This is a genomic window from Solimonas variicoloris DSM 15731, from assembly GCF_000382285.1.
GTDB lineage: Bacteria > Pseudomonadota > Gammaproteobacteria > Nevskiales > Nevskiaceae > Solimonas > Solimonas variicoloris.
The window spans coordinates 1-449,214 of sequence record NZ_KB907925.1; the positions used below are offsets into that span (position 1 = coordinate 1).

At 70.3% G+C, this 449,214-nt stretch carries 426 protein-coding genes, 3 pseudogenes and 2 riboswitches (1 of these 431 only partly in view); of the genes and pseudogenes, 218 read left to right on the plus strand and 211 right to left on the minus strand.

The features are described from left to right. A partial coding sequence (locus H149_RS0100005) for a transposase (protein ID WP_020647661.1) occupies positions 1–220 on the minus strand: 220 nt, incomplete at its 3' end. 82 nt (positions 221–302) lie between these two features. Between H149_RS0100005 and H149_RS22985 the strand changes: the two genes are divergently transcribed. From H149_RS22985 to H149_RS0100030, 5 genes are all read left to right on the plus strand, one after another. Continuing rightward, positions 303–659 carry a hypothetical protein gene (locus H149_RS22985; protein ID WP_154654570.1) on the plus strand — a complete coding sequence of 119 codons (357 nt, stop codon included), beginning with the start codon at positions 303–305 and terminating at the stop codon, positions 657–659. Between the two features lie 16 nt (positions 660–675). Beyond that, on the plus strand, positions 676–1,038 hold the full coding sequence (locus H149_RS0100010) for a hypothetical protein (RefSeq protein WP_020647662.1): 363 nt from the start codon (positions 676–678) through the stop codon (positions 1,036–1,038). 98 nt (positions 1,039–1,136) lie between these two features. Beyond that, positions 1,137–1,382, plus strand: a complete 246-nt coding sequence (locus tag H149_RS0100015) for a DUF2964 family protein (RefSeq protein WP_020647663.1) — start codon at positions 1,137–1,139, stop codon at positions 1,380–1,382. A 301-nt stretch (positions 1,383–1,683) separates the two neighbouring features. Further along, positions 1,684–2,385 carry a DUF4386 domain-containing protein gene (locus H149_RS0100025; protein WP_020647665.1) on the plus strand — a complete coding sequence of 234 codons (702 nt, stop codon included), beginning with the start codon at positions 1,684–1,686 and terminating at the stop codon, positions 2,383–2,385. A gap of 71 nt (positions 2,386–2,456) precedes the next feature. After that, complete coding sequence (locus H149_RS0100030) at positions 2,457–3,200, plus strand: DUF2238 domain-containing protein (RefSeq protein WP_020647666.1); 744 nt, start codon at positions 2,457–2,459, stop codon at positions 3,198–3,200. Positions 3,201–3,254: 54 nt separating this feature from the next. Here H149_RS0100030 and H149_RS0100035 read toward each other — a convergent pair whose 3' ends face one another. The 10 genes from H149_RS0100035 to H149_RS0100080 form a co-directional block, all read right to left on the minus strand. Continuing rightward, the gene (locus tag H149_RS0100035) at positions 3,255–3,662 is read right to left on the minus strand and encodes a hypothetical protein (RefSeq protein WP_020647667.1); all 408 of its coding nucleotides are present in this window, start codon (positions 3,660–3,662) and stop codon (positions 3,255–3,257) included. A 63-nt stretch (positions 3,663–3,725) separates the two neighbouring features. Next, positions 3,726–4,145 (minus strand): roadblock/LC7 domain-containing protein, encoded by a 420-nt coding sequence (locus tag H149_RS0100040; RefSeq protein ID WP_020647668.1) that lies wholly within the window; start codon positions 4,143–4,145, stop codon positions 3,726–3,728. Then, a complete protein-coding gene (locus H149_RS0100045) occupies positions 4,142–4,675 on the minus strand; it encodes a GTP-binding protein (protein ID WP_039747579.1) in 534 nt (177 codons plus the stop codon). Before H149_RS0100045 ends, H149_RS0100040 begins: the two co-directional genes overlap by 4 nt. Before the next feature lie 2 nt (positions 4,676–4,677). Further along, on the minus strand, positions 4,678–5,571 hold the full coding sequence (locus H149_RS0100050; RefSeq protein WP_020647670.1) for a hypothetical protein: 894 nt from the start codon (positions 5,569–5,571) through the stop codon (positions 4,678–4,680). Positions 5,572–5,582: 11 nt separating this feature from the next. Beyond that, positions 5,583–7,106, minus strand: a complete 1,524-nt coding sequence (locus H149_RS0100055; protein ID WP_020647671.1) for a metallophosphoesterase family protein — start codon at positions 7,104–7,106, stop codon at positions 5,583–5,585. Positions 7,107–7,250: 144 nt separating this feature from the next. Beyond that, complete coding sequence (locus tag H149_RS0100060) at positions 7,251–7,670, minus strand: PaaI family thioesterase (protein WP_020647672.1); 420 nt, start codon at positions 7,668–7,670, stop codon at positions 7,251–7,253. After that, positions 7,661–8,398 (minus strand): sulfite exporter TauE/SafE family protein, encoded by a 738-nt coding sequence (locus tag H149_RS0100065; protein WP_020647673.1) that lies wholly within the window; start codon positions 8,396–8,398, stop codon positions 7,661–7,663. Before H149_RS0100065 ends, H149_RS0100060 begins: the two co-directional genes overlap by 10 nt. Positions 8,399–8,411: 13 nt before the next feature. Further along, positions 8,412–8,717, minus strand: a complete 306-nt coding sequence (locus H149_RS0100070) for an EF-hand domain-containing protein (protein ID WP_020647674.1) — start codon at positions 8,715–8,717, stop codon at positions 8,412–8,414. 96 nt (positions 8,718–8,813) lie between these two features. Beyond that, complete coding sequence (locus H149_RS0100075; RefSeq protein WP_020647675.1) at positions 8,814–12,836, minus strand: M36 family metallopeptidase; 4,023 nt, start codon at positions 12,834–12,836, stop codon at positions 8,814–8,816. Between the two features lie 163 nt (positions 12,837–12,999). Beyond that, entirely contained in the window at positions 13,000–14,172 is a 1,173-nt protein-coding gene (locus H149_RS0100080) for a magnesium transporter (protein WP_020647676.1), read from the minus strand. Between the two features lie 125 nt (positions 14,173–14,297). On the opposite strand from H149_RS0100080, the gene H149_RS0100085 reads away from it, so the two are divergent. Beyond that, positions 14,298–14,906 carry a glutathione S-transferase family protein gene (locus tag H149_RS0100085; RefSeq protein WP_020647677.1) on the plus strand — a complete coding sequence of 203 codons (609 nt, stop codon included), beginning with the start codon at positions 14,298–14,300 and terminating at the stop codon, positions 14,904–14,906. Beyond that, positions 14,903–15,373 carry a hypothetical protein gene (locus H149_RS0100090; RefSeq protein ID WP_020647678.1) on the plus strand — a complete coding sequence of 157 codons (471 nt, stop codon included), beginning with the start codon at positions 14,903–14,905 and terminating at the stop codon, positions 15,371–15,373. The genes H149_RS0100085 and H149_RS0100090 overlap by 4 nt, the downstream gene beginning before the upstream one ends. Positions 15,374–15,386: 13 nt before the next feature. Here H149_RS0100090 and H149_RS0100095 read toward each other — a convergent pair whose 3' ends face one another. Further along, positions 15,387–16,325 carry a LysR family transcriptional regulator gene (locus H149_RS0100095; RefSeq protein WP_020647679.1) on the minus strand — a complete coding sequence of 313 codons (939 nt, stop codon included), beginning with the start codon at positions 16,323–16,325 and terminating at the stop codon, positions 15,387–15,389. Positions 16,326–16,451: 126 nt separating this feature from the next. Between H149_RS0100095 and H149_RS0100100 the strand changes: the two genes are divergently transcribed. Further along, positions 16,452–17,150 (plus strand): pirin family protein, encoded by a 699-nt coding sequence (locus H149_RS0100100; protein WP_020647680.1) that lies wholly within the window; start codon positions 16,452–16,454, stop codon positions 17,148–17,150. 98 nt (positions 17,151–17,248) lie between these two features. Here the strand turns inward: H149_RS0100100 and H149_RS21825 are convergent, their stop codons facing one another. Continuing rightward, complete coding sequence (locus H149_RS21825; RefSeq protein ID WP_020647681.1) at positions 17,249–18,214, minus strand: DUF3187 family protein; 966 nt, start codon at positions 18,212–18,214, stop codon at positions 17,249–17,251. Positions 18,215–18,340: 126 nt separating this feature from the next. Here H149_RS21825 and H149_RS0100110 point away from each other — a divergent pair, with 126 nt between their 5' ends. Next, positions 18,341–19,408 (plus strand): 3-deoxy-7-phosphoheptulonate synthase, encoded by a 1,068-nt coding sequence (locus tag H149_RS0100110; protein WP_020647682.1) that lies wholly within the window; start codon positions 18,341–18,343, stop codon positions 19,406–19,408. Between the two features lie 69 nt (positions 19,409–19,477). Here the strand turns inward: H149_RS0100110 and H149_RS0100115 are convergent, their stop codons facing one another. From H149_RS0100115 to H149_RS0100130, 3 genes are all read right to left on the minus strand, one after another. Next, positions 19,478–19,936 (minus strand): DUF3617 domain-containing protein, encoded by a 459-nt coding sequence (locus H149_RS0100115; protein ID WP_169518295.1) that lies wholly within the window; start codon positions 19,934–19,936, stop codon positions 19,478–19,480. Positions 19,937–20,088: 152 nt separating this feature from the next. Then, positions 20,089–22,032 carry a CocE/NonD family hydrolase gene (locus H149_RS0100120; RefSeq protein ID WP_154654571.1) on the minus strand — a complete coding sequence of 648 codons (1,944 nt, stop codon included), beginning with the start codon at positions 22,030–22,032 and terminating at the stop codon, positions 20,089–20,091. A gap of 201 nt (positions 22,033–22,233) precedes the next feature. Beyond that, entirely contained in the window at positions 22,234–24,231 is a 1,998-nt protein-coding gene (locus H149_RS0100130; protein ID WP_020647686.1) for an SDR family oxidoreductase, read from the minus strand. Between the two features lie 402 nt (positions 24,232–24,633). On the opposite strand from H149_RS0100130, the gene H149_RS0100135 reads away from it, so the two are divergent. Further along, the gene (locus H149_RS0100135; protein WP_020647687.1) at positions 24,634–26,013 is read left to right on the plus strand and encodes an OmpP1/FadL family transporter; all 1,380 of its coding nucleotides are present in this window, start codon (positions 24,634–24,636) and stop codon (positions 26,011–26,013) included. A 90-nt stretch (positions 26,014–26,103) separates the two neighbouring features. On the opposite strand, the gene H149_RS0100140 is transcribed toward H149_RS0100135, so the two are convergent. From H149_RS0100140 to H149_RS0100150, 3 genes are all read right to left on the minus strand, one after another. Further along, complete coding sequence (locus H149_RS0100140; protein ID WP_020647688.1) at positions 26,104–26,466, minus strand: hypothetical protein; 363 nt, start codon at positions 26,464–26,466, stop codon at positions 26,104–26,106. 164 nt (positions 26,467–26,630) lie between these two features. Beyond that, complete coding sequence (locus H149_RS0100145; RefSeq protein WP_020647689.1) at positions 26,631–27,455, minus strand: SDR family NAD(P)-dependent oxidoreductase; 825 nt, start codon at positions 27,453–27,455, stop codon at positions 26,631–26,633. Positions 27,456–27,519: 64 nt separating this feature from the next. Beyond that, positions 27,520–27,960 (minus strand): HIT domain-containing protein, encoded by a 441-nt coding sequence (locus H149_RS0100150; protein ID WP_020647690.1) that lies wholly within the window; start codon positions 27,958–27,960, stop codon positions 27,520–27,522. A gap of 127 nt (positions 27,961–28,087) precedes the next feature. On the opposite strand from H149_RS0100150, the gene H149_RS0100155 reads away from it, so the two are divergent. After that, on the plus strand, positions 28,088–28,750 hold the full coding sequence (locus H149_RS0100155; RefSeq protein ID WP_020647691.1) for an NAD(P)H-binding protein: 663 nt from the start codon (positions 28,088–28,090) through the stop codon (positions 28,748–28,750). A gap of 77 nt (positions 28,751–28,827) precedes the next feature. Further along, a complete protein-coding gene (locus H149_RS0100160) occupies positions 28,828–30,021 on the plus strand; it encodes a cation:proton antiporter (RefSeq protein ID WP_020647692.1) in 1,194 nt (397 codons plus the stop codon). A gap of 16 nt (positions 30,022–30,037) precedes the next feature. Here H149_RS0100160 and H149_RS0100165 read toward each other — a convergent pair whose 3' ends face one another. From H149_RS0100165 to H149_RS0100185, 5 genes are all read right to left on the minus strand, one after another. Beyond that, positions 30,038–30,919: a PPK2 family polyphosphate kinase gene (locus tag H149_RS0100165; RefSeq protein ID WP_020647693.1), complete on the minus strand. Its 882-nt coding sequence runs from the start codon at positions 30,917–30,919 to the stop codon at positions 30,038–30,040. A gap of 4 nt (positions 30,920–30,923) precedes the next feature. Beyond that, positions 30,924–31,652: a PAQR family membrane homeostasis protein TrhA gene (gene trhA, locus H149_RS0100170; protein ID WP_020647694.1), complete on the minus strand. Its 729-nt coding sequence runs from the start codon at positions 31,650–31,652 to the stop codon at positions 30,924–30,926. A gap of 85 nt (positions 31,653–31,737) precedes the next feature. Beyond that, positions 31,738–32,178, minus strand: coding sequence for an NfeD family protein (locus tag H149_RS0100175; protein ID WP_020647695.1), 441 nt, complete (start codon positions 32,176–32,178; stop codon positions 31,738–31,740). Between the two features lie 9 nt (positions 32,179–32,187). Further along, positions 32,188–33,129: an SPFH domain-containing protein gene (locus H149_RS0100180; protein ID WP_020647696.1), complete on the minus strand. Its 942-nt coding sequence runs from the start codon at positions 33,127–33,129 to the stop codon at positions 32,188–32,190. A gap of 118 nt (positions 33,130–33,247) precedes the next feature. Continuing rightward, positions 33,248–33,661, minus strand: a complete 414-nt coding sequence (locus tag H149_RS0100185) for a SufE family protein (protein WP_020647697.1) — start codon at positions 33,659–33,661, stop codon at positions 33,248–33,250. 119 nt (positions 33,662–33,780) lie between these two features. On the opposite strand from H149_RS0100185, the gene msrP reads away from it, so the two are divergent. The 12 genes and pseudogenes from msrP (at position 33,781) to H149_RS0100240 (ending at position 42,859) form a co-directional block, all read left to right on the plus strand. Further along, positions 33,781–34,722 (plus strand): protein-methionine-sulfoxide reductase catalytic subunit MsrP, encoded by a 942-nt coding sequence (gene msrP, locus H149_RS0100190; RefSeq protein ID WP_436278839.1) that lies wholly within the window; start codon positions 33,781–33,783, stop codon positions 34,720–34,722. Then, entirely contained in the window at positions 34,722–35,348 is a 627-nt protein-coding gene (msrQ, locus tag H149_RS0100195) for a protein-methionine-sulfoxide reductase heme-binding subunit MsrQ (protein ID WP_020647699.1), read from the plus strand. The genes msrP and msrQ overlap by 1 nt, the downstream gene beginning before the upstream one ends. Before the next feature lie 8 nt (positions 35,349–35,356). Beyond that, a complete protein-coding gene (rph, locus tag H149_RS0100200; RefSeq protein WP_039747653.1) occupies positions 35,357–36,070 on the plus strand; it encodes a ribonuclease PH in 714 nt (237 codons plus the stop codon). Between the two features lie 4 nt (positions 36,071–36,074). Next, positions 36,075–36,428 (plus strand): annotated as a pseudogene (locus H149_RS24280) (GNAT family acetyltransferase); the annotation flags it as partial. 138 nt (positions 36,429–36,566) lie between these two features. Beyond that, on the plus strand, positions 36,567–37,121 hold the full coding sequence (locus tag H149_RS24285; RefSeq protein WP_051101767.1) for a non-canonical purine NTP pyrophosphatase: 555 nt from the start codon (positions 36,567–36,569) through the stop codon (positions 37,119–37,121). A 163-nt stretch (positions 37,122–37,284) separates the two neighbouring features. Beyond that, positions 37,285–38,523: a radical SAM family heme chaperone HemW gene (gene hemW / locus H149_RS0100210; protein WP_154654598.1), complete on the plus strand. Its 1,239-nt coding sequence runs from the start codon at positions 37,285–37,287 to the stop codon at positions 38,521–38,523. An 85-nt stretch (positions 38,524–38,608) separates the two neighbouring features. Further along, the gene (locus tag H149_RS0100215) at positions 38,609–38,800 is read left to right on the plus strand and encodes a CPXCG motif-containing cysteine-rich protein (RefSeq protein WP_020647703.1); all 192 of its coding nucleotides are present in this window, start codon (positions 38,609–38,611) and stop codon (positions 38,798–38,800) included. 15 nt (positions 38,801–38,815) lie between these two features. Then, positions 38,816–39,280, plus strand: coding sequence for an RDD family protein (locus tag H149_RS0100220; protein WP_020647704.1), 465 nt, complete (start codon positions 38,816–38,818; stop codon positions 39,278–39,280). A 74-nt stretch (positions 39,281–39,354) separates the two neighbouring features. Further along, positions 39,355–39,597: a type B 50S ribosomal protein L31 gene (locus tag H149_RS0100225; protein ID WP_026352712.1), complete on the plus strand. Its 243-nt coding sequence runs from the start codon at positions 39,355–39,357 to the stop codon at positions 39,595–39,597. A gap of 187 nt (positions 39,598–39,784) precedes the next feature. Next, on the plus strand, positions 39,785–41,053 hold the full coding sequence (locus H149_RS0100230) for a malic enzyme-like NAD(P)-binding protein (protein WP_020647706.1): 1,269 nt from the start codon (positions 39,785–39,787) through the stop codon (positions 41,051–41,053). 27 nt (positions 41,054–41,080) lie between these two features. Then, positions 41,081–42,373 (plus strand): citrate synthase, encoded by a 1,293-nt coding sequence (locus tag H149_RS0100235; RefSeq protein ID WP_020647707.1) that lies wholly within the window; start codon positions 41,081–41,083, stop codon positions 42,371–42,373. Positions 42,374–42,496: 123 nt separating this feature from the next. Next, positions 42,497–42,859 carry a YidH family protein gene (locus tag H149_RS0100240; RefSeq protein WP_020647708.1) on the plus strand — a complete coding sequence of 121 codons (363 nt, stop codon included), beginning with the start codon at positions 42,497–42,499 and terminating at the stop codon, positions 42,857–42,859. A 4-nt stretch (positions 42,860–42,863) separates the two neighbouring features. On the opposite strand, the gene H149_RS0100245 is transcribed toward H149_RS0100240, so the two are convergent. The 5 genes from H149_RS0100245 to H149_RS0100265 all read right to left on the minus strand — a co-directional run bounded on the left by H149_RS0100245 (position 42,864) and on the right by H149_RS0100265 (position 48,924). Beyond that, entirely contained in the window at positions 42,864–43,376 is a 513-nt protein-coding gene (locus H149_RS0100245; protein WP_020647709.1) for a hypothetical protein, read from the minus strand. 85 nt (positions 43,377–43,461) lie between these two features. After that, complete coding sequence (locus tag H149_RS0100250; protein ID WP_020647710.1) at positions 43,462–44,424, minus strand: magnesium transporter CorA family protein; 963 nt, start codon at positions 44,422–44,424, stop codon at positions 43,462–43,464. A gap of 211 nt (positions 44,425–44,635) precedes the next feature. Further along, positions 44,636–45,613 (minus strand): malate dehydrogenase, encoded by a 978-nt coding sequence (locus tag H149_RS0100255; protein ID WP_020647711.1) that lies wholly within the window; start codon positions 45,611–45,613, stop codon positions 44,636–44,638. A 138-nt stretch (positions 45,614–45,751) separates the two neighbouring features. Next, positions 45,752–48,253 carry an ABC transporter permease gene (locus H149_RS0100260; RefSeq protein ID WP_020647712.1) on the minus strand — a complete coding sequence of 834 codons (2,502 nt, stop codon included), beginning with the start codon at positions 48,251–48,253 and terminating at the stop codon, positions 45,752–45,754. Further along, positions 48,250–48,924 carry an ABC transporter ATP-binding protein gene (locus H149_RS0100265; RefSeq protein ID WP_026352714.1) on the minus strand — a complete coding sequence of 225 codons (675 nt, stop codon included), beginning with the start codon at positions 48,922–48,924 and terminating at the stop codon, positions 48,250–48,252. The genes H149_RS0100260 and H149_RS0100265 overlap by 4 nt, the downstream gene beginning before the upstream one ends. Between H149_RS0100265 and H149_RS0100270 the strand changes: the two genes are divergently transcribed. The 6 genes from H149_RS0100270 (at position 48,923) to H149_RS0100295 (ending at position 54,079) form a co-directional block, all read left to right on the plus strand. Next, the gene (locus tag H149_RS0100270) at positions 48,923–49,576 is read left to right on the plus strand and encodes an arylesterase (protein ID WP_051101768.1); all 654 of its coding nucleotides are present in this window, start codon (positions 48,923–48,925) and stop codon (positions 49,574–49,576) included. The two genes, H149_RS0100265 and H149_RS0100270, sit on opposite strands and share 2 nt — an antisense overlap. Before the next feature lie 239 nt (positions 49,577–49,815). Then, positions 49,816–51,090, plus strand: coding sequence for an NAD(P)/FAD-dependent oxidoreductase (locus H149_RS0100275; protein WP_020647715.1), 1,275 nt, complete (start codon positions 49,816–49,818; stop codon positions 51,088–51,090). Beyond that, positions 51,075–51,848: a DUF1365 domain-containing protein gene (locus H149_RS0100280; RefSeq protein WP_020647716.1), complete on the plus strand. Its 774-nt coding sequence runs from the start codon at positions 51,075–51,077 to the stop codon at positions 51,846–51,848. The genes H149_RS0100275 and H149_RS0100280 overlap by 16 nt, the downstream gene beginning before the upstream one ends. 49 nt (positions 51,849–51,897) lie before the next feature. Further along, positions 51,898–53,211, plus strand: a complete 1,314-nt coding sequence (locus tag H149_RS0100285; RefSeq protein ID WP_020647717.1) for an SAM-dependent methyltransferase — start codon at positions 51,898–51,900, stop codon at positions 53,209–53,211. Positions 53,212–53,258: 47 nt separating this feature from the next. Continuing rightward, on the plus strand, positions 53,259–53,594 hold the full coding sequence (locus H149_RS0100290; protein WP_020647718.1) for a DUF1475 family protein: 336 nt from the start codon (positions 53,259–53,261) through the stop codon (positions 53,592–53,594). Then, entirely contained in the window at positions 53,591–54,079 is a 489-nt protein-coding gene (locus H149_RS0100295) for a DUF2062 domain-containing protein (protein ID WP_020647719.1), read from the plus strand. The genes H149_RS0100290 and H149_RS0100295 overlap by 4 nt, the downstream gene beginning before the upstream one ends. Before the next feature lie 14 nt (positions 54,080–54,093). Here H149_RS0100295 and H149_RS19180 read toward each other — a convergent pair whose 3' ends face one another. From H149_RS19180 to H149_RS21830, 3 genes are all read right to left on the minus strand, one after another. Continuing rightward, positions 54,094–54,684 carry an RBBP9/YdeN family alpha/beta hydrolase gene (locus tag H149_RS19180; RefSeq protein WP_020647720.1) on the minus strand — a complete coding sequence of 197 codons (591 nt, stop codon included), beginning with the start codon at positions 54,682–54,684 and terminating at the stop codon, positions 54,094–54,096. Positions 54,685–54,825: 141 nt separating this feature from the next. Then, positions 54,826–55,176: an arsenate reductase (glutaredoxin) gene (arsC, locus tag H149_RS0100305; protein WP_020647721.1), complete on the minus strand. Its 351-nt coding sequence runs from the start codon at positions 55,174–55,176 to the stop codon at positions 54,826–54,828. Between the two features lie 55 nt (positions 55,177–55,231). After that, complete coding sequence (locus H149_RS21830) at positions 55,232–56,536, minus strand: hypothetical protein (RefSeq protein ID WP_020647722.1); 1,305 nt, start codon at positions 56,534–56,536, stop codon at positions 55,232–55,234. Positions 56,537–56,670: 134 nt separating this feature from the next. Between H149_RS21830 and H149_RS0100315 the strand changes: the two genes are divergently transcribed. From H149_RS0100315 to H149_RS0100335, 5 genes are all read left to right on the plus strand, one after another. Beyond that, entirely contained in the window at positions 56,671–57,549 is an 879-nt protein-coding gene (locus H149_RS0100315) for a DMT family transporter (protein ID WP_020647723.1), read from the plus strand. A 121-nt stretch (positions 57,550–57,670) separates the two neighbouring features. Then, entirely contained in the window at positions 57,671–58,366 is a 696-nt protein-coding gene (locus H149_RS0100320) for a hypothetical protein (protein ID WP_020647724.1), read from the plus strand. 82 nt (positions 58,367–58,448) lie between these two features. Next, positions 58,449–61,121, plus strand: coding sequence for a hypothetical protein (locus H149_RS19190; protein WP_020647725.1), 2,673 nt, complete (start codon positions 58,449–58,451; stop codon positions 61,119–61,121). A gap of 399 nt (positions 61,122–61,520) precedes the next feature. Next, entirely contained in the window at positions 61,521–62,057 is a 537-nt protein-coding gene (locus tag H149_RS21835) for a tetratricopeptide repeat protein (RefSeq protein ID WP_051101759.1), read from the plus strand. Positions 62,058–62,296: 239 nt separating this feature from the next. Next, positions 62,297–62,737, plus strand: coding sequence for a YciI family protein (locus tag H149_RS0100335; RefSeq protein WP_020647726.1), 441 nt, complete (start codon positions 62,297–62,299; stop codon positions 62,735–62,737). 62 nt (positions 62,738–62,799) lie between these two features. On the opposite strand, the gene ku is transcribed toward H149_RS0100335, so the two are convergent. Together ku and ligD are read right to left on the minus strand one after the other, a co-directional pair. Beyond that, complete coding sequence (gene ku / locus H149_RS0100340; protein WP_020647727.1) at positions 62,800–63,720, minus strand: non-homologous end joining protein Ku; 921 nt, start codon at positions 63,718–63,720, stop codon at positions 62,800–62,802. A 17-nt stretch (positions 63,721–63,737) separates the two neighbouring features. After that, positions 63,738–66,383 (minus strand): DNA ligase D, encoded by a 2,646-nt coding sequence (gene ligD / locus H149_RS0100345; protein WP_026352717.1) that lies wholly within the window; start codon positions 66,381–66,383, stop codon positions 63,738–63,740. Between the two features lie 265 nt (positions 66,384–66,648). On the opposite strand from ligD, the gene H149_RS0100350 reads away from it, so the two are divergent. After that, positions 66,649–67,140 (plus strand): nuclear transport factor 2 family protein, encoded by a 492-nt coding sequence (locus H149_RS0100350; RefSeq protein WP_020647729.1) that lies wholly within the window; start codon positions 66,649–66,651, stop codon positions 67,138–67,140. A gap of 21 nt (positions 67,141–67,161) precedes the next feature. Here H149_RS0100350 and H149_RS0100355 read toward each other — a convergent pair whose 3' ends face one another. After that, positions 67,162–67,653 (minus strand): DUF4442 domain-containing protein, encoded by a 492-nt coding sequence (locus H149_RS0100355; protein ID WP_020647730.1) that lies wholly within the window; start codon positions 67,651–67,653, stop codon positions 67,162–67,164. Positions 67,654–67,847: 194 nt separating this feature from the next. Here H149_RS0100355 and H149_RS0100360 point away from each other — a divergent pair, with 194 nt between their 5' ends. From H149_RS0100360 to H149_RS0100370, 3 genes are all read left to right on the plus strand, one after another. Next, on the plus strand, positions 67,848–69,026 hold the full coding sequence (locus tag H149_RS0100360) for an FAD-dependent oxidoreductase (protein WP_020647731.1): 1,179 nt from the start codon (positions 67,848–67,850) through the stop codon (positions 69,024–69,026). Positions 69,027–69,056: 30 nt separating this feature from the next. Continuing rightward, positions 69,057–69,305: a DUF1272 domain-containing protein gene (locus H149_RS0100365; RefSeq protein ID WP_020647732.1), complete on the plus strand. Its 249-nt coding sequence runs from the start codon at positions 69,057–69,059 to the stop codon at positions 69,303–69,305. Positions 69,306–69,405: 100 nt separating this feature from the next. Then, positions 69,406–69,855 carry a DUF2834 domain-containing protein gene (locus H149_RS0100370; protein ID WP_020647733.1) on the plus strand — a complete coding sequence of 150 codons (450 nt, stop codon included), beginning with the start codon at positions 69,406–69,408 and terminating at the stop codon, positions 69,853–69,855. Between the two features lie 13 nt (positions 69,856–69,868). Here H149_RS0100370 and H149_RS0100375 read toward each other — a convergent pair whose 3' ends face one another. From H149_RS0100375 to H149_RS0100420, 10 genes are all read right to left on the minus strand, one after another. Next, the gene (locus H149_RS0100375) at positions 69,869–70,720 is read right to left on the minus strand and encodes a DUF1444 family protein (protein ID WP_154654573.1); all 852 of its coding nucleotides are present in this window, start codon (positions 70,718–70,720) and stop codon (positions 69,869–69,871) included. A 77-nt stretch (positions 70,721–70,797) separates the two neighbouring features. Then, on the minus strand, positions 70,798–71,241 hold the full coding sequence (locus H149_RS0100380; protein WP_020647735.1) for a hotdog family protein: 444 nt from the start codon (positions 71,239–71,241) through the stop codon (positions 70,798–70,800). 13 nt (positions 71,242–71,254) lie between these two features. Further along, positions 71,255–72,034 carry a beta-ketoacyl synthase chain length factor gene (locus H149_RS0100385; RefSeq protein ID WP_020647736.1) on the minus strand — a complete coding sequence of 260 codons (780 nt, stop codon included), beginning with the start codon at positions 72,032–72,034 and terminating at the stop codon, positions 71,255–71,257. Further along, the gene (locus H149_RS0100390) at positions 72,034–73,218 is read right to left on the minus strand and encodes a beta-ketoacyl-[acyl-carrier-protein] synthase family protein (RefSeq protein WP_026352720.1); all 1,185 of its coding nucleotides are present in this window, start codon (positions 73,216–73,218) and stop codon (positions 72,034–72,036) included. The genes H149_RS0100385 and H149_RS0100390 overlap by 1 nt, the downstream gene beginning before the upstream one ends. Further along, complete coding sequence (locus tag H149_RS0100395) at positions 73,215–74,117, minus strand: lysophospholipid acyltransferase family protein (protein WP_020647738.1); 903 nt, start codon at positions 74,115–74,117, stop codon at positions 73,215–73,217. Before H149_RS0100395 ends, H149_RS0100390 begins: the two co-directional genes overlap by 4 nt. Then, positions 74,117–75,334 carry an NAD(P)/FAD-dependent oxidoreductase gene (locus H149_RS0100400; RefSeq protein ID WP_020647739.1) on the minus strand — a complete coding sequence of 406 codons (1,218 nt, stop codon included), beginning with the start codon at positions 75,332–75,334 and terminating at the stop codon, positions 74,117–74,119. Before H149_RS0100400 ends, H149_RS0100395 begins: the two co-directional genes overlap by 1 nt. Before the next feature lie 6 nt (positions 75,335–75,340). Continuing rightward, on the minus strand, positions 75,341–75,667 hold the full coding sequence (locus tag H149_RS23535; protein WP_020647740.1) for an ApeI family dehydratase: 327 nt from the start codon (positions 75,665–75,667) through the stop codon (positions 75,341–75,343). Beyond that, positions 75,664–76,962, minus strand: a complete 1,299-nt coding sequence (locus tag H149_RS0100410) for an AMP-binding protein (protein WP_020647741.1) — start codon at positions 76,960–76,962, stop codon at positions 75,664–75,666. Before H149_RS0100410 ends, H149_RS23535 begins: the two co-directional genes overlap by 4 nt. Continuing rightward, a complete protein-coding gene (locus H149_RS21845; protein WP_020647742.1) occupies positions 76,959–77,549 on the minus strand; it encodes a COG4648 family protein in 591 nt (196 codons plus the stop codon). The genes H149_RS0100410 and H149_RS21845 overlap by 4 nt, the downstream gene beginning before the upstream one ends. Positions 77,550–77,595: 46 nt before the next feature. Next, positions 77,596–77,874 carry a phosphopantetheine-binding protein gene (locus tag H149_RS0100420; RefSeq protein WP_020647743.1) on the minus strand — a complete coding sequence of 93 codons (279 nt, stop codon included), beginning with the start codon at positions 77,872–77,874 and terminating at the stop codon, positions 77,596–77,598. A gap of 173 nt (positions 77,875–78,047) precedes the next feature. Between H149_RS0100420 and H149_RS23540 the strand changes: the two genes are divergently transcribed. The 13 genes from H149_RS23540 to H149_RS0100485 all read left to right on the plus strand — a co-directional run bounded on the left by H149_RS23540 (position 78,048) and on the right by H149_RS0100485 (position 88,835). Next, complete coding sequence (locus tag H149_RS23540) at positions 78,048–79,064, plus strand: chorismate transformation FkbO/Hyg5 family protein (protein WP_020647744.1); 1,017 nt, start codon at positions 78,048–78,050, stop codon at positions 79,062–79,064. A gap of 73 nt (positions 79,065–79,137) precedes the next feature. After that, complete coding sequence (locus H149_RS19215) at positions 79,138–79,977, plus strand: lysophospholipid acyltransferase family protein (protein WP_020647745.1); 840 nt, start codon at positions 79,138–79,140, stop codon at positions 79,975–79,977. A gap of 144 nt (positions 79,978–80,121) precedes the next feature. Continuing rightward, positions 80,122–80,391: an acyl carrier protein gene (locus H149_RS0100435; RefSeq protein ID WP_051101769.1), complete on the plus strand. Its 270-nt coding sequence runs from the start codon at positions 80,122–80,124 to the stop codon at positions 80,389–80,391. A 7-nt stretch (positions 80,392–80,398) separates the two neighbouring features. Continuing rightward, a complete protein-coding gene (locus tag H149_RS22490; RefSeq protein ID WP_020647747.1) occupies positions 80,399–80,749 on the plus strand; it encodes an ApeI family dehydratase in 351 nt (116 codons plus the stop codon). Continuing rightward, positions 80,746–81,507 carry a glycosyltransferase family 2 protein gene (locus tag H149_RS0100445; RefSeq protein ID WP_020647748.1) on the plus strand — a complete coding sequence of 254 codons (762 nt, stop codon included), beginning with the start codon at positions 80,746–80,748 and terminating at the stop codon, positions 81,505–81,507. Before H149_RS22490 ends, H149_RS0100445 begins: the two co-directional genes overlap by 4 nt. Positions 81,508–81,602: 95 nt before the next feature. Then, a complete protein-coding gene (locus H149_RS0100450) occupies positions 81,603–82,022 on the plus strand; it encodes an acyl-CoA thioesterase (protein ID WP_020647749.1) in 420 nt (139 codons plus the stop codon). Then, complete coding sequence (locus H149_RS0100455) at positions 82,019–82,681, plus strand: outer membrane lipoprotein carrier protein LolA (protein ID WP_020647750.1); 663 nt, start codon at positions 82,019–82,021, stop codon at positions 82,679–82,681. The genes H149_RS0100450 and H149_RS0100455 overlap by 4 nt, the downstream gene beginning before the upstream one ends. 8 nt (positions 82,682–82,689) lie before the next feature. Next, positions 82,690–85,098, plus strand: a complete 2,409-nt coding sequence (locus H149_RS0100460; protein WP_020647751.1) for an MMPL family transporter — start codon at positions 82,690–82,692, stop codon at positions 85,096–85,098. Next, positions 85,095–85,784 carry a DUF3261 domain-containing protein gene (locus H149_RS21850; RefSeq protein ID WP_083930714.1) on the plus strand — a complete coding sequence of 230 codons (690 nt, stop codon included), beginning with the start codon at positions 85,095–85,097 and terminating at the stop codon, positions 85,782–85,784. Before H149_RS0100460 ends, H149_RS21850 begins: the two co-directional genes overlap by 4 nt. Further along, complete coding sequence (locus H149_RS0100470; RefSeq protein ID WP_020647753.1) at positions 85,781–86,266, plus strand: hotdog family protein; 486 nt, start codon at positions 85,781–85,783, stop codon at positions 86,264–86,266. The genes H149_RS21850 and H149_RS0100470 overlap by 4 nt, the downstream gene beginning before the upstream one ends. 37 nt (positions 86,267–86,303) lie before the next feature. Next, on the plus strand, positions 86,304–87,023 hold the full coding sequence (locus H149_RS0100475) for a 3-ketoacyl-ACP reductase FabG2 (protein WP_020647754.1): 720 nt from the start codon (positions 86,304–86,306) through the stop codon (positions 87,021–87,023). Between the two features lie 75 nt (positions 87,024–87,098). Continuing rightward, a complete protein-coding gene (locus H149_RS0100480; protein ID WP_020647755.1) occupies positions 87,099–88,328 on the plus strand; it encodes a beta-ketoacyl-ACP synthase in 1,230 nt (409 codons plus the stop codon). 105 nt (positions 88,329–88,433) lie between these two features. After that, a complete protein-coding gene (locus H149_RS0100485) occupies positions 88,434–88,835 on the plus strand; it encodes a hypothetical protein (RefSeq protein ID WP_020647756.1) in 402 nt (133 codons plus the stop codon). Positions 88,836–89,014: 179 nt separating this feature from the next. Here H149_RS0100485 and H149_RS0100490 read toward each other — a convergent pair whose 3' ends face one another. Continuing rightward, the gene (locus H149_RS0100490) at positions 89,015–90,250 is read right to left on the minus strand and encodes an MFS transporter (RefSeq protein WP_020647757.1); all 1,236 of its coding nucleotides are present in this window, start codon (positions 90,248–90,250) and stop codon (positions 89,015–89,017) included. Positions 90,251–90,381: 131 nt separating this feature from the next. On the opposite strand from H149_RS0100490, the gene H149_RS0100495 reads away from it, so the two are divergent. Together H149_RS0100495 and H149_RS0100500 are read left to right on the plus strand one after the other, a co-directional pair. Further along, a complete protein-coding gene (locus H149_RS0100495; protein WP_020647758.1) occupies positions 90,382–90,732 on the plus strand; it encodes a GFA family protein in 351 nt (116 codons plus the stop codon). Positions 90,733–90,906: 174 nt separating this feature from the next. Next, positions 90,907–91,566 (plus strand): hypothetical protein, encoded by a 660-nt coding sequence (locus H149_RS0100500; protein WP_154654574.1) that lies wholly within the window; start codon positions 90,907–90,909, stop codon positions 91,564–91,566. A 28-nt stretch (positions 91,567–91,594) separates the two neighbouring features. On the opposite strand, the gene glpK is transcribed toward H149_RS0100500, so the two are convergent. Continuing rightward, positions 91,595–93,097, minus strand: coding sequence for a glycerol kinase GlpK (glpK, locus tag H149_RS0100505; RefSeq protein ID WP_020647760.1), 1,503 nt, complete (start codon positions 93,095–93,097; stop codon positions 91,595–91,597). 73 nt (positions 93,098–93,170) lie between these two features. Between glpK and H149_RS0100510 the strand changes: the two genes are divergently transcribed. Further along, positions 93,171–94,622: an MDR family MFS transporter gene (locus H149_RS0100510; protein ID WP_020647761.1), complete on the plus strand. Its 1,452-nt coding sequence runs from the start codon at positions 93,171–93,173 to the stop codon at positions 94,620–94,622. A gap of 27 nt (positions 94,623–94,649) precedes the next feature. On the opposite strand, the gene H149_RS0100515 is transcribed toward H149_RS0100510, so the two are convergent. The 3 genes from H149_RS0100515 to H149_RS0100525 all read right to left on the minus strand — a co-directional run bounded on the left by H149_RS0100515 (position 94,650) and on the right by H149_RS0100525 (position 97,928). After that, the gene (locus H149_RS0100515; RefSeq protein ID WP_020647762.1) at positions 94,650–95,408 is read right to left on the minus strand and encodes an anti-sigma factor; all 759 of its coding nucleotides are present in this window, start codon (positions 95,406–95,408) and stop codon (positions 94,650–94,652) included. Further along, positions 95,405–95,962, minus strand: a complete 558-nt coding sequence (locus H149_RS0100520; RefSeq protein WP_020647763.1) for a sigma-70 family RNA polymerase sigma factor — start codon at positions 95,960–95,962, stop codon at positions 95,405–95,407. Before H149_RS0100520 ends, H149_RS0100515 begins: the two co-directional genes overlap by 4 nt. Before the next feature lie 70 nt (positions 95,963–96,032). Further along, positions 96,033–97,928: a glycosyl hydrolase family 18 protein gene (locus tag H149_RS0100525; protein ID WP_154654575.1), complete on the minus strand. Its 1,896-nt coding sequence runs from the start codon at positions 97,926–97,928 to the stop codon at positions 96,033–96,035. 198 nt (positions 97,929–98,126) lie between these two features. Here H149_RS0100525 and hemB point away from each other — a divergent pair, with 198 nt between their 5' ends. From hemB to H149_RS0100545, 4 genes are read left to right on the plus strand one after another with little or no spacing between them, the layout of a single operon-like run. Next, positions 98,127–99,122 carry a porphobilinogen synthase gene (hemB, locus tag H149_RS0100530; RefSeq protein WP_020647765.1) on the plus strand — a complete coding sequence of 332 codons (996 nt, stop codon included), beginning with the start codon at positions 98,127–98,129 and terminating at the stop codon, positions 99,120–99,122. Between the two features lie 34 nt (positions 99,123–99,156). Next, positions 99,157–99,864 carry a glutathione S-transferase family protein gene (locus tag H149_RS0100535; protein WP_020647766.1) on the plus strand — a complete coding sequence of 236 codons (708 nt, stop codon included), beginning with the start codon at positions 99,157–99,159 and terminating at the stop codon, positions 99,862–99,864. A 22-nt stretch (positions 99,865–99,886) separates the two neighbouring features. Continuing rightward, a complete protein-coding gene (aroE, locus tag H149_RS0100540) occupies positions 99,887–100,699 on the plus strand; it encodes a shikimate dehydrogenase (RefSeq protein WP_020647767.1) in 813 nt (270 codons plus the stop codon). 2 nt (positions 100,700–100,701) lie between these two features. Next, the gene (locus H149_RS0100545) at positions 100,702–101,217 is read left to right on the plus strand and encodes a L,D-transpeptidase family protein (protein ID WP_020647768.1); all 516 of its coding nucleotides are present in this window, start codon (positions 100,702–100,704) and stop codon (positions 101,215–101,217) included. Positions 101,218–101,236: 19 nt separating this feature from the next. Here H149_RS0100545 and H149_RS0100550 read toward each other — a convergent pair whose 3' ends face one another. The 10 genes from H149_RS0100550 to hisB all read right to left on the minus strand — a co-directional run bounded on the left by H149_RS0100550 (position 101,237) and on the right by hisB (position 108,087). After that, positions 101,237–102,469 carry a sensor histidine kinase gene (locus tag H149_RS0100550; protein WP_020647769.1) on the minus strand — a complete coding sequence of 411 codons (1,233 nt, stop codon included), beginning with the start codon at positions 102,467–102,469 and terminating at the stop codon, positions 101,237–101,239. After that, entirely contained in the window at positions 102,462–103,160 is a 699-nt protein-coding gene (locus tag H149_RS0100555) for a response regulator transcription factor (protein ID WP_020647770.1), read from the minus strand. Before H149_RS0100555 ends, H149_RS0100550 begins: the two co-directional genes overlap by 8 nt. A gap of 15 nt (positions 103,161–103,175) precedes the next feature. Beyond that, positions 103,176–103,946: a twin-arginine translocase subunit TatC gene (gene tatC / locus H149_RS0100560; protein ID WP_020647771.1), complete on the minus strand. Its 771-nt coding sequence runs from the start codon at positions 103,944–103,946 to the stop codon at positions 103,176–103,178. Continuing rightward, complete coding sequence (gene tatB / locus H149_RS21855) at positions 103,943–104,290, minus strand: Sec-independent protein translocase protein TatB (protein ID WP_020647772.1); 348 nt, start codon at positions 104,288–104,290, stop codon at positions 103,943–103,945. The genes tatC and tatB overlap by 4 nt, the downstream gene beginning before the upstream one ends. 21 nt (positions 104,291–104,311) lie before the next feature. After that, on the minus strand, positions 104,312–104,539 hold the full coding sequence (gene tatA, locus H149_RS0100570; RefSeq protein WP_020647773.1) for a Sec-independent protein translocase subunit TatA: 228 nt from the start codon (positions 104,537–104,539) through the stop codon (positions 104,312–104,314). 18 nt (positions 104,540–104,557) lie between these two features. Next, positions 104,558–104,887 carry a phosphoribosyl-ATP diphosphatase gene (locus H149_RS0100575; RefSeq protein ID WP_020647774.1) on the minus strand — a complete coding sequence of 110 codons (330 nt, stop codon included), beginning with the start codon at positions 104,885–104,887 and terminating at the stop codon, positions 104,558–104,560. Between the two features lie 54 nt (positions 104,888–104,941). After that, positions 104,942–105,712, minus strand: coding sequence for an imidazole glycerol phosphate synthase subunit HisF (hisF, locus tag H149_RS0100580; protein ID WP_020647775.1), 771 nt, complete (start codon positions 105,710–105,712; stop codon positions 104,942–104,944). 123 nt (positions 105,713–105,835) lie between these two features. Next, the gene (gene hisA, locus H149_RS0100585; protein ID WP_020647776.1) at positions 105,836–106,561 is read right to left on the minus strand and encodes a 1-(5-phosphoribosyl)-5-[(5-phosphoribosylamino)methylideneamino]imidazole-4-carboxamide isomerase; all 726 of its coding nucleotides are present in this window, start codon (positions 106,559–106,561) and stop codon (positions 105,836–105,838) included. Between the two features lie 221 nt (positions 106,562–106,782). After that, positions 106,783–107,424, minus strand: coding sequence for an imidazole glycerol phosphate synthase subunit HisH (gene hisH / locus H149_RS0100590; RefSeq protein WP_020647777.1), 642 nt, complete (start codon positions 107,422–107,424; stop codon positions 106,783–106,785). A 69-nt stretch (positions 107,425–107,493) separates the two neighbouring features. After that, entirely contained in the window at positions 107,494–108,087 is a 594-nt protein-coding gene (gene hisB, locus H149_RS0100595) for an imidazoleglycerol-phosphate dehydratase HisB (RefSeq protein WP_020647778.1), read from the minus strand. Between the two features lie 236 nt (positions 108,088–108,323). Between hisB and H149_RS0100600 the strand changes: the two genes are divergently transcribed. Next, entirely contained in the window at positions 108,324–109,310 is a 987-nt protein-coding gene (locus H149_RS0100600; protein ID WP_039747668.1) for an LLM class flavin-dependent oxidoreductase, read from the plus strand. Between the two features lie 388 nt (positions 109,311–109,698). Further along, positions 109,699–111,003 (plus strand): NADH:flavin oxidoreductase/NADH oxidase family protein, encoded by a 1,305-nt coding sequence (locus tag H149_RS0100605; protein ID WP_020647780.1) that lies wholly within the window; start codon positions 109,699–109,701, stop codon positions 111,001–111,003. An 81-nt stretch (positions 111,004–111,084) separates the two neighbouring features. Here the strand turns inward: H149_RS0100605 and apaG are convergent, their stop codons facing one another. Then, on the minus strand, positions 111,085–111,471 hold the full coding sequence (apaG, locus tag H149_RS0100610) for a Co2+/Mg2+ efflux facilitator ApaG/CorD (protein ID WP_020647781.1): 387 nt from the start codon (positions 111,469–111,471) through the stop codon (positions 111,085–111,087). Between the two features lie 19 nt (positions 111,472–111,490). After that, positions 111,491–112,039: a putative Fe-S cluster assembly protein SufT gene (sufT, locus tag H149_RS0100615; RefSeq protein ID WP_020647782.1), complete on the minus strand. Its 549-nt coding sequence runs from the start codon at positions 112,037–112,039 to the stop codon at positions 111,491–111,493. Between the two features lie 158 nt (positions 112,040–112,197). Between sufT and H149_RS0100620 the strand changes: the two genes are divergently transcribed. The 3 genes from H149_RS0100620 to H149_RS0100630 all read left to right on the plus strand — a co-directional run bounded on the left by H149_RS0100620 (position 112,198) and on the right by H149_RS0100630 (position 114,742). Then, on the plus strand, positions 112,198–112,926 hold the full coding sequence (locus tag H149_RS0100620) for an SIMPL domain-containing protein (RefSeq protein WP_020647783.1): 729 nt from the start codon (positions 112,198–112,200) through the stop codon (positions 112,924–112,926). A gap of 245 nt (positions 112,927–113,171) precedes the next feature. Next, complete coding sequence (purE, locus tag H149_RS0100625; RefSeq protein ID WP_051101772.1) at positions 113,172–113,642, plus strand: 5-(carboxyamino)imidazole ribonucleotide mutase; 471 nt, start codon at positions 113,172–113,174, stop codon at positions 113,640–113,642. Further along, a complete protein-coding gene (locus H149_RS0100630) occupies positions 113,639–114,742 on the plus strand; it encodes a 5-(carboxyamino)imidazole ribonucleotide synthase (protein WP_026352725.1) in 1,104 nt (367 codons plus the stop codon). Before purE ends, H149_RS0100630 begins: the two co-directional genes overlap by 4 nt. A gap of 18 nt (positions 114,743–114,760) precedes the next feature. Here H149_RS0100630 and H149_RS0100635 read toward each other — a convergent pair whose 3' ends face one another. The 6 genes from H149_RS0100635 to hrpA form a co-directional block, all read right to left on the minus strand. Continuing rightward, a complete protein-coding gene (locus H149_RS0100635) occupies positions 114,761–115,699 on the minus strand; it encodes a DegV family protein (protein WP_020647786.1) in 939 nt (312 codons plus the stop codon). 123 nt (positions 115,700–115,822) lie between these two features. Continuing rightward, entirely contained in the window at positions 115,823–116,755 is a 933-nt protein-coding gene (gene yihG / locus H149_RS0100640; protein WP_154654577.1) for a 1-acylglycerol-3-phosphate O-acyltransferase, YihG family, read from the minus strand. A 54-nt stretch (positions 116,756–116,809) separates the two neighbouring features. After that, positions 116,810–117,880: a uroporphyrinogen decarboxylase gene (gene hemE / locus H149_RS0100645; protein WP_020647788.1), complete on the minus strand. Its 1,071-nt coding sequence runs from the start codon at positions 117,878–117,880 to the stop codon at positions 116,810–116,812. Then, positions 117,877–118,593 carry an orotidine-5'-phosphate decarboxylase gene (pyrF, locus tag H149_RS0100650; RefSeq protein WP_020647789.1) on the minus strand — a complete coding sequence of 239 codons (717 nt, stop codon included), beginning with the start codon at positions 118,591–118,593 and terminating at the stop codon, positions 117,877–117,879. The genes hemE and pyrF overlap by 4 nt, the downstream gene beginning before the upstream one ends. Positions 118,594–118,672: 79 nt before the next feature. After that, positions 118,673–119,206 (minus strand): NADPH-dependent FMN reductase, encoded by a 534-nt coding sequence (locus H149_RS0100655; protein WP_020647790.1) that lies wholly within the window; start codon positions 119,204–119,206, stop codon positions 118,673–118,675. Continuing rightward, a complete protein-coding gene (hrpA, locus tag H149_RS0100660; protein ID WP_020647791.1) occupies positions 119,203–123,042 on the minus strand; it encodes an ATP-dependent RNA helicase HrpA in 3,840 nt (1,279 codons plus the stop codon). Before hrpA ends, H149_RS0100655 begins: the two co-directional genes overlap by 4 nt. Before the next feature lie 115 nt (positions 123,043–123,157). Between hrpA and H149_RS0100665 the strand changes: the two genes are divergently transcribed. Further along, positions 123,158–124,411 (plus strand): DUF445 domain-containing protein, encoded by a 1,254-nt coding sequence (locus H149_RS0100665; protein ID WP_020647792.1) that lies wholly within the window; start codon positions 123,158–123,160, stop codon positions 124,409–124,411. Between the two features lie 133 nt (positions 124,412–124,544). Here H149_RS0100665 and H149_RS0100670 read toward each other — a convergent pair whose 3' ends face one another. From H149_RS0100670 to H149_RS0100690, 6 genes are all read right to left on the minus strand, one after another. After that, complete coding sequence (locus H149_RS0100670; protein WP_020647793.1) at positions 124,545–124,841, minus strand: type II toxin-antitoxin system RelE/ParE family toxin; 297 nt, start codon at positions 124,839–124,841, stop codon at positions 124,545–124,547. Continuing rightward, complete coding sequence (locus tag H149_RS0100675) at positions 124,829–125,113, minus strand: hypothetical protein (RefSeq protein ID WP_020647794.1); 285 nt, start codon at positions 125,111–125,113, stop codon at positions 124,829–124,831. The genes H149_RS0100670 and H149_RS0100675 overlap by 13 nt, the downstream gene beginning before the upstream one ends. A gap of 372 nt (positions 125,114–125,485) precedes the next feature. Then, positions 125,486–125,887 carry a hypothetical protein gene (locus H149_RS22995; protein ID WP_154654578.1) on the minus strand — a complete coding sequence of 134 codons (402 nt, stop codon included), beginning with the start codon at positions 125,885–125,887 and terminating at the stop codon, positions 125,486–125,488. 55 nt (positions 125,888–125,942) lie between these two features. Continuing rightward, the gene (locus H149_RS0100680) at positions 125,943–126,350 is read right to left on the minus strand and encodes a hypothetical protein (protein WP_154654579.1); all 408 of its coding nucleotides are present in this window, start codon (positions 126,348–126,350) and stop codon (positions 125,943–125,945) included. Between the two features lie 89 nt (positions 126,351–126,439). Continuing rightward, the gene (locus tag H149_RS0100685; RefSeq protein WP_020647796.1) at positions 126,440–126,991 is read right to left on the minus strand and encodes a DUF4256 domain-containing protein; all 552 of its coding nucleotides are present in this window, start codon (positions 126,989–126,991) and stop codon (positions 126,440–126,442) included. 714 nt (positions 126,992–127,705) lie between these two features. Then, on the minus strand, positions 127,706–128,614 hold the full coding sequence (locus tag H149_RS0100690) for a LysR family transcriptional regulator (RefSeq protein ID WP_020647797.1): 909 nt from the start codon (positions 128,612–128,614) through the stop codon (positions 127,706–127,708). 116 nt (positions 128,615–128,730) lie between these two features. On the opposite strand from H149_RS0100690, the gene H149_RS0100695 reads away from it, so the two are divergent. Further along, positions 128,731–129,918 (plus strand): MFS transporter, encoded by a 1,188-nt coding sequence (locus H149_RS0100695; protein WP_020647798.1) that lies wholly within the window; start codon positions 128,731–128,733, stop codon positions 129,916–129,918. 7 nt (positions 129,919–129,925) lie between these two features. On the opposite strand, the gene H149_RS0100700 is transcribed toward H149_RS0100695, so the two are convergent. After that, positions 129,926–130,939 carry an AraC family transcriptional regulator gene (locus H149_RS0100700; protein ID WP_020647799.1) on the minus strand — a complete coding sequence of 338 codons (1,014 nt, stop codon included), beginning with the start codon at positions 130,937–130,939 and terminating at the stop codon, positions 129,926–129,928. A gap of 178 nt (positions 130,940–131,117) precedes the next feature. Here H149_RS0100700 and H149_RS0100705 point away from each other — a divergent pair, with 178 nt between their 5' ends. After that, complete coding sequence (locus H149_RS0100705; protein WP_020647800.1) at positions 131,118–132,539, plus strand: fatty acid desaturase; 1,422 nt, start codon at positions 131,118–131,120, stop codon at positions 132,537–132,539. Positions 132,540–132,663: 124 nt separating this feature from the next. Here H149_RS0100705 and H149_RS0100710 read toward each other — a convergent pair whose 3' ends face one another. The 4 genes from H149_RS0100710 to H149_RS0100725 all read right to left on the minus strand — a co-directional run bounded on the left by H149_RS0100710 (position 132,664) and on the right by H149_RS0100725 (position 135,655). Next, entirely contained in the window at positions 132,664–133,044 is a 381-nt protein-coding gene (locus H149_RS0100710) for a YciI family protein (protein ID WP_020647801.1), read from the minus strand. Between the two features lie 12 nt (positions 133,045–133,056). Next, on the minus strand, positions 133,057–133,455 hold the full coding sequence (locus tag H149_RS0100715; RefSeq protein ID WP_020647802.1) for a GFA family protein: 399 nt from the start codon (positions 133,453–133,455) through the stop codon (positions 133,057–133,059). Next, positions 133,452–133,805 carry a hypothetical protein gene (locus H149_RS0100720; protein WP_020647803.1) on the minus strand — a complete coding sequence of 118 codons (354 nt, stop codon included), beginning with the start codon at positions 133,803–133,805 and terminating at the stop codon, positions 133,452–133,454. Before H149_RS0100720 ends, H149_RS0100715 begins: the two co-directional genes overlap by 4 nt. A 107-nt stretch (positions 133,806–133,912) precedes the next feature. After that, positions 133,913–135,655: a phosphoethanolamine transferase gene (locus H149_RS0100725; RefSeq protein ID WP_020647804.1), complete on the minus strand. Its 1,743-nt coding sequence runs from the start codon at positions 135,653–135,655 to the stop codon at positions 133,913–133,915. Between the two features lie 340 nt (positions 135,656–135,995). Between H149_RS0100725 and H149_RS0100730 the strand changes: the two genes are divergently transcribed. Both H149_RS0100730 and H149_RS0100735 read left to right on the plus strand, forming a co-directional pair. Continuing rightward, positions 135,996–137,000: a permease gene (locus H149_RS0100730; protein ID WP_026352729.1), complete on the plus strand. Its 1,005-nt coding sequence runs from the start codon at positions 135,996–135,998 to the stop codon at positions 136,998–137,000. A gap of 29 nt (positions 137,001–137,029) precedes the next feature. Further along, a complete protein-coding gene (locus H149_RS0100735; RefSeq protein WP_020647806.1) occupies positions 137,030–137,263 on the plus strand; it encodes a thioredoxin family protein in 234 nt (77 codons plus the stop codon). A gap of 36 nt (positions 137,264–137,299) precedes the next feature. Here H149_RS0100735 and H149_RS0100740 read toward each other — a convergent pair whose 3' ends face one another. The 9 genes from H149_RS0100740 to H149_RS0100780 all read right to left on the minus strand — a co-directional run bounded on the left by H149_RS0100740 (position 137,300) and on the right by H149_RS0100780 (position 148,142). Next, positions 137,300–137,767 carry an OsmC family protein gene (locus tag H149_RS0100740; protein ID WP_020647807.1) on the minus strand — a complete coding sequence of 156 codons (468 nt, stop codon included), beginning with the start codon at positions 137,765–137,767 and terminating at the stop codon, positions 137,300–137,302. Between the two features lie 22 nt (positions 137,768–137,789). Then, positions 137,790–140,693, minus strand: coding sequence for a DUF748 domain-containing protein (locus H149_RS0100745; RefSeq protein ID WP_020647808.1), 2,904 nt, complete (start codon positions 140,691–140,693; stop codon positions 137,790–137,792). Positions 140,694–140,974: 281 nt separating this feature from the next. Next, the gene (gene qhpR, locus H149_RS0100750) at positions 140,975–142,015 is read right to left on the minus strand and encodes an AraC-like transcriptional regulator QhpR (RefSeq protein ID WP_051101761.1); all 1,041 of its coding nucleotides are present in this window, start codon (positions 142,013–142,015) and stop codon (positions 140,975–140,977) included. A 153-nt stretch (positions 142,016–142,168) separates the two neighbouring features. After that, positions 142,169–143,569, minus strand: coding sequence for an ethanolamine permease (gene eat / locus H149_RS0100755; RefSeq protein ID WP_020647810.1), 1,401 nt, complete (start codon positions 143,567–143,569; stop codon positions 142,169–142,171). Beyond that, positions 143,562–144,395, minus strand: coding sequence for an ethanolamine ammonia-lyase subunit EutC (gene eutC / locus H149_RS0100760; protein WP_020647811.1), 834 nt, complete (start codon positions 144,393–144,395; stop codon positions 143,562–143,564). The genes eat and eutC overlap by 8 nt, the downstream gene beginning before the upstream one ends. Before the next feature lie 8 nt (positions 144,396–144,403). Beyond that, positions 144,404–145,795 (minus strand): ethanolamine ammonia-lyase subunit EutB, encoded by a 1,392-nt coding sequence (locus tag H149_RS0100765; protein ID WP_020647812.1) that lies wholly within the window; start codon positions 145,793–145,795, stop codon positions 144,404–144,406. A gap of 110 nt (positions 145,796–145,905) precedes the next feature. Beyond that, the gene (locus H149_RS0100770; RefSeq protein ID WP_020647813.1) at positions 145,906–146,565 is read right to left on the minus strand and encodes a YceH family protein; all 660 of its coding nucleotides are present in this window, start codon (positions 146,563–146,565) and stop codon (positions 145,906–145,908) included. Positions 146,566–146,661: 96 nt separating this feature from the next. Further along, positions 146,662–147,198 (minus strand): carboxymuconolactone decarboxylase family protein, encoded by a 537-nt coding sequence (locus H149_RS0100775; protein WP_020647814.1) that lies wholly within the window; start codon positions 147,196–147,198, stop codon positions 146,662–146,664. A 47-nt stretch (positions 147,199–147,245) separates the two neighbouring features. After that, a complete protein-coding gene (locus H149_RS0100780) occupies positions 147,246–148,142 on the minus strand; it encodes an alpha/beta fold hydrolase (RefSeq protein WP_020647815.1) in 897 nt (298 codons plus the stop codon). A gap of 123 nt (positions 148,143–148,265) precedes the next feature. Between H149_RS0100780 and H149_RS0100785 the strand changes: the two genes are divergently transcribed. After that, complete coding sequence (locus H149_RS0100785) at positions 148,266–148,865, plus strand: CGNR zinc finger domain-containing protein (protein WP_020647816.1); 600 nt, start codon at positions 148,266–148,268, stop codon at positions 148,863–148,865. A gap of 15 nt (positions 148,866–148,880) precedes the next feature. Next, positions 148,881–149,969: an NAD(P)H-dependent flavin oxidoreductase gene (locus H149_RS0100790; protein ID WP_020647817.1), complete on the plus strand. Its 1,089-nt coding sequence runs from the start codon at positions 148,881–148,883 to the stop codon at positions 149,967–149,969. A 21-nt stretch (positions 149,970–149,990) separates the two neighbouring features. On the opposite strand, the gene H149_RS0100795 is transcribed toward H149_RS0100790, so the two are convergent. Both H149_RS0100795 and H149_RS0100800 read right to left on the minus strand, forming a co-directional pair. After that, positions 149,991–150,629 carry a response regulator gene (locus H149_RS0100795; protein WP_020647818.1) on the minus strand — a complete coding sequence of 213 codons (639 nt, stop codon included), beginning with the start codon at positions 150,627–150,629 and terminating at the stop codon, positions 149,991–149,993. Next, a complete protein-coding gene (locus H149_RS0100800) occupies positions 150,626–151,789 on the minus strand; it encodes a sensor histidine kinase (protein ID WP_020647819.1) in 1,164 nt (387 codons plus the stop codon). Before H149_RS0100800 ends, H149_RS0100795 begins: the two co-directional genes overlap by 4 nt. A 130-nt stretch (positions 151,790–151,919) precedes the next feature. Here H149_RS0100800 and H149_RS0100805 point away from each other — a divergent pair, with 130 nt between their 5' ends. Further along, positions 151,920–152,585 carry a hypothetical protein gene (locus tag H149_RS0100805; RefSeq protein WP_020647820.1) on the plus strand — a complete coding sequence of 222 codons (666 nt, stop codon included), beginning with the start codon at positions 151,920–151,922 and terminating at the stop codon, positions 152,583–152,585. A gap of 69 nt (positions 152,586–152,654) precedes the next feature. After that, positions 152,655–153,248 (plus strand): phosphatase PAP2 family protein, encoded by a 594-nt coding sequence (locus H149_RS19230; protein WP_020647821.1) that lies wholly within the window; start codon positions 152,655–152,657, stop codon positions 153,246–153,248. Between the two features lie 213 nt (positions 153,249–153,461). On the opposite strand, the gene H149_RS0100815 is transcribed toward H149_RS19230, so the two are convergent. Both H149_RS0100815 and gltB read right to left on the minus strand, forming a co-directional pair. Next, on the minus strand, positions 153,462–154,910 hold the full coding sequence (locus H149_RS0100815; protein ID WP_020647822.1) for an FAD-dependent oxidoreductase: 1,449 nt from the start codon (positions 154,908–154,910) through the stop codon (positions 153,462–153,464). A gap of 31 nt (positions 154,911–154,941) precedes the next feature. After that, the gene (gltB, locus tag H149_RS0100820; protein ID WP_020647823.1) at positions 154,942–159,411 is read right to left on the minus strand and encodes a glutamate synthase large subunit; all 4,470 of its coding nucleotides are present in this window, start codon (positions 159,409–159,411) and stop codon (positions 154,942–154,944) included. A 214-nt stretch (positions 159,412–159,625) separates the two neighbouring features. Here gltB and H149_RS19235 point away from each other — a divergent pair, with 214 nt between their 5' ends. From H149_RS19235 to H149_RS0100840, 4 genes are all read left to right on the plus strand, one after another. Continuing rightward, entirely contained in the window at positions 159,626–159,886 is a 261-nt protein-coding gene (locus H149_RS19235; protein WP_020647824.1) for a type II toxin-antitoxin system Phd/YefM family antitoxin, read from the plus strand. Between the two features lie 10 nt (positions 159,887–159,896). Beyond that, complete coding sequence (locus tag H149_RS0100830; RefSeq protein WP_020647825.1) at positions 159,897–160,316, plus strand: PIN domain-containing protein; 420 nt, start codon at positions 159,897–159,899, stop codon at positions 160,314–160,316. A 121-nt stretch (positions 160,317–160,437) separates the two neighbouring features. Then, positions 160,438–161,433, plus strand: a complete 996-nt coding sequence (locus H149_RS21860; protein WP_083930715.1) for a YXWGXW repeat-containing protein — start codon at positions 160,438–160,440, stop codon at positions 161,431–161,433. Between the two features lie 112 nt (positions 161,434–161,545). Further along, entirely contained in the window at positions 161,546–163,648 is a 2,103-nt protein-coding gene (locus H149_RS0100840; RefSeq protein ID WP_020647826.1) for a S8 family serine peptidase, read from the plus strand. Between the two features lie 49 nt (positions 163,649–163,697). Here H149_RS0100840 and H149_RS0100845 read toward each other — a convergent pair whose 3' ends face one another. The 8 genes from H149_RS0100845 to H149_RS0100880 all read right to left on the minus strand — a co-directional run bounded on the left by H149_RS0100845 (position 163,698) and on the right by H149_RS0100880 (position 171,580). Then, positions 163,698–164,852, minus strand: coding sequence for a deoxyguanosinetriphosphate triphosphohydrolase (locus H149_RS0100845; protein WP_020647827.1), 1,155 nt, complete (start codon positions 164,850–164,852; stop codon positions 163,698–163,700). Positions 164,853–164,856: 4 nt separating this feature from the next. Beyond that, entirely contained in the window at positions 164,857–165,948 is a 1,092-nt protein-coding gene (gene aroB / locus H149_RS0100850) for a 3-dehydroquinate synthase (protein ID WP_020647828.1), read from the minus strand. A gap of 32 nt (positions 165,949–165,980) precedes the next feature. Continuing rightward, on the minus strand, positions 165,981–166,520 hold the full coding sequence (gene aroK, locus H149_RS0100855) for a shikimate kinase AroK (RefSeq protein WP_020647829.1): 540 nt from the start codon (positions 166,518–166,520) through the stop codon (positions 165,981–165,983). Positions 166,521–166,644: 124 nt separating this feature from the next. After that, positions 166,645–168,726 (minus strand): type IV pilus secretin PilQ, encoded by a 2,082-nt coding sequence (locus H149_RS0100860; protein WP_020647830.1) that lies wholly within the window; start codon positions 168,724–168,726, stop codon positions 166,645–166,647. 19 nt (positions 168,727–168,745) lie between these two features. Further along, on the minus strand, positions 168,746–169,258 hold the full coding sequence (locus H149_RS0100865; RefSeq protein ID WP_020647831.1) for a pilus assembly protein PilP: 513 nt from the start codon (positions 169,256–169,258) through the stop codon (positions 168,746–168,748). Continuing rightward, positions 169,255–169,911, minus strand: coding sequence for a type IV pilus inner membrane component PilO (locus tag H149_RS0100870; protein ID WP_020647832.1), 657 nt, complete (start codon positions 169,909–169,911; stop codon positions 169,255–169,257). The genes H149_RS0100865 and H149_RS0100870 overlap by 4 nt, the downstream gene beginning before the upstream one ends. Further along, positions 169,908–170,495, minus strand: coding sequence for a PilN domain-containing protein (locus H149_RS0100875; RefSeq protein ID WP_020647833.1), 588 nt, complete (start codon positions 170,493–170,495; stop codon positions 169,908–169,910). Before H149_RS0100875 ends, H149_RS0100870 begins: the two co-directional genes overlap by 4 nt. Then, complete coding sequence (locus tag H149_RS0100880; protein ID WP_020647834.1) at positions 170,492–171,580, minus strand: pilus assembly protein PilM; 1,089 nt, start codon at positions 171,578–171,580, stop codon at positions 170,492–170,494. The genes H149_RS0100875 and H149_RS0100880 overlap by 4 nt, the downstream gene beginning before the upstream one ends. Before the next feature lie 187 nt (positions 171,581–171,767). Here H149_RS0100880 and H149_RS0100885 point away from each other — a divergent pair, with 187 nt between their 5' ends. Both H149_RS0100885 and H149_RS0100890 read left to right on the plus strand, forming a co-directional pair. Beyond that, positions 171,768–174,143, plus strand: a complete 2,376-nt coding sequence (locus H149_RS0100885) for a penicillin-binding protein 1A (RefSeq protein ID WP_020647835.1) — start codon at positions 171,768–171,770, stop codon at positions 174,141–174,143. 139 nt (positions 174,144–174,282) lie between these two features. After that, the gene (locus H149_RS0100890; RefSeq protein WP_245540445.1) at positions 174,283–174,750 is read left to right on the plus strand and encodes a hypothetical protein; all 468 of its coding nucleotides are present in this window, start codon (positions 174,283–174,285) and stop codon (positions 174,748–174,750) included. 22 nt (positions 174,751–174,772) lie between these two features. Here the strand turns inward: H149_RS0100890 and gyrB are convergent, their stop codons facing one another. From gyrB to dnaA, 4 genes are all read right to left on the minus strand, one after another. After that, on the minus strand, positions 174,773–177,259 hold the full coding sequence (gene gyrB, locus H149_RS0100895) for a DNA topoisomerase (ATP-hydrolyzing) subunit B (protein WP_020647837.1): 2,487 nt from the start codon (positions 177,257–177,259) through the stop codon (positions 174,773–174,775). 92 nt (positions 177,260–177,351) lie between these two features. Further along, on the minus strand, positions 177,352–178,416 hold the full coding sequence (gene recF / locus H149_RS19245) for a DNA replication/repair protein RecF (RefSeq protein WP_020647838.1): 1,065 nt from the start codon (positions 178,414–178,416) through the stop codon (positions 177,352–177,354). A gap of 30 nt (positions 178,417–178,446) precedes the next feature. Then, positions 178,447–179,547 carry a DNA polymerase III subunit beta gene (dnaN, locus tag H149_RS0100905; protein ID WP_026352733.1) on the minus strand — a complete coding sequence of 367 codons (1,101 nt, stop codon included), beginning with the start codon at positions 179,545–179,547 and terminating at the stop codon, positions 178,447–178,449. A 240-nt stretch (positions 179,548–179,787) separates the two neighbouring features. Then, positions 179,788–181,128 carry a chromosomal replication initiator protein DnaA gene (gene dnaA, locus H149_RS0100910; RefSeq protein ID WP_020647840.1) on the minus strand — a complete coding sequence of 447 codons (1,341 nt, stop codon included), beginning with the start codon at positions 181,126–181,128 and terminating at the stop codon, positions 179,788–179,790. A gap of 194 nt (positions 181,129–181,322) precedes the next feature. Here dnaA and rpmH point away from each other — a divergent pair, with 194 nt between their 5' ends. The 5 genes from rpmH (at position 181,323) to mnmE (ending at position 185,173) form a co-directional block, all read left to right on the plus strand. Further along, positions 181,323–181,460, plus strand: coding sequence for a 50S ribosomal protein L34 (rpmH, locus tag H149_RS0100915; RefSeq protein WP_020647841.1), 138 nt, complete (start codon positions 181,323–181,325; stop codon positions 181,458–181,460). A 17-nt stretch (positions 181,461–181,477) separates the two neighbouring features. Beyond that, the gene (gene rnpA, locus H149_RS22495; protein ID WP_083930717.1) at positions 181,478–181,852 is read left to right on the plus strand and encodes a ribonuclease P protein component; all 375 of its coding nucleotides are present in this window, start codon (positions 181,478–181,480) and stop codon (positions 181,850–181,852) included. Then, positions 181,795–182,091, plus strand: coding sequence for a membrane protein insertion efficiency factor YidD (gene yidD, locus H149_RS0100920; protein WP_020647842.1), 297 nt, complete (start codon positions 181,795–181,797; stop codon positions 182,089–182,091). Before rnpA ends, yidD begins: the two co-directional genes overlap by 58 nt. A gap of 4 nt (positions 182,092–182,095) precedes the next feature. After that, positions 182,096–183,751: a membrane protein insertase YidC gene (gene yidC, locus H149_RS0100925; RefSeq protein WP_020647843.1), complete on the plus strand. Its 1,656-nt coding sequence runs from the start codon at positions 182,096–182,098 to the stop codon at positions 183,749–183,751. A gap of 75 nt (positions 183,752–183,826) precedes the next feature. Next, positions 183,827–185,173 (plus strand): tRNA uridine-5-carboxymethylaminomethyl(34) synthesis GTPase MnmE, encoded by a 1,347-nt coding sequence (gene mnmE, locus H149_RS0100930; protein WP_020647844.1) that lies wholly within the window; start codon positions 183,827–183,829, stop codon positions 185,171–185,173. A 128-nt stretch (positions 185,174–185,301) separates the two neighbouring features. On the opposite strand, the gene H149_RS0100935 is transcribed toward mnmE, so the two are convergent. Beyond that, positions 185,302–186,519 (minus strand): MFS transporter, encoded by a 1,218-nt coding sequence (locus H149_RS0100935; protein WP_039747602.1) that lies wholly within the window; start codon positions 186,517–186,519, stop codon positions 185,302–185,304. Between the two features lie 96 nt (positions 186,520–186,615). Between H149_RS0100935 and H149_RS0100940 the strand changes: the two genes are divergently transcribed. Both H149_RS0100940 and H149_RS0100950 read left to right on the plus strand, forming a co-directional pair. Next, on the plus strand, positions 186,616–187,548 hold the full coding sequence (locus H149_RS0100940) for a LysR family transcriptional regulator (protein ID WP_020647846.1): 933 nt from the start codon (positions 186,616–186,618) through the stop codon (positions 187,546–187,548). Between the two features lie 381 nt (positions 187,549–187,929). Then, positions 187,930–188,637 carry a TorF family putative porin gene (locus H149_RS0100950; protein ID WP_020647848.1) on the plus strand — a complete coding sequence of 236 codons (708 nt, stop codon included), beginning with the start codon at positions 187,930–187,932 and terminating at the stop codon, positions 188,635–188,637. 67 nt (positions 188,638–188,704) lie between these two features. On the opposite strand, the gene H149_RS0100955 is transcribed toward H149_RS0100950, so the two are convergent. Then, positions 188,705–189,199, minus strand: a complete 495-nt coding sequence (locus H149_RS0100955) for a GNAT family N-acetyltransferase (RefSeq protein ID WP_020647849.1) — start codon at positions 189,197–189,199, stop codon at positions 188,705–188,707. Positions 189,200–189,533: 334 nt separating this feature from the next. Here H149_RS0100955 and kdpF point away from each other — a divergent pair, with 334 nt between their 5' ends. The 9 genes from kdpF (at position 189,534) to H149_RS0101005 (ending at position 199,038) form a co-directional block, all read left to right on the plus strand. After that, entirely contained in the window at positions 189,534–189,620 is an 87-nt protein-coding gene (gene kdpF / locus H149_RS24290) for a K(+)-transporting ATPase subunit F (protein WP_154654604.1), read from the plus strand. A 21-nt stretch (positions 189,621–189,641) separates the two neighbouring features. Next, positions 189,642–191,351, plus strand: coding sequence for a potassium-transporting ATPase subunit KdpA (gene kdpA, locus H149_RS0100970; RefSeq protein WP_020647850.1), 1,710 nt, complete (start codon positions 189,642–189,644; stop codon positions 191,349–191,351). Positions 191,352–191,383: 32 nt separating this feature from the next. Beyond that, positions 191,384–193,429 (plus strand): potassium-transporting ATPase subunit KdpB, encoded by a 2,046-nt coding sequence (kdpB, locus tag H149_RS0100975; protein ID WP_026352736.1) that lies wholly within the window; start codon positions 191,384–191,386, stop codon positions 193,427–193,429. A gap of 12 nt (positions 193,430–193,441) precedes the next feature. Then, positions 193,442–194,026, plus strand: coding sequence for a potassium-transporting ATPase subunit KdpC (gene kdpC, locus H149_RS0100980; protein ID WP_020647852.1), 585 nt, complete (start codon positions 193,442–193,444; stop codon positions 194,024–194,026). 119 nt (positions 194,027–194,145) lie between these two features. Then, positions 194,146–196,860 (plus strand): ATP-binding protein, encoded by a 2,715-nt coding sequence (locus H149_RS0100985; protein ID WP_020647853.1) that lies wholly within the window; start codon positions 194,146–194,148, stop codon positions 196,858–196,860. Then, positions 196,857–197,567, plus strand: coding sequence for a response regulator transcription factor (locus H149_RS0100990; protein WP_020647854.1), 711 nt, complete (start codon positions 196,857–196,859; stop codon positions 197,565–197,567). The genes H149_RS0100985 and H149_RS0100990 overlap by 4 nt, the downstream gene beginning before the upstream one ends. A 2-nt stretch (positions 197,568–197,569) precedes the next feature. Continuing rightward, the gene (locus H149_RS0100995; protein WP_020647855.1) at positions 197,570–198,028 is read left to right on the plus strand and encodes a YiiD C-terminal domain-containing protein; all 459 of its coding nucleotides are present in this window, start codon (positions 197,570–197,572) and stop codon (positions 198,026–198,028) included. After that, on the plus strand, positions 198,025–198,561 hold the full coding sequence (locus H149_RS0101000) for an NUDIX domain-containing protein (protein ID WP_020647856.1): 537 nt from the start codon (positions 198,025–198,027) through the stop codon (positions 198,559–198,561). The genes H149_RS0100995 and H149_RS0101000 overlap by 4 nt, the downstream gene beginning before the upstream one ends. 84 nt (positions 198,562–198,645) lie before the next feature. Further along, a complete protein-coding gene (locus H149_RS0101005; RefSeq protein ID WP_020647857.1) occupies positions 198,646–199,038 on the plus strand; it encodes a YkvA family protein in 393 nt (130 codons plus the stop codon). 37 nt (positions 199,039–199,075) lie between these two features. On the opposite strand, the gene H149_RS0101010 is transcribed toward H149_RS0101005, so the two are convergent. Beyond that, positions 199,076–201,226, minus strand: a complete 2,151-nt coding sequence (locus H149_RS0101010) for an acetyl-CoA hydrolase/transferase C-terminal domain-containing protein (RefSeq protein ID WP_245540446.1) — start codon at positions 201,224–201,226, stop codon at positions 199,076–199,078. Between the two features lie 44 nt (positions 201,227–201,270). Further along, a complete protein-coding gene (locus tag H149_RS0101015; protein ID WP_020647859.1) occupies positions 201,271–202,191 on the minus strand; it encodes a LysR family transcriptional regulator in 921 nt (306 codons plus the stop codon). Positions 202,192–202,301: 110 nt separating this feature from the next. On the opposite strand from H149_RS0101015, the gene aceE reads away from it, so the two are divergent. The 5 genes from aceE (at position 202,302) to H149_RS0101040 (ending at position 208,996) form a co-directional block, all read left to right on the plus strand. After that, positions 202,302–204,971 (plus strand): pyruvate dehydrogenase (acetyl-transferring), homodimeric type, encoded by a 2,670-nt coding sequence (aceE, locus tag H149_RS0101020; protein ID WP_020647860.1) that lies wholly within the window; start codon positions 202,302–202,304, stop codon positions 204,969–204,971. Between the two features lie 13 nt (positions 204,972–204,984). Further along, entirely contained in the window at positions 204,985–206,658 is a 1,674-nt protein-coding gene (gene aceF, locus H149_RS0101025) for a dihydrolipoyllysine-residue acetyltransferase (protein WP_020647861.1), read from the plus strand. A gap of 131 nt (positions 206,659–206,789) precedes the next feature. Further along, positions 206,790–207,233: an acyl-CoA thioesterase gene (locus tag H149_RS19250; protein ID WP_020647862.1), complete on the plus strand. Its 444-nt coding sequence runs from the start codon at positions 206,790–206,792 to the stop codon at positions 207,231–207,233. A gap of 95 nt (positions 207,234–207,328) precedes the next feature. Next, entirely contained in the window at positions 207,329–207,925 is a 597-nt protein-coding gene (locus tag H149_RS0101035; RefSeq protein ID WP_020647863.1) for a TIGR04211 family SH3 domain-containing protein, read from the plus strand. A gap of 186 nt (positions 207,926–208,111) precedes the next feature. Then, a complete protein-coding gene (locus H149_RS0101040) occupies positions 208,112–208,996 on the plus strand; it encodes a DMT family transporter (RefSeq protein ID WP_020647864.1) in 885 nt (294 codons plus the stop codon). A gap of 171 nt (positions 208,997–209,167) precedes the next feature. Here the strand turns inward: H149_RS0101040 and H149_RS0101045 are convergent, their stop codons facing one another. Further along, on the minus strand, positions 209,168–211,042 hold the full coding sequence (locus tag H149_RS0101045; protein ID WP_020647865.1) for a M1 family metallopeptidase: 1,875 nt from the start codon (positions 211,040–211,042) through the stop codon (positions 209,168–209,170). A gap of 124 nt (positions 211,043–211,166) precedes the next feature. On the opposite strand from H149_RS0101045, the gene H149_RS0101050 reads away from it, so the two are divergent. Next, a complete protein-coding gene (locus H149_RS0101050; RefSeq protein ID WP_020647866.1) occupies positions 211,167–211,457 on the plus strand; it encodes a hypothetical protein in 291 nt (96 codons plus the stop codon). 65 nt (positions 211,458–211,522) lie between these two features. On the opposite strand, the gene H149_RS0101055 is transcribed toward H149_RS0101050, so the two are convergent. The 3 genes from H149_RS0101055 to H149_RS0101065 are packed head-to-tail and all read right to left on the minus strand — an operon-like array spanning position 211,523 to position 213,271. After that, positions 211,523–212,086 (minus strand): YceI family protein, encoded by a 564-nt coding sequence (locus H149_RS0101055; protein WP_020647867.1) that lies wholly within the window; start codon positions 212,084–212,086, stop codon positions 211,523–211,525. Between the two features lie 41 nt (positions 212,087–212,127). Continuing rightward, on the minus strand, positions 212,128–212,697 hold the full coding sequence (locus H149_RS19255) for a YceI family protein (protein ID WP_020647868.1): 570 nt from the start codon (positions 212,695–212,697) through the stop codon (positions 212,128–212,130). 19 nt (positions 212,698–212,716) lie between these two features. Next, a complete protein-coding gene (locus tag H149_RS0101065) occupies positions 212,717–213,271 on the minus strand; it encodes a cytochrome b (RefSeq protein WP_020647869.1) in 555 nt (184 codons plus the stop codon). Between the two features lie 137 nt (positions 213,272–213,408). On the opposite strand from H149_RS0101065, the gene H149_RS0101070 reads away from it, so the two are divergent. The 4 genes from H149_RS0101070 (at position 213,409) to H149_RS22505 (ending at position 215,890) form a co-directional block, all read left to right on the plus strand. Then, positions 213,409–213,936 (plus strand): DNA-deoxyinosine glycosylase, encoded by a 528-nt coding sequence (locus H149_RS0101070; protein ID WP_020647870.1) that lies wholly within the window; start codon positions 213,409–213,411, stop codon positions 213,934–213,936. Positions 213,937–213,976: 40 nt separating this feature from the next. Continuing rightward, positions 213,977–214,870, plus strand: a complete 894-nt coding sequence (locus H149_RS0101075) for a PhzF family phenazine biosynthesis protein (protein WP_020647871.1) — start codon at positions 213,977–213,979, stop codon at positions 214,868–214,870. Positions 214,871–214,983: 113 nt separating this feature from the next. Further along, positions 214,984–215,346 (plus strand): hypothetical protein, encoded by a 363-nt coding sequence (locus H149_RS19260; protein ID WP_020647872.1) that lies wholly within the window; start codon positions 214,984–214,986, stop codon positions 215,344–215,346. Between the two features lie 112 nt (positions 215,347–215,458). Beyond that, complete coding sequence (locus H149_RS22505; RefSeq protein ID WP_020647873.1) at positions 215,459–215,890, plus strand: MGMT family protein; 432 nt, start codon at positions 215,459–215,461, stop codon at positions 215,888–215,890. Between the two features lie 94 nt (positions 215,891–215,984). Here H149_RS22505 and H149_RS19265 read toward each other — a convergent pair whose 3' ends face one another. The 4 genes from H149_RS19265 to H149_RS19270 form a co-directional block, all read right to left on the minus strand. After that, complete coding sequence (locus H149_RS19265; RefSeq protein WP_020647874.1) at positions 215,985–216,254, minus strand: hypothetical protein; 270 nt, start codon at positions 216,252–216,254, stop codon at positions 215,985–215,987. A 113-nt stretch (positions 216,255–216,367) separates the two neighbouring features. After that, positions 216,368–217,693 carry a hemolysin family protein gene (locus H149_RS0101095; protein WP_020647875.1) on the minus strand — a complete coding sequence of 442 codons (1,326 nt, stop codon included), beginning with the start codon at positions 217,691–217,693 and terminating at the stop codon, positions 216,368–216,370. A 152-nt stretch (positions 217,694–217,845) separates the two neighbouring features. After that, complete coding sequence (locus H149_RS0101100; RefSeq protein WP_020647876.1) at positions 217,846–219,912, minus strand: M13 family metallopeptidase; 2,067 nt, start codon at positions 219,910–219,912, stop codon at positions 217,846–217,848. A gap of 115 nt (positions 219,913–220,027) precedes the next feature. Beyond that, a complete protein-coding gene (locus tag H149_RS19270; protein ID WP_020647877.1) occupies positions 220,028–220,669 on the minus strand; it encodes a lysoplasmalogenase in 642 nt (213 codons plus the stop codon). 202 nt (positions 220,670–220,871) lie between these two features. Between H149_RS19270 and msrB the strand changes: the two genes are divergently transcribed. Together msrB and H149_RS0101115 are read left to right on the plus strand one after the other, a co-directional pair. Then, positions 220,872–221,267 carry a peptide-methionine (R)-S-oxide reductase MsrB gene (gene msrB / locus H149_RS0101110; RefSeq protein ID WP_020647878.1) on the plus strand — a complete coding sequence of 132 codons (396 nt, stop codon included), beginning with the start codon at positions 220,872–220,874 and terminating at the stop codon, positions 221,265–221,267. Next, positions 221,264–221,962 (plus strand): type 1 glutamine amidotransferase, encoded by a 699-nt coding sequence (locus H149_RS0101115; protein ID WP_020647879.1) that lies wholly within the window; start codon positions 221,264–221,266, stop codon positions 221,960–221,962. The genes msrB and H149_RS0101115 overlap by 4 nt, the downstream gene beginning before the upstream one ends. Before the next feature lie 16 nt (positions 221,963–221,978). Here the strand turns inward: H149_RS0101115 and H149_RS0101120 are convergent, their stop codons facing one another. Next, complete coding sequence (locus H149_RS0101120; RefSeq protein ID WP_020647880.1) at positions 221,979–223,112, minus strand: glycosyltransferase family protein; 1,134 nt, start codon at positions 223,110–223,112, stop codon at positions 221,979–221,981. 192 nt (positions 223,113–223,304) lie between these two features. Here H149_RS0101120 and H149_RS0101125 point away from each other — a divergent pair, with 192 nt between their 5' ends. Together H149_RS0101125 and H149_RS0101130 are read left to right on the plus strand one after the other, a co-directional pair. Beyond that, the gene (locus H149_RS0101125) at positions 223,305–224,054 is read left to right on the plus strand and encodes a Bax inhibitor-1/YccA family protein (protein ID WP_020647881.1); all 750 of its coding nucleotides are present in this window, start codon (positions 223,305–223,307) and stop codon (positions 224,052–224,054) included. Positions 224,055–224,157: 103 nt separating this feature from the next. After that, on the plus strand, positions 224,158–224,880 hold the full coding sequence (locus H149_RS0101130) for a TerC family protein (protein ID WP_020647882.1): 723 nt from the start codon (positions 224,158–224,160) through the stop codon (positions 224,878–224,880). Positions 224,881–225,076: 196 nt separating this feature from the next. Here H149_RS0101130 and gcvA read toward each other — a convergent pair whose 3' ends face one another. Continuing rightward, complete coding sequence (gene gcvA / locus H149_RS0101135; RefSeq protein ID WP_020647883.1) at positions 225,077–226,006, minus strand: transcriptional regulator GcvA; 930 nt, start codon at positions 226,004–226,006, stop codon at positions 225,077–225,079. Positions 226,007–226,120: 114 nt separating this feature from the next. Here gcvA and H149_RS0101140 point away from each other — a divergent pair, with 114 nt between their 5' ends. The 3 genes from H149_RS0101140 to H149_RS23010 are packed head-to-tail and all read left to right on the plus strand — an operon-like array spanning position 226,121 to position 228,893. After that, positions 226,121–226,336, plus strand: a complete 216-nt coding sequence (locus H149_RS0101140; protein ID WP_020647884.1) for a hypothetical protein — start codon at positions 226,121–226,123, stop codon at positions 226,334–226,336. A 52-nt stretch (positions 226,337–226,388) separates the two neighbouring features. Beyond that, complete coding sequence (gene uvrD, locus H149_RS0101145) at positions 226,389–228,716, plus strand: DNA helicase II (protein WP_020647885.1); 2,328 nt, start codon at positions 226,389–226,391, stop codon at positions 228,714–228,716. A 3-nt stretch (positions 228,717–228,719) separates the two neighbouring features. Then, a complete protein-coding gene (locus tag H149_RS23010) occupies positions 228,720–228,893 on the plus strand; it encodes a hypothetical protein (protein ID WP_020647886.1) in 174 nt (57 codons plus the stop codon). A gap of 10 nt (positions 228,894–228,903) precedes the next feature. On the opposite strand, the gene H149_RS0101155 is transcribed toward H149_RS23010, so the two are convergent. From H149_RS0101155 to H149_RS21870, 5 genes are read right to left on the minus strand one after another with little or no spacing between them, the layout of a single operon-like run. Continuing rightward, on the minus strand, positions 228,904–230,208 hold the full coding sequence (locus H149_RS0101155; protein ID WP_020647887.1) for a spinster family MFS transporter: 1,305 nt from the start codon (positions 230,206–230,208) through the stop codon (positions 228,904–228,906). Next, positions 230,205–231,434 (minus strand): CaiB/BaiF CoA transferase family protein, encoded by a 1,230-nt coding sequence (locus H149_RS0101160; RefSeq protein ID WP_020647888.1) that lies wholly within the window; start codon positions 231,432–231,434, stop codon positions 230,205–230,207. Before H149_RS0101160 ends, H149_RS0101155 begins: the two co-directional genes overlap by 4 nt. Further along, positions 231,431–232,990 (minus strand): acyl-CoA carboxylase subunit beta, encoded by a 1,560-nt coding sequence (locus H149_RS0101165; protein ID WP_020647889.1) that lies wholly within the window; start codon positions 232,988–232,990, stop codon positions 231,431–231,433. The genes H149_RS0101160 and H149_RS0101165 overlap by 4 nt, the downstream gene beginning before the upstream one ends. A gap of 33 nt (positions 232,991–233,023) precedes the next feature. Beyond that, positions 233,024–233,242 carry an acyl-CoA carboxylase biotin carboxyl carrier protein subunit gene (locus tag H149_RS0101170; RefSeq protein ID WP_020647890.1) on the minus strand — a complete coding sequence of 73 codons (219 nt, stop codon included), beginning with the start codon at positions 233,240–233,242 and terminating at the stop codon, positions 233,024–233,026. Continuing rightward, positions 233,239–233,958, minus strand: coding sequence for a GntR family transcriptional regulator (locus tag H149_RS21870; RefSeq protein WP_083930725.1), 720 nt, complete (start codon positions 233,956–233,958; stop codon positions 233,239–233,241). Before H149_RS21870 ends, H149_RS0101170 begins: the two co-directional genes overlap by 4 nt. 403 nt (positions 233,959–234,361) lie before the next feature. On the opposite strand from H149_RS21870, the gene H149_RS0101180 reads away from it, so the two are divergent. The 4 genes from H149_RS0101180 to H149_RS0101195 all read left to right on the plus strand — a co-directional run bounded on the left by H149_RS0101180 (position 234,362) and on the right by H149_RS0101195 (position 239,375). Next, a complete protein-coding gene (locus H149_RS0101180) occupies positions 234,362–236,605 on the plus strand; it encodes a TonB-dependent receptor (RefSeq protein ID WP_169518296.1) in 2,244 nt (747 codons plus the stop codon). A gap of 81 nt (positions 236,606–236,686) precedes the next feature. Further along, positions 236,687–238,204 carry a carboxylesterase/lipase family protein gene (locus H149_RS19280; protein WP_020647893.1) on the plus strand — a complete coding sequence of 506 codons (1,518 nt, stop codon included), beginning with the start codon at positions 236,687–236,689 and terminating at the stop codon, positions 238,202–238,204. A 60-nt stretch (positions 238,205–238,264) separates the two neighbouring features. Continuing rightward, a complete protein-coding gene (locus H149_RS0101190) occupies positions 238,265–239,068 on the plus strand; it encodes a M90 family metallopeptidase (RefSeq protein WP_020647894.1) in 804 nt (267 codons plus the stop codon). A gap of 85 nt (positions 239,069–239,153) precedes the next feature. Continuing rightward, on the plus strand, positions 239,154–239,375 hold the full coding sequence (locus tag H149_RS0101195) for a hypothetical protein (protein WP_020647895.1): 222 nt from the start codon (positions 239,154–239,156) through the stop codon (positions 239,373–239,375). Between the two features lie 70 nt (positions 239,376–239,445). Here H149_RS0101195 and H149_RS0101200 read toward each other — a convergent pair whose 3' ends face one another. Both H149_RS0101200 and argS read right to left on the minus strand, forming a co-directional pair. Continuing rightward, positions 239,446–240,135, minus strand: coding sequence for an SPOR domain-containing protein (locus H149_RS0101200; protein ID WP_020647896.1), 690 nt, complete (start codon positions 240,133–240,135; stop codon positions 239,446–239,448). A gap of 88 nt (positions 240,136–240,223) precedes the next feature. After that, positions 240,224–241,999 (minus strand): arginine--tRNA ligase, encoded by a 1,776-nt coding sequence (gene argS / locus H149_RS0101205; protein ID WP_020647897.1) that lies wholly within the window; start codon positions 241,997–241,999, stop codon positions 240,224–240,226. Positions 242,000–242,093: 94 nt separating this feature from the next. After that, a riboswitch (yybP-ykoY riboswitch) is annotated at positions 242,094–242,213 on the plus strand. Positions 242,214–242,307: 94 nt separating this feature from the next. On the opposite strand from argS, the gene H149_RS0101210 reads away from it, so the two are divergent. Continuing rightward, positions 242,308–242,883 carry a TMEM165/GDT1 family protein gene (locus H149_RS0101210; protein ID WP_020647898.1) on the plus strand — a complete coding sequence of 192 codons (576 nt, stop codon included), beginning with the start codon at positions 242,308–242,310 and terminating at the stop codon, positions 242,881–242,883. Positions 242,884–242,935: 52 nt separating this feature from the next. Here the strand turns inward: H149_RS0101210 and H149_RS21875 are convergent, their stop codons facing one another. Further along, the gene (locus H149_RS21875; RefSeq protein WP_020647899.1) at positions 242,936–244,753 is read right to left on the minus strand and encodes a bifunctional helix-turn-helix transcriptional regulator/alpha/beta hydrolase; all 1,818 of its coding nucleotides are present in this window, start codon (positions 244,751–244,753) and stop codon (positions 242,936–242,938) included. A gap of 213 nt (positions 244,754–244,966) precedes the next feature. On the opposite strand from H149_RS21875, the gene H149_RS21880 reads away from it, so the two are divergent. Next, positions 244,967–247,192, plus strand: a complete 2,226-nt coding sequence (locus tag H149_RS21880; protein WP_020647900.1) for an Ig-like domain-containing protein — start codon at positions 244,967–244,969, stop codon at positions 247,190–247,192. 121 nt (positions 247,193–247,313) lie between these two features. Here the strand turns inward: H149_RS21880 and H149_RS0101235 are convergent, their stop codons facing one another. Further along, positions 247,314–249,485 (minus strand): primosomal protein N', encoded by a 2,172-nt coding sequence (locus H149_RS0101235; RefSeq protein ID WP_020647902.1) that lies wholly within the window; start codon positions 249,483–249,485, stop codon positions 247,314–247,316. Positions 249,486–249,853: 368 nt separating this feature from the next. Here H149_RS0101235 and H149_RS0101240 point away from each other — a divergent pair, with 368 nt between their 5' ends. Next, on the plus strand, positions 249,854–251,086 hold the full coding sequence (locus H149_RS0101240) for an MFS transporter (protein ID WP_020647903.1): 1,233 nt from the start codon (positions 249,854–249,856) through the stop codon (positions 251,084–251,086). A gap of 13 nt (positions 251,087–251,099) precedes the next feature. Here the strand turns inward: H149_RS0101240 and H149_RS0101245 are convergent, their stop codons facing one another. From H149_RS0101245 to H149_RS0101255, 3 genes are all read right to left on the minus strand, one after another. Beyond that, positions 251,100–251,285 carry a hypothetical protein gene (locus tag H149_RS0101245; protein WP_020647904.1) on the minus strand — a complete coding sequence of 62 codons (186 nt, stop codon included), beginning with the start codon at positions 251,283–251,285 and terminating at the stop codon, positions 251,100–251,102. Next, a complete protein-coding gene (locus tag H149_RS0101250; RefSeq protein WP_020647905.1) occupies positions 251,282–252,034 on the minus strand; it encodes a queuosine precursor transporter in 753 nt (250 codons plus the stop codon). The genes H149_RS0101245 and H149_RS0101250 overlap by 4 nt, the downstream gene beginning before the upstream one ends. Before the next feature lie 80 nt (positions 252,035–252,114). Next, on the minus strand, positions 252,115–252,570 hold the full coding sequence (locus tag H149_RS0101255) for a GFA family protein (protein ID WP_020647906.1): 456 nt from the start codon (positions 252,568–252,570) through the stop codon (positions 252,115–252,117). A gap of 119 nt (positions 252,571–252,689) precedes the next feature. On the opposite strand from H149_RS0101255, the gene H149_RS0101260 reads away from it, so the two are divergent. After that, complete coding sequence (locus H149_RS0101260) at positions 252,690–253,490, plus strand: hypothetical protein (protein WP_020647907.1); 801 nt, start codon at positions 252,690–252,692, stop codon at positions 253,488–253,490. 70 nt (positions 253,491–253,560) lie between these two features. Here the strand turns inward: H149_RS0101260 and H149_RS0101265 are convergent, their stop codons facing one another. From H149_RS0101265 to H149_RS0101280, 4 genes are all read right to left on the minus strand, one after another. Then, a complete protein-coding gene (locus tag H149_RS0101265) occupies positions 253,561–254,979 on the minus strand; it encodes an NAD(P)(+) transhydrogenase (Re/Si-specific) subunit beta (protein WP_020647908.1) in 1,419 nt (472 codons plus the stop codon). A 10-nt stretch (positions 254,980–254,989) separates the two neighbouring features. Next, the gene (locus tag H149_RS0101270; RefSeq protein ID WP_020647909.1) at positions 254,990–255,301 is read right to left on the minus strand and encodes an NAD(P) transhydrogenase subunit alpha part 2; all 312 of its coding nucleotides are present in this window, start codon (positions 255,299–255,301) and stop codon (positions 254,990–254,992) included. 14 nt (positions 255,302–255,315) lie between these two features. Beyond that, on the minus strand, positions 255,316–256,443 hold the full coding sequence (locus H149_RS0101275; RefSeq protein ID WP_020647910.1) for an NAD(P) transhydrogenase subunit alpha: 1,128 nt from the start codon (positions 256,441–256,443) through the stop codon (positions 255,316–255,318). A 198-nt stretch (positions 256,444–256,641) separates the two neighbouring features. Beyond that, positions 256,642–257,511 (minus strand): DUF6279 family lipoprotein, encoded by an 870-nt coding sequence (locus H149_RS0101280; RefSeq protein ID WP_020647911.1) that lies wholly within the window; start codon positions 257,509–257,511, stop codon positions 256,642–256,644. Between the two features lie 116 nt (positions 257,512–257,627). Here H149_RS0101280 and H149_RS0101285 point away from each other — a divergent pair, with 116 nt between their 5' ends. From H149_RS0101285 to H149_RS24160, 3 genes are all read left to right on the plus strand, one after another. Beyond that, positions 257,628–259,703 (plus strand): adenosylcobalamin-dependent ribonucleoside-diphosphate reductase, encoded by a 2,076-nt coding sequence (locus H149_RS0101285; RefSeq protein WP_020647912.1) that lies wholly within the window; start codon positions 257,628–257,630, stop codon positions 259,701–259,703. Between the two features lies 1 nt (position 259,704). Then, a complete protein-coding gene (locus H149_RS0101290; protein WP_020647913.1) occupies positions 259,705–260,451 on the plus strand; it encodes a hypothetical protein in 747 nt (248 codons plus the stop codon). Positions 260,452–260,825: 374 nt separating this feature from the next. Next, positions 260,826–261,620, plus strand: coding sequence for a CatB-related O-acetyltransferase (locus H149_RS24160; RefSeq protein WP_154654584.1), 795 nt, complete (start codon positions 260,826–260,828; stop codon positions 261,618–261,620). Between the two features lie 28 nt (positions 261,621–261,648). Here the strand turns inward: H149_RS24160 and H149_RS22510 are convergent, their stop codons facing one another. Next, positions 261,649–261,825: a DUF3606 domain-containing protein gene (locus H149_RS22510; protein WP_020647915.1), complete on the minus strand. Its 177-nt coding sequence runs from the start codon at positions 261,823–261,825 to the stop codon at positions 261,649–261,651. Between the two features lie 173 nt (positions 261,826–261,998). Here H149_RS22510 and H149_RS0101305 point away from each other — a divergent pair, with 173 nt between their 5' ends. After that, positions 261,999–263,783 carry a DUF885 domain-containing protein gene (locus H149_RS0101305; RefSeq protein WP_020647916.1) on the plus strand — a complete coding sequence of 595 codons (1,785 nt, stop codon included), beginning with the start codon at positions 261,999–262,001 and terminating at the stop codon, positions 263,781–263,783. 173 nt (positions 263,784–263,956) lie between these two features. Here H149_RS0101305 and H149_RS0101310 read toward each other — a convergent pair whose 3' ends face one another. From H149_RS0101310 to H149_RS0101340, 7 genes are all read right to left on the minus strand, one after another. Next, positions 263,957–264,712, minus strand: a complete 756-nt coding sequence (locus H149_RS0101310; protein ID WP_020647917.1) for an SDR family oxidoreductase — start codon at positions 264,710–264,712, stop codon at positions 263,957–263,959. Between the two features lie 58 nt (positions 264,713–264,770). Beyond that, on the minus strand, positions 264,771–265,028 hold the full coding sequence (locus H149_RS0101315) for a hypothetical protein (protein WP_020647918.1): 258 nt from the start codon (positions 265,026–265,028) through the stop codon (positions 264,771–264,773). 80 nt (positions 265,029–265,108) lie between these two features. Further along, positions 265,109–265,423, minus strand: coding sequence for a pyrimidine/purine nucleoside phosphorylase (ppnP, locus tag H149_RS0101320; protein WP_020647919.1), 315 nt, complete (start codon positions 265,421–265,423; stop codon positions 265,109–265,111). After that, positions 265,423–265,596 (minus strand): rubredoxin, encoded by a 174-nt coding sequence (locus H149_RS0101325; RefSeq protein WP_020647920.1) that lies wholly within the window; start codon positions 265,594–265,596, stop codon positions 265,423–265,425. Before H149_RS0101325 ends, ppnP begins: the two co-directional genes overlap by 1 nt. 119 nt (positions 265,597–265,715) lie before the next feature. Then, positions 265,716–266,882, minus strand: coding sequence for an alkane 1-monooxygenase (locus H149_RS0101330; protein ID WP_020647921.1), 1,167 nt, complete (start codon positions 266,880–266,882; stop codon positions 265,716–265,718). Between the two features lie 304 nt (positions 266,883–267,186). Beyond that, complete coding sequence (locus H149_RS0101335; protein WP_020647922.1) at positions 267,187–267,363, minus strand: rubredoxin; 177 nt, start codon at positions 267,361–267,363, stop codon at positions 267,187–267,189. Between the two features lie 19 nt (positions 267,364–267,382). Beyond that, positions 267,383–268,531 (minus strand): alkane 1-monooxygenase, encoded by a 1,149-nt coding sequence (locus H149_RS0101340; RefSeq protein WP_020647923.1) that lies wholly within the window; start codon positions 268,529–268,531, stop codon positions 267,383–267,385. Between the two features lie 281 nt (positions 268,532–268,812). On the opposite strand from H149_RS0101340, the gene metH reads away from it, so the two are divergent. Beyond that, a complete protein-coding gene (gene metH / locus H149_RS0101345) occupies positions 268,813–272,613 on the plus strand; it encodes a methionine synthase (protein WP_020647924.1) in 3,801 nt (1,266 codons plus the stop codon). A gap of 138 nt (positions 272,614–272,751) precedes the next feature. Beyond that, positions 272,752–273,507 carry a hypothetical protein gene (locus H149_RS0101350; protein WP_020647925.1) on the plus strand — a complete coding sequence of 252 codons (756 nt, stop codon included), beginning with the start codon at positions 272,752–272,754 and terminating at the stop codon, positions 273,505–273,507. 84 nt (positions 273,508–273,591) lie between these two features. On the opposite strand, the gene H149_RS0101355 is transcribed toward H149_RS0101350, so the two are convergent. After that, entirely contained in the window at positions 273,592–274,074 is a 483-nt protein-coding gene (locus H149_RS0101355) for an FKBP-type peptidyl-prolyl cis-trans isomerase (RefSeq protein WP_020647926.1), read from the minus strand. Positions 274,075–274,433: 359 nt separating this feature from the next. Between H149_RS0101355 and H149_RS0101360 the strand changes: the two genes are divergently transcribed. The 22 genes and pseudogenes from H149_RS0101360 to H149_RS0101465 all read left to right on the plus strand — a co-directional run bounded on the left by H149_RS0101360 (position 274,434) and on the right by H149_RS0101465 (position 293,928). Further along, positions 274,434–274,709: a hypothetical protein gene (locus tag H149_RS0101360; protein WP_211213512.1), complete on the plus strand. Its 276-nt coding sequence runs from the start codon at positions 274,434–274,436 to the stop codon at positions 274,707–274,709. Between the two features lie 301 nt (positions 274,710–275,010). Beyond that, positions 275,011–276,093 carry a hydrogenase small subunit gene (locus H149_RS0101365; RefSeq protein ID WP_020647928.1) on the plus strand — a complete coding sequence of 361 codons (1,083 nt, stop codon included), beginning with the start codon at positions 275,011–275,013 and terminating at the stop codon, positions 276,091–276,093. Positions 276,094–276,142: 49 nt separating this feature from the next. Then, positions 276,143–277,996: a nickel-dependent hydrogenase large subunit gene (locus H149_RS0101370; protein ID WP_020647929.1), complete on the plus strand. Its 1,854-nt coding sequence runs from the start codon at positions 276,143–276,145 to the stop codon at positions 277,994–277,996. A 23-nt stretch (positions 277,997–278,019) separates the two neighbouring features. After that, a complete protein-coding gene (locus H149_RS0101375; protein ID WP_020647930.1) occupies positions 278,020–278,601 on the plus strand; it encodes a HupE/UreJ family protein in 582 nt (193 codons plus the stop codon). Between the two features lie 29 nt (positions 278,602–278,630). Then, complete coding sequence (cybH, locus tag H149_RS0101380) at positions 278,631–279,359, plus strand: Ni/Fe-hydrogenase, b-type cytochrome subunit (RefSeq protein ID WP_020647931.1); 729 nt, start codon at positions 278,631–278,633, stop codon at positions 279,357–279,359. 8 nt (positions 279,360–279,367) lie between these two features. Next, positions 279,368–279,703, plus strand: coding sequence for a HigA family addiction module antitoxin (locus H149_RS19290; protein WP_020647932.1), 336 nt, complete (start codon positions 279,368–279,370; stop codon positions 279,701–279,703). Between the two features lie 20 nt (positions 279,704–279,723). Beyond that, positions 279,724–280,377 carry a HyaD/HybD family hydrogenase maturation endopeptidase gene (locus tag H149_RS0101390; RefSeq protein ID WP_020647933.1) on the plus strand — a complete coding sequence of 218 codons (654 nt, stop codon included), beginning with the start codon at positions 279,724–279,726 and terminating at the stop codon, positions 280,375–280,377. Continuing rightward, entirely contained in the window at positions 280,377–280,703 is a 327-nt protein-coding gene (locus H149_RS0101395; RefSeq protein WP_020647934.1) for a HypC/HybG/HupF family hydrogenase formation chaperone, read from the plus strand. Before H149_RS0101390 ends, H149_RS0101395 begins: the two co-directional genes overlap by 1 nt. Further along, positions 280,700–281,176, plus strand: coding sequence for a thioredoxin domain-containing protein (locus H149_RS0101400; RefSeq protein ID WP_020647935.1), 477 nt, complete (start codon positions 280,700–280,702; stop codon positions 281,174–281,176). Before H149_RS0101395 ends, H149_RS0101400 begins: the two co-directional genes overlap by 4 nt. Positions 281,177–281,199: 23 nt before the next feature. Beyond that, positions 281,200–282,078, plus strand: coding sequence for a hydrogenase expression/formation protein (locus H149_RS0101405; protein ID WP_020647936.1), 879 nt, complete (start codon positions 281,200–281,202; stop codon positions 282,076–282,078). Further along, on the plus strand, positions 282,075–282,308 hold the full coding sequence (locus tag H149_RS0101410; protein WP_020647937.1) for a rubredoxin: 234 nt from the start codon (positions 282,075–282,077) through the stop codon (positions 282,306–282,308). The genes H149_RS0101405 and H149_RS0101410 overlap by 4 nt, the downstream gene beginning before the upstream one ends. Next, positions 282,295–282,789: a [NiFe]-hydrogenase assembly chaperone HybE gene (gene hybE, locus H149_RS0101415; RefSeq protein ID WP_020647938.1), complete on the plus strand. Its 495-nt coding sequence runs from the start codon at positions 282,295–282,297 to the stop codon at positions 282,787–282,789. Before H149_RS0101410 ends, hybE begins: the two co-directional genes overlap by 14 nt. After that, on the plus strand, positions 282,786–283,835 hold the full coding sequence (locus tag H149_RS0101420) for a hypothetical protein (protein ID WP_020647939.1): 1,050 nt from the start codon (positions 282,786–282,788) through the stop codon (positions 283,833–283,835). The genes hybE and H149_RS0101420 overlap by 4 nt, the downstream gene beginning before the upstream one ends. After that, positions 283,828–284,169, plus strand: a pseudogene (locus H149_RS0101425) (hydrogenase maturation nickel metallochaperone HypA/HybF); the annotation flags it as partial. The gene H149_RS0101420 and the pseudogene H149_RS0101425, both read left to right, overlap by 8 nt. 44 nt (positions 284,170–284,213) lie before the next feature. Next, positions 284,214–285,062 (plus strand): hydrogenase nickel incorporation protein HypB, encoded by an 849-nt coding sequence (hypB, locus tag H149_RS0101430; protein WP_083930729.1) that lies wholly within the window; start codon positions 284,214–284,216, stop codon positions 285,060–285,062. 7 nt (positions 285,063–285,069) lie between these two features. Further along, entirely contained in the window at positions 285,070–287,457 is a 2,388-nt protein-coding gene (gene hypF / locus H149_RS0101435; protein ID WP_020647942.1) for a carbamoyltransferase HypF, read from the plus strand. A gap of 2 nt (positions 287,458–287,459) precedes the next feature. Beyond that, on the plus strand, positions 287,460–287,693 hold the full coding sequence (locus H149_RS0101440) for a HypC/HybG/HupF family hydrogenase formation chaperone (protein WP_020647943.1): 234 nt from the start codon (positions 287,460–287,462) through the stop codon (positions 287,691–287,693). Continuing rightward, positions 287,690–288,829: a hydrogenase formation protein HypD gene (gene hypD, locus H149_RS0101445; RefSeq protein WP_020647944.1), complete on the plus strand. Its 1,140-nt coding sequence runs from the start codon at positions 287,690–287,692 to the stop codon at positions 288,827–288,829. The genes H149_RS0101440 and hypD overlap by 4 nt, the downstream gene beginning before the upstream one ends. A gap of 34 nt (positions 288,830–288,863) precedes the next feature. Next, the gene (gene hypE, locus H149_RS0101450) at positions 288,864–289,913 is read left to right on the plus strand and encodes a hydrogenase expression/formation protein HypE (RefSeq protein WP_020647945.1); all 1,050 of its coding nucleotides are present in this window, start codon (positions 288,864–288,866) and stop codon (positions 289,911–289,913) included. A gap of 78 nt (positions 289,914–289,991) precedes the next feature. Beyond that, a complete protein-coding gene (locus tag H149_RS0101455) occupies positions 289,992–291,461 on the plus strand; it encodes a sigma-54-dependent transcriptional regulator (protein ID WP_020647946.1) in 1,470 nt (489 codons plus the stop codon). Continuing rightward, positions 291,458–292,465, plus strand: coding sequence for an NADH-quinone oxidoreductase subunit B family protein (locus tag H149_RS0101460; protein ID WP_020647947.1), 1,008 nt, complete (start codon positions 291,458–291,460; stop codon positions 292,463–292,465). Before H149_RS0101455 ends, H149_RS0101460 begins: the two co-directional genes overlap by 4 nt. Further along, complete coding sequence (locus H149_RS0101465; RefSeq protein ID WP_020647948.1) at positions 292,462–293,928, plus strand: nickel-dependent hydrogenase large subunit; 1,467 nt, start codon at positions 292,462–292,464, stop codon at positions 293,926–293,928. Before H149_RS0101460 ends, H149_RS0101465 begins: the two co-directional genes overlap by 4 nt. A gap of 133 nt (positions 293,929–294,061) precedes the next feature. Here the strand turns inward: H149_RS0101465 and H149_RS0101470 are convergent, their stop codons facing one another. After that, positions 294,062–295,432, minus strand: a complete 1,371-nt coding sequence (locus tag H149_RS0101470; protein WP_020647949.1) for a sensor histidine kinase — start codon at positions 295,430–295,432, stop codon at positions 294,062–294,064. 107 nt (positions 295,433–295,539) lie between these two features. On the opposite strand from H149_RS0101470, the gene H149_RS0101475 reads away from it, so the two are divergent. Both H149_RS0101475 and H149_RS0101480 read left to right on the plus strand, forming a co-directional pair. Continuing rightward, entirely contained in the window at positions 295,540–297,009 is a 1,470-nt protein-coding gene (locus H149_RS0101475) for a M20 family peptidase (protein WP_020647950.1), read from the plus strand. Continuing rightward, on the plus strand, positions 297,009–297,278 hold the full coding sequence (locus tag H149_RS0101480) for a DUF167 domain-containing protein (RefSeq protein WP_020647951.1): 270 nt from the start codon (positions 297,009–297,011) through the stop codon (positions 297,276–297,278). The genes H149_RS0101475 and H149_RS0101480 overlap by 1 nt, the downstream gene beginning before the upstream one ends. 7 nt (positions 297,279–297,285) lie before the next feature. Here H149_RS0101480 and H149_RS21885 read toward each other — a convergent pair whose 3' ends face one another. Together H149_RS21885 and H149_RS23015 are read right to left on the minus strand one after the other, a co-directional pair. After that, on the minus strand, positions 297,286–298,611 hold the full coding sequence (locus H149_RS21885; protein ID WP_020647952.1) for an aminotransferase class V-fold PLP-dependent enzyme: 1,326 nt from the start codon (positions 298,609–298,611) through the stop codon (positions 297,286–297,288). Beyond that, on the minus strand, positions 298,611–298,979 hold the full coding sequence (locus tag H149_RS23015) for a hypothetical protein (RefSeq protein ID WP_020647953.1): 369 nt from the start codon (positions 298,977–298,979) through the stop codon (positions 298,611–298,613). The genes H149_RS21885 and H149_RS23015 overlap by 1 nt, the downstream gene beginning before the upstream one ends. Before the next feature lie 143 nt (positions 298,980–299,122). On the opposite strand from H149_RS23015, the gene H149_RS0101495 reads away from it, so the two are divergent. Beyond that, positions 299,123–300,682 (plus strand): amidase, encoded by a 1,560-nt coding sequence (locus H149_RS0101495; protein ID WP_020647954.1) that lies wholly within the window; start codon positions 299,123–299,125, stop codon positions 300,680–300,682. Between the two features lie 79 nt (positions 300,683–300,761). Then, entirely contained in the window at positions 300,762–301,295 is a 534-nt protein-coding gene (locus tag H149_RS0101500) for a hypothetical protein (RefSeq protein WP_020647955.1), read from the plus strand. Here the strand turns inward: H149_RS0101500 and H149_RS0101505 are convergent. Beyond that, positions 301,286–302,911 carry an OpgD/OpgG family glucan biosynthesis protein gene (locus H149_RS0101505; RefSeq protein ID WP_020647956.1) on the minus strand — a complete coding sequence of 542 codons (1,626 nt, stop codon included), beginning with the start codon at positions 302,909–302,911 and terminating at the stop codon, positions 301,286–301,288. The genes H149_RS0101500 and H149_RS0101505 overlap by 10 nt on opposite strands. A gap of 161 nt (positions 302,912–303,072) precedes the next feature. On the opposite strand from H149_RS0101505, the gene ttcA reads away from it, so the two are divergent. Then, a complete protein-coding gene (gene ttcA / locus H149_RS0101510; RefSeq protein WP_020647957.1) occupies positions 303,073–303,945 on the plus strand; it encodes a tRNA 2-thiocytidine(32) synthetase TtcA in 873 nt (290 codons plus the stop codon). Further along, positions 303,942–304,994: a TraB/GumN family protein gene (locus tag H149_RS0101515; RefSeq protein WP_020647958.1), complete on the plus strand. Its 1,053-nt coding sequence runs from the start codon at positions 303,942–303,944 to the stop codon at positions 304,992–304,994. Before ttcA ends, H149_RS0101515 begins: the two co-directional genes overlap by 4 nt. A 16-nt stretch (positions 304,995–305,010) precedes the next feature. Here H149_RS0101515 and H149_RS0101520 read toward each other — a convergent pair whose 3' ends face one another. The 3 genes from H149_RS0101520 to H149_RS19300 all read right to left on the minus strand — a co-directional run bounded on the left by H149_RS0101520 (position 305,011) and on the right by H149_RS19300 (position 307,720). Further along, a complete protein-coding gene (locus H149_RS0101520; protein WP_020647959.1) occupies positions 305,011–305,985 on the minus strand; it encodes a DMT family transporter in 975 nt (324 codons plus the stop codon). A 62-nt stretch (positions 305,986–306,047) separates the two neighbouring features. Continuing rightward, positions 306,048–306,896 (minus strand): AraC family transcriptional regulator, encoded by an 849-nt coding sequence (locus H149_RS0101525; protein ID WP_020647960.1) that lies wholly within the window; start codon positions 306,894–306,896, stop codon positions 306,048–306,050. Positions 306,897–306,904: 8 nt separating this feature from the next. Continuing rightward, the gene (locus tag H149_RS19300; protein WP_020647961.1) at positions 306,905–307,720 is read right to left on the minus strand and encodes a glutathione S-transferase family protein; all 816 of its coding nucleotides are present in this window, start codon (positions 307,718–307,720) and stop codon (positions 306,905–306,907) included. 127 nt (positions 307,721–307,847) lie between these two features. On the opposite strand from H149_RS19300, the gene H149_RS0101535 reads away from it, so the two are divergent. Together H149_RS0101535 and H149_RS0101540 are read left to right on the plus strand one after the other, a co-directional pair. After that, on the plus strand, positions 307,848–309,584 hold the full coding sequence (locus H149_RS0101535; protein WP_154654585.1) for an autotransporter assembly complex protein TamA: 1,737 nt from the start codon (positions 307,848–307,850) through the stop codon (positions 309,582–309,584). Beyond that, a complete protein-coding gene (locus H149_RS0101540) occupies positions 309,581–312,970 on the plus strand; it encodes a translocation/assembly module TamB domain-containing protein (RefSeq protein ID WP_020647963.1) in 3,390 nt (1,129 codons plus the stop codon). The genes H149_RS0101535 and H149_RS0101540 overlap by 4 nt, the downstream gene beginning before the upstream one ends. Positions 312,971–312,982: 12 nt before the next feature. Here the strand turns inward: H149_RS0101540 and H149_RS23020 are convergent, their stop codons facing one another. Then, entirely contained in the window at positions 312,983–313,153 is a 171-nt protein-coding gene (locus H149_RS23020) for a hypothetical protein (RefSeq protein ID WP_020647964.1), read from the minus strand. A gap of 148 nt (positions 313,154–313,301) precedes the next feature. On the opposite strand from H149_RS23020, the gene H149_RS0101550 reads away from it, so the two are divergent. Next, entirely contained in the window at positions 313,302–314,762 is a 1,461-nt protein-coding gene (locus H149_RS0101550) for an aminotransferase-like domain-containing protein (RefSeq protein WP_020647965.1), read from the plus strand. 14 nt (positions 314,763–314,776) lie between these two features. Here H149_RS0101550 and H149_RS0101555 read toward each other — a convergent pair whose 3' ends face one another. Continuing rightward, positions 314,777–315,451 (minus strand): alpha/beta hydrolase, encoded by a 675-nt coding sequence (locus H149_RS0101555; RefSeq protein ID WP_020647966.1) that lies wholly within the window; start codon positions 315,449–315,451, stop codon positions 314,777–314,779. An 88-nt stretch (positions 315,452–315,539) separates the two neighbouring features. On the opposite strand from H149_RS0101555, the gene lptM reads away from it, so the two are divergent. The 3 genes from lptM to polA are packed head-to-tail and all read left to right on the plus strand — an operon-like array spanning position 315,540 to position 319,924. Then, positions 315,540–315,806 carry an LPS translocon maturation chaperone LptM gene (gene lptM / locus H149_RS24295; RefSeq protein ID WP_020647967.1) on the plus strand — a complete coding sequence of 89 codons (267 nt, stop codon included), beginning with the start codon at positions 315,540–315,542 and terminating at the stop codon, positions 315,804–315,806. Positions 315,807–315,866: 60 nt separating this feature from the next. Then, on the plus strand, positions 315,867–317,114 hold the full coding sequence (gene lysA, locus H149_RS0101565) for a diaminopimelate decarboxylase (protein ID WP_020647968.1): 1,248 nt from the start codon (positions 315,867–315,869) through the stop codon (positions 317,112–317,114). Further along, a complete protein-coding gene (polA, locus tag H149_RS0101570) occupies positions 317,111–319,924 on the plus strand; it encodes a DNA polymerase I (protein WP_020647969.1) in 2,814 nt (937 codons plus the stop codon). The genes lysA and polA overlap by 4 nt, the downstream gene beginning before the upstream one ends. Before the next feature lie 538 nt (positions 319,925–320,462). Here polA and H149_RS0101575 read toward each other — a convergent pair. The 4 genes from H149_RS0101575 to yihA form a co-directional block, all read right to left on the minus strand. After that, positions 320,463–323,573: an efflux RND transporter permease subunit gene (locus H149_RS0101575; RefSeq protein WP_020647970.1), complete on the minus strand. Its 3,111-nt coding sequence runs from the start codon at positions 323,571–323,573 to the stop codon at positions 320,463–320,465. Beyond that, entirely contained in the window at positions 323,570–324,679 is a 1,110-nt protein-coding gene (locus H149_RS19305; protein WP_020647971.1) for an efflux RND transporter periplasmic adaptor subunit, read from the minus strand. The genes H149_RS0101575 and H149_RS19305 overlap by 4 nt, the downstream gene beginning before the upstream one ends. Then, complete coding sequence (locus tag H149_RS19310) at positions 324,676–326,190, minus strand: efflux transporter outer membrane subunit (RefSeq protein WP_020647972.1); 1,515 nt, start codon at positions 326,188–326,190, stop codon at positions 324,676–324,678. The genes H149_RS19305 and H149_RS19310 overlap by 4 nt, the downstream gene beginning before the upstream one ends. Before the next feature lie 320 nt (positions 326,191–326,510). Further along, entirely contained in the window at positions 326,511–327,164 is a 654-nt protein-coding gene (gene yihA / locus H149_RS0101590) for a ribosome biogenesis GTP-binding protein YihA/YsxC (RefSeq protein ID WP_020647973.1), read from the minus strand. 180 nt (positions 327,165–327,344) lie between these two features. On the opposite strand from yihA, the gene H149_RS0101595 reads away from it, so the two are divergent. Genes H149_RS0101595 through H149_RS0101605 form a run of 3 tightly spaced genes read left to right on the plus strand, consistent with a single transcriptional unit; the run spans position 327,345 to position 329,560 of the window. Further along, a complete protein-coding gene (locus H149_RS0101595) occupies positions 327,345–327,980 on the plus strand; it encodes a c-type cytochrome (protein ID WP_020647974.1) in 636 nt (211 codons plus the stop codon). Between the two features lie 19 nt (positions 327,981–327,999). Further along, complete coding sequence (locus tag H149_RS0101600; protein WP_026352748.1) at positions 328,000–328,656, plus strand: thiol:disulfide interchange protein DsbA/DsbL; 657 nt, start codon at positions 328,000–328,002, stop codon at positions 328,654–328,656. A gap of 16 nt (positions 328,657–328,672) precedes the next feature. Then, complete coding sequence (locus H149_RS0101605; protein ID WP_020647976.1) at positions 328,673–329,560, plus strand: M14 family murein peptide amidase A; 888 nt, start codon at positions 328,673–328,675, stop codon at positions 329,558–329,560. Positions 329,561–329,581: 21 nt separating this feature from the next. Here H149_RS0101605 and H149_RS0101610 read toward each other — a convergent pair whose 3' ends face one another. The 3 genes from H149_RS0101610 to lpxL all read right to left on the minus strand — a co-directional run bounded on the left by H149_RS0101610 (position 329,582) and on the right by lpxL (position 332,765). Further along, positions 329,582–330,736, minus strand: coding sequence for a L,D-transpeptidase family protein (locus H149_RS0101610; protein WP_154654586.1), 1,155 nt, complete (start codon positions 330,734–330,736; stop codon positions 329,582–329,584). Positions 330,737–330,776: 40 nt separating this feature from the next. After that, positions 330,777–331,769 (minus strand): L,D-transpeptidase Cds6 family protein, encoded by a 993-nt coding sequence (locus tag H149_RS0101615; RefSeq protein ID WP_020647978.1) that lies wholly within the window; start codon positions 331,767–331,769, stop codon positions 330,777–330,779. Between the two features lie 72 nt (positions 331,770–331,841). Next, positions 331,842–332,765, minus strand: coding sequence for an LpxL/LpxP family Kdo(2)-lipid IV(A) lauroyl/palmitoleoyl acyltransferase (gene lpxL, locus H149_RS0101620; RefSeq protein WP_020647979.1), 924 nt, complete (start codon positions 332,763–332,765; stop codon positions 331,842–331,844). 64 nt (positions 332,766–332,829) lie between these two features. On the opposite strand from lpxL, the gene waaA reads away from it, so the two are divergent. Further along, the gene (waaA, locus tag H149_RS0101625) at positions 332,830–334,110 is read left to right on the plus strand and encodes a lipid IV(A) 3-deoxy-D-manno-octulosonic acid transferase (protein ID WP_020647980.1); all 1,281 of its coding nucleotides are present in this window, start codon (positions 332,830–332,832) and stop codon (positions 334,108–334,110) included. A gap of 130 nt (positions 334,111–334,240) precedes the next feature. Then, positions 334,241–335,224 carry a ligase-associated DNA damage response exonuclease gene (locus H149_RS0101630; RefSeq protein ID WP_020647981.1) on the plus strand — a complete coding sequence of 328 codons (984 nt, stop codon included), beginning with the start codon at positions 334,241–334,243 and terminating at the stop codon, positions 335,222–335,224. A 79-nt stretch (positions 335,225–335,303) separates the two neighbouring features. Here the strand turns inward: H149_RS0101630 and H149_RS0101635 are convergent, their stop codons facing one another. Together H149_RS0101635 and H149_RS0101640 are read right to left on the minus strand one after the other, a co-directional pair. Further along, positions 335,304–335,918: an ATP-dependent Clp protease proteolytic subunit gene (locus H149_RS0101635; protein WP_020647982.1), complete on the minus strand. Its 615-nt coding sequence runs from the start codon at positions 335,916–335,918 to the stop codon at positions 335,304–335,306. A 201-nt stretch (positions 335,919–336,119) separates the two neighbouring features. Then, positions 336,120–336,599, minus strand: coding sequence for a DUF2147 domain-containing protein (locus H149_RS0101640; RefSeq protein ID WP_020647983.1), 480 nt, complete (start codon positions 336,597–336,599; stop codon positions 336,120–336,122). Positions 336,600–336,773: 174 nt separating this feature from the next. Between H149_RS0101640 and H149_RS0101645 the strand changes: the two genes are divergently transcribed. After that, positions 336,774–337,781 (plus strand): sensor domain-containing diguanylate cyclase, encoded by a 1,008-nt coding sequence (locus H149_RS0101645; protein WP_020647984.1) that lies wholly within the window; start codon positions 336,774–336,776, stop codon positions 337,779–337,781. Positions 337,782–338,018: 237 nt separating this feature from the next. On the opposite strand, the gene H149_RS0101650 is transcribed toward H149_RS0101645, so the two are convergent. The 8 genes from H149_RS0101650 to H149_RS0101685 all read right to left on the minus strand — a co-directional run bounded on the left by H149_RS0101650 (position 338,019) and on the right by H149_RS0101685 (position 346,860). Beyond that, on the minus strand, positions 338,019–338,900 hold the full coding sequence (locus H149_RS0101650) for an SDR family NAD(P)-dependent oxidoreductase (protein ID WP_020647985.1): 882 nt from the start codon (positions 338,898–338,900) through the stop codon (positions 338,019–338,021). A gap of 10 nt (positions 338,901–338,910) precedes the next feature. After that, the gene (locus tag H149_RS0101655; protein WP_020647986.1) at positions 338,911–340,122 is read right to left on the minus strand and encodes an acyl-CoA dehydrogenase family protein; all 1,212 of its coding nucleotides are present in this window, start codon (positions 340,120–340,122) and stop codon (positions 338,911–338,913) included. 99 nt (positions 340,123–340,221) lie between these two features. Beyond that, entirely contained in the window at positions 340,222–342,318 is a 2,097-nt protein-coding gene (locus tag H149_RS0101660) for a pilus assembly protein TadG-related protein (RefSeq protein WP_083930737.1), read from the minus strand. Between the two features lie 163 nt (positions 342,319–342,481). Next, positions 342,482–343,063, minus strand: a complete 582-nt coding sequence (locus H149_RS19315) for an ACP phosphodiesterase (protein WP_020647988.1) — start codon at positions 343,061–343,063, stop codon at positions 342,482–342,484. Positions 343,064–343,111: 48 nt separating this feature from the next. Next, a complete protein-coding gene (locus H149_RS0101670; protein WP_169518298.1) occupies positions 343,112–344,251 on the minus strand; it encodes a GGDEF domain-containing protein in 1,140 nt (379 codons plus the stop codon). Between the two features lie 88 nt (positions 344,252–344,339). Then, positions 344,340–345,332, minus strand: coding sequence for an enoyl-CoA hydratase/isomerase family protein (locus H149_RS0101675; RefSeq protein WP_020647990.1), 993 nt, complete (start codon positions 345,330–345,332; stop codon positions 344,340–344,342). 46 nt (positions 345,333–345,378) lie between these two features. Further along, a complete protein-coding gene (locus H149_RS0101680) occupies positions 345,379–345,924 on the minus strand; it encodes a nuclear transport factor 2 family protein (protein WP_020647991.1) in 546 nt (181 codons plus the stop codon). 81 nt (positions 345,925–346,005) lie between these two features. Beyond that, entirely contained in the window at positions 346,006–346,860 is an 855-nt protein-coding gene (locus H149_RS0101685; protein WP_020647992.1) for an alpha/beta hydrolase, read from the minus strand. Between the two features lie 40 nt (positions 346,861–346,900). Here H149_RS0101685 and H149_RS0101690 point away from each other — a divergent pair, with 40 nt between their 5' ends. Further along, entirely contained in the window at positions 346,901–347,509 is a 609-nt protein-coding gene (locus H149_RS0101690; protein WP_020647993.1) for a TetR/AcrR family transcriptional regulator, read from the plus strand. Between the two features lie 29 nt (positions 347,510–347,538). Here the strand turns inward: H149_RS0101690 and icmF are convergent, their stop codons facing one another. After that, on the minus strand, positions 347,539–350,805 hold the full coding sequence (gene icmF, locus H149_RS0101695; RefSeq protein ID WP_020647994.1) for a fused isobutyryl-CoA mutase/GTPase IcmF: 3,267 nt from the start codon (positions 350,803–350,805) through the stop codon (positions 347,539–347,541). Positions 350,806–350,962: 157 nt separating this feature from the next. On the opposite strand from icmF, the gene H149_RS0101700 reads away from it, so the two are divergent. Both H149_RS0101700 and H149_RS0101705 read left to right on the plus strand, forming a co-directional pair. Then, a complete protein-coding gene (locus H149_RS0101700; RefSeq protein ID WP_020647995.1) occupies positions 350,963–351,991 on the plus strand; it encodes an AraC family transcriptional regulator in 1,029 nt (342 codons plus the stop codon). A gap of 157 nt (positions 351,992–352,148) precedes the next feature. Then, a complete protein-coding gene (locus H149_RS0101705; RefSeq protein WP_020647996.1) occupies positions 352,149–353,570 on the plus strand; it encodes an alkaline phosphatase PhoX in 1,422 nt (473 codons plus the stop codon). 7 nt (positions 353,571–353,577) lie between these two features. On the opposite strand, the gene H149_RS21895 is transcribed toward H149_RS0101705, so the two are convergent. Next, on the minus strand, positions 353,578–354,519 hold the full coding sequence (locus H149_RS21895; RefSeq protein ID WP_020647997.1) for a hypothetical protein: 942 nt from the start codon (positions 354,517–354,519) through the stop codon (positions 353,578–353,580). Between the two features lie 393 nt (positions 354,520–354,912). Here H149_RS21895 and H149_RS0101715 point away from each other — a divergent pair, with 393 nt between their 5' ends. After that, positions 354,913–355,806, plus strand: coding sequence for a carboxypeptidase-like regulatory domain-containing protein (locus tag H149_RS0101715; RefSeq protein WP_020647998.1), 894 nt, complete (start codon positions 354,913–354,915; stop codon positions 355,804–355,806). Positions 355,807–355,911: 105 nt separating this feature from the next. Here H149_RS0101715 and H149_RS0101720 read toward each other — a convergent pair whose 3' ends face one another. Then, entirely contained in the window at positions 355,912–356,832 is a 921-nt protein-coding gene (locus H149_RS0101720; protein WP_020647999.1) for a LysR family transcriptional regulator, read from the minus strand. Positions 356,833–356,955: 123 nt separating this feature from the next. On the opposite strand from H149_RS0101720, the gene H149_RS0101725 reads away from it, so the two are divergent. Beyond that, the gene (locus H149_RS0101725) at positions 356,956–357,714 is read left to right on the plus strand and encodes an SDR family oxidoreductase (RefSeq protein ID WP_020648000.1); all 759 of its coding nucleotides are present in this window, start codon (positions 356,956–356,958) and stop codon (positions 357,712–357,714) included. Between the two features lie 31 nt (positions 357,715–357,745). Here H149_RS0101725 and H149_RS0101730 read toward each other — a convergent pair whose 3' ends face one another. After that, positions 357,746–358,102, minus strand: coding sequence for a Spx/MgsR family RNA polymerase-binding regulatory protein (locus tag H149_RS0101730; protein WP_020648001.1), 357 nt, complete (start codon positions 358,100–358,102; stop codon positions 357,746–357,748). An 85-nt stretch (positions 358,103–358,187) separates the two neighbouring features. Further along, positions 358,188–358,408: riboswitch (cobalamin riboswitch) on the plus strand. 125 nt (positions 358,409–358,533) lie between these two features. Between H149_RS0101730 and H149_RS0101735 the strand changes: the two genes are divergently transcribed. The 13 genes from H149_RS0101735 (at position 358,534) to H149_RS0101795 (ending at position 372,066) form a co-directional block, all read left to right on the plus strand. Beyond that, the gene (locus tag H149_RS0101735) at positions 358,534–360,420 is read left to right on the plus strand and encodes a TonB-dependent receptor domain-containing protein (RefSeq protein WP_020648002.1); all 1,887 of its coding nucleotides are present in this window, start codon (positions 358,534–358,536) and stop codon (positions 360,418–360,420) included. A 58-nt stretch (positions 360,421–360,478) separates the two neighbouring features. Next, the gene (locus H149_RS19325; protein ID WP_020648003.1) at positions 360,479–361,075 is read left to right on the plus strand and encodes a hypothetical protein; all 597 of its coding nucleotides are present in this window, start codon (positions 360,479–360,481) and stop codon (positions 361,073–361,075) included. 13 nt (positions 361,076–361,088) lie between these two features. Next, positions 361,089–361,697 carry a cob(I)yrinic acid a,c-diamide adenosyltransferase gene (gene cobO / locus H149_RS0101745; protein ID WP_020648004.1) on the plus strand — a complete coding sequence of 203 codons (609 nt, stop codon included), beginning with the start codon at positions 361,089–361,091 and terminating at the stop codon, positions 361,695–361,697. Beyond that, positions 361,694–362,989, plus strand: a complete 1,296-nt coding sequence (locus tag H149_RS0101750) for a cobyrinic acid a,c-diamide synthase CobB (protein WP_020648005.1) — start codon at positions 361,694–361,696, stop codon at positions 362,987–362,989. The genes cobO and H149_RS0101750 overlap by 4 nt, the downstream gene beginning before the upstream one ends. After that, on the plus strand, positions 362,986–363,939 hold the full coding sequence (gene cbiB, locus H149_RS0101755; protein WP_020648006.1) for an adenosylcobinamide-phosphate synthase CbiB: 954 nt from the start codon (positions 362,986–362,988) through the stop codon (positions 363,937–363,939). The genes H149_RS0101750 and cbiB overlap by 4 nt, the downstream gene beginning before the upstream one ends. Further along, a complete protein-coding gene (gene cobD / locus H149_RS0101760; protein WP_039747728.1) occupies positions 363,932–364,951 on the plus strand; it encodes a threonine-phosphate decarboxylase CobD in 1,020 nt (339 codons plus the stop codon). The genes cbiB and cobD overlap by 8 nt, the downstream gene beginning before the upstream one ends. Next, positions 364,948–366,411 carry a cobyric acid synthase gene (locus tag H149_RS0101765; RefSeq protein WP_020648008.1) on the plus strand — a complete coding sequence of 488 codons (1,464 nt, stop codon included), beginning with the start codon at positions 364,948–364,950 and terminating at the stop codon, positions 366,409–366,411. Before cobD ends, H149_RS0101765 begins: the two co-directional genes overlap by 4 nt. After that, the gene (gene cobU / locus H149_RS0101770) at positions 366,408–366,929 is read left to right on the plus strand and encodes a bifunctional adenosylcobinamide kinase/adenosylcobinamide-phosphate guanylyltransferase (protein ID WP_020648009.1); all 522 of its coding nucleotides are present in this window, start codon (positions 366,408–366,410) and stop codon (positions 366,927–366,929) included. The genes H149_RS0101765 and cobU overlap by 4 nt, the downstream gene beginning before the upstream one ends. Continuing rightward, positions 366,929–367,990 carry a nicotinate-nucleotide--dimethylbenzimidazole phosphoribosyltransferase gene (cobT, locus tag H149_RS0101775; protein WP_020648010.1) on the plus strand — a complete coding sequence of 354 codons (1,062 nt, stop codon included), beginning with the start codon at positions 366,929–366,931 and terminating at the stop codon, positions 367,988–367,990. Before cobU ends, cobT begins: the two co-directional genes overlap by 1 nt. After that, positions 367,987–368,562: a histidine phosphatase family protein gene (locus tag H149_RS0101780; RefSeq protein ID WP_020648011.1), complete on the plus strand. Its 576-nt coding sequence runs from the start codon at positions 367,987–367,989 to the stop codon at positions 368,560–368,562. Before cobT ends, H149_RS0101780 begins: the two co-directional genes overlap by 4 nt. After that, entirely contained in the window at positions 368,559–369,290 is a 732-nt protein-coding gene (locus H149_RS0101785; protein ID WP_020648012.1) for an adenosylcobinamide-GDP ribazoletransferase, read from the plus strand. The genes H149_RS0101780 and H149_RS0101785 overlap by 4 nt, the downstream gene beginning before the upstream one ends. Before the next feature lie 88 nt (positions 369,291–369,378). Beyond that, positions 369,379–371,082 carry a PQQ-dependent sugar dehydrogenase gene (locus H149_RS0101790; RefSeq protein WP_020648013.1) on the plus strand — a complete coding sequence of 568 codons (1,704 nt, stop codon included), beginning with the start codon at positions 369,379–369,381 and terminating at the stop codon, positions 371,080–371,082. Between the two features lie 63 nt (positions 371,083–371,145). Beyond that, complete coding sequence (locus tag H149_RS0101795; RefSeq protein WP_020648014.1) at positions 371,146–372,066, plus strand: Gfo/Idh/MocA family protein; 921 nt, start codon at positions 371,146–371,148, stop codon at positions 372,064–372,066. A 17-nt stretch (positions 372,067–372,083) separates the two neighbouring features. Here the strand turns inward: H149_RS0101795 and H149_RS0101800 are convergent, their stop codons facing one another. Then, positions 372,084–372,488: a group I truncated hemoglobin gene (locus H149_RS0101800; protein ID WP_020648015.1), complete on the minus strand. Its 405-nt coding sequence runs from the start codon at positions 372,486–372,488 to the stop codon at positions 372,084–372,086. Between the two features lie 145 nt (positions 372,489–372,633). Here H149_RS0101800 and H149_RS19330 point away from each other — a divergent pair, with 145 nt between their 5' ends. The 10 genes from H149_RS19330 to H149_RS0101855 all read left to right on the plus strand — a co-directional run bounded on the left by H149_RS19330 (position 372,634) and on the right by H149_RS0101855 (position 383,417). After that, on the plus strand, positions 372,634–373,653 hold the full coding sequence (locus tag H149_RS19330; protein WP_020648016.1) for a DedA family protein/thiosulfate sulfurtransferase GlpE: 1,020 nt from the start codon (positions 372,634–372,636) through the stop codon (positions 373,651–373,653). 108 nt (positions 373,654–373,761) lie between these two features. Continuing rightward, the gene (locus H149_RS23025) at positions 373,762–373,968 is read left to right on the plus strand and encodes a hypothetical protein (protein WP_154654587.1); all 207 of its coding nucleotides are present in this window, start codon (positions 373,762–373,764) and stop codon (positions 373,966–373,968) included. A gap of 14 nt (positions 373,969–373,982) precedes the next feature. Continuing rightward, complete coding sequence (locus H149_RS0101815) at positions 373,983–375,302, plus strand: Ig-like domain-containing domain (RefSeq protein ID WP_020648018.1); 1,320 nt, start codon at positions 373,983–373,985, stop codon at positions 375,300–375,302. A 355-nt stretch (positions 375,303–375,657) separates the two neighbouring features. Further along, on the plus strand, positions 375,658–376,449 hold the full coding sequence (locus H149_RS0101820) for an enoyl-CoA hydratase-related protein (RefSeq protein WP_020648019.1): 792 nt from the start codon (positions 375,658–375,660) through the stop codon (positions 376,447–376,449). Between the two features lie 127 nt (positions 376,450–376,576). Beyond that, positions 376,577–378,364 carry an acyclic terpene utilization AtuA family protein gene (locus H149_RS0101830; RefSeq protein WP_020648021.1) on the plus strand — a complete coding sequence of 596 codons (1,788 nt, stop codon included), beginning with the start codon at positions 376,577–376,579 and terminating at the stop codon, positions 378,362–378,364. Then, positions 378,361–379,119 carry a TetR/AcrR family transcriptional regulator gene (locus tag H149_RS19335; protein WP_020648022.1) on the plus strand — a complete coding sequence of 253 codons (759 nt, stop codon included), beginning with the start codon at positions 378,361–378,363 and terminating at the stop codon, positions 379,117–379,119. Before H149_RS0101830 ends, H149_RS19335 begins: the two co-directional genes overlap by 4 nt. Next, positions 379,116–380,651: an acetyl-CoA carboxylase biotin carboxylase subunit gene (locus H149_RS0101840; RefSeq protein WP_051101764.1), complete on the plus strand. Its 1,536-nt coding sequence runs from the start codon at positions 379,116–379,118 to the stop codon at positions 380,649–380,651. Before H149_RS19335 ends, H149_RS0101840 begins: the two co-directional genes overlap by 4 nt. Next, complete coding sequence (locus H149_RS24450; RefSeq protein ID WP_083930743.1) at positions 380,651–381,232, plus strand: endonuclease domain-containing protein; 582 nt, start codon at positions 380,651–380,653, stop codon at positions 381,230–381,232. The genes H149_RS0101840 and H149_RS24450 overlap by 1 nt, the downstream gene beginning before the upstream one ends. A 3-nt stretch (positions 381,233–381,235) precedes the next feature. Then, positions 381,236–381,733 (plus strand): acyl-CoA carboxylase biotin carboxyl carrier protein subunit, encoded by a 498-nt coding sequence (locus tag H149_RS0101850; protein WP_020648025.1) that lies wholly within the window; start codon positions 381,236–381,238, stop codon positions 381,731–381,733. A gap of 76 nt (positions 381,734–381,809) precedes the next feature. Further along, positions 381,810–383,417: an acyl-CoA carboxylase subunit beta gene (locus H149_RS0101855; protein WP_020648026.1), complete on the plus strand. Its 1,608-nt coding sequence runs from the start codon at positions 381,810–381,812 to the stop codon at positions 383,415–383,417. A 71-nt stretch (positions 383,418–383,488) separates the two neighbouring features. On the opposite strand, the gene H149_RS0101860 is transcribed toward H149_RS0101855, so the two are convergent. Beyond that, the gene (locus H149_RS0101860; protein ID WP_020648027.1) at positions 383,489–384,697 is read right to left on the minus strand and encodes a DUF4382 domain-containing protein; all 1,209 of its coding nucleotides are present in this window, start codon (positions 384,695–384,697) and stop codon (positions 383,489–383,491) included. 326 nt (positions 384,698–385,023) lie between these two features. Continuing rightward, positions 385,024–386,043, minus strand: a complete 1,020-nt coding sequence (locus tag H149_RS0101865; protein WP_020648028.1) for a potassium channel family protein — start codon at positions 386,041–386,043, stop codon at positions 385,024–385,026. Positions 386,044–386,285: 242 nt separating this feature from the next. Between H149_RS0101865 and H149_RS0101870 the strand changes: the two genes are divergently transcribed. The 4 genes from H149_RS0101870 (at position 386,286) to H149_RS0101885 (ending at position 391,694) form a co-directional block, all read left to right on the plus strand. Continuing rightward, complete coding sequence (locus H149_RS0101870; RefSeq protein ID WP_020648029.1) at positions 386,286–388,625, plus strand: serine/threonine-protein kinase; 2,340 nt, start codon at positions 386,286–386,288, stop codon at positions 388,623–388,625. Continuing rightward, positions 388,622–389,320: a sensor histidine kinase gene (locus H149_RS0101875; protein ID WP_020648030.1), complete on the plus strand. Its 699-nt coding sequence runs from the start codon at positions 388,622–388,624 to the stop codon at positions 389,318–389,320. The genes H149_RS0101870 and H149_RS0101875 overlap by 4 nt, the downstream gene beginning before the upstream one ends. A gap of 113 nt (positions 389,321–389,433) precedes the next feature. Further along, complete coding sequence (locus H149_RS0101880) at positions 389,434–391,077, plus strand: DUF1566 domain-containing protein (RefSeq protein WP_020648031.1); 1,644 nt, start codon at positions 389,434–389,436, stop codon at positions 391,075–391,077. Positions 391,078–391,151: 74 nt separating this feature from the next. Then, on the plus strand, positions 391,152–391,694 hold the full coding sequence (locus H149_RS0101885; protein ID WP_020648032.1) for an Lcl C-terminal domain-containing protein: 543 nt from the start codon (positions 391,152–391,154) through the stop codon (positions 391,692–391,694). Positions 391,695–391,697: 3 nt separating this feature from the next. Here H149_RS0101885 and H149_RS0101890 read toward each other — a convergent pair whose 3' ends face one another. Further along, entirely contained in the window at positions 391,698–392,339 is a 642-nt protein-coding gene (locus H149_RS0101890) for a response regulator (RefSeq protein WP_020648033.1), read from the minus strand. Positions 392,340–392,567: 228 nt separating this feature from the next. On the opposite strand from H149_RS0101890, the gene H149_RS19345 reads away from it, so the two are divergent. From H149_RS19345 to H149_RS19365, 11 genes and pseudogenes are all read left to right on the plus strand, one after another. Continuing rightward, the gene (locus tag H149_RS19345; protein ID WP_020648034.1) at positions 392,568–392,999 is read left to right on the plus strand and encodes an antitoxin Xre-like helix-turn-helix domain-containing protein; all 432 of its coding nucleotides are present in this window, start codon (positions 392,568–392,570) and stop codon (positions 392,997–392,999) included. Between the two features lie 6 nt (positions 393,000–393,005). Continuing rightward, on the plus strand, positions 393,006–393,698 hold the full coding sequence (locus H149_RS0101900) for an RES family NAD+ phosphorylase (RefSeq protein WP_020648035.1): 693 nt from the start codon (positions 393,006–393,008) through the stop codon (positions 393,696–393,698). Between the two features lie 126 nt (positions 393,699–393,824). Further along, positions 393,825–394,283, plus strand: coding sequence for a DUF2834 domain-containing protein (locus tag H149_RS0101905; RefSeq protein WP_020648036.1), 459 nt, complete (start codon positions 393,825–393,827; stop codon positions 394,281–394,283). Between the two features lie 89 nt (positions 394,284–394,372). Next, positions 394,373–395,335: an alpha/beta hydrolase gene (locus tag H149_RS19350; protein ID WP_020648037.1), complete on the plus strand. Its 963-nt coding sequence runs from the start codon at positions 394,373–394,375 to the stop codon at positions 395,333–395,335. A gap of 145 nt (positions 395,336–395,480) precedes the next feature. Then, positions 395,481–397,383, plus strand: a pseudogene (locus H149_RS24305) (propionyl-CoA synthetase). Between the two features lie 13 nt (positions 397,384–397,396). Then, positions 397,397–397,852, plus strand: a complete 456-nt coding sequence (locus H149_RS0101920; RefSeq protein ID WP_020648040.1) for a MaoC/PaaZ C-terminal domain-containing protein — start codon at positions 397,397–397,399, stop codon at positions 397,850–397,852. A 255-nt stretch (positions 397,853–398,107) separates the two neighbouring features. After that, positions 398,108–398,812, plus strand: coding sequence for an SDR family NAD(P)-dependent oxidoreductase (locus H149_RS19360; RefSeq protein ID WP_039747625.1), 705 nt, complete (start codon positions 398,108–398,110; stop codon positions 398,810–398,812). After that, on the plus strand, positions 398,802–399,227 hold the full coding sequence (locus H149_RS0101930; protein WP_020648042.1) for a 6-carboxytetrahydropterin synthase: 426 nt from the start codon (positions 398,802–398,804) through the stop codon (positions 399,225–399,227). The genes H149_RS19360 and H149_RS0101930 overlap by 11 nt, the downstream gene beginning before the upstream one ends. Before the next feature lie 110 nt (positions 399,228–399,337). Then, positions 399,338–400,567 (plus strand): NAD(P)/FAD-dependent oxidoreductase, encoded by a 1,230-nt coding sequence (locus H149_RS0101935; protein ID WP_020648043.1) that lies wholly within the window; start codon positions 399,338–399,340, stop codon positions 400,565–400,567. Between the two features lie 13 nt (positions 400,568–400,580). Next, complete coding sequence (locus tag H149_RS0101940; RefSeq protein WP_020648044.1) at positions 400,581–400,898, plus strand: 2Fe-2S iron-sulfur cluster-binding protein; 318 nt, start codon at positions 400,581–400,583, stop codon at positions 400,896–400,898. Positions 400,899–400,922: 24 nt separating this feature from the next. Next, complete coding sequence (locus H149_RS19365; RefSeq protein ID WP_154654591.1) at positions 400,923–402,239, plus strand: serine hydrolase domain-containing protein; 1,317 nt, start codon at positions 400,923–400,925, stop codon at positions 402,237–402,239. A gap of 18 nt (positions 402,240–402,257) precedes the next feature. Here the strand turns inward: H149_RS19365 and ygiD are convergent, their stop codons facing one another. The 7 genes from ygiD to H149_RS0101980 all read right to left on the minus strand — a co-directional run bounded on the left by ygiD (position 402,258) and on the right by H149_RS0101980 (position 407,178). Then, positions 402,258–403,040, minus strand: coding sequence for a 4,5-DOPA-extradiol-dioxygenase (gene ygiD, locus H149_RS0101950; RefSeq protein ID WP_020648046.1), 783 nt, complete (start codon positions 403,038–403,040; stop codon positions 402,258–402,260). Positions 403,041–403,210: 170 nt separating this feature from the next. After that, positions 403,211–403,624 carry a hypothetical protein gene (locus H149_RS0101955; RefSeq protein WP_020648047.1) on the minus strand — a complete coding sequence of 138 codons (414 nt, stop codon included), beginning with the start codon at positions 403,622–403,624 and terminating at the stop codon, positions 403,211–403,213. Positions 403,625–403,709: 85 nt separating this feature from the next. After that, the gene (locus tag H149_RS0101960) at positions 403,710–404,129 is read right to left on the minus strand and encodes a GFA family protein (RefSeq protein WP_020648048.1); all 420 of its coding nucleotides are present in this window, start codon (positions 404,127–404,129) and stop codon (positions 403,710–403,712) included. Positions 404,130–404,170: 41 nt separating this feature from the next. Beyond that, entirely contained in the window at positions 404,171–404,563 is a 393-nt protein-coding gene (locus H149_RS0101965; RefSeq protein ID WP_020648049.1) for a nuclear transport factor 2 family protein, read from the minus strand. Between the two features lie 70 nt (positions 404,564–404,633). Further along, positions 404,634–405,185 carry a dihydrofolate reductase family protein gene (locus tag H149_RS0101970; RefSeq protein ID WP_026352760.1) on the minus strand — a complete coding sequence of 184 codons (552 nt, stop codon included), beginning with the start codon at positions 405,183–405,185 and terminating at the stop codon, positions 404,634–404,636. A gap of 47 nt (positions 405,186–405,232) precedes the next feature. Continuing rightward, positions 405,233–405,637 (minus strand): DMP19 family protein, encoded by a 405-nt coding sequence (locus H149_RS19370; RefSeq protein ID WP_020648051.1) that lies wholly within the window; start codon positions 405,635–405,637, stop codon positions 405,233–405,235. 101 nt (positions 405,638–405,738) lie between these two features. After that, entirely contained in the window at positions 405,739–407,178 is a 1,440-nt protein-coding gene (locus H149_RS0101980; RefSeq protein ID WP_026352761.1) for a WS/DGAT/MGAT family O-acyltransferase, read from the minus strand. 177 nt (positions 407,179–407,355) lie between these two features. Here H149_RS0101980 and H149_RS21900 point away from each other — a divergent pair, with 177 nt between their 5' ends. Continuing rightward, on the plus strand, positions 407,356–409,284 hold the full coding sequence (locus H149_RS21900) for a DUF1302 domain-containing protein (RefSeq protein WP_020648053.1): 1,929 nt from the start codon (positions 407,356–407,358) through the stop codon (positions 409,282–409,284). 87 nt (positions 409,285–409,371) lie between these two features. Next, positions 409,372–410,364, plus strand: coding sequence for a flavin reductase (locus H149_RS0101990; protein WP_020648054.1), 993 nt, complete (start codon positions 409,372–409,374; stop codon positions 410,362–410,364). Between the two features lie 25 nt (positions 410,365–410,389). Here the strand turns inward: H149_RS0101990 and H149_RS0101995 are convergent, their stop codons facing one another. The 12 genes from H149_RS0101995 to H149_RS0102050 all read right to left on the minus strand — a co-directional run bounded on the left by H149_RS0101995 (position 410,390) and on the right by H149_RS0102050 (position 421,666). Continuing rightward, positions 410,390–411,094: an EthD domain-containing protein gene (locus H149_RS0101995; protein ID WP_020648055.1), complete on the minus strand. Its 705-nt coding sequence runs from the start codon at positions 411,092–411,094 to the stop codon at positions 410,390–410,392. 40 nt (positions 411,095–411,134) lie between these two features. Beyond that, positions 411,135–411,920, minus strand: a complete 786-nt coding sequence (locus H149_RS0102000; RefSeq protein ID WP_020648056.1) for an SDR family oxidoreductase — start codon at positions 411,918–411,920, stop codon at positions 411,135–411,137. Positions 411,921–412,135: 215 nt separating this feature from the next. Next, positions 412,136–413,314: a sulfotransferase family protein gene (locus H149_RS0102005; RefSeq protein ID WP_020648057.1), complete on the minus strand. Its 1,179-nt coding sequence runs from the start codon at positions 413,312–413,314 to the stop codon at positions 412,136–412,138. Continuing rightward, positions 413,311–414,447, minus strand: coding sequence for a DUF1214 domain-containing protein (locus H149_RS0102010; RefSeq protein ID WP_020648058.1), 1,137 nt, complete (start codon positions 414,445–414,447; stop codon positions 413,311–413,313). Before H149_RS0102010 ends, H149_RS0102005 begins: the two co-directional genes overlap by 4 nt. Positions 414,448–414,573: 126 nt before the next feature. Further along, positions 414,574–415,017, minus strand: a complete 444-nt coding sequence (locus tag H149_RS0102015; protein WP_020648059.1) for a hypothetical protein — start codon at positions 415,015–415,017, stop codon at positions 414,574–414,576. Between the two features lie 4 nt (positions 415,018–415,021). Then, complete coding sequence (locus H149_RS0102020) at positions 415,022–415,639, minus strand: LysE family translocator (RefSeq protein WP_020648060.1); 618 nt, start codon at positions 415,637–415,639, stop codon at positions 415,022–415,024. Positions 415,640–415,662: 23 nt separating this feature from the next. Next, positions 415,663–416,481 carry a bifunctional DNA-formamidopyrimidine glycosylase/DNA-(apurinic or apyrimidinic site) lyase gene (mutM, locus tag H149_RS0102025; RefSeq protein WP_020648061.1) on the minus strand — a complete coding sequence of 273 codons (819 nt, stop codon included), beginning with the start codon at positions 416,479–416,481 and terminating at the stop codon, positions 415,663–415,665. Positions 416,482–416,566: 85 nt separating this feature from the next. Further along, entirely contained in the window at positions 416,567–417,463 is an 897-nt protein-coding gene (locus H149_RS0102030; RefSeq protein WP_020648062.1) for a DUF4340 domain-containing protein, read from the minus strand. 14 nt (positions 417,464–417,477) lie between these two features. Then, positions 417,478–418,866, minus strand: a complete 1,389-nt coding sequence (locus tag H149_RS0102035) for a GldG family protein (RefSeq protein ID WP_020648063.1) — start codon at positions 418,864–418,866, stop codon at positions 417,478–417,480. Between the two features lie 38 nt (positions 418,867–418,904). Then, on the minus strand, positions 418,905–419,648 hold the full coding sequence (locus tag H149_RS0102040; protein ID WP_020648064.1) for an ABC transporter permease: 744 nt from the start codon (positions 419,646–419,648) through the stop codon (positions 418,905–418,907). Positions 419,649–419,715: 67 nt separating this feature from the next. After that, positions 419,716–420,657, minus strand: a complete 942-nt coding sequence (locus H149_RS0102045; protein WP_020648065.1) for an ABC transporter ATP-binding protein — start codon at positions 420,655–420,657, stop codon at positions 419,716–419,718. 118 nt (positions 420,658–420,775) lie between these two features. Next, complete coding sequence (locus H149_RS0102050; protein ID WP_020648066.1) at positions 420,776–421,666, minus strand: lysophospholipid acyltransferase family protein; 891 nt, start codon at positions 421,664–421,666, stop codon at positions 420,776–420,778. Between the two features lie 223 nt (positions 421,667–421,889). On the opposite strand from H149_RS0102050, the gene dtd reads away from it, so the two are divergent. From dtd to H149_RS0102070, 3 genes are all read left to right on the plus strand, one after another. Beyond that, positions 421,890–422,330, plus strand: coding sequence for a D-aminoacyl-tRNA deacylase (gene dtd / locus H149_RS0102055; RefSeq protein ID WP_020648067.1), 441 nt, complete (start codon positions 421,890–421,892; stop codon positions 422,328–422,330). 88 nt (positions 422,331–422,418) lie between these two features. Further along, positions 422,419–422,892 (plus strand): c-type cytochrome, encoded by a 474-nt coding sequence (locus H149_RS19380; RefSeq protein ID WP_020648068.1) that lies wholly within the window; start codon positions 422,419–422,421, stop codon positions 422,890–422,892. 6 nt (positions 422,893–422,898) lie between these two features. Then, the gene (locus tag H149_RS0102070) at positions 422,899–423,573 is read left to right on the plus strand and encodes a cytochrome b/b6 domain-containing protein (protein WP_020648069.1); all 675 of its coding nucleotides are present in this window, start codon (positions 422,899–422,901) and stop codon (positions 423,571–423,573) included. Positions 423,574–423,580: 7 nt separating this feature from the next. Here H149_RS0102070 and H149_RS0102075 read toward each other — a convergent pair whose 3' ends face one another. The 5 genes from H149_RS0102075 to H149_RS0102095 form a co-directional block, all read right to left on the minus strand. After that, complete coding sequence (locus H149_RS0102075; protein ID WP_020648070.1) at positions 423,581–425,272, minus strand: AMP-binding protein; 1,692 nt, start codon at positions 425,270–425,272, stop codon at positions 423,581–423,583. A gap of 70 nt (positions 425,273–425,342) precedes the next feature. Beyond that, positions 425,343–427,067: an AMP-binding protein gene (locus H149_RS0102080; protein WP_020648071.1), complete on the minus strand. Its 1,725-nt coding sequence runs from the start codon at positions 427,065–427,067 to the stop codon at positions 425,343–425,345. Beyond that, the gene (locus H149_RS0102085; protein ID WP_020648072.1) at positions 427,064–428,578 is read right to left on the minus strand and encodes an aldehyde dehydrogenase family protein; all 1,515 of its coding nucleotides are present in this window, start codon (positions 428,576–428,578) and stop codon (positions 427,064–427,066) included. The genes H149_RS0102080 and H149_RS0102085 overlap by 4 nt, the downstream gene beginning before the upstream one ends. Positions 428,579–428,704: 126 nt before the next feature. After that, complete coding sequence (locus H149_RS0102090) at positions 428,705–430,816, minus strand: PQQ-dependent dehydrogenase, methanol/ethanol family (RefSeq protein ID WP_020648073.1); 2,112 nt, start codon at positions 430,814–430,816, stop codon at positions 428,705–428,707. A gap of 59 nt (positions 430,817–430,875) precedes the next feature. After that, on the minus strand, positions 430,876–431,781 hold the full coding sequence (locus H149_RS0102095) for a transporter (protein WP_020648074.1): 906 nt from the start codon (positions 431,779–431,781) through the stop codon (positions 430,876–430,878). 278 nt (positions 431,782–432,059) lie between these two features. On the opposite strand from H149_RS0102095, the gene H149_RS0102100 reads away from it, so the two are divergent. After that, the gene (locus H149_RS0102100; protein WP_020648075.1) at positions 432,060–433,940 is read left to right on the plus strand and encodes a sigma-54-dependent Fis family transcriptional regulator; all 1,881 of its coding nucleotides are present in this window, start codon (positions 432,060–432,062) and stop codon (positions 433,938–433,940) included. A gap of 16 nt (positions 433,941–433,956) precedes the next feature. Here H149_RS0102100 and H149_RS19385 read toward each other — a convergent pair whose 3' ends face one another. Both H149_RS19385 and H149_RS21905 read right to left on the minus strand, forming a co-directional pair. Then, positions 433,957–434,895, minus strand: coding sequence for a response regulator (locus H149_RS19385; protein ID WP_020648076.1), 939 nt, complete (start codon positions 434,893–434,895; stop codon positions 433,957–433,959). Between the two features lie 86 nt (positions 434,896–434,981). Continuing rightward, positions 434,982–436,817 (minus strand): DAHL domain-containing sensor histidine kinase, encoded by a 1,836-nt coding sequence (locus tag H149_RS21905; protein WP_020648077.1) that lies wholly within the window; start codon positions 436,815–436,817, stop codon positions 434,982–434,984. Between the two features lie 219 nt (positions 436,818–437,036). Here H149_RS21905 and H149_RS0102115 point away from each other — a divergent pair, with 219 nt between their 5' ends. Then, a complete protein-coding gene (locus H149_RS0102115) occupies positions 437,037–437,618 on the plus strand; it encodes a TIGR00645 family protein (protein WP_026352763.1) in 582 nt (193 codons plus the stop codon). 181 nt (positions 437,619–437,799) lie between these two features. On the opposite strand, the gene H149_RS0102120 is transcribed toward H149_RS0102115, so the two are convergent. The 4 genes from H149_RS0102120 to H149_RS0102135 form a co-directional block, all read right to left on the minus strand. After that, the gene (locus tag H149_RS0102120; RefSeq protein ID WP_020648079.1) at positions 437,800–439,038 is read right to left on the minus strand and encodes an NADH:flavin oxidoreductase; all 1,239 of its coding nucleotides are present in this window, start codon (positions 439,036–439,038) and stop codon (positions 437,800–437,802) included. 82 nt (positions 439,039–439,120) lie between these two features. Continuing rightward, positions 439,121–439,852, minus strand: a complete 732-nt coding sequence (locus H149_RS0102125) for a 2OG-Fe dioxygenase family protein (protein WP_020648080.1) — start codon at positions 439,850–439,852, stop codon at positions 439,121–439,123. A gap of 88 nt (positions 439,853–439,940) precedes the next feature. Beyond that, positions 439,941–440,264, minus strand: a complete 324-nt coding sequence (locus H149_RS0102130; protein WP_020648081.1) for a 2Fe-2S iron-sulfur cluster-binding protein — start codon at positions 440,262–440,264, stop codon at positions 439,941–439,943. 66 nt (positions 440,265–440,330) lie between these two features. Next, positions 440,331–441,350: a Rieske 2Fe-2S domain-containing protein gene (locus tag H149_RS0102135; protein WP_020648082.1), complete on the minus strand. Its 1,020-nt coding sequence runs from the start codon at positions 441,348–441,350 to the stop codon at positions 440,331–440,333. Positions 441,351–441,623: 273 nt separating this feature from the next. Between H149_RS0102135 and H149_RS0102140 the strand changes: the two genes are divergently transcribed. Beyond that, positions 441,624–444,620 carry a parallel beta-helix domain-containing protein gene (locus tag H149_RS0102140; protein ID WP_020648083.1) on the plus strand — a complete coding sequence of 999 codons (2,997 nt, stop codon included), beginning with the start codon at positions 441,624–441,626 and terminating at the stop codon, positions 444,618–444,620. 198 nt (positions 444,621–444,818) lie between these two features. Here the strand turns inward: H149_RS0102140 and H149_RS0102145 are convergent, their stop codons facing one another. The 3 genes from H149_RS0102145 to H149_RS0102155 all read right to left on the minus strand — a co-directional run bounded on the left by H149_RS0102145 (position 444,819) and on the right by H149_RS0102155 (position 446,944). Beyond that, a complete protein-coding gene (locus H149_RS0102145; RefSeq protein WP_020648084.1) occupies positions 444,819–445,727 on the minus strand; it encodes a pseudouridine synthase in 909 nt (302 codons plus the stop codon). 99 nt (positions 445,728–445,826) lie between these two features. Continuing rightward, the gene (locus H149_RS23030) at positions 445,827–446,234 is read right to left on the minus strand and encodes a hypothetical protein (RefSeq protein ID WP_154654593.1); all 408 of its coding nucleotides are present in this window, start codon (positions 446,232–446,234) and stop codon (positions 445,827–445,829) included. 263 nt (positions 446,235–446,497) lie between these two features. Continuing rightward, positions 446,498–446,944, minus strand: a complete 447-nt coding sequence (locus H149_RS0102155) for a DUF2846 domain-containing protein (RefSeq protein WP_020648085.1) — start codon at positions 446,942–446,944, stop codon at positions 446,498–446,500. A 273-nt stretch (positions 446,945–447,217) separates the two neighbouring features. On the opposite strand from H149_RS0102155, the gene H149_RS0102160 reads away from it, so the two are divergent. Further along, positions 447,218–448,249, plus strand: coding sequence for an aldo/keto reductase (locus H149_RS0102160; protein ID WP_020648086.1), 1,032 nt, complete (start codon positions 447,218–447,220; stop codon positions 448,247–448,249). An 81-nt stretch (positions 448,250–448,330) separates the two neighbouring features. Here the strand turns inward: H149_RS0102160 and H149_RS0102165 are convergent, their stop codons facing one another. Next, positions 448,331–449,214, minus strand: the 3' portion of a protein-coding gene (locus tag H149_RS0102165) for a serine hydrolase domain-containing protein (RefSeq protein ID WP_020648087.1). Its footprint extends 181 nt past the window's final position; the window shows 884 of its 1,065 coding nt (coding positions 182–1,065); the start codon falls outside the window, past its right edge; the stop codon is at positions 448,331–448,333.

Genomic DNA, 449,214 nt, shown 5'->3' on the forward strand with positions numbered 1-449,214 from the left:
CCAGGTCGGCGTACATCCGCTTGAGCTGCGACAGCTCGGCTTCCAGCTCCTTGGTCCGCTTCAGATCGGAGGCTTCCATGCCGCCGTATTTCGACTTCCAGCTGTAGTACGTCGGCTCGCTGATTCCGGCTTTGCGGCAGATATCCTTCACCAGCATGCCGGCGTCAGCCTGCTTCAAGATCGCGATGATCTGCGTCTCGGTAAAACGCGACTTCTTCATGATGCCTCCTGGCAGTTACGATGCCAGAAAGCTCTGGTTATGAGTTGTTGCTCAGGCAGGGAAGCTTACGATTCGTCTTCCCTTGAATACCGCAGCCGACGTGAGGAAGCCGATCTCTTCGACCCTCACGCTGAGAGTGTTTGGAGCGCCGGACGATTTCGAAGTCGAAGTGACATCCATAAAGAAACCATCCGGCTGTCCTAACAATCTCATCTGGGAGACTGCGCACGGGCCCGATCGACATGACGTCATGCCCTGGCATATTGTTCGAGGCTTCTATCCAAATAGCCGCTGCATTGAGGTGTGCGGATATCCGGTTGAGGTGCGCATCGACATCCTGTCGCCCGAGATAGCTGGAGCAGCGGAAGATGAACACTTCACGGGCGGTGAGCTAAGAGTTACCGTCTTCGCAAGGCAAAAATCCCGTGTGACAAGATGATCGCTTCATTGGCGTCATGAAGAACGACTCTCTCGAGCAATTTGCGCGCAGCGTCATAGATGAGGCCGTTCCGTCAGCAGCGTTTGAACAGCTCTGCGTTCTTCGTTCCGCTGGCACACTGGAGATCCTTGACCAGATAGCCAACCACATCGCTTACGGCTACAGCAGGGGCAACTGGTCCTTCGAAGATGCGGACGCCGCAATCAATCATCTCTGGGCATTTCTCTGCTCGCAGAAGGACTTCGAGATTCCGCCCTACTTCTACAGCGTCTATGAGGCGTTTGATGCTGGTGAGTACTACCACGCTGGCGACAGGAGAGACATTTCTCCAGAGGATCGCTATACAAAGCCACTCATTGAGAAGATATTGGGTAGCTAATGACGGTACCGCCCAACCAAGCACTCCATCCGCCGTCCTTGCCGCCGCTTCGCCTCGTCAAGGCCGCGGCTGATTTTTGGCGTTATGCATAGCGGGCTATGGAAACTCTCGTTCAATACGGCGGTTTCTTTCTTGCGCTGGCGTTCGTCGTGGTTGGCCTATTTGCTGCGGTCCGCGGGGTTTTGGTCAAGAGGCGAAAAGCGGTCCTTGTGGGTTTGATTTGTCTGCTTTTGGGCATCGCTTGGTTCGCGTTCGAAAGTCATGCAGAGTTCTGGGCGGTGGACGGCTGCTTGGACTCCGGCGGTCGGTACAACCATGAGGCGCAGCGGTGTGAGCGCGAGTGAGTGCATGACCGGCAGTTCAACCCGACGGTCACGCTTTCGGCGCGCCCGCTGTTAATCACGCACTCAAAATGGAAGTGACGGGTCCGCCAGGCTTTGGACATGACCATGCGCTCTACGGCGAAGACGCGCGCGATCGAGATTGCGCTCACCCTGCTCGTGGTCGGGTATGCGTGGCGTTGGCCGCGCACGCCGGAGCCATCGGCCTGATGCGCTGCTGCAAGCGGCCGTCGCCGAACGCGAATCGTCGACTCCAGCAAAATCCATTTCCTCGCCTGCATTTCATCAACACGGACGCGATCGCATGATGACCCAGCGCAAAATCAGCCGATTGGCCGGCCTTCTGTACCTCGTCGTGGTCGTCACGGGCATGTTCAGCCTGGCTTATGTCCCTTCGCAGATCAATGTCGCGGACGATTTCCAGGCAACGGCGCGCAACATCGTTTCTTCCGAACCGCTGTTCCGTTACGGCATTGCCAGCTTCATGGTCATGCAGGTCGCCTTTCTGCTGTTGCCGCTGGCGCTGTTCCAGCTCTTTCGCGATGTCGATCGCTGCGCGGCGGCGCTCATGGTGGCCTTCGCGGTCGTCAGCGTGCCGATCGGTCTGGCCAGTCTGGCGAACCGGCTCGATGCGCTGTCGCTGCTGACCGATCCTTATTTCGGCCGCGCCCTTGCACCCGAACCCTTGCAGGCCGCCGCGAAGGCGGCGCTCGGCGCGTACGGCACGGGCCTGCTCATCACCAAGCTGTTCTGGGGTCTGTGGCTGCTGCCGTTCGGCTACCTGGTCGTGAAGTCTGGCTTCCTGCCGAAACTCCTCGGCCTCTTCCTGATGCTGGGTTGTCTCGGCTACATGATCAACGTGTTCGGCGAGCTTCTCGTTCCGAACTACGCCCTGACGCCGGTTGCGAACTATGCGGGCTTGCCGGCCGCCATAGGCGAGATCGGCACCTGTCTGTGGCTTCTGCTGGTGGGTGCCCGCGAGCCGAAGGCCGGCGTGGCCGGATAGCGGCGCATCGAGCGCGCCGACGCGCACCCCGCTAGGCTTGGCCGGTCCGCCTGAAACGAAACGCCTCGACGATGCCGCTGCATATCCCCGGTTACCGCCGCTACGTCACCCTCCTGGTTGCCGTCTACGCGGCGCTATGGCTGGCGCTGGCGATCACGCCGTTCGACCGTCACGACTGGATGCTGGAGAACGCGCTGGTCGTCGCCTTCGGCCTCGGTCTGTGGGCCTCGCACAAGCATTTCATCTTCTCGCGTGTCTCGTACACGCTGATCTTCATCTATCTGTGCCTGCACGCGGTCGGTGCGCATTACACCTACGCCGAGGTTCCGTACGAAGCCTGGTGGCAGAGCCTGACCGGGCAGAGCTTCAACGCGATGCTGGGCTGGGAGCGCAACAACTTCGATCGCGTCGTGCACTTCTCCTACGGCCTGCTGCTGGCCTACCCGCTGCGCGAGATCTTCCTGCGCGTCGCCGATGCGCGCGGCTTCTGGGGCTACTTCCTGCCGCTGGATTTCACGCTGTCGACCTCGGCGCTGTACGAGCTGGTCGAATGGGGCGCGGCGGAGTTCTTCGGCGGCGACCTGGGCGTCGCCTATCTCGGCACGCAGGGCGACATCTGGGACGCGCAGAAGGACATGGCCTGCGCGGGGCTCGGCGCGCTGCTGGCGATGCTGATCACCGCGGCCTTGAACGCCTGGCTGCAGCACGACTTCGCGCGCGACTGGAGCGAGAGCCTGAAGATCAAGGACGCCCGCCCCTACGGCGAGAACGAGATCGCGCGCATGCTCAACGAGCCGCGCGGTCCGCAGCGCTGAGGGCAAAAAAATGCCCGGACGAGCCGGGCATTCGCGCCTGACGCAGTCAGTCCCTTACGGGCAGTAGGCCTTCATCTGCGGCAGCGCCGCACGCAGGGCCGCCCAGCCCATGCCGAGGTTGGCGCGCTTGGTGGTGATCAGCACGGCGAGCGCGTTCGGCTTGTCCGGCACCACCGACATGAAGTGGAAGGTGGCCTCGGTGGTCATCTGCACTTCCTTGATGGAGTTGGTGATCTCGCGGCCGCGCTGCGCGGACAGCAGCTTCTCGACAGTGCCCACGGTCTTGCCGCGGAACATGTCGACAGCGGCGGCGGCGACGGCGTCGAGGTAGCTCTGCGTGAAGTACGGCACGTTGTGGGCGACCGACAGCAGCAGGCCGGAGCTGAGGTCGACAACGGCGATGGCGAGCGATTCGTTGACGTCGCGCAGCACCGTGTTGCAGATCTCGTTGAGGTTCTTCATGACTTCTCCTTGGTGAAACCTGGGATGGGGAAACAGGGACGGCTTGAACGAATTTCAGGCAACTCAGGCAGCGCGCGCGTACTGGCCGAGCTCCTCGCCGATGGCGACGCAGCACTTCCGGCACTGCAGCAGCAGGTGGCCGAACGCGCTTTGCGCGTCGACCAGCACCAGCAGCACGAGGTGGTGCACGCCGCCATCGGGGATCGACATCACGACGACCTTGCCGCTGTCGCCGTCGACGATGATGTCGCGGCAGCCGTCGAGCCCGGCCTCGCGGGCGGTCGCGGCGCAGAGGCCGTACATGGCGCCGGCCATCGCCGCGAGCTTGGCGGTCGGCGCCGTGTCGTCGATCGCGGCGGCGAGCGCGAAGCCGTCGTCGCTGGCGAGCACGGCGCCGCGCAGGCCGGGCACGTCGTTGCGCATCTGGCTGAGGTGCGGCAGCGCGTGGCGCAATGCCCACTGGCGCAGGGATTCGGCGTTCATGTGCAGGCCTCCAGCTGGCTGAGCAGGACGTGGACCATCATCAGCACGTCGTCGCGGCGGCGGACGTCTACCGACAGCACCGGCAGCAGCAGCGCCTCGCCGGCGAGCAGATCGGCGTAGGCGTCGACCGTCGGTTGCGGGTGCGACTCGGTGCGGCCGACGCCGATCACCAGGCGCGCGCCTTCGGCGAAGTCGCGGAAATGGCGCAGGTACTCGCGCACATCGTCGAGCGGCGCCGGCCGCGAGTTGTCGACCAGCAGGATCACGCCGAGCGCGCCGTTGGCGAGCACGCGCCACATGAAGTCGAAGCGCAGCTGGCCGGGCGTGCCGATCAGCTGGATGCGGCTGCCGTCGTCGAGCGTGAACTCGCCGTAGTCGAGCGCGACCGTGGTGGTGTCCTTGTCGAACAGCGCGCGGTCGTGATTGACGGCCTCGGTCGTCACCGGCGGAATCTCACTGAGCGCGGCGATCGACGTGGTCTTGCCGGCGCCCATCGAGCCGGCGAAGACGATCTTGCGGGCGGTCGTCATCGTCACAGTCCGAGCCGGCGGCGGATGCGGCCGAGCAGGCCGCGCACGCCGTCGTCGAGCGTGGCCGCCGGCCGCGGCAGCGGCGCGGCGAGCGCACCCTCGCTGCCCGCATAGCCGGCCATCAGGCAGCCGCCGAGAAAAGCCTCGACCTCCGGCACCGGCACCGCGGCGGCGGCGGCGGCGGCGCCCGGCGACGTCGCCTGGCGCGCGAACAGCGCGGCGAGCCGCACGAACTCCGGCCGGTGCGGCAGCGCGCCGAAGTCGGGCCAGCGACGCAGGCGGTAGACGCCGGGCTGCACGCGCGCCTCGCCGACGCCGGCCATCCACATCAGCCAGGTCAGCGCGCCTTCGACGGCGGTAACGGGTGCCGGCGCGTCGTCGCGGTGCCAGTCGGCGGCGGTCGCGTGCTGCGCGAGCAGCGGCGCGCTGCTGCGGTAGCGGCCGGCGACGAAGTCGGCCTCGACCCGCACGCGGCCATCGCTGAGCCGCAGCACGGTCTCGTCGTCGCGACGCGAGCGCAGGCATTCGGCGAGCGTGCCGCGGCCGTCGCCGCGCGTCGCCGGAGCAGCCGGCGCGGCGACACTCGCAGCGGCGGTCGCGGCAGCCGGCGCCGCGGCGGACTTCGCCGCGCCCAGGCACGCCGAAGCCTGATCGAGCACGGCGATCACCGCCGCCACGCGCAGCGGCGCATTGAGACGCAGCTCGCCGTCGCCGCCGTAGCGGATCGTCAGCGCCTTGCCGGCGTCGAGCCCGGGCACGGCGATGCAGGCGTCGACCGGCCCGCTGTCGCGGAACGCCCACGGCTCGCGCGTCTTGCCGGACAGCAGGCTGAGGTAGGACTTGATCAGCAGGGTTTCCTTGTCGCCGAGCCCGGCGGTGGTGAGCGTGCGTTGCATGGGATCGTCCTTCAGGTACCGGTGCGCAGCCGGTCCATCAGCGCGCCGGGAAAGTCCTGCGCCGCCATGTCGCGCAGCGTCAGCTCGACGTCGTACGGCGCTCGGAAAAAATGGATCTGCGTGGTCGCCGGATTGAACACCGCCCACTGCGCGTCGAGGCTGCCGCCGCGCGGCTGGCCGACCGAGCCGGGGCAGATCAGCGCTTCGCGATAATCGAGCAGCGACTGCTCGGCCTCGTCGCTGAAGCCGCTGCGCTGCGGCGTCGCGTAGAAGATGCCGGCGATGTGGCTGTGCCCGTGAAAGGCCCAGCGCAGGCCGTGCTCGGCGAGATAGCGCAGGTTGTCCTCGTAGGTCATGCGGTAGACGTAGGCGCGGAAGAACGCCGGGTCCATCGGCGCGCCGTGCTGCGCTACCCAGCCCTCGCGCTCGAGCCGCGTCGGCAGCTGTCCCAGCCAGCCGCGCGCCTCATCGCCGAGCCGCTGCCGCGTCCACTCGACGACGCGCGCCGCGGTCGCGGTGAACCCTTCGGCCGTGCTGGTGCCGGCGACGGCGTCGTCGTGATTGCCGCGCACCACCTCGAAACCGCTGTCGCGCACGAGCTCGATGCACTCGGCCGGATGCGGGCCGTAGCCGACGATGTCGCCGAGCACGATGCCGCGATCGACGCCGAGCCGGCGCAGTCCGGCGAGCGCCGTTTCCAGCGCCGGACGGTTGGCGTGAATGTCGGCGAGCAGCGCGAACGGCCGCTGCTCGTGGAGCGTCGCGCGCGTGCGCGAATGCGGCTGCGCGCCGAGCAGCCCTTCAATGAAACCGTCGAGACGGCGCGACTGGTCGTCGCCGTTGTAGTAGAGGCCGCGGATGCCGTCGGCGACACGCCGGCATGCGCCGGCGTCGCCGAACTCGCCGACGATCGCCTGACGCACGGTCTGACCGAGCATCTGCGCGAACTTCGGCGTCAGCGTGCGCAGCTTGCGGATCAGCACGCCGACCGACTGGCTGAAGTGCGCGAAGTCGTCCCAGGGATAGACGTCGTCGTCGAGGTAATGCAGCTGGCCGGCGTCGTCGACCGCGAAGTTGGACAGGCCCTCGTCGAGCCGCACGCGAAAGCGCGCGGCGATGCGCAGGTACATCTGCAGCATGGCGCGCACGTGGCGGAAGAACACCATCGCGTCTTCCTCGGCCTGCGGCAGATGCAGCGCGCGCAGCCGCGGCGTGACGTTGCCGAGCCAGACGCCAGCCTGCGGACCTTGATCCTCGGTCACGATCAGCCAGGTGCGCGCCGGGTGATAGACGCCGTACAGGCGCTCGCGCAGCAGGGTTTCCTCGGTCTGTTCGCGCAGGCCCTGCGCGGGTCCGGCCAGACGCAGCTTGAGCACGTGCTGCGGCGAGGCCTGGATGCGCGTCAGCGGCCGGCCGGTGAACTCGCCGTCGTGGCCGAGCGCCTGCGCCGGCAAGGCGAAGAGTTCGAGCGCGAGATCGGGCGAACACGCCAGCGCGGGGTCGATGGCCCCGATGATGTCGATGCGTGTCGCCAAAAAATCGTCCCCCCGAAACCCGCGTCGTTAAAGTCGTTGCGCGAATTCTTGACGCTGCGGGAGGTGCGCGGGCTCGTCGAACGCCGAGCGGTAGCCTCAGGCTGATAAGGCGTACGGGAAACCCCGACGGGGATAGCCCGGCATTCAGGCCGGCAGCGCGTAGGTGCCGCTGGCGTGCGCGACGGTCACGCCGGGCGCGGCGGCCGTCGACAGGCGTACTTCCATCGCCGCGAGGCGACGGCCGAGCTTGAGGAAGCTGGCCTCGCCGATCACGTCGCCAGGCCGGGCCTTGGCGAGGAAGCGGATGTTGATGTCGCTGGTCACCGCCATCAGCTGCGCGCCGACGTGGCCGAGCACCAGCGCGTACATCGCGCTGTCGGCGGCGGTGAACAGCGTCGGACCCGAAATCACTTCGCCGGGCCGCAGCATCGCCGCATCGAACGGCAGACGCACGCGCGCATAACCGGAACGCAGTTCGTCGACGCACAGGCCGCCGCGCCCGGCGGCGACCAGGCCCTCGCGAATCAGCGCCTCGACCGCGGCGGCATCGAGCTTCAGATCCATCCGTATCCTCTCAGAGCATCCCAGATCAGTTTGAGCGACAGCGTCACCAGGATGGCGCGGAACAGGCGCGCGAAGCCGCGCTCGCTGATGCGGCCATTGAGGCGCTTGCCGACGATCGTGCCGAGGATGACGGCAAGGCACAGCGGCACCAGACGCTGCGGCGCGGCCAGCGCCGAGAACCCGACCAGCCCGTAGGCGAGCACACGCAGGCCGTGGCCCAGCATCTGCGTCATCGCCAGCGTGCCGATCACCGTTTCCTTGCGCCACTCCGGCCGGAAGAACAGGCGGCCCACGAACAGGCCGGTGGCGCCGACGAACAGGCCGATGCTGCCGTTGAGAAAGCCGGCGATCAGGAAGGCCGGCCGCGCCGGCAGCGGCTGCGTGCGCGCCTGCGGCGCCAGCGAGGCGAGGATCAGTCCGGCGAGCACCAGCTTGACGATGTTGCCGTCGACGCCGGCGACGAAGGGCGCGACCAGCAGCGTCGCCGGGATGCCGGCGAGCAGGAACCAGCCAGCCGCCGACCACTCGACGTCGCGCACGTAGGCGACGGTGCGCGAACTGTTGGCGACGAACTGCACGGCGGCGAACAGCGGCACGGCCTCGGCCGGCGGCATGCCGAGCGCATAGAAGACGCCGATCAGGATCGTGCCGCCGCCGAGTCCGGCTGCGCCGGACAGCGTCGCGGTCAGGAAGCCGACGACCACGATCGCCAGATCGAGGGCCGTCATCGCCGTGCGCGCCTCAGAGCGGGCGCGGCGCCGGACCCGGCGCCGGCAGGCGGTTGCCGTCGGCCTGCACGCGCCGCCAGACCAGGTAGCTGCGCAGCTCGGCGTAGGTGATGCGGCCGTTGCCGTCGGTGTCGACGTCCTCGAACTTCACGCCGCTCAGCGGCAGGCGCGTGAACTCCTCGGGCGTCAGCTGCTCGTCGCCGTCAAGGTCGGCGGCCTTGAAGGCATCGAGGATCTGCTGGCGAGGCGTCGGGCTGGCCGCGCATGCCGACAGCAGGATCGCCGCGGCGGACAGCAGGAAAATCGGAAGGTCGCGCATGTGCCGGCATTGTGCCGCATCCATGCCGGGTGCGCCCCGCGACGCGGCGACGGGTGCGCCCGTGGGCGGCGACCGCAGCCGCCGCCCACGACACGCTCAGCGCCGCGCGCGACGACGGCCGAGCGCCGCGGCCAGCAGGCCGAGCAGCACCGACAGCGGCATCGCACCGCCGTTGTTGCCGTCGCTCGTGCCGCCGGTCGAGTCACCGCCGGTGGTGCCACCGGTGGTGGTGCCGGTGCCGCCGGTGGTAGCGCCCGTCGTGGCGCCCGTCGTCGTACCGCCGGTCGTCGCGCCACCGGTCGTGGTACCGCCGGTGGTGGTGCCGCCCGTCGTATCCCCGGTCGTGCTACCGCCGGTCGTACCGCCGGTCGTGGTCCCACCCGTGGTGCTGCCACCTGTGGTCGTACCGCCGGTCGTATCACCGGTCGTGCTGCCGCCCGTGGTCGTACCGCCGGTGGTGCCGCCGGGCGGCGTGACCGTGCACTGCGCGTCGTCGGCGCTGACGGCATTGAACACGGCGCCGCTGTTGCCGGTGAGAACGAGATTGTCGATCGCCCAGCCGTAGCCGCCGTTGAGCGCATCGCTGGCGACATGGAAGCGCAGCCGCGCGGTCTTGCCGGCGAGCCGTTCGGCGAAGTCGAGCACCGAGGTCTGCAGGCCACGGTTGCGGTTGACGAAGCCGCGGTGGCCGGTGACCTGCGCCCGGCCGCTGTAGCCGTTCTTCGTGAAGCGTGCGCCGAAGTCGGTGACGTCGGTCCAGGTCGCGCCGTCGTCGACGCTGACCTCGACGAAGCCGCCGTCGTAGCCGAGGCCGAGCACCGGCAGCGGCAGCAGCGACTCGAAGTCGTAATGGTGATCGAAGCTCACCGAGAAACTGCCGCCGGCCGGCACCGAGAACGCCGGCGTGACGAGATACAGGTCGGTCGCCGTTTCCGGGTCCGGCGCGTACCAGACGTGGCCGCTGCCGAGCTCGTCGTTGTCGTCGACGATCTCCCACTGCACGGTCGTGCCCCGCGAGACGCGCGTCCAGCCGGATGCCGCGAGCGCCGGATACTCGAAGTCGTCGCGGTTGGCGGTCCTGGCGATGTCGTAGTTGGCGAGCAGTTCGAGGCTCGTCGCCGGCGGATACTCGACCGCCGGGTCGGCCGAAGCCGGCGCGTCGAGCGCCAGCGTCAGCGCGATCTTCAGCGGCGAGGCCACACCCTGCGCGAGCGCGACGTCGAGCGTCGCGTACGCGCTCTGGCCGATCGCCGGCGCGACGAAGCTGAGCTGGCCGGCGCCGGGCGACAGGCCGGCGGCGTCGCTGCCGAGCGTCGCGGTGACGGTCTCGCCCGGCGTGTACGCGCCGTTGTTGAACAGCGCGAAGCGCAGGCGCGCCGACTCGCCGGCATCGAGGATGCCGTCGCCGTCGCAGCCGTCGAAGCCGTCGGCGGTGGCGCCGATGCCGGCGACCAGCGTCGGCGCCGGCGCGGCGAAGGCCACGTCGCTCTCGACGACGCCGGCGTTGTCGGTACTGCTGCGCGACGGCGCGACCGCATGCAGGCCGAGGCCGCGCTTGGCGAACGCGCGCGCCGCCAGCGCGTAGTCGGCCGGATCGGTCGCCAGCGCCGCGGCGAGCACGCCGTCGCGCGCTTCGGTGAAGGTCGGCGACGACGGCGTCATCTTCAGGCCGGCGATCACGTAGTCCTTCATCCGCGCCTGCGCGGTCGCGAAATCGTGATGGTTGAGCAGCGCCGCGTAGACCTCCCACAGCATGTTGGCCCAGACCTCGCCGACGTTGTGGACCTCGGCGTTGTCGGCGCCGTCGGCGCCGAACGCGACCGGCGCACCCTCGATCGCCACGCCGGTTTCGATGTGCTTGAAGCGCAGCGGATTGACCGTCATCTGCGTCGAGTACGGCGCGCGACGGATGCCGAAGTAGTAGCTCGGGATCACGTAGAAGCCGGTCGGGTACGCGCCCTGATAGCGCTCGTTGCCGGCCACTTCGCGGTCCTCCGGCCGCACCGCGAGCAGCAGCGAGGCGATGTCGCTCCAGCCCTCGCCCATGCCGCCGCCCTGCGTGTTCGACAGGCCGGAGCCGTCGCTGACGAGGCGGTTGCTGACGTGGTGGAAGAACTCGTGCGCGATCACCAGCTCGTCGAGCGTGCCGTCGTAGTCGATCGAGGCTTCGCGCCGCAGATGCATGCTGACGGTCTGGCCGGCGGCGAGCCGGTCCTTGATCGTCTGGCCGTCGTCCTTGCGGATCATCACCGCCGGCAGCAGGTAGAGCGCGTCGGTGGACAGGCCGATCGGGATCGGCAGATCGGCGTTGCCCATCGCGATCGGATCGCCGTCGCCGTTGTTGACGACGATCATCGCCTTGGCGCCGGACAGCGTCGCGAACTGCTCCTTGGTCGTGAACGAGCAGTTGCCGCGATCGATCAGTGCGATCTTGCCGAGCAGCGAGAGCTGCGGCGGCGCCGGCAGCGTGGTGCCGGTGATCGGCAGGCTCAGCGTGCCGGCGCAGCCGTCGGTCGGATCGCCGACGATATCGGCGGCGAGCACGACGTCGCCGCTCAGGTCGAAGGTGTTGGGACCGAAGCTCGCGCCGGTGAACTTCAGCGGCGCCGACGGCTCGGGCGCGGTGATCGCGACCTCGCCGCGCAGCGGACCGTCGAACAGGTACATCTGCATCGTCGGCGAACTGCCGTCGGCCGGCGTCGCCATGTTGGCGTTGTTGCGCCCCGACGAGTCCTGGCCCTGCGCCGAGATCGCGTCGCCGTCGACGCCGCCGCGGCCGTAGTTGTCGTTCTGCGCGTTGCCGGACGCCTCGTCGAAGCCGTGGTCGTACCACCAGTCGTGCAGCCAGTTGTTCATGTAGAACAGGTTGACGATGGCGGCGTTCCTGGCGTCCGCGGTCGACGGATCGTCGTCGGCGTGGATCGGATAGTCGAAGCTGCGCTCGCCGCTCAGCGCCACGCGCAGATCGCCCGAACCCGGGATGTAACCGTCGCCGGTGATGGTGCCGATCGGGTCCGGCAGGTTCAGCGGCAGGCCCAGCTGCGGACCGGTATCGAGGAAGGCGTCGGCGTTGTTGCCGGTGGTGGTCGTGGCGTCGTTGGCGAGCCACGGATCGCCGGTCGAGATCGGGCCGCTGACCAGGGTCACGGCGTTGGCCGTCGCGCTGACACGCGGCAGGACCTCGTCGATGGCATGGCCCGGGAACGGCAGATAGCCATTGCCGAGCGGCGCGTCGTACGGCTGATGGATGCCGGCGGCGTCGGCGAACACGCGATAGGTGAACGGCTGGGCCGCCTCGTAGGCGACCAGATCCTTGGCGAACAGCGTGCTGCCGTCCTCGCCGAACACGAAGGACCAGGCGACCGTGCCGGGCGCACCGGCGCGGCGGCCGAAGACCTCGACGTAGTACGCCGGCACGAGGCGGTCGGCGAGCGCGTAGTAGACCGCCTTGCTGCGCGGCGCACGGCTCAGCGCGAAACCGTCCGGCACCACGTCGAGTGCGTAGGACTGATAGCCGCCGCGCGCCTGCGTCGCGCGCACGGCATTGCCGGCGACGCTGACGCCGAGCCGGCGCAGCGCGGCGCTGACCGCCGGCGCGCCGCCGCTGCCGGCGAAGGCGCCGGCCTGCTTCACGGCAGCGCTGGCGGCGAAGTAGCCGGACGCGGCGACCGGCCGGCCGCTGGCATCGAGCATGACGCTGACGCGGCGGTTGAAGACCTCGATGCCGCCGACGCGCTGCGCGAAGCGCGCGACCACCGGGCCGTGGCCGCGGTCCTGCAGATCGAGCAGCGTCGCGCTCTCGACGCTCGACGCCGGCAGCGCCAGGCGGCCGGCGGCCTTGCGCAGATACTGGCGGGCAAAGGTTTCGAGCTGCGCCTTGCGCGCGGCCTTGCCGATCTTGCCGACCACCGGCGCGCGCGCATCGCTCGCGGCCCAGACGAAGCTCGCGCCGCCGAGCGCGGACGCGTCGGCCGGCACCGCACCGCGCGGCAGCGCGCCGGCGATCGCCGTCTTCTGCTGCTGCGCCCAGAAGGCATCGTAGTTGGCCGGCTGGCCGCCGGACGCACCCGCCGCCGCGGCCGCGCCGAGCAGCGCGCCGGTCAGAATCACCCGCTTCATGAATCGCCCCCGTGACGGTTCTGACCGTCGAATCCTGAATTTCCCTGGACGGATCAGAGCAACAACGGTGCCGGGCACGCGCAGGAAAATGCCGCGTCGGCGGCGCCTGAGATTCCCTCAGTATCGTTTTACTATCGGACTTCCCCCGTTTCGGGGGCCGCGCTCAAAGCACCAGCGTGCTGGCCAGCAGCAGCATCAGGCCCATGCCGGCGATGTCGGTGCCGGTGGTCAGGAAGATGCTGGAGGCGGTGACCGGATCGGCGCCGCAGCGCCGCAGCAGCAGCGGCACCATCACCCCGAACAGGCCGGACAGCGTGCAGGCGCCGACCATCGCCAGCCAGATCACCAGCGCCAGCATCGGCGCCTGCGGATTGTGCGCGTGCGCCGCCGTCCACCACATCGCCGCCGCCGCGACCGCGCCGGTGAAAGCGCCGTTGAGCGCGCCGAGCAGCAGCTCCTTGCCGAGCAGGCGGCGCACCGGATAGCGCGCCAGATCGCCGAGCGTGAGGCCGCGCAGCGTGATCGCCAGCGCCTGGCAGCCGGTGTTGCCGCTCTGCCCGGCGAGGATCGGCAGGAAGGCGGCGAGCGCGACGATCTGCGAGATCGTGCCCTCGAACAGCGCAACCACGAAGCCGGCGAGGAAGGCGGTGAGCAGATTGATCTGCAGCCACGGATGGCGCATGCGGAAGGCCTGCCAGAGGTTCGTGTAGACGCGTTCCTCCTTGTCGACGCCGACCATCTGGCCGGACTGCGCGGTGATCTCGATCGCCTGCCGCTCGAACAACCGCCAGCCGCGCAAGGTGCCGAGCACGCGGCCGGCGTCATCGACGACCGGATAGACCGGATAGTGGCGATGCACCGCGGCCTTGATCGCCTCGCCGGCCGGCGTCGACGCGGCGAACGCGAACGGCGACGGCAGCATCAGCTCGGACAGCGCCTGATCCGGCCGCGACAGCAGCAGGTCGCGGATCACGACCAGGCCGCTGAGGCGCTCGTCGGCGCCGCTGGTGTAGAGATAGGTGATCTGGCGCGCATCGCGGCTGGCGCGCAGGAATTCGATCGCGTCCTGCACCGTCGCGCTTTCCGGCAGCACGGCGGCGATCGGCTCCATCAGATCGGCGACGGTGCCGGGCAGCTCGAGCGCGGTGGTCGCGGTCTCGACCGGGCGCAGGCCCGGCGGCAGGTGCGTCTGCACGTCGCGCGCGAACTGTCGCGGCAGGCGTTCGAGCACCGCCTGCACGCGCTCCGCCGGCTCGCCGCGCAGCAGTTCCGCGGCATCGAGCGGGACGCGGCTCGCCGCCGCCCGCACCAGATCCTGCAAGCCCTGATCGTCCATGCCGCCTCCCTGCGCCGCGCGCCGGCATCACCGCGCCGCACCGCGTTTGACTTCGTCCGGGCGCCGGCGATACTGCCGGCCGCGCCGCGATCTTACGCCGCCCACCCTTCATCGAGTCCACCGCGATGCTGACCCTTTACGGCATGACCGGTTCCGGCAACTGCCACAAGCCGGCCCTGCTGATGCACCAGCTCGGCATTCCCTTCCAGTGGCACGAGCTCGACATCCTGCACGGCGCTTCGCGCACGCCGGAGTTCCTCGCCAAGAACCCGAACGGCCGCGTGCCGCTGCTCGAACTCGACGACGGCCGCTGTCTCGCCGAATCGAACGCGATGCTCTGCTACCTCGCCGACGGCTCGCCGCTGTTTCCGGACCAGCGCTGGCAGCGCGCGCAGATCCTGCAGTGGCTGTTCTTCGAGCAGTACAGCCACGAGCCGTACATCGCCACCGTGCGTTTCTGGGTGCACTACCTCGGCAAGGCCGAGGAATGGGCGCAGAAGATCCGCGAGACGATGCCGCGCGGCTACGCCGCGCTCGGCGTGATGGAGACGCAGCTGGCGAAGACGCCGTTCCTCGCCGGCGAGGCCTACACGATCGCCGACATCGCGCTGTGGGCGTACACGCATGTCGCGCCGCAGGGCGGCTACTCGCTCGCCGACTATCCGCAGATCCGCGCCTGGCTGGCGCGCGTCGAGGCGCAGCCCGGCTTCGTGCCGATGCGCGACCGGCCGTGATCGCCGACGCCGCCGCGCTGGTACCGGCCGCGCGCCTCGCCCTGCTCGGTGCCGGCGTCTTCTTCCTCGCCGGCCTTCTCAGCGGCATCTGGAAGTACGCGCACATCGCCCAGCGCGACGACGCGCAGGCGCCGGCCTACGTCGACATCGCCCACCGCGCGGCGCTGCTGTACGCCTTCGCCGCGCTGCTGCTCGCGCAGTTCGCGCAGCTGTCGGCGTGGAGCGCCGCGGTCAATCTGTGGGCGACGGCGCTGCCGCTGGCGTTCTTCGCCGCGGCGATCGGCGGCTATGCGTTGCACGGCTGGCTCGACGACACCGACAACCAGTTCCGCCGGCCGCAGCGTGTCGGACGCCGGACGCTGCCCAAGCACGGCCTCGCGGCCTTCATGGTGCTGCTGGTGATCGCCGAGGTCGGCGGCTTCGCCGTCCTGTTCGCCGGCCTGCTGCGCGCGTTCGGACTGCTCTGAGCGGCGGACCGCTTCAGGGCGTGCCGAGGTTCGGCTCGTGCGCCTCGGGCGCGTGCAGATCGCGCAGCAGCTGCGCGTCGCCGAGCACGCGCTGGCGAAACCACGCCAGCGCGCGGCCTTCCTCGCCGGCGCGCCAGGCCACGTGCAGGATCGCCGGCGCGCGCGGCGCCTCGATCTCGCGCCGGATCAGTTCGCCGCTGCCCAGGTGCGGGGCGACCATGTACTCGGGCAGAAAGCCGACGCCGAGACCGACGATCTGCGCCGCGAGCTTGGCGGCGAGCGTCGGCACGATCAGCGTGTCCTGGCCGTCGAGGATGCCGGTCGAGCGCGGCGCCAGCTTGCGCGAGGAGTCGGCCGCGACCACGGCGCGATGCCGCACGATCTGCTCGAACTGCAGCGGCTCCGGCAGGTCGGCGAGTGGATGGTGGCGGGCGACCGCGAACTCGAACGGCACCGAGCACCAGCGCCGGCTGGCGAGGCCGTAGCCCTGCGGCATCTCGCCGGCGGCGCCGATCGTCAGATCGGCGCGACGATCGATCAGCGCATCCCAGGCACCGCCGAAGGTCTCGCGCGTCAGGCGGATGCGCGTGCCGGAGACCAGCGCGTCGAACTCGGCGATCAGCGGAAACAGCAGTTCGAGCGGGATGATCTCGTCGACCGCCAGCGTCAGCTGCGTCTCCCAGCCGTTGCTGACGCGCTTGACGCAGTTCTCCAGGCTCTGCGCCTGGCGCAGCAGCTCGCGGCCACGCTCGACCAGCGCCTGTCCGGCCTCGGTCAGTCTGGCGCGCTTGCCGCTGCGGTCGAACAGCTGCACACCGAGGTCCGACTCCAGCTTCTGCACCGTATAGGTGACGGCCGACGGCACGCGATGCAGCACCTCGGCCGCCTTGGCGAAACTGCCCTGCTGGTCGATCGCGTCGAGCGTTTCCAGGGCATCGAGAGTCAAGCGCATGTTCAGTAGCCCTGAAGGACCCGGTCAAAACATTCCGATTTTGCAGCGGGGACCACGCCCTTATTTTGCTCATATTCCGGCGGCGGCGCCCAGCCGCGACGCCGACCATGCATGCGGAGAAAGAAGATGATCGGCGTCAGACCCGGCAGCGAGCGCGGCCATGTGGAGCACGGCTGGCTCGATGCGCATCACAGCTTTTCGTTCAGCAGCTACCACGACCCGCAGCGCATGGGCTTCGGCGCGCTGCGCGTCATCAACGAGGATCGCGTCGTGCCGACCGCCGGCTTTCCGCCGCACGGCCACCGCGACATGGAGATCATCACCTACGTGCTCGGCGGCGAACTGCGCCACCGCGACTCGACCGGCGGCGCCGGCGTGCTGCGCCACGGCGAGCTGCAGGTGATGAGCGCCGGCCGCGGCATCCAGCACAGCGAGGTCAATCCGTCGGCGCGCGAGCCGCTGCACCTGCTGCAGATCTGGATCGAGCCGGCGGTGACCGGCAAGCCGGCCTCGTACCGCCAGGCGCCGCTCGACGGCGAAGCGCTGCGCCAGGGCTTCGCGGCCGTGGTCGGGCCGCGCGGCGCCGACACGCCGTTCCATATCGACCAGGACGCCTGGCTGCACATCGCCTGGCCGGCGGCCGGCGCCACGCTGCGGCAGACGCTCGACCCGAAGCGCCGCTACTACCTGCACGTCGCGCGCGGCAGCGTCGAAAGCGGCGGCCGGCATCTGCAAGCCGGCGACGCGCTGACGCTCGAAGGCGAAGCGGCGCTCGAACTGCGCGCCGGCGCGGCCGCCGAGCTGCTGCTGTTCGATCTCGCCTGAGGCCCGGGCCGGCCGGCGCGGGCGATGCGTGGCCGCACCGGCGACGCCGCGGCGGGTCTGCCCGGCCCGCCGGAGCGGACTGCCGCGCGCGGCAGGTCCTAGCGGAAATCGGCGGCGACGTGGATCGAGAAGTCGGGCGAGGACTCGGTGATGATGTCTTCCTGCAGACCGAGCCAGGCCGAGACGGTCGGCGTCGGCCGGTAGCGGAAGCCGAACGCGAGCTGGCCGCCCATCTGCGCGAGCGCGTCGAGTTCGGAGTCGTCGTAGAGCGGGCCGTGCAGGTAGAGCTGCACGCCGGCGTCGAGCGTGCGCGTCAGCGCGTAGCCGAGCGAAGCCCAGCCGAACGGGATCACGGTCTTCTGCTGGTCTTCGAGCGGACCGTCGGCGCGCACTGCGGACAGGCCGGCGGCGAGCGCGCCGCTCCAGTCGCCGGAATGGCCGAGCGTGTACGGCTGCTCGTACCAGAGCGCGCCGCCGAGGCCGCCGCCGGCGAGACGGTCGGCGTCGCCGGTCGGCAGCTGCAGCATCGCCCGCCAGCAGCCACCGCCGTCGCCGCAGCGCGCGACGCCGAGGCGCGCGTCGCCGAGGCCGCTGTGGCTATCCTCGACATCGAGCACGGTCTGGCCGTCGCGCACGTAGCGGTAGTGGTACAGGTCGCGCGGCTCGTACTCGCGGCCGCCGTTCGGCAGACCGAACCAGTCGTGCCAGTTCTCGATCAGGCTGTCGAGCGAACCGCCGCTGGTGAACAGCAGCGGCAGTTCGGCGCCGAGCTGCCAGCGGCCGAACGCGAGCCGGCCGCCGAGGCCGACGCGCACGCTCTCGCCGTCGAGCAGCAGCGACTCGCGGCTGTTCTGGTCGGCGACGTATTCGTTGGTCCAGTCGACAGCGACGCGCGCGCCGCTGCTGCCGCCGACGTCGGCCAGCGGCGTCGGCAGCGGCGCGTGGCGCGCCAGCGCCGCCTGGTTGAAGGTGCCGAACACGAAAGGCTCGGCGGCGCGGGCGGGCAGGGCGGCAGCGGCGGCGAGCACGGCGCACAGCAGCGGCAGACGGCGGTCGGTCGGCATCGAGAGGTCCGGCGAGAAAGGGTCGGCGGCGATTGTGCCCGGCCCGGCCTTGAGGGGAAACACCCAGCGTCGCCGCGAACCTGCTAGCATCGGCGCCCCGATGTAGGTTTCAAGCAGGTTCGCGTCATGCGTCTCGTCACCGAAAACACCCGAATCCAGTCGATCCGTCCGGTCTCCACGCCGGCGCAGGTCCAGGCCGAACTGCCGGCGAGCGAGAACGCCGCGCAGACGACCTTCAACGCGCGCCGCGAGATCCAGGACGTGCTCTACGGCCGCGACGATCGCCTGCTGGTGATCGTCGGCCCGTGCTCGATCCACGACCCGAAGGCGGCGATCGAATACGCCGAGAAGCTCAAGACGCTGCGCGCGCAGCTCGACAAGCACCTGCTGATCCTGATGCGCGTCTATTTCGAGAAGCCGCGCACCACGGTCGGCTGGAAAGGCCTGATCAACGATCCGGACCTCAACGACGGCTTCGACATCAACAAGGGTCTGCGCATGGGCCGCGAGCTGCTGCTCAAGCTCAACGACATGGGCATCCCGGCCGGCGTCGAGTACCTCGACATCCTCACCCCGCAGTACCTGACCGACCTCGTCGCCTGGGGCGCGATCGGCGCGCGCACCACCGAGTCGCAGCTGCATCGCGAGCTGGCGTCGGCGCTGTCCTGCCCGGTCGGCTTCAAGAACGGCACCGAAGGCTCGGTGAAGGTCGCGGTCGACGCGGTGATGTCGGCCAAGCATCCGCACCGCTTCCTGTCGCTGACCCAGGAAGGCCACGTGGCGATCTTCGAGACCAAGGGCAACGAGGACTGCCACATCATCCTGCGCGGCGGCAGCGCCGGCACCAACTACGACGCCAAGAGCGTCGACGCGGCCTGCGCGGCGCTGACCAAGGCCGGCCTGCGCCCGCAGGTCATGATCGACTTCAGCCACGCCAACTCGAGCAAGCAGCACAAGCGCCAGATCGTCGTCGGCCATGACGTCGGCCACCAGATCGCCGGCGGCGACGAACGCATCATCGGCTGCATGATCGAGTCGCATCTCGTCGAGGGCCGCCAGGACATCGGCCCGAACATGTGCTACGGCCAGTCGATCACCGACGCCTGCATCCACTGGGACGATACCGCCGAGCTGCTGCGCCACCTCGCCACCTGCGTCGAACAGCGCCGCCTGCGCCAGGTGCGCACGGCCTGAAGCCTCGCAAGCGGATGTGAAAAAGCCGGGCACTGCCCGGCTTTTTCATTGCCCGCGAATCCGGTGGCGCTATTCGTCGCCGGCGGCACCGCCAGCCGCCGCTTCGCCGTACTCGCCGCAGTCGGCCGCGACCCAGCGGCTTTCCGCCTGCAGGTCGAGCCGGATCGGCGTGACGTCCTTGCCGATCCGCGTCTGCCCGTCGAAGCGGTAGCGCATGACGTAGTGGGTCGGCGCGTCGACCTTGATCTCGACCTGGCCCTTGCCGCTCTGCTCGGCGCTCTGGCACTGGTAGTCGTAGGCGAGCACGCGCGCATCGTCGCGGACCTTGCTCAGCGTGCAGTCCTTCGGCAGATCCTTGACGAAGTTGTTGGCGCTGCGCGCATCCTCCGGCGTCACGCAGTCATGCTCGGTGCTGCGCTCGCCGTTGAGCGTCTGCTCCGACTTCCACAGGCCCGGCTTGACCACCGGTGCCGCCGTCGCCGCCAGCGGCAGCGCCAGCAGCAGTCCTCCCATTGTCTTGCGCAGCATCATCGACCTCCATCGGCTTGATCGCCGCGACCTTAAGGGCAAGCGGCGGTCCAGGTCCGCCAGATGCTTCACAGTCGCCGGCGCAATGTGCGCCGGCGCAAAAAAGAAACCCGCCAGTCGGCGGGTTTCGCAGCAGCAGCGGCGCGGCGTCTTCAGTTGAGCGCGCTCGCCGGCACCACCGGCAGCACCACGCTCGACGGATGCTCGGCGTCGCTGTAGACGGTCAGCGCGCCAACCAGCGATTGCAGCAGCGTCGGGATCGGCGGCACGCCCTGTGGCAGGTCGCTGGCGCCGACGGCGACGCGCAGCTTGTGGCCCTTGGCGATCAGCGCACTGGTCGCGAAGATCTCGACCGGCACCAGCACCACGTTGCCGGCGCCGACTGCCTGCACCGAGTCCTGCGTGTACGGATGCCAGGGCTGGATCATCTGCCCGTCGAGCGTGCGCGAACGGCTGGCGTCGACGGCGCGCAGCGAGGCGGTCTGGATGCCGTTGCTCAGCGACTTGGCGATGCCGTTCTCGTCGACGTCGTCAACGCGCACCGACAGGCCGGCGTCGAGCGCGCTCGTCGACATCCAGATGTCGGCCTGGATCGGGCCGTTGAGGTAGTAGTCCTCCGCCATCGGCGGCGTCTCGTACTTCACCGACAGCGTCTCGGCGGTATTGCTGTTCTCGAAGCACGGCAGCGGCAGGTAGCCGAGGATGCCGGCGGTCCATTGCGAGGCGCTGATCGAGCACAGGCCTTCGATCGGCAGCTGCAGGACAGTGTTGGACGCTTCGTCGGCGGCCGGCGCTTCTTCGCTGAGGCTCTTGTCGGCGCGCAGGTAGAGGCGCTGCGCGCGCGCGTCCGGATGCGGCCAGTCGCTCGCCGTCGCGTAGTGTCCGTAGCCTTTGACGTACTGGGTGACGTTCGGCTGGCGATCGGCGCCGACCTTCATGCCCTTCACGTACTGGTCGAACCATTGCAGCTGGATGTGATTGAGCGGCGGCACGCCGTCGGCCGGCAGGCCGGCGCCGAACGCCGCCTCGAGGTGCGTCCACGGCCCGATCAGCAGCTTGGCCGGCGCGTGCCGCTTGATGCGTTCGTAGCTGATCGGCTCACTGCGCTGGAACAGGTCGTGCAGGCCGCCGACGACGAAGGTCGGCACGCGGATCTCGCCGTCGGCTTCGAGCGGCGAACGCACCGCCCAGAAGTCGCCGTCGTAGGCCGTCTCCGGCGCGCCGGCCAGCGCGCGCAGGATGGTCGGCACCTGGAAATTGGCGACGGCGCTGAGCAGATGTTCGAGCGTCGCCGGAATGCCGGTCGCCGGATCGGTGATGAGCGTCGGATTGGTCAGGCCGAGCACCGAGACCAGGCCGAGCCAGATCGGGATGAAAGTCGGATTGACCTGGCCGCCGGTGAAGACGATGTCGCGGTAGCCGTCGCCGATCGGCACGATCGGGAACGCCGCCTTGACCGCGGGATGCCCCTGCGCGGCGGTGATGATCGCGGTGATGCCGAGATACGAGACGCCGTAGACGCCGATGCGGCCGTCGCTGAACGACTGCTTCGTCACCCAGTCGACGACTTCGGCGTAGTCGGCCTGCTCCTCCGCGCCGAACGCCTCCCACTCGCCCTGCGACTGGCCGGTGCCGCGCACGTCGACGACGACCGTCGCGTAGCCGCGCTCGACGATGTACGGATCGGCGCCGCCGATGGCGCTGACGACGCTGCCGGCGGCGCCGTTGTAGCTGGTCTGCACCAGCACCACCGGCAGCGGCTCGGTGACGGCGTTGCCGTCGGCATCGGCCGGCAGCGTCACGTAGGTGGCGAGCTTCACGCCGTCGCGCATCGTGATGTACTGCAGCGGCAGGGTCTTGGTGCCCGGATAGAGCGGCGCCGGATCGTAGTCGCTCCACACCGCCCTGGCGTTGGCGGTGATCGGCGCCGCCGCCGCGGCCGGCTCGGCGCGCGTGCCGAGCGTGGTCCACCTGGCGCTGCCGCCCTGCGCCGGCGGCGAGCTGCTGCCGCAGGCGGCGAGCAGCGTCAGCAGCGCGGCGGCGGCGACCATCCGGGCCGGCTTCGCGCGGCGCGCGAACGAGACTTCCCTGTCCATCGTTTCTCCCCCTCTTCTTCGGGCTGGCGCGCCTGCGTGCGAAGACGCGGCGCTTTGGGCGCGACTGTAGCGCCGGCACGAGCGCGCGGCCTTGGCTGCAAGCGCGATCGCCGCCGGCGCGACGGCCAGCGCCGGCGCCACGAAAAAGGCCGGCGGCCGTCGCCGCCGGCCCGAAGCGCGGCCGCAATCGCCGGAGGACGCCTAGAAGTGCTCGCCCTTGAACAGGTTGGCGAACACCACCTGCTCCAGCGTCGGCTTGGCGCCTTCCTTGCGACCCTTGGCGGCGTCCGACGACGGGAACAGATGGAAGCCCTTGTTGAGGATGTAGTCGTTGAGCTTCGGCCACAGCGCGTACGAAACCGCGGCGGCGGTGCCGAGCGGCGTGGCGATCGACTTCGGCCGGCTGAGCAGCGCCTTCATCACCGTGTCGCCGGCCTTCTCCGGCGACCACGCCGGCACGTAGTCGTAGAGCTTGGTCGGCGCGATCATCGGCGTGCGCACCAGCGGCATGTAGATCGCCGTGACCTCGATGTTCTTGTGCTTGACCTCGGCCGACAGGCAGCGCGAGAACGCGTCGAGCGCGGCCTTGGAGGCGACGTAGGCCGAGAAGCGCGCGGCGTTGGCGAGCACGCCGATCGAGCTGATGTTGATGATGTGGCCGCTCTTGTGCTTCGCCATCGACGGCAGGAAGTTCATGATCATGCGCACGGCGCCGAAGTAGTTCAGCTGCATGGTGCGCTCGAAGTCGTGGAAGCGGTCGAACGACTCGAACACCGAGCGGCGGATCGAGCGGCCGGCGTTGTTGATCAGGATGTCGACATGGCCGAAGTCGCGCAGGATCGCCTGCGAGCACTCGTCGATCGCGTTGAGGTCGTTGAGGTCGCAGGGATAGACATGCGCCTCGCCGCCGGCGAGTTCGATGATCTGCTGCAGTTCTTCGAGCTTCTCGCGCTTGCGCGAGACCAGCACGACCTTGGCGCCGGCCGCGGCGAGCTTCTTCGACACGACCAGGCCGATGCCGCGCGAGGCTCCGGTGACGACGGCGACCTTGCCGGTCAGCTTCTGCACCGCGCCGCGCGGCACGCGGGTCTCGACGTCGAGGAACTTCTCCCAGTACTGCCACAGCTTGTCGGCGTAGTCGCGGATGTCCGGGCACTGCACGCCGGTGCCCTTGAGCGCCGCGCGCGTGTTGCGATCGTCGAACACCGTGCGGTTGCCGACGTAGGCGACCACCGACAGCGGCACGCCGATCGCCTTGGAGACCCGCTTCTCGACGGCCGGCCCCCAGCTGCTGCCGGCGACGCGGCCCTTGACCTGCCCGGCCAGCTCGCGCACCGCCGGCGGCAGCGCCGGCAGTTCGAGGCGGCGCGCGAACTCCGGTCCGTGCGCGACTTCGAGCAGGGTCTGCAGCAGGTCGCCGACGCTCGGCGACTTCGACTGGATCAGGCAGAAGCACTGGCCGTCGCGGCCCTTCTCGTGCGCGATGGTGACGATCGCTTTGGCGACGTAGTCGACCGGCACGATCGGCACCTTGCCGCCCTCGATGCCGAGCAGCGGCAGCCACTTCGGCACCGCGTAGCTGAGCTTCTGGATGGTCTTGAAGAAGTAGTAGGGGCCGTCGATCTTGTCCATCTCGCCGCTTTCCGACGAGCCGACGACGACGCCCGGCCGGTAGATGCGGAACGGAACCTTGCTTTCCTCGCGGACGATCTTCTCGGACTGGAACTTCGAGCGGTAGTACGGGTGCTCGAGCTTCTGGCCCTCGTCGAACATGTCCTCGGTGAAACGGCCGTTGTAGCCGTTGCCGGCGACGGCGACGCTCGAAACGTGGTGCAGATGCACGTCGCCGCCGAGGCCGTTGGCGAACTCGACGAGATGGCGCGTGCCCTCGATGTTGATGCGGTCGGCCTGCGCGTCGCTCATCGCCATGTCATAGACGGCGGCGAGATGGAAGACGTGCGCGACATGGCCCTTGAGCTTCTTGCGCTCGGCCTCGTCGATCAGACCGGGCTCGGTGACATCGCCGTGCACCGCGACCAGCCGCTCGCCCGCCTCGCCGAAGCGCGCCTGCAGCGCCTCGAACTTGTCCTGCGAGCCGGGCCGCACCAGCACGTAGACCTTCGCCTCGGCACGCTGCAGCAGCTCGCCGACCAGAAATTTGCCGATGAAACCCGTCGCACCAGTCACGAAATAGTTCATTCGTGTTCCCCTGTTTGTCGTTGTCTTGGGTGCCGCGCATCTTAGCGAACCGCCGCCGCGACGGCGCTCGCCGGCGCACGCCTCGCCGCTGCGGCGCCGGCCAAGCGGCCGCCGCAGCGCCGCCGGCAGGCGAGGTTACCGCGAAACCGCCGTGGCGATGAACGGCGACGAGGTCTTGACCGGCGTCAACCGGCACCCGCGTGACGATCCCGACAATAGCGCCGCCCGCGCGGCCGTCACGGACCAAGGGGCGCGCGGCAACGCTCCCGACCGCATCGGGAACGCCGCGCGGCCGCAGGCCCGCACTCGCCGCTCCGGCTGGTCAGGCCGCGACGCTTTCGCAATGGAGATCTGCATGTCCCCCTCTTCCGCAGTGTCCGTCTCAGCGCGCTGGCCACGGTCGTGCTCGGCACGCCGGCGGCGTTCGCATCCGGCTACAACTTCGGCACGCAGAGCGTCACCGCGCAGAGCACCGCCAACGCCAACGGCGCCGAAGCCAACGACGCCTCGGTGATCTACGGCAATCCGGCCGGCATGTCGCGCCTGGCCGGCACGCAGTTCTCGCTGATCGCCAACGTCGTGCTGCCGCAACTCGAGTTCAAGGAACGCGGCACGACCAGCAACGGCCTCGGCCTGCCGGTCGACAGCGACAACGGCGGCGATCCGGTGAAGACCACCTTCGTGCCGCACTTCTATCTGACGCACCGGCTCAGCCCGCGTGTCGTCGCCGGTCTCGGCCTCTACGTGCCGTTCGGCGCCAAGGTCGAGTACGACAACGGTTTCGCCGGCCGCTACTACGCGACCAAGACCGCGGTCGAGATGCTCAACATCAACCCGTCGCTGTCGTTCAAGTTCGACGAGCACCAGAGCTTCGGCATCGGCCTGGTCGCGCAGTACGCCAAGGGCGCGCTGGCCCGCCAGGTCAGCGCCGCGCAGACGATGTACGGCATCGGCACCGAGCTGGGCCTGCCGGCCGGCACCGTGCAGGCGCTCGCGGTCGGCGCGCTCGGCGTCGAGGACCTGCGCTTTCACATCCAGGGCGATTCCTGGGGCATGGGCTACAACCTCGGCTACTTCTACGAGCTGAACCCGCACACCCGCTTCGGCCTCGCCTACCGCTCGGAGATCAAGCAGAAGCTCGCCGGCGACGCGATGCTGCAGAACAGCGCACCGCTGGCCACCTACATCGCCAGCGGCCCGCTGGCGCCGTACGCCGACGCCATCTTCGCCAACTTCCCGACCACCGCGCACGGCCACCTCAACGTGACGACGCCGCAATCGGTGTCGCTGAACGCCTGCCACGAGCTCAGCGCGCGTCTGGCGCTGATGGGCGACGTCACCTGGACCGGCCACAGCAGCCTGCAGCACCTGACGATCGAGGCCCGGCCAATCACCACGACCTACATCAAGACCGACTGGGACGATACCTGGAAGGCCTCGGTCGGCGCCTCGTACGCGATGACGGCGGCGTGGAAGCTGCGCGGCGGCTACATGTACGACCAGTCGCCGGTGACGGACCGCACCGAGGTGCTGCCGACGCTGCCCGACAACGACCGCCAGTGGCTGTCGCTCGGCACGACCTGGCAGATGTCGAATCGCAGCTCGATCGACATGGCCTACAGCTACGTGTTCATCCAGAACCAGCGCATCGACCGCCGCTACGACGACGAAGGCCATCCGAACAGCACCGCGGCCGGCGAGACCGAGACCCAGGGCCACGTCGCCGGCAGCTTCAAGTCGCATCTGCAGATCATCGGCCTGCAGTGGAACTACGCGTTCTGAGCGCCCGCCCTACGTGGCGCAGCACCCGGCGCCGGACGGCTCACCGCCCGGCGCTTTGCTTTGGCGCGCCCGGACGGCGGCGGGCCGGACTCAGGGCCTGAGCAGCTCGGCCTCGACGACCCAGCCGGAGGCGTTCGGCGCATCGACCAGCCACCACGAGCCGCGGGCGTTGAGCACGCGCGACTTGAGGCGCACCAGCGTGCCGGCCGGCAGATGGTCGCCGGCCTCCGCGTTCGGCAGCGGCGTCAGGCGCAGCGCGGTCGGCGCCTTCAGCGCCACCGCGTCGCCGGCCTTGAGCGCCGCCGACACGCCCGGCGGCAGCAGGCCTTCCGGCTTCAGCGGCGCCGAGATGTTCTTGGGCGCCGCCGGTTGCGGCGCCTCGCTCGCGCAGCCGGCGAACGCCATGACGACCGCGATCGTCGCGGCGCGGACTGCGATGGTTTTCTGATGCATCACTCCCCCTCGGCTGTGCCGGCCCTGAAGGCCGGCGCGCCTTTATAAGGTGCCGGCCGGCGGCGGACAATCGCCGCCGTCCCGCGCAGCTTGCCGCGGCGCACGAAAGCATGGTGGCGGCACCGCGGCAGCGGCCGCCGGCGGGCGACCAGCGGCGCCGGCGCTCACCTGCGCTCGCGGAAATCGTCCATCGAGTGATAGACGCCGAACACGCGATCGGCGAACCAGTCGAACAGGCGCAGCGGCAGCAGACCCTTGAGCGCGTTCGACAGGTACACGGTCCACGGCAGGATCAGGCGGCCGCGGCCGCGCTTCATCGCCCGCCAGACGCGATCGACGACGTACTGCGGCGTCATCACCGGCGTCATCAGCATCGGCTTGGCACCGTCGAACATGCCGGTCGCGATATAGGTCGGGCATACCGTCAGCACCTTGAGATGCGCATGCCCGGCCTGCGCCAGTTCCAGGCGCAGCGAATCGCTCCAGCCGGTGCACGACCACTTCGACGCGCAGTAGACGCTCATGCGCGGATTCGAGACCAGGCTCGCCGCCGAGGAGATGTTGACGATGCAGCGCTCGCGCGAGCGGTCGGCGATCATCGCCGGCAGGAACTCGCGGGCGATGTACATCGGCGCCAGCGCGTTGATCGCCATCGTCATCTCGATGTCCTTCTGCGAATCGTGCTCCCAGAAGTACTTGCCGCGGATGATGCCGGCGTTGTTGATGATGATGTCCGGCGTGCCCAGCGTTTCGCGCAGCTCGGCGGCGGCGGCGGCGATGGCCGCGCGCTGTGCGACGTCGACGACCTGGGCGACGACGCGCAGGCCCTGCTCGCGCAGTTCGGCGGCGGTCCGGTCGAGCTCGGCGGCGTTGATGTCCCAGAGCGCGACCGCGCTCGCACGCTCGCGCGCCGCGAGCTGCGCGTACAGCTTGCCCATGCCCATCGCCGCGCCCGTGATGAGCAGCGTCTTGCCTGCGACCGTATCCATGTCCTGACCTCCCGTTGTCGGCCGGCGAGTCTAGGAACGGGCCGCCGCCGCCGGCCAGCGCCGCTCAGACGTCGAGCGCGAAGCGTTCGGCCAATCGCCGGCGCAGCGTCGCCAGCGCGGTGCCGGCGTCGTCGGCGCCGTAGGGGCGCGGCGGCAGGCGGCCCCAGACCGGGGCCGGCCAGGCCGGATCGCTCTGCCGGCGCACGATATGGTGCACGTGCAGCTGCGGCACCATGTTGCCGAGCGCGGCGACGTTGAGCTTGTCGCCGCCGTACAGCGCCATCAGCTCGCGGCCGAGCGCACTGGATTCGCGCAGCAGCTGCAACTGGTCGGCCTCATCGAGCTCGTGGATTTCGCGGATCGCGGCCCGGCGCGGCACCAGAATCAGCCACGGATACTGGGCGTCGTTCATCAGCAGCACGCGCGACAGCGGCCAGTCGCCGACGCGCAGCGTGTCGGCGGCGAGACGATCGTGCAGTTCGAAACGGTCGGATACGGGGGACATGGCGGCTCTCGGTGCGGTGCCATACTGCCAGCGCGCGTGGCAATGCGTATATAGAATTGTCATGCCGTGCGGCGCCACGATCGGGCACCACACGAACCGGCGGTAGACAACAAGGGGATAGCATCGCATGGAGCGCAGCGCACTCGTCGCCGGAGCGTCGGGGCTGGTGGGGCATCGCGTGGTCGATCGGCTGCTGCGCGATCCGGCCTATACGCGCGTCGTCGTGCTCGCACGGCGGCCGCTCGGCCTCGAGCATCCGCAGCTGACGACGATCCTCACCGACTTCGGCGAACTCGCCACGCTCGGTGCGGCGCTCGCCGTCGACGACGTGTTCTGCTGCCTCGGCACGACGCTGCGTGCGGCGGGTTCGAAGGACGCGTTCGCCGACGTCGACTACCGCATGGTCGTCGATCTGGCGCGCGCCACGCACGCTGCCGGCGCCCAGCAGTTCATCGTGATTTCCGCGGTCGGCGCCAGCGAGCACGCGCTCGCCTACTACTCGCGCGTCAAGGGCCGCATGGAGGCGGCGGTACGCGCGATCGGCTTCGAAGCCGTGCACATCGTGCGGCCGTCGCTGCTGCTCGGCGAGCGCCGCGAATTCCGGCGTGGCGAAGCCTACGCGCAGCGCTTCGCGCCGCTGCTGGCGAAGCTCGCCGCCGGACCGCTGCAGCGCTACCGACCGGTGCCGGCCGACGAGGTCGCCGAGGCGATGCTGCGGCTGGCGCTGCGCGGCGAGCGCGGCGCGCACGTCCACCATCTGCCGCTGCCCGACGACAACGACGCCGACTGAATCCCCGCGCGCCGCCTTGATCGTCCGCGCGCGGCGCGCCACAGTGCCATGACCATGAACATCACCCGAGGCCGCCCGTGAGCGCCGCGCCCGAAGCCGCCGCGCATTCCGACGAATTGCTGCTGACGCTGTTCATCATGTTCGCCGCGGCCAAGCTGCTGGCCGAGGTGTTCGAACGCCTGCGCCAGCCCTCGGTGGTCGGCGAGATCCTCGCCGGCGTGCTGATCGGCCCGAGCGTGCTCGGCTGGGTCGAGCCCGGCCTGCTCACCCAGACACTGTCGGAACTCGGCGTGATCTTCCTGCTGTTCTCGGTCGGTCTCGAGACCAAACCGAGTTCGATCGCCCAGGTCGGCCGCACCGCCGGTGTCGTCGCCGTGCTCGGCGTCGCCGTGCCCTTCGTCGCCGGCTGGGGCTATATGTCGGCAACCGGACACAGCGATATCGAGTCGCTGTTCCTCGGCGCGGCGATGGTCGCGACCAGCGTCGGCATCACCGCCCGCGTGCTGTCCGGCATGGGTCTGCTGCACCTGATTTCGAGCCGCGTGATTCTCGGCGCCGCGGTGATCGACGACATTCTCGGCCTGCTGGTGCTGGCGGTGGTGGCGAGCATGGCCGGCGGCAGCATCAATTACACCGAGATCGGCCTGACCGCGGCGCTGTCGATCGGCTTCGTGGTGCTGGTCGCCGCGGTCGGCTCGCGCGTGATGACGCGCCTGACGCCGACCCTCGTCTCGATGCGCATCGGCCACTCGCTGCTGGCCGGCGCGATCGTGCTGTGCTTCGGCCTCGCCGCGGTCGCCGCCGAGATCGGCATCGCCGCGATCATCGGCGCCTTCCTCGCCGGCATGGCGCTGGCCGAGGCGACCGAGGGCTCGCACGATGTCCACCAGCAGGTGCGCGGCATCACCGAGTTCTTCACGCCGTTCTTTCTCGTCGCGATCGGCATGCAGCTCAAGCTCGACGTGCTCGCCAGCCCCGAAACCCTGCTCGGCGCGGTGATCGTCACGCTGCTGGCGGTCGTCACCAAGTTCTTCGGCTGCGGCCTCGGCGCGATCCATCTCGGCTGGCATCGCGCCGCGCAGATCGGCGTCGGCATGGCGCCGCGCGGCGAGGTCGGCATCGTCGTCGCGCAGATCGGCCTCGGCCTCGGCGTGATCTCCGATCACGTATTCGCGATCGTGCTGTTCATGGCGGTGGCGACGACGATGATCGCGCCGCCGCTGCTGGTGCCGCTGTTCCGCGCCGATCGCGCGGCGGACGCGGAACCCTAGAACCCGGCGCGCCGGCTCATTCGCCTTCGAGCTGCTTGCGCAGCCTGGCGAGCTGGGCGCGCGCGTCGGCTTCGAGCCGCGGGTAACGCAGGTCGAGCTGGCGCAGGCGGGCGACGATGAGCGCCGCCACCGTCGCGCGCATATACGCCTTGTCGTCGGCCGGGATCGCGTACCACGGCGCCCAGGACTTCGAGGTCGCGTTGAGCAGGTCCTCGTAGGCGGCCTGGTAGTCGTTCCAGCGCGCGCGGTTGGCGAGATCGTCGGCCTCGAACTTCCAGTTCTTGTCGGGCTCGTCGAGGCGGGCCAGCAGGCGCTTGCGCTGCTCGGCGCGCGACACGTGCAGGAAGAACTTGAGGATCACTGTGCCGTTGCGCGCCAGGTGCCGCTCGAAGTCGGAAATCGATTCGTAGCGCTCGCGCCACAGCTTGGCCTCGTCCTTCGGCCGCCACGGCAGGCGCTGCGCGTCGAGGTTGTCCGGATGCACGCGCACCGTCAGCACTTCCTCGTACCAGCTGCGGTTGAAGACGCCGATGCGGCCGCGCTCCGGCAGCTGGCGGATGCAGCGCCACAGGAAATCGTGATCGAGCTCCTCGGCGCTCGGCCGCTTGAACGAGGACACCTGGCAGCCGGCCGGATTGACGCCGGTCAGCACCGCGCGGATCGTGCTGTCCTTGCCGGCCGCGTCCATCGCCTGGAAGACCAGCAGCACGGCGTGGCGGTTGTCGGCGTAGAGCCTCCGCTGCAGCTCGTCGAGCGCCTCGACCTCGACCGCGAGCCGGGCCTTGGCCAGATCCTTGTCGGCATCCTTCGGCGGCGCAGTGCCGGCCTTGCCGACGCGAAAGCCGCCGTCGAACGGCACCAGATAGGGGCTGGCGACGAAGTCGGTGTGCTCGGACATCGCCTCAGCCGTTCGGCCCCGGCACCACGTAGAAGAAGATCGCGAAATACTGCAGCACGCTGCCGGCGAGCACGAACAGGTGCCAGATCGCATGGTGGTAGCGCAGGCGTTCCCAGACGTAGAACACCACGCCGCCGCTGTAGGCGAGGCCGCCGGCCAGCGTCAGCAGCAGGCCGCCGGTCGCCAGACGTTCGAGGATCGGCTGAATGGCGACGACCGCGCACCAGCCCATCGCCAGATAGATGACCAGCGACAGCTTCTCGTAGCGGCCGGTCGCGAAGATCTTGAACACCACGCCGATCGCGGCCAGCCCCCAGGTCAGCGCGAACAGGCTCCAGCCCCAGGTGCCGTGCAGCGTCACCAGCGTGAACGGCGTGTAGGTGCCGGCGATCAGAAAGTAGATCATCGAGTGGTCGATGACGCGCAGTACCTTCTTGGCGCCCGGCAGCGGGATCGAGTGGTACAGCGTCGAGGCCGTGTACATCAGCACCAGCGTCGCGCCGAATACCGCGGAGGCGATGACGTGCCACTCGTTGCCGTACAGGGCCGCGCGTGCGACCAGCGCGGTCAGGCCGACGATCGCCAGCAGCACGCCGACGCCGTGCGTCACCGCGTGCGCGATCTCCTCGCCGAGCGAGTACAGCGAATCGGGAATTTCGAGCGGACCGATGTGATGCCCATGCAGCGCCGGCTCGTGCAGGTCGTGCAGATTCTTTTCGGTACGGGTCGCCATGCGCAACGCGGAAAGCTCAAGCGGATCGGGGCTTGAGCTTACACGCCTGCGGCCGGCCGGCAAGGGCCGGCGCAGGCGAACGGCGCTACAGGCGCTCGACGCGCAGCGTCGCGCCGTCGGCGGCGACGACGCGGACCTGGGCGCCGGCCGGCATGTCGCCCGCCCCGCTGATGCGCCACTGCGAATCGTCGACGCGCAGCGTGCCGATGCCGTTCACCAGCGGCTCGCTGAGCGTGAACTGGCGACCGACGTAGGACTGGCCGCGGCGGTTCAGCGTCGGCTGATCGGCCGCCGGCGCATCCGGCCGCCAGCGCCGCCAGGCAAGCACGGCGGCGATCGCCAGCACGCCGAAGATGATGAACTCGGCCTTCCAGCCGAGCGCCGGCACGATCAGCGCGAGCAGGCCGACGACGGCGGCCGACACGCCCATCCACAGGAAGACGGCGCCGGGCAGCACCGCTTCCAGGGTCAGGAACACCAGGCCGGCGACCCACCAGTGCCACCAGACGATGCCGTCGAGCGCCATGGCCGCTCCTTACTTGCCGCCCGCCGCTTTCTTGGCGAGCTCGGCGATGCCGCCGATCGCGCCGATCACGCTCGAAGCTTCGAGCGGCATCAGCACCAGCTTCTCGTTCGGGCTGGTGGCGATGCGCGCCAGTGCGTCGACGTATTTCTGCGCAACAAAGTAGTTGATCGCCTGCACGTCGCCCTTGGCGATCGCCTCGCTGACCATCGCCGTCGCCTTGGCCTCGGCCTCGGCCGAACGCTCGCGGCCTTCGGCGTCGCGGAACGCCGCTTCCTTGCGGCCTTCGGCCTCCAGGATCTGTTCCTGCTTCTGCGCCTCGGCGGCGAGAATCTGCGCCTGGCGCTCGCCCTCGGCCTTGAGGATCGCCGCCTGGCGGAAGCCTTCGGCGTCGAGGATGTTGGCGCGCTTCTCGCGCTCGGCCTTCATCTGCCGCGCCATCGCCTCGACCAGCGTCGGCGGCGGACGGATGTCCTTGATCTCGATGCGCGTGACCTTGATGCCCCACGGCGTGGTCGCGCTGTCGACCACCGACAGCAGCTTGGTGTTGATGTGATCGCGCTGGCTGAGCAGTTCGTCGAGATCCATCGAGCCCATGACCGTGCGCAGATTGGTCATCGTCAGCTGCATGATCGCGAATTCGAGGCTCTGCACCTCATACGCGGCCTTCGGCGCGTCGAGCACCTGGAAGAACACCACGCCGTCGACGCCGACCATGGCGTTGTCCTTGGTGATGACCTCCTGCGAGGGCACATCGAGCACCTGCTCCATCATCGACAGCTTTTTACCGATGCTGTCGACGTACGGAATCATCCAGTGCAGGCCGGGCTCGAAGGTCGCGCGGTACTTGCCGAAGCGCTCGATCGTGTACTCGCGGCCCTGCGGCACGGTGACGACGCCCTTCCACAGCGTCACCAGCGCGAAGACGACGAAGATGATCGGAATCAGTTCCATGCCAGCCCTACCCGGTGAGCGCCGTCGAGTGACGGCAGGCCGATTCTAGCAACCGCACGCGCCGCATTCGTGACGGTGCCGTCAGACGGCCCCGGCACGCGCGCTGCCGGTGCGCGCCTCAGGCGGCTTCGGCGGCCGCCATCTGCTTGATGCGCTCGACCATCGCGTAGAAGCCGTTGCGGCGGTTCATCGAGATATTGCTCTCCAGGCCGAGGCGCTCGAAGGCATTGCCGATGTCGAGCGCGAGGATCTGCTGCGGCGTCTTGCCGGAGGTCAGCATGAACAGCACGGCGATCAGACCCTTGACGATGTGCGCGTCGGAATCGCCGCGGAATTCCAGGGTCTTCGGCGGCCCCGGCCGGACCTCGTGCGTCAGCCACACCTGCGACATGCAGCCGCGCACCTTGTTGGCGTCGACGTGCGCGCCGTCCGGCATCGGCGGCAGCTTGCGGCCGAGCTCGATGAGGTAGCGGTAGCGCTCCTCCCAGTCGCCGAGCATTTCGAAGGTTTCGGCCAGTTCATCGACATTCATGGCACTGCGCGTCCGGATTTCGTGTTCGTTCGTACAAGCGCATATGGTAGCGGCGAACGCCCGGCGTCCGCCGTGGTCCATGCCGGACCGTTCTCGTCCCTCACCGGAGCCACCGCATGCTGATCCGCATCCTGCCGCCGCACGCGCTGCGCGAATCCGACGTCACGCCGGAAGCGCTGTACCTCAGCCGCCGCCGCGTGCTCAGCGGCCTCGGCGCCGCGGCGCTGGCGCTGCCGGGTCTGGCCGCGGCGAAAGCCGCGGCGCCGGCGCTGGCGGCGCTGAACGTCGCCGCCCGTCGCGACCAGGCCGGCGGCGAGAAAGTGACCGACTTCGAGACCGTCAGCACCTACAACAACTACTACGAGTTCGGCAGCGACAAGGACGATCCCGCGCGCAACGCCGGCTCGCTGAAGACACGGCCGTGGACCGTCGTCGTCGACGGCGAATGCGAGGCGCCGGGCCGCGCCGACATCGACGCCCTGATCGCCGGCCGCCTCGAGGAACGCATCTACCGGCATCGCTGCGTCGAAGCCTGGAGCATCGTCGTGCCCTGGGTCGGCCTGCCGCTCGGCGACTTCCTCAAGCGCTACAAGCCGACCTCGAAGGCCAGGTACGTCGCCTTCGAGACCCTGTACGACCCGAAGCAGATGCCGGACACGCGCTACGGCGTGCTCGACTGGCCGTACGTCGAGGGCCTGCGCCTCGACGAGGCCATGCACCCGCTGACGATGCTCACCGTCGGCATGTACGGGCGCGTGCTGCCGAACCAGAACGGCGCGCCGCTGCGCCTGACGGTGCCGTGGAAGTACGGCTTCAAGAGCATCAAGTCGATCGTGCGCATCCGCTTCGTCGAGAAACAGCCGCCGACCACCTGGAACCGCATGGCGGCGAACGAGTACGGCTTCTATTCGAACGTCAATCCGCACGTCGACCATCCGCGCTGGAGCCAGGCCAAGGAACGCCGCCTCGGCGAGCTTTTCAAGCGCGACACCCTGATGTTCAACGGTTATCCGGAAGTCGCCTCGCTCTATGCCGGCATGGACCTGAAGCAGAACTACTGATGCCGGCGCCGAGTGCGAAAGCGCGGCTCTGGCTGTTGCGCCTCGCCGCCTGGACGCTGGGCCTCGCGCCGCTGCTGTGGCTGGCCGTCCGCGTGCTGCAGTCGCGGCTCGGCGCCAACCCGGTCGAGTTCCTCGAACACTACGCCGGCGACTGGTCGCTGCGCCTGCTGCTGGCGACGCTGGCGATGACGCCGCTGCGTCGCGCGACCGGCTGGTCCGAGCCGGTCCGCGTGCGGCGCGTGCTCGGCCTGTGGGCGTTCTTCTGGATCTGCCTGCATTTCGCGATCTACCTGACCTTCGATCTCGAAGGCTCGCCGGCGGCGCTCGCCGACGATCTCGTCAAGCGCAGCTACATCACGATCGGCTTCGCGGCGTGGCTGCTGCTGCTGCCGCTCGCCATCACCTCGACGCAGGGCTGGCAGCGGCGCCTGAAACGGCGCTGGACGCAGCTGCACCGGCTGATCTACGCGGCGGCGCTGCTCGGCGTGCTGCACTACCTGTGGCTGGTCAAGGCCGACCGGCGCGAACCCTTGCTGTACCTGGCGCTGCTGCTGGTCCTGCTCGGCTGGCGCCTGCCGTGGCGCGGTATACTCCGCGGCCATCCGCCGCCCCGCCGCACTCCGTGACCGATCCCCTGCTCCGCGCCTCCGGCCGCCGCGCCGACGAGCTTCGCCCCGTTTCGATCGTCCGCGGCTACACCAAACACGCCGAGGGCTCGGTGCTCGTCAGCTTCGGCGACACGCGCGTGCTGTGCACCGCCAGCGTCGAGGAACGCGGTCCGGCGTGGAAGAAGGAAGGCGGCTGGGTCACCGCCGAATACGGCATGCTGCCGCGCGCCACGCACGACCGCAGCCGCCGCGAGGCCGCGCTGGGCAAGCAGTCCGGCCGCACGCAGGAAATCCAGCGCCTGATCGGCCGCTCGCTGCGCGCCTGCGTCGATCTCGACGCGCTCGGCCCGTACACGATCACCATCGACTGCGACGTGCTGCAGGCTGACGGGGGCACGCGCACCGCGGCGATCACCGGCGGCTACGTCGCGCTCGCCGACGCGATCGCGGCCGTGCGCAAGACCGGCAAGATCAAGAAGAACCCGCTGTTCGGCCAGATCGCCGCGGTCTCGGTCGGCATCCACGCCGGCAAGCCGGTGCTCGATCTCGACTACCGCGAGGATTCCGGCTGCGAGTGCGACATGAACGTCGTCATGAACGAGGCCGGCCAGTTCATCGAGGTGCAGGGCACCGCCGAGGGCCACGCCTTCCGCCGCGACGAGCTGAACCAGCTGCTCGATCTCGCCACCCAGGGCATCGCCCAGCTGATCGAGGCACAGCGCGCCGCGCTGCAGGGCTGATCGGGTGCAGATCCGGCCGTACCGCGACAGCGACGCCGATGCCGTCGTCGCGCTGTGGCAGGACTGCGGACTGACGCGCCCCTGGAACGACCCGCGCCGCGACATCGCCCGCAAGCAGGCGCTGCAGGCCGAAGGCTTCCTGGTCGCCATGCTCGACGAGGCGATCGTCGGCAGCGTGATGGCCGGATACGACGGCCACCGCGGCTGGGTCAACTACCTGGCCGTGCATCCGGCGCATCGCCACCGCGGCATCGGCCGCACGCTGATGGCCGCCGCCGAGACCTACGTCGCCAGTCTCGGCGCGCCGAAACTCAATCTGCAGGTGCGCGACGGCAACCTCGACGCCGTGCTGTTCTACGAACGCCTCGGCTATGCGCGCGACGCCGTGCTCAGCTACGGCAAGCGCCTGATCAGCGACGGGCCGCGTGCCTCGGCCGCCGAGCCGGACCGCGGCGAGCTGGTGCTGGCCTCGCGCAACGCCAAGAAGCTCGGCGAAATGCAGGCGCTGCTCGCGCCGCTCGGCTATCGCCTGCGCCTGGTGTCCGAGTTCAGCGACGTCGAACCCGAGGAATCGGCGCCGAGCTTCGTCGAGAATGCCCTGATCAAGGCCCGCCACGCCGCGCGCGTCTCGGGCCTGCCAGCGCTCGCCGACGATTCGGGCCTCGAAGTCGAAGCGCTGAACGGCGCGCCCGGCGTGCGCTCGGCGCGCTACGCCGGCATCGACGCGAGTCAGACCGAACGCGACCGCGCCAACAACGCCAGGCTGCTCGACGCGCTGCGCGAGGTGCCGGACGACCGGCGCGGCGCGCGCTTCGTCAGCGTGCTGGCGATGCTGCGGCACGCCGACGATCCGGTACCGCTGCTCGCGCAGGGCTTCTGGAACGGCCGCATCCTGCGTGCGCCGCAGGGCGCCAACGGCTTCGGCTACGACCCGCTGTTCTGGGTCGCCGAACGCGCCTGCAGCGCTGCCGAACTGCCGCCGGCGCTGAAGAACCGCCTCTCGCACCGCGCCCGCGCCAGCGCCGAGCTGCTGCGCCAGCTGCAGCGGTGAAGCCGGTGCGCGGCGACGTGGACAGCGCAGCCTTCGTCCCGGGCGCAAGCCCGGCGCCGCAGCGCGCCGCGGCCGGGCGAGCGCCGGGCCGGATGGCCGTTCAGGGCCGTCCGCGGATCGGCTGCCGATGAAGACCCGGACTGCCATCCCTGACGAGACCTCGGTGCCGGATCGAGCCCCGGCCCGGCCATCCTTGTCCGGGCGATCGCCGGGCCGGACTGCCATTCAAGGCCGTCCGGCTGATCCGGCGATCCCACTGTCCCTTTATCTGCATTTTCCGTGGTGCGTGCGCAAATGCCCGTACTGCGACTTCAACTCGCACGCGCTGCGCGGCGAGATTCCGGAAGACGCCTACGTCGACGCGCTGCTGCGCGATCTCGATTTCGAGCTGCGCGAGCTGCCGGACGCGCGGCCGCTGACGAGCATCTTCATGGGCGGCGGCACGCCGAGCCTGTTCTCGGACCGCGCGATCGGTCGCGTGCTCGACGGCGTGAACCGGCGCCTGCCGTTCGCGCCCGACATCGAGATCACGCTGGAAGCCAACCCCGGCACGGCCGAGGCAGCGCACTTCGCCGGCTACGTCGCCGCTGGCGTCAACCGCCTGTCGATCGGCGTGCAAAGCCTGAACGACGCGCACCTGAAGCGGCTCGGCCGCATTCATGATCGCGGCGAGGCGATCGCCGCCTACCAGCTCGCGCGCCGCGCCGGCTTTGCCAACGTCAATCTGGATCTGATGTACGCGCTGCCGCAGCAGACGCCGGACGAGGCCGCCGCCGATCTGCGCGCGGCGCTGGCGCTGGCCCCCGAACACCTCTCGTACTACCAGCTGACGCTGGAGCCGAACACCGAATTCGGCGCGCGGCCACCCGCAGTGCCCGACGACGAGCAGGCCTGGGACATGCAGCTGCAGGGCCAGGCCCTGCTCGCCGCGCACGGCTACGCGCAGTACGAGGTATCGGCCTACGCGCAGCCGGACCGGCGCGCGCGCCACAACCTGAACTACTGGCGCTTCGGCGACTACCTCGGCATCGGCTCCGGCGCGCACGGCAAGCGCAGCCTCGCGGACGACGCACCGACCGGCGACGGCCTGCAGGTCGAGCGCCGCGCCCGGCACAAGCATCCGCGTACCTACCTCGAACGCGCCGGCGACGATGGCGCTGTGCAGGAGCGGCGCCGCGTGACGGCAGCCGAACTGCCGCTCGAATTCCTGATGAACGCGCTGCGCCTCAACGATGGCTTCGCCATCGCCGACTATCGCGCGCGCACCGGCCTCGACTGGGCGGCGCTGGCGCCGGCCGCGACGGCGCGGGCACGCGGCCTGATCGAGGAACGCGACGGCCACGTGCGACCGACCGAGCTCGGCCACCGCCACCTCAACGGCCTGCTCGGACTCTTTCTCTGAAGCGTCCTGCGCGCATGACGCGCGCCTGGCGCTCTGCGACACTGAGCCGGCATCCACAGGCGCAAGCGTCGCCCGGAGCCACGCCATGCTCGAGGAAGTCGTCGTCACCTGTCCGGCCTGCTGGGAGGAAATCGCCCTGGCGATCGACCGGTCCGCCGGCGATGAGCAGGTCTACGCCGAGGATTGCCCGGTCTGCTGCCGGCCGATGACGGTGCGCGTGCAGGTCCGGGCCGACGGCGAAGGCTGTACAGTGAATGTGGAACCGGAAAGCGACTGAAGGAAGGCCGCAGCGATGGACGAAGTCAGCGAGATGAGCGTCGGCAACGCCGGCGCGACGATCCCGACGGTGCACTACGTCGGCTTCTGGGCGCGCGTGTTCGCGAGCCTGGTCGACTCGATCGTCGTGCTGTTCGCGCTGGTGCCGATGGCGCTGCTGCTCGGCCTGTTCGGCATCGGCATCAACGAGGAAGATCCGTACGCGCAGCTGACGGTGCAGCTGATGATCGGCGCCGTGGTGCTGGTGTTCTGGCTGACGCGCATGGCGACGCCCGGCAAGATGATCATCAACGCCGTCATCGTCGATGCCACCACCTTCGGCAAGCCGAGCTGGAAGCAGTACCTGGCGCGCTATCTCGGCTACTTCGTGTCGACGCTGCCGTTCTGCCTCGGCCTGCTGTGGGTCGCCTTCGACGCACGCAAGCAGGGCTGGCACGACAAGATCGCCGGTACCGTCGTCATCCGCCAGCCGCAGAACTGAAGCGCGGACTTGCGATCGCGGCGAGGCGACATTAAACTTCGCGCCCTTTCGAGCTTTTGCGTGAAGGTTTTCCCATGAGAGACGGCATCCACCCCGAGTATCGCCCGGTCGCGTTTAAGGACGGCGCCGCTGATCACGTGTTCATCATCGGTTCGACGGTGAAGACCCGGGAAACGATCACGATCGACGGCACCGAGTACCCGCTGGTCAACCTCGACACCTCCAGCCTGTCGCACCCGTTCTACACGGGCAAGCAGAAGGTCGTCGACACCGGCGGTCGCGTCGGCAAGTTCAAGGCGCGCTACGGCAAGAAGTAAGCCCAGCCGTCGGTCGCAGGACCCGAAGGCCGCGCGCAAGCGCGGCCTTTTTCGTTGCCCGGCCGCCCGGATTTGCTGCAGCGCCAACCCCGGCCGCGTCCTGCGGCCGTGTGCGCAAAGGCCCCCGCGCCGTGACAATGCGCGCCCTCTAATTTCGCGCATCCAGGCAGAAGGCACTGCGACGATCATGAACGCTTCCGACCCAACGCCGGCCAAGCTGCAGCAGGCCGCGCTCGACTACCACGAATTCCCGCGCCCCGGAAAACTCGGCATCGCGATCACCAAGCCGGTCGAAGGCCCCGGCGACCTGTCGCTGGCCTACAGCCCGGGCGTCGCCGAACCGGTGCGGGCGATCCAGCAGGACGCCGAAGCGGCCTACCGCTACACCGCCAAGGGCAATCTCGTCGCCGTGATCTCGAACGGCACCGCCGTGCTCGGCCTCGGCGACTGCGGCGCGCTGGCCGGCAAGCCGGTGATGGAAGGCAAGGCGGTGCTGTTCAAGAAGTTCGCCGACATCGACGTCTTCGATATCGAGGTCGATACCAAAGACCCGCAGGAATTCATCGACACCGTCGCCCGCATCAGCGGCACCTTCGGCGGCATCAATCTCGAGGACATCGCCGCGCCGGCCTGCTTCGAGATCGAGCGGGCGCTGGTCGAGCGCTGCGACATCCCGGTCTTCCACGACGACCAGCACGGCACCGCGATCGTGCTCTGCGCCGGCCTGCTCAACGCGCTGGAACTGCAGGGCAAGACGATCGAGACGGCGCGCATCGTCTGCCTCGGCGCCGGCGCCGCCGGCATCGCCTCGATGCGTCTCGCGCTCGAACTCGGGGCGCGGCGCGAGAACCTGCTGCTGGTCGACCGCAAGGGCGTGATCCACACCGGCCGCGACGACTACGCGACGCTGAATCCAGAGAAGCGCGAGTTCGCCGCCGAGCCCTCGGAGCGCCGCACGCTGCCCGGCGCGCTGGCCGGCGCCGACGTCTTCATCGGCCTGTCGGGCCCGGACCTGGTCCGCGACGAATGGCTGATGCTGATGAACGAACGGCCGATCGTCTTCGCGCTGTCGAACCCGGTGCCGGAAATCCGCCCGGAAGTGGCACTGAAAGTGCGTAAGGACCTGATCATGGCAACCGGACGCAGCGACTACCCCAATCAGGTCAACAACGTCCTGTGCTTCCCGTTCCTGTTCCGTGGCGCGCTCGACGTGCGCGCCCGGCACATCAACGGCGCCATGAAGGTCGCCGCGGTCCGCGCCCTGGCGGCCCTGGCCCGGCAAGCGGTGCCGGCGGAAGTGCTGGCCGCATATGGGTTAAAATCGCTGTCGTTCGGTCCGGAGTACATCATCCCCACGCCGCTCGACCCCCGCCTGCGCGATGTCGTGGCGCCGGCGGTTGCCCGCGCGGCTGTCGACAGTGGCGTCGCGCGGCTGTCGGCACTCCGCCCGGCTTAACTATCCCCAGTTCAAGAAGAGGTCATCATGAGCACGCCTAGCTTCAGCCTGGTCAACAACGCCAACGGGGAGAAGATCGACCTGCCCGCCGTCGGCGGCACTCTCGGCCCCGTCGGCCTCGACGTCGGCAAGGTCTATGACAAGGCTGGCGTTTTCACGTATGACCCGGGCTTTTCGTCGACCTGCTCGACGAAGTCGGCGATCACCTATATCGACGGCGACGCCGGCGTGCTCCTGTATCGCGGCTATCCGGTCGCCCAGCTCGCCGAGCACTGCTCGTTCATCGAGGTCGCGTACCTGATCCTCAACGGCGAACTGCCGAACGCCGCCGAGCTCGAAGCGTTCGACCAGAGCATCCGCAAGCACACGATGATCAACGAGTCGCTGAAGGGCTTCTTCAGCGGCTTCCGCTACGACGCGCACCCGATGGCGATGCTGACCGGCGTCGTCGGCTCGCTGTCGGCGTTCTACCACGACACGACCAACAACAAGGATCCGCGCCACCGCGAGATCTTCGCGCACCGCATGATCGCCAAGATCCCGACGATCGCCGCGGCCGCGTACAAGCGTCATGTCGGCCAGCCGTTCATGTACCCGCAGAACCATCTCGACTACTGCAGCAACCTGCTGCACATGATGTTCGCGGTGCCGGCCGAGCCGTACCACGTCAACCCGGTCGCCGCCAAGGCGCTCGACATCCTCTTCATCCTGCACGCCGACCACGAGCAGAACGCCTCGACCTCGACGGTGCGCATGGCCGGCAGCACCGGCACCAACCCGTACGCCGCGATCGCCGCCGGCATCGCCGCGCTGTGGGGTCCGTCGCACGGCGGCGCCAACGAAGCGGTGCTGAACATGCTCGACGAGATCGGCGACGTGAAGCACGTGCAGGGCTTCATGGACAAGGTCAAGGACAAGCAGTCGGGCGTGCGCCTGATGGGCTTCGGCCACCGCGTCTACAAGAACTTCGACCCGCGCGCGACGATCATCCGCGAGCAGTGCCACAAGGTGCTCAAGGCGCTGAACGTCAACGATCCGCAGCTCGAACTGGCGATGAAGCTCGAAGAGATCGCGCTGAACGACGACTACTTCAAGGCGCGCAAGCTGTACCCGAACGTCGACTTCTACTCGGGCATCATCTACAAGGCGCTCGGCATCCCGGTGAACATGTTCACGCCGATGTTCGCGATCGCCCGCACCGTCGGCTGGGTCGCGCACTGGGCCGAGATGATCTCCGACCCGGCGATGCGCATCGCCCGCCCGCGCCAGGTCTACACCGGCGCGCCGGAGCGCTCGGTTTCGCCGCTCGCGCAGCGCTGAAACCGCGTTCCCGGCCGTACGAAAAAGCCCTCCGCAAGGAGGGCTTTTTCGTGGGCGCTGCCGGACGCCGCGGTGGTGCGCGCCCGGTTCCGCCCGTCGCGGCGGAGCCGCTATGCTGCGCGCATGGCCAACGACCCCCGCGTCTTCTTCGCCGCCGAGCGCACGCTGCTGGCCTGGATCCGGACCGGGCTGACGATCGTCGCGCTCGGCTTCGTGGTCGAGCGCTTCGGCCTGTTCCTGCGCCTGCTCGCGCTCGAACTGCCGCAGGCGCGCGCCGACGCGGGCGGGCTGTCCGGTCCGCTCGGCGTCGTGCTGGTCGTGTTCGGCAGCCTGACGATCGCGCTCGGCGCCGTGCAGCATCGCCGCTACCTGCGCCATCTGCCGGCCGAGGACCGGCCGCCCGGCTATTCGAGCGCGGCGGCGACGGCGCTCGCGCTGCTGATCGCCGCGCTCGGCCTCGCGCTGGCCGTCTATCTCGCGCGCTGAGCGCTCAGAGGCGCTTGCCGAAGTCGTCGAAGGCGTCGCGGACCGTGCGCTTGGCGACGTTCAGCGCATCGCCGCCGAGCACGCCCTTGCGCAGCTTGCCCTCGGTATGCGTCGCATAGAGGATGTGACCGTCCGGGCCGCGCAGCTGGATGTCGACGGCGATCAGCGCCTGACCGGCGCGGCCGCGGAAGATCGGCGGAATCAGGCGGATGCCGCGGTTGCCGTAGTTGGCGTTGATCGTCACCACGATCGTCGGCGCCTTGGCCGGCGCCTTCACCCAGACCGCCTTCTTGCTGCGCACCAGCGTCACCAGCTGGGTCTGTGCCTCGGTCTTCAGCTCTTCGTTGTAGCGCTTGGCATCGTCGGTCTGCGAGGTCGAGCTGACCGTGATCGGCGTGAACACGTACTGCTTGGCCGTCACCGGCGCCTGCGGCGCGTTGGTGACGTTGTTGCGGATCGTCGTGCCGCAGGCGGCGAGCAGGCTCAGGCACAGCAACAGCAGGCAGCGGTGCAGCATGCGGGTTTCCTTGAACGAAGGCGGTGGCGCTAGTGTGCCGCGCCGGCGTCGGCGACGCTGTACGAAATCGGCGTGGCCAGCGCTTTCAGAAGAATTTGCGCGTCTTGAAGTACCAGTACAGCGAACCGCCGATGCCGGCCAGCAGCCCCAGTGCATAGAAGTAACCGTAGTGCCAGTGCAGCTCGGGCATGTACTCGAAGTTCATGCCGTAGATGCCGACGATCAGCGTCAGCGGAAAGAAGATCGCCGACAGCACGGTCAGCACGCGCATGATCTTGTTGGTGCGATGCGCGACCGACGCGAAGTGCAGCTGCACGGCGGCTTCGAGATCGCGCTCCTGGCCGCTCGCGTAGTTCAGCACGCGGGTGACGTGTTCGAGGACGTCGTGCACGCGCACCTCGAAAGACTTGCTCCAGTCGAACTGGCTGCCGCGCCGCCACGCGTCGAGCGCCTCGATCTGGCCCTCGGCGAGTGCCTCGAGCCGGCGCACCTGCTTGCGTGCCTCGAGCAGCTGTCGCCAGTCGGTCGTCGAGGTGTCGGGATCGAGCAGGTCGTCCTGCATCTCGGTCAGGGTCTGGGCCATCGGCTCCTTGATCGCGAGGAAGCGGTCGATCATGGTGTCGAGGATCAGGTGCGTCAGCAGCAAGGGCGCGGCCGGCGCCTTGAGCCGGCAGTCGAGCAGGCGCGTGCAGACGCTGTTGATGCTGACGCTGTCGCGCGCGCGAATCGTCACCAGCACGCGCTTGAAAATGAAGAAGGCCGTGGTGCGCGCTTCCAGCGGGAACGGATCCTGGCCGGGACCCAGGCCCTGGAACAGCAGCATGTCGTAGTCGGGCGTGCCGTCGAAGAACGACGGATGCAGCGCGTTGTGGCTGTCGTCGACATGCTGCGGATCGATCGCCGCACGCACGATCGGCTCGGCCCAGCAGGCCCAGTCCTGCGCTTCCTCGCGCACGAAGTCCGCCCACAGGAAGCCGGTCGCCGGCGGCGCCTCGTCGGCCTTCAGGCGGCGCGGCGCATGACCGTTCTCGAAGTGGTAGAGATCCATGGCGCCGCACCTTAGCAGGCCGACGGCGCCGCGCAAGCGCGCACAGCGGTCCACGCACGGCGACGGTGCGGACAACGAAAAAGGCCATCCGACGGGATGGCCTTTCTCTTGACGCACCGGCAGCGACTTGCCGGGTGGCTCGCGCCGGCGCCTTTCGTCCTGGCGGCGATCCCGCGCTACGCGCGGGGCCCTCGCCGCGTGACGAAAGGCTTTACTTCAACAGCTCTTCGATCGCGGCGCGCTCTTCGCGGAGCTCGGTCTCGGTGGCGGTCATGCGGCCGCGCGAGAATTCGTCGACCGACAGGCCCTGCACGATCTCGTACTTGCCGTTGGCGCAGGTCACCGGGTAGCCGTAGACGACGCCCGGCTTGATGCCGTACGAGCCGTCCGACGGAATGCCCATGCTGACCCACTTGCCGTTGGTGCCGAGCGCCCAGTCGCGCATGTGGTCGACCGCCGACGAGGCCGCCGAGGCCGCCGACGACAGGCCGCGCGCCTTGATGATGGCGGCGCCGCGCTGCTGCACGGTCGGGATGAAGTCGGACTCGATCCAGGCCTGGTCGACGAGGCTCTTGGCCGGCTTGCCGGCGACCGTCGCGTGGCTGATGTCCGGGTACTGGGTCGCCGAGTGGTTGCCCCAGATGATCATCTTCTCGATGTCGGTGGTCTTGGTGCCGGTCTTGGCGGCGAGCTGGCTCAGCGCGCGGTTGTGGTCGAGGCGGACCATCGCGGTGAACTGCTTCGGATCGAGCGACTTGGCGTTGCTCTGCGCGATCAGCGCGTTGGTGTTGGCCGGGTTGCCGACGACCAGCACCTTGACGTCACGGCTGGCCTTGGCGTCGAGCGCCTTGCCCTGCACCGAGAAGATCTTGGCGTTGGCTTCGAGCAGGTCCTTGCGCTCCATGCCCGGGCCGCGCGGACGCGCGCCGACCAGCAGGGCGTAGTCGGTGCCATCGAAGGCTTCCATCGGGTCGGCCGAGGCGATCACTTCCGAGACCAGCGGGAAGGCGCAGTCGTCGACTTCCATCACCGTGCCCTTGAGCTTCTCGAGGGCGTCCGGAATGTCCAGGAGCTGGAGAATGACCGGCTGGTCGGGACCGAGCATCGAGCCGCTGGCGACGCGGAAGATAAGCGAATAGGCGATCTGGCCGGCGGCGCCGGTGATGGCGACCTTGACGGGCTTCTTCATATGGACACTCCGAATAAAGAACGGGCAGGTACCACTTTTGGGGGCCGCAATTCTAAACAATTCGGCATGGGCGGGTAGAAATTCATCACGGCACGGCCGGCGCCGGACCGGCAAGCCGTATCCGCCCGCGCGGAGCGCTCAGACCAGCACGCGGCGCGGCGGCGTGCGCAGTGTCGTGCGCAGCGACAGCCAGCCGAGCACGGCGACGAGCAGGGCGCCGCTCGCCATGCCGATCAGCCACAGCAGCGGCCGCGGCCCGTACGGAATGTGGAAGACCTGTGCGGCGAGCGCCCAGGCCAGCGTCTGCGCGGCGATCGCGGCGACGCCGCCGGCCAGCGCACCGAGCACCGCGTACTCGGCGAGCAGGCCGCGCGCGATCAGGCCGGTGCCGGCGCCGAGCGTGCGCAGCAGCGCGGTCTCGCGCACGCGTTCGGCGCGCGTGCCCTCGATCGCCGCGAGCAGCACCGCGAGCCCGGCGGCGAGCGTGAACAGGAAGATGAATTCCACCGCGCGCACGATGCGGTCGATGATGCCGCGCACCTGGCTCATCAGCGCGTCGACGTCGAGCACGGTCACGTTCGGGAACTGCGTGATCAGCTCGCGCAGCAGCGCGCGGCGTTCGGCCGGCAGATAGAAACTCGTCAGGTACTGGCGCGGCACCGTATCGGCGACCGCGCCGTCCGGCGCGAGCAGGAAGAAGTTCGGCTTGAAGCTGTCCCAGTCGACGGTGCGGAAATTCTTGACCGTGAAGGTCTGCTGCTCGCCGGCGAAATCCAGCGTCAGCGTGTCGCCGATTTTCAAGTTGAGGCGCTCGATCGCGTACTTGTCGGCCGACAGCCAGGCCTGGCCGTGGCCGGCCGCGCCCCACCACTCGCCTTCGGTGATGCGGTTGTCGGGGTTCAGCGTGTCGCTCCACGACAGATTGAAGTCGCGATTGATCCAGCGCTGCGTCTCCGGGTCCGGGAACGACTCGGCGGTGACTTCCTGGCCGTTGAGCGCGACGAGGCGGCCGCGCGCCATCGGCCACAGAGTGATGTCGGCGTAACCGTGCGCGGCGAAGAAATCCTTCAGCGGCGCGAGCTGCTCGGTCTGGATGTTGATGAGGAACTGGTTCGGCGTGTCCGGCGGCAGCTTCTTCTGCCAGCTCGCCAGCAGATCCTCGCGCACCACCGAAACCAGCAACAGGGCCAGCAGCGCCAGGCCGAGCGCCGTTACCTGCGCGATGGTCGCCGCGCGCCGCCGCGCGATATTGCCCAAGCCGAAACGCCAGGCGAAACCGCGGCCACCGGCGGCACGGCGCAGCGGCGTCAGCGCCCGCACCAGCAGCCATGCGGCGAGCGTCAGCGCCGCCAGCGTCGCAGCGCTGCCGGCGAGCACCCAGCCGGCGAGCACGATGTCGCCGGTCGCGAACCACAGCAGCGCCGCGGCCGTCGCCAGCGCGACCAGCGTCACCGCACGACTCGACGCCCCGCCGTCGTCGCTGCGCTGGAACACGCGCAGCGGCGGCGTGTTGCGCGCCGCCAGCAGCGGCGGCGCGGCGAAGCCGAGCAGCAGCAGCAGGCCGAGCGCGGTCGCGCCGGCCAGCGGCCACAGCGGCGCCGGCGGCAACGCCAGCTGCAGCAGACCGGCGAGCACGCGCGCCAGCACCTCCTGCGCGAGATAGGCGAGCGCCGCGCCGGCGAGTCCGGCGGCGAGTCCGAGCAGCAGCAGCTGCAGCAGCAGCGCCTGCGTCAGGAACGCACGCCGCGCGCCGAGGCACTTGAGCAGCGCGATCTCGTCGCGCAGCTTGTCGCCGTACTGACGCGCCGCCAGCGCCACCGCCGCGCAGGCCAGCAGCGTCGCCGCGAGCACGGCGATGTCGAGGAACTGGCCGGCGCGTTCGATCGCGTTGCGCAGTTCCGGACGCGCATCCTGCGGCGTCACCAGGCGCACGCCGCGCGGCGGCGGCTCGGCCTGCAGCTGCGCGAGCGCGGCGCGCTCGCCGGCCACGTAGAGGCCGTACTGGGCGCGGCTGCCGACCGTCAGCAGGCCGCTCGCCGGCAGATCGGCGGCGTTGATGATCAGGCGTGGCGCCAGATCGGCGAAGCCATTGCCGCGATCCGGTTCGTTGTCGACGCTGGCGGCGACGCGCAGCGTCAGCCGTCCCGCCTGCAGCGTCGCGCCGGGCACCAGCTGCAGGTCCTGCCAGAGACGCGCGTCGACCCAGGCGCTGCCGGGCGGCGGCGCGCCGTGCGCAACCTGCGCCGGCGCGAACGGCTCCGGCGCCAGACGCAGCTCGCCGCGCAGCGGATAGCCGTCGCCGACCGCCTTGATCGACGCCAGCGACGAGGCCTCGCCGGCGAACACCACGCTGCTGAATTGCGTGACGTCGAGCGTGCGCAAACCGAGCGCGGCGGCGCGCTCACGCAGCGGCGCCGGCAGCGCGTCGCGCGAGCGGTAGACGAGATCGGCGCCGAGCGTGTCGCCGCTCTGCTCGGCGATCGCCTGCCGCACGCGCTCGGTGAACAGGCGCACCGAGCCGGTCGCGGCGACCGCGATCGCCAGCGCCAGCAGCACGATCAGCAGCTCGCCGGAGCGCCAGCCGCGGCGCAGGCGGCGCAGGGCGAACGCGAAAGCACCGGCCGGCGTCGTGCCGCTCATGTCTGCAGCCGTCCGCCGGCGAGCGTCACGCGGCGCGCGCAGCGCGCGGCGAGCGGGAGGTCGTGCGTGACCAGCACCAGCGTTGTGCCCTGCGCGCGGTTCAGCTCGAACAGCAGCTCGATGATGCGCGCGCCGGTCGCGGTGTCGAGATTGCCGGTCGGCTCGTCGGCGAACAGGATCTGCGGCTCGCCGCAGAATGCGCGCGCCAGCGCCACGCGCTGCTGCTCGCCGCCCGACAGCTGCTGCGGGTAATGATCGAGCCGCGCGGCGAGGCCGACGCGATCGAGCGCGGCGCGCGCCCGCGCCTGCGGATCGTCGAGGCCGGCGAGTTCGGCCGGCAGCATGACGTTCTCGAGCGCGGTGAAGCCGGCCAGCAGCTGGAACGACTGGAAGACGAAGCCGACGCGGCCGGCGCGCAGCTGCGCGCGGGCGTCCTCGTCGAGCCCGGTCAGCGAAGTGCCGGCCAGCTCGATCTCGCCGCGCGTCGGCAGGTCCAGACCGGCAAGCAGCGACAGCAGTGTGGTCTTGCCGGAGCCGCTGCTGCCGACGATGGCCAGCGATTCGCCAGCAGCGACCGTCAGGTCGACGCCGTCGAGGATCGTCAGCGGCTGGCCGCCGCTGCTAACCTGCTTGACCACCCCTGTTGCGCGAACGGCAATGTTCGAAGCCATGCTGAAACGTTTCTCCACGCAAGTCCTGATCGGCTGCCTGCTGCTGTGCGCCGCGCCCTTCGCGGCGGCGGCCGACGCGGCGAACACAGCCGCCGGCGGCGACGCGCCGGTGTGGCTGGTCCTGGGCGACAGCATCAGCGCGGCCTACGGCATCCCGCAGTCGCGCGGCTGGGTCGCGCTGCTGCAGCAGCGCCTGCGCGACCGAGGCTATAACGCGCGGGTCGTCAATGCCAGCGTCAGCGGCGAGACCACCGCCGGCGGTCTGGCGCGGCTGCCGGCGCTGCTCGCCCGGCACCGGCCGAAGGTGGTGCTGATCGAACTCGGCGGCAACGACGGCCTGCGCGCGCTGCCGATCGCCAGGCTGCGCGACAACCTCACGCAGCTGGTCGGCCTGTCGCGCCAGGCCGGCGCGCGCGCCGCCGTGTTCGAGATGCTGCTGCCGAGCAACTACGGGCCGGATTACGTGGCGCAGTTCACCGCCAGCTTCGGCCTCGTCGCCAAGGCGCAGCGCGCGACGCTGGTGCCGTTCCTGCTCGCGCCGATCGCCACCGATCCGGCCGCGTTCCAGGACGACGGCATCCATCCGACCGCCGCCGTGCAGGAACGCCTGCTCGACACCGTCTGGCCGGCGCTGGAGCCGCTGGCGCGCTAAACCCCGGTTCATCGGGTCCGCGCCCCGACGGCGCGCTGACGGCCGCTTCATGCGGCCGTTTTCGCGTCCGCGCCGCCCGCGTACCGCGTCCGCCGCATCGTTCTCCCCGGCCGTTTAGCCAGCCGTCTCGCCTGCCCTTTCGCCCACCGTTTCGCCCGCCATAGCGGCGACCTGCATCCATCCGCCGGCGCGGCGCGTATTGGCCGGCACACGTCATCGCAGGGGCAGGTGGTTCCTTCATGAAGATCGCCGTCGTCGGCTCGGGCATTTCCGGACTTTCGGCCGCCTGGTGCCTCGCGCACCGGCACGACGTCGTGCTCTACGAGCAGGACGCGCGCGTCGGCGGCCACACCAACACGGTAACGGTCGACACGCCGCGCGGACCGCTGGCGATCGATACCGGCTTCATCGTCTGCAATCCGGCCAACTACCCGAACTTCTACGGCCTGCTCGACGCGCTCGGCGTCGCCCGCCAAGACACCGACATGTCGCTCGGCGTGTCGGTCGCCGGCGGCCGCGTCGAATGGGCCGGCGACGAGAACCTGCTGAAGGTCTTCGCGCAGCCCTCGCTGCTCGTCTCGGCCGAGCACTGGCGCATGCTGGCGGCGATCGCGCGTTTCAATGCCGAGATCAAGCGACGCCTCGACGAGGACACGCTGCCCGACATCACGCTCGGCGAGTTCCTGGAACGCGGCCGCTATCCGATGAGCCTGCGCGTGCGCTACGTGGCGGCGATGGCCGGCCCGATCTGGAGCACGTCGACGGCCGGCACCATGGTCTTTCCGCTGCCCGCCTTCGCGCGCTTCTTCGACGCGCACGGTCTGCTCAACGTCTACCGGCGGCCGCAGTGGCAGACCGTGGTCGGCGGCTCGCGCCGCTACGTCGACGCGCTGTTGCGCGGCTTCGCCGGCGAGCTGCGCAGCGGCCTGCCGGTGACGGCGCTGCGCCGCGGCGATGACGGCGTCTGGGTGCGCAGCGAAGACCGCGAGACCCGCTACGACGCCGTGGTCTGCGCCACGCACAGCGATCAGGCGCTGCGCCTGCTGGCCGACGCCGACGCCGCCGAGCGCGCCGTGCTCGGCGACGTGCCGTATGCCGACAACGTCGCCTATCTGCACACCGACACCACCCTGATGCCGCGCCGGCGCCGCGCCTGGTCGAGCTGGAACGCGCTGCTCGCGCACGACGCGCTCGACGACGCGCCGATCGGCGTCAGCTACTGGATGAATCCGCTGCAGCGGCTCACCGAGCCGACGCCGTACATCGTCACGCTCAACCCGCCGCGGCCGCCGCGCGCCGGCACGGTGTTGTACCGGACGCACTACGCGCACCCGCAGTACCGGCCGCAGACGATCCGCGCCCAGCAGCGCCTGCCGCAGATCCAGGGCCGGCGCGGCATCTGGTGGGCGGGCGCCTGGACGGGTTACGGCTTTCACGAGGACGGCCTGAAATCCGGACTGCGCGCCGTGCAGGGCCTCGACGCCGCCTGCCTGCCGCGATGGGCGCGCCTGTGACGCCGCGCGGCGAAGCCGGCTGCCTGTACGAGGCGCGCGTCATGCACCGGCGCCGCGTCGCGCCGTTGTACCGCTTCGTCTATCGCGTGTTCTATCTGTTCGTCGACGTCGATCGCGTCGACGAGCTGGCCGGCCGCCTGCGCGGCTTCTCGCACAATCGCTTCAACCTGCTGTCGCTGCACGACGCCGACCACGGCGACGGTCGCGGCCTGCGCGCCTGGGCCGAGGCGCTGCTGCAACGCCACGGCATCGCCCTCGACGGCGGCCGCATCCGCCTGCTCGCCTTTCCGCGCGTGCTCGGCCACGCCTTCAATCCGCTGAGCCTGTGGTACTGCGAGCACGCCGACGGCTCGCTGCGGGCCGTGATCGCCGAAGTGCGCAACACCTTCGGCGAGCGCCACAGCTACCTGCTCGCGCGCGGCGGCGCGCCGCTGGCGTACGGCGAGATGCCGGCGCAGGACAAGTGCTTCCACGTCTCGCCGTTCTTCGCTCTGACCGGCCGCTACCGCTTCGCGCTCGACGCGCCGGACGCCCGCCTGCGCGTGCACATCGCGCTCGAACACGGCGCGCAGCCGCGGCTCGACGCGACGATCACCGGCAGCCGCGTGCCGCTGCGCGACGCGACGCTCGTGCGCGCAGTCGCGCGCCTGCCGTGGCTGGCCCTGAAGGTGCTCGGCGCGATCCACTGGCAGGCCCTGAAGCTGTGGCTGCGCGGCGCCCGCGTCCATGCCCGGCCGTCGCCGCCCGGCATCCGCTGAACGATCTGACATCCCTACGCCGAAGACCTTTTCCAGACGGAGCCCCAAGATGAGCGAATCCGAACTGCAGGTGCGTGCCGACCTCGACGCGCCGCTGCCGCCCGACGCCTTCTCGCCGCCGCTGCCCGCGGCGCTGCGCCGCGGCGGCATCGGACTGCGCCTGCGCGCGATGCTCTACATGCTCGGCGGCCTGCGTGTCGGCAGCCTCGACGTGACGCTGCCGAACGGCGAGACGCGCCACCTGCGCGGCCGCGAGCCGGGACCGCACGGCGTGCTGCAGGTGCGCTCGGCGGCGCTGATCACTCAGGTGCTGCGCGGTGGCGAAGTCGGCTTCGGCGAAGCCTACATGGCCGGTCACTGGGATTCGCCCGACCTCACCGCCTTGCTGATGGTGCTGTACCGCAACGAGCCGCACTATCGCGGGCCGTACGAGAAGAATCCGCTCGGCCGGCTGTACGGCTGGCTCGGCCACCGCCTGCGCGCCAACACGCGCCGTCAGGCGCGCGCCAACATCGCCCACCACTACGACCTCGGCAATGACTTCTACCGGCTCTGGCTCGACGAAACCATGGCGTACTCGTCGGCGCTGTTCCCGCGCCGCGAAGGATCGGCGGCGCGGGTCGCCGGCGACGACGACGACGACGACGCCACCACGCTGGCGCGCGCGCAGCGCGCCAAGTTCCGGGCGATGGCCGAGCGCCTGCAGCTGCAGCCGGAGCACCATCTGCTCGAGATCGGCTCCGGCTGGGGCGGCTTCGCGATCCACGCGGCGCAGCAGTACGGCTGCCGCGTCACCTCGATCACGCTGTCGGCCGAGCAGCTCGCCGCCGCGCAGGCGCACGCCGCCGCCGCCGGCGTCGCCGGGCGCGTGCGCTTCGAACTGCGCGACTACCGCGACCTGCGCGAGACCTACGATCGCGTCGTCTCGATCGAAATGTACGAGGCGGTCGGCGAGGCCTGGTGGCCGGCGTACTTCGCGGCGATCCAGCGTGCGCTCAAGCCCGGCGGCATCGCCGCGCTGCAGGGCATCACCATCAGCCCGACGATCTTCGAGGCTTACCGGCGCAAGCGTGATTTCATCCAGAAGTACATCTTTCCCGGCGGCATGCTGTGTCCGCCCGGACGCTTCCAGGACCTCGCGCTCGGCGCCGGCCTCAAGCCCGAGGACGCGCGCTTCTTCGGTGTCGATTACGCCGAGACGCTGGCCTTCTGGCACCGCAACGTGCTCGCCCAGCGCGAGGCGATCGTCGCCCGCTTCGACGAGCGCTTCCTGCGCCTGTGGCGCTACTACCTGGCGTATTGCGAATGCGGCTTTCGCGTCGGCAGCATCGACCTGATGCAGATCACGCTGCGCCGCGACTAGGCAATGGTTCGCGTCTACGATGCACGCACCGGGCGACGGAGGCGCGGATGACGGGCACCCTCAAACTGATCTTCACGCTGATCCTGCTGGCGATCGTCGCCGCGACCGGCTGGGCGAGCCTGCAGGTGCCGCTCTGGCAGACGCCGCGCGCGGTGGTCAGCCACCCGTGGTTCGTCGCCACGCTGGTCGACACCTATCTCGCCTTCTTCACGTTCTGGCTGTGGGTCGCGTACAAGGAGCGCTCGTACCCGGGGCGCGCCTTGTGGCTGGTCGCGATCTTCGCGCTCGGCAACATCGCCATGGCGGGCTACGTGCTGATCCAGCTGTGGAGGCTGCCGCGCGGCGCCGGCGTCGACGATCTGCTGCTGCGGCGCCGGCAATGAGCGGTGCCGCCCATCGCTCGCTCTGGCAGCGCCGCCTCGTCGACCCGGTCGTCGCGCAGCTGCGCCAGGGCATCACGCCGGACCGGATCGCGCTGACGCTGGCGCTGGCGACCGTGCTCGGCGTCTTCCCGATCCTCGGCGCGACCACCTTCCTGTGCGCGCTCGCGGCGATCTGGCTGCGTCTCAACCAGCCGGTGATGCAGCTGGCCAACTATCTGCTGACGCCGCTGCACCTGGCCTTGCTGCTGCCGTTCTACCGCGCCGGCGAGATGCTGTTCGGGCAGGCGCACGTGCCGATCTTCTCGGTCGGCGAACTGCTCGCCCGCTTCCAGACCGACCCGCTGCAGTTCGTCGTCGACTACGGCCGCGTCGCGCTCTACGGCATCTGCGTCTGGGCGCTGCTCGCGCCGTTCGCCGCCGCGCTGCTGTACCTGACGTTGCGCCCGGCGCTGCAACAGCTCGCACGACGCGTGCGGCCGGCCTGATCCCAAGCGGCGCGCTAGGCGGCGTGACGCAGCGCCGCCGGCGCCGGCGCGTACGGGCCGGCGTCGCTGCGCCGCGCGAGTTCGTCGAGCAGGTGCAGGCCCTCGGCCCAGTCACCGAGCCCGGAATCGGCGTTGACGTGGCCGCGCGCGCCGATGTCGACGAAGCGGCTGCCCCAGGCGCCGGCCCAGCGTCGCGCGGCCGCCTGCGGCAGCCACGGATCGTCGCGGCTCGCGACCAGCGTGCTGGCGAACGGCAGCGGCGCCTGCGCCAGGCGCGCGGCGACGCCGAACTTGTCGGGATCGGCCGGCGCCACCAGCAGCGCGGCGGCGATCAGATCCGACTGGAACGCCGCTGCGCGCACGCTCGCCAGGCAGCCGAAGCTGTGCGCGACGATCAACACCGGCGCATCGGCCTGCAACACCGCCTCGACGATGCGCCGCGCCCACGCGTCGAGATCGGCGACGTTCCAGTCCGCCTGTTCGACGCGTCGCCAGTGTGGATGGCGACGCGCCCAGCGCGTCTGCCAGTGCGCCTCGCCGCTGCCGCGCAGTCCCGGCGCGACCAGCACCGGTCCCGCCCACTTCACCGCTTCGCCTGCATCCATCGCGTCCGCTCCCGCGCCGGATTCTGCCGGCACTCCGATATCACGCGGCCAGCGTAGGCGGGCCGGCGGTGCGAAGGAAGCGTTCCGGGGTTCTTTGCTTAGACGGCTTTGCGCCGGCGCCGCGCGGCGCGAGGGCGCGGCTCAGAGCAGCTGGAGCACGTTCTCCGGCGGCCGCCCGATCGCGGCGCGGCCGCGGTAGACGACGATCGGCCGTTCCATCAGTTTCGGATGGCTCGCCAGCACGTCGAGCCATTGCTCGTCGCTGTAGCCGTTGTCTCTGGCCAGGCCGAGCTCGGCGAACAGCTCTTCCTTGGTGCGCACGATGTCGAGCGGTTTGACGCCGAGCCGCTGGCACAGCTCGCGCAGCTCGGCCTTCGCCAGCGGCTGCTGCAGGTATTCGACGACCGGCAGCTCGACGCCGCGCGCCTGCAGCAGCTGGAGCGTTTCGCGGCTCTTCGAGCAGCGCGGGTTGTGCAGGATGCAGTCTTTCATCGGCGGCGGTCGTTGCGGATCGGCCCCGCACCATAGCATCGGCCGGCGCCGCGCTTCAGCTGCACCAGCGCTGCCGGTTCGGCGGCTGCGTGCGGCGGAAGTGGCGGAAGTTGGCGCCGAGGTAGCTGGCCTTGAGGTCGATCGTGTGCATTGCCGTGCCGTCGTCGAGCCGGCGCATCGCCACGCCTTCCATCTCGCCGAGCGCGCCGGAGGCGTCGGGCGCGAGCGTCAACAGCGGCAGCACCGTGCCGGTGTCGAGATTGATCTTGTAGACGCTCTTGGCGGCGTCGTCGCGCGTCAGGTACAGCGCGCCTTCGTAGACCTCGCCGCCCTGGATCCGGTCGAGCGTCGTGCCCAGCGGCAGCGCGCGCAGCCACGCGAATTCATGATCGAGATCGTAGACGTTGATTCGATCCATCTGCGACCAGTCGCCGCTGTAGGCGACGCGCCGCGCGGCATCGAGCGCGACCCAGGCGACGTGCGCCTGATGCGGCGCCAGCGCATGGGCCTGGCCGCGATAGGCCAGCGTCTGCGCGTCGTACAGCGCGATCAGCGGATGGGCGTAGGCGTCGTCCTCGATCGGCACGTAGAGCGTGCCGTCGAGCACGTCGACGTCGCCGATGTGATTGCTGCCCTGCTCGCGCAGCACGGCCGGGATCGCCGACAGGTCGCCGGCCTCGGCGCGGTATTGCGCGTCGGTGCGCTGCAGCCCGTAGCGCCACGAGAAGAACCAGCTCTGGCCGTCGTGCGCCAGGCCCTGCGAGCGCAGCATCGTCTGCACGCCGAAATAGGCCATGCTGTCCTGCGTCCAGGCTTCGCCGTCGAGCGCCGCGACGAAGGCGTCGACCGCGCTGCGCTCGTCGGCCAGCCCGTCGGCGGTGCCGCGCCAGGCGCGGACGCGCGTTTCGAGTTCGGCATCGGACAGCGACGCGATCGGCAGCGGCTCGGCGCTGGCCGCAACATCCGGCAGCTGCAGGCCGCTGCCGGCGTCGCCGTCGGTATCGAGGCTGTAGAGGAAGCGCGCGAGGCGGCGCAGCGGCGGCGGGTACGCGCAGCCGCCGGCCAGCGCGTACGGGGTGACGACGGCGCCGCCCTCGCTTTCGCCGAGCAGCACGTCGCCGATCGACAGGCGCAGCGGCCGGCCCGGCCGGTATTCGAAGCGGCCTTCGGCATCGGTCGTGCCGGCGACCTCGGCGGATCGGTACTGCAGGCCGGCGATCGGCGCGAGGCCGGCGCCGGTGCCGCCTTCGAAGACGCCGGCCGCCGGCGGCCCGGCTTCCGGCGCGGCATCGCCGCCGGAACCGCAGTGGGCGAGCAGCGGGCACAGGATCAGGACAGCGACGGAACGGCGAAGGAACATCGGCGGCAATCTCGTGCAGGCAAGGCACGACTCTAGAAGCACCGCCGTGGCGAATTCGCGACAGTCGGCCCCAGATTCCGGCGGCGGCCGGCGGCGCGTCGCTAGAATGCCGGCGCGCCCGCCACCGACTGCCGATGAACCAGACCCCGCCGACCGCACCCGATACCGGCATCGCCGGCGGTCTGGCGTTCGTGGTGCTGTGGAGCACCGGCTACATCGCCGCTGCCGCCGCGCTGCACGGCAGCGGACCGTTCACGCTGGCGGTCGTGCGCTTCGGCGGCTCGGCGCTGCTGATCGGCCTGTGGCTGCTGCTGCGCCGCGCGGCCCCCGCTTCGTCCCGCGCGCTGGCGCATGCGGCGATCGCCGGCGTGCTGCTGCAGGCGGGCTTCTTCGGCTTCACCTACGCCGGCCTGCGCGCCGGCGTGCCGGCCGCGGCGGCCGGCCTGATCACCGGCCTGATGCCGCTGACGACGGCGGCCGGCGCGGCGCTGCTGCTCGGCGAATCGCTGCATCGCAATGCCGTGCTGGGCCTCGGCCTCGGCCTCGCCGGCGTGCTGTTCGTGGTGCTGCCGGATCTGCGCGCGACCGGGCCGCTGCTCGGCTACCTGAGCATGGGCGCGGCGCTGCTGTCGCTGAGCCTGGGCACGCTCTACCAGAAGCGCCACGCGAGCGCGCTCGATCCGCGGCTGGCGCTGGTCGTGCAGCTGACCGCCTCGCTGTGCGTGCTGCTGCCGTTCGCGTGGCGGCTGGAGCATCTGGCGCTGCAGCTGCAACCGCAGGTGATCGCCGGCATCGCCTGGGTCATCCTCGTCAATTCCTGCAGCGGCCTGCTGCTGTATCTGTGGCTGCTGCGGCATGGCGCCGCCGGGCGTGTCGCCAGCCTGTTCTATCTGGTGCCGCCGGTGACGGCCGTGTTCGCCGCGCTGGTCCTGCACGCCCGCTTCGGCTGGCACGACGCGGCCGGTTTCACGCTGGCGGCGGCCGGCGTCTGGCTCGGCCAGCGCCGCGCCTGAGCGCCCGGCGGCCTGCCGCGCGGGCGCGGGCCACGAAATGGGGCCGTCCGGCGCTTTTCGTTCATCGCCGGTTGCGGCGGATGCCGGTAGACTTCGCGCGTTTTTCCAACGGAGCAGGCATTTGCGCCCGATCGCCGCCTTCGTTCTGAGCATGCTGCTGTGCAGCTGTGCGCACTACGCCACGCCCGGCGGGCCGGCCCCGCTCGCCGAACTCGGCGCCGCCGCCGACGCGGCGACGCAACCGCCATCCCCGCAGCTGCCGATGACGCTCGCCATCGTCCGCATCCAGGCGCCCGGCTACCGCTCGGCCTCGGCGACGGCGCTCGGCGGCGGCCGCTACAGCGTGCTGCCCGGCAGCGAGCCGCAGACCTCGCTCGCCGCGCTCGCGCAGTGGCCGCTGGTCGGCACGGCGATCGCGCTCGATCCGGCGCTGCTGCCGCGGAGCTTCGAAACGCTCGACGCCCTGCGCCTGGCGGCCGCCAAGCGGCAGGCCGACGTGCTGTTCTTCTACACCGTCGACACCCGCTTCGAGGCCGACGGCCAGTCCTACGCGGCCGCCAGCGAGCTGCCGATCGGCAAGGCACCGCCGGCCGGCGCGCGCCTGCTCAGCACCGCCAGCGGGCGCTTCGTCGACGTGCGCACCGGCTACCCGTTCGGCGGCGCCGAAGGCCGCGCCGAGAGCGGCGATCTGGCCTCGGCCTGGAAGACGCCGGCCGCGCTCGACGCGCGGCGCCTCGATGCCGAGCGCCAGGCGCGCGACGCGCTGTTTGCCGACGCGGCGAAGACCTGGCAGCAGATCGCCGCCCGCTACCAATGAACGCGACGGCGACCCTGAAACTGCCATGGCGCCCTGCGCACCCGTTCCCGTGAGCGCCGCTCACAAACCCGACGAATCCCCCATGCGTTCCCGTTTCCTTCTTCCGCTGCTGGCCGCCTTGAGCTGCGGCCTCGCCGAGGCGGCGGCGCCCGCGCCGTTCGACCTCGCCGGCCCGACGCTCGACGCTGTCATCACGCGCGGCAACACCATCCTGCCGGCCTCCGAAGTGCCGAACCTGCAGGAAGGCGACCGCATCTGGATCAAGCCGGAGTTCCCGCCATCGCAGTCGGCGCATTACCTGATGGTCGCCGTGTTCCTGACCGGCTCGACCAATCCGCCGCCGGAGGAATGGTTCTTCCCGTGCAAGACCTGGACGGGCAAGTGCGCGCGCGAGGGCCTGACGGTGACGGTGCCCAAGGGCGCGCAGCAGGCGCTGCTGTTCCTCGCGCCGGAAACCAGCGGCGACTTCAAGGGCATCGTCGGCGCGGTGCGCGGCCGGCCCGGCGCCTTCGTGCGCGCCAGCCAGGACCTCAATCAGGCCTCGCTCGACCGCTCGCGCCTCGACCGTTACGTCGCCGCCGTGCGCACGCTGAGCTACGGCGATCCGGCGGTACTGCGGCAGACCGCGCCGCTGCTGGCGCGCAGCCTGTCGATCAAGGTCGACGACAAGTGTCTCGACAAGATTCCGCAGCTGCAGGCGCCGTGCCTGACGCAGGGCCAGGAGTCGCTGATCCTCAACGACGGCCACAGCATGTCGATCGCCGACACGCTGACCTCGGGCGCGGCCGCCGATCTGGTGATGGCGGCGAGCGCCACGCCGGAACTCGGCTACGGCGTCTACAGCCCGTACATCGCCTCCGTGCTCGACATGGTGCGCATCTTCGACTCGTTCAGCACCGCGCAGTACCAGTACATCCCGGCGCTGGTCTCGCACAAGGGCGACAAGCTGGCGCTGTCGCTGAACACGCCGCCGTCGTTCTACAACCCGAAATCGGTGCTGGTGGTGGCGTTGCCGGCGATCGAGGAACCGCATCTGCCGCCGCTGCACGCCGTCGATCCGACCGAGATCTACTGCGCGTCGCGTACCGATCTCGTGCTGCCGGTCGAGGGCGCGCCGCTGGCCTTCTCGACCAACTTCGCGCACGACATCACGCTGACGCTGCGCGGCCAGGACGGCAAGACCGTGCGCCTGCCGGCGCGCGCCGACGCCGTGCGCGGCGGCTATGTCGTCAACACCGCCGCGCTCAAGCCGGCGCAACTCGGCAACGACGTGCGCGGCACGCTGATGGGCTATTGGGGCTTCGAGCCCTACGAAGGCCCGAGCTTCCGCCTGCGCAACGCGCGCGCCAACGCCTGGGCGCTCGCCGACGGCGACGACGACGCGCTGATCGTCGGCCGCCCGGACACCGTGCACCTGCGCACCGACAGCGTCAGCTGCGTCGACAACATCATGCTGCGCGACCCGGCCGGCAAGGAGCTGAAGGCCGAGTGGAAACCGCTCAAGCCCGGCCTCGTCGAAGTCACGCTGCCGCTGCAGGACGCGCAGCCCGGCACCGTCAACCTGCTGATCGACCAGTACGGCACCGACGAGCCGCACCAGATCCCGCTCAAGGTCTTCGCCAGCCGCGCCCGCCTCGACGGCTTCGCGATTCACGCCGGCGACACGCGCGGCGTGCTCAAGGGCGCGCGCCTCGATGAAGTGGCGAGCCTCGCCATCGACAATCTGCTGTTCGTGCCCGGCGAGCTGTCGACGCGCGGTCGCGACGACGAGCTGCCGATGGTCACGCAGGACGCCGCGGCCGCCGCCGCGCTGCAGCCCGACAGCCACCCGACCGCGACCGTCACGCTCAAGGACGGCCGCATCGCCAAGGTCAGCGTCAGCGTCGACGACCCGCGGCCGAGCGTCGTGCTGATCGGCAAGAGCGTGCTGCCGTCGCCGACCAGCCCGAGCACCAACATCCTGCTCGCCAACCAGGACCAGCTGCCGCAGGACGCACGGCTGACGTTCTCGGTGCGCGCGCAGACGCCGGCCCGCTTCGCCCGCAACGAGACGCTGGAGATCGCCACTGTCGACGAATCGGCGACGACGACGCTGAGCATCGCCAACGGCAGCATCAAGCTGGAGACCGCGAAGGTCGCCGTCGCCACGCTCGATCCGGCCAAGGCTTTCGGCTTCTCCGCCTTCGGTCCGCTCAAGTTCCGCGCCGTGGTCGACAACGTCGCCGGCGACTGGCAGCCGCTCGCCACGCTCGTGCGCCTGCCGGTACTGCGCGAACTCAAGTGCCCCGACGACGCCAAGCTCGCCTGCCGCCTGTCCGGCAGCGACCTGTTCCTGCTCGACGCGGTGTCCGGCTCCGACAACTTCGACGGCGCCGTGCAAGTCTCCGACGGCTATCCGGGCGCGAGCCTGCCGGTGCCGCACCCGACTGACGGCCGGCTCTACATCCGCCTGCGCGACGAACCCTCGCTCGCGCACAGCGTGCACTTCGACGTGCAAACCCTGCCGCCGCCGGCCGACGACGCCGCGCGCGCGCCGGCAAGCGCGGCGCCCGCGAACGCTGCGGCTGCTGCCAACACCAGCGCCGCCACTGCCGCGCCGCCGCCGGCGGCCGGCACCGCTGCACCGAGCGCTGCGCAGGCCGCGCCGGCCGCGTCATCGCCGGTCTCGCCCGCGCAGAACCCGCCCGCGCCATCCCCCGACAACGGCACTGCCACGCAGAATCTGCAGCCCGCGACGCCACCGGAACATCCCTGAGGAAGTCTGAAAAACGCCGTCATCGCGAGGCCGCTCAGCGGCCGTGGCGATCCGGAGCCACCGGCGCAGTGCGCCGCTGGATGGCTTCGCCGCCTACGGCGACTCGCCATGACGACGGATGAGCGTTTTCAGAGCGTCCCTGAACGCCCAAGCGGCGGCGCCACCACACCGCCCCTAACGCCGCGTTCGCAATACAAAAGGCCTCCGCCCAGACGGAGGCCTTTCTTCTTTGCAGCGCCCGAACCGCATCGCTCATACCTGCGGACGAGACAGCGGCCGCGCCCCTGCGGCATCATCGGTCCCGGTTCACTTGGCGCCTGGCCTCATCACGGCCTTCGCCAAAGTCAGCGCCTGTCACTGCGGAAGCCATCCTGTCCATGGCGATTGGGGGAGAGTTGAATGAGAGTGCACGCGGCTCTTCTGGCGATTCTGTTCTTCTTCGGATGCGCAACCGAGCGTGTTCCGGAGAGTCCGTACAACAAGGGCGTTGAGGCGTATCGAACCAAGAACTACAGCGAAGCCGCTGCGCAGTGGACCATCGCGGCTGAGGCCGGCGAAGTCAGCGCGAAGAACAACCTGGCCTTCCTCCTGTTCAATGGCCTCGGGGTGGAGCCGCAACAGGACCGGGCCTTGGCGCTCTGGCAGTCGGCGGCCATGCAAGGCCATGCAGAATCTCAATGGCACTTGGGCGGGGCCTATGAAAACGGTCAGTCCGTGAAGCAGGACCGAGCATTGGCCTACGCGTGGTACCGGTGCGCCATCGCCAGCGCCGAGCTTCATCTCAAAGCCGGCCCCGACCCGACGGAAGAGGCCATTGCGGATGACGCGCGAAAATCCGTCATCAGCCTCACCGATCGGCTGGTTCCGACAGAGTTGCAGCGCGGGCAGCGGCTCGCAGACGAGTTCATCGCCAAGTTTGCCGTCGACGTACCCTAGGCCGTCGTACCCGGACTCCATACGCGAGCTGTACAGGGGCCGTCGCGCGCTGTCTGCCGAGGGACGGGCGCGGGCGTCGCGGTCCGCTTGCTGGCCACGTTCGCATTCCGGAGGCGACACTTCGGCAGGCAGCAGGCGAGGCGCGTGGTGGCGATCCTTACTTGATTGCAGCGGGCCTGTCGATTTTCGCTTCGCTCGTTCGTCGTAGCTGAAACCCACCGACAATCGGAGAGCAGGCTATGCGGTTCATCATCACGGCGCAGGCGAGTGCGGAGAAGAAGGCGGCTGAGCCGTCAGATTTCGACGCGGAACTCTTCAAGGCCTACATGCGCTTCAACGAGGAGATGCATCAGGCCGGCGTGCTGGTCGCCTCCGAAGGACTCAATCCCGCGGCGCCCGGCGCCCGCATCGCGGTCGCCAACGGCAGGCGCTATGTCGTGGACGGCCCCTTTGCCGAGTCGAAAGAACTGGTGGGAGGCTTCTACCTCATCGACGTCGACTCGCTGGACGAGGCCATTGCATGGGCGCTGCGCGCACCGTGCGGCCATCATGCGGACGACATTCTGGAGATTCGCCAGCTGACGGGTGCGGGTGATCTGCCGCCCGAAATTCTGCAACTCATCAACGAAGCGGCGCCGACGTGGAGCGCGTCGGCCTGGCAGGCGCGCGACGCCAAATAGTCGCGGGTAACGCGTGCAGGCGCGGCGCTGCATCGTCCACAACGCGCGCTTCACTCCGCCGCTCACGCACGCTTGCGCGGCGAGCGGTGCGTCTTCTTGGGAGCGGCCGGCGTGGCCTTGGCGCGCGGGCGTTTGCGGGCCGGCTTCTCGGCCGCGGGGCGATGCGCCGCCTGCGCGGGCGTGCGCCGATTGGTCGCGATGCTCTTGCGCAGCAGCGCCATGAAATCGACCACCTTGTCGGAGCCTTCGTGCGCCGGCTCGGCTTCGAGCTTGCGGGCGATGCGCGCGCCCTTGCGCTTGAGGCGTTCGCGAATCGCCCGGCTGAGCTTTTCGCGGAACTCGTCCTTGTACTGCGCCGGCCGGAAGCGGTCGCTCATCGACTCGACCAGCTGGCGCGCCATGGCGGACTCGCGCGGGCTGATGCGATGGCTTTTCGCGGTGCCGGACGGAAAGTGGTACGCGTCGCTCGCGACGAGTTCCTGCGGATAGCGCAGCAACAGCAGCTGCAGCGCGTCGCCGCTGGGCCGCACCATCGCCAGGCTCTCGCGCGTCCGGATCACGACGCGGGCGATCGCCACTTTGTGCAGCGCCTTGAGCGTCTCGCGCAGCAGCACATAGCCTTTCTCGGCTTTCTTCGGCGGCACGAGGTAATAGGGCCGCTCGAAGTATTCGGGGCCGACTTCGGACGGGTCCACGAAAGCCTCGATGTCGACCGACTCTCTGCTCTCGGGGGCCGCGTTCCGGAAGTCCTCGTCCCGCAGCACGACGTAATTGCCTTTCTCGTATTCGAAGGCCTTGGCGATGTCCTTCCATGGCACTTCCTCGCCGGTCTCCTCGCTGATGCGCTCGTAGCGGACGCGCGAGTTGTCGCGCGAATCGACGAGGTGAAAGTGCAGATCGACCCGGCGCTCGCCGCTCATCAGCTGCACCGGAATGTGCAGCAGTCCGAACGAGATGGCGCCATTCCACAGCGGCTTGGCCATGCGGTGCTCTCCTGGCGTCAGCGGCGCGGCAGCGCCTGCTCGACATCGTCGATGCCGGCCCAGGGCTCGGGCCGTTTGGCGATGCGTTCGCGGATGTTGCCGATGTGGTACTGCGCGGCCGAGCGCAGCTTCGGCAGCTCGTCCCAGCCGAGCGGCACGGCGAGCGGCGCGCCGGGGCGGGCGCGCAGGCTGTAGCTGGCGATGCTGGTGGCGCCGCGCGCATTGCGCAGATAGTCGACGAACACGTGCCCGCCGCGCCGCGCCTTGGCGGCGACGTCGACATAGCGTTGCGGCTCCTCGTGCGCGAGCGCGGTGGCCAGCGCATGCGCGAACGATTTCGCGGCGTCCCAGCCGTCGTCGCCGGTCAGCGGCACCACCACGTGCAGACCCTTGCCGCCGGTCGCGCGCAGGAATGATTCCAGACGCAGCGCGCTCAGCCGCTCGCGAACCGCGAGCGCCGCTGCCTTGACCGCGGACCACGCGACGTCCGGCGCGGGATCGAGATCGAAGACGATGCGGTCCGGCGTATCCGGGCGCGCGAGCGGCGCGCCCCAGGCGTGAATCTCGACGACGTTCATCTGCACCAGCGCGAGCAGGCCGTCGAGGTCTTCGATGTAGACATAAGGATCGTGATCGCCGCCCGGTGCGGCGTGCACCGAGGCGCGGAAGCCCGGCGTCAGATGCTTCTGGAAGAAGCATTCGCCGGCGATGCCGTCGGGGCAGCGCAGCATCGCCAGCGGCCGGTCGACGATGCCGGGCAGGATCTGCGCCGCGATGTCCGTATAGAGCGCGCCGATCTCGGCCTTGGTCACCGGCGGATCGGTGAAGACCTGCCGCTCCGGATGCGTGAACGGGTACGGCGCCGGCGGATCGCCGGCCTTGCGGTGTGCGCGTGCGGTCGGCACCGAGGCCCTGCGCGCTGCCGCGCGCGTGGGCTTGGCGCGCGTCCGGCCGCCGCTCTTGCCGGTCTTGCCGGCCCGCGCCTCGCGGCTCGTCGCGCGCGCCGTGGCCTTCTTCGCGTCCGGCACGGCACGGCCGCCGGACGCGGCGTGCGTTTCGACCTGCGGCGCGCGATCCGGACTCGCGACATCGGCCGGCGATTTGTCCGCACGCAGGCCCTTGAGGCTGGCCTGGCGCAGCAGACCGTCGTCGGTCCAGGCGCGGAATTCGACCTCGACGACCCGCTCCGGCCGCACCCAGATCGGGTGCGCGCCGCGCAGCTCGGCGCGGCCCGGCGGGTTCGCCAGTGCGACGGGCGTCTTCGCCGGCCGCAGCGCGGCGCTTAGTTCGGCGAGCAGGTCATCGCTGAAGCCGCTGCCGACGCGGCCGACGTAACGCCACGGCCGGCCGCGGCCCTGTGGTCGCGCCAGCAGCAGCGAGCCGAGCGCGGCGCGCGCGCCACGGCCGGCGGTGTAGCCGACGATCACGAACTCGTCGGACTGCACGCATTTGATCTTCAGCCAGGCCCCGCCGCGGCCTTCGCGGTACGGCGCCAGCCGCGACTTGCTGACGATGCCTTCGAGCCCGAGCCGGCACGCGGCGCTGGCCGCCTCGGGGCCGTCGCCGACGAGGTATTCGGAGCGCTGCAGCGGCGGCGGCGCGGCGGCGAGGAGCCGCTGCAGCGCGGCCTTGCGCGTGTCCTGCGCCTCGCCGCGCAGATCGCGGCCGTCGAGGTAGAGCAGATCGAACACCACGGCCTGCAGCTCGCCGCCTTCGCCGAAACGCTGCTGCAGCAGGTCGAAGCGGCTGCGCCCGTGCTCGTCGAAGGCGACGAGTTCGCCGTCGAGGATGCAGTCGCGGCACGGCAGGGCCAGCACCGCGGCCTGCACCGCCGGCAGCTTCGCGGTCCAGTCGAGGCCGTTGCGCGAGACGATGCGCAGACGGCGGCCTTCGCGCATCGCCAGGAAGCGATAGCCGTCGTACTTGATCTCGTGCACCCACTCGGCGCCAGCCGGCGCGCGCGCGGACAGACGCGCCAGCTGCAGCCCGACCTGCTGCGGAAACGGGTCGCGCGGCGGATCGGCGCGGCGGCGCGCATGTGTGCCGGCGCTCGCGGCGGCCTGCGCCGTCCCGGCAGAGGCCGTCGCCGCGCGGCCGCGGCGCGCACCGCCGTGCTGTGCGCGCCACTCGCGCAGCACGACGTCATCGGCCACGTCCGGGGCCTGCGCGTGTGCGTCGTCGCTCTTGATCAGCAGCCACTGCGGCTGCCGGCCGGCCAGATGCGTGCGCACCAGCGACCAGCGGCCCTGCAGACGCTCGCCGTGCAGCGTGAAATGCAGATGGCCCTTGCGGATCGCGGCGTCGGCATCGGCGTCTTCCGGCTCCCACCAGCCGCGATCCCAGATGTCGACATGGCCGGCGCCGTACTGGCCGGCCGGGATGTCGCCCTCGAAATCGCCATAGGCGATCGGATGATCCTCGACCTCGACCGCGAGCCGCTTCTGCGCCGGATCGCGCGACGGGCCCTTGGGCACCGCCCAGCTGCGCAGCGTGCCGCCGAGTTCGAGGCGGAAGTCGAAGTGCCGGCGCCGCGCGTGATGCAGCTGGATCACGTAGCGCAGCCGCGCGCGGGCACCGCGGCGCGCTGCCGGCGGCTCGCGACCGCTGGGCTCCGCGGTCACATCGAAGCGCCGCATCTGCCGGTATTTCGCGAGCCGCCGCATCGTCATTCCCTCGGCTTTGCGTGCAGGAACCGGCAACATCACTCCGGCCCACTGAGCAAGCGCTGAACACCCGGATGCCGCGGAAGGCTGCCGCACATCGCCGCGACGGCAAGCCTCCCGTCCCTGCGGACGAACGCCGCCGGGCCATGGTACGCCGGTCGGCCGGCGCCGCCGCGCACCCACCTCCATTCGGCGGAGGCACGCCGGCGGCACACGCTGCAGGCTGCTCGCGAACCGCAGTTTGCGGCCGCGCAGGAGTGCATCGATGACCGAGACCGAAAAGCTGCTGGCGATCGAAGAGATCAAGCAAGTCTTCGCGCGCCGCCTGCGCTACATGGACTGCAAGCAGTGGGATCTCTACGGCAGCGTGCACACCGAGGACGCGTGGTCGGAAACCTACGGCGATCTGCCGGCAGCGCTGCAGCCGCAGGCCGGCGGCGTGCGCAACAAGGTGGTCGGCCCGCAATCGCTGGCAGCCGCGATCCGCCACTTCATGGAGCACCGCACGCCGATCACCTCGGTGCATCACGCGCACACGCCGGAGATCGAATTCACCTCCGACACCACCGCGACCGGCATCTGGCCGATGGAGGACCACCTCTGGTGGCGCGACGGCGCCCGCGAGGAACACCTGCACGGCTACGGGCACTACCTCGAGCACTACCGCAAGGTCGAGGGCCGCTGGCTGATCTGCTACCGCAAGCTCACGCGCCTGCGCGTCGACCGCACGCCGGGCTTCTACGAGCGGCTGGCCTGAGCGCGCCGGCCGCGGCGGCGCTCAATCGCGCTGCTTCGGCACCCAGGCCCAGGTCATCGTCGCCACGACCGGCGACTCGCCGGCGGCGTCGGTGATCGTCACCGGCACGACGAGATCGCCGCGGGCTTCGGCGACGATGCGGGCACGCTGCGCGGCGTCGAGCGTGGCGACGGCGCGCAGATCGCCCTGCGCGCGCTTCACGTAGTCGATGTGCATGCTCTTGAGCAGCGGCAGGCGGTCGTCCGGCACGTTCATGCCGAACACCGCGCCGCTCGCAGTCTCGGCGAGCAGCGCCATCGCCGCGGCGTGCACGCCGCCGATGTGGTTCTGCACCTTGCGGCGGTTGCGGACGACGACCACGGCCTGCGCCTCGCTGAGCGTCTCGAAGCGCAGACCGGCGGTGCCGGCGAAGCGCACCTGCGAGTTGAACAGCAGCGTGGTCGCGCGCCGGCGCAGCGGCCCCGGCAGCGCGGCGCAGTACGCCACCGCGCGGGAAAGACGATTGCCGGCCATGTCGCACCCTCCTCGAGTCGTTTGCGGCATTGTCGGCGCCGCGCCGGCCGCACGCCTTGTCCGTGGCAGGAATCCGCTCTGGCGGCGCGGCCAGCAGCGCCGCACACTGCACGCAAACGCGGCCCGCCTTTTCCGAAAGCGACGGCCGCCGCGTTGCTCGAGACGGGCACTCGCAAAAACGGACAGGGAGCTTCATGCAACGTCGCGACTTTCTGCGCACGACCGGCGCCACGCTGGCGCTCGGCGCGATGGCGAGCGGCTGCGCGAGCGCGCCGCGCGCCGTCGCCACGGCAACCGCGCCGACCGACTACGATCCGCTGCCGCCGCTGGCGCCGATCCGCGCGCGGCCGGACCGGCTGATCGCGATCAGCGTCTGCACGCGGCCGTTTCGCGCGCAGGGCCCGCGCATCGAGGCCGAGAAGCTGGGCCGCAAGACCGTGGTCCACCACTACGGCCACGGCGGCAGCGGCTGGTCGCTGTCCTGGGGTTCGGCCCGGCTCGCGCTGCGCGAAGTGCTGGCGACGCAGGTCGCCGAGGTCGGCGTGATCGGCTGCGGCGCCATCGGCCTGACCACGGCGCTGCTCGCGCAGCGGGCCGGTCTGAAAGTGACGATCTACGCCCGCGAACGTCCGCCGGATGTGCGCTCCTCGCGCGCGACCGGCGTGTGGTCGCCGGACTCGCGCTACTGCACCGCCGAGCACGCGACGCCGGACGCCGTCGCACGCTGGGAAACGATGGCGCGCGAATCGTTCCGCACCTATCAGACGCTGCTCGGCCTGCCCGGCGATCCGATCGAATGGCGCGACGGCTACGCGCTCGGCGACGAGCCGTTCAACGGCGGCCACGGCGAGGGCGATGGCGAGCCCGTTTACGCCAATCTGCTGCCGCTGATCCGCTCGCTGTGGCCGCGCGGGCAGGACATCCCGCCCGGCGCGCACCCGTTCCCGGTGCCCTACGTGCGCCGCTACACGACGATGGTCTACAACCTCAGCAGCTACTCGCGCCTGCTGATCGAGGACTTCGAGCGCGGCGGCGGACGCATCGAGACGCGCGAGTTCGAACGCCCCGCCGAGCTCGAGAAGCTGCCCGAGAAGACGCTGGTTAACTGCACCGGCTACGGCGCGCGCGCGCTGTTCGGCGACGACAGCATCGTGCCGGTGCGCGGCCAGATCGGGCGCCTGATCCCGCAGCCGGAGGTGAACTACGGCCTCAGCTACGGCTCGCTGTTCGTGGTGCCGCGCCGCGACGGCATCGTCGTGCAGACCGGCGCGCCCGGCGACTACGGCAACGCCGATGCGACGCCGAACCACGCCGAGTCGGAAGCCGCCGTGCGGCAGCTCGCGGCGCTGATGGCGAAGATGCGCCGCGCGTAGGATCTCAGCCCCACGCCGCGGAGAACGACGATGCTGGAACTGCGACCGAACTGCGAGTGCTGCGACCGCGACCTGCCGCCGGACAGCGGCGACGCGCGCATCTGCTCGTTCGAATGCACCTTCTGCGCGAGCTGCGCCGAAACCACGCTCGGCGGCCGCTGCCCGAACTGCGGCGGCGAGCTGCTGGCGCGGCCGCGGCGGCCGGCCGACGCGCTGCTGCGGCATCCGGCCTCGACCCGGCGCGTGCTGCGGCCGGGTGGCTGCGGCGCGGTCGCGTAGACCCGAGCCGCAGGCGGCGCGGCGATGCCGCCGCCCATCGCCAGCGCCAGCCGATCCGGGCACACTGTGGCGCGGGGCAGGCCATAGGGATGGGGCGGAGATGACGGTCACGCGCAAACTGCTGTGCGTCGCATATGCGTCGATCGCGCTGCTGGCGCTGATCGGCACCTGGAGCCACAACGTGGCCTACCTGCCGCTCGGCTTCGCCGGCGCCAACCTGCGCTTCTGGGGCGATACCTTCGCCAATCCGGCGAGCCGCTCGATCACCGTCGACCTGTTCTTCCTCAGCTTCGCGGTGCTGGTGTGGATGGTGCTCGAAGCGCGGCGCCTGCACATGCGCGGCGTCTGGCTCTATCTGCTGTTCGGCCTGCTGATCGCGATCAGCGTGACCGTGCCGCTGTTCCTGATCCACCGCGAGCGCGTGCTCGCCGTGCGCGCGCCCGGCACGCCGGCCGGCCGCCTCGCCACCGGCGACCTCATCGGCCTCGCGCTGCTCGTGCTGGCGACGCTCGCCTACACGGCGACGACCCTGGTGCGGGCGCCGGCCTGAAGGCGCGCTTCGCTCAGTCGTCGAAGCGCTCGAAGCGCCCGGCGCGATAGACGAATAACTGACTTGTCAGCGAGTACGCGCTTTCGGCGACGCCACGACTTGCCAGTTCGCGTAGGCGCGCGACCCCCGCCTTGTTGTGCGATCCCGTCAGCAAAATGACGTCTCGTGACGGCACTGCGACAACGATCTCGCCGTCGACGCCGAGTTTGCCGCTGTCCCAAAGCTCGTCGAGCAGCAGCAGACTCGCTACGTAGTCGCCGCCGGCGACCAGCATCGAGACTTCCGGCCCCCGATGCAGTTCGGCCGGCGGCAGAATTCTGCGCAGATTGGCAACCGCGATTCGCCGTAAATCAGACGATTTGATTCCCGACTGCCGCAGCTCCTCGGGCCCGAAGTAGCGAATATTCTGCTCGCCATCTTCGGCATAGACGATCAGCAGATCAGCGTTGAAATCTTCGGTGACCCAGTCGCGGATCGGCCCCGAACCGGCCTGCCCGATCGTGCGTCGCATGTCGTCGATCCACCGCCGGTCCTTGATGACAGGAATGATGCGTCCCGAGTCCAGGCCGAGCTGGGAGCCGGCGAGCGTTTCCAGATAGGAGGCCGTGTACCGAGCCACGATCGAATCAAGGTCGGCGGGAGCCTGAAGATAGGCTTGATACGCGTTGTCGAGGAAGGCGTCTGCCTTGTTGCCGGCCTTCCCTTCAATACGCAGATGCAGCGGCGCGACGGTGGTGACGACCGCCGCGCCCGTGTTCTTCAAGCGCTCGACCATGACCCCGGTAAAGGCCTCTGCGGACAAAGCCGCCAGGGCGTACTGATGGAACCCGAACGTGCACAGCAGCGCGGCTATCAGTCGTTTCACGTCGCCCCCTTAGTCACCCCGCGGCGAGTATCGCCAACCACGGCCGTGCCGCCTGATACTTCGTTCACGCAGCTGCGCTACGTCGCGAGGATCACCGACGCACGGCCGGTGGCGAGCGTGCGCTCGCCGGCGTGGAGGCGGAATTCGTACATCCAGCCGCCGGCATTGGCGACCAGACGGCGCGCGCTGCACTCGAGCGGCGCGGCGAGGTCGTCGATGCGCTCGACGTGCAGCGCCAGATCGCGCACCGCGGCGAGCACGCCGGGCCGCGCGCCGCCGGCACCGTCGGCGGTCTTGGCGAGCCAGCCACCGTGCACGGCCATCGCCTGGGCGCCGTATTCGATCAGGTGCAGCGCGGCGAGCCGGCCATCGCGGCGCAGCGGGTGGTCGGCGTCGGCGTGGCGCCGCGTGCGCACGTGCACCGTGGTCTCGTCGGCGGCGAGCAGTTCGTCCCACAGGCACATCGCGCCGGCGTGCGGCACGAGCGCGGCGAGGCCGGCGCGGTCGAGCAGGGCGGTCATCGCGCGCCCGGCCTCACGGCTGCCAGTGCAGATGCAGGGCGCGGCCGCCGGCGTTCGGTAGCACGACCGTACCGGCCTCGCCGCGCGCCACGCGCTGCAGCAGCGGCAGCGCGCGCAGCGCCGGATTGGCGAGGCGCAGCGCTTCGAGCGCGGACACCTCGAGCGTCGTCTCGGCAGCATCGCCGAGCGCCAGATCGAGATGGCCGAGCGGCGCGGCACCACCTGCGGGCTTCAGCCACAGCGCGCAGCTCGCCGCACAACCGAGCGAGCGCGCGTCGAACAGCGGCGGCGGCGCCGGCACGTCGAACACCACGAGCAGCACGTCGCGCGCGTCGCTGACGACCTGCAGCGCAGCCTCGAACAGGCCGAGCGCGAACGAGCCGTCGTAGCCGGCCAGCGTCGTCGATGGTGCGGTCGAAGCGACGGCGATGCCCCAGTAGCCGGCGGCCGCGTTGTGCACGGAGTTGTGGAAGTCGGTCGGCGAGACGAGTTTCTGCGGCTCGGCGACGGCCGCGCAGATGCGGTGCAGGATCGACATGTCGCCGTCCGAACCGGCGAACACCGTCGCCAGCGACGACGCGTCGCGGCCGGCGATCGCTTCCTCGGCGACACGGAACGCCTGACGCACGGCCGGCGTCGCGCGGCGCCGCTCGTTCGGCGGCAGCAGCTGCGGCGCGTAGGCCGGCAGCTCGACGGCCTCGTGCGCCGCCTCGCCGCGCAGCACGCGCGCCGCCGACGGCCAGTCCGGCAGACCCGGCGCGGCCAGGCCGATGGCCTCGATCGCGACGCGCATCAGGCGGCCCTCCCGAAGATCAGACAGGCGTTGTTGCCGCCGAAGCCGAAGGAGTTCGACAGCGCGTAACGCACATCGAGCGTTTGTGGCGCAAGGGCATAACGCGCGCGCAGCGCCGGATCGAGTTCCTGGGTATTGAGGCTCGGCGGCACGAAGCCGTGCTCGATCGCCAGACACGAGAACGCCGCTTCGACGATGCCGGCGGCACCGAGCGTGTGGCCGGTGAAGCCCTTGGTCGAGCTGCACCACGGCCCGTTCAGCGAACCGAACACCTCGCTCACACCGCGATCCTCGGCGGCGTCGTTGGCCGGCGTCGCCGTGCCATGCAGGTTGACGTAATCGATCGCCGACGGCGCAAGGCCCGCGCGCTGCAAGGCCGCGCGCATTGCCAGCGCAGCCCCGCGCCCCTGCGGATCGGGTGTGCTCATGTGATAGGCATCGGATGACTCGCCGTAGCCGAGCAGGGCGAGCTCACCGCCGCGCGGCTCGCGTTCGAGCAGCGCGTAACCCGCGCCCTCGCCCACCGAGATGCCCTTGCGCTTCGCATCCGCCGGACGACAGACGTCGGACGACACCAGCTGCAGCGCGTTGAAGCCATAGAGCGTGGTGAAACAGAGACTGTCGGCGCCGCCGACGACGGCGGCATCGCAAACGCGGGCCTCGATCGCGCGGCTGGCGGCGGCGAAGACCTTGGCGCTCGACGAGCACGCCGTGCAGATCGCGACCGCGACATTGCGCAGCCCCAGCTGCAGCTGCGCGAATTCGGCAACTGCATGCGGGTTGTGCGTGTGTCGATAGCTGTAGCCGGCCGGAAGGGCGCCGCTGGCGTGGCGCTGCTGGTAGGCGTGTTCGGTGGCCAGCGTGCCCGAGGTACTGGTGCCGATGAATACGCCGATACGCTCGGCGCCGTGGCGCTCCACTGCCGCCGCGACCGCGGCACGAAAGCCGTCCTGATCGAGCGCGCGCGCGGCGAGGCGATTGACGCGGCAGTCCCACATCGCCCATTCGCCGCGCAGCGGCGCATCGAGCCCGTCGACCTCACCGATCCAGCTGTCGAGCGTGCAGTCCTCGAAGCGGCGCTGCGAGAGTCCGCTGCGCGCTGCTTGCAGCGCTTCGAGCTGCGCGGCCAGGCCGGCGCCGAGCGCAGTGGTCGCCGTCAGGGCGCTGAGTCGCAATGGCGTCATGCTTGCCAGAAATCGTAGAAGTTGAACCAGTTGTACGGCGCACTGCGCGCGTGATGCGCGAGGCGGTCGGCATACTGCTGCGCGTAGTCGCGAATCGCCTGCTCGCGCTTCGCGCGCGGCAGTTCGACACGCTCGGCGAGCAATTCAAAGATGGCGTCGTAGCGCTTGTCGCCGCGATAGATGCCAAAGGCAAGCACGACCGGCACACCGAGCAGGCCGGCGAGGATCCATGGCATCGCCGGCAGGCGCGCCTTGCCGCCGAGGAAGTCGACCTCGACGGCGCGCTCGCCCTCGCGCACGCGATCGGCCATCAGGCCGACCATCGTGCCCGAGTCGAGCGCCTGCTTGATCTCCAGCATCAGCGCCGGTCCCTCGCGCGAAGCGTCGATGATGGTCGTCGCAACCTGCGGGTTGATGCGCTCGATGAAGCGGATATAGGCACCGCCGTGCGCGCGGTCGAGGACGATACGCAGCGGCACTTCGCGCGAAACACTGCTCGACGACTGGCGAACCTCGAACGACCCGAAGTGCGCGACCAGCAGCAGGCAGCCAATGCCCTTGTGTTGCGCGCGATAGACCTCGTCCGGCCGATACGTGACGACCTCCGGCTGCCGGCGTCCTCCGAACATCCAGAACACGCGGTCGAGCGATACCGCTGCGAAGCAGTAGAAGTGCCGCGCGACGTCGGTCCAGCCCGGCGCGTGCGGCAACACGCGACGCAGATAGTCGCGCGACGCGCGACGCGCGGCGCGGCCGGTCAGCAGGAAGTAGGCGGTGATCGGGTACAGCAGCAGGCGCGCAAGCGGGCGGCCGAGCCAGCGCGCGACCCACACCAGGATGGCGATGCCGAGCGCCGAGCCGCGTTCGCGCTGCTGCTCCCAGCTCCGCGACGCCGCCATCAGAGACGCGAGGCTTCGACCAATGCCGTGAGGCGGCGCTTGCCGACGCCGACGTAAGGATTGTTGCGATCCCAGCCGTAACCGGCGAGCACTGCGCAAATCATGCGCTGGATCTTTTCCTGCTTGTTCGGGTGGAAGAAGATCGCCGCCAGGCCGCCGTCATACCAGTGCTCGACGAAGCCGCGGAAAGTTTCGACGCCGACTTTCAGCGGCTCGGAGAATTCCTTCTCCCAGTCGACAGTCTCGCCACGCAGCTGACGGCCGAGCACGTCGCTGGCCAGATCCGCCGACTTCATCGCGATGCAGACCCCGGACGAGAACACCGGATCGAGGAATTCGGCAGCGTTGCCGAGCAGCGCCCAACCCGGGCCATGCAGCGAACTGACGTTGGCGGAGTAGCCGCGCGCCTCGGTCACCGGATTGGCCGGCTTGGCGTTCTTCAGCAGCTCCTTCAGTGACGGCACTTCGGCAACCGCCGCCCACAGGCGCTGCTCCGGCGTGCCCTGGTGCTTCTGCAGGAAGTCGTCGGGACCGACGCAGCCCATCGATACGCGGCCGTTCGAGAACGGAATGACCCAGTACCAGACGTCGTAGCGCTCCGGGTGGATGGTCACCAGAATCTTCTGGCGATCGAAGGCGCCGGACGGGATGAAATCGTAGACCTGCGTGAACAGCGCCGAGCGCACCGGGAAGTCCGACGGCTTTTCGAGGTTCAGAAGGCGCGGCAGGGTGCGACCGAAGCCACTCGCATCGAGCACGAAGCGCGGCTTGTGCACCTCGGTCGAGCCATCCTTGTTGCGCGCCGTGACCACCGGCTTGCCGTCGGTGAAATCGGCGGCAATGATCTCGACTTCGTAGCGCACTTCGACGCCCTGCTTCTCGGCCTCGTCGATGAGAATCTTGTCGAAGGTGTCGCGCGGCACTTCAAACGTGAAGCCGTAGCCCGGCGTGAACTTCTGATTGAAGTTGAAGACGTGCTCTTTGCCGTTGTGATGAAAGACGGCGCCGTCCTTGTACTGGAAGCTGGCGGCCATCACCGCTTCCATCATCCCGGCCTTCTCGATGAAGTGCATGCTCGCAGGCAGCATGCTCTCGCCGACCGAGAAGCGCGGAAAGCGCTGCTTCTCGAGCACGAGCACCTTGAAGCCCTGCTGCACGAGGAATGCCGCGGCCGTGGAACCGGCCGGACCGGCGCCGATAATGAGGACGTCCGTCATGTGTCTTTAATCCTGAAGAGCCGGCGGATTATCCGCACGGGGTTTGAACATTAAAAGGCCTTGCGCCAGCAGCGCGTCGGCCGTCTCGCAACGGAAACGCACCGACTGGTCCTGCTGCGTCCAGTGAATGCGGAACGGCTGGCCCGGCTGCAAAGCGTGCACGAACTTCAGATTCGGCACCGCGGCCAGAACGCGCGTTCCCGGTACGGCCAGCGCGGCGACCACGCATTCCAGCAGCACGACGCCGGGCACGATCGGCTGACCGGGAAAATGTCCGGGCAGCGACGGATGATCGGCCGGCACCATAGCCTCGACGCTCTGTTCCTGGCTCATGGTTCGTCGGCCCTGCCGATCAGCTCCAGCAGCAGCGCCCGCGGCAATTTGCCGAGTTCGTTGCGCGGCAGGCGCTCGACCTTGCGCAGCGGGCGCGGCAGAAATACGGCGTCGACGCGCTGCGCCAGCAGGTCGAGAATCGCCGGCGCGCTGAGGTCAGGCGCGACGACCAGCGCCGCCGGCCGCGCGCGTTCACCTTCGCCCGCGTTGAACACCACGGCGTCCTGCACGCCGGGAATCGTCGACAGCTGGCGCGTCAACTCGGCGAGCGATGCGCGGCGCCCGGCAACCTTGAGCAGATCGCCGCTGCGACCGAGCAGGCGGAACCGCGTCGGGCTTTCGATTTCGAGGACATCCTGCAGCGGCACCACGTCCGGCAGATGCGCGGCGTGGACGCTGGCCACGCCGCTGGCGTCGCAACGCAGCTCCATTTCCGAGAGCAGCTGCCAGCGTTCGCCGTCGAGACGGCGGCGCGTCGCCATGCTGCCCGCTTCCGTGCAGCCGTAAATCTCGTAGACCGGCGCGCTCCACGCCGCCTCGCAGGCGGACGCCAGGGCTTCGGACAGCGGCGCGGTCGCCGACAGCACGAATGCCAGCTCCGGCAGCTCGATGGCCGACTCGACGAGCGCGCGCAGATGCACCGGCGTGGTGACCAGCACGCGCGGCGCCGGCAGCTGGCGCAGCGCCTCGGCGACATCCTGCGGAAAGAACGGCCGACCGCCGTGCGCGACGCATGCGGCGCCAAAAGCCATCAGTACCGTCGTTTCGAGGCCGTACATGTGCTGCGCCGGCACCGTAGCGACGATGTGCGCAGGCGCATGCGGCAGCAGCCGCTCGCGCAGGTGGCGGGCGATCACCGTCACTGTGTGCCAGCGCTTCGCGCAGGCCTGCGGCGCGCCGGTACTGCCCGAGGTGAACAGCACCGCGGCGACATGCGCGGCCGGCAGCAGCGCCGGCTCCCGGTCGTCGTGGCGAACCGTGGCGATCGCCGTGTCGACCAGCGTCTCGTCGAGCACGTAGCTCTGCGGATACTCGGCCTGCACCGCCGCGATCGCCGCATTGTTGAGACTCGACGGCAGCAGATTGGTCTGGCCACGCAGGCAAATCGCCGCGAACGCCAGCATGAAACGGTAGCGGTTCTCGCAGAGGTTGAGTGCCTGCGGCGCGTCCGGCAATTGCGCGGCGAGGTGCCGCGCCTGCGCAAGAAAGCGCCCTTGGCTGACGATTGCACCGGCGTGCCACGCGAACGGCGCCGCGGGCGAAAAACCGGCCACCAACGGCAACAGTTCGCTCATCGGGCGGCCGGCCGGCTGCGCGCGACGGTGCGGATGTGCTCGATCAGCCCGGGATGCGGGTAGGCACGATAGCGCCAGCGCCGGTAGCCGTACTCGACGACGACCAGCGCCCCGATCAGCACGTAGTTGAGGACGTTGCTGGTCAGCGACCACCACTGGCGAGCGCCGATGGCAATCAGCGTCAGCGCGACGCCGAACATCAGCGCGAACATCAGGGTCCACAGCAGCGTCAGTCGCCGCGTGTAGTCGGCGAGCTCCGGCGGCAGCACGCCGCCGCGTTCGGCCCAGGCAATGGCGGTGATCAGCGGCGTGCGATCGGGGCGCAGACTGGAGCCGAACAGCACGCCGAGCGCGGCCGGAATCAGCAGTGACGGCAGATACAACGCGTAGATGCCACCGCCGGCGCGTGTCAGCAGCCACAACAGCGCCGCGATCACCGCGAAGGCCAGCCACGCCCACGCGCGCGGCGCCGCCAGCGGCCGCAGCAGCGCCAATGCCACGAGCACGAGCAGCGCGGCGAACGCGAGCAGCGGCGCGCGCAGCACCTCGCTGGCGTGGACGAGTACGGGATAGGCGAGTAGGAGCATGACCCCGACCCCTTTCATAGGGCCTTTCATGCGTTCGCCCGAGGCACTAGGCCGCTTTTTTCTGAGCGACCAGCTCGGTAAGGGCGCGCAGCGAGGCAAAGCCCTGCTTGATGGTCTCGTCCTCTGAGCGCAGTTCGATGCCGTAGCGCTGCTTGATCGCCAGCGCCATCTCGAGCGCGTCGATCGAATCGAGCCCCCAGCCATTCTCGTGCGTGCCGAACAACGGTGCCGCCGGATCGACGCTTGCCGCGTCAATGTGCTCGAGGCACAGCGATGAAACAATCAATTCCGCCATCTCGCGTTCGGCGGCGGTCTGTGCCGTCATGTCTATTCCCTGAAGCGTGTCGTGATCATTTGAGCGGGTGCGCGGAATTTACCAAAGATCAGCTGCGCCCACATGCGCGTCGCGGGCAGAATGGCCGCGCCACCGTGATCTGTGTTCGTTTAGTATCGCGCTCCATGCGAGAGGGCCGCAGCCCTCCTACGACCTTCTGTTCCATGTCCTTACCGTTCTTCAACAGTCCATCGCTGCGCTGCGTCCATGCGCTGCCGGGGGAAGCCGCCCCCGGGAACCTGCTCGGCCGCATCGAGTTCGGCCTCGGTCTGCCGGAGCCGACCGACCCGCGCCACGTCGTGGTCGGGCTGGGCGCGCTTGGCGAGCTGCCGACCGAGCATTGGCTCAGCGACCTGCCGGTGCGCCATGGCGTCGACGATGGCTTCGGCTGGGCCGAGAACGGCGAGGTGCTGTTCGGCAATATTTTCGTGCCGGAAAGCGAGCTGATCGATCTCGAGCGGGCGACCCGCAAGCTGTACGTACGCATCGAGCAGATGCTGCAGCGGTTCGGCTATCCGCATTACCTGCGCATGTGGAACTTCCTCGCGCAGATCAATGCCGGCGACGGCGACCATGAGCGCTACCGCCTGTTCAGCGCCGGCCGCAATCGCGCCCTGGCCTTGAAGCCGAACTTCGAGCAGGCGCTGCCGGCGGCAACGGCGATCGGCACCCTGGAACCGGGTCTCGTCGTCTACTTTCTGGCCGGCAAGCAGCCCGGCTTGCCGGTCGAGAATCCGCGCCAGGTCAGCGCCTTCCACTATCCGCGCCAGTACGGGCCCAAGAGCCCGAGCTTCGCGCGCGCCACGCTGATCGGCAGCGGCCGGCAGGCCCGCCTGCTGGTTTCCGGCACCGCCAGCGTCGTCGGCCACGAAAGCCGCCATGCCGGCGATCCGCTGCGTCAGCTCGACGAAACACTGGCCAATGTCGACGCCCTGCTCGCGCATACGCTCGCCACGCATTTCCCCGGCGCGCAGGCCAGCACGCGGCCCGAATCGCTCAAGCTTTATCTGCGCGACCCGGCCCAGCTGCCGCTGCTCGAGGCGCGGCTCGCCGCCCTGCGCGGACCGCAGCAGGTGCCGCTGCTGTGCCTGCAGGGCGACGTCTGCCGCCACGACCTGCTGCTCGAGCTCGAAGCGATCTACGCCATCGACGCCGCGCCGTCGGCGAGCCGCAACGGGTAAGACCTGTGCCGCCCGCACCGACTTCTTGCGCCATCCGCGCTGCCGCGAGGCCCGACCCGCAGTCCGTGCAGCCATGAGCGCCGTGCGCGTCTGGCTGGACCGCCGCTGGCGGCAGTTCGCGACCGGCCTGTGCTTTGTGGTCTTCGGACTGGGCGGCCTGATCTTCGGCCTGACGGTGTTTCCGCTGTTCTGCCTGCCGGCGCGCAATGCGCAGATTGCGCGCCGGCGCGCGCAGCTCATCGTGTATTACTGGTTCCGCTTCTTCGCCAACCTGATGCGCGTGGTCGGCGTGATCTCCTGGGAAATCCACGGCGCCGAAAAGCTGCGCCGCCCGGGCCAGATGATCATCGCCAACCATCCGACGCTGATCGACGTCGTCCTGCTGATCGGCTACATCCCGCAGGTCGACTGCATCGTCAAGGAAGCGCTGTTCCGCAACCCGTTCACGCGCCTGCCGGTCAGCTGGGCCGGCTATATCGCCAACGGTGGCGACGCCGTGAAGCTGGTCGCCGACTGCGCGGCAACACTCAAGGCCGGCCACTCGCTCATGATCTTCCCCGAGGGCACGCGTTCGAGGCCCGGCGAGGCACTGCAGATCCCGCATGCCGCTGCGCGCATCGCGCTCGAATCGAAGGCGCCGATCCTGCCGGTGACGATCCGCTGCACGCCGCTGATGCTCAACAAGGGCCACCCCTGGCACGACGTGCCGCCGCGGCCGGGCCACTTCGTCATCGAGGTCGGCGAGCCTTACCTGGCCAGCGAGGTGGTCGGCGACGCGCCGACGCAGACCATCGCCGCCCGGCGCTTGTCGCACGAATGGGCACGCCGCTTCGGCGGCCGCGCAGCGCCTCTGGGCTTGCTGCTGGCCGCCTGGATGGGGCCGGCGACCACGACATGGGCACCGATCTGCTGAGCGCTCGGCCCCGCCGGGCCGCGGAACGGCTGCCGCAATGTGATCACTGCACTTGCGACAAGGGCGTTGGCCGCAGAAAATGGCACTTTGCTCGTTTTTGAGTTTCGCCGGGGGGCGAAGCAGCCAATCCTTATGTCGAGTGTGATGCAGTCTGTGCTGGACGGCGTGCCCAGCCACAACGAAATCTTCGAACACGTGAAGGCGCAGCTGATCGAGCTGTTCGAGATCGAGCCGGCCAAGATCCGCCTCGATGCGCAGCTCTATCAGGATCTGGAGATCGACAGCATCGATGCCATCGACCTGATCCTGCGCCTCAAGGACTACACCGGCAAGAAGGTCAAGCCCGAGGACTTCAAGAGCGTGCGCACGGTCGGCGACGTGGTCAGCGCCGTCGAGACCCTGTTCAAGACCTGACGCGCGCTTGAATCTCGAGCCGCAGACCCTCGCCGTGCAGGCGGCCGCTGACGGCGAGTGGGTGATCCGCCTCGACGTCCCGCCGCAGTTGCCGTGCTTCGCCGACCACTTCGACGGCGCGCCGATGCTGCCCGGCGTGCTGCAGCTCGGCTGGGCGGTGCGTCTGGCACAGCAGCAGTTCGGCATCAGCGCGCCGCTGCTGCAGGTCACGCAGCTGAAGTTCCAGCACCCGATCACCCCCGGCAGCGAGCTCTCGCTGCAGTTGCGCCGCAGCCAGGGCGGCGACATCGACTTCCAGTACCGCACGCCTGCCCGCGACTGTTCGAGCGGACGCCTGAGCTTCGCGGGCGCGCAGTGAGCGGAGCCGGCGACGTGTTCCGGCCCTGCGTGGTGGTGCCGGTCTACGACCATGAGGGCGCGATCGCCGCGACGCTGGCGCAGCTGCGCCCGCACGGCCTGCCCTGCTATCTGGTCGACGACGGCAGCCATGCGCCCTGCGCGCGCGAGCTCGATCGCCTGGCCGCCGAGCAGCGCGACTGGCTGCAGCTGATCCGCCTGCCGGTGAATTCCGGCAAGGGCGCAGCGGTGATGGCCGGTTTCGAGCGCGCCGCCGCTGACGGCTACTCGCACGCGCTGCAGTTCGACGCCGACGGCCAGCACAATGCCGGTGACGTGCCGCGCCTGCTGGCGCTGGCCGCCGCGCATCCGGACGCACTGGTGACCGGCATCCCGCTGTACGACGCCTCGGTGCCCAAGTCCCGCCTCTACGGTCGCTACGTCACGCACGCCTGGGTGTGGATCAACACGCTGTCGCTGCGCATCAAGGATTCGATGCTCGGCTTTCGCGTCTACCCGCTGGCCGCCACGCTGCGGGTCTGGCGCACGCAGCACGTCGGCCGGCGCATGGACTTCGACACCGAAATCATGGTGCGGCTGTTCTGGGACGGCATCGACGTGCTGAGCCTGCCGACCCGCGTGACCTACCCGAGCGACGGCGTGTCGCATTTCGACGTGCTGCGCGACAACCTGCGCATCTCGCGCATGCATGCGCGGCTGTTCGTCGGCATGCTGTGGCGCGCCCCGCGTCTGCTGTGGCGCAAGCTCGGCGGCGCGTGACGGCGCTTGCCGTGGGCAGCCCCGGCCGCGCCGCGCCTTTGTGTCCGGACCCTTCCGCGGCGTCCGGCCGGCGCTCTTTTGCGTAGACTGCCGGCATGACGACGCTGCCCTCCGCCGAGGCGGAAATCCTCGTGCCGTTCCATGACTGCGATCCGATCGGCATCGTCTGGCACGGCAACTACGCCCGTTATTTCGAAATCGCGCGCTGTGCGCTGCTCGACCGCATCGACTACAGCTACCGGCAGATGCTGGAGTCGGGCTACGCCTGGCCGATCATCGACATGCACCTGCGCTACGTACGCCCGGCGCGCTTCGATCAACGCATCATCGCCAGCGCGACCCTCGAGGAATGGGAGCATCGCCTGAAGATCGCCTACGTCATCCGCGACGCCGCCAGCGGCGAGCGTCTCGTCGTCGGCCACACCATGCAGGTCGCGGTGACGATGCCGGACTTCGAAATGCAGTACGCATCGCCGCGCATTCTTGCCGAAAAGCTCGGAATCAAGACCTCATGAAGCGCCTGCTGCTCGCCCTGACACTGGCCTGTGCGCCAGCCGTCGCCGCCGCCTCCGCAGCGAGCGCCTCGGCGTCGGTCTCGGCCGAAACGGTCTTCGCCCATCCCGCCGATGCAGCGACGATCCGTGCCGCGCTGGTTCCGGTCACGGCCCGGCTGGCCGCGGCACAGTCGATCAGCGGGCCGTATCAGCAGAAGAAGTACCTGCGCGAGCTGCCTAGGCCCCTGCTCGCCAGCGGCGATTTCACCTTTGTCCGCGATCACGGCATCACCTGGCGCACGACCACGCCGTTCGCCTCGGAGCTCGTCATCCAGCGCGACGCCCTCGTGCAGCGCGACGCCAATGGCCAGGAAGTCCGCATTGATGCCGCGCAGCAGCCGGCCGTGCGCATGGTCGCGCGCATTTTCTTCGCGGTGTTTTCGCTGGATTTCGCCGAACTCGAACAACTGTTCGCGCTGTCGCTGCAGCAGGATGGCGGCGGCTGGCAGCTCGGCCTGCAACCGAAGCAGGCCAGCGGCACGATCGACGCGATCATCGTCAGCGGCCGCAACGACGTCGAGCGCGTGCGCCTGCTGGAACGCGGCGGCGACCGCACCGAAATCGAGTTTCAGGACACCCGCGTTTCGTCGTCGGCCGCGCCGGCGGCTCGCGCCCGCTGAGCGCGCCAATGTCCGCTCGCCAGCGCCTGCTGCTGTGGGTTCTGCTGATGACCGGCGCCGGCCTGTGGCTGTGGTGGGCCTCCAGCACGCGCCTGCAGTTCGAAACCGACATCACGGCGATGCTGCCGCAGACCGCACCCGATGCGGTGACCCGGCAGGCGCTCGATCGCGTGGAGTCGGCCCTGGGCCGGCAAGGCCTCTATCTGGTCGGTGCGCCCGACTTCGCGACGGCGCGCCGGGCGGCCGAGGCCTTCGTCGCCGCCTTGCGCGAAGAGCCGGGCGCGCCGACCGACCGCCCGGTCTACGCCAGCGCCGCACTGCAGGTCGCCAGCGACCCGGCGCAGCTGGATGCCGCCTATGGTGATGCACGCCTGCTGCTGCTGAGCGCCAACGACCGCGCGCGCCTGCAGCGCGAGGGTGCCCAACCGTTCGCCGATGCCGCACTGCAGGCCCTGTATGCGCCGGCCGGCTTCGGGCCGTCCGGCCTCGGCCGCACGCGTGCGTTTGCCGATGACCCGTTCGGCCTCTACGGCGACTTCCTGCTCCAGCTGCTGCCGGCCGGCGGCAAGCTGGCGCCGCGCGACGGCATCCTCACGCTCGAGCGCGATGGCGGCATCGACGTGCTGGTCAACGCAACCCTCGCCGATTCCCCGTTCCGGCTTGCGGTCCAGGACCGCGCGATGGCGCGGCTCGATGCCGCCCTGCAGGCCGCGCGCGCGACCGCCCCCGGCGTCACCGTGATCGGCACCGGCGTGCTGCGCCATGCCGCGGCGGCGAGCCGCAGCGCCAAGCGCGAGATCTCGACGATCGGCAGCCTGTCGCTGGCCGGCGTGCTGCTGGTGTTTCTGGTGTGCTTCCGCTCGCTGCGTCCGCTGCTGCTGGTACTGCTGTCGCTCGGGGCCGCCTCGGTGGTGTCGCTGGCAACGGTGGCGACGCTGTACGGCAAGGTGCATCTGATCGCGATGGTGTTCGAATCGAGCCTCGTCGGCCTGGCCGTCGACTACTCGATCCATTTCTTCAGCGACCGTTTCCGCAACGACAAGCCGTGGACCGGCATGGACGGCCTGCGCCACGTCGGCGTGCCGATCAGCGTCGGCATGGCGACCACGCTGCTCGCCTACTGTTCGTTTCTGGTCCCGCCGTTCCCCGGCCTGCGCCAGATGGCCCTGCTGTCGATGACCGGCCTGGTCGCGTCGTATCTGACCGTGATGCTCGCCTACCCGGCACTCGCCGGCTCGCCGCCGCCGGCCTCGAAGCCGGTACTGGCGCTGCGCGACCGGCTCGCACGGCTGCACCGGCCGCGGCCGGCGCTGCTCGGCGTACTGATCGCCGGCGGGGCGGTCTTGCTGGCCTTCGGTCTGGCACGCCTGCAGTTCGTCGACGACGTGCGCGCGCTGCAGTCGTCGCCGGCCAATCTGCTCGCCGAGGAAATGCAGGTGCGCGAACGCCTCGGCGGCGGCCTCGATACGCGCTTCTTCCTCGTCGAAGGGCGCGACGCCGAAACGGTCCTGGCCCGCGAGGAAGCACTGCGGGATCGCCTCGAAGCGCTGCGCGCGCGCGGCCTGCTGACGGACTACAACGCCTTGTCGCGGCTGGTCCCGTCGCAGGCGCGGCAGGCCGAAAACGCCGAGCTGCTGGCCCGCACCGTCTACGCCGACGGCGGCGCACTGGCCCGGCTCGACGCCACGCTCGGCTTTGCCCCGGAGCACTTCGCGCAGCAACGCGCCGCGTTCGACGCCGCGCGCGCCCTGCGCATCACGCCCGAGCCGTTGCTCGACACACCGCTGGGCGCCGCCTTGCGGCCGCTGTGGCTGGGACCGACCGCGCACGGGTTCGCCAGTGTCGTCACGCTCAGCGGCGTGCGCGAGCCGGGAGCGCTGGTCGACGCCGCCACCGGCCTGCCCGGCATCCACCTCGTCGATCGCGTCAGCGACATCTCGCAGGTGCTCGCGCACTACCGGCGTCTGGCGTCGCTGGGCCTGGGCGGCGCGCTGTTGATCATCGCCGGCGTGCTCGCCTGGCGTTACGGGCCGCGGCACGCGATGCGCCATCTGCTGGCGCCGCTCGGTGGCGCGCTGCTGACGCTGGCGACCCTTGGCGCACTCGGCATTCCGGCCAATCTGTTCACGGTGCTGGCGCTGCTGCTGGTGCTGGGCCTGGGCGTCGACTACTCGGTGTTCCTGCACGAGGGCGATGCCTCGCGGCCGACGACCCTGCTCGCCATCAGCCTGGCCGGCCTCGTCACGCTGCTGGCCTTCGGCCTGCTCGGCGCATCGGCGACGCCGTTCATCCGCAGCCTCGGCCTCGGCGTGCTGCTCGGCGTCGCCTGGACCTGGCTGCTCGCCGTGCTCGCTGCCGCACCGCCACGCGCCTATGTCAAAATGCCCGCCGCGGACGCGGGGGCGCCGCCTTCATGACCTCGTGCCACGGCATGGCCCGCACCGGTCGACGCGCCGGCCGCCAGAACATTTCGAATAGCCAGCAACCCAGCGAGTTCGTGTTCAATTTCCGATCATCGTCGTGCATCGCACCGATAGCCGCTGCGCTGCTGCTCGCCGCCTGCGCGAACGGGCCCGCGGCGCGGCCGGCCACGGGCGCCGCGACGACCCTGCCGCTGCTGCCGCCGGCCAGCCTCGGCGCGCCACTGCAGGCCCAGCAGATCCTGCATGCCGCTTACGGCAGTGACGAGGCCACGCTGCAGTGCGTGGTCGAGACCGACGCCACCTTGCTGTCGATCGTCTGCCTGACGGCGCTGGGCCAGCGCGTGTTCACGCTGACCTACGACGGCCACGAGCTCAAGGCGCTGCGTGCGCCATTCGCGCCGGGCTCCATCGACCCGCAGCGCATCGTCGCCGACCTGCAACTCGCCTACTGGCCGCTGGCGGCGCTGCAACCCGCGTGGCAGGGCGCCGGCTACGGCGTCAGCGAGCCGCGGCCCGGCCTGCGCCGCGTGGTTCGCGACGGCCGCCTGTTTGCCGAAGTGCACAGCGCCGCGCCAGCACTGAGCAACGGCCACGGCGCGGCCTGGTCGGCGCGCGTCTGGCTCGTCAATTTCGCCTACGGTTACGCGCTCGACATCGAGACGCAGGTCGCCGCCGAATGACCATGCTCGCGCTGGGCCACGCCTACACGATCGCCGAGCTGCTGCCGCATGGGCCGGGCTTCACCCTGCTCGACAGCCTGCTCGACTACGGCCACGAGCACGCCAGCTGCAGCATCGACATCGGTCCGCAGACGCCGTTCTTCGAAGCCGGCCGCGGCGTGCCGAACTGGGTCGGCATCGAATACATGGCGCAGGCGATCGGCGTCTACGCCGGCATCGTGCGCCGGCAGGCCGGCCAGCACATCGAGATCGGCCTGCTGCTCGGCACGCGCCGCTATCGCTGCGAGCAGGCCTGGTTCACGCCGGGCAGCCGTCTCGTCGTGCGCGCCGATCAGCTGGTGCGCGACGCCGCGTCCGGTGTCGCCGCGTTCCGCTGCCAGCTGCATGACGGCGAACGCGAACTGGCGCAGGCCGAGATCAAGGCCTTCCAGCCGGACAACGTGCGCGCGTATCTGCAGTCCCTCGCTGAAGGAGCCTTATGAAGTCAGCAGCACCCACCACCGCGCTGCGAGCGGCACCATGAGCTGGGTTCTCGTCACGGGCGCCAACCGCGGCATCGGCCAGGCCATCGCCGTGGCGCTGGCACAGGGCGGCTTCGATCTGGTGCTGCACGCGCGCGACGCCGCCAAGCTCGCCGACACCAGCGCGCAGGTCGCCGCGCTCGGCCGGCAGACGCGCAACGTGATCTTCGACGTCACCGACCGCGCCGCCGCCGCCGCCGCCCTGGAGGCGGATATCGCCGCGCATGGCGCGTATTACGGCGTCGTCTGCAATGCCGGCATCGCCCGTGACGGCGCCTTCCCGGCGCTGTCCGGTGACGACTGGGACATGGTGCTGCGCACCAATCTCGATGGCTTCTACAACGTCGTGCAGCCGCTGGCGATGCCGATGATCCGCACCCGCAAGCCGGGCCGCATCGTCACCATCGCCTCGGTCTCGGGCCTGATGGGCAACCGCGGCCAGGTCAATTACAGCGCCGCCAAGGCCGGCATCATCGGCGCGACCAAGGCGCTCGCCGTCGAACTGGCGTCGCGCAAGATCACCGTCAACTGCGTCGCGCCGGGCCTGATCCGCACCGACATGATCAGCGACGTGCCGCTCGACGAAGCACTGAAGATGGTACCGGCAGGCCGCGTCGGCGAGCCCGAGGAAGTCGGCGCCGTCGTCGCCTTTCTGATGTCGCCGGCTGCCGCCTACGTGACGCGTCAGGTGATTTCGGTCAACGGTGGCATGTTCTAGCCGCATGCGGTGCAGGTTGTGGCGCCCGGTCGCGCTCGCGACCGTTCAGGGTTTTCTGCTTTGGAGTGAGGTCTGATGCGCAGAGTCGTCGTCACCGGCATGGCCGGCATTACCGCGATCGGTTCCGATTGGGACAGCGTCGAGCGCAATCTGCGCGGCAACGTCAGCGGCATCGAGCGCATGCCGGAGTGGGACCGCTTCGAAGAGGTCAACACCCGCCTCGGCGGTCCGGTCAAGGACTTCACGCTGCCCCCGCACTACACGCGCAAGGTGCTGCGCACGATGGGCCGCGTCTCGCAGCTGTCGGTGCGCGCCTCGGAGCTCGCCCTCGAGGACGCCGGGCTCAAGGATGATCCGGAAATCCGCACCGGTCGCATGGGGGTCTCGTACGGCTCCTGCACCGGCAGCACCGACGCGGTCTGCGAGTTCGGCAGCCTGATGGTCACCGGCAAGCTCGGCCGCTTCAACGCGACCACCTATCTGCGCATGATGAGCCACACCGCGGCCGTCAACATCGGCCTGCACTTCGGGCTCAAGGGCCGCATCATCCCGACCTGCAGTGCCTGCACCTCCGGCAGCCAGGGCGTCGGCTATGCCTACGAGGCGATCAAGTACGGCATGCAGACGATGATGCTGGCCGGCGGCGCCGAGGAGCTGTGCCCGTCGGAAGCCGCGGTGTTCGACACGCTGTTCGCCACCTCGCAGAAGAACGACGCGCCGAAGACCACCCCGGCGCCGTTCGACAAGGACCGCGACGGTCTCGTCATCGGCGAAGGCGCCGCCACGCTGGTGCTCGAGGAATACGAGCACGCCAAGGCGCGCGGCGCGAAGATCTACGCCGAGATCGTCGGCTTCGGCTGCAACTCGGACGGCGACCACGCCACGCATCCGAACCAGGAAACGATGGGCGGCGCGATGCAGCTCGCCTTCGCCGATGCCGGCAACGTCTCGGTCGGCGACATCGGCTATGTCTCGTGCCACGGCACGGCCACCGAGCAGGGCGACATCGCCGAGAGCAACACCACGCGCCGCGTCTTCGACCGCGCCGTGCCGGTCAGCTCGATGAAGGGCCATCTCGGCCACACGCTCGGCGCCTGCGGCGCGATCGAATCGTGGTGGACGATCGAGATGATGAACCGCGGCTGGTTCGCGCCGACGCTGAACCTGCACAACCCGGACCCGCGCTGCGGCGAGCTCGACTACATCATGGGCAATGGCCGCGCGATCCAGACCGAACATGTCATGAACAACAACTTCGCGTTCGGCGGCATCAATACCTCGCTGATCTTCCGTCGCACGATGTGAGCGGCGGCCGGTCTGTGCCGCGGCTCTCGGCTGCGGCGCAGCGGCATCGCTAAAGTCCCCGCTTCAGGCGGCGCCTCCCGGCGCCGCGTCCACCGGAGAGAGCCCATGCGTCAACTCAAGTATCTGCTGGTCGCCCTGATGCTGCTGCCGTTCGCCGCCTTCGCACGCAACGCCCCGATCCACGACACCGACGTCGCCGTGGTCGGCAACCTGTCGGCCAAGCAGGTCGGCGAAGCCGTCAATCGCGCGCTCGTCGGCCGCCGCTGGATCATCAGCAACCAGAAGGGCAACACGCTCGAAGCCACGCAGATGACGCGTGGCCTGATGGCAAAGGTCGCCATCAGCTGGGACGCGCAGCACGTGACGATCAAGTACCTCGACAGCCAGGGTCTCGACTACGAGGAAAAGGACGGCGAACGCTATATCCACGGCAACTACAACAAGTGGATCGGCAACCTCGAGCGCGATCTGCCGGTGTTCATGACGCGCGTCGCCGCCGGCCAGTAGGCGGTTTCATGATCGAGGCCGCGCCGCCGCAGGGTGGCGCGGCCTTTTTCGTGCTCCGCAAGCAGGCGTTCATGCGGCCGCGGCCACCCTCGCGGGGAACGAGGAGAACGCCATGAGGAAACGCTCGAAGTTCTCGCGCTTCGCGCAGAAGACCGCGACGCTCGCCGGCCGGACGGCGATCAGGCGCCGGCGCGATGCGGCGCCGGCCGGTACAGCAGCAGGCCGATCATCGCCAGCGCCGAGAACACGGCCCCGGCGAGGAAGGTCGCACCGGCGCCGTGCGCGCTCCACAGCGCGCCGGCGACGACGCTGGCGAGCAGCAGCGCCAACCCGCTGAGCAGGTCGAAGAAGCCGAAGGCCGTGCCGCGCAGCGCCGTCGGCGCGGTATCGGCGATCAGCTTCGCCAGCAGACCCTGCGTCAGACCCATGTGCAGGCCCCACAGCGCCGCGCCGGCGAACGCCACGAGCGGCGTCGCGGCAGCGGCGAGCACCAGATCGGCGGCAATCAGCAGCGCGATGCCGGCGATCAGCAGCGTGCGCGCGCTGATGCGATCGGCGGCGACGCCGGCCGGCACCGCGCTGGTCGCGTAGACGACGTTCATCACCACCATGATCGCCGGCACCCAGGTCAGCGGCAGACCGACGTCCTGCGCGCGCAGCACGAGGAAGGCCTCGCTGAAGCGCGCCAGCGTCAGCACCGTGCCGAACAGCAGCAGCAGCCAGTAGCGCGCCGGCAGGCGACGCAATTCGCGCAACCGCGGCGGCGGCCGGCCCGCGCCGGACGCATGCGGACCGGCGGCCGGCTCGCGCACGCCGGCCATCAGCAGCGCGACGGCGATGAAGGCGGGCAGCACGGCGACCCACAGCGCCCAGTGGATGCGATCGGCGAACACCGCCATCAGCACGATCGCCAGCAGCGGCCCGACGAAGGCGCCGACCGAGTCGAGCGCCTGGCGCAGCCCGTAGGCGGCGCCGCGCAGCGGTGGCGACGTCAGATCGGCGACCAGCGCGTCGCGCGGCGCGCCGCGGATGCCCTTGCCGACGCGATCGAGAAAGCGCGCCGCGAACACCCAGCCGATGCTGCCGGCGAGCGGAAAGATCGGCTTGGTCAGCGCCGCCAGGCCGTAGCCGAACACGGCCAGACGCTTGCGTTCGCCGAGCCGGTCGCTGAGCGCGCCGGAGAACACCTTGGCGATCGACGCGGTCGCCTCGGCGACGCCTTCGATGAGGCCGACCGTCGTCATCGACGCGCCGAGCACGCCGACCATGAACAGCGGCAGCAGGCTGTGCACCAGCTCCGAGGAGATGTCCATGAACATCGACACGAAGCCGAGCGCCCAGATGCCGCCGGGCAGCGCGCGCAGCGCCGGACCGATGCCGCCCGGCGCCGATGCCGCCGAAGTGTGGTCTTGCATGCGTAAGGCCTTGTGGGCGCCGCGCCCCGGAGCGCTGCGGCAGACTAGCGCGCCGGCACGGCGGCGAAAAGCTTCGACAGCCGGTCGCGGCCGCGGCATGCTGATCGCCGCTTCCAGGACGGAGAACAACGATGAGCCTTTTTCACGGCAGCTGCCATTGCGGACGGATCGCCTACGACGTCGAGGTCGAGGCACAGCCGGCGATCGAGTGCAACTGCTCGCACTGCAGCCGCAAGGGTTATCTGCTGTGGTTCGTGCCGCGCACGGCGCTGACGCTGCGCACGCCGGCCGCAGACATGGCGACCTATCACTTCAACAAGCACGTCATCGACCATCACTTCTGCCCGGTCTGCGGCTGTGCGCCGTTCGGCTTCGGCACCGATCCGAAGGGCCAGGCGACGGCCGCGATCAACGTGCGCTGCCTCGAAGGCGTCGAACTCGGCACGCTGCAGCGCGTCCCGTACGACGGCCGCAGCGCCTGACGCCGGACGCTGCCGCCCGCCCCGACCCGGTGGGCGGCGTGCGCCGCGTCACGAACGCGGCCCGCGCGTCAGCATTCTGTCCCGTTCGCCGCCCGGCCCGCGGCCACACTCGCGTCGGGCTCATGCGACGGAGAACGGGCGATGTTCGAACGGACGTGGAAAAGCATTGGCATCGTGGCACTGCTCGTGCTGGCCGCCTGCGGCGGCTCGGGTGGCGGCCACGATGACGACGGCAACGAGCCGCCGCCGGCCGGCGTCGAGCGCCCCGGTCTCGGCGATTCCAAGGCGGCGCCGCAGGGCGCGCCGTTCGCGCTGCCGGCCGGCGTGGAAGTGGCTGGCCCGATCAAGGGCTACAGCGTCTTCGTGCCCGAGAACTGCGCGCCGCAGGAACCACCCCAGGGCGTCGGCGATCTCGTGCGCATCTGCCTGCCGCTGCGCAACACGACGAACACCACGGGCAACCCGCTGCCGATCACGGTGACGATCCCGCCCGGCTTCGTCGCCATCGCCGAGGATCTGCATACGCAGAACGGCGTCCTGGTGCAGAAGCAGACCGTGCTCATCGAGCCGGGCAGAACGATCTACCTGCCGCTGTATCTGTTCTGCCTCAACGCCAGCCGCAGCGGCAGCAGTCCGCAGGACAGCTTCCAGCTCGGGCCGATCCTGCAGTACGCCGACTTCCAGGAGCTGTTCGCGCTGCTCAAGGACAAGGAACTCAACCGCGACGCGCCGCAGGCCGAGCTGCAGGGCGCGGTGTGGCGCCTGTCCGAGGGCGATCCGCTGTCGGTCGAAGACCGCGCCTACATCGCCAGCCTGCCGGCGCGCCGCGACTGAGCACGGCGGCGGCGGCGCGAGCGGCGGCTCAGGCGCGCCGCACGCGCTGCACGGCGTCGCCCCAGCCGCGGTACAGCGCGTCGGCGCGCGCCGCCGGCATCTGCGGCACGAAGCGCGCCTGCGCCGTCCAGCGCGCGGCGATGTCGTCGAGCGAGCGGTAGACGCCGGCGCTGAGGCCGGCGAGGAAGGCGGCGCCGAGCGCCGTGGTCTCGACCGTCTGCGGCCGCACGACGGGAATCTGCAGCAGGTCGGCAAGACACTGCGTCAGCCAGTCGTTGACGACCATGCCGCCGTCGACGCGCAGCTCGGTCGGGGCGACGGCGTCGGCGGCCATCGCCTGCAGCAGATCGCGCGTCTGGTAGGCGACCGATTCGAGCGCCGCGCGCACGATGTGGGCGATGCCGGAATCGCGGGTCAGGCCGAAGATCGCACCGCGCGCCTCCGGGTCCCAGTACGGCGCACCGAGGCCGGTGAACGCCGGCACCAGATAGACGCCGTTGGTGTCGGGTATCGACTTGGCGAGCGGCTCGGTCTCGCCGGCGGCGCGGATCAGATGCATGGCGTCGCGCAGCCACTGCACGGCGGCGCCGGCGACGAAGATGCTGCCTTCGAGCGCGTAGGTCGTCTCGCCGTTCAGGCGATAGGCGACGGTCGACAGCAGGCGGTTCTTCGAACGCTTGAACTCGCGGCCGGTGTTCAGCACCAGAAAGCAGCCGGTGCCGTAGGTCGACTTGCTCATGCCCGGCGCGAAACAGGCCTGGCCGATGGTCGCCGCCTGCTGGTCGCCGGCGATGCCGCCGATGCGGATCGGCGCGCCGAACAGCGCCGCTTCGGTCTCGCCGTAGTCGGCGGCGCTGTCGCGCACTTCCGGCAACAGCGCGCGCGGCACGTCGAAGAAGTCGAGCAGTTCGTCGTCCCACTGCTGCGTGACGATGTTGAACAGGGCCGTGCGCGAGGCATTGCTGGCGTCGGTGGCGTGCACGCGACCGTTCGTGAGTTTCCACAGGAGCCAGCTGTCGATCGTGCCGAAGGCCAGCTCGCCGCGCTCGGCGCGGGCGCGGGCGCCGGGCACGTGTTCGAGCAGCCAGGCGATCTTGGTCGCCGAGAAGTACGGGTCGACGATCAGGCCGGTCTTTTCGCCGATCCAGTCGTTGCGGTCCTGGTGCCGCTGGCAGAAGGCGGCGGTGCGGCGGTCCTGCCAGACGATCGCCGGATGGATCGGGGCACCGCTCTTGCGATCCCAGATCACCGTCGTCTCGCGCTGGTTGGTGATGCCGAGCGCGGCGATGGCGCGGGCCTCGATGCGCGCCGCGGCAAGCGCCTCGCGCACGCAGGCCACGGTGTCATCCCAGATGCGCTGCGCGTCGTGCTCGACCATCACCGTCTTGACCGGCGTGTCGACGCCGGACGCCGCCTGCGGATAGGCCTGCGGCAGCTCGCGCTGCGCGACGCCGCGCTTGACGCCGTCGGCGTCGAACACGATCGCGCGCGTGCTCGTCGTGCCCTGGTCGATCGCCAGCAGAAGCCCCATCGTTCCCCTCCACGGGCGCTGCGGCGCCCCGATAATGTCGAACTTTAACCCGTCGTCCACGCCGATCCGACCGATGCCGCCCACCGACTCCGCCGCCGCGCCGCGTTCCGGCATCCGCGTGGTACCGCTGATCATCGCCAGCGCGCTGTTCATGGAGAACCTGGACTCGACGATCATCGCCACCGCGCTGCCGCAGATCGCCGGTGCGCTGCACGAGGATCCGCTGCATTTGAGCCTGGCGATCACCGCCTACCTGCTCAGCCTGGCGGTGTTCATCCCGCTGTCCGGCTGGATCGCCGACCGCTACGGCGCCAAGCGCGTGTTCCGCTACGCGATCCTGCTGTTCACGCTCGGCTCGGCGCTCTGCGGGCTGTCGCATTCGGTAGCCGGGCTGGTCGTCGCGCGCGTCATCCAAGGTCTCGGCGGCGCGATGATGGTGCCGGTCGGCCGTCTCGTGCTGCTGCGCAAGACGCCGAAAAGCGAGCTGGTCGCGGCAATGTCGTGGCTGACGATCCCGGCGCTGCTCGGCCCGGTGCTTGGCCCGCCGCTCGGCGGCTTCATCGTCACCTACGCCTCGTGGCGCTGGATCTTCTTCGTCAACCTGCCGATCGGCCTCGTCGGCTACTGGCTGGTGACGCGCTACATCGACGACATTCCCGGCGCCGCCACCGGCCCGCTCGACTGGCGCGGCTGGCTGCTGCTCGGCAGCGGCCTGGCGCTGCTGGTGTCGGGCTTCGAACAGCTCGGCAAGCAGGTGCTCGACAACGGTGCGGTCGCGGCGATGCTGCTGGCCGGCGCCGCACTGCTCGCTGCCTACGTCGCCTATGCGCGCGGCCGGCGCGGCACGATCCTCGATCTCGGCCTGCTGAAGATCCCGACCTTCCGCGTCTCGGTCGGCGGCGGCACCGTCTACCGCGCCGGCATCGGCGCCTACACGCTGCTGATGCCGCTGATGCTGCAGCTCGGCTTCGGCTTCTCGGCGGCGGCCTCGGGCGCGACCACGTTCGTCTCGGCAGTCGGCGCACTGGTGATGAAGGCGACCGCGCCGCGCGTCGTGCGCCGCTTCGGCTTCCGGCCGCTGCTGATCGGCAACGCCCTGCTCAGCGCCGTGTTCCTGATCGGCTGCGGCCTGTTCGGCGAGGCCACGCCGCGCGGCCTGATCATGGCCTGGCTGCTCGCCTACGGTTTCTTCCGCTCGCTCGAATTCACCTGCCTGAACACGCTCGGTTTCGCCGACGTGCCGGAAGCGCGCATGAGCCAGGCGACCAGCGTCTCCAGCACCGCGCAGCAGCTGGCGCTGAGCCTCGGCGTCGGCGTCGGCTCGCAGCTGCTCAACAGCAGCCTGGCGCTGCGCGCCGGCACCGCGCTCGCGGCGATCGATTTCCGTTACGCCTTCCTCGCCGTCGCGCTGCTGACCGCGTCCGCCGCGCTCGGCTTCCGCCGCCTCGCCGCCGACGCCGGCAACAACGTCAGCGGCCACGCCCGCGTCGCCGCCGAACCGGAACCGGCCGAGCAGCGCAACTGAAGCCGGCTCCGGTCGGAGCCGTCGCGCTCAGAGCGCGACGACCGGCGCGCTGCTGACGACCGGACCGCTCGGCTGGCCGCTCGGCGAACCGCCGTAGGGCTCGCGGCTGACGGCGAGCATCGGCCGCTCCGGCATCTGCAGACCGGCCGGCATCGGCATGCGGCCACGGCCGGCGAGCGGCAGCAGGCCGAGCGAACGCGGCTTGCCGTCGTCGCCGATGATCCACAGCTCCAGGCTCTCGCGCTGCACGTCGACGCCGAAATCGCCGCGCGCGATGACGCTGATCTCGCCCTTCTGCGGATACAGCGACACCATCCACACGGCGGCGCCGTTCTGCACCGGCAGCATCGACACCAGCGGCGGCTTGCCGGCGACGACGGCCGGCGGCGGCCCGGCCGGCACCTCGCCGCGGTAGCGGTACAGCTGCAGCGACAGCGCCACCACGGCGGCGCTGGCGGCGACCGCCCAGGTCTGCCAGAACCACAGCGGCGGTCCACGCCGCCTGCCGCCACCACCGCCGCCACCACCGCCGGCGAGCGGCGTGACGCGGGCAGCGTCGGCGGCGATGCGCCGCTCGATCTCGGCCCAGACGATCGCCCGCGGCGGCCGCGGCGCGGTGTCGGCGAGCAGCGGCGCGAAGCGCGTCTCCCAGAAACGGACCTCGGCGCGCAGATCGGCGCGCGACGGCAGCAGGCGCTCGAAACGGCGCCGCGCGGCGCCGCGCAGCGTGCCGAGCACGTATTCGGCGGCGAGGATCTGGCGCAGGCGGGCGTCGTCGTACTTCATGCCTCGAGGCACTCCCGCAGCAGCAGCAGGCCGCGCCGCACCCAGCTCTTGACGGTGCCGAGCGGTGCCTTGAGCACGCGCGCCAGCTCGGCGTGCGTATAGCCTTCGTAGTACGCGAGCAGCACGCTGCGGCGCTGCTCCGGGGCGAGCGCCTCCATGCAGCCGGCGAGCTGGCCGAGGCCCTCGCGCTCGACGGCGCGCGCTTCCGGATCGACGGCGTCGCCGTCGGCGAAGGTCAGCGGCGGCGCGTCCTCCTCGTCCGGCATGCCGACTTCCGGGCGCCGGGCACGCAGCAGGTCCAGCGCGCGGTAGCGCGCGATGGTCTGCAGCCAGGTCAGCGGCGCGCCCTTGTCGGGGGCGTAGGTCTCCGCCTTCTGCCACACGCGCAGATAACAGTCTTGCAAGGCTTCTTCCGCCCAGTCACGTCGCTCCAGAATACGCAGCAGCACGCCAAACAGATGCGCGCTGCTGGCGTCGTAGAGCTGGCGGAACGCACGCACGTCGCCGGCGGCCGTTTCGGCGAGCAGGCGGGCCAGCAGAACGGCGTCGGTCATGGGGACGGTGGGGCGGGCGTGGCCGCAGTGTAGCGGAAGCCGCGCCCGCCCCGTCCTGCCGCAAACCGCGTCACGGCGCCAGAAAGCCGTCCTTGAGCGCCTGCATCAGCGGATCGCGCTGGCCGGCCGGTGCGTTCGGCAGATAGCCCTGGTTGATGGTCCAGACGATCGTGCCGCCGAGGCCGTTGTCCTTGACGAACTTGGCCTTCTCGCCGATCGACCAGGCGTCGTCGTAGGACATGAACGTGCATTGCTGCGGACCGACGCCGCTGTTCGGATTGCCGGTCGTCAGATACGGCACCATCGCCGTCAGGTCGCGCCGCGGCGTGGCCTGCGGGTAGTACAGCGTCATGATGTTGGTGTAACTCATCTGGTTGTCGTCGGCGCCGTTGACCGGCAGGCCGCCGGGCGTCGAAACGGCGATCTGGTGCGGCTCGGTCACGTAGCGCCAGCACGAGCCGTAGAAGCCGATGCCGATGCCGAGCTTGGCGGCGGGAATGCCGCCGATCTCGCGCCAGGCGCGCACCGTCGAGGCGATCGAGCTCGGCGCCATGCCGGTTTCGCCGTACAGCGCCGAGGAATGCCAGCTCTCCCAGTTCCAGAAGCCGGACGCCATGCCGTAGCTCATGATGTTGATCTGGTCGAACAGCGGCGCCACCTGGCCCCAGAACGGGTCCGCCTCCTCGCTGGCGAAGTTGTTGTTGATCCAGCCGATCGGCACCGTCAGCAGCTTGTCCGGCGCGGCCGCGCGCAGGGCTTCGGCGAGCTTGCGGAAGTCGACGCGCTCGTCGATGCCGTTGCCCGGATCGACGACGATCGGCTCCCAGTCGAGATCGAAGCCGTCGAAGCCGAACTCGGCAGCGAGCGCGACGAGGTTCTGCACGAAGCGCGCGCGGTTGGCGTCCGACGCCGCCGCCACGAACTCGTCGTGCGCACCGTCGCCGCCGAGCATGACGATCACCTTCTTGCCGGCGGCGTGCGCGCGCGTCACCACGTCGTGCGCCCAGGCCGGCCCCTCGACGTCGTCGATGTCGAAATGCTTGTTCAGCGTGCCGTCGGCGCGCGGCGTGATGCGGCCGAGCATCAGATGCGTCAGCGCCGAGTAGTCGACCACCTCCGGCGGATACAGACCGCGCGCGTAGCCGACGTAATAGCCGCTGACCCACTTGCCGGCGCTCGGCGGCGCGTCGTTGTCGAGGATCGTGCGCGTGTGCACGGACGTGGCGCCGAGCGTGGCGTTGGCCGCATTGCGCAGCGTCAGTACCACGGTCTCGGCGCTCTCGACGGCGCTATCGTCGACCGGCGTGATGGTCAGCGTGCGGCGCGTCTGGCCGGGCTCGAAGCGCAGCGTGCCGGCCGGCGCGAGCGTGTAGTCGGCGCCGGCGCTGGCCGTGCCGGCGACCGCCAGCTCGACCGTGACCGCCTGCGCGCTGGGCGCCGACAGCACGATCTCGATCTGGCTGGCCTGCGCCTCGCTGCCGCTCGCCGCGGCGCTGGCGAACGCGAGCGTCGGCAGCGTGGCGACGTCGTTGTCGTCGATCTGCAGCCGGTACTGCGCCGGCGAACCGAGCCGCGCGCCGCTCGGCGTGCCGAGCGTCAGCGTCAGCGTCTCGGCGGGCTCGACGTCGGCGTCGTCGAGCGTCTGCACGACGATCGTCTGCGAGGTCTCGAGCGGACGAAAGCGCAGCGAGGCCGGCAGCGAAGCCTGATAGTCACGCCCGGCCAGGGCGTCGCCGCCGGCCGTGAGCGGCACCGTGACGCTGCCGAGCGCCGGCCGCGACAGGCGCACCGTCAGCGTCGCGGTGCCGCCTTCGGCAAGTGCGGCGCCGCCGCTCGTGAACTGCACCGTGGCCGGCCCGATCAGCCGGTCGAACAGGCCGGCCGCGGCCGGCGCGGCCATGGCCGCCGCCACCGCGGCGATCGCGGCAAGGCGCATCCGGCGCCGCGGCTGTGAAGAATGCGACATGAAATCTCCCCCGGGAACGTCCCGTGTACAAACGCGCGAACCGACGCGGTCCGCCTCTGCACCCTAGGCCGGCGCGCCGCGCCGACGCTTGAGGGGACGATGAGTGTTTCTTGAGGTTTTGCCGAGGTCGGCCGGCGGGGCGGCGGCGCGCAGGCGAGGTCTATAATTCCGGCTCCCTCTCCGTCGCCGGATCCACCCGTGACCCTCGGTTCCTATCCCCGCACGCGCCTGCGCCGCACGCGCCAGGCTTCCTTCGTCCGCGACATGGTCCGCGAGACCCGGCTGGTGCCGGGCCAGCTGATCCAGCCGCTGTTCGTCGCCGAGGGCGCGCTCAAGGGGCCGGTCGCGTCGATGCCGGGCGTGGCCCGCCTCGACCTCGAGGAGCTGGTCCGCGAATGCGAGGCGCTGCTGGCGCTCGGCGTCGGCTGCGTGGCGCTGTTCCCGGTGACGCCGCCGGAGCGCAAGACCCCCGGCGGCGAGGAAGCGCTGAATCCGGACAGCCTGATGGTGCGCTCGATCAAGGCGATCAAGCGCGCCGTGCCGGGCATCGGCGTACTCGCCGACGTCGCCCTCGACCCGTACACCAGCCACGGCCAGGACGGCGTGCTCGACGCGCACGGCTACGTCGACAACGACGCCAGCTGCGAGATCCTGCGCCGCCAGGCGCTGCTGTACGCGCGCGCCGGTGTCGACATCGTCGCGCCGAGCGACATGATGGACGGCCGCATCGGCCACATCCGCGACGTGCTGGAGCGCGACGGCCAGAAGAACACCCTGATCATGTCCTACGCGGCCAAGTACGCCTCGGCGTTCTACGGCCCGTTCCGTGACGCGCTCGGCTCCGGCAGCAATCTGGGCAAGGGCGGCAAGGAGACCTACCAGATGGACCCGGCCAACACCGACGAGGCCCTGCGCGAAGTCGCGCTCGATCTCGCCGAGGGCGCCGACATGGTCATGGTCAAGCCGGGCATGCCGTATCTGGACATCGTTCGCCGCGTGAAGGACGAGTTCAAGGTGCCGACCGCGGCCTACCAGGTCAGCGGCGAGTACGCGATGCTGCAGGGCGCGATCGAGCGCGGCTGGCTCGACGAGAAGAAGGCCGTGCTCGAAGCGCTGCTGTGCTTCCGCCGCGCCGGCGCCGACATGATCCTCACCTACTTCGCCAGGCGCGCCGCGCAGTGGCTGAACGCCTGATCCGCCACCGCTCCGCGCCAGGGACGCCGCGCCGATGACGATCGAACTGCACCAGTACGCGGCCCCGCCCGGCTGGCCGAACCTGTCGCCGTTCTGCATGAAGGTCGAGACCTGGCTGCGGCTCGCCGGTCTCGACTACCGCGTCGCCGTGCAGATGGTACCGAACGGCCCGCTCGGCAAGCTGCCGGTCGTCAAGGACGGCGGCGAAATCATTGCCGACTCGCACAGCATCATCGAGCGGCTCGCCGCCAGGTACGGCAAGGATCTCGACGCCGGACTCGATGCGCGCCAGCGCGCCGCGGCGCGCGCCTTCGAGCGCCTCATCAACGAACACCTGTACTGGGCGCTGCTGCATTTCCGCTGGATCGACGACGGCGGCTGGGCGCAGACGCGCCGCGTGCTGTTCGCGGCGCTGCCGGCACCGCTGCGGCTCGTGGTGCCGACGATCGCACGGCGCGGCGTGCGCGCCCAGCTGAAGGGCCACGGGCTCGGCCGCCATCCGCGCGCCGAGATCCTGCGCCGCGCCGCCCAGGACGTGCAGGCGCTCGCCGACTGGCTCGGCGAGCAGCCGTACTTCATGGGCGCGCAACCGACCACGCTCGACGCGTCGGCCTACGGCTTCCTCGGCAACCTGCACGACGCGCCGATCGACACGCCGCTCAAGGGCATCGTCGCCGCGCATCCGAATCTCGTTGCGTACTGCGCGCGCCTGCGCGCGCGCTGCTTCGGCGCCGCGCGCTGAACCGTCCGGACCTTTTCACTTCATGACTGACCGCTACGCCGTCATCGGCCATCCCATCGCGCACAGCAAATCGCCGCTGATCCACGCGCAGTTCGCGCGCGAGACCGGCCAGGACCTCGCCTACGACGCGGTCGACGTCGAGCCGGAGATGCTGCCGTTCGCGCTGCGCCAGTTGCACGACGAGGGCTATCGCGGCCTCAACGTCACGCTGCCGCACAAGACCGAGGTCGCGCGGCTGTGCATCGGCGTCAGCGCGCGCGCGCAGCAGGCCGGCGCGGTCAACACGCTGCTGCGCGTCGATGGCGGCTGGCAGGGCGACAACACCGACGGCGACGGCTTCTGGCGCGATCTGGCGCGCCTGGGCATCGGCGTCGCCGGCCGCCGCGTGCTGATCGTCGGCGCCGGCGGCGCGGTGCGCGGCATCCTCGGCCCGCTGCTGGCGGCGCGGCCGGCGCTGCTGGTCGTCTCCAACCGCAATCCGTGGAAGCCGGAAGCGCTGGCCGAGCAGTTCAAGGAAATCGGCAGCGTCGTGCCGCGCACGCATCTGGCGCTGAAAGGCGATCGCTACGACCTCATCGTCAACGCCACCTCGGCCGGCCACAGCGGCGCGATGCCGCGCCTGCCCGGCCAGCTGCTCGCCGACGGCGGCGCCTGCTACGATCTGTCGTACGGCGCCGCATTCGCGCCGTTCCGCGACTGGGCGACGGCACAGAAGGCGGCGCTCGTCGCCGACGGCCTCGGCATGCTGGTCGAACAGGCAGCGAGCGCCTTCGAAATCTGGCGTGGCGTGCGCCCGCCGACCGCCGGCGTGCTGCAGGCCCTGCGCGCCGCCTGATCGTGCGGCGCGCGCTCGTCCTCGCCGCGCTGCTCTTCGTGGCGCCGGCCGGCGCCGCCGACGAGGCGGCGACGCCGGTAGCGACATCGACGCCGGTCGTCGACCTGGTGCGCGTCGTCAAGTCCGAGCGCCGCCTCTACCTGCTCAGCGGCGGACAGGTGCTCGCCCGCTATCGCATCGCGCTCGGCCCGCATCCGCTCGGGCCGAAGCGCCAGCAGGGCGACGGCCGCACGCCGGAAGGCCGCTACGTGCTCGACGCCAAGAAGGCCGACAGCGACTACTACAAGGCGATCCACATCTCGTATCCGAACGCCGACGATCTGGCCCGCGCGCGGGCGCTCGGCGCCAAACCGGGCGAGGCGATCATGATCCACGGCCAGCGCAACGGTTACGCGAGCCTCGGCATCTTCCTGCAGCGCACCGACTGGACCAACGGCTGCATCGCGCTGGCCAACGCCGACATGGACGAGGTCTGGAACCGCGTCGCGGTCGGCACGCCGATCGAACTGCTGCCCTGATGCAGGCGCGGCCGCCGCGTCAGGCGCGCGGCGCGAAGCGCAACGTGCCGCGCACGCCGCCGCCGTCGCGATTCTCCACGGTGAGCGTCCAGCCGAAGCGCTGCGCCAGCGTCTGCGCGATGTAGAGCCCCATGCCGGTGCCGCCGTCGTGCGCGCTGAAGCCCGGCTCGAAGACGCGCGGCAGCGCCGCCGGCGCGATGCCCGGGCCGTCGTCCTCGACCGCGAAGTGGTCGGCACGCAGGCGCACGGTGACCGTGCCGCCGCGCGACGCGCGCAGCGCATTGCGCAGCAGGTTGGTGAAGATCGCCGCGATCGCGCCGGCCGGCGCGGCGATGCGCACGGCCTCGGGCATGTCCCAGCTGACACGCACCTGCGGCGAGGACTCGATATACGGCTCGGCCAGCTCGCGCAGCCAGCGCTCCAGCGACAGCTCCTCGAAGACCTGCGTGTCGCGCAGCCGCGACAGCGTCAGCAGCGCGTCCAGCTCGTGGCGCGCCATGCGCACCGCACGCTCGATGCGCTTGAGCGCCGGCTGCTCGCCCTGCAGCGCCAGGGTCTCGGCGGCGCCCTGGATCACCGCGATCGGCGTGCGCAGCTCATGGCTGGCGGCGGCGGCGAACGCGCGTTCGCGCTCGACCAGCGCGTCGAGCTCCTGCATGTAGCGGTTGAGCGCGTCGACGATCACCGCGAGCTCGCTGTCGTCGACCGCCAGCGCGATGCGTTCGCCGCGCCGCTCCGGATCGAGCGCGCCGAGCTGCCCGACCAGCTGATCGAGCGGCGCCAGCGCGCGCTGCGCCAGCCAGCGCGAGGCGAAGAAGCTGAGCACGCCGACCAGCACCAGCGCGACCAGGCCGGCACCGAACAGCGCGTTCTCGCGCGTCTCGACGAAGGTGATGTCGTAGAGCAGGTAGGCGTGCGCGGCGGGCCCGGTCTCGCGCACCAGCAGGTTGAACGAGCGGCCGTCGAAATGCAGGTCTTCGTAGTAACCGGGGCCGTAGCGGCGCAGTTCGGCCGGCGCCTCGTCGCCGGCGAAGAAGCGCAGCGTGTCGTGCGCGCGGTTCGCGGCGTCAGGCGCGTGCGGGCCGACCATGAACGCCAGCTCGCGCTCCATCAGGTCGCGCACCGCGGCATCCTCGATGTAGACGTCGCTGAGCCAGACGCCGACCGCGGCCAGCGAGGCGATCAGCAGCGAGAGGCCGACGAGGCCGCCGACCAGGCGGCGGTGCAGCGTGCTCGCGGAGCGCCTAGTCACCGTCGTCGGCCGTGTCGCCGAGATCGGCGAGCCGGTAACCGGTGCCGCGCAGCGTGTGCAGCAGCTTGCGCGGGAACGGGCGGTCGATCACGTTGCGCAGCGCGTGCATGTGCGCGCGCAGCACGTCGCCGTCCGGCACCTCGTCGCCCCACAGCAGGTATTCGAGCTCCTTGCGGGTGACGATGCGCTCGGTCTGCCGCATCAGGAATTCGAGGATGCGCCGCGTCGACGGATTGAGCGGCAGCGTCTGACCGGCGCGGCGCGCCTCGCAGGTGCGCGGATCGTATTCAAGGTCGGCGACGCGCAGCGCGCCGGAAGCGATCCTGCCGCTGGCGCGGCGGTTCAAGGCCTTCAGGCGCGCCTCGAGCTCGGCCATCGCGAACGGCTTGACCAGATAGTCGTCGGCGCCGGCGGCGAGGCCGTCGACACGGTCCGCCACGGTGTCCAGCGCCGTCAGCATCAGCACCGGCGTCGTCACGCCGTGCTCGTCGCGCAGGCGCCGGCACAGCGTCGCGCCGTCGAAGCCCGGCAGCAGGCGGTCGAGGATGATGACGTCGAAGGCGCCGTGCGCCGCCGCCACCAGGCCGCTGGGACCGTCGTAGGCGAAGTCGACGGTGTGCCGATGCGCTTCGAGATAGTCGCCGACGTTCGCCGCCAGATCGGCGTTATCCTCGACGAGCAGCACGCGCATGGGCGGGCCGTCCCCTCAGCCGTTCTGCTGCTCGCGCTGCGCGTCGACCTCTGCGCTGCCCGGCACCATGATGCGCGCGGCAATGATGCCGACCTCGTAGAGCAGATAGACCGGCACGGCGAGCATGATCTGCGAGATCACGTCGGGCGGCGTGAAGATCGCGCCGACGACGAAGGCGCCGACGAGCACGTATTCGCGGTTGCCGGCGAGCTGCTTGGGCGTGACGAAGCCGGTCTTGACCAGCAGCACCAGCGCGACCGGCGTCTCAAACGCGAAGCCGAACGCGACGAAGATCGTCAGCACGAAGTCGAGGTACTTGCTGATGTCGGTCATCACCGCGACGCCGTCGGGCGCGACGTTGACCATGAAGTGGAAGACGGTCGGCAGCACCAGGAAGTAGGCGAAGGCGACGCCGCTGTAGAACAGCAGCGTGCTCGACATCATCAGCGGCGCGACCAGCCGCTTCTCGCTCTTGTACAGGCCGGGCGCGACGAAGGCCCAGACCTGCCACAGCACCCACGGCATCGCCGCGACGAAGGCGACGACGGCGGCGAGCTTGATCGGCGTGAAGAACGGCGAGGCGACTTCGGTGGCGATCATCGAGCTGCCGGGCGGCATCAGCGCCAGCAGCGGGTGCGCGAACAGCGAATACAGCTGCTTGGCGAAGAAGCTCAGCGGCACGAAGATCGCCAGCACGCCGAGCACGATCCTGAGCAGCCGCGAACGCAGCTCCAGCAGGTGTGACATCAGCGGCTGTTCGCCGCCCGAGGGTTGCTCTTCGCTCACGGCTTCTTGTCCGTGCCGTCGTCAGTGGTCGGCGTGACCGCGTCGCGCGCCGCATCGACTTCCTGCTGCACGGAAGCCTGCAGGGTGCTGGTCTGTTTCTGCACGCTGTCCTTGAATGACTCCGCGCCGTCCTGCACCGCGCGCTTGGCTTCGTCGAGCTGCTTGCGCAGTTCGGCGAGCTGCGACTCGCGGTCAAGCTCGGCGGTCAGATTGCGCAGATAGCCCTTGGCCTGGCCGGTCCAGCGGCCGACCGTGCGTGCGAGTTTCGGCAGCTTCTCCGGCCCGAGCACGACCAGCGCGACGAGGAAGCAGACCAGCAGCTCGGAGAAGCCGATTTCGAACATCGATGCGCGATCGGGACCGGATCAGCTCTTGGTTTCTTCGTGCTGGCGGCTCTCGGCGCCGGCCTTGCCGCCCTGCGCGAGCTGCTCGGGCGTCTTCGGCGCGTCGGCCTCGCCTTCCTTCATCGCCTGCTTGAAGTTCTTGACCGCCGAACCCAGGTCGCCACCGGCGTTGCGCAGCTTCTTGGTGCCGAAGATCAGCACGACGATGCCCAGGACGATCAGCCAGTGCCAGATGCTCAGTGAACCCATGTGCCTATACCTCTTTCGTTAACCAGTGGAGCGCGCCGCTTTCTCGGCATGCCCGGACGTACCGAAACGCCGCGCGAGCTCGCCGCTGAGCTGCTCGAGCGCGAGCCCGCGCTGCGCGAGCAGCACGAGCGTATGAAACCAGAGATCGGCCAGCTCGTGGATGAGCGCCGCATCATCGGCATTCTTGGCGGCGATGATGGTCTCGGCAGCTTCCTCGCCGACCTTCTTGGCGATGCCGTCGACGCCCTTGGCGTACAGGCTGGCGATGTACGACGCCTTCGGATCGCCGCCCTTGCGCGACTCGATGGTCGCAAAGAGTTGTGACAGCACGTCGGCGGGCGAGGACACGGCGATTCCGGATTCAGGGTCGGGGACGGTCAGTGTACGCCGACTCGGGCCCGCTCAAGAACGGACCAGCACGCCCTTGGCGGCGAGGAACTGCTTGGCTTCGCCGACCGTGTAGGTGCCCTGATGGAAGATGCTCGCCGCCAGCACCGCGTCGGCGCCGCCGGTGGTGAGGCCTTCGTAGAGATGTTCGAGATTGCCGACGCCGCCGGAGGCGATCACCGGCACGCTGACCGCGTCGGAGATCGCGCGCAGCAGTTCGAGATCGTAGCCGCCCTTGGTGCCGTCGCGGTCGATGCTGGTCAGCAGCAGCTCGCCGGCGCCCTTCTGGACGATGCTGCGCGCCCATTCGATGGCGTCAAGACCGGTCGCCTTGCGGCCGCCGTGCGTGAACACTTCCCAGCGCGGCGCCTCCTTCTTCTTGCTGACGCGCTTGGCATCGATGGCGACGACGATGCACTGCACGCCGTAGCGCTCGCCGGCCTCGGACACGAAATCCGGATTGTCGACGGCGGCGGTGTTGATGCTGACCTTGTCGGCGCCGGCCGACAGCAGCGCGCGGACGTCGGCGCAGTTGCGCACGCCACCACCGACGGTGAGCGGAATGTAAATCTCGCGGGCCACCGCCTCGACGGTCTGGAACAGCGTCGGGCGGTCGTCGACCGACGCGGTGATGTCGAGGAACACCAGCTCATCGGCACCCTGCGCGTCGTACTTGCGCGCGACCTCGACCGGATCGCCGGCATCCTGCACGTCTTCGAACTTGATGCCTTTGACGACGCGGCCGCGATCGATGTCGAGGCAGGGGATGATGCGTTTGGCGAGCATGTTCAGGATATGCGCGAAGCGGGCGCCGCCAGCTGCGGGCGCAGGCACCCCGCCGCCGGCGGAGCAGGTTTCAGGACGGGACGCTGCAGACGCGCCGGGGCCAGCAGACCACACATCATCGCCTCAGCCCTTGGCCAGCCTGACCGCTTCCTTGAAGTCGAGGCTGCCTTCGTACAGCGCGCGGCCGATGACGGCGCCGACGACGCCGTCGTTCTCGATTTCCTTCAGGCGGCGGATGTCATCGAGACTGGAGACACCACCGGAAGCGAGCACCGGCGTCTTCAGCGCGCGCGCCAGCGCACTCGTCGACTCGGCGTTGAAGCCCTGCATCATGCCGTCGCGCGAGATGTCCGTGTAGATGATCGCCTCGACGCCGTCGCGCTCGCAGTGCACGGCGGTCTCGATGACGTCGTGGCCGGTGACCTTGGCCCAGCCGTTGAGCGCGACGCGGCCGTCCTTGGCATCGAGGCTGACGATGATGTGGCGCGGAAATTCGAGACACAGATCGTGCAGGAAGTGCGGCGTGTTGACCGCCTTGGTGCCGATGATGACGTACTGCACGCCGCCGTTCAGATAGCGCTGCACCGTCTCCTCGTCGCGGATGCCGCCGCCGATCTGCACCGGCACGTCAACCGCAGCGACGATCTCCTCGACGACCTTGAGATTGACCGGCGAGCCCTTGAAGGCGCCGTCGAGGTCGACGACGTGGATGCGCTCGGCACCCTCGTCAGCCCAACGCTTGGCGACCGACGCGGGGTCGGCCGAGAACACGGTGGCATCGTTCATCCGGCCCTGGCGCAAACGCACGCACTGGCCGCCCTTCAGGTCGATCGCGGGTATCAACAGCATGAGCTGCGGGTATGGTCAGGTGGAAGGACGGTTATTCGGGAACGCGTTTTGCGGGCGGTCGAGCGGTGCTGGCCGAGCGTGGATAAACGAAGAAACGATAAGGAGAAACCCTGACGTTGGCGACACTCTGCCTGAATCCGCGCAGCGCTGGCAAGCGCCGTCAGACGCAGGTCAGCAAGCCCTGTGCCCGTCGTCGGCGCCGCGCGCCGCCGACGCGGCGCCTAGGCCGGATCCCACTGCGTGAAGTTGGCCAGCAGGGTCATGCCGTAGTTCTGCGATTTTTCCGGGTGGAACTGGAAAGCCACGATATTGTCCCGGGCGATCGCCGAGGCGAACTCGTGGCCGTAGTCGGTGATGCCGAGCACGTGCTCCGGATTCGACGGCACGGCATGGTAGCTGTGCACGAAGTAGAACCAGGCGTTGTCCGGCACGCCCTGCCACATCGGGTGCTGGCGCACCTGGCGCACGCGGTTCCAGCCCATGTGCGGCACTTTCAGGCGGTTCGGCGAACCGTCCTCCGGCGGGTCCGGGAAGCGCGAGACGCGGCCGGGGAACAGGCCGAGCGCCGGCACGCCGCCGTTCTCGTCGCTCCACTCCAGCATCACCTGCATGCCGAGGCAGATGCCGAGCATCGGCTTGCTGCGCGCCGCCTCGACCACGAGCTGGTTCAGCTCGAGGCGCTGCAGTTCCTTCATGCACTCGCGCACGCCGCCGACGCCGGGCAGCACGAGGCGGTCGCACTTGAGCAATTCCTCGGGGTCGTAACTGATGACGACACGGCCGCTGCCGGCAACGCGCTCGAGCGCCTTGCCGAGCGAGTGCAGATTGCCCATGCCGTAGTCGATGATGCCGATCGCTGCCATGTTGCGAAGATCCGGTGGCGCGGCGTCAGGCGGCGCGAACGCGCGCCAAAGACGAAAGAAGGGTCACGGCTACAGGCTGCCTTTGGTCGAGGGCATGACGTCGCCGAGGCGCTCGTCGCGGCTGGCGGCCGCGCGCAGCGCACGGCCGAAGGCCTTGAACACCGTCTCGATGATGTGATGTGCGTTGCGGCCACGCAGGCTGTCGATGTGCAGCGTGACCTTGGCGTGATTGACGAAGCCCTGGAAGAACTCGCGGAACAGATCGACGTCGAACTCGCCGATGCGCGCGCGCGGGAACTCGACGAAGTATTCGAGCCCCGGCCGGCCGGACAGGTCGACGACGACGCGCGACAGCGCTTCGTCGAGCGGCACATAGCTGTGGCCGTAGCGGACCAGGCCCTTCTTGTCGCCGAGTGCGCGATCGAAGGCCTGACCGAGCGTGATGCCGATGTCCTCGACCGTGTGGTGGTCGTCGATGTCGCGATCGCCCTTGGCTTCGACGACCAGATCGATCAGGCCGTGGCGCGCCACCTGATCCAGCATGTGATCGAGGAACGGCACGCCGGTCGCGAAACGCGAGGCGCCGGTTCCGTCGAGGTTCAGCTCCACGCGGATCTGGGTCTCGCGGGTATTGCGTTCGATGCTGGCGGTGCGGGCAGCCATGTGGCTGAACTGGCAAAAATGGTCGCAAAGAATACTCCGGCGCTGGGTAAATTTGAATCAGCGGCACGGCCGCCGGCGGGCGCCGCCGGCGCGATCTCGGCGCACCGGCCCGCGGCGCGCGAAACCACCGCCCCGGGCGCCGTCGCGCCGGTCCGTGGCGCGCTGTCGCGTCCGCGGCCCGGCATCCCGGGAGCGGGGCGCTCGCCGCGGGCGCCGGCTTGGCCGACAATGCGCCCATGCCGCTGCCTCTTTCGATCCTCGATCTGGCGCCGGTCGTCGACGGCACACCCGCCGCCGTCTCGATCCGCCGCACCGTCGACCTCGCCCGGCTCGCCGAGCGCCTGGGCTTCCGGCGCCTGTGGTACGCCGAGCATCACGCGATGCCGAGCGTCGCCAGTTCGGCGCCGGAGCTGCTGATCGCGCATAGCGCCGCCGCCACCACCACGCTGCGCCTCGGCTCCGGCGGCATCATGCTGCCGAACCATGCGCCGCTGCGCGTCGCCGAGATGTTCCAGACGCTCGAAGCGCTCTATCCGGGCCGCATCGATCTCGGCCTCGGCCGCGCGCCCGGCGGCGTCCCCGGCGTGACGCGCGCGCTGCGCGCCGGGCGCGGCGAGCTGTTCCCGCAGATGTTCGACGAGCTGATGGCGCGCTCGCGCGGCGGCACGGCCGGCGATCCGGATGGGGTGCATGCCGAGCCGGGCGGCGTCGCGCTGCCGCCGGTGTGGCTGCTCGGTTCGAGCGGCGCGAGCGCGCGCATGGCCGGCGAGGCCGGTTCAGGCTACGGCTTCGCCGCGCATTTCTCGCCGGCGCCGGCGGCGCCGGCGATGCTCGCCTACCGCGAAGCCTTCCGTCCGTCGGAGCACTTCAAGACGCCACACGCGATCCTCGGCGTCGCCGTGGTCTGCGCCGACAGCGAGGATCTCGCCCGCGAGCGCGCGTCGACGATGGAACTGGCCTGGCTGCGCATCCAGAGCGGCCGGTTCCTGCCGCTGCCGAGCCCGGCCGAGGCGCTCACCTACCCATACAACGCATACGAACAGGCGGCACTGCGCGAATGGCGCGCGCGCACGGTCGTCGGCACGCCGGCACAGGTGCGCGAGCGCCTGCTGGCGCTGGCCGGCGAAACGCGCGCCGACGAGATCATGATCGTCTGCAATCTCCACAATCACGCCGCGCGGCTGCGCTCGCACGAACTCGTCGCCGAGGCGATGGCGCGCTGAAGCGCCGCCCGCGCGCTGCCCGCGCGCAGCGGCGCCCGTCTTGCGCTGCGCGGTCTTGGCCATGCGTTGCACCGGCATCGCCAGACGCTGCGACGCCGGCTTCGCGTGCTGCGCGGCCTTTCGCGGCGGCGCCCATCCCGCGGATGACTTGCGGACGGAGGCGCCGCCGCGTCCCGTCCGTCGCCTTCTTCCTGTGCGGCCCGATGGATCGTCGCTGCAATCGGGCCGGCGTCTGCTGCTGCCAGCTCCGTGCGCGAAGGGCGACGAAGCGCTGCACGCCCGTCCGGCCGCCGCAGCGCGCGACTACAATCGCCGCGGCTGCGGGGCACCGACGCGGGACACGACGCCGGCGCGCAGCCCAGAACCACATCTTTTCCGAGGAGAATCCGTGACCGACCTGCTCGCGCAGCCGCTGGCGCTGCCCTGCGGCGCCCGCCTGCCGAACCGCCTGTGCAAGGCGGCGATGACCGAAGGCCTCGCCGATCCGCAGCTGCGTCCGACCGAGCGCCACGTCGCGCTGTACCGGCGCTGGGCCGAGGGCGGCGCCGGCCTGCTGCTCACCGGCAACGTGCAGATCGACCGCCGCGTGCTCGAGCGCCCGGCCAATGTCGCGCTCGACCCGGCGCCGCCGGACGCCGAGACGCTGCGCCGCCTGCGCGCCTGGAGCCGCGCCGGCACCAGCGCCGGCAACCACCTGTGGATGCAGATCTCGCACGCCGGCCGGCAGTCGCCGTGGTACGTGACGCGCGAGCCGCTGGCGCCGTCGCCGGTGCAGCTCAAGCTGCTCGCCAACTACGCCAAACCCCGCGCGCTGCGCGAGGAGGAGATCCTCGACTTCATCCAGCGTTACGCGCGCGTCGCCGCGACCGCGCGCGAGGCCGGTTTCACCGGCGTGCAGATCCACGCCGCGCACGGCTATCTGCTGAGCTCGTTCCTGTCGCCGGTGACGAACCGGCGCACGGATGCCTGGGGCGGTTCGCTCGAGAACCGCGCGCGCATGCTGATCGAGACAATCCGCGCGACGCGCAAGGCGGTCGGCGCCGACTTCCCGGTGTCGGTCAAACTCAACTCCGACGACTTCCGCAAGGGCGGCTTCACGCACGAGGAATGCCTGCAGGTGGTGCGCTGGCTCAACGACGAGCGCCTCGACCTGCTCGAACTGTCCGGCGGCACCTACGAACAGCCGCGTTTGCTCGGCTACGCCGGCAAGGACGCCGACGCCACGCCGCAACGCGCGAGCACGCGCCAGCGCGAGGCCTATTTCCTCGACTACGCCACTGATGTGCGCCGGATCGCGACCATGCCGCTGATGGTGACCGGCGGTTTTCGCACGCGCGCCGGCATCGAAGAAGCGCTGGGCGGCGGCGCAGTCGACGTCGTCGGCCTCGGCCGTCCGCTGTGCGGCGAGCCGGATCTGCCGAAGCGCCTGCTCGCGCGACAGATCGACGCGCTGCCGCGCTACGAGAAGCGCATGCAGCTCGGCCCCGGCATCCTCGGGCCGACGACCAAGGTCTTCCTGTTCCGCCTGATCAACGTCTTCGGCCAGCAGGGCTGGTATTACCTGCAGCTGTACCGGCTCGCCGACGGTCTCGGCCCGAATCTGAAGCTCGGCGTGTTCGGCGCGTTCTGGCGCTATCTCGCCGACGAGTATCGGCAGGCCTGGCGGATGCACCGCGCGCGGCGCCATTCCTAGCGCGTCGTCCGTCGGGCGGGTCGTCGTCACCATGACCCCGCCCGGCGGACCGTTGCCGTCGCAGCGGCGGCGCTGGCCTTTTTAGTTCAGCGCCGTCGGCACCGCGAGCCGGAACGGGCTGATGCGCGCGTCGAAGGTTTCGCGCGTGTCGGGCACCACCATGTTGAACTCGCCGTGCATGGTGCCGACCGGCGTCGTCAGCGGACAGCCGCTCGTGTACTGGAACTCCTCGCCCGGCGCGAGCACCGGCTGGTAGCCGACCACGCCGGGACCACGCACGTCCTCGACATGGCCCTCGCCGTCGGTGATGACCCAGTGCCGCGACAGCAGCTGCACGGTCTGCTCGCCTTCGTTGCGGATCGTGATGTGGTACGCGAACAGGTACTGGCTGCGGTCGGGGTCCGACTGCTCGGCGACGAAGCGCGGCTGCACGATGATGCGGATGCCTCGGGTCACGGTGTCCGACATCGCCCTGCTCCTTTGCCGGTCAGTACATGCCGGTCGCGAGCCTGGCCGCTTCCGACATCATCGACTGGTTCCACGGCGGATCGAAGACCAGCTCGACGTCGGTCTCGGCGATCGTCGGGATCTGCTCGATCTTGCTCTTGACGTCGGCGACCAGGATGTCGCCCATGCCGCAGCCCGGCGCGGTCAGCGTCATGCGCACGCGCGCGCGGCGGCGGCCGGGTTCGAGGGTCTCGACCTTGCACTCGTAGACCAGGCCCAGCTCGACGATATCGACCGGGATCTCGGGGTCGTAGCAGGTCTTCAGCTGCGCCCAGACCGCCTGCTCGATCTCCTCGTCGCTGGCGTCGGCGGCGATCTCCGGCGCGCGCACCACTTCCTGGCCGATGGCATCGGCGTCCTTGCCCTCGAGGCGGAACAGGTGCCCCTCGACCTGCACGGTGAAGCTGCCGCCGAGCGCCTGCGTGATCTGCGCGCGCGCGCCCTCCGGCAGCTCGACCTTGGTCCCCTGCGGGATCAGGATGCCGATGACGTCACGGGTCAGGGTGACGGGTTCGTGGAAGGCGCTCATGGATGGGTCAGGATCGCGCCCGGCGGCGCGACAAAAAACGGGATGGGCGATCTTAAACCAGCGCGCCGCGCGCTGCTGCCGGCGTGCGCCGCGTTCAGCTTCAGGCCGGCCGGCTCGCCTATGATCGGCGCGTTTGATCCCACCGCGAGACCCGAACAATGAAGAAGATCGCCTGGTTGCTGCCTGCCCTGCTGTTCGCCAGCGCCGCCGCATCCGCGGCCGACGCCCCGCCGCCGCGCCTGGTCGCCGTCAGCGGCCAGGGCGAGGTCAGCGTCGCCCCCGACCGCGCGCGTCTGAGCCTGGCCGCCGACGCGCTGCATCCGGATCTGAAGACCGCCGAGTCGCAGGTCAACGCCACCGTCCGCGCCTATCTGGCCGAGGCCAAGGCGCTCGGCGCCAAGGACGAGCAGATCTCGACCGCCGGCATCAGCCTCAACCCGGAGTACGTCTGGGACGACAAGCTGCATCAGCAGAAGCTGGTCGGCTACCGCGCGCGGCGCACGATCGAGGTCGTCGTCACCGATCTCGACAAACTCGGCGACTACGTGCTGCGCGCGACCAAGGCCGGCGTCAACCACGTCAGCCCGCCGCAGCTCGAATCGAGCCGCAGCGACGAACTGCAGCGCCAGGCGCTCGCCAAGGCGGCACAGGACGCCCAGGCCCGCGCCAAGCTGCTCGCCGACACGCTCGGCGTGAAGCTCGGCAGCGTACGCAGCGTCCGCGCCAACGACGAGGTACGGCCGATGCCGGTGATGTACAAGGCGGAGATGCGCGTCGCCGCCGCGCCGATGGCCGACGCCAGCGGCAACGAGCAGATCGGCTTCGCCGGCGGCGAGATCAAGTACAGCGCCTCGGTGTCCGCCGAGTTCGACCTCGCCGAGCGCTGAGCCCGGCCGCGGGCCCGGATGCGCGCGGCGCGCGCGTCCGAGCCCGTTTTATTTGCTCCGATAAAATTACGAAACCGCGCGTTCTCGCGCGGCCGGCACCGGCGCGGCCGAAGCCCCGGTGCGCGCGATCCCCTGCAATGCAATAATCCTGCGCTTTCCTCCCCGCGTTCGCTGAGGGGCCGAAAGTGGCCAGCCGCAAGAAAACCTCCCCGCCCGCCGCATCCCGCGCCGTCGTCGGCATCATCATGGGCTCCCGCTCCGACTGGGAGACGATGGCGCATGCGGCGCAAACGCTCGAAGATCTCGGCGTGCCGTACGAGGCGCGCGTGGTCTCGGCGCATCGCACCCCCGACCTGCTGTTCGAATACGCCGAACAAGCGAGCGGCCGCGGCCTGCGCGTGATCATCGCCGGCGCCGGCGGCGCCGCGCACCTGCCGGGCATGTGTGCCGCCAAGACCGCGCTGCCGGTGCTCGGCGTGCCGGTGCAGAGCAAGGCGCTCAACGGCCTCGACTCGCTGCTGTCGATCGTGCAGATGCCGGCCGGCATCCCGGTCGCGACGCTGGCGATCGGCAAGGCCGGCGCCACCAACGCCGCGCTGCTGGCGGCCGCGATCCTGGCCACCACCGACAAGCGCCTCGCGGCACGGCTCGACGCGTTCCGCAGCCGCCAGACCGCCAAAGTCCTCGACGACGAACCGCTGAAGCTGCCCGCATGAAAATCGGCATCCTAGGGGCCGGCCAGCTCGGCCGGATGCTGGCCCTGGCGGGCTATCCGCTCGATTTCGACTTCGTGTTCCTCGATCCGGCGACCGAAGCCTGCGCCGCGCCGCTCGGCGCGCACATCCACGCCGACTACGTCGACGAAAAGGCGCTCGCCGATTTCTGCGGCGCCGTCGACCTCGCCACCTACGAGTTCGAGAACGTGCCGGCGAAGACCGCCGAGTACGTCGCCGCGCGCATTCCGCTGCTGCCGGCGCCGGTCGCGCTGACCGTCGGCCAGGACCGCCTGTCGGAGAAGTCGCTGTTCGACAAGCTCGGCATCCCGGTGCCGCGCTACATGCCGGTGGCGACGCGCGAAGCGCTCGACCTCGCGGTGCGCAACATCGGCCTGCCGGCGGTGCTGAAGACGCGCCGTCTCGGCTACGACGGCAAGGGTCAGGCGGTGCTGAGAAAGCCCGAGGATCTCGACACCGCCTGGGCCAAGCTCGGCGGCCAGCCGCTGATCCTCGAAGCCTTCGTGCCGTTCGAGCGCGAAGTCTCCTGCCTCGCAGTGCGCGGCCGCGACGGCGAGATGCGCTTCTACCCGGTCGTCGAGAACATGCATCGCGACGGCATCCTGCGCACGGCGACGCCGCGGGCCAACGATCCGCTGCAGCGCCACGCCGAGGACTACGCGCGCCGCGTCTGCGAGCACCTCGGCTACGTCGGCGTGCTCGCCTTCGAGTTCTTCGTCGCCGCCGGCCCGAACGGCGGCCAGCTGCTCGCCAACGAAATCGCGCCGCGCGTGCACAACTCCGGGCACTGGACGATCGAGGGCGCGGTCTGCTCGCAGTTCGAGAACCATCTGCGCGCGATCGCCGGCCTGCCGCTCGGCTCGACCGCGCTGCGCGGCCCGAGCGTGATGGTGAACTTCATCGGCGACGCGCCGAAGAACGCCGCGCTGGCGGCGATTCCCGGCGTGCATATCCATCACTACGGCAAGACGCCGAAGCCGCAGCGCAAGGTCGGCCATGCGACGGTGACGGCGACCAGCGACACGGAACTCGCCGAGCGCCTCGCCGAGCTGCAGGCGCTGGTCGCCGCGATCGAGGGCTGAAGCGGCGCGAAGCCGCGCTCACTCGCTGAACGGACGCCGCTCGCCGGCATAGGCGATCGACACGCAGCCGGCGCCGATGCTGACCGCCGAGGCCGCCGACATCATGCTCTCGAGCAGCTCGACGCCGTGCCGCGCCGCGGTTTCGCGCAGCGCGTCGTAGCCCGGCAGGCGCTGCAGCTCGGCGAGCTCGCCGCCGTAGCTGAGGACCACATGCGGCACGTACAGCGCGCCCTGCTCGATCTGCCGCGCCACCTGCGCGAACACGGCAGCGACCGCGCGCTCGTAGCCGCGCACGCGCGCCACCGGCTCGGTCTCGCCGCGGTAGGCGAGGATCACCGGCCGCAGGTCGAGCGCGGTGCCGATCGCATAACTGAGCCAGTCGACGCCGCGCTCGCCCTTCTTCTGCGCGCGGTGGTGCACGTAGTACAGATCGCCCGGCACGAGGTAGGTACAGACGTGGTCGCGCAGCGCGTCGAGATGGCGACGCAGCTCGAACGGCGTGATGCCGTCGCGCACGCGCTTGGCGGCTTCCGCGACCAGTACGCCGATGCCGGCCAGCACCGTGCGCGAATCGAGCACGCGCAGCACGAACGGGCCGCGCGCCGTCGGCTCCGACTGCGCGTCGGCGAGAATCGAGAACGAAGCCTTGGCGGCGCTCTCGAAGGTGCTGGCACGCGTCGCGTTGACGGTAATGCAGAACGCGTAGTCGCAGAACGGCACGATGCGCCGGCGCAGCAGCTCCCGCGTCTGCTCGACGCTGTAGGCGATGGTATCGGCATCGAAGTCGCGTTGTGCCAGCTGGCGCGCGTAGAAGCGCCGCGTCGCGCGCGGATCGCGGACGTCGTCGAACTGCTCGTCGCCGAGCTGGATCGTCACCGGCAGGATGCCGATGTCGTGCGACTTGATGAACTCCGACGGCAGATCGCAGGTGGCGTCGGCGACCACGCCGATGCGCATGGACGGCTCCGGACCGGAAAGGATCCGATTATGCGAGCCGGCGCCGCGCCATCGTCGGCCAGCTGACGAACGTGGCGATCCGACCGCCCGGCATCGCCGCCGGCGCCGGCGCGTAGAGAATCGTTACATCGCCGCCGGACGCGGCGCCTGCACGGCCGGACGGCCGCCAAGCAGGCGGTCGAGGCGGGCGTCCTTGCGCGTCCAGACGGTGTTGATCCAGCCCTGGAAGCGGGCACGGAATTCGGCGTCGTTTTCGTAGTCGCCGTGCATCAGCTCGGCCGGGATCGGCAGCACGTCGACATGGATGTCCATCTGATCCTGCTCGCCGCAGCACCAGCTCCACAGCAGAGGCTTGCGGGTCGGCCGGTAGGCGATGGTGACGTCGATGACGCCGGCGAACTGCTCGCCCATCGCATTGAGCGTGAACGACATGCCACCGGCCTTCGGCCGCAGCAGATGGCGGTACGGCGAGCGCTTGGCGACGCGCTTGGCCTCGGTGAAGCGCGTGCCTTCGAGGAAATTGATGACCGTGACCGGCTCGCTGCGGTAAAGCTCGCAGGCGCGGCGCGTCGCTTCGAGATCCTTGCCCTTCAGCTCCGGCTGCGCGGCGAGCTGGGCCGGGCTGTAGCGGCGCATGAACGGAAAATCCATCGCCCAGCAGGCCAGGCCGATGACCGGCACATACAGCAGTTCGTGCTTGAGGAAGAAGCGCGGAAACGGCACGCGCCCGTGCAGGATGTCGAACAGCAGCAGGATGTCCGCCCACGACTGGTGGTTGGCGATCAGCAGGTAGTTGGCGCGCGGATCGAGCGGCGTGCGCACGTCGACCTCCCACTGCACGGCGTGCAGCAGGCGCAGGATGATCTTGTTGTTCGACGCCCAGTTGGTCGCCACCCACACGCACCAGTGGCTGCAGGCGCGCTGCAGCGGGCGGTACGGCAGCAGCTTGAGGAGGATCGCCGGCAGCAGCAGCAGGAACGCGGCGACCGTCGTCAGCAGGAGCGCCACCGCGGTGATGCCGCCGACCACGCTGGGGGGAAAGATCACCGAAAGCACGCGATACCTCCTCGGGAAAGCCCGGCGCCGGCACCCGCGCGCCGGCGCCGCACATCAGTCGGCGCGATGGTACGCGGGACTCAGACGGCGCACCGCCTCGATCATCGCCGCCGCGTGCTCCGGCGGCGTCGTCGGCAGGATGCCGTGGCCGAGATTGAAGACGTGGCCGGGGCCCGGGCCGTAGCTCGCCAGCGTGCGCGCCACCGCCGCCTCGATCTTCGCCGGGCCGGCAAACAGCCAGGCCGGATCGAGATTGCCCTGCAGCGCGACGCGGCCGCCGACGCGCGCGCGCGCCGCGCCGAGATCGGTGGTCCAGTCCAGGCCCAGCGCGTCGCAGCCGGTATCGGCCATCGCTTCGAGATGCTGGCCGCCGTTCTTGGTGAACAGGATCACAGGCACCTCGGGCGCGACGCGCTTGAGGTGGGCGACGATCTTCGCCATCGGCTGCAGCGAGAAGCGCCGATAGTCCTCGGGCGCGAGCACGCCGCCCCAGGTGTCGAACACCATCAGCGCGTCGGCGCCGGCGGCGAGCTGCGCTTCCAGATAGAGGCTGACGGACGCCGCCAGCTTGGCGAGCAGGCTGTCGAGCAGCTCGGGCGCGTCGTAGCCCATGCGCTTGATCGTCACGAAGTCCGAACCGCCGGCGCCCTCGACCATGTAGGTCGCCAGCGTCCACGGGCTGCCGGAGAAACCGATCAGCGGCAGGCGGCTGCCGAGCGCGGCGCGGATCGTCGTCACCGCGTCCATCACGTAGCGCAGCTCGACGTTCGGGTCCGGTACCGGCAGCTGGGCGATCGCGCGTTCGTCGCGCACCGGGCGGTCGAAGACCGGACCCTCGCCCTCGACGAAGCGCAGGCCCAGGCCCATCGCGTCGGGAATCGTCAGGATGTCGGAGAACAGGATCGCGGCGTCGAGACCGAAGCGCGCCAGCGGCTGCAGCGTCACCTCGCAGCACAGCTCCGGATTGCGGCACAGCGCCATGAAGTCGCGCGCCTTCTTGCGGCTCTCGCGGTACTCCGGCAGATAGCGTCCGGCCTGGCGCATCATCCAGGTCGGCGTGTAGTCCACCGGCTGGCGCTTGAGCGCGCGCAGGAAGCGGTCGTTGTCCAGCGTGCGCGCGCTCATGCGCGGCCCGCTTCGGCGAGCGCCTGTGCGATCTCGGTCTGGATCTGCTGCGCCATCGCGCGCGGATCGGCGGCATCGCGAATCGGCCGGCCGATGACGAGATAGTCGGCGCCGGCCTTGATCGCCGCCGCCGGCGTCATGATGCGCTTCTGATCGGCCTCGACGCGGTTCTCGACCGGGCGGATGCCCGGCGTCACGCAGATCAGCTCGCGCGGCGCTTCGGCGCGCAGCTTCGCAACCTCCAGACCCGAGGACACCACGCCGTCGCAGCCGGCGGCCAGCGCCCGGCGCGCGCGCGACAGCACCAGCACAGCGACGTCGCACTGGAAACCGAGATCGTTCAGATCGCCCTGATCGAGGCTGGTCAGCGCCGTCACCGCGAGCACCTTGGTGGCGCCGGACTTGGCCTTGGCGGCCGCTTCCATGATCGACTGGTTGCCATGCACCGTGCAGAAATCGGCGCCGCGCTCGGACAGATTGCGCACGGCGCGCGCGACGGTCTCGGGAATGTCGAAGAACTTGAGGTCGACGAAGACCTTCTTGCCCTCGCCCTTGAGCGCGTCGAGCAGCTCGAAGAAACCCGGCGCCATCAAGAGCTCGAGGCCGATCTTGTAGAAGTGCACGGCGTCGCCGAGCCTGGCGACGAGCTGGCGGGCATCGGCGGCGGTCGGCACGTCGAGCGCGGCGATCAGGCGATCCTGCGCGGCAATCATGGGCAATCCGGGAGCGAACGGGAGAGACGAATTGTCGGCGCCCGCCAGTCCGGCGGCAACCGGCGCGACGCGCGGACGGTTAGCCGCGCGCGGCAATCGCCGTGGCGAAGGCCGCCAGCGCGGCGCGCAAAGGCGTCGCGAATGCCGGCTCGGCGACGATCGCGGCGCCGTCGCGGGTGCCGCCGAGCAGCGGCAGGCTCAGGCCGGCGGCGTCGACGACGATCCCCGACATGGTGCGCAGCGTTTCGGCGAGCTGCGCCGGCGCGAACTCGGCGCGCGTCGTGGCGTTGAGCAGCGCGACCGGCTTGCCGACGAATTCCGGGCCGGCGACCAGCCAGTCGAGCGCGTTCTTCATCACGCCGGACACGCCGTGCGCGTATTCGGGGCTGGAGATCAGCAGGCCGTCGGCGGCGGCGACGGCGGCGCGCCACGCGCGCACCGATGCCGGCAACGCGTCCTCCAGATCCGGATTGAACGGCGGCAGCGCATCGAGCGGGTGGGACACCACGCGCACTCCCGGCGGCGCCAGCGCCGGCAGCGCATCGAGCAGCGCCCGGTTCGACGACTGCCGGCGCAGGCTGCCGCAGACCGCCAGCCAGCGCTGCGCGTTCATGGCCGGGGCTGCGCCAGCGCTTCGCGCAGCGCCTGCGGCGACGGCCGGCCGACCGCTTTCAGCTCCTGCGCGAACAGGGCGATGCGCCATTCCTCGAGCAGCCAGCGCGCCGGCTGCGCAAGATCCGGCAGCTTCTCGGCGAACGGCGCCAGCTGCTTGGTCAGATCCTCATCGCGTACCGGCTTCTGCGGCAGACGTTCGAGCCGCACCTGCAGCGCGCGCAGATAGAGCGCGACGCGCGGCCACTGCGCGTCCGGGATCGCCAGCACGAAGTCGGCGCCGAACAGGCTCGCCAGCTGCGCCTGCATGTCGGCGGCCGACAGCGGCCATTTGCTCTTGCAGGCGTCCAGCGTCTTGCGGATCGCCAGCGCCGCGTTGAGCCAGTTGACGAGGCTGTCGAGGCGCGCCTGCGCGTCGAGGCTGAACGCCGCGCGGCGTTCGAGCGCCGCCTGGAAATCGGCGCGCGTGCGCACCGGCTCGTCGAGCAGCCTGGCGTCGGCGGCGCGCGCGGCAAGCTGCAGCGCGATCTTCTCGACGTCGAGCTGGAACGGCACGGCCAGCAGCGCCAGCTTCAGGCGTGCGTTCTTGGCCAGATCGCGCAGGCGCTCGGGCATGCGCAGCAGCAGCAGCTGCCGCGTGCCGGCGCGATGCGCGGCGGCGGCGGCCTCGCGCGATTCGAACAGGCGCAGATCGACCTGGCCGTCGTGCGCGGCCAGCGCCGGATAGCCGCGCGCGCCGCCGGGCAGCGGCACCGATTCCGGCAGCGCGTCGAAATCCCAGTCGCCCAGCTTCTCGCGCGCCCACTGCTTGAGGGCGTCGTCGCGGCTCGCCGCCTGGTTCAGCGCGCGGCGGGCGTCGCCGCTGAAGCGGCCGCGCAGGCCGTCGAGCGTGTCGGCGACGCCGAGCACGGCGCCCTTGTCGTTCTCCAGCTGCAGACGCGGCCGCAGATAGGCTTCGAGCCGGTCCGGCGCGAAATCCGCAGGCTCCAGACGCACGCCGGTCATCGCCTGCAGCGCCGTGCACATCGCCGGCAGCAGCGCGCCGTCGTCCGGCGTCAGACGCGCGTTCAGGGCCTGCGCGTATTCGGCGGCCGGCATCACCTGCCGGCGCAGATGCTGCGGCAGCGTGCGGATCAGCGCTTCGAGCTTGGCGGCGCGCAGGCCCGGCACCAGCCACTCGAAGCGCTCGGCCGGCAGCTGATGAACCTGCGCGAGCGGGATGTGGAAGGTGACGCCGTCGTGTTCCTCGCCGGGCTCGTGCGAGTACGAAAGCTTGAGCGTGACGCCGCCGAGTTCCAGGCGGTCCGGGAACAGGCTTTCGACGTCGGCGTTGGCGCCCGGGCGCAGCGCGTCGGCCTCCGCCATCGTCAGCGCCTTCTGCGCCTGCGGCTCGCGCTTGAGCCAGCTGCGCAGCGCCGCCGCCGTGCAGACCTCGGGCGGCACGCGCGCGTCGTAGAACGCGTAGAACTGCTCGTCGCCGGCCATCAGGTCCGGGCGGCGCATCTTGGCTTCCTTGTCGCGGATCGCCTCGATCAGCTGCAGGTTGGCGTCGAGGAAGGCCGGCTTGCGCGGCAGATGGCCGCCGGCCAGCGCCTCGCGAATGAAGATCTCGCGCGCTTCGAGCGGATGCGTCGAGCCGTAGTGGCGTGCGCGCGTCAGCAGCGGCAGGCCGAGCAGGCTGACGTGCTCGGTCGCCGTCACCTCGCCGCGCTCGGCGTTCCACTGCGGATGCAGCAGCACGCGCTTGACCAGATGCGGCGCGACGCGCTCCAGCCAGTCCGGCTCGATCGCCGCATTGGTGCGTGCGTACAGCTGCGTGGTCTGCGCGAGCTGCGCACTCATCACCCATTGCGGCGGCTTCTTGATCAGCGCCGAACCCGGATGGATCTTGAAGCGGCGGTTGCGCGGGCCCTGGTACTCGTTCTTCTCCGGCAGCTTGTGGCCGATGTGATCGATCAAACCGGCCAGCAGCGCTTCATGGACCGGCACGTACAGCTCGTCGAGCGCTTCGTTGGTCCAGCGCGCGTCCGATGCCGGCCGGCCGCTTTCGTCGCTGGCCAGATCGCGGATCTGGCGATGCACCGCCTCCCATTCCTCCATGCGCAGGAAGGAGACGTAATGCTCGCGGCAGATGCGGCGCAGCTGGCGGTTGGAATGGCTCTCGCTCCAGTCGCGCCACTGCTGCCAGAGCTTGAGCAGCGTCAGGAAATCCGAGCGCGGATGCCGCCAGCTCGCATGCTTCTGCCGCGCCGCGTCCTGCGCCTCGGCCGGCACTTCGTGCGGATCCTGCACGGACATCGCCGCCGCCAGCACGAGGATCGCCTCGCGCGCGCTGCTGCCGCGGCCGGCGAGCGCGATGCGCGCGACGCGCGGATCGAGCGGCAGGCGCGCCAGCTCGCGGCCGACCGGCGTCAACTGGCGCGCCTCGTCGAGCGCGCCGAGCGTCTGCAGCACGCGGTAGGCGTCGGCGACGTGGCGGCTGTCCGGCGCGTCGACCCACGGAAAGTCCTCGACGTCGCCGAGGCCCAGCGCCGTCATGCTGAGAATCACGCCGGCCAGATTGGCACGGCGGATTTCCGGATCGGTGAACGGCGGCCGCGCCGCGAAATCGTCCTCGCCGTACAGGCGCACGCAGATGCCGGGGCCGAGGCGGCCGCAGCGGCCGGCGCGCTGATTGGCGGCGGCCTGCGAGACCGGCTCGATCTGCAGCTGCTGCACGCCGGTGCGCGGCGCGAAACGGTTGATGCGCGCGGTGCCGGTGTCGACGACATAGCGGATGCCGGGCACCGTCACCGAGGTTTCGGCGACGTTGGTCGCCAGCACGATGCGCGGCTGCTTGCCGGGCGAGAACACCGCGTCCTGCGCGTTCGCGGCCAGCCGCGAGTACAGCGGCAGCACCTCGGCGCGCTGGAAGCGGCCGCTCAGCACGCGCGCGGCGTCGCCGATCTCGCGCTCGCCGGGCAGGAACACCAGCACGTCGCCGTTCGGCCGGCCGCGCCAGAGATCGTCGATCGCCGAGGCGATCGCGCCTTCCTGATCGCCGTCGTCGGCCGGCGGCCGGTAGCGCATCTCGACCGGATAGGTGCGGCCCGAGACGAACAGCATCGGCGCGTCGTTGAAGTGCCGCGACAGCTTTTCCGGATCGAGCGTCGCCGAGGTGACGATCACTTTCAGGTCCGGCCGCTGCGGCAGGATGCGCTTGAGCCAGCCGAGCAGAAAGTCGATGTTGAGGCTGCGCTCGTGGGCCTCGTCGATGATGATGGTGTCGTAGGCGGTGAGCAGATGGTCGCGGCCCAGCTCGGCGAGCAGGATGCCGTCGGTCATCAGCTTGACCAGCGAGCGCTCGGAGACGCGGCGATCGAAGCGCGTCTCGTAGCCGACCAGCTCGCCGAGCCGCGTATCGAGCTCGCTGGCGATGCGATTGGCGACGCTGCGCGCCGCCAGACGCCGCGGCTGCGTATGGCCGATCAGGCCGCGCGCGCCGCGGCCCAGCTCCAGGCACAGCTTCGGCAGCTGCGTGGTCTTGCCCGACCCGGTCTCGCCGCAGACGACGACGACCTGATGGTTGCGGATCGCCTCGCACAGCTCGTCCTTGGCCTGCACCACCGGCAGCTCGTCCGGATAACGGATCGAGAGCGGCCGCGCGCGCTGGCGGTTCTCGTAGCGCAGCCTGGCCTGCGCGACGTCGCGATCGAGCCGCGCCAGATCGATCTTGGCGCCGCGCCGCGCGCGTTCGAGCAGGCGCACGAAGCCGGCGTGGTCACGCGCCAGCAGCTCGTCGCGGGCGGCGTCCAGCGTCGCCCGCACGGCATCGAGAGTGGCCGCCGCGATGGTCATGGCTGGCGGTGCGGCCGATAGGCAGCGCGCGGGGGCTTGGGCACAATCCGGATCATCAGAGCAAATCTAAAAGACGGTGGCCGAACGCGCCGGCCGTCGCCCGGGGGAGCAGGGAATGGAGTGGTTGACGCATTGGCTTGACTGGCACGCGATCGCGGCGGACGTCCGGCAGCACTTCTGGATTTATCTTTCGCTGCCTTTCGTCAGCGCCATCATCGGCTACGTCACCAAGGTGGTGGCGATCCGCATGATGTTCCAGCCCATCGAATTCATCGGACTCAAGGCCCCGTACCTCGGCTGGCAGGGCATTATCCCGCGAAACGCGGCGAAGATGGCAGGCATCTCCGTCGACCTGATGACCTCGCAGCTGATCAGCGTGCGCGAAGTCTTCACCCGGCTCGATCCCGACCGCGTCGCCCGCGAGCTGGAGCCGGCGCTGATCGACGCGATGGACCGCATCACCCGCGACGTCGCCGAACGCTTCCAGCCCGGCCTGTGGAGCACGCTGCCGGAGTTCGTGCGGCGCCGCGTCGTGCAGCGCGTGCAGGGCGATCTGCCCGGCATGGTCGCCGGCATCATGCGCGACATCCATACCCACATCGAAGAGCTGTTCGACCTCAAGACCATGGTCGTCGGCAACCTCGTGCGCGACAAGAAGCTGCTCAACCGCATCTTCTGGGAAACCGGCCGCCAGGAGTTCAAGTTCTTCGGCACCGCCGGTTTCTACTTCGGCTTCGGCATCGGCATCGTGCAGATGATCTGCTGGGTCATCTGGAAACAGCCGTGGATGCTGCCGGCCTTCGGCCTGTTCGTCGGCTTCGCCAGCGACTGGCTCGCTCTGCAGATGCTGTTCCGCCCGCTACGGCCGCGCCGCGTGCTCGGGCTGACCGTGCAGGGCCTGTTCCTGCGCCGCCAGCAGGAAGTCGCGCACGACTACGGCAACCTGATCGCCGACCAGATCCTCACGCCGGACAAGGTCTGGGAGGCGGTGCTCAAGGGCCCGCTGTCGGACCGACTGTTCGAGCTGCTGCAGCACCACGTCAAGCAGGCCGTCGACGAACAGGCCGGCGCCGCGCGGCCGCTGGTGGCGATGCTGATCGGCTCACGCAAATACGCGGACATGAAAGTCGCCGTCGCCGAAAGCCTGATGCGCGAGCTGCCGCACGCCCTGCAGTCCATCAACCACTACGCCGAAGACGCGATGGACATCCGCAACACCCTCATCCGCAAGATGCAGGCCCTGAGCCCCGAGCAGTTCGAGGGCATGCTGCGGCCGGTGTTCAAGGAAGACGAGTGGGTCCTCATCACCGTCGGCGCCGTGCTGGGCTTCCTCGTCGGCGAGCTGCAGGTGTTCCTGATGGTGCATTAGTCCCGGCGAGCTGCGTCGCAAGCCCTCGACGCCGCCGCATGCACGGCTGCAACCTGCGCTTGCCGCGATCAGCGTTCCACTTCACCTACGGGCCTGCGGAGAGTCCGTCACCGCTTTACCGGAGGCACCCCAGCTACTCCAGCGCATAGCCGGATTCGCGCTGATGTCGTATCGACAAGATCAGTACGACGTCCTGCTCCTGCTCATGGCTATACAACGCGACATATCCAGACTTGCCGCGAGAAATCACAAGCTCTCTTAGCCCTTGCTCCGCGGAGCGCCCGATCAGCGGATGATTCTCAAGGACCTGGACGGCTTCGGCGATGAGATCAACCGTCTCCAGCGCTACGGCCGGCTCGGCCTGCAAGAGAAAGTCGGTGAGCCGGCCGAGATCGGCGAGCGCACGATCGGCATAGATTACGCGCGCCAAGCTTTTGCTCTGAGCTTCTTGGCGGACATGCCCTGCGCCCGAGCGCGCATGTACGCGTGCACTTCGTCGGCTGCGTACCCCTTTCCGGATTCAAGGGCTTCTTTCCTCGACGCAACAGCGTCCGCCACGAATTGCGCCCGCCGCTCCGCATTCGTGGCGGCGGCACGAATGGCGTCGACCATGAATGCATGCGGGGTAACGCCTTGTTGCTTTGCCGCTGCGACCGCCAGCTGTTTTACGTCTTCGGGAAGCTTCAAAGAGGTCGTGGACATTGCCAGGCACTCCGCAAATCAGGTGGCACCACGGTAACACCGGCGCGGCAATCGCGGCAAGCCGGCTCCATGCATGGCCCAGACCGCATGACATTCACCGTCATGGTACCGGCCTCGCAAAGGCCGTAACTCGGGTTAGCGAAGCGCCGGATCCGCATCGAACCGCCCGGGAAACAAAGCCGATAACCAGCGTGAGCGCGGCAAAAAGTTCGTTGCGAACGTGTGGCTCTCCCGGCGAGGATCTCCATGAAGGCTCCGCCTGCAACGCAGGCTCTCGACGACGCCAAACTTACGACGGCAACCACCTTCGTACGCCGCGATCAGCGTTTCACTTCACCTGCGGGCTTGCGGGAGGAGTCCATGTACGCCTCGTTAGGCCCGGGGCTTGAATAGAACGCGCTCAGCAAGCCAACCTCCCCGACCAATGCTGTACTCAGGCTTGAGAATGTACTCAGGGACACCGAATGGCCCAGGTGGAAACGGCCGCTCTGCCATGATGCGAAATGCTACAAAGTCTTCTTTTTTTATTTTCACGCTTTTCGGAACGAAAGTTTTAATCAGCGGAGGGAGTGGCGTTCCCGCAAGTTGAACTTCCGCCTCATCCATATCATCGCCACCCGATACGACGTTAATGATGAGGGCTGGAATTGCTGAGCCCATGACCGGCTTGCAGTCAAGATACTTACATGCATATTCGAATGCGTCGCTGGGAGACTTGAACCGCAATGGCATGTCTGGTGCGATTTCAGGCTTTTGCTTTCGCCACCAACTCATATAAAACCTCCTCTTTTCTTCGGCCTAGCGTTTGACATGAGCGGCGATGGAAGGGTTAGAGCGCGCCGCCGTGCACATAGCTTATGCCCAGGAACACAACGCATGCCGCACATAGAAGGCGCAGAGCGAAGACGAGAGGGATGCCGACAGATACGAGAGAAAGCCAATGCTCCCCGCGCCGCAGCATGGCCAGGAACACACCCCAAACTAGTGAAAACCCAACGAACGCAGCGGCAACAACCCCGAGCGTGGGCAGCCAAGGCAAGACAAAGAAGGACCAGATCGTTATGGCAATAATGCCGAGGTTGCTCAGCAACGTGATTGGAAGAGATAGCATGACCAAGGCGTTTGATGCGGGAGATATTGCAGTACTCTCGACCCGACCAACACCTGCTTTGTCAAGGCTCGACTGTACAACAGCGGTTGCGATGGCGATGAAAAGTGCAGCGTAGGTGATGTTCATGTGCGCTCTAGTCAGTATGATTTCCGTCGTCGCAGGCGCTGACCTCCGCGAGCGACTTCGACCTGCAGCGAATGGTTGTCTGCCAACGTCTAAACCCGCAACAGGCCGCGAAACCCTCTGGCCGCGTAGTACGACTGGGCGCCGTTGTGGTACACGAACACCGAGTCGTAGCGGCGATCACCGAACAGCGCGCCGCCGAGTTTCCTGATCTCCGGCGGCGTCACGATCCAGCTGGATGTCTTGGCATCGAAGCAGCCGAGTCTTTGCAGCTCGCGATACTGCGCCTCGGTCAGCAGTTCGATGCCCATGGCCGCCGCCATGTCCACGACGTTGCCGGCCGGCTTGTTCTCCTTTCTCGAGTCCAGCGCATCACGGTCGAAGCACAGGCTTCTGCGGCCGCTTGGACTTTCGGCGGAACAGTCACAGAAGATGACTTGCCCGGTGTTCTTGTCGTGGCCGATGACGTCCGGTTCACCGCCGGTCGCTTCCATCTCGTGAAGCGACTGCAGCTTCCCCGGATCTGCCGAAATCCGCGCCTGCACCCAAGACCAGTCGATGCCTTTGTGTCGGCCCACGTTCGTTTCGAAACGATCCTTGAGCGCGCAAATCAGCGCGTCACCTTGCTTCTTCGTCAGACCCATGGCGCATCGCCTCCAACTTCACCGGATGTTTTGAAGAACGCGTACGAAGACTTCCCGGCACTCGGCGCGGGCCCGCCGGAGGGGAGGCGGTCGACCTGAGCAGCTTACTGGGCGTTTATGCATCCGCTCCTTCGCGAAACGAACCGCCCTTGCCTAGATGGAACACGCTCAAGGACCACCTTGCCATCGGCCATGCGCCCGAACCAGCTTTGCCAGTGGTCTACTCGCGCTGCATCTGGGTAGCTCACTTTTAACTCAGTGGCAGACTGCCACGATAAATTCATGTCGTAGCCCTGCTTGAGAGTCAGGATCCGTGCGGGCGAGCTGACGCCGCGCTCGAATACAGCCACAGCCTCGTACTGCCAGCCCGCGGCGCCGCCGCCGAACTCCCGAAAGAACTCCGCCCTGAACTGACCTCCCGGCGCTTCGCAGCCAAAGAAGACCTCTCTTTCAGCTGCCCCCTTTCCACAGGCTGCCAGGAGAAGTGCGGACGACAATAGGAGCACACGCATTTTTTCCTTAAACCCGACGCTCATCGACTGGCACGGTAATGTGCCGCCAGTCCGGCCGACGCGGTCGGGAAATCCGTCACACGGTCCAGGGCGTTGAACGGCGGATATTCCGGCCGCCTGAGCGCCCGTCCGAACGCGCGTTCGAGCGGCGAAATCGAGAGCGTCCGCATCCGGCCTGGCACCGGCAAGCCGTGCTGCACCCTCATTCAGTCACCGTCGCGCGCTCGACCAGAAAATCGACGAACGCGCGGACGCGCGCCGCCGGCTTGTCGTGGCCGAGATAGAGCGCGTGGATCTCTTCGCGGTCGCCCGGCGCGTAGTCCTCCAGCAGCGGCACGAGACGCCCGGCGGCGAGATCGGCACCAATCAGGAAGTGCGCGAGGCGCACGATGCCGGCACCGGCCACCGCCATCAGGCGCAGGGCTTCGCCCGAGTTGCCGTAGAAGTTGCCGTGCACCGCCTGCCGCTGCGGCGCGTGGGCGCTGCCCGGCGCCGGGCGCAGGTTCCAGCCTTCGAGCGCACGGCGGAAGTTGAAGTTGAGACAGTTGTGCCGATCCAGCTCGGCCGGCGTGCTTGGGGTGCCGTGGCGCTGCAGGTAGGCCGGCGCGGCGGCGACGATCCAGCGGCTGGCGCCGAGCGGGCGGGCACGCAGCGTCGAGTCGCGCAGCGGCCCGTGGCGCACGGCGACGTCGATGCGCTGATCGACAAGGTCGACGAGCGCGTCGGTCAGCGAAAGATCGACGCTCACCTGCGGATGGCGCTCGAGGAATTCCGGCAGCACCGGCAGCAGACAGTGCAGGCCGAACGGCACCGACGCCGTCACGCGCAGGCGGCCGCGCGCTTCGGCGCGCGCCGCCGTGAAGCTGCGCTCCAGGTCGTCGATCTCGGCGGCGATGGCCTGGGCGCGCACGCGGAAGGCCTCGCCCTCGGCCGTCAGCGTCAGCGCGCGCGTGGTCCGCTGCAGCAGGCGCACGCCGAGCCGCGCTTCGAGCCGCGCGATCGTGCGGCTGACGGCCGACGGCGTGACGCGCAGCGCCTTTGCCGCCGCGGCAAAGCTGCCGCCGTCGACGACGCGCAGAAACACTTCGATCTCGCCGCTGCGATTGTCCACGGGTCCGTCGATTCGTGATTCCGATGCAAGATCGTCGTGCCTGGCGACATTCTTATCATCAATCGCGAAGGCGGGCATCGTAGCGCCCCTTTTCCCGTGCCCTGTGGAGCGTCGCGATGCCTCTCGCCCTCTATGCCCTCACCGCCGGCGCCTTCGGCATCGGCGTCACCGAGTTCGTCATCATGGGCCTGCTGCTGCAGGTCAGCGGCGATCTTGGCGTGTCGATTCCCGCCGCCGGCTTTCTGATCTCGGGCTACGCGCTCGGCGTCGTGGTCGGCGCGCCGCTGATGACGGTGGCGACCGGACGCTGGCCGCGCAGGACCGTGCTGCTGGCACTGATGGCGATCTTCACGCTCGGCAACCTCGCCTGCGCGCTGGCGCCGAACTACGCGACGCTGCTCGCGGCGCGCGTGTTCACCGCCTTTGCGCACGGCACCTTCTTCGGCGTCGGCTCGGTGGTGGCGACCAGCCTGGTCGCGCCCGCGCGGCGCGCCTCGGCGATCGCCGTGATGTTCACCGGCCTGACCGTCGCCAACATTCTCGGCGTGCCGTTCGGCACCTGGCTTGGCCAGAGCTTCGGCTGGCGCGCGACCTTCTGGGCGGTGGCGGCGGTCGGCGTGGTCGCCCTGGCGGTGATCGCGCTGTGGGTGCCGCGCGACGCCGGCGCGCCGGAGACCGGCGACTGGCGCGCCGACCTGCGCGCGCTGGCCCGCGTGCCGGTGCTGCTCGGTCTGCTGACGACGGTGCTCGGCTTCGGCGGCATGTTCGCGGTGTTCACCTACATCGCGCCGATCCTCACCGAGATCAGCGGCTTCTCCGAGAAAGCGGTCTCGCCGATCCTGCTGGTGTTCGGCGGCGGCCTGATCGTCGGCAATCTGCTCGGCGGCCGGCTCGCCGACCGCCGCCTCCACGCGGCGCTGCTCGGCACGCTGCTGGCGCTGACCGCGACGCTGGTGCTGATGCGCTTCGCGATTCACGACCGCACGCTCGCGGTGCTTTTCGTCGGCCTGCTCGGCGCGACCTCGTTCGCGACCGTGCCGCCGCTGCAGATGTGGGTGCTCGACAAGGCGCAGGGCGCCGGCCAGAGCCTGGCATCGAGCTTCAACATCGGCGCGTTCAATCTCGGCAACGCCGCCGGCGCCTGGCTCGGCGGCGCAGTGATCGGCCACGGCTACGGCCTCGGCGCGGTGACCTGGGCCGGCGCGCTGCTGCCGCTGGCGGCGTTCGGCGTCGCGCTGTGGGCGCGCCAGCTCGAACGTTCGCGTGCGCTCACGACAGTCGCGGCGCCCTGCGCCGCCGACTGAACCGGCGCTAGCGCGGCCGGTGCAGGCTCGGCGCGCGGCCGGCGGCGCGGCGGAACGCGCGCGTGAAGTTGGAGGCGTCGGTGTAGCCGAGTTCGTGCGCGATCTGCGTGACGCTGAGGCCGCGCCGCAGCAGCTCGCAGGCACGCTCGTGCCGGACCTGCAGCGCCAGGATGCGGAAGCTGGCGCCCTCGCGCTTGAGGTAGCGGTCGAGCGTACGTGGCGAGAGGTTCAGCGTCTGCGCCAGCTCGCCGAGCGTCGGCATGCCGTCGGCGCTCTCGCGCAGCATCATCGCCACCCAGTCGCGCACCTGGCCGACCGCGACCACGTTGCGCAGCAGCTCGGCGCAGCGCGCTTCCGCCATCTTCAGCGCGCCGGCGTCCGCCATCGGCAGCGAATGGCGCGTGAAGTCGGCATCGAACAGCAGGCGCACGCCGGGCGAGCCGATGCTGCCGAAGTGACATTGCGCGCCGCCCAGCTCGGCGTAGCGCGCGACGTGCAGCGGCGCCGGCACCGAGAAATGCAGCTGGCTGGCCGGCATCTCGCCGCTGCTCAGCATCTTGATCTCCCAGTACGTGGCCGCGGCGATCGCCTCCAGATGAAACGCAAGGCAGGCGTGGCTTTGCGGAAACGCCGGCGCGTAGCGGATCTCGGTGCGGCCGCCGCCGGCGCGGTAGTGCATGCGAAAGCTCGGCATCACCAGGCGGAAGTAGCGCGCCAGCACGCGCAGCGCGTAGTCGATGTCGGGGCTGCTGAGCATCGCGAAGCCGACGCTGGCATGCGAGCTCGGCTTCAGCACGCGGCCGACGTCCAACGCCAGATCGGCCAGGCCCGGCATCGCCAGCACCTGCGCGACCAGCGCCTCGACCTGGCTCCAGCGCAGCTTCGCCTCCGGCAGCGCCATCGCCTCCGGCTTCAGGCGTACCGCGCGCAGCAGCGCGAGCACGTCGACGCCGCGCGCGGCGAGCACCTCGCCCATGCGCACGTAGTAGCGCGCCGGCACTTCGGGGTCGTTGCGCTTCATGTCGGCGGCACGGGCTCGGCTGCGGGTCGAGGCAGCACTGTCTGAAAAAGACAGGGTGATGTCAATAAATGACAGGATGGCGGCCGGCGCCGCCACTCACAATGCTGGCGCATTCCAACAGTGCCGCGGCATTCGCATACGCACGCGGCATCCCAGACGGATCGAAGGAGAATCGTTCATGAATACCTCGACGCTCGCGGCCCCGCCGCAGTCTTGGCGCGACGGCAAGCGCTACCTCTGGCTGCTGAGCCCGCTGGTGCCGGTGCTGTCGCTGTCGTGCCTGCTGCTCGCGTACGCGACCGGCAACAACCTGTTCCTGTGGGGCATGCCGCTCTTCATGTACGGGCTGCTGCCGCTGCTCGACACGCTGATCGGCACCGACCCGACCAACCCGCCGGAAAGCGCCGTCGCCGGCCTCGAGCAGGACCGCTACTACCGCGCGATCGTGTTCGCGTACATCCCGGCACAGTTCGCCGCGACGATCTTCGGCGCCTGGCTGTTCGCGACCGGCGACTACGCCTGGTGGAACCTCGTCGCCATCGCGCTGAGCGTCGGCATCATCAACGGCATCGCCATCAACACCGGCCACGAGCTCGGCCACAAGACCAACGCGCTCGAACGCTGGCTGGCGCGGCTGACGCTGGCGCCGGTCGCCTACGGCCACTTCTTCATCGAGCACAACAAGGGCCACCACAAGAACGTCGCCACGCCGATCGATCCGGCCAGCTCGCGGATGGGCGAGAGCTTCTGGGCCTTCCTGCCGCGCACCATGGTCGGCAGCCTGCGCTCGGCCTGGCACATCGAGGCCGAACGCCTGAAGCGCAACGGCAAGCGCGTGTGGAGCCTGTCGAACGAGAACCTGCAGTCGTGGGCGCTGACCGTCGTGCTGTTCGGCGCGGTGTCCCTGTGGCTCGGCCCGTGGGCGCTGCTGTTCCTCGTCGCGCAGGCCTTCTTCGGCGCCTCGCTGCTCGAGGTCGTCAACTACATCGAGCACTACGGCCTGCTGCGCCAGTACGACAGCAAGGCCGGCCGCTATGAGCGCTGCGCGCCGCGCCACTCGTGGAACAGCAACCACATCGTCACCAATCTGTTCCTCTACCAGCTGCAGCGTCATTCGGACCACCACGCCAACCCGACGCGCCGCTACCAGGCCCTGCGTCACTTCGACGACAGCCCGCAGCTGCCGTCCGGCTATTCGTCGATGATCCTCGTCGCCTACTGCCCACCGCTGTGGTTCCGCATGATGGATCATCGCGTCGCGGCCCATCACCGCGGCGACCTGAGCAAGGCCCATCTCCACGCGCCGAAGCGCGCCGCGCTGCTGGCGCGCTGGCAGCGGGCGCCGCTGCGCGCGACGCCGGCCACCACCGCCACCGCGACGCCGGCCGCCGCACCGGCAGCGAGCGTCGCGGCCGACGCCGACCGCTACCTCTGCCCGAACTGCTCGTACGTCTACGATGCCGCCGCCGGTTGCCCGCACGAAGGCATCGCCCCGGGCACGCCGTGGGCGCGTCTGCCGGCGGACTGGCCGTGCCCGGCCTGCGCGGTGCGCGAGAAAGTCGACTTCCAGCCGCTGCCGGCGGTGGCCCGCGCCGCCTGAGGGCCTTACGGCATCCGCGTTCCGACGCGCCCGGTCGCAAGGCCGGGCGCTTTTTTTCATGCGCCGCGCGCGCCGGCGGAGCTCCCGGGTCCGGTGCTTCGCCGAAGCCTTCGACGCGCAGCGCTCAGCGCCGCGGCGTCTCGCAGGTGACGAGGGAAGCGCTCGCGCAGACCGGCTCGATCGGGCGGATCTCGAACGCCAGCCCGACCGCGAGGCAGGGATTCTGCGCGGCGATCGCCGCCGCCGCGTCGAGATCGGCGGCGAGGATGTGCCAGTAGCCGCCGATCACCTCTTTGGCTTCCGCATACGGCCCGTCGACCACGCCCTGCCGCGTCACCAGACGCCGTTCGGGCGCCAGACGCTGGCCGGGACGCAGGTGGCCTTCGGCGGCGAGGCGGTCGTGCCAGGCATAGAAGCGATCGATCGCTTCCTGGATCACCTCGGTCGGCGCGTCGGCATCCCACTGGCCACGCGAGAGAACGAGAAATTCGGCGTGTTCTTTCATCGCATTCCTTCCTCAGGGCGCCGAAGCGTCGTGGCGCGGCAGCGCGTCGGCGATCGTCCACCAGCCGGCCTGCGAGGCGACGTGGATGTGCAGGCCCGGCCGCGTCGCCAGCGGCTCGTCGAGCAGGCCGGCGCGCACGCGCAGGACGTCCGGGTGCGCGTCGCGGCGGCTGTAGACCGGCGAGCCGCAGCGCGAGCAGAACACGCGCTGCTTGCCGGGCGAGGAGGCGTAGGCCGTCAGCAGTTCCTCGCCGGCGAGCAGGTGGAACGCCGCCGCCGGCACCGGGATGTTGGCGGCGAACGCACTGCCCTGCGCGCGCCGGCACTGCGCGCAGTGGCAGAGCTGGATCGGCGCCAGCTCGGCGTCGATGCGGAAGCGCACGCCGCCGCACAGGCAATGTCCGTTCGTCATCGCAGCGCTCCTTCGTCCGCACCGGGTTGTGCACGGCCGCCCGCGCGAGCGGGCGACGACGGCGGCACGCCGGGGCAGAACGGCATCAGCAGCGCCGGCCTCCGATGGCGCGGATCGATCGCGGCAGGCGCGGGCCGGCCGTGCTCGCCGCGCGTCAGTGGCACCGGTTCGACGCGCAGCGCCATGCCGGCGTCGAGACTGAACCCGCGCCCCGCGCGCGACGGCCCGGAGGTCGGATCATGATGCAGCGTCGGCAGATCGGCAGGCATGACGGCGCGCCCTTCATCGGATGCGCGCACCTTAGCGTCTTCGCGGCGCAGACGACAGCTGATGCGGCCGGCCTTCGCCATTGCCATCGGCGCCTGTCGCCAGCCTCCCGCGGCGCGGACCGGCCGTTGTGGTCCGCGCCCGGAGCGACGCGAAAAGCAGACCGCGGGCGTTGCGCCCGCGGCGCACCTCAACCCTGCCGGGCCTTGCCGGCCGGGGCCGGGGCGGCGTCGCCGGCGAGCGACGGGGCCGCCTTGCGGCAGGACGCGAACAGGTCCTCGTCCTTCTCGTAGGCCGAGGTCTGCACCGAGAACAGGCCGAGCACGGTGTGGAACAGGTTGTCCTGCGACACCGGCGCTTCGGCGCCGCGCTGCACGCAGGCCAGGTCCACGCCGAGCGAGCGGCGCGCACCGTCCGAGAACCAGGCCATCAGCGGCACGTGCGTCTGCTGCGACGGCGCGATCGAGTACGGCAGGCCGTGCAGGTAGACGCCGTTCTCGCCGAGACTCTCGCCGTGGTCGGAGACGTAGATGACGACGGAATCGACGTCCTGCCGCTGGCGCAGGCGCGCGATCAGCTCGGCGAGCACGCTGTCCGAATAAGCCAGCGTGTTGTCGTAGGCGTTGACCACTTCCTCGCGCGAGCAGCGCTGCACGTTCTCGTCGCGGCAATCCGGCGTGAACACGCGCGCCGATTCCGGGTAGCGCTTGAAGTAGGCCGGGCCGTGGCTGCCCTGCATGTGCAGCACCAGCAGCTTGGCCGCGCCGGCCGCGGGCATCGCGTCATCCAGGCCCTTGAGCAGGATGCCGTCCTTGCAGCCATTGGCGTCGCAGTAGGCTGGATCATTGGCGTTGTCGAGGCGCACGGATTCGATGCGCTTGCAGACGCCCTGGCAGCCGGAGTTGTTGTCCCACCACTGCACGCCGAGATGCAGGCGCGCGAACACGTCGAGCAGGTTCTCCTGGCGCTCGGCGCGGCTCTCCTTGTACTGCGCGCGCTTCATGCCGGAGAACATGCACGGCACCGACACGGCCGTGGCCGTGCCGCAGGAGCTGGCGTTCTCGTAATTGACGAGATCCGGCACCTTGGACAGCGCCGCATTGGTTGGCCGGTGATAGCCGTTCAGCTCGAAGTTCTCGGCGCGCGCGGTCTCGCCGACCGCCCAGACGACCAGCAGCGGCCGCTCGCGGGCCGGCGCCGCGAGCACGGCGTCGGCGGCGATCAGCTGCAACGGCTTCTGCCGGCCCTTCGGCAGCTGACTGCCGACGTAGCGGATCGCCGCGTTGACCGGCGCGAACGGGTTGATCAGCAGGCGGATCTCGCGATGGTTGCGGCCCCAGAACGACAGCGCGTTGTACTGCAGGCCGAGCACGGCGAGCTGCAGCACGAGGATGCCGAGCACCAGACCGGCACGGCGCGCCAGCGCCGGCCAGGCGTTCTCGCGGCGCACGCGCAGGCGCTGCACGATCGCCGCCGGCAGCAGGCCGAACACGGCCATGTGCAGCCAGAACCAGCCGCGCAGCAGGTCGCCGGCCTCGTGCGCGTCGGTGCGCGCCACGTTCTGGATCATCGACTTGTCGATGACCGCGCCGAAAGTGTCCATGAAGTAGCTGCAGCCCGCGGCGGTCAGCAGCATCGCGATCGCCAGCGGCTTGACCACGCGCGGCGCGCTGAACGGCACCAGCATCAGGAACAGCAGGTTGACGAGCGTGATCGCCACCGAGCCGACGATGCGCCATTCCTGCGCCGTGAACGGCGACGGCAGCGAATTGACGACGGCGTGGGCGAGGGCGAAGTTCTGGGTCGTGGCGAGGTAGAAGACCACCAGCACGACGAGCGACAGCGCCGAGATCTCGATGCGTCCGGCCAGCAGCTCCAGCGCCGAACGCTGCAGCCAGGCCAACAGCCCCGCGCCGGGCAGCGAACGCGGCATGCCAGCGGCGGCTGGCGTCTTCGAGATGGTTGATTCCGTGGACACGTAGCGCTCGACTCTTCCGAAAAAAACACCGCGCATTCTCGGAAGTACCGCGTCAACGCTTTGTTAGTGCGCCGCCATCAGCCGCCTCCGCGGGCCCGAAGTCGAGCCCGCACGAAGTCTCGCCGGGCGGCGCGCGACGCCGCTTGATGCGCATCAATGCCCCCGCTGCGCCGAAGCCCGATGCTGGTCCGCACGTCGAGGCCAGGATGCCGGATCGCGATCCGCGTACCGCCCGCAGGACCCGCCGGCGCACCGCGGCCCGGTGCCGGCGGCCAACCAACCGGAGCGAGAAACCGTGGGATTGCTGGAATGGCTCAACGACCAGCTGCTGCGCATGCAGTGGCTGAGCGATCTGGTCCGCGTGCTCGTCGAACGGGTCTTCGGCCTGGACGTGGCGACGCGCGTCGGCGCCAGCCTGCATTTCTTCATCTACGACGTCATCAAGATCTTCATCCTGCTGTCGGTGCTGATCTTCGCCATCTCCTGGGTGCAGAGCTACTTTCCGCCGGAGCGCACGCGGCGCCTGCTCGGCGGCATGCGCGGCTTCAAGGCCAATCTGAGCGGGGCCCTGCTGGGCACGCTCACGCCGTTCTGCTCGTGCTCGTCGATTCCGCTGTTCATCGGTTTCACCAGCTCCGGCCTGCCGCTGTCGGTGACCTTCTCGTTCCTGATTTCGTCGCCGCTGGTCGACATGGCCTCGCTGATCCTGCTCGCCAGCGTGTTCAACTGGACGATCGCGATCGCCTACGTGCTGGTCGGCATCGTGCTCGCGGTGATCGGCGGCACGCTGATCGGGCAGGCGCGCATGGAGCGCTACATCGAGCCGTTCGTGCTGCACAGTCCGGTGCTCGACCTGCCGCAGGAACAGCTGCACCCTGCGGACCGCATGAAGTACGCGGCCGCACAGGTCGCCGAGATCTTCGGCCGGGTCTGGATTTACGTACTGGTCGGCGTCGGCATCGGCGCCGCGATCCACAACTGGATTCCGGCCAGCCTCATCGGCGCCCTGCTCGGCGAGGAGCACTGGTGGTCGGTGCCGCTGGCGGCGCTGATCGCGGTGCCGATCTACGCCGACATCTTCGGCACCTTGCCGATCGCCGAGGCGCTGGTCGCCAAGGGTGTCGGCCTCGGCACCGCGCTGGCGTTCATGATGTCGGTGACGGCGCTGTCGCTGCCGTCGCTGATCATGCTGAAGAAAGTGGTACGGACGCCGCTGCTGAGCCTGTTCGTCGGCATCGTGCTGCTCGGCATCATCGTCATCGGCTATCTGTTCAACAGCTTCGCGCCGCTGCTCACCTGAGCGCGCAGCGCTCGATCCAGGAGACTCCCATGCAGGTCAAGATTCTCGGTTCCGGCTGCCGCAAGTGCGTCGCCCTCGCCGACAACACGCGCGCGGCGCTCGATCATCTCGGCCAGGACGCCGAGATCGTCAAGGTCACCGACGTGGCGCAGATCGCCGCGCACGGCGTGATGTCGACGCCGGCGCTGGTGGTCGACGGCAAGGTGGTGTCGACCGGCAAGGTGCTGGCCGCGAGCGAGATCGAGGCGCTGCTGCGCCATTAGGACCCGGCCACACCGATGGCGCCGCGGCGCCGGCGCTCAGTCGCCGACCGGCTCGCAGCGCACCTCGGTCTTCACCGAGTTGGCGATGAAGCAGGCCTCGTGCGCCTCGTGGTGCATCGCCAGCAGTTCGTCGCGCGTCGGCCGGCGCTCGTCGCTGAACGTCACCGCCGGCCGCAGCGTGACCACGGTCATCGCGAGGCGCTGGCTGCCGTCGCGCGCCATCACGCCGCTGGCGGCATCGGCATAGCGCTCGACGCGAAAGCCGCGCCTGGCGGCGATCGACAGGAACCACAGCATGTGGCAGCTCGCCAGCGCGGCGACGAACAGCTCCTCCGGATCGACCGCGGTGGCGTCCGACCACGGCAGCGGCACGACCAGCGGCGACGACGAGCCCGCCAGCTCGACGCCGCCGTCGAAGCGCAACAGGTGGCGACGGCTGTAACGGTTGTCGAGGAAGTCCTGCCCGTCGCGCGTCCACAACACTTCGGCGCGGTAAAGCCCCATCGCTTTTCTCCCGATCGTGCGGCTACTGCAGCTTCAGCTCCATGCGCACCATGCCCTCGTCGCCCGGCTTCGCCGCGGCGCCGTTGGTGATGAAAATGCGTTCGGCGCTGAGATCGGGCTTGGCCAGCAGCGCCCCCTGCACGGCCTGCGCGCGCGCGTGGCCAAGCTGCTGCAGCGCTTCGTCGGACGGCGCCAGTCTGGCGAGCAGCAGCGGTTCGACGTAGGCAATGCGCGCCGCCGTCTCGTCGCTGCCGTCCGGATATTTCACCGGCTGCTTCAGCAGCTCCCGGTGCAGCTTCTCGAAGGCCCGCAGGCGCGCCTTGTCGTCGGCGAGATCGGCCGGCAGCCGCGCGGCGAGCGCGCTGCGCGCCAGGGCGTCGCGGTCGGCATCGGCGACGATGACCGGCACTTCGAGCTTGAGCTGCGGCCGCTCGACGAGGGCCTTGCCGAGGGTATCGAGCTTGCCGGCAGCGCGCGCCGTCAGCGTCGCGGCACCGGCCGGGAAGTCGACGTACGACAGCTCGTCGCCGCCGCCGAACAGCGAGCCGAGCGCGGCGAACGGCGCGGTGACGATCTTCGTCACGATGTTGCCGAGCACCTTCCAGACGATCTTGCCGTACTTGAAGTCCGGATCGTCGAGGCTGCCGCGCACCGGCAGTTCGAGATCGATGACACCGCGGCGGTCCTTGAGCAAGGCGACGGCGAGCTTGATCGGCAGCGGCGCCGCATCCTTCGAGTTGGTCGCTTCGCCGAATTCGAGCTGGTCGACGATGACGTGGTGCTCGGCTTCGAGCTCGCGGGCGCTGATCTTGTACGACAGCTCCGTGGTCAGCTTGCCCTTGGCGATGTTGTAGCCGGCGAACTTGCCGGAATACGGATTGAACGTGGTCAGTTCCATGTTGCGGAAGGCGAGCGTCACGTCCGTGTATTCGGTCGCCGCGAGCAGGCTCGAAGTGCCGCGGATCTCGACCGGTGAATAGCGGTCGACCTGGCCGTCGAGCCGGATCGTCGCCCGCGATTTCGGATCGCTGGAAAGATTGCTCACGCCGCCGCGCAGCTTGACGATGCCGGCCGCGAACGAGGGCTCGATCGAGCGATCGGCGAAGAAGGCCGAGCCGTCGTTGATGCGGATTTCCTTGACGCGGATCGGCATCGCCGCGCCGGCGGCGCCGCTCTTCGCCGTCTTCGGCGGCGGCGCGGCGCTCGCCGCGGCCGGTGCCGCCGGCTTGAGGATCTGCGCGACGTTGAGCGTCTGGTCGGGATTGATCACGACGCGGCCGTAGGGCTGCGTCAGCGTGATGCGCTCGATGCCGAGCCGGTCGGGCGCCAGCGAGAAATCGATGCCGGCGATCGCCAGCTGCTTCCAGCGCGCGAAATCGTCGTGCGGCCCCTGGCCCTCGCCGCTGCCACTGGCGCGAAAGCCGTCGACCTTCACGCCGCCGCGAAAGCGCAGCGGCATCGTGCCATCCGCCGCCTGCGCGAGGTCGAGATCGCCTTTGACGGCCAGCGTGCCGCTGTGCACGGTCGCTTCGGCCGCCTGCGCCACGTAAGGCTGCACGGACGCGAGCGGGAAGCCGTCGAGCTGCAGCGCGAGCTGCGCGCTCAGCGGCTGCAGGCGCGTCGTGCCGCGCGCCGACAGCTGGGCGCGGCCGTCGATGCCGAGCTGCGCGTCGATATCGAGTGTGGCGTCCGCATCGTTGCGGTAGCCGCCGACGCTCGCCGCGATCGGTGCCAGCATGAAGCGCGCCGCCGGTTGCGTGGTGCGGTCCTCGAAGGCGACGGCGGCATCGCTGAGCTGCACGCGCGCGACGGCGATGCGCATCGGCGGCGCCGTCGCGTCGGCCGGCGCGGCCGGCGCTTCCTTGGCAGGCGCGGCGGCGGCCTTTGCCGGCTCGCCGCCGGCGAGCTTCATCAGATTGAGGCTGCCATCACGCTCGCGGCGCACGTCGAGCTTCGCGCCGTCGATGGTCACGGCCTTGATCGTCAGCTCGCGGCGCGCGAGCGAGAAAGCCAGCGTGTCGACGCCGAGCTGCCGCACGGCGACCGGCGGTGCGCCGTCGCCGCCATCGCGCGCAGCGACGGCGACGTCGCGCAGGGTGATCGCCGGCAGCGTCACGCCGACATCGAGCGCCGGTTGCAGTGCGAACGTGTAGTGCCCGTTCAGATCGATGCTGCCGGAGCGCAGCTGCACCGGCAGCTGGTCCTGCAGATAGTCGGCGATGGTCGTGGCGAGCAGACCATGCACGCCAAAATCGCCCTGCGAGCCGAGCGGCTGCACGGTGAATTTTCCGGACCAGTCGAAGCGCTCGCCGGCGGCGCTCGCCGCGTCGAAGCGGTAGACGTTCTGGTAGTCCGCGGTCGTGCGGAAATCGGTGAGCGCGAAGCGGATCGGCTTGAGTTCAGTGCGGAACGGCTGCGGCCGGCTGCGGTCCTCGAAGGCGACACGGCCGTCGCTGACCGTCAGCGCGCCGACCCGGATGCGCGGGATCGTCGCCGCTTCGCTTGCGGCCGGCTTGGGTTCTTCCGCGGGCGGGGCGAGCCTGGCGAGATTGAGCGTGCCGTCGGCGGCGATGACGACGTTGACGTCCGGTCCGGCCAGCGTCAGTTCCTTGAAGGCGATCGAGCGCGTGAACAGCGAGGTCCACGGCTCGAAATTGACGACCAGCGAGGAGAAGCCGAGCAGCGGCGCGCCGGCCGCCTCGGTCAGCTTGAGGTCGTCGACGCGGACCACGAAGGTGTAGGGATTGAAGCGCAGCGCGCCGATCGCGAGGTGGCGGCCGAGCTGCTGCTCGACGTAGTCGCCGAGCGCCGAGCGCGCGACGTGCGGCACCAGCAGGAAGCCGAGCAGCGTGTACAGCAGCAGCATGCCGGCCGTCACGCTCAAGGCCACCCACCGACGGCGCAGCAGGGTCAGGAAGGCGTGCATGGCCTGAAGGCTCCGGAATCATCGCCGCGACTCGGCGGCGCGGATTCTGGCATGCGCACGCGGGCGCGCCCAAGGGCTGCGGCCGGAATGACGATCGCGGCCGTGCGGCGCGCCTGCGGATGGCGAGGGCGAAGCGGCGAAGGAAACGCCGGCGCGGCGCATGGCGCGAACCGATTCCTTCTTCCCGACGCTCGTCGGGACAGGGCGTTCATCGAAGCGGTCCGGCCACGCAGCAGGATCGGCCGGTTCCGGAGCGTTCGCCGGCGATGCGAAGCGCTGGCCTACAGCGGTGCGTCCTGCCGGCGGCGCGCCTGCGTCGGCGCCACGCCGAACCAGCGCAGGAAAGCGCGCGTGAAGGCGCTGAGTTCGGAATAGCCGAGCAGGCCGGCGATGTCGCCGACCGGCAGATGGCGTTCGGCGAGATAGCGCGTCGCCAGCTCGCGGCGCACGTCCTCGACCAGCCCGGCGTAGCTGCAGCCGTGCGCGGCGAGGCGGCGCTGCAGGGTCCAGCGCGCGAGGCCAAGGGCCGCGGCGATCTGGTCGACATGCGGATAGCCGCTCGACAGCCGCGAGCGCAGCTCGCCGCGCACGCGGTCGATGAAGCCCAGCGCGCCGGTGCTGCCGGCGACGCGGCGCAGTTCCTCGCGCAGCGCGACGAAGGCGGCCGGATCGCGGCCCGGCATCGGCCGCTCGAGATCGCGGCAGCGGAACAGCAGCGCGTTGCTGCGCTGGCCGAAGCGCGCCGGCGCCGCGAAAGCCTGACGGTGCTCGCGGGCGTCGCCCGGCTGCGGATGCTCGAACTGCACCTCGTCCGGCGCCCAGTCGCGGCCCAGACAGCGGCGCAGCACGTTGGCGAACATGCCCATCGTCAGCTCGGCATCCTGGCGGCGCTCGACGATGCGGCCGTCGAGGATGCGGTATTCGAGGCGCAGCGTGTCGCCGCTGCGCGCGAAGCGCGTTTCGGTGACCTGCTGGTGGAACGGGAACAGCCCGGCGAAGGCTTCGAGGGCGGCGCCGAGCGTCGGCGCGGCGAGCGCGATATGGCCGATCAGGCCAAGCTGCTCGGGCTCGAACTGCTGGCCGAAGCGCAGGCCGAAGTTGGCATCGCCGGTGTCGGCGGCGGCCAGTTCCATCATCGCGCAGTAGGCGCCGAGATCGAGCGGCAGCAGCGGCTCGGCGATGCGCTCGGCCGGCACGCCAGCGCGTTCGAGCACGCGCGCGGCGTCGCCGCCCTCGGCGGCGATGAAGCGCGTCACGCCGCTCGCGGCGGCAGCCAGTACGTGCCGCGGCGGCGCGGCGTCCACAGTCCGGGCGATCGGCATCGGCCCACCTCGCAAAAATGGGGCCGCGACCCCCGTCGCGGCCCCGCTACCGCTACCGCGCTCCCCGAGCCACCGTCTTGCACTCAGCAAGAAGCGTGCAAGCCGGCAGGCCGGCGCCGGGGAATTCCGCCCGGCGGCCGGGGAGCGGCCGATTCAGCCCGGCGTCGCGCCGGGCGCGGCGCTGAGCATGGCGTCGGCTTGCAGCGCCTCGGCACGCGCGTTCTTGCTGAGGAAATAGAACACGAGGCTGATCGCGAACAGGCCGAGGAACAGCAGGAAGACGATCTGGTTGAAGTAGATCATCGTCGCCAGGAACACGACGGCGAGGACCAGCGCGATCGCCGGGAAGAGCGGATAGAACGGCGCCCTGAACGGCCGCTCCAGCGTCGCCTCGGAGCGGCGCAGCTTGAACAGGCTCAGCATCGAGACGATGTAGAGCAGGATCGCGCCGAACACCGACATGGTGACGATGTTCGCGGTCAGCGGCTGGCCGCCGATCTGGACGAACGTATCCGAGAAGATCGCCAGGATGCCGATCGCACCGCCGGCGAGGATCGCCCAGTGCGGCGTCTTGCGCTTCGGGTGCACGGTGGCGAAGAAGCCCGGCAGGTAGCCGGCGCGCGCCATCGCGAAGATCTGCCGCGAGTAGCCCATGATGATGCCGTGGAACGAGGCGATCAGGCCGAACAGACCGATCCACACCAGCATGTGCAGCCAGCCGCTCGATTCGCCGACGACGATCTTCATCGCCTGCGGCAGCGGGTCGTTGATGTTCGACAGCTTCGACCAGTCGCCGACGCCGCCGGCGAAGAACATCACGCCGAACGCCAGCACCACCAGCGTCAGGATGCCGCCGACGTAGGCTTTCGGAATGACCTTCTTCGGCTCCCGGGTTTCCTCGGCGGCCATCGCCGCGCCCTCGATGGCGAGGAAGAACCAGATCGCGAACGGAATCGCCGCGAAGATGCCGCCGATCGCCGCGCCCGAGAACGTCGACGCGCCGGCCCAGCCGTTGGCGGCGAAGTGGCTCCACGAGAAGCCGGGCGAGACCACGCCCATGAACACCAGCAGCTCGAAGATCGCCAGCAGCGTCACGCACAGCTCGAAGGTCGCGGCGATGGTGACGCCGGCGATGTTGAGCGTCATGAAGATCAGATACGCGCCGACCGCGGCCAGCTTCGGATCGAGTGCCGGAAACTGGACGTTGAGATAGGCGCCGATCGACAGCGCGATCGCCGGCGGCGCGAACACGAACTCGATCAGCGTCGCGAAGCCGGCGATGAAGCCGCCGAATGGCCCGAACGCGCGGTAGCTGTACGCGAACGGTCCGCCGGCGTGCGGAATCGCCGTGGTCAGCTCGGTGAAGCTGAAGATGAAGGTCGCGTACATCACGGCGACCAGCGCCGTCGTGACCAGGAAGCCGAGCGTGCCGGCCGAGGCCCAGCCGTAGCTCCAGCCGAAGTATTCGCCGGAAATGACGAGGCCGACGGCGATGCCCCACAGATGCCAGCCACTCAGGCTCTTCTTGAGCACCGGCTTGGTTTCTTCACTCATGACTGCTGCTCCCAATGTCCCCAGAGGTGATGGAGGTACCGCTGTTGCCCAGTGCCGCCGCCGGCGCGTCGAGCTTGAGCGCGACGCCGGTCAGGCGCAGGCGCCGCGCCTCGGCGAGCAGCCAGCACAGCGTGTCGGCGGCGCGCGCGTAGCCGAGCCCGTCGGCATGGATGTTCGAGATGCAGTTGCGCGCGGCGTCGCGGCAGCCGACGCGCGGCGCGTAGGTCAGGTAGATGCCGAGGCTGTCGGCGACCGACAGGCCTGGACGCTCGCCGATCAGCACCGCGACCAGGCGCGCGCCGAGCGCCTCGGCGACCTCGTCGCCGAGCGCGACGCGCGCCTGGCTGGCGAGCACCACCGGCGCCAGCCGCCAGCCGGCGAGCCGCGGCGCAAGCTGTGCGAGCAGCGGCGCGGCGTGCGCGTTGACGGCGGCCGCCGACAGGCCGTCGGCGACCACGAACGCCAGCTCGAAACCCGCGTCGCCGCCGGCCGCAGCCTGCAGCTGCGGCAGATCGTCGGCGTGCACGCGGCGGCCGAGGTCGGGACGGCGCAGGTAGACGGAACGGTCGGCGGCGCGCGAGCGCACGCGCAGCGGCGGCGCCGCGAAGGTGCCGGCCAGCTGCGCGGCGATGGCGTCGAAATCGACGCGGCCGTGCACGGCGTCGCGGGCGCGGCTATGCGCCGCCTGGAAATCGAGCAGCGCCGCGGTCGGCAAGGCGTCGCCGGCGCGGCCGAGGCCGATGCGCGCGCGCGTCGCCGTTCGCCAGCGCGCGAACGGGTCCTGGCGCGGATCGTCGGACGGCGTGTCGGGCGGCAGTTCGTTCATCGTGCCCGTCAACCGTTCAGTGCCAGCAGCTGGCGCAGTGCGCGCGCATCGCGCGCCGGCGGCGGCAGCGCGCCGTTCGCGTCGAGCAGGCCGATGCGGGCGAGCCAGGCTTCGAACTCCGGCGCCGGCCGGCGCTCGGTGAGATGCCGCAGGCCCAGGACGTCGTGATACGACAGGCTCTGGTAGCTGAGCATCACGTCGTCGGCGCCCGGCACCGCGATCACGAAGTTGACGCCGGCCGTCGCCAGCAGCGTCATCAGCGTGTCCATGTCGTCCTGATCGGCTTCGGCGTGGTTGGTGTAGCAGACGTCGACGCCCATCGGCAGGCCGAGCAGCTTGCCGCAGCAGTGGTCCTCGAGGCCGGCGCGGATGATCTGCTTGGCGTCGTACAGATATTCCGGACCGATGAAGCCGACCACCGTATTGACCAGCAGCGGCTCGAACGCGCGCGCCACCGCGTAGGCGCGCACCTCCATGGTCTGCTGGTCGACACCGTGGTGCGCGTCGGCCGACAGCGCCGAACCCTGGCCGGTCTCGAAGTACATGACGTTGTCGCCGACCGTGCCGCGCTTCAGCGAGCGCGCCGCGTCCAGGCCTTCGCGCAGCACGGCGAGATCGATGCCGAAACCGCGGTTGGCCGCTTCGCTGCCGGCGATCGACTGGAACACGAGATCAAGCGGCGCGCCGCGCTCGATCGCGCGCAGGCTGGTGGTGATGTGCGCGAGCACGCAGGACTGCGTCGGGATCTCGAAGCGCTGGCGCAGCTCGTCGAGCATGTCGAGCAGGCGAATGGTGTCCGGCACCGAATCGCTCGCCGGGTTGATGCCGATCACCGCGTCGCCGATGCCGAACAGCAGGCCGTCGAGCGTCGAGGCGGCGATGCCCATCGGATCGTCGGTCGGATGGTTCGGCTGCAGGCGCGAGCCGAGCCGGCCGGGCAGGCCGAGCGTGGTGCGAAACGCGGTGACGACGCGGCACTTGGCGGCCACCGCGATCAGATCCTGGTTGCGCATCAGCTTGCTGACCGCGGCGACCATTTCCGGCGTCAGGCCCGGCGCCAGCGCGCCCAGCGCCGCGCCGGTCGCGTCGTACGAGAGCAGCCAGTCGCGAAACTCGCCGACCGTCAGATGAGCGACCGGCGCGAAGGCCGCGGCGTCGTGCGTGTCGACGATCAGGCGCGTGACTTCGTCGTCCTCGTATGGCACCAGCGCTTCGTCGAGGAAGTGGCGCAGCGGCAGCCCGGCGAGCACACGGCGCGCGGCGACGCGCTGCTCGTCGTTCTCAGCGGCCAGACCCGCCAGCTCGTCGCCCGAGCGCCGCGGCGACGCACAGGCCAGCACCGCCTTCAGATCGTCGAAGCGGTAGCCACGGGTGCCGATGCGGGTCTGGTACAGCGCCATGAACGGATCGCAAAGCGAGTCCCGCGCGGGGACGACAGCCGTTCATACGCACGCGCTCTGCCAGCGCGTTTGACATCTGGACACAGGCCGCCGGGCGGCGGCCGCGGTCTTCAGTCGGCACTGCCCGCGGTCGGCGGGCTGACGCCAAGCTGTTGTTCAAGCTCGGCAATCCGCGCTTCGAGTGCCTCGATGCGGGCTTCCAGCGCGGCCATCCGGCCCGGCTCGGCGCGCCGTTCGGGCGCCGCCGCGCCCGCTTCCGGTGCCGGCACCGCATCGGCGCCGCACAGAAGATGCGCATAGCGCACCGCCGACTGGCCCGGCGCGCGCGGCAGCTGCACGACCAGCGGCTGGGCGCGGTCGGCGAGGTCGTCGAGCGCGGCGCGCACGCCGTCGTCGTCGCCCGGGCCGTTGAGGCCGGACGCGTTGGCGCGCAGCTCGGCGATGGTCTGCGGGCCGCGCAACATCAGCGTCACCAGCACCGCCTGGGTCTGCGGCTTGAGCAGCATCTGATGCAGAAACTGGTGCCGCCATTTCTGCGCCCGGCCGCTGAAGCTGTCGCGGCCGACCAGCTTGAGCTCCTCGAGCTGGTTCAGCGCGTTGCCGACCTCGCCCTCGCCGAGCTGCATCACCGGACTGCGCGAGCTCTTCTGGTTGGCGGCCAGCATGATGGCGTTGACCGTCATCGGGTAGTACTGCGGCGTCGTCAGCGACTTCTCGACGAGCGAGGCGACGACGCGCGCCTCGTTCGGATTCAGCAGGATTTCGGACATGGATGCGCACGGGCAGGGCGTCGGGGGCCGCATCGTAGCCCAGCGCGGCAACGCGCGGGGCAGGGCCCGTCCGCCGGCGGGCCCCGTGCGCACCGGTCAGGCCGGCGTCGGGAAATCGAGCGTGGTGTCGTTGATGCGGTTGACCATGTTCGTGAACAGGATCGCGGCGACGGCCTGCGGAATCTCGACCAGCTGGCGATCGGTGTAGCCGGCGGCGCGCAGCGCCTCGACGTGCTCGGCGGCCAGCGTGCCGCGCTCGCGCAGCAGGCGCAGCGCGAAACGGATCAGCGCGTCGATGCGGGCGTCCTCGGCGTAGGCGCCGCTGCGCAGCGCGCGCGCCTGCGCGTCGCTGTAGCCGGCGCGCTTGGCGGCGAGCGTGTGCGCGGCGATGCAGTAGTCGCAGCCGGTCGCCTCGCTGATCGCCAGATTGATCGCTTCCTGCTCGCGCGGCGCCAGCGATGCGCGCTTCAGCGCGGCGCCGTTCTGCAGGACCTGCGCGAGCACCAGCGGCGCGTGCGTGCCGATCGTCGCGTACAGGTTCGGCACCTTGCCGATCGCGCGCTGCAGGCCGGCGTACAGCTCGGCGGTGTCGCCGGCGGCCCGGGCGATGGGGCTGATGGTGAGACGGCTCATGGCAATGCTCCTTTTGCTTCGGGGGGGGGAGGAACGGCAATCGGGATTCAGACGATCGCCGCGCCGAGCACGGCGCGGATGCGCGCGGCGATCTGCGCGGCGTGCGTTTCGAGCGCGAAGTGGCCGGTGTCGAGCAGCTCGACCACGGCGTTGCGGTTGTCGCGGCGATAGGCCTCGGCGCCGGCCGGGACGAAGAACGGGTCGTAACGACCCCAGATCGCCAGCAGCGGCACCTGCGTGGTGCGGAAGTACTGCTGGAACGCCGGATACAGCGCCAGATTGCTGGCGTAGTCGAGGAACAGATCGAGCTGGATCTCGGCATTGCCCGGCCGCTGCATCAACAGCGTGTCGAGCACGTAGGCCTCCGGCGCGATCAGGCTCGCGTCCGGCGCGCCGTGTTCGTACTGCCAGCGCGTGCCGGCCAGCGACAGGATCTCGCGCAGGCCCTCGCGATGCGCCGCACTCGGCTCGGCCCAGTAGCGCCGGATCGGCTCCCAGGCATCGCCGAGACCGTCGAGGTAGGCGTTGCCGTTCTGCGACACGATCGCGCTGACGCGCTCGGGATGGGCGAGCGCGAGGCGGTAGCCGGTCGGCGCGCCGTAGTCGAAGACATAGAGCGCATAGCGGTGCAGCCCGAGCGCCGCGGTGAAGGCGTCGACGGTCCGCGCCAGCGCCTCGAACGTATAGACGTAGCCGCGCGCCGCCGGCACTTCCGTGAAACCGAAGCCCGGCAGGTCCGGCGCGATCACGCGGTAGTGCTGCGCCAGAAGCGGGATCAGCCCGCGGAACATGTGCGAGGAGCTCGGGAAACCGTGCAGCAGCAGCACGAGCGGCGCGTCGGCCGGGCCGGCCTCGCGGTAGAAGACGCGCACGCCGTCGGCTTCGACATGGCGATGGTGGACGGATGCTGCGGCGAACTCGGCGGCGACGCGGTCGGCTGGCATGAATGGGCCTCTATGTAACTTTTTAAATGTGTTTTAACGGTTACTGCGGCGCCCAGAGTAGCTAGATTTTGTAACTTGTCAATAGGCAAGTTAGAGGTTACAGTGCGCCATCGGAGAAACGTCATGCCGGCCCCGCAGTCCCTGCCTCCCCCGCCCAGCGGCCATCAGCCCTATTTCGTCGGCGATCACCCGGCGCTCGATCTGCTGAACACGGTCGCGCGGCCCGAAGGCGCGACCGTCGATTTCTGGCAGAGCGACGCCGACGTCGAGCGCTGGCTGGAGAAGGCCGGCTACGGCGCCGGCGGCGGCGAAGCGCGCGATGCGCACGGCGAACTGCTCGCCGAGGCGCGCCGGCTGCGCGAGGCGGTGCGCGCGCTGGTCGAGCAGCGCAAGGCCGGCCGCCGCGGCGATCCAGCGGTGCTCAACGAATTCCTGCGCGAGGCGAGCAGCTACGCCCAGCTGGCCTGGGCCCGCGGCGAGGCGCCGCATCTGCTCTGGACCTATGTCAGCACGGCGCCGCGCGCACGGCTCGCGCCGCTCGCCGAGCAGGCCGCCGAGCTGCTGGTCGAAGGCGACTTCACGCTCGTGCGCCGCTGCGAGCACCCCGACTGCATCCTCTGGTTCTACGACCGCACCAAGTCGCACAAGCGGCGCTGGTGCAGCATGGCGGTCTGCGGCAACCGCCATAAGGTCGCCGAGTTCCGCCGCCGCCAGCAGGCCTGAGCCGGGAGCCCGCGCATGCACCGACACTGGCCCGAGCGTCGCGCCGCGACGCTGCTGCGCATCGAGCATCCGCTGATCCAGGCGCCGATGGCCGGCGCGCAGGGCGCGGCGCTGGCGCTCGCCGTCGCACGCGCCGGCGCGCTCGGCTCGATCCCCTGCGCGATGCTGTCGACCGCGCAGATCGGCGACGAAGTCGCGCGCTTTCGCGCGGCGCTGCCGGACGCGCCGCTGAATCTCAACTTCTTCTGCCACACGCCGCCGCCGGACGACACTGCGGCGCTCGCGCGCTGGCGAGCGCGGCTGCAGCCGTATTACGCCGAGCTCGGCGCCGAGCCGACGGCGGCGGCCGGCGCCAGCCGCCGGCCGTTCGATGCCGAGACCTGCGCGCTGGTCGAGGCGCTGCGGCCGTCCACGGTCAGCTTCCACTTCGGCCTGCCGGAGACGGCGCTGCTGGCGCGCGTGCGCGCCACCGGCGCGACGGTGCTGGCTTCGGCGACCACCGTCGCCGAGGCGCGCTGGCTGGCGGCGCGCGGTGTCGACGCGGTGATCGCGCAGGGCGCCGAGGCCGGCGGCCATCGCGGCCTGTTCCTGTGCGACGACGTCGCCACGCAGCCGGGCCTGTTCGCGCTGCTGCCGCAAGTCGTCGATGCGGTCGCGGTGCCGGTGATCGCCGCCGGCGGTATCGGCGACGCGCGCGGCATCGCCGCCGCGTTCGCGCTCGGCGCAGCGGCCGTGCAGATCGGCACCGCGTATCTCTACACGCCGCAGGCCCATGTCGCCGCCGTGCACCGCGCCGCGCTGGCCGGCGCGCGCGACGACGGCACGGCGCTGACCAATGTCTTCAGCGGCCGGCCGGCGCGCAGCCTGATGAACCGCCTGATGCGCGAGCTCGGCCCGCTCAGCGCCGATGCCCCGGCCTTCCCGCTCGCCGGCACCGCGCTGGCGCCGCTGCGCGCCAAAGCCGAAGCCGCCGGCAGCGGCGACTTCCAGTCGCTGTGGTCCGGGCAGGCGGCGGCACTGAGCCGCGCGCTCGCGACCGGCGTCGACGCCGAGGCGCTGACCCGGCGCCTGATCGCCGAGGCCCTGGCGCGCATCGGCGTCTGAGCGCCGCCGCGCCGGCGCGGCTCAGATCAGCCGCGCCGCCAGCGCCTTCATCACCGCGTGCGTGCGATCGCGCGCGTCGAGGCGCGCGAGGATCTCGCTCAGGTGATTGCGTACGGTGCCGTCGGAAATGCCGAGCGCGCGGCCGATTTCCTTGTTCGAGTAGCCGCCGGCGACCAGCCGCAGCACGTCGATCTCGCGCTCGGTGAGACGCGCCGGCGCCGCGTCGCTGGCGGCCAGCGGCAGGCCGGCGGTGCTGACCGGCGCGAGCAGCGTTTCGCCGGCGGCGAGGCGTTCGATCGCCCGCTTCAGCTCCTCGGGTGCGGCATCCTTGAGCATGAAGCCCTGCGCGCCGGCGGCGCGCGCGCCCTGCAGCAGCGCCGGCTCGTCGAAGGTCGTCAGCAGCAGCACCGGCGTGTAGTCGCCGCGCGCGCGCAAGGCGCGCACGACCTCGATGCCGGAGTGGCGCGGCATGCGCACGTCGGTGACGACGACATCGACGCCACCGTGCCCGGCCGCTGCGCGCTGCAAGGCCTGCAGCAGCTCGGCGCCGTCGCGCGCCTGCACGACGATGTCGATGCCGCCGAGTTCCTGCAGCAGCGCCGCCAGGCCGCTCAGCACCAGGGCCTGATCGTCGCCGAGCGCGACGCGCAGGCGCCTCATGGCGGCGGTACCTGCACGCGCAGCAGCGTGCCGCCGGACACGGCGGGGCCGAAGTCGAGCCGGCCGCCGAGCGCCGCGAGCCGTTCGCGCATGCCGGTCAGCCCGTGGCCCGGCGCGGCGTCACCGGGGCCACGGCCGTCGTCCTCGACGCACAATTCGAGCCCGCCGGCGGCAGCGCGCAGACTTATGCGCACGCGCCGCGCGCCGCTGTGGCGCAGCGCGTTGGTCAGGCCTTCCTGGGCGCAGCGCAGCAGCGTCTGCGCGCGTTGCAGGTCGGCGACGTGAACCTGTTCGTCGAGGCGCAGCTCGATGCGCGGCCCGGCGCCGGCCAGCGGCAGCGCCAGCGCGGCGATCGCACTGCGCAGATCGATGCCCTCGTCGCGGCGCAGCGTGCCGACCACCGCGCGCACTTCCTGCAGCAGCTCGTCGGCGAGCTGGCGGCAGAGACGCAGCGTTGCGTCGTCGGCGTGATGGCGCACTGCCAGCGCCAGATGCAGCTTCAGCGCCGTCAGCTTGTGGCCGGCGACGTCGTGCAGCTCGCGCGACAGTCGCAGCCGCTCGTCGCCGCGGGCGCCCTCGGCGAGCAGGACCTGCGCCGCCTGCAGCTGCGCCTGTGCCTGCAGCGCGGCGTCGCGCGCGCGCTCGGCGGCGGCGGCATAGCCGGCGCAGAGCGCGGCGAAGGCCTGGAAACCGGCCATCGACGCCATCGAGATCGCCACGTCGGCGCGCCAGCCGTAGCGCGTCGCCAGGATCACGGCGAGCACGAGATTGGCGGGCAGCAGCCAGGCGACGATGGCGCGCGGGCCCTGCACGGCGGCGAGCTGCGCGGCGACCAGCACCAGCAGGATCGGCTGCAGGCCATCGCGCAAGCCCCAGCAGGCGAGCAGCGCGCAGGGAATCTGCGCGACGATCAGGCGCTGCTGGCGCACGCCGCGAGCGGCGCCGGTGGCGCTGCAGCGATCGCGCCAGACGAACAGCGCCAGCACCGCCAGCGAGCCGGCGGCGCCAAGCAGAACCTGTGCGTCGAACGCGCGGCCGTCGCGCACGAAGGCGTGCACCGCGCTCCACGCGAGCACGCTCCAGGTCAGGTAGGCGGCGACGTTGAGCGGCGACAGCGCGCCGCGGAACGCGGTCGGGTGGATCGGCAAGCGCTCGCGCATGGCCGCAGTGTCGCATCGCCGCGCGGCGCGGCGGAAGGTGAGTTTTGTCACCCCCGCCGCCTGACATTCGTCATCTGCCGCGCGCGCCGCGACATCGCGACACTGGCCTCGTCCTCAGCCGGAGTTCCCCATGTACGCGGTCCTGCTCGCCGTCCACGCCGCGATCGGCGGCCTCGCCCTGCTCTCGTTCTGGAGCGCCGGCCTCGCCCGCAAGGGCAGCACGACGCACCGCCTCGCCGGCCGCACCTTCCTGCTGGCGATGATCGGCATCGGCGCCACGGCGCTGCCGATGGCACTGCTGCGCCTCGCCGCCGGCGACGTCGTGTTCGCCGTTTTCATGCTGTACCTGTGCCTGATCACCGCGACCGCCTGCCTGAACGCCTGGCTGGCGATCCGCTGGCGCGGCGACTGGCGCCGCTACCACGGCCCTTGGCATCGCGCGCTCGCCTGGCTCAACTTCGCCGCCGCCGTGGCGCTGCTCGCGTACGGCCTGCAGCGCGGTGCCGTGCTGCTGGCCGGCTTTTCCACCGTCGGTCTCTACGCCGGCGTGCAGATGCTGCGCGCGGTGGCGCGCGGCGCGCAGCCACGCTGGTGGCTGCATGCGCATTACGGCGGCATGCTCGGCGCCGGCGTGGCGACGCATGTCGCCTTTCTTGGCATCGGTCTCGGGCGCCTGCTGCCCGCCTACGCTGGACCGGTGCAGATGCTGGCCTGGTTCGGCCCGCTGGCGGCGGCGCTGGTAGTCGGCTGGCGTCTGCGCCGCCGCCATGGCGCGCCAGCGCGGCCGCTTGCGTGAGGCAGCGCATGGTGGAAGCTGGCGCGCATCGTGCACACTGCCAAGCCTTTCCTGCCAAACGCTGCGCGCATGCTCGAGCGTCTCACCGAATTCGGCAATGCCGCCGTCCTGTCGCTGCTCGCACTGTTCGTCGCACTCTGGCTCGCACATGCCGGCAGCCGCCGCGCGGCGCTGGCCTGGCTCGTCGGCCTGCTGGCCTGCGTCGGCACGATTGCGCTGCTCAAGGGTTATTTCCTCGCCTGCCCGCTGCCGGGCTGGGCCCTGCGCAGCCCGAGCGGACACGCCGGCTTCAGCCTGTTCGTGTACGGCGGCATCACCTTGTGCGCGGCGCGCGACGGCGCGGCGTGGCGGCGCGGGCTGCTGACGCTGCTCGGCAGCGCGGCGGTCGCGGCGATCGCCTGGTCGCGCTACGCGCTCGGCGCGCATACGCCGATCGAGATCGTGTTCGGTCTGCTGATCGGCGGCGCCGCACTGGCCACGTTCGCCGCGCTGCGCGGAGCGGCCGGCGCGCGTCGCTTCCCGTATCTGGCGGCGGCGCTGCTGGCTCTGGCGATCGCGGCGACGCTGCATCTGCTCGACTGGCATCCCAGCTTCGAAGGCTGGCTGCGCGAATTCGGCCGCCGCTTCGCGACCGGCCTGCCGTTCTGCACGCGCGCGAGCTGAGCGCTGAACGGCGTCCAACGAAAAACGCCGCGCACTGCGCGGCGTTTTCTGCCGACGGCCCCCAGCCCCTCGAACCGTCGAGGCTGCCTCGGCGGCTTCGCGGCCTTGCATGACGACCGTGATGACGAGGTCCGAGCCGCGGACCCCGTCATCGATGCCCGCCGCCATCGGCGGCGACAGGGGCCGCGGCACGCTTTTCGGACCTCGGCGTCCTCAGACCTTGAGATAGTCGAGGATGCCTTCGGCGGCTTCGCGGCCTTCGAAGACGGCGGTGACGACGAGGTCCGAGCCGCGGACCATGTCGCCGCCCGCAAACACCTTCGGATTGCCGGTCTGGTACTTGAACTGACCAGTCGGCAGAACGCCCGCAGTACGCTTCGCGAGCGTCGCGCCGTTGACCTTGACGCGGCCGTCGTCGTGCAGCGCGATGTCATGCGCGCCGAACCACGGCGCCGGGCTCGGCCGGAAGCCGAAGGCGATGACGACGCGATCGGCCGGGATGATCTGTTCGGAACCGGCGATCACTTCCGGCTTGCGGCGGCCGCGCGCGTCCGGGGCGCCGAGCTGGGTCGAGACGACCTTGACGCCTTCGACCTTGTCCTTGCCGACGATCTCGACCGGCAGGCGGTTGAACAGGAACTCGACGCCCTCTTCCTTGGCGTTGGCGACTTCGCGCTTGGAGCCCGGCATGTTCTCCTCGTCGCGGCGATAGGCGCAGATCACGCTGTCGGCGCCCTGGCGGATCGAGGTGCGGTTGCAGTCCATCGCCGTGTCGCCGCCGCCGAGCACGACGACGCGCTGGCCCTTCACGTCGTAGGCGAGATCGGCGTCGCTGGCACGGTTCATCACGCGGTTGATGTTGGCGATCAGGAACGGCAGCGCCTCGAACACGCCCGGCAGGTTCTCGCCCGGGAAGTCGCCCTTCATGTAGGTGTAGGTGCCCATGCCGAGGAACACCGCGTCGTAGTCCTTGAGCAGTTCGTCGAACGCGAGGTCCTTGCCGATCTCGGTGTTGAGGCGGAATTCGACGCCCATGCCTTCGAGAATCTGGCGGCGGCGCTGCACCACTTCCTTCTCGAGCTTGAACGGCGGAATGCCGAAGGTCAGCAGGCCGCCGATCTCGCTGTACTTGTCGAACACCACGGCCTTGACGCCGTTGCGCACCAGCACGTCGGCGCAGCCGAGGCCGGCCGGGCCGGCGCCGATGATCGCGACCTTCTTCTTGGTCCACTTCACCTTCGACATGTCCGGACGCCAGCCCTGCTTGAAGGCTTCATCGGAGATGTACTTTTCGATCGAGCCGATCGTCACCGCGCCGAAGCCGTCGTTGAGCGTGCAGGCGCCCTCGCAGAGGCGGTCCTGCGGGCAGACACGGCCGCAGATCTCCGGCAGCGAGTTGGTACGGTGCGACATCTCGGCGGCGGCGAACAGATTGCCTTCCTCGACCAGCTTGAGCCAGTTCGGGATGTAGTTGTGCACCGGGCACTTCCACTCGCAATACGGATTGCCGCAGGACAGGCAGCGGCCGGCCTGGCTCTTGGCCTGCTCGGCGGGGAAATGGCCGTAGATCTCGCGGAAGTCGTGGATGCGGACTTCGGCCTGGACTTTCTTCGGATCCTGCCGCGGCAGGTCGAGGAACTGGTTGACGTTCTTGGCGCCCATCTGGATTCTTCCTGGTTCGGGTGCTGTGCGTTTACGCGGCGGCGCGCACGGAATCGATCAGCGAACCGATCTCGGCCGCCTTCGGCTTGACCAGCCAGAACTTGCCGACGTAGTCGGCCCAGTCGGCGAGGATGGTCTGCGCCCACTTCGAGCCGGTGACGCTGGCGTAGTCCTGCACCAGCTTGCGCAGGTAGTTCTCGTGCGCCTCCATCGATTCGGAGACGACGCGATGGATGTCGATCAGCTCGTGGTTGTAGCGGTCGACGAAGGTGCGCTTCTCGTCGAGCACGTAGGCGAAGCCGCCGGTCATGCCGGCGCCGAAGTTGACGCCGGTGCGGCCGAGGATGACGACGGTGCCGCCGGTCATGTATTCGCAGCCGTGATCGCCGCAGCCCTCGATGACCGCGTGTGCGCCGGAGTTGCGCACCGCGAAGCGCTCGCCGGCCATGCCGGCCGCGTACAGCGTGCCGCCGGTGGCACCGTACAGACAGGTGTTGCCGATGATCGCCGCCTCGCGCGTGTCGTAACGCGCGCCGCGCGGCGGCTTGACGACGATGCGGCCGCCGGCCATGCCCTTGCCGACGTAGTCGTTGGCGTCGCCTTCGAGTTCGAGCTGCAGGCCGCCGGCGTTCCAGACGCCGAAGCTCTGACCGGCCGCGCCCTTGAGCTTGATCGTGATCGGCTTGTCGGCCATGCCGAGGTTGCCGTGGCGGCGCGCGATCTCACCCGACAGGCGCGCGCCGATCGAGCGGTGCCGGTTGGACACCGAGTAGTGGAAGATGCCGCCGGTCTTGTGCTCGATCGCCGGCAGGCAGTCCTGCAGCATCGCCTCGGCCAGCTCGCCCTTGTCGAACGGCTCGTTGTTGAACATGCAGTACTGCGCGCTCGGCAGCACCATGCCGGCCGACTCGAGGATCGGCGACAGATCGAGATTGCGCGCCTTGCCGGTCGTCGCTTCCGACACTTCGAGCAGATCGGTGCGGCCGATCAGTTCCTTGATCGTGCGCACGCCGAGCCGCGCCATCCACTCGCGCGTCTCCTCGGCGACGAAGCGGAAGTAGTTCATCACCATTTCCGGCAGGCCGATGAAGAACTCGCTGCGCAGCGTCTGGTTCTGCGTGGCGACGCCGGTCGCGCAGTTGTTGAGATGGCAGATGCGCAGGTACTTGCAGCCGAGCGCGACCATCGGCGCGGTGCCGAAACCGAACGATTCGGCACCGAGGATCGCCGCCTTGATGACGTCGAGGCCGGTCTTCAGGCCGCCGTCGGTCTGCACGCGGACCTTGTCGCGCAGATTGTTCATGCGCAGCGTCTGGTGCGTCTCCGAAAGACCGAGTTCCCACGGCGTGCCGGCGTACTTCACCGAGCTCAGCGGCGAGGCGCCGGTGCCGCCGTCGTAGCCGGAGATGGTGATGAGATCGGCGTAGGCCTTGGCGACGCCGGCGGCGATCGTGCCGACGCCGGGGCCGGACACCAGCTTGACCGAGACCAGCGCCTGCGGATTGACCTGCTTGAGATCGAAGATCAGCTGCGCGAGGTCCTCGATCGAGTAGATGTCGTGATGCGGCGGCGGCGAGATCAGCGCGACGCCCGGCCGCGCGTAGCGCAGCTTGGCGATCTGGTCGTTGACCTTGTCGCCGGGCAGCTGGCCGCCTTCGCCGGGCTTGGCACCCTGCGCGACCTTGATCTGCAGCACTTCGGCATTGACCAGGTATTCCGGCGTGACGCCGAAGCGGCCGGACGCGACCTGCTTGATCTTCGACATCTTCTCGGTGCCGTAGCGCACCGGGTCTTCGCCACCTTCGCCGGAGTTGCTGCGGCCGCCGAGGCGGTTCATGGCGATCGCCAGCGCCTCGTGCGCTTCCGGCGACAGCGCGCCGAGCGACATGCCGGCGGAGTCGAAGCGCTTGAGGATCGACTCGACCGACTCGACTTCCTCGATCGGCACCGGCTGCGCGTCCCTGAGCTTGAACAGGTCGCGGATCGTCGCCACCGGGCGCTCGTTGACGTGGCGCGCGTAGACCTTGTAGTCGCCGTAGTCGCCGGTCTTCACCGCCTTCTGCAGCGTGGCGATGACGTCCGGGTTGTAGGCGTGATACTCGCCGCCGTAGATGAACTTGTAGAGGCCGCCCTGCTCGATCGGCTTGCGCGCGCTCCAGGCGACATCGGCGAGCTCCTGCTGCTCCGACTGCAGATCGACGAAGCGCGCACCCTGGATGCGCGACACGGTGTCGGCGAAGCAGCGCTCGACGACCTCGTCGGACAGGCCGACGATCTCGAACAGCTGCGCGCCGCGGTAGCTCGAGATGGTGCTGATGCCCATCTTCGAGATGATCTTGTAGAGGCCCTTGTTGATGCCCTTGCGATACGACTGCGCGAGCGCCTCGACCGGCTTGTTCTTGATCTGGCCCGAGCGGACCATTTCATAGAGCGTCGCGTAAGCGAGGTACGGGTAGATGCACGACGCGCCGTAGCCGATCAGGCAGGCGAACTGGTGCGGATCGCGCGCGGTCGCGGTCTCGACGACGATGTTGCAGTCGCAGCGCAGACCTTCGTGGACCAGATAGTTGTTGACCGCACCGACCGCGAGCAGCGCATGCATCGGCAGCTTGCCGCGCTCGATCGCGCGATCCGACAGCACCAGCACGACCTTGCCGGTCCGCACCGCGGCCGCCGCTTCCTCGCACAGGTGGGTGACGGCCGCTTCGAGGCCGAGCGCCGGATCGTAGTTGAGGTCGAGGATGTGGCTGGCGAAGGCCGGATCCTCGTTGCCGATCGCCAGCAGCTTCTTGAACTTGGCTTCCGACAGCACCGGCGAATCGATCAGCAGACGCGCGGCGCGTTCCGGCGTCTCCTCGAACATGCCCTTCTCGGCGCCGAGCTGGCACTCGAGCGACATCACGATCTGCTCGCGCAGCGGATCGATCGGCGGGTTGGTGACCTGCGCGAACATCTGCCGGAAGTAGTCGTACAGCGAGCGCGGCCGCTCCGACAGCACCGCGAACGGCGTGTCGTCGCCCATCGAGCCGACCGCTTCCTGGCCGGCCTCGGCGGACGGCCGCAGCACCTGGTCGCGTTCCTCGAAGGTCAGCTGGAACATCTTGTGATAGGTCGCGACCGTATCCGGCGGCATCACGTCGAGCGAGTTCGGATCGTCGGACAGCGAGGCCTCGACGCGCTTCATCTTCGACTTCAGCCACTGCTTATACGGCTTGCGCGCGGCCAGCATCTTGTCGATGTCTTCCGGACGCAGCAGCGCGCCGGACTCGGTGTCGACGGCGAGGATCTCGCCCGGACGCAGGCGGCCCTTCTCGACGACGTCCTGGGTCTTGAAGTCGTGCACGCCGATTTCCGAGGCGAGCACGATGTGACGGTCGGTGGTGATGACGTAGCGCGCCGGGCGCAGGCCGTTGCGGTCGAGGCAGCAGGCGGCGTAGCGGCCGTCGGTGATGACGACGCCGGCCGGGCCGTCCCACGGCTCCATGTTGACCGAGTTGTACTCGTAGAACGCGCGCACGTCGGAATCGAGATCCTCGACGTTCTGCCAGGCCGGCGGAATCAGCGCGCGCAGCGCGGCGAAGATGTCCATGCCGCCGGCGAGCAGCACTTCGAGCATGTTGTCGAGCGACTGCGAGTCGGAGCCCGACATGCTCACCAGCGGCGCGATCTCCTCGATGTCCGGCAGCGCTTCGCACTGGAACTTCTTGGCGCGCGCCAGCGCCCACTTGCGGTTGCCGGAAATGGTGTTGATCTCGCCGTTGTGCGCCAGATAGCGGAACGGATGGCACAGCCGCCACTGCGGCAGCGTGTTGGTCGAGAAGCGCTGGTGGAACACGCACATCGACGATTCCAGCTCCGGGCTCGCCAGATCCGGAAAGAAGGTCGGCAGGTACTCGGGCATCACCAGGCCCTTGTAGACCAGCACGCGGCACGACAGGTGCGTGATGTAGAACTCGGCGTCGCCTTCGGCGGCGACCAGCTTCTCGGTGCGGCGACGGGCCTTGTACAGCTTCAGCTCGAACGCGAACTTGTGCAGCTCGCCGGGCGCGGTGACGAACACCTGCTCGACGACCGGCACGCTCTTCATCGCTTCTTCGCCGAGCGCGGCGTTGTCGGTCGGCACCGCGCGGAAGCCGACGAGCTTCAGACCCTGCAGCTCGAGGCTTTCCTTGAGGATCGCGCGGGCGCGCTCGCGCCGGGCGGCGTCCTGCGAGAAGAAAATGTTGCCGGCACAGTAGTCGCCGGAACCGAGATCGAAGCCGAGTTCGGCGGCGACCTTGCGCAGGAACTTGTCCGGCTTCTTCATCAGCAGGCCGCAGCCGTCACCGGTCTTGCCGTCGGCGGCGACCGCGCCGCGGTGCGTCATGCGGGCCAGCGCCGTGATCGCGGTCTGCACGAGCTTGTGCGAAGGCTGGTCGTCCATGTGGGCGATCAGGCCGAAACCGCAGCTGTCCTTCTCGAATTCCGGCCGGTAGAGGCCGACGGGCTGGCTGTCGAACATAAGGCTTGCTCCTGGATGAAATCCGGCGCGCACGCACGCCGGCGGCCCGCAAACGGTTGCGGGGAGCGGACCATAAGGAGCGCCGGCCCGCGCCGCAAGCGAAGCCGGGGGAAAAACCGACAGGGAGAATTGCGCCCATTTGAATCAATTACTTGGCGCGCTATAAAATGGCCATCTAAATAGCCATCTGCGGAGTGCACGCGCAGGGCCGCCCATGAAAGCCGTCTCCATCGCCGACGCCAAGAACCGCCTGACCGAGCTGCTGTACGAGGCCGAGGAAGGCCAGCCGGTGCAGGTCACGCGGCGCGGCCAGCCGGTCGCGGTCCTGCTCTCGGAAGCCGAGTACGCACGCCTGCGTGCGGCCGCCGCCGCGGCCGTCGACTTCGCCGCCTGGGCGCGCAACTGGCGCGAGCAGCTGCCGGCCGGCATCGAGGGCATCAGCGCCGCCGAGCTCGAGCGCTGGCGCGACATCTGAGCCCCCGCGCATGGCCAAGCTCGCCTATCTGCTCGACCTGCCGGTGCTGGCCGAACTGACGCGGCCCAACGGCAACCGCCGCGTCTTCACGCTGTTCGAACAGCGTCAGGCGCTGTGCGCGATCGCCGCGCCGGCCAGCTACGCCCTGCTGCGCGGCCTGGAGCTGATGCATGAAGGCGAACGGCGCCAGCAGCTGCAGGCCTTCGCGACCGAGTTGCTGGCCTCCGGACCGGCGACCCTGCCGTTCGACGGCGATTCGGCGCTGTGGCTGGCGCGCAACGAGCGCGAACGCGCGCGCCGCGGCTGGTCCTCGCTCGACGGCCAGCTGGCGGCGATCGCCGCGACCCATGAGCTGGCGTTGGTGACACGCAGCGCCAGCGCCTTCGCCGGCCTCGCCGGCCTGCGCGTCGAGGACTGGTTCCGGCCCTGAGCCGGGCCTTGAGCGGCGTCAGTGCGGCGGCACGGCGGCGCTTGTAAAGAAATGTCCGTCTTCATTTGCCATTCAGTGCACTGCCGTAGCGTGCCGACAGCTGCCCAGAGGGCCCCGCACCATGTCCGCTTCACGTCGCATCCTTTCTTTCCTGGCCTTGCTGCTCGCGGCCGCGCTGTTCGCGCCGCGCGCCGCCACCGCCGGGACCTCCGTCTTCATTTCGGTCGACGTCGGCCCGCCGCCGCTACCGGTCTACGAGCAGCCGTGGTGCCCGGGCCCCGGCTACGTGTGGACGCCCGGCTACTGGGCCTGGAACGGCGACGCCTATTACTGGGTGCCCGGCGCCTGGGTGCTGGCGCCGGTCGGCATGCTGTGGACGCCGGGCTACTGGGTCTGGCGTGGCGGCTACTACACCTGGGAGCCCGGCTACTGGGGCCCGCGCGTCGGCTACTACGGCGGCATCAACTACGGCTACGGCTACCCGGGCAGCGGTTATTACGGCGGTTACTGGCGCGGCGACGTCTTCTACTACAACCAGATCGTCAATCGCGTCGACGTGACCCGCGTGCGCAACGTCTATCGCGACGGCGAGCTCGACCGCGTCACGACTGGCCGCGTCAGCTTCAACGGCGGCGACGGCGGCACGCGCGCCCGCCCGAGCCGCGACGACGAGGCCTACGCCCGCCAGGCCCATGTCGAAGCCACCGCCGAACAGCGCCGCCGTGAAAGCGAAGCGCGCCGCGATCCCCGCCTGGTCGTGCCGGCCGAACGCGGCCCGCGGACGGCGCCGGATCGGGAACGCCCGCAGCCGGAGAGCCCGTGGCAGCAACGGCCGCGCCCGACACCGGGCGACGACGGCAGCGGCCGGCCGGCGCCGGCACCGCGCGAGGCGCCCGGCAATGGGCCGCCGCCGCGCGACCGCGAGCCGCAAACCCATCGCCCGACGAGCATGCCGACGCGTCCGTTCCCGGCGCCGGTCCCGCCGCGCGAGCCAGGCCGCGACACGCGGCCGCCGGCCAGCGCGCCGCAGCCGCAGATGCCGCGCGGCGAGCCGCAGCGGCCGCACGGCAATCCGATGCAGCCGCGCGAGTCGAACCGCCGCCAGGACGGGCACTGACGGCGGCGCCGGCGGCCGGCGTCACGCGGCGATACACGGCGCAACATGCGAACCGCCGCCGGCGCCGTAAGCTGGGCACCTCGCGAACCGCGAACGACCAGGGAGCCTTTCGATGAACCGATACCTGATCACGGCCCTGCTGCTGGCCGCCGGCAGCACCTCGGCCCACGCCGCGCGCCTGCCGTCCACGCTCGCGCCGGACTATCGCGGCGACGAAGTCATCGTCGGATGGAAGCCCGGCGCGACGGCTGGCGCCGCGCACCTGCAGCGCCTCGGCCTGCAGACCAAGCGCAGCCTGCGCGGCGGTCGCGCCGAGAGCCTGCGGCTGCCGTCGATGCTGCGCGTCGAGGACGCGCTGGCGCTGCTGCGCGCCGACCCGGCGGTCGCCTATGCCGAGCCGAACTATCTCAAGCAGCGCAAGGCGGTGCAGCCTTCGGACCCGTACTTCGCCGAGCAGTGGGCGCTGCTCAACAGCGGCCAGCCGAACCAGGTCGACGGCGGTGCGCCCGGCGTGCCGGGCGCCGATCTCGGCCTGAGCACGGCCTGGGATCACGACGGCGACGGCAGCGCCGACCGCAGCGGCGACGGCTCGGTGATCGTCGCGATCGTCGATGACGGCGTCGATACCCGCCATCCGGATCTGGTCGCCAATCTGGTGCCGGGCTACGACTTCGACAACAACGACAGCGACCCGAATCCGGATGCGTCCTGGCAGGTCCACGGCACGCTCAGCGCCGGCATCATCGGCGCGGTCGGCGACAACGGCATCGGCGTCGCCGGCGTCGCCTGGCATGTCGGCCTGATGCCACTGCAGTTCGACTTCGACACCGCCAGCGAGATCGCCGCGTTCGATTACGCGCGCACGCACGGCGCGCGCATCATCAACGCCGGCTTCGCCTCGCCGTTCTACTCGCAGGCCGAACACGACGCGATCGCCGAGCTCGGCGACGCCGGCATCCTGGTGGTCACGGCCGCCGGCAACGAGGACGCCGACATCGACCAGTCGCGGCTCTCATACCCGGCGAACTACGATCTGCCGAACGTGCTGGCGGTGGCCGCGACCAACCGCCAGGACCAGATCGCCAGCTTCAGCAGCTACGGCGCAACCCGCGTCCCGGTCGCCGCCCCCGGCCTGCAGATCGCCAGCACCACCATCGGCGGCTACCAGATCGATCCCGGCGTCAGCGGCAGCTCGTTCGCCGCCGCGCACGCCGCCGGTCTCGCCGCACTGACCTGGATGGTCCATCCGGACGCCGATTACCGCGAGATCGTCGGCCGCCTCGTCGAGGGCGCCGATGCCGGCGACGGCGTCGCCGCGCGCACCGCCGCGGGCCGCCTCGACGCTCCGCAGGCGCTCGATCTCGCGCCGCGCCCGGCGCTGCTGCTGCGCGCGTTGCGGGTCGACCCGGACGGCAACGGCGCGCTCGATCCCGGCGAGACGACGGTCGTGCGCGTGACGATCGAGAACCTGTGGCAAGCGGCGCACAACGTGCGCGGAGTGCTGTCGAGCGACAGCGGGCTCGTCGTCGCCGACACGCCGCTCGCCTTCGGCGACCTCGCCGCCGGCGAACGGCGCAGCGCCGATTTCACGGTGACGGTGCCGGCCGATCTCGACGGCTACCGGCGCCTCGACTTCGAGCTGGCGCTGAGCGACGCCGGCGGTTACGCCGCGACGCGCCACGCCTCGGTGCCATTCGGTCCACTCGCCAACGGCGTGCCGGTGCAGGCGACGATCGGCCGCGACGCCTACGACGAATTCCACACCTACGCGTTCACGCTGGACGCACTGCCACAGGGCCAGGACACGCTGACGCTGCGCGTGCAGGGCAGCAACGATCTCGACCTGCTGGTCGGCTACGGCCAGCCGGCCGGCTACAGCATCGGTCTGGCGGATTCCGGCCCGTACGTCTACGACGTGCCGGACGCCCAGGTCGGCGCCGCGCCCGGCGGCGACGAGTTCGTCAACATTCGCGATCCACGGCCGGGCACTTACTTTCTGACCGTCGTCGATTACGACCAGGCCAGTGCGCGCGGCTACACGGTGCAGGCCTACACCAGCGCCGGCGGCTATACCGGCTACCGCAACTCGACCGACGCGTACTGGGATGCGTGGCACGACGATGGCGGCGGCGCGTGGACGCTCGGCTCGCTGTTCGTGCTGCTCGGCGGCGGCCTCTGGCGCGTGCTGCTCGTGCGCCGCCGTCGGGCGCGTTGAGAAACGCGCAGCGCGCCGGCGCAATGCGGCGGCGCGCTGCGCGACGCCTTCAGCGCAGACGTCGCGGATCGAACAGGCGCTCGTGTTCGTCGAGCGCGTAGCGGTCGGTCATGCCGGCGATGTAGTCGGCGACCACGCGGGCGCGGCCATGCTCGCCTTCATCGGCTTCGAGGCGGATCGCCTCGGCATGAAAGTCCGGCGGCAGCAGCTTGGGGTCGCCGATGAAGGCTTCGAACAGCGCGTGAATGACGCGCTTGGCCTTCACCATCATGCGGTAGACCTGATGGTGACGGTACAGCTGTTCGTAGAGAAAGCGCTTGAGCTCGTCGTTCTCGGCGCGAATCGCCGGCGAGAAGCTGATCAAGGGCAGCGGCTGCGCGCGCACGTCGTCGAGCGTTTCGATGCGCGCTTCGGCGAGCGTGCGCTGCGTATGCGTGATCAGATCGACGACCAGGGTGTTGATGATGCGTCGCGTCGTCTCGTGCCGCTGCTGCTTCGGCGTGATCGCGCCGTAGCGCGCCAGCACCTCGTCGTGGTGGCGGCGGAACAGCGAGACGCTGCGCAGCTGCTCGATCGTCAACAGGCGCGCGCGCAGGCCGTCGTCGATGTCGTGGTTGTTGTAGGCGATCTCGTCGGCGCGGTTGGCGAGCTGCGCTTCGAGCGTGGTCTGGCGCTTGGTCAGGAAGCGCTCGGCGACCTCGCCGAGCTGCGCGGCGCGCGCCTTCGAGCAGTGCTTGAGGATGCCCTCGCGCGTCTCGAACATCAGGTTCAGGCCGCGGAACTCGGCGTACTTGTCCTCGAGCTCGTCGACCACACGCAGGGACTGCGCGTTGTGCTCGAACCCGCCATAGGGCTTCATGCAGGCGTCGAGCGCGTCCTGGCCGGCGTGGCCGAACGGCGTGTGGCCGAGATCATGCGCGAGCGACACCGCCTCGCACAGATCTTCGTGCAGGCGCAGGCTGCGCGCGATCGTGCGCGCGATCTGCGCGACCTCGACCGAGTGCGTCAGCCGCGTGCGGAACAGATCGCCCTCGTGATTGACGAAGACCTGCGTCTTGTATTCGAGACGGCGGAACGCGGCCGAATGGATGATGCGGTCGCGGTCGCGCTGGTACTGGCTGCGATGGCCAGAACCGCCTTCGTCGTGCCGGCGGCCGCGCGAACGCGTCTCGTCGGCGGCGTAGGGCGCGAGCTCGGTCGGCATGCGCTCAGGCGCTGTAGTGCGCCAGCGTCGCGTCGAGCGCGGCCGCGTCGAAGTCGGCGCTGACCACCGCCTCGCCGAGCCGCCGCAACAGGATCAGACGCAGCTTGCCGCTCGCGACCTTCTTGTCGAGGCTCATCAGCGCGCGGAAATCGTCGGCGCGCATGCCGGCCGGTGGCCGCACCGGCAGACCGGCGCGCGCGATCAGCTGTTCGCAGCGCCGCGCTTCGTCGGTACTGATCCAGCCGAGGCGCGCCGACAGGTCGGCCGCCATGCACAGGCCGGTGGCAACCGCCTCGCCGTGCAGCCACGCGGTGTAGTGCGTGTAGGTCTCGATCGCGTGCGCGAAGGTGTGGCCGAGATTGAGCAGCGCGCGCGGCCCGGCGCCGCCGGCCAGCGATTCGCGCTCGTCCTGCGCGACGATCGCCGCCTTCATTTCGCAGCTGCGGCGGATCGCGTAGCGCAGCGCCGCCTCGTCGAGACGGCGCAGTGCATCGAGATTTTCCTCGAGCCAGCCGAGGAACGCGGCGTCACCGAGCATGCCGTACTTGATGACTTCGGCGAGGCCGGCGCCAAGCTCGCGCGGCGGCAGCGTCTTCAGCGTGTCGGTATCGGCGAGCACCAGCCGCGGCTGGTGGAAAGCGCCGATCATGTTCTTGCCGCGCGGGTGATTGACGCCGGTCTTGCCGCCGACCGAGGAGTCGACCTGCGCGAGCAGCGTGGTCGGGATCTGGATGAAGTCGACGCCGCGCTGGTAGATCGACGCGCAGAAGCCGGCGAGGTCGCCGACCACGCCGCCGCCGAGCGCGACCAGCCAGCCGTCGCGCGGCAGCCGCGTCGCCAGCAGCCAGTCCATGACGCGTTCGACGCTCGCCAGCGTCTTGGTCGCTTCGCCGGCCGGCAGCACGAGCACCTGCGTGTCGCCGAGCCGCAGCGTCTCGCGCACGACCGGCAGGTAGTGTGCGGCGACGTGTTCGTCGGTGATCAGACGCAGCGGCCGCTGCGTGGCCTCGCCGTACAGCGCGGCCTGGCGCAGCAGGCCGGCGCCGATGTGGATGGGATAGCGGCGCGGGCCGAGTTCGACGTCGAGAGTGTCCATGTTCGCGGGGGCTGGCGGCGGCGCGCATCGTATCAAATGGGCGTTGGCATCCGATCGAGCTGCTGCACGATCTCGTGCACGAGGCCCTTGGCGCTGCGTCCATCGGTCGGCAGCACCAGATCGGCGATCTCGCGGTACAGGGGATCGCGAACGGCGAGCAGCTGGCTGAGCACGGCGCGGCGATCGGCGGCGTTCTGCAGCAGCGGGCGATTGTCGGCCCGCGCAGTACGCACCAGCTGCTGCTCGACGCTGGCGTGCAGGTAGACGACGAAACCGTGCGCGGCGAGCGCGCGCCGATTGTCGGCATCGAGCACCGCGCCGCCACCGGTCGACAGGACGATGTCCTGCTGCAGCACGAGATCGGCGATCACCTGCTTCTCGCGGCGGCGAAAGCCGGCCTCGCCTTCCTTCTCGAAGATGTACGGGATGTCGACGCCGGTGCGCGACTCGATCTCGTGATCGCTGTCGACGAAATGCAGCAGGCGCAGCTCGGCGAGACGCCGACCGATCGTGGTCTTGCCGGCCCCCATCGGGCCGACCAGGAAGATGTTGCGGCAGCTGGCAATGCGCATGCGGGGTGAGCGTCGGACGGAACCGGGCGGCGCCGGGCGCCGGTTCGTGATTATCCGGCAAATCGGCGCACCGGTGCGCCGAATGCGAAACGGGGGCCTTGCGGCCCCCGTTTCGCGACGTCGCTCATTCGACCTTCAAGCCTTCCTGCAGAACCTTCGGCGTCACGAAGATCAGCAGCTCGCGCTTGGTGTCTTCCTTGCTGCTTTTGCGGAACAGGAAGCCGAGCAGCGGCATGTCGCCGAGCAGCGGCACTTTCGAGGCGCTGCTGTTCGTCTCGCGCTGGAACACGCCGCCGAGCACCACCGTGTCGCCGCTGCGGATCAGCACCTGCGTGTCGAGCCGCCGCGTGTCGATCGCCGGCGCGGTGCCGCCGGTGCCGGTGCTGACGTTCTCGCCCTGACTGTCGTTGGTGACGTTGAGATCCATGATCACGCGATTGTCCGGCGTGATCTGCGGCGCCACCGTCAGCGACAGCACGGCCTTCTTGAACTGCGTGTTGGTGCCGGCATTGCCGCTCGAGGTCTGGTACGGGATTTCGCGGCCCTGCTCGATCGTCGCCTGCTTGCCGTTGGCGGTGACGACGCGCGGCGAAGAAATGACCTCGCCGCGACCTTCGGTCTGCAGCGCCTGCAGCTCGAGATCGACCTGGAAATCGGTGCCGAGGATCGACCAGCCGATCGACGGTGCACCCCTCGTCCCGGACGGCAGATTGACGATGTATGAATCGTTAAGTGCCGGCGTGCTGCCGTTGGCGGCGTCGCGCGAGCCGGTGTTGTTGCCGCTCTGGCCGACACGCGTGTTGCCGATCGTGCCGGTCGAGCTGACACCGAACTTGGTCCCGATCTCGCGCGCGAAGTCCTCGTTGGCGATGACGATGCGCGACTCGATCAGCACCTGACGCACCGGAATGTCGAGCTTGGCGACCAGCGCGCGGATCTCGTCGATCTTGTCGCGCGTCTCCAGCACCAGCAGCGTGTTGGTGCGCTCGTCGACCGTGACGCGGCCGCGATCGGTCAGCAGCGAGGTCTTGTCGGAGCCGAGCAGCGCCTTCATGTCCGAGGCCTTGGCGTAATTGACCTGGATGATCTCCGAGCGCAGCGGCGCCAGATCGGTCTTCTGCCGCTGCGCCTCCAGCTCCGCCTTCTCGCGCTGCGCGATCTCGTCGATCGGCGCCACCATCATCACGTTGCCCTGCTGGCGCATGCCAAGACCCTTGCTGCGCAGGATGATGTCGAGCGCCTGATCCCAGGGCACGTTCTGCAGGCGCATCGCGATGTCGCCCTTGACCGCGTCGCTGATCACCATGTTGGTACCGGCGACGTCGGCAATGATCTGCAGCAGCGCGCGCACGTCGATGCTCTGGAACGACAGCGAGATGCGTTCGCCCTTGTACTGCGGCTCGTCGCGCTTGCGGGCCTCGATCTTCTCCGGGGTCAGCGGCTGCAGCTCGACGGTGAACTGACCGGCCGACTGGTAGGCGGCCTGATCGAAGCTGGCGCCGGCGACCGGCGTGATCGCGACGATCGTGCTGCTGCCCTCACGGCGGATGTCGATGTACTTCACCGGCGTGGCGAAATCGAGCACGTCGAGCCGGCGCATCAGCTTGTCGGGCACGCTGGTGTTCTTGAACACGGCGACGATCTTGCCGGCGTCGTCACGCACGTCGACGACGGCGCGCGGATTGCTCAGGCTGACGACGACGCGTCCCTCGCCTTGTTCGCCGCGGCGAAAGTCGATGTTGCCGATGCTGCTGGCGCCGGCGGGTTCGGCGCGCGTGGCCGCCGCCGCAGTGCCGGACGCCGGCTGCGCGTTGTCGATCGTGACGTAGAGCTTGTTGCCGTCGGCACGCAGCGTGTACGGCGCGCTTTGCGCGAGCTCGACGACGATGCGGGTGCGGCCGCCGGCCTCGACCGCGGCCACAGCCGAAACGCTGCCAATGCCGACCTTGCGATAGTGATCGGCGAGCGCGAGCCCGGTGTCGGGCAGATCGATCGAAATGCGCGCCGGCTGATCGACCGTGAACACCGCCGGCTGCGGCGCGACGTCGGACAAGGTCAGCGTCAGCAGCACGCGATCGCCCTGCTGGGCGGCGTAGTCGAGACCTTGCAGCAGGCGGGCGGGGCCCTGTGCCGGCGCCGTGCCGGCGACGCACAGCAACAGCAGGCCGACGAGTTGTTTGAACCACCGGGCGGTGAGCTTCAGCATGACGACTCCCTGGATTTCCTTACTGGCTCAGCGCGAGGCTGGCCGGGCGCTGCGTCCAACCGCCGAAACCATCCGGCACGAGTTCGAGCAGGCTCACTTCTGATTCGCTGATACGGACGATCTCGCCGTAGTTCTGGCCCATGTGGTTATGGACCGCCACGCGGTGCACGACGCCGTCCGGCGCCTTGACGAGCGCGTAGGTTCCGGCCGGCGTCGCGATGATGCCGACCATGCGCAGCGCGTCGAGCGGAAACTCCTCGAGCGGCTCCTTGTTGCGCCGCAGATCAGGGCGCGGGCCCGTCGGGTTGGCGTTCTCGGCAGCGCGTTCCACGAACACGAACGGATCGCGCCGCTCGTCGGCGACGTACTCGAACGGCTGATACGGCTTGATCTGCGGAATCGGCTCGATGTCCTTGGTCTTGCGCGCCTTGACCTCGGCGATGTAACGGTCGAGATCCGAGGCGCCGCCGCCACAGCCAGCCAGCGCCAGCAGGCCGCCCAGAAGCAGACATGACGCAAGTGCGCGGCTCATTTCTTCTTCCCTTTCGCCGGCTTCTTCTGGACGGCGATTTCCTCGTCGTCGAGATAGCGGTAGGTCTTGGCCGTCGCCGTCATGCGCAGCTGCGTCGAGGCGTTGGCGGCCGCCGCCTTGGTATTGATCGGCCGGATCTCGACGTCCTCGATGGTCACGATGCGCGGCAGCGCAGCGACGCCGCTGACGAAATTGCCCATCTCGTGATAGTCGCCGACGACGACGATCTTGTTCGGGATCTCGGCGTAGAACTCCTTCGGGATCTCGCTCTCGGGCTGGAACAGCTCTTCCTCGAGGCTGCTGGCGATGCGCGTCTGCGAGATGTCGTTGAGCAGGTTGGCCACTTCGGCCTTGCTCGGCAGCTGCTTGAGCATCGCGCCGAAGGACTTTTCCATCTCGGCCAGCTGCTCGCGGTAAGCATCGAGACCGGCGACCTTCTTCTGCTTGGCTTCGAAGTCGCTGCGCAGCGACTGCTCCTGCTGGCGCGCGGCGTCCAGCTCCTCGCTGACCGGCCGTACCAGAAACCAGATGCCGGCGCCGCTGAGCACGACCGCGAGCAGCACGGCGGCACCGATGCGCGCCCAGATCGGCCACGCGCCCGGATTGTTGACGTCGAGCGTCTGCAGCTGCCGCAAAACGTCCTGCGCCTTCATTCGCTCACCTCCGCATCGGCGGCTTTGGTCTTATCGGCAGGGCGATTGAGAGCTTTGACTTCCAGCGTGAATTCGGACTTGCGCTGGCGGTTCTTGTCGCTGCTCTTGATGATGACCAGACGCGGGTCGGCAAACCACGGCGAGGCATCGAGATTCTTCATGTAGGTCGAGATGCGGCCGTTCGAGTCGGCGACGCCCTCGATCTTGACCAGGTCGCCCTGCTCCTTGAGCGAGGTCAGGCTGACGCCTTCCGGCAGCGTGTTGACGATCTCGTCGAAGAAATGCACGGTCGCGGCGCGATTGGCCTGCAGCTCCTCGATGACGCGCATGCGCGCCAGCAGGTTGTTGCGGACTTTCTCGAGCTCCTGGATCTCCGTGATCTTCTGGTCCATCTCGCGGATCTCGGCCCGCAAGCGGTCGTTGCGCTGATTCTGGTTGTCGACGGCGCTGGTCATCGCCGCGTAGGCGGCGCCGACGACGGCGACGGCGGCGATCAGGCCGAGGCCCATCATCGAAGCGAACTCGCGCTTGCGGCGTTCGCGGCGTTCCCTGCGCCAGTCGAGCAGATTGATGCGGGTCGTCATTTCTTCGGCTCGTCGAACGCACGGAAGGCCAGGCCGCAGGCGATCAGCAGCGCCGCTTCGTCGCGCGCCAGATTGGCCGGCTTGGCGCGCGCACCGACGCTCATCTGCGCGAACGGGCGGGCGATCACCGTCGGGATCTGCAGCCGCTCCTGGATCTGCGCGTCGATGCCTTCGATCTGCGCACAGCCGCCGGCCAGGATGATCTGGTCGATCTGCGTGTACTGGGTAACGGCCGAGAAGAAGAACTGCAGCGAGCGGTCGATCTGCATCGCCATGTCGACGATGAAGTTCGGCAGGATCTCGGCGGCGTAGTCCTCCGGCAGGCTGCCGGCGCGCTTGGCCTTGGTCGCTTCCTCGAAGGACATGCCGTAATGGCGCATGATCTCTTCAGTGAGCTGGCGGCCGCCGAACGCCTGATCGCGGGTGTAGATCGTGTGGCGATCGTGCAGGATCAGCACCGACATGGTGTTGGCGCCGATGTCGACGAGCGCGATCGTGCGACCCTTGCCGCCGTCGGGCATCTGGTGCTCGAGGAATTGCGCGGCGTTTTCGAGCGCGTAGGTCTCGATGTCGACGACCTTGGGCTTGAGGCCCGCGAGCTCGATGGCGGCGCAGCGCTGATCGACCTGTTCCTTGCGGCAGGCGGCGAGCAGGACGTCGACCATCTCGCTGTTCTTGGCGTTCTTGCCGACGAGCTCGAAATCGACATTGACCTCGTCGATCGGGTACGGGATGTACTGATCCGCTTCGGCGCGGATCTGCTCTTCCATCTCGTCGTCGGAGAGCGCCGCCGGCATTTCGATGATCTTGGAGATCACCGCGGCGCCGGAGACGGCGACGGCCGCCTGGCGCGTGCGCGTGCCGGCGCGATTGACGGCTCTGCCGATGGCTTCCGCCACCAGCTTGGGTTCCGTGATCTGCTTGTCGGAGACGGCATTCGGCGGCAGTGGCTCCACGGCGTACGTCTCGACGTGGAACCGCTCTCCCTTACGCGCCAGTTCCAGCAACTTCACCGAGCTGGAACTGATATCCAGGCCGATCAGATGCTGATCCCCCCCGCCAAACAGCGATTGTCTGATCGCCATAAAGCCTCGTACCACCCGCGTTGACTTTCCCCCGCGAGCCCGAAACACTTTTCCGGCCCGGCGCCGTACTATAGCCGAAAGCTCTTCCGGTGCAACGCAAGCTTCTGCGGGCAACTCTATGAAGCTTAAGTAAACATTGCCGCGCTCTGCGCGGGCGTTCCGGCCCGTTGGCGGCCCTAGGTGAAGCATGAAACGGTGGATACTCGCGACGACGCTGGCCCTCGCGGCGCTGGTGCTCGGTGGTGCCGTCGCGGCCTGGGGCGCCGCCCAGTATTTCGGTCGCGACCTGCCTTCGGTCGACAGCCTGCGCCAGCTGCAGCTGGCCGTTCCGCTGCGCGTCGTCAGCCGCGACGGCAAGCTGATCGGCGAGTTCGGCGCCGAACGGCGGGCGTTGCTCAAGTACCAGGACATTCCGCAGAACGTCATCCACGCCTTCCTCGCCGCCGAGGATGACCGCTTCTTCGAGCATCCGGGCTTCGACTGGCAAGGGCTGACGCGCGCGGCGTTCAAGCTCGCCAGTTCCGGCGAGAAGGCGCAAGGCGGCAGCACGATCACGATGCAGCTGGCCCGCAACGTGTTCCTGTCGAACGAGCGCACCTTCACGCGCAAGTTCAAGGAGATCGTGCTGGCGACGCGCATCGAGCATGAGCTGTCGAAGCAGGAGATCCTCGAGCTCTACCTCAACAAGATCTTCCTCGGCGAGCGCGCCTACGGCGTCGGCGCCGCCGCGCTGGTCTATTTCGGCAAGGACATCCGCGCGCTGTCGCTGTCGGAGATCGCCGTCATCGCCGGCCTGCCGAAGGCACCGTCGCGCGACAACCCGGTCGCCAATCCACAGCGTGCCCACGAACGTCGCGACTACGTGCTGCACCGCATGCGCGATCTCGGCTACATCTCGGCGCTCGATTACGAGGCGGCGCTCGCCGAGCCGGTGACCGTGCACCCGTATCAGGCCAAGGTCGAACTCGACGCCGCCTACGTCGCCGAAATGGCGCGCGCGCAGCTCGTCGAGCAGTACGGCGAGGACGCTTATACGAAGGGCTACACCGTCGTCACGACGATCGATTCGAACAAGCAGCTCGCCGCCAACGCGGCGTTGCGCAAAGCCCTGCTCGACTACGACGAACGGCACGGCTGGCGCGGCCCCGAAGCGCGCCTGCCGGCCGATGTGCTGAGCGAGAGCGGTCACGGCGAACTCGGTCGTGCGCTCGATGCGCGGCCGCCGGTCGCGGGCCTGATCGCCGCCGCCGTCGTGTCGTACGCGCCGGAGGAGATCAAGCTGCTGACCCGCGACGGCCTCGTCACCCTGGAGAAGGCCGATTTCGCCTGGGCCAACGCCAACCTGGCCAGGAAGCCGCTCGAGCCGGGCGACGTCGTGCGCGTGCGCCGTGTCGGCGAGCGCTGGCGGCTCGCCGAAGTGCCGTCCGTGCAGGCCGCATTCGTCGGTCTCGACCCGATGGACGGCGCCATCGAGGCGCTGATTGGCGGCTTCGATTTCTACGCCAACAAGTTCAACCGCGCGATCCAGGCCCGCCGTCAGGCCGGCTCGGGCTTCAAGCCGTTCCTCTACTCGGCGGGTCTCGCCTACGGTTTCACGCCCGCTTCGATCTTTCTCGATGCGCCGGTGGTGTTCGACGGCGCCACCGAAGGCGCCGGCTGGCGCCCGGAGAACTTCGAGGGCGATCTGCAGGGCCCGATGCGTCTGCGCGAAGCGCTGGTGCAATCGCGCAACCTGGTCTCGATCCGCCTGTTGCAGGCGATCGGCATCGACTACGCCCGGCAGTACGTGCCGCGCTTCGGCATTCCTGCCGATCGCCTGCCGAACGATCTGACGATGGCACTCGGCAGCGCCGTGTTTACGCCGCTGGAGATGGCGCGCGGTTACGCGACGATCGCCAACGGCGGCTTCGTCGTCGATCCTTATTTCGTCGCCGAGATTCGTGACGCCCGCGGTCAGGTGCTGTACGCGGCCCATCCGAAGCGCGCCTGTCCGGCCTGCATCGACCAGCGCCTCGCCGAGGCGGCCGACGCCGATCGCGCCGCGCAGGCGGCCGTCGCGCCGCCACCACCGGCAGACGATCTGGCGCCGCGCGCGATCGAGCCGCAGATCGTCTGGCTGATCGCGGACATGATGCACGACGTCGCCGTGCGCGGCACTGCGGCCAAGACGCGCGAGCTCGGTCGCAACGATCTGGCCGGCAAGACTGGCACGACCAACGACGAGACCGACGCTTGGTTCAACGGTTTTCAGAAGACGCAGGTCGGTATCGCCTGGGTCGGTTTCGATCAGCCGACGCCGCTCGGTCGTGGCGAAGTCGGCGCCCGCGCCGCGCTGCCGATCTGGATCGACTACATGCGCATCGCGCTCAAGGGCGTGCCCGAGGAGCGCATGCCGCGGCCGGCCGGACTGGTCGAGGTGCGCATCGACCCGCGTAGCGGCAAGCTCGCCCGGGCCGGCGCCGGCGATGCGATCTTCGAGACCGTGCAGCAGGATCACATCCCGGAAGCCGAGAGCGGCGACGAGCGCGATCCGAACAAGGCCGGGCTCGAGGACCTCTACTGAGCGCATCGCCATGAACGGGCCCGATCGCCGCGGAATTGCCGAGGAGGCGGCGCGCATCGTCTGCGAAGAAGCGCTGACCGACTACCACGGCGCCAAGCTGAAGGCGCTGCAGCGGCTCGGCCTGCCGCCGCGCACGCCCTTGCCGGACAACGCCCGCGTCGAGGCGGCGGTCATCGATTATTTGCGATTGTTCGGCGGCGAACCGTATCGCCAGCACCTGCGGCGCATGCGCCGGCTCGCGCCGCGCCTGATGCGGCGGCTGGCGTACTTCGAACCGCGCTTGACGGGTGGTGCAGTCAGCGGCGCCGTGACGGCGGCGCATCGCCTGCAACTGCATGCATTCGCCGAGCAGCCCGAGATGCTCGACGTGTTCCTGATGGAAGCCGGAATCGCTTTCGAGGATGGCGAGCGGCGCTACCGCTATGCTGGCGGTCGTGAAGTGGCGATACCGTTATCGCGTCTCGAACTTGACGGCATCGGCGTCGATATTGCCGTCTTCTCGCTCGATGACCGCAATCGGCCGCCGCTCTCGCCGAACGATGGCCGTCCTTATCGCCGGCTCGATCTGGCCGAAGCCGAACGCCTCGCCGAAGCCGGCGACGACTGAAGAAGCCGCCGCCGCACTCCGCTCAGAGGTCGAGATTGCCGACCAGCAGCGCGTTCTTTTCGATGAAATCGCGACGCGGTTCGACCTGTTCACCCATCAGCGTCGTGAAGATCTGGTCGGCAGCGACCACGTCTTCGACATCGACCTTCACGAGGCGGCGGTTTTTCGGCTCCAGCGTGGTCTCGCTGAGCTGCTCCGGGTTCATCTCGCCGAGTCCCTTGTAGCGCTGGATGTGCAGGCCACGGCGCGCCTCGCCGAGCAGCCAGGCGTAGACCGCGTCGAAGTCTGCAACGCTCTGTTTGCGCTCGCCGCGCGAGACTTGCAGACCGCCGTCGCCCAGCGCCGCGATGCGCTGACGCAGCGCCGCGATGCGCTGGTAGTCCGTGCCGAGGAAGAAGTCGCTGTTGAAGGCGATGAGCTGTTCGTTGCCGTGCATTCTCCGCGTCACTTCGACGAGCGGCGCTTCGCCGCCCACGCGCGCATCGACGCGGAAGCTGCCGCGCAGGCCCTCGCCGTTCAGCGCCGCCGTGAAGCGGGCTGCCCAGGCCGGCAAATCGGCCGCCAATGCCGGAACCGGCGCCAGACGGGCCAGTTCGGTGAGAACGTGATGATCGTAGCGGCGTCCGAGTCGTTCGATCAGCTCGTTGACAGAAGCGTACTCGCGGATCAGCGAAGCCAGGGTTTCATGTGGAACCGCTGCAGCCGGCACAGTGCTGGCGCTGGCGCTCAGCGCGGCGCCATCGAGCGCGGTGCCGATCAGCCAGTTGTTCAGCTCGTGATCGTCCTTGACGTAGGTTTCGGTCTTGCCGCTCTTGAGCTTATAGAGCGGCGGCTGGGCGATGTAGATGTGACCGCGCTCGACCAGCGTGTACATGTGCCGGTAGAAGAACGTCAGCAACAGCGTGCGGATATGCGCACCGTCGACGTCGGCGTCGGTCATGATGATGATGCGGTGGTAGCGCAGCTTTTCCGGCTTGAAGTCATCCTTGCCGATGCCGCAGCCGAGCGCCGTAATCAGCGTCGCAACTTCCTGCGACGACAGCATTTTCTCGAGGCGGGCACGCTCGACGTTGAGGATCTTGCCCTTCAGCGGCAGGATCGCCTGGAACTGGCGGTCGCGGCCCTGCTTCGCCGAGCCACCGGCCGAATCACCCTCGACCAGGAACAGTTCGGACTTCGTCGGATCCTTTTCCTGGCAGTCGGCCAGCTTGCCCGGCAGGCCGATGCCGTCGAGCACGCCCTTGCGGCGGGTCATCTCGCGCGCCTTGCGCGCCGCCTCGCGCGCCGTCGCCGCCTCGACGATCTTGCCGCAGATGATCTTGGCTTCGGCCGGACGTTCCAGGAGGAACTCGGCGAGCTTCTCGGCGACGACTTCCTCCACCGCCGGGCGCGCTTCGCTCGACACCAGCTTCATCTTGGTCTGCGAAGCGAATTTCGGGTCCGGCATCTTCACGGACAGCACACAAGCCAGGCCCTCGCGCATGTCGTCGCCGCTGACGTCGACCTTGGCCTTCTTGGCGTACTCGTTCTCTTCGATGAACTTGTTGATGACGCGCGTCATCGCCGCGCGCAGGCCGGTCAGATGCGTACCGCCGTCGGACTGCGGAATGTTGTTGGTAAAGCACAGCACCTGTTCCTGGTAGCTGTCATTCCACTGCATCGCCACTTCGACGGCGACCTCGACCGTGGGTCCGGAGCCGACCGGCACCGAGGCGACACCACTCGAGTAGAACACCGTGGGATGCAGCACGGTCTTGGCGCGGTTGATGTAGTCGACGAATCCCTTCACGCCACCGGAAAACGCGAAGTCCTCTTCCTTGCCCGTGCGCTCGTCGAGTAGGCGAATGCGCACACCGTTGTTGAGGAACGACAGCTCGCGCAGGCGCTTGGCGAGAACCTCGTAGTGGAACTCGACCTTGCCGAAAATCTCCTCGTCGGCGAGGAAGTGCACCTCGGTGCCGCGCTTGTCGGTTTCGCCGAGGACCCGCAGCGGCGACACTTCGACGCCGTTCTGCACTTCGATGAGGCGATCGGCGGCAGCGCCGCGATGGAACTCCATGAAATGCTTCTTGCCGTCGCGGCGAATCGTCAGCTTCAGCCATTTGCTGAGCGCGTTGACGCACGAGACGCCGACGCCGTGCAGACCGCCGGAAACCTTGTAGCTGTTCTGATTGAACTTTCCGCCGGCATGCAGCACGCACATCACGATCTCGGCGGCGGTGCGCTTCGGTTCGTGCTTGTCGTCGAACTTGACGCCGACCGGAATGCCGCGGCCGTTGTCCGAAACCGAAATCGAATTGTCGGCGTGGATGGTGACGACGATGTCGTCGCAATAACCCGCCAGCGCCTCGTCGATCGCATTGTCGACGACTTCGAACACCATGTGATGCAGACCGGTGCCGTCGGAGGTATCGCCGATGTACATGCCGGGACGCTTGCGAACCGCTTCAAGGCCTTCGAGCTGCTGGATGCTGGATTCGTCGTAAGCGGGATTCGGCTGCGCAGTCATCGGGATCGGCTCAAACGTGAAGTAGACATTTTACCACCCCGGCACTCATCGCCTGTGTGCATAAGCTTGGGGATAGGCTCTGTAATATGGGGTCAGGCGCGCACGGTTCCATGTTCCACGTGGAACACGGCGGGATCGAGGCGCTTCAGCGCTGCATTCAGCTCGAACGCCGTCATGAAGACCTGTCCCGCATAGCTCGCCAGCGCGCCCAGCAGATTGTCCTGGTACGGCTCCGCGAGCTCGGCGGCGACATCGTCGACCAACAGGATGGGCGCAAAGCCGGTCTGGCGGTGAACTTCCTCGCATTGCGCCAGCAGCAGGGCCGCCAGCAGCAACTTCTGCTGTCCGCGGCTGATGCGATGCCGGATCCCGCGATCGCCGGCCCGGATGCGAAGCTCGGCGCGATGCGGACCGTTCAGGGTCGTACCGAACTGCAGATCGCGTTTGCGCTGCTGCGCCAGCGCGTCCCGCAGGTTCGTGCCAGCCGGCCAGCCGCGCTGCAGCTCGAAGTGCCACTCTCCCTCACGCAGCAGGGCATCGACCCGCTCGGAGGCACGCGGCGCAATCTGTTCCAGATGGCGACGACGCAGGGCGTCGAGCTGCTCGCCGGCCTCGGCCAGCTCCGGTTCCCAGGCCGCGATCTCGCGCTCTCCGCGCTGCTGCCGCAGCAGCAGGTTCCGCTGCCGCAGCGCTCGGCGGTAGCGACGCCAGACGTCCAGAAACGAGTGTTCCACGTGGAACACCCCCCAATCGATGAAGCTGCGCCGATACGTCGGACCATCCTGAACGATGCGATGCATGCCCGGTTCGAGGATCTGTGTCGGACATAGACGCAGCAACTCCAGCGTCGTCGTCGCCGCGCCGTCGAGCCGTGTCTCGAGACCCTGGCCGTCCCAGCGCATACCGAGCGTGTGCCCGAGCGAAGACGCGGAGGCATAGCGCCCGAACACGGTCCACTGCCGGCTCTCCCGCCCGGCCAGTTCCTGTGCGCTGCTGCCGCGAAACGAACGTCCACGATTGAGGACGTAGATCGCCTCCAGCAACGTTGTCTTGCCAGCGGCATTTTCGCCCACAAACAAATTGAGCCTGCCGGGAATCAGCAGGCTCAAGCCTTGCAGCGAACGGAAATTGTCAGCCTTGAGCTGTGCGAGCCGCATGGGCCTCCACGTCGATCGCAGTGCCGCGGCTCAAAGCCGCATCGGCATCACGACGTACTTGCTCGCCAGACTGTCGGCGGCGTGGATCAATCCGCTCGAATCCGCGTTCTTCAGCTCCATCACGAACTGCTCGCTGTTCAACGCGCCGAGCGCATCGAGCAGATAGTTGACGTTGAAGCCGATCTCAATCGGTCCGCCTTCATAGCTGACTTCGAGATCCTCTTCCGCCTCCTCGTGTTCCGGATTGTGCGTCTGCAGGCTTAGCTTGCTGCCGTCGATCGTCAGGCGCACGCCGCGGAATTTCTCGTTCGACAGGATCGCCGTGCGGGCCAGCGCCCGCTTCACGGTCTCGCGATCGGCCTGCAGCTTCTTGTCGCCCGATTCCGGCACCACGCGCTCGTAGTCCGGGAAACGGCCATCGATCAGTTTCGTCGTCAGACGCACGACATCCAGATCGACTTCGATCTGTGACGCGCCGATCTTCACCGTCGCCGGCTCCTCGGTGGCATCGAGCAGACGCTGCAGCTCCAGCACCGCCTTGCGCGGCACGATCACTTGCAGCTTCTCGCCCACGCCAGTGTCGGCTTCGATCTCGCTCAGCGCCAGACGATGGCCGTCAGTGGCGACGGCGCGGACGCGCTTGGCGTCGACTTCGAGCAAAGTGCCGTTGAGGTAATAACGAACGTCCTGCTGCGCCATCGCGAACTGCGTGCGCTCGATCAGACCGCGCAGTTGCTGGCGCGGCAGGCTCAGCGTCTTGCCTTCGCCGACGCGACCGAGCGCAGGAAATTCCTCGGCCTTCAGACAAGAGAGCGAATAGCGGCTGCGTCCGGACTTGAGCAAAGCCTTGTCGCTGCCGACTTCCAGGCTGATCTCGGCGCCTTCGGGCAGGCCGCGGCAGATATCGAAGAGCTTGCGGGCCGGAACCGTTGCCCGACCGGGAGCGAGATTCTGTACCCGAGCACGCGCTTCGAGCTCGATCTCCAGATCGGTGCCGGTCACGACCAGTTCGTCGTCCTTCAGCTCCAGCAGGAAATTCGACAGGACCGGCAAGGTCTGCCTGCGCTCGACGACGCCAATGACCGCCGACAGCGCCGACAGCAATTCATTTCGCCCCACTTGCAGTTTCATAGCCTTATCCCATCACTCTTGTCTTCAAACCAATTCAGATCTAACAGCAATAGTTCCGCGTCGGCGCTGTGGATATTTATTTTATTTACAATTAAATCATTAACTTAAACGAAAATATCAGGCCCGACTGAAGCACCAAGAAGCCCCGTCGATTCCTGTGCATAAAATCTGGACTGATTTTATCCACAGCTTGTACCGAGACGCGCCCCCAAGCTCATCCCTGCCCCGGTCCACAGCTTGTCAAAAACCGAGCTGCCGTTGCAGGTTTTCGTAATCTTCCCGGTACTTCACATCTTCTTCGCGCAGCTCGGCGATCTTGCGGCAGGCATGCAGCACGGTCGTGTGATCCTTGCCGAAGGCTTCGCCGATCTCGGGCAGCGAGTGCTGCGTCAGTTCCTTGGCGAGCGCCATCGCGACCTGACGCGGCCGCGCCAGCGAGCGCGTGCGGCGCGGCGAGTTCAGATCGGCGACGCGGATGTTGTAGTACGCCGCCACGGTGCGCTTGATGTTGTCGATCGTCACCATGCGCTCATAGGCCGCCAGCATGTCCTTGAGCGTGGCGCGCGCGAATTCGACCGTCAGCGGTTCGCCGCGCAGGCGCGAGCTCGCCGACAGGCGCAGCAGCGCGCCTTCCAGCTCGCGCACGTTGGAGCGCACGCGCTGGGCGACGAACAGCGCCACTTCCTTGGGCAGCGCGACTTTGTTCTGGTCGGCCTTGGCCAGCAGGATCGCGACGCGGGTCTCCAGATCCGGCGGCTCGACGGCGACCGAAAGTCCCCAGGTGAAGCGCGACTTCAGGCGATCGTCGATGCCGTCGACGTCCTTCGGATAGCGGTCCGAGGTCAGCACGATCTGCTTGCGGCCGTCGATCAGCGCGTTGAAGGTGTGAAAGAACTCCTCCTGCGTACGCTCCTTGTGCGCGAAGAAGTGAATGTCGTCGATCAGCAGGGCGTCGACCGAGCGATACAGGTTCTTGAACTCGTCCATCCGCCCGTGGCGGATCGCGGCGGTGAACTGGTTCATCCACTGTTCGGCGCCGACATAGACGACGCGCGCGCGGCGATCGGCCTGCAGCGCATTGCCGACCGCATGCATCAAGTGCGTCTTGCCGAGGCCGGAGCTGCCGTAGATCAGCAGCGGGTTGTAGGTGCCGCCGGGCTCCTCGACGACGTGCTGTGCCGCCGCTCGCGCATGCGAGTTCGACTTGCCTTCGATGAAGTTCTTGAACGTGTAGTCCGGGTTCAGCTTGCCGGACGGCAGCGGCGCCGGTTCTTCGACGGCCGCCACCGGCTCTGCGCCGGCAATGACGCTCGCAGCGGCAGGGCTGCGGCCGTCGACCGTGCCGACGGCGATCTCGACTTCGCTGAGGTCGCGGCCGCCGCTGACCTTGATGCCGCGACGGATCAGCTCGAGAAAGTCCTGGCGGACGCGTTCGAGCACCATGCGGTTCGGCGCCAGCAACGTGAGGCGATCGCGTACGAAAACCGGCTGCAGCGGGCGAATCCAGGTGTGGATGTCGCGGTCCGGCAACTCACCTTCCAGCCAGCGCACGCACTGCGCCCAGAGATCCTCTTCTTGCATTGATTTTTGGGTGTGAGACGCGGTCGTGGGCACGACCGTGCAACGGTGGGAGCGCGCGCGGGCGCCGGACCGGAAGTTTATAGTTTCGGTCACAACTTATCCACAGCTTTGCGCAGGCGGCGGTCTTGAACACATTTCCGCCAGCCGGTACACTCCGCGCCCTTTTTGTGTTTGCCAACCGTATTAGGTGATTCATGTCGAAGCGCACTTATCAGCCGAAGAAGCTGCGTCGCAAGCGCACGCACGGGTTCCGTGCCCGCATGGCGACCAAGGGCGGTCGTCTGGTGCTGTCGCGCCGCCGCGCCAAGGGCCGCAAGCGTCTCGTTCCGTAAGGCTCGGAGTTTCGCGAATGAAGGCGCGCTTTCCGCGGCGCGCCCGCTTGCTGAAACCCGCCGAATTCAAGGCTGTCTTCGAACGCGGGTTCCGAGTACACGAACGGGGTTTGACGGCGGTGGTCGCCGTCAATAAGGTCGGCCACGCCCGACTCGGTCTGGCGGTCTCGAAGAAAGCGCTTGCGCTGGCGACCGATCGCAACCGGGTCAAGCGTCAGATCCGCGAGAGCTTCCGCCTCCATCAGGCGCGACTGCCGAGCGTCGATCTGGTCATTCTCGTCAAGCCCGGCAGCCGGATACTCCAGTCTCCGCTGCGCCAGAGCCTGGAGCGATTGTGGACCCGTATCTCAGCTTCATCGGTCGTTTCATCGGCCGCTGCGCCATCGTCCTGATCCGCGGCTACCAGCTGCTGCTGAGCCCGTTGCTGGGCCCCCGCTGCCGTTTCTATCCGAGCTGCTCGCACTACGCGGTCGACGCGATCGGCCTGCACGGTCCGGTGCGCGGCGGCTGGCTCGCCCTGCGCCGCATCGGCCGCTGTCATCCTCTCAACGCCGGCGGATACGATCCTGTCCCGCCCCCACCGCCGGGGCGCCGTGCCTGCGCCTGCGGTTCTGCTCACCACGAAGCCTGAAACGATGGAAAACCGTCGCTTTATCCTGATCGCGCTGCTCGGCGTCGTCCTCTTCTTCCTCTACCAGGCCTGGCAGAAGGACTACGGCAACCACCAGCCGTCGCCGGTCGCGGACCAGTCCGCGCCGACGACGCCCGACGCCGTGGAAGCGCCCAGCGCCGCGACGGCGGCCGCGACCGAAGCCGGCGATGAGCCGGCGCCGGCGGCGCCCGCGCAGCGCATCCGCGTCGAGACCGACGTCTACATCGCCGAGATTTCCACGCTCGGCGGCGAGCTGCGCCGCCTGGAGCTGCGCCAGTATCCGGCGGACAAGAACAAGCCCGAACCGATGTCGCTGCTCGACGATCGCAACGGCCGCCTGTTCGTGCTGCAAAGCGGCCTCGCCGGCTCCGAAAAGGCGCTGGTCACCGACAAGACGCCGTTCAGCAGCGCGCAGGCCGCGTACCAGCTTGCCGAAGGCCAGGACACGCTCGAGGTGACGCTGAGCTATCAGGGCGCCGATGGTCTGCAGGCGGAAAAGATCTACCGCTTCCATCGCGACAGCTACCAGATCGAGCTGAGCCAGACGATCCGCAACGGCAGCGGCGCCGAGCTCACGGTCAGCCCGTATGCGCGGCTGGTGCGCAACGAGTTCAAGCCGGACGGCGAGCCCAAGTTCGCCCACACCTTCACCGGCGTCGGCTTCTATCAGCAGTCGGAGCCGGGCAGCGACAGCTACAAGTTCAAGAAGACCGCGCTCGACAAGCTGGCGTCCGATGGCTTCGACACGCAGCAGACCGGCGGCTGGATCACCATGCTGCAGCACTACTTCGTCGCCGCGATCGTGCCGCCGGCGGACGAGACGCTGCGCTACAGCGCGCGTCCGCGCGAGGCCGGCGGCTACCGCGCACAGGTGGTCGGCGCCAGCGTCGCCGTGCCGGCCGGTGCCGAGCATCGTTTCGACACCAAGCTCTATGTTGGCCCGAAGCTGCAGGACCGCGTCGACGACGTCGCCCCGGGCTTCGAGCTGACGCTGGACTACGGCATCCTCAAGGCGATCGCCCGGCCGATGTTCTGGGTGCTCAAGCTGTTCCACACCTGGACCGGCAACTGGGGCGTCGCGATCATCCTGCTGACGATCGTCGTCAAGCTCGCGCTGTACAAGCTGTCCGAGGCGCAGTACCGCTCGATGGCGAAGATGAAGGTCTTCGGCCCGAAGATCCAGGACATCCGCGAGCGTTACGCCGACGACCGCGAACGCCTGCAGAAGGCGATGATGGATCTGTACAAGAAGGAGGGCTTCAACCCGCTCGCGGGCTGCTGGCCGATCCTCGTGCAGTTCCCGATCTTCATCGCCCTGTACTGGGTGCTGCTCGAATCGGTCGAGCTGCGCCAGGCGCCGTTCATGCTGTGGCTGCAGGATCTGTCCGCGCCCGATCCGTTCTACGTGCTGCCGGTGCTCTACGGCATCACGATGTTCATCCAGCAGAAGATGTCCGGCAACACGGCGATGGACCCGACGCAGCAGCGCGTCATGCAGATCATGCCGATCGGCCTGACCGCCTTCTTCGCCTTCTTCCAGTCGGGCCTCGTGCTGTACTGGGTCGTCAACGGCCTGATCAGCATCGCCCAACAGTGGGTCATCACCCGGCGCCTCGCCGGCGAAGGCCTCAAGCGCTAGCCCGCCCGAGCGCACGCCGGTATCTGCCGGCGTGCGCTCGACGCTGTCGCGCTCCGGCTCGCTAGACTCGCCGGTATGCCGATTCCGACCGATACCATCGTTGCCATCGCGACCGCCTCCGGTCGTGGCGGCGTCGGCATCGTGCGCCTGTCCGGTCCGCAGGCCAGCGCGATCGCCGCACAGCTCGCCGCGCCACTGCCGCCACCGCGCACGGCGGCCTTGCGCCACATCCGCGCCGCCGACGGCAGCGTGCTCGACAGCGGCCTGCTGCTGCATTTCCCCGCGCCGCACTCGTTCACCGGCGAGGACGTCGTCGAACTGCAGGCGCACGGCAGTCCGGTCGCGCTGCAGCTGATCGTGCAGGCCGCCTGCGCGGCCGGTGCGCGCCTGGCGCGGCCGGGCGAATTCTCCGAGCGCGCCTTCCTGAATCAGCGCATCGACCTTGCCCAGGCGGAAGCGATCGCCGATCTGATCGACGCCGCGACCACCGAGGCGGCGCGCGCCGCGCAGCGCTCGCTCGAAGGCGAGTTCTCGCGTCGCGTCGAGGCGATCGCCGCGCAGCTCGTCGAGATCCGCATGTACGTCGAAGGCGCGCTCGACTTCTCCGACGAGGATGTCGACTGGCTGGCCGACGGTGCGCTCGGCACCAGGCTCGAAGCCGCGCGGGCCGCGCTCGACGAGCTGCTGGCGCGGGCCGCGCAGGGCCGGCGCCTGCGCGACGGCTACACCGTGGCGCTGACCGGCCGGCCGAACGTCGGCAAGTCGACGCTGCTCAATCGTCTGGCTGGCGCCGACGTCGCGATCGTCACCGAGATCGCCGGCACCACGCGCGACGTGCTGCGCGAGAACCTCGACCTGCGCGGTCTGCCGGTGACGCTGGTCGACACCGCCGGCCTGCGCGAGTCCGACGATCCGGTCGAACGCGAAGGCATCCGCCGTGCGCGTCGCGCGCTGGAGCAGGCCGAGCTGGCACTGTTCATCGTCGATGCGCGCAGTGGCCTCGGTGCCGAGGACCGGCGCCTGCTCGAAGCGCTGCCGCCGTCGCTGCCGCGGCTGATCGTGCACAACAAGTGCGATCTGGTCCCGACGCTGGGTACGCGTGCGGAGAGCGCGGACGAACTGCATCTGTCGGCGGCGACCGGTGAAGGCATCGAAAGCCTCATCGACGCGATCCACCGCCACGCCGGCCTGCACGCCGGCGGTGAGGGCGCGTTCTCGGCGCGCACGCGCCACGTCGAGGCGCTGCGCCGCGCCGCCGCGCATCTGCGGCAGGCCGCGCAGCGCCTGTCCGAGCGCTCGATGCCCGAACTCGCCGCCGAGGACCTGCGCCTGGCGCACGAAGCGCTCGGCGAGATCACCGGGCGCTTCACGAGCGAGGATCTGCTCGGGCGCATCTTCGCGAGCTTCTGCATCGGCAAGTGAGGCGCTCCGTGTCGCGCTGCGCCTGCGGCGCGCGCCGACTGATCTTCGCCAGCTCTGCCTGAACGCCAGACAAGCAACGGCGGCCGCTTCGTTGCCGGAGCGGCCGCCGTGCACCTGCGTGATGCGGCTCAGTCGCCTTCGCGACGGCCGATCGAACGTGCCGCGAGCGCTGCCAGCGCCCCGCTCGTGGCGACCGCGACGACGCCCGGCCAGCCCCATTGCGCGAGCGCCAGACTGCCGAGCGCGGCGCCGCTGGCCATGCCGACGAACATGCCGGTGAACAGCAGCGCGTTGAGGCGGCTGCGGGCGCCGGCGTCGAGGCCGTAGACGATGGTCTGATGCGCGACCAGCGCGGCCTGGATGCCGAAGTCGAAACCGATCGCGCTCGTCGCGATCAGGCCGATCTGGGCCTGCATCGACAGCAGCGGGCCGACCGCCATCGCCGCGAATGACAGCGCCGCGAGTCCGGCGCCGAGCCGTGCGACGCGATCGGGACCGTAACGGTCGGCGAGGCGGCCGGCGAGCGGCGCCGCCAGCGCGCCGGCGGCACCGGCCAGGCCGAAGGCGCCGGCCGCCGCGCTGCCGAGCTGGAAGCGGGCGTGCAGCATGATCGCGAGCGTCGACCAGAAGGCGCTGAAACCGAGCGACAGCAGGCCCTGCGACCAGGCCGCGCGGCGCAGCGCCGGATGCTGCCGCCACAGCCGCAGCAGCGAATGCAGCAGCGCGCCGTAGTGCAGCTGTGTGGTCGGCCGGAAGTGCGGCAGGCCGCGCCAGGCGGCGACGCCGATCGCCGCGATGCTGAACGCGGCGAGCACATAGACCGCGCGCCAGCCGAGATGCTCGGCGAGCAGGCCGCTGATCACGCGCGACAGCAGGATGCCGAGCAGCAGGCCGGTCATCACCGTGCCGACGATCTTGCCGCGATGGGCGTCGGGCGCCAGCGTCGCGGCGGCCGGCACGATGTCCTGCGCGAGCGTCGCCGTCAGGCCGACCGCGAGGCTCGCCGGCAGCAGCCAGCCGATGCCCGGCGCCGCCGCGCTGAGCAGCAGTGCGAAGCTCAGCAGCACGGCCTTGGCGACGATGATGCGGCGCCGGTCGTAGCGGTCGCCGAGCGGTGCGAGCAGCAGGATGCCGAGCGCGTAGCCGAGTTGCGTCAGGGTCGGCACCAGGCCGACGAGCCGGCTGTCGCTGTGCAGATCGGCGCCGAGCACGCCGAGCATCGGCTGGCTGTAGTACAGCGAAGCGACGCTGAGGCCGGCCGCGGTGGCCAGCAGCAGGATCAGCGAAGGCGCAAGGTTCGCGGTCGGTGCAGAAAGGTTTGCATGCATGGGTTGAATGGTAGACATCGAGCGGCTCCAGTCTGGAAGCGACGTGCGCATTGTCCTTAGGCGGCTGGCGGCCTGGTAGGCGCGTCCTCTGCAGATCTGCTATACGCTCCGCGCATGGCCGTTGCTTCGTACACGCCGGGAACCGACCGCCTCGAACTGATGCAGACCTTCGTGCGCATCGTCGAGGCCGGCAGTCTGTCGGCGGCCGCCGAGCAGCTCGGCACCACGCAGCCGACGGTTAGCCGTCGCCTGCAGACGCTGGAGCGCGCGCTCGGCCTGCGTCTGCTGCAGCGTTCGACGCACGGCCTGCGCATGACGCCCGACGGCGAGCGCTGCTACGCCGGCGCCAAGGCCCTGCTCGACGACTGGGAGGCGCTCGAAACCGAGCTGCGCGGCGCGCAGGACGAGCCGGGCGGGCGGCTGCGCGTGGTCGTGCCGCACGCGTTCGGTCAGGGCCAGCTGATCGAGCCGCTGACCGACTACCTGCGCCGCTATCCGCGCGTCTCGGTCGAGTGGCTGCTGCATGACCGCCAGCCGGATTTCATCGCCGATGGCGTCGACTGTGCGATTCACGTCGGCGCCGTCGACGATCCGGCGGTCGTCGCGCAGCGGCTCGCCGAAGTGCCGCGCATCGTCGTCGCAGCGCCGTCGCTGCTCGGCGAAAACCCGCTGCCCGAGGCGCCACAAGCGCTCGCCGCACTGCCCTGGCTCGCGCTGCGCACCTTCTATCGCGACGAGGTATCGCTGATCCGTCCGCAGGACGGCGCCCGCGAGCGCTTCGCAATCTGCCCGCGCCTGGCCACCGACAGCCTGTACGCGCTGCGCACTGCGGCGCTCGCCGGCCTCGGCGCGGCGATCGTCTCGGCCTGGCTGGTCGCCGACGACCTCGCGCGCGGCGAGTTGCGCCGCCTCGCGCCGCAGTGGGAGGCGCAGCCGCTGCCGGTCTACCTCGTCTATCCGCAGGCCCGCTTCTACCCGGCGCGCCTGCGCCGCTTCCTCGCGCTGATGCGCGAGCGCATGCCGATGATCGACGGCATGCGGCCCTGACCCGCACGAACCGACGCGGTTCGGAGCGGCACCGGCGTTCCATTTCGCGGAGCGGACAACGCTCCCGGTGCTGCGCGACTTCCGCCGTCTTTGGGCCGGTCGGCGCCGTATACGGGTTTCCTATGCGCCGTCGTGCCGTCCAGCCTCGAATTCCTACGGGCGTCCCGATTCCAATACCGACGCCGCATCCGCGGCCGCGTATCGGATTCGCCATGAGCAGCTTGTTCTTTCTCGGCCTGGGTGTGAGCGGTGTGGTGCTGCTGTTGCTCTATGCCCGCAGCAAAAGCCGCCGCCAGCGTCAGTTGTACCGGCGCTCCCGCTCCTGAAGGCGGGCCAGACCGCCGTCTCCGATCGCGCCATCCATCCGCGCGAGGTTTTTCCATGCATCTACTTACCAGCTTCCCGGCAGCGGCGTTCATCGCGGCTGCCTCGCTGGCGGCGCCGGCCGCCGCCACGGCATCCACCGCCACAGGCAATGTCGGCGCCTTCAGCGAATACCTGTATCGCGGTGTCGAGCAATCGAACGGCGCCGCGATCCAGGGCGGGATCGACTACGCGCACGACAGCGGCCTGTACATCGGCACCTGGGCGTCGAACACCGATTTCGCCGGCAGCCAGGGCACGGTGTCGGACGAGATCGACGTCTACGGTGGCTACACGCATTCGTTTGGCGCGGTGACGATCGACGTCGGCGCCTACTTCTACTACTACCGCGACGATACCTCGCTCGACACCATCGAGTACTACCTCGGCCTGAGCGCCGGCCGTTTCGGGGCCAAGGCCTACTACACCGGCGACTACTTTGGCACCGACGAGGACGGCTTCTACGTCACGGCCAGCTATGCGCTGCCGCTCGGCGATACGCTGGCGCTGACGCCGCAGGTCGGCTACAGCGTTGGCGATGGCCCGCGCGCTTTCGTGATCGCGGCCTTCGATCCGGAGCCATCCGACCATTACCTCGACTACAGCCTGACCCTGACCAAGACGCTGGACGATGGCCTGAGCTTCTCGCTGGCATTGATCGGCACCGATCTGCACGACGACGACGAAAAGGTGGTCGTGGGCCTGAAGAAAACGTTCGAGCTCTGACGACTTCGTTCCGCGTAAAGCAAAAGGGCCGCAGCGATGCGGCCCTTTTTGCTGCGGATTCCCGCGTTCACGTTGGGCGCAGCGGGACGACCCTGGCGCCGTGACGGGCAATGTCGTGCGCCGGCGGGTGCTGCGCGACGTCGATCTCGAGCGTGATCGCGTAGTCGCGATAGCCGACGGAACGCCAGAAGGCGATTCCGGCGGGGTTGGCCGTCAGCGCTTCGACGGTCAGGCGCTTGCCGGCCGGCCAGATCCGCCGCCGCAGCAGTTCGACCGCGGAGCGGCCGACACCGTGGCGCCGCGCGTTCGGCAGGACCATGAATTGACGCAGGTAGATCTCCGCGGCGTGCTCGCGGAACAGCGCATACGCGCGCAGATGGCCGGCGGCGCTGAACAGCACCGCCCGATAGCGTCCCGAGCCGAGCCAGCGCTGGAAGCGCCGGCGCAATTCGACCGGGTCGGTCGGCCCGGTATCGGCACCGTCCCGTATCAGTTGCAGATTCAGCCAGGCCAGGGCCTTGCAGTCGTCGAAGCTGGCGTAGCGGTATTGCAGGGCGTCCACCCGAAACCTCCGGTCTCGCCGCCGAGCGCGGCCGCTGCATTACAGGATTGCGGGACGTAGGAAAACGAGATCGGACGATGCGCGCCGGCATAGGCGCGGCATAGGAATCCGGTGCCGCGCGGCGGATTTATATGCGTTCTATATGCCCGGCGACGCGCCGGCGTCTCGAATTCCTACGCGCTCAAGCGCTCCAATGGCGCCTGCCGCAAAGGGCGGTGACCACTCAAGGAGTCGGACCCATGGTCGACTTCATCTTCCTCGGACTGGGCGTGATCGGCTTCGCGCTGATGCTCGTCTACGTGCGCATCTGCCAGAACCTCTGAGTCGCACGGCCATGCTCGATGACATCCTCGGCGGCTGCGTCGCCGCATTCCTCTTCGTCTACCTCGTCTACGTGCTCGCACGTCCCGAGAAGTTCTGATCGCCGACCCGGGAGCCTGTGATGACCGTCAACGGTTGGCTGCAAATTCTTTTCTATTGCGCGCTGCTGTTGCTGAGCGTGCGGCCGCTCGGCGGCTATCTGCATCGCCTGTTCGCCGGCGAGCGGGTGCTGCTCACGCCGGTGCTCGGCCTGATCGAGCGCGGTTTCTATCGCCTGGCCGGCGTCGATGCGAAGCAGGAGCAGGGCTGGCTCGCCTACGCGATCGCCATGCTGGTCTTCAACCTGCTCGGCTTCGTGCTGCTGTACGCGATGCTGCGCACGCAGCAGTGGCTGCCGCTGAATCCGCAGCAGCTGCCGAATCTGCCTGCCGATCTCGCCTTCAATACGGCGATGAGCTTCACGACCAACACCAACTGGCAGGCGTACGGCGGCGAAGCGACGATGAGCTATTTCTCGCAAATGGTCGGACTCGCCGTGCAGAACTTCCTGTCGGCGGCGACCGGCATCGCGCTGGCGCTGGCGCTGATTCGCGGTTTCGCGCGCAAGTCGGCGCAGGCGATCGGCAACGCCTGGGTCGATCTGACGCGCGCCACGCTGTACCTGCTGCTGCCGGTCTGCCTGGTGTTCGCCGTGGTGCTGATCTGGCAGGGCGTGCCGCAGAACTTTTCCGCCTACATCGAGGCGACGACGCTGGAGGGCGCCAAACAGCTGATCGCGCAGGGCCCGATCGCCTCACAGGAAGTGATCAAGGTGCTCGGCACCAACGGCGGCGGCTTCCTCAATGCCAATTCCTCGCATCCGTTCGAGAACCCGACGCCGCTGAGCAATCTGGTCGAGATGCTGGCGATCTTCCTGATCGGCGCCGCGCTGACCGACGTGTTCGGCCGCGCCGTCGGCAACCGCTGGCAGGGCCACGCGATCCTCGGCGCGATGATGGTGCTGTTCATCGCCGGCGTCGCCGCGGCGTACTGGGCGGAGAGCGCGGCGCCGAATGCGCTGGCGCATTTCGACGCCGTGCAGGCTACCGGCAATCTCGAAGGCAAGGAGACGCGCTTCGGCATCGCCAGCTCGGCGTTGTTCGCGGTGATCACCACGGCCGCGTCCTGCGGCGCCGTCAATGCCATGCACGACAGCTTCACCGCGCTCGGCGGCGCCGTGCCGCTGCTCAACATGATGCTCGGCGAGGTCATCATCGGCGGCGTCGGCGCCGGCTTCTACGGCATGATGCTGTACGCGCTGATCGCGATCTTCATGGCGGGCCTGATGGTCGGCCGCACGCCGGAGTACGTCGGCAAGAAGATCGAGGCGCGCGAGATCAAGCTCGCCTCGCTCGCGGTGCTCGCCGCGCCGCTGGCGATCCTCGGCTTCACGGCGATCGCCTGCGTGCTGCCGGCCGGCCTCAAGGGGCTCGCCAATGCCGGCCCGCACGGCTTCTCCGAAATGCTCTACGCCTACAGCTCGGCCGCCGCTAACAACGGCAGCGCGTTCGCCGGCCTCTCCGCAAATTCGGTCTTCTACAACGTGACGCTCGGCCTGGCGATGCTGATCGGCCGCTTCGCGATCATCGTGCCGATGCTGGCGATCGCCGGCAGCCTTGCCGCCAAGAAGCAGGTGCCCGCCTCGGCCGGCACGCTGCCGACCGACGGCGGTCTGTTCGTCGCGCTCGTCGTCGCCGTCGTCCTCGTCTTCGGCGGCCTTACCTTCCTGCCGTCGCTGGTCCTTGGCCCGATCGCCGAGCACGTGACGATGCTCGCCGGCAGCCGCTACTGAGGCCCGTGTCCCGGCCTCCCAGGAATTCCTTCATGAAACCCGTTCAAGCCTCCGCGTCTTCCGGCTTGTGGATCGGCGCGCTCGTGGATGCCGCGCGCAAGCTCGATCCGCGCCGCCTGATTCGCAACCCGGTGATGTTCACGACCGGTCTCGTCGCCTGCGTCGCCACCGTGCTGTTCGTGCGCGATGCCATCGGCGGCGCGCCGCAGCTGCTGTTCTCCGGACAGATCATCGTCTGGCTGTGGTTCACGGTGCTGTTCGCCAACTTCGCCGAGGCGCTCGCCGAAGGCCGTGGCAAGGCGCAGGCGGCGGCGCTGCGGCACACGCGCACGCAAACCCGCGCGCGGCGCCTGAATCGCAACGGCGGCGATGCCGCGTTCACCTGGGTCTCGGCCACCGAGCTGCGCGCCAACGATCTGGTGCGGGTGGAGGCCGGCGAATTCATTCCCGGCGACGGCGAAGTCGTCGAGGGCGTGGCGACCGTCGACGAGTCGGCGATCACCGGCGAATCGGCACCGGTGGTGCGCGAATCCGGCGGCGACCGCTCGGCCGTCACCGGCGGCACGCGCGTGCTGTCCGACTGGATCAAGATCCGCATCACCGCCGCCGGTTCCAGCTTCCTCGACCGCATGATCGCGCTGGTCGAGGGCGCGGCGCGGCAGAAGACGCCGAACGAGCTGGCGCTGAACGTGCTGCTCGCCGGCATGACGCTGATCTTCATCCTCGCCTGCGCGAGCATCCCGAGCTTCGCCGCATACGCCGGCGGCCAGGTGTCGGTGATCGTGCTGATCGCGCTGTTCGTGACACTGATCCCGACGACGATCGGCGCGCTGCTGTCGGCGATCGGCATCGCCGGCATGAACCGTCTGGTGCGCTTCAACGTGCTGGCGATGTCCGGCCGTGCCGTCGAAGCTGCCGGCGATGTCGACACGCTGCTGCTCGACAAGACCGGCACCATCACGCTCGGCAATCGCCAGGCCGCCGACTTCCTTCCGGCGCCGGGCATCGAGGCGCGCGAACTCGCCGAGGCGGCACAGCTCGCCAGCCTCGCCGACGAGACGCCGGAAGGGCGCTCGATCGTCGTATTGGCCAAGGAGCGCTTCGGCATCCGCGCGCGCGATGTCGCCGATCTGCACGCGCGCTTCGTGCCGTTCAGCGCGCAGACGCGCATGTCCGGCGTCGATCTCGGCGGCGGCGAGATCCGCAAGGGCGCGGTCGACGCGATCGTCGAGTACATCAAGGCGCACGGCCACGGCGAGCCGGTGCCGGGGGCGGTGCTCGAAGACGTCGAGCGCGTCGCCAAGGCCGGCGGCACGCCGCTGGCCGTGGCGCGCGACGGCCGCGTGCTCGGCATCGTGCATCTGAAGGACATCGTCAAGAACGGCATCAGGAGCCGCTTCGCCGAATTGCGCCGCATGGGCATCAAGACGGTGATGATCACCGGCGACAATCCGCTGACCGCCGCCGCGATCGCCGCCGAAGCCGGCGTCGACGACTTCCTCGCGCAGGCCAAGCCGGAAGACAAGCTGGCGCTGATCCGCAGCGAACAGGCGCAGGGCAAGCTGGTGGCGATGTGCGGCGACGGCACCAACGACGCGCCGGCGCTGGCGCAGGCCGACGTCGGCGTGGCGATGCAGACCGGCACGCAGGCGGCGCGCGAGGCCGGCAACATGGTCGATCTCGATTCCGATCCGACCAAGCTCATCGAGATCGTCGCGATCGGCAAGCAGCTGCTGATCACGCGCGGCGCGCTGACCACGTTCTCGGTATCGAACGACGTCGCCAAGTACTTCGCGATCCTGCCGGCGATGTTCGCGACGATCTATCCGCCGCTGGCGGTGCTCAACATCATGAAGCTCGGTTCGCCGCAGTCGGCGATCCTGTCGGCGACGATCTTCAACGCCCTCATCATCCTGCTGCTGGTGCCGCTGGCGCTGCGCGGCGTGAAGTACCGGCCGGCGCCGGCCGCCAGCCTGCTGGCGCGCAATCTGGCGATCTACGGCCTCGGCGGCCTCGTCGCGCCGTTCATCGGCATCAAGCTGATCGACCTCGCGCTCAATGCCATCGGTCTCGTCTGAGGAAATCCGGTCATGAAAACCGTCCTGCGTCCTGCGCTGGTCATGCTGCTGCTGTTCACGCTGCTGACCGGCGTCGCTTATCCGCTTGCCGTCACCGGCCTCGGTCAGCTGCTGTTCCGCGCACAGGCGAACGGCTCGCTGCTCGAACGCGACGGCCAGCTCGTCGGCTCGGCCCTGCTTGGCCAGAACTTCAGCGCCGAGCGCTATTTCCACGGCCGCCCGTCGGCGGCGGGCAGCGCCGGTTACGACGCCAGCTCATCCAGCGGCAGCAATCTCGGAGCGTCGAGCCAAGCGTTGCAGGATCGCATCGCCGGCGATGTGGCCAGGCTGCAGGCCGAAAACCCGGGTGTGCCGGTGCCGGCCGATCTCGTCACCGCCTCGGGCAGCGGTCTGGACCCGCACATCTCGCCGGACGGGGCGCTGTTCCAGGTGCCGCGCGTCGCCCGCGCGCGCGGTCTCGACGAGGCGAAGCTGCGCGCGCTGGTCGCGGCGCACGTCGAGGGGCGCACCCTGGGGTTGCTCGGCGAGCCGCGCGTCAACGTGCTCGAACTGAACCTGGCGCTGGATGCCGCTGCCGCGCCGAAGTCGGGGGAGTGATCCTGCGGCCCGCGACCGGCCCCGCGGCCGGCGGCGCCGGGCCGCCCTTTTGGCGCATCGCCGCCGGCGCCATACTGCGCGCGTGATCCGCACCTGCCCTCTAGCCGACGGAACCTGTCGTGAACGCCGATCCGGCCGCGTCTGAGGGCGCGCGGCCGTCGCCCGACGCGTTGTTGCAGCAGGCGCAACAGGAAGGTCGCGGCAAGCTGAAGATTTTCCTCGGCGCTGCGCCCGGCGTCGGCAAGACCTACGAGATGCTGCAGGCGGCCCGGCGCAAGCGCGCCGAGGGCGTCGACGTGGTCGCCGGCATCGTCGAGACGCACGGGCGCAGCGAGACGGTGGCGCTGCTCGAAGGGCTGGAGGTGCTGGCGCGGCGGCGCGTGCCGTACCAGCAGCGCGAGCTCGACGAAATGGATCTCGACGCGCTGCTCGCGCGTCGCCCGCAGCTGGCGCTGGTCGACGAACTGGCGCACACCAACGCGCCGGGCTCGCGGCACCCGAAGCGCTGGCAGGACGTGGTCGAGCTGCTCGACGCCGGCATCGATGTCTACTCGACGCTGAACATCCAGCATCTCGAAAGCCTCAACGATATCGTCGCCAGCATCACGCACGTGCGCGTGCGCGAAACGGTACCGGATTCGGTGCTCGAAGCGGCGCACGACATCGAGGTCGTCGACATCACGCCGGCCGATCTGATGCAGCGCCTGCGCGAAGGCAAGGTCTATCGCGGCGAGGCCGGCGAACGCGCGCTGCAGCACTACTTCACGCCGTCCAATCTGACCGCGCTGCGCGAACTGGCGCTGCGCCGCACCGCCGACAGCGTCGACGAGCAGCTGCAGCAGCAGCGCCGCGCGCGCGGCGTCGAACAGGTCTGGGCGGCCGGCGACCGCGTGCTGGTCTGCATCGACGAATCGCCGGCCGGCGAGGCGCTGGTGCGACACGCCAAACGCGTCGCCGACCGTCTCGATGCGCCGTGGACCGCGCTGCACCTCGAAACCGCGCGCAGCCTGCAGCTCGGCGACGCCGGGCGCGCGCAGATCGCTGCCACGTTGCGTCTCGCCGAGCAGCTCGGCGCCGATACCCAGACGCTGCCGGGCGGCATGAGCATCGCCGACACCGTGCTGCGTCTGGTGCGCGAGCACAACGTCACGCAGCTGATCGTCGGCAAGTCGCGGCGCTCGGTCTTCTTCGAGTGGCGGCACGGTTCGGTGGTGCGCGAGCTGGTGCGCAAAGCCGACGGCATCACGGTGCAGGTGCTCGCCGCCGCGCCCGACGCGCACCGGCAGCGGCGCCAGCGCGATGCCGGCCGGATCGAGCGGCGCTGGTCCTGGGGCTCCGGCGCCGATCACGTCCATGCGCTGCTGTATGCAGGCCTGGCCGCGGTGCTGGCCGTCGGCGTCGACCGCTGGCTCAGCGTGCCGAACGTGTCGATGGTCTTCCTGCCGGCGGTGATCCTCGCCGCCACGCGCTCCGGCCTGGTGCCGGGCCTGGTCTGTGCGCTGGCCAGCGCCACGCTCTACAACTTCCTGTTCCTGCCGCCGCTCTACACCTTCACGATCGGCGATCCGGCCAACGTCGTGGCGCTGATCGCCTTCCTGCTGACCGCGGCGTTCACCAGCCGTCTGTCGGCGCAGGCCCGCGATCAGGCGCGGCTGGCCAGCGATCAGGCGATGCTCAACGGCGAGCTGCTGCAGTTCAGCCGCCAGATCGCCGGCCTGCGCCGGCTCGACGAGCTGATGGGCATCGCTGCCAAGCGCATCGCGCAAATGCTCGGCGTCGAGGCCGTGCTGCTGTCGTCCGATCCGGACGGCCTGCGTCTGCGCGGCGCCTCGTCGCCGCAGGCGGTGCTCGACGAGGCCGATCTGGCCGCCGCCAACTGGTGCCGCGACAAGGCGCAGCCGGCCGGGCGCGGCGCCGACACGCTGCCCGGCGGCAGATGGCTGTTCGTGCCGATGCTGTCCGAGCAGGCGGCGGTCGGTGTGATCGGCGTGCGCGGCGACGAGCGCCTGCGCCTCGGTGCCGGCCAGCGCCGCCTGCTCGACGCGCTCGCCGATCTCGTCGCGATCGGCACCGAGCGCATCCGCCTGGCCAAGGACGTCGACCAGGCCAAGATGCTGGCCGAGACCGAGAAGATGCGCGCCGCGCTGCTGACCTCGGTGTCGCACGATCTGCGCACGCCGCTGGCCAGCATCCTCGGCGCGATCACCAGCGTGCGCTCCTACGGCGCGCTCTACGACGAGGCGGCGCGCGATGAGCTGCTGGCGACGGCGCAGGACGAGACCGAGCGCATGAGCCGCTTCGTCGCCAACCTGCTCGACATGACCCGGCTCGACGCCGGCGCGCTGCAGGCCAGGCGCGAGCCCTGCGATCTGCACGATATCGTCGCCGGCGCGGTGCGGCGCGCGCAGAAGCTGCTCGCGCAGCACCGGCTGCTGGTCGAGCTGCCGCGCGATCTGCCGTTCGTGCTCGCCGATGCGGCGCTGCTCGAACAGGTGCTGGTCAATCTGCTCGACAACGCCGCCAAGTACGCGCCGGAAGGCAGCGAGATCACGATCGCCGCCCGCCAGCACCGCTATGCGCTGACGCTGGCGGTCGCCGACCGCGGCGCCGGCGTGCCGGCGGCTGAGCAGGACCGCATCTTCGACGTGTTCTATCGCGTGCGGCAGGCCGACCGCCAGCGCGCCGGCACCGGCCTCGGCCTGACGATCTGCCGCGGCTTCGTGCAGGCGATGGGCGGCAGCATCCGCGTGCGCAACCGCGACGGCGGCGGCGCCGAATTCGAAGTGGAGTTCCCGGCCAGCCTGATCGTCGCCGTGAAGGCGCTGCCGGCATGAGCCTGCACGCCGCGCGCATCCTCGTCGTCGACGACGAGAAGCCGATCCGCAAGCTGCTGCGCACCACGCTCGCCGCCCAGGACTACGAAGTGCTCGAAGCCGGCGACGCGCGCAGCGCGCTGCAGCTGCTGCGCGAACAGGCGCCGGATCTGCTGATCCTCGACCTCGGCCTGCCCGACCGCGACGGCCTCGAGCTGCTGCGCGAGATTCGCGCGGCCTCCGATCTGCCGGTGCTGATCCTGTCGAGCCGCGACTTCGAGGCCGCCAAGGTGCAGGCGCTCGACGAGGGCGCCGACGACTACGTGGCCAAGCCGTTCGGCACCGAGGAGCTGATGGCGCGTCTGCGCGCCGCGCTGCGCCATCGCGTGCAGCGCCAGGGCGCGCGGCCGCTGTACCGCAGCGGTCCGCTCCGGGTCGATCTGGTGCGGCGCCTGGTGTGGGTCGGCGACGTCGAGGTCAAGCTGTCGCCGAAGGAATACGCGCTGCTCGAACAGCTGGTGCTGCACGCCGGCAAGGTGCTCACGCACCGGCACCTGATGAAAGCGGTCTGGGGCGAGGCGGCCGATACCGACGTCCAGTACCTGCGCATCTACGTGCGCCAGCTGCGCCAGAAGCTCGAACGCGACGCCACGCAGGGCGCGCTGATCCAGACCGAGGCCGGCGTCGGGTATCGTTTGCGCGAATCCGAGCCACCGACCCCGTCCTGACGATGTCCGAACCTCTCGCGCCGCCGCCCGACGCCGATGCCCTGACCCGCTTCCTGCACGAACAGATTCCGCTGACTGCGGCGATGGCGCTGCGCGTGCTGCAGGCCGACGCGCAGGTGCTGCGCGTCGCCGCGCCACTGGCGCCGAACCGCAACCCGCACGGCACCGTGTTCGGCGGCAGCCTGGCGACGCTCGCCATCGTCGCCGGCTGGACGCTGCTGTACCGCGCGCTCGCCGCCGAACAGCTCGCCGCCTCGCTGGTGATCCAGCACTACGACTGCGACTACCGGCTGCCGGCCGATCGCGAGTTCGTCGCCGAGGCGCGGTTGCCCGACGACTGGCCGCAGTTCGTCGAGACACTGCGCACGCGCCGACGCGCGCGCTGCGACGTCGCCGTGCAGCTGTCGTGCGATGATCGCGTCGTCCTCACCGCCAAGGCCCGCTACGCCGCCCGCCTATGACTTCGCCGAACGCGCCCTCCTACCGCTACTGCCCGCGCTGCGCGGCGCCGCTCGAATCCGAGGCGCACGGCGGCTTCGATCGTCGCGTCTGCCGGAGCGAAGGCTGCGGTTTCATTTTCTGGGACAACCCGACGCCGGTCGTCGCCGCCGTCGTCGAACACGAAGGACAGCTCGTGCTGGCGCGCAACGTCGCCTGGCCGTCCGGCATGTTCGCGCTCGTCACCGGCTTTCTCGAAAAGAATGAGATTCCCGCCGAGGCCGTGCAGCGCGAGGTCGAGGAAGAGCTGGGTCTCACCCCGCTCGGCGCCAGCTTCATCGGTCACTACGGCTTCGAGCGCATGAACCAGCTCATCATCGCCTTCCACGTGCCGGCGCGCGGCACGGTGCGGCTCAACGAGGAGCTGGCCGAGTGGAAGCACGTCGCGTTCGAACGTGCCGCGTACTGGCCGGCGGCGACCGGTCTGGCGCTGCGCGACTGGCTGCGCGGGCGCGGCTACGACCCGCAGGAAATGCCGCTGCCGAAGCGCGGCTGAGGCCGCGCCGGCTGCCGTCGGAGCAGGCGCCCGAGCGGCGCCGTGTCAGGTGGTGATCGCTCCTGCGCGCCGTATGCTGGCGCGATGCAAGCTTTCCTGAAGGTGCTGCGCGGCTGGGCGCTCGATCTGCGCGCGCAGCTACGCGTCGCCTATTTCGCGGCGCGCGATCCGCGCCTGCCATGGGCGGCGCGCCTGCTCGCGCTCGCCGTGGTCGCCTATGCGCTGAGCCCGATCGACCTGATTCCGGACTTCATCCCGGTGCTCGGCCTGCTCGACGATCTGCTGATTGTGCCGCTGGGCCTGGCGCTGGTGCTGCGCCTGACGCCGCCGGCGGTGCTCGACGCGGCGCGTCGTCGTGCCGCCGCCGCCGGCCGCCTGCCCGCCAGCCGGACCGCGGCGCTGGCGATCGCCGCGCTGTGGCTGCTGCTGGTCGCCCTCGCCGCCCGCTGGACCTGGCGGCGCTGCAGCGGCGGCTAGCGGGCCGCGCGCGGCGCCGGCCGCTACGCGGCGCAGCTCAGCCGAGGCCGCGCTCGCGCAATGCGTCGACGATCAGCATGCGCGCGACGCGGTCCTGGAGGGTTTTCGGCGCCGTCAGCTGCAGGCGTTCGAGGTAGGGCTGCAGCGCCGGCGTGATCGCGCTGGCGTCGAAGCGCAGCAGCTGCATCAGCAGCTTCCACTTCGGCGTTGTCGCCGCGCGGCTGCGCACGCGGCCGAGCGCCGGCAGCAGCGCGCGCTCGGTGGCGTCGAAATCGCTGCCGAACGGGAACGGCGGGAACACGGTCGCGCTGCGATGCGCGGCGAGACGGGCGTCCAGCGCTTCGGGCGTGTTGCGGCGGAACGCTTCGGGAACCCGCCAGCCGGCTTCGATCTTGCCGGCCTTCTGCGCCTGCGCGAGCAGGCCGTCCTGAAAGCGCGAGTCGGCGATGCAGATCAGCGCCTTTGCCACCGCGCTGTCGGTCTGCGAACGCAGGTCGGCGATGCCGTACTCGGTGACGACGAGATCGCGCAGATGGCGCGGGATCGTTGTGTGGCCGTAGTTGAACAGCACGTTGCTGCTCGGTGTGCCGCCGTTCTCGCGCACCGCGCGCAGCATCAGGATCGAGCGTCCGTCGTCGAGCTGGTGCGCCTGCGCGACGAAGTTGTACTGGCCGCCGACGCCGGACACGATGCGGCCGTCGTCGAGCCCGTCGGCGACGAAGTTGCCGGACAGCGTCACCATCATGCCGGTGTTGACGAAGCGCGCGTGCCGCCGCTGCAGCTGGTAGAGGCGCGGGTTGCGGTCGAGCTGGTTGATCTTGTCGACGCCGGTCATGCAGATCGACGCGCGTGTGTCCTCGTCGAAATCGCGCAGGGCCTGATAGAAATCGCGCGGCCCGAGGAAGAAGCCGCCGTGCAGGACGATGCCGTGGCGCAGCTGCGCGCCGAGGCACTGCGCACCGATCACGGCGCGCGCCTGCGGATCGCCGATGTTGGCGACCACGCGCGTGCCGTCCGGCGCGATCAGGTAGCCGCGCTCGTAGCGCGTCGCGTCGTTGAAGAAGCCGTGGTGCTGCAGGATCTCGAAATCCTGCGTGCGGATCACGCGCACGCCGAGCGCGTCGAAAGCGTCGAGCAGCGCAGGATCGAGGCGCTGCGGATCGCAGCGACCTTCGTCGACCAGCTGCTGCAGGGCCCAGAAATCGTAGACGCGGCGCCTGAGGATGCCGTCGCGCAGCAGGTGCCAGAAGCCGTCGACGAACATTTCGGTGGCGCCGTAGACGCCTTGCGCGAAAGGCTCGAGGCCGCCGATCTCGTGCACCAGCGCGCCATGGCGTTCGAGCGTGCCGAAGTCCGCGACGATGCGCCGGTAGCGCGCGTTGTCGCCGTGGCGCAGCTGCAACGCGTGGACGATGGCGTCGCCGAGGCTGCCGATGCCGAGCTGCAGCGTGCCGCCGTCGCGCACCAGCGCGCTGACCTGCAGGCCGATCGCGTAGTCGGCGCTGACGACCGGCATCTTCGGCGTCGAGAACAGCGGCGTCGTGTAGCGCGGATGCTCGACGAGATAGTCGAAGCGCTCCGCCGGCAGCTCGGCGTCGTGGCCGAAGTACGGCAGCGACTGGTTGACGACGCCGATCACCAGGTGCGGGCGCCCGCTCTGCTCGAGCAGGCGGATCACCTCGGGTCCGGTGTCCGGATTGCAGGACATCGAGTAGCGCGGCCCGTCCGCTGTGTCGCGCCGGCAGACGATCTGCGCGACGACGTTGCAGCCCTGGTTGAAGACGTCGCGCGGCGCGTGCGTGTAATTGCTGCTGATGTAATCGCGCTGCGCCTCGGCGTTGCCGAGCATCGCGCCGGTCAGGAAGAAGAACTCGCAGATCTCGACGTTCGCCGGCAGGCGCCGCGCGTGCTGGTCGCGCACGTAGTCGAGCTCCGGCACACCGGCGAACACGCGCTCGACGAACGGCTGCATGAAGGCGCGCTCGAGGCCTGGCGCCGCTGAGGGTTTGGCCAGCGACAGCGCGGTGAAGATCTTCAGCTGCAGCGACGGGTCCTGCTGCGCGCGCCGGTACAGCGCGTTGGTCAGTTCGACCGGCTTGCCGAGCCCGAGCGGGATGCCGAACACGATGCGCTTGCCGACGCGCTCGATGATGCGGTCGACGGCGGTCTCGACATCGTCCAGGGGCACGGCGGCTCGGCGCATCGGCGATCCTTGTCTGCGGAGTCCGGCGATTATGCCCGGCGCGTGCTGCGCCGCGACGCCGGCGTCGCCAGTTCGCGCACCAGCTCGCGCAGGCGCGCGATGTGCGGCGCCCCGCCGTCGGCGCGGCGATAGATCAGCGCCAGCCTTGCCTTCGGCACCGGCCGCTGGATCGGCCGGAACACCACGCCCTCGGTGTGCATGTGCTGCATCGACGCCGGCACGATCGACACGCCGAGGCCGGAGGCGACGAGATTGACGATCGACGTCACCTGCGAGGCTTCCTGCACGACGCGCGGCGAGAAGCCGGCCTTGCGGCAGGCGGAGACGATCTCGTCGTGCAGGCCGGCGCCGACCGTGCGCGAAAACAGCACGAAGGGTTCGATCGACAGCGCCAGCAGCGGAATGTGGCGGCGCCGCGCGAGCGGGTGGCCGGAGGGCAGCGCCACCATCAGGTCCTCGTCGACCACCGTCTCCATGCCGAGCCCCTCGCTGCTGCCGTGGATCGGGCGCACGAAGGCGACGTCCACCGTCTCGTTGCGCACGGCGGCGACCAGGCCGGGCGTGGTGCGCTCTTCGAGCGAGAAGGCGACGTTCGGGTAGCGGCGCCGGAACTCGCGGATCACCTGCGGGATCAGCGGATGGAACGGCGCCGAGTTGATCATGCCGACGCGGATGCGGCCGAGTTCGCCGCTGGCGACGCGACGCGCCCGTTCGCAGGCGCCGTCGACTTCGCGCAGGATGCGGCGCGCGTCGTCGGCAAAGGCCTGGCCGGCGTCGGTCAGCGCGACGCCGCGCGGCAGGCGCTTGAACAGCGGCGTGCCGAGCTCGCGTTCGAGCTGCTGGATCTGCTGCGACAGCGGCGGCTGGCCGATGCCGATCGCCTTGGCGGCGCGGGTGAAATGTCCTTCGTCGGCGATCGCGACGAAGTAGCGCAGGTGCCGGAGTTCCATCAGCAATACGTATTAAATATGGATTAACGACGTCTCATATATTGGACGTATCGCCGTGCAGCGGTCTAGAGTCGACCGGCATTGCCTGATCGAGACGGTGGAGGAAGCAGATGCAGACCGACAACAACAAGTCCGTGGACATCGATCCGCAGGAAAGCCGTGAATGGCTCGAAGCGCTCGACGCGGTGCTCGACCGCGAAGGTCCGGAGCGCGCCCACTTCCTGCTCGAGCGGTTAATCGAGCGCGCCCGCCGCAACGGCGCGCTCATTCCGTTCTCGGCCAACACCGCTTACCTCAACACGATCCCGCCGCATCTGGAAGAGCGTTCGCCGGGCGATCACGAGATCGAATGGCGCATCCGCTCGATCGTGCGCTGGAACGCGATGGCGATGGTCGTCAACGCCAACCGCGAGCACTCGGGCATCGGTGGCCACATCGCCAGCTTCGCGTCGAGCGCGACGCTCTACGACGTCGGCTTCAACCATTTCTGGAAGGGGCCGGATCATCCGGACGGCGCCGATCTCGTCTATATCCAGGGCCACGTCACGCCGGGCATCTACGCGCGCGCCTTCCTCGAAGGCCGCCTCAGCGAGGCGCAGCTCAAGCGCTTCCGCATGGAGGCGCTGCAGCCGGGCCTGCCGAGCTATCCGCATCCGTGGCTGATGCCGGACTTCTGGCAGTTCCCGACGGTGAGCATGGGCCTCGGCCCGATCACCGCGATCTATCAGGCGCGGCTGATGAAGTATCTGGAGAACCGCGGCCTGGCCAGGGCCGCCGGGCGCAAGGTCTGGTGCTTCTGCGGCGACGGCGAGATGGACGAGCCGGAATCGCTGGGCGCGATCGACATCGCCGCGCGCGAGAAGCTCGACAACCTGATCTTCGTCGTCAACTGCAATCTGCAGCGCCTCGACGGTCCGGTGCGCGGCAACGGCAAGATCGTGCAGGAGCTGGAAGGCACATTCCGCGGCGCCGGCTGGAACGTCATCAAGCTGCTGTGGGGCTCGCTGTGGGACCCGCTGATCGCGCAGGATCGTTCCGGCAAGCTTCTCGAGGCCTTCAACGAGACGGTCGACGGCGAGTACCAGAGCTACAAGGCCAAGGGCGGCAAGTACACGCGCGAGAACTTCTTCGGCAAGTATCCGGAGCTGCGCAAGCTGGTCGAGACCATGTCCGATGAGGACATCGCGCGGCTCAACCGCGGCGGCCACGATCCGCACAAGATCTACGCCGCCTACGCGGCGGCCAGCCGCCACGAAGGGTCGCCGACGGTGATCCTCGCGCATACCGTCAAGGGTTACGGCATGGGCGAGGCCGGCGAAGGCCAGAACATCACGCACCAGCAGAAGAAGATGGGCGAGGACGCGCTGCGCGCGTTCCGCGACCGCTTCCGCATTCCGATCTCCGACGAGAAGATCGCCGAGACGCCGTTCTACCGGCCGGCCGACGATTCGCCGGAGATCCAGTACCTGAAGCAGCGCCGTGCCGCGCTCGGCGGCTCGCTGCCGGCACGCCGGCCGACGCAGGTGCGGCTCGAGATTCCGCCGCTCGCGGCTTTCGACAAGATCACTGCCGGCACCGGCGAGCGCGAGATCAGCACGACGATGGCCTTCGTGCAGATGCTGCAGACGCTGTGCCGCGACAAGAACATCGGCAAGCTGGTCGTGCCGATCGTACCGGACGAGGCGCGCACCTTCGGCATGGAGGCGATGTTCCGTTCGCTCGGCATCTATTCGATCGTCGGCCAGAAGTACAAGCCGGAAGACGCCGACCAGCTCGCGTTCTACAAGGAAGACATCAAGGGCCAGATCCTCGAAGAAGGCATCACCGAGGCCGGCTCGATGTCGTCGTGGATCGCCGCGGCGACGAGCTACGCCAATCACGGCACGCCGCTGCTGCCGTTCTACATCTTCTATTCGATGTTCGGCTTCCAGCGCATCGGCGACCTCGCCTGGGCGGCCGGCGACGCGCGTGCGCGCGGCTTCCTGCTCGGTGCGACCGCCGGCCGCACGACGCTCAACGGCGAAGGCCTGCAGCACGAGGACGGCCACTCGCACGTCTACAGCGCGACGGTGCCGAACTGCCGCTCCTACGATCCGGCTTTCGCCTACGAACTGGCCGTCATCATCCAGCACGGCATGCAGGAGATGTACGTCGACAACCACGACGTCTACTACTACCTGTCGGTCTACAACGAGAACTACGCGCATCCGGCGCTGCCGGCCGGCGCCGAGGCCGGCATCATCAAGGGCATGTACCGCCTGCGCGCCGACGCAGCGCCGGGCGAGGCGCACGTGCAGCTGCTCGGCTCGGGCTGCATCCTGCGCGAGGTGATCGCCGCCGCCGACCTGCTGAAGGAAGAATGGGGCGTCAGCAGCGACATCTGGAGCGTGCCGAGCTTCACCGAGCTGGCGCGCGAGGGCCGCGAGGCCGAGCGCTGGAACCTGCTGCATCCGACGCAGCCGCCGCGCAAGAGCTACGTGCAGGAATGCCTCGAAGGCACGACCGGTCCGGTGATCGCGTCGAGCGACTGGGTGCGCGCCTACGCCGAGCAGATCCGTCCGTACGTGCCCGGCCGCTACCATGTGCTCGGCACCGACGGCTTCGGTCGTTCCGACAACCGTCCGGCGCTGCGCGACTTCTTCGAGATCGATCGCCGCTGGATCGTGGTCCGCAGCCTGATGGCGCTCGCCGAACAGAAGCGTTTGCCGCCGGAACGCGTCGAGCAGGCGATCAAGATCTACGGCATCAAGCCGGATCGCCGCGCGCCCTGGCTGAGCTGAGGAGAACCCGACGATGGCGAATCAGAAAGTCACGGTCCCCGACATCGGCAACTATCACGACGTGCCGGTGATCGAGCTGCTGGTCAAGGACGGCGACACGATCGAGAAGGACGCGCCGCTGCTGGTACTGGAATCGGACAAGGCGACGCTGGAAGTGCCGGCGCCGGCGTCCGGTACGGTGCGCGCGCTCAAGCTCAAGGTCGGCGACAAGGTTTCGCAGGGCGCCGAGATTTGCGAGCTCGAAATCGCCGAAGCGGCGGTGTCCGCGCCGGCTCCGGCTCCGGCCGCCGCTACGGTGGCACCGGTCGCAGCGCCGCCAGCCAGCGCCTCGGTCGCGCCCGCGCCGCCGCCGCCCGTTGCCGCCGCGCCGGCCGCGGCCAGCGCCGAGATCGACGTGCGCATTCCCGACATCGGCAACTATCACGACGTGCCGGTGATCGAGCTGCTGGTCAAGGACGGCGATGCGATCGAGAAGGACGCGCCGCTGTTGGTGCTGGAATCGGACAAGGCGACGCTGGAAGTGCCGGCGCCGGCGTCCGGCACGGTGCGCGCGCTCAAGCTCAAGGTCGGCGACAAGGTTTCGCAGGGTGCCGCCGTCTGCACGCTGCTGACTGCGGCCGGCGCCGCAGCCGCGCCGCCGTCGCCGCCCGCCGCCGCGCCGGAAGCGGCGGCGACGCCGCGCGATCCGGCGACGCCGACTGAGCCGCTGCCGAAGAATCCGCTAGCGATCATCGCCGACACCGCGCCGATCCCGCCGCCGCCGGCCGCCGCGCGCCGCGACGGCGAGGTGCCGTATGCCGGTCCGGCGACGCGCAAGTTCGCGCGCGAACTCGGCGTTGATCTGTTCCAGGTGCACGGCAGCGGCGCCCGCGGCCGCATCCTGATCGAGGACGTGCAAGGCTTCGTCAAGCAGCGCCTCACGCAGCCGCCGGCCGCGGCGCCGGCCGCCGTCGCCGGTGCCGGCATTCCGCCGATCCCGGCCGTCGACTTCGCGCAGTTCGGCGCGATCGAGACGCGGCCGCTGGCGCGCATCCGCAAGCTCTCGGCCGCGCACCTGCATCGCGCCTGGCTCAACATCCCGCACGTCACGCAGACCGACGAGGCCGACATCACCGAGCTGGAAGCCTTCCGCAAGGCGCAGAGCGAGGAAGGCGGCGTCAAGCTGACGCTGCTGCCGTTCATCATCAAGGCGGTGACGGCGGCGCTGAAGCAGTATCCGGAGTTCAACGCCTCGCTGTCGCCGGACGGCGAGAGCCTGATTCTCAAGAAGTACATGCACATCGGCTTCGCCGCCGATACGCCGAACGGTCTGGTCGTGCCGGTGGTGCGCGACGCCGACCAGAAGGGCATCGTCCAGCTCGCGCAGGAGACCGCCGAGCTCGCCAAGAAGGCGCGCGACGGCAAGCTCAAGCCCGACGAGATGAAAGGCGGCTGCTTCTCGATCTCCTCGCTCGGCGGCATCGGCGGCAGCTTCTTCACGCCGATCGTCAACGCGCCGGAGGTCGGCATCCTCGGCGTGTCGAAGAGCCAGATCAAGCCGGTCTGGGACGGCAAGGTCTTCCAGCCGCGTCTGCTGTGCCCGCTGGCGCTGTCGTACGATCACCGCGTCATCGACGGCGCCTACGCGGCGCGCTTCATCGTGCTGCTGACCAAGCTGCTGTCCGACCTGCGGCGTCTGGCGCTGTAGCCGGCGCCGCGGGAAGCACGGATTGATGGACGCCCGACCGCAGCGCGCGCCTTGCGCTGCGGCCGGCAGGCATCCGTGGTTCGCTTCTTGCACTCCGATCGGCCCACAGCAGACAGCGAAGAAGGCGCGCCATGGACTTGCCCAAGCATCAACTGACGATGACCGTGCTGATGACGCCGGACATGGTGAATTTCTCCGGCAACGTGCACGGCGGCCACATCCTCAAGCTGCTCGATCAGGTCGCCTACGCCTGCGCCAGCCGCTACGCCGGCAGCTACGTCGTCACCCTGTCCGTCGACCGCGTCATGTTCCGCCAGCCGATCCACGTCGGCGAGCTCGTCACCTTTCTGGCCTCGGTGAACTACACCGGCCGCACCTCGATGGAGGTCGGCATCAAGGTCATCACCGAGAACATCCGCAAGGATGTGGTGCGCCACGCCAACAGCTGCTTCTTCACGATGGTCGCAGTCAACGAGCAGGGCGAGCCGCAAGCGGTGCCGGCGCTCGTGCCGCAGACGCCCGAAGAACAGCGTCGCTTCGCAGCGGGGCGGCAGCGGCGCGCGCAGCGCCACTGAACGCGCGGGCGCGCCGCCAAGCTGAATCGCGGCTGAAGCGGCGCGTGCGCGTGCGGGTGTTCACTGCGGGATCGCGTTGCTAGACTCGATCCGCCATGAATCGCTCGCTTCTCTCTCTGGCGCTGCTGATCGCGGCGCCGCTCGTGCATGCCCAGTCCGGCACCACGCAATTCGTCTCCGATGACATCGCCGTGGTGCTGCGCGAAGCGCCGCGCAACGACGCCGGTTCGCTCGGCAACCTGCGCAGCGGGCAGAAGGTCACGGTGCTCGAGTCGCTCGGCCCCGACAGCTTCGCGCGCGTGCGCACCGCCGACGGCCGCGAAGGCTGGATGACGGCGCGTTACCTGTCGGCGCAGCCGGCCGCCAAGGATCGCGTCACGCAGATGAAGGCCGATCTCGACGCCGCGCAGAGCCAGATCAAGTCGCTGCAGGATCAGCTGAAGGCCGCGCAGGTGCAGCTCGACCAGGCGCGTCCGGCCTTCGAACTGGCGCAGGACAACACGCGCCTGAAAGCCGAACTCGCCGCCCGGGAACAAGCCGGCGCCGCGCTGCAGCAGCAGTTCGACCAGGAGCGCGCGCGCCGCGCCACCATGCTGACCGGTGCCGGCCTGCTCAGCGGCGGTGTCGTGCTCGGCCTGCTGCTGCCGTGGCTGCTGCGCAGCCGGCGGCGGCGTCGCTACGGCGACTTCTGAGTTCGCGCCGGCGGCGCTCGCCGTCCTGAGTTCCTCGCCTCGCGGCGCCGCCGGCACCGGCGCGCATGAGCGCAGCGCCGCTCGCGCCGGCCGGTTGCGCCCGCCGCGGTACGCGCTGTCGCGACGCCGGCCTTTTCAAGCGCCGGCCGACGCGGCAAGCTGCGCGCCCTGTCCGCGGGCTCCGCCATGTCGCCCTCCCTCAAAGCCCAGCTGCAAATCCACTTCTGCGTCCTGCTCTGGGGCTTCACGCCGATCCTCGGCAAGGCGATCTCGATGCCGGCGCTGGCGCTGGTGTGGTGGCGCATGCTGATGGTCGCGGCGATCCTGCTGCTGGTGCCGCGCGTCTGGCGCGGCCTGCTGGCGTTGCCGCGGCGCCTGCTCGCCACCTACGCCGGCATCGGCGTGATCGTCGCGCTGCACTGGTTCACGTTCTACGCCGCGATCAAGCTCGCCAACGCCTCGGTGGCGGCGACCTGCCTGGCGCTGGCGCCGGTGTTCCTCGCGCTGATCGAGCCGGTGGTCGCGCAGCGGCGGCCGGACCTGCGCGAGCTGGTCGTCGGTCTCGCCGCGGTGCCGGGTGTCGCGCTGGTCGCCGGCGGCGTGCCGCAGGGCATGCTCGCCGGCTTCGCGGTCGGCGTGCTGTCGGCGCTGCTGGTCGCGGTTTTCGGTTCGTTCAACAAGCGCTACGTCGACCGCGCCGATCCGGTCGTGGTGACGGCGATCGAGCTCGGCGTCGGCGGCGCCTCGCTGACGCTGCTGGCGCCGCTGTTCGGCGGGCTGTCGAGCCTGCTGCACGTGCCGGGTGCGCGCGACGCGCTGCTGCTGGCGATCCTGGTCGTCTGCTGCACGCTGACACCGTTCACGATCTATCTGTTCGCGCTGCGCCGGCTGACGGCGTTCGCGGCCCAGCTCGCCGTCAATCTCGAGCCGCTGTACGCGATCATCCTCGCCGCGCTGCTGTTCGGCGAGCAGCGCGAGCTCGGCGCTTCGTTCTACGCCGGCGCGGCGATCCTGCTTGCCTCGGTGCTCGTGCATCCCTGGCTCGCGCAGCGCGCGCGCCGCCGCGACTGAACGCGTCGCGCCGCCTGCCGGCCGCGGCGATCCAGAGACGTCGCTTGCGTAGGGAGCTGCTGGATTGCTTCGTCGCCGGCGGCTCCTCGCAATGACGGAATAGGGACTCAGACCTTCCCTAGAAAACGACGACGGCGCCCGCAGGCGCCGTCGCGTACATGCGGCTGAGCTTCAGGCGGCCCTGGCGAGCGCCTTCTCGATGGCGTCCTGGGCGATCGGGTGATAGCGGTTCTTCCACTTCGCGTAGACGGTCTTGGCGCGCGCCAGACCGTCCGGCGTTTTCGCCATCTCGCGGTACAGCGGCATGATCAGCAGCATGCGGCCGACCTCGCCGAGGTACTGCTCGACGCCGGCGTCGGCCTTCGCGTAGTGGTTGGCGAGGCACTGCTTCCACCAGTGGCTGGCGATGATCTGATTGCGCGTCTTCGAGAAGCCGAACGCCGCATCGAGTTCGTCGAGCTGCGCCGCCGACAGCGCCGGCAGCGTGTCGATGAAGTACTGCCACTGGTGCGTGGTCCAGCCCTTGGTGTCGAGCGCCGCGGCCGGCGTCTTGCCGGCGAGCCAGGCCTGGCGCTGCACGTCGACCCGGTCGAAGGCGTCCGACTTCGGCCAGACCGTGTCGGCCGGCATCGCGGGCTGGTGCAGCCAGGCGTCGAGCTCGGCTTCGCTGAGCACGCCGGGCTTCTGCGCCATCAGCTGCTCGTGCAGGTAGGCGACGAAGTCGGCGGTGCGCACGCTCTGGAACGCGTGGCTGTTGAACCAGCCGTTGAGGAAGCCGTCGAGCACCGGCCGCGAGAACTGGGCCTCCAGATAGTCGAGGAACAGGCTGCCGCGCGCGTACGGTACGCCGGACAGGCCGTCATCCGGGTCGCGGCCGACCAGATCCGGCGTCAGCGTCTTGTCGTCGTCGCGCGCGATCTCGGCCAGTTCCGCCTGCAGACGGCGCGCCGACAGCACGCGCTCCTGCTGCGCGGCGTCGCGGCCGTAGACCTCCTCGACGATGCGGAAGGTCGCGTGTTCGGTGAAGCCCTCGTTGAGCCAGATGTCGGCCCAGGTCGCGTTGGTGACGAGGTTGCCGGACCAGGAATGCGCCATTTCGTGCGCGACCAGCGAGACCAGCGACTTGTCGCCGGCGATCACGGTCGGCGAGGCGAAGGTCAGACGCGGGTTCTCCATGCCGCCGTACGGAAAGCTCGGCGGCAGGATCAGCAGGTCGTAGCGGCCCCAGCGGTACGGACCGTACAGCGCCTCGCAGCGCTCCAGCATCTTCTCGGTGTCCTCGAACTCGCGGGCGGCGGCGTCGACCACGCCCGGATCGGCGTAGACACCGGTGCGCGGACCGGTCGCGCGGAACGCCAGATCGCCGACCGCGAGCGCGATCAGGTACGAGGGAATGCGCTGCGGCATCTTGAAGCGATACTCGCCGGACAGCGGCGCCTGCGGATCGTTGTCGGCGCTCATCACCGCGCGCAGGTTCTTCGGCGTCGTGATGTGCGCGCTGTAGGTCTGCCGCACCTGCGGCGTGTCCTGCAGCGGAATCCAGCTGCGCGCGTGGATCGCCTGCGACTGGCTGAACAGCAGCGGATGCTTCTGGCCGGCGGTCTGCGCCGGCGTCAGCCACTGCAGGCCCGACGCCTGCGGCTGCGTCGCGTAGTGCACGCGCACCCGGTCGGCGCCCTTCGGCATGTGGATGACGAGCGCGCTGCCGAGCACCGGATCGCGCGGCGCCAGCTTGAACGTGGTCTTCGCCAGCTTGCCGTCGCGGCCGGCCTCGACGGCGCCGACGTCGAGGTCGCGGGTGTCGAGCACCAGCGTGTCGGCCTTCGGGTTGACGCGCTCGAGGGTCAGCTCGGCGCTGCCGCGCAGCACGCGGCGCTCGAAGTCGACGTCGAGATCGAGCGCCAGGTCGCGGGTGCGGAAATCCTGGGTATTGGCGTACGAGTGCGGGTCGCTGCGCTGCGCAGCGTCGGGCAACGCGATGGTCGACATGGCGGGTCCGGACAGCAAGGCGGCGCTCAGCGCCGCGGGCTTGAGAAAGCGGAACATGGCATCAGGCCTGACGGAGGAAGCGGCCGATCTTAGCGAAGCCGTGCCGCGTCCGCGCCGGGGTTTTCCCGGGCCGCAGGCTGCGCGCATACTCGGTGATCCCGAACGTTCCTGGAGAATCCGCATGCGCCGCCTGCTCTGCGCCGCCTTCATCAGTGTCGCGACGCTGGCCGCCGCCTGCCAGCACGTGACGATGAGCGACCCCAAGCCCGTGCCTGGCCACGTCACCGACCTCGACGCGTTCCACCGCTTCATCGGCACGCATCCGACGCCGGAGCAGTTCCGCAAGGCCTACCCGGACGTCACCCTCGTGCTGCCGGGCCAGATCTCGACCCGCGAGTTCCGCACCAACAACAGCCGCTACTTCGCCGAGCTCGGCGGCGACGGCAAGATCGTCGGCGGCAAGTTCATGTAGGCCGCGCCGCGCAGCAAAAAGGGCGCGTCCTGCGACGCGCCCTTTGCCTGTCGCCGATCGCAGCCTTACTTCTTCACCGCCTCGACCTCGATCGACAGCGTCACCTCGTCGCCGACCGCCGGCACGTAGGTCGTGATGCCCCAGTCGGAGCGCTTGATCTTGGCCTCGAGATCGGCGCCGCAGGCCGGCTTCTTGGTCATCGGATGGTCCTTGCAGACGAAGTTCTCGACGTCCAGCGTCACCGGCTTGGTGACGCCGTGCATGGTCAGCTCGCCGCGGACTTCCTCGAGCTTGTCGCCGTCGAACTTGAACTGGCTCGACTTGAACGTGATCGTCGGGTACTTGGCCGCGTCGAAGAAGTCCGGCGTCTTGAGGTGCTCGTCGAGCTTGGCGACGCCGGTCGAGACCGAGGCGACGTCGATCGTCACGTCGACGCTGCCGGTCTTCTTGGCGAGGTCGATCGTCGCCGTGCCGCTGGTCTTGTCGAACTGACCGTGGAAGGTCGAGAAGCCGAGGTGGTTGATCGCGAAGCGCGGGAACGTGTGGTTCGGCTCCAGATCGTAGGTGTCGGCCGCGGTGGCGACGAACGAGGCGCTGGCGAGCAGCGCGGCGACGAGCATCTTCTTCATGCGAAAACTCCTGGCAAAACGCGTGGGGGATGAATGGCGGGTCAGCGCGCGGCCGGGCCGAGCGTCAGGCTGAAGGTGACCGGGACTTCGTCGGCGACGAGGTCGCCCTCGTTCCATTCGCCGCCGCCGATGCCGAAATCGGAGCGGCGCACCGAGAAGCCGCCGGTGGCGAGCAGGCCGCCGTCGGCCTGCGCCGCGGTGGTCAGCGGCACGACGATCGGGCGCGCCTTGCCGCGAATCGTCAGCACGCCGCTCACTTCGTAGCGGTTCGGCGCCGGGCTTTTCACCGCGGTGCTCTTGAACGTCGCTTTCGGAAAGCCGAGCTTGTCGAGCCAGGGCTTGTCGACGGCGATCGCGTCGGCATCGGCGTCGCCGGTCGTCAGGCTGGCGATGTCGACGACGACCTCGGCCTTCGACGCTTCCGGCCGGGCCGGATCGAGATCGATCGTCGCCTCGAACTTGCGGAACTGCCCGGAGACGGTGACGCCCATTTCCTTGACGCTGAAGTCGATGCGGCTCTTGGCCGCGACCAGCGGCCGCGGCGCGGCCAGGGCGAGACCGCAGACGGCGAGCAGGCCGGCGGCGATGGCGGTACGGACGGGCAGGGACATGCGCGGCTTCTCCTCTGGATCAGGACCGGCGGCGCCACTGCGGCAGCATGCGCCGCAGCACGTCGTCGCGATCGACGAAATGGTGTTTGAGCGCCGCCGCCGCGTGCAGCGCGACCAGCGCCAGCAGCAGCCAGGTCAGCGCCTCGTGCACCTCGGTCAGCGCCTGGCCGAGCGCGGCGTTCTTGCCGAGCGCGTCGGGAATCGGCAGCAGGCCGAGATAGACGGTCTGGAAACCCTTGGCCGAGCTCATCAGCCAGCCGGACAGCGGCACCGCGAACATCAGCAGGTAGAGCAGGCGATGCGCGATCTCCGCGGCCTGCCGCTCCCAAGCCGCCATGCCCGCCGGCAGCGGCGGCGGGCGATGGCCGAGACGCCAAGCCAGGCGCAGCGCGGCGAGCGCGAACACGGTGACGCCGATCCACTTGTGATAGTTGAAGAGCTTGAGCTTGGTCGGCGACAGCTTCAGATCGACCATGGTCCAGGCCACGGCGTAGGCGGCGACGATCAGCAGCACGACCAGCCAGTGGCCGAGCTGGGCCGGTGCCGTGTACTGCGCGCGCGGTGCCGTCGCCATGCCGCCTCCCGATTCGAAGTGCGACGATGCTAGAACTGCCGGCCTCGCGCCGATAGCGAGGATTTTCGGCAGGCTCATTCAAGAACCCTGAACGATAAGCCAGACTCCGCGTCTGCAACTGACAATCCGGTCATCACATGCACTGCGAGAGTTTCCCGCCCGCCGCGCGCGCCGATGCGCGCGTCCTGATCCTCGGCTCGATGCCGGGACAGGCATCGCTGCGCGCGCAGCAGTACTACGCGCATCCGCGCAATCTGTTCTGGCCGTTCATGGGCGAGCTGTTCGGCGCCGGTCCGGCGCTGCCGTACGCCGCGCGCCTGACGCGCCTGCACGACCACGGCGTCGCCGTCTGGGACGTGCTCGCCGCCTGCGTGCGGCCCGGCAGCCTCGACGGCCAGATCGCCCGCGACAGCGAGGTCGGCAACGATTTCGCCGCGTTCCGGCGCCGGCATCGCCGGCTGGAATGCGTCTGCCTGAACGGCGGCAAGGCGGCCGAGGCGTTCGCGCGGCACGTCGTGCGTGCGGCGCCGGCGCTGGTCGCCGACCTGCGCGTGCAGACGCTGCCGTCGACCAGTCCGGCCAATGCCGGCCAGCCGCGTGACGCCAAGCTCAAGGCCTGGCGCGAGGCGCTGGCGCCGTACTCGCGCGGTTCAGCCGCGGCGTAGGACAATAGCCGGCCCGTTTCCCCCGCACTCAGGTGTTGCCATGACGCTGCGCTTCCACACGCTCGACGTTTTCACGACCCAGCCGTTCGGCGGCAATCCGCTCGCCGTGGTGTTCGGCGGCGACACCCTGACGGCCGTGCAGATGCAGCGCATCGCCCGCGAGTTCAATCTTTCCGAAACCGTCTTCGTGCTGGCGCCGACGCTGCCGCAGGCGCTGCACCGCGTGCGCATCTTCACGCCGGGGCGCGAGCTGCCGTTCGCCGGCCACCCGACCGTCGGCGCCGCCTGCCTGCTCGCCGAGCTCGGCCTCGCGCCGAAGGGTGCGGACGTCAGCTTCGTGCTCGAGGAAGGCGTCGGCCCGGTGCCGGTGCGCGTGCGCTGCACGCCCGGCGAGCCGATGTACGCCGAGCTGAGCGTCGCCAAGCTGCCGGAGTACGGGCCGGCGCCGGACGTCGGCGCGGTCGCGGCCGTGCTCGGCCTCGAGCCGGGCGAGCTCGGCAGCGGCGCCGAGGCGCCGCGCGCCGTGTCCTGCGGCGTGCCGTTCGTGCTGGTGCCGCTGCGCGCGCCGGAACTGCTCGCCGCCGTCGACTTCGACGCGGCCGGCGCCCGCCAGCGCTTCGCCGGCGCCTGGGCCTCGTCGTTCTACGTCTATGCGCGTGGCTACGAGGGCGAGCTGCGCGCGCGCATGTTCGCGACCGACATGGGCATCGCCGAGGATCCGGCCACCGGTTCGGCGGCGGCGGCGCTGGCCGGCGCGCTCGCCAGCGAGGCCGACCGCGACGGCACGCATGCCTGGACCCTGCACCAGGGCGTCGAGATGGGCCGGCCGAGCGTGCTGCACATCGCCGCCGACCGCGTCGGCGGCCAGGTCAGCGCGGTGCGCGTCGGCGGCCACAGCGTGCTGATCGCCGACGGCACATTCGGCGCCGCCTGACGCCGGGCTCAAGTCGGCCGCCAACCGGCCGACAACCCGACTAGACTTTTTCCTACAGGGGCTGCCGACAACGGCGGTCTCAAAGCCCACGTGCGCCGGCCGCAAACCTCATCATGGAGACGACCCCGCACATCCTGCCGGCCTACGGTTCGCACGACGAGTTCAGCGCCCAGATCGAGCGCGTCGAGACGCTCGTGTTCAACGCCCTGCTGATGCCGCGCGACGGCGCCGCACCGTACGGTGCGCGCGCCGTGATCGTGTCGCGCACCGCCGCCGGCCAGCACTGGCTGCGCGTCTGCGAGGGCGCCGACGAGCGCTGGATGCGCTGGACCGAGCAGCGCCGCCTGCGCATGCAGTTCGGCGAGACCTATGCGGAGGCGCTGGCGCAGGCCTGGATCGCGCGCTGGGAGCGCGAGGGCTGGCAGGTCGAATGGAGCCAGCGCCGCGATGCGCTGCCGGCGGAAGCGGCGGCCTGAGCGAAGGCCGCTCGGCATTGCGGTTGGGGAAGCGTGGGGGAAACAGAGCGGCGCCGGGCGCAGGCCCGGCCGCGGCCTTTTCGCCCGCCGGGCGCTGCGGCAAGCTGCGCGCATGTCGAAAACCGTCCCTCGTAAAGCTGGCCCGCGCGCGGCCGGTCCGCTGCGGCCCGCGACAGCGCCGGCGTCGCGCGCCGCACTTGCGCCGCCGCCGACGCTCGCCGCACGCCACGCCGCGATCTGGGCGACGATCCGCCGCATCCCGCGCGGCAAGGTCGCGACCTACGGGCAGGTCGCCGATCTCGCCGGCTTCGCGCGGCAGCCGCGCCTCACCGCGCAGGCGCTGCGCCACGTGCCGGACGGCATGGACCTGCCGTGGTACCGCGTCATCAGCGCGTCCGGACGTTCGTCACTGCCCGGCGAGGCCGGCCAGCGCGAGCAGCGCCGCCGCCTCGAAGCCGAGGGCGTGATCTTCGACGCGCGCGGCCGCGTCGATTTCGAGCGCTGCCGCTGGCGTCCGCGCGGCGACGCGCCGGTGCTCGACTAGGGAAGCTCCGAGAATTCGTACACGACCCGCCGGCAGCTGGCCGCCGGTGGCTGGGCACTGACGCCGTGGCCGCGTGCGGCGCGCGGCTGAGCGCTCAGCGCAGCGGCGCGTCGTGACCCGGCAGCGCCGGCCGGCCGTCCGGCGGCGGCGCCGACGGCCGCAGCGCCAGGCGCCCGCCGTGCTGCTCGCAGACGCCTTCGAGGGTGTGTTCCTTGGTCGTGAAGCTGACCAGGTCGCCGGCGTTGCGGCCGGCGCAGGCGGCGTAGGCTTCGGCCGTCGGCTCCGGGGCCTTCTTGCCCTCGGGTCCGGCGTGGACGGTCGCGCTCAGCAGCAGCAGGGCGGTGGCGCAGTATCGGGCGTTCATGCGGTTCTCGGGATGCGGGGCGGCTCGGGGACCACGGATACCTCGCACGTCTCCGCGGGCCGGTGCAAGCCGCCGTTGCAAAGGGTTACAGAGTGTCTTCGGCCGTGCGGTGCTCAGCCTTCGTGTTCGAGAGCGTCGCCGCGCGGCGGCGCGCTGACGCGCAGGCGCTCGATGCGCGGTCCGGCGACTTCGAGCACTTCGATCTGCAGGCCGGCGGCCTCGACCGCGTCGCCGCGCTGCGGCAGGCGGTCGAGCGTCTGCATGACCAGACCGCCGATGGTGTCGGCGTGGCCGGATTCGATGTCGCGGCCGATCATGCGTTCCAGCGTGTAGATCGGCAGCCAGCCCGGCCCCTCGTAGGTATGCGGACCGGTCTCGACCCAGTCCTCCTTGCGGCGGTGGAACTCGTCCTGGATGCTGCCGAAGATCGCTTCGAGGATGTGCTCGAGCGTGATGAAGCCGATCACCGTGCCGAGCTCGTCGGTGACCAGCGCCAGATGCGGCAGGCCGCGGCGGAAGCGGCGGAACAGTTTCTGCGCCGGCTCGTCGCGGGTCACCATCGGCACTTCGCGCAGCAGCGGCTGCAGATCGCCGAGGTTCGGGTTGTCGAACAGCGCCGGCACCAGATCGCGCACGTGCAGCAGGCCGAGATAGCGGTCGTCCTGCTCGCTGTCCCTGACCGGATAGCGCGAGTAGCGGTGCTGGGCGATCAGCGCGAGATTGGCGCGGATGCCGTCGCGGATGTCGAGCGCGACGAGGTCGAAGACCGGCCGCATGAGGTCGCCCGCAGTCAGCTCGGGCAGGTCCAGCGTGTGCGACAGCGCCTGCGCCTGCGCGCTTTCCAGCTCGCCGTGGCGGTGGCTGGCGAGCAGCAGCTTGCGGATCTCGTCGGCCGAATGCGGCTCCTCGCCCTCCTCGGTCAGCTGCATGCGCATCGTGCGCAGCACGAGGTTGGCGCTGCCGTTGAGGACGGCGATGAACGGGTACATCAGCCAGTAGAACAGGAACAGCGGCAGCGCCGTCCACAGCGACACCATCTCGGCGCGGCGGATCGCGATCGACTTCGGCGCCAGCTCGCCGAGCACGATGTGCAGGAACGAGATCACGCCGAACGCGATCGCGAACGACACGCTGTGCAGCACCTGCTCGGATTCGACGCCGAGCGCGCTCAGCAGCGGCTCGACGAGGCGCGAGAAGGCCGGCTCGCCGAGCCAGCCGAGGCCGAGCGAGGCGAGCGTGATGCCGAGCTGGCAGGCCGACAGATAGGCGTCGAGCCGGTGGCGGACCTTGTACAGGGTCCGGCCGAGGAAACCGCGTTCCTCGAACAGTTCCTCGGCACGCGTCAGGCGCAGCTTGACGATGGCGAATTCGGCGGCGACGAAAAAACCGTTGATGAAGACCAGCAGGACCGCGAGCAGCGTCAGCGTGAAATCGTTCATTCAGGGGCGGCCGGCCGCATGCACGGCAGGCCGCGAGGCAATGGAGACGCCCGGATTATCCGGAGCGGGCCGGCCCGAGCGCAAATGACGGCCATGAAAAAGCCCGCGCGGCCGGGCGGCGGCGCGGGCTGCGGACGACGTTTTGCGCGCCGTTACCAGATTTTCACGCGCTTTTCCGGGTCCAGATACATCTTGTCGCCGGCTTTGACGTCAAAGGCCGGATAGAACGCCGGGACGTTGACGACCACGCCGTTGCAGCGGAACTCCGACGGCGAGTGCGGATCGGTCTTGAGACGGTTCAGCAGGTTCTGGTCGGTGTACTTGCGGCGCCAGACCTGGGCCCAGCCGATGAAAAAGCGCTGGTCGCCGGTGAAGCCGTCGAGCACGCGCGCCGGCCGGCCGTCCAGCGACAGCTGGTAGGCCTGATAGGCGATCGACAGGCCGCCGAGGTCGCCGATGTTCTCGCCGATCGTGAACGCGCCCTGCAGGTGCTGGCCGGGCAGCGGCTCGTAGGCGTCGTACTGGGCGATCAGCGCCTTCGTGCGCGCCTCGAAGTTCTTGCGGTCCTCGTCGGTCCACCAGCTCTTGAGGTTGCCGTCGCCGTCGAACTTGCTGCCCTGGTCGTCGAAGCCGTGACCGATCTCGTGGCCGATCACCGCGCCGATGCCGCCGTAGTTCACCGCGTCGTCGGCGTTCATGTCGAAGAACGGCGGCTGCAGGATCGCCGCCGGGAACACGATCTCGTTCTTCAGCGGGTTGTAATAGGCGTTGACCGTCTGCGGCGTCATGCCCCACTCGTCGCGGTCGATCGGGCCGCCGAGCTTGGCCGTTTCACGATGGTGCTCGACGACTTTCGAGCGCATGACGTTGCCGACCAGATCATCGGCTTTCACGTCGAGCGCCGAGTAGTCCTTCCACTTCTTCGGATAGCCGATCTTCGGGTCGAAGGTCGCGAGCTTGGCGAGCGCCTTCTGCTTGGTCGCCTCGGTCATCCAGTCCAGCGACTGGATGCTCTGCTGGTACGCCTTCAGCAGGTTCTGCACCAGCGTTTCCATGCGCGCCTTGGCCTCGGGCGGGAAGTACTTGGCGACGTAGAGGCGGCCGAGCACCTCGCCGAGCGCGCCTTCGGTCGCCTCGACGCCGCGCTTCCAGCGCGGCTGGTTTTCCTTGACGCCGTTGAGCGTGCCGGCGAAGAACGCGAAGTTCTCGTCGACGAAGGGCTGCGACAGGTACGGCGCGTAATTCGTCAGCAGCTGCCACTGCATGTAGACCTTCAGCGTCGGCAGCGGGGTGGCGCCGATGATCTTGTCCCAGGCGCTGAAGAAGCTCGGCTGGCTGATGATCAGGCCCGGCGACTTGCCGATGCCGGTGCCGTCGATGAAGGCGGTCCAGTCGAAGCCCGGCGTCAGCTTGGCGAGATCGGCGAAGGCGACCTTGTTGTAGGTGTTCTCGGCGTCGCGCGAGGCGACCTGCGTCCACTGCGCCTCGGCGAGCCGGGTCTCCAGCGCCATGATCGCCTTGGCGCTCTTCGCCGCGTCGGGCAGCTTGGCGAGCGTCAGCATCTTCTCGATGTGCGCCACGTAAGCCTTGCGGATCGCCTCGAACTTGTCGCCTTTCTCGAGGTAGTAGTCGCGATCCGGCAGCTGCGTGCCGCCCTGGCTCAGGTAGACGATGTACTGCTTGGAGTCCTTCGCGTCCGGCTCGATGTAGCCAGGGAAGGTCGGCACGCCGATCGTCTCCAGGTGCGCGAGCAGCGCCGGCAGCTCCTTCCGGTCCTTGAGGGCGGCGATGGTCGCCAGTTCGCCTTCGAGCGGCTGCAGGCCCAGCGCGTCGGCGCGGGCTTCGTCCATGAACGCGGCGTAGAAGTCGCCGGTCTTCTGCTCGTCCGAACCGGCCTTCTTGTCCGGATTGGCGGCGGCGGCCTCGATGATCTCGCGCAGGTGCAGCTGGGCGTCGTCGGCGAGCTTGGTGAAGGCGCCGTAGTTCGACTTGTCGGCCGGGATCTCGGTCTTCTTCAGCCAGGTGCCGTTGATGTGGCGGTAGAAGTCGTCCTGGGCGCGCACCTGCGAATCGAAGTTGGCGGTCTCGATGCCGGAACCCAGGGCCTTCTGGTCGACGCTGGCCGGCGGCGTCGCCGGCGCCTGCGAAGACTTGCCGCAGGCACTGAGCAGGCTGGCGCCGAGAACGGCACTCACGGCGCCGAGCACGAATACACGCATCGCAGACACTCCATCATCGGGAAAGTGGGGACTGTAACGATCCCTTGACCGCAACCGCAGCCGGAAATTCCCCCAGTGACGCCCGACGGATGCGGCAGCGCCGCCGCGTTCGCCTTCAGCCGACGCCCTGCGCCGACCAGGCGATGCAGGCGATGCCGCCCCAGTAGGTGCTGAGGATCACGCCCTGCGCGCCGCGGTAGCGGCCGACGAAACGGCGGATGCCGAGCGCCGAATCGGACAGCACGAACAGCGCCGCACCGGCCAGCGCGTAGCCGCCGGTGACGCCGCCGAGCGCCTGCCAGCGCAGCAGCGCGGTGATCGCCATGCCGGTCAGCACCAGCGCGTAGATCACCACCGGCACGCGCAGCGGCGCGTCGGCGCGGCGCACCAGCACGGCACCGAGCGCGACGCCGTACAGCACGAAGGCGGCCGCCCACAGCGGCGGCGTGTAGTGCCCGACGCCGTGCAGGAACGCCAGCATGAAGACCAGATGCGCGAGCAGGAAGCTGCCGAGGCCGGCCAGGAAGGCGCCGTTCGATTCGTACATCAGCGCGATATCGCCGAGCAGCGACAGGCCCAGCGCCAGCAGCAGGCCGTCGCGGTAGCCGCTCTCCGGCGCGCTCCAGGCCAGCGCCGCGATCAGGATCGTGGTCAGCGGCTTGAGCACCTTGAACAGCGGCGTGCGGGCCTCATTCCAGTCGGAGACGATGGCGGCGACGGCGCACAGCGCGATGGCGGCGAGCAGGACAGGCAGCACGGCAGGATTCCCCGGAGGTTTTTTCTAATGGGTGCCCGCGACGCGGCGCGGTCCGGGCGGCCGCTAGAGTAGTCGTCGCGGCGCCCAGAAAAAACCCAGCCGGAGCTGGGTCGGGGAAGATCCCGCGAAGGGATACGGTTGAGAGCCGGGCCATGAGGCCTGACGCCGCGACGATGAACCGCCGAGATGAAGGACGGATGACATGGACAAGATTCGCAAGACCGACGCCGAGTGGCGGGCGTTGCTGACGCCCGAGCAGTATCGCGTGACGCGCCAGGGCGGCACCGAATGCGCGTTCACCGGCGCGCTGTGGAACGACCATCAAGACGGCATCTATCACTGCGTCTGCTGCGGCCTGCCGCTGTTCGACGCGCGCACCAAGTTCGAGTCCGGGACCGGCTGGCCGAGCTTCTTCGACCCGGCCAGCAACGAGGCGGTCGCCAGCCGCGAGGACCTGAGCCACGGCATGCGCCGCGTCGAGGTGCTGTGCGCGCGCTGCGACGCCCACCTCGGTCACGTCTTTCCGGACGGCCCGAAGCCGACCGGCCTGCGTTACTGCATCAACTCCGCGGCGCTGGAGCTGAAGGCGCGGCCGTGAGGGTGCAGGGCTTCCGTCACGCGGACTTCGAGGATTTCGGCTGCATCGCGCCGGCGCTCGCCGGGCGCGGCCATCATCTGCGCGCCACGCGCTGGTACGCCGGCGAGACGCCGCCGGGGCCGGACGCCTACGACGCGCTGCTGGTCATGGGCGGGCCGATGAACATCTACGAGGACGCAGCCCATCCCTGGCTGCGCGCCGAGAAGGCGGCGATCGCCGCCGCCATCGACGCCGGTCGCCCGGTGCTCGGCATCTGCCTCGGCGCGCAGCTGGTCGCCGACGTGCTCGGTGCGCCGACCACGCGCAACGCGCACCCCGAGATCGGCTGGTTCGACGTGACGCTGGCGCCGCAGGCGGCGCAGTCCTGGGCCTTCGCCGGCTTTCCCGAGCGCTTCCGCGCCTTCCACTGGCACGGCGATACCTTCGCGATCCCGGCCGGCGCGCGCAGCCTGATGCGCAGCGAAGCCTGCGCCAACCAGGCTTTCGCGCTGCGCACGGCGAGCGGAGCGAAAGTCGCGGCGATCCAGTTCCATCTCGAAGTGACGGCGGCCGACGCCCGCGTCTGGTTCGGGCACGAGACGCCGCCGCCGGCGCGCCACGTGCAGTCGCCGGCGCGCGTGCTCGGCGAGCTCGACGCCTTCGCGAAGAACAACCGCCTGATGCTGCGTCTGCTCGACAACTGGCTGGCGGACTGAAGTCCGCCGCCGCGCCTCAGGCTTCGGCGCGCTTGCTGACGCGCACGCGGCGCGTGGCCGGTCGCGTCGTCCGGCAGGCGGCGCGACGACGCGGCGCCACCGCCTCGATGTCGCGCTGCAGATGCTCGATCGCCTGCGCGCGGCCGTCGCCGGCGTGGTCGCGCATGTTGGAGCGATACCACGCGTAGTTGCCGAGGAAGCGATCGACGTCACTCGGCGTCAGGCGCATCAGCTCGCCGCGCGCGCCGACGCCCATGCGCTCGATCATGTGCGCGTTGAGGCGCTGCTCGAACGCCTGCTCGGGCAGCGCCAGCACCGGCTTGCCGAAGTGGATCGCCTCGCCGATCAGCTGGTTGCCGGCGGTCGACAGCACCGCGCGGCAGCGCGCCAGATCGCGCACGAAGCCGGCCACGCTCGGCGCGCGGAATTCGAGGTTCTCGTCCTCGCCGCGCAGGCCGGTGCCGTAGACCAGCACCTTGCAGTCGAGCTCGCGCAGCGCGCGATCGACGTGCGGCAGGTACTGATGCTCGCCCTTGTTGAAGTAGGCGAGCAGGTAATCGCCTTCCTCGGGCGTTTCGGCGACGACTTCGTCGCGCAGCATCGGCCCGACGATGCGGACCTGCGGATAGGCCGGGATCGCCGGGTAGAAGCTGGAGATCAGGATGCGCTCCGGCACGCCCATCAGCGCGCGGTAGCCCCAGGCATCGCGCATGCCGAGCGTCCACAGGTCCGGCGGGAAGTGTGGCTTGCAGTAGGCGATGATGCCGACGTGATCGAAGCTGATGCGCGGGATGCCGAGCTTCTGCGCGACGCGATGCGTCCAGGCCTCGGAGTCCGAAATCACCAGCTCGATGCCGCGCGCCTGCATCTCGCGCTCGACCTGGGCGACGCCGGCGCCGCCGAACAGCAGATCGCGCATCGGCGCGAAGTTGCGGGCGACGGTCTTCGGCAGCGAATGCGTGCCGCCGGCGCTGTACTGGTAGCCGATGGTCGGGATGCGCACGGTCGGGAAGCGCGGCGCGAGGACCTCGTAGGCGTCGCCGCCGGCGAATACCGTCACCTCGTGGTCGGCCTGCAGCGCCGGCAGCACGGACATCGTGCGCATGGCATGGCCACGCCCGTAGCCCATCACGCCGTAAGCGATCCGCATGCAGCCGTCCCATCTGTCGACGCCGGTATCGGCGCCTTGCAGCCTATTAACGGGCGGTGATCGGCGGATGACAGCCGCGCAACAGAAACATGACGGTCTGCGGACGCCGCGGCCAGCGCGGTGCCGGCCCGAACGCCGGGGCGGCGGTGGCTGCGCTACGATGTCCGTCCGCGATCTCGCGTGGAGTAGGACATGCAGACAGGCAATCCGGTACTGCGCAACAAGGATTTCGGCGTCGTCGCCGGCGAGCGCATGACGATGGACGGGACGGTCGGCAAGACCGCGATCCTGTTCGTGCTGCTGCTGATCGCCGCCGGCTGGACCTGGACACGCTTCAACGGCGTGCTCGCCGAGGCCGGGCCGCAGGCGGCGCTGGCGAGCGTCGCGCCGTTCCTGTGGGGCGGCCTGCTGATCGGTTTCGGACTGGCGCTCGTCACCGTCTTCAAGAGCGCCTGGTCGCACGTCACCGCGCCGCTCTATGCGATGGCCGAGGGCTTCGCGATCGGCGGCCTGTCGGCGTTCTTCGAGCTGCGCCATCCGGGCATCGTCGTGCAGGCGGTCGGCCTGACTTTCGGCGTGCTGGTGATGATGCTGTTCCTGTACCGCACGCGGGTGCTGCGCGTCACCGAGAAATTCCGCTTCGGCATCGTCGCCGCGACCGGCGCGATCGCCCTGCTCTATCTCGTCGACATCGGCCTGCGCCTGTTCGGCGGCATCAGCATGCCGTTCATCCACGAGGGCGGCGTCGCCGGCATCGGCTTCAGCCTGCTGGTCGTCGGCCTCGCCGCGCTGAACCTGACGCTCGACTTCGATGCGATCGAGCGCAGCGTCGCCCAGGGCGCGCCGAAAGTCATGGAGTGGTACGGCGCGTTCAGCCTGATGGTGACGCTGATCTGGCTGTATCTCGAAATCCTGCGACTGCTCGCCAAGTCGCGGCGCTGAAGTGCCGCTACCATGCGCGCGCCCGGCGGCCGCGCGCGGCGGGCCGGTGCCGCGAATGCTTTTCCATTTTTCGTCTTTCTTCACTCAATCCTGACGTACTGACATGCACGCCCTGCTCGAACCCGAACTCTGGATCGCCCTCTTCACGCTCGCCGCGCTGGAGATCGTGCTCGGCATCGACAACATCATTTTCCTGTCGATCATGGCCAACAAGCTGCCCGAGCATCAGCGCGCCCGGGCTCGCCTCGTCGGCCTGGCCGGCGCCTGCGGCACGCGCATCCTGCTGCTGCTGTCGCTGGCCTGGCTCGCCAAGCTGACGACGCCGCTGTTCCACGTCGGCGAATGGGGCATTTCCGGCCGCGACATCATCCTGATCGGCGGCGGCCTGTTCCTGCTCGGCAAGAGCGCGCTGGAGATCCACGAATCGGTCGAGGGCGGCACCCACGACGCCGAGCACGTGGTCGGCAAGGCGGCGACCGGCTTCGCCGCGGTGATCGTGCAGATCATGATCCTCGACATCGTCTTCTCGCTCGACTCGGTGATCACCGCCGTCGGCATGACCGACCGCGTGCCGGTGATGATCGCGGCGATCATCATCGCCATCGGCGTGATGATGTTCTTCGCCGGCCCGGTGTCGGACTTCGTCGAGAACCATCCGACGATCAAGGTGCTGGCGCTGTCGTTCCTGATCCTGATCGGCATGGCGCTGGTCGGCGAGGGACTCGGCTTCCACGTGCCGAAGGGCTACATCTACTTCGCGATGGGCTTCTCGACGCTGGTCGAGGTGATCAACATCCGCATGCGCTCGAAGCTGGCGAAGAGCTGAGCGGGGCGGATTCGCCGCGGCGCTTGCGCGCGGATCTGCCCCGACACGCCCGGCGATTCGGTCAAGACCGCCGAGCCGCGGCACAAGCTCACCGAGCTCAGCGACTGGCTCGGCTTCACGCTCGGCAAGAAAGTCCGGCTTGGCGACGCCGCGCCTCGCCGCGATCGTCGCGCCGCGCGGCCGGTCGTCGTCGCGGCTAGGCGGCCGTCGCTTGCTCGCGCAGCCAGGCGACGAAGCGCTGCACCTCCGGCCGCTGCCGCGCCGCCGGCTCGACCAGCAGGTAGTAGGCGCGCGGTGCCACCACCGCGCGCAATTGTCGGGCGAACGGCACGACCAGCTGGCCGCGCGCCAGCTGTGCATCGATCAGCGGTCGCCGGCCGAGCGCGATGCCCTGGCCGTCGATCGCCGCCAGGATCGCCTGGTCGTAGTGACTGAAGCGCAGCGCGCCGGCCGGCTGCAGGCCGGCCAACCCCATCGTCTCCAGCCACAGATCCCAGGCCAGCCACGGATACGGCGAGGTCGCGTCGCAGTGCAGGAGCACGTGCCGGCGCAGATCGGCCGGCGTACGCAGCGGCCGCCGGCGATCGGCGCGCAGTGCCGGACTGCAGACCGGGATCGTCGCCTCACCGAACAGCCGCTCGCCATCGCCCGGCGCCCGCTCCGGCGGGCAGAAGCGGATCGCCACGTCGATGCGCTCGCGCGTCAGGTCGGCGACGCGGCTGTCGGCGCTGATGCGCACATCGATCTGCGGATGCGCGGCACGGAACGCCGGCAGCCGCGGCAGCAGCCACAGCGAGGCGACGCTGCCCGGCGTCGTCACCGTCACCAGCCGCGCGGTCTGCGCCGCGCGAATCTGCTCGATCGTCTCGCCGAGACGTCCCAGCAGCTCGCCGACCTGGCGCAGCAGCAGTTCGCCGGCCGGGGTCAGCGCCAGCGCGCGATGCCGGCGCTCGAACAGCGGCTGCTGCAGATGGGATTCGAGCGCCTGTACCTGACGGCTCACGGCGGATTGCGTCAGCGACAGCTCGGCGGCCGCGCGTGTGAAGCTGAGGTGGCGGGCCGCGGCCTCGAAGCCGCGCAGCAGGTCGAGCGGCGGCAGGCCTCGTCTGGCATGCGTCTGACTCATGCAAAAGCTTCCGAAATTTCGTTTGAGTGGCCATGCAGCCGGGGGAAGAATGCCGCCCCGGCCGCATCCTGCATTCATGATTCGCATGGTAGGCGGCCTTTCGGAGAAATGCCCATGGCCAAGGACCTGTACGCCCTCGTCGACCTGCCCGCGCCGGCCGCCGCGACGATCGCCCGATCCGTCGACGCGCCGGCCGACGCGGCGCGGGCGTCGGCCGATGTCCCGGGCATGGCGCCGGCCCGGCCGCTGCGGCTCGCGGGCTGGCAGCGCTTCAATCGCTGGATCGTCCGCGCCTACGGCGTGCTCGCGCCGAGCGCACGCTACAAGTGACGGCGGCGTGTAGCCGGCCGCGGCGCGCGGGCGCGCGGCGTAAAATGCGCCGATGTTCGAAGCCCGCGCTGATCTATCCCACCTCGTCTCGGCCCTGAATCCTGCGCAGCGCGAAGCCGTCACTGCGCCGCCCGAGCACCGCCTGGTGCTGGCCGGTGCCGGCTCCGGCAAGACGCGCGTGCTGACACACCGCGTCGCCTGGCTGATCGCCGCCGAGGGCGTGTCGCCGATGTCGATCCTGGCGGTGACCTTCACCAACAAGGCGGCGGCGGAGATGCGCGCGCGCATCGAGCAGCTGGTCGACGTGCCGATTCGCGCGATGTGGGTCGGCACCTTCCACGGCATCGCGCACCGCATGCTGCGCACGCATTTCATGGAAGCCGGGCTGGTACAGAACTTCCAGATCCTCGACGCCGACGATCAGGTGCGGCTGGTCAAGCGCATCGTCAAGAACCTCGAACTGCCCGAGGACCAGTGGCCGGCCAAGACCGTCGCCGGCTGGATCAACGCGCAGAAGGAAGAAGCGCGCCGGCCGCAGCAGATGGAGGATCAGGGCGACTATACGCAGCGCCAGTTCGTGCGCATCTACAGCGCCTACCAGGCGCAGTGCGATCGCCAGGGCGTCGTCGACTTCGCCGAGCTGCTGCTGCGCGCCTACGAGCTGACGCGCGACCACGCCGAGATCCAGGCGCACTACCGGCGCCGCTTCCGGCACATCCTCGTCGACGAGTTCCAGGACACCAACAAGCTGCAGTACGACTGGCTGCGCACGATCGCCGGCAAGACCGGCGTGCTGTTCGCGGTCGGCGATGATGACCAGAGCATCTATTCCTGGCGCGGCGCCCGCGTCGACAACATGCTCAAGCTGGCGCGCGACTTCCCCGGCTGCGAGACGATCCGCCTCGAACAGAATTACCGCTCGACCGGCAACATTCTCGCCGCCGCCAACGGCCTGATCGCCAAGAACGCCGGCCGCCTCGGCAAAGAGCTGTGGACGGAAGGCAACGACGGCGAGCCGATCCAGCTCTACGCCGCGTTCAACGAGTACGACGAGGCCGAGTTCGTCGTCAACCGCATCAAGGAGCATCTCGACGGCCGCTGCGCGCTGTCCGACATCGCCGTGCTGTATCGCATGGGCGCGCAGTCGCGCGTGCTCGAGGAAACGCTGATCCGCGCGCGCCTGCCGTACCGCATCTACGGCGGCCTGCGCTTCTTCGAGCGCCAGGAGATCAAGGACGCCCTCGCCTACCTGCGCCTGCTGCACAACCGCCACGACGACGTCAGCTTCGAGCGCGCCGTCAACACGCCGCCGCGCGGCATCGGCGCGACCAGCGTCGAGAAGCTGCGCCAGCTCGCGCGCGAGAACAACGTGTCGCTGTGGACGGCGGCGACGCAGGGCGCCGCGCCGCTCGGCCGCACGGCGGCGGCGCTGCAGCAGTTCACGGGCCTGATCGAGTCGCTGGCCAGCGAGACCAGGGCCGTGGCGCTGTCGCGCGCGACCGAGCGCGTCATCGAGCGCAGCGGCCTGCGCGAACACTATCGCAAGGAAAAGGGCGAGCAGGCCGAAGCGCGCCTCGAGAACCTCGACGAGCTGATCAGCGCGACGCGCGCCTTCGAGCCGCGCGTCGAGGCGGCGCCGCCGGACGAGAACGAGCCGCCGCGTGCCGATCCGTTGACCGAGTTCCTCACCCACGCCGCGCTCGAGGCCGGCGAGCAGCAGGCCGGTCCCGGCGAGGACTGCGTGCAGCTGATGACGCTGCACGCGGCCAAGGGCCTCGAATTCCCGATCGTGTTCATGGTCGGCATGGAGAACGGTCTGTTCCCGCACGCGCGCTCGACCGACGAGGGCAATCTCGAGGAGGAGCGCCGCCTCTGCTACGTCGGCATCACGCGCGCGCGCAAGCAGCTCTACATGAGCTACGCCGAGACGCGGCGCCTGCACGGCGTCGAGCAGATCAACGCGCCGTCGATGTTCCTGCGCGAGATTCCGCCGGAGTGCATCGTCGAGACGCGGCCGCGCGCGCAGGTCACGCGCCCGGCGTTCGCGGTGCGTGGCGCCTACAGCCGCGAGCACGGCGGCGGCTCGCAGTCCGGTTACGGCGGCGGCTGGGGTCGCGACGAGGTTCGCGAGCGGCGCGGCGGCTACGGCGCGCGCGACGAGGCGCCGCTGCGGCGGCCGCAGATCACGCCGGCGATGGCCGGCAAGAGCGAAGGCCCGGCCGGCCTGCGCCTCGGCCAGACGGTGCGCCATGACAAGTTCGGCGAGGGCACGGTGCTGGCGTTCGACGGCGACGGCGAGCGCACGCGCATCGAAGTCCGCTTCAAGAGCGCCGGCACCAAGTGGCTGATGCTCAGCTTCGCCAACCTGCAGGCGGGCTGAGCGATGAGCGCGACCGGTACCGTCATCGGCGTCGTCGTTCTGGTCGTCGCGCTGATCGTCGGGCCGTTCGCGACGCTGCGCGCGGTGTCGCGCTACCGCGACCGGCGCAAGCCGCCGCCGGCGGCGACGAAGCGCGACGACGAGGACGATCCGGACCGGCCGAGCGGCTTCTGGTGAGCGTGGCGGCTCAGGCGCCGGCGCGCTGCCGCGCGACGCTGGCGCGGTACGGCGCCAGCCCGAGCCCCAGCAGGATGGCCGCCAGCGCCGGCGCCAGCGTGCAGACCAGCAGCAGCGAACGGCCGACCGCGAGATCGCTGCCGAAGCCGTAGTCGGTGACCAGCGCGACCGCGGTCGGGCCGAAGCCGAGGCCGAGCATGTTGAGCACGAACAGGTAGATCGCCGAGACGCGCGCGCGCACCGCCGGCGCGACGGCGTCCTGCAGCCCCGACGGCGCGACGCCGAACGGCATGCTGAAGAACAGCACCGCCGGCAGCATCGCGGCGATGATCGCCGGACGCGCGTCGGCGAGCAGGAACAGCGCCGTACACGGTATCGCCAGCAGCGCGGCGAGCATGCCGACGCGCAGCGTCGCGTCCTCGACGCCGCGCCGCAGCCAGCGGTCGGCGAGCGCGCCGCCGAGCAGCACACCGAGCGTGCCGAACACCGCGACCGCGCCGCCGTACCAGATGCCGACCTGCGCCGGCGTCCACTGGTGCAGGCGGATCAGATAGCTCGGAATCCACGCGGCGCTGCCGTAGGCGCCGATCGCGATCAGCGCGAAGCCGAAGTGGTGGCAGGCCAGCGTGCGCGCGTTGGCGCGCAGCTCGGCGCGCAGCAGCGTCCAGCCGCCGCCGTGCTCGCGCCGGTGCTGGCGCGGCGGTTCGCGGATCGCCAGCAGCACCAGGCTGAACACCGCGCCGACCGTGCCGAGCAGCACGAACACGAACTGCCAGGGCCGCAGCGTGCCGAGCAGCGGCAGCGCCGGCAGCGGATGCGTGCTGGCGTAGTGAACGATCGCGCCGCCGAGCAGGAAGGCGACGCCGGAGCCGACGTAGACGCCGGTGCCGAACAGGCTGATCGCGGTCGCGCGGCGCTCGCGCGGGAAGGTGTCGGTGATCAGCGAGTACGCGGCCGGCGACAGCGAGGCCTCGCCGATGCCGACGCCGATGCGCGCGACCAGCAGGTGCGCGTAGCGCTGCGCGAGTCCGCAGGCGGCGGTCGCCAGGCTCCACGCGAAGGCGCCGGCGGCGATCAGGCCGCGGCGGCTGCCGCGGTCCGCCCACCAGGCCAGCGGGATGCCGCAGACCGTGTAGAACAGCGCGAAGCTGAAGCCCATCAGCAGGCTCATCTCGGTGTCGCTGATGCCGAGATCGGCGCGGATCGGCCCGACCAGCAGATTGAGGATCTGGCGGTCGACGTACGACAGCACGTGCGCCGCCATCAACAGGGCGACGACCAACCAGGCGCGGCGCGGTGTCGGCGCCGTGTTCATGGCGCGGCCCTGCGCGAGCGGATCACCGCTTCGGCTTCGAGCGCGTCGAGTTCGGCGTCGGACAGGCCGAGCCGTTCGGCGAGCACGGCGCGTGTGTCGGCCGACAGCTCCGGGCCGCTCCAGCGCACCGCGCCCGGCGTTGCCGACAGCTTCGGCACGATGCCGACCTGCAGCAGCTCGCCGAAATGCGAGTGCGGCGCGCGCAGCAGCATCTCGCGCGCCGCGTAGTGCGGATCGTGCGCCGCGTCGGCGAGCGTGTAGACGCGCGAGCACGGCACGCCGGCGGCGTCGAGCTGCGCGCCGATCTCGGCGGCGTCGCGCGCCGCGGTCCAGGCGCCGATCTCGGCGTCGAGCGCGTCGACGTGCTCCCAGCGCGAGTTGATCGTCGCGTAGCGGGGATCGTCGAGCAGCGCGGCGCGGCCGATCGCCTGCATCAGCCGCCGGAAGGTTGCGTCGTTGTTGGCGGCGATCAGCACGTAGCCGCCGTCGCGCGTCGGATAGAGATTGTTCGGCGCCATGTACGGCAGGCGCGAGCCTTCGCGGTTCGGTACGTAGCCGAAGCGGTCGTAGGCCGGCACCGAGGCTTCGAGCATCGAGAACGCCGCTTCGTACAGCGCGCAATCGACGACCTGGCCGCGGCCGCTGCGCTGCCGCTCGAGCAGCGCCAGCACCGCGCCATAGGCGGCGTAGGCCGCCGACAGGTAATCGACGACCGGCACGGCGACGCGCGGCGGTGGCCGCTCCGGATCGCCGATCAGATGGCGCACGCCGCCGTAGGCTTCGCAGATCGCGCCGTAGCCCGGCATCGCGCGGCGCGGCCCGCTCTGGCCGTAGCCGCTGATGCGCACCAGCACCAGCCCCGGGTTCTGCGCCGACAGCGCCTCGTAGCCGAGGCCGAGGCGTTCGAGCGTGCCCGGCCGGAAATTCTCGACGACGAGGTCGCACTCGGCCGCCAGGCGCAGCACCAGCTCGCGGCCGCGCGCGGTCTTGAGGTCGATCGTCACCGCGCGCTTGTTGCGCAGGATCGACGCCGCGAACAGCGCGATGCCTTCGTCCGGCAGGCCGATCTGCCGCACCGAATCGCCCTCCGGCGGCTCGACCTTGATGACCTCGGCGCCGAAGTCGGCGAACAGGCGCGTGCAGGCCGGCCCGGCGATCGTATTGCACAGTTCCAGCACGCGATAGCCGGCGAGCGGTCCGGATGCGGGCGGCGTGGCGGCGCTCATCGCTGGGTCCGCCGCTTCGGCGCCGGCTGCAGCTGCGTCAGGCGCACCGCGTCGCGCACCCAGCGGCAGAGCAGCGCGCGCGTTTCCGCCGGCTCGATGATGTCGACCACGCCGAAGGCCTCGGCGCTGCGGAACGGCGAGCCGAGCTGCTCGTAGTACGCCTCCAGTTCGAGGCGCCGCGCCTGCGGATCGGCCGCCGCCTCGATCTCGCGGCGATGCGCGGCGGCGACGCCGCCCTCGATCGGGATCGAGCCCCAGCGCGCGCTCGGCCAGGCGAAGCGGTGGTTCAGCGCGGTGCCGGTCGGGCCGCTCCACGGCCCCAGCATCGAGCCGCCGACGCCGTAGGCGCGGCGCAGCACGACGCTGACCCAGGGCACGCTGGCCTGCTCGATCGCGGCGCCGGCGCGGGCCGCCGCGAGCAGCGTGCCGGCGCGCTCGGCGTCGGGGCCGATCATCACGCCCGGCTGGTCGACGAGGTGCACGACCGGCAGGTGGAAGCTGTCGCAGAGATCGACGAAGCGCTCCATCTTCTGCGCCGCCGCGCGGGTCAGCGCGCCGCCGGCCACCGCCGGATCGTTGAGCATCAGGCCGACGGCGTGGCCGTCGAGGCGGGCCAAGAAGGTGCGCAGCGAGGCGCCGAAGTCCGGCGCCAGCTCGAACAGCGAGCCGCGGTCGGCGATCGACTCGGCGATCGGCCGCGCCGCGTAGATGCGGCGGCGGTTGGCGGGAATCACGCCATTGAGCGCCTCGTCGCGGCGCTGCGGATCGTCGTCGACGCTGGCGCGCGCCGGCGCTTCCCAGGCATGGCTTGGCAGGTATGACAGGAAGCGCCGCACTTGGGCGAGCGCGTCACGCTCGTCGGCGGCGGCGTTGAGGATCGCGCCGCTGAGGCGCGTGCACAGCTCGGTGCCGCCGAGCGCTTCCTTGTCGACGTCGATGCCGAGGCCTTGCTTGACGACCGGCGGGCCGGCCGCGAAGACCTGCGCCTGGTCGCGCACCATCACCGAGAAATGCGCGGCGACGGCGCGGATCGCGCCGAGTCCGGCGCAGGCGCCGAAGGCGACGCTGGCGACCGGCACCGCGCCCATCAGCGCCGTGCTCGGCCACAGCGGATAGCCGGGCAGCTTGGTGCGGCCGGCCTTGGCGAGCAGCTTGACGCTGCCGCCGGCCGAATCGACGAAGCGCACCAGCGGCATGCGGAAGTCGAGCGCCATGCGCTCGGCATAGATCCACTTCTCGGCGACCGCCGCCTCGGACGAGCCGCCGCGGATCGTGAAGTCGTCGGCGACGACCATCAGCGGCCGGCCGTCGACGGCGGCGCGGCCCATGACGCTGTTCGACGGCGTGAAGCCCTGATAGCGGCCCTGCGCGTCGTAGCGTCCGGCGCCGGCGATGCGGCCGAGCTCCTGGAACGAATCGCGATCGGCGAACGCGTCGATACGTTCGCGCGCCGTCAGCCGTCCCTGCGCGTGCCAGGCCGCGACCGCGGCGTCGCCGCCGAGGCGCAGAGCGGCCTCGCGGCGCTCATGCAGTTCCTGCAAGGCTTCGTCGTCCATGGCGCCGGCTTCCCTCCGTTCGCGCGGTCCGCGTCAGCCGAGTTCGGCGAGCGGCTGGCCTTCCTCGACGGCATCGCCGACACGCACCAGCCAGGCCGTCACGCGGCCGGCCTGAGGCATCGTCGCCGGGATTTCCATCTTCATCGATTCCACGTACAGCACCACGCTGCCGGCGGCGAGCGGCGCGTCGAGCTCGGCGGCGAGCTGCCAGACCGTGCCGGTCGCCGGCGCGCGCACGTGGCGCGCGCTCATCGCGCCGCCCCGGTCGCCGCCACGCGCTGCAGCACGAAGCTGCGCGTGTGCTCGACGATGCGCCGCGCCGCCTTCTCGGCGTGCGGTTCCGAGCGCATGCGCAGCGCGGCGACCAGCTTGCGATGGCGGGCCGCCGATTGCTGACGCCAGCGGCTCGGCGCCGGCTGCAGGAAGCGGTGCAGCCAGTAGGCAACGCGGCCGAGCCGGCGCTGCACCGTCGCCGCGTGGCGGCTGCCGCAGACCTCGCCGAGCTGGGTGCCGGCGCGGTAGGCGGCATCGACCAGCTCGACGTTGCGGCCGCCGCGCGCGATCAGGGCGCCGAGTTCGTCGACGGCGTCGGCGTAGCGCTGCAGCTCGGCGTCGCTGGCGTGGCGCACGGCGAAGCGCGCGACGGCGCCGTAGGCGACGCCGAGCAGGTCGAACAGATCGGCGATCTCGGCCGGCGAGGGATCGATGACGCGCGCACCGCGCCACGGGGCCAGCTCGATCAGGCCGTCCTGTTCGAGCACGCGCAGCGCCTCGCGCACCGGCGCGCGGCTGATGCCGAGCCGCTGCGCGACGTCGAACTCGCGAATGCGCTCGCCCGGCTTGTAGACGCCGGCGAGGATGTCGCGCAGCAGGCGGCGCACCGTCTGCTGGATCAGCGGCGCCTCGTCGCCGGCGCCGTTGTCGCTGTCGATCTCCACCGCTTCCGTCGCTGTCGATGCCGCCTTCATCGTCGCTCCCGCCGCCGCGCCGGTGCCGCCCGAGGTCGACACATTGTCGACAATCGGACGCCGTCCGGACGCCAGGTCCGACGGAATCTACGCCGGCGTGCCGGGCCGCGGCAAGCCGGCGCCGGCGGCGGGGTTGCCGCCGCCGGGTCGGTCGCCGGCCACGATCCGCTGCGGTGATAAGCAAATAAGCCAATGATATTTCGTCAATTCTGGAGTCGGTGCTAGAAAGGCGATGGCGCTGCGCGGCGCGTGCTGCAGGTGGCCGGCCGCAACGGGCGCTTGCCGCGGCAGGCTTGCGTGCCCGGAATTGTCGACTACACTCGCTGCAGAAAGCGGCGATTTCTGCAAGGAAACGACCGTCCACGCCGGGCCGCGAGGCGCTGGCAAGAGGGGGAGAACGGACATGCACCGGATGCTCGGACGTCTGTGGTGGATCGGCCCTTCGGCCCTGCTGGCGAGCGCCGCCGCCGCGCAGGAAAGCCCGCCACCGCCGCCCGCCGCCGACGCGGCGATCGAAACCGTCGTCGTCACCGCGACGCGGCGCAGCCAGAGTCTCGACCGCGTGCCGCTGGCGATCAGCGAACTCGGCGGCGAGACGCTCGAACAGTCGGCAATCCGCGACACCCAGGCCCTGCAGATGGAGGTGCCGTCGCTGGCCGTCACCGTCTCCGGCAGCGAGAACGCCGGTTCGGTGATCCGCATCCGCGGCATCGGCACCTCGGGCGGCAACGTCGGCTTCGAAAGCTCGGTCGGCGTGTTCGTCGACGACGTCTACCTGTCGCGCTCCGGTCTGGCGCTGACCGACCTCGTCGACGTCGAGCGCATCGAGGTGCTGCGCGGCCCGCAGGGCACGCTGTTCGGCAAGAACACCTCGGTCGGCGCGATCCGCATCGTCACCGCGCAGCCGGTGTTCCGCCGCGATGCCAGCCTCGGCCTCAGCTACGGCAACGAGAACGCCTGGCTGCTGCGCGGCATGCTCAACCTGCCGCTGGTCGACGAGGTGCTGGCGGTGCGTTTCGCGGCGCAGCTCAACCAGCGCGACGGCTTCCTGCACAACAGCGCCGACGGGCGCGACTACAACGATCGCGACCGCTACACGCTGCGCGGCCAGCTGCTGTACCGGCCGCTGCCGACGCTGTCGCTGCGCCTGATCGCCGACCGCATCGCCAAGGACGAGCGCTGCTGCGCGGCGCCGTACACGCACTACGGACCGACGGCGCCGGCGCTGGCCGCGCTCGGCGGCACGGTGTTCGATCCGCCGGCCGAGGATCGCGCCGCCTTCGACCGCCCGCTGGCGAGCAAGGCCAATGATTCCGGCGCCTCGCTGCATCTCGACTGGGATCTCGGCTGGGCCGAGCTGCGCGGTCTCGCCAGCTATCGCGACAGCGACGGCCGCGACCGTTCAGACGGCGACTACAGCGACGTCGACCTCGTCTACATCCCGTACCAGAACGGCACGATTCGCACCAAGACCGGCGAGCTCTCGCTGCACGGCGTCGCCGGACGCCTCGACTGGCTGCTCGGCGTCTACGGCGCGGACGAGGACCTGAACCTGACGATGGCGACGCTGCTCGGCGACGACGCCGGCGCCTACGTCAACCTGATCAGCGGTGGCGCGGTGCCGGCGGCGCTCTATCCGAGCGGCAGCGGCCAGACCGACACGCGTGCGCAGCAGAATGGCCAGAGCTGGTCGCTGTTCACGCACAACATCATCGACCTCGGCGCCGGCTTCGACCTGACGCTCGGCCTGCGCTGGCTGCACGAGCAGAAGCACGGCGGCGGCACCACCGTCTCCGACAGCCCGTCATGCAATCCGCTGCTGCCGCTGCCGGCTTCGGTGCGCTTCCTGTGCGGCGCCGATCCGTACGACGCGCACTACGACGACAACCGCTACACCGGCAACGCCGCGCTCGGCCGCCGGTTCGCGAACGGGCTCTACGTCTACGGCAGCTATGCGTCCGGCTTCAAGTCCGGCGGCATCAATCTCAATCCGCCGACCACCGCCAACGACGGCGACCAGACCTTCCGCCCCGAGACCGTCGATGCCTACGAACTCGGCATCAAGGCGCCGTTCTTCGGCCGCCGCGTGCAGACGCGCACGGCGCTGTTCTGGATGGACATCGACGACTTCCAGCTGGCCGGCTACAACGGCCAGACCTGGCAGGTGCAGAACGCGCCGGTGCGCTCGCGCGGCGTCGAGTTCGAGTCGACCGCCTACCTGCTCGCCGGCCTGAGCCTGCGCGCCGCCGCGACCTGGGCCGACGCCGAGTTCAGCGCCGGCCCGAACGACGGCAAGCGGATGACCAACGCGCCGCGCTGGAGCGGGCAGTTCGGCGGCAGCTACGAGCGCGCGCTGCCGGTCTGGAACGCGAGCGCTTTCGGCAACGTCGTCGCCCGCTACCAGAGCGAGGTCAACACCGGCGTCAATCTCGACGAGCACAAGCGCCAGGGCGGCTATACGCTGCTCAACGCGCGGCTCGGCCTGCATCTGCCGGCCGAGTTCGAGGTCTCGCTGTGGGGCGCCAACCTCACCGACAAGCACTACAAGCTGATCATCTTCGACAGCCCGGCGCAGAGCGGCAGCTACAACGGCTACATCGGCCAGCCGCGCAGCTACGGCCTGGAAGTGCGCAAGCGCTTCTTCTGACTTCACGCCTCGTCGCGTCGGCGACTAGGCGATCCGCACGCGGCGCCGCGCTGCCGCGACCGTTGTCGACCGGGAGTTCGCATGGTCTACGCTGGCACACTGAGAAGGCTTGCCGCCGCCGCGCTGCTCGCGGGCGCTGCCGCCGCCCACGCCGACGAAGCGCCGCGCGCGACGCTCGCGGACGGTGCGCTGCGCGGCGCCAGCGCCGACGGCGTGCAGGCCTTCCTCGGCATTCCGTACGCGGCGCCGCCGGTCGGCGCCCTGCGCTGGCGGCCGCCGCAGGCGCCGGCGCCGTGGAGCGGCGAACGCGACGCCACGCAGTTCGGTCCCGCCTGCCCGCAGGGCGAGGATCGCCTCTACGGCCTGACGCCGAAGCTGCGCCGCGAAGACTGTCTCTATCTCAACGTGTGGACGCCGGCCGCGCGCACCGCGCCGCTGCCGGTGATGGTCTGGCTGCACGGCGGCGCGCACCGCATCGGCAGCGCCTCGATCCCGAGCTACGACGGTCGCCGCCTCGCGCAGCGCGGCGTCGTCGTGGTGACGCTGAACTACCGGCTCGGCTATCTCGGCAATTTCGCGCACCCGGCGCTGGCCGCCGAGGGCAAGGCCGGCAATTTCGGCCTGCTCGATCAGATCGCCGCGCTGCGCTGGGTGCAGCGCCACATCGCCGCCTTCGGCGGCGATCCGCAGCGCATCACCGTGTTCGGCGAAAGCGCCGGCGGCGCCGACGTGCTGTACCTGATGACGAGCCGCGCCGGCGAAGGCCTGTTCCAGCGCGCGATCGTCGAGTCCGGCGGCGGCTGGGGCAAGCCGCTGCCGCGCGAGCGGATGCAGCGCCAGATCGTCGCCGCGCTCGCCGCGGCCGGCGTCGACGGCAAGGCCGATGCCGCGGCGCTGCGCGCGCTGGCACCGGAGAAGCTGCTCGAGGCGCAGCGCGCCGAGCGCTCGCTCGGCTTCGGGCCGTTCGTCGACGGCGACAGCGTGTCCGAGGCGCCGGCCGCGGTGTTCGCCGCCGGCCGCGAGGCGCGCGTGCCGCTGATCATCGGCAGCAACGACTGGGAAGGCAGCCTGCTGAAGCTGCGCAAGCCGGGTTTCTGGGACGGCGTGCTGGCGCGTCTGCCGCCGGTCTCCGGCTGGTACGAAGGTCAGGCCGCCGACGCCGCGGCACGCCAGCCGCTGCTGTTCCGCGACATCGTCTTCGCCGCGCCGGCGCGCTGGCTCGCCGCCCGCCATGCGGCGCAGGCGCCGACCTGGCTGTATCGCTTCGCGCACGTCAGCGCCGGCCGTCGCGGTCAGGTGCCCGGCGCCGGCCACGCCGCCGAGATCGCCTACGTGTTCGACACGCTCGACGCGCTGCAGGCGCTTGGCACCACGGTCGACGCCGACGATCGCGCGCTCGCCGCGACGCTCGCCGACTGCTGGACGGCGTTCGCGCGCGACGGCGCGCCGCGCTGCGCGGCGGACTGGCCGCGCTACGACGCCAGGGGCGACCGTTTGCTGCTGCTCGATCGCGGCGCGCGCGTGCAGGCGACGCCCGACGCCGCGGCGCTCGACGGTGTGACCAAGTATTTCGGGCCCGGCGGCTGGCTGGCCCGCTAGGCGCCGTCATCGCCGCGCATGGCGCCGGCGCCGCGTGCGGCCGGACGCTAAGCTTGCGCAGTGAGTCCGCTTCTCGCGCTGTCACTGCTCCTGCTGGCCATCCCGATCGCCTGGTTCGTCCGGCGGCGCCGCGCCCGTGCGTCCGCGCCGCGATTGCCGGACGGCTGGCGCGCGCGTCTCGACGCGCGCGTGCCGCAGGCGGCGCTGGTGCCGGCGGCGCTGCGCGAGCGCTACGAGGCGCGCGTCGAAGCCTTCGTCGCGCGCAAGCGCTTCATCGGCTGCAACGGCCTGGTGGTCGACGACGACATGCGCCTGACCGTCGCCGGCCTGGCGGCGCTGCTGCTGCTGCGCGACGACGCGACGCTGTTTCCCGCGGTGCGCAGCGTGCTGCTGTATCCGGCTGCGTTCCTCGTCCGCCACGAGGAACCGGACGAGCTCGGTCTGGTCGACGACGAGCCGGTCGAACAGATCGGCGAGTCCTGGCAGGGCGATCGCGTGATCCTGTCGTGGGAGGACGTCGAGGCGGCGCTCGCCGGCGATGCGGTGAACGTCGTGATCCACGAGTTCGCGCACCAGCTCGACGACGAGAATCCGTGGAGCGAGGGCGCGCCGCCGATGGCCGACTACACGCAGTGGTCGCAGGTGATGCAGCGCGAGTACGAGCGCCTGCAACGGCACCGGCGGCCGCCGGTGCTCGATCCGTACGGCGCCGAGAGTCCGGGCGAGTTCTTCGGCGTGGTCAGCGAGGCCTTCTTCCAGCGTCCGGTCGAACTGCGCCGCCATCACGCCGAGCTGTACGCGCTGCTCGCCCGCTACTACCGGCTCGATCCGGCCGCCGCGCCGCCGCTCTGGCCGGCCGCCTGAGCGCGGCGTTCAGGTGCGGTTCGGCGCCGGACCCGACACAATGAATCGCCGCATCGACGCGGCGCGGGGCATGCAAGGAGCGGACATGGGAGTCCTGAAGATCGTCGGCATCGTGCTGATCGTCGCCGGCGCCGCGGCGCTGAGCTACAAGCAGTTCTCGTACACCAAGGAAACGCACGACGCCGATCTCGGCGCGCTGCACTTTTCCGTGAAGGAGAAGGAATCGGTGGCGATTCCGGCCTGGCTCGGCGGCGGCGCGGTGGTGCTCGGCATCGTCCTGCTGGTGCTGCCGTCGCGCAAGAGCTGACGCGTCGTTCCCGCCACAAAAAGCCCCGCGCGGCACGCACCGCGCGGGGCTTTTTCATGCGCCGGCGGGCCTACTGCAGCTTCACCAGCAGCGCCTGGATGCCGTTCGATTCGAGCCGCGTCATGGTCGCCTGCACGTGCTGCCAGTTGCGATCGGGGCCGATGCGCACGCGGTAGAAGGTGTCCTTGCCGTCGATCGTCACCGTCTCGATGCGCGATTCGATGCCGAGCAGCGCGAGGCTGGCCTTCTGCTTCTCGGCTTCGGTCTGCGAGCGGTACGAGGCGACCTGGATGATGTAGCTGCCGCTGTTGGCATCGGCCGCCGCCGGCGCCGGCGGCGAGCCGTCGGCGTTCGGCGGCGTCTGCGGCTTCGGCGTGCTCGGCGGCTGCGCCGACTTGGCGGCCTCGCGCGGCAGCACGACTTCCTGGTTCTTGAGGATCTCGTAGAAGGTGAAGCGGTCCTTTTCCTTCGGCGGCAGCGGCAGGGCCTCGGACTTGCCGCCGCTCTTGCGCGGCGCCGGCTTGTCGCCGGCCTCGGCCTGCGCGCCGGCCGCCGGGGCATGGGCCTGCGGCAGCAGCGTGCCGTCGACCGGCCGCTTGATGTAGACGAAGGCGGCGACCGCGAGGCCGACCGACAGGCCGGCGATCAGCCAGACCCAGCCGGGCACGCCGCCGCCGCTGCGGCCGCCACCGCCGCCGCGCGGGCTGCTGCGGGTGTGACGGCGGCTGCCGTTGCTGCGGTGGGCGTAGTCGCGGGGCATGGGCGCTCGGTCCGGCGAATGTCGGGGTCGGGACTCAGTGTGTCACGCGGGTGCCGGCCACGGTATCGCCGCCGGCGCCCACGGGTCGCTACATCTTCTCGGGCGCGGACACGCCGAGGATCGTCAGGCCGTTCTTCAGCACCTGGCGCACGGCGGCGACCAGCGCGAGGCGCGCATTCTGCAGCTCGGCGTCGTCGTCGACGAGGAAGCGGTGCACGTTGTAGTAGCCGTGCAGCGCCTCGGCGAGATCCTTCAGATAGAAGACGACGGTGTGTGGCGTGTACGCCGCCGCCGCCTTGCGCAGCATTTCCGGATAGCGCGTCAGCAGCGTCAGCAGCGCCTTCTCGTGTTCGGTGTCGAGGCGGTGCAGCGTCGCCGCGGCATCTTCGGCCTGCCACGTGCCGCCTTTCTCGGCGAGCTGCTCGAACACGCGGCAGATGCGCGCGTGCGCATACTGCACGTAGTAGACCGGATTGTCGTTCGACTGCGAGCGCGCGAGGTCGATGTCGAATTCGAGATGCTGGTCGTGCGAACGCGTCAGGTAGAAGAAGCGCGTCGCGTCGGTGCCGGCCTCGTCGATCAGATCCTGCAGCGTGACGAAATTGCCGCTGCGCTTGCCCATGCGGCCCGAGGACAGCGTGACGAACTGGATCAGCTGCACGTTGAGCGCGTCCTTGCGGCCGGTCAGCGCTTCGATCGCGGCGCGCACGCGGGCGATATAGCCGTGATGGTCGGCGCCCCAGACGTCCATCAGCATCGGCCAGCCGCGATCGAGCTTGTTGACGTGGTAGGCGAGATCGTTGCAGAAATAGGTGGCGGCGCCGTCGGCCTTGACCAGCACGCGGTCCTTCTCGTCGCCGAAGGCCTCGGTGCGCATCCACAGCGCGCCGTCCTTTTCGTAGGTGAGGCCCTGGTCGGCGAGGCGCTTGAGCGCGATCTGCACGAAACCCGACTGCACCAGCGCCGCTTCCGACGACCACTGGTCGAACTCGACATTGAAGTCAGCGAGCGTCTTCCTGATGACGCCGAGCTGGTCGTCGAGCGCGGCCCGCTGGATCGTGCGATAGCCGTCGCCGAGCAGCGCCTTGGCGCGCTCGATCAGGGCATCGAGATAGCGTTCCTGCTGCGCCTTGACGGCTTCCTTCTGCGCGTCGTCGGCGCCTTCCGGCGCGACGGCGTCGGCCGGCAGGCCGGCCAGCACCGCGGCGGCCGGGTGCGCGAACGCGCGGCCGTGCGCGGCGAGCACGGCGGCGGCGGTCGTCCGGATGTAGTCGCCGGGATAGCCGCGGCGCGGCACCTCGATGGTCTCGCCGCAGGCCTGCAGATAGCGCAGCCAGACGCTGACCGCGAGCACGTCGACCTGACGGCCGGCGTCATTGATGTAGTACTCGCGCCACACCGTCCAGCCGGTCGCGGCGAGCAGCTTGGAAACCGAATCACCGTACGCGGCGCCGCGGCCGTGGCCGACGTGCATCGGCCCGGTCGGGTTGGCCGAGACGAACTCGACCATGATGCGGCCACGGCTGCCGGAATCGTCGCGGCCGTACGCCGCGCCCTGCGCGAGCACGTCGACGACCACGTTCTGGAACGCCGCGCGGTTCAGGAAGAAATTGATGAAGCCGGGTCCGGCGATCTCGACCTTGGCGATGATGCCGGCCGCCGGCAGCGCCGCGACCAGCGCTTCGGCGACCGCGCGCGGCGGCTTGCCGAGCGGCTTGGCGAGCTGCAGCGCGAGGTTGGTCTGGAAGTCGCCGAACTTCGGATCCTTGGTCGCATCGAGCTGGATCGCCGGTCGCGCGATCTCGGTCCCGGCGAGCAGCGGGTCGAGGGCGCGGGCGAGCAGGTCCTGCAAATGCGTTTTCATCGAAAAACCAAGGTGGAAGCGAGTTTTTGGGCGCGGATTGTAGCCGGGCGACGACGACGGCGTCTTTTGCGCGCCGCGCTTTTCGGCTAGGCTGCGCGCCGTTTTTGGGGAGTAGCCGTCCCGCGCAAGGCGGGAGCACGCGTCAACAGACTTGTCCCGGTCGGGACATGGCGCGTCCAGCGACGAAGCCGCCTGCACGGCGCGCGCGTCGCCTGGCGAGACCAGGATGAGCGAGGCGGCCGCCGGGCGGGCTTCGCGCGTCCGGTCTTGCCCAGCGCCCGGCCCTTCGTCTGACTCGATATCTCGATATGGAAGCTTTCCTCGTTTCGACCGGCGCCGTGCTGCTCGGCGAAATCGGCGACAAGACCATGCTGCTCTCGCTGGTTCTCGCCACCCGCTTTCGCAAGCCGCTGCCGGTGATCGCCGGCATCCTGGTCGCGACCCTGCTCAATCACGCGCTGGCCGGCGCGCTCGGCGGCTGGGTGCGCACGGTGGTGCCGGCGCAGTGGCTGCCGTGGATCGTCGGCGGTTCGTTCATCGCCGTCGGCCTGTGGGCGCTGGTGCCGGACAAGATCGACGAGGACGAGGCCAAGCCGGCCGGCGACGGCAGCGCCTTCCTGGTCACCGCGCTGGCGTTTTTCCTCGCCGAGATCGGCGACAAGACGCAGATCGCGACCACGCTGCTGGCCGCGCGTTTCGACTCGCTGGCGGCGGTCGTCGCTGGTACCACGACCGGCATGATGCTGGCCGACGTGCCGGTGATCTTCGTCGGCGCGGCGCTCGCCAAGAAACTGCCGCTGAAGGCGATCCGCATCGTCGCCGCCGGCCTGTTCCTCGTGCTCGGCGTCAGCACCCTGCTGTTCCGCCACTCGCTCGGCGGCTGAGTCCGGTAGCGCCGCGCGGGTCGACGTCGCTCGACCCCCGCGGCGCGGCGCCTCAGGCCGGCTCGCGGGCCTGCCGCTCGGCCGCGGCGATGCTCGAAAAGATGGTCTGCCACAGCGCGTAGATGACGAAATGGCCGGCCTGCGGCAGGCGGTTCAGCGCCACTGCCTTGAGCTGCCGGCCGATGCGTTCGGCCAGCGCGATCGACACGTGGCGGTCGTCCTCGCCATGCCAGATCGTCACCGGCGCGCGCACCTCGGACAGCTCGAAACCCCAGTCCTGCACCGACAGCAGGGTTTCGAGCACGAGCTCGCGCTCGTCGTGCCGCACCGAGGCGAGCAGGCCGTCGACATAGGCCTTGCGCAGTGCCGGATCGTCGAGGATCGCGCGGTCGGCGTCCGTCACCTGCGTCTTGACCTGCTCGATGTAGCGCTGCGGATCGTTGCGGATGCCCTTGATCACCACGCGCATCACCGGCGCCAGCAGGCTCGGCGTGTAGCGCGCCAGCAGCATCGCCATGCGGAAGGCCGGCAGGTAGTGGCGGATGTCCTCGACGCTGGTGAACGGCGGCGCGCAGCCGACCAGGGTGACGCTGCTGACGCGCTCGGGCAGCAGCGCCGCAGTTGCCAGCGCATACGGGGTGCCGCCGGAGAAGCCGGCGACGGCGAAGCGATCGAGTCCGAGATGATCGGCGAGCGCGGCGACGTCGCGCGGCCAGTCGGCGATGCGCCGGCCCGGCTGCGGGTCGGAGTCGCCGCAGCCGGGCCGCTCCGGCAGGATCAGGCGCACGCCGCAGCGCGGCAGCAGGCTGTCGTCGGGATGGCGCTGGAAGCGCGAGCCGGAGATGCCGTGCATCAGGATCACCGGCAGGTCGCCGGGATCGCCGACGTCGGCGTACGCCAGCCAGCGCCCGTCGCGCAGACGCAGGCCTTCCGCCGGCGCCGGCGGCGGCGCTTCGAGCAAGGCCGCGGCGCCGGCCGCGGCCGTTTCCCCGGCGACGGTGTCCAGCCAGACCGGGCTGCTGTAAAGCGTCTGCAGCAGCTCCGGCTGGCGCCGCACGCCGGTCTTGGCGAAGACCGCCTTGAGCTGCGCGCGCGTGGTGTGGATCGTCACCGCGTGCGCGCGCGCGATCTGCTCGAGCGTGCGGCCGCGGACCAGGCCCTGGGTCACGCGCGCCTCGGCCGGCGTGAGGCCGAACGCCGACATCAGGGCCTGCTCCGACAGCTGGTGGGTGCGGCGGCTGGCGACGAACACGACGGCGCGGCTGGCGTCGGCACGGCCCTTCAGCGCCATGCGCGAGACCAGCAGCGACAGCGCGTCGGCGCTGTTCGCGTCGAGGTGCAGCGAGCGACCGGCGCCGTCCGGCTGGTCGATCGCGGCGCGGATCGCCGCCTGCAACGGCGCCGCCGGCGTCGCCACCAGGCGGCCCTGTTCGAGCCGCAGCGCGCCCTTGCCGCGCGTGACCTCGAGCAGTGCGCGGTTCATGCCGCTGACGCGGCCGTCGCGGTCGACGATGGCCATGCCGACCGGCAGGCGGTCGAGGGCGCTCTCGAGCAGATCGCGTTCCTCCTCGGCCTGTGCCAGCTCGTGATGGATCGCGTTGGCGCGGACGAAATGCGGGATCAGCTGCTGCAGCAGCTGGCGCTCGCCGGGCGTCGCCGCGCCGTCGAGCAGCGCCCCCTGATCGAACCAGCGGGCGACGAGGCCGTGCACGGTCTGGTGGCTCAGGCGCGGTGTGTCTTCGTCGAGCTGCTGCAGATAGCCGGACACGCCTTCGAGCAGCTCCGGCCAGAGGCTGAGATCGGTGGCGGCGTCGTAGACCAGCCCGATCAGCTCGGACAGCGCACGCGGCGGCGGAAGGCTCGAAGTCATCGGAGATGGATCGGGATCGGTTCGGGCGCGATGGATGCCGCAGCAGTAGCACGCCGCCGCCGGCGCGCGCAACGCGGCATTACCCAAATGGGCAATGCGTCGGCGCGGACCGCCGTGCCAAGGTCTTCGCGGCGCCGGACGACGGAGCGCGCCCGGCCTTCCGGAGCTCGCGTCCGGCGCCGCATTCGATGCTTTTGCATGGGGGTCCGCGGTATGTCCAGCGCATTTCATGTTTCCCGTCATCCGTCGCTGCGACGCCTGCTGTCGTGCGCCGCGGCCGGCCTGCTGAGCGCGCAGCTGGCGGCCTGCGGCGGTGGCGGCGGCGGCGATGACGAGGCGTCGCGGCCGAGCGTGACGCTGACGGCATCGGCGACCACGGTCGAAGGCGGCGAGACCGTCGCCCTCACCGCGCGCGCGCGCGACGCGCAGGGTGCCGCGCTCGCGGCCGGGCTGGCCTGCACGGCCGGCACGCTGGAAGGCACGCTCCTGATCACGCCGACGGTGCGCCAGGACACGGACATCGTCTGTACGGCGACGGCGACCGATGCCGCCGAGCGCACGGCGCGCGCCGAGGTCACGATCCGCGCCACTGCGACGCTCGCCAGCCTGACGATTCCGGACGGCAAGTCGACGCTCGCCGGCGGCGAGCTCGGCCTGCTGTTCGCCGACCAGCTGCCGCTCGAGGACGAAAGCTACGTCGCCACGCTCGACGGCCAGGACCTCACGCTGTACCGCAGCGATGCCGGCACGCTGACCTTCGCGGTGCCGGCCACGGCCGTCGCCGGCGAGAAGATCCTGCGGGTGACGATCGGCACGCGCTCGTACGCCTATCCGCTGCAGATCGAGGGCGCGCCGGCGATCGCCGATGCGGGCGCCGTCGTGTCGGCGGCGCTGCGTCATTTCAAGGCGCAGCTCGACGACATCGTCACGGCGTACGGCGCGACCTTCAGCGCCAGCCAGCTGGCGACGATCGAGCAGCAGCAGCAGGATCTCGACGCGGCGCTGGCGCAGCTGGACGGCGCGACGCCGGCCGAGCTCGAAGAGGCGGCCGTCGTGCTGGTCGCGAACGGCTTCATCGCCGCCGACGGCTCGATTCCGGCTGCGGCGACGCCGGCGCGCGCCTTCGATCTGAGCGCCTGCAAGAGCAAGACCGCCGAGTTCGTCCGCAGCAACGCCAGCCTGGCGCTGTGGATGAGCGCCACCTACTGGAGCGGCAAGCAGATCGCGAACGGCAGCGTGCTCAGCGCGATCTACGCCGGCGTCGCGATCGGCAGCGCGGTCAACGCGTTCACGGAGTTCAACAAGACGCGCACCAGCGTCGGCGCGGTGCTGGGGACCTGCCTGAAGGAAGTGGCCGCGCAGCTGGTGCGCGTGATCACCGGCGAGGACGCCAGTCGCGGCGGATCGGCGTACAAGCAGGTCCGCGCGCTGACCGGCGAGGCGCGCATCGGCTTCACCAACGACGTCGCGCAGACCTTCCGCATCGAACGCACGCTGCGCATCGACGACAGCGTGCTCGCTGTGGTGCAGGCGAACTTCGCGCGGCTCGCGACGATGATCGCGCGTCTGCCGTATCTGCCCGACTCGCTGCAGAATCTTCTCGCCAGCCTGCAGACCGAAAAGACCGAAGACCTGCCGGCGGCCGGGGTCACGCTCGGTGCTATCTCGCGCAGCGACATCGGTGGCAGCGCGACGTCGTCCGGCGCGCACCTCGTGCTGAAGTTCAAGGCGATCGAGCCGGAAGAGGAAAACATCGATTTCGACTTCAAGCTCCATCGCAGCGAAGGCGAGCCGATCGCCGTCGCCGCGCAACTAAGCATCGATCTGCCCGAGGCCGACGATGCGGCGATCACGGTCACGCAGGGCACGCCCGCGGCATCGACGCTCGTGGTGCGCGGCGCCGACAGCCTGGAAGTCGTGAGCGCGCCGACGCTGGGCAGCGTGGCGCTGCAGGCGGACGGTCGCTTCACCTACACGCCGTCCGGACAGTCGTTCGGCGCCGACCGCTTCACCTACCGCGCCAAGAACGAGAACGGCTATTCGAAGGCTGCCACCGTCCTCGTGACGATCAAGCGTGTCTTCGAAGGCGCCTGGGAGATCAGCTCGCACAGCACGGTGACCAGCATGTCGCAGCCGGGCCTCTGCGGAGACGAGGACAACCACTTCACGACCGGCGTCAGCAAGATCTCGGACACCAAGTACCTGACCGAGTACGGCGGCAAGCCGCTCGAACTGACGATGAGCTCGGCCGACGATCCCTCGGGCCTGTCCGGTCGGCTGACCGTGACGATGGAGGATGGCCCCGGCGAGACCACCGAGACCGTGCAGGTGTCGATCCCGAACAGCACCGAGCTCAGCGGCCGGACGACCTGGACCTATCGCGGGCCGGGCCAGACGAGTTGCACCGGCGTCACGCAGTTCACCGGCCGCAGGCCCTGAGTCCGTCCGCCGCGGCGACGATGCCCCTCTGCGCCGGGGCGTCGTCGTTGCCGCGGTAGCGGTCGCTGCGCGTCCCGCGTCCCGCGTCGTCGCGCTGCGGCGCGATCAGCGCCAACCGGCCCTAGAACAGATCGGCCGGATCGACGTCGACCGACCAGCGCACGCGGCGCGCGTCGGGCAGCTCGCCGAGCCGCGGCACGGTCGCCGCCAGCGCCCGCTGCAGCGCGGCGCGGCTGTCCGACTGCAGCAGCAGCTGCGCGCGCGTGTAGCCGGCGCGGCGTTCCATGCCGGACGGAATCGGTTCCATCGTCTGCACGTCCTTGAACGGCGCGTACAGCTGTCGCGCGGCGCCGAGAAAGCGCAGCGGCAGGCCGGCGTCCTCGGCTTCGGCGCGCAGCAGCGCGAGATGCGCGTACGGCGGCAGCTTCGCCATCGCCCGCTCCTCGAGCAGTGCCTCGGCGAGCGCGTCGTAGCCGCGTTCGACCAGCGTGCGCAGCAGCGGGTGCTGCGGCTCGTGCGTCTGCAGCCAGACCTCGCCGGCCTGGCCGGCGCGGCCGGCGCGGCCGGCGACCTGGGTGACGAGCTGGCCCATGCGTTCGATCGCGCGGAAGTCGGCGCCGTACAGCGCCTGGTCGGCGGAGACGATGCCGACCAGCGACAGATTCGGGAAGTCGTGACCCTTGGCGAGGATCTGCGTGCCGACCAGCACGTCGATCTTCTGCGCGCGCACGTCGGCGAGCAGGCGTTCGAGCTCGTGGCGCTTGCCGAGGCGATCGGAGTCGAGACGCTCGACGCGCTGGCGCGGATAGCGGTTGGCGAGCGCCTGCTCGATGCGCTCGGTGCCCTGGCCGAGCGGCATCAGCTCGCTGCCGCCGCAGGACGGGCAGGTCTTCGGCACCGGCTGCTGCGCGCCGCAGTGATGGCAGATCAGGCGGCCACGGCCGCGGTGCAGCGTCAGGCGGGCGTCGCAGGCGGTGCAGGCGGCGCGCCAGCCGCAGTCGTGGCAGAGCAGCATCGGCGCGTAGCCGCGCCGGTTGATGAACAGCAGCGCCTGCTCGCCGCGTTCGAGGCAGCGGTCGAGCGCCTCCAGCAGCACCGGCGAGAGGCCGTGCGCGAGCGTCTGCTGGCGCACGTCGAGCACGCGGATGCGCGGCGGCGGCTGGGCGTGCACGCGCTCGCGCAGCGGCACGTGCCGGTAGCGCCCCTGGCGGGCGTTGTGCAGCGATTCGAGCGACGGTGTCGCGCTGCCGAGGATGACCTCGGCCTTGAGCCGCTGCGCGCGCACGATCGCCAGATCGCGCGCCGAATAGCGGAAGCCGTCCTGCTGCTTGTACGAGGGGTCGTGCTCCTCGTCGACGACGATCAGTCCCAGACGCGCGAACGGCACGAACACCGCCGAGCGGGTGCCGACGATCACGCCGGCGCTGCCGGCGCGGGCCGCCAGCCAGGCCTGTTCGCGTTCGCCTTCGCTCATCCCGGAATGGAAGCTGAGCACGCCCGGGCCGAGCCGCTCGCGCAGGCGCTGCGTGAGCTGCGGCGTCAGGCTGATCTCCGGCACCAGCACCAGCGCCTGGCGGCCGGCGGCGAGCGCCACTTCGATGCGGCGCAGATACAGCTCGGTCTTGCCGCTGCCGGTGACGCCTTCGAGCAGGCTGACGCTGAAGCCGGCGGTCGCGGCGGTTTCCAGCGCCTGCAGCGCCACGCTCTGGGCCGGCGTCAGCGTCGGTCCGGGAGGTATAGGTTCGGTTTGCGCCGGGATCGGGACTGCCTCGACCCAGGCCTGCGCGAGCAGGCGCGCGCGCACCGCCGCCTCGACCGCCCAGTCGCCGCTGCCGAGCGGGCCGGCGCGCAGCGCCTCGAGCGCGGCGCGCTGCGCGCGATGACGCGCCGGCAGGCGCTCCAGGGCCTCGCGACCGGCGGCGCTCAGCTGCCACTGCAGGGCGCTTTCGAGCCGGGCCCGACCCTCGTGCTTGAGGCTGCCCGGCAGCGCCGCGGCGACGACCTCGCCGATCGGGTGGCGGTAGTAGTCGGCCGCCCATTCGCACAGGGCCAGCAGATCGGCGCCGAGCAGCGGGGTCTCGTCGAGCACGGTCTCGACCGGACGGTAATCCTGGCCGTCGTCGCCCGCCTCGAAGGGCGCGCGCAGCACCACGCCGGTGACGCGGCGGCGCCCGAACGGCACGCGCACGCGCACGCCCGGCCGCAACTGCGCCGCCAGCGCCGCCGGCACCCGGTAGTCGAAGCTCCGGTACAGCGGCACCGGCACGGCGATGCTCGTCAGCTGGCCGCTCACGGCTTGTGGATAACTATGTGAATGAAGGGGACGGCCTGCGCGCGGCGCCCCGGCACGCCTGCCGCAGCGTCTGCGGGCGGTCCGGGATAATCAAGAATAAAGCGTTTCTATTCAATGGAATATGTCGATATGAATAGAATGTGAATGAGGCGTCTCTTGATTGTGACAGCAAAGCTCGATCCGCCCGGCTTGTGCATAAGGATTTCTAAACCATGCCGTTCGCGGAAAAACCGGCGGCGGCCGCCGCCGGCGCCGGGCCCGCATGATACGGGCGCCGGCCGCGCCCCGTCGCGGCCCTTACAATCGCGCGCTTTCGAAGAACAAGACCCCCGCCTGCCGTGTCGCAAGCCGCCCCCGCCGTCCCGCACGTGGCCTTCGCCGCCCTCCGCCATCGCGGTTACCGCGCCTATTTCCTGCTGTCGGCGCTGGCGATGATGGCCGACAGCATCGAGCACGTGATCAGCTACTGGGTGATCTTCCAGAAGTTCCAGTCGCCGGCGCTCGGCGGCTTCGCGGTGGTCTCGCACTGGCTGCCGTATCTGCTGTTCTCGCTGAGCTCCGGCATCGCCGCCGACCGCTACGACCCGCGCCGCATGATCCAGCTCGGCATGGCCCTGTTCATGGGCGTGTCGGTGGCCTGGGGGGTGCTGTTCATCACCGGCGCGCTGCAGGTCTGGCACGCGGCGCTGCTGCTGGTGGTGCACGGCTGCGCCGGCGTGCTGTGGGGTCCGCCGTCGCAGGTGCTGCTGCACGACATCGTCGGCCGCGAGCATCTGCAGAGCGCGGTGCGCCTCAACGCCACCGCGCGCCAGCTCGGCCTGCTGCTCGGTCCGGCGATCGGCGGCGCCTTTCTGCTCGCGCTCGGGCCGAACCTCGGCATCCTCGTCAACGCCCTGCTGTACCTGCCGTTCATTCTCTGGCTGGTCGCCGCGCCGTACGGGCCGCGCTTCCGCGCCGCCAGTACGGCGGCGGCGCAGCGCGCGGTGCGCGGTTTCGGCGACATCGCGCGCACGCTGGCCGAGATCGGCCGGCACCGCGTGATCGCCTCGATGACGCTGCTCGCCGGCGGCGCCTCGCTGCTGATCGGCAACGCCTATCAGGCGCAGATGCCCGGCTTCGCCCAGGATCTCGGCCACGGCCATGTCGACTTTTCGTACAGCGCCCTGCTCGCCGCCGACGCCGCCGGCGCGCTGCTCGCCGGCTTCGTGCTCGAAAGCCGCGGCCTGCTGCGGCCGCGGCCGCAGACCGCCTGCCTGCTGGCGCTGATCTGGTGCGCGGCGCTGGCCGGCTTCGCGTTCTCGCCGTACTACGCGCTGGCGCTCGCGCTGCTGTTCGTCGCCGGCTTCGTCGAGCTGGCGTTCAACGCGATGGCGCAGACCCTCGTGCAGCTGGAGGCGCCGCCGGCGCTGCGCGGCCGCGCGATCGGCGTCTACAACATGTTCGCGATGGGCATGCGCACCTTCAGCGGCGTCACCGTCGGCCTGGTGGGCGCGCGCATCGGCATTCACGGCTCGCTGGCGGTCAGCGCCGCAGTGCTGTTCGTGCTGATCGGCCTGTTGCTGCAGTTCGCGCGGCGCACGCCGCCGGCGCCGGCGACGTGAGCGGCGGTCGCGTTCAGCGGCCGTAGACGGCGGTGATGCGGGCGCTGGCCAGGGTGTGCGCGTGGATCATGAAACCGGCCAGTGCCGGCGCCGCGAAGCGCATGCTGCGCCGCCGGTGACGGCCGCGCGCGCTGATCTGCAGATAGCCGCCGAGCGCGGCGCGCGCCGCGTATGGCGGCCGTGGGAGCTCGCCGTTCACGGGCGCTGCCGGATCTCGCCCTCGTCCTGCAGCGAGAACGGCGTGAAATGCGTGTGCGTGTCGTAGGTGTCGACGCCCTCGGCGCGCTTCAGGCGGTTGACGACGAAGTAGGTCACCGGCGTCATCACGACCTCGACGCTGACCTTCATCGCGAAGTTGAAGATGACGACCGCGATCAGCGATTGCGTTTCCCAGATGCCGGCGAAGGCGATCGGATAGAACAGCAGCGAATCGGCACCCTGGCCACAGATCGTCGAGCCGATCGTGCGCATCCACAGGAAGCGGCCCTGCGTCCAGATTTTCATCTTCGCCATCACGTACGAGTTGACGAAATCGCCGACCCAGTACGCGAACATGCTCGCGGCGACGATGCGCCAGGTGTTGCCGAACACCACTTCCAGCGCCGGCTGCAGCGTGCCGTTCCACGGCTCGTCCGGGCTCGGCGTCATGCCGACGACGATCGTCGACATCACGGTCGCGAAGATCATCGCGCCGAAGCCGGCCCAGATCGCGCGCCGCGCGCGCGCATAGCCGTACACCTCGGTGAGCACGTCGCCGAAGATGTAGCTGATCGGGAAGAACAGGTTGCCGGCGCCGAAGTCGACGTTGCCGATCAGCGGCAGCGTCAGCGTGCAGACCTTGCCCGGCCCGATCAGGTTCGAGCACAGCAGCACGGCGACCATGCCGCCGAGCAGGAAATCGTAGTAGCGGAAGCCCTGCGGCGACGCGGGCGCGGTGGCGATGCTCATCGGCGGGGACGAACGTTCGGGAGGCGGAGCGGTGTGCGCAGCATAAGCGATGCCATCGGCCGTGCGCGCCGCGGCCGGCTTCAGCCGGGCGGCGCCTGGTGCACCGTCATGCTGCGCAGCCGCGGGTCGTCGGCGGTCGCCTCGCGCGGCAGACCGTCGCAGAGCTGCAGCCACGGCAGCCAGCTTTCGGCGCCGTAGTGGATCGCCGGCGGCGCGCCGGCCGGGTCGTCGAGGCTGCCGATCGTGACATAGACCCGCGCTGCCTCGTGGTAGGCGAAGGTCAGCGGCGTGCCGCAGTCGGCGCAGAAGCCGCGCGTCGCCAGCGACGACGAGGCGTAGAGCTTGGGCGCGCCGCGCGTCCAGCGCAGGCGCTCCTTCGGACAGCCGGCGAGCGCCGCGAAGGCGTTGCCGAGCGCGCGCTGGCACATGCGGCAATGGCACAGATGGATCTTTTCGAGCGGCGCGTCGATCTCGTAGCGGACCGCGCCGCACTGGCAGCCGCCGCCCCGCCGGGCGGGGCTCGGGTGCGTTGACATGCTGAGGTTCCGGTGCAGGTTCCCGCCTATCTCAGCAGAAAACGCCGTGAAGCGGTTCACGGGCGCCCCGCGGCGGCCGGCGTAGCGTCCGCACCCGGGCCCCTGGATGGAAGCGCGCCATGCCGAAGCTCACGCCGTCGCTGCGCAGCGAGTTCGAGCAGCTGTTCGCCGGCGGCCAGGTTCGCCCCGAGCGGCGTACCCTGGTCGAGCGCCTGGCGGACAAGGTCCTCGGCACCCGCGCGCGCTACGCGGCGGTCGGCGACCCGCTCGGCATCCCCTGGTACGTCGTCGCCGCGATCCACAATCTGGAGGCCGGCCTGTCGTTCCGCGCCCACCTGCACAACGGCGATCCGCTGAACGCGCGCACCGTGCATGTGCCGCGCGGCCGTCCGGTCGACGGCGCGCCGCCGTTCACGTGGGAGGACAGCGCGCACGACGCGCTGCGCTACGACGGCATGGACGGACTCGCCGACTGGAGCCTGGCGGCGACGCTGTACCGGCTCGAGGGTTACAACGGCTGGGGCTATCGCAACCAGCATCCGGAGATGCTGAGTCCGTATCTCTGGAGCTATTCGAACCATTACGAGCGCGGCAAGTACGTCGCCGACGGCCAGTGGAGCGCCAGCGCGGTGTCCGACCAGTGCGGCGCGGCGACGCTGCTGCGCCGGCTCGCCGAACGGCGCGAGATCGATTTTCCGCCGCGCCCGGACGCGCCGGCGCCGCGGCCGCAGCCGGTGCCTTACGCCGAGCGCAAGCCGCGCGACCCGGCGGCCGTGGCGCGCGCGGTGGCGCTGCAGCAATGGCTCAACACGCACCCCGGCCTCTACGTCCGTGTCGACGGCGTTGCCGGGCCGCGCACGTCCGACGCCTATCGCCTTCTGACCGGCGCGTACCTGCCGGGCGATCCGCGCGGCGGCTGACGCGCGGCGCGGCCACGAAAAAGGCCGCCTCGCGGCGGCCTCTTCGTGATGCTTCGCGGTGGCGCGCCGCTCAGTGGCCGCCTTCCAGCGACTTCACCGCCTGGATCATCGCCACCATCACCTTCTGCGCGTCGCCGTAGACGAGGTTGCAGTTGTCGGCATAGAACAGCTCGTTCTCGACGCCCGAGTAGCCCTTGCCCTGGCCGCGCTTGACGACGTAGACCTGCTTGGCCTGGTCGACGTTGAGGATCGGCATGCCGTAGATCGGCGAGCTTTTGTTGGTGCGCGCCGCCGGGTTCACGGTGTCGTTGGCGCCGATGACGATGGCGACGTCGGCTTCCTTGAACTCGCCGTTGATGTCTTCCATGTCGTAGATGATGTCGTACGGCACGCCGGCTTCGGCGAGCAGCACGTTCATGTGGCCCGGCATGCGGCCGGCGACCGGATGGATCGCGAACTTCACCTCGACCCCGGCCTCCTGCAGCAGCTTCACGAACTCGTAAAGCTTGTGCTGCGCCTGCGCGACGGCGAGGCCGTAGCCCGGGGCGATGATGACCTTGCTCGCGTAGCGCATGTTGATGCCGGCGTCGCCCGCATCGACCGGCTTGAGCGAACCCTTGATCTCGCCCTGCTGCTCGTCGCCGGCGGCGCCGAAGTTGCTGAACAGCACGTTCGACACCGAGCGGTTCATGGCCTTGGCCATCAGCAGCGTCAGCAGCGTGCCGGCCGAGCCGACCACCATGCCGGCGATCATCAGCGCCGGGTTGTTGAGCACGTAGCCCTCGAAGCCGACGGCGAGGCCGGTGAAGGCGTTGTACAGCGAGATCACCACCGGCATGTCGGCGCCGCCGATCGGCATCGTCATCATCACGCCGTAGAACAGCGCCAGCGCGAAGAACGCGGCGAGCAGCGGCATCGGCACCGCGCCGTGCTGCCAGACGATCCAGGCGCCGAGCGCGACGAGGATCAGCAGCAGCGTGCCGTTGATCGCCTGCAGGCCGCTGATGCGCAGCGTCTTGTTGATGCGGCCGTCGAGCTTGCCCCAGGCGATCAGCGAGCCCGACAGCGAGATCGAGCCGATCAGGCCGCCGAGCACGGCGAGGCCGAGGCCGATGCCGCCGTGCGCCTTGTGGCCGAACAGCTCGATCGCGGCGATCGCCGCCGCCGCGCCGCCGCCCATGCCGTTGTAGAGCGCGACCATCTGCGGCATCGCCGTCATCGCCACGCGCTTGCCGCTCCACCAGGCCCAGCCGAGGCCGAGCACCAGCGCGATCACGGCGAGCGTGACGTTGGTCGTCAGATGCGGTCGGGCGGCTTCCTCGACGTCGAGCGTGTAGAGGAAGCTGGCGAGCACGGCGACGACCATGCCGACGCCGGCGACGACGATGCCCGAGCGCGCCGTCACCGGCGACGACATGCGCTTGAGGCCGTAGATGAACAGAAACGCCGCGAGGAAGTAGCTCGCGTCGATGATCAAGGCTGCATTCATGAGCTTCCCCTTAGCCCTTCTTCTTGTCCGAAGGCTTGAACATTTCGAGCATGCGCTCGGTGACGACGTAGCCGCCGGCGGCGTTGCCGGCGCCGAGCAGCACGCCGACGAAGCCGATTACCTGCTGCAGCGTGCTCGACGCGTTGAGCAGCGCCCACAGCGCGCCGACCACGACGATGCCGTGGATGAAGTTGGAACCCGACATCAGCGGCGTGTGCAGGATCGCCGGCACGCGGCCGATGATCTCGAAGCCGGTGAAGGCGGCCAGCATGAAGATGTAGAGGGCCACGAATCCCGTCAGGATGGTGGTGGTGTATTCCATGGCGTGTCTCCCTCTCAGGCCGTTTCCACGGCCTTCTTGGCCGCTTCGTTCTTGATCTCGCCGCCGTGCGTCAGCGCCGCCTTGGCCAGCACCTCGTCGCTCCAGTCGAAGTTGAGCGCGCCGTCCTTGACGAACAGCTCGATCAGGTTGAACTGGTTCTTCGAGTACAGCTCGGAAGCGTGCTCGGCGAGCAGCGAGGGCACGTTCAGCGGCGCGACGATCGTCACCTGGCCGATCTGCACGGTCTGGCCCGGCTGCGTGTACTCGCAGTTGCCGCCGCCTTCCGCGGCGAGGTCGACGATGACCGCGCCGTTCTTCATGCCGTCGACCTGCGCCTTGCTGATCAGCTTCGGCGACGGCCGGCCCGGGATCGCGGCGGTGGTGATGATGAGGTCCGCCTGCTGGATGTGCTTGGTGACGACCGCGGCGATCTTGTCCTTCTCTTCCTGCGTCAGCTCGCGGGCGTAGCCGCCCTCACCGCGCGCGTCGACGCCGGTGTCGACGAACTTGGCGCCGAGCGATTCGGCCTGTTCCTTGGTTTCCGGACGCACGTCGTAGCCTTCGGTCATCGCGCCGAGGCGGCGGGCGGTGGCCAGCGCCTGCAGGCCGGCGACGCCGAGGCCCATGACCAGGCACTTGGCCGGACGGATCGAGCCGACCGCGGTGGTCATCATCGGCAGGATGCGCGCCAGATTGGTGGCGCCGAGCAGCGCCGCGTAATAGCCGGCCAGCGCCGCCTGCGAGGACAGCGCGTCCATCGCCTGCGCGCGCGTGATGCGCGGGATCAGCTCCATCGCGAAAGTGGTGATCTTCTTGTCGCGCAGCAGCTTGGTCAGCTCCGGTTCCTTGTGTGCGTAGACGAAGGAGATCAGCGTGCTGCCGTCCTTCATCGCGTCGACCACGTCGGCCGGCGGCGGCTGCACGGCGACGACGATGTCAGCATCGCTGACCAGGCCCTGCGGATTGGCCGCGAACGTGACGTTCTTGTAGGCCGAATCCGGAATGCGGCTGGCGGCGCCGGCCTCGGACTGCATGTGGATCTCGCAGCCCAGCTTGACGAGTTTGTCGGCCACGGCGGGGACGAGCGCCACGCGGCGTTCGTTCGCACGAGTCTCCTTCAGCACGGCAATTTTGACCGGCATGTTGTGATGCTCCAGAGCGCAAAACGAGTCGAAATCAGGATTTCACGTGGCCGTCACACCGTCTTTGGGCGGGTTTGCGGGCACGAGCAGGCCGGAAGTCTAACGGAACGTCTGGGGAATAACACCCAAATATGCAGGAGCTGCCGCAGCGCCAGACGTGCTTGTCCGGCCGGCCCCGGCGCCGTGCGTGCCAGGCCGTCAACGGCCTTCGGCGGCGTTCGCGGCAGGCGCCGCCGACAGCGCGTCGAGATCGGCAGCGAGACCGAGCAGCTGCTTGCGCAGATGCTGGCGCTGCGCCGGCGTCAGGCTCGGACCGAGATCGGCGAACAGCGCCAGCCAGCGCTCGCGGTTGGCGGCGAAGTCGGCGCGCTGCGTTTCGGTCCACAGCGCATCGCCGCCCGTGACCAGACTGCGCAGGCGCGGACAGAAGCCCGGCGCCTGGCGCGCGGCGAGCGTATCGGCGAGCGCGTCGCGCCAGCTGCGCCGGAACGCCAGCCACTCGGGCGCGACCCACGGCCGCGTGCGGTTCCACTCGCGCAGCAGCTGCCGCTGCTCCGGCGTCAGGTCGCCGAGCCAGCGGCGCAGGCTCTTGTTCAGAGATCGCTCGGCGCGCTCGCGCAGATCCGTCTCGCGGCCGTCGACGGCGTCCTCGGCGTAGTCGGCCAGATCGTCGTCGGCGCGTGCGAGCAGGCTGCGTACCTGGGCGTCGCTGAGGCTGCCGCCGAGACTGCAGAACAGCGGCATCAGATGTTCGAGCGCATCGTTCCACAGGCTGCCGTACTGCTCGCTCCAGCGCGCCAGCTCGGCGGCGTCCGGCGGCGTGTCGGTGCGCGCCGCGATCTGGCGCAGCGTCGCCGCGTAGCGCGGCAGCTCGCTGCGCCGGTGCCAGTCCCAGAACAAGCTGAACTCGACGTCGAAGCGTGTGCGCTGCTCCGGCGTCATGTCGACGTACTTGTCGAGCTCCCAGCGCGCGAGGAAGTCGAGCCGCTGGTACGCGAACTGAGTGGCGCTGCAGCCGGCGATGCAGGCGGCGCAGAGCAACAGCAGCAGGCGGCGTGCGAAGCGCATCGCGATAGGGTCCGGATATTGATCTGGATCAAAGCGTAACCGATGCGCATTTGATCCTGCGTAGACGACATCGCGATGGCGGCGCACGATGGCCGGACGCACTGAAGGAGTCCGTCTTGAAGCCACGCGATGTCACCCTGTCGGATCTTCCCCCGCTGCCGCTGCAAACTGCCGCCGCGGCGATCGCCGAATCCAAGTACTTCCTGCCGGGCGAGGATCTCGACGCCATGCGCCGCCGTCTGGCGCGCGCGCTGGCGGCGGTCGAGGCGCAGCCGGCGCGCTGGGAGGAGCCGTTCTACCGCGCCCTGCATTACGCTTTTCCCGGCGGCCGCATCATGGCCAACGCGGGGGCCGAGAACGTCAAGCCGAACGTTTCGACGATCAACTGCACCGTGTCGCGCACGATCGGCGATTCGATGGCCGGCATCATGGATGCCGCGCGCGAGGCGGCGCTGACGCTGAAGGCCGGCTGCGGCATCGGCTACGACTTCACGACGCTGCGCCCGGCCGGCGCCTATGTTGCCGGCGCCGGCGCGACGACCTCGGGGCCGATGCCGTTCATGGACGTGTTCGACGCGATCTGCCGCACCGTGTCCAGCGCCGGCGGCCGACGCGGCGCGCAGATGGGCTGTCTCGATATCAGCCATCCGGACATCGAATCCTTCATCACCGCCAAGCGCGAGAACGGCCGCCTGCGCGCGTTCAATCTTTCGGTGCTGGTATCGGAGGCCTTCGTGCAGGCGGTGCGCGACGACGCCGACTGGCCGCTGGTGTTTCCGGCCTTCCAGCACGAGCTCGGCGAGCAGCCGACGCTGTGGCGCCGCTGGCCGGGCCAGGACCCGCTGCATACCGTCAACGAGCGCGGTGAAACCTGCTGCCGTATCTACCGCACGGTGCGCGCTCGCGCGCTGTGGGATCTGGTGATGCGCTCGACCTACGACTACTCCGATCCGGGCTTCATCCTGATCGACGAGTGCAACCGCATGAACCCGCTCTGGTTCAGCGAGGAGATCCGCTCGACCAATCCCTGCGGCGAGCAACCGCTGCCGCCGTACGGCGCCTGCCTGCTCGGCTCGGTCAACCTCGCCGCCTTCGTGCGCCGGCCGTTCAGCGCGCAGGCGCATTTCGACTTCGACGCCTACGCCGGTGTCGTGCGCGTGTTCGCGCGCATGCTCGACAACGTCTGCGAGATGAACGGTCTGCCGCTGCCCGAGCAGCGCGCCGAGATTCTCAGCAAGCGCCGTCACGGCATGGGCTATTTCGGGCTCGGCTCGGCGCTGACCCTGCTCGGCCACGAATACGGCTCGGCCCCGTCGCTGGCCTTCACCACACAGGTCACGCAGCGGCTCTCGCTCGAGAACTGGCGCGCGGCGCTGGAGCTGGCGCGCGAGAAGGGGCCGGCGCCGGCGCTGACCGAAACCGTCGAGCTGACGCCGCGCCATTTCGTGCAGAACCCGGCGCTGGCGCGCGACGGCCTGCAGCCCGGCGAGCGCCTGCCGGCGCGCGTGCTGCACGCCCGCTACTCGCAACACCTGCAGCGCATCGCCACGCTCGACGCCGAGCTTGTCGCGCAGCTCGCCGAGACCGGCGCGCGCTTCACGCATGCCACCTCGATCGCGCCGACCGGCACGATGGCCGCATCGGTCGGCAACAACGCCAGCAATGGCATCGAACCGTCGTTCGCGCACAGCTATGTGCGCAACCTGATCGTGCCCGGCGAGAAGGCCAAGCGCGCGGTGCGCATGGAATCGTTCGAGCTGCTCGCCTACCGCGCGCTGGTCGACGCCGATGTCGATGCCGAGAACCTGCCGCCGGCCTTCGCCGCCGCCGCGGCGATCGCGCCGAAGGCGCACGTCGACGTGCAGGCCGCCGCGCAGGCCTGGGTCGACTCGTCGATCTCGAAGACCATCAACGTGCCGAGCGACATCGCCTTCGAGGAATTCAAGGATCTGTATCTGTACGCGATCGGCCAGGGACTCAAGGGCTGCACGACGTTCCGCTTCAATCCGGAAGTGCATCAGGGCGTGCTGGTGCGCGAGTCGGACCTCGCCGCCACGGTCTACGAGTTCAAGCTCGCCGACGGCAGCCACGTGCAACTGAGCGGCGACGCGCCGGTCGAATACGAAGGCGCCACCTATACCGCCGCCAATCTGTACGACGCCCTCAAGGAAGGGTTCTACGGGAAACTCTGACATGGCCGAAACGAAGAAGCCCACGCATATCGCGCAGAAGATCGTCGGCTGGTCGGTGGCGCGCGCCGCGCCCGCCAACGATGTGGCGCCGGACGTCGACCCGCGCACGCTGCGCATCGACCGGCGCGAGGAAGGCAGCTGGGAATCGGTGACGACCAAGATCAACCTGACTTCGGCGACCGGCACCAAGACGCTTTATTTCGTCATCGGCTTCGGCGTCGTTTGCGGACGGCGCAACGGCGAGCCGATCTGCATCGAGCGCCCGCTGGAGTTCTTCGTGCCGGCCGGGCAGACCGCCGCCGAGCACCAGTGGGTGTCGGCGACCATGCGCACGCTGTCGCTCGCCGCGCGCGGCGGCTTCCTCGTCAAGGCGCTCGCCGATCTGCGCAAGGTGTCCTGGGACCGCGGCCCGGTCTGGTACGGCAAGAGCAAGAGCGGCAAGGGTCTGGTGCACGACTCCGAAGTCGCGGCGATCGCCTGGGCGATGGAGCAGGAGCTGCAGAAGCGCGGCTACCTCGATGCCTACGGCGTCGAGCGTTCCCTCGACGAACTCGCCACCCGCTACGCGCAGCTGCGCCGCTTCCGCGACGCGCTGCCGCTCGACAATCCGAGCCCCGGCGAGCCGCAACAGGAATCGGCGCTCGCCGCCTTCGCCCTGCCCGACCCCTGCCCGCAATGCCGCGGCGAAATGGTGATGAAGGACGGCTGCCCGACCTGCCTGGACTGCGGGTATTCGAAGTGCGGGTGAGCGGGACTTCTGCTGGCTGACTTGGTGCTAGAGGTGAAGCCGTATTGAGCCCTCCGATTCATCGAATGCAGGCCGCGCACGCGCATCAGGGTCGCGCAGTCGGCGCAAGCCGGCATCGCATCGGCTAGCCAGTTCTTCGCTGCTTCACGGCAACGAGCAAGCCGTCACCATTGGTCGCCGCACCCACACCATCGAGCGGGCGCCGCGATCGCTGCGCGCGGCTGGCTTGGCATAGTGATTGCGCCGGTATACGCGTTTTCGTACTGAGCCCGGCAGGTCCGGCGCACATACCGCGGGCGCGGGGACATGGATAATCCCGGTGCTTGCGGCAGCGTCGCGGCGAAATCCCCCAACTCTTTTCTGACGACATGGTCATGGATGACAGCGGAGCAGCGGCTGGCGGTGTGGATCCTCAGGCGCTCGGCCTGCTCGGCGGCGGCGGCATCGTCGGCAGCCTGCGTTACGAGCGGCCGGCCTACATCTACGGGCACCTGCTGAAGGACTGCACGGCCGGCGCCTTCGCGTTCTTCAATTCGGCGGGTCGCACCAGCGCGTACCGCTGCCATTTCGGCCGCTACTCGCAGATCGGCGAGGGTTCGGTGCTCGGTCCGCCGGAGCATCCGATGGACTGGTTCAGCTCGCATCCGTTCGCGTTCACGCGGCCGCGCTACATGCCGAAGATCTACCAGTTCGAGGAGTTCGCGCGGCTCGGGCCCGAAGAGCAGCCGGGTCCTTCGTACGTCGAGACGGTGCCGAGCGAGACCTACATCGGCCACGAGGCCTACATCGGCGCCGGAACCTTCGTGAAGCGCGGCGTGCGCATCGGCGACGGCGCCGTGATCGGTGCGCGCAGCGTCGTCACCAAGGACGTGCCGGCGTATGCGATGGTCGTCGGCTCGCCGGCGCGCGTGCTGCGCATGCGCTTCGCGGAGCGGCTGGTCGAGCGCTTCCTGGCGCTGGAATGGTGGAAGTACGACCTCGCGCCGTTCAAGCGCGACGTCGATTTCCGCGAAGTCGAGCCGACGCTGGCGTTCTTCGAGGAAAAGCTGGCGCTCGGCGAGCTCAAGCCGCTGCTGCCGCGCACCTACAAACTGCGCCAGACGCCGCACGGCATGCAGGCCGAGCAGCTGGCGGCGCCGCTGTACTTCGCCGACCTCCACGGCGCCTGAGCGGGCGGCGCCGGTGCGCCTGTCCGCGTCAGCGGCCGAGCGCGTTGCGGACCGCCTGTACCGCCGGGCCGACGTGTTCGACGACCTGCTTGAGGCGTTGCTCGCTGACGGCGAGCGTCTGCGTCCAGTAGCGGAGCTCGTCCTGCTGCTGCAGGTCGATGCGCTGGCCGTCGGGTGACGGATGCGGCTCGGGCCGATCGGTCATGGCGTTCTCCTCGCGGTGCCGTGAACGGCGGAGTCGCGAGCATCGGCGCCGGCGCGTGACTCGGGCCTGAATCGCGGTCGCAGCCGGCGCGGCGGGGCTGAGGAGTTTCACGCCTGTGCGCGCCGCGTGCGACGGTTAGGATGGCCGCTCGTGCCCCGGCTGAAGGAGTTCCCATGTCGCGTCTCCCGGCGTTTCCGGCCCTGCGGCCGACGATCGCGGCATGCGCTGTCGCCTGCGCGATGCTGGCCGGCCGGCCGGCCGGTGCACAGACGGCGACGGACGCCGGCGCGGCCAATGCGGCCAGCCAGGCGGCTGTCGCGGCCGGCCTGAAGGCCGATTGGCGCGCGCACCTGCAGCGCTTCGAGGAAGGCTACTTCGCCGCCAATCCGAGCTTCGCGGTCAGCCAGGGCCGACACGACTACGACGGCCAGCTGCCGGACTGGAGCGCGGCGGCGATCCGCCAGAACATCGCCTGGCTCGAAGCGCAGCGCGCGCGCACCGCGGCATTCCGGCCGGCGGCGCTGGACCAGACTCAGCGCTTCGAGCGCGAATACCTGCTGGCGCGCATCGACGGCGATCTGTTCTGGCTGCGTGACGCCAGCCAGGCGTTCCGCAATCCGGCGTTCTACATCGGCACGCTCGATCCCAGCGTGTACCTGACGCGGCCCTACGCTCCGGCGGTGGTCCGCCTCAAGGCCTTCATCGCCTACGCCAACCGGCTGCCGCGCGCCGCCCGGCAGATTCGCGACAACCTGCGCGGGCCGCTGCCGCGGACCTACGTCGAGCTCGGCATCAACAGTTTCGGCGGCTACGCGAGCTTCTTCGCCCACGACGTGCGGCCGATCTTCGCGGACGTGCAGGACCCGGCGCTGCAGGCCCAGCTCGAACGCGCGCTGGCCGCGGCGGCGGCGGCGATGCAGTCGCTCGCCGATGCGTTCAAGGCGCAGCTGCCGACCGCGAACCAGGATTTCGCGCTTGGCGCGACGCGCTTCGCGCAGATGCTGCAGGCCACCGAGCGCGTGACGACGCCGCTCGCCGAACTCGAAGCGGTCGGCCGCCGCGATCTGGCCCGCAATCTCGCGGCGCTGAAGGCCGCCTGCGCGCAGTACCTGCCGGACGGCGACGTGCACGCCTGCCTCGATCGGGCGAATCGCGACAAGCCGGCCGACGGTCCGGTCGAGGAGGCGCGGCGCCAGCTGCTCGCGCTGCGCCAGTTCGTCGTCGATCATCAGCTGGTCAGCGTGCCGAGCGACGAGCGCGCGCTGGTCAACGAAGCGCCGGCCTACAACCGCTCGAATTCGGCCTATATCGACGTGCCGGGACCGTTCGACAAGGGCATGCCCTCGGTCTACTACATCGCGCCGCCGGACCCGAGCTGGTCGCCGGCCGACCAGCAGGCCTACATTCCGGCGAAGGCGGATCTGCTGTTCACCTCCGTGCACGAGGTCTGGCCCGGCCACTTCCTGCAGTTCCTGCATTCCAACCGCTCGCCGTCGGCGTTCGGCCGCCTGTTCGTCGGCTACGCGTTCGCCGAGGGCTGGGCGCACTACACCGAGGAGATGATGTGGGACGCCGGGCTCGGCAATGGCGATCCGGCCGTGCACATCGGCCAGCTCGGCAATGCACTGCTGCGCAACGTGCGCTTCCTCTGCGCGATCGGTCTGCACACGCAGGGCCTGAGCGTGCCGGACTGCGAGACGATGTTCCGCGAGCAGGCTTTCCAGGACCCGGGCAACGCGCGCCAGCAGGCGGCGCGCGGTACCTACGATCCGGCCTATCTCAATTACACGCTCGGCAAGCTGATGATCGTGAAGCTGCGCGAGGACTGGACCGCGACGCGCGGCGGCCGCGCCGCCTGGCAGGCTTTTCACGATCAGTTCCTGTCGTACGGCGGCCCGCCGATTCCGCTGGTGCGCGAACGGATGCTCGGCAAGGCCGACGACGGCAAGCTGTTCTGAAAGCCGAAGGGCTGAAAAGTCCCTGTTCCGCCATGGCGAGGCCCTGCAGGCGACGAAGCCATCCGGTAGCGCCCTGCGCAAGCGGCACATCCGGATGCGCCGCGGCCGCTGTGCGGCCTCGCGATGTCGGAGCTTCCTGAGTCCGGCCGTGGCGTGATCTTGCGGCGCGGCTTTTAGAAGTGCGCGAGATAGCCGCCGTCGACGGCGAGCGTCTGGCCGGTGATGTACGAGGCCGCCGGCGACGCCAGGAACACGACGGCGCCGGCGATCTCCGGCGGCTCGCCCCAGCGGCCGAGCGAGGTGCGCTGCGCCAGCCAGTCGCCGATCTCGCGGTCGGCGACCATCTCCGCGTTCGCTTCGGTCGCGAAGTAGCCCGGCGCGACGGCGTTGACGGTGATGCCCCGCGCGCCGAGCTCGGCGGCCAGCGCCCGCGTCAGCGTGTCGAGTCCGCCCTTGGCGGCCGTGTACGCGGGGTCGCCGGCGCGCGCGATCGGCCCGGCGATCGAGGTGATGTTGATGATGCGGCCGCCGCCGGTCAGGTGCCGGGCCGCGGCGCGCGCCAGCTGGAACGGCGCCACCAGATCGACTTCGAGCACGTGACGCAGCGCGCCGACGTCGAGTTCGGCGAGGCGGCGGCGGTCGCGCACGCTGGCATTGTTGACGAGGATGTCGAAGCGGCCGTGTGCGTCGGCGATCGCCTGCAGCGCCGCGTCGAAGGCATCCGGCGCGTCCAGCGCGAAGACGGCGGCGCTGGCGCGGCCGCCGCGCGCGACGATGGTGTCGACGACCGGCTTCACGCCAGCGGCGTCGCGGCCATGCACGTGCACGTGCGCGCCAGCCGCGGCGAGCGCCAGGGCGATTTCACGGCCGAGGCCGCGCGTGGCACCGGTGACGAGCGCAACGCGGGCGTTCAGCGAGAAGTCGGGCATCGGCAGGGGGCGGGAGGTCGATGCCGCATCGTACACGCTGCTGACGCGCGCGCCGCCTTCAGGAACGCGGCGATTCGCCGGCCGGCGCCTGGGCCTCGCCGGACGCGCCGCCCGCGAGCACCGGGCTGCGCTGGATCTTCAGCGTGTGGCGCGCCGCGACGAGGTTGGCGAACGCGGCGCCGATCCGCTCCGTCGGCGCCTCGCGGCTGATCGGCGTGCCATAGAGGATGGGCCGCCCGCGAGCACCGGCTTGAGCCGCGCGGCGGTCGGACCGATGCCGACCGCGGCCGACCAGTAGCGCACGCGCGGCTGCCACAGCCCCCAATGGCGAGCGAGTCGCCAGCGCCAGCGGCCGCCGGCGCTCACCGCGGGCCTTGCGGCCCGCGGCTGCGGCGCCTAGCCGAAGTGGCAGACGTAGTGCAGGGTTTCGAGCGTTTCAATGTCGAACGAGGAGTTGCCGGGCGCGTCGAAGGACTGGCCGCCCTGGTACTCCGTCCAGCCGCTGGCGCCGGCCAGCTTCACGCGGCAGCGGCCTTCGAGCAGTTCCATGCGCTCGGGCGCGCCGGTGCCGAAGGTCAGCGTCGACGGCAGGATCACGCCGACCGACTTGCGCGTGCCGTCGGCGAGCACGACGGTGTGGCTCACGCACTTGCCGTCGAAGTACACATTGGCCTTCTTGACGACGGCGACGTTGTCGAACTGGGCGGTCATCAGTCGATTTCCACCATTTCGAAATCGGCCTTGGACGCGCCGCAGTCCGGGCAGGTCCAGGTATCCGGCACGTCGGCCCAGCGCGTGCCCGGCGGGATGCCGTCGTTCGGCGCTCCCAGCTCTTCGTCGTACACGTAGTCGCAAATCACGCAACGCCACTTCTTGAACGGCATAACTCTCTCGTTTCTTCCGGATCGGACCGGACCGGGTGGACACAAAAAAGGCGGCGCATCTTAGCCGATGCGCCGCCTTCGACGATGGCTCGCGCGGCGTCGCGCGGGGAATGCCTGGATCAACCCGCCGCGGCGCTGCGGCTGTACCGGGCGAGCACCGCGTCGCGCAGCGACGGCTTGATGTTCGCCAGGCGCATGTCGCCACGGTAATGGGCGACGACCCTGGGGTTCATGATTTTAAACCACAGCGGCGGCAGGTAAGCCAGCACGACCATCGACGCGTAACCGGACGGCAGCTGCGGCGCTTCCTCGAAATGGCGCAGCGCCTGGTACGAGCGCGTCGGATTGGCGTGATGGTCCGAGTGCCGCTGCAGGTGATACAGGAACACGTTGGTGACGACGTGATTGCTGTTCCAGGAATGCTCCGGCCGGCAACGTTCGTAGCTGCCGTCGGCGCGCTTCTGGCGCTTCAGGCCGTAGTGCTCCAGATAATTGACGACCTCCAGCAGCGAAGCGCCGTAAAACGCCTGAATCAGCAGGAACGGCAGCACGATCCAGCCGAGCCAGGCGGTCAGCGCGCCGAAGAACACGATGGTGATGGCCCAGGCCTGCAGGTTCTCGTTGCGGATCGACCAGACGCTGCGGTTCTTGCGCGCCAGGCGCTTGCGTTCGAGCTCCCAGGCCGACTTCAGGCTGCCGATCATGGTGCGCGGCAGGAAGGCGTAGAAGCTCTCGCCGAAACGTGAGCTGGCCGGGTCCTCCGGCGTCGCCACGCGCACGTGATGGCCGCGGTTGTGCTCGACGAAGAAGTGGCCGTAGGCGACCGGGCCGAGCGCGAGCTTGGCGAGCCAGCGTTCGAGCTTGTCGGTCTTGTGGCCGAGCTCGTGCGCGGTGTTGATCGACACGCCGGTGACCATGCCGATCGTGATCGTCAGGCCGACGAGGTTGTACCAGGCCAGATCGCCGTGGGCGACGGTCCAGGCGCCCCAGACCACGGCGACGTATTCGGTGAGCACGGCCAGATACACGGCGAAGCGGTAGTAACGATCGCGCTCCAGGGTCGGCACGATCTCGTCGGGCGGATTGTTGGTGTCGGTGCCGACCAGCCAGTCGGCGATCGGGATGACGCCGTAGACGAACAGCGGGCCCAGCCACCACCAGACGGCCCAGCCGGTCGCTTCGTAGAGCAGGCCGCCGAGGACCGGCACCAGCATGATCGCCGCGCCGAACAGCCACAGATAACGCTTGCTGTCGCGCCAGGCCGGCGCCAGGGTTGCCGTGCTCATCGTCTCTCTCCTCCGTGCCGAATTGACCACTCGTTCAGGCGGAAATTATCCGACCGTTCAATTGCCGTCAAACGGCGACCGCGCGGGATTCGGCGAGGCCGGGAAAAAGAAAGGGCCAGACCGTAGTCTGGCCCTCAGTAACCCGGAAAGGTTGGGGAAATCCGGGTTGGGGGAAGGGATGGCGGCGCCGGGGCGACCGCTGTGATTCCACCTTAAGGCCGGCGCCGGTCGGCCGGCGCCCGGGCGGGACGCGAGGCCCAATCGGCCGGACGAACGGCGCGGCGATGCTGGCCAGCCCTGCCGCTCAGGCCGCCGGCGCCACTTCCACCATCTGGAACTCGGCTTTCGGCGCGCCGCAGTCGGGACACGACCAGGTCTCCGGCACGTCCTCCCAGCGGGTGCCGGGGGCGATGCCTTCGTCCGGCATGCCCAGGGCTTCGTCGTATTCGAAATCGCAGATCACACAGCGCCATTTGCGCATGTTCGTCTCCAGGTCAGGTTCAGACGGCGCCTTGCAGCGGCAGTCGCGCGCGCAAGCTCGGCTTGACGTTGGCCAGGCTCAGGTTGCCGTCGTAATGCGCGCGGACCTTCGGGTTCATCACGGCGAACCACAGCGGCGGGCAGTAAGCGAGCAGGATCATGCCGGCGTAGCCGTTCGGCAGCTGCGGGCTGCCGTCGAAATGGCGCAGGGCCTCGTAGCCGCGCAGCGGGTTGGCGTGATGGTCCGAATGCCGCTCCAGGCCGTACAGGAACACGTTGCTGAACACGTGGTTGCTGTTCCAGGAGTGCGTCGGCTGGCAGCGCTCGTAGCGGCCGCCCGGCAGCTTCTGCCGGCACAGTCCGTAGTGCTCCAGGTAATTGACGACTTCGAGCAGGCTGAAGCCGTAGACCGCCTGGATCAGCAGGAAGGGCAGCGCCTTCCAGCCGAAGGCGAGGACCAGCGCGGTGAACAGGACCGGCGTCATTGCCCAGGCGTTGAGCACGTCGTTGCGCCAGCTCCAGAATGACAGGCCGCGCCGTGCCATGCGCCCCTTTTCGATGGCGATGGCCGAGCGGATGCCGCCGGCGATGGTGCGCGGCAGGAAGGCGTAGAACGACTCGCCGTAGCGCGACGAGGCCGGGTCCTCCGGCGTCGCCACGCGCACGTGATGGCCGCGATTGTGCTCGGAGTAGAAGTGGCCGTAGCCGGTCGGTGCCAGCGCGATCTTGGCGAGCCACTGCTCGAAGGGATCGGTCTTGTGCCCCAGCTCATGGGCGATCGCGATGGCGATGCCGGTCGCCATACCGACCGAGATCGCCAGGCCCAGATATTCCCACCACGCCAGCGACTGCGTGGCGGCCGTCCATGCGCCCCAGATCAGGCTCGCGTATTCGAACGGCACGGCCGCGTAGACGGCCCAGCGGTAGTAGCGATCCTTTTCCAGCGCCGGAACCACGGCGTCCGGCGGATTGTTGCGGTCCTCGCCGACCAGCGCGTCGAGCAGGGGCACGCCGAGGTAGATGAACAACGGCGTGAACCACCAGAACAGCGACAGGCCGGTGCGCTCGGCCAGCACTCCGCCGATCATCGGCAGGGCCATGGCGGCGATGCCCAGCAGCCAGAGGTAACGCTTGCCGTCGCGCCAGGCGCCGGGAAGTAACTTGCTCATCACTCGATCTCCAGGTTCCTCGCAAGGAGCGGCCTGAATTGACCGCTCGTTCAATTATAATTATCCGATCGTTCAATTCAGGTCAAGCGGCTCTGGTCAAGTGGCCGGCACGCCGCATCCGCATCCGCGTCCGCGCCCGCCGCGACGCGACGCGCCCGATCCGCGGCCACCGGCGCGCGTCCGGGCGGTCGTGACCGACGGCGTCGGCCGGCCGCGAAGATCATCCGCTTATCCGCATGTAGAGATATACTCCGCGGCTTCCACCTTGCCGCACGACTGCCATGGCCTCGCTTCCCTCCGCCCAGAAGCTTCTCGACGCGCTGCAGCGCCGCATCCTCGTGCTCGACGGGGCGATGGGCACGATGATCCAGACCTACAAGCTCGGCGAGGCGGAGTACCGCGGCGCGCGCTTCGCCGACTGGCCGCGCGATCTGAAAGGCAACAACGACCTGCTGGTACTGACGCAGCCGGACATCATTCGCGCGATCCACGGCGAGTACCTCGCCGCCGGCGCCGACATCATCGAAACCAACACCTTCAACGCGCAGAAGATCTCGCTCGCGGACTACGGTATGGAGCCGCTCGCCTACGAGATGAACCTCGCCGCGGCCAGGCTCGCGCGCGAAGCGGCGGATGCGGCCTCGACGCCGGAGCGGCCGCGCTTCGTCGCCGGCGCGCTGGGGCCCACCAACCGCACGGCCAGCATCTCGCCCGACGTCAACGATCCGGGCAAGCGCAACGTCAGCTACGCGGAGCTGGTCGACGCCTATCTGGAGCAGGCGCGCGGCCTCGTCGACGGCGGCGTCGACCTGCTGCTGATCGAAACGATCTTCGACACGCTCAACGCCAAGGCGGCGATCTTCGCCTGCGAGACGCTGTTCGAGACGCGCGGCCTGCGCCTGCCGGTGATCATCTCCGGCACGATCACCGATGCCTCGGGCCGCACCCTGTCCGGTCAGGTCGTCGAGGCCTTCTGGAACTCGGTGCGCCACGCCCGGCCGCTGGCGATCGGACTCAACTGCGCGCTCGGCGGCCGCGACATGCGTCCGTACATCGCCGAGCTGTCGACGCTCGCCGACACGTTCATCTCCTGCTACCCGAACGCCGGGCTGCCGAACGCTTTCGGCGAGTACGACGAGCGTCCCGAGGACACCGCCTCGGTCGTCGGCGAGTTCGCGCGCGCCGGCCTCGTCAACATCGTCGGCGGCTGCTGCGGCACGACGCCGCCGCACATCGCCGCGCTCGCCAGGGCCGTCGCCGGTCTCGCGCCGCGCGCGCCCGCGCCGGTCGAGCGCGTCGCCCGCCTCGCCGGGCTGGAGCCGTTGAACCTCACGCGCGCCATCAACTTCTGCAACGTCGGCGAACGTACCAACGTTACCGGCTCGGCCAAGTTCCGCGATCTCATCAAGGCCGGCGACTACGCCGCCGGCCTGGCGATCGCGCGCCAGCAGGTCGAGGCCGGCGCGCAGGTCATCGACGTCAACATGGACGAGGGCATGCTCGACGGCGTCGCCGCGATGCGCACCTTCCTCAACCTGATCGCGTCCGAACCCGACATCTCGCGCGTGCCGATCATGATCGACTCCTCGAAGTGGGAGGTGATCGAGGCCGGCCTGCAGTGCGTGCAGGGCAAGCCGATCGTCAACTCGATCTCGATGAAGGAAGGCGAGGCCAAGTTCATCGAGCAGGCGCGCCTGTGCCGCAAGTACGGCGCCGCCGCGGTGGTGATGGCCTTCGACGAGCAGGGCCAGGCCGACACGCTCGAACGCCGCCAGCAGATCTGCGCGCGCGCCTACAAAATCCTCGTCGACGAGGTCGGCTTTCCGGCCGAGGACATCATCTTCGACCCGAACATCTTCGCGGTCGCGACCGGCATCGAAGCGCACAACCGCTACGGCCTCGACTTCATCGAGGCAACACGCTGGATCAAGGAAAACCTGCCGTACGCGAAAGTCTCCGGCGGCGTGTCGAACGTGTCGTTCTCGTTCCGCGGCAACAACTTCGTGCGCGAGGCGATCCACTCGGTGTTCCTGTTCCATGCGATCCGTGCCGGCATGGACATGGGCATCGTCAACGCCGGCGTGCTGCCGGTCTACGAGGACATCGACGCCGAACTGCGCACGCGCATCGAGGACGTGATCCTCGCCCGCCGCGACGATGCGACCGAGCGCCTGATCGAGATCGCCGAGCGCTTCCGCGGCAACGGTGCCGAGAAGAAGGCCGGCGACGGTGCGGACGGCGAGGCCTGGCGCAGCCTGCCGGCGCGCGAGCGCATCACGCACGCGCTCGTCAAGGGCATCGACGCTTTCGTCGAAGCGGACGTCGAGGAGCTGCGCGCGCAGCTGGCCGCCGGCGGCCAGCGGCCGATCGAGGTGATCGAAGGCCCGCTGATGGAAGGCATGAACGTGGTCGGCGATCTGTTCGGCGCCGGCAAGATGTTCCTGCCGCAGGTGGTGAAGTCCGCGCGCGTGATGAAGAAGGCGGTCGCCTACCTGATTCCGTTCATCGAGGCGGAGAAGCAGCCCGGCGACGTGCAGCAGGCCAAGGGCAAGATCGTCATGGCGACCGTCAAGGGCGACGTCCACGACATCGGCAAGAACATCGTCGGCGTCGTGCTCCAGTGCAACAACTACGAGGTCGTCGATCTCGGCGTGATGGTGCCGCCGCAGAAGATCCTCGACGCGGCGCGCGAACACCGCGCCGACATCATCGGCCTGTCGGGTCTCATCACGCCCTCGCTCGACGAGATGGTGACGCTCGCCAGGGAGATGGAGCGCCAGGGCTTCGACGTGCCACTTCTGATCGGCGGCGCGACGACCTCGCGCGCGCACACGGCGGTGAAGATCGATCCCGCGTATCACGGCCCGGTCGTGTGGGTGAAGGATGCCTCGCGGTCGGTGCCGGTCGCCGCGGCGCTGCTGTCGGCGCAGCAGAAGCCGCGGCTCGTCGAGGAACTGCAGCGCGATTACGCGCAGATCCGCGAGCGCCATGCCAGCAAGGACCGACAGGAGAAGTTCGTGCCGCTCGCCGACGCGCGCGACAACCGCACGCCGGTCGACTGGAACGGCTATCACCCGCCGCGCCCGCGCCTGCTGCTGCAGCAGGCCATGGACGTCTGCCAGGGCACGGCTTGCGACCACCGTCATCACGCTGCGACGCAGTTCGTGAAGACCTTCCGCGACTACCCGCTCGACGAGTTGCGCGACTACATCGACTGGCAGCCGTTCTTCATCACCTGGGAGCTGAAGGGCCGCTTCCCGGACCTGCTGAACAATCCTGCGACCGCGGACGCCGCGCGCAAGCTGTGGGACGACGCGCAGGCGATGCTGCAGAAGATCGTCGACGAGAAGTGGCTGACCGCGAACGGCGTCATCGGCCTGTTTCCGGCGCTGCGCGTGGCCGAGGACGACGTCGCCGTCTACAGCGACGAGAGCTACACGCACGAGATCGCGCGGCTGCACAATCTGCGCCAGCAAAGCGAGCATCGCCCGGGCGTGCCGCATCGCTGCCTCGCCGATTACGTCGCGCCGCGCGAGAGCGGCCTGCACGACTATGTCGGCGGCTTCGCCGTCACCGCCGGGCTCGGCTGCGCCGAGCGCGTCGCCGCCTTCCGCGCCGCCAATGACGACTACAGCGCGATCCTGCTCGAAGCCCTCGCCGACCGCCTGGCCGAAGCCTTCGCCGAGCGCCTGCACCAGCGCGTGCGCAAGGAGTTCTGGGGCTACGCGGCGGACGAAGCGCTCGACAACGCGGCGCTGATCGCCGAGCAGTACATCGGCACCTCGGGCGGCATTCGTCCGGCGCCGGGCTATCCGGCCTGCCCCGAGCACACCGAGAAGCAGACGCTGTGGCAGCTGCTCGACGTCGAGAAGAACGCCGGCATCGCCCTGACCGAGAGCATGGCGATGTGGCCGGGCGCCGCGGTGTCCGGCTGGTACTACTCGCACCCGTCCGCGCAGTACTTCGTCGTCGGCCGTATCGCCAAGGATCAGGTCGCCGACTACGCACGCCGCAAGGGCTGGACGCTGGCCGAGGCCGAGAAGTGGCTGGCGCCAAACCTCGGGTACGAGCCGGAGGATTGAGCGCGGCGTTTCGATCGGGCGCCTGCTAGCGGCTCTGTGCCCGGTCATGGCCGTCCGCTATGCTCGCGGCCGGAATCGTCGTGGCCGATCAGGCGCGGCGCGGGATCGGCAGCAGGCGCAGTCGCTGGAGGCGCGCAGATGGCGGGACAGCAGGGCTCACCGAACCAACCGCCGGAGTGGTGGACGCGCTGGCGGCCGCTGCGCTGGCTGATCGCGCTCGCCGTGCTCGGCCTCGCCGCGCTGGGCCTGCGCTGGTGGTGGCCGCAACCGGCGCCGCCACCGCCAGCGCTGCCGGCGTCCGCTCCTGCCGCGCCGTCGGCGCCGGCAGCGCCGTCGCCGGACGATCTGGTCGTCGAGGAATCGATCACCGCCGCCGACGTGCGGGCCGCGTATACGGCGATCGTGCCGGAGGCGCGCCGCGTGAATTTCTTCGCGCCGTTCCGCAGCTATCAGGGCACCGACGAGGTGCATCGCCTGCTCGAGGCAGCCGGCTATCAGCCGCAGCAGACGTCGCGGCACGCCAAGGTGCCGGAAGGCCTGCCGCCGAGCGACCTCGACATCGTGGAGGTTTACGACTATCGGCATCTCGACCAGCCCGGCAAGCTGGAGCTGCAGTTTTTCAACGACCGCCTGTATCAGGCCGAGTTCGAACCCAAGGACGCCGATGCCTACCGGCCGCTGTTCCGTGCCAAGTGGCCGCAGCTGGGCCACGAGAAGGGCGGCCGCTCCGAGTACGTCGCCGGCCCGCTGCGTATCGCCAGCAGCCTCGATCTGTCGACCAGCGAAGTCGGCCAGGCGCTGCGCACGCGGCCGTTCGTGCTGTTCCAGGACACGCGTCTGATCCGCCAGCGTGACGACTGGGATTCCCAGTTCGCCAAGCAGATCGTGCCCTGAGCGCAGGGTGCAGGCAGAAACGAAAACGGGCGCCAGCGGCGCCCGTTTTGCTTGATGCGGCGGACCAACGCCGCGCGGCTCGGCTCAGTGGTGATGACCGCCGGCGCCGTGCACGTGGCCGTGCGACATCTCCTCGGCGCTCGCGGCGCGGACTTCCGTCACCTCGACGTCGAAGTTGAGGTTCTCGCCGGCCAGCGGGTGATTGCCGTCGACCGTCACCATGTCGCCGGCGACGCGCGTGACGGTCACCCGCATCGGGCCGTTGGCGCCCTGGGCATGGAAGCTCATGCCCGGCTGGATGTCGCTGACGCCCTGGAACGCGCGACGCGGCACCTGCTGCACGAGCGCGTCGTTGTGTTCGCCGTAGCCTTCGGCCGGGCTGACCTTGACGTTGAGCTTGTCGCCGGCCTTCTTGCCGGCCAGCGCCTTCTCGAGGCCGGGGATGATGTTGCCGGCCCCGTGCAGATAGGCGAGCGGTTCGCTGCCCTGCGAGCTGTCGAGCACTTCGCCCTTGTCGTTGGTAAGCGTGTAGTGAATGTAGGCGACGCGCTGGTCTGCGATTTCCATGAGTCGGTCACGGCTGCGATTGAACGGACGGGCATGGTAACAGATGGGGGTCTGAACCCCGGCCGAACGTCGCCGCGCCGGTGCCGAGGGGCCGGACCGGGGCCCGGCGGAGACGCTTGCCGGCCGACGGCCGGTCTTGCCGAGTCCAGGCCTCCTGGTCAAAGATTTTGCCGTTGGGGGTGCGCATCGCCCGTCGCGAGCGACGGGCCGCTGCAAGGAATGCAGTCGCCGGAGTCGGATGCAGACACGGGCCGGGTCGGAGCGCAAAGGACCATAGAGTCCGTCACAGGGACGTGAATCGGGGGTCGGGGATGGCCACATACGCGCATCGCGGCGACATCGCCGCGGGGATGTCCGTCATGCTGATGCTCAGCATCCTGCTGAGCTGGCTGCCGGGGTTCGGGACGCTGATCGCCGGCGTCGTCGGCGGCAAGGTCACGAGCGGGGTCGGCGCCGCGCTGCTGGCGGCGCTGCTGCCGGGCCTGCTGGTCGGCGTGCTGCTGTTCTTCCTCGCCACGCTGCTGGCCGGCTTGCCGCTGATCGGCATCGTCGCCGGCATGGGCGCGCTGACGCTGGTCGTCATGCAGGTCGGCGCCCTGCTGCTCGGGGCCCTGATCGGCGGCTTGCTGGCCTGAGTCCGGGCCCTCGGCCGCGCGCCGGCGGCCGCTGGAAACTTATCGCTCACTTGCGTTGCGGAACTGGAAATCCGCTTTCCAGTCGCCGTCGGCCGTGGCTGCGCGCGGCGCTCGGCAGGGGCCAGATGTTTAATTATAAGCCATTGAAATAAATTGAAATAATTAAAAGCCTCCAGGCCCGTCAGGAAGCGGTACGCATCTTGCCCCCAAGCGCTGTCAGGAGATGGCCGGCGCTCGCGCGTTCTGTTGCAGCGATCAGTCGGCTGCCACCCGCACCACAAATACGGATAAGGGGCTGGTCGTGGAAACGTTCTACGAAGTCATGCGGCGCCAGGGCATCACGCGGCGCAGCTTCCTCAAGTTTTGTTCGCTGACGGCGACCTCGCTGGGCCTGGGGCCGGCCTTCGTGCCGCAGATCGCCCATGCGATGGAGACCAAGCCGCGCACGCCGGTGCTGTGGCTGCACGGCCTCGAATGCACCTGCTGCTCGGAGTCGTTCATCCGCTCGGCGCATCCGCTGGCCAAGGACGCGGTGCTGTCGATGATCTCGCTCGACTACGACGACACGCTGATGGCCGCCGCCGGCCATCAGGCCGAGGCGATCCTCGACGAGGTGATGACCAAGTACAAGGGCAACTACATCCTCGCCGTCGAGGGCAATCCGCCGCTCAACCAGGACGGCATGAGCTGCATCATCGGCGGCCGGCCGTTCGTCGAGCAGCTCAAGCACGTCGCCACCGACGCCAAGGCCATCATCTCCTGGGGCAGCTGCGCGAGCTGGGGCTGCGTGCAGGCGGCGCGTCCGAATCCGACGCGGGCGACGCCGGTGCACGAGGTCATCCACGACAAGCCGATCATCAAGGTGCCGGGCTGTCCGCCGATCGCCGAGGTGATGACCGGCGTTATCACCTACATGCTGACCTTCGACCGCATTCCCGAACTGGACCGTCAGGGCCGGCCGAAGATGTTCTACAGCCAGCGCATCCACGACAAGTGCTACCGCCGGCCGCACTTCGATGCCGGCCAGTTCGTCGAGCACTTCGACGATGAGTACGCGCGCCGCGGCTACTGCCTCTACAAGGTCGGCTGCAAGGGCCCGACGACGTACAACGCCTGCTCGACGACGCGCTGGAACGAGGGCACCAGCTTCCCGATCCAGTCCGGTCACGGCTGCATCGGCTGTTCCGAGGACGGCTTCTGGGACAAGGGCTCGTTCTACGACCGCCTGACCAACATCCACCAGTTCGGCGTCGAGGCCAATGCCGATACGGTCGGCGCGACCGCCGCCGGCGTCGTCGGGGCCGCCGTCGTCGCGCATGCGGCAGCCTCCGCGCTCAAGCGCGCGGCCGACCGCCGCGACGAGCGTTCGCACGAATCGACCTGAGCCCGCGCGGCCGCGCTGACCGCGGCCGCCATCGCACAACGGAATCGCCATGAGCTACGAAACCCAGGGCTTCAAACTCGACAACAGCGGCCGGCGCATCGTCGTCGATCCGGTGACCCGCATCGAAGGCCACATGCGCTGCGAGGTCAACGTCGACGAGCACAACGTCATCCGCAACGCGGTCTCCACCGGCACGATGTGGCGCGGCCTCGAGGTCATCCTCAAGGGTCGCGACCCTCGCGACGCCTGGGCCTTCGTCGAGCGCATCTGCGGCGTCTGCACCGGCTGCCACGCGCTGACCAGCGTGCGCGCCGTCGAGGACGCGCTCGGCATTCGCATTCCGAAGAACGCGCACCTGATCCGCGAGATCATGGCCAAGACCCTGCAGGTGCACGATCACGCGGTGCACTTCTACCACCTGCACGCGCTCGACTGGGTCGACGTGGTCTCGGCGCTGAAGGCTGATCCGAAGAAGACCAGCGAGTTGCAGCAGCTGGTGTCGCCGAGCCATCCGCTGTCCTCGCCCGGCTATTTCCGCGACATCCAGAACCGCCTGAAGAAATTCGTCGAATCCGGTCAGCTCGGGCCGTTCATGAACGGCTACTGGGGTAGCAAGGCCTACGTGCTGCCGCCGGAAGCCAATCTGATGGCGGTCACGCATTACCTCGAGGCGCTCGACCTGCAGAAGGAGTGGGTGAAGATCCACACCATCTTCGGCGGCAAGAATCCGCATCCGAACTATCTGGTCGGCGGCGTGCCCTGTGCGATCAACCTCGACGGCGATCTCGCCGCCGGCGCGCCGGTCAACATGGAGCGCCTGAACTTCGTCAAGGCGCGCATCGACGAGATCATCGAGTTCAACAAGAACGTCTACATCCCGGACGTACTGGCGATCGGCACGCTGTACAAGCAGGCCGGCTGGCTGTACGGCGGCGGCCTGTCGGCGACCAATGTCATCGACTACGGCGAGTACCCGAAGGTCAACTACGACAAGAGCACCGACCAGCTGCCGGGCGGCGCGATCCTGAACGGCAACTGGAACGAGATCCATCCGGTCGACCCGCGCGATCCCGAGCAGGTGCAGGAATTCGTCGCGCACTCCTGGTACCAGTACGCCGACGAGACGCGCGGCCTGCATCCCTGGGACGGCGTCACCGAACCGCACTACGAGCTCGGCCCGAAGACCGCCGGTACACGGACGAAGATCGAGCAGATCGACGAATCGGCGAAGTATTCGTGGATCAAGTCGCCGCGCTGGCGCGGTCACGCGATGGAGGTCGGCCCGCTGGCGCGCTACATCCTCGCCTACGCGCATGCCAGCCAGGGCAACACGTACGCGCAGCGCCCGAAGGAGCAGATCGAGACCTCGGCCGAGGCGATCAACCACGCGATCCCGAAGGCGCTCGGCCTGCCGGAGACCGACTACACGCTGCAGCAGCTGCTGCCGACGACGATCGGCCGCACGCTGGCGCGCGCGCTCGAAGGCCAGTACTGCGGCGAGATGATGCTCGCCGACTGGCACGAGCTGATCGACAACATCAAGGCCGGCGACCGCGCCACCGCCAACGTCGAGAAATGGGACCCGGCGACCTGGCCGAAGGAAGCCAAGGGCGTCGGCACCGTCGCCGCGCCGCGCGGCGCGCTCGGCCACTGGATCCGCATCAAGGACGGCCGCATCGAGAACTACCAGTGCGTGGTGCCGACGACCTGGAACGGCGGCCCGCGCGACGTCAAAGGCCAGATCGGCGCCTTCGAGGCGAGCCTGATGAACACGCCGATGGTCGATCCGGAGCAACCGGTCGAGATCCTGCGCACGCTGCACTCCTTCGATCCCTGCCTCGCCTGCTCGACGCACGTGATGGGGCCGCAGGGTGAGGAGCTGACGCAGGTGCGCGTGCGCTGAACGCCGTCGAGGAGAAAATACCCATGAAACCGATCAAGATCGCCCGCCTCGCCGCCGCCGCGCTCGGCCTCATCGCGCTGCCCGCGCTCGCCCATCCCGGTCACGAGCTTTCCGGCTGGGGCGCCGGCCTGCTGCATCCGCTGTCCGGCGTTGACCATCTGCTGGTGATGCTGGCCGTCGGCCTCTGGTCGGCGCTGGCGCTGCCGGCGGCGCGCGCCGCGTTCGGGCCGCTGGCCTTCATCGGCGGCCTGCTCGGCGGCGCCGTGCTGGCGACACAGGGTCTGGCGCTGCCGATGATCGAGCCGGGCATTGCGCTGAGCGTGATCGCGCTCGGCCTGCTGCTCGCCACCGCAGCGCGCGCGCCGGCCGGCGCCGGGCTCGCTGTGATCGCCGTCTGCGGCGTGCTGCACGGCTATGCGCACGGCGCCGAGGCGCCGCTCGCCGCCGGCTTCTCCCGCTATGTCGCCGGCTTCGTGCTGATGTCGGCGCTGCTGCACGCGGCCGGCTGGGGCCTCGCCGCCAGCCTGCGCGGCGGGCAGCAGGTCCTGCGTCGCGTCGCCGCCGCCGTGCTCGGCGCCAGCGGCCTCGCGCTGCTGTTCGGCTAAGTGCCACCGTCCCCGACGAGGAGAACGCCATGACGCCCGCCTCCACCGTTGCTGCCGACGCCACCGGCGTCGACGAAGCCGCCGTCAGCCATGCGCCGGCGGTCCGCTCCGTCTACGTCTACGAAGCGCCAGTGCGCATCTGGCACTGGATCAACGCACTGGCGATCGTCGTGCTGTGCGTGACCGGCTATTTCATCGGCTCGCCCTTGCCGACGATGCCGGGCGAGGCCAGTGCGCACTTCCTGATGGGCTACATCCGCTTCGCGCACTTCGCGTCCGGCTACGTGCTCGCGGTCGGCCTGGTCGGGCGCCTCTACTGGGCCTTCGTCGGCAACCATCACGCGCGCGAGCTGTTCACGCTGCCGGTGTTCTCGGCTGCGTACTGGCGCGAGGTGCTGAGCATGCTCAAGTGGTACGGCTTCATCTCGAAGCGGCCGAACCGCTACGTCGGCCACAACCCGCTGGCGCGCGCGGCGATGTTCTCGATGTACTTCCTCGGCACCCTGTTCATGATCGTCACCGGCTTCGCGATGTACGGCGAGGGCGCGCAGGCCGGCTCGTGGGCGAACCGCCTGTTCGGCTGGGTGATTCCGCTGTTCGGGCAGTCGCAGGACGTGCATACCTGGCACCACCTCGGCATGTGGGCGATGGTCTGCTTCATCATGCTGCACGTCTATGCGGCGATTCGCGAAGACATCATGGGCCGCCAGAGCATCGTCAGCACGATGATCTCGGGCTACCGCACCTTCAAGGACTGAGCGCGGCGATGCGCGTCGCGCGTCCGCCTGCTCCGCCGCTGCGTACGCCGCCGGGCGTGCCGCTGCGCGCGCGCCTGCATCCGGGCCGCTTCCTCGACAAGTACTACCTGGCGCCGTTGCACCTGACGCAGAGCGAGGCGGCGCGCCGCCTCGGCATCTCGCGGCGCCGTCTGCACGAGATCGTGCAGGGCCGGCGCGGGGTCTCGGCCGATACCGCGATCCGCTTCGCGCTCGCGTTCGGCAGCAGCGCCGCGTTCTGGCTCGCGCTGCAGGCCGAGCACGACAGCTATCTCGCCTGGCGCACGCGGCCGTCGGCCGCCGCGCCGTCCCCCGCCGCCCGCTGAAGTCCCACGGAGTTTTCGCGATGGATGCCTGCACCCCCGAGCCGCCCTGCCACCGTTCCGGTGACAACGCCGTGATCGTTCTCGGCATCGGCAATCTGCTGTGGGCCGACGAGGGCTTCGGCGTGCGCTGCGTCGAGCGCCTGCAGCGCGACTGGGAGCTGCCCGGCGTCGCGCTGGTCGACGGCGGCACGCAGGGCCTTTATCTGATCCAGCACGTGCAGGCCGCCGAACGCCTGCTGATCTTCGACGCGGTCGATTACGGACTCGCTCCCGGCACGCTGCACGAGGTGCGCGACGACGAGGTGCCGCAATACCTCGGCGCGAAGAAGATGAGCCTGCACCAGACCGGCTTCGCCGACGTGCTGGCGCTGGCGCGCCTGACCGGCCGCTATCCGCGTTCGGTGGTGCTGATCGGCTGCCAGCCCGAAGAGCTGGAGGATTACGGCGGCAGCCTGCGCGCGAGCGTGCGCACCGTGCTGCCGCAGGCGGTCGCCCGCGGGCTCGACATCCTGCGCGGCTGGGGCGTGGCCGCCGCGCCGCGCACGCGGGCGCTGGACAGCGCCGAGGCGGTGACGCTGCCGCATCTGGCGATCGAGCGCTACGAGGCCGAACGGCCGTCGGCCGACGATGCCTGCCGCGTCGGCGACGCGCGCTTCTTCCCGGAGCGCTCCTGATGTGCGTCGGCCTGCCGATGCAGGTGCGTGCCGCCGACGCCGCCTGGGCCGAGGTCGAAGGCCGCGGCGAGTGGCGGCGCGTGCGCACGGCGCTGGTCGGCGCGGTCGCCGCCGGCGACTGGCTGCTCGTGCATCTGGACTCCGCGGTCGAGCGCCTGACGGCGGCGCGCGCCGCCGAGATCGACGCCGCGCTCGACCTGCTGCAGGCGGCGCTCGGCGGCGTGCTGCCGTCCGGCGACGCCGGTTTCGAACTGCCTTCGGCGCAGAGCGCCGCCGCGCTGGCCCGGCTGACCGGCCAGTCCCCTGCGTCCGGTGACGAACGATGAATGCCGAACCGATTCCGCTGTCCGCGCTGCCGCGCCCGACGGTGCCGCCGCTGATCGAGCGCCTGCTCGAACATCCGGCCGCGCAGCCGGTGTCCGAAGCCGGCCTCGACGACTTTCTCGCGCAGCCCGGCGAAGCGGTGCTGTTCCTGTGGGCGCAGCCGGCGCGCTATCCGGAGGTGCTCGACGTCGCCGTCGTGCTGCCCGAGCTGGTCGCGCAGTTCGCGCGCGAGGGCACGGCGCTGCGCATCGGCGTCGTCGATGAGGCGTCCGAACGCGCGCTCGGCCTGCGCTACGGCATGACGCGGCGGCCGGCGCTGATCTTCCTGCGCGACGGCGCCTACGTCGCCACCCTGCACGGCATGCAGGACTGGCAGGTCTACGTCGAGCGCATTCGCGAGATTCTGGCCAGCGCGCCGTCACGGCCGCCGTCGCCCGGCATCGCCGTCGCCGGGCCGTCCGGCGCCTGCCACTGATCGCTACCCGCACCGAGTCCGCCATGGCCGACATCAAGCCCGCCAGCAAACCGTTCCCGATTCCGATCCGCGTGATCGGCCCCGGCAGTCAGGTCGAGGACGACACGCTCGACTACATGGTCATGCCGCGCGGCATGAGTACCTGGCAGGCGCCGTCGCTGCCGGAGCCGGAGGCGGTCGCCGCGCTCGGCGACGCGCGCGCCTGCCTGCACCGCGTCGCCGCCGCGCTCGGCGCCGTGCTCGACGATGCGCGGCACCGCACCCTGCTGGTGCCGGTCGCCGGCCTCGATGCCGCCAACCGCGCGCTGCTGCATCAGGTGCTCGGCGAGGGCGAGGTCGCCGTGCGCATCGATGCCGACGGCCGCGCGCTGCGCGTGCAGGAGTCGGTGTACGCCGGCGTCTGGCGCGTGCTCGGCGACGGCGTCGACGCGATCGAAGTCGGCCTCGCGCCGAACGTGCTGCTCGACACGGCGCCGGCCGCGGCCGCGGCGGTCGAGGCGCTGGCGGCGCCGGACGCCGCGCTGCCGGCCGAGGTCATGAACGCGCCGGCGATCCTCGCCGAACTCGCCGAACATCTGCGTCGCTGGACGCCGGGGCGCGCCGCGCAGGTCATCAATCTCACGCTGCTGCCGCTGTCGCCGGGCGATCTCGACTATCTCGGCGAGCGCCTCGGCAGCGGCGGCACGACGATCCTTTCGCGCGGCTACGGCAACTGCCGCGTCACGCGCACCGCGCTGGCGCCGTGCTGGCAGGTCGTCTACTACAACTCGCAGGATCAGGTGATCCTCAACACGCTCGAAGTCGGCGGCGTGCCGGACGTGGTCTGCGCCGCGGTCGAGGACCTGCACGATTCGCGCGAGCGGCTGGTCGAGGCGCTGCACTGGCTGGAGGGTGCGGCGTGAGCGCCGCGCCGCGCTTCGAGGGCAGCTATCTCGGCGACCGCGCGCGCCTGCCGGACGACGCGCGCCTCGAATGCAAGATCTGCTGGTGGGTCTACGACCCGGCCGAGGGCGATCCGGTCTGGCAGATCGCGCCGGGCACGCCGTTCGCGCAGCTGCCCGCGCACTGGCGCTGCCCGCGCTGCGACGGCGACGCCGAGCAGTTCATGGTGCTCGACGATGACCGTGCCTGAGCACGCCGCGCCGCACGCGCCGGCGCAGCTGTGCGCCGCGTTCGAGGCGATCGGCCGCGAACGCATGGCCGGGCTCGGCCTCGCGCATCCGGCGCTCGCCGTCGAGGCGGTCGGTTTCGCGCGCGCCGCCGGTCCGGCCGACGGCGAGAGCGGCTGGTTCGGCGTGCTGCTGACGCCGTGGTGCATGAACCTGGTCTGGTGGCCGGATCGCGCCGAGGCCGTCGCCGCGCCCGGCGCGACGCGCACGCACGTCTACGCCGGCGAGCGCTACCGCTTCATCGGCGCGCACGAGGCGGCGCTCGGCGCGTTCGAGACCTGCTCGCTGTTCTCGCCGATGGACGAATTCCGCACCCAGGCCGAAGCGCGCGCGCTGGCGCTGGCCGTGCTCGCGCAGCTGCGGCGTACGTCCGACGCGCCGGCGCAGCCGTCGCGGCGCGCGCTGCTGACCGGCCGGCGCGCGATCGGTCCGGAGCCGGCATGAGCGCGGTGTCGATCGCCGAAGGTTCGCTGGTGCTGCGCCCCGGCCGGCTGCGCGACGCGATCGGCGCGCGCCCGGCGTTCGATCTGCAGGGCCTGCTGGCCGGCCGCGCGGCCGAGGCCGCCGGCCAGTTGCTGCCGGCGCTGTTCTCGTTATGCGGCGGCGCGCACCGGCTCGCGGCGCAGCTCGCGCTCGCCGCGGCGCGCGGCACGACCGCCGAGGCGGCGCCGGCGCTGCGCCACGCGCTCGACCGCCAGACGCTCGCCGAACATCTGCGCCGGCTATGGATCGACTGGCCGCGCCGGCTCGGTGCCGGCCCCGGCGCCGCCGCGTCGCTGGCTGCGCTCGCCGCGTCGCCGGCGCTGCGCGCCGACGGCGACGCCGCCGCGATCCGCGCCTGGCTGGCCGCCCAGGTCTACGGCCAGCCGGGCGCCGACTGGCTCGCCGCCTGGCAGGCGCGCGACGACCGTGCGCTCGACCGCTGGCTCGCCGCCGCGGCGACGCTGCCGGCCGTGCTGCTGCGGCCGCAGGCGGCGCGCGCGCGGCGGTGGCTGCGTGACGCCGATCCGCCGCTGCCGGCGCCGACCGGCCCTGGCGGCACGGTTGCCGCCGCCGCGGCGCCGCACGAGACCGGCAGCTGGACGCGCGCCGGCCTGCCGCCGCCGCGCCACGCGCTCGACCGGCTGACCGCGCGTCTGGCCGAGATCGCACGGCTGGCGCCGGTGCGCGACGACGCGCCGCTGCTCGCCGCCGCCGGCGTCGCGCTCGGCGCCGGGCACGGCCTCGGCTGGTGCGAGATGGCGCGCGGCCTGCTCGTGCACGAACTGCATCTCGACGCCAGCGGCGCGCGCATCGCCCGCTATCGCGTGCTGGCGCCGACCGAATGGAACTTTCATCCGCGCGGCGTCGCCGCCCGCGCCCTCGCCGCGCTGCCGGCGGCCGCTGCCGAAACCCCCGCGGTCTGTGCGCTGCTCGCCGCCGCCCTCGATCCCTGCGTGGAGTACCGTGTCGACACGCAGGCCACCGTGGAGGCGGACGCGCATGCATGAAGTCAGTCTGGCCGGCGGCGTGATCCGCCTCGTCGAGGACGCGCTGGCGCGCGAGCCGCGCGTGCGCGTCAAACGCGTGGTGCTGGCGGTCGGCGCGCTGGCCGGCGTCGAAGTGCGCGCGCTGCGCTTCGCGCTCGACGCGCTGGCGCCCGGCAGCGTGCTCGCCGGCGCCGCGATCGAGCTCGACGAAGTGGCCGGCCAGGCCTGGTGCCTGAACTGCGCCGCGAATGTTCCCATCCACTCGCGCCTCGACGACTGCCCGCAATGCGGCGGTCGCTGGCTGCAGCCGAACGGCGGCACCGAGCTGTCGGTGCGCGAGCTGATCGTCGAAGACCTGCCGGACGCGCCGGACGCGTCCGCCCACCAGGAGCCCGCGTCATGTGCGTCGTCTGCGGCTGTCACCAGCGTCCATTGAGCCCGGCCGGTGCGGCGCCGCCGGCGGCGCTCGACGGACTGTCGTTCGTCGCCGAGGCGCCGGCGGCCGTCGTCGCCGCACCGGCCGCCGCGCCGCGCGATCTGCACTACGGGCGCAATCCGGCCGGCGTCTCGGTGCCGGGGCTCGATGCCGAGCGCGCGATCCATCTGGAAACGCGCGTGCTCGCCGCCAACGACCGTGTCGCCGCCGCCAACCGGCAAGCCTTCGCGCAGCGCGGCGTGCTGTGCCTGAATCTGGTGTCGAGCCCCGGCTCGGGCAAGACCACGCTGCTGGTCGAAACGATCCGCCGCCTGCAGGCCGACGGCCGCCTGCGCGCGGCGGTGATCGAGGGCGACCAGCAGACCACGAACGACGCCGACCGCATTCGCGCCACCGGCGCGCCGGCCGTGCAGGTCAATACCGGCAAGGGCTGCCATCTCGATGCCGAGATGATCGCCGAAGCGTGGCGCGGACTCGAAGGCGGCGCGCCGCAACTGCTGTTCGTCGAGAACGTCGGCAACCTCGTCTGCCCGGCGATGTGGGATCTCGGCGAGGCGGCCAAGGTCGCGATCCTGTCGGTGACCGAAGGCGAGGACAAGCCGCTGAAGTACCCGGACATGTTCGCCGCGGCGCAGCTGATGCTGCTCAACAAGTGCGATCTGCTGCCGCATCTGCGCTTCGACGTCGCCGCGGCGCTGGCCGCCGCGCGTCGCGTCAATCCGGACATCGAGATCATCGAGCTGTCGGCGTTCGGCGGCGAGGGCTTCGAGCGCTGGCTGCAGTGGCTCGCGGCGCGGCAGGCGGCGGTCTGAAGCGCACATGACGCCGGCTCCCGCCCCGCCGCTGCGCGCCGTGCCCGAGCTGGCGCGCTGGCGCCTGCATCTCGAAGGCAGCGTGCAGGGCGTCGGCTTTCGCCCACACTGCCTGCGCGAGGCGCGCGCGCTCGGCCTCAGCGGCTGGGTGCGCAACGGCGCCGACGGCCTGTGGCTGGAAGCGCAGGGGCCGCGTGCGCAGCTCGACGCGCTGCTGGCGAGGCTGCGCGACGCGCCGCCGCCGCTGGCGCGCGTCGACCGCCTGAGCTGCGAGGCGCTGCCGCCGCGCGCCGACGAGACCGGCTTTCGCATCGACGACAGCGACGCGCGCGCGGCGCTGACGACCGGCCTGCCGGCCGACGCCGCGGTCTGCGCGGACTGCCTGCGCGAGCTGTTCGATCCGGCCGATCGCCGCTACCGCTATCCGTTCATCAACTGCACGCAGTGCGGGCCGCGCTACACGCTGGTCCGCGCGCTGCCGTACGACCGTCCGGCGACGAGCATGGCGGCGTTCGCGCTGTGTCCGGCCTGTCGCCGCGAGTACGACGAGCCGGCCGACCGCCGCCATCACGCGCAGCCGAACGCCTGTCCGGCCTGCGGGCCGCGGCTAGCCTGGCACGACGCCGACGGCCTGCGCGTGGCGAGCGCTGATCCGCTCGCCGCCGCGGTCGCCGCGCTGCGCGCCGGCGCGGTCGTCGCCGTGCGCGGCGTCGGCGGCTTCCATCTGGTCTGCGACGCGCAGCGCACCGACACCGTCGCGCGCCTGCGTGCCGCCAAGCAGCGGCCCGGCAAGCCGTTCGCGGTGCTGGCGCTCAATGCAACGAGCCTGCGCCGCTGGCTGACGATCGACGCCGGGGCCGCCGCGCTGCTCGAAAGCCCGGCGCGGCCGATCGTGCTGCTGCCGCGCCGCGCCGACGTCGCCGCCGACGCGCTCGACGCCGCGCTGGCGCCGGCGCTCGGCGAATGGGGTGCGATGCTGCCGGCGCATCCGCTGCACTGGCTGCTGCTGCACGAATGGCTCGGCCGCCCGGCCGGCGACGGCTGGCGTGATGCCGCCTGCGACGCGCTGTTCGTCGTCACCAGCGCCAACCCGGCCGGCGAGCCGCTGGTCACCGGCAACGACGAGGCTTTCGCGCAGCTGCGCGGCCTCGCCGACGCCTATCTCGTGCACGACCGCGAGATCGTCGCGCGCTGCGACGACAGCGTGCGCCGTCCGCTCGGCGTCGATGCGCAGGGTCGCCTGCACGCGCCGTTCGTGCGCCGCGCGCGCGGCTACGTGCCGGACCCGATCGTGCTGCACGGCGTGCCGGCCGACGCGCCGCCGGTGCTCGCCTGCGGCGGCTGGCTGAAGAACGCGATCTGCGTGACGCGCGGCAACGAGGCGTTCCTGTCGCCGCATATCGGCGATCTCGACACGCGCGCCGCCTGCGCCGCGCTCGACGAGATGGTGACGCGCCTCACCGGCTTCCTCGGCGTGCGCCCGCGGGCGGTCGCGCACGACCGCCATCCGGATTTCTACAGCACGCGCGCCGCCGCCGCGCTCGCCGCCCGCTGGCGGGTGCCGGCGTTCGCCGTCCAGCATCACGCCGCGCATCTCGCCGCGGTGCGCGCCGAGCACGCGCTCGACGGTGCGCTCGACGGCCTGATCCTCGACGGCAGCGGCCTCGGCGACGACGGCACGATCTGGGGCGGCGAGTGGCTGCGCCTCGGCGCCGACGGCACCTGCACGCGGCGCGGTCATCTGCCGGCGCTGACGATGGCCGGCGGCGACGCCGCGGCGCGCGAGCCGTGGCGGATGGCGGCCGCGGTGCTGCACGGGCTCGGGCGCGGCGACGAGATCGCGCGCCGCTACGCCGCGCAGCCGGCGGCGCCGGCCGTCGCGCGCCTGCTCGGGCGCGGCCTGTACGGCGTGCCGAGCAGCAGCGCCGGCCGCGCGTTCGACGCCGCCGCGGCGCTGCTCGGCATCGCCGAGCGCAACGCGCACGAGGCCGACGCGGCGATGCGTCTCGAAGCCTGCGCGGCGCGTGCGCGCGCCGCCGGCGTCGCGCCGCGCCCGCTGCCGGCCGGCGCCGGCTTCGATGTCTTGTGGACGCGTCTGCTCGACACCGATCGCGACGATGCCGACGCGGTCGCGCGCGCCGCGCTCGATTTTCACGACGGCCTCGCCGCGCTGGCGCTGGCCCCGCTGCTCGCGTCGCGCCCGGCGGCCGTCGCGCTCGGCGGCGGCTGTCTCATCAACCGCCTGCTGCGCGACGCGCTGCTGGCGCGCCTGCGCGCGGCCTGCATCGCCGCGTGCGAGGCGATGCAGGCGCCGCCCGGCGACGGCGGTCTGGCGCTCGGCCAGGCCTGGATCGCCAGCCGGCGCCTCGCCGCGTCGTCCATCGAGGAGAACTGAAGATGTGTCTTGCCCTGCCCGCCCGCATCGTCCGCCGCGACGGCGACAGCGCCGTCGTCGATCTCGGCGGCGTGCACAAGGAAATCTCGGTCGCGCTGACCCCGGACGCCGGCGTCGGCGACTACGTGATCGTCCACGTCGGCTACGCGATCGGCCAGCTCGACGCCGAGGAAGCGGCGCGCACGCTGGCGCTGTTCGCCGAAGCCGGCGCCGGCCCGCTGGAGGATGCCGCATGAAATACATCGACGAGTTCCGCGACGGCGCGCTGGCGCAGCAGCTCGCCGCGCGCCTGGCGGCCGAGGCCGAGCCGCGGCGCGAATACCGCTTCATGGAGTTCTGTGGCGGCCACACGCACGCGATCTCGCGCTACGGCGTCGCCGACCTGCTGCCGGCCAACGTGCGCATGATCCACGGCCCCGGCTGCCCGGTCTGCGTGCTGCCGATCGGCCGCGTCGATCTGGCGATCCGCCTCGCGCTCGAACACGGCGTGACGCTGTGCACCTACGGCGACACCCTGCGCGTGCCGGCCTCGGACCAGCTGTCGCTGCTCAAGGCCAAGGCGCGCGGCGCCGACATCCGCATGGTCTATTCGGCGGCCGACGCGCTGAAGCTGGCGCAGGCGCAGCCCGAGCGGCAGCTGGTGTTCCTGGCGATCGGCTTCGAGACCACGACGCCGCCGACCGCGCTGGTCGTGCGCGAGGCAGCGCGCCTCGGCCTGACCAACTTCAGCGTGCTGTGCTGCCACGTGCTGACGCCGCCGGCGATCCGCCACATTCTCGACGCCGCCGGCGACGAGGCGCAGGCGACGGCCGCGATCGACGGCTTCGTCGGCCCGGCGCACGTGTCGATCGTCATCGGCTCCGATCCGTACGCGCGCTTCGCCGCCGCCTACCGCAAGCCGGTGGTGATCGCCGGCTTCGAGCCGCTCGACGTGCTGCAGGCGATCCTGATGCTGGTGCGGCAGATCAACGACGGCCGCGCCGAGGTCGAGAACGAATTCACGCGCGCGGTGACGCCGGCCGGCAATCTGCACGCGCAGGCGCTGATGGACGAGGTCTTCGCGCTGCGCGAAAGCTTCGAGTGGCGAGGCCTCGGCGAGCTGCCGCTGAGCGCGCTGCGCCTGTCGGACCGCTATGCCGCGTTCGACGCCGAGCGCCGTTTCGCGCTGCACTACACGCCGGTCGCCGATCACAAGCTCTGCGAATGCGGCGCGATCCTGCGCGGCATCAAGCGGCCGCAGGACTGCCGCATCTTCGGCACCGTCTGCACGCCGGAGTCGCCGGTCGGTTCGTGCATGGTGTCGAGCGAGGGCGCCTGCGCCGCGCACTACACCTATGGCCGCTTCCGCGACGCCGGCGCGCGCGCGGCATGAGCGCGGCCACCGATCCGCTGCCGGGAGAGACGACATGAGCGCTCCGGAACCCTATGTGCGGCCGCTGGACTTCAAGCGCGGCCGCGTTGATCTCAACCACGGCGCCGGCGGCCGTGCCGCCGCGCAGCTGATCCGCGAGCTGTTCGCGGCGGCGTTCGACAACGAATGGCTGCGCCAGGGCGACGACGGCGCGCGTCTGCCGCTGCCGGCCGGCGAATGCGTGATGGCGACCGACGCGCATGTGGTCACGCCGCTGTTCTTTCCGGGCGGCGATATCGGCTGCCTCGCCGTGCACGGCACCGTCAACGACGTCGCCGTGATGGGCGCGCGGCCGCTGTACCTGGCGGCGAGCTTCATTCTCGAGGAAGGCTATCCGATCGCCGAGCTGCGCCGCATCGTCGCGTCGATGGCGCGCGCCGCGCGCGAGGCCGGCGTCGCCATCGTCACCGGCGACACCAAGGTCGTCGAGCAGGGCAAGGGCGACGGTGTGTTCATCACCACGACCGGCGTCGGCGTCATCGCGCCCGGCGCGCCGCGCCCGGCCGGCCATCGCGCGCGGCCCGGCGACCGCATCTACGTGTCCGGCTGCATCGGCGATCACGGTGTGGCGATCCTCTCGACGCGCGAATCGCTCGGCTTCGAGACCGCCGTGCAGTCCGATACCGCGGCGCTGCACGGGCTCGTCGCCGAGCTGCTCGCGGCGGTGCCGCAGACCGCGGTACTGCGCGATCCGACCCGCGGCGGGCTGGCGACCACGCTCAACGAGATCGCCGCGCAGTCGGGCGTCGGCATGCGTCTGCGCGAGGCGGACATCCCGCTGCGCCCGCAGGTCGCCGCCGCCTGCGAGCTGCTCGGCCTCGATCCGCTGTACGTCGCCAACGAGGGCAAGCTGGTCGCGATCTGTCCGGCCGAGCACGGCGCGCGCCTGCTCGCGGCGCTGCGCGCGCATCCGCTCGGCGCCGACGCCGCCTGCATCGGCGAGGTGGTCGCCGATGCACATGGCTTCGTCGAAATGGAAACGCGCTTCGGCGGCCGGCGCGTCGTCGACTGGCTCAGCGGCGAGCAGCTGCCGCGCATTTGCTGAAAAAGGCGGCGCGGCGGTCCGCGTTATGATGGCCGCGCTTTCGCAGATCCCAGGCAGGGCCTTCCGTCCCCACCCACGATGCGCACGACTCCCGAACAAGCCGGCGTTCTCGTCGTCGACGACGAGCGCCATTCGGTCGAAGCGATCCGGCGCACGCTGGAGGACGACTTCGTGGTCTGGACCGCGGCCTCCGCCGACGAGGCGCAGGACGTGCTGCAGACGCACGCCGACGACGGCGACGTGCAGGTCATCCTCTGCGACCAGCGCATGCCGGGCACCACCGGCCTCGAATTCCTGCGCGCGGTGCGCGAGCGCTGGCCGGACATCGTGCGCATCATCATCTCCGGCCATACCGACGCCGAGGACATCATCGCCGGCGTCAACGAGGCCGGCATCTACCAGTACGTGCTCAAGCCGTGGATGCCCGACCAGCTGCTCGAGCTGGTGCGCGACGCGGTCGAGGCGCGACGCCTGCAGAATGACGTGCGCCGCATCGACCTGGAGGTGCGCGACGGTCCGGCGGTGCTGCGCCGGCGCCTGCACGAGCGCCAGGACGCGGCGCAGGCGCGCTACGGTTTTCGCGCCATCGCGCGCGGCGAGGACAGCCCGCTCGAAGCCGTGTTCGACGTCGCCGAGCGTATCGCCCGGCACGACCTCTCGGTGCTGCTGCTCGGCGAGTCCGGCACCGGCAAGGAGCTGCTGGCGCGCGCCATCCATCAGGCCAGCCCGCGCGCGCTGCGGCCGTTCGTCAGCGAGAACTGCGCGGCGCTGCCGGATTCGCTGCTCGAATCCGAACTGTTCGGCCACAAGCGCGGCGCCTTCACCGGCGCGCTGCAGGATCACGTCGGCCTGTTCCAGCGCGCCAACGGCGGCACGCTGTTTCTCGACGAGATCGGCGACACCACGCCGAGCCTGCAGGTGAAGATGCTGCGCGTGCTGCAGGAGGGCGAGGTGCGGCCGGTCGGCGCGACGCGCGCGGTGGCGGTCGATGTGCGCGTGATCGCGGCGACGCACCGCGATCTCGAAGCCGAAGTCCGCGCCGGCCGCTTCCGCGAGGATCTCTACTACCGGCTGGCGACGGTGACGTTGTCGCTGCCGCCGCTGCGCGAGCGTCCTGGCGACCTGCAGGCGATCGTCGCGATGCTGCTCGACGAAGCCGCGACCGAGCTCGCCAAGCCGCACGACGGCTTCAGCGAGGAGGCGATGGCCTGCCTGCTGTCGTATCCGTGGCCCGGCAACATCCGCGAGCTGCGCAACGAGGTGTTCCGCGCGCTGGCGCTGTCCGACACCCTGCGCGTCGAGGCCGACGCGCTGTCGCCGAAGGTGCGCCTCGGCCGCGCGCCGGTGACGGCCGCCGCCGCCGGCCTGCCGCGCATCACCGGCGGCGGGCCGCTGCAGCAGCGCCTCGACGCGATCGAGGCGGCGATCCTGCGCGAGACCCTGCTGCGCCACCGCTGGAACAAGTCGCGCGCCGCCGCCGAGCTGCAGCTGTCGCGCGTCGGCCTGCGCCAGAAGCTGCAGCGCCTCGGTCTGGAGGCGAAGAAGTGACGGCGCGCGTGCTGTGGCTGCAGTCCGGCGGCTGCGGCGGCTGCAGCATGTCGCTGCTCTGCGCCGACACGCCGGACCTGTACGCGACGCTGGACGACGCCGGCATCGAGCTGCTCTGGCATCCGTCGCTGTCGCTGGCCGGCGGCGAGGAACTGCTGGCCCTGCTCGGCCGCTGCCTGCGCGGCGAGCAGGCGGTCGACGTGCTCTGCGTCGAGGGCGCGCTGCTGCGCGGACCGCATGGCAGCGGCCGCTTCCACGAGCTGGCCGGCAGCGGCCGGCCGATGCTCGACTGGGTCCGCGATCTGGCCGGCGTCGCCCGCCACGTGGTCGCGGTCGGCAGCTGCGCGGCCTGGGGCGGCATCAGCGCCGGCGGGCCGAACCCGACCGACGCGGTCGGCCTGCAGTACGAGGGCGCCGAACCCGGCGGCGCGCTCGGCCGCGACTTCCGCGCGCGCGGCGGCCTGCCGGTCGTCAATGTCGCCGGCTGCCCGACGCATCCGGACTGGGTGATCGAAACCCTGGCGCTGCTGGCACGCGACGCGCTGGACGGCGCCGCGCTCGATGCGCTGGCGCGGCCGCGCTTCTACGCCGACCAGCTGGTCCACCACGGCTGCACGCGCAACGAGTTCTACGAGTTCAAGGCCAGCGCCGAGAAGCCGTCCGACCTCGGCTGCCTGATGGAGCACATGGGCTGCAAGGGCACGCAGGCGCATGGCGACTGCAACATCCGCGCCTGGAACGGCGCCGGCTCGTGCACGCGCGGCGGCTACGCCTGCATCAGCTGCACCGAGCCCGGCTTCGAGGACCCGGGGCATCCGTTCCACATGACGCCGAAGATCGCCGGCATTCCGATCGGCCTGCCGACCGACATGCCGAAGGCCTGGTTCGTCGCGCTCGCCTCGCTGTCGAAGTCGGCGACGCCGGCGCGCGTGCGTCACAACGCGGTCGCCGATCACGCCGTGCTGCCGCCGGCGATCAAGCCGACCGTGCGCCGCGGCCGATGAGCGAGGCGGCCCGCCGCAGCCGGCGCCTGGTCGTCGGGCCGTTCAACCGCGTCGAGGGCGATCTCGAAGTGCGGCTCGACATCGCCGACGGCGCGGTGCGCAAGGCCTGGGTCAACTCGCCGATGTACCGCGGCTTCGAGCAGATCCTGCCGGGCCGCGATCCGTTCGACGCGCTGGTCTACGTGCCGCGCATCTGCGGCATCTGTTCGGTCTCGCAGTCGCTGGCCGCCGCCGACGCGCTCGCCCAGCTGTCCGGCGTGCGCATGCCGGACAACGGCCGCCACGCGCTGAACCTGATGGCCGGCGTCGAGAACGCCGCCGACCACCTCACGCATTTCTATCTGTTCTTCATGCCGGACTTCGCGCGCGAGGCCTACGCCGCGCGCGACTGGCATGCCGAGGTGCAGGCGCGCTACGCGGCCGGGGCCGGCGCGCGGGCGCGCACGGCGCTGGCCGCGCGCCAGCGCTGGTTCACGATCGTCGGCCTGCTCGGCGGCAAGTGGCCGCACACGCAGTCGGTGCAGCCCGGCGGCAGCTCGCGCGCGGTCGACGCGTCGGAACGGCTGCGTCTGCGCGCGTTGGTCCGCGAATTCCGCCGCTACCTCGAGCGCGAAACTTTCGGCGACGCGCTGGAGGCGGTGCTCGCGCTCGACACGCCGGCCGCGCTGCGGCGCTGGCAGGCCGCGGCGCCGGCCTCGGACCTGCGCCTGTTCCTCGACATCGCCGACGATCTCGACCTGCCGGCGCTCGGCCGCGGTCCGGGCCGCTATCTCTCGTACGGCGCCTACCCGCAGCCGGACGCTACGCTGCCGCTCGCCGCCGGCTTCTACGACGGCGGCCTGCAGCCGCTCGACCTCGCGCGCGTCGCCGAGGATCTGGCGTCCTCGCACTACGCCGGCGACGCGCCCTGCCATCCCTGGCTCGGCGAGACGCAGCCGCAGCTCGACAAGCCCGGGGCCTACAGCTGGAGCAAGGCGCCGCGCTACGGCGGCGCGGTGCTGGAGACCGGCGCGCTGGCGCGCGCCGTCGTCAGCGGCGATGCGCTGCTGTGCGCCGATGCCGCGGCCGCCGGCGGCAACGTGCGCAATCGCGTGCTGGCGCGGCTGCTGGAGCTGGCGCGGCTCGCGGTCTGGGCCGAGCGCTGGGTCGACGCGCTCGAACCCGGCGCGCCGTTCTTCGCGGTGTCGCGGCGCGGCCTGCAGGACGGCCGCGCGGTCGGCGCCCACGAGGCGGCGCGCGGCGCGCTCGGGCACTGGCTGGAAGTGCGCGACGGCCGCATCGCGCGCTACCAGATCGTCGCGCCGACCACCTGGAACTTCTCGCCGCGCGACGCGCGCGGCCAGCCGGGCGCGCTCGAAGCGGCGCTCGCCGGCACGCCGGTCGGCGCCGCCGAAACGACGCCGGTCGCCGTGCAGCACGTGGTGCGCTCGTTCGATCCGTGCATGGTCTGCACGGTGCACTGAGACAGGTCCGGCGAAGGTCTGCATGAGCCCCTCGTCGCCGCGCTGCGGCCGCGGCGCTGCGGAGACGCCGCCGGACGGCTTCGGCGCCTGCGGCGATTCGCCATGACGAGGGATGAACTGCTGCGGAGCTTGCCTAGGCGGCGGTGCGCGCCGCCGGCAGCGTCACGCAGAAGCGGGCGCCGGCCGGGCTGTCGACCAGCGCCAGGCGGCCGCCGAACTGCTCGACGATGCCGTAGCTGATCGACAGCCCGAGTCCGGTGCCCTTGCCGACCGGCTTGGTGGTGAAGAACGGGTCGAAGATGCGCGAGTGCAGCGCCTCCGGCACGCCGGGCCCGTTGTCGGCGAAGCAGAGCTCGATCGCGTCGCCGACGCGGCGGCCGTCGATCCGCAGCCGCGGCGTCTCGACGCCGGCCGCCGCCGTCGCGTCGCTGGCGTTCTGCACCAGATTCATGAACACCTGCAGCAGCGGGCCCGGCGCGGCCAGCGCGACGAGTCCGCTGTCGATGTCGAGCTCGACCGTGAAGCGCGCCGCCGCGCCCTTGCGCACCCAGTGCACGGCGCGTTCGACGGTCTCGCGCAGCGCCACCGGCCGCACTTCCTCGCTGCTCACCGCCGAGAAGCGCTTGAGGCCGGCGACGATCTCGGCGGTGCGCTGCGCGCCCTCGACGGTGCCGGCGATCAGGCCCGGCAGATCGTCGACCACGCGGTCGATCTTCAGGCGCGCGCGCGCCGCGTGCGCTTCCGCCGACAGCGGCTCGGCGTGCAGCACTTCGAGGTAACGGCCGACGCGTTCGGCGTAGCGGCTCAGCGCGTGCACGTTGCCGAGCACGAAGCTGATCGGATTATTGAGCTCGTGCGCGACGCCGGCGACCAGGCGGCCGAGCGAGGCCATCTTCTCGGAGTGCAGCAGCTGCTGCTGCGCGCTCTTGAGCGCGGCGTGCGCATCCTGCAACTGCTGGTAGGCGCGCCGCAGCTCGCCGACCGGGCGCCCGACCAGCACGTGGCCGGCGACCGCACCGCCGGCGTCCTGACGCGGCGCGACGTGAATCTCGACCGGCACCGCGCCGCCCTGCGCGTCGTGCAGTTCGACGTCCAGGGTTTCGGTGCTGCGGCCTTCGCGCGCGGTCTGCGCGATGCAGCGGCGCAGGCGCTCGACATCGGTTTCGCGCAGCAGCGCGCAGAATGGCGTGCCGAGCAGCTCCGTCGCGCTGCGGCCGACCAGTTCGGCGAGCGCCGGATTGATCTGCTGGATACAGCCGTCGTCGCCGCAGGCGGCGACGAAGTCGGACATCGACGCCAGCACGCTGGAGATGAAGCGGTTGGACTGTTCGAGCTCGTCGTTCTTGCGTTCGAGCGCGACTTCGTCCTCGACCAGGCGCGAATAGACCTCGTCCATGCGCTGGATGACGTCGAGCCAGACCGCCTCGTCGACGCCTTCGAGCGGCAGCGCGCCTGCCGGTGCCGGGCGCTGCTGCTTGCCTTCGTCTTCTCGGGAATCGGCCATCGGCGCGCGTGCCTCGCGATCGTTCGCGCATTGTAGATGGCGGCGCCGCGGCGGGTGGCGCGACCCTTGCGATAAGCTTCGCCGTCGCCGATGGCCGGGGAGGGTCCATGCGCCGCATCTTGTTGATCATCGTCATTCTGCTCGGCGGCTTGCTCGCCGCACTGTTCGTCGGCCTGTCGCGGCTGCCGGCCGCCGTCGCGCGCGATGCCGCGTCGGTCGCGGTCGAAGTCGACGCCGATGCCGCCGCGGCGCGGCTGGCCGCGGCGATCCGCATCCCGACCGTGTCGGCGACGCCGGAGGCGCCGAACGACGCCGCCTTCGACGCGCTCGCGGCGCTGCTGCGCGAGCACTATCCGCGCGTGCACGCCGCCTTGGCGCTCGAAAAGATCGGCGCGCACGGCCTGCTCTATCGCTGGGACGGCCGCGATCCGTCGCTGCCGCCGCTGCTGCTGCTCGCGCATCAGGACGTCGTGCCGGTCGACGCTGCCGGCGCGTCGCGCTGGCAGCACGCGCCGTTCTCCGGCGACATCGCCGACGGCTACGTCTGGGGCCGCGGCACGCTCGACGACAAGGGCAGCCTGATCGCGCAGATGGAAGCGGTCGAGGCGCTGCTCGCGCAGGGCTACGCGCCGCCGCGCACGATCTATTTCGCGTACGGCCATGACGAGGAGATCGGCGGCGACGACGGCGCCAGGAAGATCGCGGCGCGGCTCAAGGCGCGCGGCGTGAGCGCCTGGTTCGCGCTCGACGAGGGCGGCGCGATCACGCGCGGCGTGGTCGCCGGCGTGACGGCGCCGGTCGCCTCGGTGATGGTGGCGGAGAAGGGCTACGCCTCGTTCGAGCTGCGCGCGCACGAGAGCGGCGGCCACTCGTCGATGCCGCCGCCGGTCACCGCGATCGGCCGCCTCGCGCGCGCCGTCGCGCGGCTGGAGGCGCAGCCGATGCCGGCGCGCGTGACGCCGGCGGTGGCGACGATGCTCGAAACGCTGGCGCCGCAGCTGCCGTTCGCGCAGCGCCTGGCGATCGCCAACCGCTGGCTGTTCGGACCGCTGCTGCTCGACCAGCTCGCGCAGGCGCCGGTCACCAACGCGCTGATCCGCACCACCACGGCGCCGACTGTGTTCAACGCCGGCGTCAAGGACAACGTGCTGCCCGGCGAAGCGCTGGCGATCGTCAACTTCCGCCTGCTGCCCGGCGACACCATCGCCGCCGTGCAGCGCCACGTCGTCGACACCATCGCCGATCGGGCGGTCGAGGTGCGGCTGCAGGCCGAATTCGCCGACGAGGCCTCGCCGCCGGCCGACGCCAGCGGCCCCGGCTATGCGCTGGTGCGGCGCAGCGTCGAGGAAGTGTTTCCCGACGCGCTGGTGGTGCCGGGCCTGGTGGTCGGCGCGACCGACCTGCGCCATTACGCCGACGTCATCGAGGCCCGCTACAACTTCAATCCGGGCCGTCTCGACGCCGCCGATCTCGAACGCATCCACGGCATCGACGAGCGCCTCGCGGTCGCCGAGTTCGCCGACATGGTGCGCTTCTACCAGCGCTTTCTGATCAACGCGAGCGGGACGCCCGGCTGATGGCGCGGCTTGCCGTCAAGGTCAGCCCGAAGGCCTCGCGCAACGCCGTGCTCGGCTGGCACGGCGAAGCGCTGAAAGTGTCGGTGACGGCAGTGCCGGAGCGCGGCAAGGCCAACGCCGCGGTGCAGGAACTGCTCGCCGAGGTGCTGCGCGTGCCGAAGTCGGCGGTGCAGCTGCTGCGCGGCGACACCCACAGCCAGAAGCAGTTCGAGATCGCCGGCCTCGACGAGGCCGAGCTGCGCGCGCGGCTCGACGCCGCGCGGCGCTGAGCGCGGTTCAGGCCAGCGCCGCCTTCAGCGCGGCGACCGCCGTGTCGAGATCCTGCTCGTCGTTGTAGACGTGCGTGCACAGGCGCAGCGCCAGCGGCAGCTCGCCGGTCTCGCCGCTCGCCACGTCGCACAGCACGCGGTTGCCGTGCACGTAGGCCGCGTACAAGCCGTGCTGTTCGTAGAGCGCGCGGAAGGCGGCGACCGCGCGCGCCGGCTCGTCGCTCGCGACCACGCTGATGCCGTGTGCGTAGCGCTCGTCGTCCGGCGTCTGCAGACGCAGGCCGGCGGCGCGCAGGCGCTCGCGCAGCTGCGTGCCGAGCGTCTGGATGCGCGCCTCGATCGCCTCGGCGCCGAGCGCGAGGTGGAATTCGAGCGCGGTGGCGAGCGCCGCGAACGAGGCGTCGTTGCGCTGGCCCAGGCACTCGAAGCGCGCGGCGCCGTCGGCCAGCGCCGTTTCCGGATAGTCGAAGGCGTAGTCGTAGCCGACCGTGCTCGGCCGCAGCGCGGCAACGCGCGCGCGGCGCACGTAGAGAATGCCCATCTCGCGCGGCCCCATCAGCCACTTGTGGGCGCTGCTCGAATAGCTGTCGCAGTCCATCGCCGCGAGATCGAGCGCGGTCGAGCCCCAGCCCTGCGCGCCGTCGACGTGCACGAAGATGTCCGGCCGATAGGCGTGGATCGCGCGGCACAGCGCCGCTGCCGGCAGGCGCAGGCCGCTGATGTTCGAGATCTGGCTGAAGCTGACGACGCGCGTGCGCGGGCCGAGCGCGGCGACGAAGGGCGCGATCAGCTCGGCGTCGCTGCGCGGCTGCGCCGGCACGCGCACGACGCGGCAGACGAACGGCGTGCGCGCGCGCCGATAGCCCCAGCTGCGGTTGTTGCTGTGATGGTTCTGATCCCAGAGCACGACCTCGTCGCTGGCCGCGAGCTCGAAGCCGTTGACGATCGTCGCATTGGCTTCCGTGGTGTTGCGCATGATCGCGACGTCGTCGCCGGCGACGCCGAGGTGTCGCGCGAACAGCGCGCGCAGCCGCGCGATCTGCGTCTGCAGGTAGAGCAGGCGGTGATGGAACGAGGCGTCGGCCGCCAGTGCCGCGTTGGCTGCGTCGTAGGCGGCGATCACGCGCTGCAGCGGCGGCGTCAGATTAGCGGCGTTGAGCGGCACGCGCGGCGCCGCGCTGTGCGCGAACGCGAATTCGCGGCGCACCGCGGCCCAGTCGCCGGCGGCCGGCAGCGCCGCCGCCGGTGTCGTGGCGCCGGCCTGCAGCAGACGGCCGCCCAGCGCGGTGGCGGCGCCGGCGGCGCCGAGCGCGAACAGCTCGCGGCGGCGCATCAGCGCAGCCCCGGGCGGCGCGGCAAGGCGGCCGCGATCAGCAGCACGGCGCACAGCGCCGCGATGCCGGCGCCGATGCCGGCGAGCAGACCGTACAGCGTGCGGCGCAGCGTCGCGACCAGCAGCGCGTCGCCGCTCAGCGGTGCGGCCAGGCTGCCGGCGACGACCAGCAGCGCGAGCGCGGCGCCGAGCAGCAAGGCCAGAGCGCGCAGCAGCCGGCGGGGCCAGCGCGCGTGCAGCGCCCCGCCGCCGAGCCACAGCGCCGCGAGCAGCACGCCGCTGACCATCGGCAGCCAGGCCGGTAGCGTGCCGAGCAGGGCGGTGGCGAACACCGATTCCCAGGCGCGCGTCGTGATCCATGCGGACATCGAAACCTTCCTGCCCGTGGAACCCGGGCCGATGCGGCGAAGCGGAAAGCCTATTACGGGCGCGCTGCGGGCGGCGCGCTTGACCGGCGGCGCCAGCGTGCGCGGCCGTGCCACAATCGATCCGGCCCCACGGAGTCAGATCGATGCACGCCGCCGTTCGTCACACGCTCGCGGTTCTGGTCTTGTCCGGCCTCGGCGCGGCGAGCGCCGCCGGGCCGGTGCCCGAACCGGCCTACGAAACGCTCGGCGTCGCCGAGCTGCAGGCGCGGATGGCGCGCGGCGAGCTGTCGGCCGAAGGCCTGACGCGTTACTTCCTCGCCCGCATCGAGGCGCTCGATCGCCACGGTCCGCGGCTCAACGCGGTGATCGAGGTCAATCCGGAGGCGCTGGCGATCGCCCGCGCGCTCGACGCCGCGGACGGACCGCGCGGGCCGCTGTTCGGCATCCCGGTTCTTCTCAAGGACAACATCGACACCGCCGACGCGATGCTGACGACGGCCGGCTCGCTGGCGCTGCTCGACAGCCGTCCGCGGCGCGACGCGGCGCTGGTGGCGCGGCTGCGCGCGGCCGGCGCCGTGGTGCTCGGCAAGACCAATCTCAGCGAGTGGGCGAACTTCCGCGGCGAGCGCTCGATCAGCGGCTGGAGCGCTCGCGGCGGGCAGACCGGCAATCCCTGGGGTGCCGGCCGCAATCCCTGCGGTTCCAGTTCGGGGTCCGGTGCGGCGATCGCCGCCGGGCTCGCCGTGCTTGCGGTCGGCACCGAGACCGACGGCTCGATCGTCTGCCCGAGCAGCGTCAACGGTCTCGTCGGCATCAAGCCGACGCTCGGCCTCGTCAGCCGCAGCGGCGTGATCCCGATCGCCGCCAGCCAGGACACCGCCGGACCGATGACGCGGCGCGTCGCCGACGCCGCGCTGCTGCTGCAGGTGCTCGCCGGCGGCGATGCCGACGATGCGGCGACCGCGGCGATCCCGGCCGGCCTGATCGCGGGCCTCGCGCCGGTCGCGCCGCGGTCGCTGCAGGGCCTGCGCCTCGGCGTGGTCCGCAACCAGACCGGCTTCCACGCCGGCGTCGACGCGCTGTTCGAGTCGGCGCTGCAGCGTCTGGCGGCGGCCGGTGCCGAGCTGATCGACGTCCGCCTCGACGCGGCGAAAACACTCGACGCCGACGAAACGACCGTACTGGAGTACGAATTCAAGGACGGCATCGAACGCTATCTGGCCGGCCGCGACGGCGGACCGAAGACGCTGGCGGATCTGATCGCCTTCAACACGCGCATGGCGGCGCTCGAACTGCCGTGGTTCGGCCAGGAAGTCTTTCTGTCGGCGCAGCAGCGTGGTTCGCTCGCCGATCGCGCCTACCGCGACGCGCGGGCGCGCGCCAGGCGCGCCGCCGGCCGCGACGGCATCGACGCGCTGCTCCGGCGGCAGCGCCTCGCCGCGCTGCTGGCGCCGACCATGGGCCCGGCCTGGCTGACCGATCCGGTGCTCGGCGATCACTTCGTCGGCGGCGGGGTCTCGCAGATGCCGGCCGTCGCCGGCTATCCGCACGTCACCGTGCCCGCCGGCCTGGTCGGCGGCCTGCCGGTTGGCCTGTCGCTGGTCGCCGGCGCCTGGCAGGACGCGACGCTGATCGGCATCGCCGCCGCCTGCGAGCGGCTGTTGCCGCCGCTGCCGCCGCCACCGTTCCCCTCGCTGCGCTGAAAGGGCGCTGCCTGCAACTCGGCATCGACGAATCGCCGAGCGGAATTTCTCGAAATTTGGATCGGAGGATTGGCCCCGCATGCAGGAACTGCCCCCACAGTCGAAAGCCGATTTACGCGACGGAATCTGGTTCGTCTTTGCGCTGGACGGGCACATCGTGCGCGGCTGGGGCTCGCGATCCGGGCTTGAGCGCGTCTACGTCGACGATCAGATCGTCTCCGAACACCGCAGCTTCGGTCGGACCAGCGTTCATGCCTTCAGCGTCGGAACCCGGCCTTGCGAGCTTCGCTTCGTCACCCTGAGCTATCTCAAGGGAGCCCTCGAATGCACCTTGTCATGCGCAGGCAAGCCTGTCGCAGCCTTTCGCGTCCGTTACTCGTCGCCTCTGTTCTCGTGGAAGCGCCTCGCGCTTGCGCTCGTCCTCGGCGCTCTCACCGGCTGGGGCGTTTCCTACCTCAAATGGCCGCCGTGGACAGTATGGCCGGCGCTCGGTCTCGTGCTGCTGGTGCTGCAGCGCACACGCAAGCGCCTCACGATCCTGATCGAGGAGGTAAACCCGATTGCTGGCCGGCCTGCCGACGCACGACCACGGCACCAGTCGCGTCAGCCGTGACTCTTGCTCGGCGCGAACGGGTGGTACTGGTAGAGCCAGGTTTCCGACAGCGTCTGCTCGCCGCTGCGTAGATACAGACGCATGTCGACCGGCTCGTCGCCGCTGGTGGTCAGGTCGAACTGCGCGCGCCAGTGGCCCGGCACGCCGTCCGGCACCGCCTCGCAGAACACGTACGAGAAGCTGCCGCGCGAGGCGCTGAGCACGGCTTCCGGCTTGACGCCGAACGGCAGTTTTTCGAGCGGGCCGCCGAGGAACTCGACCATGAACTTGCGCACGCCCTGCGGACGCGGCTTGCCCGGCTCGCCGCCGTTGCCGAGGCGCGTCGCCACGCAGCGCGCCAGCGGCGTCGGGTACGGCTCGTCGGCGCGCCAGTGCAGGCGGTACTTGAGGCGGTATTCGCTGCCGGCCGTGGCCGGCGCCTTCGGCACCCACATGGCGACGATGTTGTCGTGGATCTCGTCGTCGGTCGGGATTTCGATCAGCTGCACGCTGCCCTCGCCCCAGTCGCCGAGCGGCTCGACCCACAGGCTCGGGCGGCGGTCGTAGTAGACGCCGTCCTGGTAGTGGTCGAAGTTGCGGTCGCGCTGCAGCAGGCCGAAGCCGTGCGGATTCTGGTCCGCGAACGCCGAGGCCATGGTCCGCGGCGGATTGTTCAGCGGCCGCCAGATGCGCTCGCCGTGGCCGTTCCAGATGGCGAGGCCGTCGGAGTCATGCACCTCCGGACGCCAGTCGATCGCGGTCGCCTTGGCGGTTTCCGAGAACCAGTACATCGAGGTCGCCGGCGCGATGCCGAGGCGCGCGACGTCGCGGCGCAGGAACAGCGCGCACTCGATGTCCATCAGCACCGCTTTCTCGCGCTGCATGACGAAGCGGTAGGCGCCGGCGACGCTCGGACCTTCGAGCAGCGCGTAGACCGTCACCGTGTCGCTGCCGTCCTGCGGCGGCAGAAAGTGGAACTGGGTGAAGCTCGGGAATTCCTCGGGACGGTCGGCCTGGGCGACGTCGAGGGCGATGCCGCGCGCCGACAGGCCGTACTGGAACAGCTCGCCGATCGCGCGGAAGTACGAGGCGCCGAGGAAGGCGACCCAGTCGTTCTTGCGCCACGGCAGCTTGGCCTGATCGCCGAGCCGCCCGTCGTTCAAACGACTTTCCTGGAAGCGGAAGCCGGCGAAGCCGGCGCCCTTGGGCAGGGCGCGCGCCGGACTGTCGGCCGGCATGTCGAAGTAGGCCGGGTCGTAGACGATCTCGCGCGTCTTCGTGCCGGCGGCGTCGAGCACGTGCATGTGCACCGGCGTCTGAAAGTAGCGGCCGAGATGGAAGAAGGTCACCGGGAACGGCCCCGGACCGTCCGCGAACAAGGCTTCGTCGGTCTTGAAATGGATCTTGCCGTGCGCCTCGTAGTCGATGCGTTCGAGCACTTCGCGCGGCAGCTTCGGCGGCGGCGCGTACGGGGCGGCGGCCAGCGCGCGGGCCTGCGCGACCAGCGCATCGAACGAGAACGGCCGTGTCTTGCCGAGGCGCAGGCCCTGCCGGGCGAGCGATTCGGGCGACAGGCCGAGCGCGGCGAGCGCGGCCATCGAGGTGGAGGCGGCAATGAAGCGGCGGCGGCTGAGCATGACGTCGCGATCCTGGACGGTGAGGGGCCGGGGCGGCGCATGCCCCGGGGCGCGCGATTTTTAACGGGACGCCGATGAACTGTCCATGACTCCGCCCGCCCCCCGGTCGCGGCCGCGCGCGCCATGCGACAATGGCGCCTGCGTTTCCACCGAGTTGCACGATGTCCGCCGTTGCCGATGACGTCCCTGCCGGCGTCGCCCCGCCCGAAGACAAGCGCGAGCAGAACAAGCTCGCCAAGCGCCTGCGCCGCCAGGTCGGCCAGGCGATCATGGACTACAACATGATCGTCGACGGCGATCGCGTGATGGTCTGCCTGTCGGGCGGCAAGGACAGCTACACGATGCTCGACGTCCTGCTGCAGCTGCAGGCCAAGGCGCCGGTCAAGTTCTCGATCACCGCGGTCAACCTCGACCAGAAGCAGCCGGGCTTTCCCGAGCACGTGCTGCCGGAATACCTGAAGTCGATCGGCGTCGACTGGCACATCATCGAGCAGGACACGTACTCGGTCGTCAAGCGCGTGATCCCGGAAGGCAAGACCATGTGCTCGCTATGCTCGCGGCTGCGCCGCGGCGCGCTGTACAGCTACGCCGCCGAGCACGGCTACACCAAGATCGCGCTCGGCCATCACAAGGACGACATCGTCGCGACCTTCTTCCTCAACCTGTTCCACGGCGGCAAGCTCGCGGCGATGCCGCCGAAGCTGCAGTCCGACGACGGCCGCAACGTGCTGATCCGGCCGCTCGCGTACTGCCGTGAGCGCGACATCGCCGAGTACGCCACGCGCAAGGGCTTCCCGATCATCCCGTGCAATCTGTGCGGCTCGCAGGAGCAATTGCAGCGCAAGCAGGTGCGCCGGATGATGGACGCCTGGGAAAAGGAACATCCGGCCCGTATCGAGCAAGTGTTCGCCTCGCTGACCAATGTCGCGCCTTCGCAGCTCGCCGACCCGAAGCTGTTCGACTTCGCCGGTCTCGGCGGCGACACGGCGGTGCGCACCGACTGGCTGATGCCCGGCGCGGACGCCGCCCCATGATGCGCAGCCTGCTGCCGATCGGCGCGTCACACGCCAGCCCCCGTCGCCTCGCCGGCCGCGGGGGCTTTTTGCTGGCCGGCCTGGTCGCGCTCGCGCTGCTCGGCGCCGCCGCGCCGGCACCGGCCGCCGCACCGGCTGCACCGGCGCCGGCTGCGGCCCCGCCGGCACCGGCCGCCACGGCGGCGGTCGCGGCGGCGCCGTTCCTGTGGGAAGTGCGCGGCCGCGGTGCGACGCACTACCTGCTCGGCTCGGTGCACCTGCTGCCGCAGGCCGCGCATCCGCTGCCGAAGGCGCTGGAGGATGCCTACGCGCGCGCCGACACCCTGGTGTTCGAAAGCGACCTCGGCGCGCTCGACGCGCCGGAGATGCAGAAGGATCTGCTCGCCGCCGCGCGCGTCGATGGCGGTCTGGCCGCCGAGATCCCGAAGGCGCTGTACGAGCGCGTGCAGGCGCGCGCCCGCGCCTACGAGCTGCCGGCCAACGTCTGCGATCCCTACGCCGCCTGGTTCTGCGCGCTGACCTTCGACGTCTTCAGCTTCCGCGAACAGGGCTTCGACGCCGCGCTCGGGCTCGATCAGACCTTCTACCAGCGCGCCGTCGACGACAACAAGACGGTCGAGTGGTTCGAAGCGCCGCGCGAACACCTGCGCCTGTTCTCCGGCATGGGCGCGCCGATGGGACGCGAGTTCCTCGCCGCGACGCTCGACGAAGCCGACGATCCCGCCGAGCAGCCCGAGGCACTGTTCAAGGCCTGGCAGAGCGGCGACGTCGCTTTCGTCGAAACCCTGGTCGTCGAGATGCGCCGCGATTTCCCGGATCTCTACGAGCGCCTGCTCGCCGCGCGCAACCGCGCCTGGCTGCCGGGCCTCGCCGCGCGCCTCGAAGGCGGCGCACCGCAGCTGGTGGTGGTCGGCGCCGCCCATCTGGTCGGCGCCGACGGCCTGCTGGCGGCGCTGCGCGCGCGCGGCTTCGCGGTGCGCGCCTACGGCGCGCCGGCGGCGGAACCGGAGCCCGCGGCCGCGCCGCCGCCGCCGCCGCGCAGCCCCTGAGCGCCGCGCCGCGACTTCAGGCGCCGGTCACCGGCCCGGCGGCCGGCAGCGCGCGCGGCTGGATGCGCGTCGCCCACAGCACGCCGGCGACCAGCAGCGCGACGCCGAGCAGGGTCAGCGCCGGCGGCCACTGGCCGCGCAGCAGATAGGCGTAGGCGAGCGCCGCCAGCGTCTCGAACACGATCAGCTGGCCGGCGAGCGCGGTCGGCAGGCGCTGGCTGGCGGCGTTCCAGCACAGCGTGCCGAGCCAGGAGGCGCACAGGCCGATGGTCACCATCATGGCGACGAAGAACCACGGCCGCGGCCCGAACGGCATCTCGAAACCGGCGCGCAGCTGCGGCATCGCCAGCCACAGCAGCGCGTAGCCGGCGAGCGCCAGCGGCAGCGTCGCCAGGCCCTGCGCGGTCGCCCAGCCGCGCGGGCTGCGGTCCGGATGACGGCGCAGCCAGTCGGCGTTGCGCAGCGGGTACCAGGTCCAGCAGGCGACCGAAACCAGCGCCAGCAGGGCGCCGCTGGCGTAGCGCAGCAGATCGGCCCCGGGCGCGGCGCGCAGCGCCTCCCACTCGGCGCGATTGACGCAGGCGATGCCGGCCGACAGCAGCAGCAGCGACGGCGCCAGCTGCGCCCACGGCAGCTGGCCGTCGCGATGCGCGTCGCGCAGGTTGGCGGCGATCGCGATGACCACCGGCAGCGTGCCGATGATCATCGTCGGCAGCGGTGCGCCGGCACGCTGGATCGCCGCGGCCAGGCACGAGTAATAGAGCAGGTTGCCGATCGCGGTCAGCTTGAGCGCCTCGATCCAGTCGGCGCGCGTCAGCCGGCGCAGCGTCGCGCGGTCGAACCAGGCGAGGCCGAGCGCCAGCGTGCCGAACGCCAGATAGCGGCCGACCGACAGCAGCACCGGCGGGTATTCGGCCAGCAGCACGGGGTTGATGAACACCAGCCCCCACATCAGGCCGGCGGCGAGCGCGTAAAGGGTTCCGATCCACATGGCGCGCGCAGTCTAGGCGCCGCGCCGGCCGCGGTCTTGTCGCAAATTGCGGTCGGTACGGATCAGCCGCGCAGCTGGCGCCGGTAGTCGCCGGGGGTGACGCCGTAGCGGCGCAGGAAGGCGCGCGTCAGATGCGCCTGATCGGCGAGGCCGCAGGCGGCGGCGACCGCGGCCGGCGCCTGGCCGGCGGCGAGCCGGCGCTTGGCCGCCGCCAGGCGCAGCGCCATCAGCATCTGCTGCGGCGTGACGCCGTGGCGGGCGCGGAACGCACGCAGGAAGTGGAACGGGCTCAGGTCGGCGAGCGCGGCCAGCTCGTCGAGCGTCAGGCGCCGGTCGAGGTGGGCGTGCAGATAGTCGATGACGGCGCCGAAGCGCGGCGCCGCCGCCGTCGTTGCCGGCCGCGCGACGCGTGCGTGCGGGCGCAGCTGCGCGCACAGGCCGTGCAGCAGGCTGTCGAAGGCGAGCGGCTCGCGCGCCCGCCACAGCCCGTCGAGCAGCGCGGTCAGCCGGCCGGCCGCGGCGCGGTCCTCGCGCACCGCATCCGCGAACCACCAGCCGGTTTCGCCGCTGACGCGTTCGACGACCTCGCGTTCGAGATAGATCATGCGGTAGCGCCAGCCGTCCTCGCTGCCGGCGCGGCCGGTATGCAGCTCGTCGGGATTCATCAGCACCAGCGAGCCGGGCGGCGCCAGATGCTCGCCGCCGCGATAGCGGAAGCGCTCGACGCCGGTCTCGATCGCACCGATGCCGTAGGCCTCGTGCGCATGCGGCTCGAAGGCATGGCGGACGATGTGCGCGCGGTACAGCTCGATGCCGGCGCGGTGCGCCGGGCGGCGGAACTCGGCGCGGTCGGGGCGATGCTCGAACGCGTCCGGTACGCCCTGCGGGCGCGGAGCGGCGGCGCCGGCCACGGCCCGGCTCAGTCGCTCGGCAGCTGGAACGAACGCACTTTCGGCAGCTCCGGCCGTGGCGCGGCCTTGGCGGCTTTGCCGGCCCTGGCGGGCTCGGCGGCCGGCTCCGAAGCCGGCTCCGGTGCCGCCGCGACTTCGGCGGCGGCGAGTTCCAGCGGCACTTCCTGGGTGCGTTCGAGCGGCGAGCCGGCGTCGGGCGCTTCCAGTGTCGCCGCCTCCAGCCACTGCTGCACGGCCGGGTGCAGGATCACGCTGTGCATGTAGTCGCGCTCGGCGCCGTCGAGCGGGACGTCGTAGATGAAGAAGCGCACCGCGACCGGCGCGTACATGGCGTCGACGATGCCGAACTTGCCGAACAGCCATTCACCGTCGTGGCCGTGCTCGCGGCGCGTCTCGCGCCAGATCTGGCGCACGCGCGCGATGTCGGCCTCGGCGGCGGCCGAGATCGTCGTGCGCTCCGGCTCGCGGCAGGCGTTGAACGGCAGCTCGCGGCGCAGGTCGGCGAAGCCGGCGTGCATCTCGTGAGCGATCGAGCGCGCCAGCGCCCGCGCCGCCGGCAGCAGCGGCCAGGCGCGCGGCAGGGCGAAGGTCTCGGCCAGGTATTCGCAGATCGCCAGCGATTCCCAGACGCGGATGTCGCCGTGCACCAGCACCGGCACGCGGCCGCTCGGCGAGTGCGCGAGCAGGCGCGAGCGGGTCTCGGGCGTGTCGAGCGGGATCACGATCTCGCTGAACGGCAGCTCGTGGTGCTGCATCAGCAGCCAGGGCCGCAGGGACCACGACGACAGCCTCTTGCTGCCGACGTACAACGTCATCGGGTTCATTCGGACATCCTCGGCGAATCGGCTCGCGGGCACCCGGCGCGCGGCGCGCAGTTTTGTCCGGGGTGCGGATGGATAATACTGCCAGCCCGTCCCGTCCTGCCGTGATCGGAACCACCGTCCGCCGCCCGTGTCGCCCGTCCGCGCCGTTCTCTGCTGCCTGTTGCTGATGCCGCTGGCGGCGAGGGCCGACATCGAGGTCGAGGTGCGTGGCGTCGGCGGCGAGATGAAGAGCAACGCCGAGGCCTACCTGACGATCCGCGACGAGGCGCGCCGCAAGGATCTCGACCAGGCCGCCGTCGAGCATCTGAACCGCCAGGCCGGCCCCGAACTGCGCGAATCGCTGCGTCCGTTCGGCTACTACAACCCGTTCATCGACATGCGCCTGGAAGGCGCGGCGCCGGACTGGCGGGCGACCTACATCATCGATCCGGGGCCGCGCACCACGCTCGCCGCGGTCGACATCGAGATCGCCGGCGAGGGCGCCGGCGACTTCGCCGAGGAGGAGCGGCGCATGCGCCGGCGTCTGGCCGCGGGCCAGCCGCTGCTGCACAGCGACTACGACGAGGCCAAGGCCGTGCTGTCGAGCGCCGCCTACGCCAAGGGCTACCTCGACGCGCATTACGTGCTGTCGGAGCTGCGCGTGAAACCGTCCGACAACAGCGCCGAGGCGGTGCTGCACTTCGAGACCGGCCCGCAGTACCGCTTCGGCGAGTTCACGGTCGTGCAGCAGGAAGCGCGCCCGCTCGACGACGCCTTCTTGCGCCGCTACGTGCCGATCCGGCCGGGCGCCGTCTACGATCCGCAGCAGCTGCTCGACACGCAGTTCGCGCTCGGCGACCTCGGCTACTTCGACAGCGTCGAGATCGTGCCCGACCGCGAAGCGGCGGTCGATCATCGCGTGCCGATCATCATCCACACCCTGCCGCGCAAGACGCAGCGCTACGACTTCGGCCTCGGCTACGGCACCGACACCGGGCCGCGCGGTTCGGTCGGCGCCGACTTCCGGCGTCTCAACGACAGCGGCCACACCCTGCATCTCGAAACGCAGGTCTCGGCGATCAAGGAACAGGCGCTCGCCGAATACCGCATCCCGGTCGGCAACAAGGCCGGCGAGCTGTTCTCGATCACCGGCAACATCAGCCAGCAGGACTACGACGCCGGCACCAGTTACCTGCGCGGCATCGGCATCGCGCTGGCGCGCGCGCCCGGCAAGCTGCAGCGCCGCTACTACCTGAAGTACCTGCACGAGAACTCGAATCTCGGCGCCGACGACGCCGTGGTCGCCGACCTGCTGATGCCGGGCCTGACGCTCAACCGCGCCGATCTCGACGACAGCATCTACACGCGCCAGGGCTGGTCGCTGTTCGCCGACGTGCACGGCGCCGCCCACAACGTCGCTTCGACCGTCAGCTTCGTGCAGGCGCACGCGATCGCCAAGGCCGCCTGGCCGCTGCTGCGCCGTTCGCGCCTGCTGCTGCGCTACGAGTACGGCGCCAACTGGGTCGAGGATTTCGGGCGGCTGCCGGCCTCGCAGCGCTTCTTCGCCGGCGGCGACGAGTCGGTGCGCGGCTACGGCTATCAGTCGCTCGGCCCCGAGAACGCCGCCGGCCAGGTCATCGGCGGCAACTTCCTGACGACTTTCAGCGTCGAGTTCGAGACCGCCGTCTACGGCAACTGGGGCGTCGCCGCGTTCGGCGACGGCGGCGGCGTCGCCAACGACGTCGCCCCGGATCTGCACTACGGCGTCGGCGCCGGCCTGCGCTATCGCTCGCCGGTCGGTTCGGTCCGCATCGACCTCGCCCACCCGCTCGATCGCAACGAATCGCCGGTGCGTCTGCACTTCGGCGTGAGGATCGGCCTGTGAGCGCGGCCCTGCGGCACGGCCTGTGGCTGGCGCTGGCGGTCGTGCGCGCCGCGCTCGGCATCGCCCTGGCGCTGCTGCTCGGCACGCTGGTGTTCGTGCTGTTCACCGCGCCGGGCGCGACGCTCGGCCTGCGCATCGCCGAGCGCCTGAGCGGCGGCATGATTCACGCGGAGGGCGTCGACGGCAGCGCCTGGGGGCCGCTGAAGCTGGCGCGGCTGACGATCACGCTCGACAGCGTCGACATCGACATCCGCGACGCCGAGCTCGACGCCGACCTGCTGCAGTTCGCGCGCCGTCGCCTCGACGTCGAACGCCTGCGCGCGGCCAGCGTCGAGATCACCGTCAAGCCGGCGCCCGCGGCGGCGGCGCCGGCACCGGGCGCGGATCAGGGCGCGATCACGCGGCTGCCGTTCGCGCTGGCGGTGCACGACGCGGCGGTCGGCCGGCTGCGCATCGTCGCCGGCGGCACGCCGATCGAGATCGACGACATCGCGCTGATCGGCAGCTGGATCGACGAGCGCGTCGTGCTCCAGCACCTCGCCGCGACCACGCCCTGGGTCGGCCGCGCGCGTCTCGACGGCGCCGCGACCCTGCATCCGGACGCCGTCGAGCTGCAGCCGCTGCACGCGCAGGGCTTCGCGGTCGCGCGGCTCGAAGGCCGCTTCGGCTACGGCAGCGACGGCGACCTGCGCCTGCAGTGGCAGAAGATCGGCTGGCCGCCGGCCGGCGCCGCCACCGGCGGCGAACTCGCCAGCGCCGGCGGTCAGGCGCACTGGCGCGGCCGCCTCGACGATTACGCCTTCGATCTCGACGGCGCGCTGAGCCTGCCGCGCCTGCCGCTCAAGCTCAGCGCCAGCGGCACCGGCTCGCTCGACGCCGTGCACCTCGCCAGACTCGACGCGCAGGCGCTCGGCGGCGAGCTGCACGCCCGCGCCGACGTCGACTGGCGCGACGGCCTGCGCATCGACGGCAGCGGCCGTTTCGCCGGCCTGCATCCGGAGCGCTATCTCGATGCGCTGCCGGGCCTCGTCAACGGCAGCTTCGAGGCGCATACCGAGATCGCCGACGGCCGGCCCGACGTGCGTTTCGCGGCGCGGCTCGAACGCTCGACGCTGCGCGGCTATCCGCTGGCCGCCGAAGCGCGCGGACGTTACGCCGGCGAGGTGCTGAGCTTCGAGACGCTGAAGGCGCAGAGCGGCAGCGTCAGGCTGGACGCGCACGGCCAGCTGCTGCCGACGCTGGACGCGCAGGCTGCCGTCGACGCGCAGCGCCTCGAGGACGCCTGGCCGGGGCTCGCCGGCAGCCTGCACGCGCGCGTGCAGGCGCGCGGCGCCCTGCCGCTGCCGCACGTGGTCGCCGATGCGCGGGCCGCGGGTCTGCGCTACGGCGGCCTGCGCGTCGACGGTGCGACGCTGAAGGCCGATGTCGATCCGGCGCGGCAGCTCGATCTCGATCTGGCGCTGCAGGACGGTGACGTCGGCGTGCCGCTGCACGCGGCGAGTCTGGCGATCCACGGGCCGGCGGCGGCGCACGACATCGTCGTGCGCGCCGACACCGGGCAGGGCACGGTCGAACTCGCCGCGCACGGCGCGCTCGATGCCAAACGGCCGGCCTGGCGCGGCGAGATCCGCAGCGGCCATCTCGCGCCGCTGGAACTCGCCGCCTGGACGCTGCAGCAGCCGGTGGCGCTCAGTGCCGACGCCGGCGACGTGCTGCTCGAACCGATGTGCTGGAACAGCGGCGGCGCGCGCGCCTGCATCGCCGTCAAGCGCAACGGCCGCATCCGCCGCATCGACTTCGGCCTGTCCGACTTCGCGCTCGCCTATCTGCAGCCGCTGCTCGGCGGCGCCACGATCGACGTCGTGCTGCAGGCCAGCGGCCTGGCCGAGATCGGCCCGCAGGGCCTGCTCGACCTGCGCCTCGACGCCGCCACCGGCGCCGGCCACTGGCAGCTCGGCGGCCTGCCGCCGATCGAGCTGAAGCCGGCGCGCCTGCGCCTCGACGACGACGGCGCCGCCGGCACCCGGCTCGAACTCGATCTGCCGTTCGCGGCCGGCGCCGTGCGCGGCAAGGCGCTGCTGGCGCCGGCAGCGGTGTTCACCGCGCGACCGCTGAGCGGCACGCTCGACATCGACATGCCGGATCTGTCCTGGCTGCGTCTGGTCAGCGCCGAGATCAACCGCGCCGCCGGCCGCGCCGAGGGCCACTTCGCGCTCGCCGGCACGCTCGCCGATCCGCGCCTGCAGGGCCACGCCGAGCTGCGCGACGGCGAACTCGATCTGGTCACGCCGGGCATCTCGATCCGCCAGATCGGCCTGCGTGCCGACGCCGCCGGCGACGGCAATGTGCGCCTCGACGGCGAGGCCAGCTCGGACGGCGGCGTGGTGCGCGTCAGCGGTGACATCAATCCGCGCATCGATCCGCTGAAGTTCGATCTGCGCGCCCGCGGCGAAAACTTCCAGGCGCTGAAGACCAGCGACGCGCGCCTGTGGGTGTCGCCGGATCTGCACGCCACGCTCGGCGAGCGGCGCCTGGTCGTCACCGGCACGGTGCTGGTGCCGCGCGCGCAGATCACGCCGAAGTCGCTCGGTGACGGCAGCGTGTCGGCCAGTGCCGATGAAGTCATGGTCGGCGACGATCCGGGCGCGCAGCAGCGCCGCGACCTGCGCATCAGCGCCGACGTCACGCTCAAGCTCGGCGACGACGTGCACTTCGAGGGCTTCGGTTTGAAATCACAGCTCAAGGGCACGGTGCAGGCGCTCGAAGAGCCGGGCGTGACGACGCGCGCGCGCGGCGAGATCAGCCTCGTCGACGGCCACTACAAGGCCTACGGCCAGGACCTGACGATCGAGACCGGCAAGCTGATCTTCAGCGGCGGGCCGGTCGCCGAGCCGGCGCTGGAGGTGCGCGCCACGCGCAAGCCGACCGACGAGATCACCGTCGGTCTCTATGTGCGCGGCACGCTGAAGAAGCCGGACTTCAAGCTGTTCTCGACGCCGACCCTGCCGCAGCAGCAGCAGCTCGCCTGGCTGGTGCTCGGCAAGCCGCTGACCGACACCACCAGCACCGACCAGAAGCAGATGGTCGGCAGCGCCGCGACCTCGCTCGGCCTGGTCGGCGGCGAATGGCTGGCGCAGCAGCTCGGCTCGAAGATCGGCATCGACCAGATCAGCGTCGGCGCCAAGCCCGGCCAGACCAACGATCAGGCGATGTTCACGGTCGGCAAGTATCTGACGCCGAAGCTGTTCATCAGCTACGGCATCGGCCTGTTCCTGCCCGGCCACACCTTCCGCCTGCAGTACGACATCGGCCGCGGCTTCAAGGTCCGTACCGAAACCGGCATCGAGTCCGGCGGCGACGTGATCTACACCTTCGAGCGCAAGTAGCGGCGCGCGCGCTCAGCGCGCCAGCAGCGCATGGACGATGCCGGCACCGCCGAGCGCGATCGCGGCGAGCGCCAGCGCGAAGGCCAGGCGCTCGGCGGCACCGGGCCGGCGGACGGCACCGGCGGCGGCGCGGCCGCGACCGGTCTCGGACTTCTTCAGGGCGTGCAGCGGGGCGGTGCTCATGGCGCATCTCCGGAATCGGCGCCCGGCCCATTCTGCGCATCGCGGCGAGCAATAACAGATACATGATCGGCGCTTTCAAAAGATACAGAGCGAGCACAGAATGCGCGCAGATCCGCGCAGCGAGCGCGGTGCCAGCGGGAAACGAGCGATGGATGACGTACAGAACGGCGCGCTTGCGATCGACGTCCGCGAGCCGCACTACGCGGCCGTCGCGCAGCAGCTGCTCGCCCAGATCGGCAGCGGCGGGCTGCGCCCGGGCGATCGCCTGCCGTCGGTGCGCGAGCTGGCGCGGCAGACCGGCCGCAGCATCACCACCGTGCTGCGCGCCTACGAGCACCTCGAAGCGCTCGGCGCAATCGGCTCGCGGCCGCGCTCCGGCTACTTCGTCAGCGCCGCGCCCAAGGCCCGGCCGCTGCCGCAGACGCTGCAGGCGCCGAGCGGGCCGCCGAGCCTGATCTCCGGCGAGCTGGTCGCCGATTTCCTGCAGGCACGCATCGGCGGGCCGCTGCGTTTCGGCGATTCGGTGCCGGAGCCTTCGCTGCTGCCGGTCGCCAGCCTCAACCGCGTTGCCCGCCAGCTGCTGCGCGACGAGCCCGAGCTGGCGATCCCGTACCAGATGTCGCCCGGCTACCAGCGCCTGCGCGAGCAGCTCGCCGGGCGCCTCGCGGCGCTGGGCGCCGAGGTCGCGGCCGAGGACGTCGTCATCACCACCGGCGGCATGGAGGCGATCAACCTCTGCCTGCGCGCGCTGACCCGCGCCGGCGACACGCTGCTGATGGAGGCGCCGACTTTTTACGGCCTGCTGCAGGCCGCCGAGGAGCACGGCCTGCGCGTCGTCGAGCTGCCCAACGATCCGCTCACCGGCATCGATCCCGACGACCTGCGCCGCGCCGTCGGCCGGCACCGCATCGCCGCCGCGCTGTTCGTGCAGAACTTCAACAATCCGACCGGCAGCCTGATGCCGGACGAGGCCAAGCGCGAGGTGGTGCGCACGCTCAACGCCGCCGGCATTCCGCTGATCGAGGACGACGTCTACGGCGAGCTCGGCTTCGTCGCCGGCCGCGCGACGCCGCTGAAGGTCTACGACGAGGCCGATCTGGTGCTGCATTGCGGCTCGTTCAGCAAGACGCTGTCACCGGGTTTTCGCGTCGGCGCGATCGCCAGCCGCCGCTACGCGCGCGAACTGACGCGGCGCAAGTTCACGCTGTCCTGCGCGACCGCCTCGCTGCCGCAGATGATCGTCAGCCGCTACCTCGAAACCGGCGGCTACGAGCGCCACCTGCGCGGCCTGCGCGCCAGCCTCGCGCGCTCGATCGCGCGCATCTCGGAGGCCGTGCTGCAGGCTTTTCCGGACGGCACCAGCGTGTCGCGGCCGCAGGGCGGCTTCGTGTTGTGGATCGAGCTGCCGGGCACGGTCGACGCGGTGCAGATGTTCCGCCGCGCGGCGCAGGCCGGCATCGCGATCCGGCCCGGCACGCTGTTCTCGGCGAGCGCGCAGTACGCGCATCACATCCGCCTGAACTGCGCGATGCCGTGGAGCGCGACGGTGGCCGCCGGCATCGCCACGCTCGGCCGCATCGCGCACGCGCTGGCCGCCGGGCGCGGCTGAGCGCGGACGCCGCGCTAGAGCAGCCGCTCGCGCAGGAAGGCGCCGATGTCGGCGATTTCTTCCTCGCAGACCTCGTGCGCCATCGTGTAGCGGCGCCAGATCACCTCGTAGCCGCGCTCGGCGAGGCCCTGCGCGGTGCTCTCGCCCCAGGCGTAGGGCACGATCGGGTCGTGGCGGCCGTGGGCGATGAAGATCGGCATCTGCCGGCCGGCCGGCGTGGCCTCGGCTTCGAGGCACTCGTGCAGCGGCAGGTAGCAGGACAGCGCGACCAGGCCGGCGAGCGGCGTTGCGAGGCGCAGGCCGGTGTGCAGGGTGATCGCGCCGCCCTGCGAGAAGCCGGCGAGCACGATGCGTGACGGCGGGATGCCGGCCGCGACCTGACCGGCGATGTAGGCGCGTACGACCGCTTCCGAGGCGCGGATGCCGTCGGCGTCCTGCTTCTGCGCGACCGACAGACCGGCGATGTCGTACCAGGCGCGCATCGGCAGGCCGCCGCTCAGCGTCACCGGGCGCACCGGCGCGTGCGGGAACACGAAGCGGATGCCGGCGTCGCGCGGCAGGTCCAGCTCCGGGATGATCGGCACGAAGTCGTTGCCGTCGGCGCCGAGTCCGTGCAGCCAGATCACGGCGGCGCGCGCGCTGCGTTCCGGCTCGAGGATCACTTCGCTGGCGTGGTGCTGGGCGCGCATGTGACGGATTGTCGACGCTGCGCCGGCGCGCGCCAATGGCCGCGCCGCCGAAGCAGGCTACACTTGCGGCCTGTCGGACCCGCCGCCCATGCCGAAGACGATCGCCCTGCTCTGCGCCGCTCTCCTGTTGTCTGCCTGCGGGCAGACCGGACCGCTGTACCTGCCGGAACAGGGCGCGCCCAAGCACCAGGCCAAGCGCCCGCCGATCAAGGTCGTGCCGGCCGCCGAGCCGGCGCCCGAGGCGCCGTCGCCGACGCCACCGGCCAGCGCGCCGGCGGCGGACGCGACCGGTTCGGCGGCGACGCCCGCCGCGCCGGCGTCCGCCGACGAGCCGGATGCCGAGCCGCGGCCGTAGGCACGGCTGCGCTTTTTCGTTTTCATCGTCATCACCGCTTTTCCTGCAGGCCCCTGACTCGTGGATCATTTCGAATACCGCCACGGCGTGCTGCACGCCGAAGAAACTCCCGTCGCCGAACTCGCCGAGCGCTACGGCACGCCGCTCTACGTCTATTCGAAGGCCACGCTGCAGCGTCATTTCCGCGCGTTCGACGATGCGCTGGCCGGGCTCGACCATTGGGTCTGCTACGCGGTCAAGGCCAATTCCAATCTCGCCGTGCTGCAGACGCTGGCGCGGCTCGGCGCCGGTTTCGACATCGTCTCCGGCGGCGAACTGCAGCGCGTGCTGCGTGCCGGCGGCGATCCGGGCAAGGTGGTGTTCTCCGGCGTCGGCAAGACCGAGGACGAGATCCGCCTGGCGCTGGCCTCGGGCATCTACTGCTTCAACGTCGAGTCCGAGTACGAGCTCGATCTGCTCGACGCCACCGCGCGGCTGATGGGCCGGCGCGCGCGCATCGCCCTGCGCGTCAATCCGGACGTCGACGCCAAGACCCATCCGTACATCTCGACGGGGCTGAAGAACAACAAGTTCGGTGTCGACATCGCCACCGCCGAACGCCTGTACCGGCAGGCGGCGACGATGGACGGCATCGAGATCATCGGCATCGCCAACCACATCGGCTCGCAGCTGCTGCAGGTCGCGCCGTTCCTCGACGCGCTCGACCGCGTGCTGGCGCTGGTCGAGCGCCTGCGCGGGCACGGCATCGTGCTGCGCCACCTCGACGTCGGCGGCGGCCTCGGCGTGCGCTATCGCGACGAGCAGACGATCGAGCCCTCGCAATGGGCCGGCGCGCTGCGGCCGAAACTCGAAGCGCTCGGCCTCAAGATCCTGACCGAGCCGGGCCGCGCGATCGCCGGCAACGCCGGCCTGCTCGTCACCCGCGTGCTCGGCCTGAAGGGCGGCGAGGACAAGCGCTTCGCGATCGTCGACGCGGCGATGAACGACCTGCTGCGGCCGACGCTGTATCAGGCCTGGATGGACATCGTGCCGGCGGTCGAGCGCCACGACGCGCCGGCGCAGGTCTACGACATCGTCGGCCCGGTCTGCGAGTCCGGCGACTGGCTCGGCAAGGACCGCCTGCTGACGATCGCGCCGGGCGACCTGCTCGCGGTGCGCACCGCCGGCGCCTACGGCTTCACCATGGCGTCGAACTACAACAGCCGGCCGCGCGCGGCCGAAGTGATGGTCGACGGCGACGCCGCGCATCTGGTGCGCGCGCGCGAGACCTTCGACGATCTCGTGCGCGGCGAGTGCCTGCTGCCGTGAGCGACGCTGCGCGCCAGCCGCTGATCCTGATCGACGGCTCGTCGTGGCTGTTCCGCGCGTTCTTCGCGCTGCCGCCGCTGTCGAACGCGCATGGCGAGCCGACCGGCGCCGTGTACGGCATGGGCAACATGCTGCGGCGTCTGCTCAAGGATTACGCGCCGGAGGAAATCGCCGTCATCTTCGACGCGCCGGGCACCAACTTCCGGCATGAGATCTACACCGAGTACAAGGCCAACCGCGACGAGACGCCGGCCGAGCTCAAGGCGCAGTACCCGGCGATCGTCGAGATGCTGGAGGCGATGGGCCTGCCGGTGATCGCCGAAGCCGGCGTCGAGGCCGACGACGTCATCGGCACGCTGGCGACGCAGGCCGCGCAGCGCGGCCAGCCGGTGCTGATCGTCACCGGCGACAAGGACATGGCGCAGCTGGTGCACGACGGCGTGCACCTGCTCGACACCATGAAGAACCGCCGCCTCGACCGCGACGCGGTGATCGAACGTTTCGGCGTGCCGCCCGAGCGCATCGTCGACTATCTGGCGCTGATGGGCGACAGCGTCGACAACATTCCCGGCATCGCCGGCGTCGGTCCGAAGACCGCCGCGAAATGGCTCAACGAGTACGGCACGCTCGACGACGTCGTCGCCAATGCCGACCAGATCAAGGGCAAGATCGGCGAGAAGCTGCGCGCCGCGCTCGGCCAGCTGCCGATGGCCAAGGATCTGGCGACGATCCGCTGCGACCTGACGCTGCCGATCCAGGTCGACGCGCTGAAGCCGCGCGCGCCGGACGTCGCCAGGCTGGTCGCGATCTACACGCGGCTCGGCTTCGGGCGCTGGGTCGACGAACTGCGCCAGCAGAACGGCGAGCTGCCGCCGGCGCCGGAACGTCAGGAAGTGCCGACTTCGCCGGTATCGTCGGTGCCCGAAGCCCCGCAGGCGCCGCTGGCCGAGGCGTCGCCGCCGCCGCCGCAGGCGACGGTCGCCACGCTGGTCACCGACGAGGCGGTGTTCGCGGCGATGCTCGAAAAACTGCAGGCCGCCGATCTGGTCTGCGTCGACACCGAGACCGACAGCCTAGATTCGAACCAGGCGAACCTGGTCGGCATCGCCTTCGCCGTCGCAGCCGGCAGCGGCTGGTACGTGCCGGTCGGCCACGACTATCTCGGCGTGCCGCCTCAGCTGCCGCGCGACTGGGTGCTCGCCCGGCTCAGGCCGCTGCTCGAAGACGCCGACAAGCCGAAGCTCGGCCAGCACATCAAGTACGACCTCAACGTCTTCGCGCGCCACGGCGTGAAGGTCGCCGGCGTCGCCCACGACACCATGCTGCAGAGCTACGTGCTCGACGCCGCCGGCAACCGCCACGACATGGACACGCTGGCCGAGAAGTATCTCGGCCACAAGACGATCGCCTTCACCGACATCGCCGGCAAGGGCAAGAACCAGCTGAGCTTCAACCAGATCGCGCTCGACAAGGCCGCCGACTACTCGGCGGAGGACGCCGACATCACACTGCGCCTGCACCAGACGCTGCATCCGCGGCTGATGGCGAGCGCGGCGCTGTACAAGGTCTACGAGACGATCGAAATGCCGCTGGTGCCGGTGCTTGCCGAGATCGAGCAGACCGGCGTCAAGATCGACGTGCCGCTGCTCGGCAAGATCTCGCTGGAGCTGGCCGAGCGCATGGCGGCCTTGCAGCGCGAGGCTTATGCGGAAGCGGGCACCGAGTTCAACCTCGGCTCGCCGAAGCAGCTCGGCGCGATCCTCTACGAACAGCTCAAGCTGCCGGTGCTCGGCAAGACGCCGAAAGGCGAACCATCGACCGCCGAGGACGTGCTCGAAAGCCTCGCCGCCGAGCACAAGCTGCCGCGTCTGATCCTCGACTGGCGCGCGTTGCAGAAGCTGCGCTCGACCTACACCGAGCAGCTGCCGCTCGCGGTCAATCCGCACACCGGCCGCATTCACACCTCGTACCACCAGGCGGTCGCCGCGACCGGGCGCCTGTCCTCGTCGGACCCGAACCTGCAGAACATCCCGGTGCGCAATGCCGAAGGCCGGCGCATCCGCCAGGCCTTCATCGCCGAGCCCGGCAACGCGCTGGCGTCGATCGACTACTCGCAGATCGAGCTGCGCCTGATGGCGCATTTCTCGGCCGATCCGCGCCTGCAGGCGGCGTTCCGCGAAGGGCTCGACATTCACCAGGCGACCGCCGCCGAGGTCTTCGGCCTGCCGCTCGAACAGGTCGGCACCGACCAGCGCCGCGCCGCCAAGGCGATCAACTTCGGCCTGATCTACGGCATGTCGGCGTTCGGGCTGGCGCGCCAGCTCGGCATCGCGCGTGGCGAGGCGCAGGACTACATCGACCGCTTCTTCGGCCGCTATCCGGGCGTCAAGCACTTCATGGACACGACGCGCATGCGGGCGCGCGAGACCGGCTACGTCGAGACCCTGTTCGGCCGCCGCCTGTACCTGCCGAACATCGCCGCCAGCAACCAGGCGCAGCGCCAGTACGCCGAGCGCACCGCGATCAACGCGCCGCTGCAGGGCACCGCCGCCGACCTCATCAAGCTGGCGATGGTCGACGTCGCCCGCTACCTGCGGCGCCGCGCGCCGGACATCCGCATGATCATGCAGGTGCACGACGAGCTGGTGTTCGAAGGGCCGGAAGCGCGCTTGCGCGAGCAGGCGCCGCTGATCGCCGCACGCATGGTGCGCATCGCCCAGCTCGATGTACCGCTGGTCGCCGATTTCGGCTTTGGTTCCGAGTGGGATACGGCGCATGCCGCGACCGGCCACGCAAGTAGCCGGAATTGAAGGAAATTTTGTTCGAAAACCGGTGGCTGACCGATGCGTCAGTCATTGCAGGTCATTGATTTTATTGCGGCTGCCGGGCTAATTGCGGCACCGCAAAAAAAGATGCCGTGGGGGCATTGAACTTCCCTGCCGGGGGCCGCATCTAATCCTTCGAGCGGCGATACTCCCTGTCCCGCTCCCCGCCTCCACTCCCTGGGCGGGTCCGGCATCCCCCATGGCCGGAAAGCGTGGCCCGGTGGCTTCCCCCCAAGTCACCGGGCTTTTTTGTTTTCTGAATCCGGTGCTTGGCGCTTGCCGCGGGAGCCCCTCAAAAACTTTCCGGACGTGCCGGAACTTTTCCGCCGGGCACGGCGTCCAATCTTGCGAGCGGCGATCACTCCCTGTCCCCGCTCCCCGCCTCCACTCCCTGGGCGGGTCCGGCCTCCCCCAAGCCGGAAAGCGTGACCCGATGGTCCTCCCCTGGCCATCGGGTTTTTTATTGCCCGCTCGCGCCGTGCGGCCGCCGGCGCCATATGGGCCGGCGGTCCGCGGCGGGGCGTCAGCTCAGGTGCAGCTCGGTCGGCAGCGCCGCCGGCTTGTGCCGGAGCACGCGACGGCGCAGCCAGCCTTCGAGGTCGTCGACGAGTTCGTAGACGACCGGTACCACCAGCAGGCTCAGCACCGTCGAGGTCAGCAGGCCGCCGATCACCGCGACCGCCATCGGCGCGCGGAAGCCCGCGTCGGTGCGGCTGATGTTCAGTGCCATCGGCAGCATGCCGGCGACCATGGCGACGGTGGTCATCACGATCGGCCGCGCACGCTTGTGGCAGGCGTCGATGATCGCGTCGAAGCGCGACAGGCCGCGCTGATTGCGCGCGGCGATCGCGTATTCGACGAGCAGGATCGAGTTCTTGCTGACGATGCCGATCAGCATCAGCAGGCCGATCAGCGAGGCGAGCGACAGTTCCATGCCGAACAGCACGAGACCGCCGAGCGCACCGCCCGCCGCCAGCGGCAGCGCGGTCAGCACGGTGAACGGCTGCGCGAAGTCGTGGAACAGCAGCACCATCACCGCGTACACGCAGAAGATGCCGGTCAGCATGGCGATCGCGAAGTTGCCGAACAGATCGTTCATGAACTCGACGTCGCCGCCTTCGCCGCGCCGTACCTGCGGCGGCAGATGCTGCATCGACGGCAGCGCCTCGACCTGCTTGTTGACCTCGCCGAGCGGCTTGCCCTGCAGGTTCACCGTCAGCGTCACGTTGCGCGCGCGGTCGTAGCGGTCGATCTGCGCCGGGCCGCCTTCGACGGTGACGCTGGCGACGTTGGCGAGCGGCACCGGACCGTGCGCGGACGCGACGCGCAGCTGGCGGATCGTCTCGAGATCGGTGCGCGCGGCCGGCTCGAGCATGGTGCGGATGTAAACCTGACGCTCGGGAAGATTGAGCTTGGGCAGGATCACGTCGTAGTCGCCGCTGGTCGCGACGCGCACGGCGTCGCCGATCGCCTCGGCAGTCACGCCGAGTTCGGCGGCGCGCGCGAAGTCCGGCCGGATCACCAGTTCGGGGCGCAGGATGCTGGCCGACGAAGTGGCGCCGCCGAGGCCCGGGATCGTGCGCAGCTCGCGTAGCACCTTGTTGGCGGTCGCGGTCAGCATCACCGGGTCCTCGCTGGTCAGCTGCACGGTGAGCTGCTGGCCGTTGCCGTTGCCGCCGACGGTGACGCGCACACCCGGCAGCTTGCCGAGGCGCACGCCCATTTCCTTCTCGACCTGCTGCTGCGTGCGCTCGCGTTCCTTCTGCGGCTTCAGCGGAATCAGGTACGTCAGCACGGTGACGCTGCCGCCGCTCTGCACGGTGCTGCCGGCGGTGACGCCGTTGCCGAGGATCATGTAGACGTGCTTGATCTCGGGAACCTCGCGCAGCGTCTGCCAGGCCTGCTGGTTCAGCGCCAGTGTCTGCTGCAGCGTCGAGCCGGGCGGCGCCTCGATGGTGACGAGCGACAGCGCGACGTCGTCGGCGGCGAGGAAGGTCTTCGACAGCAGCGTCGACAGCCAGATCGACGCGAAGAAGAACATGACCGTGGCGAGGCTGGTCCACCACGGATGGCGCAGGCAGAGCCGCACGGCCTTCATGTAGCGCCGCATGATCCAGCCGTCCTCGCCTTCGTCATCATGCCCCTTGCCGAGTCCCGCGGCGCTGAGCATGTAGGCCGCCATCATCGGCGTCAGCAGGCGCGCGACGATCAGCGAGGCGAAGATGGCGATCGCCGCGGTCCAGCCGAACTGCTTGAAGACCAGGCCGGCGATGCCGGGCATCAGGGCCACCGGCAGGAACACCGAAATCAGGGTCAGCGAGGTGGCGATGACGGCGAGGCCGATCTCGTCGGCGGCGTCGAGCGCGGCCTGCTTCGGCGTCTTGCCCATGCGCAGGTGGCGCATGATGTTCTCGACTTCGACGATGGCGTCGTCGACGAGGATGCCGATCACCAGCGTCAGCGCCAGCAGCGTGATGGTGTTGAGCGTGTAGCCGGCCCAGTGGATGAAGGCGAAGGTCGGCAGGATCGACAGCGGCAGCGCGACCGCCGAAATCAGCGTCGCGCGCCAGTCGCGCAGGAAGATCCAGACGACGATGACGGCGAGGATCGCGCCTTCGAGGAGCGCCTGCATCGAGGCATGGTACGAGTGCTCGATCGGACCGACGGTGTCATAGACCTTGTCGATCTTCACGCGCGGATATTTCTTGTTGAGCCGGTCGATTTCCTGCTCGATCGCCTTGGCGACTTCCGCCTCCGCCGAGCCGTTGGCGCGGTAGGCGCGGAACGAGATCACCGGCTTGCCATCGAGCGTCGCTGCCTGGCGCGGTTCGGTCGTGGTGTCACGTACCGTCGCGATCTGGTCGAGGCGCACACGGCGGCCGTCGGCGAGCGGAAAGCTGAAGGCGGCGAGCTGCTGCGCGGTCTGCACGTTGCCGATCGTGCGCACGGCCTGCTCGAGGCCGCCGAGCTCGCCGCGGCCGCCCGGCGCTTCCTGCTGCATGCTGTTGATCTGCCGCGAGACCTCGCCGGCGCTGACGCCGTAGGCTTGCAGCTTCACCGGATCGAGCTCGACGCGGATCTCGCGTTGCACGCCGCCGAAGCGCGTGACCTTGCCGACGCCGCGGATCGGCATGATCGCCTTGCTGACGATGTTGTCGACGAACCAGGACAGGTCCATCTCGTCCATGTTCTCGGAGCTGACCGTATACGTGGCGATCGAGCTGCCGTTGGTGGTGACGCGCTGCACGGTCGGCTCGAGGATGTCGGCCGGCAGCGCCGAGCGCACGCCGGTCACCGCATCGCGCACGTCGTTGAGCGCGTCCTGGACGTTCTTGCCGATCTCGAACTCGATGAACGTTTCCGAGAAGCCGTCGGAGACTGTCGAGGTCACGTGCCGCGCGCCGGGAATGTTGGCGGTGGCGTCCTCGATCTTGCGCGTCACTTCGGTTTCGAGCTGCGAGGGTGTCGCGCCCGGCAGCTGCACGTCGACGATGATGCCGGGGAAGTCGAAGTCCGGCATCTTGGCGATCTGCAGCGCGTTGAAGCCCAGGAAGCCGGCGACCGTGGCGAGGAAGAACAGCAGGACCGCCGGCGTCGGCTTGTGGATCGACCAGGCGGAGAAATTGATGTTCATGGGCCCTCCACGCCGACCAGGTCACCGTCGCCGACGAAGCTGCCGCCGGACTTGATGACGCGCGTCGCCGGCGTCAGGCCGCCGCTGACGGCGATCGCCTCGCCCTGGCGGGCGCCCGTCTCGACCTTCAGCTGATGGACGATGTGCTGGTCGTCGACCGTCATCACGTAGCGATGGCCGTCGCGCAGCACGATCGCCGATTCCGGCAGGCTCAGCACCGCTTGCGGAGCGAGTTCGAAACTGCCTTCGACGAACTGTCCGGCGCTGAGGCCGGCGTTCTTCGGCAGGTCGACGTAGACCAGGGCGTTGCGCGTCTGCAGGTCGACGGTCGGCGCGATCTGGCGGATCGTGCCGGCGACCGTCGCGCCGTCGCCGGGGCGGCGCACGGCGGCGCGCATGCCCGGCCGCAGCCGGCCGAGCCAGTCGCCCGGCACTTCGGCGCGCCATTCGAGGCGCTGGCCGCGAATCAGGCGGAACAGCTCGGTGCCGGCGCCGACCACCGCGCCGACCGTCGCCGTGCGCGACGAGATCACGCCGTCGTCCGGGGCGACGACGCGCGCATAGCGCAGCTGCAGGCTGGCGACGTCGTACTGCGCACGCGCCAGCTTGAGCTGGGCCTCGGCGGTGGCCGCGGCGGTGCGGTATTGGTCGATCTCCTGCTGGCTGATCGAGCCGGTCTTGTCGAGCTCCTCGGCGCGCTGGGCGTCGGCGCGCGCCTTGGCGAGCGTGGCGGCAGCCTGGGCGACGTTGGCGTCCTGCTGCGCGGCCTGCGCCTGCAGCGTCGCCGGGTCGAGGATCGCCAGCACGTCGCCCTTGCGGACGAGGTCGCCGACGTTGACCTTGACCTCGAGCAGACGCGCGCCGCCGACCTCGGCGCCGACGATCGCCTCCTGCCAGGCGGCGACGTTGCCGCTGGCCGGCAGCTGCTGCGGCCACTGCTGGCCCTGCGGCGTCACCAGCTCGACGGTCATCACCGGCTTGGGTGCCTCCGGCGTCGCTTCCTTCTTCTTGTCGCAGGCGCCGAGCGCGGCGGCCAGCGGCACTGCGACGGCGAGGCGCAGCGCGAAATGACGGGGAACGAAACGGGCCTTGTTGCGGGCGTTCATGCGCCAGCTCCTGCTGGGGTCGGTGCGGCATCGGGCGTGCCGCGCGGGTCGGTGGGAATGGTGGCGGTGTCGTCGCGCCAGCCGCCGCCGGCGGCCTTGTACAGCGCGATCCACGACTGGCTGATCTCGGCTTCGACGGCGGCCAGCGTCTCGCGGCTGGCGAGCGCGAGCCGGCGCGTCTCCTCGAGGTCGAGCAGCGAGCTGGCGCCGAGGCGGTAGCGGTTCTCCTGCGAGGCCAGCAGCACGCTGTAATTGGCCTCGGCCTGGCGCGCGGCGTCGGCGCGGCGCACCGCGGCGTCGACGCGGGTCAGCGCGTCCTCGACTTCCTGCACCGCGACCAGCACCTTGCCGCGGTACTGCGCGAGCACCTGGTCGTAGCGCGCGCGCGCCGTCTCGACGCGGGCGCGGCCGGCGCCGCCTTCGAAGATCGGCAGGCTGATCTGCGGCGACCACGACCAGCTGCGCACCTCGTCGCCGCTGTGCGCGAGATGGTTGATGCCGATCGAGCCGCCAAGGCTCAGCGACGGCAGGCGGCTGGCGACGGCGACGCCGATGCCGGCGCTGGCGGCCGCCAGCGAGCGTTCCGCCGACATCACGTCCGGGCGCTGCGACAGCAGCGCCGCCGGCACGTCCGGCACCGCCGGCTGCAGCGGCACCGGGATCCGCACGCCGTACGCGGTCGCCGCATCGCCGGCGCGCGCGCCGGCGGCTCCCGCCAGCCGCGCTTCGAGCTGCGCCGCCGGCAGCGCCGTCAGCTGCGCAAGGCGGTTGAGGTTCTGCTGGCAGAGGCCTTGCTGCGCGAGCAGCTGGTTCTCGCTGTCATAGCGGCCGGCGCGCGCCTGGGCTTCGTCGGCGGGCGCGACGAAGCCGGATTTCAGCTTGAGCGTCGTCAGTCGCTCGGTCTCGCGCCGCGAGTCGAGCGTGTCGCGATAGAGCGCGATCAGGCGCTCGCAGTAGCGGCGCTGCACGTAGGCGTCGGCGACCTCGGCGGCGAGCGTGACACGCGCGCCGTGCCAGTCCGCCTGTGCCGCCTGCAGCCGGGCCTGGCTGGCTTCGAGGTCGCGCCGCGTGCCGCCGAACAGGTCGAGCTCCCAGCTGGCGTCGAGCGAGCCGTTGAACAGCGTGAACGGCGCGCCGTCCGCGCCGCCGGTGTCGCCGGCGCCGGAGCTGCGCGTCATCGAGCCGTTGGCGCGCACGCCGGGCAGCAGGCCGGCGCGCGAGCTCGTCACCGCGGCGCGCGCTTCGCGCACGGCGCCGAGTGCGGCGTCGATCGTCGGATGACGGGTTTGCGCGGTCTCGACCAGCTCGGCGAGCAACGGGTCGTCGAACTGCCGCCACCATTGCGTCATCGTCGTGCGCTCGCCGCCGTGCGGCAGGCGCGCGTGCCAGGTGTCGGGGACGGCGGCGTCGTGCGGCGGCTCCCGGTAGTCGGGACCGACGGCGCAGGCGCAGAGCAACGCGGCGGTACTGGCCAGCAGCCATCGGCTGCCGGAGCGGATCTGCTTGTTCATGAAGGAGGAGCGTCGAGTCCGGCTACTTAGATGCGGTCGGGATGATTTGGGATGGAATCGCTGAGCACGGTCGATGCCATATCGTTCCGTCCCCATGAGTTCTGAATCCTTTCAAGCGTTTGGAGCGGCACGACGGCATCGCCATGCGACCAGCCGTGGCGAATCTCGCCACGTCTTCGTCACATTTCACAGGAGGTGGGGTGCGCCGGCCCGCTCCGACGCCACGCGCTAGCTTTGGCGATCGGGGGCTGCCTTGGCAACGGGTGCAAGTCCTCAGTCGCGACGGCGCTCGGCGAGCGGCCGCAGCGGCGCGCTGCGGCTCAGTCCTGCGGCGCGGCGCTCAGCCAGCCCTGCAGCAAGGTCCGGACCTCGTCGAGGCCGAGCCGGGACGTCGACGAGAACAGCCGCACCTCGGTGTCCGGCAATTCGGCGACCGCCTTCTGGACCTGCAGCAGCGTCGACTTGGCGGCGCCGAAGCTCAGCTTGTCGGCCTTGGTCAGCAGCAGCAGGCAGCGCAGGCCGCGGTGCGCGGCCCATTCGAGCATCTGCACGTCGAACGGTGTCAGCGGATGGCGGATGTCCATGATCTGCACGACCGCGCGCAGATTGGCGCGCCCTTCGAGGTAGTCGCCGATCAGGCGGCCCCAGCCGTGGCGGACATCCTTCGGCACCTCGGCGAAGCCGTAGCCGGGCAGATCGACGAAGCGCCCGCCGGGCACGTTGAACAGGTTGATCAGCTGCGTGCGGCCCGGCGTCTTGCTGACGCGCGCCAGCTGCTTCTGGCCGCAGAGCGCGTTCATCGCGCTCGACTTGCCGGCGTTCGAGCGGCCGGCGAAGGCGATTTCCGGCAGGCCGTCGGCGGGCAGCTGGGTCAGCTGCGCGCAGGACAGCAGGAACTGGGCGCCGGCGAACGGATTGCGTTGCCCGCGATCGCCGGCCGGCGGCGCGGGTGGTTTTTTGCTCGACGACGGCATCGGAGCGCCTGTGTGCGAAGAATGGGGCAGGAGCATAACGACGCCGGTCCCGCGGCGCACGGCGCGGCGTGAAAAGCGCGGCGCAGACCCTGTAGAATCCTCGGACTTTTCGTCTTATCCACATCGCTACGGCGGCAGCCGCTAGGGCCGACCGCTGCGTCTTTCTGGGGAGTGAGTCGCATGAAGCGCGTTTTGCTGGCTGCCGTCCTGTGCGCCCCGCTGTCGGTCTTCGCTGAAGGCACCGCCCGTGATCCCTACACTCAAGGCAGTGCCGAAGCCGGCGCCACCAAGGCAGCGGTCTGCACCGCCTGCCACGGTCCCGGCGGCAACAGCGCCAACCCGGAATGGCCGAAGCTCGCCGGGCAGAGCTCGCGTTTCATCCTCGAACAGCTGCAGCTGTTCAAGGCCGGCAAGCGCCAGAATCCCTTGATGTCGGCGCAGGCCGCGCTGCTCGCGGAGCAGGACATGAAGGATCTGGCCGCCTACTTCGCGGCGCAGCCGGCGTCGCCGGGCGTCGCCAGCAAGGACGCGATCCCGGTCGCGCAGCGTCTGTATCGCGCCGGCGACGCCGCGCGCGGCGTGCCGGCCTGCGCCGCCTGCCACGGCCCGACCGGCGCCGGCGTGTCGACCGCGGCCTATCCGCGCATCGGCGGCCAGCATTCGGTCTACGTCACCGCCCGTCTCAGGCTCTATCGCGAGCAGGCGGCCAAGATCGACGCGGCGGAAGGGAACCAGAAGATCATGGCGGCGGTCGCAGCCAAGCTGACGGACGAGGAAATCGCCGCACTGGCTTCGTACGTCAACGGTCTCCAGTAGAGCCGCTCCGGGAATGTCCATGCGCCACGCGTTTCGCGGCCTGATCGCCGTCGCCCTTTCGCTGTCCGCCATCGCCTGCTCGGCCGCCGAGCCGCCGAAGTTCGAGGCGGGCAAGCAGTACAAGGCGGTGCGCACGGTGCAGGCGCCGGCCGACCCGAAGCGGATCGAGGTCGCCGAATTCTTCTGGTATGGCTGCCCGCACTGCTACGCGTTCGAGCCGACGCTGGCCGACTGGGAGAAGAACAAGCCGGCCGACGTCGCCTTCGTGCGCTACCCGAACACGCTCGGCCATCCGCTGGGTCTGCTGCATTCCAAGGCCTATTACACCGCCGAGGCGCTGAACGTGCTGCCGAAGATGCACACGGTGCTGTTCGACGCGCTGCACCGGGACAACATCCCGCTCGGCTCGGAAGCGCAGATCGCCGCGCTGTTCCAGCGCGCGGCCGGCACCACGCCGGAGGCGTTCTCGGGCACCTTCAACGGCTTCGTGGTCGATGCCCAGGTCCGCAATGCCGAGAATCTGGCGCGCGCCTACGGTGTCACCAGCACGCCGACGCTGGTGATCGGCGGCAAGTACATGACCGGCCCGGCAATGGCCGGCGGTCTCGATCCGACGGTCCAGGTCGTGAATTTCCTCATCGACAAGGTTCGCAAGGAACGTGGCATCAAGAAGTAAGCGCCCTGGCTTCAGGGTGCCGGCCCGGCTTCTCGCCGGGCTTTTTGTTGCGGCAGCCAGCCTCCCGCCGTCCGCGCCGGCCGCACCGCTGGCGACCGTCGACGGCGCCTGCCGCGCGCTCGGCTCCCGGCTCGGCAGTCTCGACGCGCAGACCTGCCTGCACGCCGGGCTGCAGCTGACGCAGGGCGCCAGCGTCAACGGCCAGCCGCTGATGATTCGCGACTACCTGCCGAAATCGCGCCGCGCGCCGCCGCTGCGCGTGCTGCTGATCGGCGGCATCCACGGCGACGAGTTCTCGTCGGTGAGCGTCGTGTTCCAGTGGATGCAGCGCCTCGAGGGCGAGCGCTTCCAGCCGTTCCACTGGCGCGTCATTCCCTGCGCGAACCCGGACGGCCTGCTGGCGCAGCCGGCGACGCGCGTCAACGCGCGCGGCGTCGACCTCAACCGCAATTTCCCGACCGCCGACTGGAAGGCCGAGGCGCTGCGTTACTGGGAACAGAAAACGCGCCGCGATCCGCGCCGCTACCCCGGCCCGAAGGCGTTGTCGGAGCCGGAGACGCGCTGGCTGCTGCAGCAGATCGAGCAGTTCCGGCCGGACGCGATCGTGTCCGTGCATGCGCCGTACGGCGTGCTCGATTATGACGGCCCCGACGAGCCGCCGGCGCGCTTCGGCTATCTGCGCCTGCACCAGCTCGGCACCTATCCGGGCTCGCTCGGCAACTTCGCCGGCGTCAATCTCGGCCTGCCGGTGATCACGCTCGAACTGCCGCACGCCGGCATCATGCCGACCGCGCAGCAGTCGCAGCGCGTCTGGGGCGACATGCTCGGCTGGCTGCAGCACAACCTGCCGAAGCAGGCGCCGATGTACATGCGGCTCAACGACCAGTCGTGGAAGAGCGAATAGGCCCTTCCGGCGCGCAGGCCGCTAGCGGTTCTCCTCGCGGAAGATCTTCCACTGGCCGTCGGCCTCGCGCTTCCAGAACTGCTGCTTGCGCGACTCCATGCGGAAATTGTCGGAGCGGTAGTGCTGCGTGAACTCGGCGAGCATCAGCTCGCCGTCGCTGCCCGGATAGCGGTACAGGCTGATGTCGGACAGCTGCACCTCGATGAACTTTTTCTGTGCGTTGACGCGGCGCTTGTGGGCGACGAAGTCGCGCCGCTTCATGCCTTCGGTGGTGAACTCGCTGCCGTAGAAATCCAGATAGGCGTCGGTGTTCAGGCTCGACCACGCGTGACGCCATTTCTCGATCCGAGCCAGGAAGGCGTCGCGTTCCTTCTGCGTCTGCGCCGGCGTCTGCCAGCTCAGCGCGTCGCTGAGCAGCACCGGCGTCTGGCCGAGCTCGATGTACGGCTTGAGCGCGACTAGATCGGCGTTGGCCATCGTCACGCAGCCCTCGCTCGACAGCGGCGGGCGCGTGTCGGTGCTGCTCGGCACGCCGTGCAGCCAGATACCGTAGCCGGTGCGCCGCTTGAACTGATCCCAGAGATTCGGATAGTTCAGCGGAAAGGCGCCGGCGCCGTAGAAATCCGGCAGCTTCTTGCCGTCGATCCAGCCGGTGATGTGGTACAGCCCGATCGGCGTGCGGTTGTCGCCGGCGGCCTGCTTGCCCCAGCCGTTCTTGCCCATCGCCGCGTAATGGTTGCGCAGCAGCTTGAGCTGGCCGTGATCGTTCTGCAGCAGGTACAACCGCGCGCGCGGCAGGTCGACGACGATCAGGTGCTTGAAGCTGGCGGCGAGCCGCAGCACGGCGTCGGGCATCGTGCCGGACTGCGGCACGGCGCGCTCGCTGGCCAGGCGCAGGCGCGCTTCCTCGGCGAGCGACTGGAGCTGCGGCGCGCGCGCGTCGCTGGCGAGCCGGCTCTTGAGCTCACCGTAGAACTGCTGCGCGAGGCGATAGTCGGGTGCGCGCTGTGTCAGCTGCTCGAGGCTGTGCAGCGCGTCTTCGGCCTTGCCGGCGTCGAGCAGGCCGATGACGGCGCCGAACTGCTGATCGGGCGCCAGCGGCGCCGCCGCCGCAGCGCCGGCGAACAGGCCAGCGGCCAGCAGCGCCGGCCGCACGCGTACACTCAGACGTTTCAAGTCCCGCCGCCCCCGCAAAGCGTGTCCCGCCGACGTCCGGTCAGCGCGTGTATTCGCGCACGATCTTCCAGGTGCCGTCGGCCGGAATCAGCTCGATGACCTTGTTGACCGTGTCGGAGAACGAATCGGACTCGTAGGCCTGGCGAAAGCCGACGCGCACGGCGCCGTCCTCGATGTCGCTGGCCTGCGGATTGATGACGCGCACGGCGATGTGCTGCGGCTTGCCGATGCGATCGCGGCGCTGCGCTTCCCAGCTGGCGCGCGAGATGCCGCCTTCGGGCGTGAACTCCGGCGCGTACAGCGAGAAGTAGGTATCGAGATCCTTGCTCGCCCAGGCCTTGGCCCAGGCCGCAACCTGCGCCAGCGCCGCTTCGTGGCGCGCACTGCTTTCGGCGCTCTGCGGCGGCTCGGGCGCGGCGACCGGCTTGGCCGCCGCCGGCATCGGGGCGACTGCGGCCGGCGCCGGCGCGGCGCTGACCGGTGCAGCGGCCACCGGCTGCGGCGCCGCGGCGAGGTCATAGCCGGTATCGAGCTGGTTGATGACGGCGAGCTTGCGCCGCGCGCCCGGGTTGCCGCTGTCGAGCGCGGCCGCCTTGCCGTAGGCGGCGCCGGCCAGCGCGGCGTAGATGTCGCCGAGGTTCTCGTGCGCGGTGGCGTAGCTCGGATGCTTGGCGACCGCGGCCTGCAGCGCGTCGCGCGCCTTTTCGTAGTCGCCCTGCGCGGCGTAGAGCACCGCGAGGTTGTTGTACGGCTCGGGCAGCTGCGGATAGTCGCGCGTCAGGTCGGCGAAGACGCGGATCGCGTCCTTGCTGCGGCCGAGCTTGACCAGCGCCAGGCCCTTGGTGAAGCGGGCCTCGGCGTCCTGCGGATTCTTGGCGAGGTGATCGTTGAGCTTGCCGAGCGCCGCATCGGCCTTGCCGGCGTCGATCAGCGCCTGCGCGTCCTGCGCGACGTTGGCGGCGAACGCCACCGGGGCCAGCGTCAGGCCGCCCGCGAGTACGGCCGCCCAGGCGGCCCGCCGAAACCTGTCCATGCGTATCCCGATCCCCTTGATTCTTGATCCGCGCAACTATAACAGCCGATTCCGCCCGTTTTCGTGTGATCGTCAGCGACGCTTGTAGGGATTCGGCGTGCCCGGCGGCACGCGCTTGAAGCGGCGATGGATCCAGAAATACTGCGCCGGTGCCAGGCGCACGCCTTCCTCCAGCGCGCGGTTGACGCGCGTAGCGTCGGCCAGTTCGTCGCCGCTCGGAAAGTCTTCGAGCGCCGGCAGGAACACGATGCGATAGCGGCCGCCGACGCGCTGCGGGAAGTAGGGCACGACCTTGGCGCGGCCCATCTGCGCGAGGCGCGCGGTCGCCGTGATGGTACCGACCGGCACGCCGAAGAACGGCGCGAACACGCTGATGCGGCGGTCCAGCGTCTGATCCGGCGCGTACCAGATCGCATGGCCCTGGCGCAGCGCCTTGACCAGGCCGCGCAGATCGTCGCGCGGCAGCGCCGGCAGGCCGGAGCGGCCCTCGCGCCAGTGATGCATGAAGTAATCGAGCACGGCGTTGTTGTAGGGCCGGTACATGGCGTGGAACGGCCGGCCGGCGAGGCACAGGTAGCGCGCGCCGATCTCCAGCGTCGTGAAGTGACCGGTCAGCAGCAGCACGCCGGAGCCGTCGGCCTGCGCGGCGTCGAGGTGTTCGAGGCCGACGACCTCGCCGCGCTGGCGCAGCCGCCAGTCCGGCGCGAACCAGGCGATCGCCGCTTCGAACAGCCCGGCGCCGACCGCGCGGAAATGCGCGTCGACCATCTTTGCGCGCGCCGCCGGACTCAGCTCGGGAAAACACAGTTCGAGATTGACGCGCACGACGCGGCGGCGACCGCGCAGCACGTGTCCGGCGAGCCAGCCGAGCCCGGAACCGAGCGCCAGCAGCAGCGGGATCGGCAGCCAGCTCAGCAGCCAGATCAGGCCGATGCCGATCCAGGTCGGCCAGTAGCGCGGATGGAAATGGCGGGGTTCGAGCGTGGGGGCAGCCATGCGGAGCGATGCCGGAAGGAACGTGCATTGTAGCGGTCATGGTCGGCCGTTAGGCTTGCGACCCATGCGTGCCCTCTACACCGTGCTTCTCTATCTGCTCACGCCTTTCGTCCTGCTGCGCCTGCTCTGGCGCAGCCGCGAGCTGCAGGCCTACCGGCAGCGCTGGGGCGAGCGCTTCGGCTTCGTGGCGCCGCCGCCCGAGCCGATCGCGGTCTGGGTGCATGCCGTCTCGGTCGGCGAGACGCTGGCGGCGCTGCCGCTGATCCGCGCGCTGGTCGCGCGCCACGGCGAGGGTCGCGTCTGGGTGACGACGACCACGCCGACCGGTTCCGAGCGCGTGCGCTCCGCGCTCGGCGCGCAGGTGCGCCACTCCTATGCGCCGTACGATCTGCCGGACGTGGTCGCGCGCTTCCTCGCGCGCGTGCGGCCGGCCAAGGTCGTCGTCATGGAAACCGAGCTGTGGCCGAACCTGCTGCGCGCGACTGCCGCGCGCGGCATCGCCCTGACGATCGCCAACGCGCGCCTGTCGCCGCGTTCGTTGCGCGGCTATTCGCGCGTTGCCGGGTTTGCCCGCGCGACGCTGGCCGACGTCGCCCACATCGCCGCGCAGAGCGAGGCTGACGCGCAGCGCTTTCGCGCGCTCGGCGCGCCGGAGGCACGCGTCAGCGTGATGGGCAACATCAAGTTCGACCAGACGATTCCCGAAGCGCAGCTGGCGCTCGGCGCCTGGCTGCGCGAGCGCTGCAGCGGCCGGCCCGCGGGCACGCGCTCGATCTGGATCGCGGCGAGCACGCACGAGGGCGAGGACGAGATCCTGCTCGCTGCGCATCGCGAACTGCTGCGCACCGATGCGCAGGCGCTGCTCATGCTGGTGCCGCGCCATCCGCAGCGCTTCGACGCGGTCGGCCGGCTCGCCGAGAAGTCCGGCTTCAGCGTGCAGCGGCGCAGCGCGCTCGGCGCACCGGGTGCCGAAGGTGATGTGCTGACGGCACAGGTCCTGCTCGGCGACAGCATGGGCGAGATGTACGCGTACTTCGCCGCCGCCGACGTCGCCTTCGTCGGCGGCTCGCTGGTGCCGGTCGGCGGTCACAACGTGCTCGAGCCGGCGGCGCTCGGCCTGCCGGTGCTGTTCGGCCCGCACATGCACAACTTCGTGCAGGCGCGCGACCTGCTGCTTGACGCCCAAGGCGGCATCCAGATCAGCGCCAACTCGCTGCCCGAATCGCTGCGCGTGCTGCTGCGCGACGAGCGCCGCCGTCACGAGATCGGCGATGCCGGCCGCCGCGTGGTCGACGCCAACCGCGGCGCGCTGCAGCGCCTGCTGCAGCAGATCGGCGAGGCCTGAACGCGAAGGTCGCGTCGAGCCTTTGCAGGTCGGCGGCGAGTCCGCGCGCCCGCGGCCGGCCAGCGGCGCCGGCGGGAGACGTTCGCACGGACGCAGGAGGCGCGAGCGCATCCGCGCTACCATCGCCGCGATGAGCGATCTCGTCGTCCTTCGTCCCGAAGGCCTCTACTGTCCGGCCGGCGACTTCTACATCGACCCGCACAAGCGCGTGACGCGCGCGGTGGTCACGCATGCGCACGGCGACCACGCCAAGAGCGGCTGTGCGCGCTACTGGACGGCGACGCCGGGCTATCGGCTGCTGAAGACGCGGCTCGGCGCCGCGGCGCAGGTCAAGCCGCAGGACTACGGACAGGTCTTCGAACTCGGCGGCGCGCGCGTCTCGCTGCATCCGGCCGGCCACATCCTCGGCTCGGCGCAGGTGCGCATCGAGGTCGACGGCGAGGTCTGGGTGGTGTCCGGCGACTACAAGCGCGACGACGATCCGAGCTGCGCGCCGTTCGAGGTCGTGCGCTGCGATACCTTCGTCACCGAGACGACGTTCGCGTCACCCGACTACGTCTGGCCGCCGTCCGGCAGCGCCAGCGCCGCGATTCACGCGTGGTGGCAGCAGAATCGCGCCGACGGTTTTGCCTCCGTGCTGTTCTGCTACGCGCTCGGCAAGGCGCAGCGCGTGCTCGCCGAGCTGCGGCGCCATGTCGATGCCGAGACGACGGTGTACCTGCACGAGGCGATGACCAAGCTGGTCGGCCATTACCGGCGTGAAGGCATCGCCATGCTGGCGACGAAACCGGTCAACGAATGCGTGGCGAGCCACGACTTCCGCGGCGCGCTGATTCTGGTGCCGCCGCACGCGTTCGGCACGCCGTGGCTGAAGCGTCTGGCGCCGTACCGCACCGGCTTCGCTTCGGGCTGGATGGGCGCAGATAATGGACGCTCTGCGAAGTACGACCGCGGCTTCACGCTGTCCGACCACGCCGACTGGCCGTCGCTGCTGCGCACGATCGACGAAACCGGCGCGCGCCGCGTGCTGGCGATGCACGGCGACAGCGCGCTGCTCGTCGCCCTGCTGCGCGCGCGCGGCCTGCAGGCCGACGCGCTCGATCTGCAGCACTGAGCGCAGCTGGATCCGCAACGAAAGACGCCGCCGATGACGGCGGCGTCCTGTACGGCCCTGCCGGGCGCTGCCGCCCGGCTCAGCCGTCGATCTGGCCGGCGTTGTCGATGATGCGGCCGACCAGGCCGTACTCCTGGGCCTGCTGCGCGCTCATCCAGTAGTCGCGCTCGGTGTCGCGCTGGATGCGCTCGAGCGGCTGGCCGGTCTCGCGCGCGAAGATCTCGTTGAGACGCTGGCGCATCAGCACGATTTCCTTGGCCATGATGGCGATGTCGGACGCCGTGCCGCCGGCGCCGCCGGACGGCTGGTGCAGCATGAAGCGCGTGTTCGGCAGCGACAGGCGGTTCTCGCGCTTGGCGGCGCTGTAGATCAGCGCGCCGGCGCTGGCGACCCAGCCGGTGCCGATGATGCGCACGGTCGGCTTCACGAACTTGATCATGTCGTGGATCGTGTCGCCCGATTCGACGTGGCCGCCCTGGCTGTTGATATAGATCGTGATCGGATCGTCCGATTCGGCGGCCAGCGCCAGCAGGCGCGCGCTGAACGACTCGGCGAGCTTCTGGTTGATCGCGCCGTAGATCAGGACCGTGCGCGCCTTGAACAGCCGCTCCTCGAGGCCCGGCACCTTGCGCGCCGCCGCGGCCTTGGCGTCGTCGTCGTCCTTCTGGGCGTGGATGAAATCGGAGTCGAGCATGGGAAATCCTTGGATGGTCGGCGCCAGGGAGCGCCGGATGCGAGAAATTGGGAGCGGGCTGCCGATTCTAGGTAAGGCGCCGCGGACCTGCACCTCGCCTGATGGGGACGCCTCGGCGCCGGCGCAAGAGGCGCCGGCGATGGCGGCGCACGGCAGGCACCGCCGCGCCGGGCGCGCGCCCGGCGAAGGGGTGCGATGCGCCTACGGCGCCGGCTCGGCCTCGCGCAGCCAGGTCTGCGAGCGGCCGAGCATCGCGAAGCCGATGAAGCCGCGCAGATGCAGCGTGCGGCCCTGGTCGGCGAGGGCGAGCTTGGCGTCGTAGACCTTGCCGTTCTGCGGATCCAGGACCTTGCCGCCGCGCCATTCGTCGCCGTCTTTCTTCAGGCCCCAGAGGATCTCCAGGCCGGTGATCGGCGCGCCGCGCCGGTCGCCGCCGCACTGCTCGCAGGTCGGATTCGGCTTGGACGGATTGAACAGCTTGACGACGCGGCCGTGCAGCTGGCCGTCCTGCTCGCGGATCTCGACCAGCGACTTGGCCTGCCCGGTCTTGTCGTCGATCGTCTTCCACACCCCGACCGGTGATGCCGGATCGGCGGCCCGGACAAGACCGGCGGCCAGCGTCAGGCCGAGCGCCAAGGCGGCGACGGTGGCGGCGCGCGCCGGTTTCGGGATCGCTTTCATGACGGCTTCTTCGCGAAGGGGGCGCGCAGGGTGGCGCAACAGGTTCGGCGGCTCGCCCTGAACCGGTTCTGAATCGCGTCGGGGCGGTGCTGGCCGGCATCGGGCATTCGGCTGGCAGCAGGAAGGCGCTTTTCCTACTCGGCTCGGCGCGGCCGCATTCCTAGAATGCACCGGATGTACAACGACACCGCTCTCCCGCTCGGGACCTACCCGCCGCTCGATTTCGCCGAGCCCCTGCCCGCCGACCCGGTCGCGCTGCGCAGCGGCGAGTACGAGCAGCTCCTGCAGCGCGAGCCCCGTCGCTATGCCGATCTGGTGCGCTCGGTCAGCGCCTTCGGCATTTACCTCATCGATCGCGACGGTCGGGTCGGCAGCTGGAACCGCGGTGCGCGCAACCTGTCCGGCTGGCGCGAGGACGAGGTGATCGGCCGCCCGTACGAGGAGCTGCTGGCCGAGCCCGGTCCGCAACGCGAAGCCAACGCGCGGCGCGCACTCGACTTCGCGCGCGCGCACGGCCACTGCCGCGACGAACAGCGCCGCCGCCGGCCCGACGGTTCGGTGCTCATCGTCGACTGCACGCTTGACGCCGTGCGCGGCGACAACGGCGAGCTGGTCGGCTTCGTCGAGGTGTTCCACGACATCACCGAACAGAAGGAGCGGCAGAACGAGCTCTACGAGCGCGCGACCCGCGACACGCTGACGCAGGTCTTCAACCGCAGCCACTTCGTCGAGGTCGCCGCGCAGGAAGTCGAGCGGGCACGGCGCTTCGCCGAGCCGCTGTCGGTGGTGCTGTTCGACATCGACCAGTTCCGCAAGCTCAACGAGACCTGGGGTTCCGAAGTCGGCGATCGCGCGCTGCAGACCCTGGCGCGCGCCGCGCAGCAGCCGCTGCGCAAGATCGACTCGATCGGCCGCCTCGGCGGTGACGAATTCGCGATTCTTCTGCCGCGCTGCGACAAAGAGCCGGCGCTCGAAGTCGCGCAGCGGCTGCGCCTGCATCTTTCCGAGCAGAAGATCGCCACCGAGCCCGGCCAGCGCAACATCACGATCACCGTCAGCGGCGGCCTCGCCGCCCTGCGGCCGCTGACGCGCGATTTCGGCGAGCTGCTGCGCAACGCCGACGCGGCCTTGTACAAGGCCAAGCGCGAGGGGAAGAACCTGGTCCGCGCCTGGTTCGAGTGACGCGCGGAGCCGGCTGCTGCGCGTCCCGATCTCGCGCCTCCAGGCTCGCCGTGCGCTTGTACGGCTGGGCGTGGATGCCGCGACCTCGGGCCGGCTCACGACGCCGACGCCGCGCGGCACAGGCCTGCTCAGAGGATGCTTGCCTCTCCCCTCGACGAGGGGAGAGGCTCAGGGTGAGGGCTTGCTCGATCAGGGCCTGCGCGACGGAGACGACGCGAAATGCATTCGCCGTCGCCGCTACGCCGGCAGCCGGTAGTAATCCGGCCGGCCGGCCGTCCACAACTCGCCCCAGAGCTTGCCGCCGCCGTCGATCGTCAGCACTTCGCCGGTGATGAAGCTGCCGCTGGAAGCCGAGAGATAGATGCAGCCTTCGGCGATCTCCAGCGCCGTTCCCGGCCGTTTCAAAGGATTCGCGAGCGGGAATTCCTTGACGGCTTCCGGCGGATAGACCTCCAGCCCTTCGGTCGCGGTCAGGCCGGGGGCGACGCAGTTGACGCGAATGCCGAGCGGCGCCCACTCGACGGCGACGGTGCGCGAGGCGCCGATGATGCCGGCACGCGCCGCGACCGTGTGCGCGACGCCCGGCATGCCGCGCTCGGTGACGACGACGACGTTGACGATCGAGCGCCACGCGCCATCGCCGGCCGGATGCTCGCGCCAGTACTGCGCGGCGCGCTGCATCATGTACCAGCTGCCGTTGAGGTTGTTGTTGATGACCGCGGCCCAGCCCTTCGGCGCGTAGTCGATCGCGTTCTGCGGGAACTGGCCGCCGGCGTTGTTGACGGTGCAGTCGAGTCGGCCGAATTCGGCATGGATGCGCTGGAACAGTGTGTCGACCTGCTCCGGTTCGCGCACGTTGGTCGGCACCGCCAGCATCGTCGCGCCGCGCGCGCGCGCGAAGTCGACGACCGCGTCGAGCTTCTCCGGCGTGCGGCCGCAGATGACGACGTTCGCGCCGAGCCGCGCGAACAGCAGCGCGACGGCGCGGCCGATGCCGCTGCCGCCGCCGGACACCAGCGCGACCTTGCCCTTGAACAGATCGGGGCGATAAACCGTGTCGGCGTTCCAGATCGCCTCGGCGCTGTTGGCGTCGAGCTGGGCTTGGTAGGCGTGCGTCATCGGTGCCGGCTCAGCTGCGCAACAGTTCGCCGGCGATGATCATCTTGCGCACTTCCGTCGTGCCGGCGCCGATCTCGAGCAGCTTGATCGAGCGATACAGACGGTTGATCTCGGATTCCCAGATGTAGCCGCTGCCGCCGTGGATCTGCACGGCATGGTTGAGCACCTTGTTCAGCGTCTCGGCGGTGTACATCACGCCGGCGGCGGTCAGCTTGTGGATGTCGCCGCGGCCACCCTCGCCTTCGGCGACGGTGCTGGCGGCGCGCAGCACCTGATACGTGTAAAGGCGCATCGATTCGACCCAGACATACATCTCGGCGAGCATCGACTGCACCATCTGGAAATCGGCAATGGGTTTGCCGAACTGCTTGCGCTGGCGGGCGTAGTCGAGCGACAGCGCCAGCGCGCGCTCGGCGATGCCGAGATTGATCGGCGAGATCATCGAGCGTTCCAGGTCGAGACCGGACATCACGACGCGCACGCCCTTGTTCTCTTCGCCGACCAGATTGGCGGCCGGCACCTTGCATTCGTCGAACACCAGCTCCGCCGTCTGCGAGCCGCGGAAGCCCATCTTGATCAGCTTCTGCGCGACCTTGAAGCCCGGGAAGTCCTTCTCGACGATGAACGCCGAGACGCCCTGGTTGCCCTTTTCCTTGTCGGTCTTGGCGTAGACCAGCAGCACGTCGGCGACCGGTCCGTTGGTGATGTAGATCTTGCGGCCGTTGAGGACGTAGAAATCGCCCTCGCGCCGCGCCGTCGTGCGCATCGAGCCGATCGCGTCGGAACCGGCGCCCGGTTCGGTGAGACCCAGCGCGCCGATCAGCTTGCCGCTGTTCAGGCCCGGCAGATACTTCTGCTTCTGGGCCTCGTTCGCGTTGGCGAGGATGTTGTTCATGCACAGGTTCTCGTGCGCGACCCAGGCCAGCGCCAGCGCGTGGTTCCAGCGCGAGAAGGCCTGCAGGATCAGCCCGGACGTGAACACGTCGAGGCCGGCGCCGCCGTACTGCTCCGGCGCGGTGACGCCGAAGTAACCGGTCGCGCCGATCTTCGGGAAGATCTCGGCCGGCCACCATTCCTCCTCGTCCATCTTCTGCGCGAGCGGATACAGCTCGGCCTGCGCGAAGCGGTCGGCGTTGTTGAGGATTTCGAGTTCGTCGAGCGACAGGCCGGAGAAGGCCTGCAGGACGCTGGGACGTTCGACGCTACCGCTGTTGTCGGCCATGTTTGTATGCTGGTGAGTCAGACTTACCAGCACCATACGCAGCCGCCGGCGCGGCCGCCTCACCCATGTTGACGAGGGGCCGCGCCGCGCGTGCGCGGCTTACTGCGGAAGGTCGCTCGGCAGCGCCGTGGTGATGAGGTGCGGCTGGTCGACCGTCACCGAATTCATGATCACCGTCGCCGTGCCGAGCTGGATGCCGAGCAGCCTGAGCAGGCCATCGACGACCAGATCGAGCAGCGACAGCAGCGGCTGCAGCAGGAAGTTGAGAATGCCGAGGATGCCGGAGATGACCGGCATCGCCATGTTCAGCAGATCGGCCAGGCCTTTGAGCAGCAGGGTCAGGACGTTGGCCGAATCCTTCTGCCACTCCGGGCCCTGCACGCTGATGTTCGGCATCTGAGTGAGATTGCAGGTGGCTGACAGACTGCCGCAGGCCAGGCTGTTGACGAGACTGCCGACGAGGCTGTGCAGCACGCCGGCCGCGCCGACGGTCTGCGGGTTGTGGGTGGCGGCGGCGCCGGTCCGGCCCTTCGCGGTGTAGACGGTCGGCTTGCCGGCGGCGGCGCTGCGGTTGTACTCCTCGACCGGCGACAGCGCGCGGAAGCTGCTGTCGCCAACGGTCCCGGTCACCGGCGCGTTGAGCGCGACGGTCGTCTTCAAGTCTCCGAGCAGCCAGCCGAGCAGCCACTGCAGGGCGCCGAGCAGGCCCTGATCCGGGAACAGCTGCAGCAGATAAGGCTTGGTTTCCTGCGGATTGCCGGGGATGTTGAGGATCTTCGGCGCATTCTTGGCGTCTTCCGGATTGCCGGAATACGGACCGAGCGCAACGACGGCCACCGACGGCACGGCGCTGAGATGCGCAGTCGGGTGCGGAGCCTGCGACGACGGGCATTCGAGCGCGTCGAGGTAGGCCGCCGCGGCGGCGACGTTGAGGTCGACGCCGAGGCGCAGCTTGAGCAGGCCGAGCACCTTGTCGTTGATGCCGGCGCGCACCAGCAGGCGGATCTGGCTGGTCTGCGCGCAGGTGTAGTCGCCGTCGCTGCAGTCGGCATAGGCGGCCGATCCGCTCCAGGAGGCCGGATGGCCGGTGGCGCGGCCGAGCGCGAACTTCGGCGGTTCGAGTATCTGCAGGAAGATGTAGACGTTGAGCAGGCTGCCGAGGCTGACCTGCACCGGCAGGGCGATCGGCTGCACGCTGCCGCTGGCGTTGGCCTTCGCCGCCTGGCCGAGCGCCAGCAGCAGGTCCTGGCCGTTGACGATCGGGATCGCGCCGAGCAGGCCCGAAACCGGCTTGTTGAGCAGACCGCCGGTGACGTTGAGGATCTGCCCGAGGCTGAAGGTCTGGCTGTTGTCGGCGACGCCGCCGAGACCGCGGATCAGGCCGGACACGCCACCGCCGAGCTGGCCGCCGGTTTCGTTGACGGCGAACTCGAGGCCATAGCCGAGGATGCCGAGCCACTGCGGCAGCGTCAGCTGCAGGTCGATCAGCTGCGACAGGTCCTGCACGTTGAGGCCGATCTTGGTTGCGCCGCCGAGCAGGTTGCCGAGCGAGAGATTGACGCTGGCCAGGCCCTTGGTGCTGTCGAGCAGATTGAGATTGACGACCTGCGTGCGGCAGCTGCTGCCCGGCGTGCCGAGCGGGCACAGCAGCGCGCCGAGCAGATCGTTGAGCAGGCCGCCGCTCAGCGACAGCAGGCCGGAGCCGAGATAGAAGCTGCCGATCGCCTCCTGCTGCGCCGTCGCCGACGCGCTCATCGTGCTGTCTTTGCCCGGCAGCAGCAGCGGCACCAGCGCGGTCGGGAACGGCGCGCTCAGCGTGACGCGCGCGGCGCGGGCCTGCCACAGCGCGGTCGGCTGCAGATAGCGGCGCTTGGTCTGCGCGCCGGCCTTGATCACGCCGGGTTCGACGACCACCGAGCTCAGCGAGCTGCGGGTGCCGTTGCGGTCGAGGCTGGTGTTGACCGCGTCGACCAGGCGCGACTGCGTGATGTTGTCCGGATCGTCGCAGCCGCTGACGACGCGGGCGGCGTCGAGCGCGGCGAGGTTGGCCATCTTCTGCAGATGACGGTGCGCCAGATAGATGCGGCCGACTTCGATGGCGAGCAGCACCGAAATCAGCAGGGCCGTGATGGCGACGGCCACGAAGATGGCGACCGCGCCGCGTTGGCGGCGCAAGGAATGTAGGTGAGGGCGCATCCGTGCACTCAGGGCTGGAGAAAAGCGCTCCGAGCATGCCTGCGCGCCCCGGCGTTTCCATGTTGCAGTGCGGCGAACGGCGGCAACGGCGCGACCGTCGGTGGAAATCAGTATTTCCGTCGACCGCCCTGTGGCGGCGAGGCGCCCGCGCGCGGGCAAGCCGTCAGCGCAGCGCTTCGGTCTGCATGCCCGTGCGCAGGTCGGCCAGCAGCGCCGGTAAGGCGGCTTGCAGCGCCGGCACCTGCTCGCGCCAGCCGCTCGCCGCGCCGAGCAGCGCTTGCGGTTCCCGCAGACGCTGCGCGGTTCGCTGCACGGCGCGGTCGATGCCGGCAGCCTCGCCGTACGACAGCAGCAGCGCGCTGAAGCCCTGTGCCGAGCTGCGGCGGCCGCCGGCAAGCTCGAACCATGGCGCCGCTGCGGCGATCGCCGCGCCGGCCCGCGCGGCGAAGGCCGGCAGCGGCTCGTCGGCGTGGCGCGCCCAGTCGCGGGCCAGTGCGTAATCCGCGGCGAGGTCGAGCACGATGCCGGCATAGCGGCGCGTCGTCGTCGGAAAGCCGGCGCGCAGCGCCTGCGTCAGCGGGTGGCGGTCGGTCAGCGCGTCGACGCGCCGGTGCAGGCGCACGCCGAGCGCGATCTCGGCCGGATAGGCGCCGAGCTCGGCGCCGCGCACGACGTCGCCGAGCACGCTGCCGGCCAGCGAGGTGCCGGTCCGGTCGGCGAGCCACAGATGCGCGAGGAAGTTCATGCGACGAGCATGCCGCGGCGCCGCCGGCATGGCCAGATCGCGGCGCGCTCAGCCGGCGGTCGCCGGCTCTGGCGTCGCCACCTCGAAGACGCCGTCGTCGCGCAGCAGCACGGTGCGGTTGCGGCCGGCCTGCTTGGCGGCATAGACGGCGCGATCCGCGCGTTCGACCAGCTGCTCGACGGTCTCGCCGGGCTTGCCGGCGGCGACCCCGATCGAGACCGTGACCCGCAGGCCCGGCGCGAGGCGCTGCCAGTCGGCGCCGGCGACGGCGAGCCGCACGCGCTCGGCAATCGCCACCGCTGCGGCCGGCGCCGTGCCGGCCAGCAGCATCAGGAACTCCTCGCCGCCGTAGCGGCCCAGGGCGTCGCCGGGACGGATCGCGTTGCGCACGGTGGCCGCGAACAGGCGCAGCGCCTCGTCGCCGACCGCATGTCCGTAGCGGTCGTTGACGTCCTTGAAGCGATCGAGGTCCAGCATCGCCACGCAGTGCCCCGGCGGCGACGGCTGGCGCCCGATCAGCTCCCACAGCGGGATGCGGCGCAAGACGCCGGTGAGGTTGTCGTGCGTCGCCAGATAGGTGATTTCCTGCGCCGCTTCGGACAGTTCGCGATTGCGCTGCTGCAACTGCCGCTGCAGACGGTTGCCGTACCAGCCGACGACGCAGCAGCGCAGCAGGATGCTGGCGTGGCCGAGCCAGACCAGCACCTGCTCCGCGCTGGTGCGGTTCGGAATGCCCAGCGCGTCGCCGAGCTGCAGGCGCACCCAGATGCCGCCGAGCGCGACGAGGACGAAGCTCGACAGCATGCCGCGCAGGTCCAGGTTCAGCGCGGCGAAGGCGAAGGCCAGGAACAGCAGGTTCAGGAAATAGGACGCCATCGGCGGGCTGTACAGCGAGAAGCCGAGCTCGATGGCCGACATCAGCAGCAGCGCCGGCCGCGTCAGTCCCGGATCGCGCCAATGCCGGACCCGCGGCAGGTGCAGCAGCGCGCGCAGCACGATGAGCGTGGCGCCGATGATGGCCCCGTACAGCAGCGGCACGCGCAGGCTGATCGTGCCGGCGGCGACGAACAGCGAGAGCAGCACGACATCGACGCCGAGGCTGAGGCCGATATGCCCGATCAGGTCGAGCGCGCGCTCGCGCGCCTCGTCGGCGCGGGTCGCGCCGGGGTGGACGTCCATGTCATTCATGTCGTGTTCCGCGAACGCGTCGGCTCCTCCGGATCGCCCGCGCAGCCTAACCCGAGCCGCGCCGCAGGGCATGTCCGTTCGCGGGGCGTCAAGGCCGTGCGTCGACCAGCCCCCAGGCGAGCGCCTGTGCGGCATCGATGCGCTGGCCGGACAGCACCAGCCAGGCGGTGCGCTGCCGGCCGATGCGACGCGCGATGCTGACACAGCCGCCGGCGCCCGGGATCAGACCGAACTTGAGTTCCGGCAGCTGGAACCAGGCGTCGTCGCTGGCGAGCAGGCGGCCGGCGAAGGCCGGAAACTCGATGCCGGAACCGATGCAGGCGCCATGTACCGTGACTTCGGCGCGCGCCGCGACGGCGGCCAGCCAGCGCCCGGGCAGCGCCAGGCTGCGCACCAGATGCGCGGTCGCCGGGTCCGGCGCCGAGCCGAACTCGCGCAGGTCGCCGCCAGTCGAGAAACATTTGCCGCGCGCGCCGATCGCGACGCGCGCGATCTCCTCGTCGGCCGCCGCCAGCTGCAGCGCCTCGCACAGCGCGTCGCGCATCTCGACCGTCATCGCGTTGCGGTTCGCCGGACGGTTCAGCGTCAGCCGCAGCGTCGCGCCATCGCGCTCGGCGACGACCGCCGGCCCGGCCTCGCGCGGCGCCGCGGCCGGGGCGCGAAACGAGGCCTGCCAGCGCCGGAACTCGGCGCCGTTCTGCAGCGTCGCGTAGGCCAGCGATTCGGCGACCAGCGCGTCGCCGAGCGGCAGCGTTTCGGCGAGCCGCAGCAGCTGCACCAGGGTCATCGCCGCGAGCGGCGTGCGCGCCGCCGCCTCGGCGAGCGCCAGCGCCGCCTCGGCGCATTCGACGCGCGCGTCGCAGGCTGCGGCGAGCGCGTCTCCGGCCGCGGCGGCGCCGATGCCGATCACCGGCGCCGGCAGCTCGCGCAGCCAGCGCGCGAGCGCCGCCGTGTCGGCGGCCGCTTCGCCGAGATCGAGCAGCAGGCACGGCGTGCCGAGCGCGCCGTAGCGCGCTCGCTCGTGGATCTGCGCCAGCGCCTCGGCCTGTGGCGCCGTGAGGATCGGAAAGTCGGAGTTCATGCCCTCACGCTACGCATGCGCAGTGCCGCGCGGCAAGCCGGCGCGCTCAGCGCACGCCGCGGCGCAGCAGGCGGAAGAAGCCGTACGAGGGATCGGCCGGACCCGGCGCGCCGATGTAGGCGCCGGCGAGGAACGGATGCTGCAGGTCGACCTTGCTCGGCGAGGCCGGATAGGCCCAGTCGGCGACGATCGAGCGGTGGCTGAACTTCCACACGCCGTCGCGCTTCTCGTACTTGTCGAAGTAGCGGCCGCCGATCAGCACGTCGTACAGCGCGTCGCCGTCGCGCACCTGATGCATCGCGATCAGGTAGACCTCGCCCTCGGCGTAGTGGCCGTCGAGCTTGAGGTTCACCGTCGTCACGTTGTGATGCAGGATCGCCATCGGCGCCTGGATCTGCGGCAGCTTGTCGAGGAACTCGCGGGCCGGACCCTTGGCGAAGCGACCGTGCTCGTCGATCGCGTCGTCGTGGTAGAGCGCGCGCATCTTGTCGAAGTCGTGGCGGTCGGCGGCGTTGCAGTAGGCGGCGATCAGTTCATGAATCGCCTGCTTGTCGAGCAGCGCTTCGAGCTCGCGTTCGAGGTCCGGGCGCATCGGGTTCTCCAGTCGGTGAGCGCCGACCGTAGCATCGCGCGCCGTCGCCGCTGTTCCTCCGAAGGGACGAAGCGCCCGTATTCAGAGGAAGTCGGCGATCGCCTCGTGCACGGCGGCGTTCCACAGCGGGCCGTTGTGACCGAGCCCATGCGTCTTCAGCAGCGCGGCGTCCGGCCAGCGCGCGCGGATGCGCTCGCCGTCGCCGTGCCGCACGCGCGGATCGTCGTGGTCGTAGATCAGCAGCAGACGCTCGCCCGGCCGCGGCTGGTAGACGCGGCCCTGCGCCAGTTCCGGCCACGGCAGCTCGAACTGGCCGGCGTAGTAGTCGACGCAGCGCGCCAGCACGGCCGGCGGCGGCGCCACCATCTGCTCGATCGATTCCACCGGCACGTACGGCGCGAGCGGCGCGCACAGGCAGACGTAGCGCGCGGCGCGCAGGCCGGCGCGCTCGCGGGCCGCCATCATGCCGAGGCCGCCGGCGGAATGGCCGATGCAGGCATGCAGCTCGGTGCCGAGATGCGCGGCGAGCTCGGCGGCGTCAGCGATGAAATCGCGGAACGAGGTGCGCCGGCCCTGCGCGCTGCCGTGCGCGGTGACGTCGAAGGCGACGGCGCGAAAGCCGCGCGCCGCGAGATATTGCGCGAGCGGCGCCATCTGCGCGGCGCGGCCGCCCCAGCCGTGCACGAGCAGCACGGTCGGGCCGGCGCCCCAGGCCCAGGCCGTCTTGCGCCGGCCGGCGCCGCCGAACGGGATGCGGGTCGCGGCGGCGAGCGCGGCATGGTCACGCGCCTTCAGCGCCGGACGACCGGGTATGCTCGCCAGCGTGCGCACCAGCGTGAACGCGGCGGAGGTCGGCAGCAGTGGCAGCAGCGGACGGACGAGCCGCGCCGGCAGCGGCGTCGCCGGGGTGCGTACGGCAGCAGGGGTCGACGACATACGGCCTCCAAGTAGAATATTATTCTAGAATCCTATTCTAATGGCGCGCGCAAGAGCAAGCGGGACGCAGGACGGCGGGCGGCGGGAGGCGATCCTGGCCGCGGCCCTGCAGTGCTTCGGTGAGACCGGCATCGAGGCGGCGGCGATCGGCGACATCGGGGCGCGTTCCGGCGCCAGCGTCGGCAGCATTTATCACCACTTCGGCAGCAAGGAAGGCATCGCCCGCGCGCTGTTCGTCGAGGGCCTGCGCCGCAATATGGAACTGCTGGCGGCGCGCCTGGCGGCGGTCCGCGGCGCCGAGGTTGGGGTGCGCACGCTGGTGCTGGCACTGATCGACTGGATCGGCGCGCATCCGGACTGGGCGCGCTTCATCTACATGGTCAGCAGCAGCCGCTTCGCCGCCGAGGCCGACGCGGCGCTGCGTGAGCTCAGCCGCGACTACGGCGCGCTGATCGAGTCCTACTTCGGCCCGTACTTCGCGAGCGGTGCGCTGCGCGCGCTGCCGCGTGAATGCTTCGCGCCGCTGGTGATCGGGCCGGTGCACGACTACGCGCGGCGCTGGCTCAACGGCCAGGCGCCGACGCCGCTCGCCGGGCACGCCGCGCTGTTCGCCGATGCCGCCTGGGAGGCCGTGCGCGCGCGACCCTGAGTTGGATCGCGCGCGCGGCCGGTCCCGACTTACATGTTGCGGCGGTAGCGGCCGCCGACTTCGAACAGCGTCTGCGTGATCTGCCCGAGCGAGCAGACGCGCACCGCGTCCATCAGTACCGCGAAGACATTGCCGTTGGCGATCACGGTGTCGCGCAGGCGCGCGAGCAGTTGCGGCGCGTCGGCGGCGTGGCGCTGGTGGAAATCGGCGAGGCGCTGCAGCTGCGACTGCTTTTCGTCGTCGGTCGAGCGCGCCAGCTCGATCGTCTCCGGCACCGATTCGCCGTGCGGATTGCGGAAGGTGTTGACGCCGATGATCGGCAGCGAGCCGTCGTGCTTCTTGTGTTCGTAGTGCAGCGACTCTTCCTGGATCTTGCCGCGCTGGAAACCGGTTTCCATCGCGCCGAGCACGCCGCCGCGCGCGGCGATCGCCTCGAACTCCTTGAGCACCGCTTCCTCGACCAGATCGGTCAGCTCGTCGATGATGAAGCTGCCCTGGTTCGGGTTCTCGTTCTTGGCCAGACCCCACTCGCGGTTGATGATCAGCTGGATCGCCATCGCCCGGCGAACCGACTCTTCGGTCGGCGTGGTGATCGCCTCGTCGTAGGCGTTGGTGTGCAGCGAGTTGCAGTTGTCGTAGATTGCGATCAGCGCCTGCAGCGTCGTGCGGATGTCGTTGAACGCCATCTCCTGCGCGTGCAGCGAGCGGCCCGAGGTCTGCACGTGGTACTTGAGCTTCTGCGAGCGATCGTTGCCGCCGTAGCGGTTCTTCATCGCCACCGCCCAGATGCGGCGCGCGACGCGGCCGATCACCGAGTACTCCGGGTCCATGCCGTTGCTGAAGAAGAACGACAGGTTCGGCGCGAAGTCGTCGATCTTCATGCCGCGCGCCAGGTACGACTCGACGTAGGTGAAGCCGTTGGCGAGCGTGAACGCGAGCTGGCTGATCGGGTTCGCGCCGGCCTCGGCGATGTGATAGCCGGAGATCGACACCGAGTAGAAGTTCTGCACCTTGTGGGCGACGAAGTATTCCTGGATGTCGCCCATCATCTTCAGCGCGAACTCGGTGCTGAAGATGCAGGTGTTCTGGCCCTGGTCTTCCTTGAGGATGTCGGCCTGCACGGTGCCGCGCACGGTCGACAGCGTGCGCGCCCGCAGCTGCGCGTACTCGCCGGCGTCCGGCTTGCGGCCCTGCGCCCGCTCGAAGGCCTCGACCTGCTGGTCGATCGCCGTGTTCATGAACATCGCCAGGATCATCGGCGCCGGGCCGTTGATCGTCATCGACACCGAAGTCGTCGGCGCGCACAGATCGAAGCCGGAATACAGCACCTTCATGTCGTCGAGCGTGGCGATCGAGACGCCCGAGTTGCCGATCTTGCCGTAGATGTCCGGGCGCAGGTCCGGGTCCCAGCCGTACAGCGTCACCGAGTCGAAGGCGGTCGACAGGCGATGCGCCGGCATGCCTTCCGAGACGCGCTTGAAGCGGCGGTTGGTGCGGAAGGCGTCGCCTTCGCCGGCGAACATGCGCGTCGGATCCTCGCCCTCGCGCTTGAACGGAAACACGCCGGCGGTGTACGGGAACTCGCCGGGCACGTTCTCCTTCATCAGGAAGCGCAGCGTCTCGCCGTCGTCCTCGAAGCGCGGCAGCGCGACCTTGCGGATGCGCGTGCCGGACAGCGATTCGCTCGTGAGTTTGGTGCGGATTTCCTTGTCGCGGATCTTCACCACGTGCTCGTCGCCGCTGTACTGCGCGACCAGCGTCGGCCAGCGTTCGAGCAGCTTCTTCGCCTGCGGCGTCAGCTCGCCGTCCTTGGCAGAGACCAGCTCGTCGAAACCGGCGGCCGGCTGGCCGGCCTGCTCGAACAGCGCCTTGGCGATCTTCAGCGACTGGCGCTCGCGCGCGATGCGCGCCTGCTGCGCGATCTCGTGGTGATAGCCGCGCACGGTGGTGGCGATCTCGGCGAGATAGCGCACGCGCTCGGCCGGCACGATCGCGCGGCCCTGCGACGAAGCCTTGACCATGACCTTCGGCAGGCGGCCGTCGTCGAGCTTGAGACCCAGCGCCTGCAGTTTCGCGGCGAGCGCCTGGTAGAGCGCGGTGACGCCGTCGTCGTTGAAGCGCGAGGCCATCGTGCCGTAGACCGGCATGGTGTCCGGCGCCTGCATGAACAGCTCGCGGTTGCGCTGGTACTGCTTGCGCACGTCGCGCAGCGCGTCCTCGGCGCCCTTGCGGTCGAACTTGTTGATGGCGACGAAGTCGGCGAAATCGAGCATGTCGATCTTCTCGAGCTGCGAGGCGGCGCCGAACTCCGGCGTCATCACGTACAGCGAGGTGTCGACGAAGGGCACGATCGCGGCGTCGCCCTGGCCGATGCCGGAAGTCTCGACGATGACGAGGTCGAAGCCCGACAGCTTGCAGGCGGCGATCACGTCCGGCAGCGCTGCCGACAGCTCGGAGCCGGTGTCGCGCGTCGCCAGCGAGCGCATGTAGACCTTCGGCGTGTCGATCGCGTTCATGCGGATGCGATCGCCGAGCAGCGCGCCGCCGGTGCGCTTGCGCGACGGGTCGATCGAGACGATGGCGATGTTCAGGCGATCGCCCTGGTCGAGGCGCAGGCGCAGCACCAGCTCGTCGGTCAGCGAGGACTTGCCGGCGCCGCCGGTGCCGGTGATGCCGAGCGTCGGCGTCTGCACTTCGGCGGCGGCGGCGCGGATCGCCTCGCGCACGCCGTCCGGATACTCGCCGTTTTCGAGCGCGGTGATGGTGCGCGCCAGGCGCCGGCGGTCGCCGCTGCGCAGCGCGTCGAGCACCTCGGCCGGCTGCGGCGCGAGCGCGCCGAGGTCGTAGTCGCTCGACTGGATGACGTCGTTGATCATGCCCTGCAGGCCGAGCGTCGCGCCGTCCTCGGGCGAATAGAGGCGGGTGACGCCGTAGCCCATCAGCTCCTTGATCTCGGCCGGCACGATCACGCCGCCGCCGCCGCCGAAGACCTTGATGTTCTCGCCGCCGTTGGCGCGCAGCAGGTCGACCATGTACTTGAAGAATTCGACGTGGCCGCCCTGGTACGAGGTCACGGCGATGCCCTGTGCGTCCTCTTCGAGCGCGGCCTTGACGATCTCGCCGACCGAACGGTTGTGGCCGAGGTGGATGACCTCGGCGCCGGTCGATTGCAGGATGCGGCGCATGATGTTGATCGAGGCGTCGTGGCCGTCGAACAGCGAGGTCGCGGTGACGAGGCGGATCTTGTGCTTGGCCTTGTACGGCTTGAGATGGGCAGCAACGGAGAGGTCGTTCATGGCGGATACCGGCTTCGGGCCTGGCGGCCCTCTGGGACGACCGCAGATTCTAGGCGCCGGCCGGCGCCGCGAGGATGCCGGAAAGCGCCGTGAGCAGCGAGCGAATTTGCCATAATTTGCCGTCTGTTCGGAGGACTCGGAGCGCATCGGCAAAGCCATGATCACGATGGAAAAAGGCAGCGTGGCGATTGCCTTCGTGCGGGAGGCGCTGGACGGCGTCGTGCGGCGCGGTCTGGAGCCGCTGCCGCTGCTGCGCCGCGCCGGCATCGATCCGGACTGGCTGGCGGCCGACGAGGCGCGCGTCTCGGCCGACGCCTTCGGCACGCTGTGGCTGGAGATCGCGCGCGCGCTCGACGACGAGTTCTTCGGCCTCGACACGCGGCGCCTGAAGGTCGGCAGCTTCGCGACGCTGACGCACCTGACGCTGCACACGCCCACGCTGCGCGAGGCGCTGCTGCGCGGCACGCGCCTGCTGAACCTGCTGCTCGACGACACCCGCATCGTCTTCGAGGCCGATGGCGAGCTGGCGCGCCTGCGCTTCGTGGTGCTGCGCGACGCCGGCGAGCAGCGCCGCCGCTTCGCGCACGAGACCCTGTTCGTGCTGCTGCACGGCCTGCTCTGCTGGCTGATCGGCCGCCGCATCGCCATCCGCACCGCGCGCTTCGCCTACGCGCAGCCGCCGTGGTGGCGCGAATACATGATCGTCTACGCCGGCGACGTCGGCTTCGACGCGCTCGAGACCGTCTTCACCTTCGACGCCATCGAGCTCGCCGCGCCGGTGGTGCAGAACGAGCGCAGCGCCAAGGAGTTCCTGCTGCGCGCGCCGCGCAATTTCATCGTCAAGTACCGCAACCCGCGCAGCCTCGCCGCGCGCGTCCGCCGCCAGCTGCGCGGCACGCCGCCGGAGCAGTGGCCGGACCTGCCGGCGCTGGCCGCCGCCCTCGGTCTCGGCGTGTCGACGCTGCGCCGTCGCCTCGACGACGAGGGCCAGTCGTTCCGGCGCATCAAGGACGCGCTGCGCCGCGATCTGGCGATCCGCTATCTGACGCGCTCGCGCCTGCCGGTCGGCGAGATCGCGCAGGCGCTCGGCTTCGCCGAACCGAGCGCCTTTCACCGCGCGTTCCGCCAGTGGACCGGCGTCAGTCCCGGCGACTACCGGCGCGGTGCGGCGGGGCCGTCGTCCTGAGCCGGCGCCCGCCGGCGCAAGCCGGTCGAAATGCCCGCACAACCGGTAAATCCGGCTCTTTGCTGACGCCCTGCGGTCGGCGCTCTGGCAATACATCAAAGCGTCACAAGGCCTTTCGAAGCTGCCGCGCTTTCCCTGTGACCGAGCGGGTGATCCGATGTCTGATGCCATCCTGACCGCGGCGAGCGATCGTCGTGAATTCCTGCGCCGCGTGTTCCTGGGCGCCGGCGCGCTCGGCCTGCCGGCGTGGCTGGCCGCCTGCGGCGCCAGCGGCGCGGACGCTGCGGCGCCGCGCAGCGACGCACTGCCGGTGACGCCGGGGCCGCTGTCGACGATCGGCGAGCTGCAGGATGCCGGGCTCGACGGCATCCGCATTCCGGCCGGCTTCTCGGTTCGCGCGGTCGCCCGGCACTACACGAATCCGCTCACCGGCAATTTCGACTTGCTCGGTCTCAGCGGCTACGTCTGGCACAACGCGCCGGACGGCGGCGCCGTGTTCGACGCGCCGGACGGCGGCTGGGTCTACGTCAGCAACAGCGAGACCGGCGTCAACGGCAGCGTGTTCGGCTCCAGCCGCGACGGCGGCGTCGGCGCGCTGCGCTTCGCCGCCGACGGCACTGTTACCGCCGCCTACCGCATCCTCGACGGCACGCGCCGCAACTGCGCCGGCGGCAAGACGCCGTGGCAGACCTGGCTGTCCTGCGAGGAGACCGGCGACGGCCAGGTCTACGAGTGCCAGCCGTTCGGCACGCCGGACGATGCGCGCGCGCTGCCGGCGCTCGGCCTGTTCAATCACGAGGCGGCCTGCATCGATCTGGCGACGCGCACCGTGTTCCTGACCGAGGATGCCGGCGATGGCCGCTTCTATCGCTTCGTCGCCGACGCCAGCGATCTCGTCAGCGAGAACGGCGTGACGTGGCTGAAGATGCAGAGCGGCCGCCTGCAGGTGATGAACGTCGAGGGCTACGAGAACGACGCCTACATCGACGGCGACGACAACGCCCGCCTGCTGCGCAAAGTCAGCTGGATCGACGTCGCCGAGCCCGGCCGCGCGCAGGGCGAGGTGCGCTCGGCGCTCGCCGCCGCCGGCCAGACGGTGCCGGGCACGGTGTTCAAGGGCGGCGAAGGCATCTGGCACTACGCGGTGCCGGATGCGCTGACCGCGATCCCGGCCGGCGGCAGCGGCGCGACGCGCGCGCTGGTGTTCTTCACCACCAAGGGCGACAACCGCGTCTACGCCTACGACATCGACAACGGTCTGATCCAGACCGTGTTCGACAACGCCTCGATCGATCCGCCGTTCGACGACGTCGACAACCTCGTCGTCAGCCCGGCCGGCGACATCGTCGTCGCCGAGGACGGCGAGGCGATGCGGCTGATGGTGATCGTGCCCGGCGCGCCGGCGAAGACGCTGCTGCAGATCACGCTCGGCGGCTCGGAACTGACCGGCCCGGCGTTCACCGCCGACGGTTCGCGGCTCTACTTCAGCTCGCAGCGCGGACCGAACCTGGCGATCGGCAAGACCGGCTCCGGCGTCACCTATGAGCTGACGATTCCGCCGGCCTACCGCGGCGGCTGAAGGCCGCTCACAGCGGATCGATGCGCAGGCCCTCGCCGCGCGCGAGCGCGGCCTGCGTGCTGTCGGCGATGCGGCCGGGCGCGCGCTGCGCGGGGCCGGCCGCTTCGAGCAGCACCCAGGGGCGGCCGCCGTGCGTGATGACCGCTTCGCCGGCGCGCGGCGTCGCCGCCAGTCCGAGCAGGTAGTGGCGGCGCACGTGCACGCCGACCAGCGGCGTGTCGCCGAGGTTCTGCAGGATCGCCGCCAGCAGCGCCGCCTTGGTATCGCAGTCGCCGTAACCCTGTTCCAGCGCGCGCGGCGGTGGATAGAAGCCGAGGATCTGGCGGCCGTCTTCGCTGAGCGCCGGCCGCCGGTAGAGGAGTCCGGTCTGCACCAGCGCGATCGCCGCGCGCATCGTCCAGTCCGCGTCGCGGCCGCGCGCGGCGGCGGCGGCGCGCAGGGCCTGCGCGACCGGCCGCACGCGAGCGCGGTTGCGGCGCACGACTTCGGCGATATCCACGGAGAGGCGCGAGACCTGGCCGGCGACCGGGCGCAGGCGCAGCGCGTGCTCGCGGTAGTAGCGCGTCGTCTGCCGGTCGAAGGCGGCCTGCTCGCAGCGCGGCGCGGCGAGACAGGCGGCGCGCAGCGATTCGAGTTCCGCGTCGTGGATGCCGAACTCGCGCAGCGAATCGCGTCCGGCCGCGGCCGGCAGTTCGAACGTCAGATCGAGCGTTTCGCCGTCGAAGGTGAGGATGCGGGTGCTGACGCGGGTGCGACCGTCCGCCAGCGCGGTGCTGCGGTAGTCGGTGCCCGGCGCGCGTGCGGCGCCAGCGCCGATGCGGGCGGCATCGTCGTCGGCCGGCGGGCTCGGTGCCGCCGAGGCGGCGCAGCCGGCGCCGAACGCCAGCACCGCGCCCAGCAGGGCGAGCAGGCGCATCGGGCGGCGGACGGGCGGGGCGATGGTCGGCATGGCGGACGGTCGGGCGGACGACGGAAACAGCGCTCGCCGTCGCAGTCTCGTCAGCGCGGTGCGGCCTCGCGTCAGCACGATCCGGACGGGTATCGCCCGACCGCGCCGGCCGCGCGTTCCGGCGCGGCGTGCCGGCGGCCGTTTCGCGGCCCGCTGCGGCGCGAAGGCCGCGGCGGGCGACGGATCGGGAAAAACCCGACCGGCCTCTCGTGCGGCTGCGGCGCCCGTCGGTACGAGCGGAGCGGCCCGGGCGACGAACGGCGCGCCGGCTTTCGCGGCCGCGCGGTGCCGGCCGGCCGGCGCGCGCACCGGGGCCGCGGCCGGCCGTCGCTGGCGGGCGCGGCCGGCTTGCCGCATCCTCGGGTTTCGACAGGACGTCGCAGGAGTTCCGCCATGGCCGGGAAAGGCACGTTGGTGCGCGCGTGGGTGGGCGCGGCGCTGCTCGCCGTCATGCTGTCGTCGGTCGCCGCGGCCTCGCCCGCGGCCGCGCTGCCGCCGCTGCAGACGCAGGGCGAGATCCGCTATCTGTCCGGCGGCATCGGCAGCGACGAAGCCGCGGCGATCCAGGCCGCGCGCGAGCAGTTCGCGCTGAGCATCAGCCTGTCGGCGCGCAGCGGCGGCCGCGACGTCTATCTGGCGACGGTGCCGCTGACGATCCGTGACGATGCCGGGCGCACGCTGCTCGACGTCGTCAGCGACGGCCCGTATCTGCTGGTGCAATTGCCGCCCGGCCGCTACGAGATCGCGGCGCGCTACGGCGGCGAGACGCGGACGCGCGTCGTCCGGCTCGTCGCCGGCCGGCCGCAGCGCCTCGCGCTGAGCTGGTCGCAGCTGACGAACGAGGCGGCGAACGAGGCGGCGGCCGCGCCGCCGAGCGCGGCGCCGGCGCTGGCGCCCGCAACGGACGCCGGCACCGCGGCACGCGATCCGGCGCTGCCGCCGGTCCGGGTGCAGGGCGGCGTGCCGTATCTGTCCGGCGGCGTCGGCAGCGAGGAGGCGGCCGCGATCCAGGCTGCCGCCGCGCGCTACTCGCTGGCGCTGACGCTGTCAGCGAACGAGGACGGCCACGGCGTGTTTCTCGCGTCGATCCCGGTCAGCGTCAGCGAAGTCGGCGGCGCGACGCTGCTCGACGTCGTCACCGACGGTCCCTACCTGCTCGCCGACCTGCCGCCGGGCCGCTACGTCGTGCGTGCGCGCTACGCGGAGCAGGAGCAGACCGCGACCGTGACCGTCGCGCCCGGGCGGACCGCGCGCGTGTCGTTCGCCTGGCGCGCGACGGCGCACTGAGCGCGCGGCTCCGGCGCCATTGAGGCGCGCCGGGCCGACGTCCGGGCGCCGAAGTCCGGGGCACGGCGTGCGCGCTGCGCAGGAGTCGCGCGCCGTTGCCGGGCTTCAGGTCGTGACGCGCGCCACGCCGTCGCTGTCCGGCTGCGCCTCGAACGCGCGCACCACCCAGTCGATGAACACGCGCACGCGCGGCGACAGATGCCGGTTGCGCGGGTACAGCAGCGAGACCGGCGACGGCGACGGCGGATGCTGCGGCAGCACCTCGACCAGCGTGCCTCGGCGCAGATCGTCCTCGACGTGGTAGCGCGGCACCTGGATCAGGCCCAGGCCCAGGCGCGCGGCGGCGACCAGGCTCTCGGCGCCGTTGACGGAGACCGTCGCCGGCAGCAGGCGCGTCTGCACGACGCCGTCGACGGTGAATTCGAGCGGCAGCAGCTGCCCGCTCGCCGACGAGCGGAAGCCGACCATACGGTGGCCGTCGAGCGCGTCCGGCGAGGCCGGCACGCCGTGCCGGGTGAGATAGCCGGGCGCGGCGCAGCTGACTTCGGCGAGCGTCGCGACGCGGCGCGCGACCATTTCCGGCTCGCTCGGCGTGCCGACGCGCAGCACGCAGTCGATGCCCTCGCGCACCAAATCGACGAGGCGGTCGCCCTCGCTCAGGTACAGCTGCAGCTCCGGGTACTCGGCGAGGAAGCGCGGCAGGCCGGGCAGCACGAAGCGGCGCGCCAGCGTGCCGTGCACGTCGACGCGCAGCAGGCCGCCGGGCTTCTTGCCGTGGAACGCCGACTCGGCGTCCTCGAACTCGTCGAGCAGCTGCAGGCAGCGCGCGTAGTAGGCCTCGCCGTCGAGCGTCGGCCGCACGTGGCGGGTCGTGCGCTGCAGCAGGCGCACGCCGAGCCGCGCTTCGAGCGCCTTGATCGCATCGGTCGCCGTCGAGCGCGGCAGGCCGAGGTCCTCGGCGGCGAGCGTGAAGCTGCGGCGCTCGACCACGCGGGTGTAGAGACGCATCGCGTCGATCCGGTCCATCGCGGCCCTGTTGTTCGGAAAATCCGGAAAGTCTTCGCGGATTCTGCAGGATTATCCGGAGCGCGTGAATTCATAACCTGTACTGCGTCGGCCGCGAGGCCATTCCCCCACAGGAGCACCGCCATGAACCCCTCCCCGATTGCGTCGGCCGCGAACGCCCGCGTCGCCATCGTCACCGGCGCCGCGCGCGGCATCGGCGCTGCCGTCGCCCGCCGCCTCGCGCACGACGGCTACGCCGTCGTCGTCAATTACGCCGGCAGCCGGACCGCCGCCGAAACGCTCATGCACGAGATCGAAGCCGCCGGCGGCCGCGCCCGCGCGGTGCGCGCCGACGTCGCCGACCCGGCCGCGGTCACGCAGCTGTTCGACGCCGCCGAGACCGCGTTCGGCGGCATCGACGTCCTCGTCAACAACGCCGGCGTGATGCAGCTGGCGGCGATCGGCGAGGCCGGCGACGAGCTGTTCGAGCGCCAGATCGCGATCAACCTCAAGGGCACGTTCAACGGCCTGCGCGAGGCCGCGCGGCGTTTGCGCGACGGCGGCCGCATCGTCAGCTTTTCGAGCAGCGTGCTCGGCCTGCGCATGGAGCGCTACGGCATTTACGCGGCGACCAAGGCGGCGGTCGAGGCGCTGACCGGGGTGCTGGCCAAGGAATTGCGCGGCCGCTCGATCACCGTCAACGCGGTGGCGCCGGGGCCGACCGCGACCGAGCTGTTCCTCGACGGCAAGTCGCCGGAACTGATCGAGCGCCTCGCCCGTCTCAACCCGCTCGAACGGCTCGGCACGCCGGACGAGATCGCCGCGAGCGTCGCGTTTCTGGTCGGCCCCGACGGCGGCTGGATCAACGGCCAGGTGCTGCGCGCCAACGGCGGCATGGTCTGAAGCGCCGCCGCGCTGCTGCGTCCGCGGCGCTTCAGCCGCGCAGGCGCGCGACGATCGCGTCCTCGTCGCTTTTTGCGAAGCCGGCGAGGACGCCGCCCGGCCAAGCGATCACCGGACGCTTGACCAGCGAGGGCTCGCGCGCCAGCAGCGCGGCGGCGTTCGCTGCGCTCAGGCCGGCTCGCGTCGCTTCGTCGAGGCGGCGCCAGGTCGTGCCCTTGCGGTTGACGACGACGTCGACGCCGAGCGCGTCGAGCCACTGCTGCGCGAGCGCCGCGCTCAGGCCTTCGGTCTTGAAGTCGTGGAAACGGTAGGCGATGCCTTCGTCGTCGAGACGGCGGCGGGCGCGCTGGACGGTGTCGCAGTTCTTGATGCCGTAGAGCGTGATCATGGCGGCGCGGGATGATGGAGGCGGCGCATTGTAGGCGCGGCGCCGCCTCGTCCGGTCGGCGCTTGTTCCGCCGCGCGCGCTCGCATACAGTGCGCGCCGTTCCAGGTGCCGCGCCGCCTTTCACCGGCGGTGCGGTTAAACGGGAAGCCGGTGCGTCGTTCGCCTAGCCGCGACGACCAGGCCGGCGCTGCCCCCGCAACGGTAAGCGTGTCGTCGTCCGCAACGAGCCACTGTGTCATCCGACATGGGAAGGCGCGGATCGACAAAACCGCGAGCCCGGATACCGGCCCGGATCACGTGAAGGCTCGCGGTGGGCGCTGCCGGAACAGGCGAGATCCGTTCCCGGTCGCGCCTGCCCGAAGGTTTCTCCCGCGGTCTTCGACCCAAGACCACTGGCCGTCGCGTGGGGCGACGGCACCGGGAGACTGTCCATGCCTTTCAACAAGGCGCTCGTTGCACTCATCGCCGCCGGTCTCGCGCCGGCCTACGCCCAATCCGCCGCACCGCTCGAAGTGGCCGCGGCCGATCCGGACACCATCATCGTCACCGCCAGCCGCGTCGCCGAGAAAGCCGGCGAGACGCAGGCGCCGGTCACCGTCATCACCCGCGAGGACATCGATCGCCTGCAGCCGCGCGATCTGCCCGAACTGCTGAACGGCCTGCCCGGCGTCAACCTCGTCCGCAACGGCGGCCCCGGCAAGGCGAGTTCGCTGTTCATGCGCGGCACCAACGGCGATCACCTGGTCGTGCTGATCGACGGTCTCAAGGCCGGTTCGGCAACGCTCGGCACCACGGCCTACGAGCAGATTCCGGTCGATCTGATCGACCACATCGAAATCGTGCGCGGCCCGCGTTCGAGCCTGTACGGCTCCGAGGCGATCGGCGGCGTGATCCAGATCTTCACCCGGCGCGGCAGCGCCGGCGGCGCGGCGACGCCGGCGTTCTCGCTCGGCGGCGGCAACTACGGCAGCGGCAAGGCCGAAGGCAGCGTGCGCGGCGGCTACGGCCGCGGCGGCTGGTACAGCGTCGGCCTCAGTGCGTCGACGACCGACGGCATCAACGTCAAGCCGGCCGGCGACGAGCCGGATCACGACGGCTTCCGCAGCGCGTCGGGCAGCCTCAACACCGGCTGGACCTTCGCCAACGGCGCGACGCTCGACGCGCATTACCTGCGCGCCGACAGCCACAACGAATACGACGGCAGCTACAGCAACGAGGCCTACAACCGCCAGCAGCTGTTCGGCGGCCGCGCGCGCTTCGCGCCGCTGCCGTTCTGGGATGTGACGCTCGGCGCCGGCCAGAGCCAGGACTTCGGCGACTCGTTCCACGACACGCCGGTCGACGACTACATGGGCGGCCTGACCCGCAACCGCGGTTCGATCGACACCTATCGCGACAGCTATTCCTGGCAGAACGATCTGCGTCTCGGCGCCGGCCAGACGCTCAGCGCCGGCGTCGACTTCGCACACGACCGCGTCGGCGGCGATACCGCCTATGCGGTCGATACGCGCGACAACACCGGCGTCTTCGCGCAGTACCAGCTGCGCCGCGCCGGCCACGAGCTGCAGCTGAGCGGCCGCCACGACGACAACCAGCAGTACGGCACGCACGACACCGGCGCGCTCGCCTACGCCTATCGCTGGTCCGAGGCCCTGCATGCCGGCGTCTCGTACGCGTCGGCGTTCAAGGCGCCGAGCTTCAACGATCTCTACTACCCGGGCTACGGCAACGCGGCGCTCGCGCCGGAAAGCGCGCACAGCGTCGAGCTCAGCGCCGGCGGCGACTACCGCTTCGACGGCGGCCGCTGGAACTGGGCGCTGAACGGCTACCGCACGACGGTCGACCAGCTGATCGTCTACAACCCGCTGGTCGGCGACTACGGTGCGCCCGACAACATCGGCGAGGCGCGCATCCTCGGCGCCGAGGCCCAGCTCGGCGCGCAGCACGGCGCGCTGCGCTCGCAGCTGTATCTGAACTGGCTCGACGCCGAGAACCGCAGCGACGGCGCCAGCAAGGGCAAGGCGCTGCCGCGCCGCGCCCGGCAGACGGCGCGCGTCGATCTCGACTACGACTGGCGCGCGGTCTCGCTCGGCGGCACGGTGTTCGCGTCCGGCGAGCGCTACGACAACACCGCCAACACGGTGAAGCTCGGCGGTTATGCGACGCTCGACCTGCGCGCCGACTGGCGCGTGCGGCCGGCGTGGACCCTGCAGCTCAAGGCCGCGAACCTGCTCGATCACGACTACCAGACCGCGTCCGGCTACGGCTCGCTCGGCACCGGCTGGTTCTTCACCGTGCGCTACGCGCCGGCCGGCTGATACCTGCGGCCCGGCGCCGCCCGTGGCGCCGGGCCTTCTTGCTCGACAGGAGGTCCACATGAACAGCACCTTGAATCTGAGCCGTCCCGCGGCGCTTACGATCTTCGGCCTGCTCGCGCTGCTGATGCTGAGCACGCGCTACGCGCACTTCGCGCAACTGCCCGACGCGTCGTGGGCGACGTTCTTCGCCGGCGGCTTCTACTTCGCCGGTCGCCGCGGTCTCGCGGTGTTTGCCGCGCTGATGCTCGAATCGGTCGCGATCGATTACGTCGTCATCCGGCATCTCGGCATCAGCAACTATTGCGTGACGCCGGCCTACGCCTTCCTGGTGCCGACGCACGGCGTGCTGTGGCTGGCCGGCGCATGGCTGCGTCGCGGCTACCGCTTCCGTCTGCCGACGCTGCTGCGCTTTGCCGCGGCGGCGATCGTCGCCACCCAGCTCGCCTATCTGATCTCGAACGGCTCGTTCTACTGGCTCGGCGGCCGCTACGCCGAGCCGAACCTGGCCGAGTATCTGCAGCGTTTCGCGCGCTACTACGTCAACTTCGTCACCGTCACGCCGGCGTATCTGGCGCTGATCGCGCTGCTGCACGTCGCCGCCGCCGCGCTGCTGCCGCAATGGCGCGGCACGCACGACGAGCTGCCGAAGCCGTGATCCGCGCGACGTCATGAGCGACGAAGCCGGCCTCGACGCGCGCCACCGCGCGCGCATGCAGCGCAAGAAGACGGTCGTCGACGGCAGGATCGCCGCCGCGCAGACCGAGCGCGGCGTGCTGCTGGTGCTGACCGGCAACGGCAAGGGCAAGAGTTCGTCGGCATTCGGCATGGTCGCGCGCGCGCTCGGCCACGGCATGCAGGTCGGCGTCGTGCAGTACATCAAGGGCCGCTGGCAGACCGGCGAGGAGCGCTTCTTCCGGCGCTTCGCCCAGGTCCGCTATCACGTCATGGGCGAGGGCTACACCTGGGAGACCCAGGACCGCGAGCGCGACATTCGCGCCGCGCGCGCCGCCTGGGACGTGACGCGGGAGATGCTGTGCGATCCGGCGCTCGGGCTGGTCGTGCTCGACGAGCTCAACATCGCGCTCAAGCACCGCTACCTCGAGGTCGACGCAGTCGTCGCCGCGCTCGCCGCGCGGCCGCCGCTGCAGCACGTCGTCGTCACCGGCCGCGCCGCGCCGCCGGAACTGATCGCCGCCGCCGACACCGTCACCGACATGGGCGCGCTCAAGCACGCGTTCGCGGCCGGCATCAAGGCGCAACCGGGCATCGAGCTGTGAGCGCTGCCTGCCGCGCGCTGTTGATCGCCGCGCCCGCGTCCGGCCAGGGCAAGACCACGGTGACGGCGGCGCTGGCGCGCCGCGCCGTGCGCGAGGGCCGCCGCGTGCGCGTGTTCAAGACCGGCCCGGACTTTCTCGATCCGATGCTGCTCGAACGCGCGAGCGGCGCGCCGGTGCATCCGCTCGATCTGTGGATGGTCGGCGAGGCCGGCTGCCGTTCGCTTCTGTACGCGGCGGCGGCGCAGGCCGATCTGCTGCTGGTCGAAGGCGTGATGGGCCTCTACGACGGCACGCCGTCGAGCGCCGATCTGGCACAGCGCTTCGGCATTCCGGTGCTGGCCGTGATCGACGCGTCGGCGATGGCGCAGACCTTCGCCGCCCTCGCCTGCGGCCTGGCGCGCTATCGCGACGGCCTGCCGTTCCACGGCGTGTTTGCCAACCGCGTCGGCGGCGCGCGGCACGCACAGCTGCTCGGCGCCGGCCTGCCGGACGGCATCGCCTGGCGCGGCCATCTGCCGCGCGATGCCCGCTATGCGCTGCCGGAGCGGCATCTGGGTTTGCTGCAGGCGGCGGAGATCGCCGATCTGGACGCGCGTCTCGACGCTGCCGCCGATGCGCTCGGCGCCGCCCTCGACTTCGAATCGCTGCCGCGCGTGCGCTTCGCCGCGCCGGCGCCCGCGCCGGCGGTGCCGCCGCGGCTCGCCGGCCGGCGCATCGCCGTCGCCCGCGACGCCGCGCTCGGCTTCGTCTATCCGGCCAATCTCGACTGCCTGCGCGCGCTCGGCGCCGAGCTGCGCTTCTTCTCGCCGCTGCACGACGCCGCGCTGCCGGACTGCGACGCGCTGTGGCTGCCCGGCGGCTACCCGGAGCTGCACGCGGCGCGGCTCGCGCAAAACCATGCGCTGCTCGCCGCGCTGCGCGCGCATCACGCCGCCGGCCGGCCGATCCTCGCCGAATGCGGCGGGCTGATGACGGTCTGCCGCGCGCTGGTCGACCGCGACGGCGTCGCGCACGCGCTCGCCGGTCTGCTCGACGCGACGGCGACGATGCAGCCGCGCCTGCAGGCGCTGGCGCTGCAGCAGGCCGATTTCGGCGCCGGCGTCCTGCGCGGCCACAGCTTCCACTACTCGACGCTCGAGACCGCGCTGACGCCGGCGCTGCGCGCGCAGGACGCGCAGGGCGCGGCCGGCGAGTCGATCTACCGCTGCGGCGCACTGACCGCCTCGTACGTGCATTTCTACTTCGCGTCGAACCCGGCGGCGACGGCGCGCCTGTTCGGAGCGTGCGCATGAGCGGGCTGACGGCGACGGCGCTGGCGATGCTGCTCGCGATCGCGCTCGATGCGGCGCTCGGCGAACCGAGCCGCGGCCATCCGCTGGTTGCGTACGGTCGTCTCGCCGCCGGCGCCGAAACCTGGCTGAACCGCGGTCGCGCGCGCCGCGCGCGCGGCGTCGTCGCGCTGCTGCTGCTCGTCGTGCCGCCGGTGGCGGCCGCCGCCGCGCTCGCGGCGGTGCCGGTCTTCGGCTTCAGCGTCGGCGTCGCCCTGCTGTACGCCTGCATCGGCCATCGCAGCCTGCGCGAGCATGCGCGGCGCGTCGCCGTCGCGCTGCAGGCGGGCGATCTGCCGGCGGCGCGCGCGCGCGTCGGCGCGATGGTCAGCCGCGACCCGCAGGATCTCGACGCGCCGCGTGTCGCCGCGGCGGCGACCGAATCGGTGCTCGAGAATGGCAACGACGCCGTGTTCGGCGCGCTGTTCTGGTTCGCCGTCGCCGGCGCGCCGGGCGCGCTCGTCTATCGCCTCGTCAACACGCTCGACGCCATGTGGGGCTACCGCACGCCGCGCCTGCGCGCGTTCGGCTGGGCGGCGGCACGCCTCGACGACGTGCTGAACTACGTGCCGGCGCGCCTCACCGCGCTCAGCTACGCCGTGCTCGGCGACACGCGCGCGGCGTTGCGCTGCTGGCGGCAGCAGGCGCCGGCCTGCGAAAGCCCGAACGGCGGGCCGGTGATGAGCAGCGGCGCCGGCAGTCTCGGGCTCGCGCTCGGCGGCGGCGCGCACTACCGCGGCGTGTGGAAGGCGCGGCCGGCGCTCGGCGCCGGCGCCGCGCCGGACGCGGCCGGCATCGAGCGCGCGCTGCGTCTGGTCGCGCGCACGCTGGCGCTGTGGCTGCTGCTCGCGTCCGGCCTGGCGCTGGGCGGCGCGCTGCTCGCGGCGTTCGGCGGCGGTGCGCGCGATGCTTGAGCACGGCGGACGCGTGCGCGCCGCGGCGGCGCGCTACGGCCAGGCGCCGGCGCAATGGCTGGATCTGTCGACCGGCCTCAATCCGCAGCCGTGGACGCCGCCGCCGGCGGTCGCGCACGCCGCGCTGGCGGCGCTGCACGCGCTGCCGGACGACGACGACGGGCTCGGCGCCGCGGCGCGAGAAGCCTACGGCGCCGAGCTGCTGCCGGTGGCCGGTTCGCAGGCAGCGATCCAGCGGCTGCCGCAGCTGCGCCCGCGCTCGCGCGTCGCGGTGCTGGCGCCGATGTACGGCGAGCACGCGCACTGCTGGCACGGCGCCGGGCACGCGCTGCGCGCGGTCGACGCCGCGCAATGCGCCGACGCGGCGCGGCACTGCGAGGTGCTGGTCGTCGCCCGCCCGAACAATCCGGACGGCACGCGCTTCGACGCCGCGACCCTGCTCGGCTGGCATGCGGCGCTGGCCGCGCGTGGCGGCTGGCTGATCGTCGACGAGGCTTTCATCGACGCCGGGACCGAGACCAGCCTGGCGGCCGAGGCGACGCGGCGCGACGGCCTGATCGTGCTGCGCTCGCTCGGCAAGTTCTTCGGTCTCGCCGGCGCGCGCGTCGGCTTCGTCGCCGCCTGCGCCGCGCTGCGCGCGCGGCTGGCCGACGCGCTCGGGCCGTGGCCGCTGGCCGGGCCGTCGCGCGTGATCGCCGCGGCGGCGCTGCGCGACCGCGCCTGGCAGGCCGCCGCGCGCCGCCGTCTCGCAGCGGACGCGGCGCGGCTCGCGGCGCTGCTGCACGCGAACGGCCTGGCGCCGGCCGGCGGCTGCGCGCTGTTCCAGTGGTGCCCGACGCCGGCCGCGCCGGCCGTGCACGAGGCGCTGGCGCGGCGCGCGGTGCTGACGCGCCTGTACGCCGTCGCCGCGCGCAGCCCGGCCGGGCTGCGCTTCGGCCTGCCGCCGCCCGACGGCTGGGCGCGGCTCGACGCGGCGCTGCACGCGGCGACGCGCGAGGCGCTGGCCGCATGAGCGCGCGCACGCTGATGGTCCAGGGCACCAGCTCGGACGCCGGCAAGAGCACGCTGGTCGCCGGCCTGTGCCGCGTGCTGCGCCGGCGCGGCGTGCGCGTGGCGCCGTTCAAGCCGCAGAACATGGCGCTGAACAGCGCGGTCGCCGCCGACGGCGGCGAGATCGGCCGCGCCCAGGCGCTGCAGGCGCAGGCCGCCGGCATCGCGCCGAGTTCCGACATGAATCCGATCCTGCTCAAGCCGAACAGCGATACCGGCGCGCAGGTCATCGTCCACGGCCGCGCGCTGTCGAACATGGACGCGCGCGCCTATCACGACTACAAGCGCGTCGCCCGCGACGCGGTGCTGGCCTCGTACGCGCGGCTCGCGGCCTCATACGAGGCGATCGTCGTCGAAGGCGCCGGCTCGCCGGCCGAGATCAATCTGCGCGCGCACGACATCGCCAACATGGGCTTCGCCGAAGCCGTCGACTGCCCGGTGATCCTGATCGCCGACATCGACCGCGGCGGCGTGTTCGCGCAAATCGTCGGCACGCTGGCGCTGCTCTCGGCCAGCGAGCGCGCCCGCGTGCGCGGCTTCGTCATCAACCGCTTCCGCGGCGATGCGGCGCTGCTCGAACCGGGCCTGCGCTGGCTGGAGGCGCAGACTGGCCTGCCGGTCTACGGCGTGCTGCCGTACCTGCACGGCCTGGCGCTCGACGCCGAGGACGCGCTCGACGCCGGCGGCAGCGGCGACGGCCTGCGCGTGGTCGTGCCGGCGCTGCCGCACATCAGCAATCACACCGACTTCGACGCGCTGCGTGCGCACCCGCAGGTCGATTTCCGCTACGTCGGTCCGCAGCAGACGCCGCCGCCGGCCGATCTGGTGATCCTGCCCGGCTCGAAAGCGGTATGCAGCGATCTGGCGCAGCTGCGCGCGCAGGGCTGGGACGCGTATCTGCGCCGCCATCTGCGCTACGGCGGCCGCGTGCTCGGCATCTGCGGCGGCCTGCAGATGCTCGGCACGCGCATCGACGATCCGCTCGGTCTCGAAGGTCCGCCCGGCAGTGCCGAGGGCTTCGGCTGGCTGGCGCTGACGACGCGGCTGGCCGCCGACAAGCAGCTGCGCAACGTCGCCGGCCGCCTGGGTCTCGGCGACGGCGCGACGCTGCTGCGCGGCTACGAGATTCACGCCGGCGTCAGCGCCGGCCCGGCGCTGGCGCGGCCGTTCGCGCAGCTGGACGACGGCCGCGCCGACGGCGCGCTGAGCGAGGACGGCCAGATCGCCGGCACTTACCTGCACGGCCTGTTCGACACGCCCGCGGCCTGCACCGCGCTGCTCGCCTGGGCCGGCCTCGCCGGCGCCGCGCCGCTCGACCGTGAGGCGCTGCGCGAGGCGGCGATCGAGCGCCTCGCCGACGCGCTGGAAACGCATCTCGATCTGCCGCGACTGTTCGCGGACTGCAGCGGAGCCTCGTCATGAAGACCCTGATCCTCGGCGGCGTGCGCTCCGGCAAGAGCCGGCTCGCCGAGCGCCTGGCCGGCGCCGCCGGCGCGCCGGTCTGCTACATCGCCACCGCGCGCGACCACGGCGACGCCGAGCTGCGTGCACGCATCGCCGCGCATCGCGCGCGGCGGCCGCCGCACTGGACGCTGGTCGAGGCGCCGCTGGCGCTGGCCGCGGCGCTGCGCCGCGAGGCGGCGGCCGGGCGCGTCGTGATCGTCGACTGCCTGACGCTGTGGCTGACCAATCTGCTCTGCGAGGCCGACGCGGCCGGCGTCGAGCGCGAGCGCGAGGCGCTGCTCGACGCCGTGCCGGCGCTGCCCGGCACGCTGATCCTCGTCGCCAACGAAACCGGCCTCGGCGTCGTGCCGCTCGGCGCGCTGACGCGGCGCTACGTCGACGAGGCCGGCGTGCTGCACCAGCGTCTCGCCGAGCGCTGCGAGCGCGTGCTGTTGACCGTCGCCGGCCTGCCGCTGGCGCTCAAGGGGAGCCTCTGATGCAGACGTGCGCCGACGCCGATGACCAGCGGCCGATCGCCGCGCCCGACGCCGCCTGCGCCGCCGCGGCGCGCGCGCGCCAGGCACAGCTGACCAAGCCGCCGGGTTCGCTCGGCGCGCTCGAAGCGCTGGCGGTGCGGCTGGCGGCGCTGCAGGGCCGCGAGCGGCCGCAGCTCGACACGGTGTGGATCAGCGTGTTCGCCGCCGACCACGGCGTCGCCGCCGAAGGCGTGTCGGCCTTTCCGCAGGCGGTGACGGCGCAGATGATCGACAACTTCGCCGCCGGCGGCGCCGCGATCAGCGTGCTCGCCGCGCAGCTCGGCGCGACGCTGGAAGTGATCGACCTCGGCACCGTCGCCGCCAGCCGCGCGCCCGGCGTGCGCCGCGCCCGCATCGCGCCGTCGACCGCCAACCTCGCGCGCGAGCCGGCGATGACGGCGGCGCAGCTGCACGAGGCGCTGCGCTGCGGCGGCGACGCCGCGTGTCGCGCGCATGCGGCCGGCGCCGAGCTGTTCGTCGGCGGCGACATGGGCATCGCCAACACCACCAGCGCGACCGCGCTCGCCTGCGCGCTGCTCGGGCGGCCGCCGCGCGAGCTGGCCGGGCCGGGCACCGGACTCGACGCGCGCGGCGTCGCGCACAAGGCCGCGGTCATCGAGCGCGCGCTGGCGCTGCACGGCGCGGCGCTGGCCGCGCCGCGCGAGGCGCTGCGCCGGCTCGGCGGCTTCGAGATTGCCGCGCTGGCCGGCAGCTTCATCGCCTGCGCGCAGCGCGGCGTGCCGGTGCTGGTCGACGGCTTCATCGCCACCGCCGCGGCGCTGGTCGCGACGCGGCTGACGCCGGCCTGCGCGCCGTGGCTGCTGTACGCGCACCGCTCGGCCGAGCCCGGCCATGCCGGTCTGCTCGCCGCGCTCGGCGCCGAGCCGCTGCTCGATCTCGGCCTGCGCCTCGGCGAAGGCAGCGGCGCGGCGCTGGCGGTGCCGCTGCTGCGCCTGGCCTGCGCGCTGCACGCCGGCATGGCGACCTTCGCCGAGGCCGGCGTCGCCGGCGCCGGCGCATGACGCGGCTGACGCTGCTGCGCCACGGCGAGACGCGCCAGCCGGGCTGCTACCTCGGCCGCAGCGACCCGCGCCTGAGCGCGCGCGGCTTCGCGCAAATGCGCGCGGCGACGCGTGGCGGGCGCTGGGCGCGCGTGCTCAGCTCGCCGCGCCGGCGTTGCGCCGCCTTCGCGCGCGCCTACGCCGCCGCGCACGGCCTGCCGCTGGCGTTCGACGAGCGGCTCGCCGAACTCGATTTCGGCGCCTGGGACGGCGAGCCGGTGGCGGCGCTGCACGCGCGCGAGCCGCAGGCGCTCGCCGCGTTCTGGCGCGATCCGCTCGCGCATCCGCCGCCGCGCGGCGAAACCCTGCCGGCGCTGCAGGCGCGCGTGCTCGCGGCGCTCGCCGCCGTCGTCGCCGACGGCGCCGACGCGCTGCTCGTCACGCACGGCGGACCGCTGCGCGTCGCCTGCGCGCGGCGCGACGGCCTGCCGCTGGCGGCGCTGGCGCAGATCGACGTGCCGCACGGCGCCTGCCTCGCCTTCGACGCGCACGCGGCGGCGGACGGCCTGCGCCTCGCCGCGATCGCGCCGTGAACCTGCCGCCGCATCCGTTCTGCGTCGCGCTGCAGTTCCTGACGCGGCTGCCGCTGTCGCTGTCACGCCCGCCGGACGCCGCGGCGCAGCGGCGTTCGCTGTACTGGTATCCGGCGGTCGGGCTGGTCGTCGGCGCGGCGCTGCTGCTGGCGGCGTGGCTCACGTCCGCGCTGCCGCCGGCGCCGCGCGCCGCGCTGCTGCTCGCGCTGTGGGCGCTGCTGACCGGGCTGCTGCATCTCGACGGACTCGCCGACTGCGCCGACGCCTGGCTCGGCGGACACGGCGATCGCGCCCGCACGCTGGCGATCCTCAAGGACCCGCGCGCCGGCAGCGCGGCGGTCGTGATGCTGGTGCTCGTGCTGCTGCTGAAGTTCGCGGCGCTGCAGACGTTGCTGGCGTCCGGCGCGGCGCTGCCGGCGCTGCTGCTGGCGCCGCTGCTGGCGCGCGCCGCGGTGCCGGTGCTGTTCGCGAGCACGCCGTACGTGCGCGACGGCGGGCTCGGCGCGGCGCTGGCGCGCGAGGCCGATCGCCGCGCGCTGCTTGGCGTCGCCGCGCTCGCGGCGCTGCCGGCGCTGGCCTGCGGCGCGTGGGCGGCGCTGCTCGCCGTTGCCGGCGTCGGCTTTTTCGTGCGCGCGCTGGCGCTGCGCCGCCTCGGCGGCTTCACCGGCGACGTCGCCGGAGCGCTGATCGAGCTGGCCGAAGCCGCCGTCTTGCTGACCTGCCTCTGACGGCGGCGCCGGTTCGCGGCGCGGGGCCTGTCGTCCGGCGGCGGGCATCGGCTACTGTTGGCCATCCCCCGCCGCCGCCGATGTCGCCATGACCGCCTCGCGCATTGCTCCGCCGTTCGCGTTTGCCTTGCTGTTCGTCGCCGCGTTCGGCACGTCCTCGCCGGCATCGGCGGCGGACGATGCGGCGCGCGGGCGCGCGCTGTTCGAGCGCCATTGCGCGCTGTGCCACGCCGCCGGCGATACGCCGGGCGGCGCGATCGGTCCCGATCTCGGCGGCGTCGTCGGCCGCGCCGCCGCGAGCGTGCCGGGCTACCCCTACACGCGGGCGCTGAAGGCATCGCAGCTGCGCTGGGACGCGGCGACGCTGTCGAGCTTTCTCGCCGCGCCGACGCGGCAGGTGCCGGGAACGGCGATGACGGTCGCGGTGCCCGACGCGGCCGAGCGCGACGCGCTGATTGCCTTTCTGGCGACGAAGCACGGCGCCGCCGGCGGCGCGGCCGACGCCGGTGCCGCCGCGGCGCGCGAGCGCGCCGGCGACTGGCGCGGCGACGCGCCGGGGCGCACGCATCGCATCGATCTGGTGGCGCTGGCGGCGCCGTACGCGACGCCGTCGTCGCGCAATCGCGCGAGCATCGCCGCGCGCCCGGACGGCGCGCTGCCGGTAGTGCCGGATGGCTTCGCGGTCAGCGCCTGGGCCGAGGATCTGGCGGCGCCGCGCCGCATTCGCGTCGGGCCGAACGGCGATGTGTTCGTCGCCGAGACCGCCGCCGGCCGCGTGCGCGTGCTGCGTGCCGCCGACGGCGCGACACGCGCCGAAACGAGCGCGGTCTACGCCGAAGGCCTGGACCGGCCGTTCGGTCTCGCCTTCTATCCGCCCAGCGGCGAGCCGCAGTGGCTGTACGTCGCCACCAACAATGCCGTCGTGCGCTACGCCTACCGCAGCGGCGAGCTGGCCGCGCGCGAGCGGCCGGAGACGATCGTCGCCCGCCTCAGCGACAGCAGCGGCGGCCACAGCACGCGCGATCTCGAATTCTCGGCCGACGGCAGCCGCCTGTTCGTCTCGATCGGCTCCGGCTCGAACGTCGCCGAGGGCGAAACGGCGTTGAGCGGCGCGGCGCTGCGCGACTGGGAGCGCGCGCGCGGAACCGGCGCCGCCTGGGGCAGCGAAGCCGGCCGCGCGACGGTGATGGTCACCGACGCGCTCGGCCGCGGCGGGCTGCGTCCGTACGCGAACGGCCTGCGCAACTGCGTCGGTCTGGCGCTGCAGCCGGCGACCGGCCTGCCCTGGTGCGCGGTCAACGAGCGCGACGGACTCGGCGACGATCTGGTGCCCGACTACGTGACGAGCGTGCGCGAAGGCGCGTTCTACGGCTGGCCCTGGTACTACCTCGGCGCGCACGAGGACCCGCGCCATGCCGGCGTGCGCCCGGATCTGAAGGATCAGGTGACAATGCCCGACGTGCCGCTGCAGGCGCACTCGGCGGCACTCGGCCTGGTCTTCTACGAAGCGGCGTCCGGCGCCGCGCGCTTTCCGGCGGCGTTTCGCGGCGACGCCTTCGTCGCGCTGCACGGCTCGTGGAACCGCAGCCTGCGCACCGGCTACAAGCTGGTGCGCGTGCCGCTGCGCGACGGCCGGCCGTCGGGCGGCTACGAGGATTTCATGACCGGCTTCGTCAATGCCGACGACGGCGTCTGGGGCCGCCCGGTCGGCGTCGCCGTCGCCCGCGACGGCGCGCTGCTGGTCAGCGACGACGCCGGTGGCCGCGTCTGGCGCATCGCGCCGCAGCGCTGAGCGGTCGCGGGCAAGGACGCGCCGCTATGATGCGCGCGTCCTTCCCAACGGGCGGCACCCTTCATGATCAGACTCGGCATCGTCGGCGTCGGCAAGATCGCACGCGACCAGCACCTGCCGGCGATCGCCGCGACGCCGGCGTTCCGGCTGCTCGCGGCGGCGAGCCGTAACGCCAGCGTCGACGGCATCGCCCATTACCGCGACATCGACGCGCTGCTCGCCGGCGGTGAGGGCATCGAGGCGGTCGCGCTGTGCACGCCGCCGCAGGGCCGCCATGCGCAGGCGCGCGCCGCGCTGCTCGCCGGCCGCCATGTGTTTCTCGAAAAGCCGCCAGGCGCGACGCTCAGCGAGGTCGAGGATCTGGCGGCGCTGGCGCGCGCGCAGCGGCGCACGCTGTTCGCGAGCTGGCATTCGCGCTACGCGCCGGCGGTCGAGCCGGCCCGCGCCTGGCTGCAGGGCCGCGCGATCCACCGCGTGCGCGTCGACTGGCGCGAGGACGTGCGCGTCTGGCATCCGGGCCAGGACTGGATCTTCGCGCCCGGCGGGCTCGGCGTGTTCGATCCGGGCATCAACGCGCTGTCGATCGTCACGCGCATCCTGCCGCGCGCGTTCTTCCTGACCGGCGCGACGCTCGACTTCCCGCTCAACCGCCAGGCGCCGATCGCCGCCGAGCTGGCGTTCATCGACGGCGAGGACACCGTCATTCGCGCCTCGTTCGATTTCCTGCAGAGCGGTCCGCAGACCTGGGACATCGTCGTCGAGACCGACGGCGGCGCGCTGCGCATCGGCCGCGGCGGCAGCGAGCTGGAAATCGACGGCGTCGCCCAGACGCTACCGGCGGAGGCCGAGTACCGCGGCCTGTACGCGCGCTTCGCCGAGCTGATCGCCGCCGGCGAAAGCGACGTCGATCTCGCTCCGCTGCGGCACGTCGCCGACGCCTTCCTGCGCGGCGAGCGCCGCAGCGTCGAAGCGTTCGAGTTCTAGGGCGCGCCGCGCGGCGCTCAGTCGCTGAAGTCCGAGCCGACGCCGATCACGTCGTCGGCGTAGAGGTTGATGCGGGCGATGATGTCGTAGCGATCCTGCTCGTCCAGCGGCAGGCGCGACAGCGTCTCGAACAGATGGTCGACGAAGTGCTGGAAGTGCTCGCGGCTGATATGCATGCCCTGGTGCGCGTGGGCGATGACGCGGCCCTTGTAGTCTTCCGGGCCGCCGAGCGCCGCCGAGAAGAACGCGTACTGCATGCGCCGCAGGCGTTCGAGCGGCACGCCCTTGAAGTACGGCGCCAGCAGCGGATCGGCCAGCACGCGCCGGTAGAACGCGTCGATCAGCGCGACCACTGCCGCGTGTCCGCCGAGCGCCGCGTAAAGGTTTCTTTCCGCAGGCATCTCGGTCTTGTCGCTCGACATCAGGGCTCTCCGGCAGGGGCAGTGGCGGTAGCTCAACATGCGCCCCGGCGGCCGCGGGCACCTTGACCCACGTCATGGCGCCGCCGTCGTCCTGCGCGCGCCCCGCGGTGCAATACTGCGCGTCCCGCCGCCGCCGCCGTTCTTCATGCTCGACGCCCTGTCCCCGACGATCCTCGCGCCGCTGCTGGCGGCGCTGTGCGTGAGCGGCGCCGCGCTCGGCCTGCCGGTGCCGACGATGCCGGCGCTGATCTATGCCGGCAGCGTCGCCGTCGGTCGCGCCGACGCGGCGGCGCTGCTGGCCGCGACCTTCGCCGCCGCGGTCGCCGGCGGTTTCGCCGGCGACGCGGTCTGGTATCTGGCCGGGCGCCGCTACGGCTTTCGCGTGCTGCGCGTGCTGTGCCGCCTGTCGCTGTCGCGCGATACCTGCGTGCGGCGCACGGAAACCTTCTTCGCGCGGCGCGGCGTGCGCATCCTGCTGGTCGCCCGCTTCCTGCCGGGGCTGGCGGTCGTCTCGGTGCCGATGACCGGCCTGTCGCGCGTGCCGTTCCGCCGCTTCGCGGCGCACGATCTGGCCGGCGTGTCGCTGTGGGTCGGCGGCGGGCTCGCGCTCGGCGCGCTGCTCGCCGGCCAGGTCGACGCGCTGCTGGCCTGGCTGCAGAACGCCGGCGTCGGTCTCGGCGGCGTGGTCCTGCTGGTGCTCGCGGTCTTCATCGCCCAGCGCGTCTGGCGGCGCCAGCGTCTGCTGCGCGCGCTGCGCGCCAGCCGCATCTCGGTCGACGAACTGCACGCGCTGATGGAGGCCGAGGCGCCGCCGCTGCTGATCGACGTGCGCTCGGCGCCGAACCGCGAGCAGGACCCCTGGCGCATTCCCGGCGCCAGCACGCCGGAGCCGGACGTGCTCGAACTGGCGCTCGCCGATCTGCCGCGCGACCGCACCGTGGTGCTGTATTGCGCGTGCCCGAACGAGATTTCCGCGGCGCAGATGGCGCAGCGCATGCGCGCGCTCGGCTTCAGCGACGTGCGGCCGCTGCTCGGCGGCCTCGACGCCTGGCGCGCGTCCGGCCGCGACCTGCTGCCGCTCGACGCGCTCGACGACACCCCCGACGATGCCCCCGCGGTGCCGCTCGTTGTGGCGCCGCCGCCCGGCAGCCGCGTCGAAGCCTGAGCGCGCGGCGTCCGCGCGTACGTCGCCACCGGCCTGTCACGCCGTCCCGCTAGCTTGCCCGCACCGGCGCTGGCGCCGGCACGGACGGTAACGAACGGGGGCGGGGATATGCAGCGTGGGGAACAGCGGCGCCCGGCGGGCGCGTGGCGGGTCTGGTCGTGCCTGATGCTGGCGGCGGGCCTGGCGGCCTGTGGCGACGCTTCGGTCGCCGGCAGCGGTGGCCCCGAGGACACGGCGGCTGCGCAGCGCGAGTTCGATCGCCTGCACGCGCTCGAAGCCGGCTGCTGCCGGGCCGCCGACGGCGCGCAGCCATGAGGCGCGTGGCGCGGATGCTCGCGGCGCTGCTGCTGTCGGGCGGCGCGGTGCCGACGCTGGCCGCCGGCATGACCACGCACGCGCTGATGGCCGATCTCGGCCGTCAGGCCCTCGCGGACGGCGCGCTGAAGTCGCTGCTGGCGCAGCAGCGTGGCGCGCTGCTCGCCGGCGCCATCAACCCGGACGGCGGCTATGCGACCGGCGCGCTGTTCGACGGCGACCGCGAAATGGCCGAGCGCGCGCACTGGGAAGACTTCAACGACGCCTTCATCGCGCACCTGCGCGCGATCGGCTGCGACGCGCAGCTGCGCGCGGCGCTGGCCGCCGGGACCGGCGACGCCGCGCTGGCGGCGGTCCCGGCACGCTGCGCCAGGCTGGTCGCGTTCGCGTTCGGCAACGCCGCGCATGGGCTCGGCGACGAGATCTGGGACAGCCTGTTCGAAACCGTGGTCCGCGAACGCGATCTCGATGCCGCCAAGGCGTCGCCGCTGCACAGTGCAGGCCCGCACTGCTCGGTGTTCGACGCGGTCCGCGATCCGCAGGCGCTGCGCAGCGCGCTCGCACGCGGCGACGACGCGGCGGCGGCCAAGGCGCTCGATCTGGCTGCGACGCTCAGCATCGAAATGGCCATGGACATGGTCGCGATCGTCGACCAGCACCTCTGGGACGACGACGTGCCGCTGCTGGTGTTTCCGCCGGTCGAGGATCTGGTCGCCGCGCACGCGCTCAATCGCCCGGAACTCGGCATCGGCGCGGCGCAGGTGCAGCGCGGCTTCATGATCGCCAAGGCCGGCCTGGCGCTGGAGCGCGTCGCGGCGCTGCCGATGGCGCCGCTGGTGCGCAGCGCGATGCCGTGGGCGAGCGCGAACTACTACCTGAACTCCGGCGGCGTGGTCGACACCGCGCAGGCGATCGCCGCGCTCTACGAGCATCTGTGGGCGAAGCTGCTCGGCGAGCCGCTGCCGATCGCCGTCGCTGGCGTGCATCCGCGCAACGGCGAGGCCGGCGTGCCGTACCGGGCCGGCGCGGCCGAGGGCTACATACGCGCGTTCACGACGCAGTCGGCGCCGGAGTCCGCCGTCGAGCGCGCCGGCGTGATCTGCCTGTTCGACGAGGACGGCCGGCGCGTCGAGGGCGAGACCATCTCCGGCCTCTACGATCCGGACTGGGGCCACGTCATCAACTTCACGCCGGCCGCCGATCTGGCGCCGGATCAGCGCTACACGGTGGTGGTGACCGACCGGCTCGTCGACCAGCTCGGCCGGGTGCCGCGCTCGGCCTACGCCTGGAGCTTTCGCACCGCGGCGGCGACGCCTGCCGCGCGCCGGCGCTGAAGCGCGACGGCGCCCGCCGCATCGCGCGCCGCGCCGCCGCGATCGCGGCGCACATCGCCGGCGGCGGATCGCTCTCGGCGGGGGCGAACGGACCCGGATCTCCGCGGCTGGCGCGGACGTCAGCGGCAGGCCGCGACCGCGGCGCGCGGTGGTCGGGATGCGCGTGATCACCGAGCCATGTCGGCCGAAGCGCCGGCGCGGACGCGGGCCGACGATCACGGGGCAAGGCGGTGGACGGTCTCCGCTGAACGGGTGAGGCCGACTCACCAAAACCCCGGCACGCTGTCGTTCCAGCAAACCCGAAACCGCGGCCGACCGTCGTTGCCGCCGTGGTGAGCACAGCCCAGGAGCGAGCATGTCGGAAGCCGCATCGGACGTCCTAGTCGAGCGCCGTGGCGCCGTCACGTGGATCACGATCAACCGCGAGGCGCGCCGCAACGCGCTCAACGAGCAGGTCGTGCGCACGATCGACCAGGCGATCGCCGCCGCCGTCGGCGACGGCGTGTCGCGCGCGATCGTCATCACCGGCGCCGGCGACAAGGCCTTCTGCGCCGGTGCTGATCTCGCCAAGAACGTGCAGGGCTTCGCGTTCGCGGTCGATTTCGCGCGGCCGAAGCACTACATCGTCGACCTGTTCAAGCGCCTGCAGGAATGCACGCTGCCGGTGATCGCGCGCGTCAACGGCCACGTCATGGCCGGCGGCTTCGGCCTGCTCTGCGCCTGCGACCTGGCGATCGCCGCCGACGACATCCGCATCGGCACCACCGAGCCGAAGATCGGCGTCACGCCGATGATGATCCTGCCGTACATGATGCGCGTGCTGCCGCCGCGCCGGCTGCAGGAGATGTGCATCACCGGCGAGCAGTTCACGGCACAGGACGCGCTCGACTGGGGCGTCGTCAACTACGTGGTGCCGCGCGCCGAGCTCGACGCCAAGCTCGACTGGCTGCTGGCGCGCATCACCGACAAGAGCCCGACCGCGCTGCGCCTCGGCAAGCAGGCCTTCAGCGCGACGCGCGACATGAGCCTGCGCGAGGCGCTGGAGTACGCGCAGGCGATGGTGCCGGTGATGTCCTCGACGCAGGACGCCAGGGAAGGCATGACCGCGTTCCAGGAAAAGCGTGCGCCCAACTTCACGGGCAACTGAGCGCGCCGTGCGTCCCTTCACCGCGCCGCTCCGCCGTGACGGCCGGCCGCATCCGCCGGCCGCGCGCATCGCGCCGCCCCGCGCCGCCGTGTTCCGCGCGGCGATTGTTCTGCACAGGATCTGAGCCATGAAAGATGTCATCCGCATCGGCTGCGGCGCCGGCTTCTGGGGCGATTCGGCCGAAGGCCCGCGCCAGCTCGTCGAATCCGGCGAGATCGATTACCTGGTGCTCGACTACCTGGCCGAGATCACCATGTCGCTGCTCGCCAAGGCGCGCGCCAAGGACGCGAACCTCGGCTACGCGACCGACTTCCCGGACGTCATCGCGCGCCTCGCGCCGCAGATCAAGGCGCGCGGCATCAAGGTCGTCAGCAACGCCGGCGGCGTCAACCCGCAGGCCTGCCGCGAGCTGCTGCAGCAGAAGCTCAAGGCGCAGGGCATCGAGCTGTCGATCGGCATCGTCGAGGGCGACGATCTGCTGGCGCAGGCGGCGTCGCTCAAGGACGTGCCGGAGATGTTCACCGGCGCTGCGTTCCCGGCCAAGCCGTGGAGCGTCAACGCCTACCTCGGCGCCTTCCCGATCGCCGCCGCGCTCGACGCCGGCGCCGACATCGTCATCACCGGCCGCTGTGTCGATTCGGCGGTCGCGCTCGGACCGCTGATCCATGAGTTCGGCTGGCGGGCCGACGACTACGACCAGCTGGCGATGGGCAGTCTCGCCGGCCACATCGTCGAGTGCGGCGTGCAGGCGACCGGCGGCATCGTCACCGACTGGGCGACGGTCGCCGACGACTGGGACCGCATGGGTTTTCCGATCGCGATCTGTCACGCCGACGGCCGCTTCGAGCTCAGCAAGCCGGCCGGCACCGGCGGCAAGGTCACGCCGGAGACGGTCGCCGAGCAGATCGTCTACGAAATCGGCGATCCGGCGACCTATCTGCTGCCGGACGTCAGCTGCGATTTCCGCGACGTGCGGCTGGTGCAGGCCGGCCCGGACCGCGTCGCCGTCAGCGGCGCGCGCGGCCGTGCGCCGACCGACCGTTACAAGGTCTCGGCCACCTATCAGGACGGCTTTCGCGCGACCGGCACGATGATGCTCGGCGGCCCGGGTGCGGTCGACAAGGCGCAGGCGGTCGCGCGCGCGGTGCTCAAGCGCACGCGGCGCCTGTTTGCCGAGCGCGGTCTGGCCGACTACACGCGCACCGACGTCGAGGTGCTCGGCGCCGAGAGCAACTGGGGTGCGCAGGCGCGCGCCCGGGCGACGCGCGAGGTGGTGCTCAAGCTCGCCGTGCAGCACGCCGACAAGAACGCGCTGGAGATTTTCTCGCGCGAGTTCATCCCGGCGGCGACGGCGATGGCGCAGAGCATCACCGGCTTCTCCGGCGGTCGTCCGGGCGTGACGCCGCTGGTGCGGCTGTTCTCATGCCTGGTGCCGAAATCGAGCGTGACGATCCGCGTCGACGTCGACGGCCGCGACGTACCGTTCACGCCGGCCGCGCCGGCGCCTGACGCCGTGCGGCCCGCGGCGACGCCGGCGCCGGCCGCCGAACTGCCCGCCGGTCCGCGCCGCCAGGTGCCGCTGCTCGCGCTCGCCTACGGGCGCAGCGGCGACAAGGGCAACGCCGCCAACATCGGCGTGCTCGCGCGCCGCGCCGAGTTCGTGCCGCTGCTGCGCGCGCAGCTCACCGCCGAGGCGGTGCGGCGCTACTTCGCGCACTTCGTCGAGGGCGCCGTCGAGCGCTTCGAGCTTCCCGGCCTCAACGGCTTCAACTTCCTGATGCAGGACGCGCTCGGCGGCGGCGGTGTCGCCTCGCTGCGCTACGACCCGCAGGGCAAGATGCTGGCGCAGATCCTGATGGACTTCCCGCTCGAGGTGCCGGAAGCCTTCTTCGAGCAGGGGCTGCTCGCCGCATGAGCCGCGGCGCCGCCAAGCCGCATGCGCCGCGCCTGGCGCGCGAGGATCGCATCGCCGACATCCTCGTCGCCGCGCGCGACGTGTTCTGTGAGAAGGGCTACGAGCAGACCGCGGTGGCCGAGATCGCCACGCGCATCGGCGTCGTCGAGGGCACCGTCTACAAATACTTCGCGACCAAGCGCGAGCTGCTGCTGAAGGTGCTCGAACACTGGTACGAGGAAATGTTCGGCGACTACGCGCGCGACCTCATCGCCGTGAAGGGCGCGCGCGCGCGGCTGCGCCTGCTGGTCTGGCGCCATCTGCGCTCGATCCGCGACTACCCGCTGCTGTGCCGGCTGATGTTCCGCGAAATCCACGGCGAGGCCGACTATCACGGCTCCGGTCTGCATGCGCTGAACCGCCAGTACACGCAGTTCCTCGTCGACGTGATCGACGAAGGCCGCGCCGCCGGCGAACTGCGCAGCGACGTGCCGACCGCGCTGCTGCGCGATCTGATCTACGGCGCCGCCGAGCACCACACCTGGGCCTTCATCCATCGCAGCGCGGCGGCCAACGGCCGTGCCGGCAGCGGGCGCGACACGCTCGACATCGACACGCTCGCCGACCAGATCACCTCGATCGTCTGCGACGGCATCGCGCGGCCCGACGCCACGCTCGAAGACGGCATGCAGCGTCTGAGCCGCATCGCCGCCCGTCTCGAATCGACCCTCGATTCCCGTGCCAAGGGCACGCCCCGCAACCGGAGCCGCGCATGACCGCGCCCCTCACTGAAACGCCCCCTACGCAAACGCCCGTACCCGACGTCCGCCGCTGGCCCTTCGATACCGTGCTGGTCGCCAATCGCGGCGAGATCGCGGTACGCGTGCTGCGCACCGTGCAGCAGCTCGGGCTCAAGGGCGTCGTCGTCTACCACGCCGCCGATCGCGGCACCGCCGCGGTGAAGATGGCCGACCAGGCCATCGAGATCACCGGCGCAACGCCGGTCGCGAGTTACCTCGACGGTGCGCAGATCATTGCCGCGGCGCAGCGCTGCGGCGCCGGCGCGATCCATCCCGGCTACGGCTTTCTGTCCGAGAACAAGGGCTTCTGCCAGGCGGTCGAGGCGGCGGGCCTGCGCTTCATCGGCCCGACGCCGGAACAGATCGACCTGATGGGCGACAAGGTGCGCGCGCGCAACTTCGTCGAGAAGGCCGGCTTCCCGGTCGCGCCGAGCGCGATCGAGGACGACGATCCGGCGACGTTCGTCGAACGCGCGCGCGCAGTCGGCGCGCCGCTGCTGATCAAGCCCAGCGCCGGCGGCGGCGGCAAGGGCATGCGCATCGTCCGCGATCTGGCACTGCTCGAACAGGAAATCGAGCGCGGCCGCTCGGAAGGCCAGCGCTACTTCGGCGACGGCCGCCTCTACGTCGAGCGCTACATCGAAAACCCGCGCCACATCGAAGTGCAGGTGCTCGGCGACGGCCAGGGCGGCGTCGTGCATGTCTTCGAGCGCGAGTGTTCGGTGCAGCGCCGCTTCCAGAAGATCGTCGAGGAGACGCCGTCGCCGGCGCTGTCGCCCGAACTGCGCGAGAAGATCTGCGAAACCGCCGCCGGCATCGCGCGCTCGATCGGCTACCGCAACGCCGGCACCGTCGAGTTCATCTTCGGCCAGGGCGGCGAGTTCTACTTCCTCGAAATGAACACGCGCCTGCAGGTCGAGCATCCGGTGACCGAAGAGATTACCGGCATCGATCTGGTCCAGGAGCAGCTGCGCGTCGCCGCCGGCGAGACGCTCGGCTACGGCCAGGCCGACGTGAAGTCGCGCGGCCATTCGATCGAGTTCCGCATCTACGCCGAGGACGCCGCGCGCGGCTACACGCCGACCACCGGCCCGGTGCTGGTGCTGCATCCGCCGCAGGGCGAGGGCGTGCGCTGGGACAGCGGCGTGCTGCAGGGCGGCGAGGTGACCTCGGCGTTCGATCCGATGATCGCCAAGCTGATCGTCCGCGGCGCGGATCGCAACGACGCCATCGCCAGGGCCGACGCCGCGCTGCGCGACACCGTGCTGCTCGGCTGCAAGACCAACACCGCCTTCCTGCGCCGCCTGATCGCGCATCCGGCCTTCGTCGCCGGCGACGTGCACACGGGCTTTCTCGACGCCAATCCGCAGATCGCCGCCGAGCCGGAGCTGCCCGCCGAAACCCTGCAGGCCCTGCTCGCCGCCGCGGCGCTGTCGACACGACCGATGCGCGACGTCGCCGACGCGGTGCCGGATCTGCATGCGGCGATCGGCGCGTGGCGAAACTGATGCGCCGAGCGCGTGCCACGCCTGCTACGCAGGCGCCCTCTCTCCTAGCCTCTCTCCCGTATGAAACCCGGGACCTAGTCCCACAAGCGGGAGAGAGGGGTGAAGCAACCATTCCCTCTCCCGCAACGCGGGAGAGGGGCAGGGAGAGGGCCGCGCCGCAGGCGCGGAAGGCAAAGCGCGTTGCGCTCGGCAGGGCCAAAGCACTGCGTCGCGACCAGACCGACGCTGAGCTGCGCCTCTGGTATCGCCTGCGCGCTGGCCGCTTCCTGGGTTTGAAGTTCAAGCGTCAGCATCCGATCGGTCCCTACATCGCCGACTTCGTTTGTCTGGAGCATGGCCTGATCGTTGAAGCCGATGGCGGTCAGCACGGCGACACAGGACACGACGCGACGCGCGACGCGTTCTTGGCGAGTCGTGGTTTCCGTGTGCTGCGCTTCTGGAACGACGACGTTCTGCAGAACACCGACGCGGTACTCGAAAGCATTCGCCTCGCCGCCGGCGAGGCGCCCTCTTCCCCAACCCCTCTCCCGTATGCAACCCGGGGCCTCGTCCCGCAGGCGGGAGAGGGGAACAGGAGCTAACGCATGCATCACGCCTTCAAGCTCGGCGACGCCGAGCACAACGTCGCGCTGTCGCGCTCGGCGCAGGCTTACCGCCTGCATATCGGTGATGAGGTGCTCGACGTCGATCTCGCGGTCGGCGCCGACGGCCGCGCCTGGCTGACGCTGGGCGAGCGCCATCTCGAAGTGGTCGTCGCGACACGCGGCGACGACGTGTTCGTGCACGTCGACGGCGAGGCCTACCAGCTGCGCTACCGGCATCCGCTTGACCGTCTTGCGGCGCAGGCCGGCGGCAGTGCCGACGATCACATCCGCGCGCCGATGCCGGGCAGCATCGTTCTGGTCTCGGTGGCGGCCGGCGACGCGGTGACCAAGGGCCAGACGCTGCTGGTCATGGAGAGCATGAAGATGGAGACGACCATCGCCGCGCCGCGCGACGGCGTGATCGCAACGGTGACGTACGAGAAGGGACAGACCTTCGATCGCGACGCGCTGCTGCTGAGTCTGGAAGCGCAGACGTAGGGCGGGTGCAAGCCGCCGTCCGCGATCAAGCGGGTTGCGCCGCTTCGCCGCCAACCCGCCCTACGAGAGAAGACCCATGAAAAGAATCGAGAGCAAGCTCAACACCGCCTCGGCCGATTTCCAGGCGAACGCCGAACACAATCGCCGCCTTGCCGAGGAATTCCGCGAGAAGCAGGACAAGGTCCGCCATGCGCGGCCGCAGCGCGACATCGACCGCCTGCGCCAGCAGAACAAGCTGCTGGTGCGCGAGCGCCTGAAGCTGCTGCTCGATCCGGGCACGCCGTTCCTGGAGTTCTCGTCGCTGGCCGCCAACGAGGCCTACGACGGCGACGTGCCGGGCGCGGCCTGCGTGACCGGCATCGGCATCGTCTCCGGCCGCGAAGTCGTCATCAACGCCGGCGACGCTTCGGTGAAGGGCGGCGCCTGGTATCCGCTGACGGTGAAGAAGACGGTGCGCGCGCTCGACATCGCGATCGAGAACCGCCTGCCGGTCGTGCATCTCTGCGATTCCGCCGGCGGCTTTCTGCCGCTGCAGGCGGATCTGTTCGCCGACAAGTACATGGCCGGCCGCATCTTCCGCAACCAGTGCATGCTGTCGAAGATGGGCGTGCAGCAGGTTTCGGTCGTGCTCGGCCACTGCACCGCCGGCGGCGCCTACGTGCCGGGCCTGTCCGACTACAACGTCATCGTGCGCGGCACCGGCGCGATCTTCCTCGCCGGCCCGCCGCTGGTGAAGGCCGCGACCGGCGAGGACGTCAGCGTCGACGAGCTCGGCGGCTGCGACATGCACACCAGCGTGTCCGGCACCGCCGACTATCCGGCCGATTCGGAAGAGGAAGCGATCGCCATCGCGCGCGACATCGTCGCGCAGTTCAAGCGGCCGCAGAAGTCGCTGATCGAATGGCAGGAACCGGAAGCGCCGTACTACGACGGCCGCGAGCTGTACGGCATCCTGCCGCGCGACATCAAGGCGCAGTTCGACATGAAGGAAGTGATCGCGCGTCTGGTCGACGGCTCGCGCTTCCACGAATACCAGCCGAACTACGGCAAGACCCTGATCTGCGGCTACGCGCATCTGTGGGGCTACAAGATCGGCATCCTCGCCAACAACGGCGTGCTGTTCAACGACTCGGCGCTGAAGGGCGCGCACTTCATCGAGCTGTGCAATCAGGGCCGCGTGCCGATCCTGTTCCTGCAGAACATCACCGGCTTCATGGTCGGCAAGGAATACGAGCGCCGCGGCATCACCAAGGACGGCGCCAAGATGATCATGGCGGTGAGCAACTGCGAGGTGCCGAAGTTCACCGTCATGTGCCACGGCTCCTTCGGCGCCGGCAACTACGGCATGAGCGGCCGCGCCTTCGACAGCCGCTTCCTGTTCAGCTGGCCGCAGTCGCAGACCTCGGTGATGGGCGCCGAGCAGGCCGCCAACACGCTCGCCGACGTCAAGATCCGCCAGCTCGCCAAGCAGGGCAAGAAGCTCAGCCAAGCCGACATCGACGCGATCCGCGACCCGGTGCTCGGCGAGTTCAAGCGCAAGCAGAGCGCCTACTACACGACCTCCGAGATCTGGGACGACGGCATGCTCGATCCCGTCGACACCCGCAACGCGCTCGGCATGTCGATCTCGGCGGCGCTCAACACGCCGATCGGCGATCCGCGCTACGGCGTGTTCCGCATGTAGCGTCGGCGCCACGCCCGGCGCCAGAAGGCAGGCCCGACCGGCGTCGGGCCTGCCCGCGTTTGCGCGTGCTGTTACTGCAGGTCAGGGAAGTCGACCGTCGTCGTGCCGCCCGCCGTCACGGTGGCATCGGCGCCGGCGGTGTTGCCCGCGGCCGAGGTGGCGACGATGCGGTACTGGCCCGCCGCCGTGGCCACCGGCGCCAGCACGATCGGCAGCGTCGACGAATACGGAGCGTACTTCGGGGCATCGGCCGGCAGCGTGAAGCTGTAGAAGCCGGTGCTGCTGTCGGCATTGGCCGTCGCCACGGTGTAGGCGAGACCGTTGATGGTCTGCCGGGCGTCGAGCGAAATGCCGGCGACGGCATTGGCCGTGCCGCTGACCGTGCCGCTGCCGACACTCAGCGGATCGAGGACGAAGGGCGCCGCCGAGGTCGACAGGACGGTGCTGGTCTGCGCGGTGACCGGCACGTCGGAAATGATGCTGGCGGCGCTATCCGGCGCGGCGACGACCACGTCGTAGTCGCCGACCGCGGAGCTGTGTTCGAGCGGCGACAGCACGAAGTGGCCGGTCGCATCGGTATGCGTGCCGCGGATGATGACGCCGTTCTGTTCGGCATAGACGGGGATGCCGGCCGTGAGCGTCAGGCTCTGGCCGGCACGGGCGACGTAGCCATCGATCGTGCCGCTGACCACCTGCACCGCCGCGGTGACCACCGGCTTGAGCAGATAGCCGCTGGCATGCGGATTCCCCTTGCCCTTGCCGGTGGTGACGATCGACTTGCAGGCGTTGAAGTCGAGCACGAGGTCGACCAGTTCGTCGTTGCCGACCGTGAACGGCGAGCGGGTGTTGACCTTGATGCCGGTCTGCACCGCGCTGGGCGTTCTCAAGGCGACCTCGGCGGTTTCGCCGGACGGCACGACGGCGTTGTTGAGCGTCGCCGCGCCAGCGACGTTGGGCGCGAGGATCAGGCGCACCTGCTGGTAGGTGCCCGCCGGCAGCGCCGCCTGGCCAAGCGATTCGAGCGCGCCGTTGCTCAGGCTGAGCAGGTCGATTTTCTTCGGCGCCGGCAGATCGGTGTCGACCCAGTTGCCGCTGCCGTCGGCCTCACGGTTGATGGCGACCTTGGCGACGGTGACGTAGACATGTTCGTAGCCGCAGGCCGGCGCATCGGTCAGTGCCACCTTCACGGTGCCGCCCGCGTCGCTCAGGCCTCCGCCTCCGCCGCCGCAGGCCGCCAGCAGTGAGGCGGCGAGCGCCGGTACGAGATGTCGGATGTTCATGGGGAAGCTCCTCCCTGTCATGCAGCACGTGCGTAAAAGTTCATCAACCGGCGTCCCTGTCAGCCGGTCGCGCGGGGGAGGCTAGGAGCGAAAAAGTTAACCGGGCGTGAACAAACCGTGAGACTGCCGCTCGTGCCACGCCGCTGCGCCGCTGCGCCGCTGCGCCGCTGCGCCGCTGCGCCGCTCGTCGGCCGGCGGCGCGTCGGCGGCGCGGGCGCTGCGCTGCTTCACAGGCCTGCGGCGGATCCGGCTTTGCAGTGCATGGGTCGCGTCGGGTAGACCGCAGCCGTCCGTCGTTGGCGGATGTGGATCGGCGCTGCGCCGTTTCAGGCCTGCGGCTTGATCTCGAGCAGCTGGTCGCCGGCCTGCACGATGGTGCGTTCGCCTTCCCAGAAGCCGATGCGCTGGCCGTCGCGGATCAGGTGGACGATCAGGCCGGGGCCGATCTCGCGCATCGGCCGGCCGATGTCGGTGTCCGTGGCGGGACGTTCGATCAGGCAGACGCGGCCGTCGGAGCGCATCAGGTCGTCGATGTAGTCGCTGATGTGCGAGGAGCGCATCGAATCGGCCATCAGATAGCCGCTGACGAGCGAGGGCGCGATGATCGCGTCGGCGCCCGCCTGGCGGATCAGCTTGATGTTCTCTTCCTCGGCCACCGAGCAGATCACGCGCACGCTGCGGCTGAGCTGGCGCACCGTGAGCACGGCCAGCACCGCGGCATCGTCGCGCGGCAGGCAGATGAGCACGGCCTGGGCGTGTCCGATGCCGGCGTCCTGCAGATCCTGTTCGTGCGTGGCGTTGCCGAGCAGGCCGATGTAGCCGCGCTTGGCGGCCTGCGCGAGACGGCCGGAGTCGATGTCGAGGACTAGCACCGAACTCGGCGGCGTGCCGCGCGCCACCGCTTCCTGCGCGGCGGCTTCGCCGCTGTGGCCGTAGCCGCAGATGATCAGATGTCCGCGCAGGGTTTCTTGCAATCGGCTCATGCGTCGGCTCTCCAGCCAGCGTTGCAGCACCAGCTCGTAAGCGGTGCCGAGGAAGATCAGCCAGATCACCAGGCGGATCGGCGTGACCAGCAGCGTATCGACCAGGCGCGCGCGCCGCGTCACCGGCACGATGTCGCCGTAGCCGACGGTCGAGACCGTCACCGCCGTGAAGTAGGCGACGTCGCCGAAGCTGATCTCGCCGTCGATCTGATCGCGCAGGCCGTCACGGTCGAACCAGAAGATCGCCAGCACCAGCATGACCAGCACCGCCAGCAGTGTGATGCGCGCCAGCAGCATCTGGCCGGGCGAGCGGCTGGCGCGGACGAACAGGCGCGTGGACGGTCGCGGCGACGGAATTTTCATCGGCAGCCCGCCGGGCGGCCGGTGCCTGCGACAGGGATTCGGGCGGCGAACATGGGCGCGATGTTGCCCGCGCATCGCCGGCTTGGCCAGCGGCGCAGGTCCGCGACGCCGGTGGTGAGCGGCGCCCCTGCACAAGCGCGGGCGAATCCGGGACACTAGGATCGCCGCGGCGGCACCGGGGGGTGTCGCGCGGTTTCCACTTTCAGGGCGCGTACATGAGCACAGCCTTTCCGTCAGGGCGGATGGGTCCCTATCAGCTCGTCGAGCTGATCGGCGAGGGGGCGATGGGCCGGGTCTACCGGGCCCGGCAGGAGTCCCCGCAGCGCGCAGTGGCGCTGAAGCTGCCGCAGAGCGGCGCGGCGCGCGATGCGTTCCAGCGCTTCCGCCGCGAGATCGCGCTGCTGGCGACGCTGGAGCATCCGCATATCGCGCGTCTCTACGACGCCGGCGTCGCCGTCACCGAGCAGGGCGAGGTGCCGTATCTGGCGATGGAGCTGGTCGACGGCCAGCCGCTGACGACCGCCACCGCCGGCTGGCCGCGGCGGCGCAAGCTGGAGCTGCTCGCCAAGCTGGCGCGCGCCGTGCACTACGCGCACACGCGCGGCGTCGTGCACCGCGACCTCAAGCCGGCCAACGTGCTGGTGACGGCCGACGGCGAGCCGAAGATTCTCGACTTCGGCGTCGCCCGCGCGCGCGACGACGGCGAGGCGACGCAGCTGACCGGCATCGGCGAAATCCTCGGCACCCTGCCGTACATGGCCTGGGAGCAGCTGAGCGGCCAGGCCGGCCGCGCCGACCCGCGCGTCGACGTCTACGCGCTCGGCGTCATCGCCTACGAGCTGCTCGGCGGACAGCGCCCGTACCCGGAGCTGCCGACGCACTCGGTGGCCGCCGCGCTCGAAGTGCTGCGCACCGGCAAGCCGGCGCCGCTGCAGTCAATCGCCCCGGACTGCCGCGGCGATCTCAACACCATCGTCATGAAGGCGCTCGCCCAGGACCCGGCGGCGCGCTATGACTCGGCGCTGGCGCTGGCCAGCGACATCGAACGCTTCCTCGCCGACCTGCCGATCGAAGCGCGGCCGCCGACCACGCGCTACCTGCTGCGCATGTTCGTGCGCCGCCATCGCGCGCTGACGGCTGGCGCCGCGCTGGCCGCGGTCGCGCTGGTGGCGGCGGCGCTGGTGTCGACGGCCTTCGCGCTGCGCGAGCAGGCGGCGCGCCGGGTCGCCGAGGAACAGACGGCCGCGTTCGAAGCGACCAACCGCTTTCTCGAGGATCTGCTGTCGGCCGCCGATCCGGAGAAGGCGCAGGGCCAGCCGATGACGGTGCGGCAGATCATCGACCGCGCGCGCGTCGGACTCGAACAGCAGCACACGCTGCCGCCGTCGGCCGACGTGCTGGCCAGCGTCGCGCTGGCGCTGACCTACAGCCAGCTCGGCGACAACACGGCGGCGATGGCGCTGCTCGACGGCGCCGCGCAACGCACGGCCGGGCAGCCGCTCAACGCGATGGCTGCCGCCAAGCTGCGGCTGGTGCGCGCGCAGGTGCAGACGCAGCTGCCCGACTGGGCCGGCGCCTTCGAGACCCTGCAGCCGCTGCTGACGCCCGAGCCGCCGGCTGAGCCGGGCATGGCGCGCATCTGGATCGACGCGCGTGCGGTGGCCGCCAACACACAGTATGCGCAGGGCCATCTCGACAAGGCGGGCGTATACATGGCCGGCCTCGGCGACCTGTCGGCGCGCCTGCTCGGCCCCGACGATGTCAGCACCTTCAGCGCGCGCGCCAATGAAATCACGCTGCTGTACCAGAATGGCAAGCTCGCCGAGGCGCGCGCCGCGCTCGACGAGATCCTGCCGCGCATGGACCGCAGCATCGGCGCGCTGCACGCGTACACGCTGATCATGCGCCAGCAGCAGGCCATCGTGCTGCGCGATCTCGGCGAGCTGGACGCGGCGATAGTGACGATCACACAGGTCGCCGCCGACCGGGCCCGCGTGTTCGGGCCGACGCACGACTTCACGCTGGCGGCGCGGCGCCTGATGCTGCAGATGCTGCGCCTGAAGGACCCGGCCTCGCCGGAGCTGTACCGGCTGACGCAGGAAACGGCCGAGCAGTTGCGCTCGCAGTACGGCATTGACAACCGCGCGACGCAGCAGGCGCTCGACGACTACGCGCGCGCCGCGCTCGCGCAGGGCAAGACGGAGCAGGCCGAAGCCCTCTATCGCGAGCTGCTGGCGACGCTGTCGCGGCTGAACTACGGCGACGACAACGAGACGCTGGCGCGCCGCCAGGGCTATGCCGAGCTGCTGCTGAAGACGCGGCGCGAGGCGCAGGCCGAACGCGAGTTCGCCAGCCTGCTGCCGCGCTCGATCGCCGCGCTCGGCGACGAGCACCCGCGCAGCTTCACGATCCGCGGCCTGCATGGCGAGGCGCTGCTGGCACTCGGCCGCCGCGCCGAGGCGCGCGCCGAGCTGGAGCGCGCGACACAGCTCTGTGAGGCCAAGTTCGGCGCCGACCATGCGCGCACGCGCGAGCTGCGCGCCAAGCTCGGGCAGGCGAGCGCCGTGCCGGCCGCGTCGTGAGCGGCGGGACGCTCGCGGCGCTGCTCGCTGCAGCGATGGCCGCGGCCGCCGCCGTCGCCTTCGCGTACGGCCGCATCGTGCGCCGCCGCCGCAGCCTCAGCGCACAGGAGCAGAGCGTGCAGGCGCAGGCGGCCGCGGTCGCCGCCGAGCGCGAACGCATCTATCGCGACCTGCACGACGATCTCGGTGCCAAGCTGCTGACGCTGGTGCACGGCGCTGCCGATCCGGCCCTCGCCGATCTGGCGCGCAGCGCGCTGCAGGATCTGCGCGACGTGGTCAGCCGCACGCGCGGCGAGCCCGGCACGCTGCAGATGGCGCTCGGCGAAATCCGCCGCGAGGCCGAGCAGCGCCTGGCCGCCGCCGGCGCGCGGCTGGCCTGGGAACCCGCCGACGATCTGCCCGATCCGGCGCTCGACGCGGCGCAGGCGCTGCATCTGTACCGCATCGTCCGCGAGGCGCTCAGCAACGCGCTCAAGCACGCGCAGGCGCGCACCGTGCGCATCCGCGTGCGCCGCCACGGCGGCGCGCTTTATCTCGACGTCACCGACGACGGCCCCGGCGTCGCCGAGCCGCCGGGGCAGGGCGTGCACGGCATGCGTCGCCGCGCCGAAGCGCTCGGCGGCGCGGTCGACTGGAGCAGCGGCACCGTCGGCGGCACCAAGGTGACGCTGCACTTCCCGCTGCCGGACGGCTGAGGCGGACCCTCCGCAGATAGGGACTGCTGCGCGGCAGCCCCCGTTTCGACAATCCCGACCGGTACTCCACGCGCCGGAACACGCCCGGCGCCGTCAGCCGAGGAAGGGAAGAAATGGATTCACGAGCGCACACATTCCGCGACCGCCGGGCAGCGATCCTGCCGCGCGCGGTCCGCGCCGGCACGCTGCTGCTGGCGATCGGTCTCGCCGCCTGCGGCGGGGGCAATAACGGCAACGGCGAGCCCGAGCCGCCGAATCCGACGCAGACCTATACGGTGAACGCGACGTCCGGCGCCGGCGGCCAGATCGCGCCGGCGACGCGTACGGTCGACGCCGGCGCGACGGCGAGCTTCACGCTGACGCCGGACGCCGGCTATCACCTCGACGCGGTCAGCGGCTGCGGCGGCAGCCTCGCCGGTACGACTTACACGACCGCGGCGGTCAACGCCGACTGCACGGTGACGGCCAGTTTCGCCGCCGATCCGGTCGCGATCACGTACACCGTCACCGGCACGTCCGGCGCCGGCGGCCAGATCGCGCCGGCGACGCAGACGGTCGCCGACCGCGCGCACGCGACGCTGACGGTGACGCCGGACAGCGGCTATCACATCGACGCCGTGAGCGGCTGCGGCGGTCTGCTCGACGGCAACACCTACACCACCGGCGAAATCACCGCCGACTGCACGGTGACGGCGAGCTTCGCCGCCGATGCGGTCGTGCGGCGCTACACGGTGACCGGCGCCGCCGGTGCCGGCGGCAGCATCGCACCGGCCAGCCAGACGGTGGACGAGGGCGCGCGCGCGACGCTGACGGTGACGCCGGACAACGGCTATCACATCGACGCCGTGAGCGGCTGCGACGGCACGCTCAGCGGCTCGACCTACAGCACCGGCGTGGTCGCCGCGAACTGCACGGTGACGGCGAGCTTCGCGCTCGATGCCCCCGCGCCGGCGGCGCGCAAGCTCAACGACACCGGCATCGTCTATTGCGCCCGCGAGGGCCGCAACCAGGGCGACAACCGCATCGATTGCAGCGATCCGACGGCGCTGACGCCGGCCGCGCAGGACGCGATGAACGGCCGCGATGCATTGGCCGCGGCGGGTACGCTGACCAAGATCGGCGCCAGCACGCCCAACGCCGGCACCCGGCCGAACGGCTTCGACTTCACCAAGATCGGCAAGAACGGCGAGGTGCTGCCGTCCGACGCCGCGTTCTGGTACTGCGTGCGCGACAACGTCACCGGCCTGATCTGGGAGAACAAGACTGACGACAACGACCCGAACCGGCCGTCGGACATCAGCAATCTCGATCCGGGCATCCACGACAAGGACTGGACCTACAGCTGGTACGACAGCGATCCGGATCACTCCGGCAACGGCGGCGCGGCCGGCACCGAGAACGGCGGCAACTGCAACAGCAACGGCCATTGCGACACCGAGAAGTTCGTCGCCGACACCAATGCGGCCGGCTGGTGCGGCGCCAGCGACTGGCGCCTGCCGGGCGTCGACGAGCTGCAGGACATCGTCGACCGCGGCCGCCAGTACGGCACGCGGCCGGAGACCGGCATGGCGATCGATCCGGGCTACTTCGCGCACACGCAGTACTACCAGCCGTTCACCTACTGGAGCGCGACGCCGGCGGTGGCCTCCGACAAGGCCTGGTCGGTCGAGTTCTATTACGGCGTGCGCAGCGCCAACGGCAAGACCGGCGCGCGGTCCGTGCGCCTGGTTCGCGAGCCTTCGGCGATGCCGCGCTGAGCGTCGTGCGGTCCGGCCGCCGGGCGGCGGCCGGACCAGCCACTTTCCAACCGTATTCCTTCAGGAGTGAGCCCATGCCCACCTCGAATCCGCTGTTCCGCGTCGCCGTTGCCCTGCTGATCGGCGCCGGCCTCGCCCAGACCGCTGCCGCCGCGCAGGTCTGCAATCCCGGCCTGTCGCCGGTGCGCCCGGACAACCAGTACCGCATCAGCGGCGACGGCAAGGAGGTCACCGACCTCGCCACCGGCCTGATCTGGCGGCGCTGCCTCGCCGGCATGAGCTGGGACGCCGACCAGAACACCTGCACCGGCACCGCGAGCACGATGACCTACGGCGGTGCGCTCGCCTACGCGGCCGCCGAGGGCGGCGGCTGGCGGCTGCCGAACATCAAGGAGCTGCTGACGCTGGTCGAGCTGGCCTGCGAGCGGCCGGCGATCAACCTCACGGCGTTTCCCGGCACGCCGATGTACCCGACGGCGTCCTACGCACTGAGTTCGTCGCAGCATGCCGACAGCAACGGCGACGCCTGGCGCGTCGACTTCAACGCCGGCGTCGACAGCGGCACGACCAAGACCGCGCGCAATCCGGTGCGGCTGGTGCGTGCGCCGGCGCCCTGAGGCTCAGAGCCGGCCGACGAGTCCGCGCCGGCTCGCTTCGAGCGTGGCCTCGGCGCGCGAGGTCACGGCGAGCTTGCGGTAGACGGTCTTGATGTAGGTCGCCGCCGTCGAGCGGGTGACGCCGAGCGACTGCGCGACGTCGGGCAGGTGGTAGCCCTTGGCGATCAGGATCAGGGTTTCGCGTTCGCGCGGGCTCAGCTCCTGCTCGTCGTTCGAGACCGGCGGCGCCTCGAACACGCGCAGCAGGCGCCGCGCGATGCTCGGCGACAGCGGCGGTTCGCCGCGCAGGATGCCGCGCAGCGCCTCGCTCATGCGCGCCGCCGGCTCGTCCTTGAGCAGGTAGCCGCGCGCGCCGGCGCGCAGCGCCGGAAACAGATGGGCGTCGTCGTCGTAGATCGTGGCGACGACGGTGCTGCAGGCCGGGCACTGCCGGCGCAGCGCTTCGAGCACGTCGACGCCGCTGCCGTCGGGCAGGTCGAGGTCGATCAGCGCGAGATCCGGTGCGTAGCCGCCGGCCAGCCGCTGCAGCGCGGCGCCGATGCGCGCGTCGCTGGCGACGGTGGCGTCGGCGTAGGCCGTGCGCGCGGCGGCCGCCAGCGCCTGCGCCGCGGCCGGGTGGTCTTCGACGATCCAGATGTTGTTCAAAGCCTAAGGTCCCCCGGCCGGGCGTCGCCGGCCGTGCGCGTTCTGCAGGCGCGCCCGGCTCCGCCGTCCGGCGTCCCTGTGCTCCGTGCGCGCCGGCGAGTATATCGGGGCGATGCCGGGAAGATGGGCATGGAGCGCGCCGGCGCCGGGCCCGGAGACGGCCGGCGGCGAAGCGACCGATGTCGTAATCGAATATAGTATTGCGACATTTGACGTCACGGGTTCGCAATGAGACTGGTCCCGATCGGCATCGACGCCGCGCCGGCCGCGCCGGAACGCAAGGACGGCGACTGGGCGGCGCGTCGCAACGCGGTCGGCCTGCGCCAGGTGCTGTCGATCGCGCAGGGCTGGCAGCTCGGCCAGGCCGAGCTGGCGCGCCTGCTCGGCACCACGCCGCGCACCGTGCAGCGCTGGCGCGCGCAGGCCGACGGCGGTCGCCTCGAGCTGTCGGCCGACGCGGTCGAACGGCTCAGCTACCTGCTCGGCATCCACAAGGCGCTGATGATCCTGCTGCCGACGCCGGACAATCAGCGCCACTGGCTGCGCCACGCCAATACCGACGCGCTGTTCGGCGGCCAGGCGCCGCTGGCGCGCCTGCTGTCCGGCCAGGTCGCCGACCTGTACGTGGTGCGCCGCTACCTCGACGGCGCGCGCGGCTGAAGGCCGATGAGCGACGACTACGGGCCGCTGCGCAGCCGCAGCGTCGACGGCGCGGTGCATCGCATCGTGCCGAGCCGCTATCCGGCGGTCTCGCTGTTCGACGTCGCGCGCAACGACGAGGAGCTACAGATGCTGGCCGAGCTCGAAGGGCTGACCAACGAGCGCCTGCGCCACGAGAGCGGCGCGATCCAGCGCCTCGGGCCCGGCGAGTCGGTCTACGGGCCGGGCTGCACGCCGATCATGGCGGCGTTCTGCCATCCGTCGCCGTCGCGCTTCACCGACGGCAGCTTCGGTCTCTACTACGCGGCCTGCCGCGTCGAGACCGCGATCGCCGAGACGCGCTACCACCGCGAGCGCTTCCTGCGCGATGCGGCAATGCCGCGCGAGGTGCTGGAGATGCGCTGCTACACGACGACGCTGGCGCAGCCGATGACGCTGCTGCCGGGCGACGCGCGGCGCGCCGCGATCCTGCACCCGGACGATTACGGCGCCGGCCAGCGCTTCGGCGCGGCGCTGCGCGCGCGCGGCGCCTGGGGCCTCTACTACAACAGCGTGCGCGACGCCCCGGACGGGCGCTGCGTCGCGGTACTGCGGCCGCGCGCGTTGCAGCCGGTGACGCAGACCCGCCATTACCGCTACTTCTGGGACGGCGCGCGCATCGCCGAGATCGAACCCTACGAGCGTCTGCGCGTGAGCTGAGCGCGCCGCGCCGGCCGGCGCCGGTTCTCGTCCGATCCGGGGAGGAGCGGCACGCCGCGGCCGGCCATAGTCGCCGCGGGGGCGGCTGCCGTTCGATGCCGCGCGGGCCGCAGCGGGGGAAGCGCCATGTCGTCGATCGAACTGTTCTACGCCGGCCTCGGCCTGCTGTCGGTGGCGCTGATCGTCTGGCTGAGCCGCGACCTGTACCGGCGCGGCGGTCCGGCCGGCGCCGCCTCGGCGCTCGAATGGGTCTGCTGGCTCACCGCCGCGCCGGCGCTGCTGATCGGCTGGTACTTCAACATCGCCTACATGCGCGAGTACGGCGCCGCGGCCGGCTGGTGGCACTGGACCACGCTGCTGTTCGTGAACCCGGCGTCGGCGTCCGGCGGCCAGGACCTGATCCTCGCCAACCTGATCCTGTTTCCGCTGTGGACGATCGTCGACGGCCGCCGCCTCGGCATGCGCGCGCCGTGGCTGTACTTTCCGATGAGCCTGCTGACCAGTTACGCGTTCGCGATCGCCCTGTTCATGGCGGTGCGCGAGCGCCAGCGCCGCGCCAATGCCGCCGTCGGCCGTGGACAGTGAGGGCCGCGCACAGGCAGGCTGCGGGCATGGGAAAGCCAGAACCTGAGACCGGGGCCGCGCGCCTCGACCCGCCGCACGCCGCTCTGCCGGTGAGCGAAACCGGCACGCCGCCGCTGAAGGACATTGTCATCAGCCGCCGCAGCCGCTTCTTCGTCTGGCTGATGCGCCGCCTGCTGCGGCCGTGGCTGGCGTGGATGCTGCGCGGCAACAAGGAACGCATCGCGCGCATGCAGCTGCTGGTCGCCGCGCAGGTCTGCCGCGACAGCAGCGGTCTGGCGGTCGATTACCAGGTGATCGGCGCGCCGGATCGCGGCGTGCCGGGCCATGTGGTCGGCGATCTGGCGCAGACGCAGCAGCCGGTGCTGCTGTGGCTGCACGGCGGCGCCTTCGTGCTGCCGGCCTCGCCGGACACGCACGTGCGTCTGGTCGCGCGCCTGTGCCGCATGCTCGACGCGGCCGGCTTCCTGCCCGACTACCGGCTGGCGCCGTACAACCGCTATCCGGCCGCGCTCGACGACTGCGAGCGCGCCTACCGCGCGCTGCTCGATCTCGGTTTTCCCGCCTCGCGCATCGTGCTGGCCGGTGAATCGGCCGGCGGCAATCTCGTGCTTGGCCTGCTGCAGCGCATCCGCCGCCACGGCTGGCCGATGCCGGCCTGCGCGATCCCGGTGTCGCCGGCCACCGAGCTGGGCCGCGTGCACGGTCCGCCGTCGCGGCCGCTGCGCGCGCGCCGCGACCCGATCCTGCCGATCGTCGCGCTGCAGAGCGTCGACGATCTCTACGCCGGCGGCTGCGACGCCAGCGATCCGGAGCTGTCGCCGCTGTACGCCGACTGCCGCGGCTTCCCGCCGCTGTACCTGCTGGCCAGCGACGCCGAGGTGCTGCTCGACGACACCGTGCTGTTCGCGCGCCGCGCGCGCGCCGCCGGCGTCGAGGTGCAGGTTGAGATCTGGCCGGTGCTGCCGCACGCCTTTCCGCTGTTCGGCATGCTGTTTCCGGAAGTGCGCCGGGCGCGCGAGGACATCGTCGCCTTCGCCCGCCGCCGCTTGTGAGCGGCCGGCGCGCGACCTGTCACGTTTCCGGTACAAACGCAGGAGTCCGGTGCGCCGGGCTCGGCGCTACACTGCGGGACGCGGCGCCATCCGGCCCGCGCGTGCATCGAGATGGCCGCAGAGACGGCCCGAGGAGATTGCCCCAATGGCTGCTTACGCCGACGTATACCGCCGCTCGCTGGCCGAGCCCGCCGCATTCTGGGCCGAACAGGCCGAGACCCTGCACTGGACGAAGAAGTGGGAGCGCGTGCTCGACGACGCGAACCCGCCGCTCTACCGCTGGTTCGTCGGCGGCGAGCTGAACACCTGCTACAACGCGCTCGACCGCTGGGTCGACGAAGGCCGCGGCGATCAGGCCGCGCTGATCTACGACAGCCCGGTCACGCAGACCGTCGCGCAGTTCACCTACCGCGAGCTGCGCGACCGCGTCGCCGCGTTCGCCGGCGCGCTGCGCGCGCAGGGCGTCGGCCGCGGCGATCGCGTCATCGTCTACATGCCGATGGTGCCGGAGGCGGCGATCGCGATGCTGGCCTGCGCGCGCATCGGCGCCGTGCACTCGGTGGTGTTCGGCGGCTTCGCCGCGCCGGAGCTGGCCAAGCGCATCGACGACGCGCAGCCGGTGCTGGTGGTGTCGGCGTCCTGCGGCATCGAGCCGGGGCGCCTGGTCGAATACAAGCCGCTGCTCGATCACGCGCTGGCGCTGGCGACGCACAAGGTTGCGCACACCATCGTCCTGCAGCGCCCGCAGTGCCGCGCCGCGCTGCAGGCCGGCCGCGATCTCGACTGGCACGAGGCGGTCGCCGCGGCGACGCCGGCCGAGTGCGTGCCGGTCGCCGCCACCGATCCGCTGTACGTGCTCTACACCTCGGGCACCACCGGCAAGCCCAAGGGCGTGGTGCGCGACAACGGCGGCCACGCGGTGGCGCTGCGCTACTCGATGAAGGTGGTCTACGACTGCGAGCCGGGCGACGTGTTCTGGGCCGCTTCGGACGTCGGCTGGGTGGTCGGCCACTCGTACATCGTCTACGGCCCGCTGCTCGCCGGCTGCACGACCATCCTCTACGAAGGCAAGCCGGTCGGCACGCCGGACGCCGGACGCCGGCGCGTTCTGGCGCGTCATCAGCCAGCATCGGGTCAAGAATTTCTTCACCGCGCCGACCGCGTTTCGCGCGATCAAGAAGGAAGATCCGCATGGCGCGCTGCTGAAGCAGTACGACCTGTCGGGCTTCAAGACGCTGTATCTGGCCGGCGAGCGCTGCGATCCGGACACGATCGAATGGGCGCGCGCCCAGCTCCAGGTGCCGGTGATCGACAACTGGTGGCAGACCGAGCTCGGCTGGCCGGCGATCGCCAATCCGGTCGGCATCGAGACGATGCCGGTGAAGCCCGGCTCGGCGGCGCTGCCGGTGCCCGGCTTCGACGTACGCATCCTCGACATCGACGGCAAGCCCGCCGCCACCGGCGAGATCGGCAACCTCGTCATCAAGCTGCCGCTGCCGCCGGGCACGCTGCCGACCCTCTGGCACAACGAGCAGGGCTACATCGACAACTATCTGTCGCACTATCCCGGCTATTACCTCGCCGGCGACGCCGGCTACGTCGACGAGGACGGCTACTTCTGGGTGATGTCGCGCATCGATGACATCATCAACGTCGCCGGCCACCGTCTGTCGACCGGGGCCATGGAGGAAGTGCTGGCCTCGCATCCGGACGTCGCCGAATGCGCGGTGATCGGCGCCGCCGACGCGCTCAAGGGACAGGTGCCGGTCGGCCTGGTGGTGCTCAAGGCCGGCGTCGAGAAGTCGGCGGAACAGCTGTCGGCCGAACTCGTCGCCCGCGTGCGCGAGCAGATCGGCGCGGTCGCCGCCTTCAAGCAGGTCGCGATCGTCGCGCGCTTGCCGAAGACGCGTTCCGGCAAGGTGCTGCGCGCGACGATGCGCGCGATCGCCGACGAGAAGCCGTACACCGCGCCGGCGACGATCGACGATCCGCGCACGCTCGAGGAAATCAACGCGGTGCTGACCCGCATGCGCAACGCCGCGCGCTGAGCGCGGCGGCGCCATGGGCGGGCGCGTCGAGGACTTCGTCGCCGGCCAGCGCTGGATCACGCGCGGCCGCACGATCGGCGAGGGTGACATCGTCCAGTTCGCCGGCCTGGCCGGCGACTGGACGCCGATTCACGTCGACGAGCACTTCGCGCGCGGCACCGTGCACGGCACGCGCATCGCGCACGGGCCGCTGACGATGGCGGTCGCGATCGGCCTGTTCACGCAGCTCGGCGTGTTCGGCGACGGCGTCATCGGCCTGCTGCACCTGGACTGGAACTTCCGCGCGCCGGTGAAGATCGGCGACACCGTGCACGCCGAGGTCGCGCTGCTCGACGCGCGTCTGGCATCGAAACCCGGCACCGGCGTGGTGCGCTTCGCGTTCGACGTGCGCCGCGACGACGGCGTCGTCGTCCAGCAGGGCGCGCTGACGGTGCTGATGCGCGCGCGCGGCGCGCCGCCGCAGGCCTGAAGCGGACGCGACTCGGGGGGCGCGGCGGACGTGAACGGAACCGGGGCGGTCGACACGGACCTCGCACGCGGCCAGGCCTTCGCCATGGCGCTCAGCGCCCGGCAGCAGATCGGCGGCGGCGATGGAGGCGTCGCGCCGCGTGCATGCCGTCGTCCGGTGTTCGAGCCCCATGGTGCGCGAGCGCCGCAGTGCCGCGCACGGTTCTCACGAATCCGGCGGCAGCGGGCGCGCGGTGAGCCGGGTTAAAGTGTGACGATGACTTCCGCGACACGATCCATCTTCATCACCGGCGGCGGCTCCGGGCTCGGCGCCGCGGTCGCGCGCCGCCTGGCGGCGGGCGGCGCGCGCCTCGGTCTGGCCGGCCGCCGTGCCGAACCGCTCGCGGCGCTGGCCGCCGAGCTGCGCGCGCAGGGCGCCGTGGCGCAGGCCTACCCGCTCGACGTCAGCGACGCCGCCGCGCTCGAAGCCGCGATTGACGACTTCGCGCCGGACGCGCTGGTCTGCAGCGCCGCGATCCTCGGCCGCGGCGACATCTGGACCGCGCTGACGCCGCAGCGCTTCGCCGAGGTGATGGCGATCAACGTCGGCGGCACCTTCAACGCGTGCCGCGCGGCGATGCGCCTGTGGCGGGCGCGTGGCAGCGGCGGCGACATCGTCAACGTTTCCTCGCTCGGCGGCCTGCGCGGCATGCAGCGCTTCGCCGGCTTCGGCGCCTACGCGACCTCCAAGCACGCCGTCGTCGGCCTCACCGAGGCGCTCGCGCTCGAAGGCAAGCCCTACGGCATTCGCGTCAACGCCGTCGCGCCGGGCACGATGGACACGGCGATGGTCGGCGAGCTCGGCATCCAGGCGTCGACGCAGCCGGACGACATCGCTCCGACCGTCACCTTCCTGCTCGACCGCGCGCAGTCCGGGCCGATCAGCGGCACCATCGTCGAGGTGCATTGCAATGACGACTGAGAAGCGCCCCATCGTCTATCTGACGCGGCGGGCCAGCTTCGCCGCCGCGCACCGCCTGTGGTCGGACGGCCTCAGCGCCGACGAGAACCGCGCGCTGTTCGGCCCCTGCGCGCGCGACCACGGCCACGGCCACAACTACGTGATCGAGCTGACGCTGCGCGGCGGCATCGACCCGAAGACCGGCGTCGTCGTCAATCTGACCGAGATGCGCGACGCGATCCAGGAACGCATCCTCGATCACGTCGACCACCGCAATCTCAACATCGACTCGCCGCTATGCCGCGGCATCAATCCGACCGCGGAAAACCTGGCGGTGGTGTTCTGGAACGCGCTGCAGCCGCGGTTCGGCGAGCTGATGTACGAGCTGACGCTGTACGAGACCGAAAAGAACTGGGTGCGCTACCGCGGCGAGTGACCGGTGCGGCGCCGAATTACTGCAAACGGTCGAAGCTCGGCGCCGCGCGCTTGCCGGACACTGGACGCCGAACCCTTTCATGCGCCGCGCGGCGGCACGGTCCTGAATCCATGAGCGACGCTGCTTCGACCTACGTCATCGTCGGTGCCGGCCAGGCCGGCGGCGAACTCGCCGCCGAGCTGCGCAAGCTCGGTTACGCCGGCCGCATCGTGCTGCTCGGCGAGGAGCCGCATATCCCGTACCGGCGGCCGCCGCTGTCCAAGGCCTATCTCGCCGGCGAGATCGCCGAGGCCGGGCTGTACGTGATCCAGGAGGCGCAGCTCGCCAAGATCGGCGTCGAGTTCGTCGGCAATGCGCGCGTCGCCGCCATCGACCGCGCGGCGAAGACAGTGCGGCTCGCCGACGGCCGCGCGTTCGCCTACGACAAGCTGGCGCTGACCACCGGCGGCCGCGCGCGCATGCTGACGCTGCCCGGCGCCGAGCGCCCGAACGTGCTGGCGCTGCGCACGATCGCCGACGTGCAGAAGCTCAAGCCGTACTGCCAGCCGGGCCGGCGCATCGTCATCATCGGCGGCGGCTTCATCGGTCTGGAGACCGCGGCGGTCGCCCGCAAGCTCGGCCTGCAGGTCACCGTGCTCGAAGGCCTGCCGCGCGTGCTCGCGCGCGTCACCGTGCCGGAGGTTTCGGCGTTCTTCGAGCGCGTGCACCGCGAGGCCGGCGTCGACCTGCGCACCGGCGTGCAGATCGAGGGCTTCGAAGGCGAGCCCGACGTGACGCAGGTGCTGCTCGCCGGCGGCGAGAAGATTCCCGCCGATGTGGTCGTGGTCGGCATCGGCCTGACGCCGAACACCGAACTCGCCGAAGCCGCCGGCCTCGCCGTCGACAACGGCATCGTCGTTGACGAACATGCGCAGACCTCGGACCCGGACATCGTCGCCGCCGGCGACTGCACCAACCACCCGAGCGAATTCCTCGGCCGCCGCGTGCGCCTGGAATCGGTGCAGAACGCGATGGAACAGGCGCGCAGCGCCGCGCGCACGATGGCCGGCAAGCCGGATCCGTATCGCGCGGTGCCGTGGTTCTGGTCCGATCAGTACGACCTCAAGCTGCAGATGGTCGGCCTGTCGTCCGGCTTCGACCGCTTCGTCGTGCGCGGCGATCTCGGCGGGCGTGCGTTCGCCGCGTTCTACCTGAAGGACGGCCGGCTGATCGCCGCCGACGCCGTCAGCCGGCCACAGGATTTCATGTTCGCCAAGAAGCTGGTGGCGATGGCGGCGAGTGTCGATCCGGCACAGCTCGCCGACGAGTCGGTGCCGCTGAAGAATCTCGTGCCCGCCTGAGGCTCTGCCGCGCATGCCCAAAATCGTTTTCGTGCAGCCCGACGGCCGTCGCCAGGTCGTCGATGCGCCGGTCGGCCAGTCGCTGATGGAAGCGGCGACCCAGCATCTGGTGCCCGGCATCGTCGGCGAGTGCGGCGGCTCCTGCTCCTGCGCGACCTGCCACGTCTACATCGACGAGCCGTGGTTTTCGCAGCTCGCGCCGGCCGACGAAATGGAAGCCGGCATGCTCGAAGGCGCGGTGGCGCCGGGGCCGCACAGCCGACTCGGCTGCCAGGTGCCGGTGACCGACGCGCTCGACGGCCTCGTCGCGCACGTGCCGCCCGGCCAATGACGGTTTCTGCCTGAAGCGCCGCGCTTGAGCGCCCTTCTATCCCGCGTGCCGCTGCTGGCGCAGACCGCGTCCGCGCTCGGCCGCCGCGTGTGGACGCGCGTGCACGTGCCGGACGATCTCACCGCGGTGTCGCGCGTCGACCGCGAGGCCGAGGTCGACGCGCGCGAGGTCGGCATGCGCGCCGCCGCGCCCGAGCGCATCTGGGCGGCGGTCGAGCATCTGTTCCGCGGCGGCGTGCATCCGGCGATCACCATGGTGCTGCGCCGCCGCGGCCGCATCGTGCTCAAGCGCTCGATCGGCTGCGTGCACGGCAATCTGCCGGGCGACGAGGGCGCGCCGGTCGTGATCCGGCCGGACTCGCCGGTCAGCCTGTTCTCGGCGTCGAAGGCGATTTCGGCGCTGCTCGTGCACAAGCTGGTCGACGACGGTCGCCTTTCGCTCGACGACCGCGTCGTCGACTTCATTCCCGAGTTCGCGCCGCACGGCAAGCATCGCGTCACGATCCGCGGCCTGCTCGCGCATCGCGCCGGCATTCCGGCGGTGCCGCACGTCGAGCCGACGCCGGAACTGCTGCATCGCTGGGACGAGATCATCGACCTGCTGTGCCGGGCGAGGCCCTTCGATCCGGATTTCGGCAAGCAGGCCTATCACGCCCTCAGCGCCGGCTTCATCGTCGGCGAAGTCGTGCGCCGCGCGAGCGGCCGCGAGCTGCCGGAACTGCTGCGCGAATGGCTCGCCGAGCCGCTGGGGCTGCAGTATCTGAGCTTCGGTCTGGCGCCGGAGCTGCGCCATCTGGCGCCGGTCAACGCGCGCACCGGGCCGCTGCCGTTCTGGCCGGCGACCGCGTACATCCGGCGCGCGGTCGGCGTGCCGTTCTCGGCGGCGGTCGCGGCGTCGAACCACGAGGCGTTCCTGTCGGCGGTGGTGCCGGCCGGCAACATCTACGCCAATGCCGACGACGTCTCGCGCGTGCTGCAGATGCTGCTCAACGGCGGCGAGCTCGACGGCGTGCGCGTGCTCCGGCCGGAGACCGTCGCCGATGCGCTGCGCCCGGTCGGCCCGCTGCAGGTCGACCGCACGCTGATGTTTCCGTTGCGCTTCTCGGCCGGCTTCATGCTCGGCCAGAACCCGATCGGCCTGTTCGGACCGCGCAGCGGCATGGCCTTCGGCCATCTCGGTTTCATCAGCGTGCTGTGCTGGGCCGATCCGGAACGCGACATCTCGGTCGCCATTCTCAACACCGGCAAGGCGATGGCGCCGGCGATCGTCATGCGCATGATCGGCGTGCTGCGCGCGATCGCCGACGAGTGCCCGCGCGACGCCGTCGGGCGCGGACGATAGCGCGGCGCCGCCGCGCGCTCAGGCGCCGAGCACGAACGAGCTCATGCTCAGCGAGCTCAGCACCGCCGTGTTGAACAGGCGCAGCGTCTCGTCGGGCTGCTGCAGCGCCAGCGGGTACAGCAGCGGGTAGTAATGCTCGGCGGTCGGCACCGCGAGCCGCGTGTTGTCGCCGAAGTTCTGCGCGTAGTCGATCAGCGCCGCATGGTCGCCGGCTTCCAGGCTGCGGCGCCAGCGCGCGTCGCATGCCAGCGCCCAGTCGTAGGGCTGCGGGCGGTGGAAATCGAACACGTAGAGGTTGTGCACGGCGTTGCCGCTGCCGAGCACGAGGATGCCTTCATCGCGCAGCGGCGCCAGCGCGCGGCCGAGCCCGTAGTGGAAGGCGGCTGGCTGGCGCATGTCGAGGCTCAGCTGCACGACCGGCACGTCGGCGCGCGGGTAGAGCGCGAGCAGCACGCTCCAGGCGCCATGGTCGAGGCCGCGGCCGGGATCGAGATGCACGGCGTGCTGCGCCTGCAGCAGATCGGCGACACGCTGCGCGAGCGAGGGGCTGCCGGGCGCCGGATAGCGCACGTCGAACAGCGCCTTCGGAAAGCCGTAGAAGTCGTGGATCGTTTCCGGCGTCGCGGTGGCGCTGAGGTAGATGCCGCGCGTTTCCCAGTGCGCCGAGATGCAGAGGATCGCGCGCGGCTTCGGCAGCTCGCGGCCCAGCGCCTGCCACTGGCGGCGGAACGCGTTGTCCTCGATCGCGTTCATCGGCGAGCCGTGACCGACGAACAGCGCCGGCATGCGCGCCGCGCTCACGAGACCGGCTCCGCCGCGGCCTGCGCCGGCCGCTGCCGCCTGTCCGTCAGAGTCCGGTCGTCCATGTCCGCCTCACCGTGCCGTGACGAAGCGATCCTAGCGCGCGGCCGAAGGCCGCGCTTGTGCGCTGTGCCGCAGTGCGCGCAGCGGCGACGGCCGCGCGCGACGCCTCAGTGCTTGGGACCGTTGCCGTGCCCGTGGCCGGACTTGTGCTCCGGGTCATGCCCGTTGCCTTGGCTGGCACCGCGGCCATGCTGCTTCTGGTAGGACGGCACGTAGACCTTCTCGTACCAGTCGTCGTCGACGAAGTAGACGCGCTGGCCGCAGGCGCCGTATTCGGAGCAGTGCTGGCTCCAGTGCTTGGCGTGACCGGGCGGCACGTGCAGATAGAGCGGTGCGCCGGCGGGCGCGCCGCGCACGATCACCGGTTCCGGATAGATCAGCCGCGGCTGCGGCACGCCGCCGATGTCGATGCGGCCGTAGAAGCCGGGCTCGCCGACCGTCACGGACACGCCGACCTCGGCGCTCGCCGCGGCGCTGGCGGCGAGCGAGATCGCGGCGAGGATGAAGGGCAGGGCTTTCATGGTCGTGGCTCCGGGACGGGGGATCAGTGATTCTAGGCGCGTTCGCGGTCTTTGGCCGATCCGGCGTGCCGGGGCCGTCGCCGCTTCACCATGAATCCGGATATTCGGCATGCGTCGGCAGGCCGCCGCTGCCGCAGGCCCACGGCGCGCGCGAGGCCCAGAAGATGTGATCGGTCGGCGCCATCGGCGGCGGCGCGTCGAGCGAGCCGGCCGGAATCACTACCAGCGTGCTGTTGCGCCGCACGCGCGGCAGCGGCGCGCCGCAGTGCCGGCAGAACCATTTGCCGAAAGCCTTCGCGCCCGGCAGCTCGTAGCGGCCGATCGCGTCCTCGCCGGACAGCCAGCGCAGCTGCGTGGCGTCGGCCGTCAGATTGGTCGCATGCCCGGTGCCGCTGCTCTTGCGGCAGCGCGAGCAATGGCAGTGGATCATCTTCTGGAACGGCGGATCGATTTCGAAGCGCACCGTGCCGCACAGACAGGCGCCCTGGATACTGCCTTCCGCCATGCTTCGTCTCCCTTGCGTTGCGATCGCGGTCCGCCGCAGCCTCAGCGCAGCGGCTCGACCAGATGGGCGCGATGAGCCGGCGCCGGGTAGGGCTCCGGCCAGAACTCGACGAGGCGCACGATCCGGCCCCGCTCGACCGTGAAGAACGACAGCGCGCGCGCCTGCTGCGCGCCGTCGGTCACCGACACGTCGGTGACGACCTCGTCGCTCGCGGCGACGAGGCGATGGAGCTCGAAGCGCCAGGGGCCGTGCGCCGGGTATTCGCGATTCATGCGCGCGAAGTTCGCGGCGCCGCGGATGCGCTCGCCGGACTGCGGCCATTCGAGGACGAAGCGTTCGTCGAGCACGGCCGCGACCGCATCGAAATCGTTCGACGCCATCAGGCGCCAGAAGCTGCGGACCACGGATTCGGCGCTGGCGTGTGCGGACGGCATCGGCGCATTGTCGAGTGCGTGCGGACGGCGGACAAGTGCGGACGCCGCGCCGCCGCGCGCCGGCCCGGGCTCAGGCCGCCGGCAGGACGCGGTAGCGGCTCTGCACGAGGCCGTTGGCGGCCGCCGAGGTCTGCAGGTGTTCGAGCCGGCTGCCGCCGCCGTCGGCGGCGAACAGCGGGATGCCGTCGCCGAGCAGCACCGGCACGCGGGTGAGGGTCAGCTCGCGGATCAGGCCGGCGGCGAGAAAGCGCCGGATCGTCTGGCCGCCGTCGATGTAGAGATGCCGATGGCCGGCTGCCGCGAGCCGGGCCGCGATCGCGGCCGGCGCGCCGCCATCGGCCACCACCTTGCCGTGCAGCCGCGGCGGCAGCGCCAGTTCGCGTGCGCTCAGGACCACGACGGTCCGCCCTTCGTACGGCCACTCGGGAAAGTCGCGCGCCGTCTCGAAAGTCTTGCGGCCCATGACGATGGCGTCGACCGTGGCGATGAAGCGCTCGTAGGGCAGGCCGAGGCCGCGCTGGTCGAGGAATTCGGGTTTCGTCAGCCAGTCGAGCGCGCCGTCGCGGCGGGAGATGAAGCCGTCGACGCTGGTGGCGATGAACACGGAGCAATGCGGGTGCATGAACGATGGTGCCGGATGGTGAGGGGGTGGCGCAGGACGGCTGCGCGTCAGACCGGCGCGGCCGGCGTGCCGAAGCTCGCGGGATGTGCCTGCACGAAGCGGTACAGCAGCTCGGCGAGGTCGTCGGGGTACGTGTAGAACTGGCCGTCGAGTTCGTCGAGCGCCGCCGCGCGGCCGCTGTCGGCGGGTGCGGCGGCGACGGACGTTGCGCGTGCGACGATCTCGGCGCAGCGCAGCGCGCCGATGCTGCGCAGCGCTTCCGGCGCGAACGCGACCAGTGCCGCATCCTCACGGGCGACGAACTGCGCGAAGCCGTTGTTGTTGACCTGGCTTTCCAGCGCCCAGATCGCGCTGAAGACGCGCTGCGGCAGCGGCTGGGCGGAGAAGTCGACGCGACCGTAGGCGGTATGCGGGCTCTCGAAAAGCTCGATCAGATAAAGGTTCTTGTCCATGCGTGCGCCTCGTGGCGGGGGCGTTGGCGCGGATGGTGGCGCGCCGCGCGGCGCAGCGCTGGCCATTTGCTTGACGTCGGTGCGGACGACGGGCGCGACGTTCAGTGCGCGCCGCGGCGCCGCGTACGGCGCGCCGGCGCATGCTCCGCGGCGCCCGCGGCGTGCGGCACGAGGCCGGCGGCCCGCTCCAGCTCTTCGAGCGCTTCGGCGCTGTACACGGCAAGCCGCTGCAGCGAGGGCAGCGCGTCGCGGCAGCCGGTGAAGCCGAGCGACAGGCGGTCGTGGTAGCCGACCAGGGTGACGTTGAGCGCGTAGCCGTCGAACAGCACCGAGATCGGATACATCGCCTCCAGCTCCGCGCCTTCGAGATAGAGCAGTTCTTTGGACGCGACCACGTTGGAGACCACGAAGTTGAAGATCGGCGGCAGATGCGAAAGCACGCGCGCCATCTGGCCGAGGATCAGCGGCGAGAGGCCGAGCATCGTGAACTGCGCGAGCGCTTCCGGCGACATGCCGCGCAGCTGGTCCTTGGTGCGCTGCGTGACGGCGCGGACCACGTGCAGACAGTCGAGCGGATCGTCGGCCTGCGTTTCGAGCGGCACGACGAAACCGGCGACGGCGTTGCCCGGCTTGCCGTCGGCACGCGGCAGGCCGACCGGCACCGAGGCCACCAGCGGCTCGTGCGGCAGCGCGTCGAGTTCGAGCAGGTAGCGGCGCACGGCGCCGGCGATCAGCGCCAGCGCGACGTCATTGACGGTGCTCTGCGTCGCCGCGCTGACCGCCTTGATCCGCGACAGCTCGAACAGCTGCGTGGCGAGCCGGCGCTGCGGCGTGATCGGCACGTTGAGCAGCGTCCGCGGCGTCGACAGCGCCGAGAGGATGCCGCCTTCCGGGTTGTCGCGGCGCCGCGCCATGCGGCGCAGTGTCGATAGCAGCTCGCCACTGGCGCGCAGCTGCGTGCGCAGGGCCTCGACGCCCTGCTCGACGGCGTGGCCATGCGGCGCGTCGCGGGCCTCGCGCGGCTGCGCCGGCAACGCCCATAGCGCCGGCATGTCGCGCTGCAGCGCATCGGCGCTCAGCCAGCGGCGCACGAGCTTGAGCGCGCCCATGCCGTCGAGCGCGCTGTGATGGACCTTGAGGAAGAACGCGAAGCGGTCGTTCTCCAGGCCCTCGATCAAGGTGATCTCCCACGGCGGGCGGCGCAGGTCGAGCGGATGCGAGTGCAGGCGCGAAACCAGTACGCCGAGCTCGCGCTCGCCGCCAGGATACGGCAGCGCCGAATGGCGCACGTGGTAATCGATATCGATGTCCGGGGCCGGCTCCCAGGCCGGCGCCAGCGCCGACCACGGCGTGCGCGCGAGGCGCAGGTTGAACGGCTCGGTGCTCGGCATTTGTGCGCGCAGCCTGGCGAACAGCTGGCGCAGGAAATCGGGCGGCGCGTCCGGCGGCAGGCGGAAGGTCATCAGGCCACCGACGTGCATCGGCGTGCGCGGCGATTCCATGCGCAGGAACGCGGCGTCGACCGGACTCAGGTATCTCATCGTTCTCCCCACCGAGCGTGCGGCCGTCTGCGCGGCCTGGTCGCATCATGGGCCAAGCGCCGGCCGCTCGGCTAGTCATTTCGGGTGAGGCTCGCCCGCCTTGCTGCCCCTACGTTAGCGCGGCGGAATTCCTATAAAGAACGGGAGGAGGATCGGCGCAAGCCGGTCGGCGAGTCGATGAACAAGACCAAGGCATGGAAGCGTTGCGGTTGGGTGGCGGCATACGGTGCGGCGCTGGCGGCGTCGCAGGTGCAGGCGGGATCGTTCGACATCGGCACGGACACCACGCTGGATTACAAGGTCACCGCTAACTACGGTCTGGCGGTGCGTACGGAAAAGCAGGACAAGCGGCTCATCAACGGCCCGGTCGAGGAGTTCCAGTCGTACCTGTTCCCGGTCATTCCGGACGGCCAGCCGAACCAGATCTTCCGCTTCGAGGGCCAGGGCCTGCCGCAGTCGATCAACTCCGACGACGGCAACCGCAACTTCAACCGTGGCGACCTGATCCACAACCGCCTCAGCGTCTACGGCGAGATGCAGCTGCATCACGGCGACTTCGGCGCGGTGCTCAGCGGCTCGGCGTTCTATGACGACGTCTACCATCGCGACAACGCCAACGATTCGCCGCTGACGGTCAACAAGGGCAATCCGCCGGAAGGCATTCCGGACCCGGACTACGACCGCTTCACCGAATCGACCAAGTACTACGACGGCGAGCGCGCGCGTCTGCTCGAAGCCTACGTCTACGGCTCCTTCTATCTCGGCGACGAATCCAGCATCAACGTCCGCCTCGGCCAGCAGCTCGTCGCCTGGGGCGAGAGCCTGTTCATGTCGGGCATCGCCAGCGCGCAGAGCCAGGCCGACGCGACCAAGGCCTTCGTGCCCGGCACCGAGATCAAGGACATCCTGCTGCCGGTGCCGCAGCTCGCGTTCAACGCTTCGATCAACAACGAGCTGACGGCGCTCGGCTACTACAAGTTCGATTTCCGGCCGAACGAGATCTTCCCGGTCGGCGACTACTTCTCGCCGGCCGACGTCGTCGGCCCGGGCGCGCGCTTCGTCTACGGTTCGGCGAACCCGCTGTACGGCGGCCCGGGCAGCTGCACCGGTCTGCTGCAGAACCTGCACGTCGGCACCGTGCCGACGCCGGTCACGCCGGCGATCGAGAATCTGGTCTGCAACGTGATCCTGGCCCCGGTCGGCCAGCTGGTGAACGCGCCGCGCTACATCTACGCCTACCGCGAGAAGGACATCGAGCCGAGCCAGTTCGGCCAGTGGGGCCTCGGCCTGAAGTACCAGCTGACTTCGGTCACCAACGTCGGCCTCTACCATCTGCGCTACCACGATCCGAATCCGTCGGTGCGCCTCAACGTCGGCTACGCGCCCTTCGGCTTCCTGCCGAACGGCACGCCGATCACCACGCAGCTCATCAACCAGACGGTGCCGGTGTCGTACAACGTCGAGTACTACGACGGCATCCACATGACGGCGATGAGCTTCTCGACGGTGCTCGGCGGCTTCAACGTCGCCGGCGAGCTGAACTACCGCGACGGCGCGCCGACGGCGGTCGAGACGATGATCTCCGGCCATCTCAGCCCGGTCTACTCGCGCTCGAAGAGCGGCCAGCTGCTGATCTCGGCGCTGTACGCGACCAACCCGCGCCTGTTCTTCGACGATCTCGCCTTCGTCGCCGAAGCCGGCTATCTGCACATGATCGACGTCGACCGCGTCGACGCCTCGTCCGGCGTCGTGCCGATCGCCGACGGCAAGAGCCTGGTCTACGACCGCGACGCCTACGGCATCAGCACGCTGCTCATTCCGACCAAGCACAACATCGTCGCGGGCTGGGACTTCAGCATGCCGATCACCTTCGCGTACCTGAAGAACAACCCGGCACTGGCCGGCGCGATGGGTGCGCTCTACGGCGACGGCGACATGCGCACGAGCCTCGGTTTTTCGATGACGTATCTGTCGAACACGCAGATCGGCCTCGGCTACAACTGGTTCTTCGGCGATGCCGGCAAGACGATCGGCAACACCACGCTGGCGGCGAACCCGTACGTTGATCGCGACTATGCGACGCTCAACGTCAAGTACAACTTCTGACCGGGGCTGGTCTCCGGTTCTGGCCTGCGCGGTCGGCCTCCTCCGCCGCGCAGGCGCTTTTGTCCCGATCCCCCACGCGGTGCAGCGATGACAGCGCAGGTTTTCGATCCCACCGAATTTCGCAAGGCGCTCGGCACGTTCGCGACCGGCGTCACCATCATCACCACGCGCACCGCTGACGGCGCGCCGGTCGGCCTGACCGCCAACAGCTTCAACTCGGTCTCGCTGAGCCCGCCGCTGGTGCTGTGGAGCCTCGCCAACAGCTCGGCGAGCCTGGAGATCTTCCGCAAGGCCGAGCACTGGGCGGTGCACGTGCTGGCGACCGATCAGGAAGAACTGTCGGCGCGCTTCGCGCGGCGCGGCATCGACAAGTTCGCCGGGCTCGACGTCGACACCGGGCAGGGCGGCGTGCCGCTGCTGCGCGGCTGCGCGGCGCGCTTCGAGTGCCGCACGGCCTTCCAGTACGAGGGCGGTGACCATCTGATCTTCGTCGGCGAGGTGCTCGCCTTCGACCGCGCCGAGTCGGCGCCGCTGGTCTTCCACGGCGGCCGCTATGCGCACGCCACGCGCCGCGACGCGCCGGACGTCAAGCCGCGCAGCGCGCACCTGGCCGGCAGCTTCTCCGAGGATTTTCTCGGCTATCTGCTCGGCCGCAGCCATTTCCGCTTCTTCGCGCAGCTGCGGGCTGCGCTCGACGCACAGCACCTCAGCGACATGGAGTTCTACGTGCTGTCGACGCTGACGCTCAAGCCGCTGCTGACGGCGAGCGAACTCGCCGAGGGCATGGCCGGCGTGCTCGACGATCGCCGCAAGCAGGCGCTCGACTCGCTGGTCACCGCGGGGCTGGCGGCGACGCGCACCGGCGACGGCATCGCCTACGAACTGACGGCGCACGGCCGCGAGGTCGCGCTCGGCCTGATCTCGCGGGCCAAGGCCCTGGAGTCGCAGGTGCTCGAACGGCTCGGTCCGGACGCGCCGATCCTGAAGTCGCTGCTCAACCGCCTGCTCGGCGAGATCGACCCGACCGCCGCCGCGCTGTGGCAGGCGCCCGAGGCGGAGCGGCGGCGCTCGGCCGGCTGACCGCGCGCCGCCGCCGCGTTCCGGCTCAGAACATCGCGTACTGGCTGCTCGGGATCACGTCGATCGTGCCCGGGTCGATGAAGCGGTGCACGCTCGTCATCATGCGCTCGAGGTTGTGCTGGAACTTCGCCTCGTCGCCGGCTGCGTCGAAGAACACGTAGGGATCGCGCATCGCCGCCGCCGGGAAGCATTCCTCGACGACGGCGTCGATCGCCGGTGCGCCGGGCGTCAGCGCCCGCACGACGACGTTCTGCACGTACTCGAAGTTCGACTGCGTCTCGATGCCGACCGGCGTGTGGCCGTTGTGCCAGAGGTCCAGCCACTGCGCAGGGCTCAGCCGCGACGGCCGGCGCAGGATCGCCAGCTGCGCGAAGCCTGCCGTGCGCAGGCCCGGCTGCGGCGGATGCGCGCGATTGACGATGGCCTGCGATTCGGTGACGAGATAGGCCGCGTGGCGCGGGGCGCTCGCCGCGATCGCCGCGTCGATGTCGCGACGCAGGAAACCGATCGCGCTGTCGACCCAGACCTGCAGCAGCGCGTCCGGCGCCGGATCGAGGACGCGCTGGCGCAGGCCGTCGGCCTCGCGCACCGCGTCGTCGTCGAGGTTCAGGCGCAGGCCGCGCGCGCCGGCGGCCTGCAGCGCCGGTGCCAGCCGTTCGCGCAGGTCGGTGAAGAAGGCGCTGCGCGACTGCGCCGGATCGCGCCAGCCGAGATAGAGGATCTTTTCCATCGGCGGGCCGCCGCCGCAGCGGACGGCGGCCTCTCCCGGTTCAAGGCATGTAGGCGCCGCCGTTGGCATCGAGCGCGGCGCCGGTCACCGCCGCCGCGTAGTCGGACACCATGAACAGCGCCGCCTTGGCGCAATCGTCGTCGGTCGGAATCTCGCCGAGCGGAATGTCGGCGGCGACCTGCGCCTTGAGCTTTTCGAGCGGAATGCCGTGTTCCCTGGACTGCCATTCCATGTAGCCTTGCACCGGCGCGCCCCACATCCAGCCCATGTGCACGGAGTTGACGCGGATGCCCTTGGGGCCGAGTTCCTTGGCGAGCCACTTGACGGAGTTGGCGAGCGCCGCTTTCGACGCCGCATAGCCGGCTTCGCCGAGCGGCGGCACCTTGCGCACCGCCATGGTGTTGATCATGACGATCGCGCCGCCCTTGCCCATGTGCGGGATCGTCGCCTGCGTCAGGCGCAGCGTGCCGAGCAGATTGGTCTCGAGCACCTCGCGCCAGCCGTCGAGGTTGGCGGTCGAGGCGTGGTCCATCTCGCCGTGGTAGAAGGCGCTGTTGACCAGCGCGTCGACCTTGCCGAAGCGCTGTGCGGCGACGGCGGCGAGTGCGTCGCACTGCGCGCGCTGGGTGATGTCGCAGACCTGCTTGACGACCTCGGCCTTGACGCCGAGCGCCTTGATGCGCGCCTCGGCGTCGTCGAGCTTGTCGGCCGAGCGCGCCGCGACGACCACACCGCGCGCCCCTTCGCGCGCCGCCTCGATCGCCAGCTTCACGCCGAGTCCGGGGCCGATGCCGGATACGATCACCACCTTGTCCTTCAGCAGCATCTGAACGCTCCTCTGGTTTCGTCGTTGTTCTGGTGCGCCCACTGCCCTCGACATCGGGCAGAGGCGATAAAGAGCACGCTGCGCCCGAGCCGGCGCTGCTTCGGACAGGCCGCCGTCGCGACGCGCGCGGCGCCATCCGGTATTGCGCCGCTCGAGCGCGCGCCCGGCTCGGATTGCGGGTCGGTCTTCATCCTTCCCGCAATGACGGCGCGCGGCTAGGCCGTCGCCGGCGCGTCGATATGGCGTTCGCGATACGCCGCAAAGTCGCGGTCGAGCTGGGCGTCCGACAAGCCGAACTGCTCGGCCGTGTACTGATGACCGCCCTGATGCGACTTCTCGTCGGCGGCGAGCCAGGCGCGCATCGCCTGTTCGGCGTCGGCCGGCAGCGGCAGGCCGAGCCAGGCGTAGATGTCGCGCACCACATCCATCGGCCGCTTGACGGTGTCGCGGAACTGCACGTCGAAGAACTGCCGCGGCGCCGTCTGCCGCACCGCGTCGGTGTGATCGAGCGCCCGGCGCATCAGCGCGCTCCACTCGTGGCCGGCGCGCTCGGCGCTGGCCTGTTCGCTGTAGATGCACCACAGCGTGTGGATGAAACTCGAAATCGACGGAATGCTCTGGCGCGGATCGCGGTGCGTGAGGATCACCTGCGCTCCCGGGAACACCTTCAGCAGCAGGTGCATGCGCAGCAGGTGGTGCGGCGCCTTCAGCACCCAGCGTTCGGCCGTGACGCCGCGCTGGCGCTTCTGCCACTGCAGGAACTGCAGGCCGCGGCGCAGGAATTCGTAGACCGGCGTCTGATCCTGCGCGTCGAGCCACTGCATGTAGCCGGGAATGTCGGCGTAGGCGTTGTAGGCCGACATCATCGTGTGCTCGGTGAGCATCACTTCCTCGTCGGCCTCGTCGGCGTGCATCGGGTGCATCGCCGCCAGCTTCGGCATCGCCGTCGTCATCAGCTCGCACAGCGCGCGGCCTTCCTGGATGCGCAGCGTCGGCTCGGCCAGCGTCTCGCCGTCGAACGGCACCGGGAACTGCGATTCCCAGAACGACATCCAGTAGAAGCGCGGGTCGCGCGACAGCAGCCGGTGCAGCTTGGTCGTGCCGGTGCGCGGCAGGCCGACGATGACGATCGGCGCCGCGATCTTCTCCTGCGCGATCTCCGGATGCTTGGCGAAGTAGTCCTCGATGCGCAGACGATTGGTGAGCTGCGTGACGATCTTCTGGCGCAGCAGGTAGCGGCCGGTGTCGGACAGCTTCGCTTCCTGGTCGAGCGCGGCGCAGAGCCGGTCGAGCGCCGGGCGCAGCGGCGGTGCGCCGAAATCGGCCAGGCCGCCGGCGGCGGCGCGGGCATCGGCGATCAGTTCTTCGGGAACGAGGGTGGTGGCGTTGCTCATGCGGCGAGGGTCTGGTGGAGCTGGTCGTGCTTGACGACGGTGGTGACGGGATGGACCTGCTCGTGCGCGCCGACCCAGCGCAGGCACATCGTGCCGCGCTCATGGCCGGCGGTTTCGAGCCAATTCACGGTCTGGGTCGGGGCGTGCTGCGGGTCGCGGTGCGCGAGCACGATCGTGCAGCTGCCATCGGCGGCGAGCTGCGCGCTGTGCTTGTTGAGGTGGATGCGGTGGTAGCGGTAGTCGAGCGACTCCATCCACCAGTTGTTGATCTGCAGGTTCCAGAAGCGGCAGTCGGGAATGCGCGGCAAACGGATCACCAGCGCCTCGTCGGGCGCGAGCTGCCAGTACGAGTGATAGTAGAAGATGTTCGGATCGCCGCCGACGCTCTGGCACAGCGCCTGATCGGCGGGCGGCAGCTGGTTGGCGTGCGGCAGGTAGCTCTGCGCCCAGTTGGCGAACAGCGTCGCCGTGCCGTCGACGAAGCGCGCGGCGTTGCGCAGCCCGGCCTGCAGGCGCACGGCCGACAGCGGTGCCGGCTGGGCGTCGGTGCCGGTGCGCGCGATCGTCAGCTGCGCCGGCTTCTCGGTTTTGCGGTCGAGGAAGGTCTGGCGGACGATCACCGCGTTGCTGTCGGCCTCGATGCGCAGCCAGTCGCCGCTCGCCGGCTTCTCGGCGCTGACGCGAATCTCGAACTCGCCGTTCGGCCCCAGATGCAGATCCTTGGCGTCGATGAAGCCGGTCTGCTCCATCTTGCCGTTGGTTTCGTAGCCGCCCTTCTGCGTGCCGATCGACAGGTACGAAACGCTGCCGCGGGTGCCGCGGATCACGTATTCGTGGCGGCCGTTGATCTTGGCGAACAGGTAGGCGTTGTCCGGATTGTCGGCGCCGATCTTGCCGGTCTCGTGCGAGGGCAGGAAGAAGCCCGGGAAATCGGCATCGGCGAATTCCAGGTGCATCTCCAGACCGATGCGCAGCAGCCGCGTCAGATAGCGCCAGCCCTCGGCGCGGTCGAGCGCGTCGGCCGGCGCCTCGGGACGCAGGACCTGACGGCCGGCCTGTTTCAGCGCCTCGCAGAATTCATCCCAGACCGCGCCCGAGACCACGTCGCGCACGGCGCTTTCGTCGCTGTTCATCGCCCGGTTCTCCTCGTTCGCTCGGCACGCTCGTTGAGCGATCGACAGTAGGACCGTCGCCAGGCAGCGACTTCATCTGTTTGAACTAGGCTGGGCGCGCCGCGCGCGCGGCGCGTGTGCGCAGCGTCAGTGCGCCGTCAGGCGCGGCCGCAGCCATAGCAGCGGCGGCAGCATCGCCAGCGCCGCGACGAGGTCGGCGACCAGGCCCGGCGTGAAGCCGAAATTCAGGCACAGCGCTAGATCGAGCGGCAGCCAGGTGAGCACGGCGTAGATCAGCGCATCGCAGGCCCAGCGCCGGCCCTCGCGCAGACCACGGCGGACCAGAAACCAGGCGAGCAGGCCCCAGCTCGCCAGCGTCGGGCCGAAGGCGGCGACCCAGAAACGCGCGCTCGCGGTGGCATCGCCGGGCGCCGGCAGCCAGACGTCGAGCGCGTTGCCGTAGAGCACGACGAACGGCAGCGCGAGTCCGCCGACGACATGGAGCAGCGCCAGCGCTTCGAGCCAGCGGCAGGCGTTGCGGCCGGCGAGATCGAGGCCGCTGCGCGGCAGCGGAGGCCAGGGACGTGCCATCGTTTCAGCTCCGGCTCGCGGCGAGCTTGAGACCGAACAGCACGAACACGCCGCCGCTGCTGCGGTCCAGCGCGCGCACTGCGGCCGGGCGCGCCAGCCAGCGGCCGAGCGGCCGGGTCGCCAGCGTCAGCAGGCCGAACCAGAGCAGGCCGAGAACGGCGTGAATGCCGGCGAGCAGCGTACTGAAGGCAACGACGTCGACGCCGGCCGGCACGAACTGCGGCAGGAAGCTGACGTAGAACACGCCGACCTTGGGGTTCAGCAGATTGGTCAGCAGGCCGCGCGCGAAACCCGTGCCGCGCGGCGGCGCGGCGGCGTCGACCGGCAGCGCGTCGCGCGGCCGCAGCAGCAGCTGCGCGCCGAGCCACAGCAGGTAGGCGGCCCCGGCGAGGCGCAGCGCCTCGTAGGCCAGCGTCGACACCGCGAACAGCGCGCCGAGGCCGAGCGCGACGGCCAGACCCCAGAGCAGGCAGCCGGCGCAGATGCCGGCGCCGGCGAGCAGCGCGCGGCGCGGTCCTTCGGCGATCGCCGTGCGCAGCACGAGCAGGGTGTCGAGGCCGGGCGTGATCGTCAGCAGGCCGGCGGCGGCGGTGAACATCAACAGGGTGGGCAGCGTGGTCATGGGCGGATGCTTCGAACGCGCGCTCAGCGCTGGCACTGCGGACAGTAGCAGGACGCGCGGCCGCCGAGCACGAGGCCCTTGATGGTGGTGCCGCAGACCCGGCACGGCTCGCCGTCGCGGCCGTAGACGGACAGTTCCTGCTGGAAGTAGCCGGACGCGCCGTCGGCGCCGGCGAAGTCGCGCAGCGTCGTGCCGCCGCGTTCGATCGCCTCGGCAAGCACTTCGCGAATCTTGTCGGCGAGCCGTGCGCACTCGGCGCGCGTCAGCCGGCCGGTGCGTCGCGTCGGCCGGATGCCGGCGCGGAACAGGCTTTCGGCGGCGTAGATGTTGCCGGCGCCGACCACGATGTGGCCGTCCATCACGAAGTGCTTCACCGCGACGCTGCGGCCGCGCGACTTGCGGAACAGGTAGTCGCCGTCGAAAGCCGGATCGAAGGGCTCGGGCCCCATGCCGGCGAGCAGCGGGTGGACGTTCTCGTCGCGCGACCACCACAGCACGGCGCCGAAGCGGCGCGGGTCATGAAAGCGGATCAGGGTGTCGCCGTCGAGCAGGAAATCGACGTGATCGTGCTTGACCAGCGGCTGTGCCGGATCAAGCACTAGCAGGCGGCCGGTCATGCCGAGGTGCCAGATCATGCGGTCGCCCGAATCGAGCGTGACGATCAGGTACTTGCCGCGCCGCGCGATGCGTTCGATGCGGCGATTGGCGGCGTCGTGCGCCAGATTCGCCGGCACCGGCCAGCGCAGCCGCGCGTCGCGCACCGTGACGCGCGCGATGCGCCGGCCGCAAACGTAGGGCTCGAGGCCGCGGCGAACGGTTTCGACTTCGGGAAGCTCGGGCATGGCGGATCGTCAATCGGGATCGCGGCCCGGAAAACAATGCGGCCCGCGTCAGCGGGCCGCATTGTTTCACGAAACGACGGGTCGTTCAGGGCTTGTCCGGTGCCGGTGCCGGTGTCGCGGCGCCCGCGGCGTCGGCCGGCGGCGGCGCTTCGGTCAGTTTCAGCAGCGTGTCGGCGTCGGCCTTCGACAGCGAGTAGCGCAGCTTCAGCTCGGGGCGGTCGAGGATCAGCTGCGGCTCGCGCGACACCAGCACCAGATGCACGGCGGCGCCGTCCTTCAGCGTCAGCGTGACCGGCTCGCCCTGGCCGCCGTCGGCCGGCATCTTGGCGTTCCACATCGCGCGTGCCTTGCGCCAGGCCTCGGTGAAGCGGGCCAGCGCGTCGCTCGAGGCCTCGGCAGTGGCCGGATTCGCGCTCCAGGTCTTGCCGTCGGCGGCGCGCTCGACCGTCAGCCCCGGCACCTCGATCTTCTGCAGCTCGGCGCTCGCCGGCAGCAGATCCTTGGCGACCAGATCGCTGTAGTCGGCGTCGACGGCGGTCGACGACGGGTCGTCGATCAGCGCGACCGTATCGCCAACGCGCACGTAGCGGCGGTATTCGAGCGGTTCCATGTCGCCGAAGTCGAGCTTCTGCTCGTTCAGCGTGACGCTGAACTGCGGCGGGTCGAGCTTGAGCTCGCCGAGCTTGACCTCGGCGAGCGGCAGCTTGCGCTTGGTCTCCTGCGTCGCAAGGCTGACCAGCGAGGCGACTTCGAACGGATCGGTCTCGGCCTGCACCGGCGCGGTCAGCTGCCAGCGCCCGGCCTGCTTTTCGAGCTGGATCGTCGGCTGGCCCGGATGCTCGATGCGGATCGACTTCACGGCGTCGGCCGCCAGCGCGGTCAGCGGCGCGCCCTTTTCTTCCTTCTTCTGCGTGAAGTAGAGCGCCGCGGCGAGGCCGGCGACGACCAGCACGAGGACGGCGTTGAGCTGCATGCGGTTCATCGCGTTCTCCCGCTTCAGCGGCGCCGGCGCACGGCCCAGCGCAGCACGCCGTAGCCGAGCAGCAGCAGCGGCAGCAGCACCACGAAGCCGCCGGCGATCGCCAGCGTCGCCCAGCCCGGCAGATACAGCGCGCGGTCCGGAGCCTTCGGCACGTCGATGTTCAGCTGCGCGTCGCGGCTGGCGAGCCACTGCACGAGGTTGAGGCCGAGCTGCTGGTTGCCGAGCTGGTCGAGATAGGCGTCGGACAGGAAGTCGGCGTCGCCGATCAGCGCCACGCGCTGCGGGTGCGCCTGCATTTCCGGGGCGGCGTCCTGTTTCGCGTCGGGCGTGGCAGCTGCGGCGGCCGGCTGGTAATCGCGCGTCAGCGTCGCGCCGATCGTCAGCGGGCCCTTGATGTCCTGGTCGTCGAACTGCACGGCGCCGGCGTTGATGTCGCCGGTTTCGAGCCAGGCCGAGTCCGCGGTCTGCAGCAGCGGCTGCGCCTTCCAGGCACCGGCCGGCGCGGTCGTCAGCGAGCGCACCAGCGGGAACAGCGTGACCATGTCCAGGCCCTGCGTCACCGGGTTCGGCGGATAGTCGATCGCGGCGAAGAAGCCGGGGTGGCCGGTGCCGAGAATCTGGTAGTCCGGGAAGATCGCGTAGCCGTTCTGCCAGCTGATGCCCAGTTCCTTGGCGAGCGGCTCGAGGCCCGGCGCGTAATCGGGGTCGGCCAGCCACAGCACGTTGCCGCCGTGCGCGACGTAGTCGGCGACGATCTGCGCCTCGCCTTCGAGCAGCTTCGAGGCCGGCGAGGCGATCACCAGCACGCTGGTGTTGTCCGGGATCTTCGGGGTCTTGACCAGGTTGAGGCCCTGGACCTTGAGGCCCTTGTCCTTCAGCGCCTGCGCGAAGCGGCTGAACGAGGTCGGGCCGGGCTCGGCGGTCGAGCGCTCGCCGTGGCCTTCGAGGAACACCACCCACTGTTCGCCGCCGTAGGCGAGGCGCTGCAGCGCGGTGGTGATCGCCGGCTCGGTCGTCGCGTTCAGCGTCTCGCGGCGGCCCTGGTACTCGGCGACGATCTGGCCGACGTAGTTGACGTTGAACTCGCGGACCTTCTGCGGCGAGGCGCTCGGGTCGATGAAGTCGAGCTCGATGTTCTTCTTGACCCGCGTGTAGCGTTCGAGATCGGCTTCGATCGCGTGGCGCGTGTCGGCGCCGCTCGGCGCGAACACGTGGAAGACGATCGGATCGGGCATCGACTCGAGCTGCTTGACGCTCGCTGCGGTCAGCGTGTTGCGCTTGCCGGCGGTCCAGTCGATGTCGGCCTTGAAGCGCACCGACAGGAAGCCGAGCAGCACGATCACCGCGAGGATCAGCAGACCGTTGAACAGCTGCTGCGCAAGGATTTGCTTCTTCTGTTTCATGGCGTTCTTTCTTGGGAGTCTCGTGGGCGTCGGGCGGTCTAGTTGCGCTCGATGTCGAGGCGCAGCACCGTCAGCCACAGGAACAGGGCCGAGAACAGGAAGTAGTAGACGACGTCGGCGGTCGCGAACACGCCGCGGCGCAGACTCTCGAAGTGATCGATCAGCGACAGGTAGCTGAAGACTTCCTTGAACGGCACGCTGTCGTTGTAGGCGAGGATGTTGGACAGCCAGATCACCAGCAGCAGGCCGAAGCTGGCGACCGCGGCGATCGTCGGCTCGCGCGTCAGCGACGACACGAACAGGCCGGCCGCGGCGAACGCCATCATCAGCAGGAACAGACCGACCAGGCCGGCGGCGACGCGGCCCCAGTCCATGTCCGTCGACCACGCCAGCGACAGCGGCATCAGCGCCATCAGCACGACCACGACGGCGATGAAGCCGAGCACGCCGAGAAACTTGCCGAGCACGATCTCGGTCAGCGACACCGGTGCCGAGAACAGCAGCGTGATGCTGCCGGTCTTCCGCTCTTCGGCGAACAGCCGCATCGTCATCAGCGGGATGATCAGCAGCAGCAGCACGGTGGCGAAGCCGTACAACGAGCCGGCGACGACGTCGGAGACGCCGAGCTCGCTGCCGTCAGCGGCCGCCGCCGCGTACTGCGCGATCAGGTTGATGAAGACGAAGCCGGTGATGAACTGGACGACGGCGAGCACCGCCCAGGCGAGCGGCGACAGGAAGATGCGGCGCCACTCGGTGCGCGCGATGTTGAAAATGGCAGTCATGACGCGATGCCCTGGACGTTGCGAAGGGGGTGGCTGGCGAAGCGGACGGCGGTGTGCGGCACGGCGCTCATGCGGCGGCCCTCAGGTCGCCGGACGTCAGCTCGACGAAGATCTCCTCCAGCGTGCGCTGCTGCGCGTGCAGCTCGATCAGGCCCCAGTCGTTCTGCGCTGCGGCCTTGGCGATCGCCTCGCGCGGGTCGGCGCCCTTGCGCGGGGTGACGAGGAAGCGGTCGCCGCCGAGCGGGCTGGCGCCATCGACACCGTCGATGCCGGCGAGCTGCACGGCCTGCGGCGCGCGCTTGAAGCCGGCGATGATCGAGGCGTCGCCCTGCGTCGCCGCCATCGGCTCGTTGTAGACCACCAGGCCGCGGGCGATGATCATCACGCGACTGCACACCGCCTGGATCTCCGGCAGGATGTGGCTCGACAGGATCACGCTGTGACTCTTGCCGAGATCGGCGATCAGGGTGCGGATCTCGCGGATCTGGATCGGGTCGAGGCCGACGGTCGGCTCGTCGAGGATCACCACCGGCGGGCGATGGATGATCGCCTGGGCGATGCCGACGCGCTGCTGATAGCCCTTCGACAGATTGCCGACCAGCCGCCCGCCGACATCGGCGAGGCCGCAGTCGCGCTTGGCCGAGGCCAGCGCCGCCGGCAGGTCCTTCTTGCCGATGCCGTGCAGGCTGGCGCAATAGCCGAGGTATTCGTCGACCGTCAGTTCCGGATAGACCGGCGGCTGCTCGGGCAGGTAGCCGAGCGCGCTTTTCGCCAGTCTCGGCTGCTCGCGCATCGACACGCCGCGGATGCGGACGTCGCCGTCGCTCGGCGCCAGGTTGCCGGTCAGCATCTTCATCGTCGTCGACTTGCCGGCGCCGTTCGGGCCGAGCAGGCCGAGGATCTCGCCCTTGCGCAGGGTCAGGTCGAGCCGGTTGACGGCGACCGTCGGGCCGTAGCGCCGGGTCAGGCCGCGCGCTTCGATCAGGACTTCGTTCGCTTCTGTGTCCATGCGTTTTCGTTCGTGTCCCAGGGAAAGGTCTTTATCTTCGGAGGTTGGCGGGGGAGCCACAAAATCGCAGCCAGTGACCGCCCGGCGGCGCCGCGAGTTCCCTCACCTTACAAAATTGTCAGCTTTCCGACGTCGCCGCGAGCCGGTACGGATTCGGCTGTCCGTCTGGCTGGTGGCGATAGCGCTCGTAGGCCCACCAGTACTGCTCGGGCAGGGCCCGGATCACCGCCTCGACGCCGCGGTTCAGCGCCGCCACGCCGGTCTGCGGATCGGCGATGTCGGCCGGCGCCGGCGACAGATGGAAGCGGTAGCCGCGCCCGCGCGGCAGACGCTCGGCGATGCAGAACCAGACCGGCGCGCCGCTGCGCGCGGCGAGCTTGGTGACCAGTTCGGTGGTGTGCGCGGTCATGCCGAACAGCGGTGCGTAGACGCCGGCGCCGCGCGGCGGGTCGTGGTCCGGCAGGATGCCGATCATCTCCTGGTTCCTGAGCGCGGCGAGCAGCGCCTTGACGCCGGCGCCGGTGGTCGGCACCAGCCGCGCGCCGAGTCGCGTGCGGCCATCGTACATGATGGCGTCGACCGTGCCCTTCTGCGGCTTGTAGAGCGAGGTCATCGGCCCGTGCGCCGAGCAGAACAGGCCGGCCAGTTCCCAGGCGCCGATGTGCGGGCACAGCCAGATCACGCCGCGCCCCTGCGCGCGCAGCGCCTCGACCTGACGCGCCGCCGCCGGATCGTCGAGCCAGCGCTCCAGCCGCCGGCGGCGGCCGAACCACAGGGCCGGCGCTTCGAGCACGGCCTTGAACATGTGGCCGAGGCTGGCGCGGGCGATGCGCTCGCGCTCGCCGGCGCCCAGTTCCGGCAGGCAGTGGTCGAGATGCCACAGCGTCAGCCGCCGCTGCTTGTTCGGCACGCGCCACAGCAGGGCGCCGACGGCGGCGCCGAGGCCGTGCAGCAGCCATAGCGGGGCGGCGCCGGACGCGCGGATCAGGAAGCGGAGCCACGATTTCATGGCGCGCGATTGTAAAGTCGCCGGCGAAGCGGCTGCGAGCGGCGCGCGGCCCGGCAAGAAGGGGCCCGCCCGGTGAAGGGCGGGGCCAGGCATGGAAATCCAAGGAGCCGCCGCACGGGGAGCGCGACGGCACCGCCAGCTTAGGCCCGGCGCGCCCGTCGCGGCAGCGTGCGCCGGGGCCACGCGCTGTAGGAAAATCGAAGGTCGGCACGCAGGAGAGCGCATGATCGGTTTGTTGCAGCGGGTTCGCGAGGCATCGGTGAGCGTCGACGGCGAGCGCGTCGCCGCGATCGGCGGCGGCCTGCTGGTGCTGGTCGGCGTGCAGCCGGACGATAGCGAAGCCAGCGCCGCGCGCCTGCTCGAACGCCTGCTCGGCTATCGCGTGTTCGCCGACGGCGAGGGCCGCATGAACCGTTCGCTGCGCGACACCGGCGGCGGCCTGCTGCTGGTGCCGCAGTTCACGCTCGCCGCCGACACGCGCAGCGGCACGCGCCCCGGCTTTTCGACCGCGGCGCCGCCGCCGCTGGCGCGGGCGCTGTTCGCGCGGCTCGTCGAACTGGCGCGTGCCGCGCATGCCGACGTCGGCAGCGGCCGCTTCGGCGCCGACATGCAGGTCGCGCTCGTCAACGACGGACCGGTGACGTTCTGGCTCGAGGCCCGCTGAAGATCGCAGTCAGGTATCTGCTAGACAAATGATGCAATCCCGCCGCAAGCTTTCACCCATCTGCACAACCCACCAAGGAAACCGCCCGATGAAACGCCCGATCCTCGCCCTCGCCGCCGCCCCGATGCTGGTCTTCGCCGTCACCGCCTGCGGTGGCAAGCCGCTCGATCCCGCCGTCAAGAAGGCGATGGACGAGCGCCATGAAGGCTTCGAGGCGATGGGCGACGCGATGAAGAAGATCGCCGACACGCTCAAGGGCGGCGGCAGCCTCAATCCGGAACTCGCCGCCGCGGCGGGCAAGATCAACGAGCTCGCGCCGCAGCTGAAGGACTGGTTCCCGGCCGGCTCGGGCCCGGAGAGCGGCCGCAAGACCGGCGCCAAGCCCGAGATCTGGCAGCAGCCGGAAGTCTTCGCCGAAAAGCGCGAGGCCTTCGTCGCCGCCGCCGCCAAGCTCGCCGAGACGGCCGGCGCCAACGATGCCGCGGCGTTCGCGACGCAGGTCGGCGAGCTTGGCAAGACCTGCAAAGGCTGCCACGAGCAGTTCCGCAACAAGGACCACTGAGTCGCCGTGGCACTCCCGGAACTCAAGCCGCAGCGTCTCTGGGACCTGCCGGTCCGGCTGACGCACTGGGCGCTGCTGGCGCTCGTGCTGTTCTCGTGGTGGAGCGGCGAGAACGGCGAGCTGGCCTGGCATCGCTATTCCGGCTATGCGGTGCTGGCGCTGCTGCTGTTCCGCCTCTACTGGGGCTTCGCCGGCAGCAGCAGCGCGCGCTTCCGCGGCTTCGTGCGCGGTCCGCGTGCGGTCGCCGCCTATGCGCGTGGCCTGTTCGCGCGGCCGGCGCCGGCCAGCGTCGGGCACAACCCGATGGGGGGCTGGAGCGTGCTCGCGCTGCTGGCGGTGCTGCTCGCGCAGACCGGCAGCGGCTTGTTCGCGGTCGACACCGACGGCCTCGAATCGGGGCCGCTGTCGCACTGGCTGTCGTTCTCGGCCGGCCGTGCGGCGGCCGAATTCCACGAGCTTTGTTTCGACGCCCTGCTGGCGCTGGTCGGCCTGCATGTCGCCGCGATCGCGTTCTACGCCGTCTACCGGCGCGAGAACCTGGTCGCGGCGATGCTCGGCGGCCGCAAGCGCCTGCCGCCCGGCGCCGCCGACGGCCTGCGTTTCGCGCCCTTGTGGAAAGCGGCGCTCGGCCTCGCCGGCGCCGCGCTGCTGGTCGTCGCAATCGTCCGCGGGCTCGGCTAGCCGGTCGCTAGTCGGCGCCGAGCTCGCGGAAGTCCTGCTCCCAGTACTCGCCGGGCCGGCGCGCGTCGTCGCGCGCCGTGCCTTCGAGGCGGCGCAGCTCGACGCGGCGGATCTTGCCGGAGATGGTCTTCGGCAGCTCGTAGAACTCGATGCGGCGCACGCGCTGGTACGGCGCCAGCCGCTGACGCGCGAACTGCAGGATGTCGCGTGCCAGCTCGCGGCTCGGCGCATGCCCGTCGCGCAGCACGATGAAGGCCTTGGGCACCGCCAGGCGCAGCGGGTCGGGACTCGGCACCACCGCGGCCTCGGCGATCGCCGGGTGCTCGATCAGCGCGCTTTCCAGCTCGAACGGACTGATGCGGTAGTCGGAGGCCTTGAACACGTCGTCGGCGCGGCCGACGTAGGTGTAGTAGCCGTCGGCGTCGCGCATCGCCACGTCGCCGGTGCGGTACCAGCCGTCGCGCATCACCGCCGCGGTCTTGTCGGCATCGTCGAGATAGCCCTGCATCAGCGCCGCCGGTCGCGGTTCGAGCGCGATCGCGATCTCGCCTTCGTCGGCCGGCCGGCCGTCGACGTCGAGCAGGGCGATGCGGTAGCCCGGCAGCGGCCGGCCCATCGAGCCGGGCTTCAGCGGCTGGCCCGGCGGATTGCCGATCTGCGCGGTGGTCTCGGTCTGTCCGTAGCCGTCGCGGATCGTCAGACCCCAGGCGCGGCGCACGCGCTCGATGATCTCCGGATTCAGCGGCTCGCCGGCGCCGATCAGCTCGCGCAGCTGCACCGGCCAGGCGCCGAGATCCTGCTGCACGAGCATGCGCCACACGGTCGGCGGTGCGCACAGTGAGCTCACGCCGCAGCGCACCAGCACGTCGAGCACGGCGCGGGCGTCGAAGCGGTTGTAGTTGTAGATGAAGATCGTCGCGCCGGCGGTCCACGGCGCGAAGAAACAGCTCCACGCGTGCTTGGCCCAGCCCGGCGAGCTGATGTTGTAGTGCAGCGCGCCCGGCTGCAGGCCGAGCCAGTACATCGTCGACAGGTGGCCGACCGGATAGCTGCGATGTGTGTGCAGCACCAGCTTCGGCTTCGAGGTGGTGCCCGAGGTGAAGTACAGCAGCAGCGGATCGTCGGCCTGCGTCGCGCCGTCCGCGGCGAACGTCGCCGGCGCCGTGTAGGCGTCCTCGAACGGCCGCCAGCCTGCGGCGGCGCCGCCGACCGCCAGGCCGGTGAACTGCCCGGCGTACGGCGCGAACTTCGCGGTCTCGGCCGCGGCGGCGATCACGAAGCGCGCGTGGCCGCGCTGCAGGCGGTCGGCGAGATCGTCGCTCGACAGCAGCAGCGTCGCCGGGATCAGCACCGCGCCGAGCTTCATGGCGGCGAGCATCGTCTCCCACAGCGCGACGTGGTTCGGCAGCATCACCAGGATGCGGTCGCCGCGGCGCACGCCGAGCGCGCGCAGATGGTTGGCGACCTGGTTCGAGCGCGCCGACATCTGCCGCCACGAGCGCTTCAGCTCGCGGCCGTCCTCCTCGACCAGCCACAGCGCCGGCGCGTCGTTGTCGCGCGCGACGACGTCGAAATAGTCGAGCGCCCAGTTGAAGTCCGGCAGCGCCGGCCAGCGGAACTCGCGCGCCGCGGTCTGGTAATCCTCGCGCAGCGCCAGCAGCTGGTCGCGCGCCTGCAGGAATGCATCGCTGCCTGTCATCGTGTCCGGCTCCTGATCATGTGTGGATGCGAAGTCCTGGCGAAGATAGCGCACGCGCCGCGCGCCGCGCTCAGGCCGCGCCGCCGTCCGGCGCCTGCAGGCCGAGCCGCTCGCCGGCCAGGCGGCGCAGCATGAATTTCTGGATCTTGCCGGTGACCGTCATCGGAAAATCCTCGACCAGCAGCACGTAGCGCGGCACCTTGAACGGCGCGATCTCGTCGCGGCAGAACGCGCGCACCGCCTCGGCGTCGAGCGTCGCGCCCGGCTGCACGACGACGCAGGCGCACAGCTCCTCGCCGAAGCGCGGGTCGGGCACGCCGACCACCTGCACGTCGCGGATCTGCGGATGGCGGTAGAGGAACTCCTCGATCTCGCGCGGATAGATGTTCTCGCCGCCGCGGATCACCATGTCCTTGGCGCGGCCGAGGATGCTGCAGTAGCCGGCGGCGTCGATCGCGCCGAGGTCGCCGGTGCGCATCCAGCCGTCGGCGTCAATCGCCTCGCGCGTCTTCTCGTCGTCGTCCCAGTAGCCGAGCATCACCGAGTAGCCGCGCACCTGCAGCTCGCCCTTGGTACCGCGCGGCACGACCGCGCCGCGCTCGTCGACGATCCTGGCTTCCAGATGCGGCTGCACGCGGCCGACGGTCGACACGCGGCGCTCGAGCGGATCGTCGACGGCGCCCTGGAAGCTGACCGGCGAAGTCTCGGTCATGCCGTAGGCGATGGTGATCTCGCGCAGGTGCATGCGCTCCATCACCTTGCGCATCACTTCGACCGGGCACGGCGCGCCGGCCATGATGCCGGTGCGCAGGCTGGCCAGATCGAACTCGGCGAAGCGCGGGTGTTCCAGCTCGGCGATGAACATGGTCGGCACGCCGTGCAGCGCGGTGCAGCGTTCGTCCTGCACGGTCTGCAGCACCGCGAGCGGATCGAAACCCTCGCCCGGGTAGACCATGCAGGCGCCGTGCGTCAGGCAGGCGAGGTTGCCCATCACCATGCCGAAGCAGTGGTACAGCGGCACCGGGATGCACAGGCGATCGTGCTCGCTCAGGCGCATCGCCCGGCCGACGAAGTAGCCGTTGTTGAGGATGTTGCGATGGCTCAGCGTGGCGCCCTTCGGCGCGCCGGTGGTGCCCGAGGTGAACTGGATGTTGACGGCGTCGCGCGGATCGACCGCGGCCGCCGCCGCGGCCAGCTGCGCGCGCTCGGCGCTGCCGGCGTCGCGCTGCAGCTCGGCGAAGGCGAGCATGCCCGGCGGCGGCTGCGGCGCCGTGCAGACGACCAGGCGCAGCGCCGGCAGCCGCGCCGCCTGCAGCGCGCCGGGCGCGCAGTGCGCCAGTTCCGGCGCCAGCGCCGCGATCATGCCGGCGTAGTCGCTGCTCTTGAACGCCGGCGCCAGGATCAGCGCGCGGCAGCCGACCTTGTTCAGCGCGTACTCGATCTCGTGGCGCCGGTAGGCGGGATTGAGGCTGACCAGGATCAGGCCGGCGCGCGCGGTCGCGAACTGCGCGAGCACCCACTCGACGCTGTTCGGCGACCAGATGCCGACGCGGTCGCCGGGCGCCAGGCCCAGCGCCAGCAGCCGCGCGGCGACGGTGTCGACCCGATCGCGCAGCTCGGCCCAGGTCCAGCGGATGCCCTGCTGGCGGACCACCAGCGCGTCGCGCGCGCCGTGGCGCGCGACGGCCGCGTCGAGCGCGGCGCCGATGCTGAGGTCGAGCAGCGGCGGCGCCGCCGCGCCGCGCACGTGGCTGGGGGCGTCCGCGGCGATGATGTCGCGGGCAGCCATCGTCATACCGCCATGAAGACCGACTTGGTCTCGAGGTAGGCGTCGAGCGAGGCGCGGCCCATGTCGCGGCCGAAGCCGGACAGCTTGTAGCCGCCGAACGGCACCGCGCAGTCGAGCATGTTGTGGCAGTTGACCCAGACCGTGCCGGCCTTGATCTTCGGCACCAGGCGCTGCACGCGCGACAGATCCTTCGACCAGATGCTGGCGCCGAGGCCGAACGGCGTGTCGTTGGCGCGCGCCGCGACCTCGTCGAGATCCTCGTACGGCATCGCCACCACCACCGGCCCGAAGATTTCCTCGCGGACGATGCGCAGCGACTCGTCGTCGCTGGCGAACACGGTCGGCTTGACGAAGTAGCCGCGGCGCTCGGCGCGGCCGCCGCCGCTGAGCACGCGCGCGCCCTGCTGGCGGCCGAGCTCGATGTAGCCGCAGACGCGGTCGAGCTGCTCCTGCGAGACCAGCGGTCCGAGCTGCGTCTGCGGGTCGAGGCCGTGGCCCATCGGCAGCGCGTCGGCGAGGCCGGCGAGCGCCTCGGTGACGCGGCCGTAGAGCTTCTTCGGCACGTACAGGCGCGAGCCGGCGCAGCAGACCTGGCCGTGGTTGAAGAAGATCGCATTGGCGGCGCCCTGCGCGGCCACTTCCGGATCGCAGTCGTCGAGCACGATCATCGGCGACTTGCCGCCGAGTTCGAGCGTCACGCGCGTCATGTTGTCCATCGCCGCCTTGCCGATCAGCTTGCCGACCTCGGTCGAGCCGGTGAAGCTGACCTTGTGGATGCCCGGGTGCGCGACCAGCGGCGCGCCGGCCGACGGGCCGTCGCCGGTGACGATGTTGAGGACGCCGGCCGGAAAGCCCGCTTCCTCGAACAGCTGGCCGAGATACAGCGCCGACAGCGGCGTCTGCTCGGCCGGCTTGAGCACCACGGTGCAGCCGGCGGTCAGCGCCGGCGCCAGCTTCCAGGCCGCGACCAGCAGCGGGAAGTTCCACGGCACCACGGCGGCGACCACGCCGACCGGCTCGCGGCGCGTGTAGGCGAAGAACTCGGCGTCCGGCGGCGCGTACGGCACCGAGACGTCGATCGTCTCGCCGTGGATCTTGGTCGCGAAGCCGGCCATGTAGCGGAAGAACTCGACGGTCAGCGTGACGTCGACGGCGCGCGCGATCGCCGCCGACTTGCCGTTGTCGACCGACTCGATCTCGGCGAGCACCTGCGCGTCGCGTTCGATCAGGTCGGCGAGCTTGAGCAGCAGGCGCTGGCGCTGCGCCGGGCGCAGGCGCGGCCATTCGCCGTGTTCGAGCGCCTGGCGCGCGGCGGCGACTGCCAGTTCGATGTCGGCGGCCGCGGCCGCGGGCACGGTGGCGACGACCGATTCGTCGGCCGGGTTGATGACGTCGAAGCGCGCGCCGTCGCGCGCGTCGGTCCAGCGGCCGCCGATCAGCATGCGCTGCTCGCGGCGGTCGAGGAAGGCGCGGGCGCCGGGGCTGAGCAGGCTGGCGACGTCGGTCATCATGTTCATCGTGGAATCTCCTGTCGTATGGCTACGACGCGGGTTGAGGCGAAAGGGGGGTACGGCCAAGAAGAGTCCCCTCGCCATCAAGGCGAGGGGCAAGGGGGGAGGCCCGGCCGTGGCCGGGCGGAGAGCCTAGGGTTGCGAGGGACGGACCGCGTCGGCGGTGCCCTGGATGAAAGCCTTGATCTTCTCGACCTGCTCCGGCGTCAGCTTGCCGGTGAAGTCCGGCATGCCGACGTTGGCGAACGGGCCGTTGAAGACGAACTGGTCGAGGTGCTCGATGAAGTGCTTGTCGACGTAGCCGAGGTTCGGCAGGTTGCCGCCCTTGTCGACGCCGGGCACGCCATGGCAGAAGACGCAGTTGCTGACGTACAGCGCCGTGCCTTCGGCGACGTCCTTGGGGTCGTACGGGACGCCGGACAGCAGCGAACCGCGCTGGTACTCGGTGAACTTCGGCAGCGGCGCCTTGCCGCCGAGCACGAAGGTATAGACCGTGCCCGGCACGTTGCCTTCGCTGGCGCGCTGCGACTGGCCGTAGACGCCGCCCCAGCCGGCGGCGATCGACACGTACTGGCGGCCATCGACCTCATAGCTGATCGGCGCCGCGATCACGCCGGTGCCGGTCGGCGAGTCCCACAGCTTCTTGCCGGTGGTCGCGTCGTAGGCGAGGAAGCGCGCGTCGGCGGTGCCCTCGAAGACGAGGTTGCCGGCGGTGGCGAGCGTGCCGCCGTTCCACGGCGAGACGTGGTCCTGGCGCCAGGCTTCGCGCTGCTGCACCGGGTCCCAGGCGATCAGCGCGCCGAACGGCTTGCTCTTCGGCGCCTGCGCGTTGATCTGCATCGCCGTGTTCCAGCCGATGCCGCTCATCGGCTGGCCCGGTTCGTTGCTGCCGTGACCCTTCCAGCGCTTGTCCTCGGCCAGGTTCAGCGGCACGTTCTGCACCGGGAAGTAGGCGAGACCGGTCAGCGGGCTGAACGACATCGAGTGCCAGTTGTGGCCGCCGAACGGGCCCGGAATGATGTCGAAGGGCTTGTCGGCCGAGCGCGCGTTGGCGATCTCGATCGGCCGGCCGTTCTTGTCGTAGCCGGTCGCCCAGTTCACGTCGACGAAGTTCTTCGCCGAGATGAACTGGCCGTTGCTGCGGTCGACGACGAAGAAGAAGCCGTTCTTCGGCGCGTGCAGGATGACCTTGCGCGTTTTGCCGTCGAGCTTGAGGTCGGCGAGGATCAGGTCCTGCGTCGAGGTGTAGTCCCAGTTGTCGCCGGGCGTTTCCTGGTAGTGCCAGACGTACTGGCCGTTGTCCGGGTTCAGCGCGACGATCGAGGCGAGGTACAGATTGTCGCCGCCGGCCGGGCTGCGCTGGCGGTGCGACCACGGCGAGCCGTTGCCGGTGCCGATGTACATCAGGTTCAGCTCGGGGTCGTAGACCATCGAGTTCCAGACCGTGCCGCCGCCGCCGGCTTCCCAGTACTTGCCGGCCGGATCCCAGGTCTTGGCGGCTTTCTCCATCGACGCGTCCTCGTACGGCTTGGACGGGTCGCCCGGCACCACGAACCAGCGCCAGGCCTGCTTGCCGGTGTCGGCGTCGTAGGCGGTGATGTAGCCGCGCACGCCGAATTCGGCGCCGCCGTTGCCGATGATCACCTTGTTCTTGAACACGCGCGGCGCGCCGGTGACGGTGTAGGCGCGCGAGTGGTCGATGATGGTGTCCTGCGCCCAGACCTTCTTGCCGGTGCGCGCGTCGATCGCGATCAGGCGGCCGTCGAGCGAGCCGACGTAGACCTTGCCCTCGTGCACGGCGACGCCGCGGTTGACGACGTCGCAGCAGGCCTTGAAGGCGTTGCGCCGCGGCACCTGCGGGTCGTAGGTCCACAGGCGCTTGCCGCTGCGCACGTCGATCGCGTGCACCACGCTCCACGACGCGGTGACGTACATCACGCCGTCGACGACGATCGGCGTGGCCTCGATGCCGCGCGTCGATTCGAGGTCGTACGACCAGGCCAGGCCGAGCTGGCCGACGTTGCCGGCGTTGATCTGCTTGAGCGGGCTGAAGCGCGTGCCGGCGTAGTCGTAGCCGTTGGTCGGCCAGTCCTTGCCGACGGCGGCGTTGGCGATCACGCGCGCCTCGTTGACGTTGGCCGCCGGCGCCGCGGCGTGCGCCGCGCCGGCGAGCGCCAGCGTCAGCAGCGTCGCGCCGAGCGCCGCCGGCCAGGCGGCGCGCGGACGGATGGAATTCGGTCTCATGTTCTCTCCTCGTTTCTACGAATGGATGCCGCGATGCGAAAAAGGTGCGAGCCGCACGCTCAGAACACCGTGAGCACGCGCAGATTGATACGGTTGGCCTCCTTGAAGCCATTCTCGACGTCGAGATCGCGTCCGTAGTTGGCCATCAGCTGCAGCGTCGGCAGCACGAACCAGGCGGTGCCGAGCTGCATCTTCAGCGTGCGGAGCTTGTCGTCCTGGTTGACGCCGTCGACCTCGGTCTCGCCGCCGAAGCTGTACGACAGGCCGCCGCGCAGATCCCAGTTCGGACGCAGCTGGTAGCGCAGGAAGGTCTGCAGCTGGAACGACGGGTCCTGCTTGAGCTCGGCCTTGCTCGCACCATACTCGTCGTTCTTGCCGTAGACGGTGACGTCGCCGATCAGATCGAGCAGCAGCTTGTCGGTGAGCCCGGTGATGTAGCCGGCCTGCAGCGCGAACTTCCAGCGGTTCTCGCCGAGGTTGAGCGCGTCCTGGTGGTCGTAGCTGCCGGTCGGCAGGTAGAGGAACGGCGTGATGCCGAAGTAGGTGCCGGTCTTCGGCTGGTTCACCAGCCAGACCGTCGCCGCCAGCATCAGGTCGCCGACGCCGCTGGCGTCGCCGAGCGCGGCGATGTCGTCCTTGGCTTCGAGCTTGCCGAACGGCAGCAGGAACTGCGGGTCGACGATGTAGCCGCCGACGTCCATGAAGTGCACGCCGCGCGCGGCGCCGACGTTCGAGTCGAGCTGCGGATCGATCGGCGCCTTGTCGCCGTCGGCGTAGAGCTTGTCGCGCGTCGCGTACTGGTAGTACAGCAGGCCGAGGTTGGTGCCGCCCGGCAGCGCCGTGTAATCGCCGGCGTCGACGTCGACCGCCCAGGCCGTCGGCGACAGCGCGCCGCCGAGGCCGAGGATCGCCGCCGTCAGGATGGCGCGTGCGCGGCACGCGGACGTCTGCTTGTGCATCGTCATTCGAGTCTTCCTCCAGTTCGTTATCGATGCCGGCCGCTTCGCGGGCGATCCGTGCAAGGCTTGGCGGCGCCGTTTCGCGGATGAGCGGCGGCGTCGCAAATTGAGATAAGGCAGGCTCTGTGCCATCCTCGAAACGCGCAACGGAGACGGCGAAATAAAACGCCGCATCAAGGCCTTAACGAGTACGGAAAAGGCCCGGGCGCAAGTGCAACTGTATCGTTTCGAGTCAGTGCGCCGGCGCGGCTGTCTCGCAACGAGCCATGAGTCGGAGGAGCGTCATGCCGTTGATCGATTTCGAGCTCGATCGTCGTATCGAGCGGGCCCGTCACCTGTTCCTGGAAGGCGGCGAGATTCCCGATCACCTGATCGACGATTCGGTGGCGCGTTCCTGGCAGCGCTCGCGCGGCTACGGCCTGCGCACCGGCGACAAGGTCATCTTCAACGTCGTCACCCACGCCGAGCGCCGCCGCGTCGAGGAGGCCAACCGCGCGCTGGTCGGCTACGCCGAGCCGGAACTGCAGCGCCTGTACGCGGCGCTGTCATCGGCGGACTGGGTGGTCGCCTGCCTGAACGGCAGCGGCAAGGTGGTGCGCGCCTACGGCGACGACCGTCCGGCCTGCCGCGAGATCGGCATGGCCTTCCGCACCGGCGTCGACCTCGGCGAGGACGCCGCCGGCACCACCGGACCGAGCTGCGCGCTGATCGAGGCGCGGCCGATCGTCATCAGCGGCCAGGAACACTTCCTCGACGAGGCGCGCATATTCTCGTGCGCGGCGGTGCCGATCTTCGATCCGGCCGGCGCGGTGATCGGCGCGCTCGACGCCTCGCGCCGCTACGACGGCCAGCGGCTCGGCATCCTCGAGCCGCTGGCGCTCGCCGCGCGCGCGATCGAGAACCGCATGGTGCTCGGCCTCGTCGAGAGCGTGCGCATCGCCGTGCACTACGCGCCGGAGCTGGTGGCGACGCCGATGCGCGGCCTGCTGGCGTTCTCGGCCGACGGCGAGCTGCTCGGCGCCAACCCGTTCGCGCGCCAGCTGCTCGAACTCGAAAGCGGCGCGCGGCCCGATTTCCAGCGCCTGTTCGGCCGCCCGTTCGCGGCGCTCGTCGATGCCCTGCGCCGCGCCGGCGAGGCGCCGCTGGCGATCGAGGCCGGCAACGGCCTGCGCGTCTACGCGCGTCTCGACGGCGCGCCGGCGCCACGGCCTGCCGCGGTGCGCAGCGCGAGCGCCGCGCCGCGCGCCGACGCCGGCCCGGAGGCGCTGATGGCGACGGCGCAGCGCGCGTTCAACCGCGAGGTGCCGATCCTGATCGGCGGCGAAACCGGCACCGGCAAGGAGGTGCTGGCGCGCCGCCTGCACGCCAACGGTCCACGCCGCGACGGGCCGTTCGTCGCGGTGAACTGCTCGGCGATCCCGGCCGGGCTGATCGAGTCCGAGCTGTTCGGCTACGAGGCCGGCGCCTTCACCGGCGCGCGGCGCGGCGGCATGGCCGGCAAGTTCGAGCAGGCGCACGGCGGCACGCTGTTCCTCGACGAGATCGGCGACATGCCGCTGGAGCTGCAGGCGCGGCTGCTGCGCGTATTGCAGGAACGCGAGCTGACGCGGCTCGGCGGCGGCCGCCCGCTTGCGCTCGATTTCTCGCTGGTCTGCGCCTCGCACCGCGACCTCGCGGCGCTGATCGCGCGCCAGCAGTTCCGCAGCGACCTCTACTACCGCATCAACGGTTTCCGCGTCTGCCTGCCGCCGCTGCGCGAGCGGACCGACGTCGCCGAGCTGATCGAGCAGCTGCTCGCCGAGGAAGCGGCGCCGCAGGCGCCGCCGCGGCTCGATGCGGCGGCGCGCGCCGCGCTGCTGCGCCACGCCTGGCCCGGCAATATCCGCGAGCTGCGCCAGGCGCTGCGCCTCGGCGTCGCGCTCGCCGAGGACGGCGTGATCGGCGTCGACCAGCTGCCGGCGGAAATCGTCGCCGCGGCGCCGTCGCCGGCCGCCGCCGGCCTGCTCGAACGCGCCGAGGCCGAAGCGGTGCGCGGCGCCATGCAGCGCCACGCCGGCAACGTCTCGGCGGCGGCGCGCAGCCTCGGCGTCGCGCGCGCGACGCTGTACCGCAAGCTGCGCCAGTTCGGTCTGCTCGACCTCGACTGGACGCGCCGCGCGCACTGAGCGGCGCGGCGCTGCGTCAGACCCAGCGCCGCACCCAGCTGCGCAGCGTCTTCACGCGCTCCAGCAGCGCCTGGCCGGCGACCGCGCCGGGCGCCGGCTCCGGCGCGCGCTCGACCTGATAGCGCTGCGCCAGATCCGGGCTCTGCGCGAGCCGCTGGTGCTGCTTGAGCGCCGAATTGACGGCGATCTTGCACTGGCTGTCGTGGATCGGCTTGGTGATGAAGCGGTAGATCTGGCCCTGGTTGATGAGGTCGATCGCGCTGCCGGCGTCGGCGCGCTCGGTGAGGATCACCGACACCAGTTCCGGGCGGTGCTGCTTGAGCGTGCCGATCAGCGCGACCACCGGATTGTCCTGCACGCGCGTGTCCGAGATCACGACGCCGATCGGCTCGCGCTCGAGATGGCCGACGGCGTCGTCCATGGTGCGCGCGCCGAACACGCGGAAGTCGCCGCCGAGAATCGCCTGGATCTTCGGCGGAACCTGCGGGTCGTCGTCGAGCACCAGTACGCCGGGCGTCGGGCCGCTGCCGGCCTCCGGCGCGCTGTCCGGCCGCGCCGCCGCCTGCGTCGCGCGCGCGGCGCTGACGGCGCGCGCGACGGTCGCCGTCAGATCCTCGTTCGACCACGGCTTGTTGACGAAGCGGAAGATCTCGCCCTCGTTGATCGAGCCGATGATCGCGTTGAGATCGGAATAGCCGGTCAGCAGGATGCGCATCGCCTGCGGATTCAGCTCGCGCGCGGCGCGCAGCAGCTCGATGCCGCTCATGCCGGGCATGCGCTGGTCGCTGACGATGACGTCGACCGGCTGCGTCTTCAGCAGTTCGAGCGCACTGTTGCCGCCGTCGGCGAAGAACAGCTCGTAGCGGCTGCGGAACAGGATGCGCATCGTCGTCAGCACGCGCGGCTCGTCGTCGACGAACAGCACGCGGGCGCGGGTGGCGGCGGTCTCGCTCATGGCGCCGCGCGCCGCGCGTGGCGGCTTCCTGTGCGGGGGGGATGGGGAGCGGTGCATGCGGCGTCCTTGCGCGGGGGTGGGGGAAATCAGGCGACGAGCGCGTCGGCCTCGATCGGCGCCGCGTTGGCGCGCGGCTGGCGCAGCGGCAGGCGGATCGTGAACGCGCTGCCCTTGCCGGGCGTCGAGCGGACCTCGATGCGGCCGCCGTGGTCCTCGATGATGCGGAACACGATCGACAGGCCGAGGCCGGTGCCGTGGCCGACCGGCTTGGTCGTGAAGAACGGCTCGAAGATGCGCGCGCGCACGTCCTCGCTCATGCCGACGCCGGTGTCGAGGATGCGGATCGCGATGCCGTCGCCCTCGGCCTGCGTGTGCAGGTAGATGCGCCCGTTTTCCTGGCCGGCCTCGACGATCGCCTGCGCGGCGTTGGTGATGAGATTCAGGAACACCTGGTTGAGCTGCGACGGCGAGCACTCGATCGCCGGCAGCGCGCCGTACTGGCGGATCACCTCGACGCGGCCCTTGAGCTGGTTGTGCGCGATCTTCAGCGCCGAGTCGAGGCCGTCGTTGACGTTGAACAGGTCGTGGCGCGAACGGTCGACGCGCGAGAAGTCCTTGAGGCTGGCGACCAGCTCCGCGATCTGCAGCAGGCCGTGATCGGTGTCGGCGAGCAGGCCGTCGAGGTCGCCGGCCAGCGCCTCGGCGTCGATCGATTCGCGCAGCGCCTGCGCGGTCGCCATCGCCTGCGCGACTTCGTCCTCGCGCGCGCGCTCGTCGGTCAGCAGGTCGAGCGCGCGGTTCTGCGCGCCGCACAGCTGGCGCAGGTCGGCGAGCGAGCCGCGCACGATCTCGGCGTTGCTGCGCGCGTAGCCGAGCGGCGTGTTGATCTCGTGCGCGACGCCGGCGACCATCTGGCCGAGCGAGGCCATCTTCTCCGACTGCACCAGCTGCGCCTGCGAGGCGCGCAGCTCGTCGAGCGCCTGCGACAGATCGTGCGTACGCGTTTCGACCTGCTCTTCGAGGTGCTCGTTGGCGTGCGACAGCTCGGCGTTGGCGCGGTCCAGCTCGCGGTAGCTGCGGCGCAGACGCAGGCCGAGCCAGGCCAGGATCAGCAGCAGCAGCGCGGTGTAGGCGGCGAGGATCAGGCGATAGCGATTGACCTCGGCGAGCTGGCTTTCGTACCAGCCGAGGTAGGCCTGCTCGACCGCCTGCAGCTGCGCGCCGGTCGGGCGCGACAGGAACTCGCGGAACATGCCGACCAGCTCGCCCTTGTCGTCGAGCGCCTGCTCGCCGAGCGTGCGCAGCTCGCGCACCGCGTCGCGCAGCGGTGCCGGCTGCGCTGCCGACAGCTTGTCCAGCTCGTCGAGCGTGGCACGGATTTCCGGTGCGTTGGTCGGCGTCGGCGTGACACCGTAGTTGGTGATCTGGCTCTGCAGCTGGCCGAGCAGCGTGCGCAGCGCCTCGGGCGCGCCCGGCGGCAGCGCGGCGGTGGCCGTGGCGATGCGCGCCGGCACCGCGTCGATGGTGTTGATCGCGCGCTGCGTCAGCAGCGTGCTGCGCGCCTCGAAGTCGAAGCCGAGCTCGAACTTGGAGTCGATGGTGTCGAGGAAGGCGTCGAGGCTGCGGTCGAGCTCAGGCGTCAGGCCGCGCAGCGCCTGCTCGCCCTTGTCGAGCGCGTCGAGCGTCGCGCCGAGTTCGGCGGTGATCTTCGAGCGGTCGGCGGCGGCGTCGGTCAGCGAGCTGGCGCGCGTCTGCGTGAAGGCGCGGTTCAGCGCGATGTCGAGGTTGTCGGCGCGGCGCAGCAGTTCGAGGCGCGCACGATGCAGGTCGGTGTCGACGCTCTGCGTCATGCGCACGAGAAAGATCAGTATCCCCAGTGCGACGGCCGCGAGCGCGGCCGGCCATAGCCATCTCAGCTTCATGTCTGCGCTCCCCCTGACGCCCATGTCAGTCGCCGGTCATCTTCCGGCGTCGGCTGGGCCGCGCCGGCATGCCGGCGCTTTTTCGAATCCGAGCATTTACGCGGCCGCGCCGGGCGCGCGCCTCACCCTTCTGAGGGAGGTCGCGCGCGCTGACCCGGCTTTGCGCGCCTGCCGGCAGTCACTAGAATCGCGCTTCCCGCGTTCGTTCCCGGTCTGCCGATGTCCGCTCCGTCCCCCAAGGATCTCAGCCCCTTGCCTGCCCTGATCTTCTCCTCGCGCTGGCTGCAGCTGCCCCTCTACCTCGGCCTGATCGTCGCCCAGGGCGTCTACGTCATCCTCTTCGTCAAGGAGCTGTGGCATCTGATCCACGGCGCCTTCGAGCTGCGCGAGCAGGAGGTGATGCTGATCGTGCTCGGCCTGATCGACGTGGTGATGATCTCCAACCTGCTGGTGATGGTGATCGTCGGCGGCTACGAGACCTTCGTGTCGCGCCTGCGCCTGGAGGGCCATCCGGACCAGCCGGAATGGCTGTCGCACGTCAATGCCTCGGTGCTGAAGGTCAAGCTGGCGATGGCGATCATCGGCATCTCCTCGATCCATCTGCTGAAGACCTTCATCGAGGCCGGTGCGCTCGGCCTGCCGCTGTGCGGCGCGGCCGACGCCGGCGCGCGCTGCACCAACTCGACGCCGGCCGGCGTGATGTGGCAGACCATCATCCACTGCGTGTTCATCGCCTCGGCGATCGGCATCGCCTGGACCGATCGCCTGATGGCGAGCACGAGCGGCAAGCACGCGCACTGACGCGCCGCGGCCGCCTCGCCGCCGGCCGCCGGCGGCGCCACTGCGCGCACAGGTACGGTCGGAACCACGCCGGCATCGCCAGGCCGCGCAGCGGCCGTGGCGACCCGGGTGCCTTGCGCCACCGGCTGCGCATCGCCTGCCGCGCTTCGCGCCGACGGCGGATGAACCTTTACAGAGGTTCCTAGGCGGCGGCCGGCGTGTGATTCAGCGTCGCGTCGTTCGGCGCGTGCAGCACGCAGCTGGTGCCGCCCGGCGTGTACATCATCACCACGCAGCGATTGCAGGCGGTGCAGCCGGAGGTGGTGGCGCGGCCGTCGCGGAACTTGTTGACGAGCTCGGCGTCGTGGATCAGCGCGCGGCCCATGACCACGCAGTCGAAACCGTCGGCCATCAGCGCCTCGACGCCGGCCAGCGACTTGGCGCCGCCGAGATAGGCGAGCGGCATCTTCACCGCGGCACGGACCTGACGCGAGTATTCGCGGAAGTACAGCTCGTGGAATTCGATCTTCGGTGCCACCAGCTCCTGCAGGCCGGCGGCGAAGCGCACGATCGGGTTCTCGATCGAGGTCAGCGCTTCCTTCGGCATCGGGCTGCCGAAGATCGCCCACGGCGCCTCGACGTTCATGCCGCCGCTGAGCACCAGCAGATGCGCGCCCTCGCGCTCCAGCACGCGCGCCACGGTCGCCGCGTCGGCGGCGGTGGCGCCCTTCCGGGTGCCTTCGGTGACGCAGATCTTGCAGGTCACCGCCATCTCGTGGCCGACCGCGTCGAGCACGCGGCGCAGCACCATTGCCGGGAAGCGCGCGCGCTGCTCGGCCGGGCCGCCGTAGCCGTCGCGGCGCTTGTTGTACATCGGCGACAGGAACTGGCTCAGCAGGTAGCCGTGGCCCATGTGGATCTCGGCGGCGTCGAAACCGGCTTCGCGCGCCAGCCGCGCCGCCGCGACGAACTCGCCGGCGACGGCGTCCATGTCGGCCTCGGTCATCGCCGTGCGGAACAGCCGCCCGCTGAGCATGCCGGCGGCGTTGAAGCCGCCGGACGCCGACTTCGGATAGCGCGTCGTCAGCTGCGGCAGGAAGGTGAAGGCGCCGCCGTGGGTGATCTGCGCGCAGATCGCCGCGCCCTCGCGATGCACGGCCTCGGTCAGCGCGCGCAGATGCGGCAGGCTCTCGCGGTTCAGCGAGACCTGGTCGACGAAGGTGCGGCCGTCCGGGCTGACCGCGCAGTAGGCGACGGTGGTCATGCCGACGCCGCCGGCGGCGATGCGGCGGTGATGCTCGACCAGCATCTTCGACGGTATGCCGCCCTTGGCCATGCCCTCGTTGGTGGCCGACTTGATGAAGCGGTTGCGCAGCTTCAGCGGGCCGATCCGGGTGCTGGAGAACGGCGAGGGAATGCTGTCGGGGGCGGGCGTGATCATGGCGGCTCCGATGGGGACGGCCGCTACGCTGCCTTGCCGGCGCCGATCCGGCCTCGTCCGGATGGAGCGGGTCGGCGCCGGCTCAGGCCTGGCGGCGGAAGGTCACGACCAGCACGTCGCGGTACGCCGGCTGCGCCGCGTCGAGCGGCTGCACCGGCGTCACGCCGTGGAACACGCGATGGTCGTCGACCAGCACGGCGTCGAGCGGCGCGGTCAGCGTGAAGGCGCCGAGCCGGCGCCCGTCCGGAGCGTGGATCGTGGTCGTGCCGCTGGCGATGTTGTGGCGGCGCACCATCAGCACCAGCACGTAGTCGACGCCGTCGCGGTGCACGCCTTCCGGCGTCGGCTGGCCGTCCATGCCGGCGGCCGCCTCGATGCGGAACTGGTGGACCTCGATATGCCAGCGCGCGACGTCCGGCGCCAGCGCGGCGCACTGCGCGCGGCACCAGGCCAGCACCGCCGGCAGCGTCGAACCGGCGTCGAGCGCCGCGTCGATCGGCTCGAACCAGCGTGCGATACCGCCGTTCAGCGGGTTGTAGTCGCGGCTCTGCCAGTGCGGCTGGTGATGCTCGCGGACGATCGCCTCGGCGCTGCCCGCGTAGACCGCGTAGCGCCGGCGCCGGTAGCGGCCGCCGTCCGCCATGTAGGCGTCGAGCGGCATGCCGTCCCAGCTCGCCGCGAAGGCGTCCCAGTCGGCGAGGGCGCCGTGCGGCGCCAGTGCGGCGTGCAGCTGCGCCGCCGGCAGGAAACGATGACCGTGCTCGCGCAGCGCGGCGAGCAGTTCGGGATCGGCGGAGAAGTGCGGCGAGAGCATGGCGCGTCCACGACCCGGAAGCGGGTCAAGGCCGCGTATTGGACTCCACTTGCGCCGCCGCGGCAATGCGCGGCGGCGGCGCCCGCCGCTAGACCTGCGGCGCGACTTCCACCGTCAGGCCGTCGAGCGTGTCGTCGACCGGAATCTGGCACGACAGCCGCGAACTCGGCCGCAGCTCGACGAAATCGGCCAGCGCTTCGAGCATCGCCGCCTCGTCGGCGCTCCTGGCCGGCAGGCGCGGCGCCCAGGCGGCGTCGATGTAGACATGGCAGGTGCCGCAGGACATCGCGCCGCCGCAGGTGCCGTCGATGCCGAAGCCGGCGTCGCGCAGCGTCTCCATCAGCGGTGCGCCGTTCATTGCCTCGACGTCGCGCTCGGCGCCGTCGCGGTCCTTGACCCGTACAACCGTCATTCGTGACTCCAGAAAAAAGCCCCGGTCTCGGCGACCGGGGCGCTGAAACGTCCGGCGGGGCTCGCGTCAGATCTTGGCGAGCGTCGCGGCGTCGAGGTTGGTGTAGAACTGCCGGAACCACTTGCGGAACTGCAGCACCGGGCCGTCGCCGTCGCAGAGCAGCGGGTTCGGGCGGTACTTCTTGTTGTTCCAGACGATGAAATCGACGCTCTCGAAGCCGGCGCTCTCCTCGCCCTCGGCGGCACCGATCATGTGGTCGATGACCTTCTTCGAGGCCGCCAGCTCCGGCGTGCCGGCCGGGTAGTCGACATGGCGGAAGCTCATGTTCATGCGGCTCTTCTCGGCGCTGATCGGCTGCGTGTACGAGATCATCGTCGCGGTGATGCCGTGCTGGTTGAAGCGCATCACGTTGAGGCCCGGGCCGTAGACGTCGCCGACGATGTAGCCCTTGCCGATGTCGAGCTTCATGCGCGGGCCGTCGTAGGTCGCCTCGACCGGCGGGATCATCGGCGCGCCGTGCAGGAACTTCAGATGCGCGGTGTCGACGCCGTTCTCGGCGATCTCCTGGATGCAGGTGTCGGCCGTCCAGCTGCCGCGGCGCGAGCCGGTGTAGCCGGTCGGATCTTCCATCTCCGGGATGTACGGCAGCTCCCAGGTCGGCTCGGCGCACAGCGGGTGATACCAGGCCCACATCATTCCGTACTTCTCGACCATCGGCAGCGTGCGCAGGATCGCCTGCTTCTTGACGATCGGCGGCGTGACCTTGCCGTACGGGATGTTCTTGCACCAGCCGGCGGTGTCGTATTCCCAGTGATGGAACGGGCAGCGGATGTGCTCGCCGCAGACCTTGCCGCCGTGGCCCATGTGCGCGCCGAGGTGCGGGCAGTACGGATCCGACATGCCGGGCTTGCCGGATTCGGTGCGGAACAGCACCCACTCCTGGCCGAACAGCGTTACGTTGCGCAGCTCGCCGGCCTTCAGGGCGTCGGAGTAGTCGACGAAGAACCAGCCGGTCGGGATCGGGAACGGGCTGCGTTCCAGGCCCTGCGACTCGAGCAAGATCTTGAGATTGATTTGGTCACCCATTGCGGCCCGTCCTCCACGGCGTGCAGTTTGCGGCCCCGGCGTCCTGCCGGGCGTACAGCGAATGGTCGCCCCAAGTTTGCAGGTCGTCTTAGTCCTTTCGGGGGAGAGTGGGAAAGCGGCCCCGGCAGCGCGTCGCGCGACGATTGCGGGTAAGTCCCTAGGCCGAATTTACCGTGGCCGCACGCTAGCCGGGCGGATGCGCTCCCGGCCTATACTCGGACACAAATAATTCACAGAACGCGGCGTCAGCGCGCCGTGGGGAGCGAGGGGACGATGTCGGCGAGCAAGCTGCGCAGGCTGCGCATGATGTGCGTGCTGTTCACGGCGGCCGTGCTGGCCGCGTGCGGCGGCGGTGGCGGCGGCGGCGGGAGCAACGACGGCGGCGGCGATCCGGGCGGCAGTGGCCGCACCTTCAAGATCGCGGCCGGCGAGAACGCCACGCGCGACATGATCGCGGCCATGGTGCAGGCCGCGCCCGGCGACGTCATCGAGTTCGGCAAGGGTTACTACGAGCTGACTTCGTCCTTGCAGCTGACCAACACCGAGGACGTGCTGATCAAGGGTGCCGGCAAGGACGAGACGGTGCTCTCGTTCAAGCACAACAACTCGCCGGAAGGCATCCTCGCCGTCAACGTGCACGGCCTCACCGTGCAGGATCTCACCGTGCTCGATACCGGCGGCAACGGCATCGAGCTGCGCGGCGTCAACCACGGCACGCTGCAGCGCGTGCGCGCGATGTGGTCGTCGGGTGGCGGCCGCGAGAGCGCCGATCCGATCAACGCCACGAACTACGCCAGCCGCATCGCGGTGCCCTGCACCGATCCGGCGACGCAGGATCCGGAAGACCCGCAGAACCGCTTCGGCGACATCAGCTCGCCCGACTACACGGTCAGCAAGAAGTCGGGCCGCTACGGCATCTATCCGGTGGCATCCGAGAACATCCTGATCGAGGAAGCCGAATCGGTCGGCGCCTCGGACGCCGGCATCTACGTCGGCCAGACCAACAACGCGATCATCCGCAAGAGCCGCGCCGCCTACAACGTGTTCGGCTTCGAGATCGAGAACGTGCGCGGCGGCGAATACGACAGCAACCTCGCCGAGTGCAACACCGGCGGCTTCCTGATCTACGACCTCGACAACCTGCGCCAGTACGGTGACCGCTCGCTGATGCACGGCAACACCGCGCGCAACAACAACACCTACAACTTCACCTCGGGCGGCATCGTCGGCAACGTGCCGTCGGGCAGCGGCATGATCACGCTGTCGTACGACCGCATCGACATCTTCAACAACACCTTCGAGAACAACAACACCGCCGGCATCATCCACACCAGCTACGAGCTGTTCCCGGAAGGCATGGGCCGGCCGAGCGAAAAGCGCATCGACTGGTACACGGAAGGCCTGCACATCTACAAGAACACCTTCAAGAACAACGGCAACCACTTGCCGCTGCCGACGCTCAACGACATCACCTCGTTCGACGTCGCCAAGATCCTGCCGGCGATCGTCGGCCTCAAGAACCAGGCGGCCTGCCTCAAGCTCGGCAACATCGGCCAGTGCCTGAGCTCCTCGCTGCTCAACGTGCGCGGCGCGCACATCATCTGGGACGGTCTGCTCGACACCTACGACGCCAGCTGTCCGTATCCGAAGGACGCCAATGGCAACGACGTGCCCAAGGACGAACGCGGCAAGCCGCTGTTCACCAACGAGCACCCGAATCCGTCCTGCCACTACAACAAGTACAAGTTCGACACCAGCAAGACCGGCGCGCCGCGCATCAAGCCGGACTGGTTCTCGTGCATCGATGACGACAACGACTTCAGCGCCGACAGCCTGAAGTACGCGAACTTCCACGGCACCAAGGGCCTCGAACTGCTGATCGAGAGCAAGCTCGACGTGCGCGCGATCCTGCAGTTCGCGTCCGACTTCGATATCACCCCGCACAAGTGCCAGGCGCAGTACGGCAAGAATCTGGAGCCGCTGCCGGCGGTGGTGATCCCGCCGTTCCAGCGCAGCGGCGACTACGATCCGGCGCCGAGCGACGAGCAGGTCGCCAAGCTCTGCAAGGCCAGCGTGCCGTCCGGACAGGTCAACTTCGACGCCGCCAAGGTCAACTGCCCGACGCTCGACCAGTACCACCTGTTCAGCGATGCCGAGGATCCGACCAGCACGCCGAACGGCGGCGGCGTGCCGTACTCGCTGAACAGCAAGCTGTTCTCCGACTATGCGGTGAAGTATCGCGTCGCCTATCTGCCGCCCGGTACCAAGGCGGTCTACCGCGACGCCGCGACCGACGGTGCGAACGCGGTGATCGTGTTCCCCGCCGGCACCATCATCGCCAAGACTTTCTCGTTCGCCGACGAGGCGAACGGCACCGAGACGCCGGTCGAGACGCGCCTGCTGATCAAGCGCACCGACGCCAAGGGGCGCGCGCGCTGGGACGGCGCCGCCTATATCTGGACGACGGAGAACGGCAAGAAGGTCGCCAAGCTTGCGCTCGGCGGCGGCACGGCGAGCGTGCACTGGGATATGACCGACGTCGATTCCGGCATGCGCCATACCGGCGCCACGCAGAGCTATCTGATTCCGCACGCCAACCAGTGCCTCAGTTGCCACTCGCGCGAGGATCAGGAAGCCGGCTCGGCGCCGATCGGATCGAAGGTGCGCTTCATGAACAAGCCCTTCCGCACGGAGTCGACGCGCGTCACCGGCCAGAGCCGGCACGCGGTCGCCGGCGTCAACCAGTTGCAGTACTGGTGCAGCAAGGGCCTGCTCGCCGGCTGCCCGGCCGACCTCGGTGTCAACGAGCAGCAGATCGCCACCAAGCTCGAGCGCTCGCCGGTCTTCAACAAGCCGGGCGACACCGGCTTCGCTGCCAACTCGGCGCAGGACGTCGAGGCGCGCGCGCGCGCCTGGCTCGAGGTCAACTGCCAGCATTGCCACAACGTGCGCGGCTTCGCGGCGAGCACCGGCTTCTATCTCGATGCGCTGCGCAAGGTCGACGTCAGCTACGGCATCTGCAAGCGCCCGACCGCGACCGGCCAGGAGGGCAACGGCGGGCGCACCTACGACATCCATCCGGCGAACGTCGCCGACTCGATCGTCGAATACCGCATCGGCCCGAATGCGACGACGCCGGCCGCGCGCATGCCACCGCTGGGGCGCAGCGTCGTCGACGAGGAAGGTCATGCGCTGATCGCGCAGTGGATCCAGAACGTCACCAAGGCTGACGAGGCGGCCTATCCCGGCTCGACGAGCTGCGCGAACTAGCGCGTCCCGCTCGTTTCGCCTGCTGCAGAACAAAGGCCCGCACCCGCGGGCCTTTGTTCGTTGCGGCGTGACGGGTGTGCGCCGGCAGAGAAACCCGCGTCATGGCGCGGAGCGCGGCGACGAAGCGATCCGGCAGCGCTGCGCCGGGGCGAAATGAACGACGCGGCCGAGCGGCCGCCCGCATCCGCCCGGCGAGGGCTAGTCGCCGGACGAAAGGCGTCGTCCGCTCGTGAACACGTGCCGCCGGCCGCTGAGCGGATCGGTGAACGCCAGCTCCTTGGCCAGCAGCTGCAGCGGCTTCGAGAAATCGCTGCCCGCCGGATCGTCGGTCAGCTGCGGATAGAAGCTGTCGTTGACGATCGGCGCGCCGAGCGCGGCGAGATGCACGCGCAGCTGGTGCTTCTTGCCGGTGACTGGCCGCAGGCGGTAGAGCGCGTGCCCGCCGTGCGGCGTCGCGCTCTCGAAGACGGTTTCGCTGTTCGCCTCGCCGGCGGCTTCGCGCATGCGGAAGAACGGCTCGCCGGCGACCAGGCGCGTGCGACGCGTGAACGGAAAGGCGAGGCCGTCGACGAGCGGCGCGAGCGCCTCGTAGCGCTTGTCGACGCTGCGCGTCGCGAACAGGCGCTGGTAGGCGCCGCGTGTCGCCGCCTGCGCCGAGAATGCGACGAGTCCGGCGGTGCCGCGGTCGATGCGATGCAGCGGCGACAGCTCGGCGAGGCCGAGCTGCTTCTTCAGGCGCACGAGCAGCGTCTGCTGCACGAAGCGGCCGGACGGCAGGACTGGCAGGAAATGCGGTTTGTCGGCGATCAGCAGGTGCTCGTCGCGGTACAGCAGCTCGGCCCCGAACGGAATCTCGGGTTCGGATTCGAGCTCGCGGTAGTACCAGAGCGTCGCCCCGGCGCGGTACGGCGTGTCGGGCGCGACGCGCAGGCCGGCATCGTCGAGCACCAGCCCGCGCGCCATGCGCGAGCGCCATGCACGCTCATCGATCGCCGGGAAGCGTTCGATCAGAAAGGCGAGCGCGCACGGCCAGGCGCCGGCCGGCAGCAGCACGTAGCTCGGGCCGACGCCGTCGCGGACCGGCAGCGGCGCAGGCGGGGACGTCATCACGCGCTGATGATCGCACGCACCGACGAGAAATTGCGTGGCCGGATGATCCCGGCACGGAGCCGTGGCGGGCCACGACCGCTAACCCCAAGGCCTGAATCAGACGCCCTTGTGAATCCAATCCAGCACCGGCTCGGTCCATTCCTTCATCGGCGTGTAGAACGCGCCATGCGACCGGCCCATGGAGATGGATATTTCTTCAAAGGACTGCGGTTTCTCCGGGTGCTGAGCGCGCGGCGCGCAGCGGTTGCCCGCAAGCGTGGCACTGGCTTCGTGGATGGATAGAAGCCGGCCGGTCAAGCGAAGTTGAGGTTCGCCCGGCCGCGGCCAGCATGCGGCAAGCAGTACGAAACGCATCTGTGGTCGACGCAGGAAGCTGGAAACATCAATGGCGATATCTCCGCGCTCGGAGAAGCCGACGACGACGATGTGCCAGGGGCACGCTGCTGCGAAGCGCCGCCTCGGTCCGGGAACCGCCGAGCCCGGCGTACGCATTGACGTCGGCATGGGCTCTGCGCTGAGCGGAAAATCACTGTAGCCCCCTTGCCGGCAAGGGGCTCAAGGATGGCCGGGTAGTCGTACAAGCCAAAGCCCGAATCTGTCGGGCGTGGCCCGAGGTTCTCGACAACCCGGCCATGCAGATAGAGGCGATACGTCGCGGACGGATCGGTCGTCGATGGGAAAGCGGTGACATCTTCCGTGCGAAAGCCGCAGCGGCGACCAGACAGAGCAAGACGGCCGATCAAGCTTTCAGCCGCTCTCCGGAACGCCTAGCGCTGGTTCTGGACCAGCTTGGTCTGGCTGACGCCTTTCTGTCCGGTCGCCGGATCGACGATCTGCAGTTTGCTGCGTGCCGACATGACGCCCATTTTGACCTCCTGCCATACGTAGTAGACCTCGCCGGCCTTGGCGTCGATCTGGACTTCGGAATTGTTCTCGGCGTGCGAGCGGATCGTGTGCGGCCCCGGCGCCAGCAGGGTGTAGACGTAGGTATTGGCGGCGGTCTGGGCGAGCGGTGCGTCGTCGACATAGATGCCCATCTTGATCGCCGCGCCCATGTTCTCGTTGCGATAGATGTAGACGCTCGCCTGGTCGGCGACCGGTGCGAACTGCTTTGCGGTCTGATCGGCGGTCGCAGGCGCCATCGGGACGGAGGCGCAGGCGGCCAGACACAGTGCGGCTGCGACGGCGGCAAAGCCGCCAATAGGCTTGATCATTCGTTTCCCCTTCAGGTGATGCAGCTGGATGGCAGGCCCCCCGGCCTGCCTGACTCGACTATAGCGGGCCGTTCCGCTTGCGATGTGCGGCGTGTCACTCGATGGACGGCGTCGCAGACCTGACGATTCGGTCGGTTGCGGAGCAGACCCGGTGCGAGCGCCGGGCGCGCCCGGAACGCGGCGGCGGCTCGTGTAAACTCGCCGGTGTTACCGCTCGGTACGGGCCGGGCCGGCATCCCCCGAAATCCCCCAAACGCAAAGAAGGAAAGGATCATGGAATACAGACAACTCGGCCGTTCCGGACTGAAGGTGCCGGTGCTCAGTCTCGGCACCGGCACGTTCGGCGGCGTCGGCGAGATGTTCAGCAAGTGGGGCGCGACCGACGTCAAGGAAGCGAGCCGTCTGGTCGACGTCTGCCTGGAGTCCGGGCTCAACTTCTTCGACACCGCCGACGTCTATTCGCGCGGCGCCTCCGAGGAGATCCTCGGCCAGGCGCTCAAGGGGCGCCGCGAGCGCGTGCTGATCTCGACCAAGGCGACGTTCACGATGGGCGCTGGTCCGAACGACAAGGGCTCGTCGCGCCATCATCTGATCCGCGCCTGCGAGGCCAGCCTCAAGCGCCTCGGCACCGATTACATCGACCTCTACTTCATGCACGGCTTCGACGCGCTGACGCCGGTCGAGGAAACGCTGTCGACGCTCGAGGGCCTGGTGCGCGCCGGCAAGATCCGCTACTTCGGCTGCTCGAACTTCTCCGGCTGGCAGGTGATGAAGTCGCTGGCCGCGTCGGACCGCCACGGCTGGTCACGCCACGTCGCCTATCAGGGCTATTACTCGCTGCTCGGCCGCGACTACGAGTGGGAGCTGATGCCGCTCGCGCTCGACCAGGGTCTCGGCACGATGGTCTGGAGCCCGCTCGGCTGGGGCCGCCTGACCGGCAAGCTGCGCCGCGGCCAGCCGCCGCAGGCGGGTCGCATCGCGCAGGGTGGCGAGGCCGGCGGCCCGCCGGTCGCCGACGAAGATCTGTATCGCGTCGTCGACGTGCTCGACGAACTCGCCGCCGAGACCGGCAAGACGGTCGCGCAGGTCGCGCTGAACTGGCTGCTGCAGCGGCCGAGCGTCGCCAATCTGGTGATCGGCGCGCGCAACGAGGAGCAGCTCAAGCAGAACCTCGGCGCGGTCGGCTGGCAGCTCACGGGCGAGCAGGTCGGCCGCCTCGACGCCGTCAGCCGCCGCACGCCGATCTATCCGTACTGGCACCAGATGGGCTTCGACGAGCGCAATCCGAAGCCGACGCGCTGGTAAGCGCGCACACGCCTGGCGCAGCGCACGCCGTCCGCGGACATCGCCGCGGACGGCGTTTTTTGCGCCCGCGTGGCGCGCGCCTCAGGGCTGCGGCGGATTGAGCTGGGCGAGGATGTCGGGGCGCGCGGCGTTCCACATCGCCACGCCGTTGTCGGTGGTGCTGTTGAGCAGCACGACGGCGGTGTAGCGCTGGTCGAAGTCGAGCCACGGCGTGGCGCCGAGCAGGCCCGGATCGCTGAGTTCGGGGCCGGCGCTGCCCGGGTGCTGGGCGGCATCCGAAATCCACCAGCCGAAGCTGTAGCCGTGCAGGCCGCTGCCGTCCGGCACCGGCGTGTAGTAGACCGGCAGGCCTTCGATCTGGCTGGTCTTCGCCGTCTCGACCTGCGCGGCGCTGACGATCGCCGTGCCGCCGACCGAGCCGCCATTCAGATACAGCTGCGCGAACTTCAGGTAATCCGTGGCGCTGGCGACGGCACCGCCGCCGATGCGCGGATTCTGCGTGTCGCCGTAGCTGAAGGTGCTCATGCCGAGCGGGCCGGCGAGGCGTTCCTGGACCAGCGTCTGCCAGGACTTGCCGCTGACGTGCGTGGCCACGAAACCGGCGACCTGATAGCCGGCGCCGCTGTAGCCGAAGCGGTTGCCGGGCAGCGAGTTCAGCGTCGTGTCGGCGATCTCCTGCGTGCAGGCCTGCAGCGTCGTGTTGTCGTCGTCCATGCACGGCGAGCTGAACGGCAGGCCCGAGGTGTGGTTCAGCAGCATGCGCAGCGTGATGTCGCGCTTGGCGAGCGGCCAGGCGATGACATCGCCGAGATAGTCGGCGACCGGCGTGTCGAGATCGAGGAGGCCATCCTTGACCAGCGACAGGATCACGGTCGCCGACGGCGCCTTGCTCGCCGAGGCGATCGGGATCACCGCATCGGCCGCCATGTCGCCGCCGGCGCGGGTGTAGCGCAGGTGGCCACCGA

Bases quoted from the DNA above. Each gene is read 5' to 3' on its own strand.
- H149_RS0100010 (WP_020647662.1), top strand. From the start codon at position 676: ATGAAGAACGACTCTCTCGAGCAATTTGCGCGCAGCGTCATAGATGAG.
- H149_RS0100015 (WP_020647663.1), top strand. From the start codon at position 1,137: ATGGAAACTCTCGTTCAATACGGCGGTTTCTTTCTTGCGCTGGCGTTC.
- H149_RS0100025 (WP_020647665.1), top strand. From the start codon at position 1,684: ATGATGACCCAGCGCAAAATCAGCCGATTGGCCGGCCTTCTGTACCTC.
- H149_RS0100030 (WP_020647666.1), top strand. From the start codon at position 2,457: ATGCCGCTGCATATCCCCGGTTACCGCCGCTACGTCACCCTCCTGGTT.
- H149_RS0100035 (WP_020647667.1), bottom strand. From the start codon at position 3,662: ATGAAGAACCTCAACGAGATCTGCAACACGGTGCTGCGCGACGTCAAC.
- H149_RS0100040 (WP_020647668.1), bottom strand. From the start codon at position 4,145: ATGAACGCCGAATCCCTGCGCCAGTGGGCATTGCGCCACGCGCTGCCG.
- H149_RS0100045 (WP_039747579.1), bottom strand. From the start codon at position 4,675: ATGACGACCGCCCGCAAGATCGTCTTCGCCGGCTCGATGGGCGCCGGC.
- H149_RS0100050 (WP_020647670.1), bottom strand. From the start codon at position 5,571: ATGCAACGCACGCTCACCACCGCCGGGCTCGGCGACAAGGAAACCCTG.
- H149_RS0100060 (WP_020647672.1), bottom strand. From the start codon at position 7,670: ATGGATCTGAAGCTCGATGCCGCCGCGGTCGAGGCGCTGATTCGCGAG.
- H149_RS0100065 (WP_020647673.1), bottom strand. From the start codon at position 8,398: ATGACGGCCCTCGATCTGGCGATCGTGGTCGTCGGCTTCCTGACCGCG.
- H149_RS0100070 (WP_020647674.1), bottom strand. From the start codon at position 8,717: ATGCGCGACCTTCCGATTTTCCTGCTGTCCGCCGCGGCGATCCTGCTG.
- H149_RS0100075 (WP_020647675.1), bottom strand. From the start codon at position 12,836: ATGAAGCGGGTGATTCTGACCGGCGCGCTGCTCGGCGCGGCCGCGGCG.
- H149_RS0100080 (WP_020647676.1), bottom strand. From the start codon at position 14,172: ATGGACGATCAGGGCTTGCAGGATCTGGTGCGGGCGGCGGCGAGCCGC.
- H149_RS0100085 (WP_020647677.1), top strand. From the start codon at position 14,298: ATGCTGACCCTTTACGGCATGACCGGTTCCGGCAACTGCCACAAGCCG.
- H149_RS0100095 (WP_020647679.1), bottom strand. From the start codon at position 16,325: ATGCGCTTGACTCTCGATGCCCTGGAAACGCTCGACGCGATCGACCAG.
- H149_RS0100100 (WP_020647680.1), top strand. From the start codon at position 16,452: ATGATCGGCGTCAGACCCGGCAGCGAGCGCGGCCATGTGGAGCACGGC.
- H149_RS21825 (WP_020647681.1), bottom strand. From the start codon at position 18,214: ATGCCGACCGACCGCCGTCTGCCGCTGCTGTGCGCCGTGCTCGCCGCC.
- H149_RS0100110 (WP_020647682.1), top strand. From the start codon at position 18,341: ATGCGTCTCGTCACCGAAAACACCCGAATCCAGTCGATCCGTCCGGTC.
- H149_RS0100115 (WP_169518295.1), bottom strand. From the start codon at position 19,936: ATGCTGCGCAAGACAATGGGAGGACTGCTGCTGGCGCTGCCGCTGGCG.
- H149_RS0100120 (WP_154654571.1), bottom strand. From the start codon at position 22,032: ATGGACAGGGAAGTCTCGTTCGCGCGCCGCGCGAAGCCGGCCCGGATG.
- H149_RS0100130 (WP_020647686.1), bottom strand. From the start codon at position 24,231: ATGAACTATTTCGTGACTGGTGCGACGGGTTTCATCGGCAAATTTCTG.
- H149_RS0100140 (WP_020647688.1), bottom strand. From the start codon at position 26,466: ATGCATCAGAAAACCATCGCAGTCCGCGCCGCGACGATCGCGGTCGTC.
- H149_RS0100145 (WP_020647689.1), bottom strand. From the start codon at position 27,455: ATGGATACGGTCGCAGGCAAGACGCTGCTCATCACGGGCGCGGCGATG.
- H149_RS0100150 (WP_020647690.1), bottom strand. From the start codon at position 27,960: ATGTCCCCCGTATCCGACCGTTTCGAACTGCACGATCGTCTCGCCGCC.
- H149_RS0100155 (WP_020647691.1), top strand. From the start codon at position 28,088: ATGGAGCGCAGCGCACTCGTCGCCGGAGCGTCGGGGCTGGTGGGGCAT.
- H149_RS0100165 (WP_020647693.1), bottom strand. From the start codon at position 30,919: ATGTCCGAGCACACCGACTTCGTCGCCAGCCCCTATCTGGTGCCGTTC.
- trhA (WP_020647694.1), bottom strand. From the start codon at position 31,652: ATGGCGACCCGTACCGAAAAGAATCTGCACGACCTGCACGAGCCGGCG.
- H149_RS0100175 (WP_020647695.1), bottom strand. From the start codon at position 32,178: ATGGCGCTCGACGGCATCGTCTGGTGGCACTGGTGGGTCGCCGGCCTG.
- H149_RS0100180 (WP_020647696.1), bottom strand. From the start codon at position 33,129: ATGGAACTGATTCCGATCATCTTCGTCGTCTTCGCGCTGGTGACGCTG.
- H149_RS0100185 (WP_020647697.1), bottom strand. From the start codon at position 33,661: ATGAATGTCGATGAACTGGCCGAAACCTTCGAAATGCTCGGCGACTGG.
- msrQ (WP_020647699.1), top strand. From the start codon at position 34,722: ATGCCGGCGCCGAGTGCGAAAGCGCGGCTCTGGCTGTTGCGCCTCGCC.
- H149_RS24285 (WP_051101767.1), top strand. From the start codon at position 36,567: ATGCAGGCGCTGCTCGCGCCGCTCGGCTATCGCCTGCGCCTGGTGTCC.
- H149_RS0100215 (WP_020647703.1), top strand. From the start codon at position 38,609: ATGCTCGAGGAAGTCGTCGTCACCTGTCCGGCCTGCTGGGAGGAAATC.
- H149_RS0100220 (WP_020647704.1), top strand. From the start codon at position 38,816: ATGGACGAAGTCAGCGAGATGAGCGTCGGCAACGCCGGCGCGACGATC.
- H149_RS0100225 (WP_026352712.1), top strand. From the start codon at position 39,355: ATGAGAGACGGCATCCACCCCGAGTATCGCCCGGTCGCGTTTAAGGAC.
- H149_RS0100230 (WP_020647706.1), top strand. From the start codon at position 39,785: ATGAACGCTTCCGACCCAACGCCGGCCAAGCTGCAGCAGGCCGCGCTC.
- H149_RS0100235 (WP_020647707.1), top strand. From the start codon at position 41,081: ATGAGCACGCCTAGCTTCAGCCTGGTCAACAACGCCAACGGGGAGAAG.
- H149_RS0100240 (WP_020647708.1), top strand. From the start codon at position 42,497: ATGGCCAACGACCCCCGCGTCTTCTTCGCCGCCGAGCGCACGCTGCTG.
- H149_RS0100245 (WP_020647709.1), bottom strand. From the start codon at position 43,376: ATGCTGCACCGCTGCCTGCTGTTGCTGTGCCTGAGCCTGCTCGCCGCC.
- H149_RS0100250 (WP_020647710.1), bottom strand. From the start codon at position 44,424: ATGGATCTCTACCACTTCGAGAACGGTCATGCGCCGCGCCGCCTGAAG.
- H149_RS0100255 (WP_020647711.1), bottom strand. From the start codon at position 45,613: ATGAAGAAGCCCGTCAAGGTCGCCATCACCGGCGCCGCCGGCCAGATC.
- H149_RS0100260 (WP_020647712.1), bottom strand. From the start codon at position 48,253: ATGAGCGGCACGACGCCGGCCGGTGCTTTCGCGTTCGCCCTGCGCCGC.
- H149_RS0100270 (WP_051101768.1), top strand. From the start codon at position 48,923: ATGCTGAAACGTTTCTCCACGCAAGTCCTGATCGGCTGCCTGCTGCTG.
- H149_RS0100265 (WP_026352714.1), bottom strand. From the start codon at position 48,924: ATGGCTTCGAACATTGCCGTTCGCGCAACAGGGGTGGTCAAGCAGGTT.
- H149_RS0100275 (WP_020647715.1), top strand. From the start codon at position 49,816: ATGAAGATCGCCGTCGTCGGCTCGGGCATTTCCGGACTTTCGGCCGCC.
- H149_RS0100280 (WP_020647716.1), top strand. From the start codon at position 51,075: ATGGGCGCGCCTGTGACGCCGCGCGGCGAAGCCGGCTGCCTGTACGAG.
- H149_RS0100285 (WP_020647717.1), top strand. From the start codon at position 51,898: ATGAGCGAATCCGAACTGCAGGTGCGTGCCGACCTCGACGCGCCGCTG.
- H149_RS0100290 (WP_020647718.1), top strand. From the start codon at position 53,259: ATGACGGGCACCCTCAAACTGATCTTCACGCTGATCCTGCTGGCGATC.
- H149_RS0100295 (WP_020647719.1), top strand. From the start codon at position 53,591: ATGAGCGGTGCCGCCCATCGCTCGCTCTGGCAGCGCCGCCTCGTCGAC.
- H149_RS19180 (WP_020647720.1), bottom strand. From the start codon at position 54,684: ATGGATGCAGGCGAAGCGGTGAAGTGGGCGGGACCGGTGCTGGTCGCG.
- arsC (WP_020647721.1), bottom strand. From the start codon at position 55,176: ATGAAAGACTGCATCCTGCACAACCCGCGCTGCTCGAAGAGCCGCGAA.
- H149_RS21830 (WP_020647722.1), bottom strand. From the start codon at position 56,536: ATGTTCCTTCGCCGTTCCGTCGCTGTCCTGATCCTGTGCCCGCTGCTC.
- H149_RS0100315 (WP_020647723.1), top strand. From the start codon at position 56,671: ATGAACCAGACCCCGCCGACCGCACCCGATACCGGCATCGCCGGCGGT.
- H149_RS19190 (WP_020647725.1), top strand. From the start codon at position 58,449: ATGCGTTCCCGTTTCCTTCTTCCGCTGCTGGCCGCCTTGAGCTGCGGC.
- H149_RS21835 (WP_051101759.1), top strand. From the start codon at position 61,521: ATGAGAGTGCACGCGGCTCTTCTGGCGATTCTGTTCTTCTTCGGATGC.
- H149_RS0100335 (WP_020647726.1), top strand. From the start codon at position 62,297: ATGCGGTTCATCATCACGGCGCAGGCGAGTGCGGAGAAGAAGGCGGCT.
- ku (WP_020647727.1), bottom strand. From the start codon at position 63,720: ATGGCCAAGCCGCTGTGGAATGGCGCCATCTCGTTCGGACTGCTGCAC.
- ligD (WP_026352717.1), bottom strand. From the start codon at position 66,383: ATGCGGCGGCTCGCGAAATACCGGCAGATGCGGCGCTTCGATGTGACC.
- H149_RS0100350 (WP_020647729.1), top strand. From the start codon at position 66,649: ATGACCGAGACCGAAAAGCTGCTGGCGATCGAAGAGATCAAGCAAGTC.
- H149_RS0100355 (WP_020647730.1), bottom strand. From the start codon at position 67,653: ATGGCCGGCAATCGTCTTTCCCGCGCGGTGGCGTACTGCGCCGCGCTG.
- H149_RS0100360 (WP_020647731.1), top strand. From the start codon at position 67,848: ATGCAACGTCGCGACTTTCTGCGCACGACCGGCGCCACGCTGGCGCTC.
- H149_RS0100365 (WP_020647732.1), top strand. From the start codon at position 69,057: ATGCTGGAACTGCGACCGAACTGCGAGTGCTGCGACCGCGACCTGCCG.
- H149_RS0100370 (WP_020647733.1), top strand. From the start codon at position 69,406: ATGACGGTCACGCGCAAACTGCTGTGCGTCGCATATGCGTCGATCGCG.
- H149_RS0100380 (WP_020647735.1), bottom strand. From the start codon at position 71,241: ATGACCGCCCTGCTCGACCGCGCCGGCCTCGCCGCGCTCGTGCCGCAC.
- H149_RS0100385 (WP_020647736.1), bottom strand. From the start codon at position 72,034: ATGCGCGTCGCGATCGAGGCCATCGGCCTGGCCGCGCCGGGTCTGCCG.
- H149_RS0100390 (WP_026352720.1), bottom strand. From the start codon at position 73,218: ATGACGCCATTGCGACTCAGCGCCCTGACGGCGACCACTGCGCTCGGC.
- H149_RS0100395 (WP_020647738.1), bottom strand. From the start codon at position 74,117: ATGGCGGCGTCGCGGAGCTGGGAGCAGCAGCGCGAACGCGGCTCGGCG.
- H149_RS0100400 (WP_020647739.1), bottom strand. From the start codon at position 75,334: ATGACGGACGTCCTCATTATCGGCGCCGGTCCGGCCGGTTCCACGGCC.
- H149_RS23535 (WP_020647740.1), bottom strand. From the start codon at position 75,667: ATGAGCCAGGAACAGAGCGTCGAGGCTATGGTGCCGGCCGATCATCCG.
- H149_RS0100410 (WP_020647741.1), bottom strand. From the start codon at position 76,962: ATGAGCGAACTGTTGCCGTTGGTGGCCGGTTTTTCGCCCGCGGCGCCG.
- H149_RS21845 (WP_020647742.1), bottom strand. From the start codon at position 77,549: ATGCTCCTACTCGCCTATCCCGTACTCGTCCACGCCAGCGAGGTGCTG.
- H149_RS0100420 (WP_020647743.1), bottom strand. From the start codon at position 77,874: ATGACGGCACAGACCGCCGCCGAACGCGAGATGGCGGAATTGATTGTT.
- H149_RS23540 (WP_020647744.1), top strand. From the start codon at position 78,048: ATGTCCTTACCGTTCTTCAACAGTCCATCGCTGCGCTGCGTCCATGCG.
- H149_RS19215 (WP_020647745.1), top strand. From the start codon at position 79,138: ATGAGCGCCGTGCGCGTCTGGCTGGACCGCCGCTGGCGGCAGTTCGCG.
- H149_RS0100435 (WP_051101769.1), top strand. From the start codon at position 80,122: ATGCAGTCTGTGCTGGACGGCGTGCCCAGCCACAACGAAATCTTCGAA.
- H149_RS0100450 (WP_020647749.1), top strand. From the start codon at position 81,603: ATGACGACGCTGCCCTCCGCCGAGGCGGAAATCCTCGTGCCGTTCCAT.
- H149_RS0100455 (WP_020647750.1), top strand. From the start codon at position 82,019: ATGAAGCGCCTGCTGCTCGCCCTGACACTGGCCTGTGCGCCAGCCGTC.
- H149_RS0100460 (WP_020647751.1), top strand. From the start codon at position 82,690: ATGTCCGCTCGCCAGCGCCTGCTGCTGTGGGTTCTGCTGATGACCGGC.
- H149_RS21850 (WP_083930714.1), top strand. From the start codon at position 85,095: ATGACCTCGTGCCACGGCATGGCCCGCACCGGTCGACGCGCCGGCCGC.
- H149_RS0100470 (WP_020647753.1), top strand. From the start codon at position 85,781: ATGACCATGCTCGCGCTGGGCCACGCCTACACGATCGCCGAGCTGCTG.
- H149_RS0100475 (WP_020647754.1), top strand. From the start codon at position 86,304: ATGAGCTGGGTTCTCGTCACGGGCGCCAACCGCGGCATCGGCCAGGCC.
- H149_RS0100480 (WP_020647755.1), top strand. From the start codon at position 87,099: ATGCGCAGAGTCGTCGTCACCGGCATGGCCGGCATTACCGCGATCGGT.
- H149_RS0100485 (WP_020647756.1), top strand. From the start codon at position 88,434: ATGCGTCAACTCAAGTATCTGCTGGTCGCCCTGATGCTGCTGCCGTTC.
- H149_RS0100490 (WP_020647757.1), bottom strand. From the start codon at position 90,250: ATGCAAGACCACACTTCGGCGGCATCGGCGCCGGGCGGCATCGGTCCG.
- H149_RS0100495 (WP_020647758.1), top strand. From the start codon at position 90,382: ATGAGCCTTTTTCACGGCAGCTGCCATTGCGGACGGATCGCCTACGAC.
- glpK (WP_020647760.1), bottom strand. From the start codon at position 93,097: ATGGGGCTTCTGCTGGCGATCGACCAGGGCACGACGAGCACGCGCGCG.
- H149_RS0100510 (WP_020647761.1), top strand. From the start codon at position 93,171: ATGCCGCCCACCGACTCCGCCGCCGCGCCGCGTTCCGGCATCCGCGTG.
- H149_RS0100515 (WP_020647762.1), bottom strand. From the start codon at position 95,408: ATGAAGTACGACGACGCCCGCCTGCGCCAGATCCTCGCCGCCGAATAC.
- H149_RS0100520 (WP_020647763.1), bottom strand. From the start codon at position 95,962: ATGACCGACGCCGTTCTGCTGGCCCGCCTGCTCGCCGAAACGGCCGCC.
- H149_RS0100525 (WP_154654575.1), bottom strand. From the start codon at position 97,928: ATGTCGCATTCTTCACAGCCGCGGCGCCGGATGCGCCTTGCCGCGATC.
- H149_RS0100535 (WP_020647766.1), top strand. From the start codon at position 99,157: ATGACGATCGAACTGCACCAGTACGCGGCCCCGCCCGGCTGGCCGAAC.
- aroE (WP_020647767.1), top strand. From the start codon at position 99,887: ATGACTGACCGCTACGCCGTCATCGGCCATCCCATCGCGCACAGCAAA.
- H149_RS0100555 (WP_020647770.1), bottom strand. From the start codon at position 103,160: ATGCGCGTGCTGCTCGTCGAGGATAACGCCGATCTGGCGGCGAACGTC.
- tatB (WP_020647772.1), bottom strand. From the start codon at position 104,290: ATGTTCGAAATCGGCTTCTCCGAGCTGCTGGTCTGCTTCCTCGTCGCG.
- tatA (WP_020647773.1), bottom strand. From the start codon at position 104,539: ATGGGTTCACTGAGCATCTGGCACTGGCTGATCGTCCTGGGCATCGTC.
- hisF (WP_020647775.1), bottom strand. From the start codon at position 105,712: ATGCTCGCCAAACGCATCATCCCCTGCCTCGACATCGATCGCGGCCGC.
- hisA (WP_020647776.1), bottom strand. From the start codon at position 106,561: ATGCTGTTGATACCCGCGATCGACCTGAAGGGCGGCCAGTGCGTGCGT.
- hisH (WP_020647777.1), bottom strand. From the start codon at position 107,424: ATGGCAGCGATCGGCATCATCGACTACGGCATGGGCAATCTGCACTCG.
- hisB (WP_020647778.1), bottom strand. From the start codon at position 108,087: ATGGCTGCCCGCACCGCCAGCATCGAACGCAATACCCGCGAGACCCAG.
- H149_RS0100600 (WP_039747668.1), top strand. From the start codon at position 108,324: ATGCCGCTGCCTCTTTCGATCCTCGATCTGGCGCCGGTCGTCGACGGC.
- apaG (WP_020647781.1), bottom strand. From the start codon at position 111,471: ATGTCGGACACCGTGACCCGAGGCATCCGCATCATCGTGCAGCCGCGC.
- sufT (WP_020647782.1), bottom strand. From the start codon at position 112,039: ATGAGCGCCTTCCACGAACCCGTCACCCTGACCCGTGACGTCATCGGC.
- H149_RS0100620 (WP_020647783.1), top strand. From the start codon at position 112,198: ATGAAGAAGATCGCCTGGTTGCTGCCTGCCCTGCTGTTCGCCAGCGCC.
- purE (WP_051101772.1), top strand. From the start codon at position 113,172: ATGGGCTCCCGCTCCGACTGGGAGACGATGGCGCATGCGGCGCAAACG.
- H149_RS0100630 (WP_026352725.1), top strand. From the start codon at position 113,639: ATGAAAATCGGCATCCTAGGGGCCGGCCAGCTCGGCCGGATGCTGGCC.
- H149_RS0100635 (WP_020647786.1), bottom strand. From the start codon at position 115,699: ATGCGCATCGGCGTGGTCGCCGACGCCACCTGCGATCTGCCGTCGGAG.
- hemE (WP_020647788.1), bottom strand. From the start codon at position 117,880: ATGAGCGCGCGCACGCTGGACAACGACCGCTTCCTGCGCGCGCTCAAG.
- pyrF (WP_020647789.1), bottom strand. From the start codon at position 118,593: ATGATTGCCGCGCAGGATCGCCTGATCGCCGCGCTCGACGTGCCGACC.
- H149_RS0100655 (WP_020647790.1), bottom strand. From the start codon at position 119,206: ATGAACGCGCAGCGCTGGCTGGCGGTCTGCGGCAGCCTGCGCCGGCAG.
- hrpA (WP_020647791.1), bottom strand. From the start codon at position 123,042: ATGACCATCGCGGCGGCCACTCTCGATGCCGTGCGGGCGACGCTGGAC.
- H149_RS0100665 (WP_020647792.1), top strand. From the start codon at position 123,158: ATGGAGTGGTTGACGCATTGGCTTGACTGGCACGCGATCGCGGCGGAC.
- H149_RS0100675 (WP_020647794.1), bottom strand. From the start codon at position 125,113: ATGTCCACGACCTCTTTGAAGCTTCCCGAAGACGTAAAACAGCTGGCG.
- H149_RS22995 (WP_154654578.1), bottom strand. From the start codon at position 125,887: ATGAGTTGGTGGCGAAAGCAAAAGCCTGAAATCGCACCAGACATGCCA.
- H149_RS0100680 (WP_154654579.1), bottom strand. From the start codon at position 126,350: ATGAACATCACCTACGCTGCACTTTTCATCGCCATCGCAACCGCTGTT.
- H149_RS0100685 (WP_020647796.1), bottom strand. From the start codon at position 126,991: ATGGGTCTGACGAAGAAGCAAGGTGACGCGCTGATTTGCGCGCTCAAG.
- H149_RS0100695 (WP_020647798.1), top strand. From the start codon at position 128,731: ATGCCTCTCGCCCTCTATGCCCTCACCGCCGGCGCCTTCGGCATCGGC.
- H149_RS0100700 (WP_020647799.1), bottom strand. From the start codon at position 130,939: ATGAAGCGCAACGACCCCGAAGTGCCGGCGCGCTACTACGTGCGCATG.
- H149_RS0100705 (WP_020647800.1), top strand. From the start codon at position 131,118: ATGAATACCTCGACGCTCGCGGCCCCGCCGCAGTCTTGGCGCGACGGC.
- H149_RS0100710 (WP_020647801.1), bottom strand. From the start codon at position 133,044: ATGAAAGAACACGCCGAATTTCTCGTTCTCTCGCGTGGCCAGTGGGAT.
- H149_RS0100715 (WP_020647802.1), bottom strand. From the start codon at position 133,455: ATGACGAACGGACATTGCCTGTGCGGCGGCGTGCGCTTCCGCATCGAC.
- H149_RS0100720 (WP_020647803.1), bottom strand. From the start codon at position 133,805: ATGGCGAAGGCCGGCCGCATCAGCTGTCGTCTGCGCCGCGAAGACGCT.
- H149_RS0100725 (WP_020647804.1), bottom strand. From the start codon at position 135,655: ATGCCGCGTTCGCTGCCCGGCGCGGGGCTGTTGGCCTGGCTGCAGCGT.
- H149_RS0100735 (WP_020647806.1), top strand. From the start codon at position 137,030: ATGCAGGTCAAGATTCTCGGTTCCGGCTGCCGCAAGTGCGTCGCCCTC.
- H149_RS0100740 (WP_020647807.1), bottom strand. From the start codon at position 137,767: ATGGGGCTTTACCGCGCCGAAGTGTTGTGGACGCGCGACGGGCAGGAC.
- H149_RS0100745 (WP_020647808.1), bottom strand. From the start codon at position 140,693: ATGCACGCCTTCCTGACCCTGCTGCGCCGTCGGTGGGTGGCCTTGAGC.
- qhpR (WP_051101761.1), bottom strand. From the start codon at position 142,015: ATGCCGATCGCCCGGACTGTGGACGCCGCGCCGCCGCGGCACGTACTG.
- eat (WP_020647810.1), bottom strand. From the start codon at position 143,569: ATGAGTGAAGAAACCAAGCCGGTGCTCAAGAAGAGCCTGAGTGGCTGG.
- eutC (WP_020647811.1), bottom strand. From the start codon at position 144,395: ATGAACGAACTGCCGCCCGACACGCCGTCCGACGATCCGCGCCAGGAC.
- H149_RS0100765 (WP_020647812.1), bottom strand. From the start codon at position 145,795: ATGGCGCTGTACCAGACCCGCATCGGCACCCGTGGCTACCGCTTCGAC.
- H149_RS0100770 (WP_020647813.1), bottom strand. From the start codon at position 146,565: ATGTCCGAAATCCTGCTGAATCCGAACGAGGCGCGCGTCGTCGCCTCG.
- H149_RS0100775 (WP_020647814.1), bottom strand. From the start codon at position 147,198: ATGAGCCGTCTCACCATCAGCCCCATCGCCCGGGCCGCCGGCGACACC.
- H149_RS0100780 (WP_020647815.1), bottom strand. From the start codon at position 148,142: ATGCCAGCCGACCGCGTCGCCGCCGAGTTCGCCGCAGCATCCGTCCAC.
- H149_RS0100785 (WP_020647816.1), top strand. From the start codon at position 148,266: ATGCCGGCCCCGCAGTCCCTGCCTCCCCCGCCCAGCGGCCATCAGCCC.
- H149_RS0100790 (WP_020647817.1), top strand. From the start codon at position 148,881: ATGCACCGACACTGGCCCGAGCGTCGCGCCGCGACGCTGCTGCGCATC.
- H149_RS0100795 (WP_020647818.1), bottom strand. From the start codon at position 150,629: ATGAGGCGCCTGCGCGTCGCGCTCGGCGACGATCAGGCCCTGGTGCTG.
- H149_RS0100800 (WP_020647819.1), bottom strand. From the start codon at position 151,789: ATGCGCGAGCGCTTGCCGATCCACCCGACCGCGTTCCGCGGCGCGCTG.
- H149_RS0100805 (WP_020647820.1), top strand. From the start codon at position 151,920: ATGTACGCGGTCCTGCTCGCCGTCCACGCCGCGATCGGCGGCCTCGCC.
- H149_RS19230 (WP_020647821.1), top strand. From the start codon at position 152,655: ATGCTCGAGCGTCTCACCGAATTCGGCAATGCCGCCGTCCTGTCGCTG.
- H149_RS0100815 (WP_020647822.1), bottom strand. From the start codon at position 154,910: ATGGGCGCCAAGAACGTCAACCAGTTCCTCGACCTGCCGCGGCAGGAT.
- gltB (WP_020647823.1), bottom strand. From the start codon at position 159,411: ATGTTCGACAGCCAGCCCGTCGGCCTCTACCGGCCGGAATTCGAGAAG.
- H149_RS19235 (WP_020647824.1), top strand. From the start codon at position 159,626: ATGAAAGCCGTCTCCATCGCCGACGCCAAGAACCGCCTGACCGAGCTG.
- H149_RS0100830 (WP_020647825.1), top strand. From the start codon at position 159,897: ATGGCCAAGCTCGCCTATCTGCTCGACCTGCCGGTGCTGGCCGAACTG.
- H149_RS21860 (WP_083930715.1), top strand. From the start codon at position 160,438: ATGTCCGCTTCACGTCGCATCCTTTCTTTCCTGGCCTTGCTGCTCGCG.
- H149_RS0100840 (WP_020647826.1), top strand. From the start codon at position 161,546: ATGAACCGATACCTGATCACGGCCCTGCTGCTGGCCGCCGGCAGCACC.
- H149_RS0100845 (WP_020647827.1), bottom strand. From the start codon at position 164,852: ATGCCGACCGAGCTCGCGCCCTACGCCGCCGACGAGACGCGTTCGCGC.
- aroB (WP_020647828.1), bottom strand. From the start codon at position 165,948: ATGGACACTCTCGACGTCGAACTCGGCCCGCGCCGCTATCCCATCCAC.
- aroK (WP_020647829.1), bottom strand. From the start codon at position 166,520: ATGCGCATTGCCAGCTGCCGCAACATCTTCCTGGTCGGCCCGATGGGG.
- H149_RS0100860 (WP_020647830.1), bottom strand. From the start codon at position 168,726: ATGCTGAAGCTCACCGCCCGGTGGTTCAAACAACTCGTCGGCCTGCTG.
- H149_RS0100865 (WP_020647831.1), bottom strand. From the start codon at position 169,258: ATGAGCCGCGCACTTGCGTCATGTCTGCTTCTGGGCGGCCTGCTGGCG.
- H149_RS0100870 (WP_020647832.1), bottom strand. From the start codon at position 169,911: ATGAAGGCGCAGGACGTTTTGCGGCAGCTGCAGACGCTCGACGTCAAC.
- H149_RS0100875 (WP_020647833.1), bottom strand. From the start codon at position 170,495: ATGACGACCCGCATCAATCTGCTCGACTGGCGCAGGGAACGCCGCGAA.
- H149_RS0100880 (WP_020647834.1), bottom strand. From the start codon at position 171,580: ATGGCGATCAGACAATCGCTGTTTGGCGGGGGGGATCAGCATCTGATC.
- H149_RS0100885 (WP_020647835.1), top strand. From the start codon at position 171,768: ATGAAACGGTGGATACTCGCGACGACGCTGGCCCTCGCGGCGCTGGTG.
- gyrB (WP_020647837.1), bottom strand. From the start codon at position 177,259: ATGACTGCGCAGCCGAATCCCGCTTACGACGAATCCAGCATCCAGCAG.
- recF (WP_020647838.1), bottom strand. From the start codon at position 178,416: ATGCGGCTCGCACAGCTCAAGGCTGACAATTTCCGTTCGCTGCAAGGC.
- dnaN (WP_026352733.1), bottom strand. From the start codon at position 179,547: ATGAAACTGCAAGTGGGGCGAAATGAATTGCTGTCGGCGCTGTCGGCG.
- dnaA (WP_020647840.1), bottom strand. From the start codon at position 181,128: ATGCAAGAAGAGGATCTCTGGGCGCAGTGCGTGCGCTGGCTGGAAGGT.
- rpmH (WP_020647841.1), top strand. From the start codon at position 181,323: ATGTCGAAGCGCACTTATCAGCCGAAGAAGCTGCGTCGCAAGCGCACG.
- rnpA (WP_083930717.1), top strand. From the start codon at position 181,478: ATGAAGGCGCGCTTTCCGCGGCGCGCCCGCTTGCTGAAACCCGCCGAA.
- yidC (WP_020647843.1), top strand. From the start codon at position 182,096: ATGGAAAACCGTCGCTTTATCCTGATCGCGCTGCTCGGCGTCGTCCTC.
- mnmE (WP_020647844.1), top strand. From the start codon at position 183,827: ATGCCGATTCCGACCGATACCATCGTTGCCATCGCGACCGCCTCCGGT.
- H149_RS0100935 (WP_039747602.1), bottom strand. From the start codon at position 186,519: ATGTCTACCATTCAACCCATGCATGCAAACCTTTCTGCACCGACCGCG.
- H149_RS0100940 (WP_020647846.1), top strand. From the start codon at position 186,616: ATGGCCGTTGCTTCGTACACGCCGGGAACCGACCGCCTCGAACTGATG.
- H149_RS0100950 (WP_020647848.1), top strand. From the start codon at position 187,930: ATGCATCTACTTACCAGCTTCCCGGCAGCGGCGTTCATCGCGGCTGCC.
- kdpF (WP_154654604.1), top strand. From the start codon at position 189,534: ATGCTCGATGACATCCTCGGCGGCTGCGTCGCCGCATTCCTCTTCGTC.
- kdpA (WP_020647850.1), top strand. From the start codon at position 189,642: ATGACCGTCAACGGTTGGCTGCAAATTCTTTTCTATTGCGCGCTGCTG.
- kdpB (WP_026352736.1), top strand. From the start codon at position 191,384: ATGAAACCCGTTCAAGCCTCCGCGTCTTCCGGCTTGTGGATCGGCGCG.
- kdpC (WP_020647852.1), top strand. From the start codon at position 193,442: ATGAAAACCGTCCTGCGTCCTGCGCTGGTCATGCTGCTGCTGTTCACG.
- H149_RS0100990 (WP_020647854.1), top strand. From the start codon at position 196,857: ATGAGCCTGCACGCCGCGCGCATCCTCGTCGTCGACGACGAGAAGCCG.
- H149_RS0100995 (WP_020647855.1), top strand. From the start codon at position 197,570: ATGTCCGAACCTCTCGCGCCGCCGCCCGACGCCGATGCCCTGACCCGC.
- H149_RS0101000 (WP_020647856.1), top strand. From the start codon at position 198,025: ATGACTTCGCCGAACGCGCCCTCCTACCGCTACTGCCCGCGCTGCGCG.
- H149_RS0101005 (WP_020647857.1), top strand. From the start codon at position 198,646: ATGCAAGCTTTCCTGAAGGTGCTGCGCGGCTGGGCGCTCGATCTGCGC.
- H149_RS0101015 (WP_020647859.1), bottom strand. From the start codon at position 202,191: ATGGAACTCCGGCACCTGCGCTACTTCGTCGCGATCGCCGACGAAGGA.
- aceE (WP_020647860.1), top strand. From the start codon at position 202,302: ATGCAGACCGACAACAACAAGTCCGTGGACATCGATCCGCAGGAAAGC.
- aceF (WP_020647861.1), top strand. From the start codon at position 204,985: ATGGCGAATCAGAAAGTCACGGTCCCCGACATCGGCAACTATCACGAC.
- H149_RS19250 (WP_020647862.1), top strand. From the start codon at position 206,790: ATGGACTTGCCCAAGCATCAACTGACGATGACCGTGCTGATGACGCCG.
- H149_RS0101035 (WP_020647863.1), top strand. From the start codon at position 207,329: ATGAATCGCTCGCTTCTCTCTCTGGCGCTGCTGATCGCGGCGCCGCTC.
- H149_RS0101040 (WP_020647864.1), top strand. From the start codon at position 208,112: ATGTCGCCCTCCCTCAAAGCCCAGCTGCAAATCCACTTCTGCGTCCTG.
- H149_RS0101045 (WP_020647865.1), bottom strand. From the start codon at position 211,042: ATGTTCCGCTTTCTCAAGCCCGCGGCGCTGAGCGCCGCCTTGCTGTCC.
- H149_RS0101050 (WP_020647866.1), top strand. From the start codon at position 211,167: ATGCGCCGCCTGCTCTGCGCCGCCTTCATCAGTGTCGCGACGCTGGCC.
- H149_RS0101055 (WP_020647867.1), bottom strand. From the start codon at position 212,086: ATGAAGAAGATGCTCGTCGCCGCGCTGCTCGCCAGCGCCTCGTTCGTC.
- H149_RS19255 (WP_020647868.1), bottom strand. From the start codon at position 212,697: ATGTCCCTGCCCGTCCGTACCGCCATCGCCGCCGGCCTGCTCGCCGTC.
- H149_RS0101065 (WP_020647869.1), bottom strand. From the start codon at position 213,271: ATGGCGACGGCACCGCGCGCGCAGTACACGGCACCGGCCCAGCTCGGC.
- H149_RS0101070 (WP_020647870.1), top strand. From the start codon at position 213,409: ATGCACTGCGAGAGTTTCCCGCCCGCCGCGCGCGCCGATGCGCGCGTC.
- H149_RS0101075 (WP_020647871.1), top strand. From the start codon at position 213,977: ATGACGCTGCGCTTCCACACGCTCGACGTTTTCACGACCCAGCCGTTC.
- H149_RS19260 (WP_020647872.1), top strand. From the start codon at position 214,984: ATGGAGACGACCCCGCACATCCTGCCGGCCTACGGTTCGCACGACGAG.
- H149_RS22505 (WP_020647873.1), top strand. From the start codon at position 215,459: ATGTCGAAAACCGTCCCTCGTAAAGCTGGCCCGCGCGCGGCCGGTCCG.
- H149_RS19265 (WP_020647874.1), bottom strand. From the start codon at position 216,254: ATGAACGCCCGATACTGCGCCACCGCCCTGCTGCTGCTGAGCGCGACC.
- H149_RS0101095 (WP_020647875.1), bottom strand. From the start codon at position 217,693: ATGAACGATTTCACGCTGACGCTGCTCGCGGTCCTGCTGGTCTTCATC.
- H149_RS0101100 (WP_020647876.1), bottom strand. From the start codon at position 219,912: ATGCGTGTATTCGTGCTCGGCGCCGTGAGTGCCGTTCTCGGCGCCAGC.
- msrB (WP_020647878.1), top strand. From the start codon at position 220,872: ATGGACAAGATTCGCAAGACCGACGCCGAGTGGCGGGCGTTGCTGACG.
- H149_RS0101120 (WP_020647880.1), bottom strand. From the start codon at position 223,112: ATGCGGATCGCTTACGGCGTGATGGGCTACGGGCGTGGCCATGCCATG.
- H149_RS0101125 (WP_020647881.1), top strand. From the start codon at position 223,305: ATGCAGACAGGCAATCCGGTACTGCGCAACAAGGATTTCGGCGTCGTC.
- H149_RS0101130 (WP_020647882.1), top strand. From the start codon at position 224,158: ATGCACGCCCTGCTCGAACCCGAACTCTGGATCGCCCTCTTCACGCTC.
- gcvA (WP_020647883.1), bottom strand. From the start codon at position 226,006: ATGAGTCAGACGCATGCCAGACGAGGCCTGCCGCCGCTCGACCTGCTG.
- H149_RS0101140 (WP_020647884.1), top strand. From the start codon at position 226,121: ATGGCCAAGGACCTGTACGCCCTCGTCGACCTGCCCGCGCCGGCCGCC.
- uvrD (WP_020647885.1), top strand. From the start codon at position 226,389: ATGTTCGAAGCCCGCGCTGATCTATCCCACCTCGTCTCGGCCCTGAAT.
- H149_RS23010 (WP_020647886.1), top strand. From the start codon at position 228,720: ATGAGCGCGACCGGTACCGTCATCGGCGTCGTCGTTCTGGTCGTCGCG.
- H149_RS0101155 (WP_020647887.1), bottom strand. From the start codon at position 230,208: ATGAACACGGCGCCGACACCGCGCCGCGCCTGGTTGGTCGTCGCCCTG.
- H149_RS0101160 (WP_020647888.1), bottom strand. From the start codon at position 231,434: ATGAGCGCCGCCACGCCGCCCGCATCCGGACCGCTCGCCGGCTATCGC.
- H149_RS0101165 (WP_020647889.1), bottom strand. From the start codon at position 232,990: ATGGACGACGAAGCCTTGCAGGAACTGCATGAGCGCCGCGAGGCCGCT.
- H149_RS0101170 (WP_020647890.1), bottom strand. From the start codon at position 233,242: ATGAGCGCGCGCCACGTGCGCGCGCCGGCGACCGGCACGGTCTGGCAG.
- H149_RS21870 (WP_083930725.1), bottom strand. From the start codon at position 233,958: ATGAAGGCGGCATCGACAGCGACGGAAGCGGTGGAGATCGACAGCGAC.
- H149_RS0101180 (WP_169518296.1), top strand. From the start codon at position 234,362: ATGCACCGGATGCTCGGACGTCTGTGGTGGATCGGCCCTTCGGCCCTG.
- H149_RS19280 (WP_020647893.1), top strand. From the start codon at position 236,687: ATGGTCTACGCTGGCACACTGAGAAGGCTTGCCGCCGCCGCGCTGCTC.
- H149_RS0101195 (WP_020647895.1), top strand. From the start codon at position 239,154: ATGGGAGTCCTGAAGATCGTCGGCATCGTGCTGATCGTCGCCGGCGCC.
- H149_RS0101200 (WP_020647896.1), bottom strand. From the start codon at position 240,135: ATGCCCCGCGACTACGCCCACCGCAGCAACGGCAGCCGCCGTCACACC.
- argS (WP_020647897.1), bottom strand. From the start codon at position 241,999: ATGAAAACGCATTTGCAGGACCTGCTCGCCCGCGCCCTCGACCCGCTG.
- H149_RS0101210 (WP_020647898.1), top strand. From the start codon at position 242,308: ATGGAAGCTTTCCTCGTTTCGACCGGCGCCGTGCTGCTCGGCGAAATC.
- H149_RS21875 (WP_020647899.1), bottom strand. From the start codon at position 244,753: ATGACTTCGAGCCTTCCGCCGCCGCGTGCGCTGTCCGAGCTGATCGGG.
- H149_RS21880 (WP_020647900.1), top strand. From the start codon at position 244,967: ATGTCCAGCGCATTTCATGTTTCCCGTCATCCGTCGCTGCGACGCCTG.
- H149_RS0101250 (WP_020647905.1), bottom strand. From the start codon at position 252,034: ATGAGCATCGCCACCGCGCCCGCGTCGCCGCAGGGCTTCCGCTACTAC.
- H149_RS0101255 (WP_020647906.1), bottom strand. From the start codon at position 252,570: ATGTCAACGCACCCGAGCCCCGCCCGGCGGGGCGGCGGCTGCCAGTGC.
- H149_RS0101260 (WP_020647907.1), top strand. From the start codon at position 252,690: ATGCCGAAGCTCACGCCGTCGCTGCGCAGCGAGTTCGAGCAGCTGTTC.
- H149_RS0101265 (WP_020647908.1), bottom strand. From the start codon at position 254,979: ATGAATGCAGCCTTGATCATCGACGCGAGCTACTTCCTCGCGGCGTTT.
- H149_RS0101270 (WP_020647909.1), bottom strand. From the start codon at position 255,301: ATGGAATACACCACCACCATCCTGACGGGATTCGTGGCCCTCTACATC.
- H149_RS0101275 (WP_020647910.1), bottom strand. From the start codon at position 256,443: ATGCCGGTCAAAATTGCCGTGCTGAAGGAGACTCGTGCGAACGAACGC.
- H149_RS0101280 (WP_020647911.1), bottom strand. From the start codon at position 257,511: ATGCGCTTCGCACGCCGCCTGCTGCTGTTGCTCTGCGCCGCCTGCATC.
- H149_RS0101290 (WP_020647913.1), top strand. From the start codon at position 259,705: ATGGCCGAAACGAAGAAGCCCACGCATATCGCGCAGAAGATCGTCGGC.
- H149_RS24160 (WP_154654584.1), top strand. From the start codon at position 260,826: ATGGATGACAGCGGAGCAGCGGCTGGCGGTGTGGATCCTCAGGCGCTC.
- H149_RS22510 (WP_020647915.1), bottom strand. From the start codon at position 261,825: ATGACCGATCGGCCCGAGCCGCATCCGTCACCCGACGGCCAGCGCATC.
- H149_RS0101305 (WP_020647916.1), top strand. From the start codon at position 261,999: ATGTCGCGTCTCCCGGCGTTTCCGGCCCTGCGGCCGACGATCGCGGCA.
- H149_RS0101310 (WP_020647917.1), bottom strand. From the start codon at position 264,712: ATGCCCGACTTCTCGCTGAACGCCCGCGTTGCGCTCGTCACCGGTGCC.
- ppnP (WP_020647919.1), bottom strand. From the start codon at position 265,423: ATGACCGCCCAGTTCGACAACGTCGCCGTCGTCAAGAAGGCCAATGTG.
- H149_RS0101325 (WP_020647920.1), bottom strand. From the start codon at position 265,596: ATGCCGTTCAAGAAGTGGCGTTGCGTGATTTGCGACTACGTGTACGAC.
- H149_RS0101330 (WP_020647921.1), bottom strand. From the start codon at position 266,882: ATGAGCACGGCAACCCTGGCGCCGGCCTGGCGCGACAGCAAGCGTTAT.
- H149_RS0101335 (WP_020647922.1), bottom strand. From the start codon at position 267,363: ATGCGCAAATGGCGCTGTGTGATCTGCGATTTCGAATACGACGAAGCC.
- H149_RS0101340 (WP_020647923.1), bottom strand. From the start codon at position 268,531: ATGAGCAAGTTACTTCCCGGCGCCTGGCGCGACGGCAAGCGTTACCTC.
- metH (WP_020647924.1), top strand. From the start codon at position 268,813: ATGGCCTCGCTTCCCTCCGCCCAGAAGCTTCTCGACGCGCTGCAGCGC.
- H149_RS0101350 (WP_020647925.1), top strand. From the start codon at position 272,752: ATGGCGGGACAGCAGGGCTCACCGAACCAACCGCCGGAGTGGTGGACG.
- H149_RS0101355 (WP_020647926.1), bottom strand. From the start codon at position 274,074: ATGGAAATCGCAGACCAGCGCGTCGCCTACATTCACTACACGCTTACC.
- H149_RS0101360 (WP_211213512.1), top strand. From the start codon at position 274,434: ATGCTGATGCTCAGCATCCTGCTGAGCTGGCTGCCGGGGTTCGGGACG.
- H149_RS0101370 (WP_020647929.1), top strand. From the start codon at position 276,143: ATGAGCTACGAAACCCAGGGCTTCAAACTCGACAACAGCGGCCGGCGC.
- H149_RS0101375 (WP_020647930.1), top strand. From the start codon at position 278,020: ATGAAACCGATCAAGATCGCCCGCCTCGCCGCCGCCGCGCTCGGCCTC.
- cybH (WP_020647931.1), top strand. From the start codon at position 278,631: ATGACGCCCGCCTCCACCGTTGCTGCCGACGCCACCGGCGTCGACGAA.
- H149_RS19290 (WP_020647932.1), top strand. From the start codon at position 279,368: ATGCGCGTCGCGCGTCCGCCTGCTCCGCCGCTGCGTACGCCGCCGGGC.
- H149_RS0101390 (WP_020647933.1), top strand. From the start codon at position 279,724: ATGGATGCCTGCACCCCCGAGCCGCCCTGCCACCGTTCCGGTGACAAC.
- H149_RS0101395 (WP_020647934.1), top strand. From the start codon at position 280,377: ATGTGCGTCGGCCTGCCGATGCAGGTGCGTGCCGCCGACGCCGCCTGG.
- H149_RS0101400 (WP_020647935.1), top strand. From the start codon at position 280,700: ATGAATGCCGAACCGATTCCGCTGTCCGCGCTGCCGCGCCCGACGGTG.
- H149_RS0101405 (WP_020647936.1), top strand. From the start codon at position 281,200: ATGGCCGACATCAAGCCCGCCAGCAAACCGTTCCCGATTCCGATCCGC.
- hybE (WP_020647938.1), top strand. From the start codon at position 282,295: ATGACCGTGCCTGAGCACGCCGCGCCGCACGCGCCGGCGCAGCTGTGC.
- H149_RS0101420 (WP_020647939.1), top strand. From the start codon at position 282,786: ATGAGCGCGGTGTCGATCGCCGAAGGTTCGCTGGTGCTGCGCCCCGGC.
- hypB (WP_083930729.1), top strand. From the start codon at position 284,214: ATGTGCGTCGTCTGCGGCTGTCACCAGCGTCCATTGAGCCCGGCCGGT.
- hypF (WP_020647942.1), top strand. From the start codon at position 285,070: ATGACGCCGGCTCCCGCCCCGCCGCTGCGCGCCGTGCCCGAGCTGGCG.
- H149_RS0101440 (WP_020647943.1), top strand. From the start codon at position 287,460: ATGTGTCTTGCCCTGCCCGCCCGCATCGTCCGCCGCGACGGCGACAGC.
- hypD (WP_020647944.1), top strand. From the start codon at position 287,690: ATGAAATACATCGACGAGTTCCGCGACGGCGCGCTGGCGCAGCAGCTC.
- hypE (WP_020647945.1), top strand. From the start codon at position 288,864: ATGAGCGCTCCGGAACCCTATGTGCGGCCGCTGGACTTCAAGCGCGGC.
- H149_RS0101455 (WP_020647946.1), top strand. From the start codon at position 289,992: ATGCGCACGACTCCCGAACAAGCCGGCGTTCTCGTCGTCGACGACGAG.
- H149_RS0101465 (WP_020647948.1), top strand. From the start codon at position 292,462: ATGAGCGAGGCGGCCCGCCGCAGCCGGCGCCTGGTCGTCGGGCCGTTC.
- H149_RS0101470 (WP_020647949.1), bottom strand. From the start codon at position 295,432: ATGGCCGATTCCCGAGAAGACGAAGGCAAGCAGCAGCGCCCGGCACCG.
- H149_RS0101475 (WP_020647950.1), top strand. From the start codon at position 295,540: ATGCGCCGCATCTTGTTGATCATCGTCATTCTGCTCGGCGGCTTGCTC.
- H149_RS0101480 (WP_020647951.1), top strand. From the start codon at position 297,009: ATGGCGCGGCTTGCCGTCAAGGTCAGCCCGAAGGCCTCGCGCAACGCC.
- H149_RS21885 (WP_020647952.1), bottom strand. From the start codon at position 298,611: ATGCGCCGCCGCGAGCTGTTCGCGCTCGGCGCCGCCGGCGCCGCCACC.
- H149_RS23015 (WP_020647953.1), bottom strand. From the start codon at position 298,979: ATGTCCGCATGGATCACGACGCGCGCCTGGGAATCGGTGTTCGCCACC.
- H149_RS0101495 (WP_020647954.1), top strand. From the start codon at position 299,123: ATGCACGCCGCCGTTCGTCACACGCTCGCGGTTCTGGTCTTGTCCGGC.
- H149_RS0101500 (WP_020647955.1), top strand. From the start codon at position 300,762: ATGCAGGAACTGCCCCCACAGTCGAAAGCCGATTTACGCGACGGAATC.
- H149_RS0101505 (WP_020647956.1), bottom strand. From the start codon at position 302,911: ATGCTCAGCCGCCGCCGCTTCATTGCCGCCTCCACCTCGATGGCCGCG.
- ttcA (WP_020647957.1), top strand. From the start codon at position 303,073: ATGTCCGCCGTTGCCGATGACGTCCCTGCCGGCGTCGCCCCGCCCGAA.
- H149_RS0101515 (WP_020647958.1), top strand. From the start codon at position 303,942: ATGATGCGCAGCCTGCTGCCGATCGGCGCGTCACACGCCAGCCCCCGT.
- H149_RS0101520 (WP_020647959.1), bottom strand. From the start codon at position 305,985: ATGTGGATCGGAACCCTTTACGCGCTCGCCGCCGGCCTGATGTGGGGG.
- H149_RS19300 (WP_020647961.1), bottom strand. From the start codon at position 307,720: ATGAACCCGATGACGTTGTACGTCGGCAGCAAGAGGCTGTCGTCGTGG.
- H149_RS23020 (WP_020647964.1), bottom strand. From the start codon at position 313,153: ATGAGCACCGCCCCGCTGCACGCCCTGAAGAAGTCCGAGACCGGTCGC.
- H149_RS0101550 (WP_020647965.1), top strand. From the start codon at position 313,302: ATGGATGACGTACAGAACGGCGCGCTTGCGATCGACGTCCGCGAGCCG.
- H149_RS0101555 (WP_020647966.1), bottom strand. From the start codon at position 315,451: ATGCGCGCCCAGCACCACGCCAGCGAAGTGATCCTCGAGCCGGAACGC.
- lptM (WP_020647967.1), top strand. From the start codon at position 315,540: ATGCCGAAGACGATCGCCCTGCTCTGCGCCGCTCTCCTGTTGTCTGCC.
- H149_RS0101575 (WP_020647970.1), bottom strand. From the start codon at position 323,573: ATGAACATCAATTTCTCCGCCTGGTCGATCCACAAGCCGACGCCGGCG.
- H149_RS19305 (WP_020647971.1), bottom strand. From the start codon at position 324,679: ATGAACGCCCGCAACAAGGCCCGTTTCGTTCCCCGTCATTTCGCGCTG.
- H149_RS19310 (WP_020647972.1), bottom strand. From the start codon at position 326,190: ATGAACAAGCAGATCCGCTCCGGCAGCCGATGGCTGCTGGCCAGTACC.
- yihA (WP_020647973.1), bottom strand. From the start codon at position 327,164: ATGCCGTCGTCGAGCAAAAAACCACCCGCGCCGCCGGCCGGCGATCGC.
- H149_RS0101595 (WP_020647974.1), top strand. From the start codon at position 327,345: ATGAAGCGCGTTTTGCTGGCTGCCGTCCTGTGCGCCCCGCTGTCGGTC.
- H149_RS0101600 (WP_026352748.1), top strand. From the start codon at position 328,000: ATGCGCCACGCGTTTCGCGGCCTGATCGCCGTCGCCCTTTCGCTGTCC.
- H149_RS0101615 (WP_020647978.1), bottom strand. From the start codon at position 331,769: ATGGACAGGTTTCGGCGGGCCGCCTGGGCGGCCGTACTCGCGGGCGGC.
- lpxL (WP_020647979.1), bottom strand. From the start codon at position 332,765: ATGGCTGCCCCCACGCTCGAACCCCGCCATTTCCATCCGCGCTACTGG.
- waaA (WP_020647980.1), top strand. From the start codon at position 332,830: ATGCGTGCCCTCTACACCGTGCTTCTCTATCTGCTCACGCCTTTCGTC.
- H149_RS0101630 (WP_020647981.1), top strand. From the start codon at position 334,241: ATGAGCGATCTCGTCGTCCTTCGTCCCGAAGGCCTCTACTGTCCGGCC.
- H149_RS0101635 (WP_020647982.1), bottom strand. From the start codon at position 335,918: ATGCTCGACTCCGATTTCATCCACGCCCAGAAGGACGACGACGACGCC.
- H149_RS0101640 (WP_020647983.1), bottom strand. From the start codon at position 336,599: ATGAAAGCGATCCCGAAACCGGCGCGCGCCGCCACCGTCGCCGCCTTG.
- H149_RS0101645 (WP_020647984.1), top strand. From the start codon at position 336,774: ATGTACAACGACACCGCTCTCCCGCTCGGGACCTACCCGCCGCTCGAT.
- H149_RS0101650 (WP_020647985.1), bottom strand. From the start codon at position 338,900: ATGACGCACGCCTACCAAGCCCAGCTCGACGCCAACAGCGCCGAGGCG.
- H149_RS0101655 (WP_020647986.1), bottom strand. From the start codon at position 340,122: ATGGCCGACAACAGCGGTAGCGTCGAACGTCCCAGCGTCCTGCAGGCC.
- H149_RS0101660 (WP_083930737.1), bottom strand. From the start codon at position 342,318: ATGCGCCCTCACCTACATTCCTTGCGCCGCCAACGCGGCGCGGTCGCC.
- H149_RS19315 (WP_020647988.1), bottom strand. From the start codon at position 343,063: ATGAACTTCCTCGCGCATCTGTGGCTCGCCGACCGGACCGGCACCTCG.
- H149_RS0101670 (WP_169518298.1), bottom strand. From the start codon at position 344,251: ATGAATGACATGGACGTCCACCCCGGCGCGACCCGCGCCGACGAGGCG.
- H149_RS0101675 (WP_020647990.1), bottom strand. From the start codon at position 345,332: ATGAACTCCGACTTTCCGATCCTCACGGCGCCACAGGCCGAGGCGCTG.
- H149_RS0101680 (WP_020647991.1), bottom strand. From the start codon at position 345,924: ATGCGCCCGGACCTCGAACGCGAGCTCGAAGCGCTGCTCGACAAGCAG.
- H149_RS0101685 (WP_020647992.1), bottom strand. From the start codon at position 346,860: ATGTCGTCGACCCCTGCTGCCGTACGCACCCCGGCGACGCCGCTGCCG.
- H149_RS0101690 (WP_020647993.1), top strand. From the start codon at position 346,901: ATGGCGCGCGCAAGAGCAAGCGGGACGCAGGACGGCGGGCGGCGGGAG.
- icmF (WP_020647994.1), bottom strand. From the start codon at position 350,805: ATGAACGACCTCTCCGTTGCTGCCCATCTCAAGCCGTACAAGGCCAAG.
- H149_RS0101700 (WP_020647995.1), top strand. From the start codon at position 350,963: ATGATCACGATGGAAAAAGGCAGCGTGGCGATTGCCTTCGTGCGGGAG.
- H149_RS0101705 (WP_020647996.1), top strand. From the start codon at position 352,149: ATGTCTGATGCCATCCTGACCGCGGCGAGCGATCGTCGTGAATTCCTG.
- H149_RS21895 (WP_020647997.1), bottom strand. From the start codon at position 354,519: ATGCCGACCATCGCCCCGCCCGTCCGCCGCCCGATGCGCCTGCTCGCC.
- H149_RS0101715 (WP_020647998.1), top strand. From the start codon at position 354,913: ATGGCCGGGAAAGGCACGTTGGTGCGCGCGTGGGTGGGCGCGGCGCTG.
- H149_RS0101720 (WP_020647999.1), bottom strand. From the start codon at position 356,832: ATGGACCGGATCGACGCGATGCGTCTCTACACCCGCGTGGTCGAGCGC.
- H149_RS0101725 (WP_020648000.1), top strand. From the start codon at position 356,956: ATGAACCCCTCCCCGATTGCGTCGGCCGCGAACGCCCGCGTCGCCATC.
- H149_RS0101730 (WP_020648001.1), bottom strand. From the start codon at position 358,102: ATGATCACGCTCTACGGCATCAAGAACTGCGACACCGTCCAGCGCGCC.
- H149_RS0101735 (WP_020648002.1), top strand. From the start codon at position 358,534: ATGCCTTTCAACAAGGCGCTCGTTGCACTCATCGCCGCCGGTCTCGCG.
- H149_RS19325 (WP_020648003.1), top strand. From the start codon at position 360,479: ATGAACAGCACCTTGAATCTGAGCCGTCCCGCGGCGCTTACGATCTTC.
- cobO (WP_020648004.1), top strand. From the start codon at position 361,089: ATGAGCGACGAAGCCGGCCTCGACGCGCGCCACCGCGCGCGCATGCAG.
- cbiB (WP_020648006.1), top strand. From the start codon at position 362,986: ATGAGCGGGCTGACGGCGACGGCGCTGGCGATGCTGCTCGCGATCGCG.
- cobD (WP_039747728.1), top strand. From the start codon at position 363,932: ATGCTTGAGCACGGCGGACGCGTGCGCGCCGCGGCGGCGCGCTACGGC.
- H149_RS0101765 (WP_020648008.1), top strand. From the start codon at position 364,948: ATGAGCGCGCGCACGCTGATGGTCCAGGGCACCAGCTCGGACGCCGGC.
- cobU (WP_020648009.1), top strand. From the start codon at position 366,408: ATGAAGACCCTGATCCTCGGCGGCGTGCGCTCCGGCAAGAGCCGGCTC.
- cobT (WP_020648010.1), top strand. From the start codon at position 366,929: ATGCAGACGTGCGCCGACGCCGATGACCAGCGGCCGATCGCCGCGCCC.
- H149_RS0101780 (WP_020648011.1), top strand. From the start codon at position 367,987: ATGACGCGGCTGACGCTGCTGCGCCACGGCGAGACGCGCCAGCCGGGC.
- H149_RS0101790 (WP_020648013.1), top strand. From the start codon at position 369,379: ATGACCGCCTCGCGCATTGCTCCGCCGTTCGCGTTTGCCTTGCTGTTC.
- H149_RS0101795 (WP_020648014.1), top strand. From the start codon at position 371,146: ATGATCAGACTCGGCATCGTCGGCGTCGGCAAGATCGCACGCGACCAG.
- H149_RS0101800 (WP_020648015.1), bottom strand. From the start codon at position 372,488: ATGTCGAGCGACAAGACCGAGATGCCTGCGGAAAGAAACCTTTACGCG.
- H149_RS19330 (WP_020648016.1), top strand. From the start codon at position 372,634: ATGCTCGACGCCCTGTCCCCGACGATCCTCGCGCCGCTGCTGGCGGCG.
- H149_RS23025 (WP_154654587.1), top strand. From the start codon at position 373,762: ATGCAGCGTGGGGAACAGCGGCGCCCGGCGGGCGCGTGGCGGGTCTGG.
- H149_RS0101815 (WP_020648018.1), top strand. From the start codon at position 373,983: ATGCTCGCGGCGCTGCTGCTGTCGGGCGGCGCGGTGCCGACGCTGGCC.
- H149_RS0101820 (WP_020648019.1), top strand. From the start codon at position 375,658: ATGTCGGAAGCCGCATCGGACGTCCTAGTCGAGCGCCGTGGCGCCGTC.
- H149_RS0101830 (WP_020648021.1), top strand. From the start codon at position 376,577: ATGAAAGATGTCATCCGCATCGGCTGCGGCGCCGGCTTCTGGGGCGAT.
- H149_RS19335 (WP_020648022.1), top strand. From the start codon at position 378,361: ATGAGCCGCGGCGCCGCCAAGCCGCATGCGCCGCGCCTGGCGCGCGAG.
- H149_RS0101840 (WP_051101764.1), top strand. From the start codon at position 379,116: ATGACCGCGCCCCTCACTGAAACGCCCCCTACGCAAACGCCCGTACCC.
- H149_RS24450 (WP_083930743.1), top strand. From the start codon at position 380,651: ATGCGCCGAGCGCGTGCCACGCCTGCTACGCAGGCGCCCTCTCTCCTA.
- H149_RS0101850 (WP_020648025.1), top strand. From the start codon at position 381,236: ATGCATCACGCCTTCAAGCTCGGCGACGCCGAGCACAACGTCGCGCTG.
- H149_RS0101855 (WP_020648026.1), top strand. From the start codon at position 381,810: ATGAAAAGAATCGAGAGCAAGCTCAACACCGCCTCGGCCGATTTCCAG.
- H149_RS0101860 (WP_020648027.1), bottom strand. From the start codon at position 384,697: ATGAACATCCGACATCTCGTACCGGCGCTCGCCGCCTCACTGCTGGCG.
- H149_RS0101865 (WP_020648028.1), bottom strand. From the start codon at position 386,043: ATGAAAATTCCGTCGCCGCGACCGTCCACGCGCCTGTTCGTCCGCGCC.
- H149_RS0101870 (WP_020648029.1), top strand. From the start codon at position 386,286: ATGGGTCCCTATCAGCTCGTCGAGCTGATCGGCGAGGGGGCGATGGGC.
- H149_RS0101880 (WP_020648031.1), top strand. From the start codon at position 389,434: ATGGATTCACGAGCGCACACATTCCGCGACCGCCGGGCAGCGATCCTG.
- H149_RS0101885 (WP_020648032.1), top strand. From the start codon at position 391,152: ATGCCCACCTCGAATCCGCTGTTCCGCGTCGCCGTTGCCCTGCTGATC.
- H149_RS19345 (WP_020648034.1), top strand. From the start codon at position 392,568: ATGAGACTGGTCCCGATCGGCATCGACGCCGCGCCGGCCGCGCCGGAA.
- H149_RS0101900 (WP_020648035.1), top strand. From the start codon at position 393,006: ATGAGCGACGACTACGGGCCGCTGCGCAGCCGCAGCGTCGACGGCGCG.
- H149_RS0101905 (WP_020648036.1), top strand. From the start codon at position 393,825: ATGTCGTCGATCGAACTGTTCTACGCCGGCCTCGGCCTGCTGTCGGTG.
- H149_RS0101920 (WP_020648040.1), top strand. From the start codon at position 397,397: ATGGGCGGGCGCGTCGAGGACTTCGTCGCCGGCCAGCGCTGGATCACG.
- H149_RS19360 (WP_039747625.1), top strand. From the start codon at position 398,108: ATGACTTCCGCGACACGATCCATCTTCATCACCGGCGGCGGCTCCGGG.
- H149_RS0101930 (WP_020648042.1), top strand. From the start codon at position 398,802: ATGACGACTGAGAAGCGCCCCATCGTCTATCTGACGCGGCGGGCCAGC.
- H149_RS0101935 (WP_020648043.1), top strand. From the start codon at position 399,338: ATGAGCGACGCTGCTTCGACCTACGTCATCGTCGGTGCCGGCCAGGCC.
- H149_RS0101940 (WP_020648044.1), top strand. From the start codon at position 400,581: ATGCCCAAAATCGTTTTCGTGCAGCCCGACGGCCGTCGCCAGGTCGTC.
- H149_RS0101955 (WP_020648047.1), bottom strand. From the start codon at position 403,624: ATGAAAGCCCTGCCCTTCATCCTCGCCGCGATCTCGCTCGCCGCCAGC.
- H149_RS0101960 (WP_020648048.1), bottom strand. From the start codon at position 404,129: ATGGCGGAAGGCAGTATCCAGGGCGCCTGTCTGTGCGGCACGGTGCGC.
- H149_RS0101965 (WP_020648049.1), bottom strand. From the start codon at position 404,563: ATGCCGTCCGCACACGCCAGCGCCGAATCCGTGGTCCGCAGCTTCTGG.
- H149_RS0101970 (WP_026352760.1), bottom strand. From the start codon at position 405,185: ATGCACCCGCATTGCTCCGTGTTCATCGCCACCAGCGTCGACGGCTTC.
- H149_RS19370 (WP_020648051.1), bottom strand. From the start codon at position 405,637: ATGGACAAGAACCTTTATCTGATCGAGCTTTTCGAGAGCCCGCATACC.
- H149_RS0101980 (WP_026352761.1), bottom strand. From the start codon at position 407,178: ATGAGATACCTGAGTCCGGTCGACGCCGCGTTCCTGCGCATGGAATCG.
- H149_RS21900 (WP_020648053.1), top strand. From the start codon at position 407,356: ATGAACAAGACCAAGGCATGGAAGCGTTGCGGTTGGGTGGCGGCATAC.
- H149_RS0101990 (WP_020648054.1), top strand. From the start codon at position 409,372: ATGACAGCGCAGGTTTTCGATCCCACCGAATTTCGCAAGGCGCTCGGC.
- H149_RS0101995 (WP_020648055.1), bottom strand. From the start codon at position 411,094: ATGGAAAAGATCCTCTATCTCGGCTGGCGCGATCCGGCGCAGTCGCGC.
- H149_RS0102000 (WP_020648056.1), bottom strand. From the start codon at position 411,920: ATGCTGCTGAAGGACAAGGTGGTGATCGTATCCGGCATCGGCCCCGGA.
- H149_RS0102005 (WP_020648057.1), bottom strand. From the start codon at position 413,314: ATGAGCAACGCCACCACCCTCGTTCCCGAAGAACTGATCGCCGATGCC.
- H149_RS0102010 (WP_020648058.1), bottom strand. From the start codon at position 414,447: ATGAACAGCGACGAAAGCGCCGTGCGCGACGTGGTCTCGGGCGCGGTC.
- H149_RS0102015 (WP_020648059.1), bottom strand. From the start codon at position 415,017: ATGGCACGTCCCTGGCCTCCGCTGCCGCGCAGCGGCCTCGATCTCGCC.
- H149_RS0102020 (WP_020648060.1), bottom strand. From the start codon at position 415,639: ATGACCACGCTGCCCACCCTGTTGATGTTCACCGCCGCCGCCGGCCTG.
- mutM (WP_020648061.1), bottom strand. From the start codon at position 416,481: ATGCCCGAGCTTCCCGAAGTCGAAACCGTTCGCCGCGGCCTCGAGCCC.
- H149_RS0102030 (WP_020648062.1), bottom strand. From the start codon at position 417,463: ATGAACCGCATGCAGCTCAACGCCGTCCTCGTGCTGGTCGTCGCCGGC.
- H149_RS0102035 (WP_020648063.1), bottom strand. From the start codon at position 418,866: ATGAAACAGAAGAAGCAAATCCTTGCGCAGCAGCTGTTCAACGGTCTG.
- H149_RS0102040 (WP_020648064.1), bottom strand. From the start codon at position 419,648: ATGACTGCCATTTTCAACATCGCGCGCACCGAGTGGCGCCGCATCTTC.
- H149_RS0102045 (WP_020648065.1), bottom strand. From the start codon at position 420,657: ATGGACACAGAAGCGAACGAAGTCCTGATCGAAGCGCGCGGCCTGACC.
- H149_RS0102050 (WP_020648066.1), bottom strand. From the start codon at position 421,666: ATGAAATCGTGGCTCCGCTTCCTGATCCGCGCGTCCGGCGCCGCCCCG.
- dtd (WP_020648067.1), top strand. From the start codon at position 421,890: ATGATCGGTTTGTTGCAGCGGGTTCGCGAGGCATCGGTGAGCGTCGAC.
- H149_RS19380 (WP_020648068.1), top strand. From the start codon at position 422,419: ATGAAACGCCCGATCCTCGCCCTCGCCGCCGCCCCGATGCTGGTCTTC.
- H149_RS0102075 (WP_020648070.1), bottom strand. From the start codon at position 425,272: ATGACAGGCAGCGATGCATTCCTGCAGGCGCGCGACCAGCTGCTGGCG.
- H149_RS0102080 (WP_020648071.1), bottom strand. From the start codon at position 427,067: ATGACGATGGCTGCCCGCGACATCATCGCCGCGGACGCCCCCAGCCAC.
- H149_RS0102085 (WP_020648072.1), bottom strand. From the start codon at position 428,578: ATGAACATGATGACCGACGTCGCCAGCCTGCTCAGCCCCGGCGCCCGC.
- H149_RS0102090 (WP_020648073.1), bottom strand. From the start codon at position 430,816: ATGAGACCGAATTCCATCCGTCCGCGCGCCGCCTGGCCGGCGGCGCTC.
- H149_RS0102095 (WP_020648074.1), bottom strand. From the start codon at position 431,781: ATGACGATGCACAAGCAGACGTCCGCGTGCCGCGCACGCGCCATCCTG.
- H149_RS0102100 (WP_020648075.1), top strand. From the start codon at position 432,060: ATGCCGTTGATCGATTTCGAGCTCGATCGTCGTATCGAGCGGGCCCGT.
- H149_RS19385 (WP_020648076.1), bottom strand. From the start codon at position 434,895: ATGAGCGAGACCGCCGCCACCCGCGCCCGCGTGCTGTTCGTCGACGAC.
- H149_RS21905 (WP_020648077.1), bottom strand. From the start codon at position 436,817: ATGAAGCTGAGATGGCTATGGCCGGCCGCGCTCGCGGCCGTCGCACTG.
- H149_RS0102115 (WP_026352763.1), top strand. From the start codon at position 437,037: ATGTCCGCTCCGTCCCCCAAGGATCTCAGCCCCTTGCCTGCCCTGATC.
- H149_RS0102120 (WP_020648079.1), bottom strand. From the start codon at position 439,038: ATGATCACGCCCGCCCCCGACAGCATTCCCTCGCCGTTCTCCAGCACC.
- H149_RS0102125 (WP_020648080.1), bottom strand. From the start codon at position 439,852: ATGCTCTCGCCGCACTTCTCCGCCGATCCCGAACTGCTCGCCGCGCTG.
- H149_RS0102130 (WP_020648081.1), bottom strand. From the start codon at position 440,264: ATGACGGTTGTACGGGTCAAGGACCGCGACGGCGCCGAGCGCGACGTC.
- H149_RS0102135 (WP_020648082.1), bottom strand. From the start codon at position 441,350: ATGGGTGACCAAATCAATCTCAAGATCTTGCTCGAGTCGCAGGGCCTG.
- H149_RS0102140 (WP_020648083.1), top strand. From the start codon at position 441,624: ATGTCGGCGAGCAAGCTGCGCAGGCTGCGCATGATGTGCGTGCTGTTC.
- H149_RS0102145 (WP_020648084.1), bottom strand. From the start codon at position 445,727: ATGACGTCCCCGCCTGCGCCGCTGCCGGTCCGCGACGGCGTCGGCCCG.
- H149_RS23030 (WP_154654593.1), bottom strand. From the start codon at position 446,234: ATGCCGACGTCAATGCGTACGCCGGGCTCGGCGGTTCCCGGACCGAGG.
- H149_RS0102155 (WP_020648085.1), bottom strand. From the start codon at position 446,944: ATGATCAAGCCTATTGGCGGCTTTGCCGCCGTCGCAGCCGCACTGTGT.
- H149_RS0102160 (WP_020648086.1), top strand. From the start codon at position 447,218: ATGGAATACAGACAACTCGGCCGTTCCGGACTGAAGGTGCCGGTGCTC.